The organism is Kribbella sp. NPDC049584, assembly GCF_040675555.1.
GTDB lineage: Bacteria > Actinomycetota > Actinomycetes > Propionibacteriales > Kribbellaceae > Kribbella.
Window position 1 is genome coordinate 393762 of sequence record NZ_JBFAPF010000002.1, and the last position, 376324, is coordinate 770085.

337 protein-coding genes, 3 tRNA genes, 1 other RNA gene, 3 pseudogenes and 2 riboswitches (1 of these 346 running past the window's edge) are annotated in these 376324 nt (G+C 68.3%); of the genes and pseudogenes, 186 read left to right on the forward strand and 158 right to left on the reverse strand.

Annotated features, from left to right (window positions below):
- The 3 genes in view from AB0J62_RS08665 to AB0J62_RS08675 are tightly spaced (each overlapping or abutting the next) and all read right to left on the reverse strand, a layout consistent with a single transcriptional unit that may run on beyond the window.
- Positions 1-814 carry the 5' portion of a metal ABC transporter permease gene (locus AB0J62_RS08665; RefSeq protein ID WP_134097441.1) on the reverse strand. Its footprint begins 191 nt before the window's first position, so 814 of the gene's 1005 nt are visible here — the first part of the coding sequence; the start codon lies at positions 812-814; the stop codon falls past the left edge of the window.
- Complete coding sequence (locus AB0J62_RS08670; RefSeq protein WP_363866017.1) at positions 811-1566, reverse strand: ABC transporter ATP-binding protein; 756 nt, start codon at positions 1564-1566, stop codon at positions 811-813. Before AB0J62_RS08670 ends, AB0J62_RS08665 begins: the two co-directional genes overlap by 4 nt.
- Positions 1563-2501 carry a metal ABC transporter substrate-binding protein gene (locus AB0J62_RS08675; protein ID WP_363866020.1) on the reverse strand — a complete coding sequence of 313 codons (939 nt, stop codon included), beginning with the start codon at positions 2499-2501 and terminating at the stop codon, positions 1563-1565. The genes AB0J62_RS08670 and AB0J62_RS08675 overlap by 4 nt, the downstream gene beginning before the upstream one ends.
- Positions 2502-2678: 177 nt before the next feature.
- On the opposite strand from AB0J62_RS08675, the gene AB0J62_RS08680 reads away from it, so the two are divergent.
- Together AB0J62_RS08680 and eboE are read left to right on the forward strand one after the other, a co-directional pair.
- Positions 2679-3857: a YibE/F family protein gene (locus AB0J62_RS08680; protein WP_363866023.1), complete on the forward strand. Its 1179-nt coding sequence runs from the start codon at positions 2679-2681 to the stop codon at positions 3855-3857.
- 106 nt (positions 3858-3963) lie between these two features.
- Positions 3964-5106: a metabolite traffic protein EboE gene (gene eboE / locus AB0J62_RS08685; RefSeq protein ID WP_363866026.1), complete on the forward strand. Its 1143-nt coding sequence runs from the start codon at positions 3964-3966 to the stop codon at positions 5104-5106.
- Positions 5107-5124: 18 nt separating this feature from the next.
- On the opposite strand, the gene AB0J62_RS08690 is transcribed toward eboE, so the two are convergent.
- The 3 genes from AB0J62_RS08690 to AB0J62_RS08700 are packed head-to-tail and all read right to left on the reverse strand — an operon-like array spanning position 5125 to position 9568.
- Positions 5125-5436, reverse strand: a complete 312-nt coding sequence (locus AB0J62_RS08690; protein ID WP_363866029.1) for a DUF6703 family protein — start codon at positions 5434-5436, stop codon at positions 5125-5127.
- A 30-nt stretch (positions 5437-5466) separates the two neighbouring features.
- Positions 5467-6561 (reverse strand): class I SAM-dependent methyltransferase, encoded by a 1095-nt coding sequence (locus AB0J62_RS08695; protein WP_363866032.1) that lies wholly within the window; start codon positions 6559-6561, stop codon positions 5467-5469.
- A complete protein-coding gene (locus AB0J62_RS08700) occupies positions 6527-9568 on the reverse strand; it encodes an AAA family ATPase (protein ID WP_363866036.1) in 3042 nt (1013 codons plus the stop codon). The genes AB0J62_RS08695 and AB0J62_RS08700 overlap by 35 nt, the downstream gene beginning before the upstream one ends.
- A gap of 76 nt (positions 9569-9644) precedes the next feature.
- On the opposite strand from AB0J62_RS08700, the gene AB0J62_RS08705 reads away from it, so the two are divergent.
- The 4 genes from AB0J62_RS08705 to dusB are packed head-to-tail and all read left to right on the forward strand — an operon-like array spanning position 9645 to position 13217.
- Positions 9645-9971, forward strand: coding sequence for an antibiotic biosynthesis monooxygenase (locus AB0J62_RS08705; RefSeq protein ID WP_202871458.1), 327 nt, complete (start codon positions 9645-9647; stop codon positions 9969-9971).
- A 47-nt stretch (positions 9972-10018) separates the two neighbouring features.
- Positions 10019-11404, forward strand: coding sequence for a glycine--tRNA ligase (locus AB0J62_RS08710; RefSeq protein ID WP_363866041.1), 1386 nt, complete (start codon positions 10019-10021; stop codon positions 11402-11404).
- A gap of 2 nt (positions 11405-11406) precedes the next feature.
- Complete coding sequence (locus AB0J62_RS08715) at positions 11407-12096, forward strand: hypothetical protein (protein ID WP_363866044.1); 690 nt, start codon at positions 11407-11409, stop codon at positions 12094-12096.
- Entirely contained in the window at positions 12096-13217 is a 1122-nt protein-coding gene (dusB, locus tag AB0J62_RS08720; protein ID WP_363866047.1) for a tRNA dihydrouridine synthase DusB, read from the forward strand. The genes AB0J62_RS08715 and dusB overlap by 1 nt, the downstream gene beginning before the upstream one ends.
- Positions 13218-13234: 17 nt before the next feature.
- Here dusB and AB0J62_RS08725 read toward each other — a convergent pair whose 3' ends face one another.
- Positions 13235-14158, reverse strand: coding sequence for a LysR family transcriptional regulator (locus AB0J62_RS08725; protein ID WP_363866050.1), 924 nt, complete (start codon positions 14156-14158; stop codon positions 13235-13237).
- A gap of 117 nt (positions 14159-14275) precedes the next feature.
- On the opposite strand from AB0J62_RS08725, the gene AB0J62_RS08730 reads away from it, so the two are divergent.
- Together AB0J62_RS08730 and AB0J62_RS08735 are read left to right on the forward strand one after the other, a co-directional pair.
- Entirely contained in the window at positions 14276-14830 is a 555-nt protein-coding gene (locus AB0J62_RS08730) for a dihydrofolate reductase family protein (RefSeq protein WP_363866054.1), read from the forward strand.
- 13 nt (positions 14831-14843) lie between these two features.
- Positions 14844-15614 carry a hypothetical protein gene (locus tag AB0J62_RS08735; protein ID WP_363866057.1) on the forward strand — a complete coding sequence of 257 codons (771 nt, stop codon included), beginning with the start codon at positions 14844-14846 and terminating at the stop codon, positions 15612-15614.
- Here the strand turns inward: AB0J62_RS08735 and AB0J62_RS08740 are convergent.
- From AB0J62_RS08740 to AB0J62_RS08750, 3 genes are all read right to left on the reverse strand, one after another.
- Entirely contained in the window at positions 15587-16384 is a 798-nt protein-coding gene (locus AB0J62_RS08740; RefSeq protein WP_363866060.1) for a hypothetical protein, read from the reverse strand. The genes AB0J62_RS08735 and AB0J62_RS08740 overlap by 28 nt on opposite strands.
- 71 nt (positions 16385-16455) lie before the next feature.
- Complete coding sequence (locus tag AB0J62_RS08745) at positions 16456-16839, reverse strand: PPOX class F420-dependent oxidoreductase (RefSeq protein WP_363866063.1); 384 nt, start codon at positions 16837-16839, stop codon at positions 16456-16458.
- Positions 16840-16850: 11 nt separating this feature from the next.
- Positions 16851-17732 (reverse strand): NAD(P)-dependent oxidoreductase, encoded by an 882-nt coding sequence (locus AB0J62_RS08750; RefSeq protein WP_363866066.1) that lies wholly within the window; start codon positions 17730-17732, stop codon positions 16851-16853.
- Between the two features lie 113 nt (positions 17733-17845).
- Between AB0J62_RS08750 and AB0J62_RS08755 the strand changes: the two genes are divergently transcribed.
- On the forward strand, positions 17846-19330 hold the full coding sequence (locus tag AB0J62_RS08755; RefSeq protein WP_363866069.1) for a hypothetical protein: 1485 nt from the start codon (positions 17846-17848) through the stop codon (positions 19328-19330).
- 575 nt (positions 19331-19905) lie between these two features.
- Positions 19906-20880 (forward strand): non-homologous end-joining DNA ligase, encoded by a 975-nt coding sequence (gene ligD / locus AB0J62_RS08760; RefSeq protein WP_363866072.1) that lies wholly within the window; start codon positions 19906-19908, stop codon positions 20878-20880.
- Positions 20881-20900: 20 nt separating this feature from the next.
- Here ligD and AB0J62_RS08765 read toward each other — a convergent pair whose 3' ends face one another.
- The 4 genes from AB0J62_RS08765 to mug form a co-directional block, all read right to left on the reverse strand.
- Complete coding sequence (locus AB0J62_RS08765) at positions 20901-21341, reverse strand: hypothetical protein (protein WP_363866075.1); 441 nt, start codon at positions 21339-21341, stop codon at positions 20901-20903.
- A gap of 226 nt (positions 21342-21567) precedes the next feature.
- Positions 21568-21777, reverse strand: coding sequence for a hypothetical protein (locus AB0J62_RS08770; protein WP_363866078.1), 210 nt, complete (start codon positions 21775-21777; stop codon positions 21568-21570).
- Positions 21774-22070 (reverse strand): hypothetical protein, encoded by a 297-nt coding sequence (locus AB0J62_RS08775; protein ID WP_363866081.1) that lies wholly within the window; start codon positions 22068-22070, stop codon positions 21774-21776. The genes AB0J62_RS08770 and AB0J62_RS08775 overlap by 4 nt, the downstream gene beginning before the upstream one ends.
- A 108-nt stretch (positions 22071-22178) precedes the next feature.
- Positions 22179-22679, reverse strand: a complete 501-nt coding sequence (gene mug / locus AB0J62_RS08780; RefSeq protein WP_363866084.1) for a G/U mismatch-specific DNA glycosylase — start codon at positions 22677-22679, stop codon at positions 22179-22181.
- Between the two features lie 63 nt (positions 22680-22742).
- Between mug and AB0J62_RS08785 the strand changes: the two genes are divergently transcribed.
- The 4 genes from AB0J62_RS08785 to AB0J62_RS08800 all read left to right on the forward strand — a co-directional run bounded on the left by AB0J62_RS08785 (position 22743) and on the right by AB0J62_RS08800 (position 28290).
- Positions 22743-23483 (forward strand): Clp protease N-terminal domain-containing protein, encoded by a 741-nt coding sequence (locus AB0J62_RS08785; RefSeq protein ID WP_363866087.1) that lies wholly within the window; start codon positions 22743-22745, stop codon positions 23481-23483.
- 9 nt (positions 23484-23492) lie between these two features.
- Positions 23493-24770 (forward strand): serine hydrolase domain-containing protein, encoded by a 1278-nt coding sequence (locus tag AB0J62_RS08790; protein WP_363866090.1) that lies wholly within the window; start codon positions 23493-23495, stop codon positions 24768-24770.
- Between the two features lie 45 nt (positions 24771-24815).
- Positions 24816-26213 carry a sigma 54-interacting transcriptional regulator gene (locus AB0J62_RS08795; RefSeq protein ID WP_134097487.1) on the forward strand — a complete coding sequence of 466 codons (1398 nt, stop codon included), beginning with the start codon at positions 24816-24818 and terminating at the stop codon, positions 26211-26213.
- Positions 26214-26334: 121 nt separating this feature from the next.
- On the forward strand, positions 26335-28290 hold the full coding sequence (locus tag AB0J62_RS08800) for a VWA domain-containing protein (protein ID WP_363866095.1): 1956 nt from the start codon (positions 26335-26337) through the stop codon (positions 28288-28290).
- Here the strand turns inward: AB0J62_RS08800 and AB0J62_RS08805 are convergent.
- Positions 28287-29168, reverse strand: coding sequence for a cobalamin-binding protein (locus AB0J62_RS08805; RefSeq protein WP_363866098.1), 882 nt, complete (start codon positions 29166-29168; stop codon positions 28287-28289). The two genes, AB0J62_RS08800 and AB0J62_RS08805, sit on opposite strands and share 4 nt — an antisense overlap.
- A gap of 320 nt (positions 29169-29488) precedes the next feature.
- On the opposite strand from AB0J62_RS08805, the gene ppdK reads away from it, so the two are divergent.
- The 3 genes from ppdK (at position 29489) to AB0J62_RS08820 (ending at position 33347) form a co-directional block, all read left to right on the forward strand.
- Complete coding sequence (gene ppdK, locus AB0J62_RS08810; RefSeq protein ID WP_363866101.1) at positions 29489-32149, forward strand: pyruvate, phosphate dikinase; 2661 nt, start codon at positions 29489-29491, stop codon at positions 32147-32149.
- On the forward strand, positions 32142-32921 hold the full coding sequence (locus tag AB0J62_RS08815; protein ID WP_363866104.1) for a class I SAM-dependent methyltransferase: 780 nt from the start codon (positions 32142-32144) through the stop codon (positions 32919-32921). Before ppdK ends, AB0J62_RS08815 begins: the two co-directional genes overlap by 8 nt.
- 147 nt (positions 32922-33068) lie before the next feature.
- Positions 33069-33347 (forward strand): muconolactone Delta-isomerase family protein, encoded by a 279-nt coding sequence (locus AB0J62_RS08820; protein ID WP_363866107.1) that lies wholly within the window; start codon positions 33069-33071, stop codon positions 33345-33347.
- A 28-nt stretch (positions 33348-33375) separates the two neighbouring features.
- Here the strand turns inward: AB0J62_RS08820 and AB0J62_RS08825 are convergent, their stop codons facing one another.
- Positions 33376-34605, reverse strand: a complete 1230-nt coding sequence (locus AB0J62_RS08825; protein ID WP_363866110.1) for a hypothetical protein — start codon at positions 34603-34605, stop codon at positions 33376-33378.
- Between the two features lie 174 nt (positions 34606-34779).
- Between AB0J62_RS08825 and AB0J62_RS08830 the strand changes: the two genes are divergently transcribed.
- Positions 34780-36306: a UDP-N-acetylglucosamine 1-carboxyvinyltransferase gene (locus AB0J62_RS08830; RefSeq protein ID WP_134097501.1), complete on the forward strand. Its 1527-nt coding sequence runs from the start codon at positions 34780-34782 to the stop codon at positions 36304-36306.
- Here the strand turns inward: AB0J62_RS08830 and AB0J62_RS08835 are convergent.
- The gene (locus tag AB0J62_RS08835) at positions 36271-37137 is read right to left on the reverse strand and encodes an alpha/beta hydrolase (protein WP_363866115.1); all 867 of its coding nucleotides are present in this window, start codon (positions 37135-37137) and stop codon (positions 36271-36273) included. The genes AB0J62_RS08830 and AB0J62_RS08835 overlap by 36 nt on opposite strands.
- Positions 37138-37220: 83 nt before the next feature.
- On the opposite strand from AB0J62_RS08835, the gene AB0J62_RS08840 reads away from it, so the two are divergent.
- Genes AB0J62_RS08840 through AB0J62_RS08850 form a run of 3 tightly spaced genes read left to right on the forward strand, consistent with a single transcriptional unit; the run spans position 37221 to position 39764 of the window.
- Positions 37221-37847, forward strand: a complete 627-nt coding sequence (locus AB0J62_RS08840; RefSeq protein ID WP_363866118.1) for a TetR/AcrR family transcriptional regulator — start codon at positions 37221-37223, stop codon at positions 37845-37847.
- 48 nt (positions 37848-37895) lie between these two features.
- The gene (locus AB0J62_RS08845) at positions 37896-38495 is read left to right on the forward strand and encodes a dihydrofolate reductase family protein (protein ID WP_363866121.1); all 600 of its coding nucleotides are present in this window, start codon (positions 37896-37898) and stop codon (positions 38493-38495) included.
- 42 nt (positions 38496-38537) lie between these two features.
- Positions 38538-39764, forward strand: a complete 1227-nt coding sequence (locus AB0J62_RS08850) for a deoxyguanosinetriphosphate triphosphohydrolase (RefSeq protein ID WP_363866124.1) — start codon at positions 38538-38540, stop codon at positions 39762-39764.
- Between the two features lie 335 nt (positions 39765-40099).
- Here AB0J62_RS08850 and AB0J62_RS08855 read toward each other — a convergent pair whose 3' ends face one another.
- The gene (locus tag AB0J62_RS08855) at positions 40100-41968 is read right to left on the reverse strand and encodes a sialidase family protein (RefSeq protein ID WP_363866127.1); all 1869 of its coding nucleotides are present in this window, start codon (positions 41966-41968) and stop codon (positions 40100-40102) included.
- A gap of 97 nt (positions 41969-42065) precedes the next feature.
- Between AB0J62_RS08855 and AB0J62_RS08860 the strand changes: the two genes are divergently transcribed.
- Positions 42066-43322, forward strand: coding sequence for an FAD/NAD(P)-binding oxidoreductase (locus tag AB0J62_RS08860; protein ID WP_363866130.1), 1257 nt, complete (start codon positions 42066-42068; stop codon positions 43320-43322).
- Here AB0J62_RS08860 and AB0J62_RS08865 read toward each other — a convergent pair.
- The gene (locus AB0J62_RS08865) at positions 43319-44167 is read right to left on the reverse strand and encodes a biopolymer transporter Tol (protein WP_363866133.1); all 849 of its coding nucleotides are present in this window, start codon (positions 44165-44167) and stop codon (positions 43319-43321) included. The two genes, AB0J62_RS08860 and AB0J62_RS08865, sit on opposite strands and share 4 nt — an antisense overlap.
- A gap of 40 nt (positions 44168-44207) precedes the next feature.
- Here AB0J62_RS08865 and dnaG point away from each other — a divergent pair, with 40 nt between their 5' ends.
- Entirely contained in the window at positions 44208-46163 is a 1956-nt protein-coding gene (dnaG, locus tag AB0J62_RS08870) for a DNA primase (RefSeq protein ID WP_363866136.1), read from the forward strand.
- On the opposite strand, the gene AB0J62_RS08875 is transcribed toward dnaG, so the two are convergent.
- Positions 46160-46762 (reverse strand): TetR family transcriptional regulator, encoded by a 603-nt coding sequence (locus AB0J62_RS08875; RefSeq protein ID WP_363866138.1) that lies wholly within the window; start codon positions 46760-46762, stop codon positions 46160-46162. The two genes, dnaG and AB0J62_RS08875, sit on opposite strands and share 4 nt — an antisense overlap.
- Before the next feature lie 91 nt (positions 46763-46853).
- Between AB0J62_RS08875 and AB0J62_RS08880 the strand changes: the two genes are divergently transcribed.
- Positions 46854-47972 carry an NAD(P)/FAD-dependent oxidoreductase gene (locus tag AB0J62_RS08880; RefSeq protein WP_363866141.1) on the forward strand — a complete coding sequence of 373 codons (1119 nt, stop codon included), beginning with the start codon at positions 46854-46856 and terminating at the stop codon, positions 47970-47972.
- Here the strand turns inward: AB0J62_RS08880 and AB0J62_RS08885 are convergent.
- From AB0J62_RS08885 to AB0J62_RS08905, 5 genes are all read right to left on the reverse strand, one after another.
- Positions 47969-48985 carry an aminoglycoside phosphotransferase family protein gene (locus AB0J62_RS08885; protein WP_363866144.1) on the reverse strand — a complete coding sequence of 339 codons (1017 nt, stop codon included), beginning with the start codon at positions 48983-48985 and terminating at the stop codon, positions 47969-47971. The genes AB0J62_RS08880 and AB0J62_RS08885 overlap by 4 nt on opposite strands.
- Complete coding sequence (locus AB0J62_RS08890; protein WP_363866147.1) at positions 48972-49454, reverse strand: DUF664 domain-containing protein; 483 nt, start codon at positions 49452-49454, stop codon at positions 48972-48974. The genes AB0J62_RS08885 and AB0J62_RS08890 overlap by 14 nt, the downstream gene beginning before the upstream one ends.
- 71 nt (positions 49455-49525) lie before the next feature.
- Positions 49526-50023 (reverse strand): hypothetical protein, encoded by a 498-nt coding sequence (locus AB0J62_RS08895; protein ID WP_363866150.1) that lies wholly within the window; start codon positions 50021-50023, stop codon positions 49526-49528.
- A 4-nt stretch (positions 50024-50027) separates the two neighbouring features.
- Positions 50028-50648 (reverse strand): GNAT family N-acetyltransferase, encoded by a 621-nt coding sequence (locus AB0J62_RS08900; RefSeq protein WP_363866153.1) that lies wholly within the window; start codon positions 50646-50648, stop codon positions 50028-50030.
- Between the two features lie 169 nt (positions 50649-50817).
- Entirely contained in the window at positions 50818-51261 is a 444-nt protein-coding gene (locus AB0J62_RS08905; protein WP_363866157.1) for an OsmC family peroxiredoxin, read from the reverse strand.
- A 102-nt stretch (positions 51262-51363) separates the two neighbouring features.
- Between AB0J62_RS08905 and AB0J62_RS08910 the strand changes: the two genes are divergently transcribed.
- A complete protein-coding gene (locus AB0J62_RS08910; protein ID WP_363866160.1) occupies positions 51364-51804 on the forward strand; it encodes a MarR family transcriptional regulator in 441 nt (146 codons plus the stop codon).
- Positions 51805-51868: 64 nt separating this feature from the next.
- On the opposite strand, the gene AB0J62_RS08915 is transcribed toward AB0J62_RS08910, so the two are convergent.
- The 3 genes from AB0J62_RS08915 to AB0J62_RS08925 form a co-directional block, all read right to left on the reverse strand.
- Complete coding sequence (locus AB0J62_RS08915) at positions 51869-52609, reverse strand: hypothetical protein (RefSeq protein ID WP_363866163.1); 741 nt, start codon at positions 52607-52609, stop codon at positions 51869-51871.
- A 76-nt stretch (positions 52610-52685) separates the two neighbouring features.
- A complete protein-coding gene (locus tag AB0J62_RS08920; protein ID WP_363866166.1) occupies positions 52686-53549 on the reverse strand; it encodes a helix-turn-helix transcriptional regulator in 864 nt (287 codons plus the stop codon).
- A gap of 272 nt (positions 53550-53821) precedes the next feature.
- On the reverse strand, positions 53822-54046 hold the full coding sequence (locus AB0J62_RS08925) for a DUF6458 family protein (protein WP_363866169.1): 225 nt from the start codon (positions 54044-54046) through the stop codon (positions 53822-53824).
- 347 nt (positions 54047-54393) lie between these two features.
- Between AB0J62_RS08925 and AB0J62_RS08930 the strand changes: the two genes are divergently transcribed.
- Complete coding sequence (locus AB0J62_RS08930; RefSeq protein WP_363866172.1) at positions 54394-56112, forward strand: S8 family serine peptidase; 1719 nt, start codon at positions 54394-54396, stop codon at positions 56110-56112.
- A 464-nt stretch (positions 56113-56576) separates the two neighbouring features.
- On the opposite strand, the gene AB0J62_RS08935 is transcribed toward AB0J62_RS08930, so the two are convergent.
- Both AB0J62_RS08935 and AB0J62_RS08940 read right to left on the reverse strand, forming a co-directional pair.
- Positions 56577-56849, reverse strand: a complete 273-nt coding sequence (locus AB0J62_RS08935) for a hypothetical protein (RefSeq protein ID WP_363866175.1) — start codon at positions 56847-56849, stop codon at positions 56577-56579.
- Positions 56850-56953: 104 nt separating this feature from the next.
- On the reverse strand, positions 56954-57079 hold the full coding sequence (locus tag AB0J62_RS08940) for a hypothetical protein (RefSeq protein WP_363866178.1): 126 nt from the start codon (positions 57077-57079) through the stop codon (positions 56954-56956).
- A gap of 375 nt (positions 57080-57454) precedes the next feature.
- Between AB0J62_RS08940 and AB0J62_RS08945 the strand changes: the two genes are divergently transcribed.
- The 3 genes from AB0J62_RS08945 (at position 57455) to AB0J62_RS08955 (ending at position 59280) form a co-directional block, all read left to right on the forward strand.
- The gene (locus AB0J62_RS08945) at positions 57455-57802 is read left to right on the forward strand and encodes a lipopolysaccharide assembly protein LapA domain-containing protein (RefSeq protein ID WP_363866181.1); all 348 of its coding nucleotides are present in this window, start codon (positions 57455-57457) and stop codon (positions 57800-57802) included.
- Positions 57803-57812: 10 nt separating this feature from the next.
- Positions 57813-58382: a DUF5994 family protein gene (locus AB0J62_RS08950; protein WP_363866184.1), complete on the forward strand. Its 570-nt coding sequence runs from the start codon at positions 57813-57815 to the stop codon at positions 58380-58382.
- A gap of 268 nt (positions 58383-58650) precedes the next feature.
- Positions 58651-59280, forward strand: coding sequence for a hypothetical protein (locus tag AB0J62_RS08955; protein WP_363866187.1), 630 nt, complete (start codon positions 58651-58653; stop codon positions 59278-59280).
- Positions 59281-59371: 91 nt separating this feature from the next.
- Here the strand turns inward: AB0J62_RS08955 and AB0J62_RS08960 are convergent, their stop codons facing one another.
- The gene (locus tag AB0J62_RS08960) at positions 59372-59707 is read right to left on the reverse strand and encodes an MFS transporter (protein ID WP_363866190.1); all 336 of its coding nucleotides are present in this window, start codon (positions 59705-59707) and stop codon (positions 59372-59374) included.
- Between the two features lie 191 nt (positions 59708-59898).
- Between AB0J62_RS08960 and AB0J62_RS08965 the strand changes: the two genes are divergently transcribed.
- Complete coding sequence (locus AB0J62_RS08965) at positions 59899-60708, forward strand: alpha/beta hydrolase (protein ID WP_363866193.1); 810 nt, start codon at positions 59899-59901, stop codon at positions 60706-60708.
- A 239-nt stretch (positions 60709-60947) separates the two neighbouring features.
- On the opposite strand, the gene AB0J62_RS08970 is transcribed toward AB0J62_RS08965, so the two are convergent.
- The gene (locus tag AB0J62_RS08970) at positions 60948-62516 is read right to left on the reverse strand and encodes a DHA2 family efflux MFS transporter permease subunit (RefSeq protein ID WP_363866196.1); all 1569 of its coding nucleotides are present in this window, start codon (positions 62514-62516) and stop codon (positions 60948-60950) included.
- Positions 62517-62636: 120 nt separating this feature from the next.
- Between AB0J62_RS08970 and AB0J62_RS08975 the strand changes: the two genes are divergently transcribed.
- Positions 62637-63353, forward strand: coding sequence for a helix-turn-helix domain-containing protein (locus AB0J62_RS08975; protein ID WP_363866200.1), 717 nt, complete (start codon positions 62637-62639; stop codon positions 63351-63353).
- Positions 63354-63582: 229 nt separating this feature from the next.
- A complete protein-coding gene (locus AB0J62_RS08980; protein ID WP_363867721.1) occupies positions 63583-64350 on the forward strand; it encodes a nucleotidyltransferase domain-containing protein in 768 nt (255 codons plus the stop codon).
- Between the two features lie 123 nt (positions 64351-64473).
- On the opposite strand, the pseudogene AB0J62_RS08985 reads toward AB0J62_RS08980, so the two are convergent.
- A pseudogene (locus tag AB0J62_RS08985) lies at positions 64474-65811 on the reverse strand (IS481 family transposase).
- A 114-nt stretch (positions 65812-65925) separates the two neighbouring features.
- Positions 65926-65999 (reverse strand) — tRNA-Ile (locus tag AB0J62_RS08990).
- Between the two features lie 82 nt (positions 66000-66081).
- On the opposite strand from AB0J62_RS08990, the gene AB0J62_RS08995 reads away from it, so the two are divergent.
- Positions 66082-66255 carry a hypothetical protein gene (locus AB0J62_RS08995; protein ID WP_166679239.1) on the forward strand — a complete coding sequence of 58 codons (174 nt, stop codon included), beginning with the start codon at positions 66082-66084 and terminating at the stop codon, positions 66253-66255.
- A gap of 55 nt (positions 66256-66310) precedes the next feature.
- Here the strand turns inward: AB0J62_RS08995 and AB0J62_RS09000 are convergent, their stop codons facing one another.
- From AB0J62_RS09000 to AB0J62_RS09025, 6 genes are all read right to left on the reverse strand, one after another.
- Positions 66311-66973, reverse strand: a complete 663-nt coding sequence (locus tag AB0J62_RS09000; RefSeq protein WP_363866204.1) for a hypothetical protein — start codon at positions 66971-66973, stop codon at positions 66311-66313.
- Positions 66974-67068: 95 nt separating this feature from the next.
- Positions 67069-67671, reverse strand: coding sequence for a DUF4232 domain-containing protein (locus AB0J62_RS09005; protein ID WP_363866208.1), 603 nt, complete (start codon positions 67669-67671; stop codon positions 67069-67071).
- Positions 67672-67744: 73 nt separating this feature from the next.
- A tRNA-Asn gene (locus AB0J62_RS09010) sits at positions 67745-67817 on the reverse strand.
- 93 nt (positions 67818-67910) lie between these two features.
- Positions 67911-68450 (reverse strand): hypothetical protein, encoded by a 540-nt coding sequence (locus AB0J62_RS09015; protein ID WP_363866211.1) that lies wholly within the window; start codon positions 68448-68450, stop codon positions 67911-67913.
- Between the two features lie 42 nt (positions 68451-68492).
- On the reverse strand, positions 68493-69377 hold the full coding sequence (locus tag AB0J62_RS09020; protein ID WP_363866214.1) for a sigma-70 family RNA polymerase sigma factor: 885 nt from the start codon (positions 69375-69377) through the stop codon (positions 68493-68495).
- 107 nt (positions 69378-69484) lie between these two features.
- Positions 69485-71023: an amidohydrolase family protein gene (locus AB0J62_RS09025; protein ID WP_363866218.1), complete on the reverse strand. Its 1539-nt coding sequence runs from the start codon at positions 71021-71023 to the stop codon at positions 69485-69487.
- Between the two features lie 81 nt (positions 71024-71104).
- Between AB0J62_RS09025 and AB0J62_RS09030 the strand changes: the two genes are divergently transcribed.
- From AB0J62_RS09030 to AB0J62_RS09040, 3 genes are read left to right on the forward strand one after another with little or no spacing between them, the layout of a single operon-like run.
- Complete coding sequence (locus AB0J62_RS09030) at positions 71105-71881, forward strand: uracil-DNA glycosylase family protein (RefSeq protein WP_363866221.1); 777 nt, start codon at positions 71105-71107, stop codon at positions 71879-71881.
- Positions 71882-71913: 32 nt separating this feature from the next.
- Entirely contained in the window at positions 71914-72783 is an 870-nt protein-coding gene (locus AB0J62_RS09035; protein ID WP_363866224.1) for an exodeoxyribonuclease III, read from the forward strand.
- The gene (locus tag AB0J62_RS09040; RefSeq protein ID WP_363866227.1) at positions 72783-73898 is read left to right on the forward strand and encodes a hypothetical protein; all 1116 of its coding nucleotides are present in this window, start codon (positions 72783-72785) and stop codon (positions 73896-73898) included. The genes AB0J62_RS09035 and AB0J62_RS09040 overlap by 1 nt, the downstream gene beginning before the upstream one ends.
- Here the strand turns inward: AB0J62_RS09040 and AB0J62_RS09045 are convergent.
- Positions 73891-74391: a DUF664 domain-containing protein gene (locus tag AB0J62_RS09045; RefSeq protein WP_363866230.1), complete on the reverse strand. Its 501-nt coding sequence runs from the start codon at positions 74389-74391 to the stop codon at positions 73891-73893. The two genes, AB0J62_RS09040 and AB0J62_RS09045, sit on opposite strands and share 8 nt — an antisense overlap.
- 50 nt (positions 74392-74441) lie before the next feature.
- Between AB0J62_RS09045 and AB0J62_RS09050 the strand changes: the two genes are divergently transcribed.
- The gene (locus AB0J62_RS09050) at positions 74442-75473 is read left to right on the forward strand and encodes an aldo/keto reductase (protein ID WP_363866233.1); all 1032 of its coding nucleotides are present in this window, start codon (positions 74442-74444) and stop codon (positions 75471-75473) included.
- A gap of 164 nt (positions 75474-75637) precedes the next feature.
- The gene (locus AB0J62_RS09055) at positions 75638-77155 is read left to right on the forward strand and encodes an alkaline phosphatase family protein (RefSeq protein ID WP_363866236.1); all 1518 of its coding nucleotides are present in this window, start codon (positions 75638-75640) and stop codon (positions 77153-77155) included.
- Here AB0J62_RS09055 and AB0J62_RS09060 read toward each other — a convergent pair.
- Entirely contained in the window at positions 77152-77739 is a 588-nt protein-coding gene (locus tag AB0J62_RS09060; RefSeq protein ID WP_363866239.1) for a hypothetical protein, read from the reverse strand. The genes AB0J62_RS09055 and AB0J62_RS09060 overlap by 4 nt on opposite strands.
- Before the next feature lie 24 nt (positions 77740-77763).
- On the opposite strand from AB0J62_RS09060, the gene AB0J62_RS09065 reads away from it, so the two are divergent.
- Positions 77764-78489: a DUF5995 family protein gene (locus AB0J62_RS09065; RefSeq protein WP_363866242.1), complete on the forward strand. Its 726-nt coding sequence runs from the start codon at positions 77764-77766 to the stop codon at positions 78487-78489.
- Here AB0J62_RS09065 and AB0J62_RS09070 read toward each other — a convergent pair.
- A complete protein-coding gene (locus AB0J62_RS09070) occupies positions 78486-79190 on the reverse strand; it encodes a M50 family metallopeptidase (RefSeq protein ID WP_363866245.1) in 705 nt (234 codons plus the stop codon). The genes AB0J62_RS09065 and AB0J62_RS09070 overlap by 4 nt on opposite strands.
- Positions 79191-79364: 174 nt before the next feature.
- Here AB0J62_RS09070 and AB0J62_RS09075 point away from each other — a divergent pair, with 174 nt between their 5' ends.
- The 4 genes from AB0J62_RS09075 to AB0J62_RS09090 are packed head-to-tail and all read left to right on the forward strand — an operon-like array spanning position 79365 to position 83859.
- Complete coding sequence (locus tag AB0J62_RS09075) at positions 79365-81341, forward strand: S41 family peptidase (RefSeq protein WP_363866248.1); 1977 nt, start codon at positions 79365-79367, stop codon at positions 81339-81341.
- Between the two features lie 3 nt (positions 81342-81344).
- Positions 81345-82559 carry an aconitase X catalytic domain-containing protein gene (locus tag AB0J62_RS09080; RefSeq protein WP_363866251.1) on the forward strand — a complete coding sequence of 405 codons (1215 nt, stop codon included), beginning with the start codon at positions 81345-81347 and terminating at the stop codon, positions 82557-82559.
- Positions 82556-82975 carry a DUF126 domain-containing protein gene (locus AB0J62_RS09085; protein ID WP_363866254.1) on the forward strand — a complete coding sequence of 140 codons (420 nt, stop codon included), beginning with the start codon at positions 82556-82558 and terminating at the stop codon, positions 82973-82975. Before AB0J62_RS09080 ends, AB0J62_RS09085 begins: the two co-directional genes overlap by 4 nt.
- On the forward strand, positions 82972-83859 hold the full coding sequence (locus tag AB0J62_RS09090; protein ID WP_363866257.1) for a neutral zinc metallopeptidase: 888 nt from the start codon (positions 82972-82974) through the stop codon (positions 83857-83859). Before AB0J62_RS09085 ends, AB0J62_RS09090 begins: the two co-directional genes overlap by 4 nt.
- Here the strand turns inward: AB0J62_RS09090 and AB0J62_RS09095 are convergent.
- Positions 83829-85052 carry an MFS transporter gene (locus tag AB0J62_RS09095; RefSeq protein ID WP_363866260.1) on the reverse strand — a complete coding sequence of 408 codons (1224 nt, stop codon included), beginning with the start codon at positions 85050-85052 and terminating at the stop codon, positions 83829-83831. The two genes, AB0J62_RS09090 and AB0J62_RS09095, sit on opposite strands and share 31 nt — an antisense overlap.
- A 166-nt stretch (positions 85053-85218) precedes the next feature.
- On the opposite strand from AB0J62_RS09095, the gene AB0J62_RS09100 reads away from it, so the two are divergent.
- Entirely contained in the window at positions 85219-86049 is an 831-nt protein-coding gene (locus AB0J62_RS09100; RefSeq protein ID WP_363866263.1) for a phosphatase PAP2 family protein, read from the forward strand.
- A 14-nt stretch (positions 86050-86063) separates the two neighbouring features.
- Here the strand turns inward: AB0J62_RS09100 and AB0J62_RS09105 are convergent.
- Positions 86064-88016, reverse strand: a pseudogene (locus AB0J62_RS09105) (SulP family inorganic anion transporter); the annotation flags it as partial.
- A gap of 123 nt (positions 88017-88139) precedes the next feature.
- Positions 88140-89471, reverse strand: coding sequence for a nuclear transport factor 2 family protein (locus AB0J62_RS09110; RefSeq protein WP_363866266.1), 1332 nt, complete (start codon positions 89469-89471; stop codon positions 88140-88142).
- Positions 89472-89565: 94 nt separating this feature from the next.
- Here AB0J62_RS09110 and AB0J62_RS09115 point away from each other — a divergent pair, with 94 nt between their 5' ends.
- Positions 89566-89946, forward strand: a complete 381-nt coding sequence (locus AB0J62_RS09115; protein ID WP_134097615.1) for a helix-turn-helix domain-containing protein — start codon at positions 89566-89568, stop codon at positions 89944-89946.
- 8 nt (positions 89947-89954) lie between these two features.
- Positions 89955-90722 (forward strand): SDR family oxidoreductase, encoded by a 768-nt coding sequence (locus AB0J62_RS09120; RefSeq protein ID WP_363866271.1) that lies wholly within the window; start codon positions 89955-89957, stop codon positions 90720-90722.
- Here the strand turns inward: AB0J62_RS09120 and AB0J62_RS09125 are convergent, their stop codons facing one another.
- Together AB0J62_RS09125 and AB0J62_RS09130 are read right to left on the reverse strand one after the other, a co-directional pair.
- Positions 90723-91484 (reverse strand): DUF427 domain-containing protein, encoded by a 762-nt coding sequence (locus AB0J62_RS09125; RefSeq protein ID WP_363866274.1) that lies wholly within the window; start codon positions 91482-91484, stop codon positions 90723-90725.
- Between the two features lie 61 nt (positions 91485-91545).
- The gene (locus tag AB0J62_RS09130; protein ID WP_363866277.1) at positions 91546-93585 is read right to left on the reverse strand and encodes a CBM35 domain-containing protein; all 2040 of its coding nucleotides are present in this window, start codon (positions 93583-93585) and stop codon (positions 91546-91548) included.
- A gap of 207 nt (positions 93586-93792) precedes the next feature.
- Here AB0J62_RS09130 and AB0J62_RS09135 point away from each other — a divergent pair, with 207 nt between their 5' ends.
- Positions 93793-95295, forward strand: a complete 1503-nt coding sequence (locus AB0J62_RS09135; RefSeq protein WP_363866280.1) for a lysyl oxidase family protein — start codon at positions 93793-93795, stop codon at positions 95293-95295.
- Positions 95296-95409: 114 nt separating this feature from the next.
- On the opposite strand, the gene AB0J62_RS09140 is transcribed toward AB0J62_RS09135, so the two are convergent.
- Positions 95410-96939 (reverse strand): MFS transporter, encoded by a 1530-nt coding sequence (locus AB0J62_RS09140; protein WP_363866283.1) that lies wholly within the window; start codon positions 96937-96939, stop codon positions 95410-95412.
- Positions 96940-97064: 125 nt separating this feature from the next.
- Between AB0J62_RS09140 and AB0J62_RS09145 the strand changes: the two genes are divergently transcribed.
- Positions 97065-97988 carry a LysR substrate-binding domain-containing protein gene (locus AB0J62_RS09145; RefSeq protein ID WP_363866286.1) on the forward strand — a complete coding sequence of 308 codons (924 nt, stop codon included), beginning with the start codon at positions 97065-97067 and terminating at the stop codon, positions 97986-97988.
- Here the strand turns inward: AB0J62_RS09145 and AB0J62_RS09150 are convergent.
- On the reverse strand, positions 97954-98757 hold the full coding sequence (locus AB0J62_RS09150) for a UbiA family prenyltransferase (RefSeq protein WP_363866289.1): 804 nt from the start codon (positions 98755-98757) through the stop codon (positions 97954-97956). The genes AB0J62_RS09145 and AB0J62_RS09150 overlap by 35 nt on opposite strands.
- Before the next feature lie 18 nt (positions 98758-98775).
- Between AB0J62_RS09150 and AB0J62_RS09155 the strand changes: the two genes are divergently transcribed.
- The 3 genes from AB0J62_RS09155 to AB0J62_RS09165 are packed head-to-tail and all read left to right on the forward strand — an operon-like array spanning position 98776 to position 101362.
- A complete protein-coding gene (locus AB0J62_RS09155) occupies positions 98776-99822 on the forward strand; it encodes a type III polyketide synthase (RefSeq protein ID WP_363866292.1) in 1047 nt (348 codons plus the stop codon).
- Positions 99822-100349: an isoprenylcysteine carboxyl methyltransferase family protein gene (locus AB0J62_RS09160; RefSeq protein WP_363866295.1), complete on the forward strand. Its 528-nt coding sequence runs from the start codon at positions 99822-99824 to the stop codon at positions 100347-100349. Before AB0J62_RS09155 ends, AB0J62_RS09160 begins: the two co-directional genes overlap by 1 nt.
- Positions 100346-101362, forward strand: coding sequence for an FAD-dependent monooxygenase (locus AB0J62_RS09165; RefSeq protein WP_363866298.1), 1017 nt, complete (start codon positions 100346-100348; stop codon positions 101360-101362). The genes AB0J62_RS09160 and AB0J62_RS09165 overlap by 4 nt, the downstream gene beginning before the upstream one ends.
- Before the next feature lie 249 nt (positions 101363-101611).
- Here the strand turns inward: AB0J62_RS09165 and AB0J62_RS09170 are convergent, their stop codons facing one another.
- Positions 101612-103150, reverse strand: a complete 1539-nt coding sequence (locus tag AB0J62_RS09170; RefSeq protein WP_363866301.1) for a helix-turn-helix domain-containing protein — start codon at positions 103148-103150, stop codon at positions 101612-101614.
- A 90-nt stretch (positions 103151-103240) separates the two neighbouring features.
- On the opposite strand from AB0J62_RS09170, the gene AB0J62_RS09175 reads away from it, so the two are divergent.
- From AB0J62_RS09175 to AB0J62_RS09190, 4 genes are all read left to right on the forward strand, one after another.
- Positions 103241-104512, forward strand: a complete 1272-nt coding sequence (locus tag AB0J62_RS09175) for an FAD-dependent oxidoreductase (protein WP_363866304.1) — start codon at positions 103241-103243, stop codon at positions 104510-104512.
- Positions 104513-104734: 222 nt separating this feature from the next.
- Positions 104735-105136 (forward strand): VOC family protein, encoded by a 402-nt coding sequence (locus tag AB0J62_RS09180; protein WP_363866307.1) that lies wholly within the window; start codon positions 104735-104737, stop codon positions 105134-105136.
- Positions 105137-105571 (forward strand): GNAT family N-acetyltransferase, encoded by a 435-nt coding sequence (locus tag AB0J62_RS09185; RefSeq protein ID WP_363866310.1) that lies wholly within the window; start codon positions 105137-105139, stop codon positions 105569-105571.
- Between the two features lie 234 nt (positions 105572-105805).
- Entirely contained in the window at positions 105806-106543 is a 738-nt protein-coding gene (locus tag AB0J62_RS09190; RefSeq protein WP_363866313.1) for a hypothetical protein, read from the forward strand.
- Between the two features lie 18 nt (positions 106544-106561).
- On the opposite strand, the gene trxA is transcribed toward AB0J62_RS09190, so the two are convergent.
- A complete protein-coding gene (trxA, locus tag AB0J62_RS09195) occupies positions 106562-106951 on the reverse strand; it encodes a thioredoxin (RefSeq protein ID WP_350850922.1) in 390 nt (129 codons plus the stop codon).
- A 151-nt stretch (positions 106952-107102) separates the two neighbouring features.
- Entirely contained in the window at positions 107103-107978 is an 876-nt protein-coding gene (locus AB0J62_RS09200) for an aldo/keto reductase (protein ID WP_363866317.1), read from the reverse strand.
- Positions 107979-108745: 767 nt separating this feature from the next.
- Between AB0J62_RS09200 and AB0J62_RS09205 the strand changes: the two genes are divergently transcribed.
- The 8 genes from AB0J62_RS09205 (at position 108746) to AB0J62_RS09240 (ending at position 119209) form a co-directional block, all read left to right on the forward strand.
- Positions 108746-109708 (forward strand): conjugal transfer protein, encoded by a 963-nt coding sequence (locus AB0J62_RS09205; RefSeq protein ID WP_363866320.1) that lies wholly within the window; start codon positions 108746-108748, stop codon positions 109706-109708.
- 49 nt (positions 109709-109757) lie between these two features.
- On the forward strand, positions 109758-110045 hold the full coding sequence (locus tag AB0J62_RS09210) for a hypothetical protein (protein ID WP_130446998.1): 288 nt from the start codon (positions 109758-109760) through the stop codon (positions 110043-110045).
- A complete protein-coding gene (locus AB0J62_RS09215; RefSeq protein ID WP_363866325.1) occupies positions 110045-110608 on the forward strand; it encodes a hypothetical protein in 564 nt (187 codons plus the stop codon). The genes AB0J62_RS09210 and AB0J62_RS09215 overlap by 1 nt, the downstream gene beginning before the upstream one ends.
- Entirely contained in the window at positions 110605-114006 is a 3402-nt protein-coding gene (locus AB0J62_RS09220; protein ID WP_363866328.1) for an ATP-binding protein, read from the forward strand. The genes AB0J62_RS09215 and AB0J62_RS09220 overlap by 4 nt, the downstream gene beginning before the upstream one ends.
- Positions 114003-116030, forward strand: a complete 2028-nt coding sequence (locus tag AB0J62_RS09225; protein WP_363866331.1) for a hypothetical protein — start codon at positions 114003-114005, stop codon at positions 116028-116030. The genes AB0J62_RS09220 and AB0J62_RS09225 overlap by 4 nt, the downstream gene beginning before the upstream one ends.
- Before the next feature lie 150 nt (positions 116031-116180).
- The gene (locus AB0J62_RS09230; RefSeq protein WP_363866334.1) at positions 116181-116960 is read left to right on the forward strand and encodes a hypothetical protein; all 780 of its coding nucleotides are present in this window, start codon (positions 116181-116183) and stop codon (positions 116958-116960) included.
- Positions 116961-116975: 15 nt separating this feature from the next.
- On the forward strand, positions 116976-118121 hold the full coding sequence (locus tag AB0J62_RS09235) for a hypothetical protein (RefSeq protein ID WP_363866337.1): 1146 nt from the start codon (positions 116976-116978) through the stop codon (positions 118119-118121).
- Between the two features lie 251 nt (positions 118122-118372).
- Positions 118373-119209, forward strand: a complete 837-nt coding sequence (locus AB0J62_RS09240; RefSeq protein ID WP_363866340.1) for a M48 family metalloprotease — start codon at positions 118373-118375, stop codon at positions 119207-119209.
- Here AB0J62_RS09240 and AB0J62_RS09245 read toward each other — a convergent pair.
- Together AB0J62_RS09245 and AB0J62_RS09250 are read right to left on the reverse strand one after the other, a co-directional pair.
- Positions 119101-119454 carry a crosslink repair DNA glycosylase YcaQ family protein gene (locus tag AB0J62_RS09245; protein WP_363867724.1) on the reverse strand — a complete coding sequence of 118 codons (354 nt, stop codon included), beginning with the start codon at positions 119452-119454 and terminating at the stop codon, positions 119101-119103. The two genes, AB0J62_RS09240 and AB0J62_RS09245, sit on opposite strands and share 109 nt — an antisense overlap.
- A 186-nt stretch (positions 119455-119640) precedes the next feature.
- The gene (locus tag AB0J62_RS09250; RefSeq protein ID WP_363866344.1) at positions 119641-120204 is read right to left on the reverse strand and encodes an alpha/beta hydrolase; all 564 of its coding nucleotides are present in this window, start codon (positions 120202-120204) and stop codon (positions 119641-119643) included.
- An 82-nt stretch (positions 120205-120286) separates the two neighbouring features.
- Between AB0J62_RS09250 and AB0J62_RS09255 the strand changes: the two genes are divergently transcribed.
- From AB0J62_RS09255 to AB0J62_RS09285, 7 genes are all read left to right on the forward strand, one after another.
- Positions 120287-120742, forward strand: coding sequence for an Lrp/AsnC family transcriptional regulator (locus AB0J62_RS09255; RefSeq protein WP_363866347.1), 456 nt, complete (start codon positions 120287-120289; stop codon positions 120740-120742).
- Between the two features lie 133 nt (positions 120743-120875).
- Positions 120876-122345 (forward strand): M4 family metallopeptidase, encoded by a 1470-nt coding sequence (locus tag AB0J62_RS09260; protein ID WP_363866350.1) that lies wholly within the window; start codon positions 120876-120878, stop codon positions 122343-122345.
- A gap of 37 nt (positions 122346-122382) precedes the next feature.
- Positions 122383-123312: an oxidoreductase gene (locus tag AB0J62_RS09265; protein WP_363866353.1), complete on the forward strand. Its 930-nt coding sequence runs from the start codon at positions 122383-122385 to the stop codon at positions 123310-123312.
- 58 nt (positions 123313-123370) lie between these two features.
- On the forward strand, positions 123371-124972 hold the full coding sequence (locus AB0J62_RS09270) for a CocE/NonD family hydrolase (RefSeq protein ID WP_363866356.1): 1602 nt from the start codon (positions 123371-123373) through the stop codon (positions 124970-124972).
- 107 nt (positions 124973-125079) lie between these two features.
- Entirely contained in the window at positions 125080-127536 is a 2457-nt protein-coding gene (locus AB0J62_RS09275; protein ID WP_363866359.1) for a LamG-like jellyroll fold domain-containing protein, read from the forward strand.
- 71 nt (positions 127537-127607) lie between these two features.
- Entirely contained in the window at positions 127608-128408 is an 801-nt protein-coding gene (locus AB0J62_RS09280) for an aldo/keto reductase (protein WP_363866362.1), read from the forward strand.
- Between the two features lie 3 nt (positions 128409-128411).
- Positions 128412-128479, forward strand: a riboswitch (guanidine-III (ykkC-III) riboswitch).
- 25 nt (positions 128480-128504) lie between these two features.
- On the forward strand, positions 128505-128753 hold the full coding sequence (locus AB0J62_RS09285) for a hypothetical protein (RefSeq protein WP_363866365.1): 249 nt from the start codon (positions 128505-128507) through the stop codon (positions 128751-128753).
- Here the strand turns inward: AB0J62_RS09285 and AB0J62_RS09290 are convergent.
- On the reverse strand, positions 128750-129601 hold the full coding sequence (locus AB0J62_RS09290) for a hypothetical protein (protein ID WP_363866368.1): 852 nt from the start codon (positions 129599-129601) through the stop codon (positions 128750-128752). The two genes, AB0J62_RS09285 and AB0J62_RS09290, sit on opposite strands and share 4 nt — an antisense overlap.
- Positions 129602-129849: 248 nt before the next feature.
- On the opposite strand from AB0J62_RS09290, the gene AB0J62_RS09295 reads away from it, so the two are divergent.
- The 3 genes from AB0J62_RS09295 to AB0J62_RS09305 are packed head-to-tail and all read left to right on the forward strand — an operon-like array spanning position 129850 to position 132829.
- Positions 129850-130884 carry a MoxR family ATPase gene (locus AB0J62_RS09295; protein ID WP_363866371.1) on the forward strand — a complete coding sequence of 345 codons (1035 nt, stop codon included), beginning with the start codon at positions 129850-129852 and terminating at the stop codon, positions 130882-130884.
- A gap of 29 nt (positions 130885-130913) precedes the next feature.
- Complete coding sequence (locus AB0J62_RS09300; protein WP_130447314.1) at positions 130914-131876, forward strand: DUF58 domain-containing protein; 963 nt, start codon at positions 130914-130916, stop codon at positions 131874-131876.
- Positions 131876-132829 carry a VWA domain-containing protein gene (locus AB0J62_RS09305; RefSeq protein WP_134097676.1) on the forward strand — a complete coding sequence of 318 codons (954 nt, stop codon included), beginning with the start codon at positions 131876-131878 and terminating at the stop codon, positions 132827-132829. The genes AB0J62_RS09300 and AB0J62_RS09305 overlap by 1 nt, the downstream gene beginning before the upstream one ends.
- A gap of 5 nt (positions 132830-132834) precedes the next feature.
- Here AB0J62_RS09305 and AB0J62_RS09310 read toward each other — a convergent pair whose 3' ends face one another.
- Positions 132835-135957: a glycoside hydrolase family 9 protein gene (locus tag AB0J62_RS09310; RefSeq protein WP_363866375.1), complete on the reverse strand. Its 3123-nt coding sequence runs from the start codon at positions 135955-135957 to the stop codon at positions 132835-132837.
- A gap of 126 nt (positions 135958-136083) precedes the next feature.
- Here AB0J62_RS09310 and AB0J62_RS09315 point away from each other — a divergent pair, with 126 nt between their 5' ends.
- Together AB0J62_RS09315 and AB0J62_RS09320 are read left to right on the forward strand one after the other, a co-directional pair.
- Positions 136084-137094: a LacI family DNA-binding transcriptional regulator gene (locus AB0J62_RS09315; RefSeq protein WP_363866378.1), complete on the forward strand. Its 1011-nt coding sequence runs from the start codon at positions 136084-136086 to the stop codon at positions 137092-137094.
- 186 nt (positions 137095-137280) lie between these two features.
- Complete coding sequence (locus tag AB0J62_RS09320; RefSeq protein WP_130446981.1) at positions 137281-137778, forward strand: DUF3145 domain-containing protein; 498 nt, start codon at positions 137281-137283, stop codon at positions 137776-137778.
- A gap of 199 nt (positions 137779-137977) precedes the next feature.
- Here AB0J62_RS09320 and AB0J62_RS09325 read toward each other — a convergent pair whose 3' ends face one another.
- The 9 genes from AB0J62_RS09325 to AB0J62_RS09365 all read right to left on the reverse strand — a co-directional run bounded on the left by AB0J62_RS09325 (position 137978) and on the right by AB0J62_RS09365 (position 146474).
- Entirely contained in the window at positions 137978-138295 is a 318-nt protein-coding gene (locus tag AB0J62_RS09325; RefSeq protein WP_363866381.1) for a hypothetical protein, read from the reverse strand.
- Entirely contained in the window at positions 138292-138951 is a 660-nt protein-coding gene (locus AB0J62_RS09330) for a nucleotidyltransferase domain-containing protein (protein ID WP_363866384.1), read from the reverse strand. The genes AB0J62_RS09325 and AB0J62_RS09330 overlap by 4 nt, the downstream gene beginning before the upstream one ends.
- Positions 138948-139796: a pentapeptide repeat-containing protein gene (locus AB0J62_RS09335; protein ID WP_363866387.1), complete on the reverse strand. Its 849-nt coding sequence runs from the start codon at positions 139794-139796 to the stop codon at positions 138948-138950. The genes AB0J62_RS09330 and AB0J62_RS09335 overlap by 4 nt, the downstream gene beginning before the upstream one ends.
- A 64-nt stretch (positions 139797-139860) precedes the next feature.
- Positions 139861-141294: a carboxyl transferase domain-containing protein gene (locus tag AB0J62_RS09340; RefSeq protein WP_363866390.1), complete on the reverse strand. Its 1434-nt coding sequence runs from the start codon at positions 141292-141294 to the stop codon at positions 139861-139863.
- A 15-nt stretch (positions 141295-141309) separates the two neighbouring features.
- Complete coding sequence (gene fabF, locus AB0J62_RS09345) at positions 141310-142545, reverse strand: beta-ketoacyl-ACP synthase II (protein ID WP_363866393.1); 1236 nt, start codon at positions 142543-142545, stop codon at positions 141310-141312.
- Positions 142546-142677: 132 nt separating this feature from the next.
- On the reverse strand, positions 142678-142926 hold the full coding sequence (locus AB0J62_RS09350) for an acyl carrier protein (RefSeq protein WP_130446978.1): 249 nt from the start codon (positions 142924-142926) through the stop codon (positions 142678-142680).
- A gap of 90 nt (positions 142927-143016) precedes the next feature.
- Positions 143017-144006: a beta-ketoacyl-ACP synthase III gene (locus AB0J62_RS09355; protein ID WP_363866396.1), complete on the reverse strand. Its 990-nt coding sequence runs from the start codon at positions 144004-144006 to the stop codon at positions 143017-143019.
- Positions 144003-145196, reverse strand: coding sequence for an acyltransferase domain-containing protein (locus AB0J62_RS09360; protein WP_363866399.1), 1194 nt, complete (start codon positions 145194-145196; stop codon positions 144003-144005). Before AB0J62_RS09360 ends, AB0J62_RS09355 begins: the two co-directional genes overlap by 4 nt.
- Before the next feature lie 78 nt (positions 145197-145274).
- Positions 145275-146474 (reverse strand): helix-turn-helix domain-containing protein, encoded by a 1200-nt coding sequence (locus tag AB0J62_RS09365; RefSeq protein ID WP_363867729.1) that lies wholly within the window; start codon positions 146472-146474, stop codon positions 145275-145277.
- Positions 146475-146516: 42 nt separating this feature from the next.
- Between AB0J62_RS09365 and AB0J62_RS09370 the strand changes: the two genes are divergently transcribed.
- Entirely contained in the window at positions 146517-147557 is a 1041-nt protein-coding gene (locus AB0J62_RS09370) for a PHP domain-containing protein (RefSeq protein ID WP_363866402.1), read from the forward strand.
- Positions 147557-148564, forward strand: a complete 1008-nt coding sequence (locus AB0J62_RS09375) for a pirin family protein (protein WP_363866405.1) — start codon at positions 147557-147559, stop codon at positions 148562-148564. Before AB0J62_RS09370 ends, AB0J62_RS09375 begins: the two co-directional genes overlap by 1 nt.
- Here the strand turns inward: AB0J62_RS09375 and AB0J62_RS09380 are convergent.
- The 7 genes and pseudogenes from AB0J62_RS09380 to AB0J62_RS09410 form a co-directional block, all read right to left on the reverse strand.
- Positions 148530-149063: a hypothetical protein gene (locus AB0J62_RS09380; protein ID WP_363866408.1), complete on the reverse strand. Its 534-nt coding sequence runs from the start codon at positions 149061-149063 to the stop codon at positions 148530-148532. The two genes, AB0J62_RS09375 and AB0J62_RS09380, sit on opposite strands and share 35 nt — an antisense overlap.
- A gap of 74 nt (positions 149064-149137) precedes the next feature.
- The gene (locus AB0J62_RS09385; protein ID WP_363866411.1) at positions 149138-150772 is read right to left on the reverse strand and encodes a LuxR C-terminal-related transcriptional regulator; all 1635 of its coding nucleotides are present in this window, start codon (positions 150770-150772) and stop codon (positions 149138-149140) included.
- Between the two features lie 35 nt (positions 150773-150807).
- On the reverse strand, positions 150808-151893 hold the full coding sequence (locus AB0J62_RS09390) for an NAD(P)/FAD-dependent oxidoreductase (protein ID WP_363866414.1): 1086 nt from the start codon (positions 151891-151893) through the stop codon (positions 150808-150810).
- Entirely contained in the window at positions 151890-152198 is a 309-nt protein-coding gene (locus tag AB0J62_RS09395) for a hypothetical protein (protein ID WP_363866417.1), read from the reverse strand. The genes AB0J62_RS09390 and AB0J62_RS09395 overlap by 4 nt, the downstream gene beginning before the upstream one ends.
- A 94-nt stretch (positions 152199-152292) precedes the next feature.
- Positions 152293-153222 carry an NAD-dependent epimerase/dehydratase family protein gene (locus AB0J62_RS09400; protein ID WP_363866420.1) on the reverse strand — a complete coding sequence of 310 codons (930 nt, stop codon included), beginning with the start codon at positions 153220-153222 and terminating at the stop codon, positions 152293-152295.
- 19 nt (positions 153223-153241) lie between these two features.
- A pseudogene (locus tag AB0J62_RS09405) lies at positions 153242-153316 on the reverse strand (hypothetical protein); the annotation flags it as partial.
- A gap of 69 nt (positions 153317-153385) precedes the next feature.
- Complete coding sequence (locus AB0J62_RS09410; RefSeq protein WP_363866423.1) at positions 153386-154435, reverse strand: aldo/keto reductase; 1050 nt, start codon at positions 154433-154435, stop codon at positions 153386-153388.
- A 101-nt stretch (positions 154436-154536) separates the two neighbouring features.
- Here AB0J62_RS09410 and AB0J62_RS09415 point away from each other — a divergent pair, with 101 nt between their 5' ends.
- Positions 154537-155121, forward strand: a complete 585-nt coding sequence (locus AB0J62_RS09415; protein ID WP_363866426.1) for a TetR/AcrR family transcriptional regulator — start codon at positions 154537-154539, stop codon at positions 155119-155121.
- 152 nt (positions 155122-155273) lie between these two features.
- Here AB0J62_RS09415 and aceE read toward each other — a convergent pair whose 3' ends face one another.
- Complete coding sequence (gene aceE / locus AB0J62_RS09420) at positions 155274-158000, reverse strand: pyruvate dehydrogenase (acetyl-transferring), homodimeric type (RefSeq protein WP_363867732.1); 2727 nt, start codon at positions 157998-158000, stop codon at positions 155274-155276.
- A 307-nt stretch (positions 158001-158307) separates the two neighbouring features.
- Here aceE and AB0J62_RS09425 point away from each other — a divergent pair, with 307 nt between their 5' ends.
- From AB0J62_RS09425 to AB0J62_RS09435, 3 genes are all read left to right on the forward strand, one after another.
- On the forward strand, positions 158308-158751 hold the full coding sequence (locus AB0J62_RS09425) for a DUF3052 domain-containing protein (protein ID WP_363866429.1): 444 nt from the start codon (positions 158308-158310) through the stop codon (positions 158749-158751).
- Positions 158748-159212 carry a peroxiredoxin gene (locus tag AB0J62_RS09430; protein WP_363866432.1) on the forward strand — a complete coding sequence of 155 codons (465 nt, stop codon included), beginning with the start codon at positions 158748-158750 and terminating at the stop codon, positions 159210-159212. Before AB0J62_RS09425 ends, AB0J62_RS09430 begins: the two co-directional genes overlap by 4 nt.
- A gap of 21 nt (positions 159213-159233) precedes the next feature.
- Positions 159234-159308, forward strand: a tRNA-Val gene (locus tag AB0J62_RS09435).
- On the opposite strand, the gene AB0J62_RS09440 is transcribed toward AB0J62_RS09435, so the two are convergent.
- Positions 159265-161250 carry a carboxylesterase family protein gene (locus AB0J62_RS09440; RefSeq protein WP_363867735.1) on the reverse strand — a complete coding sequence of 662 codons (1986 nt, stop codon included), beginning with the start codon at positions 161248-161250 and terminating at the stop codon, positions 159265-159267. The genes AB0J62_RS09435 and AB0J62_RS09440 overlap by 44 nt on opposite strands.
- On the opposite strand from AB0J62_RS09440, the gene AB0J62_RS09445 reads away from it, so the two are divergent.
- Positions 161205-171677, forward strand: coding sequence for an amino acid adenylation domain-containing protein (locus AB0J62_RS09445; protein WP_363866435.1), 10473 nt, complete (start codon positions 161205-161207; stop codon positions 171675-171677). The genes AB0J62_RS09440 and AB0J62_RS09445 overlap by 46 nt on opposite strands.
- A 422-nt stretch (positions 171678-172099) precedes the next feature.
- Here AB0J62_RS09445 and AB0J62_RS09450 read toward each other — a convergent pair whose 3' ends face one another.
- On the reverse strand, positions 172100-173029 hold the full coding sequence (locus AB0J62_RS09450; protein ID WP_363866438.1) for an ROK family protein: 930 nt from the start codon (positions 173027-173029) through the stop codon (positions 172100-172102).
- 224 nt (positions 173030-173253) lie between these two features.
- On the opposite strand from AB0J62_RS09450, the gene nagZ reads away from it, so the two are divergent.
- Positions 173254-174732 carry a beta-N-acetylhexosaminidase gene (nagZ, locus tag AB0J62_RS09455; RefSeq protein ID WP_363866441.1) on the forward strand — a complete coding sequence of 493 codons (1479 nt, stop codon included), beginning with the start codon at positions 173254-173256 and terminating at the stop codon, positions 174730-174732.
- Positions 174733-174738: 6 nt separating this feature from the next.
- Here nagZ and AB0J62_RS09460 read toward each other — a convergent pair whose 3' ends face one another.
- Positions 174739-175947 (reverse strand): ROK family transcriptional regulator, encoded by a 1209-nt coding sequence (locus tag AB0J62_RS09460; RefSeq protein WP_363866444.1) that lies wholly within the window; start codon positions 175945-175947, stop codon positions 174739-174741.
- Between the two features lie 121 nt (positions 175948-176068).
- Between AB0J62_RS09460 and AB0J62_RS09465 the strand changes: the two genes are divergently transcribed.
- The 5 genes from AB0J62_RS09465 (at position 176069) to AB0J62_RS09485 (ending at position 182464) form a co-directional block, all read left to right on the forward strand.
- A complete protein-coding gene (locus AB0J62_RS09465) occupies positions 176069-177724 on the forward strand; it encodes a glycoside hydrolase family 13 protein (RefSeq protein ID WP_363867738.1) in 1656 nt (551 codons plus the stop codon).
- Between the two features lie 210 nt (positions 177725-177934).
- The gene (locus AB0J62_RS09470) at positions 177935-179074 is read left to right on the forward strand and encodes a Nif3-like dinuclear metal center hexameric protein (RefSeq protein WP_363866447.1); all 1140 of its coding nucleotides are present in this window, start codon (positions 177935-177937) and stop codon (positions 179072-179074) included.
- Between the two features lie 61 nt (positions 179075-179135).
- Positions 179136-179849, forward strand: a complete 714-nt coding sequence (locus AB0J62_RS09475) for a C4-type zinc ribbon domain-containing protein (RefSeq protein ID WP_363866452.1) — start codon at positions 179136-179138, stop codon at positions 179847-179849.
- Positions 179846-180967: a bifunctional RNase H/acid phosphatase gene (locus tag AB0J62_RS09480; RefSeq protein ID WP_363866455.1), complete on the forward strand. Its 1122-nt coding sequence runs from the start codon at positions 179846-179848 to the stop codon at positions 180965-180967. The genes AB0J62_RS09475 and AB0J62_RS09480 overlap by 4 nt, the downstream gene beginning before the upstream one ends.
- A gap of 63 nt (positions 180968-181030) precedes the next feature.
- Complete coding sequence (locus AB0J62_RS09485; RefSeq protein ID WP_363866458.1) at positions 181031-182464, forward strand: RNB domain-containing ribonuclease; 1434 nt, start codon at positions 181031-181033, stop codon at positions 182462-182464.
- Here AB0J62_RS09485 and AB0J62_RS09490 read toward each other — a convergent pair.
- Complete coding sequence (locus tag AB0J62_RS09490) at positions 182453-183016, reverse strand: TetR/AcrR family transcriptional regulator (protein ID WP_363866461.1); 564 nt, start codon at positions 183014-183016, stop codon at positions 182453-182455. The two genes, AB0J62_RS09485 and AB0J62_RS09490, sit on opposite strands and share 12 nt — an antisense overlap.
- A gap of 72 nt (positions 183017-183088) precedes the next feature.
- Here AB0J62_RS09490 and AB0J62_RS09495 point away from each other — a divergent pair, with 72 nt between their 5' ends.
- Positions 183089-183565, forward strand: coding sequence for a GNAT family N-acetyltransferase (locus AB0J62_RS09495; RefSeq protein ID WP_363866464.1), 477 nt, complete (start codon positions 183089-183091; stop codon positions 183563-183565).
- Here the strand turns inward: AB0J62_RS09495 and AB0J62_RS09500 are convergent.
- Positions 183562-184707: a hypothetical protein gene (locus AB0J62_RS09500; RefSeq protein ID WP_363866467.1), complete on the reverse strand. Its 1146-nt coding sequence runs from the start codon at positions 184705-184707 to the stop codon at positions 183562-183564. The genes AB0J62_RS09495 and AB0J62_RS09500 overlap by 4 nt on opposite strands.
- An 84-nt stretch (positions 184708-184791) precedes the next feature.
- Complete coding sequence (locus AB0J62_RS09505; RefSeq protein WP_363866470.1) at positions 184792-187986, reverse strand: S8 family serine peptidase; 3195 nt, start codon at positions 187984-187986, stop codon at positions 184792-184794.
- Positions 187987-188175: 189 nt separating this feature from the next.
- Between AB0J62_RS09505 and AB0J62_RS09510 the strand changes: the two genes are divergently transcribed.
- Entirely contained in the window at positions 188176-188904 is a 729-nt protein-coding gene (locus AB0J62_RS09510) for a DUF899 domain-containing protein (protein ID WP_363866473.1), read from the forward strand.
- Between the two features lie 22 nt (positions 188905-188926).
- Here AB0J62_RS09510 and rnpB read toward each other — a convergent pair.
- Together rnpB and AB0J62_RS09520 are read right to left on the reverse strand one after the other, a co-directional pair.
- Positions 188927-189323: RNase P RNA component class A (gene rnpB, locus AB0J62_RS09515), an RNA gene on the reverse strand.
- Between the two features lie 10 nt (positions 189324-189333).
- A complete protein-coding gene (locus tag AB0J62_RS09520; RefSeq protein ID WP_363866476.1) occupies positions 189334-189702 on the reverse strand; it encodes a DUF952 domain-containing protein in 369 nt (122 codons plus the stop codon).
- Between the two features lie 44 nt (positions 189703-189746).
- Between AB0J62_RS09520 and AB0J62_RS09525 the strand changes: the two genes are divergently transcribed.
- Together AB0J62_RS09525 and AB0J62_RS09530 are read left to right on the forward strand one after the other, a co-directional pair.
- Entirely contained in the window at positions 189747-191264 is a 1518-nt protein-coding gene (locus AB0J62_RS09525; RefSeq protein ID WP_363866479.1) for a peptidase S10, read from the forward strand.
- A complete protein-coding gene (locus AB0J62_RS09530) occupies positions 191261-191728 on the forward strand; it encodes a GNAT family N-acetyltransferase (RefSeq protein WP_363866482.1) in 468 nt (155 codons plus the stop codon). The genes AB0J62_RS09525 and AB0J62_RS09530 overlap by 4 nt, the downstream gene beginning before the upstream one ends.
- On the opposite strand, the gene AB0J62_RS09535 is transcribed toward AB0J62_RS09530, so the two are convergent.
- Together AB0J62_RS09535 and map are read right to left on the reverse strand one after the other, a co-directional pair.
- Positions 191725-192105: a GNAT family N-acetyltransferase gene (locus AB0J62_RS09535; protein ID WP_363866485.1), complete on the reverse strand. Its 381-nt coding sequence runs from the start codon at positions 192103-192105 to the stop codon at positions 191725-191727. The two genes, AB0J62_RS09530 and AB0J62_RS09535, sit on opposite strands and share 4 nt — an antisense overlap.
- Positions 192102-192950, reverse strand: a complete 849-nt coding sequence (map, locus tag AB0J62_RS09540) for a type I methionyl aminopeptidase (protein ID WP_363866488.1) — start codon at positions 192948-192950, stop codon at positions 192102-192104. The genes AB0J62_RS09535 and map overlap by 4 nt, the downstream gene beginning before the upstream one ends.
- Before the next feature lie 53 nt (positions 192951-193003).
- On the opposite strand from map, the gene AB0J62_RS09545 reads away from it, so the two are divergent.
- On the forward strand, positions 193004-193192 hold the full coding sequence (locus AB0J62_RS09545; RefSeq protein WP_134097742.1) for a hypothetical protein: 189 nt from the start codon (positions 193004-193006) through the stop codon (positions 193190-193192).
- Between the two features lie 94 nt (positions 193193-193286).
- Here the strand turns inward: AB0J62_RS09545 and AB0J62_RS09550 are convergent, their stop codons facing one another.
- Entirely contained in the window at positions 193287-193883 is a 597-nt protein-coding gene (locus AB0J62_RS09550) for a histone H1 (protein WP_363866491.1), read from the reverse strand.
- A 295-nt stretch (positions 193884-194178) separates the two neighbouring features.
- On the opposite strand from AB0J62_RS09550, the gene AB0J62_RS09555 reads away from it, so the two are divergent.
- Positions 194179-194925, forward strand: a complete 747-nt coding sequence (locus AB0J62_RS09555; RefSeq protein ID WP_363866494.1) for a helical backbone metal receptor — start codon at positions 194179-194181, stop codon at positions 194923-194925.
- A gap of 18 nt (positions 194926-194943) precedes the next feature.
- Here the strand turns inward: AB0J62_RS09555 and AB0J62_RS09560 are convergent, their stop codons facing one another.
- Positions 194944-195441, reverse strand: a complete 498-nt coding sequence (locus AB0J62_RS09560) for an NUDIX domain-containing protein (protein WP_363866497.1) — start codon at positions 195439-195441, stop codon at positions 194944-194946.
- Between the two features lie 89 nt (positions 195442-195530).
- On the opposite strand from AB0J62_RS09560, the gene AB0J62_RS09565 reads away from it, so the two are divergent.
- The gene (locus AB0J62_RS09565) at positions 195531-196430 is read left to right on the forward strand and encodes an aldo/keto reductase (RefSeq protein WP_363866500.1); all 900 of its coding nucleotides are present in this window, start codon (positions 195531-195533) and stop codon (positions 196428-196430) included.
- Here AB0J62_RS09565 and AB0J62_RS09570 read toward each other — a convergent pair.
- The 4 genes from AB0J62_RS09570 to AB0J62_RS09585 form a co-directional block, all read right to left on the reverse strand.
- On the reverse strand, positions 196375-198021 hold the full coding sequence (locus AB0J62_RS09570; protein WP_363866503.1) for an alpha/beta fold hydrolase: 1647 nt from the start codon (positions 198019-198021) through the stop codon (positions 196375-196377). The two genes, AB0J62_RS09565 and AB0J62_RS09570, sit on opposite strands and share 56 nt — an antisense overlap.
- 103 nt (positions 198022-198124) lie before the next feature.
- Positions 198125-200170 (reverse strand): 3-methyl-2-oxobutanoate hydroxymethyltransferase, encoded by a 2046-nt coding sequence (panB, locus tag AB0J62_RS09575; RefSeq protein WP_363866506.1) that lies wholly within the window; start codon positions 200168-200170, stop codon positions 198125-198127.
- A 164-nt stretch (positions 200171-200334) separates the two neighbouring features.
- Positions 200335-202107: an NAD+ synthase gene (locus tag AB0J62_RS09580; RefSeq protein WP_363866509.1), complete on the reverse strand. Its 1773-nt coding sequence runs from the start codon at positions 202105-202107 to the stop codon at positions 200335-200337.
- Positions 202108-202256: 149 nt separating this feature from the next.
- On the reverse strand, positions 202257-202916 hold the full coding sequence (locus AB0J62_RS09585; RefSeq protein ID WP_363866512.1) for a GNAT family N-acetyltransferase: 660 nt from the start codon (positions 202914-202916) through the stop codon (positions 202257-202259).
- Positions 202917-203001: 85 nt separating this feature from the next.
- Here AB0J62_RS09585 and AB0J62_RS09590 point away from each other — a divergent pair, with 85 nt between their 5' ends.
- Complete coding sequence (locus AB0J62_RS09590) at positions 203002-204189, forward strand: DUF418 domain-containing protein (RefSeq protein WP_363866515.1); 1188 nt, start codon at positions 203002-203004, stop codon at positions 204187-204189.
- On the opposite strand, the gene AB0J62_RS09595 is transcribed toward AB0J62_RS09590, so the two are convergent.
- Positions 204135-204809 carry a peptidoglycan recognition family protein gene (locus tag AB0J62_RS09595; protein ID WP_363866518.1) on the reverse strand — a complete coding sequence of 225 codons (675 nt, stop codon included), beginning with the start codon at positions 204807-204809 and terminating at the stop codon, positions 204135-204137. The two genes, AB0J62_RS09590 and AB0J62_RS09595, sit on opposite strands and share 55 nt — an antisense overlap.
- A 56-nt stretch (positions 204810-204865) precedes the next feature.
- Between AB0J62_RS09595 and AB0J62_RS09600 the strand changes: the two genes are divergently transcribed.
- Both AB0J62_RS09600 and AB0J62_RS09605 read left to right on the forward strand, forming a co-directional pair.
- Positions 204866-205348, forward strand: a complete 483-nt coding sequence (locus AB0J62_RS09600; RefSeq protein WP_363866521.1) for a hypothetical protein — start codon at positions 204866-204868, stop codon at positions 205346-205348.
- Positions 205345-206307: an HTTM domain-containing protein gene (locus AB0J62_RS09605; protein ID WP_363866524.1), complete on the forward strand. Its 963-nt coding sequence runs from the start codon at positions 205345-205347 to the stop codon at positions 206305-206307. Before AB0J62_RS09600 ends, AB0J62_RS09605 begins: the two co-directional genes overlap by 4 nt.
- On the opposite strand, the gene AB0J62_RS09610 is transcribed toward AB0J62_RS09605, so the two are convergent.
- On the reverse strand, positions 206236-206640 hold the full coding sequence (locus tag AB0J62_RS09610; RefSeq protein ID WP_363866527.1) for a hypothetical protein: 405 nt from the start codon (positions 206638-206640) through the stop codon (positions 206236-206238). The genes AB0J62_RS09605 and AB0J62_RS09610 overlap by 72 nt on opposite strands.
- 112 nt (positions 206641-206752) lie before the next feature.
- On the opposite strand from AB0J62_RS09610, the gene glnA (AB0J62_RS09615) reads away from it, so the two are divergent.
- Positions 206753-208093, forward strand: a complete 1341-nt coding sequence (glnA, locus tag AB0J62_RS09615; RefSeq protein WP_363866529.1) for a type I glutamate--ammonia ligase — start codon at positions 206753-206755, stop codon at positions 208091-208093.
- 1006 nt (positions 208094-209099) lie between these two features.
- Here the strand turns inward: glnA (AB0J62_RS09615) and AB0J62_RS09620 are convergent.
- The 5 genes from AB0J62_RS09620 to AB0J62_RS09640 form a co-directional block, all read right to left on the reverse strand.
- Positions 209100-209696 (reverse strand): GNAT family protein, encoded by a 597-nt coding sequence (locus AB0J62_RS09620; RefSeq protein ID WP_363866532.1) that lies wholly within the window; start codon positions 209694-209696, stop codon positions 209100-209102.
- Positions 209697-209923: 227 nt separating this feature from the next.
- Positions 209924-210211, reverse strand: coding sequence for a YiaA/YiaB family inner membrane protein (locus tag AB0J62_RS09625; RefSeq protein WP_134097771.1), 288 nt, complete (start codon positions 210209-210211; stop codon positions 209924-209926).
- A 57-nt stretch (positions 210212-210268) separates the two neighbouring features.
- Positions 210269-210556 (reverse strand): hypothetical protein, encoded by a 288-nt coding sequence (locus AB0J62_RS09630; RefSeq protein ID WP_363866537.1) that lies wholly within the window; start codon positions 210554-210556, stop codon positions 210269-210271.
- 20 nt (positions 210557-210576) lie between these two features.
- Complete coding sequence (locus tag AB0J62_RS09635) at positions 210577-211152, reverse strand: peptidylprolyl isomerase (RefSeq protein WP_363866540.1); 576 nt, start codon at positions 211150-211152, stop codon at positions 210577-210579.
- A gap of 45 nt (positions 211153-211197) precedes the next feature.
- The gene (locus AB0J62_RS09640) at positions 211198-211692 is read right to left on the reverse strand and encodes a hypothetical protein (protein ID WP_363866543.1); all 495 of its coding nucleotides are present in this window, start codon (positions 211690-211692) and stop codon (positions 211198-211200) included.
- Between the two features lie 252 nt (positions 211693-211944).
- Here AB0J62_RS09640 and AB0J62_RS09645 point away from each other — a divergent pair, with 252 nt between their 5' ends.
- Both AB0J62_RS09645 and trmB read left to right on the forward strand, forming a co-directional pair.
- Positions 211945-214851 carry a bifunctional [glutamine synthetase] adenylyltransferase/[glutamine synthetase]-adenylyl-L-tyrosine phosphorylase gene (locus tag AB0J62_RS09645; RefSeq protein ID WP_363867741.1) on the forward strand — a complete coding sequence of 969 codons (2907 nt, stop codon included), beginning with the start codon at positions 211945-211947 and terminating at the stop codon, positions 214849-214851.
- A 76-nt stretch (positions 214852-214927) separates the two neighbouring features.
- Positions 214928-215563 carry a tRNA (guanosine(46)-N7)-methyltransferase TrmB gene (trmB, locus tag AB0J62_RS09650; protein ID WP_363866546.1) on the forward strand — a complete coding sequence of 212 codons (636 nt, stop codon included), beginning with the start codon at positions 214928-214930 and terminating at the stop codon, positions 215561-215563.
- 3 nt (positions 215564-215566) lie between these two features.
- Here the strand turns inward: trmB and AB0J62_RS09655 are convergent, their stop codons facing one another.
- On the reverse strand, positions 215567-218155 hold the full coding sequence (locus tag AB0J62_RS09655; RefSeq protein ID WP_363866549.1) for a family 78 glycoside hydrolase catalytic domain: 2589 nt from the start codon (positions 218153-218155) through the stop codon (positions 215567-215569).
- 154 nt (positions 218156-218309) lie between these two features.
- Between AB0J62_RS09655 and AB0J62_RS09660 the strand changes: the two genes are divergently transcribed.
- The 6 genes from AB0J62_RS09660 (at position 218310) to AB0J62_RS09685 (ending at position 222758) form a co-directional block, all read left to right on the forward strand.
- Positions 218310-218396, forward strand: a complete 87-nt coding sequence (locus AB0J62_RS09660) for a putative leader peptide (RefSeq protein WP_363867744.1) — start codon at positions 218310-218312, stop codon at positions 218394-218396.
- 54 nt (positions 218397-218450) lie between these two features.
- Positions 218451-219377, forward strand: a complete 927-nt coding sequence (locus AB0J62_RS09665) for a sulfite exporter TauE/SafE family protein (RefSeq protein ID WP_363866552.1) — start codon at positions 218451-218453, stop codon at positions 219375-219377.
- A 33-nt stretch (positions 219378-219410) separates the two neighbouring features.
- Positions 219411-220481, forward strand: a complete 1071-nt coding sequence (locus AB0J62_RS09670; protein ID WP_363866555.1) for an ABC transporter substrate-binding protein — start codon at positions 219411-219413, stop codon at positions 220479-220481.
- Positions 220482-220524: 43 nt separating this feature from the next.
- On the forward strand, positions 220525-221310 hold the full coding sequence (locus AB0J62_RS09675; RefSeq protein ID WP_363866558.1) for an ABC transporter ATP-binding protein: 786 nt from the start codon (positions 220525-220527) through the stop codon (positions 221308-221310).
- The gene (locus AB0J62_RS09680; protein ID WP_363866561.1) at positions 221300-222169 is read left to right on the forward strand and encodes an ABC transporter permease; all 870 of its coding nucleotides are present in this window, start codon (positions 221300-221302) and stop codon (positions 222167-222169) included. The genes AB0J62_RS09675 and AB0J62_RS09680 overlap by 11 nt, the downstream gene beginning before the upstream one ends.
- A 193-nt stretch (positions 222170-222362) precedes the next feature.
- Complete coding sequence (locus AB0J62_RS09685; RefSeq protein ID WP_363866564.1) at positions 222363-222758, forward strand: PLD nuclease N-terminal domain-containing protein; 396 nt, start codon at positions 222363-222365, stop codon at positions 222756-222758.
- Positions 222759-222777: 19 nt separating this feature from the next.
- On the opposite strand, the gene AB0J62_RS09690 is transcribed toward AB0J62_RS09685, so the two are convergent.
- The 4 genes from AB0J62_RS09690 to AB0J62_RS09705 all read right to left on the reverse strand — a co-directional run bounded on the left by AB0J62_RS09690 (position 222778) and on the right by AB0J62_RS09705 (position 224569).
- Positions 222778-223071, reverse strand: a complete 294-nt coding sequence (locus tag AB0J62_RS09690) for a WhiB family transcriptional regulator (RefSeq protein ID WP_134097793.1) — start codon at positions 223069-223071, stop codon at positions 222778-222780.
- Between the two features lie 211 nt (positions 223072-223282).
- Positions 223283-223648, reverse strand: coding sequence for a fluoride efflux transporter CrcB (gene crcB, locus AB0J62_RS09695; RefSeq protein WP_363866567.1), 366 nt, complete (start codon positions 223646-223648; stop codon positions 223283-223285).
- On the reverse strand, positions 223645-224031 hold the full coding sequence (locus AB0J62_RS09700) for a CrcB family protein (RefSeq protein WP_363866571.1): 387 nt from the start codon (positions 224029-224031) through the stop codon (positions 223645-223647). Before AB0J62_RS09700 ends, crcB begins: the two co-directional genes overlap by 4 nt.
- A complete protein-coding gene (locus AB0J62_RS09705; RefSeq protein WP_363866574.1) occupies positions 224021-224569 on the reverse strand; it encodes a histidine phosphatase family protein in 549 nt (182 codons plus the stop codon). The genes AB0J62_RS09700 and AB0J62_RS09705 overlap by 11 nt, the downstream gene beginning before the upstream one ends.
- Positions 224570-225227: 658 nt before the next feature.
- Here AB0J62_RS09705 and AB0J62_RS09710 point away from each other — a divergent pair.
- Positions 225228-226307 carry a 3-deoxy-7-phosphoheptulonate synthase gene (locus tag AB0J62_RS09710; protein WP_363866577.1) on the forward strand — a complete coding sequence of 360 codons (1080 nt, stop codon included), beginning with the start codon at positions 225228-225230 and terminating at the stop codon, positions 226305-226307.
- 51 nt (positions 226308-226358) lie between these two features.
- Complete coding sequence (locus AB0J62_RS09715; protein ID WP_363866580.1) at positions 226359-227654, forward strand: glycoside hydrolase family 32 protein; 1296 nt, start codon at positions 226359-226361, stop codon at positions 227652-227654.
- 9 nt (positions 227655-227663) lie between these two features.
- Here AB0J62_RS09715 and AB0J62_RS09720 read toward each other — a convergent pair whose 3' ends face one another.
- Both AB0J62_RS09720 and AB0J62_RS09725 read right to left on the reverse strand, forming a co-directional pair.
- On the reverse strand, positions 227664-228371 hold the full coding sequence (locus AB0J62_RS09720; RefSeq protein WP_363866583.1) for a nucleoside/nucleotide kinase family protein: 708 nt from the start codon (positions 228369-228371) through the stop codon (positions 227664-227666).
- The gene (locus AB0J62_RS09725) at positions 228317-229372 is read right to left on the reverse strand and encodes a LacI family DNA-binding transcriptional regulator (protein ID WP_363866586.1); all 1056 of its coding nucleotides are present in this window, start codon (positions 229370-229372) and stop codon (positions 228317-228319) included. The genes AB0J62_RS09720 and AB0J62_RS09725 overlap by 55 nt, the downstream gene beginning before the upstream one ends.
- 141 nt (positions 229373-229513) lie before the next feature.
- Between AB0J62_RS09725 and AB0J62_RS09730 the strand changes: the two genes are divergently transcribed.
- From AB0J62_RS09730 to AB0J62_RS09740, 3 genes are read left to right on the forward strand one after another with little or no spacing between them, the layout of a single operon-like run.
- Entirely contained in the window at positions 229514-230545 is a 1032-nt protein-coding gene (locus AB0J62_RS09730) for a substrate-binding domain-containing protein (protein ID WP_363866589.1), read from the forward strand.
- 5 nt (positions 230546-230550) lie between these two features.
- Positions 230551-231546 carry an ABC transporter permease gene (locus tag AB0J62_RS09735; protein WP_363866592.1) on the forward strand — a complete coding sequence of 332 codons (996 nt, stop codon included), beginning with the start codon at positions 230551-230553 and terminating at the stop codon, positions 231544-231546.
- Complete coding sequence (locus tag AB0J62_RS09740; protein ID WP_363866595.1) at positions 231543-232337, forward strand: ATP-binding cassette domain-containing protein; 795 nt, start codon at positions 231543-231545, stop codon at positions 232335-232337. Before AB0J62_RS09735 ends, AB0J62_RS09740 begins: the two co-directional genes overlap by 4 nt.
- Here the strand turns inward: AB0J62_RS09740 and ybaK are convergent, their stop codons facing one another.
- Positions 232338-232826, reverse strand: coding sequence for a Cys-tRNA(Pro) deacylase (gene ybaK / locus AB0J62_RS09745; protein ID WP_363866598.1), 489 nt, complete (start codon positions 232824-232826; stop codon positions 232338-232340).
- Positions 232813-233499: a helix-turn-helix domain-containing protein gene (locus AB0J62_RS09750; RefSeq protein WP_363866602.1), complete on the reverse strand. Its 687-nt coding sequence runs from the start codon at positions 233497-233499 to the stop codon at positions 232813-232815. The genes ybaK and AB0J62_RS09750 overlap by 14 nt, the downstream gene beginning before the upstream one ends.
- A 76-nt stretch (positions 233500-233575) precedes the next feature.
- Here AB0J62_RS09750 and folE point away from each other — a divergent pair, with 76 nt between their 5' ends.
- Complete coding sequence (gene folE / locus AB0J62_RS09755; RefSeq protein ID WP_363866605.1) at positions 233576-234187, forward strand: GTP cyclohydrolase I FolE; 612 nt, start codon at positions 233576-233578, stop codon at positions 234185-234187.
- Between the two features lie 66 nt (positions 234188-234253).
- Here the strand turns inward: folE and AB0J62_RS09760 are convergent, their stop codons facing one another.
- Positions 234254-234580 carry a hypothetical protein gene (locus AB0J62_RS09760; protein WP_363866608.1) on the reverse strand — a complete coding sequence of 109 codons (327 nt, stop codon included), beginning with the start codon at positions 234578-234580 and terminating at the stop codon, positions 234254-234256.
- A gap of 217 nt (positions 234581-234797) precedes the next feature.
- Here AB0J62_RS09760 and AB0J62_RS09765 point away from each other — a divergent pair, with 217 nt between their 5' ends.
- The 10 genes from AB0J62_RS09765 to AB0J62_RS09810 all read left to right on the forward strand — a co-directional run bounded on the left by AB0J62_RS09765 (position 234798) and on the right by AB0J62_RS09810 (position 247916).
- On the forward strand, positions 234798-236198 hold the full coding sequence (locus AB0J62_RS09765) for a 3' terminal RNA ribose 2'-O-methyltransferase Hen1 (protein ID WP_363866611.1): 1401 nt from the start codon (positions 234798-234800) through the stop codon (positions 236196-236198).
- Positions 236195-238717, forward strand: coding sequence for a polynucleotide kinase-phosphatase (locus AB0J62_RS09770; protein ID WP_363866614.1), 2523 nt, complete (start codon positions 236195-236197; stop codon positions 238715-238717). Before AB0J62_RS09765 ends, AB0J62_RS09770 begins: the two co-directional genes overlap by 4 nt.
- A 109-nt stretch (positions 238718-238826) precedes the next feature.
- Entirely contained in the window at positions 238827-240677 is a 1851-nt protein-coding gene (locus AB0J62_RS09775) for a beta-L-arabinofuranosidase domain-containing protein (protein WP_363866617.1), read from the forward strand.
- Positions 240677-242371, forward strand: a complete 1695-nt coding sequence (locus AB0J62_RS09780; protein ID WP_363866620.1) for an ABC transporter substrate-binding protein — start codon at positions 240677-240679, stop codon at positions 242369-242371. Before AB0J62_RS09775 ends, AB0J62_RS09780 begins: the two co-directional genes overlap by 1 nt.
- Complete coding sequence (locus AB0J62_RS09785) at positions 242368-243321, forward strand: ABC transporter permease (RefSeq protein WP_363866623.1); 954 nt, start codon at positions 242368-242370, stop codon at positions 243319-243321. The genes AB0J62_RS09780 and AB0J62_RS09785 overlap by 4 nt, the downstream gene beginning before the upstream one ends.
- On the forward strand, positions 243318-244301 hold the full coding sequence (locus tag AB0J62_RS09790; RefSeq protein WP_363866626.1) for an ABC transporter permease: 984 nt from the start codon (positions 243318-243320) through the stop codon (positions 244299-244301). Before AB0J62_RS09785 ends, AB0J62_RS09790 begins: the two co-directional genes overlap by 4 nt.
- A complete protein-coding gene (locus tag AB0J62_RS09795) occupies positions 244298-245098 on the forward strand; it encodes an ABC transporter ATP-binding protein (protein ID WP_363866629.1) in 801 nt (266 codons plus the stop codon). Before AB0J62_RS09790 ends, AB0J62_RS09795 begins: the two co-directional genes overlap by 4 nt.
- Positions 245095-245916 (forward strand): ATP-binding cassette domain-containing protein, encoded by an 822-nt coding sequence (locus tag AB0J62_RS09800; protein ID WP_363866632.1) that lies wholly within the window; start codon positions 245095-245097, stop codon positions 245914-245916. The genes AB0J62_RS09795 and AB0J62_RS09800 overlap by 4 nt, the downstream gene beginning before the upstream one ends.
- On the forward strand, positions 245909-247186 hold the full coding sequence (locus AB0J62_RS09805) for an alpha/beta fold hydrolase (protein WP_363866635.1): 1278 nt from the start codon (positions 245909-245911) through the stop codon (positions 247184-247186). The genes AB0J62_RS09800 and AB0J62_RS09805 overlap by 8 nt, the downstream gene beginning before the upstream one ends.
- Positions 247187-247229: 43 nt before the next feature.
- Positions 247230-247916 carry a GntR family transcriptional regulator gene (locus tag AB0J62_RS09810; RefSeq protein WP_363866638.1) on the forward strand — a complete coding sequence of 229 codons (687 nt, stop codon included), beginning with the start codon at positions 247230-247232 and terminating at the stop codon, positions 247914-247916.
- On the opposite strand, the gene AB0J62_RS09815 is transcribed toward AB0J62_RS09810, so the two are convergent.
- Complete coding sequence (locus tag AB0J62_RS09815; protein ID WP_363866641.1) at positions 247904-248497, reverse strand: TetR/AcrR family transcriptional regulator; 594 nt, start codon at positions 248495-248497, stop codon at positions 247904-247906. The genes AB0J62_RS09810 and AB0J62_RS09815 overlap by 13 nt on opposite strands.
- Positions 248498-248576: 79 nt before the next feature.
- On the opposite strand from AB0J62_RS09815, the gene AB0J62_RS09820 reads away from it, so the two are divergent.
- Entirely contained in the window at positions 248577-249008 is a 432-nt protein-coding gene (locus AB0J62_RS09820) for an ester cyclase (protein WP_363866644.1), read from the forward strand.
- On the opposite strand, the gene AB0J62_RS09825 is transcribed toward AB0J62_RS09820, so the two are convergent.
- Positions 248995-249975 carry a carbohydrate kinase family protein gene (locus tag AB0J62_RS09825; protein WP_363866647.1) on the reverse strand — a complete coding sequence of 327 codons (981 nt, stop codon included), beginning with the start codon at positions 249973-249975 and terminating at the stop codon, positions 248995-248997. The genes AB0J62_RS09820 and AB0J62_RS09825 overlap by 14 nt on opposite strands.
- Positions 249976-250080: 105 nt before the next feature.
- Here AB0J62_RS09825 and AB0J62_RS09830 point away from each other — a divergent pair, with 105 nt between their 5' ends.
- From AB0J62_RS09830 to AB0J62_RS09850, 5 genes are read left to right on the forward strand one after another with little or no spacing between them, the layout of a single operon-like run.
- Positions 250081-250716 (forward strand): class I SAM-dependent methyltransferase, encoded by a 636-nt coding sequence (locus AB0J62_RS09830; RefSeq protein ID WP_134097835.1) that lies wholly within the window; start codon positions 250081-250083, stop codon positions 250714-250716.
- 44 nt (positions 250717-250760) lie between these two features.
- Positions 250761-251390, forward strand: a complete 630-nt coding sequence (locus tag AB0J62_RS09835; RefSeq protein WP_363866651.1) for an ABC transporter ATP-binding protein — start codon at positions 250761-250763, stop codon at positions 251388-251390.
- A complete protein-coding gene (locus AB0J62_RS09840; protein ID WP_363866654.1) occupies positions 251387-252964 on the forward strand; it encodes a DUF6297 family protein in 1578 nt (525 codons plus the stop codon). The genes AB0J62_RS09835 and AB0J62_RS09840 overlap by 4 nt, the downstream gene beginning before the upstream one ends.
- Positions 252965-253009: 45 nt before the next feature.
- Positions 253010-253351, forward strand: a complete 342-nt coding sequence (locus tag AB0J62_RS09845; RefSeq protein WP_363866657.1) for a PadR family transcriptional regulator — start codon at positions 253010-253012, stop codon at positions 253349-253351.
- The gene (locus tag AB0J62_RS09850) at positions 253348-253908 is read left to right on the forward strand and encodes a hypothetical protein (RefSeq protein WP_363866660.1); all 561 of its coding nucleotides are present in this window, start codon (positions 253348-253350) and stop codon (positions 253906-253908) included. Before AB0J62_RS09845 ends, AB0J62_RS09850 begins: the two co-directional genes overlap by 4 nt.
- Here the strand turns inward: AB0J62_RS09850 and AB0J62_RS09855 are convergent.
- Positions 253896-254201, reverse strand: a complete 306-nt coding sequence (locus AB0J62_RS09855; RefSeq protein WP_363866663.1) for a pyrophosphatase — start codon at positions 254199-254201, stop codon at positions 253896-253898. The genes AB0J62_RS09850 and AB0J62_RS09855 overlap by 13 nt on opposite strands.
- Positions 254202-254239: 38 nt before the next feature.
- On the opposite strand from AB0J62_RS09855, the gene AB0J62_RS09860 reads away from it, so the two are divergent.
- Positions 254240-255145 carry a hypothetical protein gene (locus tag AB0J62_RS09860; RefSeq protein WP_363866666.1) on the forward strand — a complete coding sequence of 302 codons (906 nt, stop codon included), beginning with the start codon at positions 254240-254242 and terminating at the stop codon, positions 255143-255145.
- Positions 255146-255166: 21 nt separating this feature from the next.
- On the opposite strand, the gene AB0J62_RS09865 is transcribed toward AB0J62_RS09860, so the two are convergent.
- The gene (locus AB0J62_RS09865; protein ID WP_363866669.1) at positions 255167-256030 is read right to left on the reverse strand and encodes a peptidoglycan recognition family protein; all 864 of its coding nucleotides are present in this window, start codon (positions 256028-256030) and stop codon (positions 255167-255169) included.
- A gap of 120 nt (positions 256031-256150) precedes the next feature.
- Complete coding sequence (locus AB0J62_RS09870; RefSeq protein WP_363866672.1) at positions 256151-257212, reverse strand: LLM class flavin-dependent oxidoreductase; 1062 nt, start codon at positions 257210-257212, stop codon at positions 256151-256153.
- 83 nt (positions 257213-257295) lie between these two features.
- On the opposite strand from AB0J62_RS09870, the gene AB0J62_RS09875 reads away from it, so the two are divergent.
- From AB0J62_RS09875 to AB0J62_RS09890, 4 genes are all read left to right on the forward strand, one after another.
- Complete coding sequence (locus tag AB0J62_RS09875; RefSeq protein ID WP_363866675.1) at positions 257296-258690, forward strand: DUF2252 domain-containing protein; 1395 nt, start codon at positions 257296-257298, stop codon at positions 258688-258690.
- Between the two features lie 90 nt (positions 258691-258780).
- A complete protein-coding gene (locus AB0J62_RS09880; protein WP_363866678.1) occupies positions 258781-259227 on the forward strand; it encodes a DUF4234 domain-containing protein in 447 nt (148 codons plus the stop codon).
- Positions 259228-259332: 105 nt separating this feature from the next.
- Complete coding sequence (locus tag AB0J62_RS09885; protein WP_363866681.1) at positions 259333-260301, forward strand: aldo/keto reductase; 969 nt, start codon at positions 259333-259335, stop codon at positions 260299-260301.
- Positions 260302-260379: 78 nt separating this feature from the next.
- Positions 260380-262257, forward strand: a complete 1878-nt coding sequence (locus tag AB0J62_RS09890) for a glycoside hydrolase family 76 protein (RefSeq protein WP_363866685.1) — start codon at positions 260380-260382, stop codon at positions 262255-262257.
- On the opposite strand, the gene AB0J62_RS09895 is transcribed toward AB0J62_RS09890, so the two are convergent.
- A complete protein-coding gene (locus AB0J62_RS09895) occupies positions 262254-263267 on the reverse strand; it encodes an aldo/keto reductase (protein WP_363866688.1) in 1014 nt (337 codons plus the stop codon). The genes AB0J62_RS09890 and AB0J62_RS09895 overlap by 4 nt on opposite strands.
- A gap of 110 nt (positions 263268-263377) precedes the next feature.
- Between AB0J62_RS09895 and AB0J62_RS09900 the strand changes: the two genes are divergently transcribed.
- Positions 263378-264205, forward strand: coding sequence for a helix-turn-helix transcriptional regulator (locus AB0J62_RS09900; protein WP_363867747.1), 828 nt, complete (start codon positions 263378-263380; stop codon positions 264203-264205).
- Here the strand turns inward: AB0J62_RS09900 and AB0J62_RS09905 are convergent.
- On the reverse strand, positions 264202-264771 hold the full coding sequence (locus AB0J62_RS09905; protein ID WP_363866691.1) for a TetR family transcriptional regulator: 570 nt from the start codon (positions 264769-264771) through the stop codon (positions 264202-264204). The genes AB0J62_RS09900 and AB0J62_RS09905 overlap by 4 nt on opposite strands.
- Positions 264772-264843: 72 nt before the next feature.
- On the opposite strand from AB0J62_RS09905, the gene AB0J62_RS09910 reads away from it, so the two are divergent.
- Positions 264844-265722, forward strand: a complete 879-nt coding sequence (locus tag AB0J62_RS09910; protein ID WP_363866694.1) for an aldo/keto reductase — start codon at positions 264844-264846, stop codon at positions 265720-265722.
- Here the strand turns inward: AB0J62_RS09910 and AB0J62_RS09915 are convergent.
- The gene (locus AB0J62_RS09915; RefSeq protein WP_363866697.1) at positions 265712-267406 is read right to left on the reverse strand and encodes a sialidase family protein; all 1695 of its coding nucleotides are present in this window, start codon (positions 267404-267406) and stop codon (positions 265712-265714) included. The two genes, AB0J62_RS09910 and AB0J62_RS09915, sit on opposite strands and share 11 nt — an antisense overlap.
- Before the next feature lie 154 nt (positions 267407-267560).
- Entirely contained in the window at positions 267561-268985 is a 1425-nt protein-coding gene (gene glnA, locus AB0J62_RS09920; protein ID WP_134097858.1) for a type I glutamate--ammonia ligase, read from the reverse strand.
- 190 nt (positions 268986-269175) lie between these two features.
- Between glnA (AB0J62_RS09920) and AB0J62_RS09925 the strand changes: the two genes are divergently transcribed.
- On the forward strand, positions 269176-269631 hold the full coding sequence (locus AB0J62_RS09925; protein ID WP_134097860.1) for an RDD family protein: 456 nt from the start codon (positions 269176-269178) through the stop codon (positions 269629-269631).
- A 59-nt stretch (positions 269632-269690) separates the two neighbouring features.
- Here AB0J62_RS09925 and AB0J62_RS09930 read toward each other — a convergent pair whose 3' ends face one another.
- From AB0J62_RS09930 to lipA, 3 genes are all read right to left on the reverse strand, one after another.
- Positions 269691-270983, reverse strand: coding sequence for a cyclopropane-fatty-acyl-phospholipid synthase family protein (locus tag AB0J62_RS09930; protein ID WP_363866702.1), 1293 nt, complete (start codon positions 270981-270983; stop codon positions 269691-269693).
- Between the two features lie 101 nt (positions 270984-271084).
- On the reverse strand, positions 271085-271780 hold the full coding sequence (locus AB0J62_RS09935; RefSeq protein ID WP_363866705.1) for a DUF4191 domain-containing protein: 696 nt from the start codon (positions 271778-271780) through the stop codon (positions 271085-271087).
- A gap of 2 nt (positions 271781-271782) precedes the next feature.
- Positions 271783-272721, reverse strand: coding sequence for a lipoyl synthase (lipA, locus tag AB0J62_RS09940; protein ID WP_134097866.1), 939 nt, complete (start codon positions 272719-272721; stop codon positions 271783-271785).
- A gap of 56 nt (positions 272722-272777) precedes the next feature.
- On the opposite strand from lipA, the gene AB0J62_RS09945 reads away from it, so the two are divergent.
- From AB0J62_RS09945 to AB0J62_RS09965, 5 genes are all read left to right on the forward strand, one after another.
- Positions 272778-274076, forward strand: coding sequence for a sensor histidine kinase (locus AB0J62_RS09945; protein WP_363866709.1), 1299 nt, complete (start codon positions 272778-272780; stop codon positions 274074-274076).
- Positions 274069-274743, forward strand: coding sequence for a response regulator transcription factor (locus AB0J62_RS09950; protein ID WP_363866712.1), 675 nt, complete (start codon positions 274069-274071; stop codon positions 274741-274743). The genes AB0J62_RS09945 and AB0J62_RS09950 overlap by 8 nt, the downstream gene beginning before the upstream one ends.
- A gap of 115 nt (positions 274744-274858) precedes the next feature.
- The gene (locus AB0J62_RS09955; protein WP_363866715.1) at positions 274859-275740 is read left to right on the forward strand and encodes an ATP-binding cassette domain-containing protein; all 882 of its coding nucleotides are present in this window, start codon (positions 274859-274861) and stop codon (positions 275738-275740) included.
- Positions 275737-276903 (forward strand): ABC transporter permease, encoded by a 1167-nt coding sequence (locus AB0J62_RS09960; protein ID WP_363866718.1) that lies wholly within the window; start codon positions 275737-275739, stop codon positions 276901-276903. The genes AB0J62_RS09955 and AB0J62_RS09960 overlap by 4 nt, the downstream gene beginning before the upstream one ends.
- Positions 276904-277012: 109 nt before the next feature.
- Positions 277013-277981, forward strand: coding sequence for a LysR family transcriptional regulator (locus AB0J62_RS09965; RefSeq protein ID WP_363866721.1), 969 nt, complete (start codon positions 277013-277015; stop codon positions 277979-277981).
- A 3-nt stretch (positions 277982-277984) separates the two neighbouring features.
- Here AB0J62_RS09965 and AB0J62_RS09970 read toward each other — a convergent pair whose 3' ends face one another.
- A complete protein-coding gene (locus AB0J62_RS09970) occupies positions 277985-279244 on the reverse strand; it encodes a hypothetical protein (protein WP_363866724.1) in 1260 nt (419 codons plus the stop codon).
- Positions 279245-279353: 109 nt separating this feature from the next.
- On the opposite strand from AB0J62_RS09970, the gene AB0J62_RS09975 reads away from it, so the two are divergent.
- Together AB0J62_RS09975 and AB0J62_RS09980 are read left to right on the forward strand one after the other, a co-directional pair.
- A complete protein-coding gene (locus tag AB0J62_RS09975; protein WP_363866727.1) occupies positions 279354-280667 on the forward strand; it encodes a sulfatase-like hydrolase/transferase in 1314 nt (437 codons plus the stop codon).
- 5 nt (positions 280668-280672) lie between these two features.
- Entirely contained in the window at positions 280673-282052 is a 1380-nt protein-coding gene (locus tag AB0J62_RS09980; RefSeq protein WP_363866731.1) for a sulfatase-like hydrolase/transferase, read from the forward strand.
- 6 nt (positions 282053-282058) lie between these two features.
- On the opposite strand, the gene lipB is transcribed toward AB0J62_RS09980, so the two are convergent.
- Positions 282059-282775: a lipoyl(octanoyl) transferase LipB gene (lipB, locus tag AB0J62_RS09985; RefSeq protein WP_363866734.1), complete on the reverse strand. Its 717-nt coding sequence runs from the start codon at positions 282773-282775 to the stop codon at positions 282059-282061.
- A gap of 113 nt (positions 282776-282888) precedes the next feature.
- Here lipB and AB0J62_RS09990 point away from each other — a divergent pair, with 113 nt between their 5' ends.
- On the forward strand, positions 282889-284559 hold the full coding sequence (locus tag AB0J62_RS09990; RefSeq protein WP_363866737.1) for a protein kinase: 1671 nt from the start codon (positions 282889-282891) through the stop codon (positions 284557-284559).
- Between the two features lie 29 nt (positions 284560-284588).
- On the opposite strand, the gene AB0J62_RS09995 is transcribed toward AB0J62_RS09990, so the two are convergent.
- The 3 genes from AB0J62_RS09995 to lpdA form a co-directional block, all read right to left on the reverse strand.
- Complete coding sequence (locus AB0J62_RS09995) at positions 284589-285479, reverse strand: TIGR01777 family oxidoreductase (RefSeq protein ID WP_363866740.1); 891 nt, start codon at positions 285477-285479, stop codon at positions 284589-284591.
- Between the two features lie 90 nt (positions 285480-285569).
- A complete protein-coding gene (gene sucB / locus AB0J62_RS10000; protein ID WP_363866743.1) occupies positions 285570-287540 on the reverse strand; it encodes a 2-oxoglutarate dehydrogenase, E2 component, dihydrolipoamide succinyltransferase in 1971 nt (656 codons plus the stop codon).
- A 126-nt stretch (positions 287541-287666) separates the two neighbouring features.
- Positions 287667-289046 (reverse strand): dihydrolipoyl dehydrogenase, encoded by a 1380-nt coding sequence (lpdA, locus tag AB0J62_RS10005; RefSeq protein ID WP_363866746.1) that lies wholly within the window; start codon positions 289044-289046, stop codon positions 287667-287669.
- A 185-nt stretch (positions 289047-289231) separates the two neighbouring features.
- Between lpdA and AB0J62_RS10010 the strand changes: the two genes are divergently transcribed.
- Complete coding sequence (locus AB0J62_RS10010; protein WP_363866749.1) at positions 289232-289546, forward strand: hypothetical protein; 315 nt, start codon at positions 289232-289234, stop codon at positions 289544-289546.
- Complete coding sequence (locus AB0J62_RS10015; RefSeq protein WP_363866752.1) at positions 289543-289872, forward strand: cupin domain-containing protein; 330 nt, start codon at positions 289543-289545, stop codon at positions 289870-289872. The genes AB0J62_RS10010 and AB0J62_RS10015 overlap by 4 nt, the downstream gene beginning before the upstream one ends.
- Here the strand turns inward: AB0J62_RS10015 and AB0J62_RS10020 are convergent.
- Complete coding sequence (locus tag AB0J62_RS10020; protein ID WP_363866755.1) at positions 289861-291354, reverse strand: leucyl aminopeptidase; 1494 nt, start codon at positions 291352-291354, stop codon at positions 289861-289863. The genes AB0J62_RS10015 and AB0J62_RS10020 overlap by 12 nt on opposite strands.
- Before the next feature lie 97 nt (positions 291355-291451).
- On the opposite strand from AB0J62_RS10020, the gene gcvT reads away from it, so the two are divergent.
- The 6 genes from gcvT (at position 291452) to AB0J62_RS10050 (ending at position 299037) form a co-directional block, all read left to right on the forward strand.
- Positions 291452-292552, forward strand: a complete 1101-nt coding sequence (gene gcvT / locus AB0J62_RS10025) for a glycine cleavage system aminomethyltransferase GcvT (RefSeq protein WP_363866758.1) — start codon at positions 291452-291454, stop codon at positions 292550-292552.
- 333 nt (positions 292553-292885) lie between these two features.
- Positions 292886-293893: an ABC transporter permease gene (locus AB0J62_RS10030; RefSeq protein ID WP_363866761.1), complete on the forward strand. Its 1008-nt coding sequence runs from the start codon at positions 292886-292888 to the stop codon at positions 293891-293893.
- Positions 293894-293934: 41 nt separating this feature from the next.
- The gene (locus AB0J62_RS10035; protein WP_363866764.1) at positions 293935-295692 is read left to right on the forward strand and encodes an ABC transporter substrate-binding protein; all 1758 of its coding nucleotides are present in this window, start codon (positions 293935-293937) and stop codon (positions 295690-295692) included.
- A gap of 97 nt (positions 295693-295789) precedes the next feature.
- A complete protein-coding gene (locus AB0J62_RS10040) occupies positions 295790-296782 on the forward strand; it encodes an ABC transporter permease (protein WP_363866767.1) in 993 nt (330 codons plus the stop codon).
- The gene (locus AB0J62_RS10045) at positions 296779-297987 is read left to right on the forward strand and encodes an ABC transporter ATP-binding protein (RefSeq protein ID WP_363866770.1); all 1209 of its coding nucleotides are present in this window, start codon (positions 296779-296781) and stop codon (positions 297985-297987) included. Before AB0J62_RS10040 ends, AB0J62_RS10045 begins: the two co-directional genes overlap by 4 nt.
- Positions 297988-298017: 30 nt before the next feature.
- Entirely contained in the window at positions 298018-299037 is a 1020-nt protein-coding gene (locus AB0J62_RS10050; protein WP_363866773.1) for a dipeptide ABC transporter ATP-binding protein, read from the forward strand.
- A 51-nt stretch (positions 299038-299088) separates the two neighbouring features.
- Here the strand turns inward: AB0J62_RS10050 and AB0J62_RS10055 are convergent, their stop codons facing one another.
- The gene (locus AB0J62_RS10055) at positions 299089-299631 is read right to left on the reverse strand and encodes a hypothetical protein (RefSeq protein ID WP_363866776.1); all 543 of its coding nucleotides are present in this window, start codon (positions 299629-299631) and stop codon (positions 299089-299091) included.
- 141 nt (positions 299632-299772) lie between these two features.
- Here AB0J62_RS10055 and AB0J62_RS10060 point away from each other — a divergent pair, with 141 nt between their 5' ends.
- Together AB0J62_RS10060 and AB0J62_RS10065 are read left to right on the forward strand one after the other, a co-directional pair.
- On the forward strand, positions 299773-301965 hold the full coding sequence (locus tag AB0J62_RS10060; protein WP_363866779.1) for a histidine kinase: 2193 nt from the start codon (positions 299773-299775) through the stop codon (positions 301963-301965).
- Positions 301853-302446, forward strand: coding sequence for a response regulator transcription factor (locus tag AB0J62_RS10065; protein WP_363867750.1), 594 nt, complete (start codon positions 301853-301855; stop codon positions 302444-302446). Before AB0J62_RS10060 ends, AB0J62_RS10065 begins: the two co-directional genes overlap by 113 nt.
- Here AB0J62_RS10065 and AB0J62_RS10070 read toward each other — a convergent pair.
- The 13 genes from AB0J62_RS10070 to AB0J62_RS10130 all read right to left on the reverse strand — a co-directional run bounded on the left by AB0J62_RS10070 (position 302409) and on the right by AB0J62_RS10130 (position 314805).
- Positions 302409-303713 (reverse strand): sugar ABC transporter permease, encoded by a 1305-nt coding sequence (locus AB0J62_RS10070; protein WP_363866782.1) that lies wholly within the window; start codon positions 303711-303713, stop codon positions 302409-302411. The two genes, AB0J62_RS10065 and AB0J62_RS10070, sit on opposite strands and share 38 nt — an antisense overlap.
- The gene (locus AB0J62_RS10075) at positions 303710-304483 is read right to left on the reverse strand and encodes an ATP-binding cassette domain-containing protein (RefSeq protein ID WP_363866785.1); all 774 of its coding nucleotides are present in this window, start codon (positions 304481-304483) and stop codon (positions 303710-303712) included. The genes AB0J62_RS10070 and AB0J62_RS10075 overlap by 4 nt, the downstream gene beginning before the upstream one ends.
- A gap of 174 nt (positions 304484-304657) precedes the next feature.
- Entirely contained in the window at positions 304658-305734 is a 1077-nt protein-coding gene (locus tag AB0J62_RS10080; RefSeq protein ID WP_363866788.1) for a sugar ABC transporter substrate-binding protein, read from the reverse strand.
- Positions 305735-305813: 79 nt separating this feature from the next.
- Positions 305814-306989, reverse strand: coding sequence for an ROK family transcriptional regulator (locus AB0J62_RS10085; protein WP_363866791.1), 1176 nt, complete (start codon positions 306987-306989; stop codon positions 305814-305816).
- A 182-nt stretch (positions 306990-307171) separates the two neighbouring features.
- Positions 307172-308005: an adenosylcobinamide-GDP ribazoletransferase gene (cobS, locus tag AB0J62_RS10090; RefSeq protein WP_363866794.1), complete on the reverse strand. Its 834-nt coding sequence runs from the start codon at positions 308003-308005 to the stop codon at positions 307172-307174.
- On the reverse strand, positions 308002-308529 hold the full coding sequence (locus AB0J62_RS10095; protein WP_363866797.1) for a bifunctional adenosylcobinamide kinase/adenosylcobinamide-phosphate guanylyltransferase: 528 nt from the start codon (positions 308527-308529) through the stop codon (positions 308002-308004). Before AB0J62_RS10095 ends, cobS begins: the two co-directional genes overlap by 4 nt.
- Positions 308522-309328, reverse strand: a complete 807-nt coding sequence (locus tag AB0J62_RS10100) for an ECF transporter S component (protein WP_363866800.1) — start codon at positions 309326-309328, stop codon at positions 308522-308524. Before AB0J62_RS10100 ends, AB0J62_RS10095 begins: the two co-directional genes overlap by 8 nt.
- Positions 309325-310935: an ATP-binding cassette domain-containing protein gene (locus AB0J62_RS10105; RefSeq protein ID WP_363866803.1), complete on the reverse strand. Its 1611-nt coding sequence runs from the start codon at positions 310933-310935 to the stop codon at positions 309325-309327. Before AB0J62_RS10105 ends, AB0J62_RS10100 begins: the two co-directional genes overlap by 4 nt.
- A complete protein-coding gene (locus tag AB0J62_RS10110; RefSeq protein ID WP_363866806.1) occupies positions 310932-312047 on the reverse strand; it encodes a CbiQ family ECF transporter T component in 1116 nt (371 codons plus the stop codon). Before AB0J62_RS10110 ends, AB0J62_RS10105 begins: the two co-directional genes overlap by 4 nt.
- On the reverse strand, positions 312031-312750 hold the full coding sequence (locus tag AB0J62_RS10115; RefSeq protein WP_363866809.1) for an SCO2322 family protein: 720 nt from the start codon (positions 312748-312750) through the stop codon (positions 312031-312033). Before AB0J62_RS10115 ends, AB0J62_RS10110 begins: the two co-directional genes overlap by 17 nt.
- A gap of 114 nt (positions 312751-312864) precedes the next feature.
- Positions 312865-312944: riboswitch (cobalamin riboswitch) on the reverse strand.
- Between the two features lie 32 nt (positions 312945-312976).
- Positions 312977-313186, reverse strand: a complete 210-nt coding sequence (locus tag AB0J62_RS10120; protein WP_130446846.1) for a hypothetical protein — start codon at positions 313184-313186, stop codon at positions 312977-312979.
- Positions 313186-314196 (reverse strand): aldo/keto reductase family protein, encoded by a 1011-nt coding sequence (locus tag AB0J62_RS10125; RefSeq protein ID WP_363866812.1) that lies wholly within the window; start codon positions 314194-314196, stop codon positions 313186-313188. Before AB0J62_RS10125 ends, AB0J62_RS10120 begins: the two co-directional genes overlap by 1 nt.
- A gap of 21 nt (positions 314197-314217) precedes the next feature.
- Positions 314218-314805 (reverse strand): DUF3043 domain-containing protein, encoded by a 588-nt coding sequence (locus AB0J62_RS10130; protein ID WP_134097929.1) that lies wholly within the window; start codon positions 314803-314805, stop codon positions 314218-314220.
- A gap of 183 nt (positions 314806-314988) precedes the next feature.
- On the opposite strand from AB0J62_RS10130, the gene AB0J62_RS10135 reads away from it, so the two are divergent.
- The 4 genes from AB0J62_RS10135 to AB0J62_RS10150 all read left to right on the forward strand — a co-directional run bounded on the left by AB0J62_RS10135 (position 314989) and on the right by AB0J62_RS10150 (position 318453).
- Positions 314989-315813 carry a PspA/IM30 family protein gene (locus tag AB0J62_RS10135; RefSeq protein ID WP_363866816.1) on the forward strand — a complete coding sequence of 275 codons (825 nt, stop codon included), beginning with the start codon at positions 314989-314991 and terminating at the stop codon, positions 315811-315813.
- The gene (locus AB0J62_RS10140; RefSeq protein WP_134097933.1) at positions 315810-316085 is read left to right on the forward strand and encodes a hypothetical protein; all 276 of its coding nucleotides are present in this window, start codon (positions 315810-315812) and stop codon (positions 316083-316085) included. The genes AB0J62_RS10135 and AB0J62_RS10140 overlap by 4 nt, the downstream gene beginning before the upstream one ends.
- A 229-nt stretch (positions 316086-316314) precedes the next feature.
- Positions 316315-317841: a sugar transferase gene (locus AB0J62_RS10145; RefSeq protein ID WP_363866820.1), complete on the forward strand. Its 1527-nt coding sequence runs from the start codon at positions 316315-316317 to the stop codon at positions 317839-317841.
- Positions 317842-317910: 69 nt separating this feature from the next.
- The gene (locus tag AB0J62_RS10150; RefSeq protein ID WP_363866823.1) at positions 317911-318453 is read left to right on the forward strand and encodes a sigma-70 family RNA polymerase sigma factor; all 543 of its coding nucleotides are present in this window, start codon (positions 317911-317913) and stop codon (positions 318451-318453) included.
- Positions 318454-318497: 44 nt separating this feature from the next.
- Here AB0J62_RS10150 and AB0J62_RS10155 read toward each other — a convergent pair whose 3' ends face one another.
- From AB0J62_RS10155 to AB0J62_RS10205, 11 genes are all read right to left on the reverse strand, one after another.
- A complete protein-coding gene (locus AB0J62_RS10155) occupies positions 318498-318875 on the reverse strand; it encodes a hypothetical protein (protein ID WP_363866826.1) in 378 nt (125 codons plus the stop codon).
- On the reverse strand, positions 318875-320509 hold the full coding sequence (locus AB0J62_RS10160) for a right-handed parallel beta-helix repeat-containing protein (RefSeq protein WP_363866829.1): 1635 nt from the start codon (positions 320507-320509) through the stop codon (positions 318875-318877). Before AB0J62_RS10160 ends, AB0J62_RS10155 begins: the two co-directional genes overlap by 1 nt.
- A gap of 13 nt (positions 320510-320522) precedes the next feature.
- Positions 320523-321725: a glycosyltransferase gene (locus AB0J62_RS10165; RefSeq protein WP_363866832.1), complete on the reverse strand. Its 1203-nt coding sequence runs from the start codon at positions 321723-321725 to the stop codon at positions 320523-320525.
- Positions 321722-322969, reverse strand: coding sequence for a hypothetical protein (locus AB0J62_RS10170; RefSeq protein ID WP_363866835.1), 1248 nt, complete (start codon positions 322967-322969; stop codon positions 321722-321724). The genes AB0J62_RS10165 and AB0J62_RS10170 overlap by 4 nt, the downstream gene beginning before the upstream one ends.
- Positions 322966-324603, reverse strand: coding sequence for a hypothetical protein (locus tag AB0J62_RS10175; protein WP_363866838.1), 1638 nt, complete (start codon positions 324601-324603; stop codon positions 322966-322968). The genes AB0J62_RS10170 and AB0J62_RS10175 overlap by 4 nt, the downstream gene beginning before the upstream one ends.
- Complete coding sequence (locus AB0J62_RS10180; RefSeq protein ID WP_363866841.1) at positions 324600-325814, reverse strand: Wzz/FepE/Etk N-terminal domain-containing protein; 1215 nt, start codon at positions 325812-325814, stop codon at positions 324600-324602. Before AB0J62_RS10180 ends, AB0J62_RS10175 begins: the two co-directional genes overlap by 4 nt.
- 148 nt (positions 325815-325962) lie before the next feature.
- Complete coding sequence (locus tag AB0J62_RS10185) at positions 325963-327912, reverse strand: alginate lyase family protein (protein ID WP_363866844.1); 1950 nt, start codon at positions 327910-327912, stop codon at positions 325963-325965.
- The gene (locus tag AB0J62_RS10190; protein WP_363866848.1) at positions 327909-330056 is read right to left on the reverse strand and encodes a bi-domain-containing oxidoreductase; all 2148 of its coding nucleotides are present in this window, start codon (positions 330054-330056) and stop codon (positions 327909-327911) included. The genes AB0J62_RS10185 and AB0J62_RS10190 overlap by 4 nt, the downstream gene beginning before the upstream one ends.
- Before the next feature lie 19 nt (positions 330057-330075).
- Entirely contained in the window at positions 330076-331995 is a 1920-nt protein-coding gene (asnB, locus tag AB0J62_RS10195) for an asparagine synthase (glutamine-hydrolyzing) (protein WP_363866851.1), read from the reverse strand.
- Between the two features lies 1 nt (position 331996).
- Positions 331997-333232: a glycosyltransferase family 4 protein gene (locus tag AB0J62_RS10200; protein WP_363866854.1), complete on the reverse strand. Its 1236-nt coding sequence runs from the start codon at positions 333230-333232 to the stop codon at positions 331997-331999.
- Positions 333229-334551 carry a UDP-glucose/GDP-mannose dehydrogenase family protein gene (locus tag AB0J62_RS10205; protein ID WP_363866857.1) on the reverse strand — a complete coding sequence of 441 codons (1323 nt, stop codon included), beginning with the start codon at positions 334549-334551 and terminating at the stop codon, positions 333229-333231. Before AB0J62_RS10205 ends, AB0J62_RS10200 begins: the two co-directional genes overlap by 4 nt.
- A gap of 200 nt (positions 334552-334751) precedes the next feature.
- Here AB0J62_RS10205 and AB0J62_RS10210 point away from each other — a divergent pair, with 200 nt between their 5' ends.
- From AB0J62_RS10210 to AB0J62_RS10295, 18 genes are all read left to right on the forward strand, one after another.
- Positions 334752-335813, forward strand: coding sequence for an SDR family oxidoreductase (locus tag AB0J62_RS10210; protein WP_363866860.1), 1062 nt, complete (start codon positions 334752-334754; stop codon positions 335811-335813).
- Positions 335813-337048, forward strand: coding sequence for a class I SAM-dependent methyltransferase (locus AB0J62_RS10215; protein ID WP_363866863.1), 1236 nt, complete (start codon positions 335813-335815; stop codon positions 337046-337048). The genes AB0J62_RS10210 and AB0J62_RS10215 overlap by 1 nt, the downstream gene beginning before the upstream one ends.
- Before the next feature lie 42 nt (positions 337049-337090).
- Positions 337091-337936 carry a glucose-1-phosphate cytidylyltransferase gene (locus AB0J62_RS10220; RefSeq protein ID WP_363866866.1) on the forward strand — a complete coding sequence of 282 codons (846 nt, stop codon included), beginning with the start codon at positions 337091-337093 and terminating at the stop codon, positions 337934-337936.
- On the forward strand, positions 337936-338586 hold the full coding sequence (locus tag AB0J62_RS10225; protein WP_363866869.1) for a PIG-L family deacetylase: 651 nt from the start codon (positions 337936-337938) through the stop codon (positions 338584-338586). Before AB0J62_RS10220 ends, AB0J62_RS10225 begins: the two co-directional genes overlap by 1 nt.
- 14 nt (positions 338587-338600) lie before the next feature.
- Positions 338601-339758, forward strand: a complete 1158-nt coding sequence (locus AB0J62_RS10230; RefSeq protein ID WP_363866872.1) for a methyltransferase C-terminal domain-containing protein — start codon at positions 338601-338603, stop codon at positions 339756-339758.
- 88 nt (positions 339759-339846) lie between these two features.
- Positions 339847-340512 (forward strand): class I SAM-dependent methyltransferase, encoded by a 666-nt coding sequence (locus tag AB0J62_RS10235; protein WP_363866875.1) that lies wholly within the window; start codon positions 339847-339849, stop codon positions 340510-340512.
- Between the two features lie 18 nt (positions 340513-340530).
- Positions 340531-341823 carry a hypothetical protein gene (locus AB0J62_RS10240; protein ID WP_363866878.1) on the forward strand — a complete coding sequence of 431 codons (1293 nt, stop codon included), beginning with the start codon at positions 340531-340533 and terminating at the stop codon, positions 341821-341823.
- Positions 341820-342743 (forward strand): glycosyltransferase family 2 protein, encoded by a 924-nt coding sequence (locus AB0J62_RS10245; RefSeq protein ID WP_363866881.1) that lies wholly within the window; start codon positions 341820-341822, stop codon positions 342741-342743. The genes AB0J62_RS10240 and AB0J62_RS10245 overlap by 4 nt, the downstream gene beginning before the upstream one ends.
- Positions 342740-343675 (forward strand): glycosyltransferase family 2 protein, encoded by a 936-nt coding sequence (locus AB0J62_RS10250; RefSeq protein ID WP_363866884.1) that lies wholly within the window; start codon positions 342740-342742, stop codon positions 343673-343675. Before AB0J62_RS10245 ends, AB0J62_RS10250 begins: the two co-directional genes overlap by 4 nt.
- Positions 343672-344940 carry a polysaccharide pyruvyl transferase family protein gene (locus AB0J62_RS10255; RefSeq protein WP_363866887.1) on the forward strand — a complete coding sequence of 423 codons (1269 nt, stop codon included), beginning with the start codon at positions 343672-343674 and terminating at the stop codon, positions 344938-344940. Before AB0J62_RS10250 ends, AB0J62_RS10255 begins: the two co-directional genes overlap by 4 nt.
- Positions 344937-345494 carry a dTDP-4-dehydrorhamnose 3,5-epimerase family protein gene (locus AB0J62_RS10260; RefSeq protein WP_363866890.1) on the forward strand — a complete coding sequence of 186 codons (558 nt, stop codon included), beginning with the start codon at positions 344937-344939 and terminating at the stop codon, positions 345492-345494. The genes AB0J62_RS10255 and AB0J62_RS10260 overlap by 4 nt, the downstream gene beginning before the upstream one ends.
- A 29-nt stretch (positions 345495-345523) precedes the next feature.
- On the forward strand, positions 345524-346486 hold the full coding sequence (locus AB0J62_RS10265) for an aminotransferase class IV (protein WP_363866894.1): 963 nt from the start codon (positions 345524-345526) through the stop codon (positions 346484-346486).
- A 42-nt stretch (positions 346487-346528) separates the two neighbouring features.
- Entirely contained in the window at positions 346529-347422 is an 894-nt protein-coding gene (locus tag AB0J62_RS10270; RefSeq protein WP_363866897.1) for a hypothetical protein, read from the forward strand.
- A gap of 285 nt (positions 347423-347707) precedes the next feature.
- Positions 347708-349198, forward strand: coding sequence for a sugar transferase (locus AB0J62_RS10275; protein ID WP_363866900.1), 1491 nt, complete (start codon positions 347708-347710; stop codon positions 349196-349198).
- 1 nt (position 349199) lies between these two features.
- Entirely contained in the window at positions 349200-350129 is a 930-nt protein-coding gene (locus AB0J62_RS10280; protein WP_363866903.1) for a GDP-L-fucose synthase, read from the forward strand.
- Entirely contained in the window at positions 350126-351109 is a 984-nt protein-coding gene (gmd, locus tag AB0J62_RS10285) for a GDP-mannose 4,6-dehydratase (RefSeq protein WP_363866906.1), read from the forward strand. Before AB0J62_RS10280 ends, gmd begins: the two co-directional genes overlap by 4 nt.
- Positions 351110-351112: 3 nt before the next feature.
- The gene (locus AB0J62_RS10290) at positions 351113-351916 is read left to right on the forward strand and encodes a WecB/TagA/CpsF family glycosyltransferase (protein ID WP_363866909.1); all 804 of its coding nucleotides are present in this window, start codon (positions 351113-351115) and stop codon (positions 351914-351916) included.
- Positions 351917-351925: 9 nt separating this feature from the next.
- Positions 351926-353191 carry a hypothetical protein gene (locus AB0J62_RS10295; protein ID WP_363866912.1) on the forward strand — a complete coding sequence of 422 codons (1266 nt, stop codon included), beginning with the start codon at positions 351926-351928 and terminating at the stop codon, positions 353189-353191.
- 287 nt (positions 353192-353478) lie between these two features.
- Here the strand turns inward: AB0J62_RS10295 and AB0J62_RS10300 are convergent, their stop codons facing one another.
- From AB0J62_RS10300 to AB0J62_RS10310, 3 genes are all read right to left on the reverse strand, one after another.
- Positions 353479-354429 (reverse strand): type IV toxin-antitoxin system AbiEi family antitoxin domain-containing protein, encoded by a 951-nt coding sequence (locus AB0J62_RS10300; RefSeq protein ID WP_363866915.1) that lies wholly within the window; start codon positions 354427-354429, stop codon positions 353479-353481.
- 230 nt (positions 354430-354659) lie between these two features.
- The gene (locus AB0J62_RS10305; RefSeq protein WP_134097987.1) at positions 354660-356189 is read right to left on the reverse strand and encodes a fibronectin type III domain-containing protein; all 1530 of its coding nucleotides are present in this window, start codon (positions 356187-356189) and stop codon (positions 354660-354662) included.
- A gap of 143 nt (positions 356190-356332) precedes the next feature.
- Positions 356333-358549, reverse strand: a complete 2217-nt coding sequence (locus tag AB0J62_RS10310) for a LamG-like jellyroll fold domain-containing protein (RefSeq protein WP_363866918.1) — start codon at positions 358547-358549, stop codon at positions 356333-356335.
- Positions 358550-358688: 139 nt separating this feature from the next.
- Between AB0J62_RS10310 and AB0J62_RS10315 the strand changes: the two genes are divergently transcribed.
- Both AB0J62_RS10315 and AB0J62_RS10320 read left to right on the forward strand, forming a co-directional pair.
- Entirely contained in the window at positions 358689-360311 is a 1623-nt protein-coding gene (locus AB0J62_RS10315; protein ID WP_363866921.1) for a Wzz/FepE/Etk N-terminal domain-containing protein, read from the forward strand.
- Entirely contained in the window at positions 360311-361603 is a 1293-nt protein-coding gene (locus tag AB0J62_RS10320; protein WP_363866924.1) for a hypothetical protein, read from the forward strand. The genes AB0J62_RS10315 and AB0J62_RS10320 overlap by 1 nt, the downstream gene beginning before the upstream one ends.
- Here AB0J62_RS10320 and AB0J62_RS10325 read toward each other — a convergent pair.
- Together AB0J62_RS10325 and uxaC are read right to left on the reverse strand one after the other, a co-directional pair.
- Positions 361589-363112, reverse strand: a complete 1524-nt coding sequence (locus tag AB0J62_RS10325) for a right-handed parallel beta-helix repeat-containing protein (protein WP_363866927.1) — start codon at positions 363110-363112, stop codon at positions 361589-361591. The genes AB0J62_RS10320 and AB0J62_RS10325 overlap by 15 nt on opposite strands.
- Positions 363113-363183: 71 nt before the next feature.
- Positions 363184-364587, reverse strand: a complete 1404-nt coding sequence (gene uxaC / locus AB0J62_RS10330) for a glucuronate isomerase (protein ID WP_363866930.1) — start codon at positions 364585-364587, stop codon at positions 363184-363186.
- Between the two features lie 292 nt (positions 364588-364879).
- Between uxaC and AB0J62_RS10335 the strand changes: the two genes are divergently transcribed.
- Positions 364880-365938 (forward strand): LacI family DNA-binding transcriptional regulator, encoded by a 1059-nt coding sequence (locus tag AB0J62_RS10335; protein WP_363866933.1) that lies wholly within the window; start codon positions 364880-364882, stop codon positions 365936-365938.
- A gap of 12 nt (positions 365939-365950) precedes the next feature.
- Positions 365951-367333 (forward strand): mannitol dehydrogenase family protein, encoded by a 1383-nt coding sequence (locus tag AB0J62_RS10340; RefSeq protein ID WP_363866936.1) that lies wholly within the window; start codon positions 365951-365953, stop codon positions 367331-367333.
- On the opposite strand, the gene AB0J62_RS10345 is transcribed toward AB0J62_RS10340, so the two are convergent.
- Both AB0J62_RS10345 and AB0J62_RS10350 read right to left on the reverse strand, forming a co-directional pair.
- Positions 367308-368858, reverse strand: coding sequence for a right-handed parallel beta-helix repeat-containing protein (locus AB0J62_RS10345; RefSeq protein WP_363866939.1), 1551 nt, complete (start codon positions 368856-368858; stop codon positions 367308-367310). The genes AB0J62_RS10340 and AB0J62_RS10345 overlap by 26 nt on opposite strands.
- A 150-nt stretch (positions 368859-369008) precedes the next feature.
- Entirely contained in the window at positions 369009-370715 is a 1707-nt protein-coding gene (locus AB0J62_RS10350; RefSeq protein ID WP_363866942.1) for a right-handed parallel beta-helix repeat-containing protein, read from the reverse strand.
- A 70-nt stretch (positions 370716-370785) separates the two neighbouring features.
- Between AB0J62_RS10350 and AB0J62_RS10355 the strand changes: the two genes are divergently transcribed.
- The 5 genes from AB0J62_RS10355 to AB0J62_RS10375 all read left to right on the forward strand — a co-directional run bounded on the left by AB0J62_RS10355 (position 370786) and on the right by AB0J62_RS10375 (position 374848).
- Positions 370786-372009 carry a glycosyltransferase family 4 protein gene (locus AB0J62_RS10355; RefSeq protein WP_363866945.1) on the forward strand — a complete coding sequence of 408 codons (1224 nt, stop codon included), beginning with the start codon at positions 370786-370788 and terminating at the stop codon, positions 372007-372009.
- 70 nt (positions 372010-372079) lie between these two features.
- Positions 372080-372523, forward strand: a complete 444-nt coding sequence (locus AB0J62_RS10360) for an adenylyltransferase/cytidyltransferase family protein (RefSeq protein ID WP_363866948.1) — start codon at positions 372080-372082, stop codon at positions 372521-372523.
- Positions 372520-373245: a CDP-alcohol phosphatidyltransferase family protein gene (locus AB0J62_RS10365; RefSeq protein WP_363866951.1), complete on the forward strand. Its 726-nt coding sequence runs from the start codon at positions 372520-372522 to the stop codon at positions 373243-373245. The genes AB0J62_RS10360 and AB0J62_RS10365 overlap by 4 nt, the downstream gene beginning before the upstream one ends.
- The gene (locus AB0J62_RS10370) at positions 373245-373661 is read left to right on the forward strand and encodes an adenylyltransferase/cytidyltransferase family protein (protein WP_363866954.1); all 417 of its coding nucleotides are present in this window, start codon (positions 373245-373247) and stop codon (positions 373659-373661) included. Before AB0J62_RS10365 ends, AB0J62_RS10370 begins: the two co-directional genes overlap by 1 nt.
- Positions 373661-374848, forward strand: coding sequence for a glycosyltransferase (locus AB0J62_RS10375; RefSeq protein WP_363866957.1), 1188 nt, complete (start codon positions 373661-373663; stop codon positions 374846-374848). The genes AB0J62_RS10370 and AB0J62_RS10375 overlap by 1 nt, the downstream gene beginning before the upstream one ends.
- A gap of 45 nt (positions 374849-374893) precedes the next feature.
- Here AB0J62_RS10375 and nadA read toward each other — a convergent pair whose 3' ends face one another.
- Positions 374894-376075: a quinolinate synthase NadA gene (gene nadA, locus AB0J62_RS10380; protein WP_363866960.1), complete on the reverse strand. Its 1182-nt coding sequence runs from the start codon at positions 376073-376075 to the stop codon at positions 374894-374896.
- Positions 376076-376324 lie beyond the last annotated feature (249 nt).

Sequence of the window (376324 nt, forward strand, 5' to 3'; positions counted from 1 at the left end):
CGCGGCCGGACCGCCGCCGGAGCAGCGTCCCCACCGTGGCCGCCACCACGAACCCGGCCAGCGCCAGCACGACGATGGTCGCGCCCGGAGCCACATTCGCGTTGTACGACGTGACGATGCCGGCCAGGCACGCCAGCACTCCGATGATGCAAGCCGTGACGAACGTACTGCGGAACGAGCGTGTCACCTGCTGCGCTGTCGCCACCGGGACCACCATCAGCGCACTGACCAGCAGCAGGCCCACGGTCCGCATCGCCACGGTCACGGTCACTGCGGCCATCACAGCGATCACCAGGTTGAGCAGCTGCACGCGGAGCCCCGTCGTACGGGCGAACTCCTCGTCCTGGCACACGGCGAACAGCTGTGGACCCAGACCGATTGCCACCACGAGCACGGCTACGGCCAGGCCCACAACGACGTACAGGTCGCTCTGGGACACCGTGGTGAGTGAACCGAACAGATAGGTATTCAGAGTGGCTGCACCTTGGCCGGCTAGCCCGATGAGGAGCACGCCGCCCGCGATACCGCCATAGAACATCAGGGCGAGCGCTACGTCGCCGGTGGCCTTGCCGCGTGCCCGGATCAGCTCGATAGCTGTCGCACCGGCGATCGACACGAGCACCGCGGTCAGGACCGGCGCACTGCCGGTGAGCAGACCCAGCGCCACGCCGGTGATCGCGATGTGGCCGATGCCGTCACCCAGGAGCGACAGCCGCCGCTGCACCAGATAGGTGCCGATGGCCGGCGCGGACAGTCCGGTCAGCAGGCCGGCGATCAGCGCCCGCTGCATGAACTCGAGCTCGAACAGGCTCATGAAGGCGTCCACCCCGGTCCGTCGTCGCTGTGTGAATGGTGGACGTGGGCGTGGGTCTGCGAGGCGTGCGGCGGCCCGTCGTACACGATGCGGCCGCGGCGCATCACCACCGAGCGGTCGATCAGCGCGTCCATCGGGCCGAGATCGTGGCTGACCATCACCACCGTCGTACCGCTCGCGACCCGGTCCCGGACCGCGTCGGCGAAGATCTGCTGGCTGGCCAGATCCACGCCGGCGGTCGGCTCGTCGAGGATGAGCAGCTCCGGATCGGACACCAGCGCCCGCGCGATCAGAACCCGCTGCTGCTGCCCGCCGGAGAGCTCGGCAACCGCGTCCGTGCGCCGGTCGGCCATGTCGACGACCTCGAGCGCCTGCTCGATCGCCTGCTTGCCGGCCGCGCCGAGCGGGCTGAACAGCCGCCGCTTGGAGAGCAGACCGGACGACACCACCTCGAACACAGTCGCCGGCACGCCGCCGGCCGCGGTGATGCGCTGCGGGACGTACCCGACGCGGCGCCACTGGCGGAAGCGGGGGACCGGCGTACCGAACAAGCGGACCTCGCCGCGGGCCGCGGGGAGCAGACCGACGATGGTCTTGATCAGCGTGGACTTGCCGGACCCGTTCGTCCCGAGCACGGCGACCACCTCGCCCTGCCGGATCCGCAGATCGATGCCTCGAAGCACGAGCCGACCGCCCAGATCGACCGAGAGATCGGAGACCTGGACGGCCTGGGGGGAGCCTTCTGGTGTCATTTGCAGCCGTTCGCCGTCCGCAGTTCCTGCAGGTTCTGCTGCATGAGGGTCAGGTACGTTTCCTTGGAGTTGGCGTCCGACAGGCCCTCGATCGGGCTCAGCACCGCGGTCTTCACGCCGACGTCGTTGGCGATCGTGTCGGCCACCTTCGGGCTGACCAGCTCCTCGTAGAAGATCGTCGACACGCCCTGGGCCTTCACGATGTCCTGGACCTCCTTGATCCGGCTCGGCGTCGGCTCCGCGTCCGGCGTGAACCCGGCGATCCCGACCATCGTCAGACCGTATCGCTTCGCCAGGTAGGCGAACGCCTCGTGACTCGTCACGAACGTGTTCAGCTTGCAGTCGGCCAGACCGGTCCGGTACTCCGTGTCGAGCTTGCTGATCTGGGCCAGCAGAGCCTTGGCGCGCTCGTGGTACCCCGTGGCGTCGGCACTGTCGAGGCTGACGAGCTTCTCCTCGATCGCCTTCACGACCTCGGCATACCGCACCGGGTCGAGCCAGAAGTGTGGGTCGAGCGCGTTCTCCTTGTGCGCGGCCGGGATCACGCCGTGCTCCTCGAAGTCGGCGCCGGTGGCCTCGAGCTGTGCGGCCGGGGAGATGTCGAATCCGGCGTCCTGGGCGTTCTGGTCGACGGCCTCGTCGACGGCCGGCTGCAGGTCCTTCTCGTAGACGACGAGCTTGGCTGTCGCGATCGATCCGACCTGCTTGGGGGTGAGCTCGAGGTCGTGCGGCTCGACGCCCGGCGCCGTCAGGGTGGTCACGTTGACGGCGTCGCCGCCCACGCTGCGGGCGATGAACTCGAGCGGATAGAACGAGGTCACGACGTCGAGCTTGCCGTTGCCGGCGCCGGTGGCCGACGAGCCGGCGCATCCGCCCAGGGCGAGTGTCGCCGTGACGACGGCACCGGCGACAATAGCTCGAAGACCAGATCTCATGACAATCATTTTCATTTAATTGGAACTGGTTGTCAAAACAGGGAGCACACGATGGCCAGGCGGAACGTCGGGCGCAGGCGCGCCGACCACCGGAGCAACCGGCGCCGGAAGCTGGAAATTCCCCAAGGGCACGGACATGGTCACGGGCACGGCCACGGTCACGGTCACGGAGACCACGTGGTCGACACGTCGGTGGTGAACGACGATGCGATCGTGGCCCGCCGGGTCCGGATCGTGGTGGCGGCGGTGCTGATCCCGCTGCTCGTCGCCGCGGTCGTCGGGATGATCGTGATGTGGCCCGGCGGTGACGTGAAGGTCGCGTCGTACCAGACGGCCGCCGCCCGCGGCGAGGTCACCGCGATCGAGCCCTGCCCGGGGAAGCAACAGGCGCAGCAGTGCAACGAGGCCACGGTCAAGCTCACGAGCGGGCCCGACAAGGGCAAGACGGTGCCGATCCAGGTGCCGAACGCCAGTCGGACCCCGATTCCGGCGAAGGTCGGTCAGACCGTTGTGCTCGGCATCAACGACGACGCGAAGACCCTCGCCGAGCGGTACTCGTACGTCGACCACGACCGGACCGGCTCGTTGTTGCTGCTGGCCGGGACCTTCGCGGTCGCGGTCGTCGCGTTGTCGCGCTGGCGAGGGTTCGCGGCGCTGATCGCGCTGGCGGTGACGGCGGTCATGCTGACGCAGTTCATCCTCCCGGCGATCCTTCATGGCGAGAACGCGCTGCTGGTCGCGGTCGTCGGCGGCACGGTGATCATGGCGATCGCGTTGTTCCTCACGCACGGGATCAATGCCGAGAGTTCGATCGCATTGTCCGGGACGGTGGCCGCGCTCGGGCTGACGGTCTTGCTGGGCTGGTTCTTCACCAAGTTCTGCCAGTTGAGCGGGATGGCTTCCGAAGGTGCGACTGGCGCCCAGTCGATGGTGCCTGACATCGACCTCACCGGCCTACTGGTCGCCGGCATGGTGATCGGCGCGCTCGGTGTGCTGGACGACGTCACCGTCACCCAGGCCGCGGCCGTCTGGGAGCTGTCGGCGGCGAACCCGTCCGCCAATCGCCGCGAGTTGGTCGCCGCCGGCCTGCGCATCGGTCGCACTCACGTCGCCTCGGTGGTCAACACCCTCGTCCTGGCGTACGCCGGTGCGGCGTTGCCGATCCTGCTCGTCTTCGCCATCCAGGGCCTTCCCGCCCGGGTCGTCCTGTCCCAGGAGTCGGTCGCGATGGAGGTCGTGCGCGGTCTGGTCGGCAGCCTCGGCATCATCGCGGCCGTACCGCTCACCACCGCCCTCGCCGCCATGGCCGTCGCCGACCGCTCCCGCGAACTGGTGGCCGACGCCGAGCGCCTTTAACCGAAAATCAGCCCTTCCGCGCGGGCCGTCAGGCTTCTAGAGTGCTGATAGGTCACGGAGAGTCCGCCTGTAATTACCTTCGGTGGCCGAACGGGGTGAGGAGCTGATGAGATTTCGTCATCGGGACGGTTCGATCGTCCATCTGGGGTACTGCGCGACCGTGCATCCGGCCGGTGAGCTCCACGAGCTGATCGCCGGTCTCGACGACTGCGCCGGCGCGGTGCGCGCGGCACTCGACGTACCGGTGCTCGGGGTCGGACTGTGGCTCCCGCACCGGCTTGCGGACCGGCTCGCGAACTCGCCGGCGTCGCTCAGCAAGCTTCGTCGATCGCTGCACCGCAATCGGCTCGAAGTCGTCACGCTGAACGGCACGCCACACTCGCTTTTCACCGACAAGGTTGTCGGCAGCAAGCTGTACTGCCCCGACTGGACCGACCCCGAGCGGCTTCGCTACACGCTCGACCTGGTTGATGTCCTGGCCGAGCTGCTCCCGGCGGACGCGTCGTACGGATCGATCTCGACCGTCCCGCTCGCCTGGCGCGTGCCGTGGTCGAAGACGCGCAACCGCGCCGCGCGTGAGGCGTTCGATCGCGTCGAGCAGCACCTCGCGCGTACCGAGACCCGGACCGGCCGGACGATCCGGCTCGCCGTCGAGACCGAGCCGGGCTGCGTCCTCGAGATGGTCGGTCAGGCCGCTGCGTGGCTGGACCGCTACTCCAGTCCGTACGGCGGTACGTCGCGCATCGGGTTGGGATTGGATGCGTGCCATCTGGCCGTGCAGTTCGAGGAACCGGCCGATGTGTTCCAGATGCTGTGGCGGGCTGGAGTCGATGTGGTCAAAGGGCGGTTGTCGGTCGCGCCGACGCTGGTGGACCCGTCTGATGCGGCCGCTCGATATGTGCTCACTCAGCTCGGCACACCGAAGTACCTGAGGCAGGTGCGTGAGTGGAGCGGGCCAGGAGTGGACGACGTGGCGCAGGCCTACGAGCTGTCCGGCCACGCGGCTTGGCGGATGCACACGCATCTGCCGGCCTACGCTGCGCCGCCGGACGGGTTGAGCGTGACAACCGGCGTACTGGACGAGTGTTTGACCAGACTGGTCGGTGGTGGCCATCCACTCACGCAGCACTTGGAGTCGGAGGTGTACGTGTGGCCGCGTGGTCGACAGTCCTTGGTCAAACGGATCACCAAGGAGCTGACCTGGCTACGCGACCGACTGACTGACCTGGGGCTGGACGAGATCCACTGAGCTGGTCGCGCTGGGAGGTCAGCCGTTGGCGATCCGCGATACCGCGAACAGCAGAATCACCAGGATCGAGAAGAGCCGCAGGAACTTCGGCCCACCGTTTACCGCCGGCCATGACAGGAACGCCAGCCATCCCAGCAGCAGCGCCAGCAGGATCAAGGCCGGCACTCCGACCACCACCGGAGCGAACACTCCGGCCAGTGCGAGCACCAAGGTGATCCCGGGCAGCGTCAGCTTCGGTGCGGCGTGCAGCCTCGCGACGTACGGATAGCTGATCTTGGTCAGTCGCTGTCGCATCGAGCTGACCGGCTGACTGCCGCTGGGGGAACTCATTGCACCATTGTTCCAGGCTGTGGGTAGCTGCTATGGGTTGAGTCGGTAGAAGCGCCAGAACGGGTGCTCGATCGGCAGTACGTCGACAGTGCCGTACCCGGCGTGCCCGGCCAGGTGCCGGAGCTGGTCCGGTCGCATGATCGCGCCGACCACGTCGGACTCCTCGTCGACCAGGCCCTGCGGCGTACACCAGATGGTGCTGGCCGCGGCCAGGAACCGCTGCACCTCGTCGCCAGGCGCGGTTAGTACCTCGTCGGCCCGCTCGTCCATGACGATCACCGAACCGCCAGGTGCCAGGGCGGTCCGGGCCGCAATCAGCGCCTCCACGGGGTGCGCGAGGTCGTGCAGACACTCGAAGAACGTCACGACGTCGTACTGCGGTCCGCCGGCTGCGACCGCGGTGATGTCGCGGACCTCGAAGTCGACCCGGTCGGCAACTCCCTGCTCGGCCGCGTTGCGACGGGCCCGGCTGATCGAGTCCTCGTCGTTGTCGTAGCCGTCCACCTGCACCGCCGGATACGCCTTGGCCAATTCGATCGCCGACCAGCCCGCACCGGTGCCCAGGTCGGCAACACGCGCACCTGCGGACAGCACGTCGTGCAGTCCGGGCACGGCCGGGACCCACTCGGTCGCCAACGAGTTGACATACGCCGGCCGGTTCAATGCCTCCTGAGCCTGGACCGCCTCCTCGCCGTACGCCGTGTAGCGCACTCCGGCACCGGTGCGGAACGCCTCCACCAGTTGGGGAAACGCCCTGCCGGTCGCCGGCACGATCGCCGCCAGTCCGCCGGCATAGAACGGACTACTCGGCTCGAGCAGCGCCTCGCGTACGCCGGGCGCCAGCTCGAACCGGTCTGTCCAGACGTCGGTGCCGTCGATCGTCAGCAGGCCGCTGATCGCCTGTGACTGCAGCCATTCGACCAGATAGCGGTGGTCGAGACCGGTCCGCTCCGCCAGCTCGCTTGCCGTGATCGGACCGTTCGCGCCGATCGCCTGGTAGATGCCGTGCCGGTCGCCGAGGTAGATCGTGAACAGCTCGGCCGCACCGAGCGCGGCGCCGAACATCCGTCCGAGCAGGGCCTCAGCGGCCTCAGGGTCTGCTTTGGTGACGTCTGTCGTGGTCATGTTGCCCCTCCTGTTTCGACTGAGTGGAACTGCTTTCACTCAGTGAGGCGCCAGCTGCCGACTGGCAATGCCAGGTGATGTCGTCTTCCGGCTCGTAGACACATTGACGGCCGGTGTGGATCGAAGCCCGCAGGTGCCGGCCCAGAGCCGGATGGACGCCCTCGATCACCTTCACCGCGGCACCGATGCGCATCGAGACGGCCTTGCGGCTGCGCTCCACCGGATCGCCCGCCGACCTGGCTCGTCCACCGAGCCCGAGCGCACCGGCCAGCTCCTGCGTCAGGAAGTCCTGCTCCACCCTGAGCTTCTCCGCCCTTGCCAGGTCGTTGCGGTCCTCGGCTTCGGCGAGGTCGTCAGCCAGCTCCCGCAGCCGTCCGCGATACGCGGTCCGCGCTTGCTCATCGAGCACGGGCCCGAGGTCGGCACCATGGACCCGCCCTGGACCTGACAGATCGAGCACACTCATCGGCGTCCGCGGCCGCGCGAGTAGTAGGGCGAGGTCGCGCACGCCTTTGGAGTCCGGAACGTGCACTGTGACACCACGCCACGTCACTTCCCACGTCGCGCCGAGACGCCGGAGTACGCCAGTACCTGGGGCGGTGTGGACTGCGCCCAGCTCCGCCAGAGCCTTCTCGGTCTCCATGACGAGGGTCTCGGCACCGGCCGTCCGATGCTCTTCGAGTGCGGCCTCCAGCAGCGCCCGCGCCTCGGGTCGTCCCAGTTGCGCGGCCAACCGGCCGAGGAACAGGGACACACTGCCCAGACAGGCGCCGCCGACTCCATCGATCACCCACAAACCGGCGTACGGCGTCAGCGCGTCGAAGGTGAGCTGGGCGCACTCGTCGTCGCCGAGTACTCCGGCTGCCGCGGCGAGGAAGGCGACAGACTCCAGCCACTCGGCGTCCTTGGGGATCGCGTCCAGCCCGTCGCGAACGCGGCGCCTTACGATGCCGCGCGCCTCATCGACCGCTCCGGCCCGTGCCAGGTAGTACGCGGACGGCCCGTCGATCATCGGGTTGCCGATGAACGGCAGCGTCACGGTCTCGACGTACGACTGCAGCTCTGCGACCACGCCGGTCGTGACGGCCAGCGCTGCGCCCAGTGCGAACACCATCAGCGGTGCGTTGACGCTATCCGCTTCCTCGCCGAGCCGATTGGCCTCAGCGATGCAGGTCTCGGCCTCCTCGAGCCGTCCGGACATCAGTGCGCGCATGCCCTTCCAGATCGGCACCAGCCAGCTGTACAGCGGAAGCCGGAGCGGCAGGACTGCCCGAGCGAACGCGGCAATCTGTACGTCGGCCTCCGTGAACCGGCCCTGCTCGAGCAGAGCCACTACGAGCAATCGCCGGGCCAGGAGCAGCAGCGCCAGGTCGCCGGTGGCGAGCGCCAGCATGCGCTGCGCCGCAGCGATCCGCTCCGCAACGTGGTCCGGCCCGGCGAACACGTCGCACCACACCGCCAACGCCGCAGCCTCGGCGCGCGCATCACCTGTCGCCCGTGCCAGTCGCACCGCCTGGTCGGCCAGCTGCCGTGGACCGTCGCCGCGGTCAGTCGGTATCCGTCCCAGTGCGACGCGTGCGACAGCGGCAGCCTTCAGTGCGTTGTCCGGCAGCTGCGGTACGACGCTCGCCAGCAGCTCCGTCTGTTCGGTGTCGCTGAGGTCAACCTCGAACCCACCGACACCGCCACCCATCGCCAGGACTGCCTGCGCGACCGTCGGTGCATCGCCATCTGCCGCCGCTTCCTGGGCGACGGCGCGTAACGTGTCCCGTCCGGCTGCGAGCTCACCGGCCAGGACCTGTGCCTCGCCCAGCTCCAGTCGCACCTGCCGATCGTCAAGATCGGCCCACCGATAGAACCGCACCGCCTGCTCGTAGCCGGACTGCCGCTGCGCAGCCCGAGCCGCAAGCAGCGCGAACTCACGCGACCGCCTGGCCGCATCCGGCTGACCGATCGCGTCCCGGTAGTGCGCAGCTATCTGTCCAGGATCCGCGTCCAGCAGCCCCGCGAGCAGCTCGGCCGCCTGGAGGTGCAGCACGGACCGGCGATGAACGCCCAGACCGGAGTACACCACCTCGCGAACGAGCGAGTGTGCGAAGCGCATCCGAGCCCCGTCGACCTCGGCAAGCCGGGCCGCTACCGCGTCAGCGAGCACTGCGAGTAGGTCGGTGGTTGTTCTCTCCAGCGCAGCAAGAACCTCCAGGTTCACGTCCTCCCCGAGAACGGCCGCTGTCGCCAGTACGTCGTACGCCGGCTGGCTCAATCGGGCGAGCCGACGCTCCAGCACCTGCCGTACGCCGGTCGGGGTCTCGGTGGATGTCGTACCGCGGGCTGCGTGCCAGCGGGCCAGCTCCTGAACGAAGAAGGGGTTTCCGCCGGTCCGGTCGTGCACCACATCGGCGTACGCGGTGTCCGTGTCCTGCCCAAGGACCTGTGTGACCAGTTGTCCGGTTGCCTGGCGGTCCAGCCCGCTCAGCGGTATCCGCACGAACGACGGTGGCAGTGCGCGCAGTGCCTCGGCGGCCGGCTCTGCGACGTCCACTGCGTTGTCCCGGCTGGTGATGACGAGCAGACAGCGCAGTTCTGGGAGCAGACCGATGAAGAACGGCAGGAGTGCGAGCGCTGGTCCGTCGGCGAGGTGGAGATCCTCCAGGATGATCACCGCTGGGTGCTCTGTGGTCGCCGCCGCGAGCTGATCGGCGACCGCCGCGAAGACGCCGGTCCGGCCGGTGCCGGCGTCCTCGGGCAGCACGGTCGACAGGCCGAGCGCACGGAACGCCTGCCGCCACGGCCAGTACGGCAACGTCTCCGTCTCCGGGCAGCGGCCCCACGCGACGACGTATCCACGCTCGCGGGCAGTGTCCGCGAAGGCGGCCACCGTGGTCGACTTGCCGATGCCGGCGTCGCCGATCACGAGCGCGCCCTGGCCGCGGCCGCGCCCGACCTCGTCCAGCAGGCCGGCGAGCGTGCCGAGCTCCCGTCGCCGGCCGACGACACGCTCGGGCATACCGACACTGTGCGGCGGCCAGGCGTCCCGGGGAAGTGCTGATCGGCGTCCGTGCGCGTCACGTAAGGTGACTCGGGTGTTCGTGGTGATCAGGTTCCGGGTGGGCGAGGCCGAGCAGGCCCGATTCGCCGAGCGGGTGCAGGTTGCGATCGACGTGTTGTCGCAGCAGAAGGGCTTCGTTTCGGCCCGCGTCGGACGCAATGTCGATGACCCTGAGTTGCTGGCCCTTGACCTGGAGTTCGTCAACGTCGGGAGTTACCGGCGGGCGCTGTCGCCGTACGACGTGAAGGTGGCCGCGGTGCCGCTGCTGTCGGAGGCGATCGACGAGCCGACGGCGTACGAAGATTTGCCGACCCAGCGCCTCGCTGGCACGGATTCGATGACGGCCACCCAGGACCGATAGCCTGGTCTCTTCCGTAGATTCGTCTGTGCCCGTTCTGGAGTCGAAAAGTGCCCGTGGAAACCGTCGATGCCGTCGTCAGCCTCAGCAAGCGGAGGGGCTTCGTGTATCCCTGCGGCGAGATCTACGGCGGTACCAAGTCGGCCTGGGACTACGGACCCCTCGGTGTCGAGCTGAAGAACAACGTCCGGACCCAGTGGTGGCGGACGATGGTGACCGGTCGTGACGACATCGTCGGGCTGGACTCCTCGGTGATCCTGCCGACCCAGGTCTGGGAGGCCTCCGGCCACCTGGCCGAGTTCGTCGACCCGCTGACCGAGTGCCAGTCCTGCCACAAGCGGTTCCGCGACGACCACCTCCGCGAGGACTTCGCCCGCCGGAAGAACAAGGACGTCGACGAGGTCAAGCTGGCCGAGATCTCCTGCCCGAACTGCGGCAACAAGGGCACGTTCACCGAGCCGCGGATGTTCAACGGCCTGCTGAAGACCTACCTCGGCCCGGTCGAGTCCGAGGAGGGCCTGCACTACCTCCGCCCGGAGACCGCGCAGGGCATCTTCATCAACTTCGCGAACGTGATGGGCACCGCCCGGAAGAAGCCGCCGTTCGGCATCGCCCAGGTCGGCAAGAGCTTCCGCAACGAGATCACTCCCGGCAACTTCATCTTCCGGACCCGCGAGTTCGAGCAGATGGAGATGGAGTTCTTCGTCGAGCCCGGCACCGACGAGGACTGGCACGAGTACTGGCTGAAGGCGCGCTGGGACTGGTACACCGGCCTCGGCCTGAACCCGGACAACATGCGGTTCTACGAGCACCCGAAGGAGAAGCTGAGCCACTACTCCAAGCGCACCGTCGACATCGAGTACCGGTTCAACTTCGGCGGCAAGGAGTTCGACGAGCTCGAGGGCATCGCGAACCGCACCGACTTCGACCTGTCCACGCACTCCAAGCACTCCGGCGCCGACCTCTCGTACTTCGACCAGGAGAAGGGCGAGCGCTGGACGCCGTACGTGATCGAGCCCGCGGCCGGCCTGACCCGCAACGTGCTCGCGTTCCTGCTCGACGCCTACACCGAGGACGAGGCCCCGAACGCGAAGGGCGGTGTCGACAAGCGCACGGTACTGCGTTTCGACCCGCGGCTCGCGCCGGTGAAGGCCGCCGTACTGCCGCTGTCCCGCAACGCCGACCTCTCGCCGAAGGCCCGCGACCTGGCCGCCGAACTGCGCAAGAGCTGGAACGTCGACTTTGACGACGCCGGCGCGATCGGCCGCCGGTACCGCCGGCAGGACGAGATCGGTACGCCGTACTGCATCACCGTCGACTTCGACACGCTCGAGGACCAGGCCGTGACGATCCGGGAGCGCGACTCGATGAAACAGGAGCGGGTCGCGTTGACCGAGGTCACCGGCTATCTCGCCCAGCATCTGGTGGGTTGCTGACGATGAAGCTGTCGCGGGACCGGGTGCGCTTCGGGCTGGCCGTCTTCGGATTGTCGGCACTGGCTGTCTTCTTGTTGTCTGCTTGCTCGGACGACCAGCCTTCGGCCGGGAACCCGCCGTCCGCGTCCAGCTCGTCGTCTTCGAGCGCGCCGTCGTCGAGTGCCCCGATCCCGACCACTTCCACGCCGTCGCTGACCCCGCTGCCGACGCCGTCGAAGCCGTGGCCGACGCCGAAGGTCACCGGCGAGCCGGCCGAGGACGCGCCGCTGGCTTCACGCATCACCTTCGCGATCTCCAAGCAGGCGCAGATCGCGGCCGGCAAGGCAGCCACCACGACGGTCAAGTGCCCCGGCATCGACAAGGTCGAGACCGCCGGCAAGCACGAGCTCACCTGCACCGTGACGTACGCCGGGAAGTCGTACACCGGCACGTTGACGGTCGACGCGAAGCAGTACTCCGCGTCGTACAAGTTCACCTCGCCCTCGGTCGCGATCGTTCGCGGGAAGGTCGTCGACGCCGTTCAGCGGTCGGTCTCCGACGCGGCGAAGGTGACCTGCACGATGGACGACGTTGCCGTGGTCAAGACCGGCGACGCGGGGATCGCGTGCGACGTGACGACGACCGCGAACGCCGTACAGCCTTATAAAGCACAGGTTTCCGGCAACGGACAGGTGCTGGTGGCGAAGGCCTGATGTTGAAGCTCGGCAACCTCACGATCGAGACGCCCGTGGTGCTCGCGCCGATGGCCGGCATCACCAACGCGGCGTACCGACGCTTGTGCGCGGAGCAGGGCGCCGGGCTGTACGTCTGCGAGATGATCACCTCGCGCGGCATCGTCGAGGGCGATCAGAAGTCGCTCGACATGCTCACGTTCGACGCTCGCGAGACAGTGCGGTCGGTGCAGCTGTACGGCGTGGACCCTGTCTTCATCGGGCGGGCTGTGCAGATCCTTTGTGACTCCTACGGGGTCGCGCACATCGACCTGAACTTCGGATGCCCTGTTCCGAAGGTGACGCGCAAGGGCGGTGGCGCTGCGCTGCCGTGGAAGCGGAACCTGCTCGGCGCGATCCTCCGCTCGGCTGTGCACGCGGCAACGCCGTACGGCGTACCCGTGACGATGAAGACGCGGATCGGGATCGACTCGTCCCACCAGACGTACCTGGATGCCGGTCGGATCGCGGAGGAGTCGGGAGCTGCCGCGATCGGGCTGCACGGGCGAACGGCGGCGCAGGCGTACTCCGGCCAGGCGGACTGGTCGAAGATCGCCGAGCTGGTCGAGCACGTGTCGATTCCCGTGCTGGGGAACGGCGATATCTGGGAGGCCGGTGACGCGCTGCGGATGGTGGCCGAGACCGGGTGCGCTGGGGTGATCGTCGGGCGTGGGTGTCTGGGGCGACCGTGGTTGTTCCGCGATCTCGCTGTCGCGTTCGCCGGCGGCGAGACCCTCAACCTGCCGACGCTCGGCGAAGTAGCCACCGTCATGCGCCGCCACGGCGAACTGCTCGCCGACCTGATGGGGGAGCAGCGCGGCCTGCGCGACTTCCGCAAGCACGTCCCCTGGTACCTCAAGGGCTTCCCGGCCGGCGGCGAATTGCGTGCTGCTCTGGGCATGGTCGACACGCTCGCCCACCTGGACGAGCTGCTGTCGCAGCTGGACCCGACAGTCCCGTTCCCGGTCGCCGAACTGGGCGCGCCCCGCGGTCGGCAGGGCAGTCCTCGCGACCACATCGTCCTCCCACACGGCTGGCTGGACGACACCGACGGCTTGAGCACCGACCTGGCCGACGCCGAAATAGGCGTGTCCGGCGGCTGAACCGGTCGGCGGTTGGACTACGTGAGCCGGTCGGGCCGTCGGTGTACTGCGACGACCTGCTCGACCACGGCTACGAAGGCGTCTCGGGCGGGGTGTTCGGAGCCCGCCAGCCAGGCCAGCGCGGACGATGATGGTGGCAGGTCCCGAACCGGCACGATCGCGATGCCCGGGTGACGGAAGTGCTCTGCGAACGGAGCCACGGTCGGGTGGATCAGGCGTCCTCGGGCGATGAGTAGGAGCAGTTCGGAGATGTCGTTGACCTCGGCATCGAACGGCACGATCGGCCGGCCGCTCGGGGTGTGGCTCGGACAGTTGGCTTCGGCCAGCTCGGGTACGTCGGCCGGCCTCCGCACCGGGTAGTCCGCGAAGTCTTCGACCGAGACCTGGTCCCGACCGGCGAGTGGATGGTCGATGGCCACCATGACCACGCGCGGGTCGTCCTGGGAGAGCAGCGGTCCGATCACGATGTCGGGTTGAGCGAGCGGCAGCCGGGTCACGGACAGGTCGACCTCGCGTCGGCGGAGCGGCCCGAGCCGGTCGTCCAGCGGGGTCGCGACCAGTCGCACGGCGGCGCCTTCGTGGGCCGCCTCGAAGAGCGCGACCGCCTCGTTCAGGACGACCGTCCCGGATGCGGCGTTGAGGACACCCAGGCGGATCATCCCGAGACCGGCTGCCCGCGTCCGTGCGCGCGTGAGCGTGTTGTCCAAGCCCGTCACGACGGGGCTGAGCTCGTCGAGGAGCGCGTGTCCGGCCGCCGTCAACGTGACCACGCGGCTCGTACGGTCGAACAACCGTTGTCCGCCGAGCTTGCGCTCCAGGGCTCGCAGCGTCTGGCTGGCTCGCGACGTCGTGAGTCCGAGCCGTTCCGCGGCGCGGCCGAAGTGCAGCTCTTCGGCCAGCGCGAGGAACAGGCGGAGTTCACGCAGCTCGATGTCGGCCATCGCGTAGCCACGCTACACGATCGATGCCCCAAACCGGCCTTGATGCCCGATCCGGCGGCTGCGACTGTCGAGGTAGGAAGAGACGCAGGAACAACGGAAGCTAGACGAGAGGCAGCCATGCGAAACGTCGTGCTGTACATGTCGATGTCCCTGGACGGGTACGTCGGCAGCGACCGCGAGCATCCAGGAGCCGCGATCCCCGAAGCTGCGGACCTGAAGCAGTGGAAGCTGGACCGGATCAGCAAGGCCGGTGCGCACCTCATGGGTCGTGTGTCGTACCAGGAGATGGCGTCGTTCTGGCTTCACTCCGACGACGCGTACGCGGCGCCGATGAACGACGTACCGAAGGTCGTGTTCTCGAAGACCCTCAGCGACGCCGAGGCCACCTGGCCCGAGACCCGGGTCGCGCGCGGCGACCTCGCGACCGAGATCGCTGCCATCAAGGCCGAGCCTGGCGCGGACGTGATCGTCTGGGGCGGTCACCGGTTGGCCGGCGCTCTGGCCGCCGCGGATCTGATCGACGAGTATCGCCTCCTGGTTCAGCCGCTGGTCCTGGGCCGCGGACAGACGCTGTTCGACCAGCTTCCGGAGTCGCGGCACCTGGATCTCGTTGAGTCGAAGCCGTTCTCCAACGGAGTTGTCGCGCAGGTCTATCAACCCCAGCGCAACTGAGGAGGGGACCAGGATGCAGTACCAGCCGAGGCATTCACGCGACGCGGCGATCACGGTCGGAGTGCTCACGCCGCATACGGCGCCAGGGCCCGAGGTCGAGATTCCCGAAATGGCGTCGGAAACTCTCGGCGTGGTCGTCGCACGCATAGCAGGACCAGCTGACGCCACCGTGGCCGTCCCGAAGCCTCCTTCCAAGGCCGAGCACCTTCGCATGCTGGCCACGCCCTCGGCGATGCACTCGGCCGTCGCCTCACTGCGCGAGGCATCGGTCGACGTCACCGCCTACGCCTCGACCACGGCCGGATACGCGATCGGACCCGCGGCTGAAACCGCCATGATCAGACACGTCCGTCAGCTGGCCGGCGTCCCGGTGGTGACAAGTGGAGTCGCCGCCACGCAGGCGTTGAAGACCTTCGGCGTACGACGGGTCGCCGTGATCCATCCACCGTGGTTCGATGCGGAGCTGGGAGAGCTCGGCACGACGTACTTCCGCGAGCAAGGATTTGACGTGGTCACCTTGACCGCGACGTCCTTGTCCGAGCGGCCGGACCGGGTGCGTCCCGAGCAAGTGATCGACTATGTCTGCGCAAACGTAGACGCCTCGACCGAGGCGGTGTTCATCGCCGGCAACGGCTTTCGCGCCGCATCCACGATCGCCGAGCTCGAACGCCGTACGGGGAAGTTGGTGCTCGAGGCAAACCAAGTACTGCTCTGGTCGATCCTCGCGGCGACCGGTTCGAAGCTCCGCATCGACGGCTACGGGAGACTGTTCGCGCGAGGTTGAGCTGCTGACTCGCGGGCGTGCGTGGCTGCGTGGTCGACGTCGCTGTGGGTGATGGTGAGGTAGGCGACGAGCACTGCGAAGAGGAGAAGGCCGATCAAGGTGACCGGGCCGATGCCCCAGCCGACGCCGCCGTCGTGGGTGCCCTTGCCGAGCCAGTCAGCGACCGAGGCGCCGAGCGGGCGAGTCAGCACGTAGGACGACCAGAACGCGACGGTGACGTTGAGCCCGAGCTTCCACAGGCCGAGCGGTACGACGATGAGTACGGCGAAGAGCAGGATCGACCAGGTGAAGCCGAGGCCGAAGTTGATGGCGGTGGCGTCGCCGACGGCGGTGCCGAGGCCGAAGGTCAGCAGAGCGACACCCCAGTAGAACCGCTCGCGCCGGGCGGTGGTGATGGAGTGCACAGAGATCGTGCCCTCACTGCGCCGCCACCACGTCAGCAGGGCGCAGAGCAGTGCCAGGTAGACGATCGAGTCGAACCAGTACGGCGTACCGAGCGCGACATGTGGTCCGTCGGCGATCATCGTGCCGAAGAGAGCGACGCCGAGCACGGTGATCCAGTAGCGGACCGGGTGGTAGGTGTTTGCCTTCAGTTGCAGGTAGAGGGCGGTTCCGAAGCCGCCGACGCCGATCACAGCGGCCAACGGGATGCTGATGGTGCCGAGGTAGTCGGAGGCGGTCTCGCCGATCCCGGTGGTCAGCAGCTTGACCACCCAGAACATGAGGAAGACCGCCGGGACCTTCGGGGCAGTGAACACGCGAGTTTGCATGGTCCCGAAGGCTACGGCCGACAAGCTGAGAGACACCTGATTGCCGTCACCCGCGGATCACGCCGCAGGGCTCAGCTCATCCCGACTTTCTGGCGGTCGGGCTCGACGGCGATCACGACGCGTTCCTGGTCGCGGGGATACTGCAGGTCGATGTACTTCGCGACCAGTCGATCGATGATCTGCCACGCGTCGTCGCCCTCGATCCACTCGACCGCAAGGCCGCGGATCGCGATCGGTTCGAACGGGTTGTCGGCCGGCACGATCGACAACGCGACCCGCGGATCGCGCCGCAGGTTGCGCGCTTTCTGCATCCCGGGCCCGGTGAAGAACACGATCTGCTCGCCGCGCGTACCGGCGTACACCGGTGTGCTGTGCGGCGAACCGTCGGGCAGGATCGTTGCCAGGTGGGCGAAGGCGGCGCCGTCGAGGACGCGGCGGACAGTGGGGTCGAGCATGATCAGACCTTTCAGCGGGCGTTGGTGGTGCGCCAGGTGAGGTAGTCGGCGACGGCTTCGGGGAAAGTGAAGCTGGGGCTGAAGCCGGTTTCCTCGGTCAGGCGCGTGATGTCGAGGTGCGGGCTCGTCTCGCCGCCGGGCTCGACGGCCAGCTGGCCGGCCGCTTCGCCGTACACGAAGGGCTTTCCGCTGGAGACGTTGTAGGTGGTGTGGTTGAGGGTGTCCGCGCAGACCAGGGAGGCGATCGCACGGCCCATATCGGGCGCGTAGCACCAGTCGCCGCCGGCGTCGGCCGGCAGGGGAGCGGGCGTTTCGCCATGGAGTACGGCGCTCACGTACGGCGGGATCGGGCTGAAGATCGACTCCGGGTCCATCAGCGGACCCCAGGTCGAGCCGATCCGCAGCACGATCGGCTGGACGCCGGTTCCGGCGAGGCTGTGCGTCGTCAGGGGTTCGACGGCCTTCTTGAAGGCGACGATCAGATGCGGGAGGTCGGCGGTCGGGAGCGCCATCCCTTCGTGCCAAGGGCTTTCGTCCTGCCCGATGTACACCCCGATGCTGCTGGCAACGGCGAACCGCCGTACGCCCCAGGTTCGTGCCGCATCCAGCGCGTTGAACAACGCCGTGGTGTCGTGGCGGAAGTACGCGACCGGGTCCATGGACGGGATCGAGCCGGCCAGGTGCACGATGTCGCTGATGTCGTAGCTTTCCCCGAGCGCGAGGAACGCATCCCGGTCGGTGACGTCGAGTTGCTCGACGACGACTTTGCCGTCGAGGAACGACGGGGCATCGGTGCGCCGGTGTGACGTGACGACGACCTCTTCCCCGAGGTCGAGGAGGGCGCGGGCGGTGTGGGCGCCGATCATGCCGAGCCCACCGGTGACGAGGATCATGGCCGCGACGCTAGACCGGTATCCCGCTCCACGGCTTGAACGAATCACGCACGATGCCTCGACCTGACCCTGGTTGCTCGGGGGTCTGTGTCTGCCATGTCAAAGTTCATCGCATGAGCACTCCTCTTGGTGTCCGCCCGGTCATCAACGCCAACGCCACTGTCACGGTCCTCGGCGGGTCGTTGATGCCGCCGCCAGTCGTCGAGGCGATGGCGGATGCAGCCACGCGTTTCGTCGATCTGCCCGAGCTACACCTCCGCGTCGATGAACGACTCGCCGAGCTGACCCACAACGAGGCCGCCTACGTGACCTCGGGCGCGGCGGCCGCCCTCACGCTCTCGATCGCGTCGTGCATCACTGCGGATTCGCAAGCGTTCCCCCGGTCGGCCGAGATCGTCATGTTCGCGAGTCAACGCAACGGGTACGACTACTCGGCCCGCTTCCTCGGCGCCACCGTGCACGAGATCGGCCCATCCGTCGAGGAACTGCGGGCCGCTGTCCTACGTCGCCCGGCCTGCGTCCTCTGGATGGCCGGCGCGCACTACGCAGCTGATGCGCTCCCAATCGAGGAGGTCGTCCGAGTCGTCCGAGAATCGGAGACCAGCGCCGATCCGGGCTTTGCGCCCATGAGTCTGGGCAGCGCCCCTGCCACCGCAGCCACCGCAGCTCCGGCAGCTGCCGCGGGTTCCGCGGCCACCGCGGCCACCGCGGCCAACGTGGCCAACTCGGCTTCCGCGGCCACCGCGGCCACCGCGGCCACCGCGGCCAACTCGGCTTCCGCGGCCACCGCCGCGAACTCGGCCAACGCGGCCAACGCGGCCAACGCGGCTTCCGCGGCCACCGCCGCGAACTCGGCCAACGCGGCCAACGCGGCCAACGCGGCTTCCGCCGCCAACGCGGCCAACGCGGCTTCCGCCGCCACCGCGGCCAACGCGGCTTCCGCCGCCACCGCGGCCAACGCGGCTTCCGCCGCCACCGCGGCCAACGCGGCTTCCGCGGCTGCGGCGGCTCCCGGGGTGCCGGTGATCGTGGATGCTGCCGCTCAGATTCCGCCGGTCTCGTCGTTGTGGCGGTTCACGCGGGATTTCGGCGCTGATGCGGTCATCGTGAGCGGCGGGAAGGGTCTGCGTGGGCCGCAGGCGAGCGGGCTCGTGCTGGGGAAGACCTGGCTGATCGACCGGATCCGTGCGCACTCGTCGCCGAACCACGAGATCGGGCGCGGCATGAAGGTCGGGAAAGAGGAGCTCCTCGGGCTGCTCGCCGCGGTCGAGTGGACCCTGCAACAGGACGAGGAGGAACTCCTTGCGTCGTACGAGCGGATTGTTGACCAGTGGATCGACGGCCTGCGGACAATCCCCGGCGTGGTGGTCGAGCGCGGGTACCCAAGCGAGGCCGGCCAACCCCACAGCCGCGCCGTACTCCGCCTCCCGGGCACCCGCGACGAGGTGATCAAACAACTGTGGGACGGCAACCCCCGAATCGCAGTCGGAACCTTCGGCCTCCCGGACGACGCGATCGCCCTCAACCCCCAAACCCTCCAACCCGGCGAACCCGAACTAATCCTCCAAGCCCTCCAAACCATCCTCACCCAGGCCTAACGCACCCACGCCCAGCCGGTCGGATACCGCCTTGCCGCACCCCTGGCGCCCTACAACCCGCCAGCAGCCGAACAACCCGCCAGCAGCCGAACACCCGGCGTGCGGGCGAACAACCCGCCCTGGGGCGAACCCCTTCCTGCGCGGACGTGCCGTGCGGGTGAACAACCCGCCCAGCGGGCGAACGACCGGCGAGTGAGCGAACAACCCGCCCTGCCGGCGAACAACCCGCCCTGGGGGCGAACCCCTTCCTGCGCGGACGTGCCGTGCGGGTGAACAACCCGCCCAGCGGGCGAACACCCGGCGTGCGGGCGAACAACCCGCCCTGTCGGCGAACAATCGGCCCTGGAGGGCGAACCCCTCCCTCCGCGGACGTGCCGTGCGGGCGAACACCCGGCGTGCGGGCGAACAACCCGCCCAGCGGGCGAACCCCCTGCGCGGACGTGTCGTGCGGCGAGCAACCCGCGCTGCGGGCGAGCAACCCGCCGTGCGGGGGAACGACCCGCGCAGTGGGGGACGGTCACGTGGGGGTGGTGAGTGGGGTTCTCGGGGGAGCTTGGGGCTTCTAAGCTCTGGGGATGGCGAGTAAGCCGGATGAGACGCGGGACGGCGTCGACCTGACCAACTTGGATCAGCCGTTGTTCGACGGGGCGGAGGCGACCAAGCGGGATCTGGTCGACTACTTGGACGCGGTGAACGAGCGGATCCTCCCGGAGTTGCGGGAGCGGCCGTTGTCGGTGATCCGGATCCGGCCGGGGCAGCCCAAGTTCATGCAGAAAAATGTCCCGAAGTACACGCCGGACTGGGTGAAGACCGTGAAGGTCTGGGCCGAGGCGTCGAAACGCGAGGTGTCCTACGCGTTGTGCGACGACCGCCGGACGCTGCTGTGGTTCGCCAACCAGCGTGCGGTCGAGTACCACCCGACGCTGATGCGCGCCGACCGCTGGGACCGCGTCACGCATCTCGTCCTCGACCTCGACCCGCCGGAGGGCGAGACGTTCGCGATGGCGGTGCAGGCGGCGTTGCTCGTACGTCAGGCGCTGACCGACTCCGGCCTGTCCGGCGCGGTCAAGACGAGCGGCGCGAAGGGCGTGCACGTGATCGTGCCGATCGTCGACACCGTGTCGATCGAGGACGCCGCGGCCGCGACCAGGGCGGTCGCGGCGCGGGCCGAGAAAGTCGATCCGTCGATCGCGACAACGGCGTACATCAAGGAGGACCGGCACGGGAAGGTGTTCGTCGACTCGACGCGTTCCGGTGGCGCGACGGTCGTTGCCGCGTACAGCCCGCGGGTCCGGCCCGGTACGACGGTCTCGTATCCGGTCGGCTGGGACGACCTGGAGAGCGTGACCCCGCGCGACTTCACCGTCCGGAACGCGATCCAACTGCTGGGCGACGCCGACCCGTGGGCCGACCAGCTCCCGGCGCCGCAGGACCTTCCCGAGGACCTCTTGGAAGAGGGCCGCGCGATCCCGGTCGCCCGAGTCGTCGCCATGCACGAAGGCAAACGCCGCAAACGCGCCCGCGAGGCCGAAGAAAAGTCGGACGAGTAGCTACACCTCGGCTGCGGTAGTCAACTCGAGCGCTTCCTGCGGTACGTCGGGATGCGGGCGACCGCGGCCAGGACGGCGGCTGGCTGCCGCGAGTGCCCTGCCGACGCGACGACCGCCTGGTACGCCAAGGCTCGATCATCGGCGTCCGGCTGCGCGATCTCCGGCTCGAGCAGCGCGAAGGCCTCGTCGTACGGCAGTAACGCGGTGATCTGCCAGCGCGAATGATTGCCCTCAGCAACCGCTGGCACGGTGAGCATCCGTCGCGTCTGCTCGAAGCGCAGCTGTCGGGGGAGCAGGGCGAGCAGCTCGGTGGACAGCACGATCTGCCCGAGGTCGACGGCGCCGGTGCTGCCCTCGAACACAGCGGCGCGGCGGGACGGCGGCAGCAACCGAGCAGGTCGGGCAGGATCGGCTACGACGGTCGCCCGAGCGCGATCAGCTCGTCGTCCGAGTAGCGACACAGCCGTCGGCGTACCGCAGGGGTGAGGGCATTGGGCAACGACCAGGCCCGCTCCGGTTTGAGCAGGATCCGCAATACCGCCGCAGGGCGGCGTTCAGCAGTCGGCCGGGTGCCGAGGTGAATGCCGAAGGCAACTGATCCGGGACCAGCGCGGTTGTCAGCAGCGCCGCGACCTGCGCCGGGTCGTGCTCGAGCGCGCCGATGCCGCCGTACGCCGCGCCTTGCCATCACTCGTCCCGATCCGGACCGGACGGGAGCGTGCTGTGCGCCTGGGCGAGAACGACCTTCGGATGCCGCGCCCCGAGCCGCTCCCACTCGCCGGGACCGAGGATGCAGGCGAGCTCGGTCAACAGACGCTCGACGGTCTCGCCGTCCGTGCTGGAGAGCAGACTCGCCGCGGCACGGTCGCCCCAGCGTTCACGGTGGTCGTCGATCAACCGCGCGGCGAGCGTGGACGACCGGTCTTGCGGATCACGTGCCGGAGCTTGGTGCGCAGTACGGCGGGCGCGTCGTCGTACAGGATCCGCAGATCGTCGTCCGAGACCGGGACGCCCCTGCCAACCGCCGCGAGGGCTCGGTGCTGCACCGCCGGCGTCGGGTCGTTGAGCAGCCGCGTCACGTAGCCGACCTCGCCTGTGACCTGCGCGATCGTCACGCCAAGAGTCCGCTCGTACGGCGTACCTACCGCGAGTTCACGCAGCAGCTCGGCGAGATCTGTTGTCCCGCGCAACCGCCCACATTCGAGCGCAACCTGCCGAAGCCGTTCGCCGTACGGAAGCTAGTCGATGGCTCGCAGCAGGTCGGAGGCTCGCATGCGCGCATCCTGCCGAAGCACCGGTCAACTGACCCGCCGGAGCTCCGCGAACGCCTCGGCCAGCTTTGGCAAGGTGTAGTGCGCGTTCAGGCCGCTCGGGTTCGGGAGGACCCAGATGCGAGTGGTGCCGATCATGCGGTCCTGCTTGCCGACGGTCGCCGTACGGTCGGCGAAGGCGTCGCGGTAGGCGGTGACGCCGAGGACGGCAAGCCACTCGGGCTGGAGCTCGAGCACCTTCGCCACCAGATTCTCGCCGCCGGCGACGAGGTCCGCGCGGGTGAGCTCGTCGGCCCGCGCGCTCGGCTTGTCGACGACATTGGTGATGCCGAGGCCGTACTCCAGCAGCTCGCTCTGCTCGGCCGGCTTGAGCTGCCGCGGGGTGAAGCCGCTCAGCTGCAGCGCCGGCCAGAACCGATTGCCGGGCCGCGCGAAGTGGTGCCCGGTCGCCGCCGACATCAACCCCGGATTGATCCCACAGAACAACACCCGCAGGCCGGGCCTGATCACATCGGGCAGCGCTTGCATGGGAAGAACCTACCTCGTCAACCCAGGGTTGACGAGCCGTGGTCGTCAACCTAAGGTTGACGCATGACTCCTGGACCTGATCTGCAGCAGCTCATCACGATGATCAAGACCGACGCCGGCAGCGACGACGAGCTCGCGCAGCTCGCCACCGCCGCCGCGACGATCAGCGAATTGACCACCACCGGCGACGCCGCGCTCGGGTTCTTCGTCGACCGGGCTCGCGGCGCGGGGAAGTCGTGGGTCGAGATCAGCGCGGTGCTAGGCGTCAGCAAGCAGGCCGCGCACAAGCGCTTCGCGGACTCCTGGACCGCGCGGCCGGCCTTCGAGCGGTACACGCAGCGGGCGCGCTCGGTGGTGCAGGCCGCCGCGGACATCGCCCGCGCCCGCAACCACAACTTCGTCGGCACCGAGCACCTCCTGCTCGGGATGTACAAGGAACCGGGCGCGATCGCGGCCAAGGTGCTCCTCAACCACGGCATCACCGAGGAGTCGGTGCTCCAGGCCGTCAACGCCGCGAGCCCGGCCGCCGAGCCGCCGACTGAGCCGTCAACCGAGCAGTCGACCGAATCGAAGGACCTCGACGCCGAGAACCCGCCGTACACCCGACGCGCCGCACACGTCCTCCAGGGCGCGGTCGGAGAAGCCCTGACACTGGGCCACAACTACGTCGGCACCGAGCATCTCCTGCTGGCCTTCTACCGCGACCAGGCCGGCATCGCCACGAAGATCCTGCTCGAGCAGGGCCTGGACGAGTCGGCGGCGTGGGCCGATATTCGCGCGGCGCTGGAGGCTTTCACGAAGTAGGTTGGGCGCATGCCTGACTGGTCTGCGCGGTTGAACGAGTTGGCGGTAGCGGCCGAGGTGCCCGGGGCGGTGCTCGGCATCTGGCAGGACGGCGCGACCACGATCACGCCGTACGGCGTGCTGAACACCGCGACCGGGGTGGAGACCACCGCCGACTCGCTCTTCCAGATCGGCTCGATCAGCAAGCCGTGGACCGGGACGATGATCGTCCAGCTCGCCGCCGAGGGCCGCCTGCAGCTCGACGACCCGGTGGTGAAGCTGTTGCCCGAGGCCCCTATTGATCCGCGAATCACGGTCCGTCACCTGCTCACCCATACCAGCGGTGTCGACGGCGATCTGTTCACCGACACCGGCCGCGGCGACGACTGCCTGGAGCGGTACGTCGCTCTGCTCGCCGACGTGGAGCAGCTGTTCGAGCCGGGTACGGCGTACTCGTACTGCAACGCCGGATTCGTTGTCCTGGGCCGGCTGATCGAGGTACTCGACGGCCGGACGTGGGACGAATCGTTGCGGGCGCGCCTGGTCGAGCCGCTCGGCCTCACGCACACCGTCACCTTGCCCGAGGAGGCGATCCTCTACCGGGCCGCCCGCGGTCACACGGCCGAGGACGGCTCGCCGGTCAAGACGTGGCAGCTGCCGCGCAGCATCGGCCCAGCCGGGCTCGTCGCGGCGACCGCCGACAACCTGCTCGAGTTTGCCCGGATGCATCTGGACGACGAGAAGTACGCCGGCATGCAGGAGCCGCAGGTGCCGTTCGCGGGCGGGATCGGCGGCTTCGTCGACCTCGGTCTGACCTGGCGGATCTACGACTGGGACGGTCGCCGGATCTTCGGTCACGACGGCTCGACGATCTCGCAGACGGCCTTCCTCCGGGTCGATCCGGAGGCCCGGCTGATCATGTGCCTGCTGACGAACTCCGGCAACGGGACCAGGCTGTTCGAGCCGCTCGCATCCGAGGTGTTCCAGCACTATGTCGGGGTCAGCCACCCGCCCGCGCCACAACCGGTCGACGGTCCGGTTCACGACCGCCATGTCGGGCGATACGAGCGCGCGAGCGTGCGGCTGGACGTCGCTCGGCGTGGAGACCGGCTGGTTCTGACCGAGCAGGCGACGGGGGATCGGCTGGCGTTCGCCGAGGAGCCGGTGCACGAGTACGACGTACTGCCGACGGAGCCGCTCGACGGGGACCATTTCGTCACCCGTTACTCTCCGGAGCACCCGTGGGTCCCGCTGACCTTCACGCCGACCCACCTGTTCACCTCAGGTCGGGTGACGCCCAGGCGCTGAGATAAACGAGGTGCATTCTGGGGTGACCGAGCTAACGTCTTCAGCGTGACTAGTGCACCTGCTGAACTTCCCCGTAAGGCTGGTGACCTCCGGGCCGCCGGCTATCTGCCCCGGTCGATCAAGGCCGAAATCCGTGACAACCTGCTGAAACAACTCCGGGCCGGACGTGATCCGTGGCCCGGCATCGTCGGATTCACCCGCACGGTGATTCCGCAGCTCGAGCGCGCGCTGCTCGCCGGGCACGACGTCGTACTGCTCGGTGAGCGTGGCCAGGGCAAGACCCGGCTGCTGCGCACACTGGTCGGGCTGCTCGACGAGTGGACCCCGGTGATCGAGGGCGCGGAGCTGCCCGAGCACCCGCTCGACCCGATCACGCCGGCCTCGCGCCGCCGCGCCGCCGAGCTCGGCGACGATCTGCCGGTCGCCTGGCTGCACCGCGACCTGCGGTACGCCGAGAAGCTGGCAACGCCGGACACCTCTGTCGGTGACCTGATCGGCGACGTGGACCCGGTGAAGGTTGCCGAGGGCCGCAGCCTCGGCGACCCCGAAACCATCCACTTCGGCCTGGTCCCGCGCTCGCACCGCGGCATCGTCGCGATCAACGAGCTGCCCGACCTCGCCGAGCGCATCCAGGTCGCGTTGCTGAACGTGATGGAGGAGCGCGACATCCAGGTCCGCGGGTACACGCTGCGGCTGCCGCTCGACGTGTTGCTGGTGGCAACGGCCAACCCGGAGGACTACACCAACCGCGGCCGCATCATCACGCCACTGAAGGATCGGTTCGGCGCCGAGGTCCGGACCCACTACCCGCTCGACATCGACGCCGAGGTCGACGTGATCCGGCAGGAGGCCGAGTTCACCGCCGAGGTCGGCGAGCCCCTGCTCGAGGTGCTGGCGCGGTTCGTCCGGCACCTGCGCGAGTCGACCGCGATCGACCAGCGGTCGGGTGTGTCCGCCCGGTTCGCGGTCGCCGCGGCCGAGACGATCGCCGCCGCGGCGTTGCGCCGGAGCGCGATCACCGGCGAGACGCCGGCCGTCGCGCGGCCGGTGGACCTCGAGGCGGTGCCCGCGGTACTGCGGGGCAAGCTCGAGTTCGAGCCCGGTGAGGAAGGACGCGAGATCGAACTGCTCGAGTACCTGCTGCGCCGGTCGGTGGCCGACACGGCACGCGAGCGTTTCGCCGGTCTCGACCTGACTCCGCTCGCCCACGCGGTTGCCGATGGCAACCTTGTGACCACCGGTGAGCGGGTGCCCGGCCGGGACGTGCTGGCCGCGTTGCCCGAGCTGCCCGTCCTGCATGACGTCGCGGCCCGGGCCGGTGTCGAGCCGGACGACTCGTCCGGACGGATCGCCGCCGCCGTCGAGCTCGCACTGGAGATGCTCTACCTGTCGAAACGAGTAGCCAAGGACGCCGACGACGACACCACGGTCTACGGAGCCTGATCATGACTGTGTTGAATGCCGCGACTGCGTCGCGGGCGTCATGGGGCTCTTACTCCCGGTCTTCCCTCGTCGCTCCGGTCGCTTCGCTCCCTGCGCTCCTCAGTCCAGACCGGGAGGCCCCATGACCATTCCCGAAGGCTGGTCTTACGGGCCGTGGCATGACGGGCCTGACCCGCTCAAGGCGCCCGCGGATCTGCGGGACGCGCTCGACGAGATCGGCCGCGACGTGATGAACGGTTCGTCGCCCCGGTCCGCGCTGGAGGAGTTGCTGCGGCGCGGCACCCGGAACACCCAGGGTCTGGACGACCTGAGTCGCCGCTTGTGGGAGCGCCGCCGCGAGATCGAGCGGCGGCACAACCTCGACGGCACGCTGCGCGACGTCCAGCGGTTGCTGAACGAGGCGCTCGAGGCGGAGCGGCACGAGCTGTTCCCGAACCCGTCCGACGACGCTCGCTTCCGGGAGGCTCAGCTCGACGCGCTCCCGTCCGGCACGGCGGCCGCCGTACGCGAGCTGGCCAACTACGACTGGCAATCGTCGGACGCGCGGGCGAAGTACGAGGAGATCCGTGAACTGCTCGGGCGCGAGCTGCTCGGGTCGCGGTTCGAGGGCATGAAGGAGGCGCTGCAGCAGACCACGCCCGAGGACGTCGAGGCGATCAACGAGATGCTGACCGACCTCAACGCGCTGCTCGCGGCGCACGCACAGGGCCGGCCCGAGGTGCCGGAGCTGTTCGAGGAGTTCATGGCCAAGCACGGCGAGTTCTTCCCGGAGAACCCGCAGAACGTCGAGGAGCTCATCGACGTACTCGCGCAGCGGGCAGCCGCGGCGCAGCGGATGATGAACTCGATGACCGCCGAGCAACGCGCCGAGCTGATGGAGCTGTCCCAGCAGGCCTTCGGCAGTCCGCAACTCGCGCAGCAACTGGCCCAGCTGGATGCTCAGTTGCAGTCGCTGCGGCCGGGCGAAGACTGGTACGGCTCGGAGCAGCTGAGTGGTGAGGACCCGCTCGGCCTCGCCGAGGGCGCGCGGGCCATGTCCGATCTCGCCGAGCTGGATGCGCTGGCCGAGCAGCTGGCGCAGTCGTATCCGGGAGCGCGGCTCGAGGACATCGACCTCGACGCGCTCACGCGTCAACTAGGCGACGAGGCAACGGTCGACGCGCGACGGCTGAGCGAGCTGGAGCGGCAGTTGCGCGATCAGGGTCTGATCGAGCGGGCGCCGGACGGTTCGCTGCGGTTGTCTCCGAAGGCCTTGCGTCAGCTTGGTCAGACGGCGTTGGCCGACGTACTGCGGGCTGCCCGTGGGTCCGGTGAGCGGGATGCCGCCAACGCTGGCGCGGCCGGTGAGCTGAGCGGGTCGACGCGACAGTGGGAGTTCGGCGACACCCAGCCGTGGGACGTGCCGCGGACGGTGCGCAACGCCGTACTGCGGACCGCGCACACCGGCGGTGGCGGCGTGAAGCTCGACGTGGCGGATGTGGAGATCGCGGAGACCGAGCATCGTGCTCGCGCCGCGGTCGCGTTGCTTGTCGACACGTCGTGGTCGATGGTCCAGGAGGGCCGCTGGTTGCCGATGAAGCGTACGGCGCTCGCGCTGCACCAACTCATCTCGACCCGCTACCGCAACGACGCACTCCAGCTGATCACCTTCGGCCGGTACGCCGGAGTGGTGGAGCTCCCGCAGCTGATTGGCATGGAAGGTACCTGGGAGCAGGGCACCAACGCGCACCACGCACTGCTCCTCGCCGGACGTCACCTTCGTCGCCACCCGGACGCCCAGCCGGTCGTCCTGATGGTGACCGACGGCGAGCCGACCGCTCATCTCGAGCCCGACGGCACGGCCGAATTCTCGTACCCACCCGAGCCGGCCACGCTCCGCAAGACGATCTTCGAGGTCGACCGCCTGGCCAAACTAGGCGCCTCCCTGACTGTCTTCCGCCTGGGCGACGACCCGCGCCTCAACGCCTTCGTCGACCTGTTGGCCCGCCGCAGCGGCGGCCGAGTCCTCGCCCCCGACCCCGACGGCCTCGGCGCCGCCGTCGTCGGCGACTACCTGAGAACCCGCCGCAAGCTCTAACGCAACCTGATCGCGTGATCCGGGTCCCCGCCCCGGAGGATGGCAGCCAGTACTTCGATGCCGTCCACCAGGCGGGGACCCGGTCGCGCGAAGTACCCGTTCGCGTCGACGGCCCAGACCGGGACGTCGGCCGGGAGCCGAGGCAGCAACTCCGCGGTCAGCTTCGCAGCGCCATCGAGGTCGAACCCGCACGGCGCCGACACGACCACATCGGGCCGCCCCGCCGCGACCTCCTCCCAGGTGATCGCGGTCGACCGCGCACCTGCGCTCCCGAGCACGCCGGTCCCACCTGCCAAGGTCACCATCTCCGGCAACCAATGCCCCGGCGCGAACGGCGGATCAGTCCACTCGAGCAACGCGACCCGCGGCAGGCCGTTCTGCTGCCGGGCCCCGTCGTCCTCCGGACGTGGTCCAAGCCGCTCCAGCCTGGCTCGCAGGCTTCCTACCAGGCTTGCCGCCTCGCGGTTAATCGCCTTTGCGATGGTTTCGATCGACGTGAGGACCTCGTCGAGGGTGTGCGGATCCGTGGTGACCACCTCGGCCCGACAGCCCAAGTAGTCGAGCGCCTCCGACACCTCGTCCACGTCGATCGCGCACACCGCGCAGAGGTCTTGGGTGATCACCACATCCGGTGCGAGTTCGCGCAGAGCGCCGGCGTCCAGGTGGTACAGATCCTCTCCGGCGGCGACCTTCCGTCGTACGACGGCATCGATCTCCCCGGGAGTCAATCCAGCGGGCAGCGCCGTCGTCGACACGATGCGGCGCCCGCGCGCGTCCGCCGGATAGTCGCACTCGAACGTCACCCCGACGACGTCATCACCGCCGCCGAGCGCGAAGCAGATCTCGGTCGCGGAGGGAAGCAGGGAGACGATGCGCACCTGGCCGACTCTAGCTGGCGGACCCCTCTGTACCCGACCGAACAGGCTAGAAGACAAGCCCTGTACCCCGACCAAACAGGCTTGAAGCGTTCTGCCTGTGATTCATTCTGAGACAAACCGATTGTCTCGCGTTGTCAACCAGGGAAGGGTTTTCCGGCCTTCGACCTGTGGGAAGGGTCACGTCGGCATCGTGAGACCAGTGTTCAACTGGACTGGTTTTTAGGCTTACCCTGAAAGCACGCCCCCGCCGCCGGAGTCGACGGGCCAGCGGGCCATCTTCCCGCGCCTGAAAACACCCGCCTGCAACCCAGGGAGTGACCGTGCCGAAACTCGTCTACGACTTTGCCGAAGGCAATAAGGACATGAAACAGCTGCTCGGCGGGAAGGGGGCGAACCTGGCCGAGATGACCAACCTCGGCCTGCCGGTGCCCCCCGGCTTCACCATCACCGCCGACGCCTGCCGCGCGTACCTGGAGACCGGCGCGGTGCCGGCCGAGCTCGCCGACGAGATCGACAAGCACGTCGATCTGCTGCAGCAGAGGATGGGCAAGAAGCTCGGCCAGGCCGACGACCCGCTGCTCGTCTCGGTGCGCTCCGGCGCGGCCGTGTCGATGCCCGGCATGATGGAGACCGTCCTCAACGTCGGCCTGAACGACGACTCGGTGAACGGTCTCGCCCACCACTCGGGCAACCCGCGCTTCGCCTGGGACGCGTACCGCCGACTGATCCAGATGTTCGGCAAGACCGTGCTCGGCATGGACGGCGACGTCTTCGAGGACGCGATCGACAAAGCCAAGCAGGCCAAGGGCACCAGCAACGACCTCGACCTGGACGCCGACGATCTGAAGGCGCTGGTCGAGACGTTCAAGCAGGCCGTCCACGACCACACCGGCCGCGAGTTCCCGCAGGACCCGCGGACCCAGATGGACCTGGCGACCGAGGCGGTCTTCCGCTCGTGGAACTCCGACCGCGCGATCCTCTACCGCCGCCAGGAGCGGATCCCGACCGACCTCGGCACGGCGGTCAACATCTGCTCGATGGTCTTCGGCAACCTCGGCATGGACTCCGGCACCGGCGTCGCGTTCACCCGCGATCCCTCCACCGGACAGCCCGGTGTGTACGGCGACTACTTGCAGAACGCGCAGGGCGAGGACGTCGTCGCGGGCATCCGCAACACCGTTCCGCTCGCGGACCTCGAGCAGATCGACAAGACGTCGTACGACGACTTGATGGAGATCATGGCCACCCTCGAGGGGCACTACCGAGACCTGTGCGACATCGAGTTCACGATCGAGCGCGGCAAGCTGTGGATGCTGCAGACCCGGGTCGGCAAGCGGACCGCGGCGGCGGCGTTCCGGATCGCGACGAGCCTGGTCGACGAAGGCGTGATCGACACCGACGAGGCGCTCAAGCGCGTCAAGGGCGCGCAGCTCGCCCAGCTGATGTTCCCGCGCTTCGACGCGGACGCCGAGAAGGACCTGATCACCAAGGCGATCGGGGCGTCGCCGGGCGCCGCGTCGGGCAAGGTCGTGTTCACGTCGGCCGCCGCGGTCGAGGCCGCGGACCGCGGCGAGAAGGTGATCCTGGTACGCCGCGAGACGAACCCGGACGACCTGCACGGCATGATCGCGGCGCAGGGCATCCTGACCAGCCGCGGCGGCAAGACCTCGCACGCGGCCGTGGTCGCGCGGGGTATGGGCAAGACCTGTGTCTGCGGCGCCGAGGACCTGGACGTTAATGTTGCCCAAGGCACCATTAAGGTCAACGGCACGATCATGGAGGCCGGTGAGCTGATCTCGATCGACGGCACGACCGGCGAGGTCTTCCGCGGCGAGGTCCCGGTCGTCCCCTCACCGGTCGTCCAGTACTTCGAGGGCACGCTCGCCCCGGACGCCGGCGATGAACTCGTCGCCTCGGTGCACCGGCTGATGACCCACGCGGACGAGGTACGACGGCTCGGCGTACGGACCAATGCGGACACCGCGGACGACGCTGCGCGGGCGCGGCGGTTCGGGGCCGAGGGGATCGGGTTGTGCCGGACCGAGCACATGTTCCTGGGGGAGCGGCGCGAGTCCGTCGAGCGGCTGATCCTCGCGGACACCGACACTGATCGCGAGGCGGCGCTGGCCGAGCTGGAGCCCTTGCAGCGCGGGGACTTCCTCGAGCTGCTGGGCGCGATGGACGGTCTACCGGTCACGATCCGGCTCATCGACCCGCCGCTGCACGAGTTCCTGCCCTCTATGGAGGAGCTCGCGGTGAAGGTCGCCGTTGCACGCGAGCGCGGCGAGGACCCGGGCCACGACGCGGCCCTGCTCGCGGCGGTCCAGCGACTGCACGAGCAGAACCCGATGCTCGGCCTGCGCGGCGTGCGGCTCGGGCTGGTCGTCCCCGGCCTGTTCGCGATGCAGGTACGGGCGATTGCCTCGGCGGCGAAGGAACTGCGGGCCAAGGGCAAGGATCCGCGGCCGGAGGTCATGATCCCGCTGGTGGGCGCCGTACAGGAACTGCACCTGGCCCGCGACGAGGTCGAACGTGTCCTCGCCGAGGTCGGCGTGGATCGGGAGATCCCGATCGGCACGATGATCGAGCTGCCGCGGGCCGCGGTGATCGCGGACCAGATCGCGGAGGCGGCCGACTTCTTCTCGTTCGGCACCAACGACCTGACCCAGACCACCTGGGGCTTCAGCCGCGACGATGTCGAGAGCGCGTTCTTCTCGCGGTACCTCGAGAAGGGCATCTTCGCGGTGTCGCCGTTCGAGTCGATCGACCGCGAAGGTGTCGGCGCGCTGGTTCGGACCGGTGTGGATCGCGGGCGCGCGACCAAGCCCGACCTCAAGCTCGGCATCTGCGGCGAGCACGGCGGCGACCCGGACAGCATCCACTTCTTCCACGACGTCGGTCTCGACTACGTCTCCTGCTCGCCGTTCCGTATTCCGGTGGCGCGCCTGGAAGCCGGCCGGGCAGCATTGGCGGGTGAGTAGACAGAGTCTCCGGCAGACCTTCGGCGAGGACGCGGACCTGTACGACCGCGTCCGACCCACCTATCCGCCTGAACTCTTCGACGCCTTGGCCGCCATCGTCGGCGACCACCCACGCGTCCTCGAACTCGGCCCCGGCACCGGCCAGGCAACCTCCGCCATGGTGGAGCGAGCCTGGCCGGTCACCGCTGTCGAACTCAGCCCTGCGCTCGCAGAGGTTCTCCGGCGCAAACACCCGACGATCGACGTGATTGTCGCGGACTTCGACACCTTGGAACTGCCCGCGCAATCGTTCGACCTGGTCATCTCCGCGACCGCGTTCCACTGGCTCGATCCTGCGACGCGCGTGCAGCGGTGCGTGGACCTGCTGCGGCCGGGTGGTGCGCTGGCCGTCGTGTCGACGCATCATGTCGCGGGTGGGAGTGAGCAGTTCTTCGTCGATGTGCAGTCCTGCTACGACCGATTCACCGACGACCCCGCCGCGAATGGATTACCCGCCGCGGACGACGTACCGAAAGATCCGGAAGGGTTCGAACGCTCCGGGCTATTCGGGTCCGTCGAGTTCCGCGGATATGTCTGGGATGCGGACTATTCGGCCGCGGAGTACCTCGAACTTTTGTCGTCGTACTCCGGTCATCGGGCCTTGACAAGCGAGCGGCGTGACGGACTGTACGGCTGTATCAGCGCTCTCATCGAGTCCGCCGGGGGCTCGATCACGAAGCGTTATATGAATCAACTGTCTGTAGGAATTTCTCTTAACCAACCCCTTGCGTAGCGGGTCGCGGACTGGTGAAATAACCGGGCGGGAAGGGAGATCACTCGTCGACTTTCGGGTCTGACCTGAACCAGCCGCTGTGGCGGCTCGTGACTCCCTTTCCCGCACCAAATCCCCTTGGTTTCTTGGTCGATGTAGGGTTTCGGCATGGCCCTTTATGTCGTGCAGCTGCGCTTCGATCTCGCCGACACCGACCGTCGTCTCGAGGTCCGTCCGGCGCACCGCGAGTACCTCACCGAGCTGAAGGAAGCCGGCAAGCTCGTCGCCGCCGGCCCGTTCCCCGACCAGACCGGCGCCCTGCTCATCTACGACGTGGCCGACGAGGCCGAGCTCCGCGACATCCTCGCCAAGGATCCCTACACCCCGGCCGACGTCTACGAGATCGCCACGCTGTCCGAGTGGGAGCCCCTCTTCCCGATCGGCTAATGCCGGAGGCAGGCGAGGCCCGACGAAGTCAGGCCTCGGCGCCTTCGAGATCCAGGTGGTCGACGTACGCCCAGAGCCAGACGAGCGGAGCGAGAACCAGCTCGGGTTCGTTGTCCTCGTCGGCGATGAACAGCATCGACGCCTCGCCGTTCGTGATGTCCTCGATCACCGCCTCGCACATCTCGAGCGCGAGCTCGAACGGCAGCAGTCGCGGCCCGTTCTCCCAGCGGGGTTCGGGCAGCGGGAGCACCGGGGCCTCGTCGGTCCCGTCCAGCTCGACCGACACCTTCTGCAGCTCCTCGTAAAGGTCGTACGAGATCAGCCCGGCGCACGGACGCCCGTCCAGCCCGATCAGGTACGGGTCGTCGGCGCCTTCGCGGAAGATGTCGCGGATGTCCGGCAGCGCGGCTTTGAGATCAGTCGCCTCGAGGTACGGCGCTTCGTCGAGCTCCTCGTCCGTCTCGTCCGTGTCGACCTCGATCAGCCCGCTGCGCATCTGATCGAACTGATGCAGCAGCTGGTTCAACTCGTCGTGCGCCCCCGCCCCCGGCGCCTGCTGCGCCCGTGCCTCCAGGTCGCGGAGGTGCTCGATCAGGTCGTCCTCGAAGTGCAGTTCGTACCGCGGCAGGCCCGGCTCGCGGCCGGCGTTGATCTGCGCGACCAGCTGCGTCGACACCGGCCCGATCCGCTCGGCCAGTACCTCCAGCGGCGTGGTCGGCTTCTCCTCGTCGTCGTGCACGCAGGAGTCGTCCTCGCCCTTGCCGTCGCCCTCCATCGCGAGCAGCACCTGGAACGCCTGGAACGACAGCAGCGCCGCGGTCGCCATCGTCCCGTCGCCGATCAGCATCAGCGGATTCCCGCCGGCCTCGGTACGGCGTACGTGGTCGGACATCAGCGTCGCTGCCTGCTCGACGTTCACCTGACTGGCCAAGGACGACAGCCCGTGGTCCGTGTCCACTCCGAGCAGCTCGACCAGCCGCTCCGAGCTCATGTCGAAGTTCGAGCGCAGGTAATACCGCAGCCAGCCCGCGTCCACGGGGTTGCCGAGCAGCTCGGCGATCCGGGCGCGGAAGTCGGCCAGGTCGGCGATCGCCAGTACGACCAGCACCGGCTGGTCGCCGTCGCCGATCACCAACGGCCGGGTGTCACCGTTGTGGAACCCTTCGATCACCTGGTGCAGGCTGTCGGCGGCCGCCTCGAGCGGCCACGACTCCGCCTCGAACTCGTTGACCACCGCGGCGGAGGTGTCGTCGGGCATCTGTTGATCCTCTCCGGGGTGCGGCGGGAGTTGGGGGTAACTGTAGGCTGCGGGCGTTTCAGCAGGTCACACGGGTCCTCGGGACCCATGGACTTGGGTGGCGGGTGACATTCGCTACGCTGGCACCGGCGGGTCGGTGCAGAGGTATCTCACATGTGAGATAAGGTCCGGCGCATGACCGATGACTACCTGAGCCGGATCGGAAACCTCATCCGGGACGCCCGTAAGCATCGCGGCTGGACGCAGACGCAGCTCGCGGAAGTACTGAACACCAGCCAGAGTGCGGTGAACAGGATCGAGAAGGGTCATCAGAACCTCACCCTCGAGATGCTCGCCCGGATCGGCGAGGCGCTCGACTCCGAAATTGTCTCTCTCGGTGGAGGCCCGGTCCACCTTCGTGTGGCCGGTGGCCGCCAGCTTTCTGGATCCATCGACGTCAAGTCGAGCAAGAACGCCGGTGTCGCGCTGCTCTGCGCGAGCCTGCTGAACAAGGGCCGGACGACGCTGCGCAAGGTCGCGCGGATCGAAGAGGTGAACCGGCTCCTCGAGGTGCTGAACTCGATCGGCGTCCGCACTACTTGGCTGAACGACGCCGGCGACCTGGAGATCGTCCCGCCGGCCCACCTCGACCTGAGCTCGATGGACGCCGAGGCGGCCCGTCGTACCCGCTCCATCATCATGTTCCTCGGCCCGCTGCTGCACCGCGAGGACGCGTTCGAGCTGCCGTACGCCGGTGGCTGCGACCTCGGCACGCGGACCGTCGAACCGCACCTGACCGCGCTGCGCCCGTTCGGCCTCGAGGTGAAGGCGACCGGCGGGCAGTACCACGCACTGGTCAACCGCGCGATCACGCCGGGCAAGCCGATCGTGCTGACCGAACGCGGCGACACCGTGACCGAGAACGCGATCATGGCCGCCGCGCGGTACGACGGCGTCACCGTGATCCGCAACGCCAGCCCGAACTACATGGTCCAGGACCTGTGCTTCTACCTCGACCTGCTCGGCGTGAAGATCGACGGCATCGGTACGACGACGCTCACCGTCCACGGCCGCGCCGACATCGACGTGGACGTCGACTACGCGCCGTCCGAGGACCCGATCGAGGCGATGAGCCTGCTCACCGCGGCGATCGTGACCAAGTCCGAGATCACCATCCGGCGGGCGCCGGTGGAGTTCCTCGAGATCGAGCTCGCGCTGCTCGAGGAGATGGGGCTCGACTACGACCGCAGTACGGAGTACCTGGCCGAGAACGGCCGGACCCGGCTGGTCGACCTGACCACCCGGCCGTCGAAGCTGCACGCGCCGATCGACAAGATCCACCCGATGCCGTTCCCGGGGCTGAACATCGACAACCTGCCGTTCTTCGCGGTGATCGCGGCGATCGCGACCGGGCAGACGCTGATCCACGACTGGGTCTACGAGAACCGCGCGATCTACCTGACCGATCTGAACAAGCTCGGCGGCCGGGTCAAGCTGCTCGATCCGCACCGCGTCATGGTCGAAGGCCCGACGCACTTCTCCGGCACCGAGATGATGTGCCCGCCGGCGCTCCGCCCGGCCGTCGTCACGCTGATCGCGATGATGGCCGCGAAGGGTACGTCGGTCCTGCGCAGCGTCTACGTGATCAACCGCGGCTACGAGGACCTCGCCACCCGGCTCAACTCGCTAGGCGCTCAGATCGAGACCTTCCGAGACATCTGAGTCCTGCAGGCCATCTGAGTCCTGCAGGAAGGCGACCGCTTCGGCAATCACAGCCGGGTCCTGCAGGATCCGGCTGTGGCCGAGGCCGGTCGTCGGGTGGAGGTGCGCGTGCTCGCCGTAGTTGAGCAGCAGTACGCGCGCCTGCTCCGGGTCCACGACGTCGTCCTCGTCGTTGTGGACCACCAGCAACGGCGTCTTACCGGTCGCGACCGAGAACCGGTCCCAGATGGTGTGGTCGCCGTCGAAGTACCCGCGCTCGATCTCGCGCCGCAGCCGCTGGTTGACCTTCGGTCCTAGTCCGAGCTCTCGGCAGAACGAGTCGGCCAGGTAGCCGAAATCCGCCACGCCGCTCACCATCACCAGCCGCTTCGTGGCGACGCCTTCTTTCACTGCGTACAGCGCGAACGGGACGCCGAGCGAATGGGCGATCACGGCTTCGAACGGCCCGTGCCGTTCCTCGAGAGCGCGAATGATTCGCTGGTGCCCGAGGATCGACACGATCGGACCGGGGGAGTCGCCATGCCCGGGAGCGTCGTACGAGACCGGGCTGTACCCGAGCTCGAGCAGCCGCGTGATGAACCCGGCGTACCGCGAAGCACGTGACCGCCAGCCGTGGACGAGCAGCACCGGCCGCGTGCCGTCACCCCACGCATAGGTCAGCACGCCGCCGTCCACCGCCTCGACCCGCGCAGCCGTGTGGACGTCCAGCTCGCTGTCGCGGACCCGGCCGCGCGCGAGCGGGCGGCGCCAGAGTCCGAACGCGAGCCGGCCGCCGAGCCGGGGCGATACCGCTCCGATGGCCTGCAGTCCCGTGCCGATCAGCTTCCGCATGAACACCCTCCCCTAATTGTACGAACGGTCGTACTATTACTCTTGCATGAGGTCATCGTCAAGGGCAACTAGGATCTGGAGCCGTGGAGAAGGTCGACGGACGGTTGGTGCGGGGTGACCAGACCCGCCGCGCCGTGCTGCGCCGGTCCGTCGACATCGCCTCGGTCGACGGGCTCGAGGGTCTGTCGATCGGGCGGCTCGCGACCGAGCTCGGGATCAGCAAGAGCGGCCTGTTCGCGCATTTCGGCTCGAAGGAGGAGCTGCAGCTCTCGACGATCCGGGCCGCGCGGCGGATCTACGCCGACAACGTCGTGCTCCCGGCCTTCGAGGTCGAGCCCGGTCTCGGACGCGTGTGGGCGTTGAGCAAACAGTGGCTCGACTACTCGCAGAGCCGAGTGTTTCCGGGTGGCTGCTTCTTCCAGAAGGTCTCGCACGAGTTCTCCGCGCGCGACAGCGCCGTGACGGAGATGCTCGCGGCGGTGCACGACGAGTGGATGGATCTGATCGAGACCACGATCGGCGAGGCGATCTCACGAGGTGAGCTCACCGGTGACCCGAAGCAGCTCGCGTTCGACCTCAACGCGTACTACGAGGCCGCGAACCTCGCCTCGATCCTGCACAACGACGACACGACCTACGAGCACGCCCGTCAGGCAGTGCGAACCCGACTCGAATCGGCCGTAGTCCCCGGCACGCCGCTGCCCTGGTGAGTCGTCGAACAGCTCGGTTTGTCGGTGGGTGTCCCTAGGTTTGGGGATATGCACGTGGTGGCTCAGCTGGCGGTTTCGCTGGACGGGGTGGCGTCGGGGTTCGACGTCGACCTCGCCCGGTTCTATGCGCTGGCCTCACTCTGGCAGGAGGACGTGACTCTCGTCGGCGCCGACACGATCCTCGCCCAGGAGTCCGACGTACTCGCGGCTCCCCGGCGCGGCCCGCGACCGGAGGGCCCGCTGCTTGCCGTCGTCGACAGCCGAGCCCGCGTCCACAGCTGGAACGCACTCCGTGACCTCGGCTACTGGTCCGACGTCCTCGCCTTGTACGCCGACCAGACCCCACCTCGTCCGTCCGACGCGACGACCCGCGAACTCGTCACCGGCTACGACCAGGTGGACCTCGCCGAAATCCTCACAGTCCTGGGCCGACGGGGCATCCAGACCGTCCGGGTGGATTCGTCCGGCGCCCTCCTCCGAGCCTGCTTAGAACTGGATCTCATCGACGAGCTTGCCCTTCTCGTCCACCCGGTCCTGGTCGGCACCGGCGAACGCTGGTGCGACACCCGCCAACTCAACCTCCACCACGTCGGCACCGAGGTCTTCAAGGACGGCGTGCTCTGGATGCGTTACTGCGTAGCCATCTGAACGCCGCAAAACTGTCCGTGCTCGCGGCTACTGTGTGCAGTAATGAGGAAGCAGCACGAGGGGTACGACGAGCACGACGCGGAGCGCTGGGTTGCCGAGCCGGTCAAGCGACCGGGCCGGACCGCCTTCGCGCGTGATCGCGCGCGGGTGCTGCACAGCGCGGCGCTGCGACGACTGGCCGCCAAGACGCAGGTCGTGACGGCCGGCAGCGACGACTTCGTCCGCAACCGGCTGACCCACAGTCTCGAGGTCGCCCAGATCGGCCGTGAGCTCGCGGCGACGCTCGGCTGCGATCCGGACATCGTGGACGCGGCCTGCCTGTCCCACGATCTCGGACATCCTCCGTTCGGCCACAACGGCGAGCGCGCGCTCGACCAGGTCGCGACGGACATCGGCGGGTTCGAGGGCAACGCGCAGACGCTGCGATTGCTGACCCGGCTGGAGTCGAAGACCTTCGACGCCGAGGGGCGCAGCGTCGGGCTGAATCTGAGCCGCGCCACGCTCGACGCCGCGACGAAGTACCCCTGGCCGCGCCGCCCCGGCGAGCGGAAGTTCGGCGTGTACGACGACGATCTCGCCGTTTTCACCTGGTTGCGGCCCGGCGTGGGGGAGCGGCGCTGCCTGGAGGCGCAGGTGATGGACTTCGCCGACGACGTGGCGTACTCCGTGCACGACGTCGAGGACGCGATCGTCGCCCACCATCTCGACCTCGCCGCGGTCGACGCGGACCGGGCGCCGTACTGGGAGACGGTCCGGCAGATGTACTTGCCGGAGGCAACCGATGCGGAGCTGGACGAGGGCTGGGCCCGGCTGACCGCGCTGAACTACTGGCCTGGTTCGGCCTTCGACGACAGCCGGCGTGCGCTCGGCGGCTTGAAAGACCTCACCAGCCAGCTCATCGGCCGCTTCGCCACCGCGGCCGAGCAGGCCACGCATGCCGTGTTCGGTCGCTCGCGGCTGATCCGCTACGAGGCCGACCTGATCGTCCCCGACGGCATCCGCACCGAGATCGGTCTGCTCAAGGGGGTGGGCATGTTCCACGTCCTCAACTCACCCGAGCGCCAGGCTCGCCGCGCGACTCAGCGCGAGCTGCTCACCGAGCTGGTCGAGGCGCTGTGGAAGACGGCCCCACGCAACCTGGACCTGCCGTTCCAGTCCGACTTCGCGGACGCGGCCGACGACAACGCCCGGCTGCGCGTTGTCGTCGACCAGGTCGCGTCCCTCACCGACCCCTCAGCTCTGGCCTGGCACACCCAACTCACCCCCTGACACCCCCGCTCGCTTCCGCCCGGTCACCGCGCCGCGCCCGCCCGCGCCCCACTCGCCTGCGCCCCGCTGTGGTCCGTCTGAGGGGTCAACCCCTCGCCTGGTCGGTTGCGGAGCCGGATTGTGCCTACGCAACCGACCACCTGCGGGGTTGACCCCTCAGACATCCGGGTCCGCGGGTCTACGACGGGGGCGACGACGAGTCGGGGATCGACGGCGGCTTGGGGGCCCGCCTATCTGCAGCTCGACAGTACGTATAGGTCCACTGACGCCGGACCCCCGCGTGGATTCACTCCGCGCGCGGCGCAATCAGTGGCTATGTCCTGTCGAGCTGCGGATCAGTGGATCGCAGTGAAGGGGAGATCGAGACCGAGGCGGTTCACGATCGGCTTGTTGGTCTCGCGAATCTGCTGCAGTTCCGCATCCGACAACGCACGCCGATAGACACGCACCTCGTCGAGCGTGCCCTGGAAGCGGTTGGCGCCGTCGACCCGCTGCCCGACGTGAATGCCTTGTACGCCGAACTCCTTGCCCGCCGTCACCGAACCCGCGGGCGCCGTCGCTGAGCCGACCTCAACCCCGTCGACCAACAACCGCAGCTTCCCGTTCACCCGTTGGAGAACGACGTGATGCCACTGGTCATCGTTATAGGCCGAGGTGGACTGGACGGTGACGTTGTAGCGGTCCACCGCCAGCAGCGCACGGATGCGATTGCTCTCCGGCTCCGCCCGCAACCAGACCTGTGGTGTCGTTCCGGAACCCGTGCGATAGGCCCACAGGATCGCGTGCGACCCGGTCGTCGCGCCGTACTTGATCCACGTCATCATCGTGAAGTCGTCCGCCCCGAGATCGATCGACCGGTCGAACGGCACCTCGACGTAGTCGTCCACCCCGTCCATCGCCAGCCCGTTCCCGAACTTGCCTGCGGCAACAGTCGCCCCGCCGCGGACGTACGCCGGATTGTGCGCCGGCCCGACATCGGCCGTCGTCGGCCCGGGCGCGGGCGGGCCGGGAATGCCCGGCGGCGTACCGTTCGGCGTCGAGAGGTACGCCTCGTTGAACCGTGCCCAGCGGATCGTCTCGTACGGGTTCGCGACACCGGCCTCGTACAACAGCCCGGCCTGATCCCCGTCCAGCCGCACCATGTCGGAGTACGCCGACGGACCCCAGTAGAAGACCTTGCCCTGTTCCCACGTGCCGAACGACCGCGCCTCGTCGTACGACGATCGCACCGTCATCACCTCGCGCGCGGCCGGATGGGCCGGGGCCGAGAACAGGATCCGGTTCCGCCGATCGCCCTCGTTCCGCGCGCTGAACCGGAGCAGTGAGCCTTGTACGTCGGGCATCACCAGCTGCGGGATGGTCTTGAACGGCGCGTCGAAGGTGGCCCCGCCGTCGCTGCTGATCGCGTACGCCCGGTTGCCCGGATCGGTCCCGCGTTCGCGTGCCAGTGCGTAGATCCGGCCGTCGGTCAGCTCGACGACGGTGATCTCGCCGACGATCACCTTGCCGTCGTCGCGGGCCATCGTCGCGCCGATGTGCCAGGTCTCACCGGAGTCGTCGCTGTAGATGAGATGGCCGCCGTAAACGTGCTTGCCGGCGCCGTCGTACGTCTCGTAGGTCGCGCCAACGATCAGCCGGCCGGCGTGCGGACCGTGCTCGAGCTGGATCCCGTGCATCGGGCCGGTCGCGTACCAGAAGTTCCAGCTCGGCAGCTTCGCGTCGGTCAGCTCACGCGGGGCCGTCCAGGTCGCGCCGAAGTCGTCGCTGGTCTGCACGTACGGGTCGCGGTCACAGCCGTTCGTGCACGGCTGTGGGCCGTTGTGGGTGGTGACGAGCGCGATCCGGCCGGTCTTCTGGTCGACGATCGGCACCGGGTTGCCGTGCGTGCTCCCGTTGCCTTCGGAGACCACCTGCAGCGGACCCCACGTCTTACCACCGTCCGAGGATCGCTTCAGCACGATGTCGATATCGCCGTCGTCGCCGCAGTCCGCGACTCGTCCTTCGGCGAACGCGAGCACTTCACCGTCGGTCGCGTGGACCACGGCGGGGATCCGGAAGCACGAATACCCCTCGGTCTTCTGCTGGAACAGCACGCTGTCGTCGACGAAGGGTGCTTCGCCGGAGGCCCGAGCGGGTGGAGCTGTGAGAGTGCCGAACATCAAGAGGGCGGCGGCCACGAGACGGGCCGGTCTGAGTACGCGCATGACTCTCCCGGGGAGGACATAGGACGTCTGATGTCCTCGACAAATTAGCCAACCGGTCCTGCTTTTACAAGAGGTCGGCGGGTACTAGGGTCTTCCTATGGTTGATACGGCTTCTGGTTCTGCGCAGATTGTCATCGTCGGTGCGAGTCTCGCGGGAGCGAGCGCGGCCGAGGCCCTCCGGGCGGAAGGCTGGACCGGTGGTGTCCTCCTGATCGGCAGTGAGCAGTCCCTGCCGTACGAGCGACCGCCCTTGTCGAAGGACGTGCTGCTCGCGAAGAAGGGGACGGAGTCCGCTCAACTGCACGACCAGCAGTGGTACGACGACAACAAGATCGACCTGCGTCTCGGGACGACGGTCACCGCGATCGACCCGGCCGCGCACTCGGTGACGCTCGACGACGGCTCGCAGGTGTCCTACAGCAAGCTTCTGATCGCGACGGGCAGCCGGGTCCGCAAGCTCGACGTGCCCGGCGCCGATCTGCCCGGCGTGCACTACCTGCGGACGGCGGAGGAGTCCCAGGCGCTGACCGACGCGTACGCCGCGAAGCCGCGCGTTGTCGTGATCGGTGCGGGATGGATCGGCCTGGAGGCGGCGTCGGCCGCGCGTGAGCGGGGCAGTGAGGTCACGGTCGTCGAGCCGCAGTCCACCGCGCTGGCATCGGTGATGGGTGAAGAGGTCGGCGAGGTGTTCGCCGACTTCCAGCGGCAGCACGGCGTTCAGTTCCGCTTCGGCACCGGGGTCGAGGGCTTCGAGGGCACCGACAAGGTGACCGGTGTCCGCTTGTCCGGCGGCGAGGTGCTGCCGGCGGACCTGGTGGTCGTCGGTGTCGGCGTGCAGCCGAACACCGAGCTAGCCGAGGAGGCCGGCATCGAGGTCGCGACGCCCGACAACGGCGCCGGCATCGTGACAGGCGCCAACCTGCAGACCTCGGCCGAGGACGTGTACGCGGCCGGTGACATCGCCCGCTGGGACCACCCGCAGTACGGCCGCCCAGTCCGTGTCGAGCACTGGCAGAACGCGAAGGACAGCGGCAAGACGGCCGCGAAGGCGATGCTCGGCGAGGACGTGGCCTACGACTCGATCCCGTACTTCTTCACCGACCAGTTCGACCTCGGCATGGAGTACGCCGGCGACGTCCCGCGCGGCGCGTCGTACCAGGTCGTGTTCCGCGGTGATCCGAAGTCCGGCGCCTACATGGTCTTCTGGCTCGACGACGACCACCGGGTGCTGGCCGGCATGCACGTCAACCTGTGGGACACCGGACTCGACGCGGTCCGCGAGCTCATTCGCTCCGGCAAGCAGGTCGATCCGGCCCGCCTCGCCGACACCTCGGTCGAGCTGTCCGACGTCTAGATCGGGTAGGTGACGTACGCGAACTGCGCGCTGTCCGGCGACCAGCTCGGGACGTTCATCGTTCCCTGGCCGCCGAACAGCTTCGTAAGTTCGCGTACTTCGCCGTCGTTCGTGAGCAGACGGAGTCGTACGTCGTCGATGTCGGCGGGATGCCCCTCGGTGCCGGGCGGGAAGCTCACGTACGCGATCGCCGAGCCGTCCGGCGCCGGGTGCGGGAACCAGTTGACGCGCTCGTCGTTCGTCAGCTGCTCGACCTCACCGCTGCCGACCGCGATCCGGAACAGCTGCGCCTGGCCGGCCCGCTCCGAGTTGAAGTAGATCCACTTGCCGTCCGGTCCGTACTCCGACCCGTCGTCGGCGAACTCGTCGTTCGTCACCTGGACGTCCGCGCCGCCGGCGCTGGGGATCGTCCAGACGTTGGTGATCCGCCGGCCGTCACGGTTCTCGAGCCCGATGTACGCCAGCGTCTCACCATCCGGCGAGACCCCGTGCAAGTAGTGGTGGAAGCCCGGTCCACGATCGTTCGTCACCCGGCGCCCGGGTCCGCCTTCGATCGGCACGGCGTACAGATGGCCGTCGTCGGCGGACACATAGACCGTCCGGCCGTCCGGGCTGACCACGTGGTCGTTGTTGATGTCGGGCACTCCGCCGAGCTCGATCTCCTCGAGATCGTCGTTCACCCGGAACAGCCGCCCGTTGCCGTTGACGATCAGGTTTCCGTCCGGCGTCCAGTTCGGTGCCTCGAAGAGGATGTCGGACGAGCTGAACACCAGGCGGTGCTCCCCGCTCGTCACCTCGACGACGTACAACTCGGACCGCTGACCAGCGCGAAGAGTTCGTGGCATACCCGCAAACCTATGTGATCGGTCCAGCTAGACTCGCGGGGTGGCAGGCCGGATCAAGGAAGAGGACATCGCGCTGGTGCGCGAGCGGGCCCGGATCGACGACGTCGTGGGTTCGTACGTGACCTTGAAGAACGCCGGCGGCGGCAACCTCAAGGGGCTGTGCCCGTTCCACGACGAGAAGTCGCCGTCGTTCAACGTCACCCCGGCCCGCGGGTTCTTTTACTGCTTCGGCTGCCAAGAGGGCGGCGACGTCATCGACTTCATCCAGAAGATCGACCAGATCACCTTCAGTGAAGCGGTCGAGACGCTGGCGTCGAAGGTCGGCATCCAGCTGCGGTACGAGGACTCCGGCGCGCCGGTGCAGCGTGGTCCGGGCAATCAGCGGCCGCGGCTCGTCGAGGCGCACAAGATCGCGGCCGAGTTCTACGTCGACCAGCTGTTCGGTGCGGCCGAGGCGGCGCCGGGCCGGCAGTTCCTCGACAAGCGCGGCTTCGACAAGGACGCCGCCGTTCACTTCGGCGTGGGGTTCTCGCCGCGCGGTGGCGACGTACTGACGAACCACCTGCGCGGTCGCGGTTTCACGAACGCCGAGCTGGTCGCGTCGGGTCTGTCGGCCGACGGGCAGCGCGGGCTGTACGACCGGTTCCGCGGACGGCTCATGTGGCCGATCCGGGACGCGTCGTCGGACGTCATCGGCTTCGGCGCGCGGCGGCTGTTCGACGACGACCGGATCGAAGCGAAGTACCTGAACACGCCCGAGACGCCGATCTACAAGAAGTCCAAGGTCCTGTACGGCGTGGATCTCGCGCGGCGGGAGATCGCCAAGGGCCGGCAGGCCGTGGTCGTCGAGGGCTACACCGACGTGATGGCCTGCCACCTGGCCGGAGTACAGACCGCGGTCGCCACCTGCGGCACGGCGTTCGGCGAGGATCACGCGCGGGTGCTGCGGCAGCTGCTGCTGGACCACGATCAGTTCCGCGGCGAGGTGATCTTCACCTTCGACGGTGACGAGGCGGGTCAGCGAGCGGCGTTGAAGGCGTTCGCGGGGGACCAGGCGTTCGCGGCGCAGACGTACGTCGCGGTCGAGCCGGACGGCCTCGACCCGTGTGATCTGCGGCTGGAGAAGGGGGATGCGGCGGTCCGTGAGCTGATCGGGCGACGGGTCCCGCTGTATCGGTTCGTGCTCGGAAATGTGTTGTCGAAGTACGACCTGGATCGCGCGGACACGCGGATCGATGCGCTGCGCGATGCGGCGCGGCTGGTGATCAGCATCCGCGACCGGTCGAAGGTGGACGCCTTCACGCGGGAGCTCGCCGGGCACCTGGGGATGGACGAGGATCAGGTTCGCTCCGAGGTGTACCGGGCCGCGTCCAGGCAGGGCACGCAGGCGGCGTCCGGACAGGCTGGACGTCCGACTGTCGGGCAGGCCGGGCAGCCCGGGCCGCCTGGGCAGCCTGCCCCGCCTGGCTCGACTGGTGATGCTGCGCAGCAGCCTCGGCGCGCCGATGTGCCCTCACCGCGGGACCAGCGGTACGTGATCGAATGGGACGTGCTGAAGGTCGCGATGCAGCACCCGGCGCTGGTCGGCGTCGCCTTCGACGAGCTTGACGACCATGACTTCACCCACCCCTGGCTGGCCGCGATCCGGACCGCGATGGCGAAGGCCGGAGGCCCCGCCGCGGCGCCTGCGGCGGAGGCGTGGGTGGTCGCCGTACGCGATGCCATCGGCAACGATCCGGCGGCTGCGGTCGTCGGCGCGCTGGCCGTGGATCCGTTGCGGCTCGGTCGCGAGCCGGATGAGCAGTACGCGCAGGCGTTGCTGGCCCGGCTGCAGGAGCTGACCTGCGCGCGGCGTATCCAGGACCTGAAGTCGAAGCTGCAGCGGACGAATCCGATCGAGCGCGCGGACGAGTACAACCGGATGTTCGGCGAGCTGATCGCCCTCGAGGCCTACAAGGCCGAGCTCCGCAACCGCGCGATCTCCGGCGCGATCTAGTCCTCTTTGAGGTGTTCGACCAGTCGCGTCGTCTCCTCGGCGTACCTGGTGGCGAACTCGTCGCTGTCCGGGTCGAGGCCGAGCGCCCTCGCGATCTGCGGGAACACGACCGGCGCCGCGGCCAGGCCGAAGAGCGCGAGGCCGGTGTACGCCGCGTCCAGGTTGGCGGCGAGCTCGCCGTCGGTCTGCCGTTGGCGGAAGTCGTCGAGCATGTTCTGGAACCGGGCTCGCTGCCCTTCCGGATCGAGCGCGCTGGTGTCGCGGTCGACGGCCTCACGCACGAGAAGGCGGAGCAGGTCGGGCTGCGCGATCGACGTACGGGCGTAGGCGGCGACCATCTCGCCGAGTGATTCCGCGTCGGCGGCGATGGCCGGCTCATCGGCCCGCCAGCGATCGGCGACCGCGCGGTACAGGCCCTCTTTGCCGCCGAAGTAGTACGAGATCAGTTGCTTGTTCACGCCTGCCCTTGCAGCGATCTCGCTGACCCGCGCGCCGCTGAACCCGTGCGCGCCGAACTCGATCACCGCCGCGTCCAGCAACTGCTGCTGGGTGCGCTCGGCGTCCCGTTGCCGCTCGTCGGGTCCCGGTGATCTCCGCACGAAAACCATCCTAGCGGACAGCCATCCGGTGTGCTAACTTAATCAACCGGACGGATGATAGAGCTTGATGTGCGGATGATTGGAGGCGGCGATGAAGGTTGCGATCGTGGGTGCCGGGATCGGTGGACTCGCGCTGGCGCAGGGACTGCTCAGGGCCGGGGTGGACGTGAAGGTGTTCGAGCGCGACCCCTCGCCGAGGCACCGCAATCAGGGGTACCGGATCCACATCAGTTCGGTGGGGGAGGAGGCGCTGGCCGCCGTGCTGCCGGATGGCGTGCGACGTCGCGTGATCGCGACCGCCACCAGGCCGGGTGATCTCCTGGCGGCGTTCGACGCCCAGCTGAATGTGCAGTTCGAGCAGGAGTTCCCGATCGCGGGTCCGGACGCGGTGACGTCGGTGGACAGGTATGCGTTCCGGCGGGCGTTGATGACCGGCCTCGACGACGTGCTCGAGTTCGGCAAGGAGTTCGAGTCGTACGTCGAGACACCGGAGGGGGTCGAGATCTCCTTTGTGGACGGGACTTCCGTCGTCGCCGACGTGCTCGTCGGTGCCGACGGGGTGGGCTCGCGCGTGCGTGGGCATCTGCTGCCCGAGCTCGACGTCGTGGACATCGGGGTTCGGTGCATCTACGGAAAGGTGCCTTTGACAACGGCTGTCCAGTCGGTGGCGCCGCCGGCGTTCCTGCGCGGGTTCTGCTTCGTGAGCGATGGTGCCGGGACGGGTGCAGCGTTCGGGCCGGTCCTATTTCGCGAGCCGCCGGGGGAGTACGGCGACTATCTGATGGCGGTCCTCACCGGGACGAACGAGGTGCTCGGTGCGTCGGACGAGGAGCTCTTCACGATGAGCCCGGTCGAGCTGTGGGAGATCGTGACGCGATCCGTCGCCGATTGGCATCCGGCGATCCGTGCGTTGGTCGATGCGGCCGAGGTAGACGCGGCCTTCCCGATCACGCTACGGACCTGCATCAACGTGCCGTCCTGGACGTCGGATCGAGTCACGCTGCTCGGCGACGCCGTACATCCAATGACACCGGCCGCCGGCGCAGGCGCCAACACCGCCCTCTGGGACGCCGCGCGCCTCACGAAGGCGCTGACATCCGGCGAAGACCTAGCGTCGTACCAACGCGACCTGATCACCAACGGCCAGGCAGTCGTAACCGAGTCCCTCCACAACGCCGAACGCCTGTTCCGAGTGTCGATCCCGGTCTAGCGCTTGAGCCGGTCGCGCAAGCTGTCCTGTACTTCGGCGAGACGTTCGAGCATCAGCAATGCAGCGTCGTGTCGTGCCCGCGCGTAGAGCTCGAGCGACGGCGTCACTGCACTCGGATCGTCAAACGGCTGGGCCAGTGGGTATGTCGACGCCACCGTGTAGGCGCAGCCGGCCGCAACCGTGGAAACGAGGTCGTCAACGCGTGCTGCCGGATGTTCGTCCCGGTAGGCGATCAGCAGTTCCGGAAGGCCGCTGATCCACTCGTCGCCGAGCATCACAGTCCGCGGGTCGCAGCCGATCCTCGCGATCTCCCAGGCGGCGAAGCGCGGAGCAGATGGCTGGAAGTCGATCACTGCGGCCACATCGTCCCCGCAGAGCATCAGATTCGGCGATGCCAAGTCTCCATGCACAACCTGAACCGTCAGCTCCGGCAGGCCGGCCAGGATCGCGCCGGCCCGATCGAGCAGCCCTCGCCGCTCCTTGGCCGCCTCCCACGCCCACTGCTCGAACCGGCTCAAGGTCGCCCGATTCCCGTACCCGTCGATAATCCGATCGAAGGACTGCCATGCTCGTCCCACATCTCGCACTCCGGCCGCCGCGCGCAACGTCGGCGCCGCCGCAGGATGTTCAGCCAACCGCCGATGCAACCTCCCCAGCACCTGTCCGACCGCCGGCCATCTCGCGCCGATCAGCCCACCCTCGGCCGTCTCGCCGTCGACGAACTCCCACAACGACATCGGCACCCGCTCGTCGATCAGCTGCCCATCGAGCGTCCGCCGTACCTCAGGTACTGGTACGCCGCCTTGCCTGGCGAATTCCGCCAGCTCGATCGCCGCACGTTCGCGCTCGAGCTCCCCGCGGTACACCTTCGCGAACCAACGACATCCCGTGTCGTCGACGACGCGGAAGTTGATCGTCACCGTGCCCGCGCGGATCTCGGTCACCTCGACAGCGTGCACGCCGTACGAGCGTGCCAACGCGTCTGCAATCCTCTCCGGCTCACTCAGGATCATTGCCCCTCACGCCGTCGACCGCTTCACGCAGGACATCCGCATGCCCGGTGTGCTTCAGGTACTCCTCGAGCAGGTCGATCAGAATCCGCCGCCGGTTCGACGACCACCTCGGGTCCGGGTCGGCAATCACCACGTCGAGGCCGCCGTCGGCACTCAGCTCCTCCCAGGCGGCGCGAGATCGCGCAGCAGCGCCGTACCAAAGCCCGTAGAGCTCCTCCGGCTCGTCCGTGACCGCCGATTCCCAACTCCACCGATCGTTCTCAACCCAGCTCCTGCCGTCCCACGGCGCCGCGAGCGGTTGCGTCGCGGCCCGCGCCGTGAAGCCGTCGTCGACGAACGCCATGTGCTTCACCAGGCCAGCCAACGTCATCGCCGACGGCGCATGCCGCCGACGCAACTGCTCCGCATCAAGCCCGCCGGTCTTCCAGGCAAACTGCTTCCGCACTCTGTCCAGCGCGAACTGCAGCATCTGCACTTCATCCCCGCGCGGACACTCGACAAGCGGCAGATCTCTCCAATCCATGGAGAAAGGAGAACACGTCAGGAGCCCAGCAGACGGGTGGTGCGTTGACGAGCACGACTCAGCAATCCCGTCTGCGGTGCAACCTCCTGCGCCCCGGGCTCGAGGAGCTTGGTCAGGGTCGGGTACCAGCCCGACCTGGCCGGGTCCGCGCGCATCGTCCGGAGTGCCGGGCTCGCGTCCAACGTGGCCTTGATGTACTTCGCCCAGGACTTGCGATCGTCGTCGGAGTAGTTGTCGCGCCCGTCCCAGATGCACTCGAGAACGTCGAGCTGCAGTTCGGCGACCGCTTCGACGAGGTTGTAGTCGGCGTGGCGCGCCGGGCAGACCCGGTTCTCGTAGAAGTACGGCCGTAGCTTCGGATGCGCAACGAACATCCGATCCACCTCGAGCATCAGGTCGGTCGCGCTCCGGTACGTCGTGATGCGCAAGCTCCGCATACCGATCCGCCAGGCGATCACGGCGGAGATCACCGACACCAGCAGAGCAACGATCGAAAGAGACTGTGCCAACGACACGACGTCACCCCCGCTCGCCGAGGCTGTGCACGGCTGCGGCGATGAGCTTGTGGTCGGACGGCAGCCCGTAGCCCTCCCGGTACAGCGCCTTGAGCAAACCGGCCAGCGTTTCCGGGTCGAGCTCCGCGCGATCGGCGTCGTACCACATCAGCAGAAGCCGCTCACGGTTCGTTCCTTGGACATCCGGTACGACGTACTCGACGTTCTCGACGAGCTTCGCACCCAGCCGTTGGTAGAACGCGATGCGTCGCTCCCGGATGGACCGCTCGTCCGGATCGCCCGCGTCGTCCGGATCCTCGACCTCGAAGATCAGCCGGCGGATCTCCGGCTGATCGAGCAACGCCGTCCACAGCGCCGACCCATGGCCCTTGCTCCGCACGGTTCCGTCGATCGCGAAGTACTCCAGGAAATCCCAGGGCACCGAGCTGAACGGGAGTATGACGGCGATTCCGATCGGTGCGCCGTTGTCGAGCTGCAACCAGGCGAGGACCTCGCTGTCGCGGATCGACTCGGTCAACGCGTCGAACGGTTCCCGCTGCCGCAACGGGAAGCTGTCCGCGTAGATCCGGCCGGCGGCTGCGACCCTGGCCGAGTCGGCATGCGCCAGCGATTCAAGTTCTGTCATCCCCCACCCCCGACTCAAGCAAGCAGCGCCCCGGCGGAGTTGTCAATGCCCGGAATGGCGACTGCCCGGAGACCAGGTCGTCTCCGGGCAGGCAATCTCCGGGCGGGCAATCTCCGGGCAGGCACGAGGTAGCGGACAACTCCGCGACGGCGGCCGCGATGGGCGCAGGTCAGCTCTCGAGTGCCGCGTCGAGCGTGATGTCGACGCCGGCCAGCGCCTTGCTGATCGGGCAGTTCGCCTTGGCGGCCTGCGCTGCCTCCGCGAACCCGGCCTCGTCCAGACCCTCAACCTCCGCGCGAACCGTCAGCTTGATACCGGTGAGCTTGAAGCCACCGTTCGCTTGGTCCGGGCCCAGGGTGACGTCGGCCCGCACTTCGTGCGCCTGGGGCGTACCGCCGCGCTGGGCGATCTCCGCACTCAGCGACATCGCGTAGCACGCGGTGTGGGCAGCCGCGATGAGCTCCTCCGGGCTGGTCGTGCCGCCCGCATCCTCAGCGGCGCGCTTCGGGAACGAAACGTCGTACGTCCCGGCCTTCGAGCTGCTGAGCTCGACCTGCCCCGAGCCCTGCTCCAGAGTGCCGTTCCAAGCGGTCCGCGCGGTACGAGTCGGCATTGCGATCTCCTTCAGAAGTTGTCTTGTGTACAAAATACTTGTGCACAAGATATCCTTCCGTCAAGTCCCTGCCGGGTGAGACGCCGACCACAGGAGCAAGCCATGACCGAGACCCGGGTCCTCGACGACCTACTCTGCTTCGACCTGTACTCGCTGTCTCGGATGGTCACCGCTCTCTACCGCCCGGTCCTCGACCCGCACGGCCTGACCTACCCGCAGTACCTGGTCCTGGTCACCCTCACCCGTCTGGGCCCCTGCTCCATCGGCGACATCGCCCGAGCCACCCGCCTGGACCACGGCACCCTCACCCCACTACTCCGCCGCCTGGCCGACCGCGGCGTACTAACCCTCGACCGCTCCACAACAGACGCCCGCTCGGTAACCGTCACCCTGACCCCCGCCGGCGAGTCCCTCAAACCCGTCCTCCACGAAGCCCAATGCCACCTCGGCGAGTCCCTAGGCCTAACCGAACCCCAGGTCCGCCGCCTCCAATCCACCCTCCACCAACTAGCCGACCACCTCGACAACCCAACCGCCGAATAGCTGTTGCGGGTTATTGCGGGCTGCAGCGGGCGCGCAGGAAGGCGTGCTGCGACGTACGGTGGGCCTAGTGTCCCGGAGGTAGCTGCTTGAGGATGTCTTGCCAGCCTTCGAGGGCGGCGTGAAGCTGCGGACCGGCTTTGTAGGCGACCCAGATGCACGAGATCGTCTTCGTCACCCTCTTCAGGAACCCGGAGTCGCGCGCCTCAGGTGTGTTGTGCAGTGAGATGGTGATGTGGCCGAGTAAACGCTCCATGGCCTGTGCGACAGCTCCCGGTCCGCCGATGCGGACATGGTCCATCGCCCAGACGATGTCGTGCAGCCGCGCGTTGATCGCGAACCGCAGCTCCGCGGGCAGCGAGTCCTCGCCGGCCAGCTCATCGAGAAGATCATTCACTGCCGCTCTGAGTTCAGCTGCTCGCTCGGCCCGCGGGAGTACACCCTCGGGCGCGCAGGTGGAGAGGTACGCGGACAGTCCGCCGAGGACGGCGAGCGCGTTCGGATCCACGGCACTCGAGCCAGGGCTGGGAATCTGCCGCGGATGGTGCTCGCTCATGATCGGTGCGGCCCAGTGCCGCCCGAAGGCGTCGAAGAGCTCGATCTGTTCGCACGCTCCGCACTGGACGACAAGCCGATGAATCTCGGGAATGAGCGCGGCGACCTCGGCAAGAGCTACCGGCACCTGTCCTTCGGGTACGCCGAGGACCGTTGCCCAGGTGGCGTGCATCGTCGAGTCGGTGTGCGCGGCGGCGCGGTAGGCGGTCAGGATCGTATGCAACCGCCCTGCCGGGTTGTTCGCGTTGCTCATAGCCTTCTTGCATCCTCTGCGGGTCTTCATCTTGCCGGTTCCGTCCTGCACACTGACTCACCACCGACCGCGCCGGCTACCAACCTGGGCCGAAGTGCACCCGCGCTGCGGGCCGGGTCTCGGGCTGCGAGTCCGGCTCTCTGCCGGCGCGGCCTCCGTCAAGCACACCGTCCTCGAACCACAGGTCGCCGCCGGTGGCCTCATGTGGTCCTCGGTGGTACTTCGGCAGCTTGCATTGCTGTCCGATCGAGGGGTTGTTGTCTCTGCACGCCGCAGTTCGCTCGGGCTCCGGGCGTCGTCGCAGGGGTGAGACCCGGGAAAGGCACTCGATCAGGGCGATCTGCTCCGCCTGCGTGATGTCGAGCGCAACGGCAAGCTGGTGCAGCCGCTCGGCGCTGGGCTTTCGCTGGCCGGTGTACCAGCCATGCAGCGTCGATTTCGAGATACCGCTGAGCTCCTCGAGCCGGCGGAGTGATCCAGCACCTTGTCGCGTGCTGAGTGTGGTGAGCACTCGTCCGAGCTGATCGAGGCTCACCACCTGCTGGATCTGCAGCAGCGTCGCATCCGGCTCCCGGAGTGCCGCCCTCCGGCGTTCCCACTCTCGCTCGATCTCTACCCACGTACGCCGCCCGGGCTCGCGCACGCTGCCTGGCCCCGTCCGCGATTGGGTAGCACTGACGGTCTTCCACAGCCGCAGCCAGCACCTGAGCTGATCACCGCCGACCCCGCAGGCGTCCAGAACCGCCCGCACCAACTTCCAGTTGGGGAACCGCGTCCCTGCGAGCGACCGCGCTATATGCGGATGCGAGTAGTTGCTGCTCTCGGCGATCTGACGAACCGTCTTCCCCGCACGTTTGCGGACGGACCTCAGCAGGTAGGCGAACTCGTACCGGTAGTACGCGACACGCCATTCATCAGAACCGAACTGGGGAGCTATCACGGGAGACCTCCGGTGCACCTGCAAATGCACGTGCATATGCACGCCGTCGATCTAGACGATAGTGGCTCCACGTAATGAGATCCAGACTGCTTCCCGACCTGGCACCAGGCGGTGCCTACCTGCTGCTCAGAAGCCCCTGACCTGCGGAAATGCGCAGAACACTGTCCCGCAGTCGTCCGATCCCGACCGACGGCAGCGACTCAGGGGTTCAGCCTGGCTCGACGAGAGCGCTCCCTGGCACCAGTGGTGCCAGGGAGCGCTGGGTGGTGAGGTTAGAGCCGCGGATCGCGAGGGTTCTGCACGCGCTCTTCGCGGATCACGGTCTGGCTGGTCCGGGAGCGGCTGGTGAGGAACATCGTCAGTACCAGCCCGAGCGCGCCCGCGCCCATCAGGATGTAGCCGATCATCGTCAGGTCTACTCCGCTGATCCGGTCGGAGACCCCGAATGCCAGGACTCCGCCCACCGCCAGCAGGAAGATTCCCGCACCGATACCCATCACGCCCTCCTCAAGTGCGCTTCACCCGAGCGCGTTCGCGCGCCCGGACCATCGCTCCTGTCCGCTGTGCCCGACCGAGCCACCGGCGAAACAGGCCCCAGGCACCGTCCACGGCCTGTTTGACGCTGGCTGTTGAGTGGTATTAAGGCACGTGGGTTGTGGGCGCTGTGATGGCGCCGGGGGTTGTTTCCGGCTGTTGGCCGGGACAAAGGGGGAATGGTGAGCAGGTTTTCGATGGTCCAGTTCGACTGGCCGTGCCCCGGCTCCAGGTATGTCGCGCTTGCGCAGTTCCTGCGATCAGTCAGCAAGTTTTGCTCGCTGTAGTTGGATATCCAGGGAGGGGTCCAATGTTCAAGTACGTCACGCGCGCAGCCGTCGTGGCAGGGAGCGTCGCCGGGCTGCTGTGGGTCGCAGCCAGTCCCGGTACGGCGACCAGCGGCCAGGAGCGGCAGTTCGTCGTGCTCTACGCCCAGGGCGGTTCCGCTGAAGCCGCGCATGCCGCGATCGCCGCCGCCGGCGGCAAGGTGCTCAGCGAGAACGCGGCGATCGGTGTCGCCACTGTCACCACCAAGAATGAGGGTTTCCAGGCTGCCGCCGGCGCCTCGTCCGCGATTGTGGGCGTCGCGCGAAGCACGGTCATCGGCCGGGCACCTAACGACGGCGCGGCCGTTGGGAAGGTGAACGTGAAGCTCGACGCCGCGCAGGCCGACCTTCAGGGGGCAAGCGCGGGCAATGAGAAGGCAGACAAGAAGCAAGAGCCGTTAGCCGGGCTGCAATGGGACATGCAGCAGATCGGCGCCACCGCCGACGGCTCCCAGCGCTACGAGCAGGGCACCGGCGTACGGGTCGGCATCATCGACACCGGCGTCGACGGCACCCATCCCGACATCGCCCACAACTTCGACAAGGCGCTGAGCCGCAACTTCACGACCGACATCCCGTTCGACGCGAACGGCGCGGTGGTCGACGGACCGTGCGAGCACCCGAGCTGTGTCGACCCGGTCGACGAGGACGACAACGGTCACGGTACGCACGTCGCGTCCGAGATCGCGTCGCCGGTCAACAAGCTCGGGATCGCGGGCATCGCGCCCAAGGCGACGATCGTCAACCTGCGGGCCGGACAGGATTCGGGCTTCTTCTTCCTGCAGCCGACCGTTGATGCCCTGACCTACGCGGGCGATCACGGCATCGACGTCGTGAACATGAGCTTCTACGTCGATCCGTGGCTGTTCAACTGCGCCGACAACCCGGCCGATCCGCCCGAGGCCCAGGCCGAGCAGCGAACCGTCGTGACGGCGATGCAGCGGGCACTCGACTACGCCTACAACCATGGCGTCACGCTGGTATCAGCCGCGGGCAACGGCGCGACTGACTACACCAAGACGATCGTCGACAACTCGAGCCCGGACTTCGCCGACGTACCCGGTGAAGCGCCGTACAGCCGGACGATCCCACCCTCGTGTACTTCGATGCCGTCAGAGGGCAACCACGTACTTTCGGTGACCAGCACCGGCATCACCAAGCGCAAGGCCTACTACTCGGACTACGGCAACGGGTACGCCGACCTGTCCGCACCTGGCGGGGACGTGTACGACACCGCCGACAACAAGCGCGACATCACGAAGGCCATACTCGCCGCGTACCCGAAGCACCTCGCCGAGGAGCGCGGCCAGCTCAACCCCGACGGAACGCCGAACACACCCAGCGTCGTCCGGAGCTGCGACAAGCAAGTCTGCGGCTACTACCAGTACCTGCAAGGCACGTCGATGGCGTCACCGCACGCGGCCGGCGTCGCTGCCCTGGCAGTCAGCCGGCTAGGCGTCCCGGACCGAGTCAACGGCGGCAAGAAAGCTTCGCCCGCCGCCGTAGAGCAGGCACTCCGCAGCACGGCCACCGACACCCCATGCCCGACCCCCGCGGCCTTTACCTACACCCGCCTGGTCCAGCAACCCGACGGCTCCTTCACAACCGTCACCTCCACCCAAACCTGCGAAGGCTCCCCAACCAACAACGGCTTCTTCGGCGAGGGCATCATCAACGCCACAAAAGTAGCCCGAGGCCACTAACCCACCCACCCGGCGCCGGAACCCAGGTTCCGGCGCCGGCGTTCAAGCAGTCCGGATGATCCGCCTTGAGCATCTTGGGGAAGAGGTGCTGTTCGGTCTGGTACCTCAGGCCTGATCTGGCGTAAGAGCAGCGCGAAATCGCTGCGACCGTTGGTAGTCGAGTCCTGTCCGAGGTCAACTGCGGGTGCCATCAGGCAGACCTCGTTGTTCACCTGATGTCGGCTCACTCGTCAGCCAGAGGTCCGGTGAGGCGATGTGGTCAGCCGCTAGGTACTCGGTGATCTCCACGTCGCCGAGCTCGTACTGCACTAGCCCTCTCCAGCCGGCTTGGCCGTTTTCGCGAGCGACCAGCCAGCCTCGGCGCCAACCTGCTGCCGTCAGAACCATCACGTGTCCGGGGAGCGAGAAGCTGCGCAGCCTCCAGTCCACGTGTGCGTGCAGGGTCCGGACTTGTTCCATGCCGTTCATGACGGCAACCCTCTGCGCAGGCGGAGTTCGTCGCGAATCACCGGGGGCACGGGCAGCCGGTACTGCTCCAGCGCGCTGGCGTAGGCACCGAGTGACAAGGACAGGCGATCGGCGTCGCTTCGGGAGGGGGCGTCCGCACGTCGCTGTCCACGCGCATGCCGATCGGCCGCGCGGGCGGCCATGATGTCGGCGAACAGGTCCAGGAGATCATGATCCGCGGCAAAGCGGCGAGATGCGCCGCCGGTGACAGAGAGGGGTCGGATGGACATCGGGCATCGCCTCGTAAGGCTGCGGGGGTTCCCGACATGCCACGTGGAATGCCATCGCTCCGGAGTCCTTCTCAGTCTACCTGCTCGGCTCGCGACAGCGTGGATCATAGTTTCGGGCACGTGCCCTTCGGATGCAGGGTCGCGACCGCACACCCGCCCCAGGTGACCAATGCGGCGACGTAGAGCGCGATGCTCGGAAGACCCACGATCTGGACCGAAGCCAAGGTCATTCCCTGCACCAACCTCGCTGAGCGGTGCCGGCGGCGCATGCTGACGACGCTTGTTCATCGATCGGGGCAGTAGCTCTGAGCCGTGGGTGACCGGATTCGGTTTCGAGGACGTTCTCCTGGGCGAGGTGTGCCGCTTGCGGTTGGAGTGCTGGCTGAACCGGGTGAGGACGGCGAAGACCCGTGGACGGTCCACTGGTAGCGCTCGATAAGGATGCCGATCGCTGTCGCGATCCTGGTGCGGCTCTGGATTGCGGCTTCGAGGTGCCCACCAGCGCTTTCTGATGGGAACCGGCGTACTGTGGGGTGTAGCTCCGGAAATCGACGACATCCCGCCTTGAGGCTGCCAGCCCACACCGGCCCTTCGTGGGAGATGTCATGTCGGTACTTCACCGCACTCGCAACGCGCCCAAAACCCCTGCAGCGGATACGCCGTCCTCGGCGGTCGACGGGCTCGTCACACCGTTGCCGACTCGGGTGCCGCGCACCCGGATCAGCGGTGCCTGGCTGGGGATCTGCGTCACCGTGATCAGTTTCGTGGTCCTGATCGTCTTCATGCTGCAGAACACCGGTAGCGTCGCGATCAACTTCTTGTGGCTGAACGGCTCGGTGCCGCTCGCGCTCGCGTTGTTCATCGCCGGCGTCGCCGCTGCTGTGCTGGCCACATCGATCGGCGCCGCCCGGATGACCCAGCTGCGCCGCCTGGTCCGCCGGGACAAGGATTGAGGTTGTCACGATGACGCTCATTGCCCGCGACGGCAGAACAGTCATGTCCGCGTCGGCACCGTCCACGCCACGACTGCGACTGCGCTCCGGCGGATCGAAAGGCCTTCTGGACGGGGGCTGGTGGCCGCGCTCGACAGATCCGGTCGCCGAGATCCCCGGCCTCGTCCTGGCCATCGACAAGCTGCGCGGGCCGATCACCCGCGTCATGCTCTACCGCGGTGACTGGGACAGCCATCCGCGCCGTCTGGCCGTCGACGGGCGAGTCGTGCATCTGGGCTTCTTTGCCAGCCAGCCTCCCGGACTGCTGATTGCCCTGGCGGGCAGAGCCGGCGCCCGCGTGGACCTGGCTGTCATCCCACCACGCACCGCAGCAGCCGTGGCCGCTGGTGCGATGACGCTTGCCGTCGAGGACGGCAACCGGATCCATGCGCAAGACCTGGTGCCGGCTGCGTCGGGCTCCGGCGCCAGGCCCTCCAGTGAGTCACCAACAGCCGGGCCATCTCCTGAAGACGCCTGGGAGACCGACGGCGGTCACCTCGCAGCCGTGACTCCTGCAGTCCGCGCCAATGTGACGCCCTGACGGCCCGCGCGGCGGGAAGGCCCGGTCAAAGGAGTGCAGGCATCTCCACGTAACGCCGCAGCCAGGCATGCACGCGGGGTCGCGTACGACGGGATGAGCGAGAGCAAGCACTTCAGCGTGGCTCAGGTGATCGATACCGAGGCGAACTCACACGCCCACTGCAGCCGCCCGACTTCCGCCGGCAGATGCGTGCCATGATTCCTGAGTGAGCACAGGCCGTCGCGCGGGGCACCGATTGCCCGATGGTGCGGTCAGTCGGTGTTGGCGGGTGAGTCTGGCCGTTCGGCTCGGGGTTGGCGTGGGGATCCTCGCAACAGCGCCGATCGCCCTGATTTCGACGGCGATGCAAGTCGACCATCCGATCAGTGACCCGCTGACGGCGATCGTGATGTACGTGGCCCTCTGGTGGTTCGGCATCGTACGGCCCGCGGTGTGGCTCTTGCCCGACGAGCTGGTCGTGCGCAATCCGCTGTGGACTCACCGGATCGCCAGAGAGAACGTCGTCTCGGCGAAACCCGGATCATTCGGAGCCGTGATCCGTCGGCGAGATGGTCGCCGTTGCATTGCCTGGGCCTTGCACCAGCTTGCCGTCGACGATGGCACGGACCGCGCGGTTGGTCTGATCAACTACTGGGCGCAGACCCTGGGGCCGAGCGATCCAGGCGAGGTCCCCGAGAGCCCGTACGGGGGGACGCCGGAAGAACAGAGCAGTCGGCGAGTTGGCGACATCGGTGCCGCGATCGGGCTCGCTATCGCCTTCACCATTCCGGCCATACTCTTGGCTTGGCCGAGACACCCTCCGTGGCTCTTCCCGGTGGCCGTCCCCGCCATGGTGATCGCCGTGGTGCCGTTCGGCATGACTCGACAACCAAGGAGTGCGTTCCGACGCGATCGCTGAGTTCGGCAGCGACGCCGCAAGTCCAGGGCGGCGGGATCTTGGAAGTAGAGACTGAGCAGGTACATCAGCCCGTTGATCGTCCCCGCACCGATCAGAATCGCGATGGTCGAGCCCACCAGGACCGGCCGAAGACGTCACCCAACGAGCCCGAGGTGACGATCACTGCGGCGCCGACCAGCGAATAGCCGGTGACCGCCCACTGCAGCGTCTCAACCGAGGTACCGGTGTCCTCCGAGATGGCCGGCAGCAGAATGCTGACGGCCGAGGTATTCGCGTTCACCACGAGCGTCGAAATACACGTGGCCGCAAGTACCCCGCCCGGCTCCTGACCTGTACGGCGTCGCCCATGCGCACTGCTCCCGAAGCCGGGCCGAGGCCGATCGCGCCCAAGGCAACGGTAGGCGGGCCACCCCGTCAGCAGCCTCACCCGCTGCGGACGAGCCCGGTTCGCGAGTGATCCCAGCAGCGCAAGCGGTCCGCGGTGCTGGGCACGCGTGCCTCCGGATCGGCTGTTCGGTGTTGGGATCAGTGCCAGCTCCGAGCCAGAGCGAGCCCGGTCGCAGCGCGGGGTGGGGCCGGGGCAGCGACGGATCCGGCCCGTCTGTGGGAGAATCCGCCATGGGGGCCGACGGGTGGGTTACGGAGTACGTGCGCGTCGATGGGAAGTCTGTCCACCTGAAGCGCAGTTTGGGTGGCGGCGGTGTGCCTCTCGTCCACATTCATGGCTTCGGCATCTCTGGTGCCTACCTGATGCCTACGGCACGAGTCCTGGCCGGCCGATGGCTGAACGTCGTCCCGGACCTGCCGGGCTACGGCCGCAGCGAACGGCGTGACCACATCCTGGACATTCGCGCACTGGCTGGCGCCCTGCTGTCGATCCTGGATGCACTGGGCATCGACCAGGCTGTGCTGATCGGGAACTCGATGGGTTGTCCGATCGGGCTTGAGGTGGCGCATGAGGCACCCGAGCGGGTCGATCGCCTTGTCCTGGTATCTCCTGCCGGGGGCCTGCAGAACCAGCCGCTGCCTCGCGGGCTCGGTCAGTTGGTCCTGGACGTGATGCGAGAACGCCCCGCGATGGTCCCGGTCGCGCTCCCTGACTACCTGAGGTTCGGGCCGATCAACGGCCTGCGCCTGTTCCACCAGCTGACCCTCTTCCCGTCCCTGGAGCGATTGCTTCACAGCCCCGTTCCGACGTTGGCCGTCCTCGGTGGCCGCGACCCGCTGATGCCGTCTCCGTCCCGTGTCGGCGAGGTGGTTCGGCTGGCTTCCGGGCATCTGGCAGTCGCGCTCGTAGAACAGGCGGCGCACGCAGTGAACTTCAGCCACCCCGAGGAGCTGGCCAACCTGATCGAGGCCTGGCTGGACGGCGCACTGCTCGCCGGAAGCGCTCAACTCCCTGCCGGGGTTCGCGTGATCTACTCCTAAGACTTCCTCGGCACTCTCTGCGCGGGGCGTCTCGTACGTCGAGAGTCGAACCTTGCCCAAGGCACGCGAGCTTCTGGCAAACTCATCGCGGAGTGCGAGCGGGAACAGGCCACTTGCCGCCCGAGCTCCGCCCGCCGATCGCCTAGTGCCGCAGATCCCTCAACTCCGCTTTAGCAGACCTATAAGCGATCTCATGTCGGTTCCTTTTCGTTTTTCGGGAAGGCATCGAGTTTGGGATGTCAGTCCTTGGCGTTGCCGGCTAGTTCGATCGGCGCGTCCTCGACCTTGGTCTGCTGGGGAGGGTGGGAGGGCAGGAAGGCGACCGCGAATAGCGCCCCGATTGCGGCGGCCGCCGCGGCCACCAGGGAACCGGTGCTGAGTCCGCGGTCGAAGGCGTTGATCGTGGCCTCGTGGACGCCGCTGGCCAAGGCCGTCTGGTTCTGCGCGGCCAACTCGCGCACAACCCTCAGTGCGGCCCCGGCCGATTGGTGGGCTGTCTCGGCCAGTTGCGGGGGCAGCGTTGCGGGAAGCGTGGTCCCGAGCCGCGAGCCGTACACGGTCGCGAACACGCTGCCGATGACCGCGACACCGAGAGTTCCGCCGAGCAGCCGGGTGGAGTCGTTGATGGCCGATCCGACGCCGGCTTGGTCGGCCCGCACCGCACCCATGATGGATTCCGTGGCCGGCGCCGAGGTCAGGCCCATTCCCAAGCCGTAGACGACCATCTGAACGGCGATGACGCCGTAGCCGAGCGTCGGGGTGAGCGTCGCGGCGACCCAGAAGTAGAAGATCGTTTGCAGGACCAGCCCGGCCGTGACGATCGCCTTGGTACCGATGAGGACCGCGAGGCGGGTCCCGAGGATCGAGCCGATCGCGACCGCGCCGGCTACAGGCAGCAGGTGGACACCGGCCGACAGGGCGCTGTACGACCGGATGAACTGGAAGTACTGCGTGATCAAGAAGATGAACCCGAGCAGGGTGAAGAACGAAGCCGTGACCGCGAAGCTGGCGGCGCTGAAGCGAAGGTCCTTGAACAACGCCACGTCGAGCATCGGTTCGCGGGCGCGGCGCTCGCTGATGACGAATGCGACCAGCAGGACCATTGCGCCCAGGAAGCCGAGTAGCGTCCCGGGCGCAGCCCAGCCACGATGGGGGGCCTCGATGATGGTGTAGACGAGCAGCGCCATGAAGGCACCGGACAGGACGAGGCCGGGATAGTCCAGGCGGGCCGGTGCGCGGTTCGTCGTCTTGGGGACGAACAAGGCGACGGCGGCGATCACGATCAAGGACACCGGGCCGAGGACGAAGAAGATGCTGCCCCACTGGTAGTGCTCGAGCAGGAAACCGCCCACAATCGGCCCCAGCGCGATGGCGACGCCGGCCGTCGCGCCCCACAACCCGATGGACAAGGCCCGCTCTTTACGGCTGGTGAAGAACGCGGTGAGCAGTGCCAGAGTTGCCGGGAACGTCATCGCCGCACCGAAGCCCATCACGGCCCGAGCCGCGATCAGCTCTCCGGGCGAGCCGGCGTACCCGCCGATGAAGCTGGACACGCCGAAAACCAGCAGACCGGCCATCAACATGCCCTTGCGGCCGAGGCGGTCGGACAGGCTCCCGGCACTCAGAAGGAGCGCGGCGAAGACGAGGTTGTAGGCATCCACCACCCACTGCAACTGCGAGTTGGATGTGCCCAGCTCGGTCGTCAGCGTCGGTAGCGCGACGTTGACCAGCGTGGTGTCGAGGTTGATCACGAACGAGGCCACCAGCAGAGCGACCAGCAGCAGCGGTTTCGACGGCGAACGAGTCATGGTTGAAGAATATACACAGTTGGTTGATATTTTCTACTACTCAATTTAGTTCCGCACCTCTACGCTGGGTGCATGCGCAGCTATGGCCACTACTGCTCGATCGCTCGAGCCCTTGACGTCGTGGGGGACCGCTGGACACTGCTGATCATCCGGGAGCTGCTGCTGCAAGGACCCTGCCGATTCACCGACCTGAAGAACGGGCTACCGGGCGTCGCAGCGAACCTGCTGTCGACTCGCCTCAGAGAACTCGAAGATGTTGGGCTCATCACCCGCACCGATGCACCGCCGCCGGTTGCCACCGTTCTCTACGAGCTGAGCGACACCGGTCTCGCACTGCAGCGAGTCTTGAAAGAACTCGGACTATGGGGCCTGCGGTTCATGTCCGACGAGCGCCCGGGCGACGCGTTCCGGGCCGAATGGCTGGCCTACGCACCGGAGTGGTTCACCACCGACGCCGATCCCGGCGGCAGGCCTGCAGTCATCCAGCTCGTCGCGGGCGACGAACTGGCGGTCATCGAACTGGGAGACGGCGACGTCCACACCCGGCTCGGCCGTGCCACCGACCCCGACCTCACCCTGGAAGGGACTCCCCGCGCCATCCTCGGCCTTCTCAGCGGCCTCATCGATCTCGAAACCGCCAGACGACTCGGCCTTTCCACCAGCGGCCAGCTCGACCTGCTCAACCGCCTCCACCCGATCGAGCAAGACCAAGAGCGCACTCCCGACCGCCGCCAACCGCCCCGCCCAGCAGACCGCGATCCAGCCCATCATCGCGGCCCGGCCGGGCCCGAGAGTCCAGCGCAAACCAAGACGATGCAGGACAAGCTTCCATCGTGAAGCGGACCGACCGAGTACCGCGTCGACGTACGCGTGGATGAAGCGCGCCTGACGACCGCGTGATCGTCGACCACATCAGCAACAGCTCTGGATCCGGTGCGGCGGTGGGTGAGGCCTAGCCTGGCTCCTTCACCGTAGGCGCTCAGCCGCGTTGAGCGTCGCCCGCCTGGATCGCAGCCGACTAAACGGGTCGCCTCAAACTCCTGGATGTGGAAGGTTTTGTTTCGTGATGGACGAATTGGTCGAGCGGCTCGCTGGCATTCCCGGCGTCGTAGCGGTCGTGCTAGGTGGAAGCCGAGCCCGTGGCGAGCATCGTCCCGACAGCGACTGGGATCTCGGGATCTACTACCGAGGTCGCCTGGACATCGATCAGTTGCGAGAGTTGGCGGCCGAGGTCGCCTCGAGACACGAGGTGTTCGGCTTGGGTGACTGGGGACCATGGGTGGACGGCGGCGCGTGGCTCACGATCGACGGGCACGCCGTCGATTGGATCTACCGAGACCTGGATCGCGTGAACGGCGTCTGGGACGAGTGTCGTGCTGGTCGCTTTACGGTCGAGCGTCAGCCCGGTCATCCGCTCGGCTTCTACAGCCACACCTATGCCGGCGAAGTCGCGCTGTGCCAGGTGCTGGTCGATCCGACGGGTGAATTGACCAGGTTGCAGGAAGGCACCCGGCAGTACCCCGGCGCGCTGGGGGACGCGCTGGTCGAGGCGTTGTGGGAGGCAGAGTTCTCGATCGTGGGCGCTCGGAAGGCGCCGCGAGACAAGGTGTATGTCGCAGGCTGCCTGTTCCGCGCGGTCGGTGTGATGGCTCAGGCGCTGCATGGCCACGCGCATCGGTGGACAGTCAATGAGAAGGGGATCGTCGCTTCCGCCGCAAGATTGTCGCAGGCACCGGCTGGGTTCGACGCGCTGGCAGAACGCGCCGTAACCGACATCGAGGTCGCCGGACGTCTCCTCGACGCCGTACGTGCGGGCGTCGACGGAGGCCTGTAGGCACGCCCGTCTCGCAAGGCTTTCTCGCATGATGTGACTCCATCCATAACGCGCTTCATGGTTCGGATCGGAGTCGACTCGCGGCGGCGGAAGATGGTGAAGCGAGGCGAGTGTCATGACCGATTACAACGGATCTGGTTCGGTAGATCCTTGACACTCAGGTTTGAAGTTTGGGCGGCGTTGGCCGCCGGGAACCGAGGACTTCTTCTTGCGTACTTCGCCTGGCTGGTCGCGGGCCTGGGTGCGGAGGAGTTGGTCGCCGTCGAAGAACTGCAGGACGGTGTCGGTGACCCAGACGTCGATGTTGCGGCCGGCCGCGGCGATGCCGAGGCAGACCTGCTGCCGGCTCACGCAGACGACTGCGGTCCGGCTGGCGCGCCGAGCGACCCAGTAGCCGTCACCACGGCCGGGATCGGGGCGGGAGACCACGATCCCGCGCAGCGGGGTGACCTGTGCGGGCGCGGCGTGTAGGACCCGGTCGGCCGGAGTAGCCATGCCGATCGTCTGATGCGGCCGGCGGTAGTTGTACTCGGCCACCCAGGCGTCCAGTTCGGCCTGAGCGGTAACCAGGTCGGGGAACATCCGGTCGGTGCGGAACTCGGTGCGGAACTCGGTGCGGAACTAGGTGCGCAACGCCCGGTGGAACCGCTCCACCTTGCCCGTGGTGGTCGGCGAGCGGGGCTGGGTGAGCCGGTGGATGAGCCGGTGGGTGATCGCGTTCTCGCGGCAGATCCGGTCGAACAGCACCTCCACGGGCGGGTGGTTGAACCGGCCGGTGAACACCTTGCCGTTATCGGTCAGGATCTCCTCGGACACACCGTAGGTGCCCGTCGCCAACGCCAGCCCCTCGCAGACGCGCTGGGCCGATTCGCGCAGCATCAGATAGGCGCTCACGCAGTACCGGGAGTGGTCATCAACCCCGGGTCAACGCCTTCGCCCGGCGCCCGTCGGCCAGCACGAACCCGCCGACCACGTCCATCTGCCACAGCTCCATCTGGCACAGCTCCATCGGCCGGCCGCGCTCCCACCGGCGCCACCTGCGATCCCGCGGCCGCCGCGCCGCAGGATCGATCAACGACAACCGGACCAGCGCCCGATACACCGCTGACTCCGACGGCAGCATCCCCACCGATCCCACCGGCACCAGCCCACCGGCACCGTCGCGGCCCAAATCATGCACCAGCCGCCGCGGCCCCCAGGTCGGGTGCGCCCGCCGCTCGGCCAGCGCAGCTCGGCCACCGCGACCTCGACCACGGCCGGCTTCTGATGCGGACACGACCGCGGCCGATGCGAACCATCGCCGAGATTCTCGATCCCGCCCGCCTCGTATTTCGCCAGCCAGGCGTGCAGGGTCTGCCGCGACACCCCGAACCGCGCCGCCGTGTCCTTGACCGTCTCGCCGCTGCTGATCACGGCCAGCACGGCCTGATACCGCTGCTCCGCCACACTCATCTCCCGCATACCCGGGAGTGTCAAGGATCAGCCGAAGCCACCGTCAAACATCAGCCGAAAACATGTAAAGCCTCAGCCGAGGACGATCTGTCGTCCATCAACCGAGGCCATACAGATGCGGGGTAGGGCGGACGGGACTCGAACCCGTGACCCAGGGATTATGAGTCCCCTGCTCTAACCAGCTGAGCTACCGCCCCGTGTGCGGGTGATCGTAGCGGGTTGTGGGAAACCAGGGTGGGGTCAGGGGTTTGACTGAGGGGTGGTGACCGGGGAGCGGGCATGATTGAGGCAGGTCCGGACGAAGGGAACACTGCCATGGGCTGGTTCATATTTCTGGTGATCGTGGTTGGCGCGATCGCGGCGTACAAGTACCGCGTGCCGCTGCTGGCGAAGGTCCTCGGTCAGCCACAAGACCGTATCCAGCGGGCGATCGACCGGAAGAAGGGCAAGTAAGACGTCCAGGGGCCCCGACCGCTCCAAGCGGTCGGGGCCTCTGTGGTCGAACGAGTCAGCCGACGCGGACGGCGGCGACCGAGGCGGATGCGGTGATCTCGCCGCCGCCGGCGGCGCTGCCGTCGTCGTTGTAGCCGAAGGCGAAGATCTCGACGGTGGTCGCCTTCGGAACCGTCACCACCTTCACGGTCGCGCCGGTCAGCTCGCGGTCCTTCGCGGGCGAGATCTCGGCGCCGAGGATGGTGCCGTAGTCGGTGCCGAACGCCGTGTCGGTGGCGCCGACCCGGAGCGCGAGCTGCGGCCGCGTGCCGGGTGCGCCCGCGGTGGTGCGGGCGAAGAAAGCGGTCGAGTTCAGCAGCCAGGTGCCCGGCTGCAGGGTGAACTCGCCCACCTTGGTCTTGCCGGTCTTGAACGACCCGCCGATCTTCGCGATCGCCACCGGATCGAAGTCCTTCGCGACACCGGACTTGCCGTACACGTCGGTGTCCTTCAGGAACGCGTTCCGGTCGGCCGGCACGATCTTGCTCGCGGGCAGGCTGTTGTCCACGACCTGCGAGGCGGCGACCGAGCGCGGGCAGAGCGGGTACGAGAGGTTCTTGCAGTCCGGCTTCACGGCGCCGTTCGCGGCAACCGTGACACCGACCAGCACACCGGCCCCGAGCACGGCCGCGACCAGTAGCCGTCCGCTCTTGGTGTTCAGGAACTTCTTGACGTTCACAGGGTTTCCTTCCCCTTCATCCCCGAGGCCCCCTCGGGATCTGCAGAGGAACGTAGCGGTAAAAGGGTGGTCTAGGCCACTATCAAACCCTTGAATCAGGTGGGGAATTTGCGGCACCAGGCGGTCAGCGTGACTTTCGCGGTGGTACCCAGGTCGGTGTCCACCGGCCAGACGACCGGGTGCTCGCCCTTGCCTCGCGCAACGGCCAGGTAGGTACCGGATGCCTTGTCCTCGCCGGCTTCGACCGTGTTGGACCAGGAGATCGCGGCCACGGCCGTTTCACCTTTACGCAGGACCAGCTTCTTCGGACCAGGGTCGATCGCCATGTACGACGTACCGCGAGTGATAGACAGGTTCATTGCTCGGCGGTCTGCGTCCAGCACCGCGATGTCGGGGTACCCGTTGACGCTGATCGGTGTGGAGCGGCAATTGGTCAGCTTCAGGACCACGGCGCGGTGGCCGAGGGCCGCGTCGACCGGTCCGACGGTGATCGAGGCGCCGGAGGCCGGGCAGGTCGGCCGCGGCGGTGCGGGCGTCGGATCGGGATGAACGGTCGTGAAGGGGGTCGGGCCCAAGGGCTGGGGCGTCAACTGCGTGAGGGACGGCCTGGTGCCGCTCGTCACGGCTGCACTCTGGGTGCCGCAAGCGGTGAGGAGCAGCAGTCCGGCGAGGAGCCCCACCCGGGCACGACGATGCATTCGTCGAACCTACCTGCGCCTACGGGCAACGAAAAAGCCGGGCTCCTGAGAGAGGAGACCGGCTGGATTGTTGCTCCCGCGACTGGACTCGAACCAGTAACCTGCCGGTTAACAGCCGGCTGCTCTGCCAATTGAGCTACGCGGGATCGTGGTGGTGCATGACCCCGAAACCCTGAGGACCTGAGTAGGTTAGCAGGCGCGCACCGAACTACAAAAACGGGATTCGGCTGCCTGCGGGGTCAGATTCCGAACTCGTCGCGGACCTGCCGGAGCGCGGCGTCGGCGGCGTCCACGACACCCGGCTGGTCGGGCTCCAATCCCTTGTCCAGAACGAGGTTCCAGGTGACCGGAGCGTCGGTGACAGCCGGATTCCGGCGGCCGACGATGCGTACGCCACGTTTGCCGGCCAGCGGGACGTGGCGCTGGACGATGATGCTCGCGTCGACGCGCTCGCGCAGGAGCTGGCCGAAGCGCCCGGGGTCCTCGACCTTGAGCTCGGTCGCGCGCAGCGGCGTGCCGAAGTCGGTCGTCTCGTAGATGTGCAGCACCGATGCTTCGGAGTCCCAGTTGGCGCGCTCGATCCGCTCCCAGCCGACCCGGCGGTCGGAATCCTCGGAGTCCGACGGCAAGTAGACGGCTGTCCGCGTGCCGGCGGCCCAGCGGCCGTTGGCCAGTTGTACGGCGGCCAGGATGTCTTCCTTGCTCCCGGTCGCTTCGCGGGCGGCCGCCGAGACGGCGTCAGCCAGCTCACGCGGCCAGGCGGTGCGGAGAAGTCTCACATGTTCATCATCCCAGTCTGAGCAAAGGCGGTGGATCGAGGGTCAGGCGACGTAGTCGCGGAGCTGGGGGAGCGCTCGGCGGCGCAGGTGGCGGAGGGCTTCGCGTTCCAAGGTGCGGACTCTTTCGGTGGTCAGATCGAGGCGGGCGGCGGTTTCTTCAGGAGTGCAAGGGATTCGGCCCTGTAGCCCGTAGCGATGCAGCAGCACGGACTGGTGCAGGTCGTCGAGGAACTGGAGATGGTGAGCGAGGTCACGGCGAAGGGCAGCCCGCAGAACGATCGGGTCGTCGTCGATCACGGAATCGGACTCCTCGAGGTTCAGGCTCTCGGGTTGCATCCGCCACGCCTGGGCGCGCTCGACCCGCGCGACGGTGAGGCCGGACGCGTGGGCCAGCTCGGGATTGGTCGGCTCGCGCCCCAGTTGCTGCGTCAGGTCGTTGCGGCTGGTCGCCACCCGCGACGCATCGGCGTACGCCTGGGCCGGCATCCGGACCAGCCGCGAGCGGTCCGAGATCGCACGTCCGATCGACTGGCGGATCCACCAGATCGCGTACGTCGAGAACCGGTGCCCGAGCCGGTGATCGAACCGCTCGACCGCCCGCATCAGCCCGATGTTGCCCTCCTGGATCAGATCGAGCAGCGAGATGCCCTTCCCGGCGTACCTGCGGGCCAACGACACGACGAGCCGGAGGTTGCCCTCGATCATCCGGTGCCACGAGTCCCGCCCGAGCGCGACCACCCGCCGCAGGTCGCCCGCGTCCGGCCGCCCCGGATCGCCGCTGAGCTGCTCCGCCGCCAGCAGCCCGGCCTCGATCCAGTACGAGTGCTCGCTCACCTCCTCCAAAGTCAGTAGCTCGTGCTGCCCGATGTCACGCAGGTACGCGACCAGCGCGGTCACGTCCGCCGGATCACAGTCCAGATCTGCCATCCCGTCCCTCTCGCCGCCGAATCTCCTTACCCAAGAGAGTGCCGCGATTCAGCCGGCCAGGACGCGCTGACTCTAAGTATGTGGATAACTACCACAAGTCAGGCAGCTCAGGCGTACGCGCGTAGCCCGCTCAGGAGGCCCTGGTGGAACGGGTTGGCATCGACCGCGTCGAACCAGGCCTCTCCGGTGGTCAATGGCTCCAGCGGTGGGACAACGACCGGCTCCGGGGTCGCGCCGACCGGGCCGCGCCGACGGAACTGATCTTCGAGTTCAGGAGCCGGCATGTCGGGCAGCAGCACGAAGGTATCGGTGGGGAGCGACGTGGTTGCGTTGGGGGAGAAGGCGTCAGGAGCGTCGGCTGCGAGGGCAGCGAAGGTGGTCGCGGCGCGGGCGGCAGCGCCGGCCGGGTCCTGGCGAACCTTCTCTAGGTCGGCGAGAACGGTGGCGAAGGTGACCGACGAATCGCCGTAGTCGATGAAGCGTGAGAGTTTGCCGGTCCTGATGCGGGTAGCGGCAGGGGCCAGGGGCTTCATCAGCGACGGTACGCCGTACCGAGCGCGCCCGCCCACGACCACAAGCCGGATATCCGCTTCGCGGGCGAGGATCAGCGAGCGGTAGAAATCGGGGTCCGAACGGCGGATGACGATCAGGTCAGCCAGCGCGCCGCGTTCCAGCCGGCCGAGCGGCCGCGGCCACACCCCGGACAGCGCGTCCCCGGGGTTCGACGTCACCATCCGGACCAGTTCCTCGTCGGTGAAGACCGACTGGGTCTTGTTCCACAGGTCTGCGACTTTCAACTCCCACAACACACTCCGCGTCCCCGACGGACCCCAGTCCGATCCGAGGCACAACCGCACCCCGGCGGCGTGTGCGGTTTTCACATCCGCGGTCGCCCCGTACAACCACAGGTTGGAGAACGGCGACCACACCAGAGTGGAATTCCCGGCGTGCATCGCCGCGAAATCATCGGCGTTCAACGCGCCGCCGTGAATGGCCACCAGTTGCGGTTTCACCACGTCGACCGCTTCGAGCAACTGGAACTCGGACCGCAGTTTCGGATCCGACCCCTCCGCCGAATGCGCGATGAATCCACGCCCGGCCGCCACCGCCGCGGCGTACGGCGCCAGCGCTTCCTTGCTGTCGGCAACAAGTGTGCTGACCCGGATGAAATCGTCGTGGGTGCCGAGTTTCTCCGAGTCGACGTTCCGGATCAGGTCGTTGTCCGGCGGTACGGCGCCCCGCGGGTTCCCCTGGATCGACGTCGTACCGCCGATGATCGCCCGCGTCTCGACGTACCTGAGCAGGGCTCGCCCCGCGGCTGCGCCGAGCAATCGCGCGGGCTGGCTGATCTGGGCGCTGTACGTCGGCGCGCTGCCCCACTGGTTGTGCGAGGTCCACGGCTTCTTCCGCGCGGGCTCCGTCCACAACGGCAGGCTGTTGTACATCAGGTGATTGTGCAGATCGATAAGACCCGGATAGATCAGCCCGCCGGCGGCGAGTTGTACTGCGTTCTCGAAACCGGCCGGGACCGCGTCGATGGGAGTGACCGCCGCAATCAGCCCGTCGTCGCCGACATACACCGCGCCCCCGGGAAGAACCTGCCCGTCCGGCCGCATTGTGACGACGGTTCCTCGCAGTACAAACATGGCTCGCCCTCCCGTAGGATTCTCCGTGCCGCCCCTGATCTTGACTGTAAGGTCACGGATCCTCGAGGGGGAGGTATGGCGATGGCTGATTTCGATGCCGGCCCGCCGGCCACGGTGGCACGGCACTTCGCAAAAGTCCCGAGTTATGCGGACTTCCAGGAATTGTTCTGGTACGACTGGGGCCCGGTCTTCTACCGCGGCCGACTCAACCGCACCGCGCGGCTGCTGGCGATCGCGTCCGATCCTGGGCCGACCGAACGCATCGCTGGACGCACGTTGGTAGGCGACGCAGGCCAGCGCGTCCAAGGGTTCCTGACCAAGCTCGGCCTGACCCGCAGTTACGCACTGGTCAATGCGTACGTGTACGCATTGAGACCGTCGCGCGCGCAGAAGGCAGCGCCGCTGCTGGCCCGGCCCGATCAGCTGAGCTGGCGCAACACCCTGCTCGAGTTGATCACCGGCCCCCAGTTGCAGGCGATCGTCGCGTTCGGCGTCCAGGCACGCGCAGCCCTGCAGATGTGGGACGGCAGGCCGGACGTGCCGGTGTTCGAAGTGCCGCATCCGTCGAGCCGCAATCCGTCCGCACTCGTCGACAGTTGGCGTCAAGCGGTCACCGAACTGCGCGCGATCGTGACGCCGGATCCCGACGGCGACAACACAGGACCGAACTACGGGCCGAAGTTCGCTGAGTCGGACTACGCGGCGATCCCGGCGCGGGACCTGCCGTTCGGCGTACCGCCGTGGCTCGGCGACGACGCCTGGGGACGTCACGACAAACCGCGTCACAACGACAGCGTCGAACGTCCGGCGACCGACCTTCTCAACACTCTCGTCTGGCACGCACCCAAGCTCGGCTGAAAGTTGTCCCCTGCTGCCGCTACCTTGGTCGGATGCGAGTGGCAACGTGGAATGTGAACTCGGTCAAGCAGCGGATGCCGCGGTTGCTCGACTGGCTCGACGAGCGGCAGCCGGACGTCGTGTGCCTGCAGGAGACCAAGCTCGCGGACGACGCCTTCACCGCCCTGCTCGGCGCGGAGCTGACCGACCGCGGCTACGAGATCGGTCTGCACGGCGAACTGCAGTGGAACGGCGTCGCCCTCCTGTCCAAGGTCGGGCTCGAGGACGTCGTCACCGGTGTCGCGGGAGCGCCCGGCTTCCCGAATCCTGAGGCGCGGGCCGTCGCCGCGACCTGTGGCGGCATCCGGATCCACTCGCTGTACGTGCCGAACGGGCGCGTCCCGGACTCCGACCACTACCACTACAAGCTCGCCTGGCTCGCCGCCCTCACCGAGGTCATTGCGAACGGTCCGGCCGACCAGATCGTCTGCGGTGACATGAACATCGCGCCGACCGACGCCGACGTTTTCGACCCCGCGGCGTACGTCGGTCAGACGCATGTGACGCCGCCCGAGCGGCAGGCGCTGGCGGAGCTGATGGCCGCGAAGGACCTGCATGACGTCGTCCGGGACCGCTGGCCGAGCGATCGCATCTTCAGCTACTGGGACTACCGCGCCGGCATGTTCCATCAGGACCTCGGCATGCGGATCGACCTGATGCTCGCGACCGATCCGGTGGCGGAGCGGGTCAAGGCCGCGTGGATCGATCGCAAGGCCCGCAAGGGCACCGGTCCGAGCGACCACGCCCCGGTGATCATCGACCTCGACACCGCGCCGGACGGCGATATCGGTCCGGTCGTGCCGCCGCCGTCCGCGCCGCGGACCGGCCGGAAGAAGACGACCAAGCTTCCGCAGAGCCGCTGATGCGCCGCCTCGCTGCAGTCGCGATCCTCGTGCTCGCGACGCTCACCGCCTGCAGTGACGACAAGACGCCGACACCGAGCCCTGTCGCGTGGACGAAGGTCGACACCCCAGCAGAGCCGGTCACTCTGACCGCACATGGCGATCAGTTGCTGATCGGTCTGCGTCACCGCGGCGCCAAGGTCGTCCCGGAGCTCCTCATGCAGGACAGCACCGGGAAGCGCACGCCGATCACCGTCATACCCAACCCGGCCAGCCCGTACGCGTTCGAAGCCATCTGGTACTCGATCGCGTACGACGGCAAGCAGCTCCTCGCGCTTGGCGGCGCCGCCGGGGGCGCGCACTCCAACACCCGTTGGACCGTCTGGTCCGGCACACCACAAACCGGACTGATCGAACAGCCGCAGGACTTCTTCACGTTCGGCGGCCAGACAGCGGGCGACCTCTACAGCGCAGTCATCACGCCGAGCGGCCGCGCGCTCCTCGGCTCATGGGGCGGCGTGGTGACCGGCAACGACGCCATGGTCTGGCTTTCCCAGGGCAACAAATGGACCCGGCAGGATCCGACGAAGACGGTCCTGCAGAGCACGCCGAACCTTCTCGTCGGCCCCGGCTTCGGTACGACGCTCGGCGAGAGCATCGTCATCGTCGGCTCGCAGGTGCGCCTCGCGCCCGGCGTGGTCGCTCAGGAAGCGGCCGTCTGGCGCTCTACCAAGCTCAACTCCGGCTGGACGAGGATCGTCCTGCCCGAGCCGGGCAAGCGCAGTCAGGCGAACACGGCCACCTGCGCCAAGGACTGCGTGATCTCCGGGTACGTCGACGGCCGGCTCGCGATCTGGCAGCTCGATCCGGCGGGTACGGCGAAGCGGCTCCAAGGCGTCCCGTCGGTCCCGGTCGGCGACAAGGACAAGTTGCCGCCGCCGGTGGTCGACGGCGGCAAAATCATCCAGATCGTTGCCCAGGACAACAAGGTCAAGGTGCTCACGTACCAGGATGGTCACTGGACCGTCCAGGACTCACAAGGTCCGGACGGCCAGGTAACCGACGCCGCGCTGATGCCGGATCACAAGCTCTACCTGATCGCCGGCACCTCGCTCTGGCAGACCACCCTCAGCTGACCAGCCCCTTCACGTACGCCGCCTGGCCCGCGTGCTGCGCGCAGTCGTCGATGACGCTGACGAGCCGCACCCCGAGCGTGACCGGCGGGTTCCACCGCTTGTCCACGATGCGGTCCAGACCGTCGTCGGTGACCGTCTCGAGGAACTGCGCGGTGCGCGCGTGCACGGCGTCGTAGTACCCCAGCAGCTGCTCTGCCGACAGCTGCACCAGTGCTACCTGGTCCGACGTGTGTCCGTATCCGGTGTCGGCCGCGGGCAACGGCAGACCGAGCCGCTCGTGCCACCCGTCCGCCGTGTAGACCTGGTCATAGCCACCCGCATCCGCGAGATGGTCGTCCTGAACCCGGCTCAGGTGCCAGACGAGCCAAGCGATCGAGTTGGCCGAATCACCCGGCCGCGCCGCGAGAGTCTTGTCGTCGAGCCCCGTCACGACATCGTGCAGGACCTCCTGAACCCGGCTGTGTGCGTCCAGCAGCAGCTCACTTGTCTTCATACCGGCCACCGTAGTCTTCGACTGGGACAGTTCTGAGAGAGGGAGCAATCGTGGAATATCGCACGCTGGGCCTGAGCGGCGCCGTGGTCTCGACCTACACGCTCGGCACCATGACGTTCGGCAGCGAGACCGACGAGGCCGGCTCGCACGAGCAGCTGGATCGATACATCGAGGCCGGCGGCACTTTCATCGACACCGCGGACGTGTACTCCGGCGGTGTGTCCGAGCAGATCGTCGGGCGCTGGCTGGCGAAGAGCTCCGCCCGCGACAACGTCGTACTGGCCACCAAGGGCCGGTTCCCGATGGGCGACGGGCCGAATGACGTGGGTACGTCGCGTATCCACCTCCGGAGGGCGCTGGACGCCTCGCTGGAGCGGCTTGGGGTCGACCACATCGACCTCTACCAGCTGCACGCGTGGGACCCGGTCACGCCGCTCGAGGAGACGCTGAGCTTCCTCGAGGACGCCGTACGGGCCGGCAAGATCGCGTACGGCGGTTTGTCGAACTTCACCGGGTGGCAGCTGCAGAAGGCGTGCGACCTGATCGGGTACCGCGGCTGGTCGAAGCTCGTCACGCTCCAGCCGCAGTACAACCTGCTCGTGCGTGAGATCGAGTGGGAGATCGTGCCGGCCGCGCAGGAGAACGGGCTGGGGCTGCTGCCGTGGTCGCCGCTCGGCGGCGGCTGGCTGACCGGGAAGTACTCGTTCGACGAGGAACCGACCGGTGCGACCCGTCTGGGCGAGAACCCGGACCGCGGTGTCGAGTCCTGGTACCGGCGCAGCCGCAACCAGCGGGTTCGTGACGTGGTCGACGCGGTCCGGGAGATCGCCGAGGCCCGCGGGATCTCGATGGCGCAGGTCGCGCTCGCCTGGCTGGTCGACCGGCCGACGGTCACCTCGGTGATCCTCGGCGCTCGCACGCTCGAGCAGCTCGAGGACAACCTTGCCGCGGCAGATCTGCACCTGACCGAGGAGGAGACGACCGAGCTCGACGAGGCGAGCGATCCGGGCGCGGCGGATTACCCGTACGGCGGTCCTGGCGTGGCGCAGCGCAGCCGGCCCATCAGCGGCGGGCGCGCCTGAGAAAGTTCTCAGGTAGCTGAGAGATTCTCAGCGGGGTGCGCCGGATATCCACAGCTTCGTCTGTGGCGGTTTCGGCGCGCGGCGGTTTGGGGGAGGCTGTTGGGGCCGACGAGCCATCACGCCCGGTGGCTCCCGGTCCGCACAGCCCGAAGGAGAGTCAGCAGATGATCCGCCACAATCGCAGACTTCCCCTGGCCGCCGGCCTCGGCGCCGCACTGGTCGCCGCCGTCGCCGTCCCAGCGGTTGCCCTAGGCCACGATCAGGGTGCGCCGACGACCACCCCGATCAAGCATCTGGTGGTGATCTTCCAGGAGAACGTCGCGTTCGACCACTACTTCGCGACCTATCCGCAGGCCGCCAATCCGGCCGGCGAGCCGGCGTTCACCGCGGCTCCGGGGACGCCGACTGTGAACGGCCTCAACACCCCGCTCGCCGCACCGAACAACCCGAACTCGGCCCAGCCGTTCCGGCTCGGCCGGAGCCAGGCGCAGACCTGCGACCAGGACCACAACTACACCGACGAGCAGAAGGCGGTGGATGCGGGCCTGATGGACAAATTCGTCGAGACCGTCGGCCGCGGAGCCGGCACCTGTGCGGACTACGGGCACGGCAAGGGTCTGGTGATGGGCTACTACGACGGCAACACCGTGACCGGCCTGTGGAACTACGCCCAGCATTTCGCGATGAGCGACAACTCCTACGGCACGACGTACGGTCCGTCGTCGGTCGGCGCCATCAACCTGGTCTCGGGGCAGACCCATGGATTCAGCGCCGATGACGACGCCGTGCCGGCCGCCACCGGAACCATGATCGGCGACCCGCAGCCGGCCGGCGACAGGTGCAACACCCGCGACAGCTCGACGGTCACCGACTCGAAGAACAAGAATGTCGGCGACCTCCTGAACGCCAAGAACGTCAGCTGGGGATGGTTCGAGGGCGGCTTCGCCGACTGTGCGGCGACGCACACCGATATCGGCGGGGTCAGTAGCGCCGACTACATCCCGCACCACGAGCCCTTCCAGTACTACAAGAGCACGCAGAACCTGCAGCACACGCCGCCGGCGTCCGTCGACGAGATCGGTCACAACGGGGCGGCGAATCATCAGTACGACCTGAAGGACTTCTGGGCAGCCGTGAACAACGGCAGCACACCGGCCGTGAGCTACCTCAAGGCGGCCGCGTATCAAGACGGGCACGCCGGGTACTCGACTCCGCTGGACGAGCAGCACTTCGTGGTCGACACGATCAACCGCTTGCAGAAGTCGAAGGACTGGAAGAGCACCGCCGTCGTCATCGCCTATGACGACAGCGACGGCTGGTACGACCACCAGATCGGTCCAGTGGTGAACCAATCCGACGACGCGGCACACGACGCGCTGACCGGTACGAACTGCGGTACGAACCCGGCCAGGATCGCCGGTGGCTACCAGGACCGGTGCGGGTACGGTCCCCGGCTCCCGCTGCTCGTCGTCTCGCCGTACGCGAGGCAGAATTTCGTCGACCACAGCGTCACCGACCAGACCTCGATCCTGAAGTTCGTCGAGGACAACTGGAAGACCGGCCCGATCGGCAACTACTCGTTCGACGAGAAGGCGGGCTCGCTCGGCAACCTGTTCGACTTCCACCACAAGGCCAAGGCGCTCTACCTGGACCCGGTCTCGGGTCAGCCGGTGAAGCACTAAGGCGCGAGGACGAGGCGAAGGGCGGAGTACGACGCAACCAGCGCACGCCGCTCCTGCGCCAGCAGCGGGTCGTCGCGATGGCAGCCGGCCCGGACCCAGCGGTCCGACAGGTCCATCGCCTCGACCCGCTTGCGCGCTGCCTGGCGTACTGCGTCGCGGTCGGCGTCGTAGACGTAGGAGTACAGGTCGATGAGCGCGGTCTCGAGTTGCTCCTCGGTGACATCGTCCGAGTGCTGGTGTTCGCGGTGGACCCGCCACCACTCGACCTCGAAGGCGGCTGCGCGGGCGGGGTCGAACAGCAGGCCGCTCGAGGCGGCGACGAGCTCGTAGAAGCGGCGCATGTACGCGCGCGCCACGTCGGGCTGGTTGTCCGGGTACGGCGCCCACACCTGGTTGGCGCGGAGTACATACCAGGCTCCGGTGAGTGTCCGATGTGGTGGCATGCCGAAGCCTGCGGCCACCATGCCGACCGCCGCGACGAGGAACTCACGCCACTCGTGCCGGTAATAGGCGGCCCACGCGTCCGTCTCGCGGTTGCCGACCACCACCGGGTCGAAGGACAGTGGTCCTGTTCGGATCCGCATGATCCCTCCCCCTGAGGAGATCCGATGAACGATGGTAGTCCGATCGCCGACGTGGTGGCGCGCATGCAGCAGCGCCTCGACGAGCTGCCGGAAGCGATCGCACACCGGCGGTTCTTCCTCAGCACGTACCTGCGGACGACGCAGGCCGTGGGCAAGGCGATCGACGACGCCCGCTTCGAGGACCCGGAGTGGGTGGAGTTCTGGGACGTGAAGTTCGCCGAGCTCTATCTCCACGCCCACGACGCGGACCTAGCGCCGCGGCCCTGGCGGTTGGCGTTCGATGCTTCGCCGGACCTGCCGGCGTTGGGGCATGTGTTGCTGGGGATCAATGCGCATGTCAACTACGACCTGCCGCAGGCGTTGCTGGAAGTGATCAGTGATGAGGACTTCTTGGATCTGGCGTTGATGAATCGGCGGCGGCGGGATCATGAGCGGATCGACGGGGTGCTCTCGGCGCGGGTTGCGGCGGAGGATGAGGAGTTGGCAGCGACCGGAGTGCGCAGCTTGCTGGACCGGGTGCTCACTCCGCTGAACCGGCTGGCGTCACAACGGTTCCTGCGTGAGTCCCGGCAGAAGGTGTGGCACAACACCACGGAACTGCAGAGGGCGCGCGTCGCCGGCAGCTACGAGAAGCGGCTGGCCGAGCTGGAAGTGCTGAGCGCCGCCAAGGTCGCGGATCTGCTGCGGCCAGGTCAGGTGCTGCTGAGGCTGGCTGTGACTGGCTTCGGTGTCACGCTGCCGCCGGTTTAGCTCGGCAGTACGCCAGACCACATAACGCCGACCAGCAGACACCCAAGCGTCAGCAAGCCGAACACGCCGACCCACAGCAACGCGGGCACACCAGTCAGGCGCCGCAGTTGGTCAGCGTCCGAGCTGCGCCCTTGGCCACGCCGCCGGGAGTGCTGCAGCTCCATGACCGCCCGAGGCGCAGCCAGCAACAAGAACCACGTCAGCAGATGCGCGAACGCGGTCTGCACCCCTGCCGACCCCCACCACGACACTCCGAACACCAACGCGCCGAAGACCAGCACAGACCACAGTCCGAAGAGATTGCGGATCTGGAGCAGCAGAATCACCAGGGCAAGCAACAGGCCCCACAACAGCGCCACGGCGTACCCACGACTCAGCACGAAAGCCGCAGCCAGGCCGAACAGCGCAGGCCCCGGATAGCCGGCGAGTAGTACGGCGATCATGCCCGCGCCGGTCGGCTTGCCACGCGAAACGGTGACGCCGGACGTGTCGGAGTGCAGCCGGATCCCCGACAGCTTCCGTCCGACCAGTGCGGCGATCAGACCGTGCGCGCCCTCGTGGGCGATCGTGACGACCTGCCGCGTGTACTGCCACAACGGTCGCCAGGCGATCAGCAGCAGCGCGACCACACCGGTCCCGATCACCAACCGCAGGGACGGCTCGGGCTGCACCGACGTGATGCTGTTCCAGAACTCACTCACCCGCACATCCTGACAGGCGGGTGGTCAACCTTCAGGGAAAGGGGATGTGCTCGGTGACCAGTTCGCGGAGTTGTTCGGGTGCGCCGTTGACATCGTCCGGTGCGCGAACGAACGTGGAGAGATCGCGGGGGAGGGGCCGCTTTGCTTGGGGGAAACATGTCTCAACCACGCACGATGACACGCACGGGGAAGAAGACCGCAGCCGCTGCCAAGAAGACCGCCGCTAGGCGACGGACCTCGCCGGCCGTCGACGAAGCAGCGGCCGTCCCGCTGCCGGAGTTCCTCGACGCCGCGGGAACGCTGACGCTCGACCAGCGCAGACTGCTGGTGGACCAAGCGCTTCTGCTGCTCGGTGAGAACTACGTGCACCTGCCGCTCAAGGTCGCGATGCATGCGGTCAACCCGCTGCAGCGCCTGCGGGTGTTGCGCGCCCGGATGGAGCGCCAGACGGACGACACGATGCAGGAAGAGTGGATGTTCCATCGCGAGATGTCGAGCATCTTCCACTCGGTCCGCGATCTGCACACCAACTATCTGCTGCCGGTGCCGTTCGCCGGGAAGATCGCGTTCCTGCCGTTCATGATCGAGAAGTGCTACGACAGTGAAACCGCTGGAGGCGCTGAGCACTACCTCATCACCCGCACGATCACCGGCTATCAGGCGCCGCAGTTCGGTCCGGGCGCCGAGGTGACGCACTGGAACGGTACGCCGATCGCCCGCGCGGTCGCCCTCAACGGAGCACTGTTCGCCGGCAGCAACGACGCCGCGAACCTGGCCCGCGGGCTCGAATCGCTCACGCTTCGCCCGCTCGTGATCCAGTCCCCGCCCGACGAGGACTGGGTGACGCTGACGTACGTCGGTCTCGACGGCTCGAACCAGGAGCTCCGTGAGCAATGGAAGGTCGGCACCAACCTCCCGCCGATGACGGATCTGGACGCGGTGAGCGAGGCCTCGGCGTTGATGGGTCTCGACCTCGACTCCGACGAGAAGTCCCGCGCGAAGAAGGCCTTGTACGTGCGCGACGTCGTCGAACTCGAACGCGGGCAGAGCTCGGCCGAACTGGCCGCACCGGCTGCTGTCGCAGGCGCCGACGTGCCGACGACGATGCCAGGCGTCTTCCGGGCCCGCGAGGTCGTCACGTCGTCCGGCAACTTCGGTCACCTGCGGATCTTCACGTTCAGCGTGCAGGATCCGGTCGCGTTCCGGGACGAGTTCGTCCGGCTGGCCGCGGCCCTGCCGCAGAACGGCCTGATCGTCGACGTACGCGACAACGGCGGCGGACACATCTACGCCAGCGAGTTCACGCTGCAGACGATGACGCCGCGGCGGATCTCGCCGGAGCCCGTGCAGTTCATCAGTACGCCGCTCAACCTGAAGATCTGCCGCCGGCACAAGGACAACCCGTCGGGGATCGATCTCGGTCCGTGGTTCGACTCGCTGGACCTCGCGATCGAGACGGGTGCGCAGTACTCCGCGGCGAAGCCGATCACCCCGGAGGACGGCGCGAACGACGTCGGGCAGACGTACCACGGGCCGGTCGTGCTGATCACCGACGCGCGGGTCTACTCGGCCACCGACATCTTCACGGCCGGGTTCGCCGACCACGAGATCGGCACCATCCTCGGCGTCGACGACAACACCGGGGCGGGCGGCGCGAACGTCTGGACCCACGGCCTGCTCGCGTCGCTGCTGAACGAACCACCTCCACCCGACGAGACCTCGCCGTACATCGCCTTGCCCAACGGTGCGAACCTCAGGGTCGCGATCCGCCGCACCCTGCGCGTCGGCAAGCTCGCCGGTACGCCGGTCGAGGATCTCGGCGTGAAACCGCACGAGACACACCGGATGACCAGGGCCGATCTGCTCGACGGCAACGTGGACCTGCTGAACAGAGCCGGTGCGCTGCTCGCGGCGCAACCGGTCCGTCGGCTCGACCTGAAGACGTCGCTCAGCGGTACCACGCTCACGGTGGGGATCGATGCCCAGAGCATCGATCGGGTCGACATCTATCTCGACGAGCGCCCCATCAGCTCGGAGGATCTGACCGGCCCGCTGAGCATCGACATCCTCGAGGTGACAGCCGGCGCACTGCTGCGGGCCGACGGCTACGCGTCGGGAAACCTGGTCGCGAGCCGTCGGGTTACCGTCTGAGGTATGCAGACCCTTCACCTGACCGCCGAGGAAGAGGCAATGTTCGGCGGTCGGGACGGGGACGGCGTCGCGCTCGCGATGCGGGTGATCATCGGTCAGGCGCGGATCTCCGATGCGCCGCGGCTCGTCGAGATCACGTCCGCGCACGTCGACTCGTGCCTGTACCACGGTCAGGTCAGCCTCGACTTTGTCCACCGCCTCGTGGAGCTGGGCGCCCGCGTACGCGTGCCGACGACACTGAACGTCGGCTCGACGGACCTCATCCATCCGGCCCTGGTCCGCGATCAGGAGCTGGCTGCCGCGGGGCGTGAGCTGATGGCGGCGTACGTCGAGCTCGGATGTGCGCCGACGTTCACCTGCGCGCCGTACCAGCTCCCGAACCGGCCCGGGCTCGGCGAGCACGTCGCGTGGGCGGAGTCGAACGCGATCGTGTTCGCGAACTCGGTCCTCGGCGCCCGGACGGACCGGTACGGCGACTTCCTCGACGTCTGCGCGGCGATCACCGGACGAGCGCCGTACGCCGGGCTGCAGACGACCGAGGCACGTCGGGGGACCGTGGTGTTCGACTGCCGGCCGCTGGGCGACTTCCTGCTTTCGGAGCTGGCGTATCCGTTGCTCGGGCACCACATCGGGTCGGTGGTAGGTGCCGAAATCCCTGTGCTGGTTGGGATTCCGGCACAGGTGACCGAGGATGACCTGAAGGCGTTTGGTGCGGCGGCCGCGTCGGCTGGGGGAGTCGCGTTGTTCCACGCGGTTGGCGTCACGCCGGAGGCACCGCGCGACTTCGCTGATCTTCCGGTGCGCCAGGTTGATCTCGAGACCCTGCAGCGTGTCAGGCGGGAGTTGTCGACGACCGGCGAGCTCGATGCGGTGAGCGTCGGTACGCCGCACGCGTCGTACGCCGAATGTGTGCGACTCGCGGAGTTGTTGAAGGACGGGCCGCCGCTGAAGGTGCCGTTCTACCTGTCGACCAACCGCCACACGCGGGAGCGGCTCAAGGGCTCCGAGCTGGACGTGTTGGAGAACGCCGGAGTGACCGTGGTCGTCGACACCTGCACCTACGTCACCGCGATCCTCTCGCCCGACTGGAAGAACGTGATGACGAACTCCGGAAAGTGGGCGCACTACGCACCCGGAAACATCAACGTCAACGCGGTTCTCGGCTCGCTGGCCGAATGCGTCGCCTCGGCCCGGGCCGGTCAGGTCGTGCTCGAGTGATCATCCGAGGCCGCACTCTCCACCCCGGCACCGCGACCGGCGAGCCGATCCGCCTCACCGCACCGCTCTCGTTCTGGGGCGGCACCGACGAACACGGCCGCATCGTCGACGCCCATCACCCACAATGCGGCGCCGTCCTCACCGGCCGCATCCTCCTGATGGAATCCGGCCGCGGTTCCAGCTCAGCCAGCAGCGTTCTCGCCGAACAGATCCGCGCCCGCACAGCACCCGCCGCGATCATCCTGACCCGCCCCGACCCGATCATCCCCCTCGGCGCCCTGGTCGCCGCCGAGCTCTACAACCTCAATCTCCCTGTGGTCCTCGCGCCGTACGACGCCATCCCGGACGACGCGCTGTTGCAGGTTTCGGCCACACCGACCGAGGCAACCATCACCTGGACTACATTCACCCAGTGAACTCACGGGGCCTGATCGCGATCTGCGCTGCCGCAGTCGTCCTCCTGACCGGCTGTACGTCGAAGAACTCTGTCTCGGACGCCGATGCGGCCGCCGCGTCGGAGGCCGCCAAGGCACGAGCCGGCCTGCCGTCGTCGTCGACGACCTCACCCGGCGGCGACTCGACGGCACCGGTTTCCACACCGCCGCTGCCGGCGGCGGTGACCCACAATCCGATCTACGCGGTCGGGAAGCTGCCGTCCGCCCGGTGCGCGGAGCCTGCGTACGACCCGACGTCGCTGGCGAACGCGCGCGCCTACTTCACGCAGTACGTCGCCTGCCTGAACAAGGCCTGGGCGCCGGCGATCCGCAAGGCAGGATTCACCTTCAAGCCGCCGAAACTCGTGGTCGTGCTCGGCCAGTCGCCGTCCTCGCCGTGCACAGTCGACGACGGCCGGGACTACTACTGCGACGGCACGATCTACATGGATGCCGCGACCCATCTCAAGATCTACCGCGAGGATCCCGACGAGGCACGGGCGTGGATGGCCCTGGAGATCGGGCACGAGTACGGGCACCACGTGCAGGCGCTCACCGGTCTCTTCGCGGCGATGTACGACCGCGAGGTGAAGCTGAACGGCGTCGACGCGCACTTGGAGGACACGCGGCGGATGGAGTTGCAGGCCTCGTGCTACAGCGCGGTGTACATCGGTGCCGACCGCAACTACTTCCCGGTCACCTCGGACTGGCTCACCGTCTGGGGACTGGTCATCCGGACGACGATCGACAACGAGCACGATCACGGGAACGGCGAGAACCACGGGTACTGGACGACGGCCGGGTTCGATGCGGCGAGCCCTGGTGCGTGCAACACCTACACGGTCGCCTCGTCACTGGTCGGCTGACGCATCAGTACTGCGGTTGCCGCGAAGAGGAGCGCGCAGCCGGCGAGGGCGATCGGGACGTTGGTGAGGCCGGCGAGTGTGGAGATCGTGAGGCCGCAGACGATCTCGCCGAGGTATTCGAGTTGCGCGAGGAACGAGTGGGTCGTCGCGCGGATGTCCGCGGTCGTGCGGGTGTTGATCCAGATCGTGCTGATGACACGGGTCAGCGGGGTGACGATGCCATTCAGGAGTACGACGGCGATCGCGCCGAACGCCGGATCGCGCGCGAAGGCGAGCAGGAGCATGCTGAGTACGCCGACGAGGGCTGCCCACGCATAGTCGGTCGCGGCATGGCGGCCGTTGATGCGATTGGTGACGAGCCGAAGGACGAGCGCACCGACGACCAGCCCGACCACTCCGAGAGCCGTGAACCAAAGGATCGATGCCGGCAGGCCGAGGTCGATCAGCTGCTTCTGGGTGAGACGGCCGGCGGCGTCCGAGGCGCCGTTGACGAGGAACGTCGCGGCGAAGATCAGCAGGATCGCGCGGCTCCGGCGTACGAGCGTGACGCCGCGGACGAAGGTGGTCCACGACGTCGACCAGCGGGCCGTGCGGGTCGGACCCCCCGCCACCCCGCCGAGTGGAGCGAGGCGGGCTGTTGCCTGTTCGAACTTGTTCTCCGTGAAGCGGAACGCGACGTACAGCGCGAGCGACATCATCGCGGCGCCGGCGACGATGATCGTGACGTCGCGCCGGGTCGCCCAAGCGAGCAGACCGAGCGCGATCAGGCCGGTCGCGGCGCCGGTCAGCTGGGCGCGGGCGGCACGTGTCAGGACGATGTTGATCCGGTCGGGCCGATCGAGCTCGTCGGTGATCAGCGCGACGTCCGATCCGCTCGCGAAGGTCCACGAGATACCCCAGAGCACCTGGGTCGCGAGGAGCGCCGGGAACGACTCGAACAGTCCCGTCGCCAGCATCGCCGTACCCATCAGCACCTGGGAGACGACGAGTGACCACTTGCGGCTGATCGTGTCCGCGATGACACCGGCCGGTACTTCGAACACGAGCGCGAACGCACTCTGCACCGACCCGATCAGCACGAGCTCTGCCGGGGAGAGGCGGGCGTCGACGACCAGGTAGACGCTCGTGACCAGCCACCACCCGTTGTGCAGGACCGCGCGCAGCCAGGTCCAGCGGATGAAGACCGTCTCCATGCCGGCCGATCCTTCCGGGGACCACGGAGCGGCGCCAGTCAATATCCCAGGGCTGTGAGTCGAGGATCACAGTGGAAAACGAATGACCGTTCTTGATCTCGCCGGTCTATGAGTAGCAGGGTGGAATTTCAGAGAACGAGCGTTCGGTTTGAGCTGGGGGGTCGGCATGGCGCAGATGACTCTGGACCGCGTGGGGCAACCCGCACTGCCGGAGCTGGGGCGGAGTCGTGGTGGTGGGATCTGGAGGATCGTCCGTGAGGTGGCGCTGCTGGCGGTGCTGTTCGGGGTCTACAACCTCGGTCGGTTCCTGTCGGCGGAGCACTCGGGGTCCGCGTTCGCACACGCCCATGAGCTGATCCGCTGGGAGGCCTCGCTCGGGCTGCCGAGCGAGGCGACGTTCCAGCATCACGCGCTACAGGTCGACGGGCTGGCTCGGATCGCGAACCTGTTCTACGCGACGGTGCATTTCCCGCTGACCGCGATGGTCCTGCTGTGGTTGATGATCCGCCGCTCGGCCGAGTACGGCAAGGCGCGCTGGGCGCTCGCGTCACTGACCGGCCTCGCGCTGATCGGGCACATGGTGTTCCCGCTCGCGCCGCCGCGGATGATGGCGGGCTGGGTGGACACGGGAGTGCTGCTCGGCCAGTCGGTCTACGGGCCGAGCACGCACTCCGGGGTGGCGAACCAGTTCGCCGCGATGCCAAGCCTGCACGTCGGCTGGGCGCTGATGGTCGCGGTGTTCCTGATCCGCGCAACCCGGTCACGGTGGCGTTGGCTGTGGATCGCACATCCGCTGCTCACCTTCACGGTCGTGGTGGTCACTGCGAACCACTACTGGCTGGACGGTCTGGTCGCGATCGCGCTCGCGGTACCGCTGCTCCTGATCTTCGACAGTTCGTCGTCGGCACGGACGAGGAAGGGTTCGCGTTCGAGCACCAGCCTGGCCGCGGCCGCACCGATGTCGAACCACAGCCCGATCAGTTCGAGCCGGCCCTGAGCCTCGGCCTCGCGGACACAGGCGAAACTCCGCAGGTTCTCGAGCTGTACGGCGACGTTCGCCACGGACAGCTTGTCGGCGGGCGAGAGCCTCACGCCGGTTGCCGGATCGATGATGTCGGGCAGCGCGACCGCACGCCGTACGGACGGCTCGAGGTGCCGCAGCCAGCTCTCCAGGCCGGAACCCTCGGGTACGTCGGCAGCGAGCGCGGCCGCGGCGGCACCGCAGGAGGAATGACCGCAGACCACGATCGACTTCACGCCGAGGACTTCGACCGCGTACTCGATCGCGGCGTCGACCGAGCTGCTGTTGGAGCCCTTCGGTGGCACGAGGTTCCCGATGTTCCGCACGCAGAACTGGTCGCCGGGACCGCTTGTGGTGATCATCGTCGGCACGATCCGCGAGTCTGCACAGGTGATGAACAAATGCTCGGGCCGTTGCCCCTCCGCCGCGAGTTTCGCGAGCAGCGGCCGGATCTCGTCGGCCGAGGCCTCGAACTCGCGGACACCGTCAAGCATCTGCCGACCGGACCGATCAGGATTCAGCTCGACGATGCCGCCACGGGCGATATGCCCCCGCCGCCAGTCCTCGATCGCCTCGTACGCCGCGTGGTCGAGATGATCCACGGTGAGCTCGACCCGCACGGTCGCGCCCGCCGGGATCGACCGCAGCGTCCGCACGAGTGACGCGACCCCGAGGAACACCAGCGTGCCGCGGATCCGCACGATCCACACGCCGTCGGACTCGGTCGCGGTGACGGTTGCGCGGGCGAGCCGGTAGAGCACGCGTACGACGGCGAGCACCAGGCCGAGGAGCACGCCTTCGGCGAGTCCGAGGACGGCGACGCCGACCGCCGTCACGACGTACACGAGCAACTCGTCGTGCCTGCGCAACGTGCGGATGTGAGCGAGCTGAACCAATCGCAACCCCGTGACCAGGAGTACGCCGGCCAACGCAGCCATCGGGATCAGCTCGAGCATCGCGCCGGCAGCGAGCACGAACGCCGCGATCCACAGGCCGTGCATGATCGCCGACGCCCGGGTCCGCGCGCCGGCCGCGACGTTCGTCGACGAGCGGACGATGACGCCCGTGACCGGCATACCGCCGAGGGCGCCGGACAGCGCGTTCGCTGCGCCCTGGCCGATCAGCTCGCGATCGAGGTTGGTCCGGGTGCCGCGATGAAGTTTGTCGACGGCAACGGCCGACAGCAACGACTCGACACTGGCGACCAGCGCAACGGTCAGGACGGCGGTCACGATCTCGATCGGCGTACCCTCGGGCATCGTCGGCAGGATCAGACTCTGCAGCGGATGATCCGGCAGATCGACCCGTGTCACGTCTGGCATCCAGGCCGCGGTCAGAGCAGTCACCGCAACCACGGCGACGAGCGGTGCCGGAACCACCTTGAGCTTGGGGATTCTCGGCCAGGCGAGCACGATCGCGACCGTCAAGATGCCGACGACAACGGAATGACCGTGATGCGCGACGAGTTGCGCAGGGAGCGCGATGACGTTGTCGATCAGCGAGCTCTGGGCCTTGCCGCCGAGCACGACATGCAGCTGCTGGACGGCGATCGTCACGCCGATCCCGGCGAGCATGCCGTGGACGACGGCGGGCGACAGCGAGAGCGCCAGCCGCCCGATGCGGGTGACGCCCAGCAGGATCTGCAGGACGCCGGCGGCGCAGGTGATCGCAGCCGTCGCGGCCCAGCCGAACTGGGCGACGAGGCCGGCGACGACCACGGTCAGACCCGCGGCCGGACCGCTGACCTGCAAGGGCGATCCGCCGAGCGCACCGGCGACCACGCCGCCGATCACAGCGGCCACCAGGCCGGCGATCAGCGGTGCGCCGGATGCGGCGGCGATCCCGAGGGAGAGGGGGATTGCGATGAGGAAGACCACCAACGACGCGGGGAGGTCGTGGTGCAGGATGGTCTTCCAGAGCTTGGAAGGTGAAGAGGTCGGCACGGGTGGTCCTCCGGCGTCGGTGCTCAGGGCAACTGCTCGGGCATCAGGCGTCGAAACAAAGAGTGTCGATCTGGTTACCCACTGTACTGACCCGATCAAGCCCGCACCAGGGCAGATAATTGCTCAGAGCATCGGTTCGTCCGGGAACAGCACGCGGCGCGCGTGGTCGGTGTCGAGGTACTCCCGGACTGCGACAATCGCTCCGTCCCGGACCGTGAAGACTGCGCCGCATTTGTTGTCGTAGGCACCACCGGCGCGCGCGGTCGCCCGGGCGGTCCATTCGGCGAACACCTGCTGGCCGTCGGCGATCACGTTCACCAGCTCGATCTGCACCGGCGTACCGGGAGCGAAGAGGTTTCCGGCCGCTGCTCCGAGGAACTCGTCGACGACCATGTCCCGTCCCTTCCAGTCGCCGGACAGTGGCAGATCGCCCGGGTAGGTCCAGACCACATCGGGTGCGAAGCTCGCCCGGATCGTCGGCAGATCACCGGCCGCCACAGCCTCGACGTACCGGGTGACGACGCTCTTCGGGTCGTTCATCAGTGGTGCCTCCTTGTGCAGTGTGAGTACGGCGTTGCCGCGGATGCGGCGGTTGCGCAGGTCGTCGAGTACGGCGTCGGTCCGGGACCAGTCCTCGACGCGGCCGAGCTCCGGATGGAGGCGACCGGCCGACACCAGTCGGACGAGCGTCGCGAGGTCCTGGCCGTCGGGGCCGTGGACGTAGTGGAAGTGCTGGATCCGTGCTGTCTCGGCAGCGGCGAAGAAGTCGAAGAAATCGAGCGTGACCGGTTGCCGGCTGGCCTGGCCGAACCAGATCAGGTCACCGCCGGGGGCCAGCTTCGACAACGCGACCGGCAGACTCTCTCCGCCGACGGACTCGAGCACGAGATCAAAGGGTCCGCGCGCGTCGGCGACGTCGTACACGAGGTCCTCGGCTCCGAGTTCGAACAGCCGCGCGCCGCGGGCCGGGCTCGACACAACCGCCGTGACGACAGCGCCCGCGCCGGCTGCGAGCTCGGTGAAGTAATGCCCGACTCCGCCGGATGCGCCGGTCAGCAGGATCCGTCGCCCGATCACGCTGCCCGCCGTACGCAACAGCCGCAGCGCCGTCAGCCCCGCGAGCGGAAGCGCGGCGGCCTGCTCGAACGAGATGCCGTCCGGCAGTACTGCGACCTGCGTGGCCGGCGCGACCACGCGCTCGGCCCAGCCGGAGTGCTGCAGATGGGCGACCACCCGAGTGCCGGCCGGCGGACCGTCCGGCGCCGCCTCGAGCACCCGGCCCGCGATGTCCTTGCCCGGCCGCCAACCGTCTCGCGGCCGCTCCAACTGGAACGTCTCGCCGCGGTTGATCGAGAACGCCGCGACCTCGATCACCATCTCGCCGTCGCTTGGCCGGACCTCGTCGACCTCGGCGAGCCCGACCTTTCCGCTGTCCACCGCAACCACTGCCCTCATTGGCGTTCCGCTCCTTCAACTAGACTCGCCGTCGAAGCTACGAGCGGGTCCTGGCGGCCCGGAAGACAGCACTTACTACTGCTATAGGCACCTAATGGATACCGACCAGGTCAGAGGCAAGTGGGACGCCACCAAAGGCGCCTGCCCGACACGTCAGGTGCTGGGCCGGATCGGTGACACCTGGACGATGCTCGTGATCAGCACGCTCGAGAAGGGCGGCACGCTCCGCTCCGGGCAGCTCAAGTCGATCATCGAGGGCATTACCCAGAAGATGCTCACGCAGACGCTGCGCCACCTCGAGCGCGACGGCGTCGTACGGCGTGAGGTTGTTCCTACTGTTCCGGTGACGGTGACCTATACGCTGACGCCGCTCGGCCGAAGCCTGGCCGCGGCCGTCGCGACGATGCGCACCTGGGCCTACGACCACATGGACGAGATCGCCGCCGCCCGCACGGAGTACGACGCCAACCTCTGAGGAGTCACGTGGATCTGCAACTGACCGGGAAGACCGCCGTCGTCACCGGAGCCAGCAAGGGCATCGGGCTTGCCTGCGTCGAGGTGCTCGCGCGTGAAGGCGCGACGGTGACAGGCATCTCCCGTGATCCCGCCAATCTGGCCAAGGCGCAGGAGCAGCTCCCGGACCTGACGTTCGCGGTGGAAGCGGTCGACCTGACCGATCCCGACGCGACGAAGGCCGTCTTCGAACGGATCGGCGTACCGGACATCCTGATCAACTGCGCGGGCGCGGCCCGGCGTACTCCGGTTGACGAGCTGGACAGCAAGGCGCTGCATGCGGCGATGGAGGCGAAGTACTTCACGTACATGCACGCGACCGAGGCCGTCATCCGCGGCATGGCGGAGCGCGGCAGCGGCGCGGTGGTGAACGTCGTCGGCCAGGGCGGTCGCGCCGCGAACCCGCTGCACATCGGCGGCGGTGCTGCCAACGCTGCGCTGATGCTGGCGTCGGTCGGCTACGCGAAGGCGTACGCCGGCAGCGGCGTGCGGGTGAACGTGATCAACCCGGGGACGACCCGCACCAACCGCGTCGACGAGGGGCTCGAGGCCGCGGTCCGGGCGACCGGTAAGCCGAAGGACGAGCTCCTCGCCGAGATGGTCCGCGAAGTACCGATGGGCCGCTTCGGGGAACCCGACGAGGTCGCGAACGTCGCTGTCTTCCTCGCCTCCCCGCTGGCGAGCTACGTCACCGCCTCGATCGTCACGATGGACGGCGCCACCACCGCAGGCATCTGATCACCGCACGGTGCCGTCGGTCGGCCTGGCGACCGGGTTCGAGAACGGGGTGATCGGGCGCTCCTGGAGCACTCCGTCGATCGTGATGTCGACATTCTCGTTGAAGAACGCGACATGGCGGGCGACCGGCAGCAGGGGCGCTGTCGGGAAGTCGTAGGACCAGGCGACGTCCGGGACCGAGGGGATCGACCAGTACTCCGAGGTGCGGCCCTTGTACGGGCAGGCGGTGACGGTCTCGGACGGCGTGAGGTGCTCCAGGTGGACCGATGCCTTCGGGAAGTAGTAGCGCGGTGGCAGCCCGGTCTCGAAGACGATGACCGTCGAGCTCGAGTCGGCGAGCGTGATCCCGTCCACCGCCACCTCGACCCGGCGGGTGGACTTGATCGCGTCGACCCGGGAGTACGGGTTGCGCGGGTGGACGAAGACTTCCTCGTCCTCTTCGAACCAGCGGTCCAGTGCGTCCCATTGGAACCGGACGCGGTCCTTTGCGACGCCGTCGTCGTACATCCAGGCATGGCCCGATCCGGCGTTGTGCACGCGGGCGACCCCGTGCTCGAAGGTCTTCGTCTCGCCGGTGTCGGTCAGTACGCCGTCGGCAACGTCCCCGACCGGGATGTAGTACTGCGGGTACGGCGGGAACTCCCACAGGTAGATCGCGTCCGTCGTGTCGAGGACGACGCGGTCGTCGAGCATCGCGCGGATCCGCCGCGGGACCGGTGCGGTACTGCCGGGCGGGATCAGAGATTCGGGGTAGGCGTTCATTGGTCCAGTAAAGCGCGGGGCCGGCCCTGGTGGTGCCGGCCCCGCGGCCCGCAGGACCGGATCAGACGGTGATCCAGTCGATATCGGCGATGTAGCCGTTCGGGTTGCTGACCTTGATCGAGTTCGCGCCGGCGGTCAGCTTCATCGGCAGGTACGTCACTTGCGGCGTACCCCAGTCGTTGTCGCCGAGACCGCTGTAGTTGGCCCAGTACGTATCGGTGCCGTTGACCGTCAGCATGCTCTGCCGGCTGGTGTCACCGTCGGTGTAGGCGATCTTCACCAGGTACGTCCCGGTCGTCGGCACGGTGATGTTGTTGAGCGTCACCGTCGACCCGTAGCCGATGTTGCCGATCTTCGAACCACCCGAGCACAGGCTGCATCCGGAGACACTCGCATCGCCGGTCAACGTGCTGCTCGACGCCTCCGCCTCGTACCGCACCGGTCCGGCCGAGGTGAACATCGTCACCGGCGCACTAGCTCCGGACGTGCTGCCACCGCTGACACCTCGCACTGTGAACGAGTACTGCGTCTGCGGCGACAGACCGCTGACCACCGTGCTGGTGCCCGACGCGGTCGCAACCTGCTTGCCATTGGCAAACACCTTGTACGACGTGGCGCCGGCGGCAGGCCGCCACGTCAGCGTGGTCGTCGTACCGCTGACGTCGGTCGCGGTCAGATCGGCCGGGGTGGCAACCGGAACGCGACTCGGGCTGATCTTGTACAGCTTCGACCCGTGCGCCGGCAGCTGAGCGCTGACCGCACCGCTCACGTTGCGCGTGTTCTGGTCGGCCCAGATATCGCGGACCGTCGCCTTCCCGTCGATGCCGAGCTGGTCGAAGTTGCCGGTCACGGTGGCGGGGGAGTCGGCCAGGTTGAACAGGGCGACCGTCGTACTGCCGTCCTTGTTGTGCGCGTACCAGACCTGCTGCAGCTGGTCCTGGTTGAGCGGGCGGGCCGGGTTGCCGGACTGGTCGATCGCGATGACCTCACGGTTCGTGAGGAGCTTCAGGCCGTACGCGTCCAGCTTGGTCAGGTCGTCACCGGCGAACAGCGGCGCCGAGTTGATCGCCCAGAACGTCATGTACGACTGACGTTCCGCGTCGGTCAGACCGTCCATCGCGCCGACGCCGACGTCCAGTGCGTCGAGGTTGTTCCAGTGGCCCGGTCCGGCGTCGTCGATCCACTGCGCGACGTCCCACCACCGCTGCTTCACCGAGCTGTCCCATTTGACGATCGTGTCGCAGTAGCACTCGACGTCGGTGTCGATCCGCCAGCCGTTCGAGTTCTGCTTCCACACATCGGCGTACCGATGGCTGAGCGACCAGGACAGCGTGTACTGCATCGGCCGGCCGGCGTTCTGTACCGCGCGCCACCAGGCCTGGATGTCCTCGATGTTGTTGTGGTTCGGATCGTCCGGCGCGCCCTTCCACGAGCCAGGGCCGACACCGTCCATCTTGATGAAGTCGACACCCCAGGACGCGAACAGCTTGGCGATCGAGTCGGCGTACTTCTGCGCGCACGGGCTCGCGTAGTTGATCTTGTACGCCGCGTCCCAGCCGTTGGTCTTGCGCAGGTCGGGGTAGACGATGTCGCGGGTGAAGCAGCCCGGCGCGTCGTAGATCGGCGTGTTGCCGTCGCGGTAGACGTCCGTGCCCAGGCCGACGGTCGTGTAGATGCCGAACTTCAGGCCGAGCTTGTGGATGTCGTCGCCGACCGCCTTCATCCCGCGCGGGAAACGCTTCGCCATCGCGATCGGGCGGCCGTACTCGTCGCCGCCGTCCTGCCAGCCGGCGTCAACGTTGACGTACTCGTAGCCGTACGGCTTGAGCTTGGTGGCCAGGGCGTTCGCCTGGGTGAGGATGTTCTTCTCGTTGATGAAGCTGCCGGGGCCGTCGGGGTTGACGCCCGGGTAGTTGGTCGACTGCAGGCTCCAGCTGCTCCAGCCCATGTAGGGCTTGGCCGCGACCTGCGGATACTTGGCGGGGGCCGCCTTCTCGGCCTGGACCTGGACCTGGGCGGCGTCGGCCGGGGCGGTTGCGGCTGCTGTCGACACCAGGGCGACGGCGGCCAGCACGGTCAGAGTGGGGCGTCTCGAGAACATGCGATGTTCCTCCGGGGGAGGAGTGAGCGGACGCGGCCGAGCCTAGGTCGGCTTAATTTACCCAGTCAAGTATTCAGCGCTGGTGACTTCCTGTGACACGACTGCCATGGAACCTTGATCAACTTCGCCGCACCGCTTGGTCGTCGTACCAGCAACAGGCCGGCTTCGTGAGGACGCCGGCCGGGTGCAAGAGGGGGTTCCATCATCGTGAAGGCAAGGAAACTCGGTCGCGCTGTGGTCACCGGGACCGCCGTGGCCGGTGCGGCCGGTCTGGTCGCACTCGCGGCCACCGGTGCGTCGGCAGCGTCGGCAGCATCGTCCAGTCCGATCAGCACCGCCAGGCCGGCTTTGAAATTGGTTGCCGGTAGCACCGATTTGACGTTGGAGAACGTCGAGGACTACGGCGTCGACCTCGACCTCGGTACGCATGTGGTGGCCGGCAACGCACCGATCGAGGTGCGTGCGACGCGCGCGTCGTACAGCTCGCCCGTCGTCGCGACGCAGTACGTCAACGGGAAGGCGACCCGGCAGTTGCCGAAGGGACTCGTCACGGACTTCTCCGGCCTGGGGAAGTTCCTGCACATCACGCTCACCGATGCGTCGGGGAAGAAGGTGCTCGACAAGGACCAGGCGCTGTGCCTGAACGGCGAAGGATCTCGGACCCGGCCGGACGCACCCGCGACGTCGCCGTACCCGGACGGTTGTACTGCGAACCCGTTCACGCAGGGCGCGGTGTGGGGCGTGCAGACGGGATGGTCCTCGCGGACCTACGACGGCGGCGATCCGGTGCAGCTTGCCAATGGCAAGTACAAGGCCACCGTCACGGTCAACAAGGGCTACCGGGATTTCTTCAAGATCCCGGCGGCGGACGCGTCGGTGAAGCTGAACGTGACGATCCAGAAGGGCGACACGTGCCTACGCGGCTGCTTCGGCGGGAAGAAGGCGGCAGCAAGCTCGGTGGCGCTGAAGCCTCACACGGCCCGTCCGACCGGGAAGGCGAGTGTGCCGAAGGGCCCGAAGCCTGACCTGCGACCGGTCCCGGCCTGGGGAATCGTCGCCGCGCCGGGCGACGAGGGTACGCCGGACACGGCCAAGGACTTCCTGCAGTTCTCGGCGACCGTGTGGAACGCGGGCCTATCGCCGCTGGTGCTGGACGGGTTCCGGCAGCAGGGCAAGGACCTCATGGACGCGTACCAGTACTTCTACGACACACACGGCAAGGAGGTCGGGTACCACAACACCGGAACGCTCGAGTGGGACGGCCGGCCCGGACACAACCACTGGCATTTCACCGACTTCGCCCGCTACAGCCTGCTGAACTCGAAGCAGACCGAGGTGGTCCGGAGCCAGAAGGAGGCGTTCTGCCTGGCCGCGACGGATGCCATCGACTACACGGTGAAGAACGCGAACTGGCACCCGTACAACACCGACCTGCACACGGCCTGCGGCGACCACAGCTCGTTGTCGGTCCGTGAGGTCCTCGACGTCGGCAACGGCGACACCTACGAGCAGTCGTTGCCCGGGCAGTCCTTCGACATCACGAACCTTCCCAACGGCACGTACTACGTCCAGGTGAGCGCCAACCCCGAGAACCGCCTCTACGAGTCGAACACGAAGAACAACGTTGCCCTGCGCAAGGTGATCCTCGGCGGCACCAAGCACCACCGCACCGTCCAGGTCCCGCCTGTCGGTGTCATCACCACGACGTAACCCGTCTTTGGGCACCCACCAACCACGAGCCGCAGCCGGATGTGGTTGGTGGGTGCTCAAGGTGGCCCGGGGCAGGGGTGAGTGAAGGCAGCGTGCTCGCCCCCCGCCTCGGAGTTACTGGTGGTGTTGCGGGCGGCGGCGGGAGCGCATCGGACGCAGATGCGAGTCCGTCCGCGCGTGCTGACGACGACCCAGTACGAACGGGCGCGAGGTCCGGGTGATCGGAGCGGCCGACGGGGCCGACAGCATGATCTCCGCCTGCTGCAGGTTGAGCCGGACCGGGACCTGGTGCCACGGGGACCTGGTCCGGACGAGGACCAGCCGGAACTGGCCGTCCCGGCGCAGCCGCAGGCCGATCGCGACCGTCGCCACCGCGGGAACCAGCCCGGCGAGCAGCAGCGCCGATCGCGCCCCGAAGTGCTGTGCGAGGAACCCGACCGTCGGCCCGCCGATCGCGCCGCCCCCGATGAAGACCAGGTTGTAGATCCCGGAGACCCGGCCGCGCAGGCCGTCCGGAGTGGTCAACTGGACCATCGACTGGGCCGCGGTCAGGAACATCAGGGTCGCCATACCCATCGACGCCAGCACCGGGATGAACGTCCACAGCGACGGCTGGATGGCGGCGAGTACTTCGGTGACCGTCAGCAGGCACGCGATACCGATCAGGTTGCGCAGCCGGGTCGGCCGCACGCGGCGGGCCGACAGCAGCGCCCCGGCCAGTGCGCCGAACGCGACGACCGAGTTCAGGATGCCGTACCCCGAAGCGCCGATCTGGAAGACCCGGTCGGCGAAGGCGGTCAGCGTGACCGCCAGGCTGATCGTGAACATGCCGTAGATCCCGACGAGCGCGATCGCCCACCGCACGGCCGGCTCGTGGAACGCGTACCGCACGCCGTCGCGCAGGCCGTCGCGGATCCGGATCCCCGCGCTCGCCTTGCGGGCCGCGTGGTATCCGGGCATCTCGCTCTCGCGCATCCGCAGCAGCGCGCTGATCGAGGCGAAGAACGTGCAGGCGTTGATCGCGAACGCCCACGGCGTACCGAGCACGCCGAGCAGTACGCCGCCGAGCGCCGGCCCGACCATGCTGCCGAGCTGGAACGTCGACGACACCATGCTGATCGCGTTTCGCACCGTGTCGCGGGGGACGATCTCGGTGACGAACGACTGGCGGGTCGGGTTGTCGACCGCGGTCGCGAGGCCCAGGACGAACGCCATCGTGTAGACGTGCCACACCTGGACGTGGCCGGTGAACGCGACCGTCGCGAGGATGGCGGCGCAGCTTCCGAAGGTGGTCTGGGTGGCGAGCAGGACCTTCCGCTTCGGGAAGCGATCCGCGATGACGCCGCCGTACAGGCCGAGCAGAAGGGTGGGGGTGAACTGCAGCGCGGTCGTGATGCCGACCGCGGTCGCGCTCCCGGTGAGCGTGAGAACCAGCCAGTCCTGCGCGATGCGCTGGATCCAGCCGCCGGTCGAGACGACCAGCAGTCCGCTGACCAGGAGACGGAAGTTGCGGACCCGCAGCGCGCTGAAGGTGTCCTTGAAGCCCGGGCGGCGCTGCGACTCCCGGAGCTCGGTGCGGTCGGTGGTGCGGTGGAGGTGGAAATCGGTGGACGGGACAGAACCGGAAGTGGCCCGGGTGGTCAAGAGCGATCCCTACGCGTGTCGACTGGTCAGGGGAGGACACGTCCATCCTCACGGTTCGGTACTGGATTCCCCCAGCGAATTACTCCTATTAGTCTTATAGCGTCACGTAATGAAGGGGTGAATCGATGTACGACCCGGACCAGCTGCGCACGTTCCTGGCGGTGGCGCAGTCGCTGAGCTTCACGCAGGCGGCGGAGCGGCTGGGTATCCGGCAGCCGACGGTGAGCCAACATGTCCGCAAACTCGAGATGGCCGTCGGGCGACCGCTCTTCGTGCGTGACACCCGCACCGTCACCCTCACCGCGGACGGCGAGGCGATGGCCGGTTTCGCCCGGACCATCCTGGCCGCGCATGAAGAGGCGGCCGGCTACTTCACCGGCTCGGAGCTGCGCGGCCGGCTGCGGTTCGGTGTGACCGACGACCTCGCGCTTACCCCGCTGCCGAAGATCCTTCGCGACTTCCGCCAGCTGTACCCGCGGATCGACCTCGAGCTGACCGTTGCCCAGAGCCCGAATCTGCTCCGCCGGGTCGAGTCCGGCCACCTCGACCTCGCCTACGTGAAGCACGGCGCCGGCGGCGGGTACGAACCGAACGGCCGGCTGGTACGACGTGATCCGCTCGTCTGGGCCGGTATCTCGGGGACCCGGATCGCGCCGGACGGCCCGGTGCCGCTGGTCGCGTACCAGGCGCCGTCGCTGAGCCGCTCGCTCGGTGTCCAGTCGCTCGAGCAGGCCGGCCGAACCTGCCGGATCACGTGCATCGTGCGCGGCGTCAACGGCGTACTCGCGGCTGTCCGGGCCGGGCTCGGGATCGCGATCTTCGCGCGGTCGCTGATGCCCGCCGACCTGGTCGAGCCGCCGCCGAGCGCGGGCCTGCCGGAGCTGCCGCCGATCGACCTGGTGCTGATCACGAACCCGCGCGCCGCGAAGGAGCCGGCCGAGGCGCTCACGGCCGCGATCCTCGGCAGCAACGCGCCGCTGAAGCCGGACGCCGTACTCGATCCGCAGGCACCGGCTAGATCAGTGCGTCACCGCGCAACACCAGCGTGACGATGCTGACCGCGGCGATGGCGATCGTGACCAGGAACGGCGCGTTGCGCCAGAGCACGATCGTGACGAGCAGCGCCGCGACGACGGCGAGCGCGATCCAGCCGACGACGCCGATCGCCCCGGCGGGCGCGATCACCAGCAGCCCGGTCGCAAGTGCGAGCGGCAGCGGAGCGAGCAGGCGGGCATAGGACCCGAGCCGCTGCGGCCAGCCCCGTACGCCGGTCGCGAGGTCGTCGGCCAAATCGGGTACGACGTTTGCCAGATGGGCACCGATCCCCAAGAGGGCGCCCGCCGCGGTGGCCCACCACGGCGCCCAGACCTGTGCGGTCCCGAGCGTCACGAACGAGGGCAGTGCGCCGAACGCGACGGCGTAGGGGAGCCAGGAGATCACGGTCGACTTGAGGCCGAGGTTGTACGCCCAGGCGCAGGCGACGAACAGCAGATGAACCAGTCCGGCCGCGAGTCCGTTGGCCAGGGAGACGGGGACGGTGATCACCAGCATGACGCCTGCACCGATCGCGAGCGTCCGGCGACTCACCAGTCCACGCACCACGGGCTTGTCCCGGCGGTTCACAATGGTGTCGCGGGCGGCATCAATCGCGTCATTGCTCCAGCCGATCGAGAGGTGGCCGGTGAGGATCGTTGCTGCGACGAGGAGACACCCGGCCGGACTTCGCCCGGCCGACCACGCGACAGCCGTGACGAGAGCGGTCACGGCGATGGTCGGCCCGGGGTGGCAGGCAAGAGCCAGACCTTTGACGGTCTTCACCGACGTAACGATGCCACGATGACGCGGATCGCAGCGGTGCGGCCCGCGCTCCCGCCGTACCGCTATCCGCAGTCTGCGCTGACGGAGGCGTTCGCCTCGATCTGTCTGCCGGACGGCCGGAGCTCGGCGCTGCTCCGGCGGTTGCATGCGAATGCGGGGGTGTCTCATCGGCATCTCGCGCTGCCGCTGGAGCGGTACGCCGCTTTGAAGGACTTCGGTGAGGCGAACGACGAGTGGATCGCGATGGCGGTGGATCTCGGTGCGGAGGCCGTTGCCGGCGCGGTGAAGGACGCGGGGCTGGCGCTGGACGACGTCGACGTGCTGATGTTCACCACGGTGACCGGAGTAGCCGCGCCGTCGGTCGATGCACGGGTGGCGATGCGGCTCGGGCTGCGGGAGGACGTGAAGCGGCTGCCGTTGTTCGGGCTCGGGTGCGTCGGGGGAGCGGCGGGGATTGCGCGGCTGCACGACTACCTGAAGGCCTGGCCGACGCACGTCGCCGTACTGCTGTCGGTCGAGTTGTGCTCGTTGACGCTGCAACGGGACGACGCGTCGTTGCCGAACCTGGTGGGTGGGGCGTTGTTCGGGGACGGTGCGGCTGCGGTCGTGCTGACGGGGTCCGAGCATCCGCTCGCGTCCGGGCCTTCGGTGGTGGCTACGCGGTCGCGGCTCTACCCGGATTCGGAGCGGGTCATGGGCTGGGACATCGGGTCGGGCGGGTTCCGGATCGTGCTCGGCGCGGACGTGCCGGAGGTAGTGCGTCAGTACCTGGGCGGCGACGTGCGAAGGTTCCTCGAGGATCACGGGCTGACCGTGCCGGACATCGGCACGTGGGTGAGTCATCCGGGTGGTCCGAAGGTGCTGGAGGCGGTGTCCGAGACGCTGGAGCTGCGACCGGGAGCTCTGGAGCTGACCTGGACGTCGCTGGATGCGGTCGGCAACTTGTCGTCGTCGTCGGTGCTGCACGTGCTCGGTGACACGCTCAAGCTGGATCCTTCAGGTATGGGTCTGCTCCTCGCGATGGGCCCGGGTTTCTGTTCCGAGCTCGTCCTCCTGGAGTGGTGATGACGCAATCCTTGTGGTGGTACGTCGCTCTCGTGGTCCTCGTCGGGTTCGAGCGGGTCGCCGAGTTGGCGGTGTCGCTGCGGAACGCGAAGTGGAGTTTCGCGCACCACGGCGTGGAGTTCGGGAAGGGGCATTACCCGTTCATGGTCGCGCTGCACACCGGGCTGCTGGCCGGGTGCGTGGTCGAGGCGATCGTGTCCGGCCGGCCGTTCGATCCGAAGGTCGGGTGGGCCGCGCTGTTGATCGTGGTGCTCATGCAAGGACTGCGCTGGTGGTGCATCTCGGTGCTCGGCTACCAGTGGAACACCCGCGTGATCGTCGTACCGGGTCTGTCGCGGATCACCCGTGGGCCTTACCGGTTCTTGCGGCATCCGAACTACGTCGCCGTGATCGGCGAGGGGATCGCGCTGCCGCTGGTGCATTCGGCCTGGATCACCGCGATCGTGTTCACCCTGCTCAACGCTCCGTTGCTGGCCATCCGGATCCGGACCGAAGAAACCGCGCTGTCCACCGTGCTCACTCGATGATCGATCTCCTCGTCGCCGGGGCCGGGCCGGCCGGAGCCGCCACTGCGATCCGGGCCGCGCTGGCCGGGCTGTCGGTAGTTGTCGTCGAGCCGCGTTCGGGGCCTATCGACAAGGCGTGCGGCGAGGGCATCGCCCACAGTGCTGTCGACTACCTGACCCGCCTGGGCGTGGAACTTTCTGGCCGCCCGTTCCACGGGATCCGCTACGTCGACGCCACGCACCAGGTCGACGCCCGCTTCTCTGCCGGCCCAGGCCTCGGCGTACGCCGCACCACGCTCCAGGCCGCGTTGCTGAAACGCCTCGCCGAGCTCGACGTCCCGGTCATCCGCGACCGCGTCGGCCCCATAACCCAAACCCCCACTTCCGTAACCGCCGCCAACCACACCGCCCGGTACCTAGCCGCCGCCGACGGCCTCCACTCACCCATCCGCCGCCAACTGAATCTTTCTGGTGGGAACTCTGATGACGTCCGTCGTGGGCTGAGACAGCACTTCCGCGTCTCACCCTGGACGGATCTTGTCGAGGTCTACTGGTCTCGTCTCGGTGAGGCCTACGTGACCCCGGTCGCCGACGACCTGGTCGGCGTCGCGATCCTCACCTCCGCGCGTGGCACATTTGACTCACACCTCGACGCTTTTCCCGCGCTCAAGCGTCGCCTTTGTGGTGCGACGCCGGCGAGTGCCGTGATGGGAGCCGGCCCGCTCCGCCAGCGCGTGCGTGTGCGCACCGCCGGCCGAGTGCTCCTGGTAGGCGACGCCGCCGGGTACGTCGACGCGCTGACCGGTGAAGGTATCGCCGTCGCGCTGCGCACGTCCGCGGAGCTCGTCGACTGCATCCGCGCCGACCGCCCGCAGGACTACGAGGCCGCCTGGCGTCGCGTCTCCTGGGAGTGCCGGCTGCTCACCGCATCGTTGCTCTGGGCCCGCAACCGCCCGGTCCTCGCCCCGCGCATCGTCCCGGCCGCCGCCGCGCTCCCCGGCGTCTACCGCACGATCGTCAACCGGTTGTCGTAGGCAACGGCCGGAAAATACCGCAGGCCCGGCGATCGCTCAGACAATCGCCGGGCCTGCGTACGGCCCGAGCTTCCTGGTGAAAAGCTCGGACCCGAGCCGTTCCGGCCTCCTGGTGAAAGGCCGGACCGGCTGACAAGGAAGACTCTGTCAGCCGGATGTTGCCCAACAGTTGCCGGAATGTGAAGCCTTGTTACATGGGGCTGTGGCGTACATCTCAGTGCTCGGCTCAGTGCTCGGCTCGTGCTCGGCTCAGTGCTCGGTTCGCACCGCGGCGATCTGTAACTGCAACGCCAGCCGCTCCTGTGGATCCGACAGATCTAGCTCCGCGATCTCGCCGATCCGCTTCATCCGGTGCCGCAACGTGTTCGTGTGCAGGTGCAACTCCCGCGCCGCCCGCTGCGGCTGCCCCGGATAATCGAGCCACGCCTGCAACGTTTCCACGTAGCCCGTGTCGTGCTCGATGTCGTGCCGCAGCAACGTCGCGAGCGGACCATCCAGCTTGGTGGTATCAAGCGACGTCACCGCTCGATGAACGGTCAGCACGTGCCACGCCTCTTCGACCCGCAACGCCGGCCCTGGCGCGACACCCCGCCGTACCAGACCGAGCAACTCGACCGCCTCGGCCCGTGAGCTGGGCAGATCGGCCGGACCGCGCGCCGGACCGCCGGCAGCCGCGTACGTGCCCGGCGCCTGCTCCTGCACGAGCTTCTGCAACCAGGTCCACGAGCCTGGCCCGTCCGTGTCCGTGACGACGGCCAGCACCGTCCCGTCCAGGTCGGCCAGCTGTGGCTCATTCCACCCGTGCCGCCGCCCGGTCGACTCCCACAGGTCCAGCTGCTGCGGTACGTCGTACCCCTCCGGCGAGCCGAGCGCCACGACCCGCCACGGCTGCCGCGGGAGCCGTACGTCAACCGGACTGTCCGGTGAGAACTGCCGCAGGATCGTCCGCAGCCGATCGATCGCACTCCGCCGCGCTACGTCGGCCTGAGCGCGCAACCGCAACAGGTGCAACGCAAGCACGGATGCGGCGTTGCTGAGCTCCGCAGTGACCGCATCGCTTACCGGACCGTCGACAACAGCCCAGATAGACCCCAGCCACTCACCACCAGCCCGGACCGGTACGACGAGACGCGGGCGGATGCCATTCGGGCCGTCGGGCACCAGGAACGGCTCGCTGGACCGTGCAAGTCGCCGGAAGATGCCACGGGCTCGGAAATGCGCAATCACCTCGGCCGGCACCCGACGACCGACGATCGTCGACACACGGGTCGGGTCAGTGAAGTCCTGACCCGAGGAGTAAGCCAGGACGCGCGACTGGTTGTCCTCGATGGTCACCGGCGCGTCGACGATCGCCGCAGCAGCATCTGCTAGTGCGAAGAGCTCCTGGTGTACTCCGGCATCTCCAGCGGCAGGGGAGTCCGGCGCGGCGGCGCGGTCGATGACACCGCGCATCAGCCAGACCACGTGCGCCCAGGTGACGCTCGGCTGCAGTGCGACGAGGGTGAGCGTGGTCTGCTCCGCTGCGCTGACTACAGCTGGCTCGTGCGCGAGCGCCGTACGCAGAACGACCCCGGAAGCGTTGCTGGCCGCGCAGCGCTCTACGAGCTCCACAGCGTCCTCTGCGTCCCGCAGACCGAGTCCGAGCACCAGGTCGCCCGGCTGGCCCGTCGCAGCCTCCTGTGGGTCAGCCAGGAACACGTCGCGGACCTCGCCGTCGCGCTTGCCGGTCACGACCATCTCGAACAGGGCGGGTCCGACGGCGGAAATCAGGTCAGGCGCGGTGATCACCAGGTTATTGTGCTCTCAGCACAGTCATTTGTCTCGTCAATGGTGTGATCGCACCATGACAGCCGCTCGCGGTGGCCGCACCATCGATACATGACCACAGCTGGTTCCGCAGTACCGCACATCGTTCCTGACCGCGTTGCCGTCGTCGGCGCGGGCATGGTCGGCCTGGCCACCGCCTGGTTCCTCCAGGAGGCCGGTGTCGAGGTGACCGTGCTCGACCGTGAAGGAGTCGCCGCGGGCGCGTCCTGGGGCAACGCAGGCTGGCTGACGCCCGGCCTGGCCACCCCGCTGCCGGAACCGGCGGTCCTCAAGTACGGCGTCCGTGCGGTGCTGAGCCCCTCCTCACCGGTGTATGTCCCACCGACCGCGAGCCCGCGGCTCCTCAAGTTCCTCACCCGCTTCGCTCGCAACAGCACCGCCGGACGCTGGAAGACCGCGATGGAGTCGCTGGTCCCCATCAACCGCCAGGCGCTGGACGCCTTCGACTTCCTGGCCAAGGCCGGTGTCGAGGCCCAGACGTACGAGGCCAAGTCGTTCCTGGCCGCGTACCGCACCGTCGAGGAGCGCAGCGTGCTGCTCGAGGAGATCGAGCACATCCACGCCGCCGGCCAGGGCATCGAGTTCGAGGCGATCAGCGGTGACGACGCCCGCGCGATCGAGCCCTCGCTGTCCGACGAGATCGGGGCCGCGATCCGCCTGCACGGACAGCGGTTCATCAACCCCGGCAAGTACGTGCAGCTGCTCGCGGACTCGGTGATCGCCCGCGGTGGGCAGATCATCAACGGCGTGGTCGTGAAGGACGTCGTCGACGAGATTCGCGGCGTCCGGCTGATCACGGGCGACGGCGAGACCGACCCGTTCGACGCGGTCGTGATGGCGACCGGTGCGTGGCTGGGTGACCTGGCGCGGCAGTTCGGCGTTCGCACTGTGGTGCAGGCGGGCCGTGGGTACAGCTTCAGCGTACCGATGGCGCATGTGCCGGCCGGCCCGGTGTACTTCCCGGCGCAGCGGATCGCCTGCACGCCGCTGGGCGACCGGCTCCGTGTCGCCGGGATGATGGAGTTCCGCAAGCCCGAGGCGAAGCTCGACCCGCGCCGGATCGACGCGATCGTCGAGGCCGCCCGGCCGCTGCTGCGGGACGCGGATCTGGACGCCCGGACGTTCGAGTGGGTCGGTCCGCGGCCCTGTACTCCGGATGGCCTGCCGCTGATCGGTGCCACCGCGTCGCCGCGGGTCTTCGCCGCCGGCGGGCACGGTATGTGGGGTATCACCCTCGGCCCGATCACCGGCCAGCTGCTGGCCGAGACCATCACCACCGGCCGTGCGCCGGAGGAACTGCGGCCGTTCAACCCACTCCGCTGACGAACCGGCGGGACTCCAAGGACGTGGTCCCGCCATCCCGCTGACCGTCTCCTCGAGCAGCTCGTTCGGTGACCCTCCTCGGGCAGCACCTCATCTGCCCGCACGACCTCGGCCACCGCGTCGCCGCTCCGGTCAGCCCAAAGAGCGGGCCCTGGCGTCATTCTCCTGCCCAGGGCCCGCTCTTTTCTGTTTCTGTCGGCGGGCTGTGGGAGGGTTCCGGCCATGGTGCTCAGGTGGTACACGGTCGTGATCGACTGCCACGACGTCCGGAAGCAGGCGGCCTGGTGGGCCGAGGCCTTCGGCTGGAAGACGATCATCGAAACCGACGACGAATGCGTCAACGTCCCCGGCTGGGTCGAGCCGGAGACGGTCCACGGCATGCCTTGGGAGCGGATCGGCCCCGGCATGGTGTTCGTCCCGGTGCCCGAGGGCAAGACGGTGAAGAACCGGCTGCATCTGGACTTCGCGCCGCACACGAGTCAGGACCGCGACGCCGAGATCGCCCGCCTGGAGGCGCTCGGTGCCCACCGGGTGGACGTCGGCCAACCCGAAGGCCCCGGCTGGACCGTCCTCGCCGACCCTGAAGGCAACGAGTTCTGCGTCCTCAGCTCACGCGACTTCTAGATGGCCGCTGACCTGACGATCCAGGCCGACGTGCCGCCGGACCGCATTGCCGAGCTGACAGCCCTGATGCGTACGGCGTGGTGGATGTCGGACCGCACTCCTGCCGAGGTCGCACGCCTCGTCGCGCACTCCAACATCGTCACCACGCTGACCCTCGCGGACCGCTTGGTCGGCTTTGCGCGCGTGCTCACCGATTACACGCACATTGCGCTGGTGCTGGACGTGATCGTCGACGAGTTCCACCGCGGCTCCGGCCTGGGCGCCGCGCTGTTGGATGCCGTGGTCAACCATCCTGAGCTCGCGGCCGTGCGCAGCCTTGAACTCGTCTGCCAGCCGGAGCTCGTTCCGTTCTACCGGCGATGGGGATTCACGGACCAGGTGGGCAGTTCCATGCTCATGCGTCGTACCGCCGATGCCCGCCTGACCTCTTGCTGATAGCTGACGACACAGGCACGATCACCAGGACTCGCCAACGACGTACGGAGGCGCTGCCCGATGTCGGACGTGAACCCATCCAGACCGCCCAGCCAGACCGGACCGCCCGCCCCCGCGTCGCCCGCCCCCGCGTCGTCCAGCCGCGCGTCGTCCAACCACGGGGAGGCGCCGGGCCGCTCTATGCCATCCGGCTCGCCGGTTCCGCCCGCCCGTGTCTCGCCGCGCGGACGCTCGGTGGACCCGCCTGCATGGACTGTGAAGGCCAGGCCGGTGGTGGATGTGGCGTCGCGGATCCTCTGCCTGGTGATCGGCGGCGCGTTGCTTGTCGCCGGGCTCGTCGGACTGTTCACCGGCGTCGGCCAAGGACCGCTCATCACGGTCCTCGCCGCGGGCCTGCTGCTGGTGATCATGCCGTCGATCGTCGACCGGATCAGGCGGATGAAGCTCGGCGAGTTCGAAGTACACCTCGTCCGGCAGATCGCAGCGACCGCACGAAGGAGCGCGGACACCCTGCGGGCGCTGGGCATGGAGAAGCAGCTCGATGCCTACGCGACCATCTACACCGAGCTGCGCGGACCCGAGCTGAAGGCTGTCCGCGGCGAGATCCTCGACCGGATCGTCCAGCGCGTCGCGAACGCTTCCGCCGTGGAGAAGTTCGACAAGGAGGAGGTCAGGGACCTGTTCTTCACCGGCTCACCGATCGTCCGCGTGCTCGCGCTCGGCCTGACGGAGGGCGACCTGTCGCTGCTCGACAGCGAAGTACTGCATGAGGCCATCAGCAGATCACTTACCGGCAACGAGCAGTACCACGCCCTGAAGATCGTCCGGAACGGTTGGGGCCGCCTCGGGCCTGAGGAACGCACCCGATTGCTGACCGCGATCGAGACCGACCGTCAGATCGGAGCGGGCCCGGACCGGAAGGCCGTGGCACAACAAATCCGGGAGCTCGCTGGGAGCTCCCGGATCGGTTGACCTATGTGATGCAGCAGATCAGTGCGTGTGCGGCTCGCTGCCGTGCTCGGCCTCGTGGGCCGCGATCTGTGCCTTGACCTCTTCCATGTCCACCGCGCGCAGCTGACCGATCAGGTCCTCCAGGCTCGCCGCCGGCAGCGCACCGGCCTGCGAGTACAGGACGACGCCGTCACGGACCGCCATCAGCGTGGGGATCGACGAGATCTGGAAGGCCTGCGCCAGCTCGCCCTGAGCCTCGGTGTCGACCTTGCCGAACGTGATGTCCGCGTGCTGCTCGGACGACTTCTCATAGACCGGTCCGAACATCTTGCACGGGCCACACCACTCAGCCCAGAAATCCACCAGCACGAGACCGTCGCCACCGACCACCTCGTTGAAGTTGTCCTGGGTCAGCTCGACCGTTGCCACTACGACCTCCGAAAGTAGATGAGTACGACTTACTCAACACTGATCGGCCCCAGACTTGTTCCCGGCCCGCGACAGAGCCCGCCGGTCAATGTCGTACGCCGTACGACATTGACCGGAATGCGGAGTCTCGTATGTGACCTGGGCCACGTTGTCAGATGGGGGAATCCACGAAGGGTGACGCGTAGTCCTGCACCTCACCGAGAATCGAGGCGGCCGCCTCGGGTGTCAGGTCGGCGCGCTCGCGCTCTGCAACAATCATTTGTTGCAGCAGCCGGGTCTCACCCGCAGTAGCGAGGCCGGTGATCTCCGGGTGACCGTTGAGCAGCCAGGCGGTCGCGGCAGTGATGTACCGCTGCTCGTCGAACGGCCGGTACCACGTGTCGTACGCCTTCTCCTCGCCGTCCTGCCAGTTGCGGCGGGCGATCATCTTGATCGTCATCAGCGCCGCGTCCGACGCCTTCACGGCCTCGACCAGAGCGGCGTAGTCAGCGGCGTACTGCGGATCTGTCGAGAGCTTGTAGTTCAACGGGGTGAGCACGCTGTCGAAGTCGAACCGGCGCAGACCCTCGGTGTGCACCGACGGCGCCTGCTCGGTGTGGCCGGTGATGCCGATCGCCCGGACCATGCCTTCGTCCTTGGCCCGGATCGCAGCTTCCAGCGATCCGCCCTTGCCGGTGACGAGATCGAGGTTCTCGAGATCGCAGACCGCGTGCATCTGAATCAGATCCACATGGTCGGTCTGCAGCCGCTCCAGTGACCGGTTGATCTCGCTCCACGCCTCCTCGGCCGTCCTGCGGCCGGTCTTGGTGGCGAGGAAGATGCGGTCGCGGATCTCCGGCATCCGCGGCCCGAGCCGCAACTCGGCGTCGCCGTAGTCCGCGGCCACGTCGAAGTGGTTGATGCCGGCATCCAGAGCTTCCTGGATCGAGGCATCGGCCCGGTCCTGGTCGACTCCGCCGAGCGACGCGGCGCCGTAGATCAGTACCGAGCTCTGGTGTCCGAGTCTGCCCAGTCGGCGAGTTTCCATCCTGGTCCTCCAGGGGGTAGCAGGGTCACTCCGACCCTATGCCCGGAAGCGTCTCCGGCAAGCGGTTGTCCACAGGCGATTTTGACCCCCTCGCCACGGGAGAGTTTTCCACAGGTGAATCGCCGGATCGGTTACTATCTGTGATCAGTTGGTGCATTCTTTACCATGTGGTTGTTCGCACGGATATTCGAAACCTGTCCACGGCCTGTGGCAGGGTGTGCGCTGCCCAGTCGACCCGAACGGTCATGAGAGAGGAGCTATGACGACGGTGCCGAAGGTGTCACTCTTGGCCGGTAAATGTGACGGTGGGGGTGACACTGCCCGCGACCGGGGTAACAGTATGGCTGCGGGGAGCGATGGACCATCCGGATCCTGGGCTCAGGTCTCCCGGAGGACGGTTGCTTGCCGTATCCTCCCGGCTACTGTCCGCGTAACTGCTGTCTGAGGGGCGGGTAGGGATGAGTTGGTGGCGAACTGCACTGAATCTGCCGCCAAAAGGTGAGCATTGGTCGGACCAGCGCCGGACCAAGAAGCCGGGCAAGGGACGCCCGCAGAGCACCGCGCCGGAGTGGTGGGACCACCCCAGTGGCCCGGTGTCACCGACCCCTCGCCAGGCGCAGGGCGTAGCGGCGCAGTATTCCGCTCCGCAGCCGCAGGGACCGCCTCCGCCCGGTGGCGTGATGGCGCCGCCCCGGCGGCCGGCACCGCGTCCTTCGGGGCCTGCGGACGTGCCCCATCAGGACCCGGCGCACCGCACACCCGAACGTTTGAAACAGCGCTCCCCGCACGGCACTCACGGTGCGCACGCTGCGCCGGGTCCGGCCCGCGAAGTGCTGGAGCCTGGACAGACGCCGTGGTCGACCGAGCCGGAGTCGTCGTTCTCTACGTGGGCAAGGCGATTCTTCCGCGGTCTCGTGGTCGTCGTACTGCTGCTCGCCGCTATCAGTGGCATCCGCTCCTGGATCAGCCCGAACCGGGCACCGCAGACCGTCGTCAGCGGGCAGAGCAGCTTCCCCGCCGACGAGTCACGCGCAGTCGCGACGCGGTACGCCGTTTCGTACCTGACGTGGGACGAGGACAACCCGGACGCTCGTCCGGCCCAGATCGGTCTCGACCTGGCGGCCGGACTGGACAGTCGCGCGGGGTGGAACGGTCGCGGCAAACAAACGGCTGATGTTGCGTACCCGGGAGAAGTCACGGCCGACTCCAACGGCCTGACCGCCGTCGTGGATGTCCGGGTCCGCGTGCACACCTTTGCTCGGCAGGGCAGGGGCTGGAAGGCCGGACCGGTCCTCTGGGAGCGCATCTCGGTCCCGGTCGTGCGGACCGCGGCCCGAGTCATCGTCAGCGGGCCGCCGACCTTCGTTCCCGACGTGCGGGCCGCGCTGCCCGACAACATGCCGGAGGCAGGCGTCCCGGACGACGACCTGACCGACGCGACCCGGAAGGACGCGGAGGCGTTCTTCGGCGCGTATGCCGAGTCCGACAACAAGGTGTCGGCGGTGACCGCGCCCGGCTCGACCATCCGCAGCCTGAACGGTGCGGTCAGGTTCGGCGAGCTCAAGGATTGGCAGGTCTACACGGGCAACGACGACGAGCGGCGGGCGACCGCCGCCGTCACCTGGGACGGGGCGGGGGACACCACCCTGGACCAGACGTACACGCTCACGTTGAGGCGTACTGTCGCCACCGACGGAGCACAACGATGGCAAGTGGCTGCCGTCGGATGAATCCAGCGACTGGCCATCGGATGACCGAGGCAACAAGGGAGACACCGCAATGATGACGCACGAACTGGCTGCGAGCGTGGTTCAGCTTGCCGTGCCCATGGCCGACCCCAACGTCCCTACGGGCGCGGACTTCAAGGACTGGGTCCTGGTCATCGCGGGGAACATCTTCATCGCGATCCTCGTGTTGCGTGCCATCGGCCACTACTTCAAGCGCGAGTGGGGCGAGCTGTTCGGCCACATCGCGGCCGGGGTGCTGGTCGGCGGGCTCATCTACGCCAACAACCAGACGATCAACGTGCTCAAGGGCTTCTGGGGATTGCTGTCCGGAGGTAATTGATGCGCGTCGGCCGTACCCTCACTCACCACTTCGAGATCGAGACCCGGCAGTACGACCTGCTCGGCATCGACCTCGGAGAAGGCGCGCGCCGGCGGATGATCATCTTCGGTGCGGTGATCATCGTGCTCTGGATCGCGTTGCTGTTCCCGTTCATCGGGGTGCCGAAGAAGCCCACGGTCAGCCTGTACGTCGTTCCGCCGTTCGTGATCACCGCGTTCGGCTGGCGGCCCGGCAAGTTCCACGAACGTCGCCGCCGGGTGACCGAGTGGGCGCTGGCCGTGCGGTACGCGTTGCGTGCCCATCGCCCGATCATCGGTCTCGGCGCGCGGGCCGCCGACAAGACGGAGTACCTGCCGTGGCGTGAGCGCGTCGCGACCCGGAAGGTGGCCGACCTGGCGAAGGCCAGAGTGACGCCGGAGTGGGAACGCGAAGTTGTGGTGGAGCTCGATCCGATGGTCCGTTCGGGTGCGGACATCATCGTGAGCCAGCGGGCGCGCCTGCTGGGTTCCGATCACGTACAACGGGTGAGTCGCAGGACGTCGTCAGGGAAGGGCCGCGAATGAAGATCGCTGACAAGCTCCTGAACCTGGTGGGGGTCGGCCGCGAGCGCGGCCTGCCGCCACCTCGTCTTGTTGCCATCGCCGACGGCCTGCTCGTGACCGAGCGAAGTGCCGAAGCGTGGTTCCTGATCTCGGTGGCGAACACGGACCTGGCCACCGAGTCCGAGCAGGACGCGGCTCTGGATGCGGCCGTCAGCGCCGCGGCGACGATTCTCGGCGACAGGCTCAGTCACCTGAAGGTGGTGTGGGGCCGGTCGACCGGTCAGGACTACATCGACTCGATGGCCGGCCACTACCGGCTGGGCGATCACGAGGCATGGGCGCAGACCCGGGCGGACCGGATCGACGAGATGCGGATGCCCGAGCGGTACGTCGCCCTCGGCGTACATCTGAGTGACCGTGACCCGCGGGCGACCGCGCAGGTGCGAGGCTCGATCAGCGACGCTCTTGGTACGACGTCGTGGCGGGTCAGTGCGCGTGAGCTCGCGCACCTCGACGAGCGGGTGCGCAAGCTCGCACGTCAGCTCGGCTCGACGGTCTGGCGGGCACACACCGCGCCCGCGGAAGTGATCTCCTGGCTGATCAGCCGGGAGATGCATCGCGGGGCGGTCGCCGCGCCGCGGCGTGGTCTGATCACGGGTGCCTCGCTGGCTCGGCTCACGTCGGGGCGCGTGGTGCCCTACACCGATCACCTGCGGATCTACGACACGCGTGGCCAGATCGCGGCGTACACGACTGTTCTGGCGATGACCGACTTCCCCGAGGAGCTCGAGACGCCGGGCGCGGGGGAGTGGCTGCGGACGCTGTCGGAGATCAAGGCGATCGACGACGACGGCGAGGAAATCGACGTCACCGTCGAGGCATCCGTCCGTTTCCGCGTGCTGACGAAGAAGACTGCGCGCCACCTGGTCGACGAGACCCGGAAGAGCGCGAAGGAGCAGCGCCGTTCGGCCGCGAAGGGTACGGCGGAGGAGACCGCCGACGAGATCGTGGAGACCGAGCGTGTCATGCGTGAGGTCAAGCGCGACATCAACCGAAGTGGTCTGACGCTGGTCGAGGATCACCCGCGGTTGCTCGTCAGCGCGGACACGCGGGAAGACTTGGAAGCCTATGTAGACGCGGTGATCGCGCACTACGCCGACCGTGGCATCACTGTGGCCGCGGGTGCTGACGAGCAGCGCGACCTGTGGCTGGAGTCCTTGCCGGGCGACCAGTTGCGTGTGCCGGACCTGGGACATGTGCGGGAGTCGACCGCGTTCTTCGGGTCCTGGTTCTGGGGCGGTGCGTCGATTGGTGACGCGACGGGTCCAGCTATTGGCTATCTGACTGGCTCGACGCCTGGTCTGGTGCGGTTCGACGCAGCTGCCGGTTCTGCACTTGGTGACGCGACGACGACGCTCTTCCTGGGCCGGTCTGGTCGAGGCAAGACGACTGCAGCAATGCTGGGCGGTCTGGACTCCGCCTTCGCCGGCGCTTGGGTGCCGTTGCTGGACCTGAAGGGCGATGCCGCGGGTGTATCCGCCGTCGCCGCCGAGTACGGCGTACCGACCGCTGTCATTGAGATCACCGCGCAGTTCTCCGGTGCTGCGGATCTACTGCGCGTGCTGCCCGTTGACGATGCGCTGCTGCAGGCGCCGTCGCAGCTCATGCTTCTCCTGCCGCCGCATCTGCGCGGTGCCGCCGAGGCGCCGGTGATGGCGGCCACCCGCGCCGAGATCCAGTCGCCCGATCCGTCGTCGTGGGGTGTCATCCAGCGGCTGTGCGCTTCCGACTCGGAGACCGTCCGTACGGTCGGCTTCGCGTTGCGCGACCTGGTCGAGACCGGCCTCGGCTCGGTCGTCGCCGGCCCGCCCTCCGGCCTTTCGTCCCTGACAACGAATCCGGGTCTCTGGGTCGTTCAGATGCCGGGCCTCACGCTGCCGTCGCCCGAGTCGGCGCCCGAGTCCTGGTCCCCGATCGAACGCGTCGGCATGGCCTGCCTCCGCGGCTGCCTCGCCTGGATGGTCCGTACGACGGGCCGCCGCGAGTTCCGCGGCCGCTCCAAGGTCGTCATCGTGCCCGAGGTCCACCTGCTGACGAAGACCCCGGACGGCGCGTCCTTCCTCGACTACATCGCTCGTGTCGGCCGTGCGCTGGGTGCCTCCCTGGTCCTGGACACGCAGGACCCGGCCAGCATCTTGAAGCTGCCTGGTCTGGTCGAGCAGATCACGACCCTCTTCGCGTTCAGCCTGCGTTCCCGCGAGCAGGTCGATTCGCTGCTGGAACTGCTGGGCCGGCCACAGACCGCGCCGTACCAAACGCTGGTCCGCGGCATCAACACCGCCGCCAACGGCAAATCGATCCGCCACGGCCACTGCATCATGCGCGACCGCTGGGACGAAGTAGCCACCGTCCAGATCGACATCCCCAGCCAACGCGTAGCAGCCCTCCTCCGCACCACCCCCGAATCCGAACACGCCAACACCCCCGCCCAACCAGCCCTCCCCACCGCACCCCCCGAAGACCCCTTCGCCGAAGACGAAGACCTCTTCGAACCAGCCGCCACCGCCGCCGCCCAATCCGAAGCCCACACCCAAGCCCCACCCACCTACGCCGGCCCTCCAGCCGCGCCTAATGGCGGCGGGTCGTACGGCGGTGCTCCGGCTGCCTCTAACGGCGGTGGATCGTACGGCGCTGCTCCGATCGCGTCTAACGGCGACGCGGCCTACGGCGGCGCTCCGGCTGCCCCGAATGGCGAAGCGGCTTACGGCGGCTCTCCGGCTGATGATGCGGCTTATGGCGCCTCTCCGGCTGCCCCGAATGACGATGCGTACAGCGGCGCTCCCGCTGCGCCTAACGGCAATCCGTCGTACGCCGGCGGCGGTCCGGCCGCGCCGAACGGCAACGGCTCCTACGGCGGCACCCCCGCCGCGCCCCAGAACGGCGGACCTGCGACCCCGAACGGCACTGCCCCCGGGACCACAGCACCGCAGCAGCCCACTCAGCCCGCTGCGCCCCCAGCCCAGCAGCCAACCGCCCAACCGACGCAGCCAGGCGCATCTGCCCAATCAGCGACGGCACCACAAGCGCAGTCTGGTCCCCCCGCCTCCGGACCGACCTACGCCTCCACAACAACGACGCCCTCGCATGCAGAGGAACCCGCGCAGGTCCCGGTAGCCCAGCAAAACGGCCACCCACCAACCCCCAACGGCCAGGGCCAAGATCTCGAAAACGGCCACACCCAGCCCACCGGCCAGCACCCCCAGCAGTACGACCGCCGCACCCTCCGCCACGATTCCCCGATCGGCCCCGACGAGGTCTACGACCAAGAAGCCGACGAGGCCGCCTACAACGAAGCCATGTACCCCGCCCACCCCGACGACCCAGACCGCCCCACCGGCAACAAGGAGCACGTCGCATGACGTGGCCCCGCCGCCTCCGAACCGCGGCCACCGTCCTCTCCATCTCTTTCGTGATAACAGCCCAGGTCGCCCTGGCTGCCGACCCGAAGCCGACGCCTACGACACCGACCGGCTTTGGCGATCTCCTGCCAACTCCCGACCTGACGCATGGCGACACGCGGACGTTGTTCGAGCAGTACGGACCGATGGTCTACGGGCTCGACTTCGAGAAGAGCATTCGCGACCCCATTGAGGCAGTCTTCAACGGGTACGCGCACATGGTGATGATGTACATCGTCGCTATCACGCGGGGTGCGATCTCGGTCGGTTGGTGGTTGTTCTCATTCACCGATGTCAAGCCACTGACAGAGGCGACATCGACGACCATTGGCGCATCAAGTACTCAGTTGGTCGGATGGCTGCTGCCGTCAGCACTTGCGTTCGGAGCGGTAGCGGCGTACACCCAGCGTAAGACCAGCGGTAGTGCGATGGGGCAGTTGGTCTGGGTGTTCGTCGCAGGCGTGCTCAGCGTCAGCTTCGCGCTGGCGCCAGGAACTTGGCTGCGCGGTGTCGACGGCGCTCGCCAGCTGGGAGCCGACGCCATCATGTCGACCTCTGCTGACGCCATGGGCCCGACCATGCAGAATCCGTTGCCCTGGCCTGAACCTGGGTTCACAGGTACCTCCAGGGATACGTTGTTGAGGAAGTCGGCGGACGCCAGCTGGCGTGGGTTCGCGGTTACGCCTTGGTGTATCGCTGAGTTCGGCTCCCTGGAGGCCTGCGGTCGATACGGCAAGGGAATGCTGGACGCCGGCACGGACGCAGACGCGCGGTCGAAGTACATTGACTCCGTTATCGCTCCCGCTGAAGGTGGCGATGACGCGCCGACCGTGAAATGGGTCAAGGGTGACAACGCGTTCGGACGAATCGCGGTCGTAATGCTCGCGGCGATCGCGGCCACCCTGTTCGCGTTCCTCAACATCTCCTTGGCATTCACGGCACTGATGGCGTTTGTTGGGTGCTTGCTGCTGCTGGTCGTAGGAGTCTTCTTCGCTTGCCTATGGATTATTCCGGGCAGGCCGAGACAGTGGGGACTCAACTGGTTCGAAGCTTTGGTGGGCCTCGTTATCCAGTCTTTCCTCGCAATGTTGGTGTTCGGAACCGCGCTTACGCTGGTGACGGCAGTCTTCAGCCTTACCGGCGTGCTGGGATGGCTTCCTGTGTCGGGTCTGGCCATCGCAGTTCTGATCGCAGGCTTCAGATTGCGCCGGTTGCTGGACAACCTCACCTCGATGATGCGTCCAGGCTCAGGAAGCATTCTGCTCGGCGGCCTTGCGCGCCGGGGTGCGATGGGCGCCTTCAAACGAATTGTCGGCTCAATGACGAGTCGCAATGCTGCGCCGGCGATGACGGACCGGAGACGGGACCTTCTCCGCGCAGGAGAGGGTGGAGCGCAGCGGGTCTCGTCGGTGCGCGTTTATCGACAGGCTCCCGTGGTTGGTTCTCTGGCGCGGGGTTCGGGCGGCAGTTCGGCGCACGAGCTCACCTCGGGCGCAGCCGGACGCAGGATGGATGGTCCTGCAGGGAGTCCGGGTGGATCTGGTCCCGGCGGTCAGCACGCGGCGGCTGCGGGGGCGGCTACCGGTGCAGCTGGTCGGCTCGCGTCTGCGGCCAACCCGACGCGCACGAGCTCGGGCCTCAACCTCGCTCGCGCGCGTTCGCAATCGAGGGACGCCGACAAGCGTCCGACTATCACCGTCACCAGTGCGGGAGTCGGAGCGCCGTCCAACTCCTCGTCGGGTGGAGGACGGCGAGCTGCCGGTGACGCGCAGAAGGCTCGTCATTCGCGGCGGCCTATTCCGGCGCCTTCCAATGATGTCCGCTACGAGCCGCGTGCCCACACGCACTCCGCGAGCCTGCGCGAAGGTCCGCCGAAGGGACAACGAGTACGACGGAAGGCGTCGACCTCGCAGCCGCGGAGGTTCCGGGAGTACTCGGCTGTCACCAAGGACGGCGTGACGGTGCACGTGCCGACGCGTAGGTGATGCCGGATGGCCCGGAAACCACGATCGCCGCACGACCGCCGCGAAGGAGCAGGTCAGTCGCGGCATCGCGCACCTGACCCGAGCGGCTCCGAAACGGACCCACGGGACGGTCGGCCGCGCCCGGATGCCCCCGAGGGCTGGCGTTCGCTGATGAGCAACGACTACGACTACCCGGAGGAGTTGGACGAACTCCACGGTCGCGACCGACGTCGTGCGAAGAAGAACTGGCGCCGTGACGATCATGCGCAGCGCATGGCGTGGCTGCGTAATCAACGCCAGGCTGAGCCGACCAGCCCTGCGGCGATCGTGGTCCTCGTCGTCGTCCTGGCCGTGATCATCCTCGGTGTAGGCGGCGGATTGCCGCGACTCCTTGGCGGCAAGAGCAAGGACGACGGATCCCCGATCAGCTTGCTGACACCTGGCCGCTCGGTCGTACTCCCGACGGCGCCTTCGACCCAGTCGAATCAACCCGTCGCTCCCACGAGCTCTGACCTCACAACCCCGCCGCCCCAGACTCAACGACCCGCAGCCGAGGTGACAGCGCTGGCAACCGATGTCGTCGGCGCATGGGCGCGAGCCTTCTACACCCGTGACCCGGCAACCGAGTCGTACTCCGAACTCGTGGCGAAATGCGCGAAGTACATGACCGAAGAGGTCGCGTCGAGCTTCACCGCTGCGGGCGATCCGACGTACGAAGCGCTCAAGAGCGATGGCGGTAAATCGACGGTCCTCGCAGCTCCGGTGACTGCTCCGCCGGCAAATGCGCAGGCTCCGGTCGACACTCCCAGCCGCATCACCCGTTTCGTCAAGGTCACCATCAACGTCACCGGCAAACACGCCCAGCGGTTCGACCTACCTCTGCTCATCACGCTGGCGAACCAGAACGGTCAGTGGGTCATCAGCGACGTGTCCGGCGGTACGGGACCGTGACGGCGGGGGGCTGCGATGTTCGACGAGCGTGATCTCGGTCGTGGGCTCCTGTCGGTCGCGACGCGAGGATGGTTTGCCAAAGGCGCGGCCGCGCTTGCCGTCATTGGAGTCGCAAGCCTGCTGATGCTTGCTCCCTTTGGTGGCGGTACGACGAACCAGGCTGCCTGTCCCGCTGGGATTCCCGGCCAGCCCGGCGACCCGAAGGCCAGCGGGCCACTTCGCGGCACGCAGATCGCTTTCGCCAAATTGATCGACAGTGTTGCGGTGCAACGAGGTCTACCTGGGAAAGCGACGCTGATCGCGTTGATGACGGCATTGGTGGAGTCGGATCTCCAGAACCTCACCTATGGTGACGCTGACTCGGTCGGTCTGTTTCAGCAGCGGCCAGCGGCAGGGTGGGGTTCGCGGCTTCAGATTTTGAATCCGCGGTACGCCGCCAACGCCTTCTTCGGCGGGTCCCAGGCGCCGGATCCGCCCGGCCTCGTGGACATCAACGGCTGGCCCTCGATGGCGCTCGGTGATGCTGCTCAGGCAGTCCAGGTATCCGCGTTCCCCGACAGGTACGCCGTACGCGAGCAAGAGGCCCGCGACATCGCCTCCGCAGCCGGCATCGATCTGACCAGAGCTGGGAACCCGTACGCCGGTCGCACCGGCGCGCCGGCCGGCGGGTCAGTCGTCGATGGAGTGCAAGGCGACGACAACTGCGGTCAGTCGGGCGGACTGACCGCAGGCAAGCCGGTCAACGGCGTCTGGCCAGAGCAGAAGGCGACCGTCACAGACCCGACCGGTACCGGTGGGTTGGTGACGCCGCGTACGGCGGCCTGGGTCGCGGCGGCGCGGAAGAATCTCGGCAACCTGAGCATGAGCTGTTGGGACGCGCACGCATGGAACCCGACCAGCGACCATCCTCGCGGCCTGGCATGCGACGTCATGGTCGGCACGGACGCCAGAAAGTCCGCACCCGCTCGCGCCCGAGGCGACCAGATCGCGAACTGGGCCGTGACCACCGCCGCCCAGACCGGCGTCCACTACGTCATCTGGTACGGCAAGATCTGGTCCGCCCGCCGAGGCACCTGGATCCCCTACAACGGCGGCGGCGTCTACAACCCCACCGACGCCACCGGCGGCCACTTCGACCACGTCCACGTATCCCTGTACTGATAATGGACGCGCCCAACTCGCCCGACCCTGATGAGGAGAACCCCCGGATGGCTGGCCCTGGCGATCCCAACGATCCGAACACTGTTTGGGGTCACGATGCCGGGCAGCAGCCGCCGGCCGGTTTTGGGAGTGCCGCACCTCCACCACCACCACAATCCTGGGCGGAGCTCCCGGCGGGACCGTCGGGTTCCAGCGGCGCGCACCAAGCGCGACGAGTCGAGGTGTCGACTGCGTCACTCTTGTTGTCAGCCGTGCCCTGGTTCTTCTGGAGCTTCGCTGTTGTTTCGTGGATCGTCGGAATCATCGGGTTCGGCTGGGGCTGGTTGCTTGTTCTCGTCTGGTTTGCATCGGGCGCAGTTGTCCTCATCCGACCGGTAGAGGACGCGCTCGCGCGGTATCTCTTCCGCCTGCGTCAGCCGACACTGATCGAAGACCAGCGGTTGCGCCCTATCTGGCGTCAGTTGGCTGACCGGGCCGGAATACCGGAGAACCGATATGCGATCTGGATCCAGGAGTCGGACGAGCCAAACGCCACTCCGACGCCCGGGCACATCATCGCCACCACTCGATGGGCTTTGTACACGCTGCCGCCGTCACACCTAGAGGCGACGCTGGCTCACGAGCTGGGCCATCATCTGGGTGGCCGTGACTGGCTCAGCCTGTTGAGCTTCTGGTACTCGATACCTGCGCGCTGTGCCCTGATCGCTGTTCGTGCGCTGGGGCGCTTGATGCGCGCCGTGCCCGCAGTTGGATGTGTTGTCATCGGATTCGTGCTGCTCGGGTATCTAGGAGTGCTACTGGCGGTCCTGACGTTCGACGACAGCCTGACGCTCCCGCTGCTCTTCTTGACTCCACTCGTAGCGCCGCCGATCCTTGCTTGGCTGAGCCGGCGCGAGGTCCTTCAGGCCGATCGCCGGGCCGCAACCATGGGCTACGGGGCCACGCTGATTCAGGTTCTGTATGGCTGGCAGTTCCAACATCAACACGCTCTCGGGCGTGACGCCAGCCGCCGTTCGCACTTCATGGCGAGTGCACCTTCGCTCCCTGAGAGGGTGCGCGCCCTCGAGCAACTACAGCAGCGCCCATAACGCACGACACCCCGCGCTGAGCGCCTCCTCCTCGATCCGCCTGGCGTGGGAGAGGAAGAGGTTGTCGTATTCGGGGAGGAAGCGAGTGGGGGTTCGATCTCGGGCCAGGTGGGGCTGGATGAGGGGCGGAACGCGGGGAAGTCGCGGCTCGAGAGCAGGTGGATGGTTGCCCGCATCAACGAAGCGCGGAATGGCTGGCGGTGCTCGAGGGGTTTGACGAGCTCGGCCGGCTGGAAGGCGTTCAGCTGGGTTCAGGGGCCGACGTGCGGCGCTAGCGGGACTGGGCCGCGTGCCGGGCGGGTGTTGGTCGCTTCGAGGGACGTGCCGTTCTAGCAAGCATTGGCGGTTGAGCGTGGCGCGGTTCAGTGACTGCAGGCTCAGCCTTGTGGCGACGGGACCTCTCGCTCCCACGGTGGGGGAGGAGGTAGCGGTCAGAACTTGTCCGGATCGATGCCCAGGCCGGCTGTGAAAGCGGTGAGGAGGTGGCGGCCGGTGGGCCATGTGTCGAGGTTGCTGGCGGTGTTCAGGTGGCCTTGGTGAGGGAGGGGGATGTGGGGGGTGGACCAGGACTGGGCTAGGTGGGTGGCGGCGGTGGGGGTGCAGTAGGGGTCGTTGGTGCTGGTTATCAGGAGGGTGGGGACGGGGAGGGGTCGGGCGTGGAGGGAGGTGAAGGTCGGTAGGAGATCTGCGGGGAACGTGGGGGCTTGGGGGTCGGGAGGGGCGACCAGGAAGGCGCCTCGGATGCGGCGCGGGGGTGGCGAGTGGGTGAGCCAGTGGGCGATCGCGTGGCAGCCGAGGCTGTGGGTTACGAAGATGATGTCGTCGGTCGCGCTCTCGACGGTTCGGGTGATTGCGGCGGACCAGTCGGTGAGGTCGGGGGCTGACCAGGAGGAGGGCTGGATTCGTGCGGCGGGGGTGAGCCACTCGGTCTCCCAGCGGGACTGCCAGTGGTGGGTGTCGGAGCCGTTGAGGCCGGGGATGATGACGAAGGTCATGGACTCTCCTCTGCAGGTGGACGCCTGCCATCATGGAGGAGTCATCGCCGTACGGCGCCGTGAACTGATGAAACGAAGGTCGATGAGCGAGGCAACGACTGGTTCATTGGACGCGATCGACCGGGAGATCCTGGCGATCCTGCAGACCGACGGCAGGCTGAGCGGGGCCGATATCGGGCGGAAGGTGAACCTGTCGCAGCCCGCGGTGTCGGCGCGGATGCAGCGGCTGGAACGCTCGGGCGTGATCACCGGGTACCGCGCGGTCGTCGACCCGGCGAAGGTCGGGCTCAACATCCACGCCGTCGTACGGGTCCGGACCACGCACGCCCGGATCCCCGAGTCGCTCGAGTTGTTCGCGACGTTGCGGGAGGTCGTCGCGACGTACCGGCTGACCGGTGAGGACTGCTTCCTGCTCGACGTTCACGCGCCTGACGCCGGCCGGCTCGAGCAGGTGGTCGACGTGATCGGTCGGCTAGGACCGGTGAGCACCTCGCTGGTACTGCGTGAGTACCCGCCGAAGCCGCTTGCTCTCGGCTGACAAGGATTTCCCTTGCCGCCGTGAAATCCGCGGAATCGCGCGGAGTTCTGCTTCCCAGGGAGTGGTGCGCCGAACTAGGGTTCGACGGACCGTAGTGGTTGCGTTACGCAACAGGGACGTGGGAGGGAAGCGTATGTCGAAAAGCCGTAAGGCGCTTGTGGCCGCCACCGCAGGACTGGCGACCGTCGCGCTCGGGTTGTCGTTCACCAGCGCCGCGGGGGCCGCGCCGCAGGCGGCGGCAGCCAATCCGAACGGGCTGAAGCTGATCAAGACGAAGACGTCGTTGCTCGGCAAGCACTACTGGTACCAGCAGACCTTCAAGGGGCTGCCGGTCGTCAACGGGTACTACGCCAAGCACGTGGCGAAGGACGGCTCGGTCGAGATCGCCGACGGGCGGGACGCCGTACCGGCGAACCTCGACGTCAGCGCGAAGGTCGCACCCGCGTCCGCAACGCAGTCCGCGAACGCAACGGTCACCGCGCAGGCGAACCGGTCGCGAGCCGCCGGGCCGAACAAGAGCTTCGTCAAGCAGCCGGAAGCGACCAGCGGCGCCGCACAGCTCGCGGTGATCGGCGGGCCGGACGCGCGTCTGGTTTGGAATGTCACCAGCCGGTCGACCGAGGGTGTCAGCCAGTCCCTGGTCGACGCGAAGACCGGCAGTGTGGTCGCGTCGAAGGTGATCAGCGACAACGTCGACGGCCGCGGCTCGGTCTTCGACCCGAACCCGGTGGTCAGCACGCAGAACGAGAAGCTGACCGACATGAACGACAAGAACCAGGACGCCCTGTTCCTGGCGCAGAAGAACGTGATCCTGCGCAACCTGGACGGCTCCGGGAAGCTCAACGGGCCTTACGTCAACATCAAGGAAGCCAAGGGCGGGATCGCGCAGAGCAAGAACAACTCCTTCGTCTACCAGCGCGCGAACAACAAGTTCGAGCAGGTGATGGTCTACTACCAGATCAACCAGACGCAGGAGTACATCCAGAAGCTCGGGTTCACCGACGTGAACAACGAGTCGCAGGACTTCTCAGTCGACACGGTGCCCGACGACAACTCGTGGTACGACCCGTCGACCGACATGATCACCACCGGTGAAGGCGGCGTCGACGATGCCGAGGACGCCGAGGTGATCTGGCACGAGTACGGTCACGCGATCCAGGACGACGTCGTACCGGGCTTCGGCGAGACCGAGGAAGCCGGCGCGATCGGCGAGGGCTTCGGCGACTACTGGGCCGTGACGAACTCGGTCCCGGTCAGCAAGGGCTTCAACCTGCCGTGCGTGATGGACTGGGACGCCACGTCGTACACGTCCGACGAGCCGCACTGCCTGCGTCGTACCGACACCGGCAAGACCACCGACGACATCGACGGTGAGGTCCACGACGACGGCGAGATCTGGTCGAACGCGCTCTGGGACATTCAGCAGGGGCTCGGCCGGACCAAGGCCGACAAGCTGATCCTCGAAGCGACGTTCTTCTACGACCCCGACACCTCGTTCGCCGCCGCGGCGCAGGACACCGTCCAGGCTGCCCGGCTGCTGTACGGCAAGGCCGCCGCGCAAACGGTGACCGACGCCTTCAAGGCCCGCAAGATCCTGAAGTAGCGGCTGCAGGTTGTGCGCCCACCACTACTGTGGGCGCATGACCTGGAGTACGTCGGACATTCCTGACCTGACCGGAAAGCTGGCGCTCGTGACGGGCGCGACGAGTGGACTCGGGTACGAGACCGCGCTGGAACTGCTCAGACATGGCGCGGACGTGCTCATCGCGGCGCGCAATCCGGACAAGGCGGCGCAGGCTGCGGAGACGTTGAGTCAGAAGGCTGGGAGAGCGCCCACCGTGCTCGAGTTGGACCTCGCTGATCTTGCGAGTGTGGAGAAGGCGGCCGACGAGGTCATCTCGTCGTACGACCGGTTGGATCTGCTGATCAACAACGCCGGTGTGATGGCGCCGCCGTACCGGGAGACCGTCGACGGGTTCGAGCTCCAGATCGGCACCAACCATCTCGGTCACTTCGCGCTGACCGGTCGGCTAATGCCATTGCTGCTCAACGGCAGCCGCGTCGTGACGGTCAGCTCGTTCATGCACAAGACCGTTCGCGGCATTAGCAAGGCCGATCTTCGCCGGCCGGCGGGCAGCTACCGGAAGTGGGAGTTGTACGGGAAGTCGAAGCTCGCGAACCTGTTGTTCATGCTCGAGCTCGATCGCCGGGTGCGTGCTGCCGGGGCCGATCTGCTGAGCGTCGGTGCGCATCCCGGGTACGCCGCCACGCACCTGCAGGCTGCTGGGCCGGAGCTCGCGGGCAATCTCCGCCAGGCGCGGCTCGCGGCCGCTACGACCCGCCTCGTCGCGCAGTCCGCTGCGGCCGGCGCTTGGCCCAGTCTGTACGCCGCGACGTATCCCGACCTGCGCCCCGGATCGTTCGTCGGACCCGGCTTCTTGGAGTACCGCGGTACTCCGAAGGTCGTGCTGCCGACCCGGACCGCACAGGACGCCGCGCTGGCGAAGGAGCTGTGGGACTGGTCTGTCGAGGCGACAGGGGTCGATCCGGCACTCACCGTGCCGAGGTAGTGACACAGCGGCAACTTTCTGGTTACCCTCCGGTAATCCCCGAACGCCGGAGGTCCTGGTGCGCAGACTTGCCGCCGCCCTTGCAGTCGCCGTTGTCGCCGCCCTGACAGCCGCCCTGACGCTGATCACGATCGGTCCGCCTGCTGACGCCAGCCAGACCGCCGCCCCGGGCTTCAGCACGGCGTACCAACGCATCCCCGGCGCCGATGGGATCGAGCTCGGCGCGGTCGTGCTCACGCCGACCGGGCAGGGGGACGGTCCGTTCCCGCTCGTGGTGATGCCGTCGAGTTGGGGTGTGCCGAACGCGGAGTACGTCGGCCAGGGTACGAAGCTGGCCACGGCCGGGTTCCAGGTCATCTCGTACTCGAGCCGAGGCTTCTGGGATTCCGGCGGCGGCATCGACATCGCCGGCCCGCCGACGGTCGCCGACGTCAGCAAGGTGATCGACTGGGCCGGCCAGCACACGCCGGCGGACACCAGCCGGGTCGCGGCGGTCGGGATCTCCTACGGCGCGGGTACGTCGCTGCTCGCCGCCGCGAAGGATTCGCGGATCAAGGCTGTCGGCGCGCTCAGCGGGTGGGCCGATCTGATTCGGTCGCTGGACCCGAACGACACGGTTGAGCTCCAGTCCGTTGCAGGTCTGCTTGCCCTGGGCAACATCACCGGGCGGCCCGGTCCGGAGATGGCCTCGCTGCAGACCAAGTTCGTCACCAGTGACTTCGACGGTGCGATCGCCGAGGCCAGTCAGCTCTCGCCGGCACGGTCCGCGGCGACGATGGTAGACCAGATCAACGCGAAGAAACCGGCCGTGTTCCTGGCGAACGCGTTCGAGGACTCGATCTTCCCGCCCTCGCAGTACACGGACTTCTTCACGAGCCTGACCGGGCCGAAGCGGCTGCTGCTCGCGCACGGCGATCACGCGACGCCCGAGGTGACGGGCGCGGTTGGTCTACCGAACGAGACGTGGGATGAGCTCGTCGGCTGGTTGCGGCATTACCTGACGGGTGCGGACAACGGTGCGAACGCCGAGGCGCCGGTGCAGCTGAAGTCGCAGCGTGGCACGTGGCGCGGGTATGCCAGTTGGGCGGCGGTCGGCCAGGCGCGTACGTCGTACCTGACCAAGGCAGGGGCGCTGCAGGGTGGTGCGTCGACGGGATGGAGTCGGTCGATCGGCGCTGGCATACCAACGGTCGCGGATAGCGGGGTGGCGCTCGTATCCGGCGCGCTGCAAGGGCTGCTGTCGATTCCGACAGGTGTTGTGACGCCGTTGGTCGACAGGTCGTTTGCCGGGGTTTGGTCCGGGCCGACGTTCGGCAGCGCCACGGTCGTGAACGGTACGCCGAAGCTGCATGTAACCGTGGAGCCCTCGGCGGCCAGTACGTCGCTCTTCGCCTATCTGTACGACGTTGACGCGCTGGGGGTCGGGTCGTTGATGTCGCACAAGCCGTACACGTTGCGCGGTGCTACGCCGGGAAAGGCGGTGCCGCTCGATGTGCGGCTGGAGGCGACGAGCTGGGAGGTGCCGGCCGGGCATCACCTCGTGCTGGTTGTCGACACAGTGGATCCGCGCTACCTCGGGCGGAGCGTGATCGGGTCGACGGTCACGTTCAGTTCGCCTGCAGGTGATCCGTCCTGGCTCAGCGTTCCGGTGGCGGCCTGAGTCCGGCTCGGCTTGGTTCGGTGTTTGATCATGCGCGAGCTCTTGCGTTTTTGTGGTGAGAGCGTTGTCATGGGATCGCCTTTCCCCGCCCCGGAAGGAGAGTCCCCATGTTCAAGCCGCTCGCGGCCGCCCTCGTGCTGCTGTCGACAACCCTGGTCCCCACGGCCCAGGCGCAACCGGCATGGCACCTCGGCACCCCACCACTCACGACCCCCTGGACTGCCGACGTCTCGCCGACGAACGCGCTCCCGGAGTACCCGCGCCCGCAACTGACCCGTCCCGACTGGCGCAACCTCAACGGCCTGTGGGAATGGGCGCCGGCCGCGGTAGGTGAACAGCCGCCGATCGGCCGCACCCTCAATGAGCAGGTGCTCGTCCCGTACCCGATCGAGTCCGCGCTGTCCGGTCTCCAGAAGCACGAGGACCGGATGTGGTACCGGCGTACGTTCACGGTCCCGGACAACTGGAAGGGCAAGCGGCTCCTGCTGCACTTCGGCGCGGTCGACTACGACGCCAAGGTCTGGGTCAACGGCCGGCAGGTCGCGACGCACCGCGGCGGGTACGACGGCTTCGACGTCGATGTGACCAATGCCCTGCGCACCAAAGGCCCGCAGGAACTGATCGTCTGGGCCGAGGACCTGACCGACGAGACGTACCAGCCGATCGGCAAGCAGCGCGAGGTCGGCGACCACGGAATCTTTTACCAGGGCAGCTCCGGCATCTGGCGGACCGTTTGGATGGAGCCGGTGAACGTCGCGTCGATCGACCGACTCCAACTCACGCCCGACCTGCCCGGCCAGACCCTCAAGGTCACCGCGCAGACGTCCGGCCCCGCGGGCCTCGACGTCGAGGTCACGGCGTACGACGGCCGCACAGCCGTCGGGCAGGTGCGCGGCAAGGCCGACACCGAACTCCGGCTACCGATCCGGAATCCCAAGACCTGGTCCCCGGACCACCCGTTCCTGTACGACCTCAAGGTCCGCCTGCTCGATCGCGGCAAAACGGTAGACCAAGTCGGTTCGTACGCCGGGATGCGATCGGTCGGCCTGCAGAAAGGTGCCGACGGCAAGCTTCGGATGGCGCTCAACGGGAAGATCCTGTTCAACCTGGCGACCCTCGACCAGGGTTTCTGGCCGGACGGGCTCAACACCGCACCGACCGACGCGGCGCTCCGGTTCGATCTCGAGCAGCACAAGCGGCTCGGCTTGAACACCGTGCGCAAGCACATCAAGGTCGAGCCGGATCGCTGGTACTACTGGGCCGACAAGCTCGGCCTGATGGTCTGGCAGGACATGCCGGCGACGAAGACCGATGCAATGCCGGACCCGTGGCGGGCGCAGTTCGAGTCCGAGCTGCACGAGATGGTCGACGAGCACAAGAGCTTCACCTCGATCACCGTCTGGGTCCCGTTCAACGAGGGCTGGGGTGAGTGGGACCGGGCCGCGACCGGCCGGATCGCGGACGACGTCAAGGCACAGGACCCGTCCCGCCTCGTCAACGCCCACAGCGGCGTGAACTGCTGCAACTCCCACGGCGACTCCGGCCGCGGCGACCTGATCGACAACCACGCGTACCTCGGCCCGGCGACAACGGCGCCGTCGGACACCCGCGCGGCGGTTGACGGCGAGCATGGCGGGTTCGGCCTGAAGGTGCCGGATCACATGTGGTTCGGCGACGGATCGGCGTACGAGATGGAGCCTGACTCGGCGACCCTCACCCGGCGGTACGTCGAAAACCAGACCGACGTGCTGAAATCGGCCCAGCAATGCGGGATCAGCGGATCGGTCTATACCCAGATGACCGATGTCGAAGGTGAGCTGAACGGGTTCTACACCTACGACCGGCGAGTGCCGAAGATGGATTTCGCCCAGGTGCGGACGATCAACCAGCAGATCATCGCCGGCGCGGACGGGTCAGGCACTGGTGTACCAAACCCGGGACCCGGTACACCCGGTGCCGACGGCATCCACTTCTACCCGCTCGACGGCACCGCGGAAGATGCTGTGGGCAACAATGACGCGACCCTCCAGGGCGGCGCGACCTTTGCCACGGGCAAGAACGGTGAGGCGGTCGCGCTCAACGGATCCGGTCAGTACGTCGACACCGGCGCGGCCCTGCTCGACACCGGCAAGAACTACACCGCGAGTGCCTGGGTGAAGCTGAACAAGGCGGACGGCGCGTTCCAGACGTTCGTCAGCCAGGACGGCGACCGCGACAGCGCGTTCTTCCTGCAGTACTCCGGCCAGGACCAGCGTTTCGCGATGAGCTTCCCCGGGATCCGGGCGCTGTCGCCGACGAAGCCGAACCCGGGGCAGTGGTACCACGTCACCGGCGTACGCGATGTCGTGAAGGGTGAGCTCAAGCTCTACGTGGACGGCGAGCTCGTCGCCACCAAGAGCGCGTGCGCCCTGGACTCCAGCTCGACCGGCAACACGGTCATCGGCCGGGCGAAGTTCGGTGGCAACCAGGTGGACTTCCTGGACGGCACGATCGACCAGGTCCACCTCTACGACCGCGCCCTCACCGATGCGGAGGTGCGCACCCTCTACGAATCAGGCCGCTAGACAGCGTTCGGGATGCGAAGTCGGAGCGCAACCCCGATCCTGGTAGGTACCGACCAGGGGAGGTGAGTGCGATGGCCGCACCCAGCCAGCTGCTCGCACCCCATTCGACGATCCGGTTCCGGCCTCCGCGGTTCGGGCTCGGCGGTTCGCATCTCGGCGAGCCGCCCGGCCCGGACGCCGACGCGACCGCGGTTGCCACCGTCGACGCGGCATACCAGGCCGGTATCCGGTTCTTCGACACGTCCCCGGCGTACGGCGAGTCGGAGCGACGACTCGGTACGGCGCTGCAGAAGCGCCCGCGGGGTGAGTTCCTGGTGTCGACGAAGGTGATCGGGGACGACCCGAAGACCTCGATCGACCAGAGCAGCGCGCAGCTAGGACTCGCGGTCGATGTCGCCTTCGCCCACGACGAGTCGGCGTACCCGACGCTCGACCGGCTGCGGCGCGAAGGGATCATCAAGGCAGTAGGAGCCGTGTCGGACGACTGGCAGGACCTCGACCGCCTGGTGCGCGACGTCCAACTCGACTGTGTGCTGCTGACGGCACACTATTCGTTGCTCGACCGCACCGCCGGACCGCTGCTCGATCGTTGCCTGGCGCACGGAGTCTCGGTCATCGTCTCCGGCGTACTTACCCCACAGGTCCTCCACGCAGACACCGTCGAGGCCCGACGGATCTCGGCCGTCTGCGAGCGGTACGGCGTTTCCCTGCCGCAGGCCGCACTCGCCTTTCCCAGCAGGCATTCCGCGGTCACGTCTGTGCTGATCGCCGCGTCGTCACCGGCCGAGATCCGCGCCGACGCGGCGCTGGTCCGCCAGCCCGTACCGGACAAGCTCTGGCGGGATCCGGAATTGCTGCGCTTGCTATCCTGACAACAGGAGTTCGACGCAAGCGGGCTCCCCGGACGAGCGGCGCCGTACCCGGTCTGTCAAGACGACGCCTCACCCTTGACGGAGGGGGTCGTCCTCATGCATGTGCTCGACGTTCTCGAGATCGTTGGCGCGGTCACCATTCTGCTCGCGTTCGCCGCCGCGCAGGCGGGCCGGTTGCGCCAGCGCACCATCACGTACCAGCTCCTCAACCTGCTCGGCTCAGGAGTCCTCGCCGGCATCGCCGCGATCCAGCTGTCCTGGGGCTTCCTGCTGCTCGAGGGCAGTTGGGCCGTCATCAGCCTGATCGGCCTGCTGACTCTCAAGCGGCGACGGCAAACCGACTAGAACTTGTCGCCCGGGGCCGTCCCAGTGCCGGACGGGTTGGTCGGGAGTGTGGTGGGGATACCGGTCGGGACCGGGCTCGGGCTGATCGAGATGGACGGTGAGCCTGAGCCGGTGCCCGGCGGCGGCGTGGTCGGCGTGACGGTGACGGTGGCCGTATTCGCCGGCGTGGGGATGACGGGTTCGGGCTCGAGCGGCTGCGCGTGGCGGAACAGCAGCCACGCCAGGAAGACGGCCAGCGCCATGATCAGCGCCATCGTCAGCAATGCGAACGCGAGCGCCCACCGCGATGCCGGGCGCAGAGCGTTCGGCCACGGCAGCGGCCAGATCCGGAACAGACCGGGACGCCGCCGGTTCTCCCAGTAGTGGCGGAACTCCGGCCCGCGCAGCTTGCCGATCTGCGGGACGCGATCCATCAGTACTGCGGACAGGATCTCCTCGCCGCGACGCTCGGCGATCAGCCGCTCGTCGGACGCCGCGCTGGACCCGTCGTCCTCGCGGATCGGCCCGACCGCGACCCAGAGCGCGAGGTCGTCGTCATCACGGTCGTTGTGGCCTAGAACGGCTTCCTCGGGCAGATCGTCGACGGCGTAGACGAACCGGTCGCGGGCGGCCGCGTCGTCGGCGGAGCCCTCGGTCATCATCGCGACGACGACGTTCCGGCCGGCTTCGTCGCTTGCCGTGTAGAGGTAGCCGGCCGCGTTCGCGCCGAGCCGGCCGCGGAGCCAGAACTCGCCGACCCGCGGCGGGTCCTCCGGCTGCAACGGCAGAGCCTCCGGAATCTCCAGCGCAGGGCGCGGCTCCGGCGGGTCCGCCGGCTGCACCTCGGTCTGGGATTCGGTCGCGGTCATCACCCCAATCCCACCACATCCCTGGTAGCGCTGTCGCCACGGCCGCCGGTCGGGCGGCGGCCGTGGCGACAGCGGGCAGCGGCGGCCGGGGGAGGGCGGCACTCGGCGCGCGCGATTTGGCTCGGCGGGGCAGGATGGGGGAGGACCCGGTAGGCCCTGCGTCCGCTGGCCCCGGCGATCTGATGGAATGACCGGTGTTGCGAAGTGGGGAATGACAAGGTCCGTCCGCGGGCCCCGGAAGGACAGGCATGACCGAGACGACGGTGCCCACGGGTGCGGTGGCCCAGCAGTCCAGGCTGATCGGCGAGGCCCTCGGTGAGGTCAAGCGGGTGATCGTCGGCCAGGAGCACATGGTCGAGACCCTGATGGTGTCGCTGCTCGCGAAGGGTCACTGTCTGCTCGAGGGCGTTCCCGGTGTCGCCAAGACGCTTGCGGTTCGCACCTTCGCCAGCGTGGTCGGCGGCACGTTCGCCCGGATCCAGTTCACCCCGGACCTGGTCCCGTCCGACATCGTCGGCACCCGGATCTACCGGCAGACCCGCGAGACGTTCGACATCGAGCTCGGCCCGACGTTCGTGAACTTCGTGCTGGCCGACGAGGTCAACCGCGCACCGGCCAAGGTGCAGTCGGCCATGCTCGAGCTGATGGCCGAGCGGCAGGTGTCGATCGGCGGCCAGACCTTCCCGATGCCGAAGCCGCTCATCGTCATCGCCACCCAGAACCCGATCGAGTCCGAGGGCGTCTATCCGCTGCCCGAGGCGCAGCGCGACCGGTTCCTGGTCAAGATCGACGTGCCGCACCCGCGCGGGCACGAGGAGTTCGAGATCCTCCGCCGGATGAGCGTCGACCCGCCGGAGCCGCGTCAGGTGCTCAAGCCGGAGACGATCCTCGAGCTGCAGCGGTCCGCCGAGCAGGTCTTCGTCCACAACCTGGTCGCGGAGTACGCCGTACGTCTGGTGATGGCGACCCGTACGCCGACCGACTTCCACCTGCCCGACCTGGAGCCGATCATCGAGCTGGGCGTCAGCCCGCGCGCGACGCTCGGCCTGATCGCGGCCGGTCGGGCGCTTGCGTTGATCCACGGCCGGGACTACCTGCTGCCGAGCGACATCCAGACCGTCGCGCTGGACGTCATGGGTCATCGTCTGGGCCTGACCTTCGACGCCGTCGCCGACAACATCGACCCGCGGGCCGTGATCGAGCGGATCCTGGCCACCGTCCCGCCGCCGCAGCCGGTCTGGCGCGACGGCGCCGACGGCACCGGCCGCCCGGAGTTTGTGTAGTGCCGAACCGACGAGACCCGCGGGCTGCGATGACGATCTCGCAGCTCGCTCCCGAGCGTGCGTTGCGGCGGCTGGAGCTGACCGTCGTACGGCGGCTCGAGGGCTACCTGCACGGGGAACACCTGGGGCTCCTCCCGGGTCCGGGCACCGAGCTGGCCGAAGCGCGGGAGTACCAGGTCGGCGACGACGTACGGCGGATGGACTGGGCCGTCACCGCGCGGACCACGATCCCGCACGTCCGCGACCTGATCGCGGACCGCGAGCTGGAGACGTGGGCGCTGGTCGACCTGTCCGGCTCGATGGACTTCGGTACGTCGACCCTCGAGAAGCGCGAGCTCGCGGTGGCAGCTGTTGCGACCGTCGGGTTCCTGACCCACCGACTCGGTGACCGGTTCGGCGGGCTGATGCTGCGCGACTCGGCGCTGCGACGCTGGCCGGCGCGATCCGGGCGCCTCGCGCTGTACGGTCTGCTGCGCGCACTGCTCGCCGAGCAGTTCAGCGGCGACGAAGAGGCGCACCGCAGCGATCTGGCCGCCGCGCTCGAGTCGATGGCCCGGACGCAGCGCAAACGCGGACTGCGCGTGATCGTGTCGGACTTCCTCACCCCGCAGGACGGTGAGGTCGCGAGCCAGATCGAGCCGTCCTGGGAGCGGGCGATGCGCAAGCTGACCGCTCAGCACCAGGTGCTCGCGGTCGAGATCGTGGATCCGCGCGAGCTCGAGCTGCCGAACATCGGCGTGGTCACGATCGGTGACCCGGAGACCGGCGAGGTGCGCGAGATCGACACCCGGCGGCGCAAGGTCCGGGAGGCGTTCGCGGTCGCGGCTCTCGCACAACGGGAACGAACCAGGGCCGCCCTGCGTAGGGTAGGTGCGGGGCATCTTGTACTGCGGACCGACCGCGACTGGGTTGCCGACACCGTGCGGTTCGTGCTCGCGTACCGGCGAGTGGCGCCCCGCCTGCACCAACCGCCGAAGGGAGTGGCTCGCTGATGGAGTTCCTGTCTCCGGCCAGACTGTGGTTCCTGCTCCTGATCCCGCTGATCGTCGCGGGGTACATCTTCCTTCAGCACCGGCGCTCGCAGTACGCATTGCGCTTCACCAACATCGCGCTGCTGGACCGGGTCGCGCCGCGGCGGCCGCAGTGGCGGCGGCACCTCGCCGTCGGGCTCGCGCTGCTCGCCGCGATGACCTGCATCCTGGCGTTCGCGCAGCCGAAGGACAAGGTCAAGGTGCCGCGCGAGCGGGCCACGATCGTGGTCGCGATCGACGTCTCGCTGTCGATGATGGCGACCGACATCGAGCCGAACCGGCTGGAGGCCGCGAAGGAGTCGGCGAAGGAGTTCGTCAACAACCTGCCGACGAAGTTCAACGTGGCACTGGTCAACTTCGCCGGTACGGCGTCGATCATCGTGCCGCCGACCACGGACCGGGCGACCATCGACCGGTCGATCGACGGGCTCGAGCTGGCCGAGTCGACCGCGACCGGTGAAGGCATCTTCACGTCACTGCAGGCGCTCACGCAGGTCCCGCCGGATCCCGCGCACCCGAACGACCCGGCCCCGGCCCGCATCGTGATGCTGTCGGACGGCAAACGAACGGTCGGCCGGACCGCGCAGGAAGGCGCGCAGGCGGCGAAGGCGAAGAACACCCCGGTGTACACGATCTGCTTCGGCACCGACTCCGGCTTCATCGAGATGGACGGCATCCGGCAGCGCGTACCACCGGACCGCACCGAGCTCCGCAGCATCGCCGAGACGACCGGCGGCGAGGCGTACACCGCGGAGTCCGCAGGCGAGCTCAAGGACGTCTACAAGGACATCGGCTCCTCGGTCGGGTACGACGAGGTCGACAAGGAAATCACCGCGCGGTACGCCGGTATCGCGATGCTCTTCACGTTGGCCGCCGCCGGCGCCTGCATCGCGCTCGCAACGCGCTTCCCGTAAGCGTTCTAGGTCCCGTTGATCAGCCGAGTCGCCAGGTCCGGGCTGAACTGACCGGCCGGGACGGTCGGAGCGATTCCGCACTGGCCGTCCGAGTCGCCTGGGACCTTGACCCACAGCAGCAGCTCGGCGCCGCCGCCTATCTGGCTCGCGACGCCGAGTTTGCGGCCGGCCGGGTTGCACCACTCACCGTTCGAGCCGTTGCCGTTGCGGCTGGTGTCGACGGCGAACGGCTTCGGCGCCGACATGTTCGCGCGTACGTCGTTGGCGTAGGTGACCGATGCGGACGTGGTGTAGTAGTTCGACACGTTGACCACGAACCCGTGCGCCGCACTCACCCCGGCGCCGGCCAGACGCTGCGCCATCGTTGCCGCCGGCACCCAACCGGCGTTGCCGGCGTCCAGGTACGCCCAGGTGTTCGGCGCCCGGTCGCGGAACTGCTGCAGCGCGAACGTCAGCATGGCGTTGCGTTCGGCGATCTGCGCGTCGGCCATGCAGTTGAAGTCGCCCAACGTGTCCGGCTCCACGATCACGATCGCGGGCCGGCCGCGGATCGAGTCCGCGAACGCGGAGATCCAGTCCCGGTACGCCGCGGGCGACCCCGCACCGCCGCCCGAATGACCGCCGCAGGCGTCGCGTCCGGGCAGGTTGTACGCGACCAGGATCGGCAGCTTGTCCGCGTTGTCGGCCGCGCCGACGAAGCCGCCGACCATCGCCCCGATCGTGGTCCCCGCCGGCGGGTTGGCGAACCATCGCGCCATCGGCTTGGCGGCGAGGTTGGTCTGGATGCTGCTCGCCCTCGAGTCGCCGGCATTGTCACGGACCCAGGTCGCCGGGTTCGAGTTCGGGTCGACGTAGAAGCCGCTCGTCAGGTCGATCGGGCCGGCCTGGACCTTCGCTGCCACCGGCGCCGGATGGTCGGGAGCCGTCTGACTGTCGGCGTACGCGGTCAGCCAGGCGAGGGCGGAGTTCCAGTTGATGGCGACCTCGTTGGTCGAGTACGAGCCGATCTCGTCGATGTAGCACTTGGCCGGGGCGCAGCCGGGGAGGTTGCGTTGGGCGACTGGATCCTGCAGGTGCGAGTTCGGTCCGCCGGCGAGGGATCCGGGGTACGGCGATGGCAGCGCCGGATTGAGTGAATGCGCCCAGAAGCGGTGATGCTGGTTGTGGCTGGCGCGTTCGCCGTACCCGGTGACGTAGGACTGGTTGATCGCGTTGCGGCCGAGCAGGTAGTCCAGCGACTCCAGAGCGGCTGACCGGTAGGCCGTGCGGCCGGTGAGGTCGCCAGCGATCGCGAGGATCATCGCGTCGTTCGCCGTGGCCGAGTTCGAGCCCCAGACGTACTGGCCGTCGGCCGGCTTGTACGGGTTCGCGTATCCCTGTGATCTGAGGTCGGCGAGGTACGTGTCGGCGGTTGTCGCGATCCGCTGGCGGAGCTTTCGCTGCTCGATCGCAGGCAACCGCCACGGGACCCGCGCGAGGGCGAGGTCTGCGAGCCCGCCGGTCTCCTGCCACGAGAAGCCGTCAGCGGCGTTCAGCGTCGTCGTGATGAATCGCTTGTACGACGCCTTGCCCGTCGTCGCGAACAGCTCGGCCGCGGCCCACGAGAACTCGTCCGTCACCTTCGTGTCGTCGTACGCGCCGCCGCCTTCGCCACCGGCCGGCGCGTAGATCGCCGGGTGCTGACGGGCCGCGTCCCACGCCGTCTCGGCGGCCGACAGACAGCGTGCGGCGAACTTCTTGTCCCACTTCGAGTAGACGCGTGCACACCGCGCGCCGACGGCCGCGAGGTTCAGCGTCGCCGCGGTCGACACCGGGTAGAGGTAGCGCGGCTGCGGGTCGTCGGCGGGCGGCGTACCCAATGCGGTCCACTTCTCGTCGTGGATCTTGTGGTGCACCATGCCGCCCGGCGCCTGCATCCGCAGGAGGAAGTCGAGCTCCCACTTCGCCTCGTCCAGCACGTCCGGCGTGCGATTGCCCGCCTCGGGGATCTTCAGCGGTACGCCGGGACCGGTCTCCTCGTACAGATCGAGGAGCTGCCAGGCGGCGAGCGCGCCGTTGACGACGTACTTGCCCTGATCGCCGGCGTCGTACCAGCCGCCGCGGACGTCGAGGCTGTAGTCGCACGTGCCGGGGTAGCAGGGAACCGACGTGTCGCCCTGGTTCGGTGCGACGCCGAGGTGGCCGGCGGCGCGTGCGTACGTGTCGCCGACGTACTGCGCCTCGATCGGCATGCCGCTGCGGTTGTTGTAGAAGTACGCCAGCGCGTCCCGCCTCAGGTCGGCGTACACGTGCTTGCCGATGTCGAACGGCTCGCTGACATCGTTGCCGACGGCAAGTCGGAAGCCGCTCCCGGTACCGCGGTACGACCCGAAGTCGATCAGCTGGACGGCGTCGCCGGACAAGGCGTCCATACCATACGGTTTGGTATGGCCGCTCGCGACGGCCTCGTTGCTCGCGGCAAGCAATCGCCAGTCCAGCGGCGTGGTGGCGGTCGTGACGTAGGTCGCCCGCTTCGGCCCGCCGGCGACGTACCCGAGCTGGTTCACGCGGACCGGCGAGCCGAAGTCGCGGATCCCGCCCGGCGGCACGATCCCGCCGATGACCGAGATGTTGTCCAGGCACAAGGTGTACGGCGTGGTCGCGCCCCCGGCCTGGAACGAGACCTGCCCGTGCGTGTCGGTGACCGGTGAGGTGCCGGTGAACGTGAACGTCTGCGTGGTCGTCGTGGCGTTGACCGCCTGGTTGAGCACAGTCGCATGCGGCGCGGCGCCCTGCTGGAGGACAGCGCGGAACTGCACCGGCCGGCTGGTCGACGCGTCGAAGCGCAGCGTGTACGGCTGCCCCTCCTCGAGCGGGAGATCGTCCTGCCCGATCATCGAGTCCCATGCGTTCACCGTGCCGGCCGGGATCTGCGCGCACAGCCGGCCGTCGGTGACCGCGGACGGGGTGTTGCCGCTCGTCCACCACGGATCCTTCACGGTGTCGAAGGTCCCGTTCAGGACCCGCTCGTACTGCGGGTCGGCGGCGGCAGCGGGGGTGACAGCGGGCGTGACGGCCGCGGCAACGACGGTCAGGGGGAGAACGGTGGCGAGGGCCAGGATCAGGACTCGCCGTGGGGCGGTGGGCATCGGTCCTCCAGAACGCTTGGGAGCGCTTCCAGTTTCTCGGCATCGTGCCGAGCCGCGGAGGCGGTGTCAAGGGCGTGGCAGAATGCTGAGAGCGCTTCCGGTTTTCTTCTGTGTGAGGATCAGCCTGTGACCGACGTCCGCAAGCGGCAAGTGACACTCGACGAAGTCGCCGAGCGCGCCGGCGTGTCCAGATCGGCGGCGTCGAGGGTGCTGAACAACGCCCCGCATGTCAGCAAGGCGAAGCGGGAGGCCGTCCAGCGAGCCGTCGCCGACCTCGGGTACGTGCCGAATGCGTCGGCCCGCGCGCTGGCGACGCAGCAGGTCGGCGCCGTCGTCCTCGCGATCTCCAGCGACAACCCCGAGGTGTTCGCGGATCCGTTCTTCGCCGAGGTCGTCGTCGGGATCAGTTCGGTGCTGGAGGAGACCGAGCTCGAGCTGATGCTGATGATGGCGACCTCGACCCGCGGGCAGACCCGGCTCGAGCGATTGCTGCGGACGCGCCAGACCGACGGCGTGATGCTGATGTCGACGCACGGCGACGATCCACTCGCCCGGCTTGCCGAGCAGGCCGACGTACCGGTCGTCTTCGGCGGCGCGCCGATCGCGTTCGAGCCGCAGTACTACGTCGACGCGGACAACCGCGGCGGCGCGAGGCTGGCCACCGAGCACCTGATCGCGACCGGCCGGCGCCGCATCGCCACGATCACCGGCCGGATGGACGAAGGCGCGGGCGTTGCGCGGTACAAGGGCTATCAGGAGGCGCTGGCGGTCGCCGGGCTGGATGCGAGCCGCGTCGTACACGGCGACTTCTCCGAGGACGGCGGGACCCGTGCGATGCACGAGTTGCTCGCGATGCACCCCGACCTCGACGCGGTCTTCGTCGCCTCCGATCAGATGGCTATCGGCGCGTTGCGGGTGCTCACCGACGCCGGCCGCACCGTTCCGGGCGACGTTGCGATAGTCGGCTTCAACGACGTGAACGCCGCGCGCCACACCACCCCGCCGCTGACGACGATCAGCCAGCCGATCCGGTCCCTCGGCCGCGAGCTGGCTCGCATGCTGCTGGCAACGATCGCGGGGGAGAGCCCGACCCCGCTGATCCTCCCGACCCGCCTCGTCCGGCGAGCTTCGACCTGAATCGCGACACGATGGTGATGTAGTTGACACGGCGAGGTTACTGGTGTTCGAGGGGGTGGTGGTGCAAGATGTACCAGAGTTCCGCGGGGTATCTCGTGATGCCTTTGAGGGACGAGTAACGCCAGGACTGACAGGCAAGTGGTCGAGAACGCTGGGGAAGGCGCCCCTCGAGCACAGGAGGTCCCGGTGGCGACGACTCGTGGCGTTCTGTACGTCCACACGGTGCCGTCAGCGTTGTGCCCTCACGTCGAGTGGGCCGCGGGCGGCATCCTTGGCGTGCCCGTAAAACTGGATTGGACACCGCAACCGGCGGCCCAGGGCACGTACCGGGCCGAGCTGTCCTGGCAGGCCGAGGCCGGCACTGCGGCCAAGCTGGCATCCGCCCTGCGCGGCTGGCAGAAGCTGCGGTTCGAGGTCACCGAGGAGCCGAGCAACGGCGTCGAGGGCGAGCGGTACTCGTTCACCCCCGAGCTCGGGGTCTTCCACGCGACCACCGGCGTCCACGGCGACATCATGGTGCCGGAGGAGCGACTGAAGGCGGCCATGCTGAAGGCCGCCAGTGGCGAGGCGGACCTGACCGAGGAGGTCGAGCGTTTGCTCGGTCGCCCCTGGGACGACGAACTCGAACCCTTCCGCTACGCCGGCGACGGCGCCCCCGTGCGCTGGCTGCACCAAGTCGTCTAAGCGCTTCCTGAGAACTTCAGAAGAAAGCCGTCAAGGGCGGAGCTTTTCGCGAACTTTTCGATGAGACTGAGCATCAGACGTTCTACAAGGGTGGGAGGGGCCGTGGCCGCTGGGCCACCGGGTGTCGGGACACCCCCGGTGGTTGTGAACAACAGCGGCCGCACCACGTGAAGGGCACGGATCTCCGGATCCGTGCCCTTCAAGCCGTCTGGGTCATCCGCCGGCGAAGATCCGTCAGGAGCTCCAGCACCTCGTGCCACTGGGCCTGCCAGACCGAGTCGAACGGCTCGCTCGGCTGCATGATGCGGCGGCTCGTCGACTTGAGCGTGCGGATCATCGCCGCGATCGCGGCAGCGTCGCCGGCACTGAGCGTACGGCGTTCCTCGTCGAGCCACTCCGCGGCGGCAAGTGACGCACGTCCAAGTCGCGCCCTCAATGGATACGCGGCTTCTGGCCGCAGATCGGCCGTCAGGATCGTGTCGATCCTCCGTAGTGCACGCGCCCGCCGGATACTCATGTGATCCCCCCTCGAATCGCTGGTGCCAGGTCTCCGACCCGGCAAACGAACTTGTCGGCGATGGCAGCCCAGTGCATCCCGACACCGACGTCAGCCGCAATGGGTGCGGCAATGCCCCGCGCTTCGGCGAGGCGGAAGCGGTACAGGTCGACAGCGCCATCCGCGTCCCGGGCGAGTCCGGTCGCACGGAACGCCGTACGGATGGATGTCGTCCGGTCGAAGAGCGGTGTGCCGAGCAGGTAGCAGGCCAGGATGCTGCAGTGCCGCACGACGGTCGCGATCACCGAGAGCTCGAAATCCGCCGAGCCGCCGTCCAGCAGGCTTTCCCGGGCATCCGCGAGCCCGATCCGGAACCCCTCGATGTCGTCGGCTGTCCGCTGATACGGCGGCAGGTCCACCAGCAATTCGCGCAGGCGGGACGGCTCCGGCGTAGTCAATGGCCGTCCCTCGCGCTTCAGATGCAGCAGGAACAACGACCCGTACGCGGCCATCTGCTCGACGGCCGACCATCCGTAGGTCCGTACCGACACATGCTCACCGTCAGGTACGTCGACCGGACCTGTCTCGTCGGTGACTATGAGGATGTCGACGTCGCTGCCATCGTCCGCCGTACCGCGGGCGACCGATCCGTAAAGCCAGATCTCGGTCTTGGTCATCGCCGAAGCAATGCCTTCAGCAGCAGCGTGACGTACATGCCTGCGAACAGCACTCCACTGAGCCCCTCGAGAGTCGACAAGATCCTCGCAGTAGTAGTTGTGGTCTGCGCCGACGACAACCGATCGAGCGAGAGGAAGTTGCTGAGGCTCAGCCAAACTGCCTCTCCGAACGGGAGGTCGACAGCGACCTTGAATGCTAGTGGGAATAGAACAAGCGCCACCACAGTGGCAATGATCAACAAGCGCCAGGCGCTTTCGCCATGTTTCCACAGGACTCGATTGAGCGTGTGCCAGCCGAGGGTTCCCATCGCGTCAATCCGCCGTCCGAGCGGATAGTGAGCCTCGTACCACGAGTTCTTCGCCTTGACTGCAGCTCGAAGATGCGCGTTCGTCGCCCGTATGCTGGCCAACTTGTACTCGCGTGCCTCGCCCTGATCACCAAGCGAGTCAGCCGCGCGGGACAACTCGGCGAACAGCGTCATCTGGAGGTTTGGCTCTCCTGGTGCGCTCAATAGAAGCTCAGGGGACGGCAGGTAGCATCCACGGAACTGCGCGTATCTGAAGTCAGATGCCCTGAGTTTGACATCTTTGAAGTTGCAGTCGATGAAGCGACATCCGACAAAATGGCTAGCGCTGAACATGGCGTCGCGGAAGTAGCAGCCTACGAACACGCAGTTAAGAAAACTTGAGTTTGTGAGTTCGACACCTTTAAAGCTTATGTGAGCGAAAGTGCAATGTGCGTATTTAGCGTTCTTGATCCTGTTGCCGTCAGCGAACTGACTGGCGAACAATAACAATTCCCCCTCGTACGGCGCTGTGAAGTCAGCCAGCGTCCGTCCCGCCATGGGCGCATCCATCCGCGATGAATAGCACGTTGGTCACCCTCGGTGCAAGATCAAACTCTTGGGTTCAGAGCGGGATGTTGCCGTGGTTGCCGCGGATGGGGCCGTTGGCTTCGGCCTTTGCGATCGCGGTTGCGAGGGCGGTGCGGGTGCGGGTGGGCTCGACGACCTCGTCCACGACGCCGATCTCGCGGGCGCGGTCGATGCCGCCGGCAATCTTCTCGTGTTCGGCGGCCAGTTCGGCCTCGACCTGGGGCCGGAGCTCCGGGTCGACCTCGGACAGCTTGCGGCGGTGCAACACGCGGACGGCGGCGACCGCGCCCATCACGGCGACCTCGGCGCGGGGCCACGCGAACACGCGCGTCGCGCCCAGCGATCGCGCGTTCATCGCGATGTACGCCCCGCCGTACGTCTTCCGCGTCACCAGCGTGACCCGCGGTACGACGGCCTCGGCGAACGCGTGCAGCAGCTTCGCACCCCGTCGTACGACGCCGTCCCACTCTTGTCCGACACCCGGCAGATAACCCGGTACGTCGACCAGCACGACCAGCGGTACGCCGAACGCGTCGCACATCCGGACGAACCGCGACGCCTTCTCCGCCGACAGCGCGTCCAGGCAACCACCGAGGCGGAGCGGGTTGTTGGCGATCACGCCGACCGTCCGCCCGCCGAGCCGGCCGAGCGTGGTGACGATGTTCGGCGCCCAGCGCTGGTGGAGCTCGACGACAGGATGGTCAGCAACCTCGTCGAGCACCCCTCCAACCAGCGGATGGACGTCGTACGCACGCTTGGCCGACTCCGGCAGGAACCCGGACAGGTCCGTGTCCGGGATGTCGGTGGACATCGAGCCTTGGTTCGCGAGCAAATCGGTCAGCCGGCGGGCCTGCTCCAAGGCTTCTGCCTCGGAGTCGGTCGTGATGTGGACGACCCCGGATCGCCGGCCGTGCGGCTCGGGCCCGCCGAGGCGCAGCATGTCGACGTCCTCACCGGTGACCGAGCGGACCACGTCCGGCCCGGTCACGAAGATCCGGCCGTCGGGACCGAGGATGACGATGTCGGTCAGCGCCGGACCGTACGCCGCGCCGCCCGCCGCCGGGCCGAGCACGACCGAGATCTGCGGGATCTTCCCGGACGCCTGCGTCATCGCGTAGAAGATCTTGCCGACCGCATGCAGGCTCAGCACGCCCTCGGCCAGCCGCGCGCCGCCCGAGTGCCACAGGCCGATGATCGGCACCTGCTCCTCGCGGGCGACCTCGTACGCCTCGACCACGACGTCGCAGCCCTCGTCACCCATGGCGCCGCCCATGACGGTGGCGTCTGAGCAGAAGGCGACGACCTTCGCTCCCGCAATCCGCCCGCGGGCCGCGATCATCCCCGACAGGTTGTCGGGGGTGATCAGCTCGAGACTGCCCGGATCGAGCAGGTTCGTCAGCCGGGTGACCGGGTTGCGCGGGTCCAGTTCACGGGGCAGTTTGGCGGGTTTTGCCGGAGCGATGGTCATCGGACCTCCGAAGAGTTACAGGGATTTGAAGGCGATGGCGGCGTTGTGGCCGCCGAAGCCGAACGAGTTGTTCAGCGCCGCGATGTCCCCGTCCGGCAGCTTGCGCTGCTCGGTTGCGACGTCAAGGTCGATCTGGTCGTCGAGCTTGTCCACGTTGATGGTCGGCGGCGAGACCCGGTTGTGGACGGCGAGCACGGTCGCGACCGACTCCACCGCACCAGCGCCGCCGAGCAGGTGACCGATCATCGACTTCGGCGCGGTGGCGACGGCGTGGTCGGCCTCCTTGCCGAGCGCCTGCCGGATCGCGATCGACTCGGCGATGTCGCCCTGCGGCGTCGACGTGGCGTGCGCGTTGATGTGGAAGATGTCGGCCGGGGTCAGGTCGCCCTCGGACAACGCCCGCTCCATCGCTCGCCGCGCACCGGAACCGGTCGGGTCGGGCTGCGCGATGTCGTGGCCGTCGGCCGAGATGCCGGCGCCGGCGAGCTCGGCGTACATCTTCGCGCCGCGCGCCTTCGCGTGCTCGTACGACTCCAGGATCAGGACGCCGGCGCCCTCGCCGAGCAGGAAGCCGTCACGGTCGACGTCCCACGGACGCGAGGCGCGCTCCGGTTCGTCGTTCCGCTTGCTCAGTGCCTGCATCATCCCGAACGCGGCCAGCGGCAGCGCCATGATCGCGCCCTCGGCGCCACCGGCGATCACCACATCCGCGCGGCCGAGCCGGATCTGGTCCAGCCCGAGCCAGATCGCCTCGTTGCCGGAGGCGCAGGCCGAGACCGGGGTGTGTACGCCGGCCTTGGCGCCGAACTCCAGGCTCACGTACGCCGCGGACGAGTTCGGCATCAGCATCGGGATCGCCAGCGGCGACACGCGGCGCGGGTTCTGCTGGAGGGCGTCGTAGTTCGAGAGCGTGGTGTGCAGGCCGCCGATACCGGACGCGACCGCGACACCGAGCCGCTCCTTGTCCATCCCGGAGTCCTCCAGGCCGGAGTCGGCCCAGGCCTCACGGGCGGCGACGACGGCGAGCTGCGCCGTCCGGTCCAGGCGGCGGGCCTTGACCCGCTCGATCACCTCGGTCGGGTCGACCGCGGCCGGTGCGGCGATCTGCACCGCCAGGTTCTGCACCCACTCGTCGGTCAGCCGCCGCGCGCCGGAGCGTCCGGCCAGCAGCCCTTCCCAGGTGCTGGACACGTCACCCCCGAGCGGGGTCGTGGCTCCGAGCCCAGTGATGACGACTCGGGTCTTCGACATGGTTACCTCATCCTTCACAAGACAGATCTGCGGTTGGGAGCGAGGGGTGTGTGTACTGCGTGGTGCTCATCGAGCCGCGGTATGGGTCACAGCCCGATGAGCACCCCGGGCCAGCACGGGTGACGGCGTACGTCAGCCGTTCTGGGCGCGCTCGATGAACGCGACCGCGTCGCCGACGGTCTTCAGGTTCTTGACCTCGTCGTCGGGGATCTTCACGTCGAACTTCTCCTCGGCGGCCACCACGACCTCCACCATGGAGAGCGAGTCGACGTCGAGGTCGTCGGTGAAGGACTTGTCCAGCTGGACGTCCTCCACCGGGATGCCGGCGATCTCGTTCACGATCTCGGCGAGGTTGGAACGGATCTCTTCGGTGCTGGCCATGTTCTCTGATTCCCTTTCGGATTTCTTCTGGCTGTACTGCTTTGGTACAGCCGGGTGCGGCCACCTGAGCCGCCCCCGGACAACTATGGACTACGGCAGCCGGATGACCTGGGCGGCGTACACGAGGCCGGCGCCGAAGCCGATGATCAGGGCGAGGTCGCCGCTGCGGGCTTCGCCGGCCTCGCGCATCGCGGTGATCGCGAGCGGGATCGACGCCGCCGAGGTGTTGCCCTGGCGCTCGATGTCGCGCGCGACCTTGACGTGCTCGGGCAGCTTCAGCGCCCGCCGCATCGCGTCGGTGATCCGCATGTTCGCCTGGTGCGGGACGAACAGGTCGAGCTGCTCGGCCTTCACCCCGGCCACGTCCAGCGCCTGCTGCGCGGTCTTCGCCATCTCGAACGACGCCCAGCGGAACACCGGGTTGCCGTCCATCGTGAGGTGCGGCCAGTTGTGGTTGCCGTGCACCTCCTGCCAGGACTCCTTCTGGCTGATCACCTGGTGCTGCGTACCGTCCGAGCCCCACACGACCGGGCCGATCCCCGGCTCCTCGGTCGGGCCGACGATCGCGGCGCCGGCGCCGTCGGCGAAGATGAACGCCGTACTGCGGTCGGTCCGGTCGGTGATGTCGCTGAGCCGCTCGACGCCGATCGCGAGCACGTACTTCGCGCTGCCGCCGCGGACCAGGTCGTTGGCCATCGCGATGCCGTAGCAGAAGCCCGCGCAGGCCGCGGAGATGTCGAACGCCGCCGCGGTCGGGGCGCCCACTGCGACCGCGATCTGGGTCGCGATCGCCGGCGTCTGGTACAGGTGGGTGACCGTCGAGACGATCACGCAGCCGATCTCGGCCGGGTCGATGCCGGCGTCGGCCAGCGCGTCCTTGGCCGCGTTCACCGACATCATCAGCACGGTCTCGTCGTCGCTCGCCCAGCGCCGCTCCTTGATCCCGGAGCGGGTCTGGATCCACTCGTCGCTGGAGTCGATCTGCTCGAGGATCTCCGAGTTCGGCACGACCCGCCGCGGCCGGTACGACCCGATGCCGAGGACTCCGGCGTACGTCGCACCTGTCGACGCCGTGATCATGCCGGGCTCCCGGCCGGGTGCAGCCGGACCAGGGGCTGGCCCGGAGCGACCGGGTCGCCTTCCTCGGCCAGCCACTCGACCACGATGCCGCCGTGCGGAGCGGTCACCTCGACCTCGTCACGCAGGCTCTTGACCGTCGCGACCACCTCGCCGGCCTCGACCTTGTCGCCGGTCTCGCGGCGGGTCCGCTCGGAGCGGGTAAACGTGCCCTTGATCGGAGCGACCAGCAGGCGCCAGGTCGGGGAGGCGTCGATCTCGGACGGGCTGCCGTGCTTCTCGACGAACGCGCGGGCGTCGTCGAGCTGGTCCGGGGTCTTGAGCGCGAACGTCTCGACACCCTTCAGCGCACGCCGGGCGATACCGGTCAGCGTGCCCGCCGGCGGCAGCTCGAGGATGCCGGTCACGTCGAGGTCCGACATGGTCTGCATGCACAGGTCCCAGCGGACCGGCGCGTTCACCTGGTTGACGAGCCGCTGCAGGACGTCCCGGCCGTCGTGGACGACATGGCCGTCACGGTTCGAGATCAGGCGGGTCCGCGGGTCGTGGGTGCTGATCGCGGTCGCGTACTTCGCCAGCGTCTGCACCGCCGGCTCCATGTGCTTGGTGTGGAACGCGCCGGCGACCGACAGCGGAATCAGCCGGGTCTTGGCCGGCGGGTCGGCGGCCAGCGCGGCCAGCTCCTCAACGGTGCCAGCGGCAACGATCTGGCCGGGGCCGTTGTCGTTCGCGGCGGTCAGGCCGTGCTCGACGAGCTTGGCCAGGACCTCCTCGCGGTCACCGCCCAGCACCGCGGTCATCGAGGTCGCGGTCTGCGCGGCCGCGGCGGCCATCGCCTTGCCGCGCTCGCGGACCAGGACCATCGCCTGCTCGGCGGTCAGCACACCGGTGCCGGCCGCGGCGGCGAGCTCACCGACGCTGTGACCGGCGACCGCGCCGACCTTGGTGAAGGCGTCGGCCGGGTGCGGGAACACCGCCAGCGCGGCCAACATGCCGGACGCGACCAGCAGCGGCTGCGCGATCGCGGTGTCGCGGATGGTGTCGGCGTCGGCCTCCGTGCCGTAGTGGGCCAGGTCGAGACCGGCCACCGCGGAGAGCCAGTTCAGCCGGCTCTCGAAGACGGGATCGGCCAGCCACGGCTCGAGGAATCCTGGGGTCTGGGCACCCTGACCGGGTGCGACGATGACGAGCACGTGTCAACTCTCCCTCACCAGGGCCCGTCGGGTGCCGCTGCACGAGCACGAATTCTTCCGGGCCGGTTTGTAGGGATCCTACAAAACTGTGGTTCCCGGCTCCGGATTGAGCAGGCGACCCAAGGTCAGTGCGACACGCAATGTGAAAGCGTCGCGGGGATCGAGCGGGTTGTACGCCGTGATGTCGGCCACACGCTTGAGGCGGTACCGGACGGTATTGGCGTGGATGAACATCGCCCGGGCCGTCGCCTCGATCGATCCGCCGGAGTCCAGGTACGCCGAAACCGTGTCGAGGAGCACCCCATCGCCGACGGTGAGCGGGCCGTAGACCTCATTGGCGAGCTGACGGCGGGCATGGCCGTCTCCGGAGAGTGACCGCTCGGGGAGCAGCTCGTCGGCCTGGACCGGCCGGGGCGCAGCGGGCCAGGCGGCTGCGGCGCGGAGGCCGGCAACGGCGGCACGAGCCGAGGTGACAGCGGACATCAGATCCTTCACGACCGGGCCGACGACAATCGGGCCGGGTCCAAACCATTGGGCGAGTTTTTGTACGATCTCCACAGGTTTACTCGTACCGCCTAGTACCACGACCAGGCGGTCGCCCTGGATCGCGCAGAGTGCGTCGGCACCGGCCTCGCGGGCTGCGTGCCGCACCATGTCGGCGACATTCGAGGCCGTTTGGGCGTCTTCGGCGCTCTGGGCCCGCCCGACGACAACGGCGACCTCGGCCGATCCCGTCGTACCGGCGGCTCCGGTCCAGCCGAGGGCCGAGGCGCGGGACCGGACCGATTCGTCGGCCTCGCCGCGGATGACCGAGTCGACGAGGAGGGCTTCCAGCCGGGCGTCCCAGGCGCCGCGCATCTCGGCGGCCTGCGCGTAGACGGTGGCGGCGGCGAAGGCGACCTCGCGGGCGTAGCGCTGGATGGCCTCGTGGACGATCGGTACGTCGTCGGGCGGGAGCAGCGTGCCGATGGTGGTCTCGATGGTCTCGATCGTCGTCCGGACCAGGTCGACGGTCTGGTGCAGCGAGATGACCCGGGTGAACTCGCGCGGCGCGGACCCGAAGATCCGGGTCGGCATCGAGGAGTGCGCCTCGGGATCGCGGAACCATTCGACGAACGCCGAGATCCCGGACTGCGCGACCAGCCCGATCCAGGACCGGTCCTGCGCCGAGAGCTCCCCGAACCAGGGCAGCTTCTCCTCCATCGCCGCCATCGCCGCGGTGGCGAGCGCCCCGGTCGCGCCCTGCAACCGCTCCGCCCGCGCCACATGCGCACCCATCGCCACGGACCGACCATAGACCTCCGCTGCCATGATGGTGGCATGACGGACAAAGCGGGCGTGGAGGACGCGATCGCGGCACTGCGCGCCATCGGGTATTACCTCGAGCGGGACCGGCAGCCGACGCACCGGGTGAAGGCGTACCGGCGGGCCGCCGACACGATCGCCGCGCTCCCGGCCGCCGAGGTGCGCGCCCGCCGCCGGGCCGGGACGCTGACCGAGCTCGCCGGCATCGGCCCGAAGACCGAGGCCGTCATCGTCGAGGCGATGGACGGCGCGACCCCGTCGTACCTGGTCAAGCTGGAGGAGGCGGCGGGGGAGCTGACCACGGCGGGCAAACAGCTGCGCGCGGACCTGAAGGCCGACCTGCATCTGCACTCCGAGTGGTCCGACGGCGGCAGCCCGATCGAGGAGATGGCGCGGACGGCGCATCGCCTCGGCCACTCCTACATCGCGCTGACCGACCACTCGCCCCGGCTCACCGTCGCCAACGGACTGTCCCGCGAACGCCGGCTCCAGCAGCTCGAGGTCGTTGCCGAGCTCAACAAAAAGCTGGCCGACGAGCTCGACGGCTTCCAGATCCTGAACGGGATCGAGGTCGACATCAACGAGGACGGCACGCTCGACTGCGACACCGAGATCCTGGCGCGGCTGGACGTGGTCGTCGCGAGCGTGCACTCGAAGCTCCGGATGGCGTCCGAGCCGATGACCGAGCGGATGGTCCGCGCGATCGCGAACCCGCATGTCGACATCCTCGGCCACTGCACCGGCCGGTTGATCACCGGCGGCCGCGGTACCCGTCCCGAGTCGGAGTTCGACCCCGAGGTGGTCTTCGAGGCCTGCCGCCAGTTCGGTACGGCGGTCGAGATCAATTCCCGTCCCGAACGCCTCGACCCGCCCAAACGCCTGCTCTCGATGGCTGTCGAGATGGATTGCATGTTCTCGATCGACACCGACGCGCACGCGCCCGGCCAGCTCGACTGGCAGGTCTACGGCTGCGAACGCGCCGAGGACTGCGGCGTCACCCCCGACCGCGTCATCAATACCTGGGACCAGCAGCAACTCCTGGAATGGACCGCATGATGAGTGATCTCGAGAAGGATCCGGCCGAAGTCATCGGCACCGGGGACTGCGAAGGACCCGCGCTGGAGCTGCTGGAAGGGCGCGAGGTCGTGCTCGGACGATCGACGACGGTACGGCGCCTGCTGCCGAACAAGAACCGTCGCATGGTCGGCGCGTGGTGCTTCGTGGACCACTACGGGCCGGACGATCTGACCCAGCGCGTCGACTCGTACGACGTACCGGGGGAGCGCGGCATGCAGGTCCCCCCGCATCCGCATACGAGCCTGCAGACGGTGAGCTGGCTGTTCGAGGGCGAGATCGAGCACCGCGACAGCGTCGGCTCGCATGCGTTCGTACGGCCCGGCGAGCTCAACATCATGACCGCCGGCAACGGGATCGCTCATTCCGAGATCTCGACCCCGACCGCTCCGCCCATGTTGCACGGAGCGCAGCTGTGGGTCGCCCTTCCCGACTCGGTGCGAACGACGACCCCGCCGGCCTTCAACGCGTACGCCGATCTGCCGGAGCTCGAACTCGACGGCGCCCGGGCAACCGTCATGATCGGCACGGTTGCGGGCGTCACCTCACCCGCACCCGCCTACACCCCACTCGTAGGCGCCGACATCACCATCGATCCCGGTCGGACCCTCGAGTTGCCGTTGACGACGACCAACGAGTACGCCGTACTGGTCGTCGACGGCTCGCTGTCCGTCGGCGACCTGCACCCCGGCTTCGGAGAGATGGTCTATCTGGGCGCCAACCGCGCATCCATCGACCTGGTTGCATCCAGCAACGGTGTCCGGTTCCTCCTGCTGGGCGGCGAACCCTTCGAGGAACAACTCGTCATGTGGTGGAACTTCATCGGCCGCTCCCACGAAGAGATCGTCGCGGCGCGCGAGTCCTGGCAGCAAGCCATCGGGGCCGGCGGCAACGACCGCTTCCACCTGGTCCCCGGCTACGATGGCGATCCCCTCCCCGCGCCGCCGCTGCCGGCTATCGCACTGAAGCCACGACCGCGGGCGCGCTGACCCGGCGGCGGTAGTAGGCCCAGGTCAGGACCAGGAGGGCCGGACCCCAGAGGTTGAGTGGGGTGTAGCAGGTGAGCATCAGGACCTTCCAGCCCGTGTTGGCGAACGGGATGAAGTGGTCGGTGTAGGCGTCGCGGAAGGCGTAGGTCCAGAGGGCGATCAGGGACAAGCCGCCCAGCGTGGCGGGGATGATCGCGGCGTACGGATGGACGCGGCGGCCGCCGATCAGCGGGATCCAGCGTGGGGCGACCTCGCCCCAGCGGCTGACCATGCCCAGGGCCGTCAACGCGACCAGCTCGGAGAAGATCGTCAGGCAGACGACGTACACCTTGCCGCCGGCTCCCGCGAGTCGGGTGGCGTTGCCGTCGGGGTCCAGCATGCCCATCGACGAGCCGAAGACGAGACCGAGCCGCCACAAGCTGGACGGCAGGACCATGAACGGGATGAGATGCGCCAGGCGGTACGCCCAGCGGGGGACGGGACGCTCAGTTGTGCTCACCCGTCGAGCATCGGGCCAACCACCCCGCCGTCACCTCACCCGCCCGAGGGAACGTGCTCCCTCGGGAGGACCTTTCACAGCAGGTCGTGGTCGCGCGCGTACGCCGCGGCCGCCGTCCGCGACGGTACGTCGAGCTTCGCGAAGATGTTGGTGAGGTGCCGCGCGACCGTCTTGTCGCTCAACACCAGCAGACCCGCGATCTCGGCGTTACTGTTGCCCACCGCAACCAATCGCAGGACGTCCAGCTCCCGTCCAGTCAGTCCGCTCGTACTGCGACCGATCAGTTTCTCGGCCTCCTGGCGCGCCCCCACAGCCCCGAGCTCGGCGAACGTCCGGCACGCCGCGGTCAGTTCGGCAGTCGCCGAGTCGTCGTCCCCGAGCAACCGGACCGCCCGCCCGACGAGCACCTTCGCCCGAGCCACCTCGTACGGCGCCCGCAGCTCGCCCCACAGTTGCACAGCAGCCCGTGCCTGCGGCAAGGCCCGATCAGCATCCTCACCGGCCAACGCCACGAGCGCCGAGCAGTACGCCGCCGACGCCCGCAACCCCGCACACCCGAACTCCTCGGCAATCGTCGACAACTGACCAGCCGCCTGCTCGGCCTCAGCCGGCTCGTCGCCCGCGATCAGCACCTCGACCGCTGCCGCCAGCAGCCGCGACTGATGCACCGGATCACCTGTCTCGGCAAGCAGACGCCGTACGGCGGCAACCGCGCCCGAGACCCGTCCGCGCGCCACCATCAGCAACGCACGCCCCGGCTGCGCCTCGTATCCGTAGCTGGCGGCCTGGTCGTACGCCGACTCCGCCGCCACGTACTCACCGAGAATCCGCAGTACGTCGCCGCGCTCGCTCATCGCCAGCCCCGCGGCCACGCTGTACCCCGACGCCGCGTACCGCTGGCAGGCTGCCTCGAACTCCGCCAACGCCTCGGGGTACGCAGCATGCAGCCGCAGGATCTGCCCTCGGTGGACGGCGCACTGCCCGGTGAACGGGACCAGGTCCGGCTGCGTGTCGCACCAGCGGGTGAGTGCTGTCGTCCAGGCCGAGGCCCGCGCGAAGTCGAGGACCTCCTGGCAGGCCTCGATCATCGAGCAGTAGACCATGCCCGCGAAGACCGGTGACAGCTCGCCCGCCGCGACGCCGACCATCGCTTCGTCCAAGATGGCAAGGCCTTCCGGCACGTGACCGGCGTACATCATCATCCGGCCTGTGCACACCAGACCTTGCGCGAGCAGATCCGGATCGCCGTGCCGCCGCGCCACGGTGATGATCTCGTCACCCGTCGCTATCGCGGCGGCGAAGTCGCCGCGATCCAAGCACCGGAAGAAGTCGTGGATCAACAGGTAGCCGCGCTCGACCACGTCGGCGGGGTGGTCGGCCAGCAGCCGTTCGGCCCGTGCGGCCCAGCCGCTGCCGACCGCGCCCTCGCCGCGGCCGTTGTGCACGCGGGCGAGCCAGAACGCGAACCGCACCGCGCCCAGCACCTCGCCGTTGTCGATCCGCAGCCGGTAGCCACGCTGCAGCGCCCGGATGCACGCGTCGATGTCGCCGAGCAGGAACGCGGCCATCCCCAGCGTCATCAGATCGTCCGCGCCGAGACCGACCGTCCCGGGATCACCGTCGGCCGCGGTCAGCCGGTCGTACGCAGCGGCCCAGTCGCGTCGCTCGAACGCGATCCGGGCTCGCTGCAGATCGTCGACAATCCCCATCAGATGTCCCCCACTGGCGAGCATGCCCTGCCGACTCACGCCGCGGCAAGACTCCGCTCGGTGCGGACCCGCGCCGCGATGCGGCGGGCGACGTACGCCGCGTCCCGGCCGACGCCCGGCAGCACCATCGAACTGAAGGCGTACTGGAACGACAGCCCGCAGAAGAACAGACCGGGGACGTTCTCGGCGACCCCGCGGTACTCGCGCGGCCAGCCGTCCGCGCCGACCAGCGGCATCTTGATCCAGTCGAACACCTGCCGGAAGCCGGTCGCCCAGACGACGTTCGCGACGTTCAGTACCCGCCCGTCGGCCAGCATCGGCAGACCGTCCTGGGTCCCCGTGACCCGGGCCGGCACCCGCTCGACCCCGCGCTCGAGCAGATCTGCGCGCTTGACCCGGATCATCGGGCCGCCGTGGTGCCGGATGTGCTCCATCTCTTTCCTGCCCATCGGCGTCCGGCGGGTGAGCACGTGCCGCCACGCGAACAGCAGGAGCGGCCAGAAGAATGCCTGACTCGGCCGGCCGGGCGTGAACGGCACCTGCCCGGGATCACGGCCGCACAGGATCGTCTCGTGCGTCTGCGCGACCTCGTACGCGATGTCGGTGCCGGAGTGCGACCCGCCGACAACCAGCACGGCTCCGTCCTTGAGCTGTTCCGGACGCTGGTACTCCGACGAATGCAGCTGCCGGATCGCCGGGTCCAGGTCGACCGCGAAGTCCGGCAGGTACGGCGTACGCCCGAAGGTGCCGGTGGCGACGACGACGTTGTCCGCGGTGAGCTGCTCGCGGCCGACGGTGACGACCCACTGGTCGTCGAGCCGTTCGAGCTTGTCGACCCGGGCGTTCTGCCGGACCGGGAGGTCGAAGCGCTCGGCGTACGACGCGAGGTAGTCGGCGACCTCGTCCTTGCCGGGGTAGTGCCACGGGTCGGCCGGGAACGGCAAACCGGGCAACCCGTCGTACTTCGCCGGCGAATAGAGCTTGAGGCTGTCCCAGTGCGACCGCCACTGGTCTCCCACTCGCGCGCCGCCGTCGAGGATCGTAAACGGCTCGCCGAGCCGCTGTAGGTGGTAACCGGTGGCAAGCCCGGCCTGTCCCGCGCCGATGATGATCGTGTTCATGCTGGTCTCCCTTCCACGTCGCGCTGGAGCGTGTGGAATCGCGAGTGGAATCGCAGCCACCACAGCAACATGAGCGCGGACGTCACCATGTAGAAGCCGTGCAGGATCCAGATCGGTCCCGGCGGCAGGTGCACCACATAGATGCAATGGACGGCGTTGCCGACGTTGGCCAGCACCAGGTTGGCGGGGCTGTACGACGCCAGGTCGCGGGTCCGGATCGCCCGGACCACCATCGGCAGGGCGCTCGACGCGAAGAGGATGGTGGACATCGTCCCCGCGAGAAGAGCAACGCTTGCGCCAGTCATGGCATCGACGGTAGGGACCGCGGGCCGCCCGGCGCGTCGGACGGAATGCGCAACTCGCGGAGGTGCGCGACTACGAGGTTTGTCGTACGTCGCGTCAGACGGTCGCACCGTTCAGCGCGAGCAGGCTCTCGGCCGTGTCGACGATGGTGTCCTCGATCGGCCGTGGTGACCAGCCCAGCACCCGTTGCGCTTTCTCCGAGGTGGCGTCGAAGTTCCTGCCCAACTGCGGCCGCAGGATGCGCAGCCCCGGATTGACCTGCGCGAGGAGTCGCGCCGTCCACACCGGCAGTTCGCGCGTGGGTACCTTCGAGGCGCGATCGCCGAGGCGGTCGCGCAGGATTGCCGCGATCTCGCGCACCCACAGGCTGTGCCCGGAGATCGCGATGAACCGTTCGCCGGCCGCCGCCGGATCGGTCATCGCCCGCAGGTGCAGGTCCGCGACGTCGCGCACGTCCACGTAGCCCATCGCGAATTTCGGCAGAGCGGGAAGCTCACCGTCCAGCATCCGCTGCAGCAGACCCAGCGACGGCGAGTAGTCGGAGCCGAGAACCGGGCCGAAGACGCCCACGGGGTTCACGACCGCCAGCTCGATACCGCCGTACTCGGCGACGAACTCCCAGGCCGCTTTCTCCGCCAGCGTCTTGGACTTCTGGTAGGGCGCGATGCCGGCGTCCACATTGCTCCAGTCCTCCTCGGTGAACACTCGCGACTTCTCAGGATGCCCCATGCCGACCGCCCCGAACGCCGACGTCAGGACGATCCGTTTCACTCCCGCCGCGCGCGCGGCCCGCAGAACGCGCAGTACGCCGTCCCGAGCGGGCACGACCATCTCGTCGTCGTCGCGGGGCAGGCTGGTCAAGGTCGGCGAAGCGACGTGCAGCACGTAGTCGCAGCCCTCAACCGCCTCGCGCCACCCGGTGTCCTGCTGGAGGTCGGCCTGCAGCACGGTCAGCTTCGCGTCGTCGGACGCCCCGCCTACCCGCAGCATGGCCCGCAGCGCGGGCTCCTTCTTCAGATCGCGCACGGTGGGTTCGTACGGTGTGACCGTTCGCCAGCAGCGCGAGAACGCACCAGCTGCCGATGTATCCCGAACCGCCCGTGACCAGTACTTCTGACATGAGTTGACCTCGCAAACATCTCGATGGGGAAAACGTGGCGGGCGGTCGCGCCGCTGCGGTCGACCGCGTTCACTTCAGCGCCATTCCCGGCACGCGGGCGCGGATCGCGTCCAACTCGGCCTCGTCGGAGATGCTCTGCCAGTCGTAGCGCGGCGTGTAGGGGGTGATCAGCTCCCGCACCTCGTCATCGCTGAGTTTCACGTCCAGCGACGCCACGGCGTCGTCGATCTGTTGGACCGAACCCGCGCCGACCAGTGGCGCGATCACCACCGGCTGGCGATGCAGCCAGGCCAGCGCGATCTGAGCCCGGCTCACATCGTGGGCGTCCGCGACCCGGCCGACCGCGTTGACGATGGCGCGGTTGGACGCCTCCTCCCTGGGCGCGTAGAGCTGGTCGGCGTAGGCGCCGTCGGTCGCGGCCCGTGCAGTGGACTTCGCGTCGTCCCAGGCGCGGGCCAGCCGGCCACGCGCCAGGGGGCTCCAGATGATCGTGCCTACGCCCTCGTCCAGGCACAGCGGGATCATCTCGCGCTCCTCCTCGCGATGCAGGAGGTTGTAGTGGTTCTGCATGGACACGAACCGGGCCCAACCGTGCAGGCGTTGCAGGTGCAGGGCCTTGGCGAACTCCCACGCCGGCATCGAGGACGCGCCGAGGTACCGGACCTTGCCCGCCTTGACGAGGTCGCTGAGGGCTTCGAGCGTCTCCTCCAGCGGTGTCGCGTGGTCGTTGCGGTGTACCTGGTAGAGGTCGATGTAGTCGGTGCCCAGCCGGCGCAGCGAGTGCTCGACCTCGGTCATGATCGCCTTGCGGGACAGGCCCCTCCCGTTGGGACCGGAGCGCATCGGGTGGCGCAGCTTGGTTGCGATCACCACCTCGTCGCGGTCGGCGAAGTCCTTCAGAGCACGTCCGAGGATCTCCTCGCTGGAGCCGTTGGAGTACATGTTCGCGGTGTCGAAAAAGTTGATGCCGACGTCGAGGGCGTGCTTGATCAGCGGGCGCGCCTGCTCCTCGCCGAGGGACCAGACGGGGTGGCCGCGGTCGGGTTCGCCGTAGGTCATCGCACCGATCGCGATGGGCGAGACGTCCAGACCGGTGGTGCCGAGCTTCACATAACGCATGGGGTTCTCCTGCGAGGCTGAACATGCGGAGAATTCTCCGCAAGTACTCGCCAAACTAGCGGAGGATTGTCCGCAAGTCAAAGGTGCGGCATCATCGGCACATGACCGACGGGACCCCGAGCACCTACGGCACGCAGCGCAAGGCCGCCGCGCGCAACCGGGTCGCGATCATCGAGGCCGCTCATGAGTTGTTCGCGAACAACCCGCTCGTGCCGCTGAGTGAGGTCGCCAAGCGCGCGGGCGTGGGCGCGGGAACGCTGTATCGGCACTTCCCGACCCGCGACGACCTGATCCTGGCGGCGTATCAGCACGACATCGAACGCCTGACCATCGCCGCCGGCGAGGTGCTGGCGCGCCACTCATCGGCCAAGGCCGCGTTCATCGAGTGGTTCGAGACGCTGTCGGCCTACATCCGCATCAAGCACGGTCTCGGCGACGCGTTGCACAGCGCCGCGACCCAGGAGGTGATCAATGCGTCCTGGGCGCCGACCACCGCCGCGGTCGCGAAGCTGGTCGACGCCTGTGTGGCCGAGGGCACCATTGCCCCCGGGCATGACCCCGCCGACGTCATCATGCTGATGAGCTTCCTGTGGCGCGTTGCGAACAACGAGGAAGGCGTGGCTCAGGGACGGCGCCTGATCGCCGCCGTGTTCTCCGGCCTGAAAGCCGCGCCCCAGCCGTTCTGACCGCGGCCGGCGACAATGTGTGCGTACAGGTGGGCGACGTTGCCTGGAGGTCCCAGGCGTCCTAGTCGGGCAGTTGACTTCAGACCAGGCCTCACGCAAGAAGAAGAGGCCGCCCATCCCGGGTGGGATGGGCGGTCCGTGGGGACGAGGCGTCAGGCGCCGGCGCCCTCTTGCTTTACGCCGGCGACTGCGGTTGGGTCGTCGATGCGGTACTTGCGGGCCGCCTCGGCGGCGACCTCCGGCTTGACGTCGCCGCGCTTGGCGAGGATCTCCAGCGTCGCGACCACGATCGACTCGGCGTCGACCTGGAAGTGCCGACGGGCCGCGGCCCGGGTGTCGGCGAGGCCGAAGCCGTCGGTGCCGAGCGAGGTGTAGTCGTTCGGAACCCAGCGGGAGATCTGGTCCTGCACCGCGCGCATGAAGTCGCTGACGGCAACGACCGGACCCTTGGTGTCCTTCAGCTGCTCGGTCACGAACGGCACCTGCTCCGGCTCGTCCGGGTGCAGCAGGTTGTGGTGCTCGGCGGCGACCGCGTCGCGGCGCAGCTCGTTCCACGAGGTCACGGACCAGATGTCCGCGGCAACGGAGTACTCCTCGGCGAGGATCTGCTGGGCCTTCTGCACCCACGGCAGCGCGACACCCGACCCGAGCAGCTGCACCCGCGGTACGTCGTCGCCCTCGGCGGTCTGGTACTCGTTGAAGCGGTACATGCCCTTGAGCAGACCGTTGACGTCGAGGCCCTCCGGCTCGGCCGGCTGTGCCACCGGCTCGTTGTACACCGTGAGGTAGTAGAAGACGTCCTCGCCGACCGGCTTGTCCGCGTCCAGTCCGTAGCCGTACATCCGGCGCAGGCCGTCCTTCACGATGTACGCGATCTCGTACGCGAACGCCGGGTCGTAGTGCACGACGGCAGGGTTGGTCGAGGCGAGCAGCGGCGAGTGTCCGTCCGCGTGCTGCAGACCCTCACCGGTCAGCGTCGTCCGGCCGGCGGTCGCGCCGATCAGGAAGCCGCGGCCGAGCTGGTCGCCGAAGGCCCACATGAAGTCGCCGGTCCGCTGGAAGCCGAACATCGAGTAGAAGATGTAGAACGGGATCATCGGCTCGCCGTGCGTGGCGTACGCCGTACCGGCCGCGATCACCGAGCCCATCGCGCCGGCCTCGCTGATGCCCTCGTGCAGCAGCTGTCCGGCGGTCGACTCCTTCCACGACAGCAGCAGGTTGCGGTCGACGGCCTCGTAGTTCTGTCCGTGCGGCGAGTAGATCTTCGCGGTCGGGAACATCGAGTCCATACCGAACGTGCGGTACTCGTCCGGGGCGATCGGGACGATCCGGTGGCCGATCTCCGGGTCCTTCATCAGGTCCCGGAAGAGCCGGACCAGCGCCATCGTGGTCGCGATCGGCGCGTGGCTGCCCTTGGACAGCGGCTTGTAGACGTCGTCGCCCGGCAGCTTCAGCGTCTTCGGCGCGACCCGCCGCTCCGGCAGCGAACCGCCGAGCTGCTTGCGCCGCTCCATCATGTACTGGTACTCCGGCGAGTCGGTGCCGGGGTGGAAGTACGGCGGGTTGTACGCGTCCTCGAGGTCCTTGTCCTCGATCGGCAGGTAGAGCCGGTCGCGGAACGCCTTCAGGTCGTCCGAGGTCAGCTTCTTCATCTGGTGGGTCGCATTGCGGCCCTCCAGCGCCTCGATCGTCCAGCCCTTGATGGTCTGGGCCAGGATCACGGTCGGCTGGCCGACGTGCTCGGTCGCGCTCTTGAACGCGGCGTACACCTTGCGGTAGTCGTGACCGCCGCGGGGCAGCTTGCGCAGGTCCTCGTCGGACAGGTTGCTGACCATCTGCTGCAGCCGCTGGTCGCCGCCGAAGAAGTTGTTCCGGATGTACTCACCGGACTCGACGGAGTACGTCTGGAACTGGCCGTCGGGGGTGGTGTTCATCTTGTTCACCAGCGCGCCATCGTGATCCTGGGCCAGCAGGTTGTCCCACTCACGGCCCCAGATCACCTTGATCACGTTCCAGCCCGCGCCGCGGAAGAACGCCTCCAGCTCCTGGATGACCTTGCCGTTGCCGCGGACCGGTCCGTCCAGCTGCTGCAGGTTGCAGTTGATCACGAAGGTGAGGTTGTCGAGCTCCTCGCGCGCGGCCAGGCCGATCGCGCCGAGCGACTCCGGCTCACCCATCTCGCCGTCACCGAGGAACGCCCAGACGTGCTGCTGGCTGGTGTCCTTGATACCGCGGTTGTGCAGGTACCGGTTGAAGCGCGCCTGGTAGATCGAGTTCAGCGCGGCCAGTCCCATCGAGACGGTCGGGAACTCCCAGAAGTCCGGCATCAGCCGGGGGTGCGGGTACGACGACAGGCCCTGGTGCGGGCCGCGGGACACCTCCTGGCGGAACCCGTCCATGTCGTCCGCGGACAGCCGGCCCTCGAGGAAGGCGCGCGCGTACATACCGGGGGAGGCGTGACCCTGGATGAAGATCTGGTCGCCGCCGCCGGGGTGGTCCTTGCCGCGGAAGAAGTGGTTGAAGCCGACCTCGTACAGGCTGGCCGCGGACTGGTAGGTGGCGATGTGGCCGCCGACCTCGAGGCCCTTGCGGTTGGCCTTGCTCACCATCACCGCGGCGTTCCATCGGATGAACGCCCGGATCCGTCGCTCGATGTGCTCGTCGCCGGGGAACCAGGGCTCCCGCTCGGGCGGGATCGAGTTGATGTAGTCGGTGCTCCGCAGTGCGGGCACGCCGACCTGTCGCTCCCGGGCTCGCTCGATCAGTTTGAGCATCAGGTAGCGCGCTCGCGCCTTGCCCCGTTCGTCCAGGACGGCGTCGAGCGATTCGACCCATTCACGCGTCTCGTCGGGGTCGATGTCGGGGAGCTGGGTGGGCATCCCCTCGGTGATGATGGCTGGTGGTTCGTGTCCGGAAGCCACGGTGTCCTGCCGTTCTCTCTGGTTGCTCTTCACAGCAATCCTGTCACCTGTTCGGAATGCGTTCTACTTCGCCTTCCCTTCCGGACCGATTCCGGCTGGCCGGGGCTGAGCCCAGCGGACACGCCCGGTACCCGCCACGCGGATACCGGACACGTCACGGACACCTGGTGCATACTTGCGCGACGCGGTACGACACGATGGACTATCGCTAACTGAGTGGTACTGACACCTACCCCCGGGCAGCGGGGACCACGGAGGAGGACACGTGAGCGCGACCGCGGACCACGCGGACGGCAAGGGCGGAGTGCCGAACATGGCCTCCCGGCTCGGCCTGGAGCCAGGCTGGGTCGTCCAGGAGATCGGGTACGACGATGACTGCGACGACGAGTTCCGCGATGCGATCCGGGAGATCACCGGCGAAGCCTTCGTCGACGAGGACACCGACGAGGTCGTCGACGTCGTCCTGCTCTGGTTCCGCGAGGACGACGGTGACCTGGTCGACGCCTTCTTCGACATCTTGACCGACCTGAAGGCCGGCGGGATCGTCTGGCTTATGACGCCGAAGGTCGGTCGCGACGGGTACGTCGAGACCAGCGACATCGCCGAGGCCGCCCCGGTGGCGGGCCTGGCCACGACCAGCACGCTGAGCGTCACCGATGACTGGTCCGCGACCAAACTGGTGGTTCCGAAGTCCGGCCGCCGCGGGTGACGATCCCGGCTGCCGGCAGCCGGGCCCCCGATTTCAGCACTCGGAACCAGTACGGCGAAGAGGTCCGGCTGAGCGACTTCACCGGCCGGCGGGACGTCGTACTGGTCTTCTATCCGTATGCCTTCAGCCAAGTCTGCACCAGTGAACTGGCCGCACTCCGGGACCGCCCGGACCTGCTCGCGGCCGCCGAGTTCCTGGCGATCTCGTGCGACCCGATGTTCACCCTCCGTGCGTACTCCGACGCACAGGGTTTGAACTTCGGCCTCCTCACCGACTTCTGGCCCCACGGCGAGATCGCCTCGTCGTACGGCGTCTTCGCTGCGGACCGCGGCTGCGCCCTCCGCGGCACCTTCGTGGTGGACCGCACCGGAGTGGTCCGGTGGTCCGTCGTCAACCCGATCCCCGATGCCCGCAACCCCGACGACTACGCGGAGGCACTGGCAGCCCTGAACCTCAGGTAGACTCCTCCGGTCGTTTGATCCGGGCGGATAGCTCAGCGGTAGAGCGCTTCCCTTACAAGGAAGATGTCGGGGGTTCGATCCCCTCTTCGCCCACCATCTCCAGTTGTTCGAACAGCTGACCCGCCCACAATCGGCGTGAGGTCTCCTCGGGGTACGGCGTGACCGTCAGTTCCGTGGTGAACACGGCGGTCTCTCGATGGTCGGTGTCGTACTCGGGCCAGCCGGGGTCGCCCGTGTGAGCGAATCTGGTCCAGGCGGTTCGGAAGAGCTGTGTGACCTGGTCGGCGTCAGGCAGCTCCGACGGGTCGAGCAGGAAGCCGAGCAGGGGCGTGGTGCCGAACACCAGCGGTACGTCGAGACCGTGGCATGCGCCGAGACCGGTGTCCGGCCACGCAAGCTCGTAGGCGTACGCACGGCCTCCGCCGGCGACCTGCGCCTCGGCCAGCCGATGGCTCGGCATCCGGAACAGCCAGTCGGAGTGGGTCAGCTCGTACAGCTGCTCCGCGGTCGCGTCCGGGTAGGCCTCGCGGTAGCCGGCCGGCGCAAGCATCCGCAGCGCGGTCGCGGCGTGCTCGTCGGTCAGGTTGCCCAGCCGGCCATCGGCCGCGAGCATCAGCCGGTACTCGTCCCGCGTGTGACCCGCGATGAGATCGACACCGCGGCCCGCTCCGTCGGCCAGCGCTTCGAACGGCGTCCGCGGCAGTACATCGCCGTCGACGACCGGCGCGAACGGGATCCCCAGGTACGCCGCTGTGCCCCACCGATCGGTCTCCGACCGCATCCCGGTGGTCACTGCGTCCGAGGCATCGACGAGGTCCGAGATCGAGGCCTTTCGAAGATTGTCGACGGTGGGCGCGAGGTCCAGCAGGTCGGCGATCGCGGTCATGATGTCGCCGGCCAGCGGCGGCGAGAAGAAGGTCCCCGGCGCACTCTGTGTGATCGCCCTTCGGAAGAGTCCGGCTGCCAGCGGCATCGCGAGCAGCGCCGCGATCGAACCCGCGCCGGCTGACTCACCGAAGACCGTCACGTTCTTCGGGTCGCCGCCGAAATCGGTGATGTTCGCGCGCACCCACTCGAGCGCAGCGACCTGGTCGAGCAGCCCGCGATTCGCCGGAGCGCCCTCCAGTTGCCCGAACCCGTCGACGCCGAGCCGGTGGTTGAACGTCACCACGACCACGTCACCCTCGCCGGCCAGCCGCGTCCCGTCGTACGACGGATCGCCGGACTGACCGATCGCATACGCGCCGCCGTAGACCCACACCATCACCGGGAGCCTCGCGCTGGGGTCGGGCGACCAGACGTTGACGGTCAGCCAGTCGTCGCCGGTCGCCGGGTTCGACGGCGGGCCGAAGACCAGCGACAGTGGCGGCGGCGGTCCGAACTCGAGCGCCTCGCGTACGCCGTCCCATGCTTCCGCCGGCTGCGGCGCCGCGAAGCGCAGTTCGCCTACCGGCGGACGGGCGAACGGAATGCCGCGGAACACCGCCAAACCGTTCTCGCTGCGTCCCCGAACGAGTCCGGAAATCGTGCGGACCTCTGGACCCGTCTCACTCATTGGCCCATGTTCTCGCCGTCGGCACGCCGTGTCGTCAGGTTTGTTGCAGGTTTGCCGTCGTGGGCCGTATCGGAACGCGCTGACACTCGTTGTGATCGGTGTCGTGAGTCGCACAATTCTTAACCATCGGCTGGTGAGAACGGACTCCTCCAGGGCGGGTCGCGGCTGGTAGGGTTCACGGCTGTCGGTCGGCGCGATGACATACCGGGGAGACCCGGTCACGGCATCGTTCCGGCAGGCGGAAATACGGGGCTGCTTTCGGTGTGAAGTGAGGCGGGTCTGCCCTGAACCCGCTCCGTCCAGTTCGGGAGGCGCGTGTCCGTGGGTCGCCAACTGGTCGGCGTCTCTACGCTCGTCGCCGGCGTGTGCACGCGTCCCGTCGTCCCCGCACCTGAGCCCCCGATGCAGCCTGTCGTGCAGCTGGTGGTGGCATCGGCGTGAGAAGTGGCGCAGACCGGCCGGCGATCTCCACCGGGCCGGCATTGATGATTCCCGCCGGGTACCCGCGCGACCTGCCGAGCGCGCTGCTGCGGGCCGCTCGCGACTTCAGCGCCGCCGGCGTGGTCGAGATCGGGCCGGACGGCCGCGAGACCAAGCTCGACTTCCCGACACTGCTCGAGCTCGCTGCCCGGATCCTGGCCGGCTTGCGCGCGAACGGCGTACGCGCCGGTGATCCCGCCGTCGTGCACTGCACCGAGCCGGTCGGCTTCTTCGCCGCGTTCTGGGCCTGCACGCTCGGTGGCATCCGCCCGCTGCTGGTCGCGCCGAACCCTGGCGGCGACCGGACCGAGGAAGGCCGCGAGCGGCTCCGCAAGATCACCGACCTGCTCGGCTGGACGGTTCTGATCGGCCGCCCGTCCGACCTGCCGAACGACCTCGGCCTGCCGGTCCTCGACCCCGACGCGATGGCCGGCCACGAGCCCACCTCTGACTTCCACCGGCCTGCCGCGGACGATGTCGCCGTACTCATGCTTTCGTCGGGATCGACCGGTACGCCGAAGATCGTGCAGCTGACGCACCGCGGTCTGGTGGAGTTCGCCGCCGGTACGCCGGCGATGCTGCCGGTGCGGCCGGGGCAGACGACGCTGAACTGGTTGCCGCTCGATCGCAGCGGCGCGTTCCTGCTGTATCACCTGCTGCCCGTGTTCACCGGGTGCACGAACATCCACGTGAACACGGACTGGGTGCTGGCCAACCCGCTGCGCTGGCTCGACCTGATGGACCAGCATCGTGTCAACCACTCGTGGTCGCCGAACTTCGGGTACCGGCTCGCGACCGCTGCTGTCGCGGGGGAGCCGGATCGGCATTGGGACCTTTCCGCGCTGCGCAGTCTGGTCAGCGGCGGCGAGCAGATCACCGTGCCGGTGATGTCGGAGTTCTTGCGCGTGACGAACCGGTTCGGCGTCGTACCCGAGACGTTCGTCGCGGCGTGGGGGATGACGGAGACGGTCACCGGGATCACCTTTGCGCGGCCCGGGCTGACGCCGAATGTGCATCGCGTCCGCATCCCACCGACCGGCGTGGTCGAGTGGGTGGACCAGCGGCCGTCGTCCGGCAAGGTCGCCGTCGCCCGGCCCGGCAAGCCACGGACCGAAGTACCTGGCGTTCTGTCGCTCGTGTCCGTCGGGGCGCCGGCTCCTGGTACGACGGTGCGCATCGTGGCTCCGAACGGCGCCGTCCTGCCGGAGGGCCGGATCGGTCAGCTGCAGGTCGCGTCCGCTCGGGTGACGCCCGGGTACCTCGGGAACCTCGAGGCCGACCGCATGGCGTTCCCGGTGGGGAACTGGCCGGCCCGCAAGTGGCTCGCGACCGGCGACCAGGGCTTCATCACCGGCGGCCAGGTCGTCATCACCGGCCGGGACAGCGAACGCATCATCATGTCCGGCAAGCTCCACTACGCCCACGACATCGAGTCCGTCGCGGCGACTGTTGTCGGCGCGGAGCACGGTCTCGTGGCTGCGTGCGGTGTCGCGGACGAGGCGTCCGGGACCGACCGCCTGGTCGTGTTCTACGCGTTGACCCCAGACTCGGTCCCCGGCATGGACCAGGCCATCCGAAGCCTCATCCAGACCCGGCTCGGGCTGTCGGCCGAGGTCGTCGGCGTACCCCGCCGCGACTTCCCCACCACCCCCGGCGGCAAGATCCTCCGCCCGCTCCTGAAGCAACGCTGGATCGACGGCACCCTCCTCCAGCCCCCCGCCGCCCCCCATGTAGAACCGGCAGGCGCCACTCCCAACTCCGGCCCCACCGGCCAGGGCCCCTCGGCAACCCCCGAAACCACGCCCTACGCCGACGAGGACCCCTCAGAACGCACCACCGAACTCCCGGTAGTCCGCCTGGCCTGGAAACGCGAACTCCAACAATCCATCCCCACACCCCCCCAACGCCCCACCCTCGGCACCCCCCAACCACCTCCCGAGCACTCCGGGTCCGAGCAGCCCGCGTCCGGTGAGGCCGCGTCCGGTGAGGCCGCGTCCGGTGAGGCCATGTCGGAGCAGTCAACCTCCGAGAGCGTCCCCTCCCCGCAGGCAGCACACGAGCAGTCGCCCCCCGATCAGCCCACGTCGCGGCAGTCGGCCTCCGACCCGTCGGCCTCCGCCGTGCCGGCACCTGCCGCGACTGCGCCAGACACTGCAGAGTCAGAGCAGCTGTCACCCGACCAGGCACCCACCAACCAGACGCCACCCGAGCAGGTGTCGGCCCACCAAGCGAGCTCCGCCGAAGCCACATCCGAGCAGCTGGCACCGGAGCAGTCGCCACACGAGCAGTCGACATCCGCTTCCGTTGGGCCCAGTGCTGTTATGTCCGAGCCGGGCACCGCCGAGCCCGCACAGCCGGAGCCTGCACCATCCGAGCAAACCGCGTCCGATGCCGCGCCATCCGAGCCAGCCGACGCGCCGGCCTACATACACACCGATCCGTCCACAGGCTCTGCACCCTCAACCCACGCAGAGTCCTCGGTAACCAGCGAGCTTCCGCCGGCACCCTCCAGACCCGAGACCCCGCCAGCACCCGCGGTCGAGCCGCCCGCCTCCGACGCCGCCGAAGCTGAGCCTGAGCCTGAGCCAACGTCCGAATCCCGCACGCCCGCAGCACCCGCCGGTGCCGATTCGCCTGTGACAGCAACGCTCGAAGACCAGCCTGCAGACGAGCCACCTGCGTCCGAGGCCACCGCCGTACCGGCGACCGATCCCGAGCTGACTTCCGAGTCCAGCACGCAGGCAGCATCCGCCGATGCGGCCGAGCTCGAGCGCACCCCCAAGCTCAACGGATCGGACTCGCCTGCAGCTCCAACGCCTGAAGCCGAGCCCGCAGACGAGGCACCCGCACGCGAGGCCACCGAAGTACCCGCGGCCGAACCCGAGCTGACGTCCGAGACCGCCGAGTCCGCCGAGTCCGCCGAGTCCGCCGAGTCCGCCGCGCCTGCAACGCTCGCGTCTGACGCCACCGCGGCACCCGCGACTGCAGCCGAGTCGGATGCAGAGTCCACGGCGACATCGCCCGCCGCTGCAACCAACGCAGTACCTGCGGACGCTCCCGAGTCCTCCGCCGAAGCCGCCACGCCTGCAGCGCCCGAGTCCGACGGCACCGCAGTACCTGCGACCGAGTCCGACTCGGCCGCGGAGTCCTCCGCGACACCGCCCACGGCGACTACAACCGCCGTACCTGCAGACGAGCCCGGCCTGTCCGCCGCGCCTGGCGCACCGACGTCTGAAGCCAACGCAGTACGCACGGCCGAGCCCGAGGCCGTCGGGGCCGACTCGCCCGCGTCTGAGGACGAGTCCGCGGCTGGGCACCCCGTGGCTGAGGGCGGCGCCACACAAGAACCTGGCACGGAGCAGCAGCCAGACGCCGTACCTGCGACAACAGACGAGGCAGACAACGGACAGCTCGTCGACGAACCCCAGGAAGCTGAGCAGGCCGCGCACGAACACGCATCTGTTCAGGCGGAAGGTCCTGAGGGCGACGGAGAGTACGAACGCTCGTCGCGTGACGCCTCGACCGACGACGAGCCAACTGATGCTCAGCCGGCGCCGGTAGCTGCGGACGCTGAGGTCGAGGAACAGTCCACCCCCGAAGACCTGACCGACGAGCAAACCGCCGAGGCAGAGTCCGAGGTAACTGACCCCGCCGAGTCCGACGCACCTGAGACCGCGGAGCTCGAGGCAACCGAGTCAACTCCCTCCGCCGAGCCCGACCCGAGCGATGCCGAAGACGTGGCCGCCGACGAGGCCCAAGAGGCAGGCACCGACGAGGCCCAAGAGCTAGGCACCGACGAGGCCGAGCAGGCGGGGACCGACCAGGCCGAGCAGGCAGGCGCCGACAAGGTTGACGCAACTGAGGCCAACGCGGCTGAGGCTGCTGTAGCGGACGACGCGGTGGCCGACGCAGTGACGGGTAAGGCGACTGCGTCCGACGTACCCGCGTCCGACGTACGCGCTTCCGACGCAGCGGCGTCCGAGGTACGTGCGTCCGCCGACGTTCCTGCTGCCGACGTTCCTGCGTCCGACGTACCCGCGTCCGACGTACCTGCTGCTGAGGTACCTGCTGCCGACGTACCGGCCTCCGACGTACCGGCGACCGACGTACCTGCGTCCGACGTGCCCGCGGCCAGTACGTCCGCGACCTCCCTGGCCGCGCCTGTAACCGCAGCACCTGCAGGAGCTGCGGCTGCTCCCGCGGCGACTGCAGCTCGTGTGAGTGCAGCACCCGCGACCGGTATGCCTGTGTCCGGCGTGCCCGCGACCTCGGCGTCTGCGTCCTCCGTGCCTGCGGCCTCCGCGGGGCGGGCGGGTGTGGTTGAGCCGGTGGCGGTTGTGGGGCTGGCTGGGCGGTTTCCGGGGGCTGAGGGAGTTGGGGAGTTTTGGGAGAACTTGGTGGGGGGTGTGGAGAGTGTTCGGCGGTTCTCGCCGGAGGAGGTGGGGCAGGGGGACGGGGCGGTTGCGGTCAGTGGGGTGCTCGAGCACGTCGAGTCGTTCGATGCGAAGTTCTTCGGGTTGAGTGACCGCGAGGCGGAGTTGATGGATCCGGCTCAGCGGTTGTTCCTCGAGGTTTGTCATCAGGCGTTGGAGCATGGCGGGTACGCCGGTACGTCGGGGCGCGTCGGCGTCTTCGCGGGCTCGGGCATGAACCTGTACAACCGCCAGCACCAGTCGCGCGACTCGCTCGCCACCCGGGTCGCGTACCGCCTCGGTCTCACCGGACCCGCGATCGGCGTGCAGTCTGCGTGGTCGTCGTCGCTGGTCGCCGTACACCTGGCTTGTCAGGCGTTGCGTTCGGGCGATGCTGATCTCGCGCTCGCCGGCGCCGCCGCCGTACAGGTGCCTCAGGCAACGAGTTACCACCCGACGCCGGAGTCGATCCTGTCGCCGAGCGGCCATGTGCGCGCGTTCGCCGCGGACGCCGATGGCACGGTCGGAGGCAACGGCGTGGCCGCGGTGCTGCTGAAGCGTCTCGACCAGGCCCTCGCCGACGGCGACACGGTGTACGCCGTGATCCGCGGTACGGCGGTCAGCAACGCCGACGCCCCGTCCGGGAACCAGGTCGAGCTGATCGAGCGCGCGCTCGAGCGAGCCGGGTTCGACGCCGACTCGCTCAGCTACATCGAGGCGAACGGGATCGGCAGCGCTACCGCCGACGCGGCCGAGGTCCGCTCATTGACGACCGCGCTGAGAAGGCACACCGACAAGGTCGGGTTCTGCACGATCGGGTCCGTGAAGCCGAATATCGGCCACCTCGACAGCGCCGCGGGCATGGCCGGCCTGATCAAGACGATCCTGATGCTGCAGCACCGGATGCTCGTGCCGACGATCAACTACACCGCGCCGAACCCGGCGCTCGGCCTCGACGGCAGCCCGTTCGTGATCGGCACCGAGGCGCGCGAATGGACGGCCGACGGTACGACGCTGCGCGCCGGCGTCAGCGCGATCGATGCCGGCGGCACCAATGCGCTCGTGATCGTCGAGGAAGCGCCGCGGCAGATCCGCCGCGGCGACGACGGCCCCGTCGTACTCCCGCTGTCCGCGCCCGACCCGGACGCCCTGGCCGACCTGGTGGAGTTGTACCGCACGGACCTCGACCACGGCACCGGCCATCGGCTCATCGACCTCGCCGGTACGGCGGCACTCGGCCGTCCCGCGCACCGACACCGGATCGCGGTCGCGGGTGGCACCGAGGCCGAGTTGGTCGAGGCGCTCGGGTCCGCGCAGGCAACCGAAGTACCGCGGGGTGGACCTGGTCCGCTGGGCTACGCGTTTACTGGTCAGGGTGCTGCGCGCCGCGGTATGGCGGCCGGGCTCGCCGCACGCTTCCCGGTGTTCCGGTCGGTGCTCGACGAGTGCGACCGCGTGTACCACGAGGAGACCGGCGGCAGTCTGCTCGAGCTACTGCTCACCCCGGCGGCCGGTACTGCGGAAGGCGTGTGGCCGACCGAGACCGCGCAGCCGGCGCTGTTCGCGTTCGAGCTCGCACTCGCGCGGCTCTGGCAGTCGTTCGGTGTGCAGCCCGCGCTCGTTGTCGGACACAGCGTGGGGGAGTACGCCGCTCTGTGCGTCGCGGGCGCGTTGTCGCTGCAGGACGGCGTACGACTGACCGCGAAGCGCGGCGAACTGATGCAACGCGGAACGGTGCCCGGGGCAATGGTCTCGGTACGCGCGGATGCCGATCGGGTCCGCGAGATCGCCCGCACCGCGGGTGTGGAGGTTGCTGCAGGCAACGGTCCGCAGTCGTTCGTGCTGACCGGGTCCGAGGTGATCGTCGGACAGCTCGCGGCGCAGCTGGATCGGCTCGAGGTGGCCTGGCAGCGGCTGGATGTGGATCGGGCGTTCCACAGTTCGTTGGTCGATCCAATACTGGCCGACTTTGCCGAGATCGTCGGCGAGATCACGCTGAAGCCGTTGCGGACGCCGATGGTGTCGAGCTGGTCGGGCGATCTGCTCGAGTCCGGGACCGTGCTCGACGGTGACTACCTGGTCGGGCAGTTGCGCCAGCCGGTCCTGTTCGGGGATGCGGTCGAGGCGGTCACGGCCGCTGGTTGCCGGCGATTCCTGGAGCTCGGGCCCGACGCCGTACTGAGCCCCGCCGGTCGCCGGATCGCGCCGAACAGCACGTGGATCCCCGCGCAGCGCCTCGGGCAGGATCCGGTGCTCGCGACGATGAACGGGCTGGCCGAGCTGTACGAGCAGGGCACCGAGATCGCCTGGGCGAAGGTCTACCCGGACGGCGGCCGCGTGCCGTTGCCGACGTACCCGTTCCGTCGCGTGTACCACCCGGTCGACCCGTCGGTGACGGTGCTGGTCGGTCCCGGTACGGCGGTTGCCGGGGACAACAATGCGGCCGCGGCGCGCGTGCAGCCGAATCCGTTCGAGCGGGCCGCTCGGGCGCAGGCGCCGGTGTTCGAGCCGCCGTCGAACGCGGCGGTGAAGCGGATCCCGCTGGACCCGCCGACGCTCCCCGCGGAGCCGGAGCCGACGGTGGTCGATGAGGGCGAGCGCTCGCCGTTCGCGCTGCCGGCCGAGACGCACGCGATCGACGCGGACTACCTGACGCAGGCCGGGGCGCTGTCCGGGAGCGAGGCCGAGCGGTACCGCGAGTCGTTGAATGTCGTGCTTGATGCGACGTGTGAGCAGTTGAATCTAGATCCGTACGACCTGACGGTGGACCACACGTTCGCCGAGCTCGGTGCGACGCCGGCGTCCATGGCGCCGGTGATCGACGAGATCAACAGCCGGTTCGACGCGGAGTTGGCGCCGGACGATCTGTTCCTGACGTACACGACGCCGCACAAGCTCGCGACCGCAGTCGCGGTCCAAACCGCAGAACCTGAAGCCGAGGCCGAGCAGGCGGACCGTGCAGCGTCGGATGAGAACGTCGAGCCGGCTGAGGAAGCGGAAGCGACGGACGCGGCTGACGCCGCGGAGGATGCTGCGGTCGCTGGGGTTGATGAGGATCCCGCGGAGCCGGTCGTTGAGCAGGCGCGGGATCCTCGGGCGGCGTTGGCTGTGCTCGGGTCGGGGCTGGCCGAGCTTGCGGCGAAGGTGGACGAGGCTGCGGCGGCGACCAGCGAGGCTGAGCTGCCGGGGAGTGGGATGGCTGCGCTCATGTCGCAGCAGCTCCGCGTGGCAGGCCAATTGGTCGACGGCGTCACGCAACTCATGCGCGAACAACTGGCCCTCCTCGGCGACCAGCCAGACGACGCCGAGCAGACAGAGCACACAGAGCAGGACGTCCAGGCCGAGCAGGCCGACACCGCGGACGAGGTGGAGCAGGACGCCGCGGCAACAGACCGGCAGAACACCGCGTCAGCCGGCCAGCGGAACACCGCGGCAGCCGGTCAGCAGAACACGGCGGCCACCGGCCAGCAGGACGCCGCGGCAGGCGACCGGCAGAACGCCGCGGCAGCCGGTCAGCAGATCACCGGGGCCACCGGCCAGCCGAACACCGCGGCACCCGGTCAGCAGAACGCCGCGGCCACCGGCCAGCAGGACGCCGCAGCAGCCGGCCAGCAGAACACGGCGGCCACCGGCCAGCCGGATGCCGGAGCGACCGACCAATCGGATGCCGCAGATACCGATCAGCTGGACACTGCCGCAGGCGGCCAGTCGGACGAGTCCTGGGTTGATGAGGATCTGGAGGCTGCGGCGGCGCGGCAGGCGACCGCTGAGGCGCGGCGTGCCGACCTCGGGTACTGGAACCAGGTGCTGGCCGGTGCCGAGCCGTTGGTGCTTCCTGCGGATCGTGTCCGGACGGCCGGCGACGACACCGTTGCCTCGGTCAAGCAAGAGCTTGAGGAAGAGCTCGGCGATGCGGTGTTCGCCTTCAGCCGGGAGCGCAAGCTGAGCCCCGTGATGACGATGCTGGCCGCGGTTGCCACCGTACTCGGCCGGTTCGCCGCGCAGGAAGACGTGACGATCGGCTCCGCGCTCAGCCGCCCCAAGGGCGACACCTCGACCGCGGCCCGCCGCGCGCTCCCGTTGCGCATCGACCTGTCCGGCGAGCCCGAGCTGGGCGAGCTCGCCCAGCGCGTCCGCGACATCACCGCCGGCGCGTTCGACCACGCCGGCACCGACCTCGCCGTACTGGAGCGCGACCCGCTCTTCCAGATTCTCGTCGACTTCGAGGACGGCGACGACGACCTGCCCGCGACCGTCGACCTGCGGTTCCGCCTGACCCACCACGGCGCCGGCATCATTTGTACGGCGGACTACCGCCCCGGACTGTTCGAGCAGGCAACGATCGAGCGCCTGCTCGACTACCTCGCCGAAGTGTTGCGCAGGGCAACGAACCGGCCGGACCTGCGGATCCCGCAGCTCGTCATCCCGATCGAGGAAGACCTCAAGGCGCTCCGCGAACTCGAGGGCGACGTCGACCCCAGCGGTCCGGTCGGCCGGGTACGCCGTGACGCCGTCGTCGCCGGCGAGCTCAGCGGACTGCACACGCTCTTCGAGCAGCAGGTCGCCCGTACGCCGGACGCGATCGCCCTGGTGCAAGGCGATCGCGAGCTCACGTACGCCGACCTCGACCACCGCTCGAACGCCGTCGCCTGGCAGCTGGTCGACCTCGGCGTGAAGCCCGGCCAGCTGGTCGCAGTACGCGTTGCCCGAGGCACCGAAATGGTCGTCGCGGTCCTCGCCGTACTCAAGTCCGGCGCCGCCTACCTCCCGTTGGATCCCGGAGTACCCGAGTCCCGCTGGGCGTTCATGGTCCAGGACGCCGCGGCCGTCGCGCTGGTCGGTGACGACGCCGCGCTGGCCGATCGGCTCGGTCTCAAGCTCATCCCGGTCGCGGCAATGGACAACGACCCCCGAGCACGCCAGGCCCCGCCGGTCCGCGCGGCGGCCGATGATGTTGCCTACTGCATCTACACGTCCGGATCGACCGGCAACCCGAAGGGCGTCATCGTCCCGCACCGCGGCCCGGTCAACCTGGTCCGGCACTACTTGCGGACCCGCCGATCGCTGCGGACGCTGCAATGGACCTCGTTCGGCTTCGACGTCCATGTGCAGGAGATGTTCACGACGCTGGCCTCCGGCGCGGCGCTCGTGCTCATCGGCGAGGACGACCGATACGACCCGGACGCGGTGGTCGCGGCGCTATGCGATCACAACGTCGAGCGGTTGTTCATGGCGTTCAGCCCGCTGACTGCGCTGCTGGCGACCATGCGCCGCCTGCCCGAGCTTCCCGCCCTGCGTGAGATCGTCGCGGGCGGCGAGGCGATGGTGCTGACGCACAAGGTCAGAGACTTCCTCACCGCGCACCCGGACTGCCGGCTGTTCAACGAGTACGGCCCGACCGAGGCGTCGATCGTGACCACGATCCACGAGGTCGATCCGGCCGAGGACCGGCCCTCGATCGGTCGCCCGATCGAGGGTGTCGTCGTACGTCTCCTGGATGCGGCCCTGCGGCCCGTGCCGGTCGGCGCGGTCGGCGAGATCCACCTCGGCGGCGCGGCCGTGGCCCAGGGCTACATCGGGCGCCCGGAGGAGACCGAGCACGCGTTCGTGCCGGATCCGGGCCACCCGGGCGCGCGCCTCTACCGCAGCCGCGACCTCGGCCGCTGGCGCGCCGACGGCATGCTGGAGTACCTGGGCCGCGCCGACGACCAGGTGAAGATCCGCGGCCACCGGGTCGAGCCGGGCGAGACCGAGCACGTGCTGGCCGACCAGCCCGGCGTGGTCGACGCGGTCGTGGTGGCCCAGCCGAACCCCGGCGGTGACACCTGCCTGATCGGGTACGTCGTCCTCGAGGACAGCGATCCCGCCGTCCTCGCGCGGTTGATGCTTGACCTGGGCAAGGAACTGCCGATCTACCTCGTGCCGGCCGATCTGATCCCGATCGAGGAGCTCCCGCTGGACGACAACGGCCGCCTCGACCGCACCCGGCTCCCCGAACCGGAGTGGCTGAAGCCGTAGAGGTCGGTTCTGCACCGTGGGCGAGGGGTCAGGTTCGGTAGCAGCCCTCCCGCTGGCCACCGACCGCCGTCCACGATGCAGAACCCGCGTTCGATCTCGTCCCTCCACCAGATCGATCACTCACCAAGCCGGTCGGACGCCTCCTGAAGCTCGGCGGTTCCCGACCTGCGGGTCACACGGTTGCGGCGGGTGAGTCTCCTCGCCCGCCGCTCACGTGTCCGGTTGATCCAAGGCCCCCCTCGATCAACCGCTCCGGCCGGTCCCAGGCCCCCCTCTGACCGTCCGTGGATGACGGTGCCCCCACCCCATCCATCCCTTGAATCGGGTGGGACAGGGCAGGCGTTACACAGATTCCTGAGATTGGTAAAAATTGCGCAAAGATGCGCGAGATAAGCCTTTCCGAGCGGACGATGTTGTGCGGTTCAGGCGACGGAGGCCCAGGCGAGGTGCGCCGCGCCGAGCAGTCCGGCATTGTCCAGCTGGGCGGGCTCCACGGTCAGATCCGCGACGAACGGCAACTGCGCCAGCCGCTTCACCCAGGCCTGCACCGGGTCGAACAGCACCGGTCCAGCCTTCGCGACCCCTCCGCCGATCACGACAGTGGTGAGATCGACGGTGACCGCGGTCGCCACGATCCCGGCGGCCAGCGCCTGCGCGCCGTCATCGAAGATCGCCAGCGCCAGCGCGTCACCGGCCGCGGCGTCAGCCGCCAGTACGGCGGCATCGACGTCCTCGTCCGTACGCCATCCTCGCCGCTTAGCCCGCGCAACCATCCGCGGACCGCTCGCATAAGCCTCGACGCACCCGTAAGAGCCGCAAGCGCACGACTCGCCGTCCTGGTCGACCACGACATGGCCGATGTGCGCCGCGTTGCCGGACTGCCCGATCCATGGCCTGCCGTCGACGACCAGACCGCCGCCGACGCCGGTGGACACCACGATCCCCAGCAGCGTGTCCGCGTCCCGGCCGGCACCGCTCCAGAACTCACCGAGCGCGAAGCAGTGCCCGTCCAGCCCAAGAGCCACGGGTACGTCGCCGGTCAGTGCGCGCACGCGGTCGACCAAGGGGAAGTTGCGCCATCCGGCGATGTTCACGGGGGAGACCAGGCCGTGCTGCTGGTCGAGCGGACCGGCCGAGCCGATGCCGACGGCCAGGGGAGTGACGTCGCCGCGGACGCGGTTGATCAGCTCGCCGAGCGCGGCGAACACCTCGTCGGCGTCGCCGGGCGGGGTGAGGATCCGGTCGCCGGTGAGAATCGTGCCGTCAGCGGACACCAAAGCGGCGGCCATCTTCGTGCCGCCGATGTCGATGCCCAGCACGGTCTCCCGCGCCATCGCTTCGTCGTCGCTCATCGTCCCCCCGGTCAGGGCGGTCAGGTCGAGAGACAACGTTATCCGTAGTCGGCCCGAACAGACAGAGGTGATTGCAAGTAATCGCGGCAAACCCGCAGGAAGACGGCAGTTAACTGCCATGACAGGTCCTGACAACGATGCCCCTCCGGGCGTCCGAAGGCGGCTAATTATTAGCTGTCGGTGACGGGTGGCGCGCGAACCCCGCGGCAGGAGAGGGTTGGGGGATGAGTGATCAACTGGATCGGGACGCCGCCGGCTCGCTGGTCGTCGGCTTCAGTGGGACGACTGCCACCGACGAGCTCCGGCGGGCCGTCGCCGGTGGGCTCGGGGCGGTGATCCTGTTCACGCGCAACGTCGCGAACGCCGAGCAGGTGGCCGCGTTGACGGCCTCCCTACGGGCGGAGCGCCCGGACCTGATCGTTGCGATCGATCACGAAGGCGGTGAGTTCAGCCACCTCGCCCCGGCAAACCCGTGGCCGCTCGCCTCACCGCGCCTGCTCGGCGACCTGGACGACGTCGATCTGACCCGGGCCTCGGCCCGCGACGCCGCAGCGACGCTCGCTGCCCTCGGCATCGACCTGATGCTCGCACCGTCGGTCGACGTGAACAGCAACCCCGCGAATCCGATCATCTCCACCCGCTCGTTCGGCCGTACGGCGGACGTCGTCTCGCGGCACGGCGTCGCGTTCGTCGAGGGCGTCCACGAGGCGGGTATCGCAGCCTGCCCCAAGCACTTCCCGGGCCACGGCGACGTGGCAGTCGACTCGCACTCGGACCTCCCGCGGGTCGATCGCTCGATCGAGGAGGTCAAGGCGGTCGAGCTCGCGCCGTTCCAGGCGACCATCGCCGCGGGCGCCGACGTGGTGATGAGCGCGCACATCGTGTTCTCGGCGTACGACGACCAGCCGGCCACCCTCTCGCACCGCGTACTGACCGGACTGCTGCGCGAGGAGCTCGGCTTCACCGGAGTCATCACCACCGACGCGCTCGAGATGCAGGCGATCACCAAGAACCGGTCGATCGAGGACGCCGCCGTCGCGTCGATCGCCGCGGGCGCCGATCTCGCAATGATCGCCGTCGGTACTGCGGACCCCCACGCCCTGACCGCCCGGGTGGCCGACGCTGTGCGCGCCGGCGCGCTTCCGGCTGAGCGCATCGCCGATGCGGCTGCCCGGGTCCGCGCGCTGGCCACTTCTCTCGGCGGCCGCACCCGGCAGCCGGGTCTCGACGGTGCGCCGATCCGCGAGGTCGCCGCCCGCGTGGTAGCCAATCAGACGTTCCCCGCACTCGGCCCCGCGCCGTACGTCATCGACCTCACCCAGGGCCTGCATCCGGCCTGGAACCCGTACTTCTCCGGCCTCCCCGAGATCTTCACCCGCGTCGCTCCCGGCGCGGACGGCGTCGTACTGCGCGGCGAGCACCGCATGACCGACGCGGCCGAGCCGGGGAACGACGCGATCGCCAAGGCAGCTCAAGCCGCCGCCGGCCGCCCGCTGGTGATCGCCGTTCAGGACGCGGGCCGTACGCCGTGGATGCGCGAAGCGCTCGACCATCTCGTCCAGGGCCACCCGGAGAACGTCTTCGTCCTCTGCACAGGCATCCCCGAAGACCAGGCCGTCGTACCGGCCGGCGTCCCCTCGGCGACCACCTCCGGCCGCAACGTCATCGTCCTCGAGGCGGTCGCCAGAGAGCTGACCCGCTAGCCACGGTCAGCTCGGTCGGCAGCCCAGCTCGAGGTCGAGGGCGTGCTGTTCGACGTAGTTGAGGGCGTGGCGGACGGCGCCCACGGACACGATCGCGTCGCCGAGGGACGAGACGGCGACGCGTGGCGGTGTGCTGGTGTAGCCGGCCAGGTGCTTCTCGAGGTCGGGCAGCAGTGCGGCGGCGGCCTCGGCGACCGCGCCGCCGAGGACCACGAGCTCGGGGTTGAAGAGGATGCCGACGGTGGCGATCACCCGCGCGGTCCGCGCGGCGATGTCCTGAAGGATGCCTAGGGCAACTTCATCGCCATCGGCCGCCGCGCTGAACACCTGCTCGGCGGTCACCTCGCCGCCGTCGACCAGCTTGCGCAGCGACGTCTCGACGGACGGCTCGGCGACGGCCGCCGTCCCTTTCTCGCGAGCGATCCGCGCGATGCCGTGGGTGTCACCCACACCCTCGATCAGCTTGAGGAACACCATCTCGCCGGCGCCGCCGCGGCTCCCGTGCAGCAGTCGCCCGGAGTCCATCAGCCCGGACCCGAACCGCTCGCCGGCCAGCAGTACGACGAGGTCGTCGACGTTGCGCGCCCCGCCCCGCCAGTGCTCGCCGAGGGCGGCGAGGTTCGCGTCGTTCTCCAGCAGGACCGGCCAGCCGTGCAGCTCGGTCAGCCGCTTCGCCAGGTCGCCGTCGAAGCGCCGCCAGAACTCGTCGTCGACCAGGATGTTTCCGTCCCGGTCGACCGGCGCCGCGACGCCGACGCCTGCCACCAGCACCTGTTCGTTCGAGACCCCGGCGGACGCGAGCGCTTCGGTCACCGTCTCGTGCACGATCTCGGTCCGCTCGCCTGGCGTCTTCACATCCGCCGCGGGCCGGCCGGCCTTGGCGACGGTCTCGCCACGGAGATCCGAGACCAGCACGGTCGTCTTCGAGGCGCCGATGTCGATGCCGAGCACGTACCCCGCGCGGTTGTTGTACTCGAAGCGCCGCGACGGGCGGCCGACCGACGTACGGCCCGGATCGAGCTCGACCACCCAGCCCATCGAGATCAGGTCGTTGCAGACCGCGTGCACGGTCGCGCGGGTCAGACCGGTGGCCTCGATCAGGCCGGTGCCGGTCATCACCCGCGCGCGGGTGAGCACGCCTAGGACCTTGCCCGCGTTCACCCGGCGCAACATCGTCGGGGTGGCCGTCGGCGGGGTCGCCGGTGGTTTCGCCATGCTCCGCCTCCCGAGGAATAGCCACTTGACCTGTCGTCCTACCGACCGCAGAATACATGCAGATTCTAAATTTAGACCCTATATATAAACCCCGGGTTACCAACAGATTCCGAGTGAGGCGATCGTGACGAGTCCGCAGACGACCCCGACGGCCCGAACGGCTCAGTCCGACTGGTGGCGGCAGGCTGTCGTCTATCAGATCTACCCGCGCAGCTTCGCCGACGCCAACGGTGACGGCGTCGGCGACCTCCCGGGCATCATCAGTCGAGTCCCGTACCTGGTGGCGCTGGGGATCGACGCGGTCTGGCTGAGCCCGTTCTACCCGTCCGCGCTGGCCGACGGCGGGTACGACGTCGACGACTACCGCAACGTCGACCCGCGGCTCGGGACGCTGGACGACTTCGACCAGCTGATCGAGGCACTGCACGCCGAAGGCATCAAGCTGATCGTCGACATCGTCCCGAACCACACGTCCGACCGGCACGAGTGGTTCCTCGAGGCGCTCGAGGCGGCCAAGGGCGAGCCGGCCCGGGAGCGGTACATCTTCCGCGACGGCCCCGACGGCAGCGACCAGCCGCCGTCGGACTGGGAGTCGGTGTTCGGCGGTTCCGCCTGGGCGAAGACCGACGACGGCCAGTGGTACCTGCACATGTTCGCCGCCGAGCAGCCGGACCTGAACTGGCAGCACCCGGAGGTCCGCGCGGACTTCCTGGAGACGCTGAAGTTCTGGTCCGACCGTGGTGTCGACGGCTTCCGCGTCGACGTCGCGCACGCGCTGGTGAAGGACTTGTCCGAGCCGTTCCCGTCGAAGGCCACGCTGCCGCGGCAGTCGGAGTCGAACGGCAAGCACCCGTTGTGGGACCAGGACGGCGTCCACGAGATCTACCGCGACTGGCGCAACCTGCTGAACACCTACGACCCGCCGAAGTCGGCCGTGGCCGAGGCGTTCGTGCCGGCCGCCCGCCGGGCCCGGTACGCGAGCGCCGACGGGCTCGGGCAGGCGTTCAACTTCGACCTGCTGCAGGCCGACTTCGAGTACGAGAAGTTCCGCAAGGTGATCGAGGAGAACCTCGCGCTCGCGGAAGAGAACGGCTCGTCGTCGACGTGGGTGTTCTCGAACCACGACGTCGTCCGGCACGCCACGCGGTACGGCCTGCCGAAGAACCCGAAGGGCGGCTGGCAGGACGGTAAGGACTGGCTGCTGAGCAACGGCACCGAGCCGACGGTCGACGTCGCGCTCGGTCTGCGCCGGGCCCGCGCCGCGACGCTGCTGATGCTCGCGCTGCCCGGATCGGCGTACCTGTACCAGGGGGAGGAGCTCGGTCTGCAGGAGGTCGGCGAGCTGCCGGCCGCGAATCTGCAGGACCCGGCGTACTTCCGCTCCAAGGGCGCCGAGAAGGGCCGTGACGGCTGCCGGGTGCCGATCCCGTGGACCGTCGACGGGCTGTCGTTCGGCTTCGGTCCGGGCGGGTCCCACCTGCTGCAGCCGAAGTGGTTCGGGGCGTACTCCGTCCAGGCGCAGGAGGGCGACCCGGATTCGACGCTGAGCCTGTACCGCAAGGCCCTCGCCGTACGGCGTGGTCTGCGCACCGGCAACTCGCTGACGTGGGTCGACGGGACGGACTGGGTCCTGCATTTCACCCGCGACGGCGGCTGGCAAAGCATCACGAACTTCGGCGCGGCGCCGGTCGAGCTGCCCGACGCCGCGGTCGTGCTGTCCAGCGGTCCGCTCGAGGGCGACAAGCTGCCGAGCGATACGACCGCCTGGCTGATCTAGCCGGCGGTTTCCACAAACTCGTCCCGGTCAAGCCGTCGGCCCCTGTCGGCGGCCCTCCCCCTGTGACTGGGACGAACCGCCGGGGCGGGTGACGTGGTGGTTGCGGCGGGGCGGTCGCACCGCCACGCCCGGACCGGCGGAACTGGTTGTGGCGGGGGCACCGGGCGGCTGCCCCCGTCACAACCCAGTCAGGCCTGTCAGGATAAGCGCGTGACGACGCTTGCTGATGTGATCTCGGTGATGGACCGGCTGTACAACCCCGCGTGGGCGGAGTCGTGGGATGCGGTCGGCTTGGTGACCGGGGATCCGGACCAAGAGGTACGCCGGGTGTTGTTCGCAGTGGACCCGATGCGGGCCGTGGTGGACGAGGCGATCGAGGGCGGATTCGATCTGCTGGTCACGCATCATCCGTTGTTGCTGCGCGGTGTGAACAGTGTCGCGACGACCACGCCGAAGGGCCGGGTCATCAACGACCTGATCCGCGCCGGTGTCGCGCTGCATGTCTGTCACACCAACGCCGACAACGCCAACCCGGGAGTGAGCGACGCGCTCGCCGCCGCGATCGGGCTGCGCGCCACGCGGCCGTTGAAGGCGATGCCGGCCGACCCGATGGACAAGGTGGTCGTGTTCGTCCCGGTCGAAGAGACACAGGCGATGCTGGACGCGCTGGCGAAGGCAGGTGCGGGACACATCGGCGATTACGAGCGGGCCGCGTGGAGCGGTGCCGGCGAAGGGACGTTCCGGCCGCTCGAAGGCGCGAACCCGACGATCGGCAGCGTCGGCGATATCGAGGTCGTCCCGGAGAACCGCATCGAGATGATCCTGCCGCGCCGCAAGCGCCAGGCGGTCGCCGAGGCGCTGGTCGCGGCGCATTCCTACGAGGAACCGGCGTACGACTTCTACGAGCTGGCGGCGCTGCCGAGTGAGCGCGGTGGCGGCCGGATCGGCGTACTCGCGGAGCCGTTGCCGCTGGCCGACTTCGCCCGGCTGGTCGCGGAGAGCCTGCCGCGGACCGAGCACGGCGTTCGCGTCTCCGGCGATCCGGACCGGATGATCGAGACCGTCGCGGTGGTCGGGGGAGCGGGCGATTCGGAGTTCGACCGCGTCCGGTCCGCGGGCGTCGACGCCTACCTCACGGCGGACCTCCGGCACCATCCCGCCACCGAGGCGCGGGCGTACGGCGACCCGGCGCTGGTCGACGTCGCGCACTGGGCCAGTGAGTGGCCGTGGCTGGCGGACGCGGAGCGGCTCCTGCTCGACGGGCTGGCAGCACAAGGCAGTACCCAAGGCAGTACCGTGGACACTCACATCTCAACGCTCTGCACGGACGCATGGACCCTGCGAATCTGAGCGCGCCGCCACACTTCTGAAGGAGCCGACTCTGAACGCCGAGCCCGCCGTCCAACGCCGGTTGCTGGATCTGCAGGATCTCGACCTGCAGCTGGATCAGGTCGCGCACAAGCGCGCGTCGTTGCCCGAGCACCAGGCGCTGAAGGACCTGATCGCGGAGAAGTCCGTGGTCGACCGCGAGCTGGTCACCGCCGACACCGAGGTCAGTGATCTGCAGCGTGAGCAGAAGAAGGCCGACAGCGACGTCGAGCAGGTCCGCCAGCGCCGCGCGCGCAACCAGCAACGGCTCGACTCCGGCCAGGTCACCTCGCCGCGCGACCTGGAGAACCTGCAGCACGAGATCGGTTCGCTCGACCGCCGGATCTCCGACCTGGAGGACTCCGAGCTCGAGGTGATGGAGAAGCTGGAGGCCGCCGAGGTCGTGCAGGCCGACCTGCGGACCCGCGCCGAGGCGTTCGCCGGCCGCCAGGCCGAGCTGGAGACGGCCCGCGACGGAGCGCTCAAGGAGCTCGACGAGCAGCGCGCGCAGCTCGCTGACAAGCGCAAGGCCGTCGCTGCCGAACTGCCCGAGAACCTGCTCGCCCAGTACCAGCGGCTGCGTGAGCACAACGGCGGCATCGGCGCCGCGCCGCTGGTCGGCAAGCGCTGCATGGGCTGCCGGATGGAGCTCGCCCCGTCCGACCTCAACGCGATCAAGGCGGCCCCGCCGGACGCCGTACTGCGGTGTGAGGAGTGCGGCCGCATCCTCGTCCGTACGTCGGAGAGCGCGGCATGACGTATTCGCACGTCATCGTCGAGGCTGACGGTGGGTCGCGGGGCAATCCCGGACCGGCGGCGTACGGCGCTCTCGTGCGCGACCCGGCGACCGGCGAGGTGATCGCGCAGGAGGGGAAGACGCTCGGCATCACCACTAACAACGTCGCGGAGTACTCCGGGCTCGTCGCGGGGCTGCAATTGGCCGCGGAGTACGCGCCGGACGCCTCGATCGAGGTGCGGATGGACTCGAAACTGGTCATCGAGCAGATGGCCGGCCGGTGGAAGATCAAGCACCCGGACCTGAAGCCGCTGGCGATCAAGGCGCAGAGCCTCGCACCGTTCGGCACCGAGTGGACCTGGGTGCCGCGCGCGCAGAACTCGGCCGCCGACGCGCTCGCGAACAACGCGCTCGACGGCGTGCCGATCCCGTTGAAGCCGGAGGCCGCGGGACCGGGCCCGGCCGCGGTGCAGGAGCCGTCGGATCTGCAGAAGGCGTTGCAGGGTTGGGGTGCGCAGGCCGAGCCGCCGACGCAACTGATCTTCCTCCGGCACGGCGAGACGCCGCATACCGCGGAGAAGCGCTTCTCGGGTGCCGGCGGCGACGACCCGGCGTTGAGCGACACCGGTCGTGCGCAGGCCGCGGCAGCGGCGGAGTACCTGGCCCGGATCGGAGGGGTCGACGCGCTGGTGACTTCGCCGATGGTGCGCGCCCGGCAGACAGCCGACGCGGTAGCCGGCAAGCTCGGGCTCGAGCCGATCGTCGACGACGGCTGGATCGAGTGCTCGTTCGGCGACTGGGACGGGCACACGTTCGCCGAAGTCCAGCAGAAGTGGCCGGACGCGCTGAACGCCTGGCTGGACTCGACGTCGGTCGCCCCGCCCGGCGGCGAGTCGTTCGACGCGTGCGCGCGGCGGACGCGGTCGGCGCGGGACGGCCTGCTCGCCCGGCACCCGGGGAAGACGGTCGTCGTGGTGACCCACGTGACGCCGATCAAGCTGATGGTCCGATCGGTGCTCCAGGCCCCGATGTCGTCGATGTTCCGGATGGAACTGCGACCGGCGACCCTGACCGAGATCCATTGGTACGCCGACGGCCTGGCGTCACTGCGCTCCTTCAACGTGCAGCCCTCGCTCTAGGGCACGCTCTGACCGCTCCGCGCACCCGGCGTGGAGCCTTCAGGCATGCCCTAGTCTGACCTCATGCCGCTGCAGAGAGTTCACTTCGCCGAGGATGTTCCGGAGGTGTTCCGGGCGTCGTTGCAGGACATCCGTCGGGAGCAGGAGGTCCCGGCCGGCTTCCCGCCCGAGGTGACTGCGGCGGCCGTGGCAGCGGCGGCGAACGTGCGGTCGCCGAAGCTCGACCGGACCGACATCGAGTTCGTCACGATCGATCCGCCCGACTCGATGGACCTCGACCAGGCGCTGCACATCGAGCGGACCGCCAATGGTTACACCGTTCACTACGCGATCGCGGACGTGGCCGCGTTCGTCCAGGCCGGCGACCCGATCGACGTCGAGGCCCGCAAGCGCGGCGAGACGCTGTACGCACCCGACAAGCGCACGCCGCTGCATCCGCCGGAGCTGTCCGAGGGTGAAGCATCTTTGCTGCCCGATCAGGTCCGGCCCGCGCTGCTCTACACGATCACGGTCGACGCTCGTGGCGAAGGCACCGGTGTCGTGTGCGAGCGTGCGCTGGTGAAGTCGCGGGCCAAGCTCAACTACGCCGGCGTGCAGAAGGACCTCGACGCGGGTACGGCGTCCGAGTCGTTGCAGCTGCTCCGTGAGGTCGGGAAGCTCCGGGAGGAACGCGAACTGGAACGCGGCGGCGTCAACCTGCCGATCCCGGACCAGGAAGTCGTCACCTCCAACCACGGCTGGGGTCTGGAGTTCCGCGCCCCGCTGCCGGTCGAGGGCTGGAACGCGCAGATCTCCCTGCTGACCGGCATGGCCGCCGCGCAGCTGATGATGAAGGGCAAGATCGGCATCCTGCGCACGCTGCCCGAATCGCACGACGATCTCCGGCGCAAGCTCGGCAACACCGCCAAGGCGCTGGGGCTCGTCTGGCCGGACGAGACGACGTACGCCGAATTCATCCACGGACTCGACCCGAAGGTGCCTGCGCACGCGGCGATGCTCGCGGCCTGCACGGTGCTGTTCCGCGGCGCCGGGTACGTCGCGTTCGCGGGGAGCGTGCCGGCGTCACCGCAACACGCCGCGATGAAAGCGGAGTACGCGCATGTCACCGCGCCGTTGCGCCGGCTGGTGGACCGGTGGACGGGCGAGATCTGCGTCGCGCTCTCGGCGGGTACGGAGGTGCCGGCCTGGGTGCGCGAGTCGATGGACGAGATCCCGAAGCTGATGGACGACGCGGACCGGCGGGCGCATGCGTACGAGCGGTCGATCGTCAGCATGGTCGAGGCCGGGCTGGTCGCGGATCAGGTCGGGTCCGAATTCGACGGCGTGATCACCGAGGTCGACGAGCGGGAGAACAACCGCGGCATCGTCGCGCTGTCGGCGGTGGCGATCGAGGGTCGCGTGACCGGTAATGCGTTGCCGCTCGGCAAGCAGGTCCGCGTGAAGCTGGTCGAGGCCGACATCGCCAAGCGCACGGTCGCCTTCGAACTAGTCGGCTAGATAGTCCTCGAGAGCGGCGGTCGTCCGCTCCAGGTCGCCGGTCGCAAGCAGGTCGATCAACGCACCACGAAGCATCGCAAGTACGCCGGTGCGCCGAGCAGCTGAGTCGTCGGCGTTCGGATCCGGTTGCGTTGCCTTGAGCAACTCGAGCCAGTCGTCGACCGTCGAACGCGCGAAGTCCGCCCACGGCCCCTCCGGCGCGACCAGCGACCGCCCGTACGCCTCGACCCAGAACGTCATCAATGGCCGCCGCTCGGGCGCGCCCATCCAGCTCCACAGCTCCCGTGCGACCACGTCCAGCCCCGGTGGTACGTCGTGCTGCTGCTGGATCCGGCCGAGCAGCGCGAGTTCGTCGGCGCGGGCACGGGCGAGAAGGGCCCGGATCAGCCCGTCCTTGCTGTCGAACAGGAACAGCAGCACGCGCGGGCTCGACCCGATCGCCGTGGCCAGCGGGCGCAGCGACAGGTCGGCCAGCCCGTGCGTCAGCGAGTAGGCGTACGCACGCTCGAGCAGTTCCTGCTGGCGAGCGGAGGGACCATCTTTCGAATTCAACACTGTCTTTGTGGTCGGCACGGCGCTAGTATCTCGTACTGAAACAGTCGTGTCAGTAGATCGGGTGGACGAATGATCAGGAAGCTGGGGAAGCCGGGCGATCTCGGCTGGGTGGTGCAGGCGCACGCGGAGATTTACGCGGCGGAGTACGGCTGGAGTGCGCAGTACGAGGTGCTGATCGCGCAGATCGTGGCCGCGTACGCCTCCGATCACGACGACGAGCGCGAGGCGGTGTGGATCGCCGAGGTGGACGGGAAGCGGGCCGGGAGCATCTTCTGCGTCCGCGGGCCGGACGAGACGACGGCGCAGCTGCGGCTCCTGCTCGTGACGCCCGAGGCGCGTGGGCTGAAACTCGGCGCGGCGTTGGTCGATACCTGCTTGGAGTTTGCGCGCGGTGCCGGCTACAAGCGGATGGTGTTGTGGACCAACGATCCGTTGGTTGCCGCGCGCCACATCTACCTGTCGCGCGGGTTCCGGCTCACGGCGACCGAGCCGCACGAGATGTGGGGCGACGCGTTGGTTGGCCAGACCTACGAGTTGGATCTCTAGGTCCGGCAGGCGGGAGCGCCCGCCGACGGGGTCTTGTAGATCGCGTGCGACAGGAAGGTGTTGAGGTACCCGTTCGTGACGGTGAGGGCGTGGCGCGGGCCGACGGTGCCGAGCGGCAGGAACTTCCTGAGCGGATAGGCCAGGTAGTAGACGCCGTAGTCGGTGAAGTTGAAGTGCCGGCTGCCGGGGATCGTTGCGCACCAGGAAGTGTCGTTGCTTGCCTTGAGCAATGACAGCGCGCGGTTGCGGTCCGTGTCGTTCTTGGCGTCCGGGCCGCACACGCTGGTGATGCATGAGTCGTCCGCGCCGAGCAGCATGATCGGCGCCTTGACCCCCTTCGTCACCACGTCACCGAACTGGCTGCCGTCCAGGTCGACCGCGGCCGCACAGCGTTGATCCTGCCGGCAGGCTTCGAGCGACGCCGCTCCGCCGAACGAGTGACCGACGTACGACGGCCCGACTGCGGTGTCCACGGAGCCCGGGAGCTGCTTCGCGACCATGCCCGCGGCGAAGCGGGCGTCGGCCGACCAGACGGTGACGAGGTGATCGCCGACCTGTTGCGAGCCTTCGCTGCTGTCGCCGAGGTTGGGCGGGTTCGCTTCCGGTTTGCTCTCGACAGGCTGCCCGCCGAGCACGGTGAGGTTCGCGCTGTACGTCGGCGTGACGCCCGCGACCAGGTAACCGTGACTCGCGAGATCCTCCGCGATGGCGGCGTACATCGGAGCGGACAGACCCATGCCCGGCATCAGCACGACGACCGGGAAGCGGCCGGGTGCGACGGCGACCCGGTCGAGGGCGCGGTCCTGGAGGGTGTCGAACGGTCCCTGGAAGATCGAGATCGGTGACTTGAGGTGCAGGCCGTTCCATTCGCCCGGGGCGTACTGGACGCGGCGGCCGGTGGTCTCCTTCGCGACCGGGTACCAGAGCCAGACGGCGAGCTTGCGCGGTCCGTTCGTGTACGGGTCGCGGCGTGGCGTATCGGTCCACTCGAACGTCCGCCGGCCGACCTGGTACGTCCCGGTCGGCTCCGGCAGCGATACCGGTTCGGACCGCTGTACAAGCACCCAACCGAGGTACCCGGCGGCACCGAGCAGGACGATCAGCAGCAGGATCACGATCCCGGTCCGCACCCGTCTCCGCATGGCTCCAGTTTCTCATCGCGGCCGGGTCGAAACGGACTCCGACCCACGCGCGCCGCAGCACGCGTGGGTCGGAGTCCGGATTGTTCAGCTGACGGACTGGACGATCACATCCCCTGAACCGATCAGGACGTTCGCGTCCGTCCGGACCTCCACGTTGCCGTAGAGAACCCGCCCGGAAGCAGGTGCCGCGGTCGGCGTCACTGTCGCCGATGCGGTCCATTGCGCACCTGCTGCTCGCAGCGCGTTGGCGTCCGCCACCGCGATCGAGCCGTACGACGGATTGGCGAGCACATCGCGATAGTTGTACGTCGTCGACCCCGACGGCACCGCGAACCCGTCGACGAGGATGACCCAGATGCCCACCGCCGGGTTGTTCACCGTGACCGACTCCACCGCGGTACTGCCCGCACTCTGCGCTGTCAGCACGCAGGATCCGCTCGTGCAGTTGTACGCGAACAGATCGAGGTCGGCGTTGAGATCACTCGCGCCGCCGATCGCGGCCTTCAGCGAGGTCGTCCCCGGCGTCACGTTCACCTGGAACTGTTGCTGTGCGCCGTCCGTGATCGTCGGGGTGGCCAGCTTGGCGCTGCCCAGCGCCGTACCGACGGCCCTACCGGTGAACGGACCCTGCAGGTTCGTCATCGTGTACGAGCGGCTGATCGGCTGCCCGAGCGTGCCGCTGGCGATGACGTCAGGGTTCGGTGACACCGATGCCCCGAGCAGTGATGCCGTCAGCGTGTACGGCGTGTTCAGGAGGTCCGACGTACGCCGGGCCTCGACGGTGATCTCCCACACGCCGGGCAGCGGGTTGCTGACCGTACGGCTGAGCGGATCGCCGCCACAGTTCCCGCCGGGGACCGGTGGGCTGTAGCAGTACAGGCTGTCGGTCGTGCCACTCTCGCTCGGAAGCCCGTACGGGCTGAACCGGAGGAAGCGCGCCTGGCCCGTGCCCGGCGTCGCGTCCGGACCCGACAGATCGACCTTCAACGCCGTCACTCCCGCCGGTACCCGGAAAAAGTAGCTCGTCTTCTGGTTGCGGCCGATCGTGCCGCTGACCGTCTTCGACGGCGTCGCCGTCGACAGTTCGTTCGGCACCACGATCGTGTTCAGGGTCTGGAACTCGATCCCCGGTGAACTGGTGTCGTCGAACTGCAGCAGCGCCGAGTGTGCGCCGACGGATTTGGCCTTGACCAGAACCGGCAGCGAGACATCGGTGTTCAGCGGCAGCATGACGTTGCCCGCGGTGACGAACGTGCCGTCGCCGCTCAGCCACGACAGCTTGTACTTCACGGTCCCGGCCGGTCCGGACGTACGCCGCAACGTGTAGGTGCGGGTGTACTGCGTGCCGAGGACGACGCCCTCACGGTCGTTGATGCCGATACCGACACCAGGTGTCGCGAGGAAGCCGGACAGCGCCGTACTGACCGGAACCTTCGCGCTGATGGTGTCGGTCCGCGGGCTCTGCTTGAGCAGGTTCCACGCGGCGTTGACGTTGGCGAGGCCGTTGCCCTGCTCGTACGCGCTGTAGTCGGTGAGGAAGCGTGCCGACGAGAACAGCGACTTGCGCAGTTGCGCCGGCGTGACCGTGAGGCCGTTCGCCTTGGCGGCGCTGAGCAGGAGTGCGCCGGCGCCGGCCATCTGCGGCGACGCCATCGACGTACCTTGGAACATGCCGTAGCCCGGTGGCAGCGTGTACGTGCCGACGACCGGTTGGCCTGGTTGCCACGTCGGGACGGCCGATATCGCCGAACCCGGTGCGACGATCTCCGGCTTGAGCGCGCCGTCCTCGGCCGGGCCGCGGGACGAGAACGGGTGCAGGTTCTCGGCCGGACCGGTCTTGGAGCCGTAGTTGGCCAGCCAGGTCGCGCTGGTGATGTACGAACCGACGCTTACGACCTTCGTCGCCACGGCGGGGTCGCCGATGGTGTTCATGCCCGGGCCGCTGTTGCCGGCCGAGAAGAACATCTGAACGCCGTACGTGTCGATCAGCGAGTTGTACAGCTGGGCGCGGGCGTTGTTGCCGTCGTTCAGCGCCGGCAGGCCGCCGATCGACATGTTGATCGCGTCCACATGCGCCTCGGTGACCGCGTAGATCATGCCCTCGAGCAGCGCGTGGTTGGTGCAGCCCGCGATGAACAGGCAGACCCGGACCGAGACGAGCTTCGCGCCCGGTGCGGCGCCGCTCATCGAACTGCCGAGGAGCTTGTTGCCCGCCACGATGCCCGCGACGTGCGAACCGTGTGCACCGGAGACGATCCCGATGTTCACCACGTTGTCCGCCGGGTCGGTCTGGACGACGAACGGCATCGACTCCTTGATCGGCGTGGCCGGGTTGTCAGTGCCGAACGTCCCGATGTCGTAGTTGACCTTGTAGTCGGTCATTGCCTGGTCGTCGGCGAAGCTCTTGTTCTGGTTGGTGTCCACCCAGACGGTGTTGCTCGCCTGGTCCCACGCGACACCGAACGTGCCCACCGAACCCGCCGGGTTGCCGTCGCGGTTGACGTCGTTGCCGAGTTCGCCGCCCAGACGTGGGTCGCGCTCGTTGAAGACACCGAACTTGACGGTGCCGGCGCCCGAGGGTGCGGTGTAGTCGGCCGGCAGGGATCCGGTCATCTGGATCCAGGTCGGGTCGTTGTCGGTGTTCACGCCATTGGTGAAGGTCGGGTCCGTGTAGGTGACCCAGTCGACGATCTTGCGCTCACCGGTCGAGGTCGTGTTCAGCGCCGGGTGGCTCAGGTCCACGCCGGTGTCGAGGATGCCGACGGTGGTGCCGCGCCCGTCCCAGGTCGGGTGGGCGTTGACGAACTGCGCCGAGCCGATGTCGGCCGTCGGCATGTACGGGTTGACCCGCGGAGTCGTTGCCTTCGGCGGCGACTGCGGGATCGGATCCACGGTGCCCTCCGGCCGCGGGTCCTCGAGCGGGATCACGTCGTCGACGTCCGCCGCCTTGACGCCCAGGACGTTCGCGACGTCCTCCGCCTTGTCGATATTGATCTTGACCCGCAGGTAACCGATCGAGTCGGTGCGCTTCTCGACGGTCCCGCCGAGCTTCGCGACCTGCTTGGCGACCTCGTTGCTCTGGCCCTTGTCGGCGGCGACCAGCAGGGTGACCGTCTTCTGGCCCTTGGATCGCGCCTTCTGCAGCAACACCTTGTCGCTGTAGCCGAGATCCTTCTTCGGCCGCGGCGTATCGGCCGCGGCCGGCGTTACCCCGACCAGCGCCCCGACAAGGACCGCCGAAAGAGCGAGAACCCCGAATTTCCTGGTTCGAGACAGCATTGTCCGAATCCCCTCCCCATGACCCAGTACGCATGACTCGTTACAAGCTCGTGGACCCCTGAAGCACGGTCGCACCAAATCCCGTTCATCGCCAGACCTCGACGCCACTCAAATTTGCGGGTCGGCGGGTGTCGAATTCGCGCCGCCGGCTCCGACGTCGCCGGTGAAACTCATCGCGAGGAGGCTGGAATGAACTTGCCCGAGGTCGTGTCCCGGGAGGACTGGCTGGCCGCACGGGTCGCGCTGCTGGCCGAGGAGAAGGCGTTCACGAAGCAGCGGGACGCGCTCAACACGCGGCGCCGCGAGCTGCCGATGGTGCTCGTCGACAAGCCGTACGCGTTCACCGGGGACGGCGGGCCGGCCGGCCTGCTGGAGCTGTTCGAGGGGCGGGACCAGCTGGTCGTCTACCACATCATGTACCAGCCGGAGTGGGACGCGGCGTGTCCGAACTGCACCGGGTTTGTCGACGACATCGGGTCCCAGCGGGGGCTGCACGACGCGAACACGACATTCGCGCTGGTCTCGCGGGCGCCGTACGAGAAGCTGGCGGCGTACAAGGCCGACCGCGGGTGGGAGTATCCGTGGTACTCGTCGTACGGGAGCGACTTCAACTACGACTACCACGTGACGCTCGACGAGTCGGTGATGCCGTTCTCGTACAACTACCGCTCGAAGGCCGACTGGGACCTCCGCCCCGAGGCCGACTTCATCCAGACGGACCAGCCCTTCGACCTCCACGGCCTGAGCTGCTTCCTGCGGGTGGGGGAGCAGGTCTATCACACCTACTCGACGTACGGCCGGGGTCCGGACGCGATGACTTTCACCGTCACCGCCCTGGACATGACAGCCCTGGGCCGTCAGGAGTCCTGGGAGAAACCGGCCGGCCGGAGCGTCAAGTCCGACGACCACTGCCACTGACAGGTGCGTTCGAGGGGTTGGGGGAACGGGTCGGTCTGTAAGCCGGATTCTGTGGTGGCGATCATCCATCTACGGTGACCGTTGCCGGGCACCTCCAGCGGCCTACCCGCGAGCTCGGGCGGGCCGCCCTCGAACGCTCGCGCGGACGCCGGTTGCCCGGCGCCCTTCTTGGCCTTGCTCCACGTGGGGTTTACCTAGCCTCCGCAGTCACCTGCGGAGCTGGTGGTCTCTTACACCACCGTTTCACCCTCACCCGCACTCCCATGAACCACGGGGTTCATCGGAGCCGCTGGCGGTCTGTTCTCTGTGGCACTGTCCCGCGGGTTACCCCGGGTGGGCGTTACCCACCACGCTGCCCTGTGGAGTCCGGACTTTCCTCGGCGTCCCGTTAAGGACGACGCGATCGCCCGACCGACCCGTTCCGTCACCTCAGGATACGGCCTCCGGGGACACCTCAGGCCACAGGCCGTCAGGACCCCGTTCGTACGGGCGTACGTCGACCACGGCGTCCAGGTTCAACGGCCCGTAGATGTGCGGGAAGCTCATCCCGGTCCCGTCCAGGTCCTCGTCGCACAGCGCGGACACCAGCCGGCCGGTGTCGATCACCAGGAGGCACAGCGGCTGCTCCACGTCGTCGTACGCGAAGTTGGCCACCATCGCGACCTGTTCGGGCCGGGACGCGTGGATGAACGTGGCGCCGTCGTCGAGGCTCTTGCCGCGGGTCGACCACCGGTAGCACCCGGCCTCGCGCGCAGCCTCCCATTGATCCACGAACGCGATATGCAGAATCGTCGCCATAAAGCCAACGCTAGCGGCACGGGTGGTGGATTAGGGTGCTCGACATGGCGAACGAAGAGCAGTCGGGGACCGGATCCGGCCCGCAGACCAGCACGGAAACCAGCCCTGAATCCAGTACGGGGACGAAGCCTGCGAAGCCGGTGGACGACCTGGTGACGTCGCAGCACACGGTGACGGTCGACGGGCAGGAGTTGCGGTACACGGCGACGACCGGGCGGATCGTGCTGCGCGAGGAGGTGTACACCGACGGCAAGTTCGAGGGGTTGAAGCCGAAGGCCGAGGTATTCCTCACGGCGTACACGCTGGACGACGCCGATGCCGCGGATCGTCCGGTGACGTTCGCGTTCAACGGCGGGCCCGGTTCGTCGAGCATCTGGTTGCACCTCGGGCTGCTCGGCCCGCGTCGCGTGGTCTCCGGGGATGTCGGTGAGCTCGCGCCCCCGCCGTACTCGATCGTCGACAACGAGGAGACGCTGCTCAAGTACAGCGACGTCGTGTTCATCGATCCGGTGTCGACCGGGTTCTCGCGCGCTGTCGAGGGGGAGAAGCCGGGGGACTACCACGGGTTCACCCGCGATCTGGAGTCGGTCGGCGAGGTGATCCGGCTGTGGACGTCGCGGAACGGGCGGTGGATGTCACCGAAGTTCCTGGCCGGCGAGTCGTACGGTACGACGCGCGCGGCCGGGCTCGCCGCGCATCTGCAGCAGCGGTACGGGATGTACCTGAACGGCGTCATGCTGATCTCGGTCGTGCTGGAGTTCGGCACGCTCGACTTCACGCCGGGCAACGATCTTCCGTACACGCTGTTCCTCCCGACGTACGCCGCGATCGCGCACTACCACGGTCTCGTGCCGGACCGGACGCTCGAGGAACTGCTCGCGGACGCGGAGCGGTTCGCGGCCGGTCGGTACCCGAATGCGCTTGCCCAGGGCAACCGGATCCCGGCGGACTACCGCGCCGAGGTCGTCACCCGGCTGGCCGCGCTGACCGGACTCAGCGAGGACTACATCGACCGCGTGAATCTGCGCATCGAGCACGGCCGGTTCTTCGCCGAGCTGCTGCGGTCGCGCCGGCAGATCGTCGGCCGGATCGACGGCCGCTTCACCGGCTGGGACCCCGATGCGGCAGGCGAACGGCAGGACCGCGACCCGTCGATGAACGCGATCACCGGCCCGTACGCCGCGGCGCTCAACCACTACGTCCGCGTCGAGCTCGGCTACCAGAACGACCTGCCATACGAGGTGCTGAACATGGATGCGGCGAAGAACTGGTCGTTCAAGGAGTTCGAGGGCCAGCAGATCATGGTCGCCGACAAGCTCGCCGAGGCGATGCGCGTCAACCCGCACCTGAAGGTGTACGTCGCCTCCGGACACTACGACGGCGCAACCCCGTACTTCGCCACCGAACACACCCTGGCCCGCCTCCAGATCCCCACCGAACTAACCCCCAACATCGAAACCAAGTACTACCCAGCCGGCCACATGATGTACATCCACGAACCCTCCCGCATCCAACAATCCACCGACCTCGGCACCTTCATCACCACCGCCTCCAACCGATGATCCTGACCCGCCACCCCGGCGCACCGCACCCGATCGCCGTCCCAGGCGTCGTACTGCGGCCGCCGGGGGTGGCGGACGCAGTCGCACTCGGTCGTCTGTACTTCGAGTCCTACGAGCCGGGCGTCGCCGCTGCCTCCGAGCAGGACGCACTGGACGACATCAACCTCACTTTCGAGGACGGCTACGGCGTACTCACCCCGACCCTCAGCCGACTCGCCTGGGCCGACGGCCGGCTGGTCGGGGCGCTCCTCGTCGTCGAACGCGCCCCATGGCCCGACACCCCCGACTGTCCCTTCATCATCGAGCTCTTCACCGCCCGCTCCCACCGGCGGCTGGGCATCGCCAGGCTCCTGCTCAACCAATGCTCGGACGTGACGGTCGCACTACGCGTCCAGGACGACAACGCGTCCGCACTCGCGCTGTATTACAGCGCAGGCTTCCGAAGCGTTGCCGGGAGCAACTAGGGGTAGATGCGGAAGCCCGAGAAGGTGCGGTGCTGGAAGGATTTGTAGAAGGCTTCGGCGGTGTCGGTGACGAGGTCTATGCGTTGGGCGCCGGTCAGGGGAGCGGCGTACTCGAGGAGGGCACGGCCGATGCCTTGGCGGCGGCGGTTGCGGTGGACGGCCATTTGGGAGAGGTGGGCCTGGATGTGGCCGTCGCTTTGCAGGTACGCGAAGCCGACGACCTGCTCGCCGTCGAGGGCGACGACCGTCGTGACGCCCGGTGCGGTGAGGACGGCGTGGGCGCGCGCGGCATCAGCTGGCAGGCTCGGCCAGTCTTCTGCTTCGCAGATCGCGAGGATGCCGGGGAGGTGGGCCTCGAGATACTGCGTGACGTTCACGGCAGGGTGAGTACTTCGGCGCCGGTGTCGGTGACGACCAGCGTGTGCTCGAACTGCGCGGTGCGCGACTTGTCCTTCGTGGTGGCGGTCCAGCCGTCGTCCCAGAGGTCGTAGTCGTAGGTGCCCAGCGTCAGCATCGGCTCGATCGTGAAGGTCATGCCGGGCTCGATGACGTCGTCGAAGCGTTCGTCGTCGTAGTGCGGGATGATCAGCCCGGAGTGGAACGACGTGGAGATGCCGTGGCCGGTGAAGTCGCGGACCACGCCGTACCCGAAGCGTTTGGCATACGACTCGATCACGCGGCCGATGATGCTGACCTTCCGGCCGGGCTTGACCGCCTTGATACCGCGGTTCAGCGCCTCCAGCGTGCGCTCGACCAGCAGCCGGCTTTCCTCGTCGACGTCGCCGACCAGGAACGTCGCGTTGGTGTCACCGTGCACCCCGTCGATGAACGCCGTGATGTCGACGTTGACGATGTCGCCGTTCTCCAGCGGACGATCGTCGGGGATGCCGTGGCAGATGACCTCGTTGACCGACGTGCACAGCGACTTCGGGTACCCACGGTAGCCGAGCGTCGACGGGTAGGCGTTGCGCTCGATCAGGTACTCGTGGCCGACCGCGTCCAGCTCGTCGGTCGTCACGCCCGGCTTCGCCGCCGCACCGACGGCCTGCAACGCCTGCGCGGCCAGCTTGCTCGCGACCCGCATCTTCTCGACCAGCTCGGGCGACGTCACGTACGAACCGTCGAACGGCGTCGGCGCCGGCTTGTCGACGTACTCCGGGCGCGGGATGGAGGCGGGAACGGCGCGGCGCGGCGAGATCTTGCCAGGAGTGAGGATCGACATGGTGAGATCATTCTATTCAGCTGCGACAAGACTCCCAGGAGGTGGTCATCCAGATGAGCGACGATCACAGCAACGAGTGGTACTACAACACCAAGACCGGCAAGGTCGAGCCGTACTCCGGTGCGAAGTCGGCCGACCGGCTGGGCCCGTACAGCTCCCCCGAGGAAGCCGCCCGCGCCCTCGAGAAGGTCCAGGAACGCAACGAGGCCTGGGAGAACGACCCGAAGTGGGAAGACGACTGAAACGGTCGCACCGATCACATGCCGAGGGGCACCACCGAAGCCGGTGGTGCCCCTCAGGTGTGTAGCGGACGTCGCGCGAGCGCGGACGTCCGGATCAGCGGGCTACCCGCCGGGCCGCGGTCTTACGAGCCGGGGCCTTCTTCGCTGCGGTCTTGCGGACCGCGGTCTTCTTCGCCGCGACGCGCTTCGCGGGCGCCTTCTTGGCAGCGGTCTTCGCCGGTGCCTTCTTGGCGGCAACCTTCGTGGCGGCGGTAGCGCGCTTCGCCGGCGCCTTCTTCGCAGCCGTCTTCCGCGCGACGGTCTTCTTCGCCGCCGTCGTCGTCTTCTTGGCGGCGGTCGTGCGCTTGGCCGTCGTCTTCTTCGCTGCCGCCGTCGTCTTCTTGGCAGCAGTCGCGCGCTTCGCCGGCGCCTTCTTCGCAACGGTCTTGCGGGCCGTGACCTTCTTCGCCGGGGCCTTCTTCGCGACAGCCTTCGTGGCGGTGGTGGTCTTCTTGGCCGGCGCCTTCTTCGCCACCGTCTTAGCGGCGGTCTTCTTGGCCGCACTCACCTTCTTCGTCGCTGTCTTCTTTGCTGCGCTGACCTTGCGCGCGGTGGTCGTCCGCGTCGCCGGGGCCTTCTTCGCGACAGTCTTCTTGGCGGGAGAAGCCTTTTTGGCTGTCGCCTTCCCTGCGGCTGCCTTCTTGGCTGGCACTCTGCCTCCTTGGTGCGGCTGAGGAAAACCACGGTGGATTCCTCGTCGTCCTGATGATGACAACACTTGTGCGCCACGTAAAGCACCCGAAACGTCTACAGGTTAAGGCGAACTGGCGGCAAAGAGCGGCGTAAATGCCGAAAATCCTTGTGCAGAAGGGATTCCGCCGTGCGGTGAGCATGCCGGATAGGGTCAAGAATTTCTTGGCGACACGCGGCAGAATCTGCCGTGAAGTGCCCCGATCGGCGAGTGTTGTCCTCGGCAACGTCCTGCGAAGGTGAGGTGCAACAGCGACATGTTGAGCGTGTACGACGACCTCCACAACACCGTCGAACTGCCCGGCGAAGTACGTCGTGTGGTCAGCATCGTGCCGTCGTTGACGGAGTCGATCGCGGTCACGCATCGGTCGTTGATCGTTGGTGCGACCGACTGGTGTACGCATCCCGCGGACCTCGATGCCGTCCGTGTTCGCGGTACCAAGAATCCCGATGTCGATCGCATCCGCGAACTCCGTCCGGACGTCGTCCTCGCGAACGCCGAAGAGAATCGCGGCGCCGATCTCGACGCGTTGCGCGAACACGGAATCGCGGTCTGGGTGACGGCGCCGACGACGGTGCCCGAATCACTGGACTCGCTCGAACGCATGCTGTCCGCGATCACCGGCGACGTGCCCTCGTGGGTGCACGAAGCGCGCGCGGTCTGGACCACGCCGTACGACGGAATTCGCCGGCGGGCGGTGATACCGATCTGGCGGCGGCCGTGGATGGCGTTGGGACGGGACACGTTCGCGGGCGACCTGCTGTCCCGGATCGGTATCGACAACGTGCTTTCACAATCCGGCGAGCGTTATCCGAGGTTCGACCCGGACGCGTTACCGGAGTACGACGTGGTGGTGCTTCCGGACGAGCCTTATGCCTTTTCCCCGACTGACGGTCCGGAGGCGTTCGCGAAACCCGCACGCTGTATCTCGGGGCGTCATCTCACCTGGTACGGGCCGTCACTCGTCGAGGCCCGGGAGGTGCTGAGTGCACAGCTGGCGTGAGTCCGCTACGACAGCCCGCTAGGACGCTCGCCGCAAGGTGATCGCGTCGGCCGCCTGGCGAAGGAGACCGGGGATCGTCACATGCGCGGCCTGACCCGTCGCTTCGAGGTCGTCGCCGTACCACCAGCCGTGCTTGCTGATGGTCTGCAGCTCGAGCTCCTCCTGGTTCACGAACGTCACGTCGACGCGGTCCACCGCGACCGCGAAGAAGGTCTGGTGCTGGATGATCTGGCACCCGCCCCACTCGAACTCGATCGTGTTCGTCGCGACCGGCGTACCGAGCGCGTCGGAGGGCAGCACGATGCCGACCTCCTCGCGCAGCTCACGGCTGGCTGCCTCGCCGACGGTCTCGCCGGCTTCGACGCCGCCGCCGATCGTGAACCAGTACGGCGTCTGCGGTTTCAGCGGATCCCAGCCGTGCAGCAGCAGCACCTTGCCGTCCGGACGCACCGGCAGCACGCGGGCCGTCGTACGGCGTCGGACCGTTCCTGGTGGTGGCAGCTGAGATTGGCTCACACCACAAAACGGTAAGGGACGCGCCGTGGTGTGCGTCGGGCCCTGCGGCGCGTCTCGCATGGTTGCCGGGGACATCTACGATCGATGGCATGGCGAGTATCGGTCTTGGGCTGGCGGCGCTGGGTCGTCCGGGGTACATCAACCTCGGGCACGACGAGGATCTCCCGCCGGGACGGGCGGTCGAGGACCTTCGGGTCCGCACCCACGAGCTGCTCGAGCAGGCCTGGCAGGCCGGAGTTCGGTACTTCGACGCCGCGCGTTCCTATGGTCTTGCCGAGAAGTTCCTCGGGGAATGGCTGACGCCGGAGCGTCGTACGCACCTCACGGTCGGATCGAAGTGGGGCTACACGTACGTCGGTGAGTGGCGGCCCGACGCGGACACGCACGAGGTGAAGAGCCACGACCTCGCCACGTTCGAACGGCAATGGCCGGAGACCCTGCAAGCACTGGGCGGACCGCCGGACATCTACCTCGTCCACAGCCTGACCGCCGACAGCCCGGCGCTCGACGACAAGCGTTTGCTCGACCGTCTCCGCGAACTCACCGACTCCGGTGTTCGCGTCGGACTGTCCACCAGCGGCCCGCGCCAGGCCGAGACTCTCCGCAGAGCAGTCAACCTCGGTACGCCGTTCTCCGCCGTCCAAGCGACCTGGAACGTGCTGGAGCCTTCCGCCGGCCACGCTCTAGCCGAGGCTCACGACGCAGGCTGGTTCGTCGTCGTGAAGGAGGCGGTCGCGAACGGGCGCCTCACCAGCCGTGCCGGCGAGACGCCCTTCAACGAGTTCGCGCACCAGCGCGGCATTGCTCCTGACGCGTTGGCGATCGGTGCAGCCATGGCTCAACCGTGGGCGGACATCGTCCTCAGTGGAGCCACGACTGCTTCCCAACTGGCGAGCAACCTCGCCTATCGCGTTGACGGACCGTTGACCGAGTTCACCCAGCAGCCCGAGGAGTACTGGACCGAACGCTCGGCCCTACCGTGGATCTGAGCTGCTCCCGAAGCGCCGCCGTGGCACCGCTGGACTTGGTCGTCGCGGTCAGCGCGGCGTCCGGCTGCGGAGCCGGCACCGGCGGGCACTTGACGTCGGACTGGTTGCCCGGCCGGCGAGCCGGCAGCGCACCGGTCTGCAGGTAGGCCACGATGCGGTCGTCGGTGCACGCCACACCGGACAGCGAACCGGCGTGCGTCGTACCGCCGACGCCCTCGATCAGCACCGAGTGCGGGAACGTCTTGCGGGTCTGCAAGGCGCCCGAGAACGGCGTTGCCGCGTCGAGAGTCTCGTTGATCAGCAGCGCGCTCTGGACTTGACGGCCGTCGACCTTCACCGGGTGGCCGGCCTTCGCGGGCCAGAAGGCGCAGGGTGCGTTGAACCACGCGTTGTTCCAGGTCAGGAACGGCGCTTTGGCGTAGACGCGCCAGTTGTCACGGCGCCAGATGTTCCAGTTGGTCGGCCACTTCGCGTCGGTGCAGGACACCCCGAGGTACACGGCGTACCCGTTGTCGTCGAACGGCGGGGAGCCGTAGAGGGCGACCAGGGGAGCGGCGTTGCGGTCGTGGACCCACGCCGCGAAGGCACTCGCGATGTCCACCCAGCCGTACACGTAGTACGCCGCCTGGGTGAAGATGTCGTTCCACTCGTCCGGTCCGATCTTGCCATCCGCGGGATGGCGGATGAGTTTGTACATCTCGGCGTAGTACCGCAGTTCGACGGCGCGCTCGGTGGTGCCGAGATGCCAGACGGAGTTGTGCGCGGCGACGTACGCGAAGAACACCTTCACGCTCTTGTTGAAGGCGAAGTCCTGGTCGAGGTTGGCCTTGTACCAGACGCGGGTCGCGTTGACGACGCCGTCGAAGATGACGCGACGGAAGCGGTTCGGGTACAGCGTGCCGTAGACCTGTCCGAGGTACGTGCCGTACGAGAAGCCGTAGTAGTTGATCTGCGGTGCGCCGAGAGCCTTGCGGATGCTCTCCATGTCGCGGACCGAGTCGAGCGTGGTCAGGTGACCGAGCAGCGCGTGCTGTGCGCTGTCGCAGGCCTTCGCGTAGGCCTTCGACCGGTTGATCCAGATCTGCTCGAGTTTCGGTGTCACCGGGACGTAGAACGGACGGTTGTAGCCGGCGTAGTCCGGGATGCAGCTCAGAGCCGGCTGGCTCGAACCGACACCGCGCGGATCGAAACCGATCCAGTCGTAGGCGTCGCCGGCGCCGTTCGGCACGAACTCACCGAAGATCGCGTAGACCAATCCGGAACCGCCCGGTCCGCCCGGGTTGACCAGCATCGGACCCTGTGCCTGCGAATCCGGTGTTTTGTGCAGCACCCGCGACACCGCGAGCTTGATCTTCGTTCCGTTCGGGTGGTCGTAGTCCAGTGGCACCACGACGAACCCGCATTGCGCGTTCCGCTTGGCGAGCGTCGCACTTGCGCACGCGCCCCATTGGACCGGCGGTGGCGTGTAGCTCGCCGGCTGATGAACGGACGAACCGGACGGTACTGCGCTCGCGGCCGGAATGGAGCTGATTACCCCACCTATCAGTGCGAACGAGACGCCTGCGGCAACAATCAATCGACGAATTCTCATCGGCCCTCCCCTTTTGCCGCAAACATCGTGAACCCGCGAAACCTGGGGGAACAAGGGTTCGCGGGGGTATCCGGAGAGCTACCCGGAGAGCACGATGAGTTGCCTAGAAGGTGTGTTCGTCTCCCGGGAAGGCGCCCGATGCGACCTCCGAGGCGTACGTCGACGCGGCGGTGGAGAGGATGCCGCGCAGGTCGGCGTACTGCTTGACAAAGCGCGGCATGCTGCCTGAGCGGAGACCGGCCATGTCCTGCCAGACGAGGACCTGCGCGTCGGTGTCGCGACCCGCGCCGATGCCGATCGTCGGGATCGGGACGCGTTTGGTGATCTCCGCGGCGACATCGCCCGGAACCATTTCCAGGACCACCGAGAACGCACCGGCTTCGGCCAACGCGACGGCGTCGTCGATCAGACCCGCGGCCTGATCGCCGCGACCCTGTACGCGGTACCCGCCGATGCTGTGCTCGCTCTGCGGCGTGAAGCCGATATGGGCCATCACCGGGATGCCCGACTGCGTGAGTTTCTCGACCATCGGCACCATGTTCCGGCCGCCCTCGAGCTTGACTGCGTGCACGCCGGCTTCCTTCATGAACCGCACGGCGGTGTGGAACGCCTGCTCCGGCGACGCCTGGTACGAACCGAACGGAAGGTCCGCGACGACGAGCGCTCGCTCCACCGCGCCCGCGACCGCACGAGCCAACGGGATCAACTCGTCGACGGTCACGCGCAGCGTCGTCTCGTAGCCGAAGACGTTGTTCGCGGCCGAGTCGCCGACGAGCAGCACCGGAATCCCCGCCTGGTCGAAGATCTCGGCGGTGTACTGGTCGTACGCCGTCAGCATCGCCCACTTCTCGCCGCGGTTCTTGAAGTCGCGCAGATGGTGGACGCGGTACCGTCGCGGTCGCTTGCTCGCGTCGGTCGAACCACCCGGCGCCGACTGGTTGCCGCCGGCCGCGGATGGGCCTTCGGCTCCGGCAGCCGTGCTCGCCGACACCTGCGCGCGACGCGCGGCCCGATGCGTGGAGACCGGCTCGGCCGGAATCTGACTCGGTGCGTCCTGCTGCACATTCGCCCGACGCCGCGCACCAACCGGGCGTTGTCCGTCAGGCTCTTCGCTCACCGGCGCGTTGCTCTCGTACTCCGCACTCGGGTCGGACAGGTATCCATTGCCCTGCTCCTGCCGCGGGGCGTCGTCGCGCCGCGGCGCTTGCTCTTGCCGCGGCGCTTGCTCCTGCCGCGGTGCGTGCTCCTGTGTCGGCGGTTGCTCCTGCCGGGAGGCACGCTCTTGTTCCTGCCTGGCCAGTTGGGCTTGCAGCGCAGCGAATTCCTGCCGGGCCCGCTGCTCGTGCGAGGGAACCTGCTCGGGACGCGGCTGCTCCTGGCGCGGTGGCTCGAGGCGCTGTACCGGTTCCTGCGCAGTTTGATCCTGCGCCGGCGGTACCTGACGCGGCGGCTGCTGCTGCGGACCGAGCCCGTTACTCAACCCATTACTGGACGCGTACCCGTTGCTCTGGGCCGGCGGCGGTGGAGGAGCGGGCTGCGGCGCCGGACTGCTCCAGTTCGCGCTGCCGTTGGACGCATGCGGCGGTCGTGGTGTCACGCCGTTGCTCGGCTGCGGCTGCGGCGGAGCCGGCGGCCGCGGTGCCTGCGGACCAGGCTGGCCGGGCTGACCAGGCTGGCCCTGCGGCGCACGTACGCCGTTGCTCCCCGGACCGAACGGACTAGGCCGTCCCTGCTGGGGCGGCTGCGGTGGCTGCTGCGGGCGGAACGGACTCTCGCCCTGGTACCCGGGCCGCTCGTACGAGTCGTCCCGCGATTCCCCGTAGTACTCGGGCCGCTCGGGCCGCTGCGGCGGTTGCGGCCGCGGCTGGTGCTGTGGCGGCGGCGGTGCGCTCGGCAGGTACGGCGGCTTCGGGACGTACGGCTGCTGCGGCACCGGGCCGCGCTCGTAGGTCCGCGGTGCGTTCGGCAGCGACGGCGACGGGTCGAGACCGAGTCCGGAACCGCCGGAGCCACGGTCCCGCCAGGTGTCGTTGTCGTAGTCCGAGCGTCGGTGTTCGTCGGTTGTCCGATTCTTCGGTCCGGTCCCGTACGGCGAGGGCAGCTCCTCGTCGTCGTCCTGGGTACCGGCCGACAGGAAGTTGTCAACCATGCCGCCATCGTCCCACCGTTGCGGAGGGTGAGCGCCACCGGCTGACGGTGAGCGATCGCTCACATCGTCCGGGTAGGTGTCGCGGGGCAGGCCGGAGCGGTCGTGGGTCTCGTCCGACGAGCCCCACGGGGAATCTTGGGATGGGCGGTACCGCCAGGAGTCGCTCAGTGCTCGGCTGCCTTCCGTGCGTCCTCACGCCATGCGTTCGTGATCGGCAACCGGCGGTCCCGGCCGAAGGCCTTGTGGGTCAGCTTCGGGCCCGGTGGGTACTGCCGGCGCTTGTACTCCGCGCGGTCGACGAGCTGGATCACCTTCGTGACCAGCTCCGGGTCGAACCCGGCAGCGACGAGTTCCGCACTGCCGCGGTCCTGCTCGACGTAGTCGTCCAGCATGTCGTCGAGCAGGTCGTACGGCGGCAGCGAGTCGGTGTCCTGCTGCCCCGGGCGAAGCTCGGCGGACGGGGGTTTGGCGATCGCGTTCTCCGGGATCGGGGGCTGCTGCCCCTTCTCCTTGGCGTCCGCGTTGCGCCACTTCGCGAGCCGCCAGACGAGTGTCTTCGGCAGGTCCTTCAACGGCGCGTACCCGCCGACCGCGTCGCCGTAGATGGTGGAGTAGCCGACGGACAGCTCCGACTTGTTGCCGCAGGCAAGTACCAGGTGACCGTCGGCGTTCGACAGGCCCATCCAGACCACGGCGCGGACGCGGGCCTGCAGGTTCTCCTCGGCCAGCCCGGTCAGGCCGAGCGTGTCGAGGAACGGCTGCACCATCGGCTGGATCGGCACGACGCGGTAGTTCAGTCCGGTGCGCGCGGCGAGCTCGGCGGCGTCGTCCTTGGAGTGGTCACTGGAGTAGATGCTTGGGTTCGAGATCCCGAAGACGTGCTCGGCGCCGATCGCGTCGCAGGCGATCGCGGCAACCAGCGACGAGTCGATACCGCCGGACAGTCCGAGCAGGACGGACTTGAAGCAGTTCTTCTGGACGTAGTCGCGCAGGCCGGTCACGATCGCGGCGTACATCTCGGCCTCGTCGGACAGCTGCGGGGCGATCACCGGCTCCATCGCCTCGTACGCCTCGACCGGGTCCTCGTGCAGGACGGTGTGGACGATCTCGATGCCTTCGTAGGTGCCCTCCGGCGTACCGGACGGGGCCGGGAGGTCCAGGTCGACGATCATGCTGCCCTGCTCGAACTGCGGGGCGCGGGCGAACACCTTGCCGTCGGCATCGGCCACCAGCGAGTCGCCGTCGAAGACGAGCTCGTCCTGCCCGCCGACGAGGTTCACGTACGCGAGCGCACAGCCGGCCTCGCGGGCACGACGCCGTACCAGGTCGCCGCGAAGGTCGTCCTTGTTCGCCTCGTACGGCGAGCTGTTGATCACGAGCAGGAGACCGGCGCCCGCTTCGTGGGTGACCGCAGCGGGGCCGCCGTCCTGCCAGAGGTCCTCGCAGATCACCAGCGCGACGTCGATGCCGTGGATCCGGATCACCTGCAGGGTGTTGCCGGGAACGAAGTGCCGGAACTCGTCGAAGACGCCGTAGTTCGGCAGGTGGTGCTTCACCGCGCTGGTGACGACCCGGCCCTGGTGGATCACCGCGGCGGAGTTGGTGGGGGAGCCCTTCGGCCGGCCGAGCCGGTCGACGCCCATCGCCGTACCGCTGGCTCGGTCGAGGTACCCGACGACCACGACGATGTCCCCGAGCCCCTCGTCGGCGAGCCGCTGCGCGAGGTCGTGGATCCGGCTCTGCGACGCATCCACGAACGACGCCCGCAGCGCCAGGTCCTCCACCGGATAGCCCGTCAGCCCGAGCTCGGGGAAGGCCACCACATGCGCACCTTGCTCGACCGCATTGCGGGTCCACGCGACGATCTTGTCGGCGTTCCCAGCAATGTCACCCACGGTCACATTCAGCTGAGCAAGAGCAACTCGGAGTTGAGGCACGGGAGCACATTACTGGGTCCCCCCGCTCATCCCCACGCCCCTCACCAACCTCTTACGTACGCCGAATGTACGCACCGACCCGAAGAAGGTTCCCACTCAACGAATCCACCGCATCCAGCGTCAGCCGTTCGCGGTCCAACCGCGCATACTCACTCCGCATCCGCTCGACGTGATCCCACGGCGGCGGGGGGTGAGGTGCGGGCGATGAGGAGGGGAGTGAGTGTGGTCCAGCCGAGGGATTCGTAGAGGGGGCGGCCTTGGGGGGAGGCTGAGAGGTAGGCGGTGGGGGTGGGGGTGGATTGGGCCAGGGCGGTCATGAGGGCTTTGGCCAGGCCTCGGTGGCGGTGGGCGGGGGCGGTGGTGATGAGGTCGGCGACGGCGCCGGTGTGGAGGACGGCCATGCGGCCGGTGGCGGCGATTTCGCCGTACCCGCAGATCTGGGCGTCGATGATGGACGGGGTCACGGAGACCTCGAGGCGGTACGGCGCGGGCACGGGGTACGACGCCTGATCCGCCAAGGCGATCGTCATCAGCCATTCGGTGCGGAGCGCCTCGAGGGGCTTGAGGTTGGCGGCGAGGCGGGCCGGGTCGTCGGTGGTGATCGCCAGCCACGACGTGCCAGCTGGATGGCTGTCGGTCAGGGCGAGATGCGCGGCGGCGGTCGCGTTCGCTTCCGTGGCGACGTACTCGACCCGTCGCTCCGGTTCGCCGACGCGTACGACGGTGACGTCGTCGACCTCTTGGTAGTCGGTCCACCCGCGCGACGCGGACCATCCGCGTTGCCAGCGGGTCAGGGCTTCCTCGTGCACCCGCCTATGGAACAGCGACGAAGGTTCACGTGCGCAGGAACTTTGGATGGACGCGGCACCGGTCCGGCTCGCATTGACTGGTGCCATGAGCACCCAAGCCGGACCGACCGGGCTGAGCGAGCGAGCCCTCGGCCCGGACCTCGCGCGCGGATTCATGCTGCTGTTCATCGCCCTCGCCAACTCGCACTACTTCGTCTACAGCGACCGCGTCTTCGGCGGTTTCCCGACCGGCGGCTCTGCACCCGATCGCGTCGTCGGCCTGCTGATCTCGACCTTCGTCGACGGCCGCGCGTTCCCGATGTTCGGCGTGCTCTTCGGGTACGGCGTCGCGCAGATCGTCCGCCGCCAACGAGAATCCGGCAAGGACTGGTGGCCGATCCGAACCCTGCTCTGGCGGCGCAGCCTCGTCCTGGTCGTGCTCGGCTTCCTGCACGCGATGTTGCTCTACATCGGGGACATCCTCGCGGCGTACGGCGTCCTCCTGTTCCTCGGCGTCTGGGCCTTGCGCTGGAAGGACCGCTGGCTGTTCATCGTCGCCGCGTTCGTCCTTATCCTCACCTCGCTGCCGAGCGAGGACTCGCTCGCGACCTCGTCCGACGCCGCCGATCCGGCGATGCTCCCGCCGCACTTCCTCGGCCAGTTCGCCGACCGCATCGTCGTACAGCCGTTCATCGCCGGCCTCGGCTGGATCGGGTTCGTCACGCCGTTCCTGATCGGCCTGTGGGCCGGCCGCCGCCGCATCCTCGAACGGCCGGCGCAGCACCTCACCCTGCTCCGTACGACGGCACTCCTCGGCCTCACGATCGCCGTCGTCGGCGCACTCCCGGTCTCACTGGTCGTCGGCGGCGTACTGACCCGACCGAGCGACCACGCGCTGAGCATCCTCGGTCCGTTGCACGACGCAACGGGCGTCCTCGGCGGCTTCGGGTACGCCGCATTGATCGTCCTGATCGCCCGCCGAGTGGGCGATCGCCAGGGCCCGGTCTCCCTGGCGATCGCAGCTGTCGGGCAACGCTCGCTGACGTGTTACCTGTCCCAATCGGTCGTGTGGGCCGTCGCGTTCACGCCGTACCTGCTCAACCTCTCGCATACGCTCACCACAACCACGACGGCACTTCTCGCCGTCGCGACCTGGCTCGCGACCGTCCTGCTCGCCGACCGGATGCGGCGGGCGAACTACCGCGGGCCGTTCGAGCTCCTGATCCGGAGAATCACTTATCAACCGAAGAGAACAGCGGCCACTCTGTCGCGGAGCTCAGGCAACCGCGCGTAGAACACGTCACCCGGGCACTGCGTCGTGTTGTAGTCCCGGTGCCCGACGATCGCGACATGCGGATCGAGACCGTACTTCGTGCACAGCCACGCGCAGGTCAGCACAGACATGTCGAACAACGCGACCGTCACGTTCTCGGTGACGTAGATGCCCTCGTGCTCGATGCCGATCGTGTGGCTGTTCTGGTTCGCGGTCTGTGCGCCGAGCACGTTCTGGCCGTTGTTGATCGCCGACAACGACTTGCTCCGGCCCTCCATCAGGAATCCGCCGCGGCTGATCGTGAGCTGGTTGCCGATGTCGATCCAGCCGTTGGTGTCCATGTGCAGGTCCTGGATCCAGTGCTGGACCGAGTACGCCGCCGCGAGCGAGTAGTCCGTGACGTTCGGGCTCGCGGTGTGGTGGATGACGATGTGGTCGGGCTTGCCGATCACCTGGGTCGCCGACTTGGGCGGGCGCGCCGACCACTCGGTCCGCGTGTAACAGCGCGGCGCGGGGGCGGCGAGCGCTGTTGTGGGCATGGCTCCGGCCAGGGCGCCGCCGAGCAGTACGCCGCCGGCGCTCGCGCCGAGCAACGTACGCCGGGAGACCCGGGCGCGTTGGATATTTTCTGGGGCGGTCATGCTGTAGAAAATTCCCTACGAAGAAGGCCTCCAAACCGGAATGATCTAATGACGTGGTGACACAGAGTCAGGAGGGCCGGCAAACCGATGCCGTCGTGCGTTCCGGCCCGGTCGGCAAGGGTTTGCGGGTCCTTGTCGCCGTGGTCGGCATCGGTCTGCTGATCAACGGATCGGTGCGCGCTTCCGACGACGCGTGGCCGTTCGGGCCGATGTCGCAGTACGCGATGTCGGTCCCCGACGACGCCAAGATCGACTACACCAGGATCAGTGCGCTCACCGATGCCGGTACGACGGTCGACGTGCCGCTCAACATCGAGGGCGCCGGCGTCGCCCGCGCCGAGATCGAGGCGCGGACCGGCGAGATCGTGAAGAACCCGTCGCTGCTGCAGCAGGTCGCGGACGGGTGGGCGCGCAAACATCCAGACCAGCCGAAGTACGTGAAGCTCGAGCTGATCCGCGACACCACCCAGCTGGTCAAGGGCCGGGTCGAAGGACCTCCGACGTCCCAGGTGCTGGCGACGTGGGAGGTGGGTAAGTGAAGGTGGTCAACTGGTTCACGCCGGCGATCGCCTTGGCGCGGATCGCGTGGTTGCGGACGGTCCTGTACCTGTTCGTCATCCTCGACATGCACGCGTTCGTCCGCGACACCCGCGACAAGGGTGAGCACCCCGGTCTGTACCAACCGTTGCTGCTGGCCCGCTTGCTGGATCTTCCGAAGCCGTCGGTCGCGAACACGACCGCGCTGTACGTCGTGCTGATCGTCGCCTGCCTGATCGGTGCGACGAACTACTTCCCGCGGATCGCCGGCTGGATCGTCGCGCCGGCGTTCACCTGGTGGGTCCTGATCGGGATGAGCGACGGCAAGGTCGACCACGACCACCTCGCGCTGGTGATCGCGCTGTGGGTCCTCCCGACCGTCGGCGGTGCACGGCGCGGCCTTGCGTCGTACGGCGATCAGACGCGGTCCGAGGCAGCTGGATGGGCGATTCGGTGTGTGCAGATCTGCGTGATCGCGACGTACTTCCTGTCCTCGATCGCGAAACTGCGCAGTGCCGGATGGGCGCTGACGTGGCCCGGGAGCGCCGTACTGACCTGGGCGATCGTGCGGCGGCCGCATCCGGTCGGGGAGTGGCTGCTGAACTATCCGTGGGTGCTGCACATGATGCAGTGGGTCGGGATCATCGGGGAGTTCTGTTCGCCGGTGATCCTGTGGCTCAAGGGGCGGTGGCAGTTGTTCGGAGCCCTGTTCTTCCTCGGGTTCCATGCGGCGAACACGGCGATCCTGCTGATCCACTTCCTGCCGACGGTGGTCTGCTGGCTCGCGTTCGCTCCGCTGGAGCGGATCGTGCCGTGGTTCCAGGCCCGCCGAGCCAAGGCCGGCTCGGACAAGGCCGGCTCAGCCGAGGCTCGGTCAGCCGAGGTCGGCTCAGACGACGCCGGAGAGACCGAACACGAGGCCGAACAGGGCCGGGAGGCCCAGCAGCAGGCCGGCGCGTAGGCGGAAGCGGCGGCCGCCCGGTCCCGGAGTACGGACGATGCGGGACAGCACGGCACCGGCGTACCCGAAGACCAGGGCGGCGAGGAGGATCCGCGTGGTCGGCAGACTGTCCGCGTCGTGATGGGTCAGGCCGAGCGTCACCAGGCCGGGGCAGCAGAACGCGCACATGCCGAACCCGAGTTCCGGAACCGGCAGCCAGCGGCGGCCGAGCACGTCCCGTTCGGCGGGTCGCTTCCGGCGCAGTGACTGGATGAATCGCGCCGTACTGACGATGAGATCGCTGAGGCAGAGGACCGCGGCGACGATGAGCGCCGCATGGAAGATCGTCTGCACGGGAACACGCTAGGCCCCTGAGCATGCCTGTGTCCGCCTGGGCACGTAACGTCTGCTTAACAGAGGCGGGGCACACTGTGAGAAGTTCCGGACTTGGGTGAGAGGTGGATTGATGGACAAGCAGCAGGAGTTCGTGCTGCGCGCGCTGGAGGAGCGCGACGTACGTTTCGTGCGGCTCTGGTTCACCGACGTACTCGGGTTCCTGAAGTCGGTGGCCGTGGCGCCGGCGGAGCTGGAGAGCGCGTTCGCCGAGGGGCTCGGGTTCGACGGGTCGGCGATCGAGGGGTTCGCCCGGGTGACCGAGGCCGACATGCTGGCCAAGCCGGACCCGTCGACGTTCCAGATCCTGCCGTGGCGCGGCGAGACCATGGGTACGGCGCGGATGTTCTGCGACATCAACATGCCCGACGGCTCCGCGTCGTTCGCCGACCCGCGGCACGTGCTGAAGCGGACGCTGTCGAAGGCGGCCGATCTGGGGTTCACGTTCTACACGCATCCCGAGATCGAGTTCTACCTGTTCAGGTCGCTCACCGGTGCGCCCGGTACGACGCCTGAGCCGGTCGACTCGTCGGGGTACTTCGACCACACGCCGCAGGGCATCGGGAACGACTTCCGCCGCGAGGCGATCACGATGCTCGAGTCGATGGGCATCTCGGTCGAGTTCAGCCACCACGAGGGCGGGCCGGGTCAGCAGGAGATCGACCTGCGGTACGCCGACGCGCTGTCGACCGCCGACAACATCATGACGTTCCGCGTCGTGGTGAAGGAGGTGGCGCTGTCGCAGGGCATCTACGCGTCGTTCATGCCGAAGCCGCTGTCGGACCAGCCTGGGTCGGGGATGCACACGCATATGTCGCTCTTCGAGGGCGACCGGAACGCGTTCTTCGAGGGCGGGGCGCAGTATCAGCTGTCGAAGACCGGGCGTGCCTTTATTGCTGGTTTGCTGCGGCACGCGGGTGAGATCACCGCGGTGACCAACCAGTGGGTGAACTCGTACAAGCGCTTGGCCGTGGGGGATGAGGCGCCGTCGTTCATCTCGTGGGGTCATAACAACCGGTCGGCGCTGGTGCGCGTGCCGATGTACAAGCCGCACAAGGGACAGTCGTCCCGGGTCGAGTTCCGGTCGCTGGACTCGGCTGCCAACCCTTATCTGGCGTTCGCTTTGATGCTTGCTGCTGGGCTGAAGGGGATCGAGGAGGGCTACGAGCTGCCGGCCGAGGTCGAGGACGACATCTGGTCGTTGACTTCGCGCGAACGCAAGGCCCTCGGCATCAAGCCCCTTCCCGGCAGCCTCGCCGAAGCCATCAGCGCGATGGAAGACAGTGAGCTGGTCGCCGAAACCCTCGGCGAACACGTCTTCGACTTCTTCCTCCGCAACAAACGCGCCGAATGGCAGGACTACCGCCGCCAGGTAACCCCCTTTGAACTCAACAAACTCCTGCCCGTTCTGTAGGTGGTTCGCACGCGGGGAGGTGGTCTACCCCCGCGTGAGCGGGTCGCGGGGAAGGGTGGTTTCCCCCGCGTGCTCCGCAGGCGCTTTCTTCGTCGCTCCGCTCCTCAACGCACCTGCTCCGCGCGCTCCCACCCGCCCCCGGCTCATCGCCGTGCATCCCTTCCGGCTGTCGCCGGAGCTTCCGGCTGTCGCCGGGATTTCCGGCTGCCGCCGGGGTCTTCCGGCTGTCGCCGGACTGTGCCGGCTGTCGCCGGGGTCTTCCGGCTGTCGCCGGACTGTGCCGGCTGTCGCCGGGGTTGCGGGCTGGCGCCCGCGGGTGCGCGCTTATCGCGCGGTGACCGCGTTTGGTCGGCGTCTTCCCAGGTGTGGGCGGGTCGCTGGGGAGGGTGGTTCACGCCCGCGTGCTCCGCAGGCGCCTTCTTCGTCGCTCCGCTCCTCAGCGCACCTACTCCGCGCGCTCCCGCCCGCCCCCGGCTCATCGCCGTGCATCCCTTCCGGCTGCCGCCGAACCGTGCCGGCTGTCGCCGGGATCTTCCGGCTATCGCCGGGGTCTTCCGGCTGCCGCCGGGTGTTGCGGGCTGGCGCCCGCGGGTGCGCGCTTATCGCGCGGTGACCGCGTTTGGTCGGCGCTTGGGTGCGCGGTGACGGGTGTCGGGGCTGGCGACGTGGCGAGAGAGGAACGGTGGTGAGCCGTGAACCGTGGTGCGGCCGGGCGTGGTTGGCGGGAACGGTGGTTTACCCCCGCGAGATACGCAGGCGCTTCCTTCTTCGTCGCTCCGCTCCTCAACGCAGCTCCCACCCGCCCCGGCTCATCGCCGTACATATCTTCCGGCGACCGCCGGACCGTGCCGGCTGCCGCCGGGGTTCCTGGCTACCGCGGGGATCTCCGGCTGCCGCCGGGTTTTCCAGCTACCGCCGGATCTCCGGCTGCCGCCGGGTGTTGCGGGCTACCGTCGGGATCTCCGGCTGCCACCGGGTGTTGGGGCTGGCGCCCGCGGGTGTGCGCTTATCGCGGCCATTCGTGCGGCAGTGCTGCGAACCACATCACGTCGATGCGCTCGCCCTGCCACACGCTGTGTGCGCGCATCGTTCCCTCGTGTACGAACCCGGCTCGGCGGGCCACCGCAGCTGACGCTTCATTGTCCGCCTCGACTGTCAGGAAGGCGCGAGCTGCGCCGAGCTCAAACAACCACCTTGTGAGCAGAGCCACCGCCCGAGTCGCGTACCCGCGCCCGCGCGCTCTCGGCCCGATCCAGTAGCCGAACTGCGCTACGTCTGCCTTCGACCAGTCGTCGACGCCGCAGCAGCCGACCAGGTCACCAGAGGCTGCGTCCGTGATCGCGAATGCAACACCAGATGGTGGCTCGGCCGCGCCGAACGCCCGCCACCTCGACGCGAACTCGTCAATGATCGCTTCAGCGTCCTCGATCGAGAGCGGCGGCGCCGGTCGTCCGAGACGGTCGCGGGCGCCGTTGTAGCGTCGGATCGCTGGATCGGCGAACGCTTCCGTCATGAACCCGGCATCATCCCTCGACCAAGGGCGGAGAGTGACGACGCCATCCGAGAGCACCACGACCGGAAGGTCGGCATCCGTTTCACGCACGTCTATCGGCTCCTTTCGGTCGGCGCGTCCTGGGCCACTCTGCCACGCGTGCCAGGAAGGCATCGGCGCTCGCGCACCTCGGCCACATTTAGCTCAGAGGTGCGCACGACGCGAGCGTCTGGGCGCTTCATGAGCCGTCTGGCCCGAGACGGCCAACTCATAAGAAATTGGCGGACTGGATTGCTCAGCAGCCTGGGGGCGTCAGTGATCCCAGGCCTCTCGCTTGCTCAACCGTCGACTTTGAAGGGGTCGTGTTCGGTGAGGAGTTTGTCTAGGCGGGCTTGGTCTACTCGGGTGGTTACTTCGGAGAGTTCTTGGCGGTCGCGGACTACCTTGCAGAGGACGACCGTTGATGTGACGACGTACAGCAGGCCGAGGGCCAGGAATGCTCGCACCCACGGTTGCGCCGGCAAGTAGATCAGGCCCACGGTCATCGCCGTGAGCGAGATGCCGAAGGATGCGACTGCCTGCGCGTAGAACGCCGCTGTCTGCTGGGGCTGAATGCTTTTGCTCATGCCGGAATCGTCGGCCACCCGAACCCACGCCACATCAGCAAAATCACTCAGGTCCGGCTAGATGCAGGCTCGCGATCTCGGCGAAGGATTGTGGGATGCGGAGCAGATCGAACTGATGTCGTACCAGTCCGAGTAGTTGCCGTCGCGGTCCGGATTCGCAGGCACTGCGTTGGTGGTCGCGGGCAGCCGGGCGAGCTCGTCCATCGCCCGCTCGACGCTCGCACGGCCGGCGAGCACCGCCGGGGGAATCGGGCCGTAGCCGGCGCTCGACAGGACGGCGACTTGGCCGGTCTTGTCGACCGCCAGGAAATCCCACTCCCAGCCCCACAGCTCCGAACGGTTCACAGGGGAACTGTAGGAAACGGTCAGCCGATCAGGACTTCCTGGATGGTGGCCGGCTGGGTGGTTGCGAGGCGGTCGAGGACGGTTGCGCCTGCGGTGACCTTGCCGATGATCGTCGATGTTGGCGGGAGGGTGGCGTCGGCCCCGAGGATGAAGAAGGCGCCGGTGTTGCCCACCGGCGGAGTGTTGCTGAGGGCAACGGTTCCGCGGGGGTAGGTCTCGTGGCCGGTTAGTTCCGGTGCGAAGTGGTAGCCGGGGCGGCCCGTGCCGCACTCGAGGATCGCTGGGGTGTGGCGCGGGCAGGCGGTCTGGTTGTAGAAGCGCTTGACCGCCAGGTAGGTGAAGCTGTGGACCGCGCACGGTGCCGTGCTGCGGTCCAGCGTGAGGATCAGGTCGCCGTGGTTCGTGCGGATGGTCACCTTGACCAGGCCGATCGTCGGTGCGAGCGAGTACGGCGGACGCCCGGTCTCGCCGGGCACTCGCTCGTACCGGCAGTTCTTGAAGAATGCGGCGGCCTGGGCGCGGGCGACCCAGCCTTCGACGACTAGCGCGATGGCGGCGACCAGCAGGACGGCGACGACCCGTTTCCAGTGACGCATAGTCCCGAAGGTAACACTGAGTGTGCAGAATGCAACAGAGTGTGTTCAGACTCCGGCGGGTTGCGGTGGTGCGTCGTCGGAGGCGTGTTTCGAGGCCCAGCGCGATGCCGCCGTCGAGTGCCGGTACGGCGGTTCAGCCGGCATCGGCGCATCCGCAACAGCATCGCGAGCAGGCTCGACGACAGGAATGATCGGCGTACCGTCCGGAGCCAGCGCGTGCACCTCTTCGACCGTGAGCAGCCCGACCGGGCGGACGCCTTCGGTGATGATCACGATGCAGCCGGGGATCACCTGCTGGGCGCGATTTCCCTTGCCCGGAACGAGAATCCCCTCGGCCGGCGTACGCCAGGCGCCCGGCGCGAACCGGCGCAGCGCGATCCCGGCTTGGCCGTCGTCCGGCGTTCGGGGCGGGAGGTACGCCGTCGCGGTGTAGTCGTAGTCGTAATCCGGCTCCGGCGGACCAGACACTCGCCCGCCCTGCTGGGGTGTCAGCCAGAGCACCGTCCCGCGCACCGCGAGCGACCCCGTCATCATGACCATGAGAAGCCATCATGCCGACTACTGAGCGAATCCGCTACACGACACCGTGTATTCCTCGCGATCTTCCCGCGATCCAGCTGAGACTTTGTGAACACACCAACCATTGTGCGCCTCCGGCAACGGTCGAGGGGTGCCCAAGGAGCCTCGCGACGCGGGGTTGGATAGGTTGTGAGGGTGGCTGAGGGTCGGAGAGGGTCGTGGGAGGGACGGCTGGTCCGGCTCGGGTTCGAGGACCCGCAGCGGGCGGCGGGGATGCTCGAGGACCTGGACGCGCTCGACTCACACAGTCCGATGGCCACCGAGCAGCTGATCGCGACCCTGGGGGAGTCGGCCGACCCGGACCTCGCGCTGCACGGGCTCTGCGGGATGGCAGAGGCGCTGCATCGGCACGGGTACGACGTGGCCGCGTTCGCGCGCACGCTCGAGATGGACGAGGGCTTCCGCCGTCGCCTCGTGTACGTGCTCGGCGCCAGCGAGGCGCTCGGCCGGCATCTCTCCGTACACCCGCGTCACTGGTACGACCTCGCCGACCCGGCGCTGGCCAGTGCCCGCCCGTCGATCGAGGACGTCGCCGCCAAGCTCGCCACGGCGGTCGACGCCGACAACCCGATCGACGCGCTGCGGGTCGAGTACCGTCGCCTGCTGCTCAGAGTGGCCGCGCGTGATCTCGCCGAGGGCCTGCTCGTCGACGAGGTCGCCGCCGTACTCGCGGATCTGGCCGGCGGAGCGCTCGAGACCGCGCTGCACATCGCCCGCAACGAGTACTTCGCCGCGCACCCCGGCGCCGCCGACTGCCGGCTCGCGATCATTGCCATGGGCAAGTGTGGCGGCCGGGAGCTCAACTACGTCAGCGATGTCGACGTGCTGTTCGTCGCCGAGCCGCACGAGGGCGAGCCCGAACTGCCCGCGCTGAAGACCGCGACTCAGCTCGCCGCCGCCACGATGCGGATCTGTTCGGCACACACCGGCGAGGGCACACTCTGGCCGGTCGACGCCGCGCTCCGCCCGGAGGGCAAGTCGGGTCCGCTCGTCCGCACCCTCGACAGCCACCTGGCGTACTACCAGCGCTGGGCCAAGACCTGGGAGTTCCAGGCGCTCCTCAAGGCTCGTCCGGTCGCGGGCGATGCGGCGCTCGGCCGGGAGTACTCCGAGAGGATCGGCAGCCTCGCCTGGTCCGCGGCCGACCGCGAGGGCTTCGTCGACGACGTGCAGGCGATGCGCCGTCGCGTCATCGACCACATCCCGGCCGCGGATGTCGATCGCCAGCTGAAGCTCGGTCCCGGCGGGCTGCGCGACGTCGAGTTCGCCGTACAGCTCCTGCAGCTCGTCCACGGGCGCAGTGACGAGTCGGTCCGCAGCGGTACGACGCTCGTCGCGCTCGAGTCCCTCACCACCGGCGGGTACGTCGGACGCACCGACGGCGCCGTACTCGCCGACGCGTACCGCTTCCTGCGCTTGATGGAGCACCGCATCCAGCTGTACCGCCTGCGCCGTACCCATCAGGTCCCCGACGACGAGGCGGACCTGCGCCGTCTCGGCCGCTCGCTCGGCTTCACGAAGAACCCGGTCAAAGACCTGACCGCAGCCTGGAAGAAGCACGCGCTCGAAGTACGGCGGCTGCACGAGAAGCTGTTCTACCGGCCGTTGCTCGCCGCCGTCGCACGCATCCCAGGGGTTGAGGTACGTCTGACGCCGGAAGCGGCCAAGCAGCGGCTGACCGCGCTCGGGTACGCCGACCCCGCGTCGGCGCTGCGGCACATCGAGGCGCTGTCCGAGGGGGTGTCGCGGCGTTCGTCGATCCAGAAGGCGTTGCTGCCCGCGATGCTCGGCTGGTTCGCCGAATCACCGGACCCGGACGCCGGCCTGCTCGCGTTCCGCACGATCTCCGACGCGCTCGGCTCGACACCGTGGTACCTGCGCCAGCTCCGCGACGAGGGCGCATCGGCCGAACGTCTCGCGCACCTGCTGGCCAGCGGCCGGTACGCCGTCGACCTGCTGCAGCGCGCACCCGAGGCAACCGCGATGCTCGCCGACGAGCGCGAGCTGGCACCGCGAACCCAGGACGCGCTGCTGGCCGAGATGTCCGCGGCTGCCCGTCGGCAGGACACGCCGGAGGCCGCGGTGCAGGCGATCCGGGCAGTCCGCCGACGGGAGCTGTTCCGCATCGCGGCGGCCGATCTGTCCGGACTCGTCGACGTCGAGACCGTCGGCGAGGCGCTGACGATCATCTCGGTCGGAACGCTGACCACCGCGCTCGAGGTCGCGCGGCGAGCCGTCGCGAAGGGGGAGCCGGAGCCGACGCGGATGTCGATCGTCGCGATGGGCCGGTTCGGCGGGCACGAGCTCGGTTACGGCAGCGACGCCGACGTGATGTTCGTCCACGACCCGTTGCCGGGCGCGGACGAGAAGGCGGCAACCGACTTCGCGACGCAGGCCGCGACCGAGCTGCGCCGCCTGCTGGCGTTGCCGGGCACGGATCCGGCGGTCGTTGTCGATGCGGACCTGCGGCCGGAGGGTCGGCAAGGACCGCTGGTGCGGACACTCGCGTCGTACGCCTCGTACTACGCAAGATGGTCGGCGGTCTGGGAGGCGCAAGCCCTGCTGCGGGCCGACCCGCTGTGCGGCGACCCCGACCTCTGCCAGTCCTTCCGCGAGCTGATCGATCCGCTGCGCTACCCGGAGAACGGGATCAGCGAACGCGACGTGATGGAGATCCGACGCATCAAGGCCCGCGTCGACGCCGAACGGCTCCCGCGCGGCGCCGACCCAGCCACCCACACGAAGCTCGGGCGAGGCGGTCTCGCCGACATCGAATGGACCGTCCAGCTCCTCCAGCTCCGCGAGGCGCACCGCGTTCCCAGTCTCCGTACGACGCGCACGCTCGGAGCGCTCTACGCCGGCGTGGACGCCAACCTCGTCGACCCGAGCGAGGCCGACACGCTCCGCGCCGCGTGGGAGATGGCGACCCGCATCCGCAACGCGATCATGCTCGTCCGCGGCCGCCCGAGCGACTCGCTGCCCCGGGACCCCCGCGACCTCGCCGCGGTCGCCCAGATCTGCGGCTACCCGCCCGGCGAATCCAGCCGGTTCTCCGACGACTACCTCCGCACCACCCGACGGGCCCACAACACCGTCGCCCACCTCTTCTGGGACGACTAATAGACTCGTAGTGGTGGAAACAGTGGATCAGGTCAGGCAGGCGGGCGTCTTCAGTACGGTCCGGCGGAGTGTTCGGATGACGGCTGGGCAGACGCGGGTCTGGCAGACGCACTGGTCGGAGCTCGGCCGGACGCAGGAGGAGCTCCCTCCAGGTGAGCTGGATCTCGCCGAGTGGTTCGGCCGGGAAGCGCCTACCGTGCTGGAGATCGGCTCGGGCATGGGCGAGGCGACCGCGCAGCTCGCCGTCGCAGCTCCCGAGGTCAACCATCTGGCCGCCGAGGTGTACCCCGCCGGCCTGGGACAGCTCATGCTCTGGGTGGAGAAGTACGACCTGGACAACGTCCGGCTGCTGCAGGGCGATGCGCTCGACTTCCTCCGCGATCACGTCGCGCCGGGCGCACTCGCCGGCGTACGCATCTATTTCCCGGACCCGTGGCCGAAGAAGCGCCACCACAAGCGCCGCCTGGTCAGCTCGCCGTTCGTCGCCTTGGTTACCTCCCGCCTGCAAGCCGGCGGAACGTTGCACCTGGCAACGGACTGGGCGCATTACGCCGACCGCATGCTCGCGGTGTGTGAAGCCGAGCCGTCTCTGCGCAACCAGTACGACGGCTGGGCCCCGCGACCCGCCTGGCGCCCGGTCACCAAGTTCGAGTCCCGCGCGCAGGCCGAGGGCCGCGAGGTCCGCGATCTCATCTATACGAAGGTGCTGTAGTCATCAGGGGGCAGACCGACTGGTGAAGTGCCACTGCCCGGCCGGCACCGTGAAGATCGTGTACCCGTCGTCGTACGTCGGCTCGCCGGCAAATGACTGCGGTACTGCGGCAACGTCCGATGCAGCCGCGGACGGCACATGCACCTCTGCCGTCGTACCGACCGGCACCTGGACCTCCAACGACAGCACCCGACCGGTCCGCTGCCAGGAGACCGACACCCGCCCGCGGATCGTCTCGGTCCGGATGCTCGCCGAGTTCACCTCGTCGCGCGCGTCCGGCCGGACCACGATCCGCTCGCAGCCCGCGTCGACCACGCGCAACCCGGCGACGTTCTCGAAGATCCACTGCACGACCGTGCCCTGGAAGTAGTGGTTGCGCGACCGCGAGTCGTCCTCCCACATCTCCCACATCGTGTCCGCGCCGAGGTCGAACCAGTAACCCCAGCTGGGATAACTCCGTTGCAGCGCGACCTTGGTTGCGACGTCGCCGTACCCGTGGGCGGTCAGCACCGGGAGCAGTACGCCGACGCCCAGGCATCCCGTGTTGAGATGGAACCCGCGCGCCTTGACATCAGCGGCCAGCCCCGCCGCCACCTTCGCGACCATGTCGTCCGGCACGATCCCGAACGCGAGCGGCACGGCGTTGGACGTCTGCCGATAGTCCGGATCCTCGGCCGACCGGTACCGTCCCGCCTCGCGATCCAGGAACGCCCGGTTCAACCCGTCCGCGAGTTCGTCGGCGGCCTTCCGATAGTCGTTGGGCTGACCAATCAGCTCGCCGATCTCCGCGGCGACCACGACGGCCCGATACAGGTACGCCGTACCCGTCAGCCGCCGGTCCTCCGGTGCCGGACCGTTCCCGTATCCCGGCGGGAGCCAGTCGCCGAGCACACTCACCGACAATCCGTCCTCGACCCGGCCGAGCTCCCAGGACAGATAGCGCGTGAGCGATTCCCAGTGCTCGCGGAGCAGTCGTTCGTCGCCGTACCAGCGGTACATCTCGCGCAGCAGGAACGGATACACAGTCGGCCACTCGGTCGCGGGGGACAGGTCGGTGAACCCCCACCCGCTCGACGGCACGATCACCGGCAGCTGCCCAGAGTCCGCCTGGCTGTCCCGGATGTCGCCGAGCCACTTTGTGAAGAACCGCGCCAGGTCGAGCGTCGCCAGCATCGTCGGCGAACCCACCTGCGCGTCCCCGGTCCACCCATTCTTCTCGAAGAACGGCGTGTCCGTAGGGATCCCGTGCAGGTTGCTCAGGACCGTACGCCGCATCGCCTGCTCGAACTGCTCGTAAGGCGCCTGTGACGCGGCGAACTGGGTCACACTGCTGACGTCCGAGTTCACCACCCGCATCTGCACCTCGGCGCGCGCGCCCTCGATCTGCACGTAGCGGAAGCCCTTGTAGGAGAACCGCGGCTCCCAGGTCTCGGTCGCGCCGTTGCCGGCCGCAACATATTCGTCGCGCTGGATCCGATCGCCGTCGACGTGTCTGTTCTCCGCCACCACGTTGCCATCAGCAACCGTCTCGCCGTGCGTGAGGCTGATCGTCGTACCGGCCGGCGCGGTCACGGAGAGTTTGGTCCAGCCCGCGACGGTCCGCCCGAAGTCCGCGATCCACACACCCGGCCGGACCTCGGTGACCTCGACCGGATCCACAGTCTCCACCACCCGGATCGGCTCGTGCGCCTGCGCGGTCACCTTGCCCTTCGGCGCCTCCACGACTGCGGCTGCCGACCAGGACGAGTCGTCGAACCCGGGCGCGTCCCATCCCGGCAGCGCGCGGCGGGCGTCGTACGTCTCGCCGGTGTACAGCGAGTCGGACAGCGTCGGTCCGCCGGTGATGCGCCATGACTCGTCCGTGACGATCTCGTCCACGCGCCCGTCGTCGTACTCGACAACGAGCCGGGCGTTCAGCCGCGGGTCAGCGGTCCACGGCGCCTGATGCCAACGCCAGACATTGACCGAGGTCAGGCCGAAGAACCCACGCCCGAGCTCAGCCCCGACGACGTTGTCGCCGGCCGTGATGAGCTCGGTGACGTCGTGCGTCACATAAAGCACCGTGCGGTCATAAGCGGTGAAGCCAGGATCGAGCACGGCGTCACTCACCGCCTGGCCGTTGAGCCGCAGGTCGGCGTACCCGAGACCGCTGGCGTACAACCGTGCCCGGCGCACAGTCCCGTCGACGGTGAACCCACGTCGCAGCAGGGGAGCGCTGTCGGTCGCCCCGCCGATCCACTGTGCCGACCCGAAGCCTTCCTCGCGCAGACCGGTCTCGAACCATTCCGGTGCAGCCCACTCCGAAGCCTGGTCGTCCCACAAGCGGACAGTCCAGTAATACCGCGTCCGCGCCGCCGTCGGTCCGTCGTACTCCATGCCGAAGGTCCGCGCCGAGTCGACCTTCCCCGAGTCCCAGACATCCGCGCTCTCCGGAGTCAACAACTCCGGCGCGGACGCGACGAGAACCTGGTACGCCGTCTGCGTCGCGCCGTACCCGGGAGCGGTGGCGACCCAACTGAATCGCGGCCGGTTCACGTCGACACCGAGCGGTCGGACGGCGTACTCGGTCTTGAGAGAGCGGGGAGTCAGCACGCACAGGACCGTAGGCAGGGGACGCCGCAGCATTCAACGATCTGACCAGAACCGGCCGATGATCGAATCTGATCGTTTGTCTCGATCAGTGATTGACCGTCCCAGATGCTGAAACCTGAGCATCTTGCTCGACTTTGTGCGCTTTCATGGACGAGTGCAGATCACCTCGAACGCTCCCGGCGATGCGCTGACGCGCCGTCGGCACGTCGATCTGCTCCGCGTGAACTCCTCGGGTTGTTGACCTTCGGCGTACCACTCCGCCTGTCTCTCCTCCCCGACCCGTAGGAGTAGTTCCGTGCGTCGTCTCATCCTGATCGCCTTGCTGGGCTCGATCGCCCAACTCGTCGACGGCACGCTCGGCATGGCATACGGCGTCACCGCCAGTACGGCCCTGCTGATCACCGGGATCACCCCGGCCGTCGCCTCCGCCTCGGTGCACCTGTCCGAGGTCGGCACCACGCTCGCCTCGGGCCTGTCGCACTGGCGTTTCGGCAACGTCGACTGGCGCGTGGTCGCGCTGATCGGTGCGCCGGGCGCGGTCGGCGCGTTCGCCGGCGCGACGTTCCTGTCCAGTCTGTCGACCGAGTCGGCGTCGCTGTGGGTTGCCGGTCTGCTGCTCCTGCTCGGCGTGTACATCCTGGTCCGGTTCGGCACTGGGAAGGTCCGCGCCGTGATCGAGGGCCGTCCGGCCGGGAAGTTCCTCAGTCCGCTCGGTCTGGTGGCCGGCTTCATCGACGCCACCGGCGGTGGCGGCTGGGGACCGGTCGCGAACTCCGCGCTGCTGTCCAGCGGCAAGCTGGCGCCGCGGCGCGCGGTCGGGTCGGTGAACGCGGCCGAGTTCCTGGTCTCGGTCGCCGCCAGCATCGGTTTCCTGTTCGGCCTCGGTCGCGACAACCTGCCGTACGACATCGTCGCCGCACTGCTGATCGGCGGCGTCATCGCGGCCCCGATCGCCGCGTGGCTGGTATCCCGGTTGGCGACCCGCTGGCTCGGGGTCGCGGTCGGCCTGGTGCTGATCCTGACGAACGCCCGCACCCTGCTGAACGGTCTCGACGTCACCACCGGCCCGCGGTACGCCGTCTACGCCGCCCTCGTCGCCGCCTGGGCCGGCCTGGTCGTCTACGGAGTCCGGATCACCGGCCGCCAGGCGGACACCAGTGCCGACACCCCTGCCGACACCGAGGCAGTCACGGTCGAGCGCGAGCTCGAACCCGCTTCCTGAAGCTTCGCCTTCCTTCAAGACAAAGGTCTTCTCGTGAGCATCTCCGCCATCCGTCCGTTCCGCCTGCTCGCCGCCACCGTGGCCCTGACCCTCGCCGCTGCCGGCTGCTCGCGCGCCGGCGGCAGCGACGACACGGCCGCCGCGTCGAGCGACAAGGGGCCCGCCACCGAGCTGCGGCTCGGCTACTTCCCGAACGTCACCCACGCCGCCGCGCTCATCGGTCTCGGCAAGGGCCTGTTCACCAAGGACCTCGGCAGCACGAAGCTGGTGCCGACCAAGTTCAATGCCGGCCCCGAGGAGGTCGGCGCGCTGCTCGGCGGCTCACTCGACGCTGGCTTCATCGGCTCCGGGCCGGCCATCAACGCGTACGCGAAGTCCAACGGCGAGGCCGTCCGCTTGATTGCCGGCGCGACGTCGGGCGGCGCTCAGCTCGTGGTGAAGCCGGCCATCACCAAGCCGGAGGACCTGATCGGCAAGACGGTGGTCACTCCGCAGCTCGGCAACACGCAGGACGTGTCGCTGAAGAAGTGGCTCGCCGGCAAGAACCTGACCGGCAAGGTCAAGGTCACGAACCTGGAGAACGCCCAGACGCTCGACGCGTTCAAGAAGGGCGACGTGGACGCGGCCTGGCTGCCGGAGCCGTGGTCGTCGCGGCTCGTGCTCGACGCGGGCGCGAAGGTGCTGGTCGACGAGGCGTCGTTGTGGCCGGACGGGAAGTTCCCGACCACCGTGCTGATCGTGCGGACCCAGTTCCTGCAGGAGCACCCCGAGACCGTGAAGGCGCTGCTGTCCGGGCTCCTCGCGGCGATCGACTACAGCAGCACGAACACGGCCGACGCGAAGGCCGTCGTGAACGACCAGCTGAAGCAGGCGACCGGTAAGGCGCTGAAGCCGGCTGTGATCGACCGGGCGTTCAAGAACATCCAGATCACCGCGGACCCGATCGCGAGCACGTTCCCGCAGCTGGCCAAGGACCAGGTCACGGCCGGGATCGCGAAACAGGCCCCGGCGGTGGCCGGCTTCGCGGACCTCGGCCCGCTGAACGACGTACTCAGCAAGGCAGGAAAGCCGACGGTGGACGCCGCCGGCCTGGACTCGAAGTAGCAGGACCACTCGAAGTAGCAGGACGAGTAGTAGGAGGCAGGCCATGACCGCGACCATCGACACCTTGCCGGACGTGCTGAGCCCGGTGCGCTTTCATCAAGTAGGCAAGACGTTCGGGACCGGCCGGAAGTCGGTGGTCGCGTTGGACGGCGTCGATCTCGAGGTCGAGCCCGGCGAGTTCGTCTGCCTGCTCGGTGCCTCCGGCTGCGGCAAGACCACGCTGCTGAATCTCGTCGCGGGCCTGGACCAGCCGACGGCCGGGCGGATCGAGCTGAACTCGTCGCGGCCGGCGGTCGTCTTCCAGGAGGCGGCGCTGATGCCGTGGCTCACCGCGGCCGGGAACGTCGAGTTGCCGTTGCGGATGGCCGGCGTACCCAAGGCACAGCGGCGAGCGAAGGCGGCCGAGCTGCTGGAGCTGGTGCGGTTGGCGGGCCTGGGCGACAAGCGCCCGCACGAGCTGTCCGGCGGCATGCGGCAACGCGTCGCGCTGGCGCGGGCGCTTGCGTCGACGACCGACAGCACCGGGGACGCTGGTGACAAGCCGTCGTTGCTGTTGATGGACGAGCCGTTCTCCGCCCTCGACGCGATCACCCGCGACGTGCTGCAGGGCGAGCTGCTCCGCATCTGGCGAGCCACCGGGACGGCGATCCTGTTCGTCACCCACGATGTCCGCGAGGCAGTGCGACTCGGCCAACGCGTCGTACTGCTCTCGTCGCGGCCCGGCCGCGTCGTACGGCAGTGGGATGTCGAGGACGCTCCCGATGCCGCAGCTGTGACCGACGAGATCAACGCCGCACTCCGCAAGGTGATCAGCAGTCATGCCGCTTGACGTTCAGGAAGGGTCCGTTGAGGCCGGTCTCGACGCGCTCGACACTCCGGTCGACACCACCGAGGGTTCGCGGGTACGGCGGATCGCCGCGCGCGTCCTGCCGCCGATCGGAGCGGTTGTCGTCCTGGTCGCGATCTGGCAGGCGCTGTGGGCCGCTGCGTTCTGGCCCGAGTTCAAGCTGCCCGCGCCGGCGGCGGTCTGGAGTCAGATCTGGCAGCTCGTCACCAGCGGCGACATCGCCGAACTGTTCTGGGTGTCGGTCCACCGCGCGGTCATCGGGTTCGCGATCTCGCTGCTGATCGCCGTACCGCTCGGGCTCGCGATCGCCAACCTGACCGTCGTACGCCGAGGTATCGGGCCGCTCGTCTCGGGCCTGCAGAGCCTGCCATCGGTCGCGTGGGTCCCGGCCGCGATCCTGTGGTTCGGGCTCAACGACCGCGCTATCTACTGGGTCGTCCTGCTCGGTGCCGTGCCCTCGATCGCCAACGGGCTCGTCTCCGGTCTCGACCAGGTGCCGCCGATCCTGCCGCGCGTCGGAAAGGCCCTGGGCGCCGGCCGGTTCGGCGGCATCCGGTACATCCTGCTGCCCGCCGCGCTGCCCGGGTTCCTCGGCGGATTGAAGCAGGGCTGGGCGTTCTCGTGGCGCTCGCTGATGGCGGCCGAACTGATCGCCACCTCGCCAGAACTCGGCGAGGGCCTCGGGCAATACCTGCACAACGGCATGTCGCTGTCGGACATTTCGATGGTCTTCGCCGGCATCGTGCTGATCTTCGTGGTCGGCGTCGGCATCGAACTCCTCGTCTTCCGCCCCCTCGAGAACACGGTCCTGCGAGCACGAGGACTGGGTCCTGCCCGGTAATCCCACGCCTACTGCGCGGCACTCGGCACGGCACCTCGCCGCACGGGTGCAAAGGGAACGATGCTCCGCATCGACCCCTTCGCCCCCGCGCGCCGATGCACCGCACCGAGCACCTGCTCGCTACGGCGTGAGATTACCGGACAGGACCCGCCGCCTCCGCCCGCTGATCGGGTCCGCGCCGTACTGTTGGAACGTGGTTCGATTCCTGCCGTTCCTGATCAGCCTGGTGCTCAGCGTGTATGCGCTGTTCTCCTGCATCCAGACACCCGACGAGGAAGTCCCATACCTGCCCAAGCTGGTGTGGATCGTCCTGATCGTGTTCGTCCCGTTCGTGGGCCCGATCGTCTGGCTGCTGATGTCGCGCACGCAGGGCGGTGGCGGCCGCGAGGCCGTCGTACGGCCGTCGCGGCCGGTCAGCCGTCCGGTGGCGCCCGATGACGATCCGGACTTTCTCAAGTCACTGGACCGCTATCGGGACCCGCGCACGACGGTCAAGCCGCCGGAGCCCGAAGACCCCAAGAACAAGGGCCCGAAGAACAAGGCCCAGGACGACGAACCCCCGTCCGAGAACGACGAGGGAACTGCCTGACATCTGTTGCGGGCAGCTCCTACGCCGACTTCCGGTGCTCGGGGAGGACGGTGTTGTCGCGCTCGGATTCCGTCGTGCCGCCCCAGACGCCGTACGGCTCTCCGACGGAGAGCGCGTGCTGCCGGCACTCGGGCTGGACCGGGCACGTCCCGCACAGGGACTTGGCCACCATCTCGCGGGCGCGTTTGCGAACGCCACGCTCCGATTCGGGTGAGAAGAAGAGCTCCGGGTTGACATCCCGGCATGCGGCTTGTGACTGCCAGTCCCACAGATCCATGAGCGGGCGGGGCAGGCGAGGCATCCCTCTCGACATGGCAACCTCCTTGACTCACCGTGAGCGCGGACGGGCGCTCGGTGAAAACTATGCTCATCTCTTACGTAGTTCAACCCTTGTTGTCTCGAAGTTCGGGCCATTCGTTATCACCGCGTGCCGTTGCGGGCCGTGATCGGGCCCGTTTCAGGCGCACAGCAGGCGCACAGTCAGGCGGCGCAGGTGTTCACGTCATCACCTCGTGTGACATGAGTCACTTACTCAGCCAGGCTCCTGCAACAGCGGCGATCAGCCCGGTACCCAGGTTCAGTACGACGTTGAGGACCGCCTTACCGCGATGTCCGGAACTGGCCAACGCCGTCGTCTCGGCCGCGAACGTGCTGTACGTCGTGAACGCGCCGCAGAACCCGACGCCGACGAGCAAAGCGATCGTGTGATTACCGACGCCGGTCAGCAAGCCGAGCAGGAAACTGCCGAGGATGTTGACGGCGAAGGTTCCCCAGGGCAACGGGGTCTCGATCCGGGCACCGAGCAACAACCGGGTCACCATGTGCTTGTCCACCAGGAACCTGAGCGGCGCACCGACCGCGGCGCCGAGTGCGACCAGTAGGATGTTCATCGCGTCCGGCCGCCGACATGCTCGCCGATCGTTGCCGCCGCCAACGCCGCGGCGACCGTGCCGAAGAAGTAGACGAATGCAACAACCATCTGCACGTGCAGCAACTTCTCCGTGTCGACCGCGAAGGTCGAGAACGTCGTGAAGCCGCCGAGGATGCCCGTGCCGAGGAAGGGCCGCAGCAGCGGATGATGGCGCGGGGTCAGATGTGCGAGCAGAACCCCGATCGCGAAGCATCCGAGCACGTTGGTGACGAACGTCGCCCAGGGGAAACCAGTCGCTCCGTGCGGCACCGCTTCGGCCAGTCCGTAGCGGGCCAGCGAGCCGATGACACCACCGAGAGCGACGACGCCAATGATGCGTGGCAGTCCCGGCTCAGCCGTCATTCGCCGGATCGTACCGGTAGTACTCGTGGGCGCCGTGGGCCGTGTCCTTCGCGCCGGTCAGCGCCCGGATCACCGTCGCGTGGGTGATCGCGAGGACGGGTCCGTCGGTGCTGGCGGTATGCCGGGCGAGAACTCCGCGGGCACGCTCCCGGACCTGGGACAGCGGCTCCCACGGTCGCTGCACGCCCTCGGGCCATTCGCCGTCGTACGCCTCGAACTCGGCCTGGGCGGCGTGGAGGTCGGCGATGCCGCGCCACTGGCCGGTCTGGTCAGGCAGCCAGTCGCGCAGGTCGTAGTCGACCCGGACGCCGAGCGCGAGCCGGTGGCCGATGATCGCGGCGCTGTGCAGGGCGCGGGTGAGCGGCGAGCTGACCAGGTACGTCGCGCGGATGCCGCCGAGCAGGTCGGCCAGCTCCTCGGCCTGTTTCATCCCGACGGCACTGAGCGGGGCGGAGTCGGTCGCCATCCCCGGCAGCCCGCGGGAATCGACCGGTTCGTAGTCCGGCTCGCCGTGCCGGACCAGGTAGATCTGTGTCACGGCCACGTTCTACCTCAGATGCCTGGCCCCTGCCCATCCACGGGCGTGGCCGGGCGGCGGCGGAAGCGGATCGGTGAGCGACGACGGCGCTCGGACCTGGTGCAGTTCGTCGAAGAGGTTGTCGAGGCCGGCGCGTGGCTCCGAGGGGCTCTGGCCCTCGACCCACCGGACCTCGGTCGCGCCCTGGCCCGTGCACCGCCAGGACCGAGTCGAGGTCGGGCCAGACGGCTGTGGCCGGATTGTCACCCCGCCATCGCAAGGCCACCGAGCCGTCGCTGAACTCACAGCCCTCAGCCACCACTCCGGTCCCCGAAACCCCACTCGGATCCCGATACCGAACCAACTCAAAGGTCCGCGGCCTCACCACCTGCAGCACTCCCCGTCGTCTAGCCGGTCTTGCAGCCATCAACGAGCCCACACCACTGACGGTTACTGATGACGGTGCTGAACGGATGGTATTGTCGTGGACGTGAAGCGTAGCTATTGGCGATTTTTTGAGTGGCCGGCTCTGGTGCCGGGCAGCTCAGCCGATCGCTGACGCCCAACCGCAGACACCGCAGCCGGCCCGAAGCCAAGGACATCCGTCCTTGGCTTTTCTCGTCCCACCAGCCGGCTGCCTGCGCTGCAACGCGAGCGGACCGGCGGAAAGGTCCCCCCGATGAACACCCTCCCGAAACCGACCGAACAGGCGCGCGTCGTCGACCGGCGGATCGAGAAGACCGTCCCGCTGATCACCCCGCAGGCGCTGCACGACGAGTTCCCGCTCAACGACGAGCTCGCCGGCCGAGTCGCCGACGGTCGGCAGGCGGTGGCCGACGTACTCGACGGCGTCGACGACCGGTTGCTCGTGGTCGTCGGCCCGTGCTCGGTCCACGACGCGAAGGCCGCCCTCGAGTACGCCGAACGACTGCGACCGGTCGCCGAGCGCCTCTCCGACGGCCTGCTGATCGCGATGCGCGTGTACTTCGAGAAGCCGCGCTCCACCCTCGGCTGGAAGGGCCTGATCAACGACCCGGGCCTCGACGGCTCCGGCGACGTGAACCGCGGTCTGCGGATCGCACGCCAGCTCCTCGTCCAGGTGACCGAGCTCGGCCTGCCTGCCGGCTGCGAGTTCCTCGACCCGATCACCCCGCAGTACATCGCTGACACCGTCGGCTGGGGTGCGATCGGCGCACGAACCGTCGAGAGCCAGGTGCACCGCCAGCTGTCGTCCGGCCTGTCGATGCCGATCGGGATGAAGAACCGCCCCGACGGTTCGATCGCCACGGCCGTCGATGCGATCAAGGCCGCCGCCGTGCCGCACGTCTTCACCGGTATCGACCACGACGGCGCGCCCGCGATCCTGCACACCCGCGGCAACCCGGACTGCCATCTCGTACTGCGTGGCTCCGACAGCGGCCCGAACTACGACGCGGAGTCCGTCGCGGGCGCGGTCGAGCTCCTCCGTAAGGCGGGCCTGCCGGAGCGGGTCGTCATCGACGCGAGCCACGGCAACAGCCGCAAGGACCACCGCCGCCAGCCGGTGGTGGCCGAGGAGATCGGCGCGCAGGTCGCGGCCGGCAACAAGGCGATCGTCGGCGTGATGCTCGAGTCGTTCCTGCAGGAGGGTCGCCAGGACCTCGACCCGACCCGGGAGCTGACCTACGGCCAGTCGGTCACCGACGCCTGCATGGGCTGGGAGACGACGGAGGAGACGCTCGAGAAGTTGCGGGATGCAGCAATCGCTCGACGTGGTTAGCTGTTCATCCCTAGGTGTCAAAGGCCGACCCTGATGGGGTAGGTGTGCACCATGACCTTCCCCTATCCAGCGACGAACTACCAGGAAGACAACCGCGGGCAGTTCCACTTCAGCACGCGGGCCGGCTGGATGAACGACGTGAACGCGCCGCTGTACTACCGCGGCGTGTATCACCTCTACTACCAGCACGCGCCGAACAGCCTGGTCTGGGACACCATGCACTGGGGTCACGCGACCAGCACCGATCTCGTGCACTGGACGCAACAACCGATCGCCCTCGACCCACAGGTCCACCCCGGTGACCTGTGGTCGGGCGGCGGGGTCGTCGACCTCGAGAACGCCAGCGGCTTGAAGACCGCCGACGACGACCCGATCCTCGTGTACTCCGGCACGAACGGCGTGACCGTCTTCTACAGCCTGGACGGCGGCAACACGTTCCTGACGTACGCCGACGGCAAGAAGGTCGTCACACCCGGCGGCACGAGCCGCGACCCGAAGGTGTTCCGGGACCCGGTCTCGGAGACGTGGGGCATGGTCGTGTGGTCGGACGAGGTCGGGAACGGCGTCGACTTCTACACCTCGATCAACCTGCTGGACTGGACGTTCGCGTCCCGCTACGCAGCCGACTGGTTGTTCGAGTGCCCGAACCTGATCCGGATGCCGCTCGACGACGACTACCAATGGGTCCTGCACGCAGGCAGCGGCCAGTACGTCGTCGGCGAGTGGGACGGTACGACGTACCACTCGGACTGGACTGAGCCGCAGCGGATCAACCAGACCGAGACCTTCGCCGGCGCCGGGTACTACGCGGCCCTGACCTTCGAGAACGTGCCGGACGGGCGGATCGTCTCGATGGCGTGGCAGGGCGAGAACAAAGGCTCGATCTGGACCGGCAACGCGTCGTTCCCGGTGGATCTCACCCTGCACCACACCGACGACGGCATCCGCGTTTTCAGCACCCCGATCCCGGAGCTTGCATCGCTCCGGGAAAGCACACAGACCTGGGAGAGCCTGACGGTCGAAGACGGCGTACAGCAGCTCCCAGCCGGCAGCACTTACGAGCTGGAGGCAACGGTCGACGTCAGCCAGGTCACCCGCTTCACCCTCAAGGTCGGCCGCGACGTGACGTACCAGGACCAACGGCTCGACGGCGCCGAGCTCCGACCGGTCAACGGCAGGATCAAACTCCACCTACTGGTCGACCGCGACCAACTGGACGTGTTCGGCAACGACGGCGCGGTCTACCAGAGCTATAACGCCCGTCCGGCCGGGCTCGAGCTGGTCGCCGAGGGGCGAGCCGTCGTGGAACAGCTGACGATCCACCAGCTCGGGTCTATCTGGCGATAGCCCAAGCGGTCAGGGCCGCGGCGAGAGCCGGAGGATGGCGTCGGCGCGGGATCGGGTGCTGTCGACGAGACGTGCGTTTGCTTCGTCGCTGCCCGCGGTCCGGGCCAGCGCCTCTTCCGGACTGCGGCCGTGCCGCAGGTGCCGGGCGGCGAGGCGCTCCCGGCGGACGACCGGATCCAGGTCGACGAACCAGCACTCGTCCAGTACCGGGCGAATCATTGCCCAAGGCCCCTGGTCGAGGAGCAGGTAGTTGCCTTCGGTCACCACCAGTCTGACGTCGGGCATCACCGGCACCGCGGCGGCGATCGGTTCCTCGAGGTCCCGGTCGAACCGGGGTGCCCAGACGGTGCGCCGGCCCGGTGACCGCAGCCGGTCGAGCAGGGCGATGTACCCGTCGACGTCGAACGTCTGCGGCGCTCCCTTCACCGGCACCAGCCCGAGTGACTGCAGCGCGGCGTGGGCCAGGTGGAACCCGTCCATCGGCACCAGCGCGACAGGATGACCCTCGGCCCGCAGAGCGGTGACCAGTTGTTCGGCGTACGTCGACTTGCCGGCGCCGGGAGCTCCCGCGATGCCGAGGACGGCCCGCCGTGCCCGGCGTACCAGTTGCACCGCCCGCGCGTGCGCGGTCGACTCGTCCAAGTGCCGCATGCTCTGGGTCGTCAATCCGGCGGCCGCGGGGTGGTCCTGGCCGGGCGGCCGTCGGGCGTCCGGCATCCGCAGCTCTCGCGGTGCTCGATCTCGGCCGGCAGGCGTTCGATCCGCCGCGGCGCGAACGGGTCGGCCAACCGGCGCAGCAGGAGTTGCACGGCGCGGGCGCCCATCGCATGGAACGGCTGGGCGGCGGCCGTCAGCGCCGGCGACATCGCGCTCGCCCATTCGAAGTCGTCGAAGGTCACCAGCGCGATGTCCTCCGGGATCCGGTGCCGGGTCTCCTTCAGAGCCAGCAACGCGCCGATGGTCATCGCGTTGTTGCCGCCGAAGATCGCGGTTGGCGGGTCCGGCCGGTGCAGCAGCGAGATGACGCCGGCGCGTCCGCCGGTCACCGTCGAATGGGCATCGACGATCAGGTCGTCGTCGACCGGGATCCCGCTGACCTGGTGCGCGCGACGATAGCCCTGCCGCCGCTCGTCGGTCGTGGACACTCCTGCCAGGCCGGCCAGCATGCCGATCCGGCGGTGGCCGATCTCGATGAGGTGCTCGACCAGGGCGGCGGCCACGGACTCGTTCTCCGTGCCGACCTGGTCCGCCCGGACGTCGCTCATCCGGTCGACCAGTACGAACGGCGTCTCGTGTTTGCGCAACACCGGCAACGTTGTCTCCTTCCAGCCCGGCGTCGGAGCGATGATCACCGCCTCGACGTTGTGGGCGAGCAGCGTCGCGACCGCGCTCGCCTCGAGCCGGCTGTCGTCGTGCGTGTCGCAGAGCAGCAGGGCGAAGCCGGCCCGCCTCGCCTCCGATTCCACGCCGGCGATGAGGTCGCCGAAGTACGGGTTGGAGGCGCCGGTGATCGCGAGTCCCAGGGCCCGGCCGGAGCGTTTGGAGACCATCGGCGCCGGCGGGGCATAGTCGAGCGCCTCGAGCGCGTGCCGGACCCGTTCCCTGGTGTCCGGCGCGACGTACCGGGTGCCGTTCAGGACGTGGGAGACCGTGCTGATCGACACCTCGGCCAGCTTGGCCACGTCGACCAGCCGTGCACCTCGACGTCCGCCGGCCATGCGGGCATCGTGCCCGCACGGAAACTCGCACGCAATCTTTTGCGCAAATCGTTCCGTGCTCATCTGAGCGGTCCTAGGTTGTGCTGCACCGCAGGCCGCCCGGCCGGGGGAGCGGGACGATCAGCACAGCAGGAGGCTCCGATGAGGTTCACCGGGATCCGGCGGTCCACAGCCGCCATGTCCGCACTCGTGTGCGTCGGCGCACTGGCGCTCAGCGCCTGTACGACGACGAAGAAGTCAGGGCCCGGATCTGAGTCGGGTGGTGATTCGGGTCCGATCAAGGTGGGGCTCGTGACGAAGACCGAGACCAACCCGTACTTCGTCAAACTGAGAGAATCCGCCAAGGCCGCGGCGGAGGCGAAGGGCGGCAGCCTGATCGCGCTGGCCGGCAAGTTCGACGGTGACAACGAGGGCCAGGTCACCGCGATCGAAAACCTTGTCCAGCAAGGCGTCAAGGGCATCCTGATCACCCCGAGCAACTCCGCCGGGGTGCTGGGCGCGATCAAGCAGGCCCAGGACAAGGGCATCATCGTGATCGCGCTCGACACGGCGACGGATCCGGCCGACGCGGTCACGGCGACGTACGCGACCAACAACGAGACCGCCGGCAAGCTGATCGGGCAGTACGTGAAGGCGCGGCTCGGCGACACGGCGCCGAAGCTGGTGATGATGGATCTCGACCCGAGCGCCACGGTCGGCGTCCAGCGGCACAACGGTTTCCTCGAAGGTATGGGACTACCGCTCAAGACGCCGGCGATCATCGGCAGCGCGCTGACCCAGGGCGACCAGACCAAGGCGCAGCAGGCGATGGAGAACCTGCTCCAGCGCGTCGGCGGCCAGGTGAACGCGGTGTACAACATCAACGAGCCGGCCGCGCGCGGTGCGTACCAGGCGCTGAAGGAGAAGGGCTTGGCCGGCAAGGTCCTCGTCGGTGCGATCGACGGCGGTTGCCAAGGCGTGCAGAACGTGAAGGACGGCCAGTTCGTCGGCACCGTCATGCAGTTCCCGAAGAAGATGGCCGAGGACGGCGTGAACGCGGTCTTCGACTATGCCAAGACGGGCAAGAAGCCGTCCGGCTTCATCGACACCGGCGCGACCCTGATCACCGACCATCCCGTCCAGGGTCTGGAGTCCAAGGACACCGCCTGGGGCGCACAGAACTGCTGGGGCTGATAGTGATGTCGACGGTAACGACCACCGCTCACAACGCCCGGAGCGACGCGGTGCGGACACTGTTCGCCCGCAACCCGGTCCTGGGCCCGACCGCCGCCCTGGTCGTCGCGATCATCGTCTTCTCGTTCGCGACGAGCACGTTCGCGAGTATCGACAACTTCTCGTTCATCGTTCAGCAGTCCATCGTCGTCGGCACCCTGGCGCTGGGCCAGACGCTGGTGATCCTGACCGGCGGCATCGACCTGGCGAACGCCTCGATCGCCGTCTTCGGCACGTTGCTGATGACCAGGCTCGTCACCGGGCACCTGTCCGCTCCGTTGGCGTTGGTCCTGGCGATAGTCGCGTGCGGAGCGGTCGCGACGCTGTCCGGTCTCCTGGTGAGCCGGATCAAGCTGCCCCCGTTCATCGTCACGCTGGGCATGCTCGCGGTGATGACCGCAGTGACGAACCTTTACAGCAAGGGCACCACCTGGCCGGTCCCGGACGGTCTGCTGACCTGGCTCGGTACGTCGCTCTACCTGTTCGGCCGGGTCCAGTTCACCCTGGGCATGGTGCTTGCCGCGCTGCTGTTCGCGGGAGCCTGGTTCGTGCTGGCCAAGACGGGCTGGGGCCGGCATGTCTATGCCGTGGGCAACGAACCTGAGGCTGCCCGGCTGACCGGCATCCACATCGACCGCACCCTGGTCAGTGTGTACGCGGTGGCCGGTGTCATCTACGGGTTCGCTGCCTGGATGGCTCTCGGCCGAACCCCGACCGCCGACCCGAACGCCTACCAGACCGGGAACCTCGACAGCATCACCGCGGTCGTCATCGGCGGCACCAGCCTGTTCGGGGGGCGCGGGGGCGTGGTCGGCACGATTGTCGGCGCGCTGATCGTCGCTGTTCTGCGCAGCGGTCTGACCCAGATGGGCATCGACTCGAACTACCAGAACCTCGCCACCGGCGTACTGGTGATCGGAGCGGTCGCCTTCGACCAGGCAACCCGCAGGAGGAGCGCATGAGCGCCGCACCAGTTGAACGTACGGCGATGCTGACCGGGCGTGGGCTGTTCAAACGGTACGGGCACGTCACCGCGATCAACGGCGCCGACTTCGACCTGTATCCGGGCGAGGTACTGGCGATTGTCGGTGACAACGGCGCCGGCAAGTCCAGCCTCATCAAGGCGCTCACCGGGGCGTTGCAGCCGGACGCCGGAACCATCGAGCTCGACGGCCGACCGGTGCAGTTCCACTCCCCGCTGGAAGCGCGTCGAAGCGGCATCGAGACGGTGTACCAGACGTTGGCCGTGGCCCCCGCTCTGGACATCACGACCAACCTGTTCCTCGGCCGGGAGATCCGTCGGGAAGGTCTGCTCGGCAAGCTCCGGATGCTGGACCGCAAGGCCATGCGCACCGAGGCACGCAACCAGCTCGACGCCCTTGGGATCGCCACGATCCAGGACATCACCCAGCCGGTGGAGAGTCTGTCCGGCGGTCAGCGGCAGGCGGTCGCGGTGGCCCGGGCCGCGATGTTCGGCAGCAAGGTGGTGATCATGGATGAGCCGACCGCGGCGCTCGGTGTCCGCGAGACCGCCCACGTTCTCGAGCTGATCAAGCGGATCAGCAATCGCGGTCTGCCGGTGGTGCTGATCTCGCACGACATGCCGGCGGTCTTCGAGGTGTCGGACCGGATCCATGTCCACCGGCTCGGCCGGCGGACCGGGGTGGTCGATCCGAAGAAGGTGTCGATGAGCGACGTGGTGTCGTTCATCACCGGTGCCGAGGAGATCCCGGACGAGGCGATGGCCTGGTGATCACCGAGCGATAGCGGCCGTGCGTGCCTTGGTCACGGTGATCAGGTCGGCGGGGGACAGGCCGATGTCGAAACCGCGTCGGCCGCCTGATACGTAGACCGTCGGGTGGTTGGTGGCGGTGCTGTCGATGACCGTGGGCAGGGCGCGCTTCTGGCCGATCGGGCTGATGCCGCCGACGACGTACCCAGTGGTGCGCTCGGCGGCAGCCGGGTCGGCCATCACTGCCTTCTTGCCACCGGCCGCGGCCGCGATCGCCTTCAGATCAAGCTGTTTCCCGACCGGTACGACGCCGACCGCGAGCTTCCCGTCGACCTCGACGAGGAGGGTCTTGAACACCTGCTCCGGGTTCAGTCCGAGCGCCTCGGCGGCCTCCAGCCCGTACGACTTCGCCGCCGGGTCGTGCTCGTACGCGTGCGTCGTGAACTCGACCTTCGCCTTCGTCAGCGCCACCGTCGCGGGCGTCCCCTGACTCTGCTTACTCTTCGCCACCCGGTGAGCTTAGTCCCGCGGGCACCAACCGGACGCAGCAGTGACCGGGCGACGGGGCGAGGCGAGCCTCGTAGGGAAGGTCGAGTGCGTCGACGATGCCGGCCAGCAGGTGCAGGTTCATCCCGCAGACCAGCTTGGGCTGCTCCTGGGCGATGCGCCGGAACGGGCAGTTGACCAGTCCGATGCCGTCCTTGTCCGCGCGCGGCTCGAAGCCGTGCGACGCCAGGATCTCGATCACCGGGCGGTCCCCGGCGTCGCGGCCGATCGCCTCGCCGTACTCCCGGGCGCGGCGGTTGACCGCGGCGCGCGGCGACGTACCGTCGGCTTCGGCGTCCTCGACGGCGGCGGCGAGGAGCCGGCCCGCGACGGCGTACTGGCGCTCCGGGAGGGTGATCTCGATCTCCCGGTCGGAGCGGTGGTACAGCTTGGCAGGCCGCCCGGCACCGGGGCCGGTGCGGCCGCTGCGGCGCTCGAAGCAGGTGTCGAGCAGGCCCTCCTCGGTGAGCCGGTCCAGATGGAAGGCGACCGTCGTCCGGGGGATGCCGAGCTCGGCCGCGGCCTCGTCGCGGCTGACCGGGTCCGGCGAGTTGACGACGTACTCGTAGAGCCGGCGGCGGGTCGGCTCCTCCAACGCGGCGACTGCCTGAACCTCTGTGTCCCACGACGTGTCCACGGGATGATTCTATCGACAACTTGTGTTGATGTAACAGTTATAGTGGCAGTTCGTTGAGACCTCAGGGAGTGTGCAGATGGCGATCTCGGCAGACCTCGAGTCCGTCCCCCTCCATATCGTCGCGCGGCGGGAGGAGATCGACCTTCCGGCCGCGGAGCGCGCGGTCGCGGATCTGCTGACCGCGCTCGGGCGGGACCCGGAGAGCGCACACCTGGCGGACACTCCGCGCCGGGTCGCGAACGCGTACGCGGAGATGCTCACGCCGCGGGAGTTCGAGCTGACCACGTTCCCCAACGACGAGGGGTACGACGAACTCGTCCTGGCCAAGGACATCCCGGTACAGTCGTTGTGCGAGCACCACCTGCTGCCGTTCCAGGGCGTCGCCCACGTCGGGTACCTGCCCGGCGACCGGATCCTTGGGCTGTCGAAGCTGGCCCGGGTGGTGGAGCTGTTCGCGCGTGACTTCCAGGTGCAGGAGCGGCTGACGAAGCAGGTCGCCGACTGGCTGCAGGACCACCTCGACCCGAAGGGCGTCGGCGTGGTGATCGAGGCCGAGCATCAGTGCATGTCGCTGCGCGGCGTCCGCGCGGTCGGCTCGCGCACGGTCACGTCGTCGCTGCACGGGATCCTCCGCGAAAACCCCAGTTCGCGGCAGGAGTTCTTCGCGCTGACCGGCCTCACCCCGTAGGCCGGGCGGTCAGTCCGAAGGTTCAGCCCCGTTTCAGCCCAGTTCGAGCTCAGTTTCAGCTGAGGCTCACGCCGACGCGACGGCCGGCGGGTGGTGGTGGTGGGTCCGGCGGCCGGTGGCGAGGATATGCGTGAGCTCGCCGGGCAGCAGGTCGGTGCCCGGCACCGGCTCCATCTCGGAGACGTCCAGCCAGCGCACCACGGTCGCGCCGCGGTGGCCGTGAACGGCGAGGATGGAATCCAGGTCCGGCCAGACGGCCGTGGAGGGGTTCGCGCCGTGCCAGCGGAGCGCGACCGAGCCGTCGGTGAAGACGCACCCTTCGGCGACGACTCCGGTGCCGGAAACCCCGCTGATGTCGGCGTAGCGGACGAGTTCGAAGGTCTGGGGTTTCACCGGTTCCACCCCGGGAGGCGACAGATTGGTGCCATGATCCTTTCCCCGTTGTCACGTGCTTGGGCTTTCGCCACAAACCGGGGACATGTACCGACTGTCAGCGGGGAAGTACGGTCTGTAGCGACTGATCTTCTCAACACAAGCTAGATCCAAAGGGCGGAACACGCCAGCCCCTAAACCGCGTGTCTCGCTCCTCGACCCGTGATCGAATGGCGCGGTGTTCCTGACGCTCGGCACCGACCTGACCGGCGTAGACACGCCCGCGAGTGATTTCGGGTTCCTGCTGCACAAGAACCCGTCGCGGCCGCAGAAGATCGAGGTCACCGGGGGATCGGCGCATGTCTTCTACCCCGAGGCGACCGACGAGCGTTGTACGGCGGCGGTCCTGCTGGCGATCGACCCGATCGGGCTGGTCCGCTCCGGCCGCGGGAGGGCGGCGGAAGGATTCACGCTCGGGCAGTACGTGAACGACCGCCCGTACGCCGCATCGAGCCTGCTCGCGGTGGCGCTGGCGAAGCTGTTCCGGACCGCGATGAACGGTCGCTGTGACGCGCGTCCGGAGTTGGCGGCGCGCGCGATCCCGCTGGAGATCCACGTGCCCGCGCTGCCGTGCAACGGCGGGTCCGACCTGGCCGAGCGGCTGTTCGCGCCGCTCGGATGGAACGTCGACGCGCGCCCGGTGCCGCTCGACCCGGAGATCCCGGCCTGGGGTGATTCGCGGTACGTCGACCTGCGGCTGACCGGCGTACTGCGGTTGGCCGATGCGCTCAATCACCTGTATGTGATGCTGCCCGTGCTGGACGACGCCAAGCACTACTGGGTCGGCCCGGACGAGGTCGACAAGCTGGTGCGTGCCGGCGAGGGGTGGCTCGGTGCGCATCCCGAGAAGGAACTCATCTCGCGCCGCTATCTCGCGCACCGGCGTTATCTGGCTGATGCGGCGCTGGAGCGACTTGTCGAAGTCGACGGCGAGGAGCTGGTCGAGGAGTCGTCGGACGAGGGCTCGGTTTCCCTTGCGGTCGAACGTCGCGGCGTCGTGGCCGGCGTACTGCGTGAGCTGGGCGCGCGGCGGATCGCGGACATCGGCTGCGGCGAGGGTGCGCTCGTCGGCGAACTGCTCAAGGACCCGATGATCGGTGAGCTGATCGCGACCGACGTGTCGGCGCGAGCTCTGATCCGGGCCAAACGGAGGCTGCACTACGACGACCTGCCCGATCGGCAGCGGGACCGGCTTCGGTTCCTGCAGTCGTCGGTCACGTACTCCGACGAGCGGCTGGCCGGGCTGGACGCGGTCGTGCTGATGGAGGTCGTCGAACACGTCGACCCGCCTCGCCTGCCCGCGCTGGCCCACTCGGTCTTCCACGCCGCCCGCCCCGCAGCCGTCGTGATGACAACCCCCAACTGCGAGTACAACGCGCGCTTCCCATCCCTCCCGGCAGGCAACTTCCGCCATCCCGACCACCGTTTCGAGTGGACCCGCCCCGAGTTCGAATCCTGGTCCTACGAAGTCGCCACCCGCTACAACTACTCAGTCACCTTCCGCCCCGTCGGCCCGCTCGACCCCGAGGTGGGCCCACCGACGCAACTGGCACTGTTCCGACGGGAGGACGCGCGATGAAGATCGACGTACCAGCGCTCTCCCTGGTGGTTCTGGTCGGGGCGAGTGGGTCGGGGAAGTCGACGTTTGCTCGGGAGCATTTCCTGGCGACGGAGGTGATCTCGAGTGACTTCTGCCGTGGGCTGGTCTCGGACGACGAGAATGACCAGGCCGCGACCAAGGACGCGTTCGAGGTGCTGAACTTCATCGCGGGCAAGCGTCTTGCCGCCGGGCGGCTGACGGTCATCGACGCGACCAACGTGCAGCCTGAGGCCCGCAAGGAGCTCGTGAACCTCGCCCGGGAGTACGACGTACTCCCGGTCGCGATCGTGCTCGACCCGCCGGAGCGGGTGTGTATCGAGCGCACCGAACAGCGCGCCGACCGGCAGTTCGGCGCGAAGGTGATCGCCCGCCAGCGCTCACAACTCAAGCGCGGCCTGCGAAGCCTCAAGCGTGAAGGCTTCCGGACCGTTCACGTGCTGAACAGCGTCGACGAGATCGATGCCGTCAGCATCGAACGCACGCGACTGTTCAACGACCTCAAGGACCAGTCCGGCCCGTTCGACATCATCGGCGATGTCCATGGCTGCCGTCCCGAGCTAGAGCAGCTACTCACCGAACTCGGCTACACGATCGCCCGCGACGACGCCGGCCGTCCCGTCGACGCGGTCCACGCGGACCGCCGTGCGGTGTTCGTCGGCGACCTGGTCGACCGCGGCCCGGACACTCCCGGCGTACTGCGTCTCGTCATGGGCATGGTTGCCAACGGCAACGCGTACTGCGTGCCGGGCAACCACGAGGACAAACTGCTCCGCGCGCTCCGCGGCAAGAACGTCAAGATCAGCCACGGCCTCGAGACAACACTCGAGCAGCTCGCGCTGGAGCCGCCGGAGTTCCGCGACCAGGTCGAAACCTTCATCGACGGACTGATCTCCCACTACGTGTTCGACGGCGGCAAGCTGGTCGTCTCGCACGCCGGGCTGGTCGAGCGCATGCACGGTCGCGCGTCCGGCCGGGTCCGCTCCTTCTGCCTGTACGGCGAGACGACGGGCGAGACCGACGAGTTCGGGCTGCCCGTGCGGTACCCGTGGGCGAACGACTACCGCGGTCGCGCGATGGTCGTCTACGGCCACACCCCGACGCCCGAGCCGGAGTGGATCAACAACACGATCTGCCTCGACACAGGCGCGGTCTTCGGCGGTTCGCTGACCGCGCTGCGTTATCCCGAGCGTGAGCTGGTGTCGGTGAAGGCGGCCGACGAGTACTATGCGCCGGCCAAACCGTTGCATGTAGCAACGGCACCGTCGCGCGAACCCGACGTACTCGAGCTGACCGACGTGACCGGGCGTCGAGTGATCGAGACCGCCACGCACGGGCGCCTGAGCGTCCGCGCCGAGCAGGCTGGTGCGGCGCTCGAGGTGATGAGCCGGTTCGCGATCGACCCGCGGTTCCTGCTGTATCTGCCGCCGACGATGAGCCCGGTCGCGACATCCCCCGAGCCGGGCCTGCTGGAGCACCCGCGACAGGCGTTCGAGACGTACCGCGCGCAAGGCGTCACCGAGGTGGTGTGCGAGGAGAAGCACATGGGCTCGCGCGCGGTCGTGCTGCTGACGCGGGACGACGACGTCGCGGAGAAGCGCTTCGGCCTTGCCGGCCGGGGTGCGATCCACACCCGAACCGGACGGTCGTTCTTCGACGCGGACCTGACCGACGAACTCCTTCTCCGCCTGCGCCGCGTCGCCTCCGATGCCGGCATCTTCGAACAAGTCGACACGTCCTGGCTCCTGCTCGATGCCGAGCTGCTCCCGTGGAGCGCGAAGGCCGAGGACCTGCTCCGCAACCAGTACGCCGCCGTCGGCGCGGCCGCCCGTACGTCGTTGCCCGCAGCAACCGCCGCGCTCCGGTCCGCCGTCGGCGCCGGGCTGGACGTGGGCGACCTGCTGGCGTCGATGGAGCGCCGTACGACGAACGCCGCGAAGTTCACCGACGCGTATCGACGGTACTGCTGGCCGACCGACGGGCTGGACGGCGTACGGCTGGCGCCGTTCCAGGTGCTGGCGTCCGAGGGGGCGACGTACCAGGACAGGCCGCACGCGTGGCACCTCGACGTGGCTGACCGGATGGTTGCCAAGGGCCCGGAGCTGATCACGCAGACCAGACGACTGTTCGTCGACGCGGACAACTGGGACGCCGGGATCGCCTGGTGGGAAGAGCTCACCGCCGCCGGGGGAGAGGGGATGGTCGTCAAGCCGGCCGCGAACCTGACCCGCACGGGGAAGGGTCTCGCACAGCCCGGCCTGAAGGTCCGCGGGCAGGAGTACCTGCGCCTCATCTACGGCCCGGACTACACCGACCCCGCCAACTTCACCCGCCTCCGCGACCGCAACCTGGGTCACAAGCGCTCGCTCGCACTCCGCGAGTACGCCCTGGGCCTGGAGTCCCTCGACCGAGCCGCCCGCGGCGAGCCGCTCTGGCGCATCCACGAATGCGTCTTCGCCGTCCTGGCCCTCGAATCAGAGCCGATCGACCCGCGCCTCTGAGCTCGCCGGGGGCGCGGGTGATGGTTTCCGGCGTGTAAACCTCTACCGTGATCCCTTGGCAAGGTGTGACATTGCACTTAAGGTCAGTGCAATGTCACACGGTACTGAGGTGAACGTAGGGCTGACCGGTGGGCTGCTGGGGAGTTGGCAGCGGCGGAACCGGGAGGCGACGATTCCGCATGTCATCGGCGAACTGCGGAAGGCCGGGAACCTGGAGAACCTCCGCCGGCTCGCCGATCCGTCGGTCGGGCCGTACCGCGGGCGGTACCCGTTCCTGGACACGGACCTGTACAAGACGCTCGAAGGGCTCGCGTACGAGGTGGCCCGCGACGACGCGCCGGCCGGGGCGCGGGAGTTCTTCGACGAGGTCGTCGTCCTGCTCGGACAGGCGCAGGCCGAGGACGGTTACCTGAACTCGTACTTCCAGGACCCGGATCAGCCCAAGCAGCCGTGGTCGGATCTCGGGTGGGGGCACGAGCTCTACAACCTCGGCCACCTCATCCAGGCCGCCGTCGCCGCGAACCGCCGGCTCGACGACGACCGGCTGCTGACGATCGCGCGCAAGTTCGCCGACCTCGTGGTCCGCAAGTACGGCGAGCATGGCGAGGAAGTGATCGACGGCCACCCCGAGGTCGAGATGGCGCTCGTCGAGCTGTACCGAGAAACCGGCAACGCGGACTATCTGACGCAGGCGCGGTTGTTCGTCGACCGGCGCGGGCAGGGGAAGCTCAAGCACACGATCTTCCCGGGCGAGTACTTCCAGGATCACGTTCCGTTCCGCGAGTTGCCATCCGTCATCGGGCACGCCGTACGGATGGCCTATCTGGCCGCCGGTGTGACGGATGTATACCTGGAGACCGGCGATCAGAGCCTGCTGGCCGCGCTCGAGCGCCTGTGGGACGACATGGTCGCGACCAAGCTGTACCTCACCGGCGGCCTCGGCAGCCGGCACTCCGACGAGGCGATCGGCGACCGGTACGAGCTGCCGTCCGAGCGTGCGTACGCCGAGACGTGCGCCGCGATCGCGACGATGCAATGGGCGTGGCGGATGTTCGTCGCCACCGGCAAGGCGTCGTACCTCGATGTCTACGAGACCGTGCTCTACAACGCTTACGCCGTTGGGCTTTCGGCGGATGGTACGGCGTTCTTCTACGACAACCCGCTGCAGCGGCGGCCGGATCATGAGCAGCGATCCGGTGCCGAGGACGGTGGCGAACTGCTGCGGCGGGCGTGGTTCGGATGCCCGTGCTGCCCGCCGAACATCGTCCGCTGGATGTCCGAGCTCCAGGACCAGATAGCAATGACCCGCGACAACATCCTGTACGTCGGGGTGTACGCCGACTCGCACATCACCGCCGGTGACCTGGCCATCAGCGTCTCCACCAACTACCCGTGGGACGGCGAGATCACCCTCACGGTCGAGAACGCGCCGGCCGAGGAACGCACGATCGCACTCCGGGTCCCGGCCTGGGCGACCGAGGCGACACTCGCCCTGCCCGGGGCCGCAGGCGAGGCGCCGGCCCTGGGCGAAGACGGCTGGGTTGTCGTCCGCCGCACTTTCGTTGCCGGCGACGTCGTGCGGCTGACGTTGCCGATGGCACCGAGAGCGCACGGATCGCACCCGCACCTGGACGCGACCCGTGATGCGATCGCGGTGGCGCGCGGGCCGCTGGTTTATTGCGTCGAGCAACAAGACGTGGATGCGCCGGTCGACGACCTGTTACTGACGCCAGGTGCTGTCCGCGCGGCGATCGCGCGGCAGCGCGACGACCATTTCGTGCTCGAGCTGACCGCCGGGGTTGCACCCGAGCCGCCGGCCGAGCTCTATCCCGTGATCACCGAGACAGCCCGGCAATCCGCCGTCGAAGAAGTGCCGGCGACGTTCGTCCCGTACTTCCTGTGGGGAAACCGTGAGGCCCTGGCCATGCGTGTGTGGCTTCGAACCGAAAGAGAAGGCTGATGAAGAGAACCTCAATGCTTGTGGGGCTGGTGGCTACGGCAGCGCTCACCCTCAGCGCGTGCGGTGGCGGCACGTCCGGGGCCGGCGGCCAGTCGGCCGGTCCGGGTGCCAAGGCGGAACAGGGCGGCACCTTGCAGGTGCTCGCGAACGCGGCCTTCTCGCACCTCGACCCGGCCCGTGGTTTCGACGGCGGCGTCAACAACTTCTACCGGCTGATCTACCGGACGCTCACCACCCAGGGCGCCGCACCGGGTGCCGAAGGCACCAAGATCGTGCCGGACCTCGCCACTGACACCGGCAAGCCCAGCGACGGCGGCAAGACCTGGACATTCACGCTGAAGGACGGACTGTTCTTCGAGACCGGCGCGCCGATCACCAGCGCCGACGTGAAGTGGGGTGTCGAGCGCGCCTGGGATCCCGAGATCGGCATCGGCTCGCCGTACGCGAAGCAGTTGATCGAGGCGCCCGCGTCGTACCAGGGCCCGTACAAGTCGGGTGACCTGGCAACGATCGCGACGCCGGACGCGAAGACGATCGTGTTCCATCTGAAGAAGCCGTTCGCGGACTTCGGCAGCGTGGTCGCGCAGAACACGTTCACGCCGGTGCCGAAGGGCCAGGGCGCGGGCAACCAACTGGACAGCAAGCCGATCTCGTCCGGTCCGTACAAGCTCGCCGACTACAAGCCGGGCGCCTCGCTCAAGCTGGTCCGCAACGACAAGTGGGACAAGAAGACCGACAACGTCCGTACGGCGAACCCGGACGCGTTCCAGTGGACGTTCGGCCTCGACCCCGCCACGATCGACGAGCGGATGCTCGCCGGCCAGGGCACCGACGCCGACGCGATCGCCGGTACCGTGCAGGCCGCGACCGTGGCCCGGATGCAGACGCCGCAACTCAAGCAGCGCACGATGACCGGCATCAACGGCTGCACGACGTACATGGGCCTGAACACCACGAAGAAGCCACTGGACAACGTGAAGGTGCGGCAGGCGATCAACCTCGCGGTGAACAAGCAGACCGTGCGTGACGCGGACGGCGGATCGGCGCTCGCCGAGATCGGGAACACGATCCAGCCGCCGACGATCGCCGGCCGGGTGGACTACGACCCGTACCCGAGCCCGGACAACAAGGGCGACGTCGAAGGCGCCCGCAAACTGCTGACCGAGGCCGGCCTCGCGAACGGCTTCACGATGACGCTCGACACGCGGGCACAACCGAAGATGCAGGCGATGGCGGTCGCGATCCAGCAGGCGCTCGAGCCGCTGAAGGTCACCGTGAAGATCAACACGATCGACACCGCGACGTACTACGAGGTGATCGGTACGACGTCGCAGCAACACGATGCGGCGATCACCGGCTGGTGCCCGGACTGGCCGTCCGGCGCGACCTTCCTGCCGCCGCTGTTCGACGGCCGCAACATCACCCCGAAGGGCAACACGAACCTGTCCCAGCTCAACGACCCGGGCGTGAACGCCAAGATCGACGAGATCGCAAAGCTCACCGACGTCAACGCGGCGAACGCGGCGTACGGCGAGCTGGACAAGCAGATCATGGCGCTCGCGCCGGTCGTGCCACTGCTGTACGAGAAGGTCCTGATGCTTGTCGGTAGCAACATCGGTGGCGCCTACCTGCACGACGGCTTCTCCGGCGGGATCGACCTGGTCTCGGTCGGCCTCAAGGACGCAGGGAAGTGACAACCAGCCCGACGCTTGTCGAGGTCGAGGAGGCGGTGCCATCTGGGCCGTTGGCGCCGCCCACCTCGGGCAAGCGGGTGCTCACCACGATCACCCGGGACAAGGGCGCGCTGGCGTGCCTGGTGTTCCTGGCGATCGTCGTGCTGATGGCGGTCGCCGCCCCGCTGATCACCAAGCTCAGCGGGTGGGGGCCGTACGAGTTCGACTCGGCCGCGATCAACTCCGACCTGGGCGGCGTACCGCACGGCTCGCTCGGCGGGATCAGCGGCTCGCACTGGTTCGGCGTCGAACCGCAGAACGGCCGCGACCTGTTCGCCCGGATCGTGTACGGCGCGCGCGTGTCGATCACGATCTCGTTGTCGGCGACCCTGCTGACCGGGATCCTCGGCGTGGTGCTCGGCATGCTGGCCGGGTTCTACCGCGGCTGGGTGGATCAGGTGATCTCGCGGCTGATGGACTTCCTGATGGCGTTCCCCGCGCTGATCTTCATGATCGCGATCCTGTCCTCGCTGCCGTCGGGCAACCGGCCGGTGCTGCTGGTGGTGGTGATCAGCGGGTTCGGCTGGCCGTACCTGGCCCGGGTGATCCGCGGGCAGACGATGACGCTGGCCAATCGTGAGTTCGTCGAGGCGGCGCGGGCCTGTGGAGCCAAGGATACCCAGGTGGTGTTCCGGGAGATCCTGCCGAACCTGCGCGGCTCGATCGTGGTGATGACGACGCTGGCGATCCCCGGCTTCATCGGCACCGAGGCCGGGCTGTCGTTCCTCGGCGTCGGCGTCTCGCCGCCGACCGCGTCGTGGGGCCAGATGATCGCGAGCTCGGTCAGTTGGTACTCCGTCGACCCGATGTTCTTCGCGATCCCGGGCGCGTTCCTGTTCCTCACCGTGCTCTCGCTGACCGTCCTCGGCGACAAGATCCGCACGCTGATCGACCAAGGAGAGGCCGCATGATGCGCTATGTCCTCGGCCGGCTCGGTAGCGTCGTACTGATCCTGCTGGCCGTGTGTCTGTTCACGTATCTGATCTTCTTCAAGCTGTCGCCGGATCCCGCGGTGATGATCTGCGGCAAGACGTGTACGCCGGACCGGATCAACTCGATCCGCGACGTGCTCGGGCTGAACCAGCCGATCCTGACCCAGTTCTGGGAGTTCCTGCGCGGCATCTTCGCGGGCCGTCAGTACGGCTCGGTGCACTGTCCGGCGCCGTGTCTCGGCTACAGCTTCCAGACCAACGAGTCAGTGTGGAGCATGATCACCGCGCGGCTGCCGGTCAGCATCACGGTCGCGGTCGGCGCCGCCGTGCTGTGGCTGCTCGCCGGTGTCATCGGCGGTCTCGTCAGCGCCGTGAAGCAAGGAACCTGGTGGGACCGTACTGCGATGGCGCTCGCGCTCGGCGGCGTGAGTGTGCCGAACTACGTGCTCGCGCTGCTGCTGCAGTACGTGCTCGTGGTGAAGCTGCAGGTGCTGCCGTTCCCCTCGGCGGTGCCGTTCGCGGACAACCCGGTGCTGTGGTTCGAGTCGTACCTGATGCCGTGGGTCGTGCTGGCGGTCGGCTACGCCTGTCTGTACGCACGGTTGACCCGGAGCAACGTCATCGACACCTTGTCGGAGAACTACTTCCGTACTGCGCGTGCGAAGGGACTGAGCGGCTCGCTGATCATGCGCCGCCATGCACTGCGGCCGGCGTTGACGCCGATCACGACGATCTTCGGGATGGACTTCGCCGGGCTGCTCGGCGGTGCGTTGATCACCGAGACCGTGTTCGGGCTGAACGGGATCGGCAAGATGGCCGCCGACTCGATCGCGAAGAACGACCAGCCGGTGATCATGGCGGTAACCCTGCTCGCCGCGTTCTTCGTTGTCATCGGCAACGTCGTGGTGGACCTGCTGTACACAGCGCTGGATCCGCGGGTGCGGGTGGTGTCGTCATGAGCGAGCTCCTTGTCGTCGACAATCTGACGGTCACGTTGCCGACAAGTCGTGGTCCGGTCGACGTGGTGAAGAACGTGTCGTTCACGGTCGGCCGGGACGACACGCTCGGGATCGTCGGCGAGTCCGGGTCGGGCAAGTCGATGACCGCGCTCGCCGTGCTCGGTCTGCTGCCGCGTGGTGCGCAGACCTCCGGGAGTGTTCGGCTGGACGGCACCGAGTTGCTCGGCAAATCGGAGCGGGAGCTCAGAGCCGTGCGGGGCAACGCGATCTCGATGGTCTTCCAGGATCCGCTGTCGTCGCTGAATCCCTACTACACCGTGGGTCTGCAGATCTCGGAGATGTACCAGACGCATCAGGGCCGATCGCGACGCGCAGCCAAGCAGATCGCGATCGAGGCACTCGAGCGGGTCGGAATTCCTGATCCGGCGCGACGGGTCGATCACTATCCGCACCAGTTCTCCGGTGGCCAGCGGCAACGCGTCATGATCGCGATGGCATTGTGCTGCTCGCCGTCGGTGCTGATCGCCGACGAGCCGACGACCGCGCTCGACGTGACGGTACAGGCGCAGATCCTCGAGTTGCTGGCCGAGCTGCAGTCGACGACCGGGACCGGGATGATCTTCATCACCCACGACCTGGCGGTGATCAGCTCGATCGCGCAGCGGGTGCTGGTGATGCGCGAGGGTGATCCGGTCGAGTACGGGTCGGCCGAGCAGGTGTTCTCGGATCCCCGGCACGAGTACACGCGGATGCTGCTGGACGCCGTACCCAGGATCGATGACGAGGTATCAGCATGACGTTGCTGCAGGTCCGCGGCGTGACGAAGCAGTTCGTCACCCGGGGCGAAGGCGCGATGGCGAAGAGGTCCACGTTCACCGCGGTCGACGACGTGAGCTTCGAGGTGGAGCTCGGTGAGACGCTCGCGATCGTGGGGGAGTCGGGCAGCGGGAAGTCGACGACCGCGCGGATCGCGGCCCGGTTGCTGGAGCCGACGACCGGCGCGGTTGTGTTCGACGGGCAGGACGTGACACGGGCCGGCGGCAAGGAGTTGGCGACGTTCCGGAACAACGTGCAGGTGGTGTTCCAGGACCCGTTCTCGTCGCTCAACCCGCGCTACACGGTGGAGCGGATCATTACCGCGCCGCTCACGTATCAAGGGATCGCGCCGGCCGGCGGGCGACGGGCGTTCACGCAGGAGTTGATGGAACGCGTCGGGCTGAACCCGGACCACTACCGGCGCTACCCGGCGCAGTTCTCCGGCGGACAGGCGCAGCGGATCGGGATCGCTCGCGCGCTCGCGGTGAACCCGAAGCTGGTGATCTGCGACGAGGCGGTGTCGGCGCTCGACGTGTCGATCCAGGCGCAGGTGCTGGAACTGCTGATGCGGCTGCAGCGGGAGAGCGGGTTCAGCTACATCTTCATCGCGCACGACCTCGCGGTCGTGCGGCAGATCTCCCAGCGCGTGGCCGTGATGAACAAGGGCAGAATCGTGGAGCTGGGGTCGCGGGACCAGGTGTTCGGCGATCCGCAGGACGAGTACACGAAGACGCTGCTGGCCGCCGTACCGCGGATCAACCCGGAGTGGGACGCCAGACGGAGGAGGGGCAATGGTTGAGTACACGATCCCTGGGATGCATGTTCGCGAGCACACGCTGGAGGTGCCGCTGGACTGGTCGAAGCCGTCTGAGCAGATCACGGTGTTTGCGCGGGAGCTGGTCGACCCGATCCGCAAGGACGAGGATTTGCCGTGCCTGCTGTTCCTGCAGGGTGGCCCCGGTGGCAAGGGTCCGCGGCCGAACGGTCCGGCCGGCTGGGTCGGGCAGGCGCTGAAGAAGTACCGGGTCGTGCTGATGGATCAGCGCGGCACAGGTCGCAGTACGCCGGTCACCGGGCGCCGGATCGCGGCGATGTCAGCTGAGGAAGGCGCCGATTACCTGGCGTGCTTCCGGGCGGACTCGATCATCGCGGACGCCGAGCATCTGCGGAAGACGGTCTTCGGCGACAAGCCGTGGTCGACGCTGGGTCAGAGCTACGGCGGATTCCTCACGCTCACCTACTTGTCCAAGGCACCTGAGGGTCTGACCGCCTGCTACGTGACCGGCGGGCTGGCCTCGATCGATCCCTCGGCGGCCGAGGTGTACCGGCGTACCTATCCACGCGTCGAGGCGAAGAACCGTGAGTTCTACCGGCGCTACCCGCACGACGTGGAGCAGGTGGCCGCGATCGCGGACCGGCTGGCGGCCGACGACGTACGGCTGCCGGACGGTGATCGGCTGACCGTACGGCGGTTCCAGTCGCTCGGGATCGACTTCGGGATGAAGCCCGGGTACGAGCGGATCCACTGGCTGATCGACGAGGCGTTCGACGGTGACGAGTTGTCGAGCACCTTCCTCGGGCAGGTGCTCGACTCGTCGTCGTACCTCGGGAATCCGCTCTTCGCCGCGCTGCAGGAGAGCATCTACGGATCCGGTGAGGGCGCGACCGGCTGGGCGGCCGAGGCGGAGCGGGCGCGGCGCCCGGAGTTCGCCGAGGACGCGCGGCCGCTGCTGTTCACGGGCGAGATGATGTATCCCTGGATGTTCGCCGAGATCCGCGGGCTGCGGCCGTTCCAGGGCGCGGTCGAGCTGATGGCGCAGCGGCCGCGGTGGCCCGAGTTGTACGACCTCGAGCGGCTCGCGTCGAACGACGTACCGGTCGCCGCGGCGGTGTACTTCGATGACATGTACGTCGACTCCGGGCTGCAGCTCGACACCGCCGGGCGGGTCGGGAATCTGCAGGCCTGGGTGACGAACGAGTACGAGCACGACGGCCTCGGGTCGGACCGCGTGTTCGAGCGGCTCACCGACTTGGTCGCGTCGATCGGGGGTGGCATCCCGGCGCGGTGAGGCACGGTGTTTCACAATAGGCGGCGACCCTGGGAGGTGAGCGATGAGTGCCGATTCGACCGAGCCGATGCCGAGCGTACGGCGGCTCGCACAGCGCGAGAACCTGCGTGACAGCGTTGCCAACGCACTGCGGGCGGCGGTGATCTCCGGTGAGCTGAAGCCGGGAGAGGTGTACTCCGCGCCGACGCTCGGGGCCCGGTTCGGGGTCTCCGCGACACCGGTCCGCGAGGCGATGCTGGACCTGGTCCGCGAAGGACTGGTGATCTCCCTGCGGAACAAGGGTTTCCGGGTCACCGAGGTGTCCGACGAGGACCTCGACAACGTGGCCGCGGTCCGGCAGCTGATCGAGCCGCCGACGATCCGGGACGTCGTACCGGTGATTCCGGCCGCGGACTACCCGCGGTTGCGCCGGCTCGCCGAGGACATCGTGCTGGCGGCGCAGGCGGGCGACCTGATCGCGTACATCGAGGCGGATCGGGTCTTCCACGTCACGCTGCTCGCGTACTCCGGCAACCAGAAGCTCGTCGACGTCGTGTCGGACCTGCGCTCCCAGACCCGCCTGCTCGGCCTCACGCCGCTGGTCGAGAGCGGCCGGCTGCTCCCGTCGGCCACCGAGCACCATGAGCTGATGGACCTGGTCGAGGCCGGCGACGGCGAGGGCGCCGAACAGCTGATGCGCCGGCACATCGGCCACGTCCGCGGATTGTGGGCCCGCTCTCAGAGCAGCTGACGATGAAGTGAGTCGGCAACGAACGCCTCGAACTCGTCCGGAGTCCACCCGGACTCGTCGACCAGCTCTTGATACACCCCGGGCGCCGCGAGCGCGCGGTAGATGGCCTGCGCCTGCTGGAGCGGAATCCTGAGCCGGCCTTCCAGCGACGCGATCATCGCGTCCATCACTTGGTTGCGTCCAGCAAGCTTCGACCGCAGCAATGCCTTTGTTTCGGGGCTTTCGTCGGTCGCGGCCTCGAAGATCTGGACGACGTCGAAGCCGGCGAAGTACAGGTTGGTGAGCCAGCCGGCCGCGCCGCGGAGTCGCTCGGCCGGGTCCTCGATCGCGAACACCTGATCGGCCCGCTCGATCGCGCCGGCCTCGCTCAGCCACTGGTCGCAGATCAGCGACAGGATCTCCCTCTTGGTGCCGAAGGCCGAGTAGACGGTCCGGGTCGCGACGCCGGCCTCCTTGGCGATCGCGTCGATGCTGGTGGCGCCGTACCCCTGCGCGGCGAAGAGCGCGCGGGCCGCACGGGCGATCCGCAGGCGGGTCTCTTCGGCCTGCACCTGGCGATAGGACTTGACAGCCTCGGGCATGTGGGCACACTATCACTGTGTTCAGTGCAGTGACACTGCATCGAGTGCACTGCTAGTGCAATAACTCCGAGGGGGAGTCATGGAAGGACCACGTGAGGTACTGGAGCGAATGCTGCACGAGGGGTTCGCGACCGGGAACGACGCGATCGTCGACGAGCTTTGCGCGCCGGATCTGATCGAGCACCAGTTCGGGCTGGCCGGGAGGGGTGACCAGGCGCGCGAACAGGTGAAGACCGCGATCCGGCAGGTGCACGAGCTGGTGCCGGACATGGAGTACACGTTGGAGGACTCCGTCGTCGACGATGTCGTGTGGGCGCGCGGACGGGGGCGGGGGACCGCGACCGGCTCGTTCTTCGGTCCGCCGAGCAACGCCACGATCGACATCGCGCTCTTCGAGATGGCCCGCGTCGTCGACGGCCGGATCGTCGAGCACTGGGGCTGCCCGGACCGCTTCGCCCTCCTCGCACAGACCGGAGGGCTGGCGCGGCTCGAGGCGCTTACGACGACTTGAGGGCCTGCTTCGCGGTGGTGGCGGCGTCGGCGCCGTAGGCGCTGGTGAGACGGTCGAGGAAGGCGTCGTGGTCGAGCGTGTACTCCTGCGTCCCGACCGTTTCGAGGACGGTGGTGGCGAGGGTGCAGCCGAGGTGGGCGGCTGCTTCGTGATCGAGTCCGGAGGCGCGGCCGGTGAGGTAGCCGGCGCGGAACGCGTCGCCGCCGCCGGTCGGGTCGACCAGGCCCGGAGCGGGCACGGCCGGGACCTTCGCCAGTACGCCGGTCGTGTCCTCGATCACCACGCCGTCGCCGCCGCGCGTGGTGACGCGTACGCCGACCCGCTCGAGGATCTCGTTGTGGCTCCAGCCGGTCTTCTGCACCATCAGGCCGGCCTCGTACTCGTTGCTGAACAGGTATGCCGCTCCGTCGATCAGCCGCCGGATGTTCGTACCGTCCATCCGCGCCAGCTGCTGTGACGGGTCCGCCGCGACGGCGATCCCGTGCTGCTTGGCCAGCTCGGTGTGCTTGAGCATCGCGTCCGGGTCGTCGGCGCCGATCAGCACCAGGTCGACACCGCCGGTGGCCTGATGGATCGCGCCCAGGTCGAGCTCGCGCGCCTCGGCCATCGCGCCGGTGTAGAACGAGGCGATCTGGTTCGCGTCCTGGTCCGTCGTACACGTGAACCGCGCGGTGTGTACGTTCTCGCAGACACGGACATGCGACACGTCCACGCCCGCCGCCGTCAGCGCCGCGCCGTACTCGGCGAAGTCGGCGCCGACCGAGCCGACCAGCAGCGACCCGAACCCGAGCTGGGCCATGCCGTAGCAGATGTTCGCGCCGACGCCGCCGCGGTGCACCACCAGTTCGTCGACCAGGAACGACAAGGAGACCTTGTGCATCTGCTCCTCGAGGAACTGGTCCTTGAACCGGCCCGGGAACGTCATCAGGATGTCGGTCGCGATCGATCCGGCGACAGCGATGCGCATACGGGATGCTCCCTCAGGGTCGGTAGAGCTGGGGTGGGTGTACGGCGTGACGACAGCCAATAGAGACTACAGGCGACCGAACAAATACACGGAGGGCGGGAATTCATGGGCCATCAGGTACCGGTGACCGAGGAACTGCACGACTACATGGTCGCCCACGGCATGCCGCTGGACGAGATCGCGACCGAGCTGCGCGCCGAGACCGAGAAGCTCGGCAACCCCGCGGGCATGCTGACCACCGCGGACCAGGCCGGCCTGCTGACCATGTTGACCCGGCTGATCGGCGCCCGCCGGGCGGTCGAGATCGGCACCTTCACCGGGTTCTCGGCGCTGGCGATCTCGCGCGGGCTGCCGGACGACGGCGAGCTGATCTGCCTGGACGTCAGCGATGAGTGGACCTCGATCGGCCGCAAGTACTGGGAGCGGGCGGGCGTCGCGGACAAGATCGACCTGCGGATCGGTGACGCGCACGACTCCGCGGCGAAACTCGACGGCGAGTTCGACCTCGCCTTCGTCGACGCCGACAAGGACTGGTACATCAAGTACTTCGAGACCGTCCTGCCGCTGATCCGCCCGAACGGGCTGATGCTGTTCGACAACACGCTGGCCGGCGGACGGGTGATCGAGGCCGACGGCCCGGCCGACCGCAAGGAGTTCAACGCGCACATCGCGCAGGACGATCGCGTCGACGTGGTCATGCTCGGCATCGGCGACGGGCTGACTCTGGTCCGCAAGAAGTGAGCAAGTCGGGGAGCAGGCCGGCGAACAAGTCAGGGAGCAAGTCGGTGCCGCGGCTGGCGGTGCAGGGTCTGCAGCACAAGTACGGCGACCGGCCGGTGATCGAGGGACTGACCTTCTCGCTGGCCGCGGGGCAGGCGATCGCGCTGGTCGGGCCGAACGGCGCCGGCAAGACGACCGTCCTGAAGTGCATCGTCGGGTCGGCCGAGCCGGCCGCCGGGAAGATCCTGCTCGACGGCGTGCCGATCGACGAGCGGATCGAGGTCGTCCGTCGTGATGTGGCGACGCTGCTCGACGACCTGGACTTCTTCCCGGACCTGACCGCGGCCGAGCATCTCGACCTGCTCGCCCGCGCGCACGGCAACGCGTCGCCGGAAGATCTCGTCGACACCACGCTCGACGACATCGGCCTGCTGCCGGCTGCCGACCAGCTCCCCGGCTCGCTGTCGTCGGGCCAGCGGCGTCGTCTCGCACTGGCGACGGCACTGGTCCGGCCGCGCAAGCTGATGGTGCTCGACGAGCCGGAGGCGCGGCTGGACACCGACGGCGTGCAGTGGCTGTCGAATCGGCTGGTCGAGGAGAAGAAGTCCGGCACCTCGATCCTGTTCGCGAGCCACGATCCGGCGCTGGTCGAGACGGTCGCGGATTCCGTCGTCACCCTGACTCCGCTGCCATGACCGACGGGCCCGTTGTCTTCGATCCCAGCGACTTCGGCGCGATCCCGACGTCGCGGTCGTTACGGCAGTGGATGCGCACGACCCGGCGGCGGCACGCGGATCGGTCGTTCTGGCAGATCTTCGAGGACGTGTACCTGGTCCTGTTCACGCTGGCGATGCTCGGCGCGACGGCCGGCAACGTCGTACGGCACCTGAACTCGAACGCGGCCCGCTGTACGTCGTACACCTGCGGCCAGCTCTCCGAGTGGATGCCGTGGATCATGGTGCCGTTGCTGCTGGCAATCACCGTGCGCATGCTGCTCGCCGTCGGACCGGTGTCGGCGTCGAGGGCCAGCGGGTTCTGGTTGCTCGCCACGCCGGTCAACCGGGCCGCGCTGCTGCGCCCGGCGTACCGGCTGGTGACCGCGACCGTCGCAGTCGCCGGGCTCGTGGCCGCGGCGATCATCTGGGCCCTGATCGGGTCGAGCTTCGGCGTCGTGCTCGAGGCAGCGGTGCTGATCAGCGCGCTCCTGGTGTGTGCGGCGATCGCCACGGTCTGGGCGCAACAGTCGACCCGGCGCTCCCGCTGGACGCTCCGGGTCGCCGACCTGCTGCTGATCGCCGCGGTGGTGCCGGCCGCGATCCTGGCGTTCCGCCCGCAGCCGAAGCCGATCGCCTACGAGACGTTAGCGATCTATATCTACGCCGAGGCCCCGGACAACGGGTTTCTCGGGTTCGGTCGGATCGCCGACAGCAGTTTCTTCGCCCCCGGCGGGCTGCATCTGCTGGTGATCTGCGCGGTGGTTGTCGTGCTGTGCGTCGGGTTGACGGCCTTGACCTCGCGGACGCTCGACAAGTTGGGGCGGTCGAGTGTGATCGCAGGCGGTGAATTGCTGGCCGGTCTCGCGGGTGCGGCGAGCAGTCTGGATATCAGCATGTTGGGCGACGTGATCGCCGGGCGGCACTGGCGGTTGAAGGGGCGGGTGCGGTCGCGCCGCGGCATGGGTTCGCGTGGTGGCGCGATCGTGCAGCGCGAGTTCTGGCGGATCCTGCGCTGGCCGCGACGGCTCGTCATCGCGGGCGCTCTGCTCGTGGTCCCGTACGCCGTCGCGGGCGCGGGGTTCGACGTACTCGTTCCGATCGCGGCCGCGTTCGCCGGGTTCATCGCCGTACGGCCGATGCTCGACGGACTGCGGACGGTCTGCCGATCGACGGGCCTGGTCCGGGCGATGGGGATGGATCTGCGCGAGTTGCGCGTGGTGATGGCGGTGGTTCCGGGGCTGTTCGCGGTGCTCTGGGCGGGGCTCGCGTTCCCCGCGATCGGCAGCCTCTCAGCCACGTTCGCGGTCGCGGGCGGCGTGATCTCGGGCGCGGTGCGGCAGGCGTCCGCGCGACCCCCGACGTACGCCGGTCCGCTCGTCGCCTCGCCGATGGGGGCGATCCCGCCCGGGCTGTTCTCCCAGCCGGCTCGCGGGTTCGACCTGTTGCTCCTGTGCCTGGTGCCGGTGCTGCTCAACCTGCCGCCGCTGTGGGTCGTGGCCATCCCGGCCTTCGTCCTCACCGTGATGTTCTCGGTCCGTCCGAAAACTGACTGACCCTCGTCTTGGCGTATCTTGGCGTGGACAGGTACCTTGTCTCGCATGGTAGCTGAGAAGGTTTTCACGCAGCTGCGCCGAGGGACGCTGGAGTTCTGCGTCCTGGCGCTGTTGCAGGGAGAGCCTCGTTACGGTTTCGAGTTGGTCAAAGCGCTGAGTGAAGTGGACGGAATGGTCACGACCGAGGGCACGATCTACCCACTGCTGGCGCGGTTGCGGCGCGAGGGTCTGGTGGAGACGAGCTGGCAGGAGTCCGGCTCCGGTCCGCCCCGGCGGTATTACACCTCGACACCCGAGGGCAGCCAGGCGCTGGCCGCGTTCACCGCGGACTGGAAACGGTTCTGCGCCTCGGTCGACAAGATCTTGCAGAGTGGGAGACGGGGATGAGCATGGAACTGGACAGCGACCGCCTGGTCGATGCGTACCTGAACGAGCTGGCCACTGAGGCCGCGGCGCTGCCGGCGGGCCGGCACGACGAGCTGCTCGACGACGTGAAGGCCCACATCGCCGAGGCGCGCGCGGCAGGTGCCACATCCGAGGACGAGCTCCGCGAGGTCCTGCAGCGGCTCGGCCGGCCGAGCGAGATCGTCGCCGCCGCCACCGACGGCCTGGTGCTGGTCGAGGTGCCGCCACGGCTGCGTCCGTGGGACTTCGTCGCGGTCGGGCTGCTGCTGGTCGCGCCGTACCTGCTGTCGTTCAGTGTGATCGTGGCCCTGGTCGGCTGGGCGATCGGCCTCGGGATGCTCTGGTCGTCGAACCGCTGGACCCCGCTGTGGAAGCTGATCGGCACCTTCACCTGGCCACTCGGGTACGCCGTGGCCCTGGCGCTCGACACCTTCTTCCAGGCCCCCATCCGAATCAGCCTCGCAGCCGACGCGCTCGTCTCACTCGCCCTGACAGCCGCCCTCGTCCTCAACGCCCGCCCGCCCCGTCAGCGTTCGTAGACCAGCCACTTGTCCTCGATCTCCCGCGCGAGATCGACGTCGTGTTGATGCGCGAAGAGCAGGAGCTGGCACAGCACGTCGGCGAACTCCCGATGGAACGTCTCGCGGATCTGCTCCGCGGTCGCACCTTTTGAGCGAGCGCGGCCGGTGTGCTGGAGGTAGGCCTGAGTGAGTTCGCCGACCTCCTCCTGCAACTTGAGCAGGAACCAATCCGGATCCCGCTCGAAGCCAAGGCGTACGCCGTACCCGACCGAGATCTTCTCCAGGCGGTCCTGCAGGTGCTTGAGGTCCACGGTGGTATCCAAGCAGGCCGCGGCGACAGAATGTGGAGATGGATGCGACCGGATGGTTGCTGGAGTCGGATGAGCCGGCGGTTCGGAAGCTGGCCCGGAGGGACTTGCTGGGCGAGGAGTCCGGCGAGGACGTGCTCGCCGGGCGGATGGTGCAGACGCTGCTGATGGACGCGTGTGCGGACAAGCGGGCGTACAAGAAGTGGACCGGCGCGCACTGGCGGATCGTCTCGCTGGTCGAACTCGAGGTACCGCCGGGTGAGCCGCGGGCGGTCGAGGCCGCGGAGTACGACCTGGCCGAGGTGATGCGATCGCTCAAGTACGGCGTGCTTGTCGTCGACGGACTCGTACGGCGATGCGGGTCGGTCGAAGGCAACACGCTGGCTGCATGCAGCCGGCTCGGGATGGCGAGCGATCCGCGCGTCCGGAGCCTGGCCGAGGGACTATTGGAGTGGCAATGGCCCGACGGCGGCTGGAACTGCGACCGCCGCGCGAGCGGCCGACGGTCGTCGTTCCACGAGACGCACGCCGCGGCCTGGGGACTGCACGAGTACTACCGGGCCACGGGAGAAACCGCGGCGCAGGCCGGAGCCTTGCGAGCGGGGGAGTTGTTCCTCGAGCACCGGTTGTTCCGCAGCCTGTCGACCGGTGAGGTCATCAACCCGAAGTGGTTGCGGCCGCACTATCCGCCGTACTGGCACTACGACATCCTGCAGGCATTGCTGGTCCTGTCGCGGCTCGGGCTTGCCGGAGATGAGCGCGCAGGCGACGCGTTGGACGAGTTGGAGCGGCAGCGCCGGCCCGACGGCCGGTGGATTGCGCGAACGCCGTGGTGGGATCCCGTCGGCGGCAGCCGCTCGCCCGAGATCGTCGACTGGGGGCGTACCGGGCCGAACGAGATGATCACGCTGAACGCCCTGCGAGTCCTGAAGACCGCAGGGCGCTGAACGACCGGACGAGCTGACCGGCTACTCGGACTCGGAGGCCGAGGTGCCGACCGGTGGGAATGGGTCGAGGGGCTGGTCCTCGAGCTTCGGATCGGTGTTCGGTTCCGGGACCTCGGGTTCCTGCTGCGACGGTGCGTCGGCCGCGAGGTTCTTCGGCGCGGTGGCCCAGACGGCGGCGGCTGCGCGGGCGGCGTCGGCGGCGTCGGTCTGGCGTTCGTAGTTCTTGATGTCGAGTGCGTACGCCTTCACCACCGCCGTGAGGTCGCGGCGCAGCTGTTTGTGCACCCAGAGGGCATAGGCCTGCGAGCGGGCCTCGATGAAGTTCTTGAGTTCCTGCATCTGGGCGGGGGTCATGTCGTCGTCCTCCGAATGGCCGGGGGTGAAGTCGCCGCGGGCGATCGCGGCACGGGCGGGGTCGCCGGGGCAGTCTGTCGGCTCCGGCCGGACCGCGGAGTGCGGCCGGATCGCCGTACCGCGGGGGTAGAGCTTGCGGAAGTCGGCGATCACCGCGCGGGTGGTCGCCTTCATCGCGGCGGACGGCTGCTCGCCGGTGACGAGCACCAGCAGGATCGCGCCGTACCGTTCGTTCACGTCGTTGTCGCCGTTCGCGCCGGACTGGGTCCGCAGACCGCGCAGCGTCCAGGCCCGACCGGACTGGTCGACTGCGACCTGGTACGCGATGTCCGACCAGCCGCGGGTGTCCATGTGGTAGTCCTGCCACCCGCGCAACGCGGAGGCGACCGCCGCCTGGGTGTGGATGACCTTCGTCGACCCGGTGCCCGGCCAGTGGATCACCGCGCCCTCGACCCGGGACACGGTCAGATTGCCCGGCCCGTCCTTCGGCGGTCGCGCATTCCACGCGGACCGGGGCAGATAGTTGACCATCGATGCTCCTCACGTGCCTCACAGCGCCACATACCCACCCCTGGCGCTCGGTAATCAACCGATCACACTGGGCACGCAGCAGTCAAGCATCAGTCAAGCGATGAGCAGCATCTTTTCAGGTCACTGGCGCAACAGGGGGAGGAGCTGGTCGCCGATGCGGGTGGTTTCTTCGTGGTACGGCGTGTCCGAGAGGATGAAGTGGGTGACGCCCAGATCGCGGTACCTGCGCAGAGACTTGGCGACATCGTCGGGCGAGCCGACCAGCCACGTCGTGCCGGCGCCGCCTCCGCCGTACTTGCCCGGGGCCGTGTAGAGGTTGTCGTCGAGGACCTCGCCGCGTTCGGCCAGGTCGAGGAGGCGTTGCTGGCCGACGGCCTTGAACCAGCGGCGATCGCGGCTGCCTTGGGCCCCCGTCGATCCAGCCATTTTCGCGACCTTTGCCTCGGCGTCGGCCCATGCCTCCTCGGCGGTGTCCCGAACCAGCGTCGTGATCCGCAAACCGAACTCTAGCGGCGCATGCTCGCGACCGAGCTCACCCTCGAGGTCCCGCAGGTGCGCGATCCGCTCCGCGATCCCGTCCAACGGCTCACCCCAGAAGAGTTGTACGTCGGCATCCGTCGCCGCCACCCGTTGCGCTGCGTCCGACGCGCCACCGAAGTACAGCCGCGGATGCAGGCGACCTTCTCGTACGACGGGCCGGGTCGCGACCGTCGACCCCGTCACCGAGAAGTACTCGCCCGCGAACGTCACGTCCTCCTCGGTCCACAATCGCCGTACCAGTTGGAGAAACTCCTTCGTCCGGGCGTAGCGCTGCGGCTGATCGCCCTCGCTGTCGCCGTACGCCGCGAGGTTGTCCTGGCCGGAGACGATATTGATCAGCAACCGCCCGCCGCTGAGCTGATCGAGCGTGCTCGCCGCGGACGCGAAATGCGCCGGATGCCAGTAGCCGGGCCGGATCGCGGCCAGCGGCTGGAAGGTCGTCGTCCGTGCGGCGAGCGCGGTCGCGACCGTGAACGTGTCCGGCCGGCCCCATCCGGTGCCGAGCAGCGCGCCTGACCAGCCGTGGTCCTCGGTGAGCCGCGCCAGTTCGGTCAAGCGCTCGATGCTGTTGTGTCCCTGGACGGTGTCGTCGCCGCGGTGACCGGGGTCGACCTGGTTCGGGATGTACCAGAGGAAAGTCATGCAAATCAGCTTAAGTTCACTCGATTAGTCGACTTAAGGTGTCTTGCTGGTCAAGATGGCGCCGCCGGGGCGACTCTGGAGAGATGGACGAGCCACTGACTGCGGAACAACGAGCGGCGCGGGGGAAGGCGGTGCGGAAGGAGGTGCCGCGCGAGTCGCACGCCGAGGTCCGGCTCAGTGCCACGCGGGATCCGGTCGGGCTGCTGCTCACCCAGGCCGAGGGGCGCGTGCCGGAACTGGTTCCGATCCGGCACGGCCGCATGCTCGTCTCGCCGTTCACCTTCTACCGCGGCGCCGCTTTGATCATGGCGGCCGACCTCGCGCAGACATCGCCGACCGGGCTGGAGGTGCAGCTGTGCGGAGATGCTCATCTGTCGAACTTCGGTGCGTACGCGTCGCCCGATCGGCGGCTCGTGTTCGACGTGAACGACTTCGACGAGACGCTGCCCGGATCGTTCGAGTGGGATGTGAAGCGGCTCGCGACGAGCTTTGTCGTGGCCGGGCAGGACAACGGGTTCCGTCCGAAGAAGTGCCGCGAGATCGTGCTCAGCGTCGTACGCACGTATCGCGAGACGCTGCGTGAGTTCGCCGGGCAGCCGATTCTTGCCGTCTGGTACGCCCGGCTGGACATCGAGGATGTGGCGGCGCGGTTCCAGGCGTCGCTCCCGTCAGGTCAGCGAAAGGGGCTGAAGGCGGCGCGCGGGAAGCTGGCGAAGGCGTACACCCGCGACAGCATGCAGGCGATCGGCAAGCTCACCGCGACCGTCGACGGCCGTCGGCGGATCGTCTCGAACCCGCCGCTCGTCGTCCCGATGGATGACCTGGTCGACCTCGACGGCGCGGTGGTGCTGGCCAGGCTGCAGGAACTGATGACCGGCTACCGCGGCACGCTCCAGCACGACCGCCGCCATCTCCTGGATCATTTCCGGCTGACCGATATCGCGCACAAGGTCGTCGGCGTCGGCAGCGTCGGCACCCGGGCGTGGATCATGTTGCTCGAGTCAACGGTCGCCGATGAGGCGTTGGTCCTCCAGGCGAAGCAGGCGGGGTCGTCCGTCCTGGCGCCGTACGCCGGATCGTCCCCGCGGATGAGCCAAGGCGAACGCGTGGTCGTCGGCCAGCGGATGATGCAGGCCAGCAGCGACATCTTCCTCGGCTGGCTGCGCGCCGATACCGCCGACGGCGAGCAGGACTACTACGTCCGCCAGCTCCGCGACTGGAAGATGTCCGCCGACATCGAGAGCCTCACTCCGGACGCCATGATCCTGTACGCCCGCCTGTGCGGCTGGACCCTCGCCCGGGCTCACGCCCGCTCCGGCGACCGCTTCGCTCTCGCCGCCTACCTGGGCAAGTCCGACGCCTTCGACCAGGCCGTCACCGACTTCGCCGACACCTACGCCGCGCAGAACGCCCAGGACCACGAGACCTTCGCCAAGGCCGTTGCCGACGGCCGGGTCGAAGCCCGGACCGGAGTTTGATCAGCTCCTGTTGTAACGCATCGTGACGAGAGCGCGATGTAGTGGCCGACAGGGTCGCGCTCTGTGACCCGATCGTAGGGGGGAACACTCGTGGGACAGCAGATCGTCCTGCCGAGCCGAGCGGGTACGCCGGTCGCGCAGGGAATGCAGATGAAGCTGCGGCACCCGGTCGGTGTCTGGCTCGGCCTGCCGTTGATCACGTTCGGGATCTATCACCTGGTCTGGTACTACAAGATCCACAAGGAGCTCGCGCACTTCGACCGCCGCCGGGTGGTTCCGGTGGCCGGCCCGATGCTGGTGCTGCTCTTCCTGAGCTGGACCGTGATCGCGCCGATGATCTCGTACTTCCGCACCGGCAAGCGGATCGCGGAGGGTCAGCGGGCCGCGGGCCTGCCGGTCACGTGCAGTGCCGGTCTAGGGCTGCTGCTGATGTTCGTGTTCGGTCTGGGCACGCTGTACTACCAGCTCGAGCTCAACAAGGTGGTCAACTCGTACGGCGACGCTCCTGTGGGCACGCCGATCTCGCTGTACGTCTGACTCATCGCTGCGATTTGTCGAGGTCATGAGCAACACCTGTTGGACTCCGGCGCGGGAGCGTGATCTGGTGACTGGAAACGTTCCCGTTCTAGGTCGGAGGGTGTTATGGCGCAGGCAGCGCAGCGTTCGTTGGGTGCAGGCGGAACGGCGGTCAGTGCGCTGGGCATGGGGTGTTGGGCGATCGGGGGACCGCATGCCCGGCAGGGGAGTCCGGTCGGCTGGGGTGTCATCGACGACGGCGAGTCGAAGCGCGCGTTGCGGCGAGCGTACGAATTGGGCGTCACGTTCTTCGACACCGCCGACGTGTACGGATGCGGGCACAGCGAGAAGTTGATCGCGGAGGCGCTCGGAGACGTCCGGGACGACATCGTGATCGCCTCCAAGGCCGGCTACACGTACGTCGAGGAGACCCGCGAGGCGCCGGGTGAGAACGGCGACCCGGAGTACATCCGCTGGGCCTGCGACGAGTCGCTCCGGCGGCTGAACACGGACCGGATCGACCTGTACCAGTTCCACCTCGGCGGGTACGACCTTGCCAAGGCGGACGACGTCCTCGCGGTCTTCGAGGAACTGGTTGCCGTGGGCAAGGTCCGTGCGATCGGATGGAGCACGGACGATCCGGAGCGGGCCGCGCTGTTCGCGAAAAGCCCGTACTGCAAGGCGATCCAGCAGCACTTCAATGTCTTCGGCGGGAACGCCGACGTCCTCGCGTTGTGCGAGGACAAGGGTCTCGCGAGCATCGTCCGCGGTCCGCTCGGGATGGGCCTGCTGACCGGGAAGTTCGACCAGGACAGCAGCCTGCCCGAGGACGACGTACGGCACGGCTGGAACTTCCGTACCGGTGACCAGGCGGAGTCGTTGCGGCGGCTCGATGCGATCCGTGACGTGCTGACGTCCGACGGCCGGACGCTCGCGCAGGGTGCGCTCGGCTGGCTGTGGGCACGCAGCGAGGCGTTCGTGCCGATTCCCGGGTTCAAGACGGTCGCGCAGGTCGAGGAGAACGCGGGCGCGCTGCAGCACGGTCCGCTGGCGCCGGCACAACTGGATGAGATTGCCGCGATCCTGGGCCATTGACATCGTTGTCTACTCCGACGACGATAGCTCCTCGGAAGCTCGGTGAAACGTTTCCAAGCCGCTCGAGGAGATCCGCCCATGGTCTTGCACCGTCGTACCTTCCGTCTGCTCGTGGCCGGGGCGGTGACACTGGCGATCGCGCTGGTGTCGCCGCCGGCCGGAGCCACCGCGCCGCACGCCGACGGCCCGACCGCCACCGCGCGGGCCCGGGTCGCGGCCGACGAACTGATGAGCTCCTACGAGCCGAACAAAGCGTGGTTCCCCTCCAGCTGGTGGAACTCCGCGGTCGCGTTGCAGACCATCGGCGACTACATGCAACGCACCGGCGACCGCCGCTACCTCGGGCAGCTGGACAACACGTTCGAGAAGGACAAGGGCGTGTTCCCGGCCGGGTACCTGTCCGGCGACCCGCTGCTCGGCAACTTCACCAGCCGCGCGATCGACGACTCGGAGTGGTGGGGTCTGACCTGGGTCCAGGCGTACGACCTGACCAAGAACCGCAAGTACCTCGACATGGCGGTCAAGATCGCGGAGTACGTCGAGGGGTACTGGGACCCGAGCTCGTGCGGCGGCGGAGTCTGGTGGAACGGCGAACGCACGTACAAGAACGCGGTCACCAACGGCCTCTGGATCCGCCTCACCGCGGAGCTGCACAACCGCATGCCGCACGACAAGCGCTGGCTCGGCCGTGCGCAGGAGGGCTGGAACTGGTTCACCGCCAGCGGCATGATCAACTCCGCCGGCCTGGTCAACGACGGCCTGAAGGACGACTGCACGAGCAACGGCGACACGGTCTGGAGCTACAACCAGGGCCTCGCGATCGGCGCCGGCCTCGAGCTCTATCGAGCCACTCACGACGCGAAGATCCTCCCGACCGTACGGCGGTTGGCGGACGCCGCGATCGCTCCGGGCGGACTCGTCACGAACGGCGTGCTGACGGAGTACTGCGATGCGCAGGGCCGCACCTGTGACGACAACGGCAAGCAGTTCAAGGGCATCTTCATGCGCTACTGGATGGACCTCGCCGACACCACGCACGACCCGCGCTATACGGACTTCGTCGCGCAGCAGGCCGCCACGGTCTGGGACAACGACCGGGACGCGTCCGACCGGTTGGGGGAGCGGTGGTCCGGCGCCGAGCCGAATGTCTTCGACTGGCGTACCCAGGCCAGTGCGCTGAGCGCGCTGATCGCCGCCGCACCCACCGTCCCGCCGACGCGATCGTTGTCGGCGACAACCGATCCGGCCTTGCCCGTGGTGATGCCGGCGACCGGCAGTGCGACGCACGTGAAGGTCCAGGTCGACGTCCAGGCAACCGGCGTGGCCCCGCTCCAGGTCGTCGTGCGACCGTCCGCCCCTTCCGGCTGGACGGTGACGCCCGCGAAGACGACCGTCACGCTCCGCCCGCACGGAAACGCCTCGCCGGTGCATGCGTCGGTCCCACTGGACGTCACGATCCCGGCCGGTACCGCGGACGGCCTCCACTCGGTCACCGCGACCGCGACGTCCGGATCCCTGTCGTTCAGTACGCGGTCGGACATCCTGGTCGCACACAACGTCGACTTCGACACCGGTACGGCGGCCGAGACCCCGTGGCTGTTCGACGCGGACGGTTCGCAGAGCAACGGCGTACAGAACCGGTTCGCCGACGGGCATTCGTACTTCGTCTACCGCTTCCCGTTCCCGGCCGACACCACCAGCGCGTCCGCGACTTTGACGATCGACAACGAGTTCGTCGTCCAGGTCAGCGGCGACGGGCAGACCTGGACCACGGTCGCCACCGAGACCAACCAGGAGCACGACGGGAACAACAAGGCAGCCCGCACGTTCGACCTCACGCCGTACCTCGGCCCGGCCGACGGATCGAGCAGGGCCGGGTACGTGCGAGTGTCGGACTCCTTCCCCGACGACGGCTGGGGCGGGCGCGTCTACCACGTGACCGCGACGTACAACTAAGCAGCGGCGCGATCGGCGATCGTCCGGCGGCGCAGCGAGGCGTCGAGGATCGCCGGGGTGTCGTAGTCCATGTCGAGCCGGCCGACATCGGTGCCCGGCGGGACGATCTTGTCGATCTGGTCGAGGATGGCGTCATCGAGGGTGACGTCCATCCCGGCCAGGGCGTCGTCGAGGTGCTCCATGGTCCGTGGGCCGATGATCGCCGACGTGACGCCCGGGTGCGCGATGGCGAAGGCCATGGCCAGATGGGTCAGCTTGAGCCCGGCCGCCTCGGCGACCGGGATCAACTGCTCCACCACGTCGAGCCGCCGCTCGTCGGTCATGTGCTTGAAGATCGCCGTACGCCGGAGGTCGGCCGGCGCGCGGCCGGTCAGCTGTCCCTGAGCGAGCGGGCTCCAGACCAAGGCGCCCATCCCGTACTTCTGCACCATCGGCAGCACCTCGCGCTCGATCCCACGATTGAGGATCGAGTACGGCGGCTGCTCGGTCCGGAACCGCTCCAGTCCACGACGCTCGGCGACCCACTGCGCCTCGACGATCTCGCTCGCGGGGGTCGCCGACGAACCGACCGCGCGGACCTTCCCGCTCCGGATCAGGTCGGTCAGCGCCGACAGGGTCTCCTCGATATCGGTGTCCGGATCGGGCCGGTGCATCTGGAACACGTCGATGTAGTCGGTCTGCAGGCGACGCAGCGAGTTCTCGACCGCGGTGATGATCCAGCGCCGCGAGTTGCCCCGCTGGTTGGGGTCGTCGCCCATCGGCAAGTGCGATTTGGTGGCCAGTACGACGTGCTCGCGACGGCCCTTGAGTGCCGCGCCGACGATCTCCTCGGACTCGCCGTGCGAGTAGAAGTCCGCGGTGTCGACGAAGTTGATCCCGGCGTCGAGTGCCTTGTCGATCATCCGGAGCGACTCGTCGCGGTCGTTGTTGCCGACGGCACCGAACATCATCGCGCCGAGGGCGTACGGGCTGACCTTGATACCGGTCCGGCCCAGCGTGCGGTAGTGCATTTGTTCCTCCTTGGGTTCCCCTTCACCCTCTGCCGGCCGGAGGCGGGGGAGAAGGCCCACTTCATCCACGGACAGGTTGTCCCTGGATAGGCCTTGGGGCGTCGCGGATGATGGATCATGTGATCGATCGTGACGGCCTGGCCGACTTCCTCCGCCGGCGCCGGGAGGTGCTGCGCCCGGCTGACGTGGGACTTCCCGACGGCGCCCGCCGCCGTACGCCGGGACTGCGCCGCGAGGAGGTCGCTCAACTCGCCGGCATGTCGACGGACTACTACTCGCGGCTGGAGCAGTCCCGCGGCGCGAACCCGTCCGAGCCGATCATCGCCGACCTCGCCCGTGCGCTGCGCTGCGACCTGAACGAACGCGACCACATGTACCACCTGGCCGGCCTCACGCCACCGCTACGCCGAGCCGGTCGCCACATCCCGCCCAGCCTGATGGCCCTGGTCAGCCACCTCACCGACATTCCGGTGGTGATCTGCACGGACCTCGACGAGGTCCTCTGGCAGAACACGCTCGCCGACGTCGTCATCGGTCCCAGCATCGGGCGAAACCTGACCTGGCTGTGGTTCACCGACCCGGCGATCCGGCAGCTCTTCCCGGCGGAGGACTGGGACGCTCACACCGCCTTCCACGTCGCCGACCTCCGTGCGACCTACTCCCGCCGGATGGGCGACCGCGACGTCACCGAGCTGGTCGATGCGCTCATCGACCACAGCGAGGAGTTCCGCACGCTGTGGTCCCGGCACGACGTCGCCGTCCACCTGCCTCGCAAACGCTTCGTGCACACCGAGGTCGGCAACCTGGATCTGACCTGCGAAACCTTGCTCACCCCAGCCGCCGACCTTCGCGTGCGCGCGTTCCTCCCCATCGAAGGCACCGACGCCCGCGAGAAGCTGGATCTCCTCCGAGTGATCGGCACCCAGAGCTTCGCCTAGCGGGGCCGGAGACCGTCCAAGAGCAGATCGAGCAGGCGCTCGGCCTGCTCGCGCTGCTGTTCGGGAGCCGCGGTGATCACAGCCCCCGCCATCGCCGCGACAACGTCATCGGCCGGTACGCCGGAGCGCAGCGTCCCCGCGGACACGCCCGCGTCGAGGAAGGGGGCGATGGCCCCGGCGAGCCGGGACCGGGTGTCCGACTGCGTGATCGCACCCGAGGCCACGATGGCACGGAGACTGACGCCCATCGCACGCTTGGAGTCGACGAAGTCGAGGTAGCGGTGCATCCAGGCCAGCAACGCCTCGTCGGCGGGTCCGGCAGTCGCCAGCTCGGGCGCGGCATCGCAGAGCCGACCGAGCTCCTGGTGATAGACCGCGGTGAGGAGCGCCTCCCGGGTCGGGAAGTGCCGGTACAGCGTCGCCACGCCGACCCTCGCCCGTGCCGCGACCCGGTCGAGCGAGAGGTGGACGGGTTCGCCCGCACGGGCGGCCACGGCGAGCTCGGCCAGCTCGTCCACGGCCGCCGCGACCACCTGCTCACGCTTCCGCGCCGCGTCAGCCCGCATAAATGGAGAAACCTCCAGTTAGTGTTACGGTAATTGGAGAAACCTCCACTTACTCTACCTGGGGATACCGCTATGACCTCTCAACGCCCCGGCGGCACCATCGCGCTCGGACCGTACGAGATCGCCCGGATCGGGTACGGCGCGATGCAGCTCGAGAAGCTGGACACGACAGCGGCGGGCGCCGTCCTGCGGCGCGCCGTCGAGCTCGGCGTCAACCACCTCGACACCGCCTCGTTCTACGGCCACACGACCGTCAACCAGCACATCCGGGCCGCCCTGCACCCGTACGCCGACGACCTCGTCATCGTCAGCAAGGTCGGCGCCCGCCGCGTCGACGCGCCGGTGCCTCTGACCCTTGCCCAGCACCCGTCGCAGCTGCGCGAGCAGGTGCAGCTCGACCTGACGTCCCTCGGTCTCGACCAGGTCCCGGTGGTCAACCTCCGCCGCGCCGACCAAGGCCCAGGGCTCATCGCCGAAGGCGACCAGCGCGTCCCGCTCGACGACCAGCTCGCCGAACTGATTGCCCTACGCAACGAAGGCCTCATCGGCGCGATCGGTCTCAGCAACGTCAGCACCGAGCAGCTCAAGCAGGCCCTCCCGGCCGGCATCGTCTGCGTCCAGAACGCCTACAGCCTGATCGACCGCTCCGCCGAGGAGCAACTCCAGCTCTGCGCGACGAACGGCATCGCGTGGATCCCGTACTTCCCCCTCGGCTCCGCCTTCGACCAGATCCCGTCACCCGCCGAGAACCCCGTCGTACTGCGGATTGCCGCGCGGCTCGACGCCACGCCCGCCGCGGTCTGCCTGGCCTGGATCCTGGCGCACGCGCGCAACACCGCGCTGATCCCCGGCACCCGCAGCATCGCCCACCTCGAGGACAACCTGCGCACCGCCGACGTCGAGCTCGACGAGGACGCCCTCGCCGAGCTCGACGCTGTCGTCAGTGCCTGAGCTGGATGCTCTGGGTGTAGGCGTCCTGGTTCGGCGTGTTCACCCCGGGCCGGCCGCGGAAGTCGGTCCAGCACGGATGGATCCGGAGGTCATTGCCAATGGCAACCGCTGAGTAGTCGCCGATGAACACTCCCTGCACCTCGGTGCCGTCGGGGTTGACGGCGAGGAACTGGACCTGCGGGTTCTCCGAGGCGGTGGTGATCCGCTGGGTGGCGGCCCGGCTGAGCGACTGGGTGCCGGAAGCGGCCCAGTACGCGTAGTCGAGGTTGATCCCGTTGCGGTCGTAGTGCCTCGTGTACGACGTGATCGCGACCTTGCCGTCGCGCGCGGCGACCGCACTGAAGAACTCGTCCTGCGGCGTGCCGATGACCAGCGGCCGGGACCAGCTCTTGCCGTTGCCGGACGAGGACACGACGTTGTCGCCGTTGGTCTTCACGGATGCGCCGGTGGTCGCGTCGTACAGACCGTTGCGGTCGTCGGACCACACCACCGTCAGCTTCTCGTTCACCCGGTCGTAGGCGAGTTGCGGATAGCTGTTGAGCCGGAAGTTCTCGCCGGTCAGCGTGTCCGGGAAGTCGTAGTTCGTGTCGACGATCGCGTGCCGGAACGTGCGCCCGTGGTCGGTCGAGGTCGCTACCACCGTGGCGTCCCGGTCGCCCGCGGCGTCACACGCGGCCGTCGCGCAGACCGAGGCCTCGTAGGCGACGTACAGCTGCCCGTCGTTGCCGACCTGCGGATTCGAGCCCTGGTCGTACGGCGTGATGCCGCCGTGGAACCCGTCCAGCGACGGCGGGATCCGGACCGGTGCCCCGAAGTGCGCGCCGAAGTCGACGCTGGCCGACACCATGATCGGCGACTCGAGATAGTTGTCGTCGGTGTCATAGGTGAACTTGGTCCAGCTCACGTACACCCTGCCGTTCGACGGATCGGCGGCCATCCACGGCTTGTCGTTGAAGATGTGCGTCACGGCCGGCGTGCCGTCGGCGTTGACCCCGTCCATCGCGATGACCTGCGGTCCACCCCAGTGCAGGCCGCCGTCGTGCGACACGTTGACGACGATCCCGGTCGCATCCTGCCCGCCGAGTGGTGCCGACCGGCTGAACACGAGGCTGGCGAAGTAGACGGTGTTGTTCGGTCCGAAGGCGACCACCGGGTCGCCGGATCCGTCCATCCAGCTGAAGGCGCCGGTGCCGCCCGCGGCGATGGTCAGTCCGGGGATCTCCACATTCGTCCAGGTCCGGCCGCCGTTGAACGACGTGTACGCGAAACTCGAACTGTCGTTGCGGTTCTCCCGGGCGTTGAACAGCCGGTAGTCGTTCGCGCCGGCGACGATGTTGTCCGGGTTCCGCGGGTTGACCGCGATCGTGGTCTCGTTCTGCGCGGCGCTGCAGCCTTTCTGCGAGCCGACCGGGACCACGGTGTCGCCGACGATCTGGTCGACGTTCGGCGCCGGGTTCCCGTACGGGTTCGGATGGCCGAGATACGACTGGCAGAGCGCCGACTGCGTCGGGTCGTCCGGATCGGGCTCTTCCTCCTCGGCCAGAACTTCCTTCAGCAACGGGTTGTGGACGGCGGCGGTGCCCGCGGCGGTGGCAGCCGGTGTGCCCATCGTCACCAGAGCGAGCGACCCGATCAGGCCGATCACTCCGAGGACGGCGGACCGGCGCATGGTTGACGGCCTCACGTGTTCCCCCTTCCCAGCCCCCCGAGGGATGTCATGCGCATTGTGCGCCTCACCCGGACACCGGTCCAGAGCACAGAAAAGGGCACAGAAAAAGGCACAGAAAAGCCCCGCCCGAACTGATCGGGCGGGGCTTCTCAGCTACGTCTCAGGAAACTCAGACGTCGTAGTACAGCTCGAACTCGTGCGGGTGCGGGCGGAGCTGGATCGGGGCGATCTCCTGCTCGCGCTTGAGGTCGATCCAGGTCTCGATCAGGTCCTCGGTGAAGACGTCGCCCTCGAGGAGGAAGGCGTGGTCGGCCTCGAGCGAGTCGATCACGGCCGGGAGCGAGGTCGGGACCTGCGGGATGCCCGCGTGCTCCTCCGGCGGCAGCTCGTACAGGTCCTTGTCGACCGGGTCGGCCGGCTCGATCTTGTTGCGGATACCGTCCAGGCCGGCCAGCAGCTGGGCCGAGAAGGCCAGGTACGGGTTCGCCGACGGGTCGGGGCAGCGGAACTCGATCCGCTTCGCCTTCGGGTTCGATCCGGTGATCGGGATCCGGATGCAGGCCGAGCGGTTGCGCTGCGAGTAGACCAGGTTGACCGGCGCCTCGAAGCCTGGCACCAGGCGGTGGTACGAGTTCACCGTCGGGTTGGTGAAGGCCAGCAGCGACGGGGCGTGCTTGAGCAGGCCGCCGATGTACCAGCGGGCGATGTCGGACAGGCCGCCGTACCCGGACTCGTCGTAGAACAGCGCGTCGCCGTTGGAGAACAGCGACTGGTGGACGTGCATCCCCGAGCCGTTGTCGCCGAAAATCGGCTTCGGCATGAAGGTCGCGGTCTTGCCGGCCGCCCAGGCGGTGTTCTTGACGATGTACTTGAACTTCATCAGGTTGTCGGCGGTCTTCAGCAGCTCGTCGAAGCGGAAGTTGATCTCCGCCTGACCCGCGGTGCCGACCTCGTGGTGCGCCCGCTCGACGACCAGGCCGGCCTTCTCCAGCGCCAGCGTGATGTCGTCGCGCAGCTCGCCGAAGTGGTCGGTCGGCGCGACCGGGAAGTAGCCGCCCTTGTAGCGAACCTTGTAGCCGCGGTTGCCGCCGTCCTCGACCCGGCCGGTGTTCCAGGCGCCGGCGACCGAGTCGATCGCGTAGTACCCGGTGTTGGACTTGGTCTCGAACCGGACGTCGTCGAAGACGTAGAACTCGGCCTCCGGCGCGAAGAACGCGGTATCGGCGATACCGGTCGACTTCAGGTATTCCTGCGCCTTGCGGGCGATGTTGCGCGGGTCACGCGAGTACGCCTCGCCGGTGAGCGGGTCGTGCACGAAGAAGTTGATGGCCAGCGTCTTCGTCCCGCGGAACGTGTCGAGGAAGGCCGTGGTCGGGTCGGGCAGCAGCTTCATGTCCGATTCGTGGATCTGCTGGAACCCGCGCACCGACGAACCGTCGAACATCAGGCCCTCTTCGAAGACCTCGGGCCCGAACGACGACACCGGGACGGTGAAGTGCTGCATGATGCCCGGCAGGTCGGAGAACCGGACATCGATGATCTCGATGCCCTCGTCCTTGACGTAGGCGAGCAGCTCCTCAGCGCTGGAAAACATACGTACTCCTAGGGTGGCTCAGAGATTGCATCTGAACGTAGGGCCCGCCGGTTTCTCCGTCATGACCCTGATGTTTCGCGGATGTTACGCCCAGCGTGTCCGCGCTGACCCACTGGTGTACGGCGATTACGCCCTGAGATCTTACGATCCGCCGCAGGCGGCCCCGGGGCTGTTCCGTAGGCTAGTCATCATGGCATCGTCGGCGCAGCCGGGCACAGGACCCACCGAAGAATTCCGTTTTCCGGGGAGCCGGCTGGGCCTGCCCGAAGAGGGTCCGGGCTCGGTGGCCGGTTGGGGCCGCCGGCTGCTCGCACTGCTGATCGACTGGCTGATCGCCGGCCTGATCGCGTCGGTCGTGGTCGGCAAACCGATGTGGGCGGGCGGCAACGACTACAACACGTCACACCTGGCGATCTTCTTCCTGGTCACCGCGATCCTGACCGGCCTGGCCGGTGGCACCATCGGCCACCGGATCTGCGGGCTGCGCGTCCTCAACCTGAAGAACAAGGACGTCCCGCAGGTCGGGCTGCTCGGGGGAGTGATCAGGTCGTTCCTGATCTGCCTGCTCATCCCGGCGGTGATCTTCGACCGGGACCACCGCGGCCTGCACGACCTGGCCGCGAAGACCGTCGTCGTACGGCGCTGAGCAGCGGCTGATCAGGCGGCTGATCAGGCGGCAGATCAGGCGGCAGGTCAGGCGGCAGGTCAGCGGCGGGTGAGCCGCAGCTGCACGTCGTCGAGGTAGCCGGTGCGGAAGCCCGCCTCGGAGTACGCGAGGTAGAACTCCCACATCCGCCCGAACGTGTCGTCGAACCCGAGCGCCGAGATCTCCGGCCAGCGCTCGATGAAGCGGTTCCGCCAGACTCGCAGCGTTCGCGCGTAATCGGCGCCCAGGTGGCGGATGACGTCCGCCCGCAGCCCGGTGTGCTGTGCGGTGACGTCCTCGATCACCTTGATCGACGGGATCAGGCCGCCCGGGAAGATGTACTTCTGCACCCAGGTGAACGTGTTTCGCGTCGCCAACATCCGCTCGTGCGGCATCACGATCGCCTGCACGACGCCGACGCCGCCCGGCGCGAGTCGCCGCTCGATCGCCTCGAAGTACACCGGCCAGTACTTCTCGCCGACCGCCTCGATCATCTCCACGCTCAGGACGGCGTCGAACTCGCCGATCTGGTCGCGATAGTCCCGCAGCGCGACCTGCACGCGGTCGCCGACACCCGCATCCGCGATCTTGCGCTGCGCCAGCAACGCCTGCTGCGAAGCGATCGTGATCGCCGTCACCCACGCGCCCCGCTGCGCGGCCCGGATCGCGAGACTCGCCCAGCCGCACCCGATGTCGAGCACGCGCGACCCGGACTGGATCCCGGCCGCATCGAGGATCGAGTCGAGCTTGCGCAGCTGGGCCGCGGTCAGCTCGTCGTACGACGCCGTGGCCAGGTCGCTGTGAGCAGCGTCACCGAAGTACGCTGCGGAGTACGTCAGGGTCGGATCGAGGAACTCGCTGAACATCGCGTTGCTCAGGTCGTAGTGCCGGCTGATGTTCTCGCGCGCGCCGGCCCGGTCGTTCTCCTGCTCGCCCGGTTGCGAGCGGGTGACCAGCCAGCGCAGCGACTGTGCCCACTTCGGGAGCAGGTGCCGGGTCTCGTCGTTGCTGAACCGTTCCGCGAACGGGACCAGCAGGTCGGCCAGGTCGGTGCCCGGCTCCGGGTCCCAGTCGCCGGCCAGGTACGCCTCGCCGAACCCGGATCCGGCGTCGTGCCCGAGCCGGTCCAGGAACGCCGACGTCCGGTGCACCCGCATCGCGGGGCCGCCGAGACCGTACGACCGGTTGCTGTCCAGATGGATCGTGGCGGGCAGGTCCTTCGCGATCAGCTTGATCGCGGTCGCCGCGCCGTACCTGCGGACCGGATTCGAGCGTGGCCGCGCCAGCGTCGGCCACGTCTCGGCCACCGGTTGGTGCACGCGTCGGCGCACTGGCGGCATCAGATCCGTCATGTCAGCTGTTCCCCTGTAATCCGTCCTGGTCGCACCCTAAGGGCTCCCAGCCTCCCCACGGCGCATGTCTGAACAGATCAACTGTCGGGCATGCCGCTTGGTTACCGTCCCCGCATCGCCTGGCGGGCGCCCTTCAGGCTGCTCGGCACCGGGCCCTTCGGCATCGGCACCTGCGGCCGGACCGCGTCGAGCGCCTTGAGCCGCTGCAGCAGATCGGTGATCTCCGACGGCTGCATCACCGCCGGCAGCTTCATGACGTGCTTGGTCAGCTTGCGGATGTCGATCTCGTCCTCGCCCTGACCGGCGATGATCTGGGTCACCGGCGCGCCGCCGGCCACCCGGTTGTGCTTCTTCGCCTCGGCGGTGAGCAGGTTCTTCACCCGGCTCGCCTGGCCCTCGCCGACCAGGACGATCCCCGGCCGGCCGACGACGCGGTGGACGATATCGGCGTTCTTGGTGACCGCGATCGCGGGCGTCACGGTCCAGCCGCGGCGCAGCGTCTGCAGCGCCGACGCGGCCGCACCGGCCTGCCCCTCGATCTGGCTGTACGCCGCCTTCTCGACCTTGCGGCCGAACACCAGCGTCGCGGCCAGGAAGCCGAGCGCGACACCGAGCGGGATCCAGATCAGCAGCGGACCGACCAGGAAACCGCCGAGCACCGCCAGCGCGACGATGCCGAGGAAGATCCCGGCGAGCACCAGCCCGACCGTCGGGTCGGACTTCTGGGTCAGCTTGTAGGCAGAAACGATCTGCTTGAGCCGGCTGGTCTTCTCTTCGGGCGCGTCGTTCTTGGCCATCTCTACCTGTCCTGGTTCTTCATACGTGACTCAACGGCCTGACGGTACAGCCGACCGGCCCGGTACGACGAACGCACCAACGGCCCGGACATGACTCCGGCGAAACCGATCTCCTGCGCCTCGGCGTCCAGCTCGACGAACTCCTCGGGCTTGACCCAGCGCTCGACCGGGTGGTGCCGCACCGAGGGCCGCAGGTACTGCGTGATCGTGATGATCTCGCAGCCCGCCGCGTGCAGGTCCTTCAGTGCCTGGCTGACCTCGTCGCGGGTCTCGCCCATGCCGAGGATCAGGTTCGACTTGGTGACCAGGCCGTAGTCGCGGGCCTGGGTGATGACGTCCAGCGACCGCTCGTAGCGGAAGCCGGGCCGGATCCGGCGGAAGATCCGCGGCACGGTCTCGACGTTGTGCGCGAACACCTCAGGCCGGGAGGAGAACACCTCGGCCAGCTGCTCGGGCACGGCGTTGAAGTCCGGCGCGAGCATCTCGACGCCGGTGCCCGGGTTGAGCTCGTGGATCTGCCGGATCGTCTCGGCGTACAGCCAGGCGCCGCCGTCGTCCAGGTCGTCGCGGGCGACGCCGGTCACGGTCGCGTACCGCAGGCCCATGGTCCGGACCGACTCGGCCACGCGGCGCGGCTCGTCGCGGTCCAGCGCCTCCGGCTTGCCGGTGTCGATCTGGCAGAAGTCACAGCGCCGCGTGCACTGGTCACCGCCGATGAGGAAGGTCGCCTCGCGGTCCTCCCAGCACTCGAAGATGTTCGGGCAGCCGGCTTCCTGGCACACCGTGTGCAGTCCCTCGGATTTCACGAGTTTCTGCAGCGCCTGGTACTCCGGGCCCATCTTGGCGCGGGTCTTGATCCACTCGGGTTTGCGCTCGATCGGGGTCTCCGCGTTGCGCACCTCGAGCCTGAGCAGTTTCCGTCCTTCTGGGGCGATGGTCACGCCCCCAAGGGTACGCGTCCCGGCTCACGACCGTTTCACCCGTACGCTGATGAGCTATGTCGTGGACTCGGCCTGCGCCGACACCCAGGGAGCAGCGGTACGACGTACTGCTCGGCCTCGGGATGGCGCTGGCGTCCCTGCTCGGCACCGAGCTCGCCCGCGGCGGCTCGCCGACGCACGTCGACCTCGGCATCGGCGGCGTCGAGCCGTACGTGCTGAGCGCCGCGATCGCGCTGCCGATGTGCTTCCGGCGCCGTTGGCCGATCCCGGTGGTGCTGGTGGTCGCGGTGCTGTTCGTGCTGAACGGCGAGCGGGCGTTGTTCGCGTTCGGCGGCAACCTCGTCACCCAGGCGACGATGTTCATGGCGATCTACGCGGCGGTGGCCTGGTCCCGGGACCGGCGGCTGATGAAGGCGGCGGTCGCGGTCGTCTTCCTGGCGATGTTCGGCTGGCTGACGCTGAACTTCGTCAAGGCGCTGCAGAACAACTCGATCGAAGGGCCGAACCACGCGCTGTTCTCGCCGTACGTCTCGAATGTGGTGCTGGCTGTCGCCTTGAACGTCCTCTACTTCTTCGGCGCGTACTTCTGGGGCCGGACCGCGTGGGGGACCGCCCGGCAGCGGGCCGAGCTGGAGCAGCAGGCGACCGAGCTGGCCGCGCAGCAGGAGGCGAACTCCCGGCGTGCGGTGATCGACGAGCGGCTGCGGATCTCGCGGGAGTTGCACGACGTCGTCGCGCACCACATCAGCAGCATCGGCGTCCAGGCCGGGGGAGCGCGGCGAGTGATGGACACCGACCCGGACGCCGCGAAGAACGCGCTGAACGTGATCGAGGAGTCCAGCCGGAGCGCCGTGAACGAGATGCGCCAACTGCTCGGCATGCTCCGCGCGGCGGATCCCGATGTCGATGTCACCACACCGGATCCGAAGGCGCCGCAGGCCGGGGCCGACCGACTGCCCGCGCTGATCTCGGAGGTGAACGGGCAAGGCCTCGAGGTCGGTTTCCACCAGATCGGTGCGCCGGCCGAGCTGCCGAAGACCGTGTCGGTGTCGGTATATCGGATCGCCCAGGAGGCGCTCGCGAACGTCCGGAAGCACTCGACGGCTCGCAGTGCGCATCTCACGCTGCGTTATCTCGGTGACACGGTCGAGCTCGAAGTACTCGACGACGGCCGCCCGAAGCACGCTCCGGTCGGCAGCCGGCTCGGCCATGTCGGGATCCGGGAACGGGTCGGCCTGCTCGGCGGCGAGAGCGAGATCGGCCCCCGGCCCGTGGGAGGATTCCGGGTCCGGGTCCGGATCCCGCTGGACCACCCGATGCTGGACCAACCGCTGGCTGGAGGGCTCGATGACTGACGACCCGATGCGGGTCCTGCTGGTGGACGACCAGGATCTGGTCCGGGCCGGGTTCCGGATGATCCTGTCGGTCGAGCCGGACATCGAGGTGGTCGGTGAGGCGTCCGACGGCGAGAAGGCGATCGAGCTCGCGCTGGCGCTGCGGCCCGACGTCGTACTGATGGACGTCCAGATGCCCGGTATGGACGGGATCAGCGCGACCCAGCGGATCGTCTCGGAGGACGCCGGGAAGGTGGTCATCCTCACGACCTTCGACCGCGACGACTACCTCTTCGAATCGCTCGGGGCCGGCGCCAGCGGCTTCCTGCTGAAGAACACCGCGCCCGAGGATCTGGTCGAGGCGATCCAGATCGTCCACTCGGGGCACGCACTGCTCGCGCCCGAGGTGACCCGCCGGGTCATCAAGCGATTCACCGGCGGCGGCGAGCGCGTGTACCGGCCGGACCTCCTCGCCGACCTCACCGAGCGCGAGCGCGAGGTCCTCGGCCTGATCGCGCGCGGCCTGACCAACACCGAGATCGCGACCCAGCTGTTCGTCGGCGAGGCCACGGTCAAGACCCACGTCTCCCGGGTCCTGCTCAAGCTCGGCCTGCGCGACCGCGTCCAGGCCGTCGTCTTCGCCTACGAGTGCGGTCTGGTCACCCCGGGGGACGACACCTCCGTCTAGGGGGTGACCTGCGCGATCACCCTCGCGGGCGACGTACCGGGAGGCAGGTCCTCACTAGGTTTGGCAGTGTCGGGTGCACGCCCGGCGGGGGCTGACCTGTAGGGAACGGTGACACATGCTGAGGGTGGCTGGGCTCACCCGGCGGTTCGGTGATCATCTGGCGCTGGACGACGTGACCTTCGACGTCGTACCTGGACGGATGACCGGATTCGTCGGGGCCAACGGTGCCGGTAAGACGACGACGATGCGGATCATCCTCGGCGTCCTGGCCGCGAACGCCGGCGAGGTGCTCTGGAACGGCGAGCTGCTGACCCAGGAGGTACGGCGCGACGTCGGGTACATGCCCGAGGAGCGTGGGCTGTACCCGAAGATGAAGATCCGCGACCAGCTGGTCTTCTTCGGCCGGCTGCACGGCCTCTCACCGGACCGAGCATCGGAACGGACCGACAAGCTGCTCGAACGGCTCGGGCTCTCCGAACGGGCGACCGACGCGCTGGAGACGCTGTCGCTGGGTAACCAGCAGCGGGTGCAGATCGCGGCCGCGCTGGTGCACGAGCCGATCGCGCTGGTGCTCGACGAGCCGTTCAGCGGTCTCGACCCGCTCGCGGTCGACGCGATGGTGGACCTGCTCCGCGAGGAGGTCACCTCCGAGGTGCCGGTGCTGTTCTCGAGTCATCAGCTCGACTTGGTCGAGCGGCTGTGCGACGACCTCGTCGTCCTGTCCCGCGGCAAGGTGGTCGCCGCCGGTTCGGTAGCGGACCTGTCCGCCGGATCGACTTCGACGTACCGCCTCGTGGTCGACGGCGACGCGGGCTGGCTGCGTGACGTGCGAGGCATCGAAGTACGCGATGTGGCGGGCGGTACGGCGCTGTTCGACGTACTGGACGGGGCGGTCGAGCAGAAGATCCTTCAGGAGGCGCTCAGCCGTGGGCCGGTCCGCGAGTTCGGGCCGGAGCGGGTGGCGCTCAGCGACGTATTCCGGGAGGCGACCCGATGAACGTGCTGGACAGGCCGTGGGCGCTGATCGCCGAGCGCGAGATCAGCACGAAACTCCGGGACAAGACCTTCATCGGCTCGACCCTGGTGATGCTGTTCATCGTGATGGTCGCGGTGATCCTGCCGGCGATCCTCGCGGGCCGGGGTGGCGCGGACAAGATCGCGGTCATCGACGACGCGGGCGCGAAGGTGGTCCAACAGGCGTCGAGCACTCAGGGCGGCGACGGCTACGAGGTGGTGCGGGTCGCAGACAAACCGGCTGCCGAGCAGCAGGTCACCGATGGCGACGTGAAGGCGGCGCTCCTGCCGGGCCCGGACGGGTACGTCGTCCTCGGCAAGGATCGCGTCGATGCGGGGATCGAGAGCGCGCTGCGCGAGGCGGCCGCGGCCGTCGGCATGGAGGCGAACGCCGCGAAGGCGGGGCTGACCCCGGAACAGCTGCACTCGGGGACGAAGGTCGACGTGCAGCTGCTGAAGCCCGGTCCGCTGCCGGACCTCGTCTCGCAGTTCGTCAACATCGGGCTCGCGCTGGTGTTCTACATGACCGCGCTCGGCTTCGGCATGATGATCGCGCAGAGCGTCGTCCAGGAGAAGGAGAGCCGGGTCGTCGAGATCCTGGCCGCCGCGGTACCGATCCGGTCGCTGCTGTGGGGCAAGGTGCTCGGCAACACCGTCCTCGCGCTGTCGCAGATCGTCGTGATCGCGGCCGCTTCGCTGATCGGGCTGCTGGCCACTGACCAGGCCGACATCCTCGAGGTGGTCGCGCCCGTCGCCGGGTGGTTCGTCGTCTTCTTCGTGCTCGGCTTCGTGGCGCTGGCCGGACTGTGGGCGGTCGCGGGTTCGCTGGCCACGCGGCAGGAGGACCTCGGGTCGACCACGCTGCCGGGGCAGATGATCCTGATGATCCCGTTCTTCTTCTCGGTGTTCGCGGGGTCGTCGGCCAAGACGGTGGCGTCGTTCGTCCCGATCGCGTCGTCGATGTCGATGCCGGGCCGGATGCTGACCGAGGACGTGCCGATCTGGCAGCCGTTGGTCGCGATCGCGCTGCTGCTCGGCGCGACCGTGCTGATCGTCCGGCTGGGCGCGCGGCTGTACGAGCGGACCTTGCTGCAGACGGGCCGCCGGCTCGGGTACCGCGAGGCCCTCGCCCTCGAATCGAGGTAGCTCATCGTCACAGCCGGGTCCGGCGTTACAGCAATCGACCCGGCTGTGACAGAACCGCAATGTAAGGTGCCTGTGTGCTGTGCCCACACCTGGACTACGGTCTCAACGCATGAACGTCGAGCTGCGCCACCTGCGGGTGGTGGTCCTGGTGGCAGAAGCGGGGTCCGTCGGACGGGCCGCCCGCTGGCTCAAGGTCAGCCAGCCGAGCCTGACGGCGCAGCTGAAGCGGATCGAGGCGGCTTTCGGCGGCGAGCTGTTCTCGCGCTCCCGCACGGGGGTCACGCCGACGCCGCTCGGCCGGTACGCCGTGGATCGCGCGCGAGCGATCCTGGTCGACGTCGACCACCTCTCCGCGACGGTGTCCGCGATGACCGCGGTCGAGTCGTCCGCAGTACGGCTCGGTGGATTCCCGACCGCGCCGATGTCCGGGATCGCATCCCGGCTGCGCTCGCACGGCGAGATCGAGCAGGTCAGCATTGAGGTCGAGTGGTCCACGAGTGTGTTGCTGCAGCAGCTGGAGAGCGGACGGCTGGACTTCGCGCTGCTCCGTGAGTTCCCCGGGTTCGAGCTGCGACTGCCGACGGGCGTCGAGTCCACCACGGTCGTCGAGTCGGAGTCGGCGTACGTCGCTCTCTCGGCCGATCACCCGGTGGCGGAATCGACCCGCACCCGCGGCGAGGTCGACCTGGCGTCGCTGGCCGACGAGGAATGGATCGGGGAACCACCGGACGACAGCGGGTTCCATGTGCTGTTCCGCGCAGCGTGCGAGGCGGCCGGCTTCCAGCCGAAGGTCGAGCACCACTCGGTGGACACGTCGGTCCTGATGGGCTTCGTGACGAGCGGGCAGGGCGTCGCGCTGATCTCGCCGACGTCGTACCGGATGTTGTCGTCGGACGTCACGACGCGCACGCTGGTGGGCGATCCGATCCACCGGAAGCTGGTGCTCGCGTGGAGCACGGAGTCGCCTCGGGCCCAGATGGCCGCCGACGTCCTCGGCATGGCCAGCGCCGCCTACGACGAGGCGATCACCGAGCATGCCCGCCGGGGCGCGCACGAGCAACGCATGCACGTCGCCTGAGCGTCAAGCGGGCTTGACGACCGGGTTCTCGAACGCCAGGTGAAACTCCCCGGTGTCCTCGGGGTTTTCCATCCGCTCCCGGTACTGCGACCCCACCTGCTCCTTCGGAGCCACGGTCTCGGCTGCCTTCGGCTGCTCAACCGCCTTGGGCTGCTCAACCGTCTTGGGCTGCTCGACCGGGGCCTGCGGGTTGGGCTGCTCGCCCGCAGCCTGTGGCTTGGGCTGCTCGACGGGCTTGGCCTCAGCCGCCTCGGCGTCCTCAGCCACCTGGGCATCCTTGGCCGCCGGCGCGCTCGCCTCGGCGGGCTCGGGCTGAGCCGCCGGCACCGGCTGCGTCTCGTCGACCGGCATGGCCTGCGTCTGCTCGACGGGCTTCGGCTGCGTGGCGGGCGGGGCCTCCTCGGCCTTGGCCTCCGGGGCGTTCGGCTCAGACTGCGCGACCGGCATGGCCTGCGTCTCCTCGGCCGGCTCGGGTTCGGCCGCCGGAGCCTCCGCGACGGGCTTCTCGTGCTCTTCAACCGGCTCCTGGGCCGGCGGTGCCTCAGCGGTGGCTGATTCGTCCTCTGGCACGGGCGCGGCGACCGTCTCGTCGCCCACGTAGTTGCCCTGAGCATCTGCCTCCGGGAACTGCCGCGTCTGCTCGAACTCGGCACCGGCCGGGAACTGCCGCGTCTGCTCGTCCGCCTGGCTCCGCGGACGGACCGGCTCGGGCTCGTCGAACAGGTCGTCGTACCGCGTGTGGCTCTCGTACGCGGCCGGCTCCGCATAGGTGCCCCCGGCAACCGGGTACACCGCCGCGACGTCCGCCTCCTGCTGGGCCTGCGCCGCCTCCTGCTCGCGTTGCAGCCGCTCCGCCTCGGCGCGCTCGCGGCGCCGCCGCTGCACGCTGCGGACGATCAGCTGGATCGCGTACACCAGCGAGATCACCCCGAGGATCGGTACGACGCCGTTCAGCGTGTACTGCTTCGACCCGTCGATCATCCCCGTGGTGACGCCGGGAACGTCGTTCAGGAAGTTCGTGGTCCGGTTCGGGATCCACAGCCAGCAGTAGACCAGCGTGCCGAAGGCCACGAACGCCCCGAGCGCGCCGGCGCCGGAGAAGTACGACGCCACGGCCCAGAAGACCAGCGCGCCGATGCCGAAGGCAAGCGCCAGCTCCTTCGCGTTCAGCTCGATACCACCCGGCGCCGAGAGCACTCCGAAAACGGCCGGTCCGGCCAGAGCAACGGCTACGCCGAGCAAGAACCCAAGAAATTTGGCCACAACCCCAAGGTAGCGACGATCGGCCGTCACGCCGTGCAGACACTTCGGTACGGCACACCAGACACATCTGTCCCAAGCGCACCGGCAATCGTTTGCCTAGGCTGTCCTCGTGGACCGTCCTCCGAACATCCTCGTAGTCCTGTCCGACGAGCACACCGCCGCCGCGGCCGGCTGGGCCGGTCATCCGCACGTACGAACGCCGCATCTGGACCGCCTGGCCGCACAGGGCGTTTCGTTCGACCGCGCGTACACGAACAGCCCGATGTGCGTCCCCTCCCGGCTCTCGCTGATGTCTGGGCGGTACGTGCACCAGATCGGGGCCTGGGACAACGGCGTGATCCCCGGCCCGACGTTCCGCAGCTGGGGTCACCATCTGCGCGAGGCCGGTTACACCTCGGTCATCGCCGGCCGCACGCACTTCAACGGCCCAGACCGCCTGCTGGGCTTCGACAAGCGCCTCACAGACGACCTGGACTTCTGGCTGGACCACAGTGGCCGTCCACCCCGCCGTACGCCGGACTGGCGGCGCCCGTCCAACTCACACGTCACCGAACAAGGCGCGGGCGACCACGTCCACACGCAGCACGATGTAGCCGCAACCGACGCAGCAGTGGACTTCCTGCGTGCTCCCGGCGAGGACCCGTTCCTGCTGTACGTCGGCTACATGCACCCGCATTTCCCGTTGGTCGCCCCACCGGAGTTCCGCGCGCTGTACGACCCCGCCGATGTCGAACTGCCCTCTGTCGCGGACGAGCAGCACCCGGTGATCTCGTTGCTGCGCCATGGCTTTCGCAACGACGAACCACTGACGGAGGAGCAGATCCGGGAGGCAACGGTCTGCTACTGGGCCCTGATCAGCCACCTCGACCATCAGCTCGGCCGACTGCTCGACGCGGTCCCCGACGACATGGTGGTGATCTACACCAGTGATCACGGCGAAATGGCCGGCCAGCACGGGATCTGGCAGAAGCAGTGCTTCTACGAGCCCGCAGTACGCATCCCTCTCCTGCTGCGCCACCCGGCTGTCGCACCTGGCCGCACCGAGGCCCACGTCAGCCTGATCGACGTACTGCCCACTCTCAGGGATATTGCCGGGCTAGCGTCCGATCCTGCTCTACCGGGGCGTTCGTTGCTCGACCCAATGGATCGCCCTGTGCTCTCGGAGTACCACGCCCAAGGCATGCTCGATGGTGGCTTCATGCTGAAGTCCGGCCCCTGGAAGTACGGCTACTACGGGCCCGCCAACGCGCCGCAGGTCTTCAACCTCGACGACGATCCACTCGAGCAGAACGACCTCGCCGCCGACACAGCTCTGGTGCAGCGCCTGGACGCCGAGCTACGACTGCTACTGGATCCGGACGCGACCGACGAACGAGCGAAGTCCGACCAGGCCGCCCGCACCGCTGTCTCCACGAGAGGTTGAGCCCTTTGTCTGCCCCGAAGTCTGCTCCGAACGTTCTGCTGATCGTTTCCGACGACCACGGGTACGCCGACCGCGGCAGCCTCGGGCTGCACCCCGACGTACACACTCCGTCCCTCGACCGGCTCGCCGCCGAAGGCGTGACCTGCACCGACGCTTACGTGACAGCGCCGATCTGCAGCCCGTCCCGTGCCGCGATCATCTCCGGGCTGTATCAGCAGCGGTGGGGCGGCCAATGGTTCGACTCGGCCTCCTTCCCGCCGGACGACGTACCGAGCCTGGCGGAGATCCTGCAGAACCAGGGCTACCGCACCGGGTACTTCGGCAAGGTGCACTACGGCAAGGAGGACGTGGGGGACAGGGGCTGTCCACCACACCATGGCTTCGAGGAAACGCTCTATGGCTTGGCAGGGCAGTCCTCCGGGCGCCTGAACTACCTGCACCACTCGCAAGACGCAATGACGTCGTACGGACAGCCGGCGGCGCACCACATGGCTGTGCAACCGTTGCTGTCGGGAGACACCCCGGTCGAACACGAGGGCTTCCTGACAGCCGAGTTCGGACGACGAGCAGCCGATTTCATGAGTACTGCGGACGAGCGCCCGTACTTCTGCATGGTCGCGTTCAACGCGGTACACAACTTCTGCTGGCAACTGCCGGACTCCGAACTGGAGGCGCGCGGCCTGCCGCCGTTCCGCGACTGGTCGCCGGACACCGACGGCTCCTTCATGGAGTGGTACGACGACGTGATCGTGCCGAACCTGCCGCATGGCCGCGAGTACTACCTCGCCCAACTGGAGTTGATGGATGCAGAGATCGGACGCCTGCTCGACGCGGCCGACGAGAACACCATCGTCGTCTACCTCACCGACAACGGCGGCTCGACCTGCAACTTCGGCGACAACGCTCCACTCCGCGGCACGAAGTACACGCTCTGGGACGGCGGCATCCGCATCCCGATGATCTGGCGCTGGCCGGGTCAGCTGCCCGCGGGCAGCAGTACGGACGCACTGGTCAGCAGCATGGACCTCGTTCCCACGCTGGCCGGCGCAGCCGGTGCGACCGTCACCCGAACGGACGGCCTGGACATCCTTCCGGCCCTGGCCGGCACGCCATCCACAGCCCACGACACCCTCCACTGGGACTGCGGCTTCCAGTGGGCCGTCCGGTCGGGCTCCTGGAAACTCAGTTGGGTTGCCGACGACACCAACACCCAGCAACTGAAGTCCTACGAACACGCACCCATGGGCAACGGCTGGTTCCTGACTGATCTGTCCACCGACCTTGCCGAGCAAGCCAACCAGTACGCCGGGCAGCCGGACGTTGTCGCGCGCCTCCTCGACTTGCACACCGTATGGCGCGCTGAGGTTGGCCTGCCCTCCAGCTGAGGCTTCTCAGACGGTCAGGCCGTACGTGATCGCCGTCGGACCCTCGTCTGCGTGCTCGATGTCCGGGCTGCGCTCGTACTCGTCCCAGGCGAGGAGTTCGTCGAGGTGCCGGCGGACCGAATCCAGCACGTCGGTCACAGCCACCTCGCGGCCGAGCTCCTGCGACAGCGTCGTCACGTCCGCGTCCGAGATCCCGCACGGCACGATCCGGTCGAACCAGGCCAGATCGTTGTTGCAGTTCAGCGCGAACCCATGCATCGTCACGCCCTGCGCGACCCGGATCCCGATCGCCGCGATCTTCCGCTCCCGGCCACGCTCGTCGGCCGCGACCCAGACACCGCTACGTCCCTTGACCCGGCCGGTCTTCACCCCGAAGTCCGCGCAGACTGCGATCAGCGCCTCCTCGAGCCGCCGTACATAGTCCACGACGTACACATGTGAGGCGAGCTTCACGATCGGGTACCCCACCAGCTGGCCCGGTCCGTGCCAGGTGATCTTCCCGCCGCGGTCGACGTCGACGACCGGCGTCCCGTCGAACGGGCGTTCCTGCGGCTCGGTGCGCTTGCCGGCCGTGTACACCGGCGGGTGCTCGAGCAGGATCACGGTGTCCGACCCGGTGCCCTCGGCAACCTCCGCATGCAGCCGCCGCTGCTCCGCCCACGCAGTCTCGTAGTCCACCGCGTCGGCGCCGAAGCCCGCTTCCACATACTTGATAACCCTCACCCGATCGAGTGTAAGCGCCCCCGGCCACGCCCTCCGCTGAGGCCCGGCATCACCGCCACCTGCCTGTGGATAACTTCGACGGCGGGTGTCGCGATCGGTGCATCCTCTTGGTCATGGACCTCGCCGACTTCACCGGGTACAGCCTGCGCCGGCAGCTCGGGTCCGGACCGGCCGGCATCGTCTGGCAGGTGCGTGACCGTACGACGGGCCGCAACGCCGTACTCAAACAGATCCCGATCACCATCGTTCCCGACCTGAGGAGACTCCGTGAAGACCTGAGCGTGCTGAGCCGCATACGTCACCCGCACATCGCGCGGGTGCTGGAGTTCCGCGAGACCGAGACTCACCTGATCGTCATCAGCCAGTACCTCCCGGCCGGCAGCCTCGCCAGTCTCCTGCCCCGCCGCGGCCACCTGTCGAGCGGCGAGCTGGTGACCCTCCTCGCCCCTCTGGCCGAGGCCGTCAGCTTCCTCCACCGCTCGCACCTGAGCCACGGCGCGATCACTCCCCACAACGTCCTCCTGGACGCCGACGGCCGCCCCGTCCTGACCGACGCGACTCTCCATCCCGCCCCACCAGCCACGGACCTGACCGCTCTGGCTGCCCTTGCCCATCAGGCAGGCGCAGATCCCACCGTGTTCACCGCGGACCTCTTCACGAACACCGCACCCACCGCCCTGCCCCGCCACCTCCTGTCCCTGGCCGCCCCAACCCCCATCGACTTGGCAGTCCCCGAGATCCCAAGCTCCGCCACCCCACTGCCCAAGCCTTCTAGCGGGCCGGATCTGTCGGCTCTTCTCAGCGCCCCACGTCCGAAGACGTCTGACGAGACGCCGGGCGACGACGATCCGATCGCCCTGTCCCGCGGCCCACTAGCCGCACCTCCACCCAAGCCGCCGACAGCACCCCCGACGCCGCCCGCTCGCTCGGAACAATCCTCAAGTCCGACAGGAGGTTCAAACCGGCGCCGCCCAAACCGTCGTAGGCAATCCCGCCGCGGCCGCGCACTCAGACGCCGCCCACACCCGCTGCACATCAATCTCTTCGCTGCTGTCCGCCGCCTCGTCCGACGCCCGCCGCACACGACTGTCATCGCTCCCGTCCGCCGCCTCGTTCGACGCCCGGCGTACGGCACCCTCGCCGCAGCTGGTCTGGGTGTTGTCGTCGTGCTCGCGATCGCCACAGTGACGATCCGGACCCTGGACGCACCGGCGACCGCCCAGGCCGACCCCGTCCATCCCCAGACCACCCGGACACCAGCGGCGACCGTGCGACCGACTGGACAGGCTGAGCCGACCACGGCGGCGAGCGTGCGACCGACTGGACAGGCTGAGTCGACTGCGGCGGCGAGCGTGCGGCGGACCGAACAGGCTGAGTCGACCGCGGCGGCGAGTGTCGATCCGGTTGCGTGGACGAGGACTCTTCAAGCGCTCGACGCCCAGCGGGCTCATGCGTTCTGGACGCTCGACCTAGGAGCCCTCGACCGCATCTACGTGCCCGGCAGCTCACCCTGGCGGTCCGACCATGCGCTCCTGTCCAGCTACCGCGAGCAGCAGATCCGTGTGGAAGGACTGCGGGTTCAGATCGACAGCTCGACCATCGCCCACCGCACTCCAACCACAGTCACCCTCAAGACAACCGACCACCTGGCCGCCGGCCAAGCGGTCGATCAGACCGGCACCAAGACCCCACTTCCGCGCGGAACCCCGACGACCAGACTCATCACGCTGACGACCAATCCAACCACCAAGGCCTGGCGAATCACGGCCATAACCCAAGCCTGACCCGCATCAAGCAACAGGACGGAGGCAGGTTATGAGGAGAGCGCAGCAGAAAGGGCGGTGGTGACGGTCGGATGGTGGAAGGGAAAGCCGGCTGACTGGAGGCGGGTTGGTAGCGCTCGTTTGCTTCCCAGGAGTTCCCACGCGAACTCGCCCAACGCAGCCTTCATCACAAAGGCCGGGACCGGCACGAACGCCGGTCGGTTGAGTGCCGTCGCGAGAGCCTCGGTGAATTCTTTGTTGGTGGCCGGCGTCGGGAGGGTCACGTTCACCGGGCCGCTGATCGTGTCGGTCTCGGCGACGAAGCGGACGGCTCGGATCCAGTCGGTGAGGGAGACGACGGGGAAGTACTGAGTGCCGGACCCGAGGCGGCCGCCGAGGCCGAGACGGAAAGGAAGGGACAGGAGTTGGAACGCCGGAGCCTGACGATCGAGTACGACGCCGGTGCGAAGTGCGGCGACCCGGCTGCCTGCGGCACGGGCGGGTTCGAGCGCGCCTTCCCACAGGCGTACGACGTCGGAGAGGAAGCCGTCGCCGAGTTCGGAGTCCTCGGTGAGGATCCGGTCGCCGAGGTCCGTCCCGTAGCCGCCGATCCCGCTCTGCGTGATCAGGACCGGATGCCGGTCGAGCTGCGACACGGCCGTCGCCAGCGTCGACGTCGTACTGACGCGACTCTCGCGGATCGCGTTGCGGTACGTCGGTGTCCATGGCCGGCCGATGTTCGCGCCGGCCAGATTGACCACGACATCGGGGTCGCCGAGGGACGCGGGGTCGAGGTCACCGCTCGCCGGGTTCCAGCGGATCTCGTCGGACGTCGACGGCGTACGGCGTACCAGGCGGAGGACCTGGTGGCCGTCGGCAACCAGGTCGCGGGTCAGGGCCTTGCCGAGGAAGCCGGATGCCCCGGCCAGCACGTACTTCATCCCGCTTCGCTCCTTGTGAGGTTCGCTGAACACAAAAGCGCCGGTGCCCGTCTCCGGGGAGACAATGCACCGGCGCCTTGGCTGATCGGATCAGACGTCGAACTGGGCCTCTTCGAGGCGCTTCTTCACCGCGGTCAGGTAACGGGCCGCGTCGGCGCCGTCGACCAGACGGTGGTCGTAGGTCAGCGCGAGGTACACCATCTGCCGGATCGCGATCGTCTCGCCGAGCTCCGGGTGGGTGATGACGACCGGGCGCTTCACCACGGCACCGGTCCCGAGCATGCCGACCTGCGGCTGGTTCAGGATCGGGGTGTCGAACAGCGCGCCCCGGCTACCGGTGTTGGTGATCGTGAACGTGCCGCCCGCCATCTCGTCCGGCAGCACCTTGTTGTTGCGGGTGCGGTCGGCGAGGTCCGCGATCTTCTTCGCCAGGCCGGCGATGTTCAGGTCACCGGCGTTGTGGACGACGGGGACCATCAGGCCGCGCTCGACATCTACCGCGATGCCCAGGTGCTCGGCGGCGTGGTAGGTGATCTCGCCCTTCTCCTCGTCGATCGACGCGTTCAGCTTCGGGTACTGCTTCAGCGCGTCGACCGCCGCGAGGGCGAAGAACGGCAGGAACGACAGCTTCGTGCCCTCCCGGGCCTCGAACTCCGCCTTCTTCGCGTTGCGCAGCTTGGCGATCTCGGTGACGTCGACCTCGACCACGGTGGTCAGCTGGGCCGAGACCTTGAGCGAGTTGACCATGTGGGTCGCGATCGCCTTGCGGATCCGGCTCATCTTCTCGGTCGTGCCACGCAGCGGGCTGATCGTCGCAGCCTGTGCGGGCGCCGCGGCCGGAGCCGCTGCCTGGGGGGCCGGGGCTGCGGCGGCAGCCTTCTTGGCCTCGGCGGCGGCGATCACGTCCTGCTTGCGGATCCGGCCACCGACGCCGGTTCCCTGTACGGCGTTGAGATCGACCTGGTGCTCCGCGGCCAGCTTGCGGACCAGGGGAGTGACGTAGTTCGGACCGTCGGTCGAGGAACCGTTCGGCGACGGCGCGCTCGCAGGCGCCGGTGCTGCCGGGGCAGGTGCCTGCGCGGCCGGAGCCTGTGCGGGCGCGGCCTGCGGGGCGGGAGCCTGGGCCGGCGCGGCCTGCGGCGCCGGAGCTTGTGCGGGCGCGGCCTGGGGAGCCGGAGCCTGGGCGGCCGGAGCCGCCTGCGGTGCCGGGGCAGATGCCTGAGCCTGGGCGGCGGGAGCCTGCGCGGCGGGAGCCTGAGCCTGGGCGGCGGGAGCCTGAGCCTGCGCGGCCGGGGCCGGGGTTTCGGCGGGGGCGGACTGGGCCGGGGCGGCGTCGCCGGAGCCGACGATTGCCAGCTCGGCGCCGACCTCGACGGTCTCGTCCTCGGCGACCTTGATCTCGAGGAGCTTGCCGGCGATCGGGGACGGGATCTCGGTGTCGACCTTGTCGGTGGAGACCTCGAGCAGCGGCTCGTCGACGGCGACGTCGTCACCGACCTGCTTGAGCCAGCGGGTGACCGTGCCCTCGGTGACGCTCTCGCCGAGTGCCGGCAGCGTCACCGGAGTACCGGAAGCGGAGCCACCGCCCGACGCGGCCGGGGCCTCCTGAGCTGCCGGGGCCTCCTGAGCTGCCGCGGCCTCCTGGGCCGGGGCTTCCTGCGGAGCGGGAGCTTCCTGCTGCTGAGCGGCCGGCTGCTCCTGGGCGGGAGCGGCTTGTGCCGGAGCGGCCTCGGCGGCCGGCTGTTCGGCCTGCTCGGCCGGGGCTGATTCGGCCGGGGCTGATTCGGCCGGGGCTGATTCGGCCGGAGCGGAGGTGGCTTCGCCCGCGTCGCCGATGACGGCGAGCTCGGCGCCGACCTCGACGGTCTCGTCCTCGGCGGCCTTGATCTCGAGCAGGGTGCCGGCCACCGGCGACGGAATCTCGGTGTCGACCTTGTCGGTCGAGACCTCCAGCAGGGGCTCGTCGACGGCAACCGTGTCGCCGACCTGCTTGAGCCAGCGGGTGACGGTTCCTTCGGTGACGCTCTCCCCGAGGGCCGGCAGGGATACAGAGGTCGGCATGACGGTCGTTGCTCCTTCGTCTGATCGGTCGAGTGTCAGCCTACGGTGCCGCCGGAACGCGCGAGATCCGGGTCACGGGCCCGTCACGCTCCAGCAGCTCAAACCTACTGGGACCAACCAGCAGGGTCAGTCATGGAAGTGCAAAGGTTTCCCGGCGAGCGCCATGTGCGCTTCGCCGAGGGCCTCGTTCTGGGTCGGGTGGGCGTGGACCAGCGGCGCGACGTCGGCCGGGTACGCCTCCCAGTTGTAGATCAGCTGCGCCTCGCCGATCAGCTCACCGACACGCGAGCCGACCATGTGCAGCCCGACCACCGCGCCGTCGCGAGCGCGGACCAGCTTCACGAAGCCGGACGTCTTCAGGATCTGCGACTTGCCGTTGCCGCCGAGGTTGTAGTTGAGGATCTCCACCTCGCCGTACCGCTCCCGGGCCTGCTCCTCGGTCAGTCCGACCGACGCGACCTCCGGCTCGGAGTACGTCACCCGCGGGATACCGGACTCGTCGATCGGCGTCGGCGCGAGACCCGCGAGATGCTCCGCCACGAAGATGCCCTGCTGGAAGCCGCGATGTGCGAGCTGCAGTCCCGGCACGATGTCGCCGACCGCGTACACGCCCGGCACGCTCGTCTGCAGCGTCGAGTCGACGGTCACGAAGCCGCGGTCGAGCGCGACCCCGACCTCTTCGTACCCGAGACCCGTGGTGTTCGGTCCGCGGCCGACGGCGACGAGCAGTACTTCGGCCTCGATCACCTCCCCGCCCGCGACAGTCACCTGTACGCCGGAATCCGTCACCGCGACGGACTCGAACGGCGTACCGGTCTTGAAGGCGATCTTCCGCTTCCGGAACGCCCGCTCGAGCGTCTTCGAGCAGTCCGGGTCCTCGGCCGGGACCAGCCGGGGGAGCGCCTCGACGATCGTCACGCGAGTGCCGAACGACGTCCACGCCGAAGCGAACTCGACCCCGATCACACCGCCGCCCAGGACCACGGCCGACTCCGGCACGCGGTCGAGTGTCAGCGCGTGCTCGCTCGCGATCACCCGGTTGCCGTCGATCTCCAGGCCCGGCAGCGAACGAGAGTAGGAGCCAGAGGCAAGGATCACGTTACGGCCGGTGTACGTCGTGTCGCCGACCTGGACCGTGGTGGGGGAGGTGAGCCGCCCCTCGCCCTCGACGACCGTGATGCCACGCGCCTTCAACTGCCCCTGCAGGCCCTTGAACAGCCGGTCGACCACGCCGTCCTTGTACTTGTTCACGCCGCCCATGTCGACGCCCTCGAGCGTCGTCCGGACCCCGAACTGCTCACCCTCGCGGGCCGAGTCGGCGACCTCCGCGGCGTGCAGCAGCGCCTTGGTTGGGATACATCCGCGATGCAGACAGGTCCCGCCGACCTTGTCCTTCTCCACCAGCGCCACCGACATACCGAGCGTCGCGGCGCGCAGTCCGGCGGCATAACCACCGCTGCCGCCGCCGAGAATCACCAGGTCGTACGTCGTCCCACTGTCAGTCACAGGTTCCTCCGTGAGTCAGGTCCAAGGCAGGCGGTCCCGGATCGCGGTTCCGGCCCGGCGCAATCTTGTCACCGATCGGGCCCCGATCCACTCCGGGGCCGCCCCGGACCGGGCGCGTCGCTACCACCCGCAACCGTTATCCAGGATTTCGGCCGTGACTTGCACACATAGTGGACACTTACCTCATGAAGTGGTTCGGTCGCCGGCGGAAGGCCGGAACGATGCGCCGGGCGGAGACTCCGGACCAGGCGCACCTGAAGGAGTTCGTCCAGACCCGCCAGGGCGTCGAGGGATTCGTCGAGCCGCGGACGGCGGTCACGGAGTACACCCTGCTCCTGGTGGCGATCGACGGTGAGTGGACCCGCCGCCGGGTCCCGTCGGTGCAGTGGGCCCACAACTTCGCCAACAAGCTCGGCATCCCGTCGTACGACGCGGCCGTGGTCGGGTATCCGCCCCGCATGCGCGAGTACAACGCCCGGATGAAGAAGAACGGTCGGTGAAGGAAGAGCACGAGTTCTTCGCGACCGGCGAGCTCGCCTGGGTGGACACAACCGACGGGATCTCGGAGCGAGTGCTGAGCCGCGATCCGGATGGAACGCTGACCAGGCTGGCCCGCTGGGCGCCCGGCACGTTGTCGGGCGAGGAAATCATCCGCCACGAATATGTCGAAGAGGTCTACCTGCTCGAGGGCGAGTTGACCGATCTCACCCTCGAGCAGACGTTCCGGCCCGGCGACTATGCCTGCCGGCCGCCGGGCATGCCGCACGGCCCCTATAGAACAGAGACCGGCTGCACCATGCTGGAGATTCGCTACTCAGCTCGCTGAGGCGGCCAGTTCGATCAGGGTGCGGACCGCGTAACCGGTGCCGCCGTTGGGGATGTAGCCCGAGGCGCCGCCGTCGTTGAAGGCGGGGCCGGCCACGTCCAGGTGCACCCAGTCGATGCCCTCGGCAACGAAGTCGCCGAGGAAGGCGGCCGCCGCCAGCGCGCCGCCCCAGGCCTCGCCGGTGATGTTGGCCAGGTCCGCGACCTTCGAGTGCGACTTCAGCTTGTCGAGCATCTCGGCCGGGATCGGCAGCGGCCACATCGACTCGCCGGCCGCGAGCGCGGCGTCGACCACCCGGTCCCGCGCGCTGTCGGTGTTCGCGAACGCGCCGGCCACCTTGGTGCCCAGGGCAACGACACAGGCGCCGGTCAGGGTCGCCACGTCGACGATCAGGTCGGGCTGGTCCTCGGACGCCCGCACCAGCGCGTCGCCGAGCACGAGCCGGCCCTCGGCGTCGGTGTTCAGCACCTCGACGGTCTTGCCGCCATACATCGTCAGTACGTCGGAGGGCCGCGCCGCCGAGCCGGACGGCATGTTCTCGGCCATCGCGGCGTACGTCGTCACCTGCACCGGCAGGCCGAGCCGCGCGATGGCGAGCGTCGCGCCGATGACGGCGGCCGCGCCGGCCATGTCGGACTTCATGCTGACCATGCCGGTCGACGTCTTCAGCGAGAGGCCGCCGGAGTCGAACGTGATGCCCTTGCCGACGAACGCGAGGTGCGTGACCGGCTTGCGCGGCGTGTAGCTCAGCCGGACCAGCCGCGGCGGGTTGGTCGAGCCCTGGCCGACGCCGAGGATGCCGCCGTACCCGCCCTTGGCGAGCGCCTTCTCGTCGAGCACCTCGACCTTGACGCCGTACTCCTTGCCGAGCTTGACCGCGTCCGCGGCGAACTCGACCGGGTGCAGGTCCGACGGCGGGGTGTTGACCCAGTCGCGCACCTGCGCGACGGCGTCCGCGGTCACCTCGGCGCGCTCGAGCGCGGCCTTGGCCTCCTTGTTGCGGGCCAGGTCGGTGAGCAGGGTCAGGTTGCCCGGCGCTTCAGAGCTGTCCGAGGACTTGTACGCCGTGAACGCGTAGCGCCCCATCAAGGCGCCCTCGGCCACCGCACGCACGCACTCCGCGTCGGGGGTCGGCAACGCGAACGCGACCGACTGCGAGATCTTCACCGCGCGCACACCGGTGCCGGCCGCGGTCCGCAGGTCTTCGGTCTTCAGCTCGCCGTCAGGGGCAGCCCCGAGACCGACCGCGATCAGCGTCGCGGACTTGCCCGGCTTCGGCCCGGGCACCTTCGTCACCTCCCCGGCCTTGCCGGTGGCGCCGAGTCCGGACAGCACCTCCACCAGCTTCCCGCCGTACGCGGCGTTCAGCGACTCCGTGCCGGCCGGCAGGGCGACGCTGCCGCCGAGTTTGACCACGCCGATGACTACGGCGTCGGTCTTGACGCCGGCGGCATCTGACTTGCTCAGGGTGATGGTGGTCACGAAATCCTCAGTCCTCCTTGACCGGCGGGCAGGCAGCCGGTCGTGACGGTACGTGCATGCTGCCTCCGCATGCTACGCGTCGGGTAGTTTCCCCTCCATGACCGAGTCGCCTGTTCTGAAGAAGTCCCCGTTGCACGAGCGCCACGTCGCGCTCGGCGCCAAGTTCGCCGAGTTCGGCGGCTGGGAGATGCCGTTGGAGTACTCCGGTGTCGTCGCCGAACACACCGCGGTCCGTACGTCGGTGGGCGTCTTCGACGTGAGCCACCTGGGCAAGGCGACCGTGAAGGGCCCGGGCGCCGCGGCGTACGTGAACGCATGCCTGACCAACGACCTGGGCAAGATCGCGCCGGGCCAGGCGCAGTACACACTGTGCTGCAACGAGCGCGGGGGAGTGGTCGACGACCTGATCGCGTACCTGCACGGTGACGACGACGTGTTCCTGATCCCGAACGCGGCCAACACCGCCGAGGTCGTCCGGCTGCTCCAGGCTGATGCCCCCGACGGCGTCGAGGTCACGAACGTCCACGACGACTACGCGATCCTCGCCGTCCAGGGCGCGAACAGCGACGAGGTCGTGGCCGCGATCGGCCTTCCCACGGGACACGACTACATGGCTTTCGCGACAGCCGACTTCGGCGGTACGCCGGTTGTCGTGTGCCGCACTGGTTATACGGGCGAGCGCGGGTACGAGCTCGTCGTACCGAACGCGGCCGCGGTCGCGGTGTTCGACGCGCTGCTGGAGGCCGGGAAGCCGCACAACATCGTGCCGGCCGGCCTCGGCGCTCGCGACACCCTGCGGACCGAGATGGGCTACCCGCTGCACGGGCAGGACATCACGCCCGACATCACGCCGGTACAGGCGCGTTCCGGATGGGCCGTGGGGTGGAAGAAGGAGCACTTCTGGGGCGACGCGGCCCTGCGTGCCGAGAAGGAGAGCGGACCGACGCGGATCCTGCGCGGTCTGCGGGCAGCCGGACGGGGTATTCCGCGGCCGCACATGACGGTTCTGGACCAATCCGGAACGGCGCTCGGTGAAGTCACGTCCGGGACGTTCTCACCGACCCTCAAGAAAGGCGTCGCGCTGGCGCTGCTGGACGCGACGGTAAAGGAAGGCGACCAGGTAACGGTCGACATCCGGGGCCGTCAGGAACTGTTCGACGTGGTCAAACCGCCGTTCGTCACCGTCCACGTCCGGTAAGGCGATTTTGGTCACATTCTGTAATATCGTGGCACAAATTGGACACTGTCGGTACTGTGCCGACGCGTTTTGCGCAGAATTGACTGCGAACAGTGACGATTCGGGGCAAATGTTCCGTTCCAGTACCCGTTCCGGTAACGATTTGTGCACTGGTGCCGGGCACCGCTGGTTTGGTGTCACAGTGTCAGGCAGGCTAGCCCGCGGTTGTGGGAGATCGGCCCTGTCAAGGGGATTTGACGGGAGCCCTCCACAAAGCAAAGGCTCGGCACGCTATCCACCGATAAGTGCCGGATCTGCGGACCGAAATCCGGCCGACTGACTGACGGAGTGCGAATGAGTATTGGGTCGCCCGACTCGACCGTAGGGATCGAGGACCACCCGGCCTCGGCGGAGCCGGTCCGCACCGCGGCCACCCCGCACGGGAAGTCGCCCAGCCGGATCGCGTTCGACCGGTTGCGCAAGGACCGGGTTGCGGTGATCTGTGCGTCGATCGTGCTGTTCTTCATCCTGATCGCGATCTTCGCGCCGCTGCTGGCCAAGCTCGAGGGCCAGGACTACAGCACGTTCCACACCGACCTGATCGACGAGTACGGGTACCCGACGATCAGCTTCAACGCCTCGCACTGGTTCGGCATCGAGCCGAAGACCGGCCGGGACAACTTCGCCCGCTGGGTCTACGGCGCCCGCCCGTCGCTGATCATCGCGTTCCTGGCCACCGTCGTCGGCACCGTGATCGGCGTCGTGATGGGTCTGCTGGCCGGCTTCCTCGGCGGCTGGGTCGACCGCGTGATCTCCTGGCTGATCGACTTCGTGCTGAGCCTGCCGTACCTTCTGTTCGCGATCGCGTTGGTGCCGATCGTCGAGTCGATGCGCGGCGGTTCGTTCAACCTGACGCCGCAGGAACAGGCGTCGATCCGCTTCTACGTACTGATCTTCGTGCTCTCGTTCTTCGGCTGGGCCGGCCTGGCCCGGATCATCCGGGGCGAGGTGCTCTCGCTGCGCGAACGTGAGTTCGTGCTCGCCGCCAAGGCGATCGGCGTACCGACCCGGCAGGTTCTGTTCAAGGAGCTGCTGCCCAACCTGGTCGCCCCGATCGTCATCTCCGCCTCACTGGCGCTGCCCGCCTATGTGACCGCGGAGGCCGGACTTTCGTTCCTCGGTGTCGGACTGGTCGAGCCGATCCCCTCCTGGGGTCAGACGATCTCCGTCGCCACGAACTGGTTCAAGGCCGACCCGATGTACCTCTGGCTGCCCGTGATCGGGATCACCGCTCTGGTGCTCGCCCTCGCGCTGCTCGGAGACGCCATCCGGGACGCCTTCGACCCCAAGACTCGCCGGTAGTTCGGCGATTGCCCCAGCGGCAGAAAAGGAGAAACCCGACCATGCAGTGGAAACGGATAACCGCGGTTGCGGCGACGGTCATGCTGGCCGCCGTGGCCTGTGGCAGCCCGTCCTCGAACAGCGGCAACAAAGGTGACACCAACAGCACGGGGGGCGCTCAGGTAAAGGCTACGGACCCCACTGCGAAGGGCCCCGCACCTGACGTTGACGGCGCGAAGAAGGGCGGCACGATCACCGTCCTGAGTGACGTGACGCCCGACACCTTCGACCCGACGAACATCTACTACGTCGATGGCAACCAGATCGGCAAGCTGTTCTACCGGGCGCTGACGCAGTACCGCCTGGACGGCCCGGACCACAAGCCGGTCCTGGTTCCGGACCTGGCCGAGGACCTCGGCACGAAGTCCGCGGACGGCCTGACCTGGACGTTCAAGCTGAAGCAGGGCATCAAGTACCAGGACGGCACGCCGGTCAAGGCCGCCGACTACGCGTACGCGATCAAGCGGTCCTTCGCCCACGACCTGTACGACGCCGGACCGACGTACCAGCAGCAGTTCTTCCTGGACGGCGACAAGTACAAGGGCCCGTACGGCGCCGGTGGCGCCAACTACAAGGGTGTCGAGACGCCGGACGACAACACGCTGGTCATCCACCTGGCGAAGAAGTTCGACGACCTGCCCTACTACGCGGCGTTCCCGATGTTCACGCCGATCCCGCAGGCCAAGGACACCCAGAAGAACTACGAGCAGCACCCGATGGTGACCGGTCCGTACCAGGTCCAGTCCTACACCCCGGGTACCGAGCTCAAGCTGACGAAGAACCCGAGCTGGGACCCGAACACCGACCCGGTGCGGCACCAGTACGTCGACGGCTGGGACTTCAAGTTCAGCCAGGACCTGATCAAGGCCCAGCGTCAGGTGCTGGCCAGCTCCGGTCCGGACGCGAACGCGCTGAACTACACCAACCTGGACGTCTCGCTGCTTCCTGAGGTCAAGGACCAGTCGCAGCTCGTCAAGGGCCAGTCGCCGTGCACGATCATGTACACCATGGACACCCGGAAGATTCCGCTGGAGGTCCGCAAGCTGATCGCCAAGGCGCACCCGTACGACGCGTGGCGCAAGGTTGCCGGTCTGAACCCGACCGACGACCCGCCGGCCTCCACGATCCTGCCGCCGGCCGTCCCGGGCTTCGACAAGTACGAGCTCCCGGGTCTGACCGGAACCGGTAAGGGCGCCGAGGACGACGCGGTGGCCGCCGAGGTCAAGTCCGAGCTGGCGAAGCTCGGCAAGTCGAACTTCGAGCTCAGCTGGTACTACTCGATCGACGACAAGATCTCGACCCAGACCACGCAGCTGCGCAAGCAGATGTTCGAGAAGGCCGGCTTCAAGGTCCGCGCCATCGGCGTGCCGAAGGCGAAGATCCGTACCTTCACCGGTGACCAGAACGCTCCGGTCAACATCGGCAAGACGCCGACCGGTTGGTGCTCCGACTGGCCGAGCGGCACGAGCTGGTTCCCGGTTCTGTTCAAGTCGGACGCGATTGCCCTGGGCAACAGCGTCGGTCAGCTGCAGGACAAGGCGCTGGACGCCGAGATCGACGCGGTCACGGCCAAGTCGCCCGACGACCAGCTGAAGGAGTGGAAGAACGTCGACAAGGACATCCTGGAGAAGTACCTCCCGGTCCTGCCCTTGTACTACAGCTCGACCAACTCGCCGGTCGGTAAGAACATCGGGCACGCGATCAACGACCCGACACAGGGTATGCCCGAGTTCACCTCGATGTTCCTGAAGCAGCCCTGATCCAAGTCCGTTCTGAAGTAGTAGTCAGTCATTGAACGGTGATGTGGTGCCCGGACCACCGTCCGGGCACCACATCGATCGGTGAGGAGACAATCCCGTGCTCTATTTCGTGGCGCGCCGAATGGTCAGCGCGCTCAGTGTCGTGTTGGCAACGCTCATCGCGACCTTCGCGCTGTTCTTCGTTGCGCCGACCGACCCGGCCGGTGCGATCTGCGGTGAGCGTCAGTGCACCCAGCAGCGCTACAACGAGATCAAGAAGAACCTGCATCTCGACCAGCCGAAAGTGCAGCAGTTCGCGGAGTACACCGCGGGAATCTTCACCGGCCGCGACTTCACCACCTCGGGCGTGACGCAGCACTGCGCGGCGCCCTGCCTGGGCTTCTCGTTCAAGAACGACCGTCCGGTCACTGAGATGATCAAGACCCGGTTCCCGGTGACGGTCTCGCTGGTGGTCGGGTATGCCGTGCTGGTGCTGACGATAGGTGTGTTCGTCGGCTCGATGGCGGCCAAGAGACGCGGGACCCTGGGCGACCGGGCACTGATGACCAGCACGCTGGTGGTCAGTTCGGTGCCGTACTACATCGTGGCGCTGATGGTCGCGCTCTATCTGACCGTGCTCTATCCGATCCTTCCACGGGGTGAATGGACACCACTGTCGGAGAATCCGGCGAAATGGGCAGCCGGTCTGCTGACACCCTGGCTGGTGCTCGGCATCTACAACTGCACCGCGTACGCGCGGTACTCACGCGGCTCGATGGTCGAGACGCTGAGCGAAGACTTCATCCGGACCGCGCGGGCCAAGGGCCTGTCCGACCGCGTGGTCACCTACAAGCACGCCCTGCGCTCCGGGTTGATCCCGGTCGTGACGATCTTCGGTCTGGATGTCGCCGGCAGTCTCGGCGGCGCGATCTTCACCGAACGGATCTTCGACCTCCCCGGCCTCGGCGTCCTGGTGCTGGACAGTTTGAACAGTTATGACCTGCCGGTGATCATGGGCACCGTGCTGGTCGCCTCCGTGATCATCGTCGTGATGAACCTCTTGGTGGACATCGGCTACAGCCTGATCGACCCGCGGGTGAGGCTGTCGTGAGCACCCCAGCGCCCGAGGACAGAGCCCCCGAGGACAGGGCTCCCGAAGACACGGTTCCCGAAGACCGGAAGGACAGCATGGCCGAGAGCGCAGCCATTCCGCCGGCCGCCGCCGCGGCGGCCAAGCGTGGCCCGTCGGTCGCCACCCGCGAGCGCCGCGAGGGTTCGATCAACCCCAGCGGTGAGACTCCGTACCTGGTGGTCGAGGACCTGAGTGTGAAGTTCCCGACCGCGGACGGTCTGGTCAGCGCGGTGAACGGGCTGAGCTACTCGGTCCCGCTCGGCCGCACGCTGGCGATCGTCGGCGAGTCCGGCTCCGGCAAGTCGGTGTCGAGCATGGCCGTGATGGGCCTGCACGACCGCAAGCGCACCCGCATCAGCGGGTCGATCCGGCTCGGCGGTGACGAACTCATCGGCCTGAGCGAGAACGACCTGATGAAGATCCGCGGCGACGCGGTGTCGATGGTGTTCCAGGACCCGCAGTCCTCGCTGCACCCGCTGTACACGATCGGCAACCAGCTGGTCGAGGCGTACCGCGTGCACCACAAGGTCTCCAAGGACGTCGCCAAGAAGCGGGCCCTGGAGATGCTCGAACTGGTCGGCATCCCGAACCCGCCGCGGCGCTTCGCGCAGTACCCGCACGAGTTCTCCGGCGGTATGCGACAGCGCGCGATGATCGCGATGAGCCTGATCAACGACCCGAAGCTGGTGATCGCCGACGAGCCGACCACGGCTCTGGACGTGACCGTGCAGGCGCAGATCCTGGACCTGCTGAACAACCTGCAGAAGGAGTTCGGCTCCGCGATTGTGCTGATCACTCACGACCTCGGTGTGGTGGCCGAGATGGCCGACGACGTCCTGGTGATGTACGCCGGGCGCTGCGTCGAGTACGGCACCGCGGCCGACGTACTGGCGAACCCGCGGATGCCGTACACCTGGGGTCTGCTCGAGTCGATCCCGACCGTCTCCGCGGCGAACGAGCGGCTGCGCCCGATCAAGGGTCTGCCGCCGTCGCTGCTGAACCTGCCGGACGGCTGTTCGTTCAGCGCCCGGTGCCCGTACGTCGAGCGGGTGAAGGGTGAGCTCTGCACCACCCAGCTGCCGGAGCTGCTGCCGGTCGACGGCGCCGGTGCCCATACGTCCCGTTGTCACCTGCACGACAAGGCCTCGATCTACGAGGCCGAGGTCGCGCCGAGACTGGGCTGACAGCAGAGATTTGACAGGGACTGAGGAGATATGAGCGAAACTCTGTTGCAGGTCCGCGACCTGAAGATGCACTTCCCGATCAAGGAAGCGGCCGGACTCGGCCGGACCAAGAAGGTCGTGCAGGCCGTGGACGGCGTCAACTTCGACCTGAAGGCGGGCGCGAGCCTGGGCCTGGTCGGTGAGTCCGGGTGCGGCAAGTCGACCACCGGCCGGATGATCACCCGGCTGCTGACCCCGACGGCCGGCCAGATCCTGTTCAAGGGCACCGACATCGCGCAGCTGAAGGAGCGGGACCTGCGCCCGTTCCGCCGGCAGCTGCAGATCGTGTTCCAGGACCCGTACAGCTCGCTGAACCCGCGCCAGACGGTCAGCAACATCGTCAGTACGCCGCTGCGCGTGCACAACCTGGTCAAGAAGGGCAAGGAACTCGCCCGGGTCCAGGAGCTGCTGGAGCGGGTCGGTCTGAACCCGGAGCACCACAACCGGTACCCGAACGAGTTCTCCGGCGGTCAGCGGCAGCGCATCGGCATCGCCCGGGCGCTCGCGGTGGAGCCCGAGGTGATCATCGCCGACGAGCCTGTGTCCGCACTGGACGTGTCGATCCAGGCCCAGGTGATGAACCTGCTCGAGGACCTGCGGCGCGATCTCGGCATCGCGTTCGTGTTCATCGCGCACGACCTCGGCGTGGTCCGGCACTTCTGTGACGAGGTCGCAGTGATGTACCTCGGCAAGATCGTCGAGCAGGGCTCGCGGGACCAGATCTACAACGCCCCGCAGCACCCGTACACGCAGGCGCTGCTGTCGGCGGCGCCGGACCTGGGCACGATCCGCGGCGTTCCGCCGAAGGAGCGGATCCGGCTGGTCGGCGACGTACCTTCGCCGATCGACCCGCCGAGCGGCTGCCGGTTCCGGACCCGTTGCTGGAAGGCCGAGGACATCTGCGCCACCCAGGAGCCGCTGCTGGAGATCAAGCCGCAGTCGACCCCGGGCCACACGGCCGCCTGCCACTTCGCGGAGCCCAAGGAAGACCTGACCGCCGCCTCCGCGTAGCCAACGGAGAAAGCCCCCGTCAACGACGACGGGGGCTTTCTCGTTGATCGGTCAGTGCTGTTCGGTGACGAGCAGTGCGCCGAGGGTGGTCCAGCAGACACCCCAGAGGGCGATGGCAACGAAGTGGGGTACGTCGCCCAGTGCCAGGCCGATCGGGATGGTCAGGGGCCAGAGGCCCGTGATCAGCGGCAGTACGCGGGCCGGGCCGGACCAGAGTCGGGCTCGGAGGATCGCGATACCGGCAACGATCAGGCCCAGGGCGGACAGCATCATGCAGGCGCTGAAGAACGGGATCGCGCGGTCCTGGTCCACCACCGCGTAGAAGTGTGCCAGCGCGAACAGCGTCATCGTGACAGCGACGGCGCCCAGAACCTTGTGGGCAACGGGTACGGCGGACGTCGCGCGACGCAGGCCGAGCACGCCGGCGGTGGCCAGCAGGGCGCTCGCGCCGGCGAAGCCGAACCACGCGCTGTCGGCGACGTTCGCGTCGATCGCGGCGACGGTGCCGGCCGCGACGATGCCCAGTCCACCGACGATCGTCGTCCAGCCGAGCGGACGCACTGCGGGGCGGGCGGCGGTTGTGATGGTGCTCATCGGAAGTTCCCCCTCAGGGAGCGGTTTGTGATGTCTCCAGGCTCGGTGCGGGCCGACCGAGGTCGACAGGGGAGGGAACCCGGGTCGGCCGGGACATTTGCCTAGAGACAGCGGGTATCCCGGCACCGCACCATGGGCACTGTGAGCATCGATCGCAGAACCTGGGTGGGGATTGTGCTCGGCCTGGTCCTGGTCGAGGCGATGGCCGCGCTCGTCGGGGCGGTGGCGACCGGGCTCAGTTTCGCGGCAGCCCGGGACAGTTTCATGATCCCCAACCTCGCTGTCGGGCTCAGTTGTGCTGTATCGGGCGGTCTGATCGCATGGCATCGGCCGCGGAACTGGCTGGGCTGGCTGCTGCTGGGTGCGGGGATCGCGCAGACCGGTACGCCGGCTGTGACGCCGTGGCTGATCCACGCCCTCGAAGGCTCTGGTTCGGCACAGCTGCCCGCGACCCTGTATTCGGCGTTGTGGCCGTGGTCGGTCAGTCTGTTCATCCCGCTCGCGTTGCTCGTCTTCCCCGACGGCAGGCTTCCGGGTCGGGCCTGGCTCCCGGTGCTGGTCGTTGTCCTCGTCAACGCTCCTTTGCAGATCCTGCTCTTCAGCGCGGACCGCAATCCGCTGGCCTCAGTGCGGGAGCTCGGTCCGGCGGCCCGGGACCGGGCTGTGTCCTGGTTGCGGATTCCGGCGCTCGACGGGCTGATCCCGCTGCAGACCATCTCGGATCTGCTGCTTGCCGTCACGTTGCTGGCGGCAATCGTCGGGTTGGCGGTCCGCTATCGGCACGGCGATGAACGGGTACGTCGGCAACTGCTCTGGTTGTTGCTGGCAGCAATGATCACGGCTGTGTTGATCGCGTCGTCGCGCTTGGCCGGACCGATCGACAGCACCGGGTTCCCGATCATCTTGTTGACGCTGGTCGCACTGATCCCGGCATCGATGACGGTCGCCGTACTGCGGTACCAACTGCTCGACATCCGGCTGGTCTGGTCCCGGACGGTGACCTATCTGCTGCTGACGGTCGCGGTCGCGGCTACCTACCTCGCCCTGGTGGAGTTGGCCGATCGGTTGCTCCGTCCTCGGATCAGTGCGAGCGGAGCCGTGCTGGCCACGCTGCTCGTGGCGATCGGGTTCAATCCGGTGCGCGTTCGGCTGCAGCGGCTCGTGGATCGCTTGTTCTACGGGGATCGCGCCAATCCGGTCCGCGCGGCGTCGTCGGTTGCGGCACAGTTGGCGGGGGCGTCGGAGCCTGCCGACGTACTGCCGGCGGTGTGTCACGCGTTGCGTCTTCCGTACGCCGCGCTGACGGATGAGGCCGGCGTGATCCGCGGGGAGCAAGGGAGCCGGCCGTCCGTGCTGGTGGCCGTTCCACTGCTGCATGCGGGTGAACGCGTCGGTGAGCTTCAGGTCGGAGTACGGCCGGGGGAGAGCCGGTTGTCCGCGGCGGATCGGGTTGTGCTCGAGTTGATGGCGGCGCCGCTCGGGGTGGCGTTGCGAGCGCAGGCGTTGTCCGACGCCGTACAGCAGTCGCGGCGGGAACTTGTCGCCGCGCGCGAGGAGGAGCGACGCCGGTTACGGCGGGATCTGCACGACGGGTTGGGTCCGGCGCTGACCGGGATCGGGTTCCGCGCCGACGCGGTGATGAACCTCGCGGACGATCCCGCGCGATCGCTCGCCGCCGAGATCCGTGCGATCGTCGACACTGCGATTGCCGACGTACGACGGCTGATCAACCAGCTGCATCCGTCCGCGTTGGACGACGTCGGGCTGGTGGAAGCGGTACGGCGGCATGCGGCGCTTGTCGACCGGCGCGGCGACGGATCACCTTTGCGGATAACCGTTGAGGCCGATGCGGTGCCCGACGGATTGCCGGCGGCCGTGGAAGTCACGGCGTACCGGATCGTCATGGAGGCGCTGACGAATGTCGCGCGGCATTCGCGAGCGGGTAACGCCGAGGTTCGGATCAGTGGCGATGCGCAGACGCTCAGGTTGTCGATTGTCGACGACGGACCTGCAGCCAATGGACGCTGGGTGCCGGGTGTCGGGCTGACGTCGATGCGCGAACGGGTGACCGAGCTGGGGGGCACGCTGGTGGCGGAAGGTAGTGCGACCGGCGGCCGCGTTCAGACCTGCCTGCCGTTGGGGTTTCGCGATGACCGTCCGGGTGGTGCTGGCCGACGATCATCCGGTCGTACGGGACGGGTTGCAGGTGCTGCTCGCCTCGGTGGACGGGATCTCCGTGGTGGGCGTCGCGGAGAACGGCCAGGAGGCGGTCCGCGCCGCGGTGACGCTGCAGCCCGACGTACTCGTGATGGACATCCATATGCCCGGCGGTGATGGTGTCGCCGCGACGAAGGAGGTCGCTCGCGTGGCGCCGGCGGTCGGCGTACTCATGTTGACGATGCTGGACGACGACGAGACTGTGCGCGCCGCAGTACGGGCGGGTGCGGCCGGTTATGTGCTGAAAGGGTCGTCGCAGCAACAAATCGTGCGGGCGATCCAGGCGGTTGCCGCGGGCGACTCGATCCTCGGGTCCGGGGTCGCCCGTCATGTCCTGGACGCGGCCGCTGGGCGAGTGAGTGCGCCGCCGGATCCCTTGCAGGCATTGACACCCCGCGAACGTCAAATCCTTGAATTGCTGGCCAGCGGATTGTCGACAACCGCCATGGCGGCTCGGCTCGCCCTCACGCCGAAGACCGTCAACAACAACCTGTCGACGATCTTCGGCAAACTCGGCGTCGCCAACCGAACCGAGGCGGCCCTGTTCGCCCGCGGCGCCCTCAGGCCCGCCCGTGCGCCTGACGACTCCGCCGACTGAGCGAGTCGATGGTGACGGCGATCAGCAGTACGCCGGCAGTCACCATGTAGCGGACACTCGAGTCCAGGCTCAGCAACGCCAGGCCGTTGGAGATCGACATGATCACCAGCGCCCCGAGCAGCGCGGAGTACGCCGAGCCGCGGCCGCCGAACAGGCTGGTGCCACCGATCACGGCTGCCGCGATCGCATTCAGGTTGGTGTCCGCGCCGCCGCTGCTCTGGTTCACCGCGACCAACCGGGCCGCGGCGAGCAGACCGCCGACGGCGGCGAACGTCGAACAGGCCGCGAACACGGACAGGTAGATCATCCGCACGTTGATACCGGCCCGCCGGGCGGCCTCCACGTTGCCGCCGACCGCGACGACGGAGCGGCCCCACCGGGTACGCCGCACTGTCAGATCGGTCGCGACCACCAGCGCGAGGAAGAGCAGGAACATCGACGAGACACCGCGGTCACCGTTGAGGATCAGCACGGGGATCAGCAGCACGAGCGCCAGCGCAGCGGCCTTGATCGCGATCATCGAGGTCGGCGCCGTCGAGAGACCGGCCGTGGCCCGCGCGCTGCGAGTGCGGAGCCGGGTCAGCACGTAGAGCGCGACGACGACCGCGATCAGGACGTAGGCGAGCGCCGGGGAGAGGAAGCTTCGCGTCGCGAAGCCGACCAGCGCCGAGTCGTACGGAAGGTTGAGCGAACCTTCCTTGCCGAGCACCAGCAACTGCAGCCCCAGGAATCCCAGCAGACCGGCCAGCGTGATCACGAAGCTCGGCACGCCGAAGCGTGTGTAGAGCGCGCCGTAGAACATGCCGATCACCAGGCCGAGTGCGACACCGGCCAGTAGCGAGAGCACGAGCGGCCAGCCCTTGTTGACGAACGTGACTCCGAGTACCGCGGCCGACAGGCCGCTGACCGAGCCGACGGAGAGGTCGATCTCGCCGAGGAGCAGGACCAGGACGATGCCTAGGGCAATTACTCCGACCGAGGTGGTCTGCAGCGTCAGGTTCACCAGGTTGCGGCTGGACAGGAAGGAGCCGTTCGCGATCTGGAAGACCGCCCAGATGATGATCAGACCGACGACCACCGGTACCGAACCCAGGTCGCCGGAGCGGAGCCGGGCGGTGAAGGCGGAGACGGCGCCGCTGATCCCGCTGGTCGCGATCAGCCGTTCGTCCTGCAGGTCGGCCGGAAGCTGGTCGATCCCGTTCGCTTCGGGTGTGGCCGGCGTACCGGTGACGTCCTGGGGACGGGTGCCCGATCCGTGCAGGCTCATGATGCGGGACCCTCCTCCCGGCTTCGGCGCGCTGCACGCTCCGAGACCGCATTGTCGGTGGCGCCGGTGATGGCGGCGATGATGTCCTGCGTCCTGGTCTCGCTGACCACGAAGACGCCGTTGTTGCGGCCCAGACGCAGTACGGCGACCCGGTCGGCGACCGCCATCACGTCGGCCATGTTGTGGCTGATCAGGATCACGGCCAGGCCGCGTTCGCGCAGCCGCTCGACCAGGTTGAGGACCTCGGCGGTCTGAGCGACGCCGAGGGCCGCGGTCGGTTCGTCCAGCATCACGACCTTGGGCCGGCCGAGCAGGCTGCGGGCGATCGCGACGGTCTGCCGCTGGCCGCCGGACAGGCTGGCGACCGGGATCCGGACCGACGGGATCTTCGCGGACAGCTGCCGGAGCAGCTCCCACGACTGGCGTTCCATCTCGACCTCGTCGAGTACGCGGCCCTTGCGGAGCTCGCGGCCGAGGTACAGGTTCGCGACGACGTCGAGGTTGTCGCACAGCGCCAGGTCCTGGAACACGGTGGCGATCCCGAGCTGCTGCGCCTCGGCCGGACTGCCGACGCGTACTGCGCGGCCGTCGAACACCATCGTCCCGTCGTCGGCGGTGTAGACACCGGCGATGGTCTTCACCAGCGTCGACTTGCCGGCGCCGTTGTCGCCGACCAGCGCCAGTACCTCGCCGGCTCGGACGTCCAGCTCGATGTTCTTCAGGGCCTGTACGGCGCCGAACCGCTTGGAGATCCCTTGCAGTGTCAGCACGGTACCGGCGCCCACATCGGGAGGGGCCGGGGTAGCCGAGGGAAGTGTCACGAGATCAGCCTCCAGGACTTATTTCACGCCATGATCCTCGCCGGGGGCGCGGTTGGGGAGAGGTCCGGCGTAGCCCCCCGCACCTCACTGCGGGGGGCTACGCCGAGGGCGGGCCGGTTTCGACTAGTTGCTGGACAGGCCAGCCGCGGCGCAGGCGGCGGCGAACGACGCGGTGCAGATGTCGCTGACCTTGTAGATGTTGTCCTTGATCACGGTGTCCTTGATGTTGTCCTTGGTCACCGCGACCGGGTCGAGGATCGTCGACGGGACGCCGCTCTTCTCGGTGGTCGACTCCGGCTTGCCGCCGTTCGCCAATGCCACCGCGCCCTTCGCGGCGGCCTCGGCTTGCGGCTTGACGGCCTTGTAGATCGTCATCGCCTGGTCGCCGGCGACGATCCGCTGGATCGCGGCCAGCTCCGAGTCCTGACCGGTGACCGGCGGCAGCGGCTTCACGCCACCGCCCTTGAGCGCCGCGATCGCACCGCCCGCGGTGCCGTCGTTGGCGGCGTACACACCGACCAGGCCGTTCTTGATCGCGCTCAGCTGGCCTTCCATCCACGCCTGCGCCTTGTCCGGGCTCCAGTCCGGGGTGTCGAACTCGGCGGCGATCTTGAACCCGCTCGAGTCGAGCACGCTGTGCGCGCCCTTCTTGAAGTCGGCGGCGTTCGGGTCGGTCGGCGAGCCGTTGATCATCGCGATGTTGCCCGAGGTCTTGCCGGCCGCCTTCAGGTCGTCCACCAGGGTCTGCGCCTGAAGCTTGCCGACGGCCTCGTTCTCGAACGAGACGTAGTAGTTGGCGTTCTCGATGAACCGGTCGTATGCGACCACCGGGACGTTCTGCCCCTTCGCGGAGCTGACGACCGCCGCGGCGGCCTTACCGTCGACCGGGTCGAGCACGAGCACGTTCGCACCCTGGGTGAGCGCGGCCTCGGCCTGCTGTTGCTGCTTCGACGCGTCCTGGTCGGCGTTGCTGTAGATCAGCTCGCAGTTACCGCAGGCGGCCTTGAGGGCCTCGGTGAACAGCGGGCGGTCCAGTGCCTCGTAGCGGGTGGTCTTGGACTCGGGCAGCAACAGCGCGATCTTCTTCGCGCCGCCTGAGCCGCTGCCGGAGTCGTCGTTCGAGCCGCAGGCCACCAGGGAGACGGCCAGGGCCGAGACGGCAATGCCGAGCCCGACGAGACGAGTTGCAGAGAAGGACATATGGCGACTCCTTGACGAGACGGCCCGATTGGCCTGCCCGAAGTCAAGCTCCCCTGAGTCTTGGCGTCAAGACTTGAATTCAAGAAATGGAGATATTGGTATGACTCAGCACCGACGCGCGGTGGATCGCGCCGACGATGTCGGCCTCGTCGCCGAGCGCTGCGGGGCGCAGCTCGACGGTCGCGGCGGCGCTCGGGATCGCGCACCGGTCGAGCGCTTCCCGCAGCGGCGCGAGGATGAGTTCGCCGGCCTCGGCCATCAGGCCGCCGACGACGACAACCTCCGGGTTGAGCAGGTTCACCACCCCGGCCACCGCGACGCCGACCCGGCGGCCGGCGTCCTCGATCACGCGGCGGCAGCCGACGTCGCCGCCGAGGGCACGGATCACGATGTCCTTCAACCGCAGCGGTCCGTGCGAGGCGGCCAGGCTGTTGATCAGCGCCCGCGAGCCGACGAAGGTGTCCAGGCAGCCGCGGTTGCCGCACCGGCAGATCGGCCCGTTCTCGTCGATCGTGACGTGCCCGATCTCGCCCGCCGTACCCGCCGAGCCGCGGAACACGTCGCCGTTGATCACGATCCCCGCGCCGACGCCGTACGAGAACTTCAGATAGCAGCCGTTGCGTACGCCGCGGAGCGCGCCGGCCCGCAATTCGCCCAGCGCAGCAAGGTTCGCGGTGTTGTCGAGGGCCACCGGGGCGCGGAGGTGACCGGCCATCGCCTCGGTCACGTTGACGCCGCGCCAGCCCGGCAGGACGGTGTCGGAGCCGGCCTCGCCGCTGACCGAATCCACCGGCATCGGCAGCCCGAACCCGATCGCGGAGATGTTCTCCACACCCGAACTGACCGTCTCGGCGAGGTCGGCGAGCAGCCGGGCGGCCCGCTCCATGCCGTCGTCGGCGACGTGGTCGGCCTGCAGCGGCATCAGCTGCTGGGCGAGGATCTCGCGGGACTCGTCGGCGATCGCGACCCGGACGTCACGCTCGCCGAACGCGACACCGGCGAGCAGTCCGCCGCCGGACGCGAGGGAGACGAGCACGGCGCGGCGGCCGTTGCGGATGCTGCGGGACAGGCCGACCATGCCGGCCTGGTCCAGCTCCTTGACCATGTTCGACACGGTGGCCGCGGACAGGCCGGACGCGGCGGCGATCTCGACCTGGGTGAGTGGGCCGTGCTGCCGGACGACCCCGAGAACGCGCGCACGGTTGGCTTCGCGCAGCGAAGCCTGCGATCCCGGCGCCGGGCGGGTTGCGTTCATTACATAAAGATAACGGATCGCGGGGCGAGCGTGCTCGCTTCGCGCTCGTGAACCAGGAACATCTTGTGCAACCTCGCTGTCACTACCCCACCAGAACGTTCAACGGCGACAGTAGACCACTTCGGTTCGAGGGTGGTGGAGGCAGGCTTTCAGACGGCTTTCGGGCGGCTTTCAGGCGGCCTTCAGGCGGCCAGGGCGAGGGCGAGCAGGGTCAGCGGGAGGGCCAGTTCGATGGTTGCGCCGAGGACGTCGCCGGTCGTGCCGCCGAGGGCGGTCCGTGCGCGGCGGGTGGTGGCGAAGCTCGTCGCGACGGCGAGCAGGACCGCGGCGGCCGAGCCTGCGAGGCGGCTCGGGGACGGCCAGGTCAGGGCGAGGGCGGCGGCGAGTACGACGGTTGTGGCGATGGTGGCTGTGAGCGGGCGGACGGTGCCGGCGACGAACGTGCCCAGGCCGTCGGGGCGCGCTGCGGGGACCGACGTACGGCAGGACCAGGGGAGGGTGAGGCGGCTCGCGGTGGTGGCGATCAGGATGGCTTGCCAGCCGTAGCCGAACTGGATGCAGGCGGTGAGGGCCGCGACGTCGAGGAGCAGTACGCCGACGATCGCGACGACACCGAACGGGCCGATGTCGCTCTGCTTCATGATCCGCAACATCGTCTCGCGATCCCGCCGGGAGCCGAGCGCATCCGCGAAATCAGCCAACCCGTCGAGGTGCAATCCACCCGACAGCGCGGCAATCACCAGCACTCCCAGCACGGCCGCCAGCAGGTCCGCGTCAGGCTTCACCAGCTGGGCCAGCGCAATCACGCCCGCCGCAACCCCGCCGATGACCACTCCCACAACCGGCGCCAACACCATCGCCCGCCCACCAACCACCCGATCGACCCGCGACGGAACACCCGCCGGCAGCACCGTGAGCGTCCCGAAGGCCAGCCGCACCGCATCAAGCCACCCGCCCGAGACGGGCAGGGCGCCGTCTGCGGCGTCCGATGGCGGGTCTTGAGGTGGCAGTGTCATGTGAGGGGGAGGGTTCGGCCGGCGATTGTCCAGAGGACCTGGTCTGAGGCGAGGGAGATGGTGGTGTTGAGGCGGCCCATCAGGTCCCGGAAGAGGCGGGTGCCGGAGTCGGCCGGGACGATGCCGGAGCCTACGTCGTTGCTGACGGCAACCACTCGGCGAGGAGTGGCGGACCAGGCGTCGGCCAGTTCCGCGATCTGCTGCTCGATGGCGTCGGCGCCCTGCAGGTTGGTCCAGACGTCGGCCGCGTCCATGGTTCGGGACAACCACAGGGTCAGGCAGTCGATGAGGAGTGGCGGACCGGCTGCCGCAAGGAGCGGGATCAGGTCGATCGTCTCGGCCAGACCCCACGAAGCCGGCCGGCGGGCCTGGTGTTTGGCGACGCGGGCGGCCCACTCGGCGTCGCCGGAGTCGTCTCCGCCCGTGGCGACGTACAGGACATCGGGCTCGGCGGACAGCAGGCGTTCGGCGGCGATGGATTTGCCGGAGCGGGCTCCGCCCAGGATGAGGGTTCGGTCAGACATCGGTCCTCCGCTCGAAAACCACAGGCGCCTCGAACGCCGCCTTCCGCGCCGTACGACGGAATGCGTTCAGGATGGGACGCCCCAGCACCAGGACCAGTACGGCGGACAGGATGCCGCGCGGGATGTCCCAGCCCAACGAGGTCGCCACCACGAACAGGAAATACCGGTGCAGATTCGCCGCCAGGGCATCACCCGGGATGAACGAGAACGCGCTGCCGAACGTCGCGTACGGCCAGAACCACAGGTTCATGATCACGCCGTACAGCACGCCCGAGACCAGCGAGTACGCCGCCAGCAGCAGCAACTCCAATCGCCCGCCGACCCGCGGCAACAGCCCCGCCAGACATCCCACCCACGCGCACGCGAACATCTGGAACGGCATCCACGGCCCGACCCCGCCGCTGATCAACGCCCCGCCCAGCAGCGACACCGCCCCGAGCACGAAACCGAACCCGGCGCCGAACGCCCGCCCCGCCAGCACCAGCAGGAAGAACCCCGGCTCGAGCCCCGCCGTCCCCGGACCCAACGCCCGCAACGCCGCACCGACCGCGGCGAGCATGCCGACCAGCGAGATCACCTTGGCGTCGATCCCGGACTCGGACAGCTCCGCGAGGACGACGGCCACCAGCAACGGCAGCAGCAACACGAACAACCACGGCGCATCCGTCGTGTGACCGATCGCGGACGCACCCGCCTGCGACGTCCGGAAGAACAGCGGCCACGCGAATGCGAGTACGCCGACGAGCGACGCCACCAGCAACATCGCCGTACTTCGTGGCTTGAGCCGGATCAGCCTCACGACGCGCGCTCCAATGCGTCCGCGACCTCTCCGACGGTCAGGAACGGCAGCGGAGCAAGGATCTTCGCCACCTGCGGCGCGAACGTCGGCGACCCGGCAATCACCTCGGCCGCCTCGCCATCACTCACCAACTCGCCCTCGGCGAGCACCATCACGCGGGTCGCGACCTCGGCCACCATCTCCACGTCGTGCGTCGACAGAATCACCGCATGTCCGGCCGCGGCGAGCTCCCGCAGGATCGCGACCAGCCGCCGCTTGGCGCCGTAGTCCAGCCCGCGCGTGGGCTCGTCCAGCAACAGCAACGGCGGAGCGCCACACAGTACGACGGCCAGCGCCAGGCAGAGCCGCTGTCCCTCGGACAAGTCCCGCGGATGCAGGTCCAGAGCCACATCTGGTGCCAGCCGCTCGAGGAGTGCACGGCAACTACCTGCCGGGACTTTGAAGTCGGAGTCCGCGGCGGCACACTCCTCGGCGACCGTGGCGGCATACAGAAGATCCGCAGGCTCTTGTGGGACCAGTCCCACGGCCTTCACCAGCTGCGCCGGCTTCATCTGGTGCGGGTCTGTACCGGATGCGACTGCAGCGCCCGACCGAGCCGGCAGGATGCCGACGAGGGTGTTGAGCAGTGTGGACTTCCCGGCGCCGTTGCGGCCCATCAGTGCGACGACCTCACCGGACCTGACGCTGAGCGACACCCCCCGCAACGCCATCACGTTGCCATAGCCAACGACCAGATCGCGGCACCGGGCCAGCTCATCACCTAGCGCGGCAGCCGACCGCACCGGTGCAGCGCTGTCCAGCTGACGACGCAGCGCGACCGCAGCCCGCCGAGCGTCCCGCACGGACAGGGGGAGCGGCGACCAACCAGCTAGCCGCCCCAGCTCGACTACGGGTGGTGCGACTGGTGCGGCGACCATGCGGTCAGCGGGCAGCCCTGTCGATACAGCAGCGGCACCACCCGGTACTTCGATCACGCGGTCGGCGTACTGGATCACGCGCTCGAGCCGGTGCTCCGCCAGCACCACAGTGACACCCAGGTCGTGCACCAAGCGCTGCAGCGCAGCCAGCACTTCTTCGGCTGCCTGTGGGTCGAGCGCAGACGTCGGCTCATCCAGCACGAGTACGGCGGGATGCGACGTGAGCGCTGCTCCGATAGCGGTCCGCTGCCGCTGGCCGCCCGACAGCGACGTCAGCGCACGGTCCCGTACGTCGGCCAGCCCCAGCAGGTCCAGCGTCTCCTCGACGCGTCGCCGCATCACGTCCGGCGCCATACCCAGCGACTCCATGCTGTACGCGAGCTCGTCCTCGACCGTGTCGGTGACAAAGCCTGCCATCGGGTCCTGGCTGACCATCCCGACCACGTCCGCGAGGTCCCGCGGCCTGTACTCCCGAGTGTCCCGCCCGTCGACGAGGACCCGGCCGGACAGCGTGCCGCCGGTGAAGTGCGGTACGAGTCCGTTGATTGCCCGCAGCAGTGTGGACTTGCCGGACCCGGTCCGCCCGATCACGAGTGCCAGCTCACCCTCCGGGACGATCAGGCTCACGTCCCGCAGCGCCGGCTCGCTGGCGCCGTCGTACGTCACAGACACGCGGTCGAACTCGATCATGCGACCGCCTTCTTCAACGGAGGTGCGGCCAGCGCAGGCACCAGTCCGATCAATACGCCGACAACCGGCAGCAGCGGAACCGGTGGGACGACCAACGGACCGTCCAGCAGCAGGCCGTGCACTCCACGCACTGCGGCGGTCACCATCGCTCCCGCAGCCACCGCACCGGCCGCCACGACCAGCCACTCGGGCAACGCCCACGGGTCAGGCCGGTACCGCGTCCGTGCCACCCGCCGGCGCCCGACAGCCATCGCACCGACCGCCAGCAGTACGCCGATCGCGAGTGCGCCCCCGGCGAGCGGGAACGACATGGAGTCGGTCAGCAACGCGTAGACGCCGAGCAGGATGCCCAGCAGTCCGAGTAACACGCACAGTGCCGTGAGCCGACGCTGAGCCCGCGGGGCATGCGCCGTACGGCCGTAGCCGCGGGAGTCCATTGCGGCAGCGAGCTCCACCGACCGGTCCAGTGCGCCTTCCAATACGGGCATGGCCGTCGTACGGAAGGAGGCACGGGTGCGGCCACGCAAACGGCGGGCCGCGCGGATGCGTCGCCCGTCGGTCACCAGTTGAGGTGCGAAGGTCAGTGCAACCACACAGGCCACGCCCATCTCGTAGAGGGCGGCTGGCAACGACTTCAGCAGGCGCCGTGGACTGGCCAGTGCGTTGGCAGCACCTACGCAGCAGAGCATGACGGCCAGCTGCCCACCGTCGTACAGTGCGGTCACCAGAGCCTCTGCCGTCACCTCTCCGCCGAGCTTGACGCCCGCAGCCCAATCAGGCAACGGGAGCTGCGGCAGCGTGAACAGCACCGTGGTGCCCTGCGAACGGGTCGACAGGAGCGCTTGCAGGACCACGCGGATGCCGATCACCAACAGGCCGAGTTTCAAGAACGCAGTGAAGCTGTATGCCCACGGAGCATCGCTCCGGCGGGCTGCCACGACGAATCCGGTCACCGCGAGGATCAGGACCAGGAGGACCGGGTTGCGGGTCCTGCTGGCCGCCACAGCCATGCAGAGTGCCCACAACCACCATGCCCCCGGGTGGAGTGCCCGGGGGAGTGTCAGGCGGTGGACGGCGCGCACTGCTGGTCGGCTCCTACTTGGCCGCAGCACGGCGGCGGTTGAGGAAGAAGCCGCCTCCGCCGAGCAGGATCACGACGACTGCCGCGATGATGATGCCGGTCCAGGGGGCTCCGCTGTCGTCCTTCGAGGACGCGGCCGGTGTCGGCTGCACGGCCGTCGAACCCACTGCCGGGCCGACCTGCAGCGTGACCGGGGCGTCGGTAGCGGGGACGTTGATGCTCTTCACCTGGTCGCCGCAGCCCTTGGACGGGTAGCCGGCGATGCCGCAGGTGAGGCCCTTCTCGATCCGGACGGGTGCGACCGCGGCCAGGACCTGTGCGCCGTTCGACTTCGGATCCGTCACCACACAGGTGCCGGTCGGCTGGGGCGGAGTGTCACCGGTGACGGCGTCCTCCGGCGTACCGGGGTCGACGACCAGCGCCACCCGCTTCTTGCCGGTCTCGGCCGGGGTCTTGCCGCAGATCGCGTCGAAGTCGCCGGCGGCCCGGGGCACCCGTGGCTTGGCGCCGCCGACGGCGAACCGCCAGCCCTCGACGCCGCCGTCGGCCGGGACGTAGGCGTCGGCGCCCTTCTGGGAGAAGGTCCACGCGCCGTTGGTCCACTGGTAGTAACCCCAGAACCGATAGCCGTCCTCGGCCTGGGCGGTGCTTGTTGTGACGGTTGCGACAGTCCCAGCCAGCAGGAGACCCGCCAGCAGGCTGAAGACCAGTCGTACGGTCCGATGTGCAGTCATCTCGTGTCCTCGTTCGGGCCGCAGCCCGGTGGAGGAGGTCCCGCCTGCACCGGCAGGGTAGGGGCTCCACCCGCGGACCACGGCGGGTAGGTGAGCCTGTCTGCCTGAGTCCCAGTGTTCCGGCTTGCCGCCCCCGGACAGATGCCGAGGGCGGCCTACGGTTGCGGGTCAGCGCCGGACTTCGACCGGCTTCCCTGTGACGCAGACGTGTGGTTCGACCGGAACTCTACTCTGCCGACGACAGACTCATCGGGCCGTAGACCTCACGGTTGTCCTCGAGCAGGTAGACCTGGCTGACGCCACGGTCGGCCAGGTCGCGCCAGACCTCGCCCAGCCAGCTCTCGGCGTCGCCCTGGGCGGAGAACTCTGCCCCGCCGACCTCACCCGGGTCGACCAGGGCGCCGGACGCGGTCTCGAACCGCCAGTTCCAGCTCATCACGCCACCCGCGCCTGCGGTGAGTTCTGCGCGGTCTTGGCCGGGTCGCGCTCGACGATGCCGCCGAGAACCTCGTCGATCCGCTTCAGCAGGCCGTCGTCCAGCTTCACGCCGGAGGCCTTCACGTTCTCGGTGACCTGCTCGGGCCGGGAGGCGCCGACGATCGCGGACGAGACGTTCGGGTTCTGCAGGACCCAGGCGACCGCGAGCTGCGACAGCGACAGGTCGACCTCGTCGGCGATCGGCTTCAGCTCCTGCACCCGGGTGAGCACGTCGTCGGTCAGGAACCGCTTGATGAACGTCGCGCCGCCCTTCTCGTCGGTGGCCCGCGATCCCTCCGGCGGCTGCTGACCGGGCAGGTACTTGCCGGTGAGCACGCCCTGCGCGATCGGGGAGAACACCACCTGGCCGATGCCGAGCTCCTCCGAGGCCGGCACCACCTCGGCCTCGATCACGCGCCAGAGCATGCTGTACTGCGGCTGGTTCGAGACGAACGGGATGCGCAGCTCGCGGGCCAGCCGGTGGCCCTCCTGCAGCTGCTCCGCGGTCCACTCCGAGACACCGATGTACAGCGCCTTGCCCTGGCGGACGACATCGGCGAACGCCTCCATCGTCTCCTCCAGCGGCGTCTCGGTGTCGTACCGGTGCGCCTGGTAGAGGTCGACGTAGTCGGTCCCGAGCCGCTTCAGCGAGCCGTTGATCGACTCGTGGATGTGCTTGCGGGACAGGCCGGTGTCGTTCGGGCCCTTCGGGCCGGTCGGCCAGTACACCTTGGTGAAGATCTCCAGCGACTCGCGTCGCTCACCGGCCAGCGCCTCGCCGAGCACCGACTCGGCCGCCGTGTTGGCGTAGGTGTCCGCGGTGTCGAACGTCGTGATGCCGGCGTCCAGCGCCGCCCGCACGCAGGCCTTCGCCTGCTCGTTCTCCACCTGCGACCCGTGCGTGAGCCAGTTCCCGTACGAGATCTCGCTGACCTTCAAACCGCTGTTGCCGAGAAAGCGAAAGTCCATATGTCTGACCCTACCGTCCGATCAGGAGGGCTTCTCTCCGCGTTTCACCATCGGCTTGGGTAGCCGCCAGCGGCGCATCTGCATGGTCCGCCGGACCGCGTAGAACCCGAGGCCCTTGGTGGACTCCTTGGGGAACTTGATCCCGACCGACTTCCGCAGCCCGGCCGTCAGCAGGAACCAGTCCGCCGCGATCAGCAGGATCATCGCCAGGAAGAGCAGGTTGACCAGCCCGGCCAGCCACGGGAACTGCGGCGAGAACACCACGCCGACCAGCGACACCACCAGCAGGATCGGCAGCGCGAACTCCATCACGGAGTACCGGGCGTCGACGTAGTCCCGGGCGAACCGGCGCACCGGACCCTTGTCGGCGGCGGGCAGGTACCGGTCGTCGCCGGTCTGCATGGCCGCCTGCATCTTGGAGCGCTCGGTCCGCACCTTCTCGCGGCGGATCGCCGAGGCCTCCTTGCGGTTGCGTGGCTTTTTGAACGCGGCCTTGCGCGCCGCCTCGGCCTCGCGGCGGCTCGGGGTCGGCCGACCCTTGCCTCCGGCCTTGCCCTGGGGCTCGGCAGGTACGGTGGTATCTGATTCAGACTTGGAACGACGGAACACGGGGTCAGAACCTCATTCACAGGGAAGGTCACGACTCGGGGTGGTCCCCGGGACCTCGTTACCCCGAATCTTATAGGGGACAGCATCGGGGCCGGTCCTGATGGTCTGGTGACCCATAGGCACATAGGGTGGATGACACGCACGCCGGGTCGTCAGTCCGGCACAGAAGGGGTACGGATATCGATGAGCATCTTCAAGCGGATGTCGACGATCTTCAAGGCCAAGGCGAACTCCGCCCTGGACAAGGCCGAGGATCCTCGCGAAACCCTTGACTACTCGTATCAGAAGCAGCTCGAGCTGCTCCAGAAGGTACGGCGTGGTGTGGCCGACGTGGCCACCAGTCGCAAGCGGGTGGAGTTGCAGGCCTCCCAGCTGCAGTCCCAGTCGGCGAAGCTGCAGGAGCAGGCCCAGAAGGCGCTCTCGATGGGCCGCGAGGACCTGGCCCGGGAGGCCCTGACCCGCAAGTCCGGGCTCCAGGGCCAGATCGACGACCTGCAGACCCAGCACGCACAGCTGCAGGGCGAGGAGGAGAAGCTGACGCTCGCCTCCCAGCGGCTGCAGGCCAAGGTCGAGTCCTTCCGGACCCGCAAGGAGACCATCAAGGCCACCTACACCGCGGCAGAGGCGCAGACCCGGATCAACGAGGCCTTCTCCGGCATCTCCGAGGAGATGAGCGACGTCGGTCTCGCGGTCCAGCGGGCCGAGGACAAGACCCAGCAGATGCAGGCGCGGGCCGGCGCGATCGACGAGCTGCTCGCCTCCGGCGCGCTCGACGACGCCAGCGGCACGGTCAAGGACAACATCACCCTGGAGCTGGACCGGATGTCGTCCGGCTCCGACGTGGAGAACGAGCTGGCCGCGATGAAGGCCCAGCTTTCCGGCGGCGGGGCGCCGAAGGAGATCTCCGGTGAGGTACCGGGCGCGGCCCAGCAGTCCGCCCAGTCCGCCCAGCAGCCAGTGCAGCCGGCCGCCGAGCCGGTGAGACCTCAGGACGGAGATGTTCGGTGATCGTTCGCATCATGGGTGAGGGTCAGTGGCGACTGGCCGACGAGAAGCTCGACGCGCTCAACACCGTCGACGGCGACCTCGAGAAGGCCGTGTCGTCGGGTGACGAGACCGCGTACCAGTCCGCCTTCGCGGCGTTGCTGGACTTCGTCCGCTCCGGTGAGAAGGTGCCGGACGACGAGCTGCACGACTCCGACGCCATCCTGCCCCCGTCGGACAGCTCGCTCGCCGAGATGCGTGAACTGATCAGCGGCGATGGCTTGATCGCCGGCTGATCACTTCCAGTAGCCGAACGAGACCCCTGGGACCCGAAAACGGGTTCCAGGGGTCTTTTGCTGTGAGCGCGGTGGCGCGCCGGTAAACACTGGTCATCAGTGCTTTTGTCTGCCGCGTTCCCGTAGTACTGTTCGGGACACGCCGTTGTGGGGGCGGTGTTGGACGAGGTCCGTGACGGGGAGTGGGTTGGTCGCGGGTTTCGGTATCACCTGTGGGGGGTGACTGTGCGTGACTGAGTTTGTCATGTCCGAAGGGCTCGCTGAACCGGCTGATCTACGGCCGGCGCCGTCAGGGGAGCGTCGTCGGCCGGTCTGGGTCGTTCCGGACGAGGTGCCGGCAGTGCTGCCGCGCTCGGCCCGGTTCACCGAGGCACGCTGGGTGGCGAAGTACCGTCGGGCGTCGTTGGCGGCTGATCTCGGCGCCGGAGTGATCGGCGCCGCGGTGGCGCTGGTGGCCCGGTTCGGGGCCTCGATCAACCTCGGCTACTTCGTGCTGGGCGCGTTGCTGCCGATCGCCTGGATCGCGTGTGTGGCCTTGCAACGCGGCTACGAGACCAGGTACTTCGGCACCGGGCCGGAGGAATTCCGTTCGATCATCCGGGCCGCGGTCGCACTGACCGCGCTGGTCGCGATCACGTCGTACGCGACCAAGAGCGAGGTTGCCCGCGGATTCGTGATCCTCGCGGTGCCGACGACCTGTCTCGCGGCGATGGTCGGCCGCTGGTTCCTGCACCGGCAGATCTCGTGGCGGCGGTTCGCCGGCCGGTGCATGCGCCGGGTACTCGTTGTCGGACGCAACGACCAGGTGATGACGCTGACGCGGCACCTGGAGGAGCGGCCGGCCGACGGGTACGTCGTGGTGGCGAGCTGCCTGCCACGCGGCGACGTGTTCGAGGACGCCGAGTTCGAACGGCTGGGCCGGACCGAGATGGACATCCTGGCCGGCGTCGACCAGTTCGACGTCGAGGTGGTCGCGGTGGCTGCCGATCCGGAGCTCGCCGGGCACTCGCTGCGCAAGCTGTCCTGGGCGCTCGAGCAGCGCGGGGTCGAGCTGATCGTCTCGCCGGGCATCGTCGAGGTCGCCGGTCCGCGGATCTCGATCCGTCCGGTCGCCGGCCTGTCGTTGCTGCACCTGGAGCGGCCGTCGGTGAGCGGCGGGCCGCACATGCTGAAGAGCATCTTCGACCGTGTGGTCGGATGCCTGCTGCTGCTCGGGGTCTCGCCGATCCTGCTGGTCACCGCGCTGCTGGTGAAGCTCACCAGCCGTGGCCCGGTGCTGTTCCGGCAGACCCGGGTGGGCCGCGGCGGCGAGCAGTTCCAGATGCTGAAGTTCCGCACGATGGTGGCCGACGCCGAGGCCCGCAAGGCCGAGCTGCACGCGCTGAACCAGGGCAACGGGATCCTGTTCAAGATGCGTGACGACCCGCGGATCACGAAGGTCGGCAAGTACCTGCGGCGGTTCTCGATCGACGAGCTGCCGCAGCTGGTGAACGTGCTCCGGGGGGACATGTCACTGGTCGGACCGCGGCCGCCGCTACCGGCCGAGGTTGCGCAGTACGCGATCGACGACGCGCGCCGGATGCTCGTCAAGCCGGGCCTGACCGGCCTCTGGCAGGTCAGCGGTCGCAGCGACCTGACCTGGGAGGAGTCGATGCGGCTCGACCTGCGGTACGCCGACAACTGGTCGATCGCACTGGATCTGCTCATTTTGTGGAAAACCGCTCGTGCCGTGCTGGGGAGCGACGGCGCGTACTGAAGCGACGCATTTTATGGATGTGCATTCCCGAGGGGGGAATTCGTGACTGCTGTACTGGAAGGATCAGGCGTGGCCCGATCCGACGCCGCGACCTTGGTCATCGGGGCCGCGGCGGGGGATCAGGGGGCCTGGAGCCGGCTGGTCGACCACTATGCGCGGCTCGTCTGGGCCGTGACCCGCAGTTTCCGGCTGAGCGACAGCGACGCCGCTGACGTCTCGCAGATGGTCTGGCTGCGGTTGCTCGAACACATCAACCGGGTCGACCCCGAGCGGGTCGGCGCCTGGCTGGTCGTCACCACCCGGCGCGAATGCCTGCGGGTGCTGGCATTCCGCAAGCGGGTGCTGCTGACCTACGAGGCGACGGCGTTCGAGGACGTGGCCGGTGACCTGCCCGAGCTGGACGCCGACCTGCTGGCCGGCGAACGGGCCGACGACGTACGGCGGGCCCTGGAAAGCCTGCCGGACCGGTGGCAGCAGCTGCTCGGCATGCTGATGGCCGACCCGCCGGCGCCGTACGCCGAAATCTCCGCGACGATCGGGATCCCGATCGGCAGCATCGGCCCGATCCGCGGCCGCTGCCTGGAGAAACTCAGACTGCTGCTTGCCTCCTGAGGCAGCAGAGCCCGGTCCGGGCCGCACAGTGGTTCGTGTTCAGCTCAGAGCATGATCCACGCGGTCCGGACCGGGCGTTGTGCTGTGCCCGGCCAGCGGAGCAGGAAGCTGACCAGCCGGGCGCCGTTCGGTCCCTCGGCGTCGCCGCCGCGGGACTCGACCACGACCGGCCCGGACGGCGAGACCCGCAGCTCGATGGTCAGACCGCTCCGGCCGCTCTCGTGGATGTCCACGTCGAGCGTGATCCCGTGACCCGAGAACCGCAGCCGGCGGACGTCGCCCGAGCCGGGGGCGTCGAGAATGCTGTCGAAGATCAGGTCGAGGACGTCGAGACCCCGCTCGTGCCGCCCGAACGCGGCGTAGCCGACCGAGCGGAGCAGGGCGATCTGCTCGCCGACCGCACGCTCCGGTGGCCCGATCATCAGCGCTCACCACTGACTTTGATCACGCTGTCGGAGTCCTGACCGTACGGCGCGCCCTGCCAGCTGGCCCAGTTCACCCCGTTGCCCTGCTCGTGCACGATGAAGTTCCACGGGCCGGAGTAGGTGTTGTTGAAGAACCGGTTGCCCTGGTGGAACGTGATCGCGTCCTGGATCGTGGCGTTCTTGTACGGCGACCACTTCGGGAACGTGCCCCAGTTCGAGAACAGCCCGTTGTAGCCGCAGCCAGTGCGGACGGCGCAGGTCTTCCCGATGTTGTCCGGGTCGAGCGCGAAGATGTTGTCGTGCACCCGCACGTTCTGCGTCTTCCACCGGCAGTCGCTGACGTACGGCGGGGTCTTGATCGTGGTCGCGTTGCAGGTCTTCGCCGACACGACCGACGGGTTCACCAGGGTGCCGGATCCGCTGCTGGTGTTCGCGGGCGACCCGGCGAACCGGTCGGCGTTCTCCCAGAGCACGACCCCGGCCCAGTTGTCGGTGAAGACGTTGCCGCTGATCTCGAAGGTCTGGTTGAACACCCCGGGCGCCCGCGGGTCGCTGCCGGACTCGGAGATGTACAGCGCCGGCGTCGGGAAGCCCGCGTTCTCCGGCCCCTTCCCGAGGCCGTTGCGGACGAAGGAGTTGCCGCGGATCCCGGCGTTGTAGCTGGTCTCGTAGATCAGGCCCTCGGCCGCGTTGCTGGAGATGTAGTTGCCCTCGATCACGAAGCCGGTGTTGTTGGTGTCGGCCCAGAGTCCGGCGCTGTGGTTGTCGTGCACCCAGTTCCCGCGCACGACCGCCCCGGTGACCTCCCAGAACTTGCCGCCGCCGGTGCAGCCGCAGCCGCCCTTGAGCCGCTCCCAGTCGTCGGTGTTGTTACCGGAGATCTCGTTGTGGTCGATCGTGATACCGGCCACCTTGCCCGGGTTGTAGGCGTTGAAGCCGTACTGGCCGTTCTCGGTCAGGCAGTTGCTGCGGACAACGTTGTGGTCGCCGATCATCAGCCCGGCGCCGGCGTTGTGCTGGATCGTGTTGGCCTGCACCGTCCAGCGGGCGCCGGCGTCGTGGTTGACCACGCCCTCGTCGTTGTTGGTCCGCGGCGCGCCGAAGTTCTGGATGGTCAGGTTCTTGATCGTGACGCCGTTGGCGTAGCCGGTGAACGCGTACCGGTTCTTCTTGCCTCCGTCGAGGATCGCTCCGGGCGCCCCGACGTACACGTTGCCGTCCTTCGGGATGACCTGGGCGAACTGTGCGGTGCCGAGCCGGTGCGTGCCCGGTGCCAGCCAGAACGTGGTGCCGGCCGGGTTGTGCGTGGTGAGGTCGTTCAGGTTCTGGGTGGTGCTGACCACGACCGCGCCCGGCGGGGCCGTGGCCGGGCCGGCCAGGACGCTCGCGTTCCCGCAGATCCTCGCGGGCGGTGCCGTCGGCGCGGGCGGTGCGGGCGTCGCCGACACGCCCGGGGCGGACGTCGGGGGATCCGCTTTCGCGGTCGGATCGTTGTTGAAATAGGTGATCCCGCCGGCAACCAGGGCAGCAGCAACGACAAGCCCTCCCGTGGCCAGGACGGGCGGACGGCGGTACCACGCGCGAGCTGCGGGCGGCTCGCGGCGTTGGGTGCTGTGTGCTTCGGGGGGCATGGCGTCCTCGACCTCAACGATGGGCGGTGACAGGGTGTTCGGTCGCGTACCGGTAGATCTCGAGCAGTTGCTCGATGCTTCGTTCCGGCCGGTGTTTCGTCTCGTACGTCGTACGCGCCTGTCGGCCGAGCTCGTCGTACCGCGCGGGGGACGCGTCGACGTCGAGCAGCAGCTTGGCGAGCGCATCCGGACGGCCCGGCTCGAACAGCGCGCCGTCGACTCCGTCGGTGATCAGCTCCGGGAACGACCCGTGGCCCGAGGCCAGCGGCGGCACTCCGACCGCCATCGCCTCGATCACCACCAGGCCGAACGTTTCCTCCCACTCCGAGGGCAGCACGACCCCGCGCGACTGCCCGATCAGCTCGAACACCTGCTCCTTGCTCATCAGCCCGCGGAGCTCGACCGACGGCCGGGTGGCCGCCCAAGCGGTCACCTCGTCGAGCATCGGGCCCCCGCCGGCGATCACGAGTTTGAGCGCGTCGTCACCGGCGACGGCGCGGTACGCGTCCCAGCCCTTCATCAGCAGCGGAGCGCCCTTGGCCGCGTCCAGCCGGCCGACGTACGTCACCTGCCGCTGCCGGGGCCCGCCGACGGGTCCGTCGTACGGCACGGCGTTGGGCTTGACGAACGACCGCTCCGGATCGAAGTTCATTGCCCCAAGCAACCGGCGCTGTGACTCGGAGATGAAGATGTACGCCGATACCAGGCGCCGCCAGCTCCGCCGGTGACCGCGGGCGTTGAGCACCGTCGTCGACGTTGCGAGCGCGGATCCGCGGTAGCAGCGATGGACGACCGCGGCGGCCGGATTGCCGCCGGCGCAGTCGTGGCACACCTCGCCGTCGCGGAAGAAGTCACCGCTGGCGCACAGCAGTTTGTAGTTGTGCAGTGTGATGACCACCGGTACGCCGGCCGAGTGGCACGCGTACAGCACGGACGGGCTGAGCAGCGGGAACGTGTTGTGGACGTGCACGACATCGGGCCGGTCCTCCGCCAGCGCGGTCGCGAGATCGCGCCGGCTCGCCGGGTTCCAGACCACGCGGCCGGGCAGCGTGGCCTTCTGCCAGGCAGGCCAGTCCTCGATGTCGTCGCTGTGCCGTTCGAAGTGCCGTACGTCGTGCCCGAGTGCGGTCAGCGCCGCGCTCTCCTGATCGACGACCCGGTTCTCGCCGCTCGGCGCGGTCGACCGGTATCTGTTGTGTACCAGCAGGATCTTCATCGCGGTCCCTCACGGGTCGACGTGTTGTAGACGAGTGACGCGGCCAGCGTCAGGTCGAGCAGGTACGACGAGGCCTCGCTCAGCCCGCTCTCGGTGAACGACGCGATCACGCAGTACGTGACCAGGAAGAGTGCGAGCGCCCGATGCGGGCCCTGCGGCCGGAACCAGGCGGCGATCAGCACGAACAGCACCAGCATGATCGTGATCGCGACGCCGACCAGGCCGACGTCGTAGTAGGTGCCGAGCCAGTTGCTGTCGATCGGCAGGCCGTTGAACGACTTGTTGGACAGCCCGAAGCCGAACAGGGTCTCGAAGGTCGATCGCGGCTGCGCCAGGATCGCGTCCCAGACCAACTTGCGTCCGGTCAATGCGCCGAGCTCCTGGGCGTCCTGCCCGCGGGCGAGCCAGGTCGTCACGACGGAGCTGAGGGTGAGCGCCCCGACCGAGAAGACGACGATGCCGATCGTGAACGCCTTCCGTACCCGCGAGCGTCCGGTGAACAGGCTCAGCCCGGCGACCAGCACGCCGACCACCAGCGCGAGCAATGCGGTCCGGGTGTGGGTCAGGAGCAGAACCGGGAAGCACACCAACACACTGGTCAGTGCGATCCAGCGACGGAGGTGACCGGACATCCAGAGCACGATCGTGAGACCGGCGGCGCCCGCGGTGTAGTGCCCGACCTGGGTCGGCGGGATCGGCCAGAGGACGCCGGCGAGGCGGTTCTCGGTCATCGCCAGGCCCGGTGCGACCAGCAGGCCGACGACCACCGAGGCGACGATCGCCCACAGGACCATCAGATGCGTCCGCACCAGCAGCAGGTCGCGGCGCGGCCACCACGGCGTCAGCAGCCACAGCACCAGCGCGAATCCGCACAGCCGTCCGGCCCGGAACAGCGCACCGAGCAGGAACTCGGCCCGGATGCTGGCCAGCAGCGCTTCCGCCGCCAGCAGCATCACCAGGAAGACGAAGACGCTCGGCCGGATCCGCACCGGCCGGTTCACCGACAACGCCACCATCAACGCGCCGACCAGCGCTCCTTGTGCGAGCAGCTTGCCGACCGATCCGGGGATCGGCAGGATGTGCGGCGCGCCCGGGAAGAACGTCATCACGTTCAGCACCAGCAGCGCCCACGCCAGCTGCACGCGGTGCCGCCGCCGTACCTCCGGCGCGACGACGCGCCTGGTGGGGCGGTGGCGGACCCGGGTAGTCCCGTGCGTACCGAGGCGGGTGGTGATCGTCGTCATCGGCGGAACATCTCGACATCCACGGTCAGCGGACGTCCGGCCTCGGCCTCGGTCACGCCGACACCCTCGTCGGTGCGGTCAGGACGCAGTACGACGGCACTGCTGATCTCGAGCCCTGCCAGCCGGAGCATCTCGCCGGTGGCCTGGATCTTGGTCGTGGTCGACTCACCCGCGGTCACCACGACGGTGGCGTTGGACGCCCATGTGGCCAGGTGATCGGCGCCGAGCTCCGGTGTCAACGTGGTCAGTGTCAGGACGACATCGGCGACCTCCCAGGCCGAGTCGAGCTGGATGTCACCGGAACTCGACGGCCGGTTGCTGTCGCTCAGGTGCAGGTAGCAGCCCTGGGCCGGGCCACGGGTCTGGTCTGGCCGGTGGACGTCGACGCGCTGGCCGGGCGCGCTGAAACGCGACTCGTGCGTGCCGGGAGTCTTGACGCCCAGCATCCCCGCCAGCCGGCCGGACTCGGTCAGGTCGGCCACCAGCACGTGCTTGCCGTCCTCGGCCAGCGCCACCGCCAGCGACGCAACGACGAGCGCACAGGTCTTCACGTCGTCGACGCTGACCACGGCCATGGCCGGTGTCGGGTGTTCACCCCAGAAGATGCGCTGATCGAGGTGCTGCATCATCAGCTGCACTTCCGGCGCGGTCCGCTGCGACGGGCGCAGGTACCGCGGCCGGGGCAGGAGCCGCAGCCGCGAGGGTCGCGGGCTGCTCAGCCGGACCCGTGCGCCGAGTGCCTGCGAGATGTCCTGGCGTTTCCAGAGCCGGTCGGAGATCAGCGCGCGTACGACGACGAACGCCAGGCCGATGAACAGACCGGCGATCAGGCCGGTGGCGGCGTTGATCACGAGCGTGCGCTTCATCGAAACCCGTACCGGTGCGGCCACGTCGAGCACCCGGCTGCTGTTCATCCGCAGCGCCTCGACCTGCGAGTCGAGCAGCTGCTGCCGCACGTACACGTACTGGTCGCGCGCGGCGCCGAGCCGGACACCCTCCGGGCTGTTCGGGTGCTTCAGCTCGTTCGCGGTCGGGTCGTCGCCGGTTGCCCGGACTGCCTGCTCCGCCAAGGCCAGGTCGTTCTTGGCCGCGGCCTCGTCACGCACGAGCGGGGCGTCCTGCAAGGCGATCTGCTCTTTGCGGTAGATCAGGAAGACCTTGGCGATCGCGGCGGCCAGCTCGGTCGCCTCGTCGCTGGTCTTTCCCGCCGCGCTGATCTGGAGTACCCGATCGGTCTCAGGGACCACGGTGTATTCCTTCAGCAGGTCGTCCTGGCTGATCGGCAGCTTGAGCAGGTCGATCACGCGCTGCGCCACGGTGTGCGTGGTCGCCAGGCTGACATCCGTGGCCATCGCCTTGGTCGGGTCCTCGCCGTCGCGATGGGTGATCAGCAACCGCGTGGCCGACACGCTCGGAGCGGGCACCGCGAAGGTGGATCCGAGCCCGAGCAGAAAGCCCACCAGCCCGAGCACGACCCAGATCCGCACATGGCGGCGGATCGCGTCGCGGAGGAACCGCAGCGTGACCAGTGCGTCCGGCGGGTGCGCGTTCGTCGGTTTGTCGTCGAACAGCCCGTCGTCGTCCGCCCACGCCGGATCGCTCACCACCGGTTCGGTGTACGGCTGGTTGCTCATTTGGTCCTCCTCGCAGTTCCGGTGAGGAGGGTGGGCAGCCGCGAGCTCGACCGGCGCATCGACTGCGAGACGCGTCCGATGGTGCGGTCCGTCGGGTCCGGATCGGTGACGACGATGCCGTCGATGGAACGGTCGTCGGCCGCGGCGGCAACCGCCAGCCGGGCGAGTTCCTCGGCGGTCACGGTGCCGGCCGACAGGGCGATGATCGTGTTGGTCGTCGGTTCCGAGCCGACCACGATCGGGTCCTCCCGGTCGACGACGATCAGATGGATGCTCAGCATCGAGTCACCCGACGGTTCCTGGTGCGAGTCGACCACGATCGAGGTGGAGATGCCGATGGAGTTGGCCAGCGTGGCCAGCTGCGGGCCGAGCGGCAGCGCCTTGTCGTCGCCGGCGAACGAGAGGACGGCCAGCGAGACCGGCGCTCGGTCCTTCACGTCCAGGCCGAGATGGTGCAGCGTCTTGCGTAGCCCCCATGCCTCGACCGCTGTCGGCGAGTAATGCTCGAGCAGGTAGGCCCAGTCGGACGCATCGTTGGCCTGGTACGACGAGACCGATGCCAGCACCGGCAGGCCGACCGCGTCGGCGATCTCGTCCCGCAGCCGCAGCCGGCGGTCGCCGCGCTCCTTGGCCAGTACGCCGATCGATCCCACCACCGCGCCGATCAGGGCGCCGAGAAACCCGTAGATACCAAGATGAATCGGCACGCTTCCACCGCGTGCGGTCGTCGCCTGCTCCAAGACCCGTGCCCCCGTTTTCTTCCCCAGATCGCCGGGCAGGTTCTGGTCCGTGGTGACGAAGACCAGGTAAACCCCGGCAACAGCGTTCGCCAGCTCCATCGACTGGCTGGCCGTCGCACCCTTGGCGTCGATCTGGATGACGTCCTCGGTGACGGCGGTGACCTTGACCCGGCTGCGGACGACCTCGGTCGACAGCGGCGGGTTCAGGTTCTGCCCGGCGCTCTTCAGCACCGGCTCGCTTTCGGCGATGAACACCTGCGTGTCGGTGCTCTGCGTGCCGGCAGCCTTCTGCGCGTCGGTCGTCGGCGCGGGCGGCAGCACCACCAGCGAGGTGGCGGTGTGCAGGGGCGGCACGAAGAACCCGACGGCGACCCCGCCGAACAGGCCTGCCGCCGCCACGGCCGCCACGATCCAGCGATGCCTGCGGATGGCCCGCCAAGACTTCTTGACGTCGAGCTGCTGTGCGCTCACAGCTCCACCTCGCTACGCTCGGCTCCGCTATGAGCGTTGGCGCTGCTCTGCTTGATTGTTCGCTCGCTGCGCTCGCTCACGGGCCCCTCCAGTCGACCGCCACTTACTGTCTGGTTAATAGAGGGCGGCGAACGGAGGGTGATACAGCTCAGGCCCGGAATCGAAAGGTGCTGATCGCGGACTGTTCGGCGGCCAGGTTGCCGGCTCCGACGAGGGTCGTGATCGGGACCTTGCGGCCGAATCGCGGTGAGTACCAGCCCAGCAACGGATCGTCGCCGCCGCGGTGGGCTGTCCAGGTCAATCCGGCCGGCAGTTCGACGATCGCCGAGCCGGTGGACCACTCCAGCCGTCCGGTGGACCCGTCCAGCTCGACGGACACCTCAGGCCCTAGATGCCAGGCAATACGTACGTCCGCCGCCGCATCGAGCCGGTCCTCGACCCGCAGTACGCTGTGGTCGAGTACTGCGGTCCGCCGGTGCGTGACCGGTGAATCGCCGACCCGGTAGCCGTCGTGCTCGGCTTCCCACGTGTTGGGCGCATACCGGCGTACCTTGCCTGTCGCGCCGCGCAGCCAGAGGAACGCTCCGCCCAGGGTGGACTGCTCGGCGCCGGCGACCTCGACGGTGTTGTGGGCGATCGTGGAGCGGAAGTAGTTCCGCCACTCCTCTTCACCGTGGTAGCAGTACGTGCCCGGGTCGGCCAGGATGTCGACGCCGTCGACGCGGACCTCGAGCGAGAGGGCGTCGGAGTGCGCATGCGCGGCGATCGACAGGAAACCGTGCGGACCGGCGTCCGCGCGGCACCAGATCTCCGGACCGTCGTCGTCGCTGCGCAGAATCGTCAGACCGGCGTCCTCGAAGTGATCGGGCCGTACGGCGGGGCGGTCCCGCTGCTGTTTCCCGACCAGCGAGCCGATGATGTACGACGTCGCAGTGGGCGGGCTGTCCGGCCACCAGGGCGCTGCACCGACGGCAGCCGCGCCGAGCGACAGGAACGCCGACCAGTGGTGGATGTCCGGCGGATCGAGGACCAGGACCATGCCCTCGTCGTCGTCGCCCTGGCGTGGTGGCCGGAGCGAGGTGTCGACGATCGCCGCGGCAACGTCGACCGTGCGGGTCAACAGGGCCCAGGTGTGCGGGCTGAGCGGGTGACCGGACCAGTCTGCCTCCAGAGCGGCGTACAGGCCGAGCTCGGAGACGAAGCGGTGGTAGTCGGTTGCCAGCTCGCGGTTGACGCCGGAGGGGAACGTGTTGGCGTCGAGTTCCTTCTCCAGCAGGGCTGCCGCGTCCTGCCGCCAGCGAGTGCTCTTGGTGAACCACGGGAACGCGCATGCGGCGACGAGCTGCCCGGCTGCCTCCGCGATCACGTGGTTGTTGGCCGAGGACCCGTGGCTCTGGAACGCGGCCAGGTAGCGCTGGTGCCAGTAGATCTGCTGGTGCGCCAGTTCGTTGTGTTCGAACAGGTCGGTGATCTCCGGCCAGTCGTTCAGCAGCCGGCGGATCCACGTCCAGCTGATCAGGCGGATGCCGATCTCGATGCCGCTGGCCCAGTGCACTCCGGACAGGAACGGGTTCGTACGCCACCAGTCGTTGAGGTGGTCGGCGACGCGTTCGGCGTACCGGTCGTCGTGGGTCAGGAACCAGGCGGCGGCCAGCTGAGTCAGGTGGTGGTGGCGGGACAACTCCCACACCTGCTTGATGTTGCCGACCGCTTCCTCGTTGCGGTGGTTCAGCTTGAAGACGTACTGCGCCGGGTCGGAGCGGCGGCCGGTGATCGGGTCGCGGAACCAGTCCGGCTTCGTCAGGTCGGTCCGGTCGACGCCGAGGACTTCGAGGTTGCCGGCCATGATCGCGTCGGCCGTCCGGATCACGGCCTTGCGGGCGTCCTCCGGTACGGCGCAGGCGGTGTGCGCCGGGAGCGTCGTACTGAAGGTCAGCTCTTTGCGGAGCGGGAGGTGGGTTGCCGTGTTCTGCCCGGGCCTGACCTGTTGGTAGGCCCAGGCAGTACGGCGTCCGGTATCGCGAGCGCGCAGGACGAGTTCGGTGGGGGACATCCGGCGCAGGCGGCGGACGTACCAGCCCAGGGGCTGGCGGCTCACACCTTCTCCGGTTTGCCTGACGCCAGGCTCCTGTCCACCGCGATGGTGGCGCGGGTGGTGGCGACGAGTTCGTCGAACGAGATCGGCATCGGGCCGCCGGCCTTCACCGCGGCCACGAACTGTGCCAGCTCGGTCCGCTGGCCCTTGTCGGTGCTGCGCGTCTTCCTCGTCGACGGCTTGCGGCCGGTCCACACCGAGGCGCTCTGGAAGTTGTCGAGTCGCCCGTTGCGGCCGCCGCCGGTGATGTCGAGCGTCTCCTTCGGGAAGCGCGAGTTGCCGCCGGCGACGTAGTTGATCGTGCCGACCGAGCCTCCTGCGAACCGGAGCGTGACGATCACGTCGCCGGTGTCGGGACCGGGTACGGCGTACACCTCGGTCGGGAGGCTGTTCAGCCACCAGGTCAGGGTGTCGATGAAGTGCCCGCCCTCGCCGGCGAACCGGGTGCCTTCCTTGCCGGCGTCGAGGTACCAGCTGGTGGAGTCGAGCTTGCCGGCGTTGACGAGGTAGCGCAGCGAGAAGGCGCCGCCCGGGTCGCCGAAACGGCCCTTCAGGTCGGTCAGCAGCGGCGCGAACCGGCGGTTGAACCCGACCATCAGCCGATCGTTGCCGGTGGCATCGACTGTGGCGACGATGCGGTCCAGCTCCTCGTCGGTCAGCGCCAGCGGCTTCTCGACGAAGACGGCCTTCCCGGTCTCGAGCGCCCGGCACGCCAGCTCGGCGTGCGAGCTGTGCCGGGTCACGACAAAGATCGCGTCGAGGCTGTCGTCGGACAGCACCTCCTGCGCATCCGTCGAAATCTGCTCGAACCCGAACCGCCGCTGAGCATTAGCCGCCGACAACGACTTGTTCGTCGCCACCCGAGCCAACACCGCACCCTCATCCTTCTGCAGATGAGGCAACAACATGCTCGACGCATAATTCCCAGCCCCGACAAACCCAACGCGAACAGATCCAGTGGTCGGGTTCGCAGCTCGGGCAACAGTTGCCGTGGGTGCCGTCTCCTGCTGCGGTACGTCTGGGTACTCGAAGAGGAAGCCGACGCCGGGGAGGGTGCCGGTGCTTAGTTGCTGGTAGACGGTGGTGGCGTCGGCGATGGGGAACTGGCCGGCGATCAGGCTGGCGACGTCGATCTGTTCGCGGGCGATCAGGTCGATGAAGCATTCGAGGTTGCGGCGTTCGGTCCAGCGGACGTAGCCGGCCGGGTAGTCGATGCCCTGGAGTTCGTAGCGGTCGTCGTAGCGACCCGGGCCGTAGGAGCGCGAGAACCGGACGTCGAGTTCCTTGTCGTAGTACGCGTTCCAGGGCAGGTCCAGCTTGGTCTTGCCGATGTCGACAACCCGGGCACGGTCGCGCGCCAGCCGGGCAGCCGTCTCGACCGGACCGTTGGAGTGACCGCCCGCGGCCAGCAGGATGCGGTCGGCGCCCAGCCCGTTCGATGCCTCCAGCAACGACCGTTCCAGCGAAGCGATACCGGCCTCGTCGGGGGAGGAGCACGCGAGCGCGCCCGCCTTCTCCGCCATCCGGCAGCGGTCCGCGACCGTGTCGATGCCGAACACCCGCACCCCGGCCGCGACCAGCAACCGCACCACGAGCTGCCCGACCAGACCGAGCCCGATCACCACCGCAGTCTCGCCAAGCTGCACCTCAGCCTGCCGCACACCCTGCATCGCGATCGCACCAACCGTCGAGAACGCAGCCTGCTCGGCCGGCACGCCGTCCGGCACCGGCACGCACAGGTTCAACGGCACCCAGTTGTACTCCGCATGCAGCGCGAACTCGTTCCCCGCCGCGGCAACCAGCTGCCCGACACTGAACTCCTCCGCACCGGCGCCGACCTCGACAACCACACCGCACAGCGAGTACCCGAGCGGCGTGTACGAGTCGAGCTTGTTCATCACCTTCTTGTAGGTGTTCAACGCGCCCTGCTGCGCAACGGAGTCCAGCACCTTCCGCACCTGGTCCGGCCGCGCCTTCGCCTTGCCGACCAGCGACAGCTTCGCCTCGCCGACCTTCATCAGCTCGGTGCCGGTCGAGATCAGCGAGTACAGCGAACGGATCAGCACGCCACCGGGCGCACAGGTGGGCGGAGGCACGTCCAGCACAGCCAGCTCACCGGACTTGTAGTTCTGTGCAACCTGCTTCATGTCCGTCCTTCGTGAGTTGTCAAAGGGAAGTAATGGTCACGCCCAGCGACCGCATGTGGCGGGTCCAGGTCTCCAAGGTCAGCAACTGCCAGATCTGCTTCGAGTAGTCCTCGCGCCCGGCCCGCTCGTCGTCGACGAGCTTCTGTACGGCGGACCGCTGCAGGAACCCGCTGCCGACCAGCTCACCGCGCAGCAGGGTGTCGTCGACGAGCTCGCGCAGGTCGTTCCGCACCCACGCCCGCAGCGGCGCACTGAACGACGCCTTCGGCCGGTAGATGATCTCCTTCGGCAACCACGCCTCGGCCGCCTTCTTCAACGCCAGCTTGCTGACCCGGCGGTGGATCTTCTCGCTGCCCGGGATCGAGAACGCCGCGCGCGCGACGATCGGGTCCACGAACGGCGTCCGTACTTCGGTCGAGGCGGCCATGCTGGACCGGTCCGTGTACGCGAGGTTGAGTCCCGGCAGGAACATCCGCGAGTCCGCCAGGCACATCCGGTTCACATGATCGTCGAGCGTGGTGTCGTGGTAGATGTCGGCGTGCTCGGACAGCAGCTTCCCGACGTACGGCTCCAGGTCCGGGCTCAACAGCCCGGCCAGCTGGTCCCCGTCGTACATCGTGTAGCTGCGCCGGAACGCCGTCTCCTCGGACAGGTTCGCGAACGTCTCGAACCGCTTGGCCCACCGCGCGTACCGCAGTCCGCGCCCGTTCACCGTTACCGGTAGCCGCCGAACGGCGGGCCCGATCACACCGTTCCGCAGTACGCCGGGAAGCCGCTGGTACTGCGCTCCCATCACGCACGCGAGGTGCTTGCGGTAACCGCCGAAGAGCTCGTCGGCGCCCATCCCGGACAGCAGGACCTTCACACCGGCGTCGCGTGCGGTGTCGCACATCAGCAGCGTGTTGATCGCGGCCGGGTCGCCGATCGGCTCGTCCAGGATGTCGACGATGCGCGGAAGCAACTCGACGACATCGGGAGCGATCTCGATCTCGTGCAGGTCGATGCCGAACTGCTGCGCCACCTTGCGCGCGTAGATCGCGTCGTCGGGCATCGCCTCGAGCTTCTGGTCCTGCGCGCGGAACGTGATCGTGTACGAGTCGACACTCGGATCCATGCGCTTGGCCAGCACGGTCACCAGGCTGGAATCCAGCCCGCCGCTGAGGAACGTGGACACCGGGACGTCGGCGACCATGTGCGCGGCGACCGACTCCTCGATGATCGTGCGCAGGTCGGCGCGCGGGCCGGCCGCGGCCTCGGTGGCGACGTCGGTCACCCGCCAGTACAGCTCGTGCCGGCTGCTGCCGTCCGGCCGGAACTCGGCCCACGAACCCGGCGGAAGCTTCTCCACCCCGTCGATCGCGCAACGCTGCTCGGGCAGCCAGTAATAGAGCATCGACGCGATCAGCGCCCCGGGCTCGGTCCGCAGCTCGGACCCGACTGCCGTGACAAGAGCCTTCAGCTCGGACGCGAAGACGACTCCGTCCTGCCGGCGGAGGAAGTACAGCGGCTTGATGCCGAGCGGGTCGCGGGCGAGGTACATGCTGCCGCTGTCCTCGTCGAGCATCGCGAACGCGAACATGCCCCGGAACCGCTTCAGCGCATCCGGACCCCAGCGGCGCCACGCTTCCAGCACAACCTCGGTGTCGCCGTTGGTGCGGAAACCGACGCCGGCCTTGGACAGCTCGGCACGTAGTTCCTTGTAGTTGTAGAGCTCGCCGTTGTAGCAGATGGTCAGCCCACGCTTGCTGAACGGCTGGTCGGCCTCCGACGACAGGTCGATGATCGACAACCGGCGGTGCGCGAGGAACGCCCGTACGTCGCCCTCGTCGAACGCGTAGATCCGGTCGGCGTCCGGACCGCGGTGGGCGATCCGGTTGCTCATCGCCTCGGCGAGGGCAAAACCGTCGTGCTGCTGGTAGCAGCCGGCGATGCCGCACACGTCAGGACCCCGTCGCGCGTGCGACGTCACCGATGTGGCTGACGTGACCGGTCAACGCGTCGTACACCTGCAGGTACGCCTTCTGCTGGTGCTTCCACGCCAGCACCTGCTCGACCCGTTCGCGGCCGAACTTGCCCATCCGGCGCCGGCGGACCTCGTCGTCGAGCAGCTCGACGATCGCTTCGCCGTACTTCGCGACGTCGTTCGGCTCGACGTACACCGCGGCCTCCGCGGCGGAGACCTTGGTCTCGATCAGGTCGAAGGCGACGACGGGAAGCTCGAACGCCATGTACTCCATGGTCTTGTTCATCGTCGACACGTCGTTGAGCGGATTCTTCGGGTCGGGGGACAGGCCGATGTCGGCGGTCGACATGACCGCGCGCACGGTCTCGTCCGGCACCCGGCCGGTGAACTCGATGTAGTCCCTCAGGCCGAGGTCGTCCCGCAACGCGACCACCTCGTCGAACGAGTCGCCGCCGCCCATCAGCGTGAACGCGATGTCGGTGCGGCCGAGAGTGTTGACAATGTGATCAGCGGCGCGGATGACGATGTCGACACCGTCCTGCGGGCCCATCACGCCGATGTACGTGACCAGGTAGCGGTGGCCGCGGCGCAGCGTCTCGTCCGCTGCGGCCGGGTCCCGCTGCAGCTTGTCCGGGTCCGGCCCGGTGCGGACCACGGTCACGTCGTGGTTCGCCTTGCCGCTGCGGGTGATCGCGATCCGGCGGTACGAGTCGTTGGTCGAAGTAACGTGGTCGGCCGTGCGGTGCGTCGTCCGCTCGAGGAACCGCAGTCCCTTGTACGGCAGGCTCTTCGTACCGCCGAAGCGGGACTGGAACAGCTCCGGGCACAGGTCGTGGTGGTCGAAGACGAACTTCGTCCCGTCCAGGCGGCGCAGCAGCATCGCGATCGGCCAGAAGATGTCCGGCGGGTTGCAGGCCTGCATCACCGTGAACTTGCCGGCCTTGCGGGCGCGGAAGACCAGCCGCAGCGTCAGCAGGAACGAGTACGCGTACTCCCAGACGAAGCTGACCTTGCTGCCGCCCGGTGCGTAGGCCTTGTACTTGTGCACGGTCACGCCGTCGATGACCTGGTACGCCGGATCGCCCGGCCCCTTCGGGCAGACCACCGTCACGTCGTAGCCGGACGCCACCAGTGCCTGGCACTCCAGCCAGACGCGGCGGTCGAACGGAACCCAGAGGTTCTGGATGATGATGAGGACCCGCGGACCGCTCACCAGCCCACTCCTTCGTATCCGGGCAGCGACTCGACGTCGGCGCCGAGCCGGCCGATCAGGTCGATCGTCCGTGCGGGTGGTGCTTCGAGCAGGGCGTTGATCGCGGCGGTGTCGGTGGCCGAGACGATGGCCAGGTCGGCGCCGGCGAGGGCCGCCGACGGGTCGTCGGTGAGGACGCGCTGCAGGTGCGGCAGCTTCGACTGCACGTGGCGCAGGTTCGCGCCGACCAGCCGGGTCGGGTTGACGATCGCGTCGTAGATGCGCAGGTTGTAGCCCTTGCCGATCAGGCGCTCGGCCAGCTCGACGTTCGGGCTCTCGCGCAGGTCGTCGGTGGCGTGCTTGAAGCTCAGGCCGAGCAGCGCGATCTCACGGCCCGGGCCGGCGATCACGCGGTCGACGACGTCGCGGACGCTCCGCTCGTTGGTGGCCAGCGTGCCGGCCAGCAGGGGGAGCTCGGTGTCGTTCATCCGCGCCAGGTGCAGCACCGAGCGCAGGTCCTTCGGCAGGCACGAGCCGCCGAACGCGAAACCGGGCTTCAGGTAGTACGGCGAGATGTTCAGGCTGGTGTCCTGGACGAAGATCTTCATCACCTCGCGCGAGTCCACGCCGAAGTGCCGGAAGATCCGGCCCATCTCGTTCGCGAACGAGACCTTGGTGGCGTGGAACGCGTTGCAGGCGTACTTGAGCGCCTCCGCGGTCCGGACGTCGACGACTTCCACATCCCTGCCGAGGAAGCCGAACAGGTCGGTCAGAGCGGTACCGACCTTCGGGTTGCGGGTGCCGACGACAACGAACGGCGGCGCGTAGAAGTCGGCCAGGCCGGATCCTTCGCGCAGGAACTCCGGGCACATCGCCGTACCGAAGGTCAGACCCTCCGGCGGCGGTACGTCGGCCAGCACCTTCTCGACCACCTCGTCGACCGTCCCCGGCGGCACCGTCGAGCGGACCACGATGCTGTGGAACCCCGACGCCGGCCGGACGACGGTCTGCGCGGCCTCCGCGATATCGCGGACCGCGCGTTTGATGTACGTCAGATCGGTACTGCCCGCCGGAGTCGACGGCGTACCGACACAGATCAGCGAGACATCGGCCCGCTCGAGCGCGACCCGTGGATCGGTGGTCGCGTGCAGGCGACCCGAGGTCGCACCGTCCGCCACCAGCTCGTCCAGACCCGGCTCGACCACCGGGCTGTGTCCCTGAGTGATCGGACCGACCTTCGCAGTATCGACATCGACCCCCCAGACGTCGTGGCCGGCGGCAGCCAGGCACGCGGCCGTAACAGATCCGACGTACCCCAGGCCGAACACGGCAACCTTCATAACGCCCCCCACAGGCTCATGACGCGGCATCCCCACGTCCGCAGCGCCCATGAGAGCGCCGGGCCCGACCCCTTGATACAAGGGCGCCGAAATCCGGCCGGAGATTTTTGGATCGGCCGGGAAAGAAATTGCGTGTATCAGGCGCTGGTCCGGGGGTTCTGTATTGGGCGACAGGGCTGCATTGGGGTGAGGGGAAGCGGATGAGGGTTCTGGTCACCGGGGATCGGGGTTATATCGGGGCCGTCATGGTGCCGTTCCTGCGGGCCGCCGGGCATCAGGTGGACGGTCTGGATACGGGCCTGTACGAAGGGTGTGACCTGCTCGGCGGGCCGGACCCGATCGGGGACAGGGCGCCGCGGGACATGCGGGACGTGACCGCGCGCGAGCTCGAGGGGTACGACGCGGTGGTCTGTCTGGCCGCGCTGTCGAACGATCCACTCGGCAACCTGGACAAGGCGGCGACGTACTCGGTCAACCTGGACGGCACGCTGAATGTCGCGCAGGCCGCCAAGGACGCGGGCGTCGAGCGCTTCCTGTTCGCGTCGTCGTGCAGCTTGTACGGCGCAGCCGGCTCCGAGGCGGTCGCCGAGGACGCCGAGATGTTCCCGGTCACGGCGTACGGCGAGACGAAGGCGCTGGCCGAGCAGGAGCTGTCGAAGCTCGCCGACGACACCTTCAGCCCGACGTACCTGCGCAACGCGACAGCGTACGGCGCGTCGACCCGGCTGCGGCTCGACATCGTCGTCAACAATCTGACCGCGATCGCGCTGACGTCGGGCCAGGTCCGGCTGGAGAGCGATGGTACGCCGTGGCGCCCGCTGGTCCACATCGAGGACATCAGCCGCGCGTTCCTGACCGTGCTGGAGTCGCCGCGCGAGACGATCCACGACGAGGCGTTCAACGTCGGCCGGTCCGAGGACGTCGTCCAGGTCCGCGACATCGCCGAGATGGTCCGCGAGGCGGTGCCCGGCTCGACGCTGTCGATCGCCGAGGGCGCCGGCCCGGACCTGCGCAACTACAAGGTCGACTTCAGCAAGCTCAACGACACCTTCCCGGAGCTGCAGCTGCAGTGGACGGTCCGCAAGGGTGTCGAGGAGCTGTACGACGCCTATCAGCGGCACGGTCTCACGCTCGACGACTTCAACTCCGCCCAGTTCGTGCGCCTGCGCCGGATCCAGCAGCTGCTCAGCGCCGGACTCGTCGACGGCCAGCTGCGGCGCCAGACCGACGGGCAGTTCCCGGGACCGAAGGAGATGCAGTGATGAACACCCCGATGAACAGCTGCCGGATCTGCGGCGCGGAGCTCACGCGCACGTTCGTCGACCTCGGCATGTCGCCGCCGTGCGAGAGCTACCTGCGGGCGGACCAGCTCGACAGCGGTGAGACGTTCTACCCGCTGCACGTGCGGATCTGCGACAACTGCCTGCTCGTCCAGCTCCCGGCGTACGTCGCCGCGGACGACGTGTTCAGCGACTACCTGTACTTCTCGTCGTACTCGACCAGCTGGGTGGAGCACGCCCGCCGGTTCGTCGTCGACATGCAGGAGCGGCTCGACCTCGGCGCGGAGAGCCTGATCGTCGAGGCCGCCAGCAACGACGGCTACCTGCTGCAGCACGCGACCGCCCTCGGCATCCCGGTGCTCGGCATCGAGCCGGCCGCGAACATCGCCAAGATCGCCAACGAGAACGGCATCCGCACCGAGAGCTACTTCCTCGGCGAGGAGACCGGCAAGGACGCGGCGGCCCGGCACGGGCAGGCGGACCTTGTCGTCGGCAACAACGTGTTCGCGCACGTACCGGACATCGTCGACTTCGCCAAGGGCCTGCGCGCGCTGGTCAAGGACGACGGCCTGGTGTCGCTGGAGTTCCCGCACCTGCTCCGGCTGATCGAGCGTCGCCAGTACGACACGATCTACCACGAGCACTACCAGTACCTGACGCTGAAGACCGCCGCGCTGGCACTGGAGAAGGCCGGTCTCAAGGTCGTCGACGTCCAGGAACTGGCCAGCCACGGCGGGTCGCTGCGGCTGTTCAGTACGCCGATCGAGACCGCCGGCGAGCCGACCGAGCTGGTCGGCAAGGTGCTGCAGGACGAGAAGGACGCCGGCCTGCACACGGTCGAGGGCCACCTGGGCTTCGCCGACGAGGTGTTCGCGATCAAGTCCGATCTGCTGGAGTTCCTGATCCAGGCCCGCCGCGAAGGCAAGACGGTGGCCGGGTACGGCGCTCCCGGCAAGGGGAACACGCTGCTCAACCACTGCGGCATCCGCGAGGACCTGCTGCCGTACACGGTCGACCGCAGCCCGCACAAGCACGGGATGTACCTGCCCGGTACGCACATCCCGATCTTCGCCCCGGAGCGCCTGGCCGAGACGCGCCCCGACTACATCGTGATCCTGCCGTGGAACCTGCGCGCGGAGATCGTCCATCAGCTCGGCTACGCACGGGAGTGGGGCGCGAAGTTCGTCGTACCCATCCCGCAGCTCGAACTGCTCTGAATTATTTGGGATCTGAAAAGGCGTTGGGGGGAAGGAAGTCAGATGAAGGTCGTGATCTTCTGCGGGGGGCTCGGGCTGCGGATGCGCAGCGGCGTCGACTCCGCACCGAAACCGATGATGACGATCGGCGACCGGCCGGTCCTGTGGCACATCATGCGGTACTACGCGCACTTCGGCCACACCGATTTCATCCTGTGCCTGGGCTTCGGGGGGTCCGCGGTCAAGGAGTACTTCCTGCGCTACGAGGAGACGGTCTCCAACGACTTCGTGATGACCAAGGGCGGGCAGCACATCGAGCTGCTCGACTCCGACATCAGCGAGTGGAAGATCACCTTCGTCGACACCGGGATCGACACCAGCATCGGGGAGCGGCTCCGCCGGGTCCGTCCGTACCTGGAGGACGACGACGCGTTCCTGGCCAACTACGGCGACGTGCTGACCGACGCGCCGATGGACAAGATCGTCGACCACGTGATGACCAGCGACATCACCGCGAGCCTGCTCGCGGTGCCGCCGCAGGCGTCCTTCCACGTGGTCGAGTTCGACCACGAGTCCCGGGTCACCGGGATGCGGTCGGCCACCGACCTGAACGTGTGGATCAACGGCGGGTACTTCGTGATCAAGAAGGACATCTTCGACGTCCTGCACGAGGACGAGGACCTGGTCGGTGACGCGTTCCCGCGGCTGGCCGCGATGCGCAAGCTCGAAGCGATCCCGCACCACGGGTTCTGGGCTCCGATGGACACCCTCAAGGAGCGCAGCCAGCTCGAGGAGCTGTACCGCTCGGGCAAGAAGCCGTGGGCGCTGTGGTCGCACCGGGTCCGCGAGCAGAACGGCCTGGTCGTCGACAAGCTGGGCCTCGGCAGGCCGGTAGCGGTGGCACTCTGATGCTCCCGTTCCAGCTCGGCCTGATCGACGGGCCGGTCCACCTGGTTGCCCTCGGCGCCCATCCGGACGACATCGAGATCGGTTGCGGCGGCACGCTGCTGAAGCTGGCCGAGTCGGTGCCGGAGCTGTCCGCCGAGTTCGTGATCGCGACCGGTACGCCGTTGCGCCTGGAGGAGGCCCGCCGCGCGGCGGAGCTGTTCCTGCCGGACTGCGAGGTGACCGTCACGTCGGCCGAGCTGCCCGACGGTCGGCTGCCGGCGCACTGGAACGAGACCAAGGAGTTGCTCGAGGCAACGGCTCGGGGGAGCAGGAGTCCGGACGTGGTGTTTGCCCCGAGCAAGCACGACGCGCATCAGGACCACCGGCTGATCGCCGAGCTGGCGCCGACGGTGTGGCGCAACCACCTGGTGCTGCACTACGAGATCCCGAAGTGGGACGGCGACATCAGCCGGCCGTGGCTGTACGTCGAGCTCACCGAGGAGCAGATGCAGGACAAGGTCGCGCTGCTGCACAAGGCGTACCCGTCCCAGGTCCCGCACGACTGGTTCGACGGAGAGGTCTTCTCCGGGCTGGCCCGGTTGCGCGGGATGGAGTGCCGGGCGACGTACGCCGAAGCCTTCACAACCGCCAAGGCCACGCTGACATGGTGAACGAGGGAGACGTGGTGACCGCTCTTGAAGACAGCACCGTCAAGTGTCGCGGGTGCGCGTCGGAGAACGTCGTACTCGTGGTGGATGTCGGCGACCAGCCGCTCGCCGACTACTTCCCGCCGGCCGACAACCCCGGTCCTGATCCGCGCTGGCCGCTGTCGCTCTGGCTGTGCCGGGAGTGCACGTTGGTGCAGCTCGGTCCGGTGCAGGCGCAGCTGGCCGAGGAGCCGCTGGCCGTCGAATCCGCGACCAGCCGCGCGCATGCGGAGGCTTCCGTCAAGGAGATCCTGCGGGACTACCCGGAGCTTCTCGGCACGGTGGTGTTCGAGTTCGGCAGCCCGCACGGCGGGTCATGGCTCGATCACCTGTACGCGGCGGGCTCCCGGCTGGCCGGTGAGGACGAGAAGGCCGGCCTGGTGATCGACGTCCACGGGATCGTGCACGAGCCGCAGTACGGCGATTCGTTGAAGCTGCGGGCCGATCGGCTCGCGCCGGGTGGCCTGCTGGTGATGGAGTTCCACCACTTGTTGCCGTTGTTCATCGGCAACCAGTTCGACACGATCCGGCACGGCCACTGGGCGTACGTGTCGCTGCGCGCGTTGCAGAACATCGCCGCGCTGCACGGTCTGACCATCGAGTCGGTGCGGCAGGCCGAGATGTACGGCGGCAGCCTGATGGTGATGCTGCGACACACCGCGGACGCGAAGCCGGACGCCTCGGTCGACGTGGTTCTGGACGACGAGGAAGCGGCCGGGATCGCGGACGAGGTCCAGCTCGGCAGCCTGCACGAGGCCGCGCGGCATGCGGCCGGTGCGCTGCACGAGGAGCTCAGCCGCCACAAGGCCGCCGGCCGGACGGTCCTCGGGTACGGCGCTCCTTCGAAGGCGCCGGTGCTGCTGGATCTGAGCAACGTCACGACGGACCTGCTGCCGTTCACCGTTGATCTCGCGCCGGGTAAACACGGCCGCCGGATCCCCGGTGCCTGCATGGTGCCGATCCGCCCGATCGAGGAGCTGAAGGCCGCGCGGCCGGACGTGGTCCTCGTGCTGACCTGGGATATCGCCGACGAGATCGTCGCGCAACTTGAAGCGGACGGCGGCTGGGGCGCCACCTATCTGGTCCCGCTGCCCGAGCCGCACGAGCTGGGGAATCGTCGTCAAGACGCAAGGTGAACTGGGGAGAGGGAACCGGATGTGATCCGTTGTAGGCAGCCTGCGCAGTTCTGGGCTGGATATGGTCAAGCGCGTACTCCGCGGCCCGATGTCTCGACTGACTGCGGTCCACCGCCTCCGGTGGCGGGTGACCTCGCGGGAGGCACTGTTCACGCAGGTCTACGAGACGTCGGGATGGGACAGCGCCGAGTCCGGGTCCGGCACCGGGTCCGAACTGCGGGCCACTGTCGACATCCGCGAACGCCTGCCGGAGCTCCTGACCCGGCTCGACGTGAAGACGATGCTCGACGCCCCGTGCGGCGACCTGAACTGGATGCGTCACATCCCGCTTCCGGTGGAGAAGTACCACGGTGTCGACATCGTCGCGAGTGTGATCGAGAAGAACCGGCAGGAGTACGGCAACGAGCAGCGCGACTTCGCGGTCGCCGACCTCACCAAGGACAAGCTGCCCTACGTGGATCTGATCCTGTGCCGGGACTGTCTGGTACACGTCTCGTTCCAGGACGCGGCCGACATCCTGGAGAACTTCCGCGCCACCGGGGCACAGTGGCTGGTGATCAACACCTACGCGAACGTCGAGCGGAACCACAACCAGTTCACCGGCCGCAACTGGCGGCAGCTGAACATGCAGCTCCCGCCCTTCAACTTCCCCGCGCCGCTCGAGTCCTTCCCGGACGGTGGCGAGGTCGACCCCAACCGGCTCGGACTGTGGCGCCTCCAGGACCTGCCTGCCGTCCAGCGAAGCGCCCTGTGAGCCGACTGTGAGCCGACCATGAAAGCTGTCCTGCGCCGCCTTACCTGGGGACTCGCCGACCAGGCTGTGACCAGCCTGGTCAGCTTCCTGGTGGGCGTTGTCGTCGCCCGGCAGTTGGGTGCGCTGCAGTTCGGCGCGTTCAGCCTGGCCTGGGTGACGTACGGCGTGGTCCTGAACATCTCCCGCGGCCTGGGGACCGATCCGCTCGCGGTCCGGTTCAGCGGCCTGGAGCGGCCGGTGTGGCGGACCGCGGTCGCGAAGTCGTCCGGGATGGCGATCGTCGTCGGTCTCGGCACCGGCGCCATCTGCGCGCTGGTCGGGCTGCTGCTCGGCGGCCACGCCGGCCAGGCATTCATTGCCCTCGGCATCGTTTTGCCCGGCCTGATGCTGCAGGACAGCTGGCGGTTCGCGTTCTTCGCGTCGGGACAGGGCGGCAAGGCTTTCGTCAGCGACATCACCTGGGCGCTCGGCCTGGTGCCGCTGCTGTATCTGGCCTCCCAGCACGCCAGCGTGACCCTGTTCGTCCTGGCGTGGGGTGGAGCCGGGGTGTTCGCGGCGCTCGTGAGCGGGCTGCAGGCAGGTATCCTGCCGCGGCCGGGACTGGCGCGCCGCTGGCTGTCCGAGCACCGCGATCTCAGCCTTCGTTACCTGACGGAGAACGTCACGCTCAGCGGCGCGTACCAGCTCCGGATGTACGGACTGGGCGCATTTGCCGGCGTCGCCGCCGTCGGTACTGTGCGCGGCGCGGAGATGCTGCTCGGACCGTTCTTCATCGTGCTCTCGGGCATCGGGCTGGTCGCCGTACCGGAAGCCGCCCGGGTACTGCGACGGTCTGTCCGGGCGCTGCCGCTGTTCTGTCTGGCACTTGGTGGCGCGCAGGCCCTGGCCGCGCTCGCCTGGGGTCTGCTCCTGCTGTTCGCGCTCCCGGACAAGTGGGGCCACGCACTGCTCGGCGAGGTCTGGCTGACCGCGTCCGCATTGGTGCTGCCGGCAACTTTGTCGGTGGCGTGTGCGGGCTTCAACACCGGCGCCGCGGCAGGTCTGCGCGCGCTCGGTATCGCCCGCCGCAGTCTCAAGGCTCAGCTGTGTGCCTCGGCGTTCTACCTCGTCGGTGGTGTGGTGGGCGGTGCGCTCGATGGCGCCCGCGGTTCGGCCTGGGGAGCTGCGTGTGCGACGTTCGCGGCGGCGTTCGTCTGGTGGTACACGCTGCACGTCGGCGTCCGGGAGCGCAAGCAGCTGGAGTCGGCGGTGGATTCCGAGCAGTCCCAGGAGGAGTCCCAGCCGGTCGTTCCCGAGGTGAGAAGCACATGAACGCCGTACCGCGGCTGACCGTCGGGCTGCCGGTCTACAACGGCGAGAAGTATCTCGCCGAGTCCCTGGACGCGCTGCTGGGACAGTCGTACGGCGACTTCGAGCTGATCATCTCCGACAACGCCTCGACCGACGCGACCGAGGCGATCAGCCGCGAGTACGCCGCCAAGGACGCTCGGATCACGTACCTGCGCCAGCCGGCCAACATCGGCGCCACGCCCAACCACAACTTCGTCTTCGAGCAGTCGCACACAGAGCTGTTCAAGTGGGCCTCGTACGACGACCTGTACGGGCGGAAGCTGCTGGAGCGGTGCATCGCGGCGCTCGATGACGACCGCGAACTCGTCCTCGCCCACTCCTGGGAGGCATTCATCGACGCGGCCGGGGAGATCCTCCTCACCGTCGACTATCCGCTCGCGACGGATTCGCCGGATCCGGCCGAGCGATTCCGGAGCATGCTGTTCGCCGTCGGCGGCGACGACTTCTACGGCGTGATGCGCTCGGAGGTCCTGCGCCGTACGCCGCTGCACGGCAGTTACCATCACGCGGACCGCACATTGATGGCCGAAGTCGCGCTGTCCGGGCGGTTCTACCAGGTGCCCGAGGTGCTGTTCTTCCGCCGCGACCACCCGGACCGTGCCGAGCGGGCGAAGCCGACGATCCGCAGCCGCGCCGCCAACATGGAGCCGCGGCGCGCACACCGGCTGAGCAACCCGACCGCGCGGCTACTGGCCGAGTACGTCGGCGGCTTCGTCGGCGCGATCCGGCGGGCGCCGCTCTCGTCGGCGCAGCGCCGGCGCTGTTACACGCACCTGCTGCGATGGATGGCGAGCCGGGCGGCGCACAGATCGTCGGCCCGGATCGAAGACACGGTTCCCGCCGGCCGCCCGCAGGCTCAGGCAGAGATGGGGAGAAGATGAACGCAGTACCGCGGCTGAGCATCGGCCTGCCGGTCTACAACGGCGAGAAGTACCTCGCGGAGGCGCTCGACGCGCTGCTCGGGCAGACGTACGCCGACTTCGAGCTGATCATCTCCGACAACGCCTCGACCGACGGCACGGAGCGGATCTGCCGGGAGTACCTGGCCCGCGACCCGCGCATCCGCTACATCCGCCAGCCGGTGAACGTCGGTGCGTCGCCGAACCACAACATCGTCTTCACCGAGTCACGCGGCGAGCTGTTCAAGTGGGCGTCGTACGACGACCTGTACGCGCGCGATCTGCTGGAGCGTTGCATCGAGGCGCTCGACGAGCACCCGGACGCGGTGCTGTGTCACTCGTGGAGCGCGATCATCGACGAAGCCGGAGACATCGTCGCGAAGGTCGGCTACCCGTTGACGACCGATTCGCCGGACCCGGTCGAGCGGTTCCGGAGCCTGCTGTTCGACGTCGGCGGCGATGACGACTACGGCGTCGTACGGGCCGACGTACTTCGCCAGACCGCGCTGAACGAGAGCTTTTATCACGCCGACCGGACGATCGTGGCCGAGATCGCGCTGCACGGCCGGTTCCTGCACGTGCCGGCGTCGTTGTTCTTCCGCCGCGACCACCCGGACAGCGCGCTGCGGTCGAACCGGACGGTCCGTTCCTGGTGCGGCAACCTCGACCCGCGCCGCCGCAAGCACTCGACCATCCGGCTGCTCGCGGAGTACCCGCTGGGTTACGTCCGGATGCTGTTCCGCGCGCCGCTGACCGGCGGGCAGCGAGTGCGTTGCCTCTGGCAACTTGTGCGCTGGATGACGAGCCGGGCGGTGCCGCCGTCGATGCGAAGGCAGGACACGCCGGTCGAGCAGGTCAGTGAGGTCGTGTCGGTATCCAGGGTGGTCGCAGGCCAGAGCGGACGAATCGCATGAACGACAAGAGTTTCAGCCCGCCGGCCAAGGGCGGCCCGCGGATCGGGTTCTTCGGCCTGCTCGGCCACGGGAACCTCGGTAACGACGGATCGCTGGAGGCGTTCCTGGCCTACCTGGCCAAGTCGTACCCGGATGCGGAGATCGACTTCCTCTGCTCCGGTCCGGAGGTGGTCGAGAAGCGCTACGGCCTGCCGGCCACCCGGATGAACTGGAACCGCGACGAGTACAGCACCGCGAGCAGCCTGCGTTCGGTCGCGCTCAAGGGGATCGGCAAGTTCGTCGACTTCTTCTGGACCGCCTCCTGGGTACGGCGCCACGACGTGGTGGTCGTGCCGGGCATGGGCGTGCTGGAAGGCGGCCTGCCGCTGCGCTGGTGGGGCTTCCCGTACTCGCTGCTGCTGCTGACCGCGGCCGGCCGCCTGACCGGCACGAAGGTCGCGCTGGTCAGCGTCGGCGCCAACACGTCCGGACGACGGATGACCCGCCGGGTCTTCACCTGGGCGGCCCGCCTGGCCTACTACCGCTCGTTCCGCGACCAGTTGTCGAAGGACGCGATGCGCGCCACCGGCCTGGGCATCGCGGACGATCCGGTCTATCCGGACCTGGCGTTCTCGCTGCCCATTCCCGCCGTACGGTCGGCGACGCCGCCGGGAGAACCCACGACCGTCGGCGTCGGCGTGATGACCTACCGGGGCACCGACGACGACCGCGACCGCGCCGAAGAGGTCTTCGACGAGTACGTCGCGAAGATGACGCGCTTCGTGCACTGGCTGGTGGACCACGGGCACCGGGTCCGGCTGCTCACCGGCGACCACGAGGACGAACTGGTCTCGGCCGCGATCCTCGCCGACGTCCGGGAGAACCGGCCCGACCTCGATCCGTCCTGGGTCGTCGAGGACCCGCCGAAATCGCTCGACGACGTGATGGAGCAGATGGCAGCGCTCGACACGATCGTCGCCACCCGGTTCCACAACGTCGTGTGCGCACTGATGCTGTCCAAGCCGACCGTGTCGATCGGGTACGCCGCGAAGAACGACGTGCTGATGGCCGACATGGGGCTCGCGGAGTTCTGCCAGAACATCCGCTCACTCGACGTGGATCGACTGATCGCCCAGTACACCGCGCTCGAGTCCCGCCGCGACGTGGTCGGCCCGGCGATGGACGAGCGGAACGCAGTCAACCGCAGCCGGCTCGAGGACCAGTACGACGTCCTGTCGTCGAAGGTCTTTCCCCGGCCCGCGGAAACTTTGGAGGGACGCTCATGAAGGTGACGCAGGTACCCGAGATCGCCGGTGTCTATCTGTTCGAGCCGACACCGCACGTCGACGACCGGGGCTTCTTCAGCCGGACCTTCGACGCCGACATCGCCCGGTCGGTCGGGATCGACCCGGACGGGTTCGCACAGGACAGCCTGTCGCGGTCCCACAAGGGAGTGCTGCGCGGCATGCATCTGCGCTCCGGACAGGGCGAGGCGAAGTTGGTCCGCTGCTCGGCCGGCGAGGTGTTCGACGTCGTGGTCGACCTCCGGCCGGACTCCCCGACGTACCTGGGGCAGGCGCACTTCACGCTGTCGGGGGACACCCAGTGCTCGGTGTACATCCCGGCCGGGTGCGGGCACGGATTCCAGGCGCTCACCGAACCGGCGGACATCGCGTACCGGATCGACCGGCCGCACGATCCGTCCGAGGACGTCGTGATCGCGTACGACGACCCCGATCTCGCCATTCCGTGGCCGCTGCCGGTCACGCTGATGTCGGCCCGCGACCAACGGGCCGTATCTCTTGCCGATCTCGCCGCGGGCGTCCTGAGCGCCCGCTGATCGATCACCAACTCCGGAAGGGGGCCCTCATGGCTCACACCGCATCGATATCGCAGCTCCAGACGCCGCCGTGGGCGCTCGTCAACGGCGAGCTCGTGCCGTACACCGACGTCAAGATCCACATCGGCGCCGAGGCGCTGACCCGCGCGCTGAGCGTCTTCGAAGGCGTGAAGGGCTACTGGGACTCCGCCGGCGAGCTCTTCTCGATCCGGACTCCGCGCCGTCACTACGACCGGCTGCGCCGTTCCGCGTCGCTGTTCCACATCCCCGTCCGGTTCAGCTACGACGAATTCCTCGGTGGGCTCGAGAAGCTGGCCGGCGAACTGCTGGTGCCGGACAAGGACCTGTGGTTCCGGCCGACGATGTACGTGACCCATGGGCACTGGGGTGAAGCGACCGAGGCCGACCTGGTGGTGACCGCCTTCAGCCAGCGCAAGCTCGACCCGGACCCGATGCGGCTCGGCGTGACGAGTTGGCGCCGCGCCTCCGACCTGGTGCTGCCGACGCGCGTGAAGAGCAGCGCGAACTACGTCGGCGCGCGGATGGCACGCATCGAGGTACGCCGGCTCGGGTACGACGACGCGATCATGCTCAACGACGCCGGCCGCGTCGCGGAGGCGACCGGTGCGTGCGTCCTGATGGTCCAGCGCGGACGGATCGTCACGCCGCCGACCAGCGAGTCGTGCCTGGACAGCATCACGGTCGACATCCTCGAAGAGGTGGCCAAGGAGCTCGGGATGCCGTTCGACCGGCGACCGATCGAGCGGACCGAGCTGCTCGCCGCCGACGAGTGCGGCCTGGCCGGCACCATCTCGGAGCTCACGCTGGTCGCCGAGCTCGACGGTGTCGAGTACGACCAGACCGGAATGCTGGCTCAGCTCCGGCAGCGTTACCTGGAACTCATGCGTGGCGACCTGGTCCTGCCGGGCGTCGAGCTGGCCCCGCTGGCCGACGTGTCACGTCAACTACTGCCGGCGGAGGCCGGAGTTTAGGCCGAGGTCCGGCCGGGGGAATCAAGACCTGGAGGGGGTCCCATGCATTCCATTTATGTCGACGCCGAGTTCAGCGACGACGAGCGTAGACAGAAGCTGTACGACGGCGACCTGTTCGTCTACTCACCGCGTCCCTCGACGCTGGCGCTGACCGAGTTCGCCGGCGAGATGGCCCGCCAGGCCTTCCACCCGCTCGATCCGGAGACGGCCCAGTTCGAGATGCCGGTCGAGGACTACGCGGCCCTGCTCGCCGAGCTCAAGCCGCGGTTCATCCACCACCCGGAGTCGAAGCGGCTGATCCAGGAGATGCTGGTCGACTTCGGGTGCGACCCCGAGCAGGTGTACTTCGACGTGCCGCGGATGCGCAGCTCGACGTCGGACGACTACCTGACCACGGGGATCGCGTTCGCGTTCCACCCGCACCGCGACACCTGGTACTCCGCGCCGTTCACGCAGCTGAACTGGTGGCTGCCGATCTTCGCGATCGGCGACGACAACGGGCTGGCGTTCCACCCGCGGTACTGGCAGACCCCGGTGAAGAACAGCTCACGGGTCTACAACTACGCGGAATGGAACGCGACCAGCCGGAAGATCGCGGCGACCCAGATCGGCACCGACACCCGGATCCAGCCGGTGCCGGAGGAAGAGGTCGAGCTGGTGCCGCAGATCCGGCCGATCTGCAAGCCGGGCGGGATCATCCTGTTCTCCGGGGCGCAGCTGCACTCCAGCGTGCCGAACACGTCGGGGCGGACCCGGTTCAGCATCGACCTGCGCACCGTGCACCTCGGTGACGCGGTCGAGGGCCGGATGGCGCCGAACATCGACTCCGAGTGCACCGGCACGACGATGGGCGACTACCTGCGGGTCAGCGACCTCGAGCACATCCCGGCCTCGGTGGTCGAGGAGTACGACACTCCGAGCCGCGCGACTGTCTGAACCCTGTCTGACCAGTCGTCAAGTTTTTGTCCGGCCGGCGTCAGCTCGACGTCGGCCGGACTGCCTTGTTTTCTTGATCATTTCGTGATCAAGCAACTGGTTCGCGGCTCACAATGCAAGTTCTCCACAAGGAAGGCGGCCTGGTGGTCGCCGGGGCCCGTGGTGCGTAGTAATCTTCGGTGACTCGTCGCCGACGCGCGGGTGAATTCTGGGGATGCATAGTTGCGGGAAGCGATGGGCACGGAGCGTGTCCGAGCGGCCGCAACGTGAGACCGAAGGACTGGTGTGAGCGGAGCTGAAGCGCCCGGCCGGATGGACGGGCACGGACCGCTCTGGGTCGTGCCGCATGAGGTCCCGGCGATCGTTCCGCTGCCGTCGCGCTCGACCGAGCCCCGCTGGGTCGGTGTCTACCGCTGGGCCGCTGTCGGCGGTGACCTGCTGGCCGCGATGCTCGGTGTCTCGATCGCCCTGCTGACCAGGTTCGGATACCACGTCGGTCCCAGCTATCTCGTCGTCAGCAGTCTGCTGCCGCCGGCCTGGGTCGCCGTCGTCGCGCTGTCGAAGGGCTACGACCCGCGGTACTTCGGCGCCGGGCCGGACGAGTTCCGGTCGCTGATGCGTTCCGGCGTCGGCCTCACGGCCGCCGTCGCGATGACGTCGTACGTGACGAAGACCGAGATCGCCCGGGGTTTCGTGGTGCTGGCGATCCCGGTGATGGTGATCTCGGCCCTGCTGCTGCGGTATGCGTTGCGCAAGGACCTGCACCGCCACCGCGTCCGAGGCCGCTGCATGCACAGGGTTCTCGTGGTCGGGCGAAGTGGCCCGGCCGCGACGCTGTGTGAGCACCTGGAGAAGCGTCCGACCGACGGGTTCCGCGTCGTCGCGACCTGCCGGCCGCGCGGTGACCGGCACAACAACGGTCCGCTGCAGCCCGACGAGCTCGACGAGCCGGACATCCTCGCCGCCGCTGACCGGCACGCGGTCGATGTGGTTGCCATCTCGACCGATCCGGAGTTGGTCGGCCAGTCGCTGCGCCGGCTGTCGTGGGCGCTGGAGCAGCGCGGTATCGAGTTGATCGTGTCACCCGGCATCATCGAGGTCGCCGGTCCGCGGATCTCGGTCCGCCCGGTCGCCGGCCTGTCCTTGCTGCACCTGGAGCGGCCGTCCGTCAGCGGCGGCCCGCACCTGATGAAGGCGGTCTTCGACCGAACCGTTGCCCTCGGCTTCATTGCCGTGCTGTCCCCGTTGCTGATCGGCCTGGCCCTTGCGGTCAAGGTCTCCAGCCCCGGGCCGGTGCTCTTCCGGCAGCAGCGGATCGGGCGCGGGGGTGTCGAGTTCACCATGCTGAAGTTCCGGAGCATGTACTCCGACGCCGAGCAGCGGCTCGGTGATCTGTACGCGTTGAGCGACGGCAACGGCGTGATCTTCAAGATGCGCGACGACCCGCGGATGACGCCGCTGGGCCGGTGGATCCGGCGGTTCTCGCTCGACGAGCTGCCGCAACTGTTCAACGTGCTGCGCGGCGACATGTCGCTGGTGGGTCCGCGGCCGCCGCTGGCCGAGGAGGTCGCCCTGTACGCCGCTGACGACTCGCGGCGGATGCTCGTGAAGCCCGGCATGACCGGCCTGTGGCAGGTCAGCGGCCGCAGCGACCTGTCCTGGGACGAGTCGGTCCGCCTCGACCTCCGCTACGTCGACAACTGGTCGATGACCCTGGATCTACTCATCCTCTGGAAGACCGTGCGCGCGGTCGCCTACGGCGCGGGAGCGTACTGACATGGACCTTCAGGCACCCGTGTACGTCGCGGGACACCGCGGCCTCGTCGGCTCCGCGATCTGGCGGCGTCTGGAAGCTGCCGGGTTCACGCAGCTGATCGGCGCGTCGTCCTCGGAGCTCGACCTGCGCGACCGCGATGCCACGTTCGCGTTCCTGGCCGAGCACAAGCCCGCGATAGTCGTCGACGCGGCTGCCCGGGTCGGTGGGATCCTCGCGAACCGCGACCACCCGACCGAGTTCCTCAGCGACAACCTGCGGATCCAGGTGAACCTGATGGACGCGGCCCTCGAAGTACGGACGCCGCGGCTGCTGTTCCTCGGCTCGTCGTGCATCTATCCGAAGTACGCCGACCAGCCGATCCGCGAGTCGAGCCTGCTGACCGGTGAGCTCGAGCCGACCAACGACGCGTACGCGATCGCGAAGATCGCCGGCATCATGCAGGTCCAGGCCGTCCGCCGGCAGTACGGTCTGCGCTGGATCTCGGCGATGCCGACCAATCTCTACGGGCCGAACGACAACTTCGATCCGGCCACGTCGCACGTGCTGCCGGCGCTGATCCGCCGCTTCCACGAGGCCAAGCTGGCCGGCGCCGACGAGGTCGTGCTGTGGGGGAGCGGTACGCCGCGCCGCGAGTTCCTGCACGTGGATGACCTGGCCGACGCGTGCCTGCACCTGCTCGACCAGTACGACGCACCCGAGCCGATCAACGTCGGCGTCGGCGCGGACGTGTCGATCCGCGAGCTGGCCGAACTGGTCGCCCGCGTCGTCGGCTACACCGGTGCCTTGAGCAACGATCTGTCCAAGCCGGACGGCACCCCGCGCAAGCTGCTCGACGTGAGCAAGCTGCTGGCGCTGGGCTGGAAGCCGTCCATCGACCTCGAAGACGGTGTGGCCGCCACCTACCGCTGGTATGTGGAGAACCACTCATGAAGAAGGCGCTCGTCACGGGCATCACCGGCCAGGACGGCTCGTACCTGGCGGAGCTGTTGCTTGCCAAGGGCTACGAGGTGCACGGCCTGATCCGGCGGGCCTCGACGTTCAACACGAAGCGGATCGACCACCTGTACGAGGATCCGCACGCGGAGGACAAGCGGCTGTTCCTGCACTACGGAGATCTGACCGACGGCTCGCGGCTCGTCACGCTGCTGGCCTCGATCCAGCCGTCCGAGGTGTATCACCTGGCCGCGCAGTCGCATGTGCGGGTGAGCTTCGACGAGCCGGAGTACACCGGTGACACCACCGGGATGGGTACGACGCGGTTGCTCGAGGCGATCCGGATGATCGGGCTGGACTGCCGGTTCTACCAGGCGTCCTCGTCGGAGATGTTCGGCGCGACGCCACCGCCGCAGAACGAGGACACCCCGTTCTACCCGCGCTCGCCGTACGGCGCTGCCAAGCTCTACGGCTACTGGATGACCCGGAACTACCGCGAGGCGTACGACATGTTCGCGGTGAACGGGATCCTGTTCAACCATGAGTCGCCGCGCCGGGGCGAGACGTTCGTGACCCGGAAGATCAGCCGCGCGGTCGCCGCGATCAAGCTGGGCCGGCAGGATCGCCTCTACCTGGGCAATCTGGACGCCTGCCGCGACTGGGGCTACGCCCCGGAGTACGTCGAGGGCATGTGGCGGATGCTGCAGCACGACACCCCGGCCGACTACGTGATCGCGACCGGTACGTCGTACTCGGTCAAGGATTTCGTCGCGCGCGCCTTCGACCACGTGGGCCTGGATTGGGAGCAGTATGTCGACTACGACGCGCGGTACGTCCGTCCGACCGAGGTCGACTCGCTGATCGGGGACGCGTCCAAAGCCATGACCGAGCTGGGCTGGAAGGCCCAGGTGCACGTGCCGGAGCTGGTTCAGATCATGGTCGACGCGGATCTCGCCGCGCTGGCCCCGGAGGACTGACGGATGACCGATGTGCAGCAAGCAACGACTACGTCGACCAGGTACGGCCACCCCGTTCAGGCCGACCGGGTCGATGTCCTCGGCATCCATGTCAGCATCACCAATCCGGACCACACCGTGGCGACGTTCGCCCGCTGGATCGACCAGCAGGACCGCGAACTGGTCTGCGTGACGGACATGAACGCGCTGCTGCACGCGCGCGCCGATGAGCGGCTCACCGAGGTCTACAACACCGCCGGGCTGACGGTGCCGGACGGTATGCCGCTGGTCTGGGCGGGCCACAAGGCCGGCTTCGACCAGATGGACCGGGTCGCCGGGCCGGATCTGCTCGAGCGGGTGATGGCAGAGGCGGCTCAGCGCGGCTGGACGCAGTACTTCTACGGCGGCGCCGAGGGTGTGGCCGAGGAGCTGCGGGACGTCTTCCAGGAGCGTCACCCGGCCTTGAAGGTCGTCGGCACCGAGTGCCCGCCGTACCGGCCGCTGACCGCGGCCGAGGACGCCGCCGTGGTTGCCCGGATGAACGCGGCGCGTCCGGACATCATCTGGGTCGGGCTCGGCGCGCCGAAGCAGGAGCGCTGGATGGCCGATCACCGCGACCGGCTGAACGCCGCGATCCTGATCGGCGTCGGAGCGGCGTTCGACTTCCACACCGGCCGGCTGGACCGCGCGCCGCTGTGGATGCAGCGCGCCGGGCTGGAGTGGAGCTACCGGCTGTACAAGGAACCGCGTCGGCTGTGGAAGCGCTATGTGCTGGGCATCCCGCGTTTCCTCGTAGGCGTTCTCCGTCATCCGCCGCGTCCGCTCTAGAGTGAGCCGGTGAAGTTCCGGCGGCCGAAGTTGCGTCGGCTGGCCGGACCGGCCGGTCGCGCCAGTTGGGGTTTGGCCGACCAGGGGCTGTCGAGTCTCAGCAACCTCGCGGTCGGGGTCGTCGTCGCTCGCTCGAGCACGGTGGCCGACTTCGGCATCTATGCCCTTGCCTTCGGCGGCTACACGATCGCGCTGAACGTGTCCCGGGCGGTCTCCACGGAACCCCTTGCCGTCCGCCACTCCGGCGATCGAACGCCTGAATGGCAGCGGGCAGTCCGGGCGAGCACGGCAACCGCTTTGCTGACGGGCCTGCTGGCGATGGTGGTCGGCCTGGCGATCGCGGCGTTCCCGGGCGTCCCGTCCAAGGGAGTGCTGATCGCCTTCGCGGTGACGATGCCGGGCCTGCTGCTGCAGGATGCCTGGCGCTGGGCCTTCTTCGTCGTGGGCGAGGGCAACAAGGCGTTCGTCAACGACCTGATCTGGCTGCTGGCGATGCTCGCGATCTTCGGCGGCCTCTACCTGACCGGTACGACGTCGGCCTTCAGCCTCACGTTCGGCTGGGGGCTCGGTGCGGTCATCGCCGCGATCGCGGGTCGCTTCCAGGCCGGCGTATCGCCACGCAGGCAGCTGATTCGTGAATGGGTGCAGCGGAACTGGGACCTGAGCCCGAAGTACGTCGGCGAGATGCTCGCGGTCTCGGGCACGATCCAGGTCTACATGCTCGGCATCACCGCGGCCGCCGGTCTGGTGGCCACTGCGGGCATCCGCGGCGCGCAGGTACTGCTCGGCCCGGTCAACGTGCTGAACCAGGGCATCCGGATGATCTCCGTACCCGAAGCAGCGCGTGCGCTGCGGCACTCGTACCGCCGGTTGTGGCTCGTCGGCCTGGCCATCTCGTTCGGCGTCGGAGCCGGTGCGCTCGCGTGGGGCGCTGTCTTCCTTCTGCTACCGGCCGTTGTCGGCCGTGAACTGCTCGGTCCCGGCGTGTGGACACAGGCTCATAGCGTCCTGATCCCCGTCATCCTGCTGCAGGCGCTGGGCGCCTCGAACGCGGGCGCCTTCGCGATCATGCGGGCCCTGACCGCAGCCACTCGCGGCCTGCGCGTCCGCCTGATCTCGTCGGTCATCCTGATCACCTGCGGCATCGGCGGCGCCTACCTGTGGGGCCCGAAGGGCGCGGCGTGGGGGCTGGCCGGCGCCTCGTTCACCACACTGCTCCTGTGGTGGAACGAAGCCCACCGAGCCATCGCCGCCCACCGCCGCGCCACCCCCTAACCCCACCCTGCCCACCCACCCGGGCACCGCCCGCCCCGGCCCACCCCGCCCGCGCCGGCAAACCCCGGCCCGCCCCGCCCGGGCACCGCCCGTGTTCGTCTCAGGGGTCAACCCCTAAGCAGGTCGGTTGGCCCCTCGGATTCAGGCAGGCCAACCGACAACCTCAGGGGTTGACCCCTGAGACGAACGGGGGGCGGCCCGCGGCAGATGTGCGATGGGCCGGGGGATCGGCGATCATGCGGTACGTCGCGTCACGCAGTACGACGGAGTCAGGCGGTACGGCGGGGTCAGGCGGTACGGCGGGATCGGGCGAAGGCGGCCCGGATGTCAGCGGCGGTCCGGGTCGGGCGGTCCAGGTCCGGCCACATGACGCGCACGACCTCGCGTCCGGCGGCGCGCAGTCGGTCCTCGCGGATCTTCTCGTCGACGAGTACGTCGCTCGAAGCTCCGGCGTACTTCAGTCTGCCGTCGAACTCGACGACGGTGTTGTATTCGGAGAAATCGAAATCGACACGTCCGATGATCCCGTCCCGATCGTGGTAGAGGACCTGGAGCTCCGGCGCGGGCGGGCCCTGGTTGTGCATCAGGACCCGCAGCCGAGACTCTCCGACCGACTCCGACAGGCCGTTCGCGAAGCTGAGCGCGGCCCGGGCCGTGGCGCTTCCCGGCCAGAACTCGGTGAGTCGAAGCAGTCGGTGCAGGTCGTCCCGGTCGATCCTGCCATCGCGAAGCGCCGCATCAGCGAAGATCACGCCGGACTCGAACGACGCGACGCAGGCGGATTCGACAACAGCTCTGGGCAGAGCCGTCGCGGTCAGATCTCCCACCGTTACGAGTTCGTCGGCTGTCAGAACGCCCCGGTGATAGCGGACCCCTGCGACTGGGCCGCTGTGCCTGCGTTCGTCCAGGCGACTGACGTGCACCTCTGACAGGTCGACGCCCCACAAGGGCAGTCCGTGCAGGAGCAGGGACGATTGGTGGCTGACGGCAACGGCTCCGGGGCGCATCGCGTTCATGACGGCATACACCAGGAGTCGGTGCCGAGCCAACTTCTGCTCCCAGGGAGGGAGTCGGCTCAGGTCAGCGGCTTCGGCGTACTGTCCGTAGCGCACCCGCAACCATCGTCCACCCCGGACCCGGTCCCTGATCCCGCGCGGCGTGTACCCGCAAGCGAACGCCTGCGCCCGGCTGAACACGCCACCCTGGCTTGCGGCGACCACGGCGAGCATCGGATTCATCCCGCAAGGATCAGCGATCGACGAGGTCCGGCGCATCCCCCACCCCGACACCTGTGGACAACCCCCCGGCCCTACCCCGCCGCCCACGCACGTCTCAGGGGTCAACCCCGTGGCTTGACGGTTGGACCGGAGGATTCTTCCTCCGCAACCGACAGTCCGCGGGGTTGACCCCTGAGACGTTCAACGGTGGCGGCGCGGGTGACGGCTCAGGGCCGCGCCGCGGCTGCGAGCTAAGGAATCTTTACGCTCGCGGTGGCGCCCTTCATGATGTTGCGGCCGTCGTGTACCTCGATGTGGTACGCGTACGTCGAGCCGCGCTTGAGGCCGCGATCCACCACCTGGTAGGACTTCCGCGCCTGCCAGAAGTACGACGTGTAGGCGTGCGACCCGACGTTCAGCGAACCGCGGAACACGTTGTACGTCAGCGTCAGGTTGTCCAGGTCGTACACATCGGAGTACGTCACGTAGACCCGGCCGGACGTCGTCGCGCTCAGCGTCGGCGCCTTCGGTACGGCGGGAGCCGCGCCGCCCGGCGCGTTCGTGAACCGGGTGATGCCGACCTGGAGCTTGCCGTTCACGTGCAGGAAGTCACCGCCGACCCACAGGTCGGTGGCGGTGCCGGCCATCGCCAGCGGACCGACCTTCGTGGTGCTCTTCAGGTTCGCGTCGGTGTTCGGGAACCACGGTCCGAGGTTGCCGTTGATCGCGCTCTCGACCAGCAGGTAGTGCGTCCCGCTGCCGTTGGAGAAGCCGTTGGGAGACGACGAGCAATCGTGGGCGTGGGAGCCCTTGTAGAGCCAGTTGCCGATCGCCTTGATCGCCTCGGTCGCGCCCAGGCACTTGTTCTGCCACAGCAGCTTGCCGGTCGAGACCTGCGCCGCGAGTACGCCGTCGTAGCAGCCGCCGCCGTCACCGCCGTTGGAGACGTAGACGTTGTCGCCGAGGGTGTCGATGTCCTTCACCCGCGTCGTGCAGGTGGCGGTCGGCTTCGGGATCGCCGCCGCGGCCGGGAAGTCGAAGGCCGCGCCGGTGGTGTTGTTCAGCATCGCCAGCGAGTAGTGGTCCTTGCCGTTGATCGTGCTGAACGGACCGCCGACGAACACCCGGGTGCCGTTGTCGGACACGTCGATCGCGTAGACGTCGTTGTTGGCGTTCGGGTTCCACGGCAGCAGGTCGCCCTGGATCAGCCGGACCGCGCCGAGCCGGTTGCGGACCGCCCCGTCGATCTTGCCGAACGCGCCCCCGATGAACACGCTGTTGCCGTAGATCGCCAACGCCTTCACGCGGGCCGCGACCACCGGGTCCCAGGCCTGCACGAGCTTGCCGGTGGCGACGCTGAACATCGCGATCTTGCTGCGCCGCAGGCCGTTCACCATGGTGAAGTCGCCGCCGATCACCACCCACTTGCCGTCCGGGCTGGTCGCGATGGCGTAGACCGGACCGTTCACGGTCGGCGCGAACGCGGTCGGCTTGCCGGTGGTCCGGTCGAAGGCGGCGACGTAGCTGCGGAGCGTCTCCGGCGCCTGACCCGACGCCATACCCGGCTGCCGGAGCCTGGTGAACAGACCGCCGGCGTACACGGTGTTCCCGGCGATCGCCAGCGCGTTCACGCTGTTGTTGGTCTGCCACGACGGCTGCTTGATGGCGGATACGGCGGATGCGAAGCCCGGAGTCGCCGCCTCCACCGGCGGTCCCGAGGGAATCAACGCCGCGGCCACGACAGCCGCTGCGGTGACAAGGGCCAGCACTAACTTCTTCATTTATGTCCTTCGACAGGCGGGGGCGTACAGCGCGTGCCTCATCACGCACCAGCGGCGGACATTACCGCTGTGGGAGGCCCACCGGAAGCGGGCCTCCCAGCCGCGTTATAGCTTTGTGCCAAACCTTGCAGAAAGCGGCCTTTTCACTTTGCAGCAAAGTGGGATTGGACCTGTACCGGGGTCAGCGCGTACGGGTAGACCGCCGCCTCGTCGATCCCCATTCCGGTCTGGGTCGCGCCGCCGCCGGGCCACGAGTTCGTGAGGTCGTAGCCGACCCGCCACCAGCCGTAGTACAGCGACGCCTGACCGACCAGCGAGCTGCCGCTGAGGACGCCGTCGACGTACAGCTTCATCATCCCGTTGTCGAACGTGCCGACCACGTGGTGCCACTGCCCGTCGTTCTTGCCGGACGGGCTGGTCAGCGTGCGCTGGCTGCCGTCGTTGACGCCGAAGACGATCGAGCCGTTGGTCCGCATGTACAGCATCCGGTCGTTGATCGCGCTGCTCTGGGTCTTCCCGTTGCCGAAGCCGATGATCCGGCCGCCGCGGCCGATACCGCTCTGCTTCACCCAGGCCTCGACCGTGAACTGCTGCGGGAAGCTGTCCGCCTTCTCGCCGACCATCCGGCCGGTGGTCGTGCTGGTCGTCATCGCCGTGTTGCCCGCGATTGCACCCGCGCCGCCGAGCGTCACGCCCGTGAACGTGCCGTTGTTGCTCTGACCCGAGGAGTCGACCGACGTCGTCGTACCGGCCGCTTCACCGAGCCGCCAGTACGCCTGCGGCCCGTCGGCGTTGACGATCTGGTCGTACGCCGTCGATGCGGTCGATGCGACCGTGATCGGGTCGGAGTAGTTGCCGCGGATCGTCGTACTGCCGTCGGTGACCTCGACGCGGTAGTTGGTCGACTCACCGGGCGCGGAGGACGTGTCGGTGTAGCTCAGCCATGGCCGGTACCACGGCGTGGACTTGGCCGTCCAGGTCGCGATCGTGGTGTTGCTGAAGCCCTTCAGCAGCCGGTAGGTCAGCGTGCTGTCGTCGTTGTCGACGACGGTCGGGAAGTGGATCTGCACGACGCCCGGCTGGACGCTGTAGGGGAGCAGCTTGGCCGGCTTGGCCGGTGCCGCACCCGGGGCAGCGTTGGTGAAGTGGGTCAGACCCTGCTGCGCGACCCCGTTGACGTGCAGGAAGTCGCCGCCGGCCCAGAGGTCGCTGCCGTTGGTCGCGAACGCCAGCGGACCGACGTTGGTCACGCTGTTCGGGTCCGCGTCGGTGTTCGGGTACCACGGGCCGAGCGAGCCGTCGGACAGCTTCTCGCTCAGCAGGAAGCGGTAGTCGAAGCCTTGCGGGAAGCCGCCGGCGCCCTGGTTGGCGCAGTCGTGGGCGTGGGAGCCCTTGTACAGCCAGCCGTTGACGACCTTGACCGCCTCGGTCGCGCCGAGGCACTGGTTCTTCCACTTCAGCGTGTTGGTCGCGATGTCGACCGCCCAGGTGCCGTCGAAGCAGCCGCCGCCGTCACCGCCGTTCCCGAAGTACACGGTGTCGCCGCTGGCGTCGATCGACTTCACCCGGGTCGTGCAGGACCCGTTCGGCGGCGGTACGGCGGACGCGCCGGGGAAGGGCAGTACTGCGCCGCTCACCGGGTCGAGGCTCGTCACGGTGTTCTGGTTCGTGCCGTTGACGGTGCTGAACTGGCCGCCGGCGTACACCTTGGAGGCGTCATCGGCAGCGTCGACGGCGTACACGTCGCCGTTCACGTCCGGCGCCCACGGCAGCAGCGTGCCGGTGTCGGTGGTGACCGCGGCGAGCCGATTGCGGGTGAGGTTGTTCACCAGGCCGAACGAGCCGCCGAAGTACACCGTGGTACCGGAGACAGCGATCGTCTTGACCCGGTAGGACACGGACGGCTTCCAGTTCGCGACCAGGGCGCCGGTGGCGGTGTCGAAGGCGGCGATCCGGTTCCGGGTCTGGCCGTTGACGGTGGTGAAGTCACCCCCGACGAAGATCCGCGAGCCGTCCGCGGAGGCGGCCACGGCGTAGACCTGCCCGTTCAGCACCGGGTTGAACGTGGTGACCAGTGCGCCGGTGGTCGCGTCGAACGCGGCCAGGTACGCCTGGCCGACCTCGCCGGTCCCGGCAGCGGCGCCCGGCGGCCGGACGCTGGTGAAGCGGCCTCCGGCGTACGCCTTGCCGGCGGCGACGGCGATGCCCTGGACGCTGGCGTTGGTCTGCCAGGTCGAGCTGTTGATCGCCGAGAGCGAGGCCTCGATGCTCTGCGCGGGTGGCGCGAACGCCACCACCAGCGCACCGGCGAGCAGAGTGCCCACGATCCCCAGCCGCGTGAACAGTCGTCTCTTCGTCATGCTGCGATGTCCCCCCTCGGACATAAAAGTGATAACCCCAGATTCCCCCGAGAAGAGAGTAGGGCACGGGAGGAGATGCTGTGATCACATTCCGGTGCCTATATCCTGAGGCGCTGGCGTCAACGGAGTGAGGTAGGCAATGGAACCGGGCACCGTGGTCTGGCGGGAAACCGCTCAGTCTCTGCTGCGGCAGAAGTGGCTGATCATGGGCTGCATCGTGCTCGGACTGCTCGGAGCCTCCGTGTTCGCGCTCTCCCAGACGACCCGGTGGACCGCCTCGAGCCAGCTGGTGATCGGCCCGGCGGTGCCGCCGGCGCTGGTCGGGAAGCTGTCCGACGGCGCCGACAAGACCGGCCCGCTCGGGATGGACCTGCCGGCCGAGACTCAGGCCCGCGTGATGGCCAGCCCGACGCTGCTGGCCGCCGTCGTGAAGCAGCTCGGCATGCCGACCGACGGTAAGACCATCCAGGAGCTGGCGTCGGTGACCCGGGTGAAGGCGGTCACCGACAACGCCTACCTGGTCACGACCGACGGGCCGACGGCGCAGAAGGCGGTCGAGCGGGCCAACGCGATCTCCAGCATCTACCTGGCGCAGCGCAACACCGAAGCCAAGGCTCTGCTCACCAACCTGGCCGAGCAGGCGCAGGCCAGGTCCAAGACGGCGACCCAGCAGTCCCGCAGCCTGGTCAGCCAGATCGACGAGGCGGTCGGCCGCGGCGACAACCAGACGGCGGCGGCGCTGCGCGACCAGCGGGTCGGCCTCGCGACCGAGGCCCGGCAGGCCGCGGACGACGCGGCCGCGATGCTCAAGGCGCTGTCCACGGTCGGCGCCGGGAGCCAATTGGTGACGCCGGCAACGACCGACACCGCCAGCTCGTCGCCGATCGTTGCCCGCGACATCCTCGTCGGGGGCATCCTCGGTCTGGTCCTCGGCTTCGGTCTCGCGCTGCTGCGGTCGCACCTGACGCCGTACATCCTGACCCGGGACCAGGCGGCGCGAGCGACGAGCTCGCCCGTGATCGCGGCCTCCGAGGGGCATCGGCGCCGGTTCTGGCAGCGGTCGGCCCCGGAGCTCCCGCAGTACGAGATCACCGCGCTGGGGGCCGAGGCGAGTGGTGCGCTGGCGCGTCGCGAGCTGAGCCCACGCGCGTTCGCGGGCGGCGGCCCGGGCGCACTGCTGGTGGTCTCGGCGTCCCCCACGCCGAACTCGGCCGGCATCGCGCTCGCGATGGCCGAGGCGAACGCCCGCGACGGCCGCGAGACCCTGCTGGTCCTGGCCGACATCGAGGGTACGCCGGTGCTGCCGCACCTCACCGGTCATGAAGGACTCACGGACCTGGTGATGGAGCCGGCCGCGACCCGGGCGATCCGGGCCCGCAAGCTGTTCCGCCCGGGGACGGTCGCGGACCTGTACGTCCTGCCGCCCGGCCTGAACCACGAGGAGACCGCCGAGGCGGTCGGCCCGTCGCTCGTGCCCGGCATCGTGGCGGACCTGCCGCCGGGGTACTCCGTCGTGATCCACGGCCCGGCCTCGGTCGGACGGCACGGCATCGCGCCGCTGGCCGCCGCGGTCGACGCGTCCGTGCTGGTGGTCCAGGTCGGTCTCGACAAGGAGATGGACGTCGCGCGACTGACCGGTGCGCTGCAGTTCGCGGGCGCACCGGTGCTGGGCGTCGTACTGATCGGGGCGGCGTCACAGGACGAGACGCTCGGGATCCCGCTGAACTACAAGCCGCTGGACCCGGCTCCGCCGATGCGCTGATGCAGAGCACCTACTCGCGCGCGCATCGATTGGCCCCGGCGGTGCCGGGGACGGTCGAGGGCGAGATCCAACGGCCGGCCTGGTTCTGGCTGATGCTGTGGTGCCTGTTCGTGCTCGGCGTACAGCCCTGGTCGTCGCGGGTCGCGGCGCCGCAGGGCACGACCGGGTCCACGAACAGCGTCGCGAAGGGCGTGCTGCTCGGGGTGGTCTTCCTGGTCGCGCTCGCGGCGACCAAGCCGGGGTTCCGGACCCGGGTGAATCCGGCCAGCTGGCTGTACGTGATGTACGTGCTGTTCGCGTGTGCGACCGCCTTCCTGCTGGCGGAGCCGATGGGGCCGTTGACGCGGCTGGCCCGGTTCCTGATCGGGCTGTTGTTCATCTTCCTGCTGTGGCGGCCGCTGGTCGAGGTGCCGGAGCGCTTGGTGCGGGCGCATCTGTGGGCCCACCTGTTGCTGGCGGCAACCGTCGTACTGAGCGTTGTCTACGACCCGGGGCAGGCCTGGCGGCCGCTGAGCTCGCTGGGCACCGGGTCCCGGCTGCAGGGTGTCATCATCCCGATGCTGCCGCCGCGCGTCGGTGAGGTCGGGGCGATCCTGCTCGGGTTGGCGCTGATCGGGCTGGTCTGCCGGAAGTTGTCGGTGCTGCCGGCCGTCGTGCTGATCGGGCTGGGCGGCGTCCTGATCGCCGCCAGTCGCACCCGGACGTCGGCGGCCGCGCTCGCCTTCGGGCTGGTGGTGGCGCTGATCATCACCCGCAAGACCTGGCTCGGCCGGATCGCGTGCCTCGCGGTGCCGGCGTTGCTCGGGCTCGCGTTCCTGACCATCGGGTCGCTGCACACCTGGTTGCTGCGCGGTCAGGGCACGCGGCAGATCGCCTCGCTGAGCGGCCGGACGACGAGTTGGCAGGCGGTCGTCGACGAGAAGGTGTCGACGCAGACCGCGATCATCGGCCACGGCCTCGGCAACAAACGGGTCCTGCTGACCCGCGGCGAGGGCGACGTCGACGTGATGGCGATCGACAACAGCTGGCTCGGGCTCTACTGGGAGACCGGTCTGCTGGCGGTCGCGATCGTCGCGGTCGCGCTGATCGTCGCGTGGGTCTCGGTCCTGCGCGCGCCCACGCCGTACATCCGGGCCTCCGGCGCGCTGCTGCTGGCCTATGTCACCGCCGCCTCGCTCAACGAGAGCGGCCTGTCCGACTTGTCGTCGATGACCGTGCACCTGCTGGTCGCCGCTGCCATCTGCGACGCCGACCGGATCCGGCATCGAAGACGAGTGTTAGCTGCTCACTGAGTCCTGGTCGAAGCCGGACTGCTGCCACTCGGACCAGGTCATGGTCTTCCCCCGGTACGCGAAGTGGTCGGCGCCCTGATAGCTGTTGCGGCGGAACGTGATCGCACCGGGCTGCGTGGGGGAACGCTTGTTCTCCACCACGCCGAGGGACGACGCCGCGTCGCTCATCACGACCAGGTTGCCCTCGACGAGGACGTTGCGCAGGACGTAGGTGCCTCGCGGACCGTCGCCGCGGGTGCGGGACTGGATCGACAAGGCGTTGCGGTTGTCCTTGATCAGGTTGCCGCGGACCTGTACGTCGGAGGACGTGTTGACGTTGATGCCGCCGCCGTCCCAGAGCGTGCCGCCCGACCCGCGGCCGGTGCCGAACCCGTTGTGCTCGACAACGTTCTGGTCGATGACGGCCGAGTAGCTGATCTCGTACCGGATGCCGTCGGCCGCGTTGTCCCGGATCCGGTTCCCGGTGATCCGGCGGTCGTACTCCGCGATGTCGCTCCACATGCCGATGCCGCGGTTCGCGATGATGTCGTTGCCGCTGACCTCGCCGGACGAGCGGGTGGACTTGATCCCGCCTGTCTCCCAGTCCGCGATCCAGAAGCCGTCGGTGTTGTTGCGGGTGACGAGGTTCGCGGTGATCTTCACGCCGGCCGACTTGTACTGCCCGATGCCGAGCTGGCCGTTGTCGGCGACGGTGTTGCGGCTGACGACGGTGTTGTCGCCCTCGATCACCATGATGCCGACGGCGTGGTTCCAGCGGACCTCGTTCGCGGTCACCTTCCACCCGGCGCCGGCCTGCAGCGCGCCGGCCTGCGGGCGGCTGGCGAACTGCTGAATGGTCAGGCCGGTCACCGTGACGTTGTCCGCGGATTTGTCGATCGCGGTCTGGGTCTTCGCCATCTCGATGACGTGGCCGGTGGGGTCGTCGCCCAGGTACAGGGCGTTGGCCTGGTAGTCACCGAAGAACGTGCCTGGCTTGAGCTGGCTCAGGCTCATGACGCGGGTCAGGTGGTTGCCATCCTGGAAGACCTGCTCGCCGAGCTGGCAGGGCTTGGTCTTGTTGTCCTCGCACTGCCCCTTCAGCGGATACGCAGCGGGCAGTGCGCCATGGACCGCCCAGCCGGTGCCTTCTCGCTTCCATCCGGTGAGCCGGACGGAGCCGCTGAGGACTGCGCCGGCGTTGCCGGCCAGCGTGTCGTTACTGCGGGGCTGGATCGGGCGTGCGAGCCGATGCACACCCTTGGCGAAGCAGAATGTCGTGCCCTGCGGCGCTGCGTCGATGATCGGCTGCGGATCGGTCCCTACCGGGATGTTCGTGCCGCTGCAGGGCTTCGCCGTACTCGGGCCGGTTGGTCCGAGTACGGCGGCTGCTGCGGTCGGGGGAGCGGTGGGGACGGTGACGGTCGTGGTCGCGGACGGCGCTGACTTGGGCGGCTCGGTTGTTCCCTTGCCCGAGCAACCCGACACCATCAGCAGCGTGGCACCAACGGCCACGACAACCCCACGCCTCATCCAGGTCCCTTCACACACCCGACGGTGCTGTCCCCGCCCCCGGCGAACAGATCTGCGTGAGACTACCTGCTCTAGAGGTACGTGTCCTTCGCCAGGTCGTACGCGAGTGCCTTCGCGACGGTGAACGCGTCGTCCTCGTCGAGGCGGTGCTGTACGACCAGGTTGGCGAGGTACCCGGCGTCGATCCGCCGGGCCAGGTCGTGGCGGGCCGGGATAGACAGGTACGCGCGGGTGTCGTCCACGAACCCCGACATGTTGTAGAAGCCCGCCGTCTCGGTCACGAGCTCACGAAACCGCCGCATGCCGTCGGGGCTGTCGAGGAACCACCACGGCGCACCCAACCGGACCGCCGGGTACACGCCGGCCAGCGGCGCGAGCTCCCGGGAGTAGACGGTCTCGTCGACGGTGAACAGCACGATCCGGAAGCCGTCCGCGTGCCCGAACCGCTCGAGCAGCGGCCGCAACGACCGCGTAAACTCGGTCGCCACCGGGATGTCGTGCCCCTGATCCGGTCCGTACGTCGCGAAGATCGCCGGGTCGTGATCCCGCAGTACGCCGGGATGCAGCTGCATCACCAGTCCGTCCTCGGCCGACATCACCGCCGACTGGTACAGCATGTGGCCCGCGAACGCCGCCGCGTCGTCAGCCGTCACGTCGCCCTTCAACGCACTCGCGTAGATCCGGCCCGCTTCCGCATCCGACAGCGGTACGGCGGCCGCGCTCAGGTGACCGTGGTCGGTGGCGCGCGCACCGGCCGCGACGAATGCCTGCCTCCGCTGCCGGATCGCTTTGAGGAATCCGTCGTACGTCGTGGTGTCGACGTCGGCCAATGTGCCCAGCTGGGCGATGAGTTCCGGCCAGCCGGCGCGGTCGGGATGTGCGATGGCGTCGGGGCGGAAGGTCGGGACGACGCGGCCAGGCAGGTCCGCGGCGAGCGTCGCGTGCTGGGCAACGTCGTCGGTGGCCGCGTCGGTGGTGGAGATCAGCTCGATGTTGAAGCGGTCGAGCAAGGCCCGTGGGCGGAACTCGGGCTCGGCGAGGCGTGCGGTGATCTGGTCGTACAGTTCGTCGGCGTTGTCGGCGGACGGGTGCACGGTAATACCGAGGACCTCGGCGAACTCGTGCTCGAGCCAGTAGCGGCTCGGGGTGCCGAGGAACAGGTGCCAGTTCGCGCAGAACTCACGCCAGATCTCCCGCGGCTCGGCGGTTTTCTGGCCGTCGCGGCGGGGGAGGCCGAGCTTGTCGGGTGAGACTCCCTGGGAGACCAGCATCCGGGTCACGTAGTGGTCCGGGACGACGAGCAGCTCGGCCGGGTCGCCGAACGGCGCGTCGGTGGCGAACAGCCCGATGTCGACATGCCCGTGCAGGCAGAGCAGCGGCAGGTCCTTCGTCGAAGCGTGGATCCGGCGGGCGACCGCACGCGCCTCCCCGGCCGGGAAAGCACGATCCGGATGAGGCTGCAGAGCCTTCGACATAGGTCCTCCGATGCGATGGGCTGAAACGTATCCTGCAAAGGATTGCAGTCGGAGGTTGTCAGCACAAGCAAGCGTCCAAACCCCGATCGCTTGACACAGCTTGCAACCGATTGCAGACTCAATCCGACCCTCCCCCGCCCCTCGCTTCGCTCGGGGCGGGGGAGGGAATGGGCGCAACCGGCCGTGGGCTGGGCTCGGGTCGGGCAGGTCTCGGCTCGGCTGGGCTCGGGCTCGGGCTCGGGCTCGGGTGGGTTTCGGTTCCTCGGATGGGGTTCGGTTGGCTCGGTGGGTGATGGAGGTGGGTGTGGCGGCGACTATTCGGGATGTGGCTCGGTTGGCGGGTGTGTCGCCTTCCACGGTGTCTCGGGCGTTGTCGTTGCCGGGCATGGTGAATGCGGCGACGAGAGCGCGGGTTGCAGCAGCCGTCGACCAGTTGGGCTACGAGCCGAACCGAGCGGCTCGGGGGCTGATCACCGGGCGGACCGGGACGATCGGCCTGGTCGTACCGGATCTGGCCAACCCGTTCTTTGCCGGCGTCACCAAGGGCGTGCAGGCACGCGCCCGCCGCCACGACGTCTCCGTCTTCGTCGCAGACACCGACGAGGACCCGGCAGCCGAGGCCGGACTCGTGCGTGCCCTGTCCAAGCAGGTCGACGGCGTCATCCTGTGCTCGCCCCGCGCGAGCAACGACGAACTCGCGGCGATCGCCCAGGACACCACCGTCGTCCTCGTCAACCGTGCCGCCGAGGGGATTCCGGGCGTCACCTACGACAACGAGGGCGGCATGCGCCAGGCCGTCGCCCACCTTGTTGCCCTCGGCCACCAGCGGATCGCCTGGGTCGGCGGCCCGGCCAAGTCCTGGTCCACCCAGCACCGCGGCCTCGGCCTCCGCAACGCCGCAGAGGAGCTGCGCGCGAAACTCGCCCCGGTGGGCAACTTCGCCCCGACGTACGAGGGTGGCATGGCAGCCGCCGACCAGGTCATCGCGACCGGCGCCACCGCCGTCGTCGCGTACAACGACCTCGTCGCGATCGGTCTGCTGGCCCGCCTGCACGCTCGCGGACTCTCGGTGCCGGGCGACCTGAGCGTGGTCGGCGTCGACGACATCGCGATGGCGTCGATGGCCCGACCGGCGCTGACCACGGTCCGCCTGCCGAAGCAGGAGGCCGGCCGGATCGCCGTGGAGCTGCTGCTCACGATGCTCGACGACCCGGAGAGCACCGCCGCCTCGGCCGGCGCCGACGGGGAACTGCGGGGGGAACTGCACGGAGAACTGCACGGGGAACTGCACGGGGAACTGATCGTCCGGGACAGCACCGGACCAGCACCACGAACCCAACCCTCAGATTGAAGGTGCCGTCGCTTGACCAGGCTCAGCTTCACCAACCTGCCCCTCGCGCCCGAGATCGATCCGCACGCGCTGTCGGTCGGCGTCGTCCACCTCGGCCTCGGCGCCTTCCACCGGGCCCACCAGGCGGTGGTGACCGAGCGAGCGGCGGTTGCGACCGGCGAGACTCGCTGGGGGATCGCGGGCGTCAGCCAGCGCTCCGCCACCGTCCGCGACCAGCTGGCCCCGCAGGACGGGCTGTACTCCGTCTTGGAGCGCGGCCTCGGTGATCCGACCGTCCAGGTCATCGGCAGCATCCGCGACGTACTGACCGCCCCTGAGGATCCGGACGCGGTGGTCGCGCGGATCGCGGACCCGACGGTCACCGTGGTGACGCTGACCGTCACCGAGAAGGGTTATCGCGCAACCGGCACCGGGCTGAACCTGGACGATCCGGAGATCCAGGCCGACCTGACCGGCCGTCCGCCGCGGACCGTCGTCGGCCAGCTGGCTGCCGGGATCGCGCGGCGCGAGGAGCCGCTGACGATCGTGTCCTGCGACAACCTGGTTGCCAACGGCCCGTTCCTGCGCAAGCTGGTGACCGACTATTTCGATGCCCTGGGCAAGGTTCCGGAGACGTTCGAGGCGACGAGGTTCCCGGCCAGCATGGTCGACCGGATCGTGCCCGCCACGACCGAGGACGACCGTGCCGAAGCGGCGAGACTGCTCGGCGTACGCGACGAGGCCGTCGTGGTCGCGGAACCCTTCCTGCAATGGGTGATCGAGAACGACTTCGCCGGCGACCGTCCGGCCTGGGAGCAGGGTGGCGCCGTCCTCACTGCGGACGTCGCGCCGTGGGAGCAGGCGAAGCTGCGGATGCTGAACGCCACCCACTCGATGCTCGCCTACCTCGGCGCACTGCGCGGCTATGAGACGATCGCCGAGGCGGTCCGCGACGAGGAGCTGTCCCGCTTGTCGCGGGCGCTGATGACCGACGACGTCGTACCGACCCTGACCCCTCCCGACGGACTCGACCTCGCGGCGTACGGCGCGAGCGTGCTGGAGCGGTTCGCGAATCCGGCGCTGAAGCACCGGACCCGCCAAGTCGCGATGGACGGCTCGGTCAAGCTGCCGGTCCGCATGCTCGGCACCGTCCGCGACCGTCTGGCCGCCGGCGCCGAGCCGCGCACGATCTCGCTCGCCGTCGCCGCCTGGATGGTCTACGTACTGCGGACGCCGGATCTCGACGACCCGCAGTCCGACAAGCTCAAGGCCGCGGTCGCGGGCGTCTCCGAGCCGGCCGAGGTGGTCGACGCACTGCTAGCCGTGGACTCCGTGTTCACGCTCGACCTACGCGACTCAGCGGTGTTCCGCGAGTTGCTGGTCGAGCACGTCAGCTCTCTGCTGGCAGGATCGTGAGCACACCGGTCGCGTCCAGGATCGCCTTGCCGATGGTGAACGCGCTCGCGGTGTCCTGACCGGTCGCGCGCCACTGCTGCGCGGTGTACCACTGACCGGTCTTCTGGAACCTTTCCGCGGCGAGGCTGTCCAGGATGTACACGTTGTCGTTCAGGCTGACCTCGCCCGCCGGGATCGCCGCGCCGGAGTTCTGCACCATGCCGGTCGCGGTGGTCCCGCCGCGCATCGTCACCTGGTTTCCGGAGACAACGATGTCGCGGAGCACGTTGGTGCCCCACGGGCCGGAGCCGCGGGTGCGGGACTGGATCGAGATGCCGTTGACGTTGTTCGCGACCACGTTGTCCCGGACCTGGACGTTCGACGAGGTGTTGATGTTGATCCCGCCGCCGTCCCACAACGACGTACCCGAACCGCGGCCGGTGCCGAAGCCGTTGCCGCTGATCGAGTTGTCCGCGATCACGCCGTTGCGGCCGATCTCGTAGCGGATCCCGTCGGCGGCGTTGTCGATGATCTGGTTGTTGCTGAACGTGCGGCTGTCGTCGTACGCGTCGCTCCACAGCCCGATGCCGCGGTTGTCCTGGATCAGGTTGCCGGTCACCGATCCGCCGTTCGACCAGGTCGTCTTCACGCCGCCGGACTCCCAGTCGGCGATCCAGAAGCCGTCGGTGTTGTTGTCGCTGATGTCGTTGGCCGAGATCGTGCCTTTCAGCGTGCTGTACTGCCCGACGCCGAGCTGCCCGTTGTCGTGGATCCAGTTCTTCTCGAGTACGGCGCTGTCCGCGTTCTGGAGCATCGCGCCGATCGCGTGGTTCCAGCGGATCTCGTTCGCGTACACGTGCCAGCCGAGGCCCAGCACGACCGCTCCGCCCTGCGGGGGAGTGGCGAAGTGCTCGACGGTCAGACCGCGCACGGTGACGTTGTTCCCGCCGGGTTCGATCGCGGTCGGCGTACTCGACATCTCCACGGCGTGCCCGACCGGGATGTCAGCGAGGTAGATCGCATTGGCGGCGTAGTCGGCGTAGAAGGTGCCGCGGGCAACCTTGTCGCGCGAGGCCACCCGGGTCAGATGTTTGCCGTCGTAGAACACCTGCTCGCCCAGGTAGCAGATATTGGCCTTGTTGTCCTCGCACTGGCCGGTCTGCGGGTACGCCGGCGGCAGTGCGCCGGTAGTCACCCAGGCGCCGTTGGACAGCGCCCACTTGGTCAGCCGCACGGATCCGGTGAGTACGGCGCCGTCGTCGCTCGCGAGCACCTGGTCGGCCTTGGGATGGATTGTCTCGGTGATCCGGTGCAGCCCGGACGCGAAGCAGAACGTCGTACCGGACGGCCAGTCGTCGACGACCTGGGCGGCATTGTCCGTGGTCTTGATGGTGACCCCGCTGCAGGCTGGCGCCAGTGACGGTCCGGTGCGGAACGTCCCGTCCGCGGGCGGTGTGGCGGGTGTCGTGGCAGCCTGCGAGGGCAGGGGGCCAGGGGCAACCAGACTGGTGCTGATCGCAACTATTGCCAGAACTGCTCTCTTCATAGCGGAGCCTCCGGTGGCACAGGTGAGCCCTGAGCGCACCCCCCATGGCGCGGCTTCGCTTTGCAGATTACCCCTACATCACGTAGTCATGGCAATACGTAGCGCACAACTATGTTGCGGTGAGCAAGCGATCAGTTCGCGAGGCCGTGCTCAATTTGCGAGGAAGGTGCCGACGGCATCGAGCCCCGCCGACTGCCAGCCGGCCGCGGTGAGCTTCGCGCCGAACCGGCTGAACCGCTGCGTGCCGAGGTCGTCCAGCACGTACTTGTTGCCGCTGAAAACGACTTCACCGGCCGGTACTGCGGCGCCGGCGTTCTGGACCATGCCGGTCGCCTGGGTGCCGGCGGTCATCTCGATCGTGTTCCCGGTGACCTGTACGTCGCGGAGCAGGTACGTCCCCCACGGGCCGCTGCCACGCGTCCGGGACTGGATCGCGATGCCGTTGACGTTGCCCGAGACCTTGTTGCCCTTGATCGTGATGCCGGACGACGTGTTGATGTTGATCCCGCCGCCGTCCCACAGCGACGTACCCGAGCCGCGGCCGGTGCCGAAGCCGTTACCGGTCACCGTGTTGCCCTCGATCGTGCCGTTGCGGCTGATCTCGTAGCGGATGCCGTCCGCGGCGTTGCCGGCGATCTGGTTGCCGCTGATCACCCGGCCGTCGTCGGCGACGTCGGCCCACATCCCGACGCCCTTGTTGGACTTGATCACGTTGCCGCTGACCGTGCCGGACGAGCGGGTGGACTTGATGCCGCCGGACTCCCAGTCGGCGATCCAGAAGCCGTCGGTGTTGTTCGAGCTGATGATGTTGCGGGTGACGGCCGCCGCGGCCGAGCTGTACTGGCCGAGGCCGAGCTGGCCGTTGTGGTGGATCAGGTTCTTGTCGACCTTGGCGCTGTTGGCCTTCACCAGCATCACGCCGACCGCGTGGTTCCAGCGGACGTCGTTGGCGGTGACCTTCCAGCCGGGACCCGAGACCAGCGCACCCGCCTGCGGCGCGCTGGCGAAGTGCTCGATGGTCAGGCCGCGGACCACGACCCCGGTCGCGTTCGACTCGATCGCGGTCGCCGTCTTCGACATCTCCACGGCGTGGCCGACCGGGTTGCTGCCGAGGTAGATCGCGTTCGCGCCGTAGTCCGCGTAGAACGTGCCGGCCTTGACCGCCGACACGCCGGCCACCCGGGTCAGGTGAACGTCGTCGAGGAACAGTTGCTCCCGCAGGTAGCAGATGTTCGCCTTGTTGTCCTCGCACTCACCACTCTTGCCGTACGCCGCCGGCAGCGCGCCCCGCACCACCCAGGCCGACCCGGACTTGGTCCACCCGGTCAGCGGGACCGATCCGGTCAGGACGGCGCGCTTGGAGCTCGCGAGCACCTGGTTCGCCTTCGGGCGGATCGTCGAGCTGATCCGGTGCAGGCCGGCCGCGAAGCAGAACGTCGTACCGGCGGGCTTGGAGTTCACGATCGACTGGGCGTCGTCGCCGGGCTCGATCACCGTGCCCACACACGGACCGGCGACGGCCGGGCCCGCCTCGTCCGAGTCAACGGTGGGGGTCGTGGGGAGCTTGGGCTCGACCGGCTCGGTCGGAGTGGTCGTCGGCTTCTTGGTCGGCGTCGTCGACGCGCCCGGCTTCTTCGAGGGCGCCGCGGTGCTGTGGGTGGCCTTCGGCTGTGGCTTGCCGGGAGTCGTGGTCGTCTTTCCCGGCCGGTTCGAGGGCAACACCCGGGACGCGGCCTGCTCCGCGGTCACGGACCTGGCCGCGGTCGTTGCCTTGTTCTCGTTGGCGATCACGGGCAGCGCGACTGTAACGACGGCCAGCGCAGCAGCGATAAGCGCTGCGAACCACAACTTCCTCAATGCACTCTCCTGGGAGCGGGAAACCAGGTGTAGCCGTCTGCGTGACGAGGCCGGGACTTAAGGTAGTGCCATGCGGGTCGCCATGTTGCACAACCGTTACCGGACCGGTCAACCCAGTGGCGAGAACACCGTTGTCGCGCAAACGGTTGATTTATTGCGTAACTCAGGACATGAGATCGACCTCTACGCCCGAAACAGCGACGACATCGCGCAGTTGAGCCGGAAAGATCGCGCACTGTTACCGTTTCGCTCCGTTTGGTCATTTTCGGCGGAACGCGATTTAACACTTCTATTGCAAGCGCAGCGGCCCGATCTGGTGCACGTTCACAACACTTTTCCGTTGTTCAGCGCCTCGGTGCTGCGGGCGGCGTACCGCTTGGACCTTCCCGTGGTCGCGACCTTGCACAACTTCCGGCTGCTCTGCGCGAACGCGGTGCTGCAGCGCGACGGGGCGCCGTGCGAGTCGTGCGTCGGCAAGCTTCCGCTGGCCGCGGTGCGGCATGGTTGCTACCGCGAATCCCGCGTGCAGACGTTGCCGCTGGCGGCGAGCATCGGCGTCCACAACACGCTGCACACCTGGCAGCGGTACGTCGACACCTTCGTCGTGCCGTCCGGGTTCGTCCGCGATCGGTACGCCGCGGCCGGCTTCGACCCCGAGCAGTTCGAGGTGAAGCCGCACGCCGTGCCGCACTCCGGTGAGGTGCGTAGCGGAGCGGGGGATGGTGTGGTGTTCCTCGGGCGGCTGAGCGAGGACAAGGGGTTCGCGGATCTGCTGCAGGCGTGGGACTCCTCGCTCGGGAAGCTGATCGTGGTCGGCGACGGTCCGCTGCGGGCCGCGGCCGACGAACGGGCCAGAAAAGACCTGTCTGTTCAGGTGCTTGGTCAACGACCGTGGGCAGAGTGCATGGAACTGCTGCGATCCGCGCGCGTCGCCGTCGTACCGGCACGTTCGTATGAGAGCTTCGGACTCGTGGTGGTAGAGGCTTTCGCGCACGGTGTTCCGGTGGTCGCTTCCCGGCTCGGGGCGCTCGCGGAGCTGGTTGACGACGGAGAAACCGGTGCATTGACCGTGCCCGGTGATTCCGAGGGATTGCGCAAGGCGATCGGGTTGGTGGCTGATCCCCGGACTTCGATAGCCTTCGGCGAACGAGCCCGGCAGGTGTACCTGGATCGCTTCACTCCGGAGCGTGACCTGGTGGCCACGGAGAGGATTTATACCGATGCGATCGCCCGGCACGCCGACAGCGGCCGGACGCGTCGAGGATCCTGGGCGCGCCGTGCCGGACAGGTATAAAGTCACGCGGGACGCAGGGGGCGGCGTCGCGCCGGAAAGATCGCAGGAATTCGTGTTGGGGGATGGCAGTTTGGGCAACGGGATCAGCCGGCCGCGGATCGGCTGTGTGGCCGGGGTCTTCGACCTGTTCCACGTCGGGCATGTCGACGTGCTCGAGCGGGCGCGCCGGCACAGCGATCGGCTGGTGGTGGCAGTGCTGTCCGACGAGTGGGCGATGGCGGCCTGGGGCGCGCAGCCGTTCGTGCCGCTGCTCGAGCGGGCGCAGATCCTCGAGCACCTGCGGTGCGTCGACGAAGTAGTTGCCGTGGACGACGTGCGGTCCGAGTGGCTGACCGGCGTACTGGGGGTACATACCGTGTTCGCTGCCACTGGCACCGACGGAGTGCTGGGCGTTGACGAGCTGGACGGGATTCCGCCCGCGCTGATCACCGTCCTGCCGGCCGGCCGGGGCTCTCGCAGCCCGATCCTGCGCGCCGCGATCGACCAGCGGCAGTCACGCAGTTCGGTCGCATGAGCGGGTTGCGGGATACGGTCGCGCAGCTGTCCCAGGCGCAGAAGCCGTCGGCCGGTACTCCGGCGTACTCGCGGTTCGTGAATCGGCGGATCGGGCGCGTGTTCGCGGCGGCCGCGTTCCTCGGGCGGCGGACGCCGAACCAGGTCAGCCTGGCTTCGGGGTTCTGCTCGCTGGTGGGAATCGTGCTGGTGGCAACGGTTCGGCCGTCGTTCCTGCTGGCGCTGGTCGTGACGCTGCTGCTCGTGCTCGGCTACGGGCTGGACTCCGCGGACGGTCAGCTGGCCCGGTTGCGCGGTGGCGGGTCGCCGCTGGGCGAGTGGCTCGACCACATGATCGACGCCGTCAAGATCGTGCTGCTGCACAGCGCCGTACTGATCTCGTTCTACCGATTCGATGCCTTTGACAACGAGTTGGTCCTGCTCGTCCCGCTCGCCTACGTCTGTCTGTCGTCGGTGCTGTTCTTCGGGCTGATCCTGATCGACCAGCTGCGGCGGCGCCACGGCGCAGCGGCGAAACCCAACCAGCGCGGCGATTCGGTGATCAAGTCGTTGCTCATCGCACCGACCGACTACGGCGTGCTGTGCCTGGTGTTCCTGGCGTTCGGCACACCGTCGCTGTTCGTCGTGCTGTACGGCGCTCTGCTCGTGCTGAACCTGCTCTTCCTCGCGGGCGCCGTCGCGAAGTGGTACCGGGAGATGGCGGCCATGGGGGTGCGGGCCTGATGGCGCTCGTCGGGTATGCCCCCGGTGTCTACGACATGTTCCACATCGGGCATCTGAACATCCTGCGTCGCGCCCGCGAGCACTGCGACCACCTGATCGCCGGTGTGGTCGAGGACGACGTCGTAGCCCGGATCAAGGGCCGTCCGCCGGTGGTTCCGCACCAGGAGCGGATGGACGTCATTCGAGCGCTCGACCTCGTCGACGAGGTGGTCAGCGACTGGTCGAGCGACAAGTTCGAGATGTGGAAACAACTGCGCTACGACGTTCTCTTCAAGGGCGATGACTGGAAGGGAACGGAAAAGGGGAAGAGACTGGAGAGGCTGCTGGGTGAGGTCGGCGCACAGGTGCACTATTTCCCGTACACCGCCTCCACCTCGAGCACCGATCTGCGCAGGCTTCTGGAGGGGATGAGCTGATGCCGGGCCGGCCGAAGGTACTGCTCAGCGCGTACGCCTGCCGGCCGACCGGCGGGTCCGAGCCGGGCGCGGGATGGGCGTGGGCGAAGGCGGCCGCGCGGGACCACGACGTGTGGTTGCTGACCCGCGGCAAGTTCCTCCACGAGATCGACGCGGAGCTCGCGGTCCGGCCGGTGCCCGGGCTGACCGTCGTACCGCTGGAGATGCCGCGGTGGATCCTGCGCCTGCGGCGCCGGCCGTCGGACGTGTACTGGTACTACCCGTTGTGGCAGGGCCTGGCCCGGCGTACGGCGCGACGCCTGCACGCCGAGCAGTCGTTCGATGTGATCCATCATCTGACCTTCGCCGTGGACTGGATGGGCGCCGGCGTGGTGGAGGAGTCGTCGGCGAAGGTGATCTGGGGACCGGTCGGCGGATCGACCACCGCGCCGCTGGCGATGGCGCACTGGCTCGGCCCGCGCGGCGTCGTGGGAGAGCTGGTACGCCGTGCGTACACCGGACTGCGCCGCCGGCTGACCGGGCGGCGGATGGCGCAGACCGCCGACCTGATGGTTGCTCAGAACAACGACGTGGCGGAGGCGTTCCGGCCGTACGCGAAGGAGATCGTCGTCCAGCCGAATGTGGCGATCCGGCGCTTCACCGCCTCCGGTCCGTACGAGCCGTTCGGTGCCGCCGGCATCAAAACCGCGCTGTTCGTCGGCCGGTTGATCCCGTGGAAGGGCGTACTGCTCGCGGTCAGTGCGCTGGCCCGTCCCGAGGCGGCCAACTGGGAGCTCCGCATCATCGGCGACGGTCCGGACTGGGGACGCGCCGAAGGGCTGGCGTGGCAGCTCGGCGTGCGCGATCGGGTGGAGTTCATGGGTGCGCTGCCGCGGGAGGACGTGCTGGCGGCGATGTTCCGCGCTGACGCACTCATCGCCCCTGCGCTCCGGGAGGCTGCCGGCTGGGCAGTCACCGAGGCGCTGGCTTCAGGCTGTCCCGTGGTCTGCGTCGATCGCGGCGGGCCGGCGGTCATCGTCGGCCCGGACGAGGGCGTGAGTGTGCCGTGGCAGGGCGACGTCGTCGGCGGGCTGGCCAAGGGCCTGGCGTCGCTCCGCGGCCGGATCACGCCGGTCGATCGCTGGGGGCCCGACCGGCTCCCCGAGATCCTCGCCGAGTGGTACGCACCGGCCCGCGTCTCGCACTGAGACTTCTCGGCGTGCCGGCGAGCCGCGGCTCGGTGCCCTCGGCTACTAGTCGCGGGCCGTCTTGCCGGGCAGGGCGAGCATCCGGTCGAGGGCCAGCTTCGCGTACTTCTCCGTCTCGGCGTCGACCTTGATCGGGTTGACCACGTGGCCGGCGACCAGGTTCTCGAGCGCCCAGACGAAGTGCGGCAGGTCGATGCGGTTCATCGTGGCGCAGTAGCAGACCGTCTTGTCGAGGAACACGATGTTCTTGTCGGTGTGCTGCTTCGCCAGTCGCTGCACGAGGTTCAGCTCGGTGCCGACGGCCCACGACGTACCGGGCTCGGCGGTCTCCAGGGTCTGGATGATGTACTCCGTCGACCCGACCAGATCGGCCTTCGTGACGACCTCGTGGCGGCACTCGGGGTGGACGATCACGTTCACGCCAGGGACGCGCGAACGGACGTCGTCGACCGACTCCGCGGTGAAGCGGCCGTGCACCGAGCAGTGCCCGCGCCACAGGATCATCTTCGCCGCGGCCAGCTGCTCGCGGGTCAGCCCGCCGCCCGGCTTGTGCGGGTCGTACACGACGCAGTCGTCGAGGCTCAGGCCCAGCTGGAGTACGGCGGTGTTGCGGCCGAGGTGCTGGTCGGGCAGGAAGAGCACCTTCTCGCCCTTGTCGAAGGCCCAGCCCAGCGCGGTTTCCGCGTTGCTCGACGTACACACGACGCCGCCGTTGCGGCCGCAGAACGCCTTGATGTCCGCGGACGAGTTCATGTAGGTGACCGGCACGGTGACGTCCGCGACGCCGGCGTCGGCGAGCGCGTCCCACGCCGCCTCCACCTGCAGGATGCGCGCCATGTCGGCCATCGAGCAACCGGCTGCCAGGTCCGGCAGGATCACGGTCTGCCGGTCGTTGGTGAGGATGTCGGCGGACTCGGCCATGAAGTGCACACCGCAGAACACGATGTACGGCGCGTCCGGCCGGTTTGCGGCGTCCCGTGCGAGCTTGAACGAGTCACCGGTGACGTCCGCGAACTGGATCACCTCGTCGCGCTGGTAGTGGTGCCCGAGCACGAACACCTGGTCGCCCAGCGCCGCCTTCGCCTTCAGCGCCCGCTCGACCAGGTCCGGGTCGGAGGCCGGCGGAAGCGCTCCCGGGCACTCGACGCCACGCTCGGAGTGCGGGTCCGTGTTCTGCCCCAGGAACAGCAACGGAAGGGCCTTCGAGCCGTCTGCGATCGTCGTCACGCCAGCCATCGTTGCACGCCGACCGCCCACGACCGCGTGGTGCGCCTCACTGCCCAGAGTGTGAAATCAGTACCCTCCCAATGTGAAGAGCGCCGATCCCCCGGACGTCCCTGTCGCCGGTCAGGTTTCGCCGGAGGTGCCGGTTGCTGGTGGGGTTTCGCCGGAGGTGCCGGTTGCTGGTGGGGTTTCGCCGGAGGTGCCGGTTGCTGGTGGGGTTTCGCCGGAGGTGCCGGTTGCTGGTGGGGTTTC

Coding starts and splice junctions, on each gene's coding strand:
- AB0J62_RS09215 (WP_363866325.1), top strand. CDS start 110,045: ATGCGCGTCGGCCGTACCCTCACTCACCACTTCGAGATCGAGACCCGG.
- AB0J62_RS08950 (WP_363866184.1), top strand. CDS start 57,813: ATGACGCTCATTGCCCGCGACGGCAGAACAGTCATGTCCGCGTCGGCA.
- AB0J62_RS09355 (WP_363866396.1), bottom strand. CDS start 144,006: ATGATCACGGCGTCGACAGGTGCGACGTACGCCGGAGTCCTCGGCATC.
- AB0J62_RS09450 (WP_363866438.1), bottom strand. CDS start 173,029: ATGAGCGACGACGAAGCGATGGCGCGGGAGACCGTGCTGGGCATCGAC.
- AB0J62_RS09295 (WP_363866371.1), top strand. CDS start 129,850: ATGACCGAGACGACGGTGCCCACGGGTGCGGTGGCCCAGCAGTCCAGG.
- AB0J62_RS09160 (WP_363866295.1), top strand. CDS start 99,822: ATGACGCAATCCTTGTGGTGGTACGTCGCTCTCGTGGTCCTCGTCGGG.
- AB0J62_RS10345 (WP_363866939.1), bottom strand. CDS start 368,858: ATGAAGAGAGCAGTTCTGGCAATAGTTGCGATCAGCACCAGTCTGGTT.
- AB0J62_RS08850 (WP_363866124.1), top strand. CDS start 38,538: ATGAGGAAGCAGCACGAGGGGTACGACGAGCACGACGCGGAGCGCTGG.
- AB0J62_RS09680 (WP_363866561.1), top strand. CDS start 221,300: ATGCCGCTTGACGTTCAGGAAGGGTCCGTTGAGGCCGGTCTCGACGCG.
- eboE (WP_363866026.1), top strand. CDS start 3,964: ATGAGATTTCGTCATCGGGACGGTTCGATCGTCCATCTGGGGTACTGC.
- AB0J62_RS10310 (WP_363866918.1), bottom strand. CDS start 358,549: ATGACGAAGAGACGACTGTTCACGCGGCTGGGGATCGTGGGCACTCTG.
- AB0J62_RS09035 (WP_363866224.1), top strand. CDS start 71,914: ATGCGAGTGGCAACGTGGAATGTGAACTCGGTCAAGCAGCGGATGCCG.
- AB0J62_RS09265 (WP_363866353.1), top strand. CDS start 122,383: ATGACCTGGAGTACGTCGGACATTCCTGACCTGACCGGAAAGCTGGCG.
- AB0J62_RS09820 (WP_363866644.1), top strand. CDS start 248,577: ATGGAAGGACCACGTGAGGTACTGGAGCGAATGCTGCACGAGGGGTTC.
- AB0J62_RS10205 (WP_363866857.1), bottom strand. CDS start 334,551: ATGAAGGTTGCCGTGTTCGGCCTGGGGTACGTCGGATCTGTTACGGCC.
- AB0J62_RS09260 (WP_363866350.1), top strand. CDS start 120,876: ATGTCGAAAAGCCGTAAGGCGCTTGTGGCCGCCACCGCAGGACTGGCG.
- AB0J62_RS08675 (WP_363866020.1), bottom strand. CDS start 2,501: ATGAGATCTGGTCTTCGAGCTATTGTCGCCGGTGCCGTCGTCACGGCG.
- AB0J62_RS09990 (WP_363866737.1), top strand. CDS start 282,889: ATGGACCTCGCCGACTTCACCGGGTACAGCCTGCGCCGGCAGCTCGGG.
- AB0J62_RS09770 (WP_363866614.1), top strand. CDS start 236,195: ATGAAGATCGACGTACCAGCGCTCTCCCTGGTGGTTCTGGTCGGGGCG.
- AB0J62_RS09965 (WP_363866721.1), top strand. CDS start 277,013: ATGAACGTCGAGCTGCGCCACCTGCGGGTGGTGGTCCTGGTGGCAGAA.
- AB0J62_RS09390 (WP_363866414.1), bottom strand. CDS start 151,893: ATGAACACGATCATCATCGGCGCGGGACAGGCCGGGCTTGCCACCGGT.
- AB0J62_RS08750 (WP_363866066.1), bottom strand. CDS start 17,732: ATGATCCTCGTCACCGGTGGGCTCGGCATGATCGGCGCCCACACCGCC.
- AB0J62_RS09335 (WP_363866387.1), bottom strand. CDS start 139,796: ATGGCGGGACGGACGCTGGCTGACTTCACAGCGCCGTACGAGGGGGAA.
- AB0J62_RS09235 (WP_363866337.1), top strand. CDS start 116,976: ATGTTCGACGAGCGTGATCTCGGTCGTGGGCTCCTGTCGGTCGCGACG.
- AB0J62_RS09710 (WP_363866577.1), top strand. CDS start 225,228: ATGAACACCCTCCCGAAACCGACCGAACAGGCGCGCGTCGTCGACCGG.
- AB0J62_RS08865 (WP_363866133.1), bottom strand. CDS start 44,167: ATGCCACGAACTCTTCGCGCTGGTCAGCGGTCCGAGTTGTACGTCGTC.
- AB0J62_RS09815 (WP_363866641.1), bottom strand. CDS start 248,497: ATGCCCGAGGCTGTCAAGTCCTATCGCCAGGTGCAGGCCGAAGAGACC.
- AB0J62_RS08800 (WP_363866095.1), top strand. CDS start 26,335: ATGACCATTCCCGAAGGCTGGTCTTACGGGCCGTGGCATGACGGGCCT.
- AB0J62_RS08935 (WP_363866175.1), bottom strand. CDS start 56,849: ATGTCCATCCGACCCCTCTCTGTCACCGGCGGCGCATCTCGCCGCTTT.
- AB0J62_RS09900 (WP_363867747.1), top strand. CDS start 263,378: ATGGATCATGTGATCGATCGTGACGGCCTGGCCGACTTCCTCCGCCGG.
- AB0J62_RS08890 (WP_363866147.1), bottom strand. CDS start 49,454: ATGCTGCAGTTCGCGCTGGACAGAGTGCGGAAGCAGTTTGCCTGGAAG.
- AB0J62_RS10095 (WP_363866797.1), bottom strand. CDS start 308,529: ATGTCTGACCGAACCCTCATCCTGGGCGGAGCCCGCTCCGGCAAATCC.
- AB0J62_RS08885 (WP_363866144.1), bottom strand. CDS start 48,985: ATGATCCTGAGTGAGCCGGAGAGGATTGCAGACGCGTTGGCACGCTCG.
- AB0J62_RS10120 (WP_130446846.1), bottom strand. CDS start 313,186: ATGAGCTGGAACTGGCGGTTCGAGACCGCGTCCGGCGCCCTGGTCGAC.
- AB0J62_RS08910 (WP_363866160.1), top strand. CDS start 51,364: ATGACCGAGACCCGGGTCCTCGACGACCTACTCTGCTTCGACCTGTAC.
- AB0J62_RS10010 (WP_363866749.1), top strand. CDS start 289,232: ATGAAGTGGTTCGGTCGCCGGCGGAAGGCCGGAACGATGCGCCGGGCG.
- AB0J62_RS09895 (WP_363866688.1), bottom strand. CDS start 263,267: ATGCACTACCGCACGCTGGGCCGGACCGGTATCAAGGTCAGCCCGTAC.
- AB0J62_RS09460 (WP_363866444.1), bottom strand. CDS start 175,947: ATGGCGAAACCACCGGCGACCCCGCCGACGGCCACCCCGACGATGTTG.
- AB0J62_RS08745 (WP_363866063.1), bottom strand. CDS start 16,839: ATGCTCGACCCCACTGTCCGCCGCGTCCTCGACGGCGCCGCCTTCGCC.
- AB0J62_RS09875 (WP_363866675.1), top strand. CDS start 257,296: ATGGACGAGCCACTGACTGCGGAACAACGAGCGGCGCGGGGGAAGGCG.
- AB0J62_RS09805 (WP_363866635.1), top strand. CDS start 245,909: ATGGTTGAGTACACGATCCCTGGGATGCATGTTCGCGAGCACACGCTG.
- AB0J62_RS09640 (WP_363866543.1), bottom strand. CDS start 211,692: ATGGTCATGATGACGGGGTCGCTCGCGGTGCGCGGGACGGTGCTCTGG.
- crcB (WP_363866567.1), bottom strand. CDS start 223,648: ATGAACATCCTACTGGTCGCACTCGGCGCCGCGGTCGGTGCGCCGCTC.
- AB0J62_RS09285 (WP_363866365.1), top strand. CDS start 128,505: ATGCATGTGCTCGACGTTCTCGAGATCGTTGGCGCGGTCACCATTCTG.
- AB0J62_RS10250 (WP_363866884.1), top strand. CDS start 342,740: ATGAACGCAGTACCGCGGCTGAGCATCGGCCTGCCGGTCTACAACGGC.
- AB0J62_RS10375 (WP_363866957.1), top strand. CDS start 373,661: ATGCCGGGCCGGCCGAAGGTACTGCTCAGCGCGTACGCCTGCCGGCCG.
- AB0J62_RS09935 (WP_363866705.1), bottom strand. CDS start 271,780: ATGGCCAAGAACGACGCGCCCGAAGAGAAGACCAGCCGGCTCAAGCAG.
- AB0J62_RS10215 (WP_363866863.1), top strand. CDS start 335,813: ATGAACACCCCGATGAACAGCTGCCGGATCTGCGGCGCGGAGCTCACG.
- AB0J62_RS09145 (WP_363866286.1), top strand. CDS start 97,065: ATGTACGACCCGGACCAGCTGCGCACGTTCCTGGCGGTGGCGCAGTCG.
- AB0J62_RS08980 (WP_363867721.1), top strand. CDS start 63,583: ATGGACGAATTGGTCGAGCGGCTCGCTGGCATTCCCGGCGTCGTAGCG.
- AB0J62_RS08740 (WP_363866060.1), bottom strand. CDS start 16,384: ATGCAAACTCGCGTGTTCACTGCCCCGAAGGTCCCGGCGGTCTTCCTC.
- AB0J62_RS10220 (WP_363866866.1), top strand. CDS start 337,091: ATGAAGGTCGTGATCTTCTGCGGGGGGCTCGGGCTGCGGATGCGCAGC.
- AB0J62_RS09110 (WP_363866266.1), bottom strand. CDS start 89,471: ATGAGGGCAGTGGTTGCGGTGGACAGCGGAAAGGTCGGGCTCGCCGAG.
- AB0J62_RS10305 (WP_134097987.1), bottom strand. CDS start 356,189: ATGAAGAAGTTAGTGCTGGCCCTTGTCACCGCAGCGGCTGTCGTGGCC.
- sucB (WP_363866743.1), bottom strand. CDS start 287,540: ATGCCGACCTCTGTATCCCTGCCGGCCCTCGGGGAGAGCGTCACCGAA.
- AB0J62_RS09040 (WP_363866227.1), top strand. CDS start 72,783: ATGCGCCGCCTCGCTGCAGTCGCGATCCTCGTGCTCGCGACGCTCACC.
- AB0J62_RS09005 (WP_363866208.1), bottom strand. CDS start 67,671: ATGCATCGTCGTGCCCGGGTGGGGCTCCTCGCCGGACTGCTGCTCCTC.
- AB0J62_RS10245 (WP_363866881.1), top strand. CDS start 341,820: ATGAACGCCGTACCGCGGCTGACCGTCGGGCTGCCGGTCTACAACGGC.
- AB0J62_RS08900 (WP_363866153.1), bottom strand. CDS start 50,648: ATGACAGAACTTGAATCGCTGGCGCATGCCGACTCGGCCAGGGTCGCA.
- AB0J62_RS08820 (WP_363866107.1), top strand. CDS start 33,069: ATGGCCCTTTATGTCGTGCAGCTGCGCTTCGATCTCGCCGACACCGAC.
- AB0J62_RS08945 (WP_363866181.1), top strand. CDS start 57,455: ATGTCGGTACTTCACCGCACTCGCAACGCGCCCAAAACCCCTGCAGCG.
- AB0J62_RS09520 (WP_363866476.1), bottom strand. CDS start 189,702: ATGGCGACGATTCTGCATATCGCGTTCGTGGATCAATGGGAGGCTGCG.
- AB0J62_RS09480 (WP_363866455.1), top strand. CDS start 179,846: ATGACGTATTCGCACGTCATCGTCGAGGCTGACGGTGGGTCGCGGGGC.
- AB0J62_RS08690 (WP_363866029.1), bottom strand. CDS start 5,436: ATGAGTTCCCCCAGCGGCAGTCAGCCGGTCAGCTCGATGCGACAGCGA.
- AB0J62_RS09840 (WP_363866654.1), top strand. CDS start 251,387: ATGACCGACGGGCCCGTTGTCTTCGATCCCAGCGACTTCGGCGCGATC.
- AB0J62_RS08790 (WP_363866090.1), top strand. CDS start 23,493: ATGCCTGACTGGTCTGCGCGGTTGAACGAGTTGGCGGTAGCGGCCGAG.
- AB0J62_RS09060 (WP_363866239.1), bottom strand. CDS start 77,739: ATGCGGATCCGAACAGGACCACTGTCCTTCGACCCGGTGGTGGTCGGC.
- AB0J62_RS09960 (WP_363866718.1), top strand. CDS start 275,737: ATGAACGTGCTGGACAGGCCGTGGGCGCTGATCGCCGAGCGCGAGATC.
- AB0J62_RS09850 (WP_363866660.1), top strand. CDS start 253,348: ATGAGCATGGAACTGGACAGCGACCGCCTGGTCGATGCGTACCTGAAC.
- AB0J62_RS09370 (WP_363866402.1), top strand. CDS start 146,517: ATGACGGACAAAGCGGGCGTGGAGGACGCGATCGCGGCACTGCGCGCC.
- AB0J62_RS08930 (WP_363866172.1), top strand. CDS start 54,394: ATGTTCAAGTACGTCACGCGCGCAGCCGTCGTGGCAGGGAGCGTCGCC.
- AB0J62_RS09365 (WP_363867729.1), bottom strand. CDS start 146,474: ATGGGTGCGCATGTGGCGCGGGCGGAGCGGTTGCAGGGCGCGACCGGG.
- AB0J62_RS09155 (WP_363866292.1), top strand. CDS start 98,776: ATGACGCGGATCGCAGCGGTGCGGCCCGCGCTCCCGCCGTACCGCTAT.
- AB0J62_RS09890 (WP_363866685.1), top strand. CDS start 260,380: ATGGTCTTGCACCGTCGTACCTTCCGTCTGCTCGTGGCCGGGGCGGTG.
- AB0J62_RS10080 (WP_363866788.1), bottom strand. CDS start 305,734: ATGTCCTTCTCTGCAACTCGTCTCGTCGGGCTCGGCATTGCCGTCTCG.
- AB0J62_RS08730 (WP_363866054.1), top strand. CDS start 14,276: ATGCGAAACGTCGTGCTGTACATGTCGATGTCCCTGGACGGGTACGTC.
- AB0J62_RS09810 (WP_363866638.1), top strand. CDS start 247,230: ATGAGTGCCGATTCGACCGAGCCGATGCCGAGCGTACGGCGGCTCGCA.
- AB0J62_RS09125 (WP_363866274.1), bottom strand. CDS start 91,484: ATGAACGCCTACCCCGAATCTCTGATCCCGCCCGGCAGTACCGCACCG.
- AB0J62_RS09720 (WP_363866583.1), bottom strand. CDS start 228,371: ATGCCGGACGCCCGACGGCCGCCCGGCCAGGACCACCCCGCGGCCGCC.
- AB0J62_RS09225 (WP_363866331.1), top strand. CDS start 114,003: ATGACGTGGCCCCGCCGCCTCCGAACCGCGGCCACCGTCCTCTCCATC.
- AB0J62_RS09180 (WP_363866307.1), top strand. CDS start 104,735: ATGGTGCTCAGGTGGTACACGGTCGTGATCGACTGCCACGACGTCCGG.
- AB0J62_RS09255 (WP_363866347.1), top strand. CDS start 120,287: ATGAGCGAGGCAACGACTGGTTCATTGGACGCGATCGACCGGGAGATC.
- AB0J62_RS09075 (WP_363866248.1), top strand. CDS start 79,365: ATGACACGCACGGGGAAGAAGACCGCAGCCGCTGCCAAGAAGACCGCC.
- AB0J62_RS09095 (WP_363866260.1), bottom strand. CDS start 85,052: ATGGAGACGGTCTTCATCCGCTGGACCTGGCTGCGCGCGGTCCTGCAC.
- AB0J62_RS09250 (WP_363866344.1), bottom strand. CDS start 120,204: ATGACCTTCGTCATCATCCCCGGCCTCAACGGCTCCGACACCCACCAC.
- AB0J62_RS10055 (WP_363866776.1), bottom strand. CDS start 299,631: ATGAGCACCATCACAACCGCCGCCCGCCCCGCAGTGCGTCCGCTCGGC.
- AB0J62_RS09565 (WP_363866500.1), top strand. CDS start 195,531: ATGGCGAGTATCGGTCTTGGGCTGGCGGCGCTGGGTCGTCCGGGGTAC.
- AB0J62_RS09020 (WP_363866214.1), bottom strand. CDS start 69,377: ATGGCAGATCTGGACTGTGATCCGGCGGACGTGACCGCGCTGGTCGCG.
- AB0J62_RS09945 (WP_363866709.1), top strand. CDS start 272,778: ATGTCGTGGACTCGGCCTGCGCCGACACCCAGGGAGCAGCGGTACGAC.
- AB0J62_RS08715 (WP_363866044.1), top strand. CDS start 11,407: ATGAAGCTGTCGCGGGACCGGGTGCGCTTCGGGCTGGCCGTCTTCGGA.
- AB0J62_RS09385 (WP_363866411.1), bottom strand. CDS start 150,772: ATGGGGATTGTCGACGATCTGCAGCGAGCCCGGATCGCGTTCGAGCGA.
- AB0J62_RS09310 (WP_363866375.1), bottom strand. CDS start 135,957: ATGCCCACCGCCCCACGGCGAGTCCTGATCCTGGCCCTCGCCACCGTT.
- AB0J62_RS09635 (WP_363866540.1), bottom strand. CDS start 211,152: ATGCGTCACTGGAAACGGGTCGTCGCCGTCCTGCTGGTCGCCGCCATC.
- AB0J62_RS09485 (WP_363866458.1), top strand. CDS start 181,031: ATGCCGCTGCAGAGAGTTCACTTCGCCGAGGATGTTCCGGAGGTGTTC.
- AB0J62_RS09625 (WP_134097771.1), bottom strand. CDS start 210,211: ATGAGCAAAAGCATTCAGCCCCAGCAGACAGCGGCGTTCTACGCGCAG.
- AB0J62_RS08905 (WP_363866157.1), bottom strand. CDS start 51,261: ATGCCGACTCGTACCGCGCGGACCGCTTGGAACGGCACTCTGGAGCAG.
- AB0J62_RS08695 (WP_363866032.1), bottom strand. CDS start 6,561: ATGACCACGACAGACGTCACCAAAGCAGACCCTGAGGCCGCTGAGGCC.
- AB0J62_RS08940 (WP_363866178.1), bottom strand. CDS start 57,079: ATGACCTTGGCTTCGGTCCAGATCGTGGGTCTTCCGAGCATCGCGCTC.
- AB0J62_RS10155 (WP_363866826.1), bottom strand. CDS start 318,875: ATGATCGGGCCACCGGAGCGTGCGGTCGGCGAGCAGATCGCCCTGCTC.
- AB0J62_RS10050 (WP_363866773.1), top strand. CDS start 298,018: ATGAGCGAAACTCTGTTGCAGGTCCGCGACCTGAAGATGCACTTCCCG.
- AB0J62_RS10300 (WP_363866915.1), bottom strand. CDS start 354,429: ATGAATCCGATGCTCGCCGTGGTCGCCGCAAGCCAGGGTGGCGTGTTC.
- AB0J62_RS10070 (WP_363866782.1), bottom strand. CDS start 303,713: ATGAGCCTGCACGGATCGGGCACCCGTCCCCAGGACGTCACCGGTACG.
- AB0J62_RS10135 (WP_363866816.1), top strand. CDS start 314,989: ATGAGCATCTTCAAGCGGATGTCGACGATCTTCAAGGCCAAGGCGAAC.
- AB0J62_RS09995 (WP_363866740.1), bottom strand. CDS start 285,479: ATGAAGTACGTGCTGGCCGGGGCATCCGGCTTCCTCGGCAAGGCCCTG.
- AB0J62_RS09555 (WP_363866494.1), top strand. CDS start 194,179: ATGTTGAGCGTGTACGACGACCTCCACAACACCGTCGAACTGCCCGGC.
- AB0J62_RS10165 (WP_363866832.1), bottom strand. CDS start 321,725: ATGAAGATCCTGCTGGTACACAACAGATACCGGTCGACCGCGCCGAGC.
- panB (WP_363866506.1), bottom strand. CDS start 200,170: ATGGTTGACAACTTCCTGTCGGCCGGTACCCAGGACGACGACGAGGAG.
- AB0J62_RS09210 (WP_130446998.1), top strand. CDS start 109,758: ATGATGACGCACGAACTGGCTGCGAGCGTGGTTCAGCTTGCCGTGCCC.
- AB0J62_RS09115 (WP_134097615.1), top strand. CDS start 89,566: ATGGATACCGACCAGGTCAGAGGCAAGTGGGACGCCACCAAAGGCGCC.
- AB0J62_RS09525 (WP_363866479.1), top strand. CDS start 189,747: ATGGCGAACGAAGAGCAGTCGGGGACCGGATCCGGCCCGCAGACCAGC.
- AB0J62_RS09395 (WP_363866417.1), bottom strand. CDS start 152,198: ATGACTGGCGCAAGCGTTGCTCTTCTCGCGGGGACGATGTCCACCATC.
- AB0J62_RS09675 (WP_363866558.1), top strand. CDS start 220,525: ATGACCGCGACCATCGACACCTTGCCGGACGTGCTGAGCCCGGTGCGC.
- AB0J62_RS09690 (WP_134097793.1), bottom strand. CDS start 223,071: ATGTCGAGAGGGATGCCTCGCCTGCCCCGCCCGCTCATGGATCTGTGG.
- gcvT (WP_363866758.1), top strand. CDS start 291,452: ATGACCGAGTCGCCTGTTCTGAAGAAGTCCCCGTTGCACGAGCGCCAC.
- AB0J62_RS09700 (WP_363866571.1), bottom strand. CDS start 224,031: ATGACGGCTGAGCCGGGACTGCCACGCATCATTGGCGTCGTCGCTCTC.
- AB0J62_RS09375 (WP_363866405.1), top strand. CDS start 147,557: ATGAGTGATCTCGAGAAGGATCCGGCCGAAGTCATCGGCACCGGGGAC.
- AB0J62_RS09590 (WP_363866515.1), top strand. CDS start 203,002: ATGAGCACCCAAGCCGGACCGACCGGGCTGAGCGAGCGAGCCCTCGGC.
- AB0J62_RS09795 (WP_363866629.1), top strand. CDS start 244,298: ATGAGCGAGCTCCTTGTCGTCGACAATCTGACGGTCACGTTGCCGACA.
- AB0J62_RS10280 (WP_363866903.1), top strand. CDS start 349,200: ATGGACCTTCAGGCACCCGTGTACGTCGCGGGACACCGCGGCCTCGTC.
- AB0J62_RS09230 (WP_363866334.1), top strand. CDS start 116,181: ATGAGCAACGACTACGACTACCCGGAGGAGTTGGACGAACTCCACGGT.
- AB0J62_RS09955 (WP_363866715.1), top strand. CDS start 274,859: ATGCTGAGGGTGGCTGGGCTCACCCGGCGGTTCGGTGATCATCTGGCG.
- AB0J62_RS10255 (WP_363866887.1), top strand. CDS start 343,672: ATGAACGACAAGAGTTTCAGCCCGCCGGCCAAGGGCGGCCCGCGGATC.
- AB0J62_RS08835 (WP_363866115.1), bottom strand. CDS start 37,137: ATGCGGAAGCTGATCGGCACGGGACTGCAGGCCATCGGAGCGGTATCG.
- AB0J62_RS08735 (WP_363866057.1), top strand. CDS start 14,844: ATGCAGTACCAGCCGAGGCATTCACGCGACGCGGCGATCACGGTCGGA.
- AB0J62_RS09730 (WP_363866589.1), top strand. CDS start 229,514: ATGAGGTTCACCGGGATCCGGCGGTCCACAGCCGCCATGTCCGCACTC.
- AB0J62_RS10160 (WP_363866829.1), bottom strand. CDS start 320,509: ATGCCCCCCGAAGCACACAGCACCCAACGCCGCGAGCCGCCCGCAGCT.
- AB0J62_RS10315 (WP_363866921.1), top strand. CDS start 358,689: ATGGAACCGGGCACCGTGGTCTGGCGGGAAACCGCTCAGTCTCTGCTG.
- AB0J62_RS10175 (WP_363866838.1), bottom strand. CDS start 324,603: ATGAGCAACCAGCCGTACACCGAACCGGTGGTGAGCGATCCGGCGTGG.
- AB0J62_RS09300 (WP_130447314.1), top strand. CDS start 130,914: ATGACGATCTCGCAGCTCGCTCCCGAGCGTGCGTTGCGGCGGCTGGAG.
- AB0J62_RS09030 (WP_363866221.1), top strand. CDS start 71,105: ATGGCTGATTTCGATGCCGGCCCGCCGGCCACGGTGGCACGGCACTTC.
- AB0J62_RS10325 (WP_363866927.1), bottom strand. CDS start 363,112: ATGAGGCGTGGGGTTGTCGTGGCCGTTGGTGCCACGCTGCTGATGGTG.
- dusB (WP_363866047.1), top strand. CDS start 12,096: ATGTTGAAGCTCGGCAACCTCACGATCGAGACGCCCGTGGTGCTCGCG.
- AB0J62_RS09825 (WP_363866647.1), bottom strand. CDS start 249,975: ATGCGCATCGCTGTCGCCGGATCGATCGCGACCGACATCCTGATGACG.
- AB0J62_RS09865 (WP_363866669.1), bottom strand. CDS start 256,030: ATGGTCAACTATCTGCCCCGGTCCGCGTGGAATGCGCGACCGCCGAAG.
- AB0J62_RS10355 (WP_363866945.1), top strand. CDS start 370,786: ATGCGGGTCGCCATGTTGCACAACCGTTACCGGACCGGTCAACCCAGT.
- AB0J62_RS09200 (WP_363866317.1), bottom strand. CDS start 107,978: ATGGAAACTCGCCGACTGGGCAGACTCGGACACCAGAGCTCGGTACTG.
- AB0J62_RS08845 (WP_363866121.1), top strand. CDS start 37,896: ATGCACGTGGTGGCTCAGCTGGCGGTTTCGCTGGACGGGGTGGCGTCG.
- AB0J62_RS09950 (WP_363866712.1), top strand. CDS start 274,069: ATGACTGACGACCCGATGCGGGTCCTGCTGGTGGACGACCAGGATCTG.
- AB0J62_RS10085 (WP_363866791.1), bottom strand. CDS start 306,989: ATGAACGCAACCCGCCCGGCGCCGGGATCGCAGGCTTCGCTGCGCGAA.
- AB0J62_RS08995 (WP_166679239.1), top strand. CDS start 66,082: ATGATTGAGGCAGGTCCGGACGAAGGGAACACTGCCATGGGCTGGTTC.
- AB0J62_RS10225 (WP_363866869.1), top strand. CDS start 337,936: ATGCTCCCGTTCCAGCTCGGCCTGATCGACGGGCCGGTCCACCTGGTT.
- AB0J62_RS10270 (WP_363866897.1), top strand. CDS start 346,529: ATGCATTCCATTTATGTCGACGCCGAGTTCAGCGACGACGAGCGTAGA.
- glnA (WP_363866529.1), top strand. CDS start 206,753: ATGGACAAGCAGCAGGAGTTCGTGCTGCGCGCGCTGGAGGAGCGCGAC.
- trmB (WP_363866546.1), top strand. CDS start 214,928: ATGACGGCTGGGCAGACGCGGGTCTGGCAGACGCACTGGTCGGAGCTC.
- AB0J62_RS09930 (WP_363866702.1), bottom strand. CDS start 270,983: ATGACGGATCTGATGCCGCCAGTGCGCCGACGCGTGCACCAACCGGTG.
- AB0J62_RS09130 (WP_363866277.1), bottom strand. CDS start 93,585: ATGTTCTCGAGACGCCCCACTCTGACCGTGCTGGCCGCCGTCGCCCTG.
- AB0J62_RS10115 (WP_363866809.1), bottom strand. CDS start 312,750: ATGACTGCACATCGGACCGTACGACTGGTCTTCAGCCTGCTGGCGGGT.
- AB0J62_RS10210 (WP_363866860.1), top strand. CDS start 334,752: ATGAGGGTTCTGGTCACCGGGGATCGGGGTTATATCGGGGCCGTCATG.
- AB0J62_RS10370 (WP_363866954.1), top strand. CDS start 373,245: ATGGCGCTCGTCGGGTATGCCCCCGGTGTCTACGACATGTTCCACATC.
- AB0J62_RS08825 (WP_363866110.1), bottom strand. CDS start 34,605: ATGCCCGACGACACCTCCGCCGCGGTGGTCAACGAGTTCGAGGCGGAG.
- AB0J62_RS08700 (WP_363866036.1), bottom strand. CDS start 9,568: ATGCCCGAGCGTGTCGTCGGCCGGCGACGGGAGCTCGGCACGCTCGCC.
- AB0J62_RS09780 (WP_363866620.1), top strand. CDS start 240,677: ATGAAGAGAACCTCAATGCTTGTGGGGCTGGTGGCTACGGCAGCGCTC.
- AB0J62_RS09505 (WP_363866470.1), bottom strand. CDS start 187,986: ATGCTGTCTCGAACCAGGAAATTCGGGGTTCTCGCTCTTTCGGCGGTC.
- AB0J62_RS09045 (WP_363866230.1), bottom strand. CDS start 74,391: ATGAAGACAAGTGAGCTGCTGCTGGACGCACACAGCCGGGTTCAGGAG.
- AB0J62_RS09905 (WP_363866691.1), bottom strand. CDS start 264,771: ATGCGGGCTGACGCGGCGCGGAAGCGTGAGCAGGTGGTCGCGGCGGCC.
- AB0J62_RS10260 (WP_363866890.1), top strand. CDS start 344,937: ATGAAGGTGACGCAGGTACCCGAGATCGCCGGTGTCTATCTGTTCGAG.
- AB0J62_RS10235 (WP_363866875.1), top strand. CDS start 339,847: ATGTCTCGACTGACTGCGGTCCACCGCCTCCGGTGGCGGGTGACCTCG.
- AB0J62_RS09845 (WP_363866657.1), top strand. CDS start 253,010: ATGGTAGCTGAGAAGGTTTTCACGCAGCTGCGCCGAGGGACGCTGGAG.
- AB0J62_RS09530 (WP_363866482.1), top strand. CDS start 191,261: ATGATCCTGACCCGCCACCCCGGCGCACCGCACCCGATCGCCGTCCCA.
- AB0J62_RS09065 (WP_363866242.1), top strand. CDS start 77,764: ATGAACGATGGTAGTCCGATCGCCGACGTGGTGGCGCGCATGCAGCAG.
- AB0J62_RS09790 (WP_363866626.1), top strand. CDS start 243,318: ATGATGCGCTATGTCCTCGGCCGGCTCGGTAGCGTCGTACTGATCCTG.
- AB0J62_RS08925 (WP_363866169.1), bottom strand. CDS start 54,046: ATGGGTATCGGTGCGGGAATCTTCCTGCTGGCGGTGGGCGGAGTCCTG.
- AB0J62_RS09830 (WP_134097835.1), top strand. CDS start 250,081: ATGGGCCATCAGGTACCGGTGACCGAGGAACTGCACGACTACATGGTC.
- AB0J62_RS09740 (WP_363866595.1), top strand. CDS start 231,543: ATGAGCGCCGCACCAGTTGAACGTACGGCGATGCTGACCGGGCGTGGG.
- AB0J62_RS10125 (WP_363866812.1), bottom strand. CDS start 314,196: ATGGACTTTCGCTTTCTCGGCAACAGCGGTTTGAAGGTCAGCGAGATC.
- AB0J62_RS09290 (WP_363866368.1), bottom strand. CDS start 129,601: ATGACCGCGACCGAATCCCAGACCGAGGTGCAGCCGGCGGACCCGCCG.
- AB0J62_RS09350 (WP_130446978.1), bottom strand. CDS start 142,926: ATGGCCAGCACCGAAGAGATCCGTTCCAACCTCGCCGAGATCGTGAAC.
- mug (WP_363866084.1), bottom strand. CDS start 22,679: ATGCAAGCGCTGCCCGATGTGATCAGGCCCGGCCTGCGGGTGTTGTTC.
- AB0J62_RS10265 (WP_363866894.1), top strand. CDS start 345,524: ATGGCTCACACCGCATCGATATCGCAGCTCCAGACGCCGCCGTGGGCG.
- AB0J62_RS09800 (WP_363866632.1), top strand. CDS start 245,095: ATGACGTTGCTGCAGGTCCGCGGCGTGACGAAGCAGTTCGTCACCCGG.
- gmd (WP_363866906.1), top strand. CDS start 350,126: ATGAAGAAGGCGCTCGTCACGGGCATCACCGGCCAGGACGGCTCGTAC.
- AB0J62_RS09885 (WP_363866681.1), top strand. CDS start 259,333: ATGGCGCAGGCAGCGCAGCGTTCGTTGGGTGCAGGCGGAACGGCGGTC.
- AB0J62_RS10105 (WP_363866803.1), bottom strand. CDS start 310,935: ATGATCGAGTTCGACCGCGTGTCTGTGACGTACGACGGCGCCAGCGAG.
- AB0J62_RS09055 (WP_363866236.1), top strand. CDS start 75,638: ATGATCCGCCACAATCGCAGACTTCCCCTGGCCGCCGGCCTCGGCGCC.
- map (WP_363866488.1), bottom strand. CDS start 192,950: ATGTCGATCCTCACTCCTGGCAAGATCTCGCCGCGCCGCGCCGTTCCC.
- AB0J62_RS10240 (WP_363866878.1), top strand. CDS start 340,531: ATGAAAGCTGTCCTGCGCCGCCTTACCTGGGGACTCGCCGACCAGGCT.
- nagZ (WP_363866441.1), top strand. CDS start 173,254: ATGAGTGATCAACTGGATCGGGACGCCGCCGGCTCGCTGGTCGTCGGC.
- AB0J62_RS08670 (WP_363866017.1), bottom strand. CDS start 1,566: ATGACACCAGAAGGCTCCCCCCAGGCCGTCCAGGTCTCCGATCTCTCG.
- AB0J62_RS09410 (WP_363866423.1), bottom strand. CDS start 154,435: ATGCGTTATGTGAAGCTCGGCACCACCGGTCTGGACGTCTCGCCCATC.
- AB0J62_RS09325 (WP_363866381.1), bottom strand. CDS start 138,295: ATGAGTATCCGGCGGGCGCGTGCACTACGGAGGATCGACACGATCCTG.
- AB0J62_RS10030 (WP_363866761.1), top strand. CDS start 292,886: ATGAGTATTGGGTCGCCCGACTCGACCGTAGGGATCGAGGACCACCCG.
- AB0J62_RS10365 (WP_363866951.1), top strand. CDS start 372,520: ATGAGCGGGTTGCGGGATACGGTCGCGCAGCTGTCCCAGGCGCAGAAG.
- AB0J62_RS09925 (WP_134097860.1), top strand. CDS start 269,176: ATGGCATCGTCGGCGCAGCCGGGCACAGGACCCACCGAAGAATTCCGT.
- AB0J62_RS09500 (WP_363866467.1), bottom strand. CDS start 184,707: ATGCGGAGACGGGTGCGGACCGGGATCGTGATCCTGCTGCTGATCGTC.
- aceE (WP_363867732.1), bottom strand. CDS start 158,000: ATGCCCACCCAGCTCCCCGACATCGACCCCGACGAGACGCGTGAATGG.
- AB0J62_RS09735 (WP_363866592.1), top strand. CDS start 230,551: ATGTCGACGGTAACGACCACCGCTCACAACGCCCGGAGCGACGCGGTG.
- AB0J62_RS09725 (WP_363866586.1), bottom strand. CDS start 229,372: ATGGCCGGCGGACGTCGAGGTGCACGGCTGGTCGACGTGGCCAAGCTG.
- ligD (WP_363866072.1), top strand. CDS start 19,906: ATGGCGAGTAAGCCGGATGAGACGCGGGACGGCGTCGACCTGACCAAC.
- AB0J62_RS10335 (WP_363866933.1), top strand. CDS start 364,880: ATGGAGGTGGGTGTGGCGGCGACTATTCGGGATGTGGCTCGGTTGGCG.
- AB0J62_RS08880 (WP_363866141.1), top strand. CDS start 46,854: ATGAAGGTTGCGATCGTGGGTGCCGGGATCGGTGGACTCGCGCTGGCG.
- AB0J62_RS08965 (WP_363866193.1), top strand. CDS start 59,899: ATGGGGGCCGACGGGTGGGTTACGGAGTACGTGCGCGTCGATGGGAAG.
- AB0J62_RS09570 (WP_363866503.1), bottom strand. CDS start 198,021: ATGAGAATTCGTCGATTGATTGTTGCCGCAGGCGTCTCGTTCGCACTG.
- AB0J62_RS09025 (WP_363866218.1), bottom strand. CDS start 71,023: ATGTTTGTACTGCGAGGAACCGTCGTCACAATGCGGCCGGACGGGCAG.
- AB0J62_RS08970 (WP_363866196.1), bottom strand. CDS start 62,516: ATGACTCGTTCGCCGTCGAAACCGCTGCTGCTGGTCGCTCTGCTGGTG.
- AB0J62_RS09175 (WP_363866304.1), top strand. CDS start 103,241: ATGACCACAGCTGGTTCCGCAGTACCGCACATCGTTCCTGACCGCGTT.
- AB0J62_RS08755 (WP_363866069.1), top strand. CDS start 17,846: ATGAGCACTCCTCTTGGTGTCCGCCCGGTCATCAACGCCAACGCCACT.
- AB0J62_RS09100 (WP_363866263.1), top strand. CDS start 85,219: ATGGCGCAGATGACTCTGGACCGCGTGGGGCAACCCGCACTGCCGGAG.
- AB0J62_RS09280 (WP_363866362.1), top strand. CDS start 127,608: ATGGCCGCACCCAGCCAGCTGCTCGCACCCCATTCGACGATCCGGTTC.
- AB0J62_RS09185 (WP_363866310.1), top strand. CDS start 105,137: ATGGCCGCTGACCTGACGATCCAGGCCGACGTGCCGCCGGACCGCATT.
- AB0J62_RS09080 (WP_363866251.1), top strand. CDS start 81,345: ATGCAGACCCTTCACCTGACCGCCGAGGAAGAGGCAATGTTCGGCGGT.
- AB0J62_RS09330 (WP_363866384.1), bottom strand. CDS start 138,951: ATGACCAAGACCGAGATCTGGCTTTACGGATCGGTCGCCCGCGGTACG.
- AB0J62_RS09495 (WP_363866464.1), top strand. CDS start 183,089: ATGATCAGGAAGCTGGGGAAGCCGGGCGATCTCGGCTGGGTGGTGCAG.
- fabF (WP_363866393.1), bottom strand. CDS start 142,545: ATGTCGAAGACCCGAGTCGTCATCACTGGGCTCGGAGCCACGACCCCG.
- AB0J62_RS09440 (WP_363867735.1), bottom strand. CDS start 161,250: ATGCCGGCCCGGTGGAGATCGCCGGCCGGTCTGCGCCACTTCTCACGC.
- AB0J62_RS09415 (WP_363866426.1), top strand. CDS start 154,537: ATGACCGACGGGACCCCGAGCACCTACGGCACGCAGCGCAAGGCCGCC.
- AB0J62_RS08915 (WP_363866163.1), bottom strand. CDS start 52,609: ATGAGCAACGCGAACAACCCGGCAGGGCGGTTGCATACGATCCTGACC.
- AB0J62_RS09645 (WP_363867741.1), top strand. CDS start 211,945: ATGCTCGAGGACCTGGACGCGCTCGACTCACACAGTCCGATGGCCACC.
- AB0J62_RS09305 (WP_134097676.1), top strand. CDS start 131,876: ATGGAGTTCCTGTCTCCGGCCAGACTGTGGTTCCTGCTCCTGATCCCG.
- cobS (WP_363866794.1), bottom strand. CDS start 308,005: ATGACACTGCCACCTCAAGACCCGCCATCGGACGCCGCAGACGGCGCC.
- AB0J62_RS08855 (WP_363866127.1), bottom strand. CDS start 41,968: ATGCGCGTACTCAGACCGGCCCGTCTCGTGGCCGCCGCCCTCTTGATG.
- AB0J62_RS10170 (WP_363866835.1), bottom strand. CDS start 322,969: ATGACGACGATCACCACCCGCCTCGGTACGCACGGGACTACCCGGGTC.
- AB0J62_RS08725 (WP_363866050.1), bottom strand. CDS start 14,158: ATGGCCGACATCGAGCTGCGTGAACTCCGCCTGTTCCTCGCGCTGGCC.
- AB0J62_RS08860 (WP_363866130.1), top strand. CDS start 42,066: ATGGTTGATACGGCTTCTGGTTCTGCGCAGATTGTCATCGTCGGTGCG.
- AB0J62_RS09910 (WP_363866694.1), top strand. CDS start 264,844: ATGACCTCTCAACGCCCCGGCGGCACCATCGCGCTCGGACCGTACGAG.
- AB0J62_RS09595 (WP_363866518.1), bottom strand. CDS start 204,809: ATGACCGCCCCAGAAAATATCCAACGCGCCCGGGTCTCCCGGCGTACG.
- AB0J62_RS09545 (WP_134097742.1), top strand. CDS start 193,004: ATGAGCGACGATCACAGCAACGAGTGGTACTACAACACCAAGACCGGC.
- uxaC (WP_363866930.1), bottom strand. CDS start 364,587: ATGTCGAAGGCTCTGCAGCCTCATCCGGATCGTGCTTTCCCGGCCGGG.
- AB0J62_RS09165 (WP_363866298.1), top strand. CDS start 100,346: ATGATCGATCTCCTCGTCGCCGGGGCCGGGCCGGCCGGAGCCGCCACT.
- AB0J62_RS08785 (WP_363866087.1), top strand. CDS start 22,743: ATGACTCCTGGACCTGATCTGCAGCAGCTCATCACGATGATCAAGACC.
- AB0J62_RS09715 (WP_363866580.1), top strand. CDS start 226,359: ATGACCTTCCCCTATCCAGCGACGAACTACCAGGAAGACAACCGCGGG.
- AB0J62_RS09340 (WP_363866390.1), bottom strand. CDS start 141,294: ATGACCATCGCTCCGGCAAAACCCGCCAAACTGCCCCGTGAACTGGAC.
- AB0J62_RS10320 (WP_363866924.1), top strand. CDS start 360,311: ATGCAGAGCACCTACTCGCGCGCGCATCGATTGGCCCCGGCGGTGCCG.
- AB0J62_RS09870 (WP_363866672.1), bottom strand. CDS start 257,212: ATGACTTTCCTCTGGTACATCCCGAACCAGGTCGACCCCGGTCACCGC.
- AB0J62_RS10190 (WP_363866848.1), bottom strand. CDS start 330,056: ATGAAGCAGGTTGCACAGAACTACAAGTCCGGTGAGCTGGCTGTGCTG.
- AB0J62_RS09220 (WP_363866328.1), top strand. CDS start 110,605: ATGAAGATCGCTGACAAGCTCCTGAACCTGGTGGGGGTCGGCCGCGAG.
- AB0J62_RS09860 (WP_363866666.1), top strand. CDS start 254,240: ATGGATGCGACCGGATGGTTGCTGGAGTCGGATGAGCCGGCGGTTCGG.
- glnA (WP_134097858.1), bottom strand. CDS start 268,985: ATGTTTTCCAGCGCTGAGGAGCTGCTCGCCTACGTCAAGGACGAGGGC.
- AB0J62_RS09275 (WP_363866359.1), top strand. CDS start 125,080: ATGTTCAAGCCGCTCGCGGCCGCCCTCGTGCTGCTGTCGACAACCCTG.
- AB0J62_RS09510 (WP_363866473.1), top strand. CDS start 188,176: ATGAACTTGCCCGAGGTCGTGTCCCGGGAGGACTGGCTGGCCGCACGG.
- AB0J62_RS10035 (WP_363866764.1), top strand. CDS start 293,935: ATGCAGTGGAAACGGATAACCGCGGTTGCGGCGACGGTCATGCTGGCC.
- AB0J62_RS08830 (WP_134097501.1), top strand. CDS start 34,780: ATGACCGATGACTACCTGAGCCGGATCGGAAACCTCATCCGGGACGCC.
- folE (WP_363866605.1), top strand. CDS start 233,576: ATGGCGATCTCGGCAGACCTCGAGTCCGTCCCCCTCCATATCGTCGCG.
- AB0J62_RS10290 (WP_363866909.1), top strand. CDS start 351,113: ATGACCGATGTGCAGCAAGCAACGACTACGTCGACCAGGTACGGCCAC.